We start from the raw sequence: 453,972 nt of genomic DNA, 5'->3' as shown, positions 1-453,972 counted from the left end.
ATCGATATCCGAGACTTCCACATCCGCGCCGCCGCTGATGCGGTGGGCGAGTGCGGCTTCCATGAATTCGTTCAGGTCGCCATCCAGCACGTTGCCGGGTGCTGTACTTTCCACGCCGGTGCGCAGATCCTTGACCAGCTGGTAAGGCTGCAGAACGTAGGAACGGATCTGGTGGCCCCAGCCGATATCCGTCTTGGACGCGGCCTGGGCGTTTGCCGCCTCTTCCCGCTTCTGCAGCTCCACCTCATAGAGGCGGGCGCGCAGCATGTCCCACGCCTTGGCGCGGTTCTTGTGCTGCGAACGCTCCTGCTGGCAGGCAACGGCAATACCGGTCGGAATATGCGTGATACGCACGGCCGAGTCTGTCGTGTTGACGTGCTGGCCGCCCGCACCGGACGAACGATAGGTATCGATACGGCAATCGCTCTCATTGATGTCGATCTGGATCGAATCGTCGACGACGGGGTAAACCCAGACGGAAGAGAACGATGTGTGGCGACGCGCATTGCTGTCATAGGGCGAAATACGAACGAGGCGGTGCACGCCCGATTCCGTTTTCATCCAGCCGAATGCATTGTGGCCCTTGACGAGGATCGTCGCGGACTTGATGCCGGCTTCTTCGCCGTCGTGAACTTCGAGAACCTCGACCTTGAAACCTTCGCGGTCGGCCCAGCGGGTATACATGCGCAGAAGCATGTTCGCCCAGTCCTGGCTTTCGGTGCCGCCGGCGCCGGAATGCACTTCGACATAGGTGTCGTTGCCATCGGCCTCGCCTGAAAGCATGGCTTCCACCTGGCGGCGGTTCGCCTCGCTCTTCAGCGCCTTCAGGGCATCTTCGGCGTCCTTGACGATCTCGTCATCGCCTTCCATCTCGCCGAGTTCGATCAGCTCGATATTGTCGCGGAGCTGCTGCTCCAGCGCCTTGACGCCGTTGATGCTGTCATCCAGCTGCTGGCGTTCGCGCATCAGCTTCTGGGCCTCAGTGGCATCGTTCCAGAGGGTCGGGTCCTCTGCCTTGTTATTCAACCAGTCCAGCCGTCTTATCGCCTGGTCCCAGTCAAAGATGCCTCCTCAGCAGGCTTATGGCCTGCTTGATTTCGTCGACTACGTTCACGATTTCATTGCGCATTTCGCTGGTTCTTCACCTTCATTGAAACTCGTTGCTCAAATAAATGCGGGGGGCGCGGATGTAAAGCCCCGCCCCCCCGCCAAACGTCAGGACTAATGTCAATAAAGACCGCCGCCACCGCCGGTGATGGCCTGCTGCGCCTGCGGCGAGGTCTTCAGAATGTCTTCCTGCGACATGTATCCGTCATCGCCAATGACAGAGAAGGTGGAAGCGGGACCCGTGCCCGGCTTGAAGGCTTCCATGATGGTGTCCGGCTCGCCCTCGACCGCCGCCATGCCGGTCTTGCGGTTGACGGCGACGAAGTTCATGCCAGCAGGCACGATGAACTTGCTCGGTTCCATGTGCTTGGCCGCATCGGCGATAAATTCACCGAAGATCGGTGCCGACAGCGAACCGCCGGTACCGCCGCGACCGAGAGGTGCGGGCGAATCGAAACCGATATAGAGGCCGGCAACCATGTCCGGCGTGTAACCGACGAACCAGGCGTCCTTTTCATCATTGGTGGTGCCCGTCTTGCCGGCAACCGGCAGATCGACCTTGATCTTGCCCGCCGCCGTGCCGCGCTGCACGACGCCTTCCAGCATAGAGGTCGTCTGGTATGCCGTCATCGGGTCGAGAACCTGTTCGCGATTGTCGACGATGACAGGCTCGTCCTGGTTCTGCCAGCTGGTCGCGTTGCAGCCCTCGCAGGCGCGCTCCTCGTGGCGGAAGATCGTCTTGCCGTAGCGGTCCTGAATACGGTCGATCAGCGTCGGCTTGATCTGCTTGCCACCATTGGCGATGACCGAATAGGCAGAAACCATGCGCATGACGGTCGTTTCGCCCGAACCGAGCGACATGGACAGAAGCGGCGGCATCTTGTCGTAAATGCCGAAGCGCTCGGCATATTCCGCGACCAGATTCATGCCCATATCCTGCGCCAGACGCACGGTCATGAGGTTACGGGATTTTTCAATACCGAGACGCAGGGTCGAAGGCCCGGCGGACCCCCCGCCGTAATTCTGCGGCTTCCAGACCTGATTGCCAGATACCACCTCAATCGGCGCGTCGAGAATGACCGAGGCGGGCGTATAGCCGTTGTCGAGCGCGGCCGCATAGATGAACGGCTTGAAGGAGGAGCCGGGCTGGCGCATGGCTTGCGTCGAGCGGTTGAATTCCGACTGCGCATAGGAGAAGCCGCCGACCATCGCCAGAACACGGCCGGTATGCGGGTCCATCACCACCATGCCGCCCTGCACTTTTGGCGGCTGGCGCAGGCGATATTCATTGCCGGAGCCGGAAAGCGGCTGTGCATAAACGACGTCACCCGCGGTCAGGACACCGCCCGGCGACTTGGCGGTTGCTCTTTTGCCGCTTGCATCACGGAAAGCCCAGCGCATGTTTTCAGCAGAGATATGGCCGCGCGTGCGCTTGTCGCCATCTTCCGCATCGGGATCGGCCTGGACGCCGATATCGACGCCATCGTTGGCAACCGCGAGCACGACCGCGACCTTCCATTCCGGAACGTCCCGGAGACCCTTGACCTTGGCCAGCGCCGCCGTCCAGTCGCCGGCCGTCTCGATCTTTTCCACCGGTCCGCGGAAGCCGCGGCGCTCGTCATATTGCACAAGCCCGTCCTGAAGCGCCTTGCGCGCCTCCATCTGGATTTGCGGGTCGAAAGAGGTACGAACCGAGAGCCCGCCCTCAAGAAGCGCTTCCTCGCCATATTTCTCGACGATCTGGCGGCGGACTTCCTCGGCGAAATAATCGGACGCGAAAATATGCGCGCCACCGCGGCGCAGGTTGACGCCGAGCGGCTGCTTCTTCGCATCAGTGGCGTCGGCGACGGTGATGTAGCCGTTTTCGGCCATACGGTCGATCACCCAGTCGCGGCGCTCGAGCGCAGCCTTTTCACGGCGGATGGGATGATAGTTGTTCGGTCCCTTCGGCAGCGATGCGAGATAAGCGGTCTCAGCAATCGTCAGTTCCGTTACAGACTTGTTGAAATAGGTAAGCGCCGCACCGGCGATGCCGTAGGAATTCAGGCCGAAAAAGATCTCGTTGAGATAGAGTTCAAGGATCTTGTCCTTGGAATAGGTCTGCTCGATGCGGAAGGAGAGAATGGCTTCCTTGAGCTTGCGGTCAATGGTCTGGTCGTTGGTCAGAAGGAAGTTCTTCGCCACCTGCTGGGTGATGGTGGATGCGCCGACCGGACGACGGCCGGAGCCGACATTCTGGAGATTGACGAGAATGGCGCGGCCGAGACCGAAGATGTCGACACCGGGGTGGTTGTAGAAATTCTTGTCTTCGGCGGACAGGAAAGCGGCCTTCACACGGTCGGGAATGGCCTGGATCGGCAGGAACAAGCGCTTTTCATGCGCGTATTCCGCCATCAGCGCACCGTTGCCGGCATGCACGCGCGTCGTTACCGGCGGCTCATAGGTGCTCAGAACTGCGTAATCCGGCAGGTCCTTCGTCACGCCGTGCAAATAAATCGCACCGACGACGGCGGCGCACAGGAAGAGCACGCTGGCCAAGCCGAAAAAATATCCAATCAGTCTGATCATACCAAGCTACCGATAATTCGAATCGTAACCATCAACGCCCGACGATTTACGGGCGCATCCTTGCATATCGCGTGCCGTTTTGCACACCATACCTTCGATGACAAGCCGGATACGGCAGCATTCGCTGATATGTTACCGGGCGGCAGGCCCGCAATCGCGTTGCGGACGCTTGCGGATCGCCACCGAATCCGCGCTTCGAGTAACGCGGCGAATGTGAGTAAAATAGGGCTTCGCCTCCGCAATCGTCCGCAAGACCCAAGAATTGAACAGCTTTTCGGCGGTCAATGGCAGGGAGGCAACAGCATCGTCGCTCCGCTGGTTCCCTTCTCAGCCGCCGTTCGCCATGGCCTTGGCGCGGTATCGCCCGACGGCCGTTGCCAGCGTATCGGCCACCTTCTTGCGCCATTCCCCATCGAGAAGCAGCTTTTCGTCTTCCGCATTGGAGAGGAAACCGAGTTCCAGCAGCACAGACGGCACGTCATGAGCGCGCAGCACCATAAAACCGGCATAACGGTGCGGATTGTTGATGAGGCCCACCTGCCCCTCGAAGGATGAGACGATGTTTTCGGCGAGCGTCACCGAAAAGGCCTGAGTTTCGCGGCGGGTGAAATCGAGAAGAATATCGGCGACCTCCGGCGGCTCGCTGGAGGCCGCAACACCCGCAATCTGGTCGGACTTGTTTTCGCGCTCCGCCAGTTCCTGCGCCTGCCGGTCCGACGCCCGGTCTGACAATGTATAAACGGTCGCGCCGCGGATACCCTTTTGCTTCAATGTATCCGCATGCAGCGATATAAAGAGGTTGGCATTGTTCTGGCGGGCAATCGTCACCCGTTCGGACAGGGCAAGGAATGTATCGGAATCGCGCGTCAGAAACGCCTTGATGCCGGGTTCGCGGTTCAACCGTTCCGCGAGTTCCTTCGCAAAGGTCAAAGTGATGACCTTTTCCTCGGTGCCCGTCGTGCCGCCGGTGGCGCCGGCATCGATGCCGCCATGACCGGCATCGACCGCGATGACAAATTCCGCAGGACGCGATGTCTTGTCGTCAGGCGTGATCGCGGCAGTCGTCACCGGGGCGGGCGCCTGCCATTGCTGATCCTTCACCAGCTCCGCGAACTTGCCCTTGGTGGTGATCTCGGCATCGAGCACGAAACGGAAAGATTGCCCGTCGTCAGCCTTCTTCGTTTCGGCAACAGTCACCTGTACCGGCTTTTTCGCCGTCAGCACGATGCGGGCGCTGTTCTGGCCCATGGTGCCGAAGCGGATATCCGAGAAAAGACCTGTTGGCTTGAGGTCGGATGTGGGGAAAGCGAAATTCACCGCGGGAAAGTCCACGACGATGCGCGCGGGCGAATCGAGATAGTGAACGTCGAATTCCGGCTCTTCCGCAAAATCGAGAACGATGCGCGTGCGCGCCTCATCACCGATGATACGCGCCTGATGGGCGACAAGCGGCTCCACGGCATGGGCTGCCGGCACGACGGAAACAGAGGCGGCGACGGAAAATGCCAGAGCCGCCAAAGCCCGCGCGATTCGCGCGCCAAGCCGCCCTGCCCCGCCTGATATCGCTGCGTTGCGCGTGAAATCCATGGTCCTCAAGAAATTCCGTATGTCAGTCATTTTCGATAAACGGCGCGGAAAAACGCCGGCAACAGTGCCGTTTCAACCACGCCGTACGATAGTTTGCGCGTTTGCGCCCCACAATCGCAGGCCTTGGTGAACCAATTGTTAACCCGGAAATTCCACCAATAATATGGCATATTTAGCCAGCCTATTGCTATTATGACAGAGAAAACATACAACACGGATGAGGGTTAAAAGTGTTGACGGGATAGATGCCCGCCGGCTGCCAATCGGAAAAGACGCTGGCGCTGCAAAACGGGCAATCATCTGCCGTCGTTACATTTATCCTGAAACTGGATCAATTCCGGCCGTGGCCGGAGACCTACCCGGTGGCGCTGCCACCGCTGCTCTGAGGAGAGCAAATTCATCGGACCCCAAGGGGTCTATATATTATTGTCGTTCCGCCTGGCCAATGATGTCGCAGCAGTTTTCACATGAACCGGATACCAGGAGCAGGCCAAATGCCTCGCCGTCGGTCCGGATGCTGCCAGTTTACAGAGGCCCGGCTGGAGACTTCATTTCCGGCACATCCTTGCACTCATATGAAAGGCTCGTCCGTGTGGCGGGCCTGTTCTCGTATAAAACAAGGCTGCGCCGAGGAGCACAGCTTACATGGCAGACAAAATGCTTATCGACGCCTCCCACGAAGAGGAGACACGCGTAGTCGTTGTCCGTGGGAACCGGATCGAAGAATTCGATTTCGAATCGGAGCACAAAAAACAGATCCGCGGCAATATCTATCTTGCCAAGGTCACTCGCGTTGAGCCCTCCCTTCAGGCGGCCTTCGTCGATTACGGTGGAAACCGTCACGGCTTTCTCGCTTTCGCGGAAATCCATCCGGATTATTACCAGATCCCGCTTGCCGACCGTCAGGCTCTCCTGAAGGCAGAAGCCGAGGATCATCGCCGCAGCGACGACTTCGAATCCGCTGATGCACCCGAGCCCGGCGCCCCCATGATCGACCTTTCGCAGGTGGATCAGCCGGATGTCGGCATTGTTTCCGCCAGCGAAACCACTGAAACGGTCGTCGTGGAAGAGACTGCGTCCGTCGCTGAAGAGGTTTCCGAGGAAACCACCGTCGAGGCCGTAGCCGTGGAAGCGCCCGCCGAGGAAGAAAAGCCGAAGAAGCGCCCCCGCCGCCCCCGCGCGAAGAAGAAGACCGCCGAAGAAGAAGCCGCAGCAGCCGAGGCCGCCGAAGCTTCTTCCGAAGACGACGGCAGCACCGGTGGCGAAATGGCCGCCATGGTCGATACGGACACGATTTCCGAAGAAGTCGAGGGTCTTCGTCGTGGCAATGACGATGATGACGACGATGATGACGATCATCACGAAAAGGAAGTGATCGAATCCGTCGGCGCCGAAGACGCCATGGAAGAAGTTCCGGATCGCGTCGCCCGCAAGCCGCGCAAGCAGTATCGCATTCAGGAAGTCATCAAGCGTCGCCAGATTCTTCTGGTGCAGGTGGCCAAGGAAGAACGCGGCAACAAGGGTGCTGCACTCACCACCTACCTGTCGCTTGCCGGCCGCTATTCCGTGCTGATGCCGAACACGGCACGCGGCGGTGGTATTTCCCGCAAGATCACCCAGCCGACCGACCGCAAGCGCCTGAAGGAAATCGCGCGCGATCTGGAGGTTCCGCAGGGCATGGGCGTCATTCTGCGTACCGCAGGCGCCAACCGCACCCGCGTCGAAATCAAGCGCGACTTCGAATATCTGATGCGCCTGTGGGAAAACGTCCGCACGCTGACGCTGAACTCCACGGCCCCCTGCCTCGTTTATGAGGAAGGCTCGCTCATCAAGCGTTCGATCCGCGACCTTTACAACAAGGATATAGGCGAGATCATCGTTTCGGGCGAAGAAGGCTACCGTGAAGCCAAAGACTTCATGAAGATGCTGATGCCGAGCCACGCCAAGGTGGTTCAGCCTTACCGCGACATTCATCCGATCTTCTCGCGCTCCGGTATCGAAGCCCAGCTCGACCGGATGCTGCAGCCGCAGGTCACGCTGAAGTCCGGCGGTTACCTCATCATCAACCAGACGGAAGCGCTTGTTTCCATCGACGTCAACTCCGGCCGTTCGACGCGCGAGCATTCCATCGAGGAAACCGCGCTGACGACGAACCTCGAGGCTGCGGAAGAAGTGGCGCGCCAGCTGCGCCTGCGCGACCTTGCCGGTCTTGTCGTCATCGACTTCATCGACATGGAAGAAAAGCGCAACAACCGCTCCGTCGAGAAGAAGCTCAAGGATTGCCTGAAGAACGACCGCGCCCGCATCCAGGTCGGCCGCATCTCGCATTTCGGCCTTCTGGAAATGTCGCGCCAGCGCATCCGCGCTTCGGTGCTGGAATCGACCACGCAGGTCTGCCAGCATTGCGGCGGCACGGGTCATGTCCGCTCGGAATCCTCCATCGCCCTGCATGTTCTGCGCGGCGTCGAGGAATATCTGCTGCGTAACACCACGCATAACATCACGGTGCGCTGCACGCCGGAAACGGCGCTTTACCTGCTCAACCACAAGCGCGGCACGATCGTCGATTATGAAGGCCGCTTCGGCGTGTCTATCATCATCGCTGCTGACGCCGGCGTCGGCGCGCAGCATTTCGCCATCGACCGTGGTGAAGCCGTCGAAAATCCGGTGAAGATCGAAAGCCTCATCCAGATGCTGCCGAGCTTCGTGGAAGAGGAAGACGATTTCGTCGCCGAGGTGGAAGAGGACGAAGACGAGGAAGAAATCGTCAAGGCGCAGACCTCCGAGCCACGCCAGCAGCAGCCACAGGGCGACAATAGTGAAGAAGGCAAGCGCAAGCGCAAGCGTCGTCGTCGCCGTCGCGGCAAGGGTGGCCAGGGCGACCAGAACGGTGCGCTCGACGCCCAGTCCGGCGATGCGGAAGGCGATGATGCCGAAGGTGACGACGATGGAATCGAAACCGATGAGGCCGATGCTGAAAACGAAAACGGTGCAGCGGACGCAGTAGGTTCCGAAGAGGATGGCAAGCGCAAGCGCCGCCGTCGCGGCAAGCGCGGTGGACGCCGCAACCGTGCGGAAGACGAAGCTCTTGATGCTGCCGGCTCGGAAGCTGAAGGTGAGAGCGAAAGCGAAGAGGTTTCCGTTGAAGCATCTGTAACCGAAGAACCGACCGCCGCCGCCGCGGTGGAAGGTGTGGTTGCCGAGGTTGCGGAAGAGGAAGTGCCGAAGAAGCCACGCCGCACCCGCAAGGCGAAGGTCAAGACTGAAACCGAGGAAGCGCCGAAAGCTGAAGCCGTTGAAACGGTGGAGCCGGTGATCGTCGAGGAAACAGTCGCCGAGGTCGCGGTTGAAGAAGCTGGTGAGGCTTCGGCCGATCTGGCTCCGGAAGCGGAAGCACCGGCCACGGAAGAAAAAGTCCGCGCCAACCGGGGCAGCAATGTCTCCAGTTCGGAGCCGGTGGTAACCTCGTCTTCGCCGAACCCCGATGGCGACGAGCCGAAGCCGCGCAAGGGCGGCTGGTGGCAGCGCAAAGGCTTCTTCTGAGAGAAGAAAGACTGAATGAAAAACGCCCGCAACATCGTTGCGGGCGTTTTGTTTTGTCGATGCAAAGAACGGGCGTTTTCTTGAGCCGCTGAGATTTCCTCATTCCTGTGCTTGTCACAGGAATCCAGTCGACGCGCGTACGCGTGGCGGGAGAGTCCTTTCAGCCCAAGGACTTGGGCTGGCTGGATCCCTGTGACAAGCACAGGGATGAGGGTTGGGAAGGCCAGCCCGTCAAACAGACCGCGTCAGGCCACCATCAACCCGGATATTCTGGCCGGTAATATACCCCGCCCCTTCCGACGCGAGGAATGCTACGGTGGCGGCGATTTCCTCGCTCTTGCCGTAACGCTGCATCGGCACGGCCTCTCGGCGTTCTTCCGTGGCCGGCAGACTGTCAATCCAGCCGGGTAGCACATTGTTCATACGCACGTTGTCGGCAGCGTAAGTATCGGCAAATATCTTGGTGTAGGAGGCAAGGCCGGCGCGGAACACGGCGGATGTCGGAAACATGCTGCTCGGTTCAAAAGCCCAGGCCGTCGAGATATTGACGATCGCGCCCGCCTTTTGCTTCACCATGACGGGCGCGATGATACGCGTCGGGCGGATGACGTTCATCAGATAGACATCGAGGCCCGTGTGCCATTGCTCGTCGGTAATGTCGAGAATGGAGGCGCGCGGGCCATGCCCGGCGCTGTTCACCAGCACGTCGATGCGGCCGAATGTTTCGAGTGTCCTGTCCGCCAGCCGCTGGAGATCGTCATTGGACTGGTTGGAACCGGTGACCCCGATACCGCCCAGTTCCTTTGCCAGCGCCTCTCCCTTGCCGGAGGATGACAGGATCGCCAGTTTGTAACCGTCCGCGGCCAGCCGTTTCGCCACAGCTGCGCCCATGCCGCTGCCACCCGCCGTTACAATCGCCACTTTTTCTGCCGACATCGTTTTTCTCCATTTCCAGGCCTGCATCCATAAACTGCCCCATCTATAACGGGTTTCAACGACGAGTTCGAACCAGAAAGGCTTGGAGCGGCGTGCAGAAAAACTGATGCTGGAAATGTCAGCCTGACACACTCCCCTCTGCCGGATGTGCTACCCGGCTGTCGGCTGGTGCCTCCTCCCTGTCCTGCAAACCGTAGTCGCGTATCACATGCGCGATGCGCAGGCGATAATCGGAAAAAACACCGGACCGGCCCAGCGACTGCGCGGTGCGATGCGGCAGGGTATTGCGCCATGCTTTCACCGCCTCCTCATCCCGGAAAAACGACAAAGACAGCATCTTTTCCGGATTGCTGATGCTCTGGAACCGTTCGACGGAGAGGAACCCATCAATGGTTTCGAGTCCGGCCCGCAGGCTGGCGGCGATATCGAGATAATGCTGTTTTTCGCCGTCGGCCGGCCAGACCTCGAAGATGACGGCGATCATTGCCCGCCTCCGGCATGCGGGGCGGAAGCGAGACGGAGAAACAGCCGGTCCTCGCGGCGGATGAACTGCTCGCGCCGGGCGAATTCATAATTTTCCCGCCCGGCCGGATCGGCGGCAAGACGCGCCCTGTAGGCTTCGTAAGCGGCGAGGTTTTCGATGTTGTAAACACCATAGGCGATCGTGCTCGATCCCTCCTTCGGCGCGTAATAACCAATGAGATCGGCGCCGCAGCGTGGGATCGCCTCACCCCAGTTGCGGGCATATTGTTCGAAGGCATCGACCTTGAAGGGGTCGATCTCGTAGCGGATGAAACAGGTCAGCATCGTCACTCTCCTTGTGTTCTGCCGCATCTTTTTACGCTATTGCCTCGCATCAATGCTTCGGTTATCATCGAAGTATGAAAGACGGACCTCTCATCGCCAACGTCGCTGCCCTGATCGGCGACCCTGCCCGCGCCAATATCCTGACGGCGCTGATGGATGGGCGCGCGCTCACCGCAAGCGAGCTTGCGGAAGCCGCTGGTGTAACCCTGCAGACCGCGAGCGGGCACCTGTCCAAACTCTCAGAAGCACAATTATTGAAGGCGGAAAAACAGGGGCGGCATCGTTACTTCCGTCTGTCAGACGAGGATGTTGCACAGGTTCTGGAAGCGCTTATGGGCCTTGCCCAACGCACAGGGGCAATCCGCGTCCGCACCGGACCGAAGGACAAGGCTCTGCGTGAAGCGCGCATCTGCTACGACCATCTGGCCGGAGAAAGCGGCGTGGCGCTGCTTGCCGCTATTACCGCGAAGGGGCTCGTGACGTTAGGTGATGATCCTGCCCTGACGGATAGCGGACGCGACTTCTTCTCGAGCTTCGGCATCGACCTTTCGCCACTGGAAAAGGCGCGCCGCCCGGTCTGCCTGCATTGTCTTGACTGGAGCGAACGCCGCCATCACCTCGGCGGCGGGCTTGGTGCGTCTCTTCTGGAAGCCATGCAGCAGCGTGACTGGCTGCGGCGCGGAAACGGCCGGGTGCTAACCTTCACCGCAAAGGGTGAAAAGGCATTCAACAGCACCTTTAGCTGCACACCCGCCTGATCTCCCCGAGCGGATGATCCGGGCTTATTTCAGCCAGCCGGCAATACGTCCAACGGCCTCGGCAATGTCAGACACGGAACCCGCATAGGAAATGCGCAGCGCGCGATGGCCTTCTTCGGGATCGAAATCCATGCCTGGCGTCGCCGCCACATCGATTTCCGCCAGCATGCGCTTGGCGAAATCCATGCTGTCGTTGGAGAAGCGGCTTGTATCGACATAGGCGTAAAAAGCGCCATCCATGGGCGATGCCAGCGGCAGGCCGATTTCCGGCAGGCGCGCCATCAGGAAATCGCGGTTGGTGCGATAGCTTTCCCTGTAGACATCCAGTTCCTCCGCCGCCGAAAAGGCTGCAGTCGCCGCAAGCTGCGAAAGTTCCGGCGGGGAAATATAGAGGCTCTGGGCCAGACACTCGACCGGACGGACGAGATTCTCCGGCAGCACCATCCAGCCAATGCGCCAGCCGGTCATGCAATAATATTTGGAAAAGGAATTGATGATCACGGCATTATCGGTGATTTCGAGCGCGCTCGTCTCTTCGCCGACGAAGGTCAGACCGTGATAGATTTCGTCGGAAATGAAAGCCATGTCGCGGCTTTCGCAATAGCTCGCCAGCCGCTTCAGCGCCTCGCGGCCGGTGACTGTGCCAGTCGGATTGGCCGGGCTTGCCAGAAGCACGCCCTTCAGCTTGCAGCCGGCTCTTGTTTCCGCGCGTTCGAGGCTTGCCGGCGTCAGCGTATAACCGGTTTCGGCCGTGACCGGCACTTCCACGACATTAAGGCCGAGCGCCTTGAGAATATTCCGATAGGCGGGATAGCCGGGCCTCGCGATGGCGACATGGTCACCGGCATCGAAAAGGGTGAGGAAAGCGAGATTGAAGGCCGCAGACGAACCGGTGGTCACCGCGATGCGGCCCGGATCGATGGCGACCTGGTGGCGCAGCCGGTAATGGCCGGCGATCGCCTCACGCAATTCGCGCAGGCCGAGCGCATCGGTATAACCGATCCGCCCGTGTTTCAGCGCGGCCTCAGCGGCTTCGAGCGACGCTTTCGGCGCGGGATGGGAGGGCTGGCCGACCGCCATGGAAATGACGGGGCGTCCCGCCTGCCTGCGCCTGTTCGCTTCCGCCAGAATATCCATGGCGTGAAAGGGTTCGACTGCGCTCCGCTTCGACATCGTGATCAAGGGCATGCTCTTTCCTGAACCGTATTTCAGAGACTTGCCGCAGAATCACAATCTTCACAATCATGCGATCATAATGCGGACAAGTATTTTTGCCGTATGGCATTTGGCTTAAAGTAAGGTAATTGCCTTCATAAGATTTCAAGAGGCTTCGGCCGCACAGAATGAGGACCGATATGGCGCATTTTCTCCGTTCCACCCTTCTCGCCAGCGTGACGGCCCTTTCGACGGTATTCGCCTCCCTGCCCGCCCATGCGCTCGATGAGCAGCAGAAGAAGGAAATGGGCGAGTTCATCAAGCAATATCTCATCGAGAACCCGGAAATCATGCTCGAGGTTCAGGATGCGCTTGAACGCAAGCAATATGCGACGCGTAACGCCAAGGCGGCGGAAGCCGTCGCCGACAACAAGAAGGCCATCTTCGAATCGAAATTCGATCTGGCGCTCGGCAATCCGGATGGCGACGTCACGCTGGTCGAGTTCTTCGATTACAATTGCGGTTATTGCAAACGCGCCATGGCTGACATGGATAAAATCCTGAAGGGCGACAAGAAGGTGCGCGTCGTCCTTAAGGAGTTCCCGATTCTGGGACCGGAATCGGTCGCCGCGCACCGCGTTTCCAACGCCGTCAAACTGCTTGCTCCGGCCAAGTACCCCGAGTTCCAGCGCACCCTGCTCGGTGGCCGCGGACGGGCGAATGAAGACAGCGCCATGGAAGTCGCGACCTCGCTCGGTCTCAAGGAAGCCGACATCCGCAAATCGATGGCGGAAAACCCCAATGACGAGCAGGTGCAGGAGACTTACAAGCTGGCAACCAGCCTCGGCATCACCGGAACGCCGTCCTATATCGTCGGCGACGAAGCGGTTTTCGGCGCGGTCGGTGCCGACCCGCTGAAGGAAAAAATCGCCAATATGCGCAGCTGTGGAAAAGCCACCTGCTCCTGATTGCTAAAAAAGCCACTGCATTCCCTGTGAGATGCCCGCCAAGCGGGCTGTTTACGGCTTGCGGGGGCTTTTCCTTGACGTCTGCGCAGTCTATAGGTGTCGCTGATTTTCTTATGGAAACGTGAATGAGCAACATCATCATCGTCATCAACGGCCCCAATCTCAACATGCTGGGAAAAAGGGAACCGGGTATCTATGGTGGCAAGACGCTGAAGGACATCGAGAATGATTGTCTTGCGGCCGGTGCCGATCTCGGTTTCGCAGTGGAATTCCGCCAGTCCAACCACGAAGGCGTGCTGGTGGACTGGTTGCAGGAGGCGGGCGAGCGGGCGGCGGGCGTCGTCATCAATCCCGGCGCCTACAGCCACACGTCGATCGCGTTGCATGACGCCATTCGCGCGATTTCCACGCCCGTCGTGGAAGTGCACATTTCCAACATCCACGCCCGGGAAGAGTTCCGTCACAAATCGATGGTATCACCCGCGGCGAAGGGCATGGTCTGCGGTTTTGGACCATATGGATATATCATGGCGCTTCACGCGCTGAAAAACATCACGGCATAAAAAGAAACAAAGAATAGGGTTTGTCATGTCTGAAAAGAAACAGGGTATCGACAAGGAACTGATCCGCGAGCTCGCGAATATCCTCAACGATACCGACCTTTCGGAAATCGAAGTGGAGCAGGAAGACCTGCGCATCCGCGTCTCCCGCGCCGCTCCCGCTCCCGCCACGGTCTATGCTGCAGCGCCCGCCGCTTATGCGCCGGCACCTGCCCCGGCCGCCGCGCCGGCAATGGCCGCACCTGCTGCTCCCGCAGCGGCAGCAGCACCGGCCCGTAACCCGGCCAACACCGTGTCCTCGCCGATGGTCGGCACGGTCTATCTTTCGCCTGCCCCGGGCGCACGTCCCTTCATCGAAGTGGGCGCGACCGTCAAGGAAGGCCAGACCATTCTCATCGTCGAAGCCATGAAGACCATGAACCAGATCCCGGCTCCCAAGTCCGGCAAGGTCGTGGAAATCGTCGTCAACGACGCTCAGCCCGTGGAGTATGGCGAAGCCCTCGTGGTCATCGAATAAAGGCGGTTCAGCATGGTTTCGAAGATCCTCATAGCCAACCGCGGCGAGATCGCGCTACGCGTCCTGCGCGCCGCGAAAGAGCTTGGCATTCCGACGGTAGCCGTACATTCCACGGCCGACGCAGACGCCATGCATGTGCGCCTTGCCGACGAAAGCGTTTGCATCGGCCCGCCGCCCTCGCGTGACAGCTACCTCAACATCCACCAGATCGTTGCGGCCTGCGAAATAACAGGTGCGGACGCGGTTCACCCCGGTTACGGCTTCCTGTCGGAAAATGCCAAGTTCGCCGATATTCTCGACGCACACGGCATCACCTTCATCGGACCGACCGCCGAACATATCCGCATCATGGGCGACAAGATCACCGCCAAGCAGACGGCGCAGGAACTCGGCATTCCCGTCGTTCCCGGCTCTGATGGCGAAGTGAAGCCTGAAAACGCGCTCGAAATTGCCCGCACGATCGGCTTCCCAGTCCTCATCAAGGCGACGGCGGGCGGCGGTGGTCGCGGCATGAAGGTGGCGAAGACCGAGGCCGATCTGGAAGAGGCGGTTGCGACTGCCCGTTCCGAAGCGGCAGCAGCCTTCGGCAACGACGCCGTCTACATGGAAAAATATCTCGGCAAGCCGCGCCATATCGAAGTGCAGGTTTTCGGCGATGGCGAAGGCAATGCCGTTCACCTTGGCGAACGCGATTGCTCGTTGCAGCGCCGTCACCAGAAGGTGCTGGAAGAAGCCAATTCGCCGGCTTTGACCGTCGAACAGCGCATGAAGATCGGCGAAATCTGCGCCGACGCCATGCGCAAGCTGAAATATCGCGGTGCAGGCACCATCGAGTTCCTTTATGAAAACGGCGAGTTCTATTTCATCGAAATGAACACCCGTCTTCAGGTGGAGCATCCGGTCACGGAAGCGATCACCGGTATGGATCTCGTGCAGGAACAGATCAGGGTCGCTTCGGGCCAGGGTCTGTCGGTCACGCAGGCTGATATCGAATTCCATGGCCATGCCATCGAATGCCGTATCAACGCCGAAGACCCGCGCACCTTCGTTCCCTCGCCGGGCACGCTGACCTATTTCCATACGCCGGGCGGTCTTGGCGTGCGCGTCGATTCGGGCGCCTATCAGGGTTACAAGATCCCGCCCTATTACGACAGCATGATCGGCAAGCTGATCGTTCACGGCCGCGACCGTGACGAGTGCATCCGCCGTCTGCGTCGGGCGCTGGACGAGTTCGTCGTCGACGGCATCAAGACCACGCTGCCGCTTTTCCAGGACCTCCTCGAAAACGAGGATATTCTGAAGGGCGATTACGACATTCACTGGCTGGAGAAATACCTGGCCGGTGACGCGTCTCACTAAGACGCCATGGTTGGGCGTCGCAGTAGAAACAACGGCATAACGGTCGATATTCTGCTGCGCGCCTATTCCGCCGGCCTGTTTCCCATGGCCGATTCGGCTGACGATCCCGAGCTCTTCTGGGTCGAGCCGGAGATTAGGGGTATCATCCCCCTCACCTCCTTCCATATTTCCAAAAGCCTCGCCAAGGCGATGCGCAGGAAGCCGTTCGAGATACGCTTCAACACTGCCTTCGAAGCTGTCATGGCCGGATGCGCGGCGGAAGCGCCAGATAGACCAAGCACGTGGATCAACGCCACCATCCGCCGGCTCTATACCGAGTTGCACCAGATCGGCCATGCGCACAGTGTCGAGGCATGGGAGGGCGAAGAGCTTGTCGGCGGGCTTTACGGCGTCTCGCTTGGCGCCGCCTTCTTCGGCGAGAGCATGTTTTCCCGCCGCACCAATGCATCGAAGATATGCCTCGTACATCTGGTGGAGCGTTTGCGGCAGCAGGGATTTACGCTGCTCGACACGCAATTTACGACCGAACATTTAAAGACATTCGGGGCAATCGATATTCCAAAGTCGGAATATGCAACGATACTGGAAGCGGCTGTCGATAGGCCGGATGTGCCCTTCGAAAATTTGCCTGCGCAAGAAAATCCACGCTGAAAACAACCTGAGATTTTGCTTGCAACCCTCAAAAACATGACTTATCCGGTCATGATATTTTATTCATCGGGGGTTGGTCATGCGCGGGATTGCGGCCTTGTTATTGATGCTGACGCTGGCGGTGAATGTCACCGCTGCTGAACAGCTCCCGAACCCGCTGGCCGCCTGGCGAAACGAAGTTTCCCGAGCCTTGACGGGCACAACCGGCCGCCCGGAATTCAAGGTCGTGCGGACAAACAAGCGGCAGGTCCTCCTTGTTACTTTCCGCGTTGACCCGGCGGGGAAAATACAGGCCGTTCAAGTCAAAAACGTAAGGGATAGCACCTATCAAACCCGAACGGCCGTGAAGAGGGCATTTTCTGAAATCAGATTCCCCTCACCTCCCGCTGGCGATCGACCAAATAAGTTCACCGTGCCGATCGCGATTGACCCCGAACTGACGCGGGAAGAAATGATCGAACAATTGGAAAGCAAAAGCAAAGCCCTGGCCGATTTGGCGGAGAAGCTCAGACGCCAGAAATAGGCACGGTCGTCGGTTAAATTACTTGCTTGCCGTAGAGGGAGCAGGAACTTCCGAGTCCTGCTTGCAGCCTGTCAGCCACACGTCGTAGATCGGGTGTTCCACGGCATTGAGACCGGGGCTGTCGGCGAACATCCAGCCCGTGAAAATCCGCTTGATCTTGCGATCAAGCGTGATCTCATCGACCTCGATAAAAGCGTCGATCTTCTGGGTTTCCGTCTGGTCGCGGGAATAACAGACCTTCGGCGTCACCTGAAGCGCGCCGAACTGCACAGTCTCATCGATATAGACATCAAAGGAAGTGATGCGGCCGGTGATCTTGTCGATGCCGGAAAACACGGCGACGCGGTTCTCCAGACGGGCGGCGGAGACAGGTGACACGAGGAGAACAGCAGAGACCGCCGCAAACAGCGACACTGTCAGCGCACGCAAAGAACGATCCCGCGTGATTTTCCTCATATAGTGGTCTCCAAAATTTGCCTGTGTCGCGATGCCGACCGGATCAACGCCTAAGGGCGGAATGTGGCAAAAACCGGTGAGGCCAGATGCAAGCGCGGTGTTTTGCACAACACCGCGCATCACAAAAGCTTAGTTGCCAGGGGTCCAGGCGTCGTAGTCGCCGGTCACACGCGGGCGCTCGCCTGCCACCGCCAGCGATCCCTGCGGGCGATAGGCTTTTGACGAACCGGTCAGATTCGGCTGGTGCGGCTTCTGCCATTCGCGCGCAACGTAGCTTTCCTGGCTTGGCGGCACGTCGGTGCGGTAATGCATCCAGCCATGCCAGCCGGGCGGAATGGCGGAAGCTTCGGCATAACCATTATAGATCACCCACCGGCGCGGCATGCCCCAGGAGGTGGTGCCGCCTTCGTAATAGGTGTTGCCCAACTCGTCCTGCCCGACCTTCTTGCCGAAACGCCAGGTGTGAAACCGCGTTCCGATCGTCTGGCCATTCCACCAGGTGAAGATTTGCGTCAGGAGAGTCTTCATTATGCGTTCCTCGGGCTTGAATGCGCCGCAGCGATTTTCCGTGCACGGCACAAGACATGCTTATGCCGCCCCTCACAGCAATTGTCCAGCATTTCAAGATATATCCGTGCTATTTCAGCTTCATCCTGAAGCCCAAATGCCGCTTCTCGAAACCCAGCCGCTCGTAGAAGCGGTGCGCGTCCAGCCGGGCCATGTTGGACGTCAGTTGCGCGGCGTTGAGGCCCTGACGGCGGGCTTCTTCCAGGCAATGATTGATCATCACCGCGCCGATACCGCGACCGCGCATGTCGGCGCGCGTCTGCACCGCCTCGATCACCATGGACTTTGCCCCTCGCCCGACGAGCTTGGTCAGGATCGCCGTCTGGAAGGTGCCGACGACCTCGCCATCCAGTTCCGCCACATAGAGCGTTTCGCTCGGCGATGCCTCAATGGCGCGGAAGGCTGCAAGATAATCCGGCTGCGCCGATTCTTCGGCCGTATCGCCATGGCCGCCAATCTCGTCTGCGGCAAAAATGGCGGCAAGGGCGGGAAGGTCGTCCTCGCGCGCCATGCGGATAATGAGATTCTGCAATGTCGCATTCATCGGGTCAGGCTCTTTTCCATAACGATGCCGGGCAGACCCTCGATGCCCGCCATGCGCTCGATTCGGTCTACCTCGACAAATCCGACGCCTTCATAAAAGGCGATTGCGACAGTATTTTTAGGCTCGACTTCAAGCCGCATGATTTCCGCATCCGGAAAGCAGGTTTCCAGTTCCGCGAAGAGATCACGGCCGACGCCCTGACGCTGAAGGTCGGGCGCGACGTAAAGCTGGTGCAGCAGGGCCGTCTTCGCCATCTTGGAGGACATGGAGCCATAGGCCATGCCGCCAATCCGCTTGCCGTCATCAGCCACCAGAAACTCGCCGCCCTTTTTCTCGATACGGTCCTTCATGGCCTGCGGCGAATGCCATGCGAGGATCAGCTGGTTCACCTTGTCGACGCCATAGATCGCATCATAGGTCGCGTGCCATGTCGTGGCGAGCAAGGTGCGGACCGGCTCGATGTCCCGCAGACTTGCCGTGCGGATGAAAAACATGTTTGGGCTCCGTCTTGAAACAGAAAAGCCGGGCGTTGATCCCGGCAGATATATGTCGAGCCTCCCGCACTCTCGACGTGATCCTCGGGCTTGTCCCGAGGATCTGAGCACGTTTGGCCTTGTGGGTATCTAGATCCTCGGGACAGGCCGAGGATGACGAAGGAGAGCTTTGTGCCTCGATGCCTCCTACCGGCAGGAAGCAGCTTTCGCTTACTCTTCCTCGATGCCGAGCTTGGCCTTCACCAGTGCCTGCACCGCCTGCGGGTTGGCCTTGCCGCCCGTGGCCTTCATGACCTGGCCGACGAACCAGCCGGCGAGCGTCGGCTTCGCCTTGACCTTTTCAACCTGATCCGGGTTGGCGGCGATAATCTCGTCCACGGCCTTTTCGATGGCGCCGGTATCCGTCACCTGCTTCATGCCGCGCGCCTCGACGATTTCCGCCGGGTTGCCGCCCTCGTTCCAGACGATTTCGAACAGGTCCTTGGCGATCTTGCCGGAAATGGTCTCAGACTTGATGAGATCGATGATGCCGCCGAGCTGTTCCGGCGAAACCGGCGTCGTCTCGATATCCTTGCCGAACTTATTGAGGGCGCCGAGCAGGTCGTTGATGACCCAGTTGGCGGCAGCCTTCGCATCGCGGCCGGCGGCGACGGCCTCGTAATAATCGGCGATCGCCTTCTCCGAAACGAGGATCGAGGCGTCATAGACCGACAGGCCAAGATCGGCCACGAAGCGCGCCTTCTTGTCGTCGGGAAGCTCCGGCAGATCGACCTTCAGCGCCTCGACGAAAGCATCGTCGAATTCCAGCGGCAGCAGGTCCGGATCGGGGAAATAGCGGTAATCATGCGCGTCTTCCTTGGAGCGCATCGAACGTGTCTCGCCCTTGCCTGGATCGAACAGGCGGGTTTCCTGATCGATGGAGCCGCCGTCTTCCAGAATGGCGACCTGGCGACGCGCCTCATATTCGATGGCCTGACCAACGAAACGGATGGAGTTGACGTTCTTGATTTCGCAGCGCGTGCCGAAACCTTCGCCGGGGCGACGCACGGAAACGTTGACGTCGGCGCGCATCGAGCCTTCATCCATGTTGCCGTCGCAGGTGCCGAGATAACGCACGATCGAGCGCAGCTTGGTCAGATAGGCCTTGGCCTCATCCGACGAGCGCATGTCCGGCTTGGAAACGATTTCCATCAGCGCCACGCCCGAACGGTTCAGGTCCACGAAGGACATGGTCGGATGCTGGTCGTGCATGGACTTGCCGGCGTCCTGCTCCAGATGCAGACGCTCGATGCCGATCTCGATATCCTCGAAATTGCCCTGACGGTCCGGACCGAGCGAAATGGTGATAGTGCCCTCACCGATGATCGGATCTTTGAACTGCGAAATCTGGTAGCCCTGCGGCAGGTCCGGATAGAAGTAGTTCTTACGGTCGAAGATCGAACGGTTGTTGATCTTCGCCTTCAGGCCGAAACCGGTACGCACCGCCTGCTTGACGCATTCCTCGTTGATGACGGGCAACATGCCGGGCATGGCGGCATCCACCAGCGACACGTTGGAGTTTGGCGCATTGCCGAAGGTGGTCGATGCACCGGAAAACAGCTTGGAATTGGAGAGAACCTGCGCATGCACCTCCATGCCGATCACGATTTCCCAATCGCCGGTGGCGCCGGGAATGAAGCGTTTCGGGTCGGGGGTGCGCACGTCTACAAGGGTCATCTGAAGCTCACGATATACGGGTTCTTTGGCCTTGGTGGGTAGAACAAATGGAGCGCGGGCGCAAGACATCTTGCACCCTGTCACGCCAGGCCCGGGATTTTAGCCCATACCGGATACGCGTTTTTTACGCTTCCCGGTTTCAATTCACGCCATGGTGACGATCGCTCTCTGCTTCACGGCCTATATCGCCTTCAATCTTTTCGTCTTTCTTGTCTATTGGTGGGACAAGCAAGCGGCGAGGAATGGCGAATGGCGTATCCGGGAAAGCACGCTGTTATCGCTTGCGCTCATTGGCGGCAGCTTGGGTGCGATCTCGGCACAACGCCTGCTGCGGCATAAAACACGTAAGGAACCCTTCCGCAGCATCCTGATATCAATCGTGATATTGCAGGTGGGCCTTATCGCATCGCTTGCCATCATGCCAGACTGGCCGATGCGGCTGGTGGATGCTCTGCAAACTCTCTCTCAGAAAGCCGGCCCATAAAGACCACTCTCAACCTCCGCCAATTGCTTCTGCAGGCCTACCGACTGCACTTCGCGATCGAGCTTTGGCGCATAGGAAACGGAGAGCCAGCGGACGCTATAGCCATGGTGGCGGAAAAAGGCGACGGCCGGTTCGTTCTGGGCGTGGGTTTCAAGCCGGATGGTCTCGAACCCCCTGTCCTCTATCAGCCTTTCCACATCACCCAGCAGACGACTGCCGACCCGCCGGCGCTGAAAATCCGGATCGATCCAGAAATCGGAAATCGTCTCGTCAAAATGTTCGCGCGCCGCCCAGCCCGCAACCGAGCCACCGAATTCCGCCACCCTGATTGCCAGCCATGACGAGCGGGTAAAATTGGAAAAGGCGCTGGCCGCATTGTCGTAAAGGGTCGGGGTGATGCCGAGAGCTGCGGTTGCCTGTCGCCATGCCCTGAGGCCGATGGCCGCCAGAACCTCCGCTTCCTGCTCATGCGCATTGCGAATGACGATCAAGCCGCACCCTCCATGGCCGTTGAAATTAAACCATTGCCAGCGCGATTCGACCAGCATGGTTTTCTCACGCCTGGCGGGACTTGACCGCGCCGGGTTCGCCCGCTACCCAAAAGGAGCAAGAACGGAGTTTTTATGTTCGCTCAATCGGAGTCCCGGTAAAGGCCCTGCCCGCAAGTTTATTGCGCGCCGGGCCATGCTGAAACCGAGCCGGATGCCTTAATGGCACCCGGATTTGTTTTCACGCGTCTATATGACGCCGACCGGACTTCCAAAAATGGACATTTCCCGCGCCGAACAGCGCATTCTTCACCTGCTCGCCCAGGGCGGCAGAATTGAACTCGTTCGAGATGACGCCCACAAAATCGAAAAACTCGCGCTTTATACGCGTGATGGCTGGATTTTCAGCGGCCTCAATCTCCTCACCTTCCGCAAGCTGAAACGGAAGAGAGCCATCGCCTCCTCGGGCGGCAAGCCCTACCTCATCACCACGCGCGGGCTGGAACTCGTGCGGGGTGAGCTGGACAACAGATAAATCGACCGGGCGGCGGCAGCGCTGTCGCCCGGCATTTCGCCGAGAATCAGCTGCGGCCGTAAAAGCGGGTTATGGCGAGAGCCTGCGCTCGAGCTTCACCTTTTCAAGCTCGACTTTCATGATGTCGGACCATTCCATGCCGCGCCAGACGATCTCAAATCCGCAACGCTCGTAAAGACCGATAGCGGCGCGATTTCTGGCATGGGTGTCGATGGTGGCTAGCGGCAGGCCTTGCGCGCGCATCCTGTCTAGAAAATGAAGGATCAGGGCTTTGCCGATCCCCTTGCCCTGCCAGTTCGGGTCCACCCAGAGATCGGAAATGTGATGCGGCGCCACATCGCATGCGCCCCAGCCGGCAATCACGCCTTCCATCTCAGCGACGACGACGTCACCAGTCGGAGACTTGGCGAAACTCTCGAATTCGCTACTCACCCGCTCGATGACATCAGGATCGAGATAGCTGTCGTCGAAGGCCTCGCCGGAACGCCAGGCGGCAAAACCGACAAAGCCGACCGCATGGCGATCGGCTTCGTTCATCTGTCTAAGCTTGAGGCCGCTTACCACCACTTGGCGGGGGTAAACTTGCCGGCGGCCTGCTCGATGGCGTGCGCCGTCTTGAACAACGTTTCTTCCTCGAATGGCTTGCCGATGAGCTGCAGGCCAAGCGGCAGGCCCTTGCCGTCAAGGCCGGCCGGAACCGAAAGGCCGGGAAGGCCGGCCATGTTGACGGTGATGGTGAAAACGTCCTGCAGATACATCTTCACCGGATCGGAGGCGAGTTCCTCGTCGCCGACTGCGAAGGCGGAGGACGGGGTGATCGGCGCCAGAATGGCGTCGACGCCTTCGTGGAAGACGTTTTCGAAGTCACGCTTGATCAGCGTGCGAACCTTCTGCGCCTTCAGGTAATAGGCGTCGTAATAACCGGCCGACAGCACATAGGTGCCGACCATGATGCGGCGCTGCACTTCCTTGCCGAAACCGGCGGCGCGGCTCTTTTCGTACATGTCGGCAATGTCCTTGCCGTCGACGCGCAGGCCGTAACGCACGCCGTCATAACGGGCGAGGTTGGAAGAGGCTTCCGCCGGTGCGACGATGTAATAGGCAGGCAGCGCGTATTTGGTATGCGGTAGCGAGATATCGACAACCTCGGCGCCGGCATCGCGCAGCCATTCCACGCCCTTGGCCCAGAGCTTTTCGATTTCTTCCGGCATGCCGTCAACGCGGTATTCCCTGGGGATACCGATCTTCAGGCCCTTCAGCGACTGGCCGATGGCCTTTTCGTAATCCGGCACCGGCAGGTCGACCGAGGTCGTATCCTTGGCGTCAACGCTTGCCATGGTCTTCAACAGGATAGCGGCGTCGCGCACGTCACGGGCGATCGGGCCGGCCTGATCGAGCGAGGAGGCATAGGCAACGATGCCGAAGCGTGAGCAACGGCCATAGGTGGGCTTGATGCCAACGGTGCCGGTAAAGGCTGCCGGCTGGCGAATGGAGCCGCCCGTGTCGGTTGCGGTGGCGCCGGCGCAGAGATGCGCGGCCACGGCAGCGGCCGAACCGCCGGAGGAACCGCCGGGCACGAGCTTCTGCTCGGAACCATTGGCGCGCCAGGGATTGATGGCCGGACCGTACCAGGAGCTTTCGTTGGACGAGCCCATGGCGAATTCGTCCATGTTGAGCTTGCCGAGCATGACGGCGCCCTGATCCCAGAGATTCTGGGTAACGGTGGATTCATATTTCGGCTTGAAGCCATCGAGAACATGCGAACACGCCTGCGTGTGGATGTCACGGGTGGCGAAAAGGTCCTTCACACCAAGCGGAACGCCTTCCAGCTCGCCAGCCGAACCGGACGCGATACGGCCATCGGAGGCTTTCGCCATGTCACGCGCCTTTTCAGGCGTGGTTACGACATAGGCGTTCAGCGCGCCGTTCGCCGCGTCGATGGCGGAGAGATAGGCGTCGGTCAGCTCAAGGGCGGAAAACTCTTTCGCCTTCAGCTTTTCGCGGGCTTCGGCAATGGTCAGGCTCGTCAGGTCGGTCATGGTCGGCAACGGCTTTCGAAATCTTGGAAAAATCGGGCGGCAAACGGCGGTCGGATTATTCGACCACTTTCGGGACCATGAAGAAGTCCCGGTCGGTCGCGGGCGCATTGGCGACAATGTCTTCCGCCTTGTTGCCGTCGGTCACCACGTCGGCACGTTTTTTCATCTCCACCGGGGTGACTGATGTCATCGGCTCGACGCCGTCGACATTCACTTCCGAAAGCTGCTCCACGAAACCGAGTATGCCGTTCAGCTGGCCGAGCATATTCTGTGCTTCTTCTTCGCTGACGGCGATACGGGCAAGGCGCGCAACGCGCTTTACGGTGGCGAGATCGACGGACATGGTTCTACTCCGGTAGGAATTTTCCTACCCGCTATAATCACCATGTCCGCCATTCGCAACGGTAGAAAGCATGTCGCGTCAAAGTGTGAGGTGCTTTTGCGGTCACGACATGCCTGAGCAAAACGTCAGAAGGACAGCGTATCGCCCGCCTTAGGCGTGTGGACACGGGCTTCCGACCCCTCCATGCCGGTCACGAACTTCTCCGGCGTCTGGTCGATGATCGGGAAGGAACCATAGTGGCAGGGAATGACATTCTCGAACTTGAAGAAGCGCTGGCAGGCAAGCGCCGCGACGGCTCCGCCCATGGTGAAGCGGTCACCAATCGGCACGAGGCCGATATCCGGCTGGTGCAGTTCATTGATCAGCTTCATGTCGGAAAAGATGTCGGTATCGCCCATGTGATAAACGGCCGGACCGTCTTCGAAATGCAGCATCAGGCCATTGGCACTGCCGAGCGAATGGGAGACGCCATCCTCGGTGATCTGGGCGGAGGAATGCAGTGCATTGGTGAAGGTGACGGAAAAACCGTCAAAATGCACCGTGCCGCCGGTATTACCCATATCGACCTTCGCGACACCCTTGGCGGAAAGCCATGCGGCAAGATCGGCATTGGCCAGTACGGTTGCACCCGTCTCGCGCGCAAGCTGAACGGTATCGCCGACATGGTCGCCATGGCCGTGGGTCAGGAGAATATGAGTGATGCCTTCGGCCGCCGACTTCCCATCCTGTCCGGCAAAACCGGGGTTGCCGGTGAAGAACGGATCGATGAGGATCTTCGCGCTACCGTTTTCGAGGCGGAAGGCGGAATGGCCGAGCCAGGTGATTTTCATGGGAAGTTCTCCTTTGTATTACCGGTATATTATGACATAGGACGGCCTGAACAACCGCACTACCAATATTTAAGAGAGGCGACCATGGCCGCAAATGATGACGAGTACGTGTATGACGAGGCGACCGGTGAATGGCGACCGGCCTCCGAACTGGCTGCAGAAGCGGCGCGTGCGAATGAAGTACGCGATGCGGCGGGCAATGTGCTTGAAGATGGCGATTCCGTCACCCTGATCAAGGATTTGAAGGTCAAGGGCACCAACACGGTCATCAAGCAGGGCACCGTAATCAAGTCGATCCGCCTGACAGACAATCCGGAAGAGATCGATTGCAGGCATGATGCGGTCAAGGGTCTGGTGCTACGCACTGAATTCGTCCGCAAACGGTAAGGACAGCGCGCGACATGGCAATACTCACCATCGAGGAACTGGCGCAGACGCTTCAGCCCGCGCAGGCAATTGCCGGCCTCGACCTCGGCACAAAGACCATCGGGCTTGCCATGTCAGACCTGTCGCGGCGCTTTGCAACGCCGCGTCCGGTCATCAAACGGGTGAAATTCACGCAGGATGCGGAAGTGCTGCTGGCCTTCGCCGAAAAGGAAAAAGTTTCCGCCTTCATCATCGGCCTGCCCATGAACATGGATGGTTCGGCCGGTCCCCGCGTGCAGGCAACGCGCGCCTTCGTGCGCACCATGGGTGAAAAAACCGCCCTGCCCTTCATCTTCTGGGATGAGCGGCTTTCAACAGTCGCGGCCGAGCGCGCATTGCTGGAAATGGACGTCTCACGCGCCAAACGGGCCGAACGTATCGATTCGGCCGCCGCGAGCTTCATTCTTCAGGGCGCGCTGGACAGGCTTTCCGCACTCACCCGCGCGGCCGACTGACGGCCCTGCCACCAGGCGGCAATCTGCTTTCTCTTGCGGAATGCGAGAATCGCAAAAACGATCAGACTGTCTAGCGCGATGGCGCGCGCCACCAGCGGCGGCAGGCTTTCCGGCGGCAGGCCGAGAATATTGCCGTATATCTCGAACACCAGATCATGGGTCTGCCGCGTCAGCATGTAGAAGCCGAAGCTCATGTCGTAATAGGAAAGCCAGTACCAGCTGCCCAGCAATGCGACGGGACCGGCCCAGAGTATCAGAAACCACTTCATGCCACCTGCCCCCGCGCCAACACCGCATCGGGAAAGCCGGCAAGCACCGCCCAGCGCGCCACGGCCATCAGGCAGAGGTTCAGCGCCGGCACGTCGATATCCAACGGCAGCATCACAAAAAACGTCATCATGACGCCTAAAGCTGTCCAGCGGCTCACTTGCGGCTCCCTTATGCGCAGTCATTGCGCATGGTTAACATTTCATTAATCCACACTGGACCGGCAGCCCGGGCGAGGCAAATGAAAGCTGTCATTATGGTTAATGACGGGCGGCCGGCATGTGGAAAAGCATGTGATCCCGTGAACGACCGGATGCGCCGGGCGGTTGCCGACCGGGTGAAAACATGGCTGATTTTTCTTTAACGCGCTGGTCCTGAACGTGACCGCCCTACACCTGCTGAAGCCGGTTCAGCCGTAAACGCCACGCACCAGTCTTTTGACGGCAGTGGAGATCTTGTCCCAGTCCCGGTCCGATTTGAGCGGCACGCCGGCAAACTGGCCGCTGGTGGCAGCGGAGATGACGAGGTGCTGGATGGCGGCGAACAGCACGGCATTGACCGCCGCTGTATCCACGCCCTTCGGCGCCGCCAGCGAACCACGCATGCGCTCCAGCCACTTGCCCAGCGACTTGGCGCGGGCTTCGGCCAGCTGACGCACCTGCGGTGAACCGTCAGAGACTTCCCAGGCGATGATCTTGCAGACGAGAGGATCGCTGCGCAGCGCATCCATGAAATAAAGCGCCAGCTTTTCCATGAGATCGCCATAGGTCAAAAGAAACATGCCGCCGGTGTCCTCGGGAATGCGATCCTTCACCCAGGAGCCGAGATCCTCGCCGATCGCCTCGATCAAGCCATCGAGGCCGCCGAAATAACGGTAGATCAGCTGCTTGTCGCAGCCGGCGCGGCGGGCGACGGCGTTGATGCCGAAACCCTGAAATCCCTCTTCGGCGAGCAGCGATCGCGCCGCGTTAAAAATCGCCTTCTCGGTCTGAGCGCGATCCTTGATGCGCTTTTCCGGTCTGTCGGCTGAAATCGCCTCTGCGGTCGCCAGCATGATTCCCTACCCGTTTTCTGAAAGGCCTTCTCAACGGGTTAACAAAGCATGAAGGGAAGAACAATGTGGCGGGGCGGATGGACGGAAGGTTCCTGTGGATGAAGGGTAGCCGACGTGAACAATCCCGAACCCATGCTCCGCGGAATCAGCCGGTTTATTCCAGCGCCATGCCGAACCACACGCTGCCGGGCGTTTCGTGGCTTTCGAGGCGTTTGAAGCCGCGGGTTTCCCAGAAGCGCATGCCCGCATGGTTGCGTTCGCTGGCGCCGAGGTGGATGCCGTAGACATTGTTCTGTCTTGCCATATCGAGCCAGCGCGACAGAAGCCGGGTGCCGCCGCCCTTGCCCTGCGTGCGCGGCAGCAGGTTCATGTGAATATGGGCCGGAAACGGATCGGTGAGCCAGGTGGGCGTGCGGCGCGGATGGTGGATGAACTGGGCCCGGCGCTGATCGGCGTCCCATGTCTGCTGGTCGCCGCCGGGATCGGGGTAAAGAGTGCGCAGATGCGGCCACCATTCCCGCTCCAGTCGCTCTTCGTGCACCGCCGTATCGAGCGCGCCGACGATATAACCGCACACACCCTCCTCATCCTCAGCCACAAAAACGGCATCGGGCCAGAGATGCAGATAGGGCACGGAATAGATGTGCCCGACCATGCGGCCATCATTGTAAAGCGGGGTAGCATCCTGCCCGGCATCGCCGGTGGCAAGGCTTATGGCGTAGAGCGCGTCTTCATCCTCAGCGCGGGCGGAACGGAAGGTCAGCATTGGCAGCCGCCTTCCCTTGCCGCGCATTGATGCGCGAAGCTGTCGTGACAGATAAGAACAAGCCTTACGCCATTGCTGTTTGTCAAACCCGAGCCCCCTCCCGCCAGGACTGCAAAACCTTCATCCGCATGCATCGGTCAAGATGCAGGCGGATAAAGAAGATCGATTATATAATTCGGATCGAAGCGGGAATCGAGCATGCCGTAAGTATGCCGCCAGCCGCCCGCCAGACGGGTTTCGAGGAAGGCATCGGCGATCTTGCCGGCGCCAAGGCGGCAAAGCTCGGCGGCAGCGGCCGCGAGTGCAAACTGCTCCACCAATAGACGGGCCGCCCCCTCGTCACGTTCGGCAAGGGCGATCGCGGCGCGCAGCACGTCGGTGGTCTTCTTGCCGGCAGGTCCGAGATCACGCTCCAGCGTCTGGAAGACGAGATCGAACAGGTCCTTGCCGCGCTGGAGAACCCGCAGCACATCCAGCGCCATGACGTTGCCGGAGCCTTCCCAGATGGCGTTGACGGGCGCTTCGCGATAGTGGCGGGCAATCGGCCGCTCTTCAACGTAACCATTGCCGCCAAGGCACTCCATGGCCTCGTAGATGAGGGCCGGCGCGATCTTGCAGCACCAGTATTTCACGATGGGCGTCATCACCCGCGCATAGGCGGCTTCGGCCGGATTGTTGCGGGCGGCATCAAACGCCGTCGCCAGCCGGAAGGAGAGCGCAGTGGAGGCCGCCACATCCAGCGCCATGTCGGCGAGAACGCGCGTCATGATCGGCTGGGTAACCAGCATCTTGCCAAAAACCGAACGACCGCGGGCGTAATGCACCGCTTCGGCAAGCGAGGCGCGCATCATGCCTGATGATGCCAGCGCGCAGTCCAGCCGCGTCAGCGTCACCATGTCGAGGATCGTGCGGATGCCGCTGCCGGGATCGCCCAGCAGATAACCGAACGCATCGGTGAATTCGACTTCGGCTGATGCATTGGAGCGGTTGCCGAGCTTGTCCTTCAGGCGCTGGAAGTGCAGGCCGTTCTTCGAACCATCCTCCAGATAACGCGGCACAAGGAAGCAGCCCATGCCGTCGCCCATCTGGGCGAGCATGACGAAACCATCGCTCATCGGCGCGGAAAGGAACCATTTGTGGCCGGACAGGCGATAGATGCCCTCACCCACCCGCTCCGCTGTGGTGCGATTGGCGCGCACATCCGTGCCGCCCTGCTTTTCCGTCATGCCCATGCCGATGGTGACGGCGGTTTTCTGCAGGCCCGGTTTCTGCGAGGAATCATATTTGCGCGACAGGATCTTCGGCGCCCATTCCTTCTGCACGCGCGGCGAGGCCATGATGGCGGCAACGGAGGCGCTGGTCATGGTGAGCGGGCAGAGATGGCCGGCCTCGAGCTGCGAGGTCAGGTAGAATTTCGTGGCGCGCGCCTTGTGTTCATTGCCGCGCGTATCGGGAGAGTTCTCCCAGACGCTGGAATGCAGGCCCGATGACATGGAACGACGCATCAGCGCGTGCCAGGCGGGATGGAACTCCACCTGATCCAGACGTTCGCCGCGCGGGCCGTGGGTGTGCAGCTGCGGCACGCCCTGATTGGCCATGCGCGCCAGCTCCTGCGCCTCATGCGAAGTGACGTAGCGGCCGAGCTGGTCGAACTCGTCCCTCAGATTGCGCGACAGGCCGGACGTGAGATCGACGATCAGCGGATCGGAACGATAGGCGTTGATACCGGACCAGAGGCTTGGCTGGTTCAGTTCGGCGAGCGTTTCTTCTGTCCGGGAATTCTGGGTCATCCGCTGCTTCTAGCTGTTTTGTACTGGCGTTGCATAGTGGGGTGATATTGCATAATTCCACCCGCAGGAAGCGATTGAGACGATTAAACCGCCGCTTTCAGCATTTTTCGGGAGTGCCCCTGATTTAGGTATCCGGCCTAGAGAATGCCAAACACGTTTCCGGCAAGACCGAGCGACAGCACCAGAAGGAAGCCCGAGGCGGTGCCGCGCACGAGCCTCGGCGAAGACTGGCCCGCATGGCGGATGAGAAGCGCCCCTGCAAACAGCCACACAAGCGCCGCGAAAGCCACGAGAGCAGAAAACAGCAGTATATATGGCCATATCTGGGTCAGCGGCGCCTGTGGCAACAAGACAAGGCCGACGATCAGCCCCTTCGGGTTGAGACAGGTGGTGACGAAAACCCGACGAGGAGTGATCGCCTCACCGATTGGCGCCGAAGACGGCAGGGTCCACAGCCGAACGGCCAGAAATGCGACCCAGATGGCGGCACAGAGCTTGATGGCCTGCGCAAGGCCCGTATGCATCTTCAGAAAATCGGAAAACAGCACAGCAAGCGCAAGAATGACCAGCAGATAGCCGGCGATTTCACCGATCATCAAAGGCAGCGACGTTCGGACACCACGACCGGCACCGGAAAGCGCCAGAAGCGTGTTCATCGGGCCAGGCGTCAAAAGCAGGGCCAGTACGGCCAGGGCGAAAACAGAATAGGAATGCATTGCGATAATTCCAGTCAACTGCGTCAAAGGCCGGATCTGGCCCGAGAATTCCACCCGAAACTGCCCAATGCCGCAGGGCGGCGCCTTGATATAAAGCAAGCGGCGAAACATTCCCAACCCGGACCAAATGTCGGGTTCCGCACGGTCAATCCGCTCCGCTTGCGGCAGGCATCCGATCCCGTTCGAAGCACCATCGTCAGAGATTCTGCATAGGCCGCCGCCTGATATGGAACTTGCGACGGGCTTTTTCGGTTGGCGACTTGCTGAACGGCTGCACAGGGGGAGGAAACCATGGAGACCAGCGTGAGAAAGCTCTTCGAGCGGTATGAGCGATTTTTCAACAAGTCTCTCAAAGGCGACATGGATATGGATGAGGTCGCCTCCCTCTATGCCTCCGACTTCATCGCCGCATCCCCAGCCGGGGTGATGACCGGAAAGAACGATGATCACTTAAAGCAGGTCATGAAGAAGGGTTATGACCGCTATCGAGCGATCGGAACGAAGGAGATGCGGATCCGCAATATCCGTATCTCGCCGATCGATGAACATCATTGCGTCGCCCACGTTGCCTGGACAGCGAACTTTACCCGCAAGCAACAATCGGATGTCGCAATCAACTTCGACGTTCACTATTTCGTCCAGAGGCTGGAAGGAGCGCCGAGAGTTTTCGGCTGGGCGTCAGGCGACGAGCAGGCGCTTTTGAAGGAGCATGGCGTCATCTGATGCATGCTCGGACCATCGTCAGGCCACTTGTCCGCTAGGGTTGGGGAAACATCGCCATGTTTTCATTTCAGGGGTTGCGGGCGCTTGCCCCGCGACCGTGCAATCTCTATAGAGCGCAGGACCGAATTCCGCGGCACTCCTGAGGCGTGTTCACAGCGAATGGGAGCGCACGGATCAGCATTCGGGCGTTCCGGGCATTTTCACGGGAAAATGCGGCGCCCGTCAGGAGGCAAACCGCATGGTCTTCTTCCCCCATCGCCATCTCCTCGGCATCAAGGGGCTTTCCCATCAGGATATCACCCTGCTTCTCGACAAGGCCGATGAGGCGGTGAAAATCAGCCGCCAGCGCGAGAAAAAGACCTCGACGCTCCGGGGCCTCACCCAGATCAACCTGTTCTTCGAAGCCTCGACGCGCACGCAATCCTCCTTCGAGCTTGCCGGAAAGCGCCTCGGCGCAGACGTGATGAACATGTCGGTCGGCAATTCCTCGGTGAAGAAGGGCGAAACGCTGATCGACACGGCGATGACGCTGAACGCCATGCGCCCGGATGTGCTGGTCGTGCGCCACTCCTCCGCCGGCGCCGCCGCTCTTCTCGCACAGAAGGTCGCCTGCTCCGTGGTCAATGCCGGCGACGGCCAGCATGAGCACCCGACACAGGCCCTGCTCGATGCGCTGACCATCCGTCGCGCCAAGGGCGAGCTTTCGGGTATCACGGTGGCGATCTGCGGCGACGTGCTGCATTCGCGCGTGGCTCGCTCCAACATCATCCTGCTCAACCAGATGGGCGCGCGCGTGCGCGTCGTCGCCCCTGCCACGCTTCTACCATCAGGCATTCGCGACATGAGCGTGGAAGTCTTCCACGACATGAAGGAAGGGCTGAAGAATGCCGACGTGGTGATGATGCTGCGGCTGCAGCGCGAACGCATGTCCGGTTCCTTCGTGCCTTCGGTGCGCGAGTATTTCCATTACTACGGTCTCGATGCCGAGAAGCTGAAAGCGGCGAAAGAGGATGCGCTGGTCATGCATCCCGGCCCGATGAACCGCGGCGTGGAAATCGCCTCAGAAGTGGCCGACGGTCCGCAGAGCGTCATCGAAAGCCAGGTGGAAATGGGGGTTGCCGTGCGCATGGCCGTCATGGAAACCCTGCTTGTCTCGCAAAATCAGGGTGAGCGCGTATGAGTGCCGTTACCGTTCTCAACAATCTCCGCATCGTCGATCCTTCCCGTAATCTCGACGAGACCGGCAGCATCGTCATCGGTTCCGATGGCGCTATTCTCGCAGCCGGCAAGGATGCGCATAATCAGGGCGCACCTGAGGGTGCGACGGTGCGCGACTGCAAGGGGCTGCTGGCCGTTCCCGGCCTGGTGGACGCCCGCGTCTTCGTCGGAGAACCCGGCGCCGAACACCGCGAAACCATCGAATCCGCCTCGCGTGCGGCAGCGGCCGGCGGCGTCACCAGCATCATCATGATGCCCGACACCGATCCAGTCATCGACGATATCGCGCTGGTCGAATATGTGAAAAAGACGGCGCGCGACAAGGCGCTCGTCAACGTCCATCCCGCAGCAGCCCTGACCAAGGGTCTGAACGGCGAAGAAATGACCGAGATCGGCATGTTGAAGGAAGCCGGTGCAGTTGCCTTCACCAACGGCCGCAGGGCGCTTTCCGACACGCTGGTGCTGCGCCGCGCCATGACCTATGCGCGCGAACTGGGCGCTGTCATCGCGCTTGAAACCCGCGACAAATATATCGGCGGCGGCGATATGAATGAAGGGCTTTTCGCAAGCTGGCTCGGTCTGTCGGGCATTCCGAAGGAAGCCGAGATCATTCCGCTGGAGCGCGACCTGCGCATTGCCGGGCTGACGCAGGCGATCTACCATGCCGCCAAGATTTCCGTTCCGGAATCGGCAGAAGCGATCCGCGTTGCGCGGCAGCGGGGCGTAAAGGCTACCTGCGGCATCTCGATCAATCACCTCACCCTCAATGAGAACGATATCGGCGAGTACCGGACCTTCTTCAAACTCTCGCCACCGCTGCGCGCCGAAGACGACCGCAAAGCCATGGTGGAAGCGCTGAAGGACGGCACGATCGATATCATCGTCTCCTCGCACGACCCGCAGGATGTCGATACCAAACGCCTGCCGTTTTCGGATGCGGCGAGCGGCGCGATCGGGCTTGAAACCCTGCTAGCGGCGGCGCTGCGCCTGCATCACAGCGGCGAGGTTCCGCTGATACGGTTGATCGATGCGCTCTCCACCCGCCCGGCCAAAATTTTCGGACTGGATGCGGGAACGCTGAAGGCTGGCGCGAAGGCCGATATCACGCTGATCGACCTCGACGAACCGTGGCTTGTGGCCAAGGAACAGCTGGTCTCGAAATCCAAGAACACGCCGTTCGAGGATGCCCGTTTCAGCGGCCGCGCGGTCGCCACTTATGTGGCTGGCAAAGCCGTTCATTCCTTGGCATAAGATCACCAACAGAGATCACGCGGCCGGCGCGACAGAGGGGACGTTTGAATGAGTGCTTTGACTGACTGGCAGACGGCGCCTGCCCTTCTCGCGCTGGCAGCGCTGATTGGCTATCTGTTCGGTTCCATCCCCTTTGGCCTCATTCTCACCCGCATGGCGGGGCTGGGCGACGTGCGCAAGATTGGCTCCGGCAATATCGGCGCGACCAATGTGCTGCGCACCGGCAACAAGAAACTTGCGGCGGCTACCCTGCTGCTTGACGCGCTGAAGGGCACGGCGGCCGTGCTGGTCGCCAATGCGCTCTGGGGTTATGAGGCGTCGCTGGTCGCCGGTTTCTTCGCCTTTCTCGGTCACCTGTTTCCGGTTTGGCTCGGCTTCAAGGGCGGCAAGGGTGTGGCCACCTATATCGGCGTGCTTCTGGGTGCAGCACCGCTGATGATGCTGGCCTTTGCCCTGATCTGGCTCGCGACCGCCTTCATCACCCGTTATTCCTCGATGTCGGCGCTGCTTGCCATGCTGGTCATTCCCGTGGCCCTCTGGGTGCTCGGACCTGAAAAGACGGCGCTGCTGGTGACGCTGCTCAGCGTGATTTCGTGGTGGAAGCACCGCGAAAATATCAAGCGCCTGATGGCTGGCACGGAAAGCAGGATCGGGCAAAAGGGCTGAGACCCATTTGAGGATATGCCATGCCGCATGAGGAAACGACACGGCAGGGCATAGAGCTTTCCGCGCGGCAGCGTGTCGCCTGGCTGAGGCTGATCCGCAGCGACAATATCGGTCCCGTTACCTTCCGCGAACTCATCAATCATTTCGGCAGCGCCGAAAAGGCGCTCGACGCCCTGCCCGAGCTTTCACGGCGGGGCGGCTCCTCCCGCAGCCCGCGCATCGCCACACAGGCGGAGGCGGAAGGCGAGATCGAAACCGCTGACAAATTCGGCGCGCGTTTCATCGGCATCGGCGAACCGGATTCCCCGCCTGCCCTTCGACATCTGGATGGCGCACCACCGCTGATCGCCATGAAGGGATCGGCGGACGCGGCGACAAGGCCCTGCGTCGGCATCGTCGGCTCGCGCAACGCCTCCATCAACGGTGCTAAATTCGCCGCCATGCTGGCGCGCGATTGCGGGCGGGCCGGTTATGCGATTGCCTCTGGATTGGCGCGCGGCATCGATGCGGCCGCACACCGGGCAAGCCTTGCAACCGGCACGGTTGCCATGCTGGCTGGCGGTCTCGACCGTCCTTACCCGCAGGAAAATTTCGGGCTGTTGCAGGAGATATACGATCAGGGCGGCGCGACGATCAGCGAAATGCCTTTCGGCTGGGAGCCGCGCGCGCGTGACTTCCCGCGCCGCAACCGCCTGATATCAGGCGTCTCGCTCGGCGTCGTCATCGTGGAGGCGGCGGAGCGCTCGGGTTCGCTGATCACGGCGCGTCTCGCCGGCGAAGCGGGACGGCTGGTTTTTGCCGTGCCCGGCTCCCCACTTGATGCACGCTGCGAGGGCACCAACCGGCTGATCAAGGAAGGGGCGATGCTGACCACGGGTGCCAACGATATTCTCGAGGCGCTGCGACCGCTGATGGAGCCGCAACTGCCCTATGACCGCAAGATCGAGGAACCGAGATCCGACACGGAGATGTCACCACCAGGAGACGACGAGCGCAGCATCATCGCCGCCGCTCTCGGTCCCTCGCCCGTGGAAACGGACGATATCATCCGTCACACAGGTTTCTCCGCTGCCACCGTTCACCTGGTGCTGCTGGAGCTTGATATTGCAGGACGTCTAAACCGGCATGCCGGGGGGCGCGTGTCGCTCTTCATCGCGGATTGACAGCTTGCGTCGTCCGCTCTGGATATCACCGACTTCGACATAAGCCATCTCGATCAGATAACACAGCATGTCGGCGCCCTCGCGGCTGGCGACCTGGCGCAGCTCCGCCAGCATCTGGCGAATGTAAGCCAAGTTCTCTCTGGTCCCTTCATTGTCGGCATTATTGTTTGTTGCGTTCGGGACCATATATTTATCCTAGGAATTACGCCTGAAACGAAGAGCATTAAGTAGATTCAAATGATGTTGCCCATCATAACCATTTTACCAAAGATTGCAATACAACAATAGATTATCCATAGGTTGCAATCACCTTGGAGTGATAAAATCGGCCTTGCCTCTTGACCCGCGCGCATTACCTGTCCATGTCGAAATATAAAGAAGGCCAATTGCGGCATTGCGCGGCGATCCGGCCATGTTAACGGACCAGTTCCAGAGAAAAACAATATGAATGTCGTCGTCGTAGAATCTCCCGCCAAAGCCAAGACGATCAACAAGTATCTTGGCCCGGGCTATAAGGTTCTTGCATCCTTTGGCCATGTGAGGGATCTTCCTGCCAAGGACGGATCGGTGCTGCCCGACCAGGATTTCGAAATGTCCTGGGAAGTCGACAGCGCCTCCGCCAAGCGCATGAAGGATATTGCCGATGCGGTAAAATCCTCCGACGGCCTCTTTCTCGCAACCGACCCGGATCGCGAAGGCGAAGCCATTTCCTGGCACGTTCTCGATCTTTTGAAGAAGAAGCGCGTTCTCGGCGACAAGCCGGTGAAGCGCGTGGTCTTCAACGCCATCACCAAGAAGGCGGTGCTGGACGCCATGGCGAACCCGCGCGACATCGACGTGCCGCTGGTCGACGCCTATCTCGCCCGCCGTGCGCTCGACTATCTCGTCGGTTTCAACCTGTCGCCGGTTTTGTGGCGCAAGCTGCCCGGCGCGCGTTCCGCCGGTCGTGTGCAGTCCGTTGCGCTGCGTCTCGTCTGTGACCGCGAATCCGAGATCGAGCGTTTCGTTTCCGAAGAGTACTGGAATATCAGCGCGCTTTTGAAGACCCCGCGCGGTGACGAGTTCGAGGCCAAGCTGGTTTCCGCTGACGGCAAGCGATTGCAGAACCGCGCGATCAAGACCGGCGAAGACGCGAACCGGCTGAAGACGCTGCTGGACGGCGCGACCTACGTGGTCGACAGCGTCGAGGCGAAGCCCGTCAAGCGCAATCCCGGCCCGCCCTTCACCACATCGACGCTGCAGCAGGCGGCCTCCTCGCGCATGGGCTTTTCCGCCTCGCGCACCATGCAGGTGGCGCAGAAGCTTTACGAAGGCATCGATATCGGCGGCGAGACCGTCGGTCTGATCACCTATATGCGTACCGACGGCGTGCAGATGGCGCCGGAAGCGATCGATGCCGCCCGCCTTGCCATCGGCGAGCAGTTCGGCGACCGTTACGTCCCGGAAAAGGCGCGTTTCTATTCCACCAAGGCCAAGAACGCCCAGGAAGCGCACGAAGCGATCCGCCCGACCGATTTCAACCGCACGCCGGATCAGGTGAAGCGTTACCTCGATCCCGATCAGCTGCGCCTTTACGACCTGATCTGGAAGCGCGGCATTGCGAGCCAGATGGCCTCTGCCGAAATCGAACGCACCACGGTGGAAATCCTTGCCGACAAGAACGGCGAAAAGGCCGGTCTTCGTGCCGTCGGCTCGGTGATCCGTTTCGACGGTTTCATCGCCGCCTATACCGACCAGAAGGAAGATGGCGAGCAGAGCGACGACGGTGATGACGAAGGCCGTCTGCCGCCGATCAACGAGCGCGAAAACCTCGCCAAGCAGAAGATCAATGCCAGCCAGCATTTCACCGAACCGCCGCCGCGTTATTCGGAAGCCTCGCTGATCAAGAAGATGGAAGAGCTCGGCATCGGCCGTCCTTCCACCTATGCGGCGACGCTGAAAACGCTGAGCGACCGCGAATATATCGTCGTCGACAAACGCAAGCTGATACCGCATTCGCGCGGCCGGCTGGTGACGGCTTTCCTCGAAAGCTTCTTCACCAAATACGTCGAATACGATTTCACCGCAGCCCTTGAAGAAAAGCTCGACCGCATCTCCGCCGGCGAACTGGACTGGAAGCAGGTTCTGCGTGATTTCTGGAAGGATTTCTTCGCCCAGATCGAAGATACCAAGGAACTGCGCGTCACCAACGTTCTCGATGCGCTGAACGAGGTTCTGGCGCCGCTGGTCTTCCCCAAGCGCGAGGACGGGTCCGATCCGCGCATCTGTCAGGTTTGCGGCACCGGCAATCTTTCGCTGAAGCTCGGCAAATATGGTGCTTTTGTCGGTTGCTCCAACTATCCGGAATGCAACTATACACGCCAGCTGACCTCGGACGGTTCGGAAGCCGAAGCTGCCGCATCGAACGAGCCGAAGGCGCTGGGCGCCGATCCGATGACTGGAGAAGAGCTCACGCTCCGCTCTGGCCGTTTCGGGCCCTATATCCAGCGTGGTGACGGTAAGGAAGCCAAGCGCTCCTCGCTGCCCAAGGGCTGGAAGCCTGAAGATATCGACCACGAAAAGGCGCTGGCGCTCATCAACCTGCCGCGCGATATCGGCAAGCACCCGGAAACCGGCAAGATGATCTCGGCCGGTCTCGGCCGCTACGGACCATTCCTGCTGCATGACGGTTCCTACGCGAACCTCGAAAGCATCGAGGACGTGTTCGCGATCGGCCTCAACCGGGCAGTAACCGTCATTGCCGAGAAACAGAGCAAGGGACCGGGACGCGGCCGCAGCGGCACGCCGGCTGCTCTGAAGGAACTGGGCGACCACCCCGATGGCGGCGCGATCACTGTTCGTGACGGGCGTTACGGCGCTTATGTGAACTGGGGCAAGGTCAACGCGACCATTCCAAAGGGACAGGACCCGGCTTCGGTGACGCTGGACGAGGCGCTGGTGTTGATTGCCGAGCGTATTGCCAAGACCGGCACCGGCGGTAAGCCCGTAAAGGCCAAGAAGACCGCTGCCAAGAAGGCCGATGGTGACGCCGCGGCGAAGCCGAAGGCAACCAAGGCCAAGGCGGCAACAAAGAGCAAGACGACCGCCAAGCCGAAGGCAGCGGCCAAACCCAAGAAGGCAGCAGAGTGAGCAAGGCGCCGCGTCAGAGACAGGGTTCCGCCAGCGACGGTTTCGGACGCACCGGGCGCGGCAAGCGTGTGAATGAAGGTGAAGGCATCATCCATGGCGAGGTGCCTTCACGCGATGTGCTGCTGAAATTCATCGCCGACCACCCGCAGCAGGCCTCCAAACGCGAAATCGCCAAGGCTTTCGGCCTGAAGGGTGAAAACCGCGTGGTCCTGAAGGCGCTGCTGAAGGAGCTTGAAACCGACGGCATGGTCCAGAAGAGCCGCAAGTCTCTGACACGCCCGGGCGGCCTGCCGCCTGTGACGGTTCTCGACATCACCACCCGTGACAAGGACGGCGAACTGATCGGCCGGCCGGCGGAATGGCCGGAGGATCAGGGGGCGGCCCCCGCCGTTCTCATCCGCCAGTCATCGCAGGACCGCGGCAAGAAGGCCCCGGCAGCGGGTCTCGGCGACCGCATTCTGGCGAAGATCTTCCCCTCCAGGGAAAGCGCCGGCCCGGCCTATATGGCCCGTGTCGTGAAGCTGATCGACCGCCGCCAGAACGCGCTGCTCGGCGTATTCAAGGAGACGGCGGGCGGCGGCGGACGGCTTATGCCGATCGACCGGCGCGGCGAGGAAATGGTCATCGACCCCGATGGCGTCGGCGATGCAAAGGATGGCGATCTGATCGAGGTGGAAACCTCGCGCAACAGCGGTCGTTATGGCCTGACGCGCGCCAAGGTTCTGTCGGTCATCGGCTCTGTCGCCTCCGAAAAGGCGATCTCGATGATCGCGATCCATTCCCACGGCATTCCGCATATCTTCCCCTCGAACGTTCTTGCCGAGGCGGATGCCGCCAAGGCAGCCAGCATGTCGCACCGCGAGGACTGGCGCGACCTGCCGCTCATAACCATCGATCCGGCCGACGCCAAGGATCATGACGATGCGGTCTATGCCGAGCCCGACACGTCTCCCGACAATCCTGACGGCGTCATCGTCACCGTCGCCATTGCCGATGTCTCCTGGTATGTGCGGCCCGGTTCGCCGCTGGACCGCGAGGCGCTGAAGCGTGGCAATTCCGTCTATTTCCCCGATCGCGTCGTGCCGATGTTGCCGGAGCGCATTTCCAACGATCTCTGCTCGCTGAAGGAAGGCGTTGACCGCCCTGCCCTTGCGGTGCGGATGACCTTTTCGAAGGAAGGCCGCAAGGCGGGCCACACCTTCCACCGCATCATGATGAAGAGCGCGGCGAAGCTTTCCTACCAACAGGCACAGGCAGCCATTGACGGCAGGCCGGACGACAAGACCGGTACGCTGCTGGAACCTATCCTGAAGCCGCTGTGGCATGCCTATGAGGTGATGAAGCGCGGCCGTGACCGCCGCCAGCCGCTGGAACTCGACATGCCGGAGCGCAAGATCCTGCTTCGGCCTGATGGTACGGTGGACAAGGTCGTCATTCCCGAACGCCTCGATGCGCATAAGCTGATCGAAGAAATGATGATCCAGGCGAACGTCGCCGCCGCCGAGACGCTGGAAAAGAAAAAGCAGCCGCTGGTCTATCGCATCCACGATGCGCCCACGCTTTCCAAGCAGGAGGTTTTGCGCGAATTCCTTGGTACCATCGGCATTACCATGGCCAAGGGAGCGGCCATGCGCGCCAATTCCTTCAACGGCATTCTGGCTCGCGCACTCGACACGCCGCACCAGATCATGGTCAACGAGATGGTGCTGCGCAGCCAGAGCCAGGCGATCTACAGTCCTGAGAATATCGGTCACTTCGGCCTCAACCTGATGAAATACGCGCATTTCACCTCGCCGATCCGCCGTTATGCCGACCTGATCGTGCATCGCGCGCTGGTGGGCTCTCTGGGACTGGGTGAAGGCGGCATCACTCCGCAGGAAGAAGCGACGCTGGACGATATCGCCGCCGAAATCTCCACCTTCGAGCGGCGCGCCATGGCCGCCGAGCGCGACACCATCAACCGCCTCATCGCGCATCATCTGTCTGAACGGGTGGGCGAAGAATTCGAGGGCCGCGTCGGCGGTGTCACCAAGGCGGGACTTTTTGTCGCGCTGCCGCAATTTGGCGCTGATGGTTTTGTTCCTATATCTACACTCGGAACCGATTATTTCCTCTATGATGAGGCCCATCAGGCCCTGACAGGGGAAAAGACCGGCCTCGGCTACCAGCTTGGCGATACGGTTCAGGTGCGGCTTGCGGAAGCGGTGCCTTTGGCAGGTGCGCTGCGTTTCGATATGCTGAGCCCGGGGCGCAAGATGCCGGTCGGCTCGCGGTCGTTCCACAAGTCAGGCCGGCGGACATCTCGTCTTGCCGCCAAGCCTGGAACACGTCCGCCGAGAAGGCGACGATAACAAGACCGCTGCAGGCGGTTGAACGAACGGGAGAAGGACTTAAGGATGAGTGCACATCAGGGCTCGGAAACGGTCACCTTCGAAGACGATAGCGCGGAACGGCCGCTTGGCCGCTCGATCATGCGGGGAATGGCCAATCGTTGCCCGGCCTGCGGCAGCGGCCGCCTGTTCCGGGCCTGGCTGAAGCCGGTGGACGCCTGCGCGGCCTGCGGCGAAGAAATGCATCATCACCGTTCGGACGACCTGCCGCCCTATATTTCCATCGTCATCATCGGTCATATCGCCGTTGGCGGCTTCATGATGACGGATATGGTCCTCAACATTCCCATGTGGGCGCATTTCGCCATCTGGGTGCCGATCACCATTCTGTCCGCACTTTTGACGCTGCAACCGATCAAGGGCGGCGTCATCGGCCTGCAATGGGCGCTGCGAATGCACGGTTTTGATCGAAAACAGCAAAAAGTGCAGATAGACGGCTCGTCTCACTGACGTGAGCAGGAGCTTGCACGTGCCTGAGCTTTCCCGGGACCCCGAAACGGTGAGCGCCCCCATGCGGCCGCGAGACGCTGCCTCCATCATCCTCTTCGACCGTTCCGGCTCAGGACCCAGGGTCCTGATGGGCCAGCGCAGCAGCGCCCACGTCTTCATGCCGGGTGCCTATGTCTTTCCCGGCGGCAAACGCGATCCGCGCGACCATGCGCTGCCCTTTTCCGGTGATCTGCACCCTGCCGTCCTCAACAGCCTCACCGCTTCGGCGGCGCGCCGCCTGAGTGCCGTTGGCGCACGGGCTCTGGCGCTGGCCGCCGCGCGCGAGCTTTTCGAGGAAACCGGCGTGAACCTCGGAATGGGTGCCGAAGGTCCTGATCTCTCCCGTTTCCGATATGTTGCCCGCGCCATCACCCCACCCGGTAATGTGCGGCGCTACGACACGCGATTCTTCTGCTGTTATGCCGATGAGTTGGGGCTCGATGTCAGGCTCACCCGTGATTCCGACGAGCTCTCCAACGTGCAATGGCTTGACATGACAGACCTTTCCAGTCTGAACATGCCCAAAATCACACGTACGGTTCTCGAAGATGTCACAAAACTCATGATAGGTGATCCCTCACTGCCCTTTGAAAGCCCCGCGCGGCTCTATATCACGCGCCACGGCCGGTTCATTCGAGACTTTGTATAAAGGCCGTCATGTCACAAATGAAATGCGAAGAAGCGGACGCCATTCACTGGCCCTCACTGATCGCCGCCATTTCCGCCATCAGTGCGGTGGGTGTCGCCATCGGTCTCGGCCTGCCGCTCCTGTCGATCATCCTTGAGAAGCGCGGCATCTCCTCGACCATGATCGGGGTGAATTCGGCCATGGCGGGTGTCGCGGCGATGATGGCCGCCTCGGTGACCAGCAAGATCGCCCATGATTTTGGCGTGGCACGAACCATGCTTCTCGCGGTCCTGATTTCGGCGCTGAGCGCACTCGGCTTTTATTTCGCCGAAGCCTTCTGGATGTGGTTTCCGCTGCGAATCGTCTTCCATGGCGCGACCACGACGCTGTTCATTCTCTCCGAATACTGGATCAACATGACCGCGCCGCCGAAAAAACGCGGCATGGTTCTCGGCATTTACGCAACCGGCCTTGCGGTCGGTTTCGCGGTTGGTCCATTGCTGTTTTCCGTCGTCGGCAGCGAAGGCATCCTGCCCTTCCTCGTCGGCGCGGCGATCATCCTTCTGGCCGCTATCCCCATCTTCATGGCGCGCGGCGAGAGCCCGGAGCTGGACGAGCGGCCCAATCACCACTTCGTCCGCTACGTCTGGCTGGTGCCGATGGCGTCGGCCGCGGCTTTCGTGTTCGGTTCGGTGCAGGCAGGCGGCCTGTCGCTCTTTCCCATCTACGCCACCCGTGAGGGCTTCAACGAATCGCAGGCGGCGCTGCTGCTGACCGTCATGGGAATCGGCAACATGGTCTTCCAGATACCGATCGGCCTGCTTTCCGACCGGATGAAGGATCGGCGCACCATGCTCGCCCTCATGGCCTTTGCGGGCGTTTGCGGCACGCTGGCGCTGCCGGTTCTGGTGGAAAGCTGGCTTCTGGTGGCGGCGCTGCTGCTGTTCTGGGGTGGCCTCGTCTCCGGCATGTATACCGTCGGCCTCACCCATCTCGGCTCGCGCCTCAAGGGCGCTGATCTCGTGGCCGCCAATGCCGCCTTCATCTTCTGTTACGCCATGGGTACCATTGCAGGACCACAGGCCGTCGGCATTTCCATGGATGTTGCGGGCACCGATGGTTTCGCCTGGGCGCTCGCCGTATTTTTCGGGCTTTACGTGGTGCTTTATGGGTTCCGTTTTGTTTTCCGGGCAAAACAGGCTTGACTTTTCGGGCGCGATACGTAGTTTCGCGCCAGATTTAGCCGAGGTGAGAAGCGCCTGCGGCTTCTCTTTTGTTTAAAGGCAGGACGACCATGGCGAAAGCTACAACAATCAAGATCAAGCTGCTGTCGACAGCCGACACCGGTACCTTCTACGTCACCACCAAGAACAGCCGTACGTTCACGGACAAGATGACGAAGACGAAGTATGACCCGGTTGTACGCAAGCACGTTGAATTCAAGGAAACCAAGATCAAGTAATTTCTTGATCGGGTCTCCGGCAAAAAGCGCGCCCAATGGGCGCGTTTTTTGTTTGTGCCCAGCGGAAGAAGCGGCCACAAGCCCTTTGCGCCCAGAGGCTTCCCAACGGGAAAACAAGGGGCCTGCCTCCTGCCGCCGCGGAAATTGGGCAGTCATTGGCAACGTGTGGACGCAGGTTATCGATGAGTCCGACCACATGGTCTGACGCACCACTCACCACCGCAATCGTTCATGTGTTCAGAGGGTATGCTGGGGGTTACAGCCATCCGCCCCTGCCGCGTGACGACCTCGTCGCGTCGCGTAAGGAAGACGACTGCGCAAGTCGCTACGCTGCAACGCGTGTACCAAGAGCAGGCAATTTTCGGAAATAAGGCGGTCGGCCAACGATGTGATTACGGCACGAGGAACCGATTCGGACATCGTCAGCCGACCGACCCCACGATTCAGGAGATGCGGCGGACCTGAGCATCATGGGGCATTCAAACTACGCAATACCAGCCCCTGACGAGCGAAATCGCGACGGCTAAGCCGCAATCATTCATCATCGCAAGACGGATAAACCGCCGGAAGAACTGTTATTCTCAATTGTGAGTGTGCGCAGAAGTAAAATAAAAATCAAGAAATTCTTAAGCCAGAGACATATCACCTGGGAAACATGGTTAAGTATACAAAGCTGGCACACTATAGTTGCCGGAGAGATTGAATTCAACGTGTTTTTCAACTTGAACTCTATTTATATCGTTAAGCTGCACCCTTTCATTGCAAAACGATAAAATACATCCAAGGTCAATGGCTTGCAGTCTGGCGGTGTCCATGCCCGATTTCCGAGCGAATATTTCGCCGGGACATGACGGAGAGATTGCGGAATATTTTTAGTTAATCCGCCGCCGCCGGTTCAAGCGGCGGCCGCCACGACGCGGTTGCGGCCGGCGTGTTTCGCCTCGTAAAGCGCCTTGTCCGCATGTTTCAGGATTTCGTCCGGCGCACCGAAGGCGCCGCTGCTGGTGGCTATGCCGAGAGAGGCGGTAATGCTCAATTCCCGGTCGATGGAACGGACATAAAAGGGCTTGTCCTCCACGATCGCCCTCAGGCGCTCGGCGACACTTGCCGCAAGCTCTATCGGCGTATCGGGCATGACGACGACGAACTCCTCGCCGCCATAGCGGCAGGCAAGATCCGCACCGCGCACCGTGCTGCGGATGCGTGCCGCAAACTCCCGCAGCACCTCATCGCCGACATCATGGCCATAGGTATCGTTGACCAGCTTGAAGCGGTCTATATCGGTCATGCAGATGGAGATCGGACGGCCGCGAACGGCGGCGCGGTCGAACAGTATCTTCAGGTGGTTGTCGAGGTAGCGGCGATTGTTGAGGCCAGTCAGCCCGTCGACAATGGCAAGTTCCATCGTGTGCTGGAGATTGAGCCGCAGATGCTCGTTATAACGCTTGCGCCTGATCTGCGTCAGCGAGCGGGCGACGAGTTCGTTCGGATCGATCGGGCGGAGAATATAATCGTTCACGCCGAGATCGAGCGCGCGCGCCACCATCTCATCCGCCCCCTGCTCCGCCACCAGAAGCAGCGGCAGGAAACGGGTGCGTTCCAGCGAGCGAAGCTGCGAGCACAGCCGCAGCGGATCGTAGTCCTCGAAATTGGAATTGACGATGACGAGTTCGAAGGGATTGCTCGCCGCCTTGAGCAGCGCCGCCTGCGGCTCCGTGACAGCATCGACCTCTGCAATCGGCTTGAGCGCCCGGACGATACGTTCCTGCGAGCTGGCGCGGCCGTCCGCCACCAATACGCGGCCGGGCGTCTGCATCAGGCCATCGCTGCGCAGCATCTCCTCGATGCCGATCTGCCGTGCGGTCTCGGCGCGCAGCCGCAGCTCATCGCTGACGGCCTTGAGGCGGACCAGGCTTTTGACGCGGGCGATCAGCTGCAGGTCGTTGACCGGTTTGGTCAGAAAATCGTCGGCGCCGGCTTTGAGGCCGCGCACGCGATCCGACGGCTGATCGAGTGCGGTGACCATCACGACCGGAATATGCGCCGTATTCGGATTGGCCTTCAGCCTTTCGCAGACCTCGAACCCGTCCATGCCCGGCATCATGATATCGAGCAGGATGATATCGACCTGCTCCTCGTCGCAGATAGCCAGCGCCTTGAAACCATCCTCGGCAGTGACGACATCGAAATATTCCGCCACAAGACGCGCTTCGAGAAGCTTCACATTGGCAGGAATATCGTCAACAACCAGAACTCTCGCCGTCATAACCGTTCCCCAGTCGCCTCACGCATCGCCCAGATAAGTCTTGATGATTTCGATGAACTTCGGAACGGAAATCGGCTTCGACACATAGGCCTCGCATCCGCCCTGACGAATGCGTTCCTCGTCGCCCTTCATGGCGAAAGCCGTGACCGCGATGACCGGAATGACATGCAGCTCGTCATCTTCCTTCAGCCATTTCGTCACCTCCAGCCCAGAAACTTCCGGCAGCTGGATATCCATGAGGATGAGGTCCGGGCGGTGCTTGCGGGCGAGATCGAGCGCTTCCATGCCGTTGCGCGTCTGGATCGTCGTATAACCAGACGCCTCGATCAGGTCGCGAAAGAGCTTCATGTTCAGCTCGTTATCTTCGACTATCATGACCTGCTTGGGCATGGTGAGCAGTCCCCGTTTCGCTTTGAAACCTTCATCCAGACATATAGGGTGTCAGAGAACCGATTCCATCGTCCATTTGTTGCGCAAGGCTAGAGGGATTTGGTTTCAAAATAGGTAACTTCGGGGAAGAAATGCTGCGCGATACGAAAAACAAAGGCAATGCCGGCAAAGATCCGCAAGAAACGGCCGCCGCCATACTTGGCTGGCTGGCAAACGAACCGGACATGCTGGCGCGTTTTCTGGCGCTGAGCGGATTGCAGGCCAACATGCTGCGCCAGACCGTCAACGATCCCGGCTTTCTGGCGGGGCTCACCGATTTTCTGATGAGCCACGAACCCGATCTGATGGCATTTTGCGCCGCGACCGATACGTCACCCGAAACAGTGGCGGCCGCCTGGCATCACTTTTCCGGCCCGGGGCTCGATTCTGGCGTTTATTGACGGGCCGAGAGACGGAGACAGTCAGCGTTTCAGCAACGTGCGGGCATAAGATTCCAGAACGGCGTTCATGCGTGTCTGGTATCCCTTCCCGGTGGATTTATACGCCTCGACAACGGATTTCTTGACCCGCAATGTTATTTGCTGTGTTCCCTCGGGCTCCACGAGTTTTGCGTTCGCCCAGAAGCGCTCATCCAATTCGGGAATATCGCTGTAGTCTATCTTCTCGTCCGGCAAGGCGGCGAGTTCTTCAAGGCTCAGTTCTTTTTCGTATTTCTTCGTCATAACGTTTCCTTTCACGGCGGTTTGCCGGCCGGGCGGAGATGATGCGGATGAGACCGGCACGATCGGTATGAATGACCGCCAGAAATACTATTCCTTCGATCTGCCCGATGGTGTGATAACGCGTCTCGCCATACGCTACGCGCTCATCGACCCATGACAGGACCGCATTTTCGAAGATTCGAATCGCAGTCCGAAATCCGACGCCATGCTTTCGGATGTTGGACCGGTTTTTCTCTTCATCCCATTCAAACATGCGTAAAAAATCATCTACAATTGTAACTACAAATATGAGTCAAGATCAAATATTTCCCGCCGCTATGCAAGCTTTTCCCATTCTCCGGGGTTTGAAATCTGGGCTTTGTCGCCAACGCCCCTTGAGCCGTCGTCACGGCCGGAGTATGGTCGGCAACGTTCTGGTTTTGTTTTCGGCTCATGTCTACGTCGCACCCCTATGATCCCGGTTTTTGCCGCGACTGTCTGGCCGGCCAGCCAGAAGGGTCGAGGCGTTGCCGCGCCTGTGGCAGCCCGCGCCTTGTTTGTCACGCTGAACTTTACGATCTGAGCATTGCCCATATCGACTGCGACGCCTTTTATGCCTCTGTTGAAAAACGGGATAATCCGGAACTGGCCGACAAGCCCGTGATCGTTGGTGGCGGCAAGCGCGGGGTGGTTTCCACCGCCTGTTATATCGCCCGCATTCAGGGCGTGCGCTCCGCAATGCCCATGTTCAAGGCGCTGGAAGCTTGTCCTGACGCGGTGGTCATCAAGCCGGACATGGAGAAATACAGCCGTGTCGGGCGCGAAATCCGGGCGATGATGCAGGAATTGACGCCGCTCGTGCAGCCAATTTCCATAGACGAGGCGTTTCTCGATCTTTCCGGCACCGAGAGGCTGCATCACGATCCACCGGCCCGTGTGCTGGCGAAATTCGCCCAGCGCGTGGAAAAGGAAGTGGGCGTGACCGTTTCAGCCGGGCTTTCCTATTGCAAATTTCTCGCCAAGGTCGCGTCCGACCTGCAAAAACCGCGTGGCTTTTCAGTGATCGGTGAAGCGGAAGCACTGTCCTTTCTGGCGGCGCGGCCGGTAACCACCATCTGGGGCGTGGGCAAGGCCTTTGCGGCGACGCTGGAAGCGGACGGTATCCGCATGATCGCGCAGCTGCAAGAGATGGAGGAAAGCGAGCTGATGCGCCGTTATGGCGTGATGGGGCAGCGCCTCTTCCGGCTTTCCCGCGGCATTGACGAGCGGCACGTGCATAATAACGACCCCGTCAAAAGCGTGTCTTCCGAAACCACCTTTTTCAACGATATTTCCCGCCATGAGGATCTGGTGCCGATCCTGCGCTCTCTATCCGAAAAGGTTGCCTGGCGGCTGAAGAAGAGCGGCATTGCCGGTCAGACGGTGGTGCTGAAGATGAAGACGGCCGACTTCAAGCTCCGCACCCGCAACCGCAGGCTGGACGATCCCACGCAGCTTGCCGACCGGATTTTCCGCACCGGCCTCTCGCTGCTGGAGAAAGAAACCGACGGCACCAAATTTCGCCTCATCGGCATTGGCGTCAGCGATCTGCGCGATGCGGGCCTCGCCGACCCTCCCGATCTCGTCGACAGACAGGCGGGACGGCGGGCGGCGGCGGAAGCGGCGATGGACAAGCTGCGCGACAAGTTCGGCAAGGGCAGCGTCGAGACCGGCTATACTTTCGGAACACGCAAATAATGCCCGCTGGGTTGTGCGAAGGGTCGCGCAATCCCGCCCCCGTCACGTCGTGCCCGATATATTTTAGATTTTACACAAATTAGTGATGTTCGGGATAAGCCGTCCTTAAACTTCATTAAACTTCGCGTGGTTGAGTGAGGCAAGTTTTGTGCATGTGGTGTATTGCGTCATGTCCCTTCGCCTCCGTCTTATGGCTGGCATGCTGTCGGCCAGCATTCTCGCCTTTCCGGCGCTTGCCGCTGACAGCCGCGCGCTGCAGATTTTGGTATCAAAAAGCGATCAGTCGCTCTCGCTTTATGAAAATGGCGAGATCATCGCCACCTCGAAAGTCTCCACCGGCAAGGCCGGGCATGAGACACCGAGCGGCATATTCTCCATTCTGGAAAAGCGGAAATACCACGAGTCGAATATCTATTCGGCTGCACCCATGCCCTTCATGCAGCGGCTGACATGGTCCGGCATCGCACTGCACGAAGGCAAGGTGCCGAACTATCCTGCCTCGCATGGCTGCGTGCGCCTGCCCTCCAAATTCGCCAAGTCACTTTTCGGCGACACGCGCACTGGCGTCCATGTCATCATCACCGACCGCCCGGTCTCGCTGCGTTTCGTACAGCACCCGGCGCTATTTGTTCCACGCGACGATGCCGATGACGGCAAGCTGCTTCTTTCGGATGTGGAGTTGCGCCCGGCGACATTCGATGCAGCCTTGGGCACGGTTGAGGTTGCCGTCAATGAAAAGACCCAGTCCCTCAAGCCGGCGGCGAAGGCCAGAGAACCCTCACCCCTGCGCATTCTCATCACCCGGCGTGGCGAACGCGAAAAGGTGATGGATATTCAAACCGTGCTGACCCGTCTCGGCTTCGATGCTGGTTCTGCCGATGGTTACACCGGAGAGATGACGATCAGCGCAATCAATGGTTTCAAGCGCTGGAAGGGGCTGAAGACCACCGGGCCGCTTCTGACCGACGCCTTCGTGGCGGCGCTTTATGCCTCCGCCGGTGAAGACCATCCGCCGACCGGCCAGATCATGGTGCGGCAGGATTTCAAACCGCTGTTCGAAGCAGCCATCGACATCAAGGACCCGGAAGTGGCGCTCGGAACCCACTTCTTCGAGGCTGTTACCGTGGACCGCGCGGCTGGAACTGCCGAATGGAACGGCGTGACGCTCGAAAACCACCTGCCGGCGGCAGCCCGCAAGCGGCTCGGAATCACCGTTACCGAAGCCCCTGGCGGCTTCGATCAATTGAGCGCCGTGCTCAGCCGCCTCGAAATACCCGCAGAGATACGCAGCCGTATCGAACAGGAGCTTTCAAGCGGCAGCTCGATCACCGTTTCCGACATTAGTCACCAGATGGAAACAGGCACCGGAACGGACTTCATCACCGTTACGAAAGAAGGGCCGGTATGAGCGACGTGTGAGGTGCGAGCCTCACACCAGTTCCACGTCAACGACACCGGGTGCGGACCGCAGCGCAGCGGCGATTTCCGGCGAGATACGGTATTTCTCCGTCAGTTCCACCTCGATCTCGCGGCTGCCTTCATCCTTGATGACGATGAAATAGACCGAGCCGTCACCCTTGGTGTTGAGATGGCGGGCGACCGTTTTCAGCGGACCGGAATCGCGCACATAAACGCGCAAGGCCTTCTGCATCTGCACGGATTTCTCTTCCAACGACTGCGCCGTCTGTATACGCAGGCCGATGCCTTCCGGGCGCTCTTCTGCCTGCACGGTGATAACAAGCGATTTGCCGACTTCCAGCAGATCCCGGAATTGGCCGAGCCCTTCGGAAAACAGCACCGCCTCATATTGCCCTGATGCATCCGAGAAGGTGATGATGCCCATCTTGTTGCCGGTGCGGGTCTTGCGTTCCTGCTTGCCGGTGACGGTGCCGGCCAGACGCCCGGCGGTCGCACCCTGTTTCACCGCCGCTGAAAAATCGGCGAAATTCTGCACCCGCAACTTTTCCAGCACGGGGCGATAGGTATCGAGAGGATGGGCGGTGAGGTAAAAACCGAGAACCTGATATTCACGCAGCAGTTTTTCCGAAGCGAGCCAGGGCTGGAAAGCGGGCAGGACAAGCTTTTCCGGGCCGTTGCCGCCGCCGGAACCGAACATGTCCGACTGGCCGATGGTGCGATTGTTCTGCGCCATCTGCGCATAACCGATAATGCGGTCCAGCCCGCCGATCAGTTCGGCGCGGTCGCGGCCGAAACAATCGAAAGCGCCGGCATTGATCAGGCTTTCCAGCACACGCCGGTTGATCTGCTTGGGGTCGATGCGTAGGCAGAAATCCTCAAGGCTCGTGAACGGCTTGCCGTCGCGAACCTGGACGATGTGTTCCACCGCTCCCTCGCCTACGCCCTTGATGGCGGCCAGCGAATAATAGATGCGGTTTTCACCTGTCTCGAACTGGCGGAAGGACGTCTGCACCGAAGGTGCGACGACCTCGATGCCAAGGCGGCCTGCATCCTGCCGGAAATCGTTGAGCTTTTCCGTGTTCGCCATATCGAGCGTCATGGAGGCCGCGAGGAACTCTACCGGATAATGCGCCTTCATATAGGCGGTCTGGTAGGACACGATGGCGTAGGCGGCGGCATGGCTCTTGTTGAAGCCGTAATTGGCGAATTTCGCCAGAAGGTCGAAGATGGTGTTGGCTTGCGGCTTCGAGACGCCATTCTTGATGGCGCCATCGACGAAGCGCTCACGCTGCTGGTCCATCTCCTCCTTGATCTTCTTGCCCATGGCGCGGCGCAGAAGATCGGCTTCGCCGAGCGAATAACCTGACAGGACCTGGGCGATCTGCATCACCTGTTCCTGATAGACGATAACGCCCTGCGTTTCCTTGAGCAGATGGTCGATGGTCGGGTGGATTGATTCCAGCTCCTCCTCGCCATGTTTGCGGGCGTTATAAACCGGGATGTTTTCCATCGGGCCGGGACGATAAAGCGCCACCAGCGCGATAATGTCCTCGATGCAGTCCGGCCGCATGCCGATCAGCGCCTTGCGCATGCCGGCACTTTCCACCTGGAACACGCCGATGGTTTCGCCGCGCGACAGCATCTCGTAAGTTTTGGCGTCATCCAGCGGGATGGCGGCAAGATCAACCTTGATGCCGCGCTTGGCAACAAAATCGACGGCTACCTTCAGCACCGTCAGCGTCTTCAGGCCGAGGAAGTCGAATTTGACGAGGCCGGCGCTTTCCACCCATTTCATGTTGAACTGGGTGACCGGCATATCGGATCGCGGATCGCGATACATCGGCACCAGCTTGGAGAGCGGCCGATCGCCAATGACGATACCGGCGGCGTGGGTGGAGGCGTGACGGTAAAGCCCCTCAATCTTCTGGGCGATATCCAAGAGGCGGGCGACGACCGGCTCCTTGTCCGCCTCTTCCTGCAGGCGCGGCTCTTCCTCGATCGCTTTTGACAGCGGTGTCGGATTGGCCGGGTTGTTGGGCACCAGCTTGCAGATCTTGTCCACCTGCCCATAGGGCATTTCCAGCACGCGGCCGACATCGCGCAAGGCCGCGCGCGCCTGCAGCGAACCGAAGGTGATGATCTGCGCCACCTGCTCGCGACCATATTTGGCCTGCACGTAACGGATCACCTCTTCACGGCGGTCCTGGCAGAAGTCGATATCGAAGTCGGGCATCGATACGCGTTCGGGATTGAGAAAGCGTTCGAACAGCAGCGAGAAGCGCAGGGGGTCGACGTCGGTAATGGTAAGCGCGTAAGCGACAAGCGAACCCGCACCCGAACCACGGCCAGGGCCTACCGGAATATCATGCTGCTTGGCCCATTTGATGAAGTCGGCAACGATCAGGAAGTAACCGGGAAACTTCATGCGCGAGATGACGCCGAGTTCGAAATCCAGCCTGTCGCGATACTCCTGCTCCGTATAACCGGCCGCCATGCCGAGCGCTGCCAGCCGCTGATCCAGCCCCTCCACCGCCTGGCGGCGAAGCTCCTCGGCTTCAGCGCGTTCCGCCGCTTCGGGGTCGTCGCTGGCGCCGGTGAAGCGCGGCAGGATCGGGCCACGCTTCTTCAGCACGAAGGAGCAGCGGAGCGCGATCTCGACAGTGTTTTCGAGCGCCTCGGGAATGTCGGCAAAAAGCGCCACCATCTCCTCACGACTCTTGAGGTAATGGTCGGGCGTCAACCGGAACCGGTTGTCATCGGAGACGATGGCGTTGTGCGCCACCGCCATCAGCGCATCATGCGCCTCGTAATCAGCCTTGGAGGGGAAGAACGCTTCATTGGTGGCAACCAGCGGAATATCATGCTCGTAAGCAAGGCCGATCATGCGCCGCTCATGGGAACGGTCGTAGCCGGACTGGCGCTGCAATTCGATGTAGAGACTGTCCCCGAAGAGTGACTTCAATGTCAGCAGCCGCTCTTTCGCCTGCGCTGCATGGCCTTCCTTCAAGGCCATATCCACCGGTCCGCCAGAAGCGCCCGTCAGCGCGATCAAGCCGGCATTGGAGGCTTCCTCCAGCCATGCGCGGGTAATATGCACCGAATGACTGCTGCCCTCGCCTTCCAGATAGGCGCGGCTGACGATATCCACCAGCCGCTCATAACCTTCGGCATTGGCGGCCAGAAGAACGATGGCGGGAAGTTTCTGAAGATGGCTATTGTGGTTGCGGCGATCCTCCGCCGCATCCTGCATGTCGATCGACAGCTGGCAACCGATGATCGGCTGCAGACCCTCATCGCGCGCCTTTTCGGAAAACTCCAGCGCGACGAAGAGGTTGTTGGTGTCGGTAATGGCTATGGCCGGCTGGCCGTCCGCAACGGCCTTGGACATGATTTTCTTGAGGGGCAACGCCCCCTCAAGCAGGGAATAAGCGGAATGAACCCGAAGATGGACGAAACCGGGGGTCTTCAACGTTTCGCCAGAGGTCTCTCCACGCATAACCGCATCGCCCATATCATCATCCTGTCATTCTGAATCGAGGGGGCGATTTTCCGATTTCCGGCGCTTAATGTCCACCGCTTTGCGGCGTCCATACAGGCTTCTGCGCCGGTGTCTTCTTCACAGGGCGGTGAGGATCACCGAGAAGCTGGCAACAAAGACAGCGATGGAAGCGAAAGCAGCAACGTCACGGATGAAATCAGTCATTGGTCTCTCCTTACTCGTTATGTTCTAACTTTGTTCTCATTTTGTTCGATTGTCAACAGGGTTCTGCTGATATTCCTCTTGCTAATGTACGAGAATCGCCTTCGGTTCCGATCAAGGGAACGGCAAGCCGCTGACTCCAAAGTGAAAAACCCGAAGGCAAAAAACGCCTCCGGGTTCGGAAAAAAATCAAATTCAGGGAACAGCTATTCTTCAGGAGGCGCCGGAGAGATTGATCCGGGCTCGCGACGGTTCGTCCTCGTTCCCTCACGGCAACGACCAGCGTAGTCGTTTCGGTCGCTCCGGAAGGCATGGTGATGCGCGAGGATCATCCCCGCGCAATCCCATGGTCAGAAATCGACGATCTTCCCGTCGGCGAGCGTTACGCGCCGGTCCATGCGGGCGGCGAGTTCATGATTGTGGGTGGCAATCAGCGCCGCGAGGCCAGATTGGCGCACCAGCGCCTCCAGCGCGTCGAATACATAATGCGCGGTCTCCGGATCGAGATTGCCGGTCGGCTCGTCGGCGAGCAGCAGGAGCGGCGCGTTGGCGACGGCGCGGGCAATGGCGACACGCTGCTGTTCACCGCCGGAGAGTTCGGCCGGACGGTGTTCACCGCGATGCCCCACGCGCATATAGTCGAGCAGCGCGCTGGCGCGCTTGCGGGCTTCAGCCTGGGTGAGACCGGCGATGAGCTGCGGCATCATCACATTTTCCACCGCCGAGAATTCCGGCAGGAGGTGATGGAACTGATAAACGAAGCCGATATCGCTGCGGCGGATCGCGGTGCGCGCTTCATCCGGCAGGCCGTTGCAGGGCGCGTCGTTAATATAGACCTCGCCGGCATCGGGATGTTCCAGCAGGCCTGCCAGATGCAGCAGCGTCGATTTGCCGGTGCCTGAAGGGGCGACCAGCGCCACCATCTCACCGCTCTTCAATTCAAAATCGGCCTTGCGCAGAATGGAAAGCGACGTCTCGCCCTGACCATAGGTTCTCTCAACGCCGGTGAGCCGCAGCACTGTTTTTTTTGCCATATTGCGAAGCGGTCCTTATTCGTAACGCAGGGCCTGCACCGGATCGAGCTTGGAAGCCCGCCATGCCGGGAAGATCGTTGCCAGGAAAGAGAGCGTGAGCGCCATGATGACAACGGAAATCGTTTCGCTGATATCCATTTCTGCCGGAAGCTGGCTCAAGAAATAAAGCTGCGGGTCAAACAGCACCGTGCCCGAAATCCAGGAGAAGAACTGCCGGATGGATTCCACGTTGAGGCAGACGATGACGCCGAGCGCCACACCGGCGAAGGTGCCGACCATACCGATGGCCGCACCTGTCATGAAGAAGATGCGCATCACCGCGCCCGAACTTGCGCCCATGGTGCGCAGAATGGCGATATCGCTGCCCTTGTCCTTCACCAGCATGATGAGGCCGGAAATGATGTTCAGCGCCGCCACCAACACGATGAGGGTGAGGATCATGAACATGACGTTTCGTTCCACCTGCAGGGCGGAGAAGAAGGTCTGGTTCCGCTGCCTCCAGTCGGTAATGTAGATCTGCCTTTCGGCCGCCTGCTCCACCAGCGGACGGATGCCATCGACATCATCCGGGCGGCTCACATAAAGCTCGATGGATTGCACGATGCCGTCGGCATTGAAATAAAGCTGGGCTTCGGACAGAGGCATATAGATCATCGATGCGTCGTATTCCGACATGCCGATCTCGAAGACACCGGAAATCTTGTAAGATTTGACGCGCGGATTGACGCCCATCGGCGTTACGTCACCTTCTGGTGATATGAGGGTGATATCGTCACCCGCCGTAACACCAAGCTGGGCGGCGAGCCTGGAGCCGACGAGAACGCCGTCACCCGCCATGAAGCCGACGAGGTCGCCGGTCTTGATGTTGGTGGCGACTTCCTTGACCTTGTCGATATCCTCCTGGCGCACACCGCGCACCAGAGCGCCGGAACCCGCGCCGCCACGACCGGAGGCCAATGTCTGGCCCTCCACCAGCGGCAGAGCCATGGTGACTCCGGGTACGGCGGCGAATTTCTTAGCCAGCTCATCATAATTATTGAAGGGCTGGTCGATCGGCTGCACGATCATATGGCCGTTGATGCCGAGAATGCGGGAAATCAGCTCCGTGCGGAACCCGTTCATCACAGCCATGACGATGATAAGCGTCGCCACGCCCAGCATGATGCCGACAAAGGAAAAACCGGCGATGACGGAAATGAATGCTTCCTTGCGCCGCGATCGCAGATAGCGCCAGGCCACCATACGTTCGAAAGCGGAAAACGGCCGGGCGGTCTTTGCCCCGGCGGAAACAGCCGCACCCTTGTCAGCCTCGGCTTGTGCCATGTCGTCTCCCTGATCTCAAACTGCAAGGCCGGTCTTTTCCGAAAACCGGCCCATATTTCTGCTGCATCTGCGCTACGAAACCGGAGCGGACGTCGGGTGAAGCCGCTCCGTCTTCCATTCGCGCTTAGGCGAGCACCTTGTTCATCGCCGCCTCGATCGTCACGGTCTCCCGCTCGCCGGTCTTGCGATCCTTCACTTCGACTTCGCCATTCGCGACCGAACGCGGGCCGACGATTATCTGCAGCGGCACGCCGATCAGATCAGCGGTGGCGAATTTCTGGCCCGCCCGGTCGTCCGTATCGTCGTAGAGAACATCCTTGCCGGCATTAGAGAGCTGATAATACAGCTTTTCACAGGCCGCATCGCAGGCCGCATCGCCAGCCTTCATGTTGATGATCACGACGTCGAAAGGAGCGACCGAGGCCGGCCAGATGATTCCGTTCTCGTCATGCGATGCTTCAATGATGGCGGGAACAAGGCGTGTCGGCCCGATGCCATAAGAACCCATGTGGACGGGGTGTTCCTTGCCGTCCTTGCCCTGCACTTTCGCGCCCATCGGCTCGGAATATTTGGTGCCGAAATAGAAGATGTGCCCAACCTCGATGCCGCGCGCGGAAAGGCGCTCGCCTTCGGGAATGGCGTCATAGGCGGCCTCGTCGTGCATTTCGGACGTGGCTGCGTAATCGGTCGTCCACTCGTCGAACACGCCCTGCAGCGCCGCGACATCGTCGAAATCGGTGCTTTCAGCTGGAATGCCGCGGTCGAGGAAGCTCTTGTGGCAGAAGACTTCGGATTCGCCGGTATCGGCCAGAATGATGAACTCATGGCTGTGATTGCCGCCGATCGGGCCGGTATCGGCGCGCATGGGAATAGCGCGCAGGCCAAGGCGCTCAAAGGTCCGCAGGTAAGCCACGAACATCTTGTTATAGGAATGGATCGCGTCTTCCTTGGTCAGGTCGAAGGAATAGGCGTCCTTCATCAGGAACTCGCGCGAACGCATCGTGCCGAAACGGGGACGCACCTCGTCGCGGAACTTCAGCTGGATATGATAGAGGTTCAGCGGCAGGTTCTTGTAGGACTTCACATAGGAACGGAAGATGTCGGTGATCATCTCCTCGTTGGTGGGGCCATAGAGCATCTGGCGGTCCTGGCGGTCCTTGATGCGCAGCATTTCCTTGCCGTAGTCGTCATAACGGCCGCTCTCCTGCCAGAGCTCGGCGGTCTGCAGCGTCGGCATCAGAAGCTCGATGGCGCCGGAACGGTCCTGCTCCTCGCGGATGATCTTGTTGACCTTGTCGAGCACGCGTTTGCCGAGCGGCAGCCAGGAATAGATGCCAGCCGATTGCTGCCGGATCATGCCGGCGCGCAGCATGAGGCGGTGAGAGACAATCTCGGCTTCCTTGGGGTTTTCCTTCAGGATGGGCAGGAAATAACGGCTAAGACGCATGACGGCTTCCATTGATGTGGACGACAGCGCCAAAAGGCGCGGGAATCGCCCCGAATAGAGGGATATTGGCGCCGGATATAGCGGTTTCTGACCCAGATGAAAACCCGCCATGCAAAGAGCGTTAAAGGCGATTTTGTGGTATTTTCACGATAGCTAATTCGCGTCAAAACGCTTTGGCCGGAATATTATTCTTGATCCGGTGCGACAAATTGCACCACAGAGAATTTTTTGCCGACTGTAACAAATATGCAAAAAATGAGATGACAAGCATGGGGGTTTGAGCTAGCTTTAGCTTACAAAAGAGGCAGGAAGTTTAAATTCTTGTCATTTTCGCGGTCAGTCTTGGGAGGATCAGATCTTAGGCGCGCTCGTTCGCAGCCCCGGTAACGGTTACAGATCACGCGAAACCTGAAAACAAGGCTGAAAGGCCTTGTTTTTTTTTGCTTCTGCACGCATTTCCCTGCTCTCGGCCATCATCCCAGTAGAATTACGGCGATGAATCAGGCACCCGGCAAGCTCCTGCTGTGTGCACGATAGATATGACATCCATATGACAGAGTCTCAGCCAGATTCACGGCAGACTGCCCCTTGCATAGGCAGGCGCTTCGGCTTGCTATCAGGTTGGGCGCAGATGTAGGCCGGGGCGGACATTGCCCGCGCTTTTTTTCAGTCGAAAACGGGAATAATTCTCGGCAGGTCATCAAGGCTGACGCTGAACCACCAGGTTCCGCCATACCAGATCCCGCAGATCAGGGCCGAGATCAGGGTCGTCCACAACACGATCCGTCCGCCCTTGAAGCTGGATGGCGCGCTGGCAACCGTCCCCAGCGCCACATCGCCCTCATCGTCCTGGGTGCGCAGGCCAATCGGCAGCACGATAAAAAGTACCGTCCACCAGACGATGAAATAAACGGCGAAGACCGAAAGAAGCGGCATGTGATCCTCCTGCACAATGCGCTTCTTGTAACGCATTCATCCGCAAACCGGAATCAATTCCCTGCAAGATGCATAAAAAGCCTTGGAAAGAGGAACAGAACCGCGCTTTGAGCAGGCACACGCAGGTCGCCGACAAAGGCGGGCGATCTCTCTTCCGTCATGCCGGCCCCCGGAACAAGCCCGAGGATGATCCGGCATCCAGCCACGGCGCGTCTGCGCCGTGAGAGGAGTCTTTACGCGATCAAGGACTTGATCGCGCTGGACCCCGGATCTAGTCCGGGGTGACGGCATGCGGATGATACCCCGCTTTCCGGCTCAGACCTTCGTGACGAAAACCGTCACGATCGGCTTCTTGCCCCAGCTCTGATTGGCGGCGGCGCGCACGGCGCGGCGCACCGCTTCACGCAGCAGCTCCAGATCCTTGCGGCGGGCGCGCGGAATGCTTTCGACAGCGCCGAGCACGGCGTCATAAAGCGTGTCTTCCATCGCCTCATCCTCGTCATCGAATTCCGGCAGGCCGAAAGGCACCACATCGGGATCACCGAGGAAATCGTAACGGCTGTCCAGCACGACATTGACCGCGACATGGCCGGCGAAAGAAAGCTTGCGGCGATTGCTGATGCCCATCTCGTCCATGTCACCGACGAGATTGCCGTCCTTGAAGACGCGGCCATGTGGCACGTCGTCGATAACCTCCGCCGGGCCGGGAGCAAGGCGCAGAACATTTCCGTTGCGCACCTTCGGTACCTGCGAAATGCCGGCCTGTTCGGCCAGTTCCTTCTGCGCCACCAGATGCGCCGCCTCACCATGCACGGGCACGACGATCTGCGGCTTCGTCCACTCATACATCTTCAGAAGTTCATTACGGCGCGGATGGCCGGAGACATGCACTAGCGCCTCATTGTCCGTGACAATGTGCACGCCCTGCTCGATCAGGCCGTTCTTGATCTCGATGATCGCCTTTTCGTTGCCGGGAATGGCGCGTGAGGAAAATACGACAGTATCTCCCGACGCGAGCGCCACATTGCGCATCTCGTCGCGGGAAAGCTTGGCGAGCGCTGCGCGCGGTTCGCCCTGCGAACCGGTCAGGATCAGCACCACACGGTCGCGCGGAATATAACCATATTCATCTTCTGCGAGGAACGGCTTGATGCCTTCCATGATGCCGAGATCCTGCGAGACATTGACGACCCGCTTCAGCGACGAGCCCAGCAGCAGCACCTCGCGGCCCGCGGCCTCAGCAGCCTGCGCAATCGAACGGATGCGCCCGACGTTGGAGGAGAAGGTGGTGACCGCCACGCGGCCTTCGGCATTTTCGATGATCTGGCGCAGGCCTTCGGAAACCTCGTGTTCGGAGGGCGACACACCATCGCGCACCGAATTGGTGCTGTCGCACATCAGTGCCAGCACACCCTCTTCGCCGATGGCGCGGAAGCGCGCCTCATCCGTCAACGGCCCGAGCGACGGCGCTTCGTCGATCTTCCAGTCACCGGTGTGGATGACATTGCCGAGCGGCGTGCGAATGACCAGCGACATCGGCTCGGGAATGGAGTGGTTGACGCCAACAGCTTCGATTTCGAACGGCCCGACATTGATACGGTCGCCAGCCTTGAAGATCGTTACCGGAATTTCGGCGCGCGTGCCCTCATAAGCGCGCTTGGCTTCCAGCATGCCGGCGGTGAAAGGCGAGGCATAAACCGGGACGTTGAGGCCGGGCCACAGATCATTCAGCGCACCATAATGGTCCTCATGGGCGTGGGTGATGATGATGCCCTTGAGGTTCTTCTTCTGCTCGGCGATATAGCTGATGTCAGGCAGAACGAGATCGACGCCCGGCAGATCGAGACCGGCGAATGTCACGCCGCAATCCACCATGATCCATTGGCGCTTGCTTTCCGGCCCATAGCCGTAAAGCGCCAGATTCATGCCGATTTCACCCACACCGCCGAGCGGTATAAAGACCAGTTCGTCCTGTTTAGCCATTATTTTTCTTATCCATTCACGAAAGCACGCGGACGACGGCATTTTGCCGTGCCCACCGCCTCTATCCAGCATCGGACCTGTTAAACCATCTGATCGACCGGGCCGATGCGGAACCGGTTTGTCACCCTGCATTTCAGGAGCCGCAGGAAAGCTCCAATCTCTGGAACCGGTTCGGCGCGGCTTCCTGGGCCGCGCCGTTCACCTCATCCGAAAAATACGTCGCCGGCGGCGATGGAGCGCCTGGCGCCCTCGTCTTCATCCAGCAGCAGATAACCATTATCATCAATTCCGACGAAACGCCCGCCAATCGAACGATCAGGGAAATTGACGGTGATATGTTCGCCAATACCGCAAGCGGCCGCCCGCCAGCCGGTCATGATGCCGGAAACACCCCTGCCCTCGTCCCAGTCCCTCAGCACATCAGCCGTCTCGCGGAAGAGATAGGCGAACAGCTCGTCGGGCGAGCAGGACGCGCCATGTTCGGAGAGCATGGTGACGGGATAAAGCGGATTGTCCGGCTTATGGGCGATATTGATGCCGATGCCGATGACGATGGCGCGCCGGCCGTCAGGCAGCAGCTCCGCTTCCATCAGGATGCCGCAGGTCTTGCGGCGACCGATCAGCACGTCATTCGGCCATTTGATCTCCAGCGGTTCACCATTCGTCGGCAGCACCGCGCGAATGGCGCGATAGACTGCAAGCGCAAAAGCGAGCGGCAGGGAGCCGATGCGGTCCATCGGCGCGGGCTCGATCAGAAGAAGCGATGCGTAGAGATTTCCGGGTTCGGAAACCCATGGCCGGCCGCGACGGCCGCGGCCGCCGGTCTGGCGGATGGCGGTAATCCACAGATTGCCGCCATCGCCTGCCCTTGCCCGGGCAAAACATTCCAGATTGGTCGATGGCGTTTCCGCCATCGCCTCGTGCCGGAAATCATCGATGGACATCCGACCCGTATGCTTGTGTGTGCTGCTCAAAAGAAGGTCTTCGCCGCAACAGTCACCGCGTTGCCGAGCGCACCGCCAAAGACGATGAAGGCGACAACGAACAGGGCCGAAAGCGCATAAACGACTTTCAGTTCGCCAGCCGGACGCTCGAATTTGTCCTTGGCCTCATCGAACCACATGACCTTGACGACGCGGATATAGTAGTAGGCGCCGACCACCGAGCCAATCACGCCGATGATGGCGAGCGGATAGAGCTTCGCTTCAATGGCGGCGAGGAAGACGTAATACTTGCCGAAGAAGCCGGCGAGCGGCGGAATGCCGGCAAGCGAGAACATCAGGATCGTCAGCACAACCGCCATGAAGGGGTTGGAAGACGAAAGACCGGCGAGATCCTCGACAGTCTCGACATTGCCGATTTCCTTGCGGCGCATGGAGAGAATGCAGGCGAAGGTGCCGAGCGTCATGACCATGTAGATGGTCATGTAGAGAATAACGCCCGAGATACCGGCTTCGGTGCCAGCGGCAAGACCAACCAGCGCATAACCCATGTGACCGATGGAGGAATAGGCCATCAGGCGCTTGATGTTCTTCTGGCCGATCGCGGCAAAGGAACCGAGCAGCATGGAGGCGATGGAAATGAAGACGACGATCTGCTGCCAGTCGGCGAAGACCGGCTGGAAAGCCTCGATGACGATGCGCACGAGGATCGCCATGGCGCCGATCTTGGGCGCGGCCGAGAGGAATGCCGTGACCGGGGTCGGCGCACCTTCATAGACATCAGGCGTCCACATGTGGAACGGCACGGCCGAGATCTTGAATGCCAGACCGGCGAGAACGAAGACCAGGCCGAAGACGAGGCCGAGCGAACGGGTTTCGGCCGCCAGAACCTGCGCGATTTCGGTGAAGCCGGTATTGCCGGTGAAGCCGTAGACCAGCGACATGCCATAGAGCAGCATGCCGGAGGAGAGCGCGCCGAGCACGAAGTACTTCAGACCCGCTTCCGTGGAGCGCAGGCTTTCACGGTTGATGGCGCAGACGACGTAGAGCGCCAGCGACTGCAGTTCCAGCGCCATATAGAGCGAGATCAGGTTGTTGGCCGAGATCATCAGCAGGATGCCGAGGGTCGCGAGAACCAGCAATACCGGATATTCGAAACGGCCGATCGGCTCGAAACGGCCCTGGCCGACGGCCAGGATCATGGCGGTGATCGAGCCGATCAGCGCCAGCACCTTCATGAAGTTGCCGAAGGCATCGGCGACGTAAACGCCGCCGAAAGCCACACCCGAAGCGGGTGCAAAGACGATCCAGAGACCGACGACGAGCAGCAGGGCCACGGAGAGGCCCGTGACCGTCGTTGTCGACTTGTCGCCCGAGAAGACGCCAATCATGAGCAGCGCCAGCGCGCCGACCGCAAGGATCAGCTCGGGCGTCGCGATGTGCAGACTGGCAAAAAGAATTTCAGCGGTCATGTCCAACGGGTCCTGTCGTCAATTCATAGAAAGCGCAACATTTTGCGCCGCCTGCAATGCAGCCGTATAGTTGTTTACCAGAAGATCGACCGAAGCGGCTGTCGCATCGAAAACCGGAGCCGGATAGACGCCGAAGAAGATCGTCAGCGCAACCAGCGGATAAAGGATGACCTTTTCGCGGGTCGACAGATCGAGCATCGATTTCAGGCTTTCCTTCTCAAGCGCACCGAAAATCACGCGGCGGTAAAGCCACAGCGCGTAAGCGGCCGAGAGGATGACGCCAGTTGCCGCAAACAGCGCGACCAGCGTGTTGGCGCGGAATACGCCGATCAGCGTCAGGAATTCACCAACGAAGCCGGAGGTGCCGGGCAGACCGACATTGGCCATGGTGAAGATCATGAAGGCGACGGCATATTTCGGCATGTTGTTCACGAGACCGCCATAGGCCGAGATCTCACGGGTATGCAGCCGATCGTAAACGACGCCGACGCAGAGGAAGAGCGCACCAGACACGATGCCGTGCGACAGCATCTGGAAGATTGCGCCCTGCACGCCCTGCACATTGGCCGCGAAGATGCCCATGGTCACGTAACCCATGTGGGCGACGGAGGAATAGGCGATCAGCTTCTTGATGTCGTCCTGCATCATCGCCACCAGCGAGGTGTAGATGATGGCGAGAACCGACAGCGTGAAGACGAAGGGAGCGAAATAGTCCGACGCCAAGGGGAACATCGACAGCGAGAAACGGATGAAACCGTAGCCGCCAAGCTTCAGCATGACGCCTGCCAGAATGACGGAACCCGCGGTCGGCGCCTGCACGTGGGCATCCGGCAGCCAGGTGTGTACCGGCCACATCGGCATCTTGACCGAGAATGCCGCGAAACAGGCAAGCCATAGCCACGTCTGCATGCCGGCCGGGAAGCCGTATTTCAGAAGTTCGGTCATGTCTGTTGTGCCGGACTGCCAGTACATCGCCATGATGGCGAGCATGGTCAGAACCGAGCCAAGCAGCGTGTAGAGGAAGAACTTGTAGGATGCGTAGACGCGATCCTTGCCGCCCCAGACGCCGATGATGATGAACATCGGGATCAGCGTCGCTTCGAAGAAAACGTAGAAGAGAACCGTATCCAGCGCCACAAAGACGCCGATCATGACCACTTCCAGAAGCAGGAAGGCAATCATGTATTCCTTGATGCGCTTTTCGATCGAATCCCAGCTTGCCAGCACGCAGAAGGGCATGAGGAAGGTGGTGAGGATGACGAACAGCATGGAGATGCCGTCGACACCGAGATGATAGGCGGCAATGTTGCCGAACCAGGCATGCTTCTCGACCATCTGGAAGCCGGGGTTCGAATTGTCGAAACCGATCCAGATGAACAGCGACACGATGAAGGTGAAGACGGTCGTCAGCAGCGAGACATTGAGAATGTTGCGGCGACCATAGGGGCCGTTCTCATTCGTCAGAAGCAGCAGCACCACGCCGACGAGCGGCAGAAAGGTGACCGTTGAAAGAATGGGCCAATCGGTCATCAGAGGGCACTCCCGAGCATCATCCAGGTGACAAGCGCCGCGATGCCGATCAGCATCGCAAAGGCATAGTGATAAAGGTAACCGGATTGCAGGCGGACCATGCGGTTGGTCACGTCAACCACACGCGCTGCAATGCCGTTCGGTCCATAGTGGTCGATGACGGCGACGTCGCCCTTCTTCCACAGGAAGCGGCCAAGCGCCTTTGCGGAGCGAACGAAGAGGAAGTCATAGAGTTCGTCGAAGTACCACTTGTTGAGAAGGAACTGGTAGAGGCCGCGATGGGTCTCGGCCAGACGCTTCGGCGTCTCCGGCGACTTGATGTACATGTACCATGCGGTCACGAAACCAAGCGCCATGGCGAAGAACGGGCTCCACTTCACCCACAGCGGAACATGGTGGAACTCTTCGAGGATTTCATTTTCCGGAAGCGTGAACAGGGCGCCCTTCCAGAATTCGGCATATTCATGGCCGAAGAAATAACCTTCGAAGGCCACACCGGCAAAGATCGCGCCAACGGTGAGGATGAAGAGCGGGATCAGCATGACCATCGGCGATTCATGCACATGGTGCATCACGTCGGCCGAAGCGCGCGGCTTGCCGAAGAAGGTCATGAAGGCCAGACGCCAGGAGTAGAAGCTGGTGAACAGCGCGGCGATGACCAGCAGCGTGAAGGCGACGCCCGAGAGAACCGAATGGGACGCGTAAGCGGATTCGATGATGACGTCCTTCGAGAAGAAGCCGGCAAAACCGATCATCGTGCCCGGGATCCCGACGCCGGTCAGCGCCAGCGTGCCAACGGTCATGGTCCAGAAGGTGATCGGGATATGCTTGCGCAGGCCGCCCATGTAACGCATGTCCTGCTCGCCATCGACGGCGTGGATAACCGAACCGGCGCACAAGAACAACAGGGCCTTGAAGAAGGCGTGTGTGAAGAGGTGGAACACGGCAGCACCATAAGCGCCGACGCCGAGCGCCACGAACATGTAACCAAGCTGCGAGCAGGTCGAATAGGCAATCACGCGCTTGATATCGTTCTGTACGAGACCAACGGTCGCCGCGAAGAAGGCGGTGATCGCGCCGATCAGCGTCACGACGGTAAGCGCGTCATGCGACAGTTCGAACAGCGGCGACATGCGGGCGACGAGGAAGACGCCGGCGGTAACCATGGTTGCGGCGTGAATGAGGGCAGACACCGGGGTCGGGCCTTCCATCGCGTCCGGCAGCCAGGTGTGCAGCAGGAACTGCGCCGATTTACCCATCGCGCCCATGAAGAGCAGCAGGCAGACGCCCGTCATCGCATTGGCCTTGTCCAGCTGCATGCCGAACAGGTTGATGACGGTTTCTGTGGAAGCGGCACCTTCGGCCGGCAGATAGGTGCTGGCAGCGGCGAAGATGGTTTCGAGATTGATCGAGCCGAACAACACGAACACGCCGCCAATACCGAGGATGAAACCAAAGTCGCCGACGCGGTTGACGATGAAGGCCTTCATGGCCGCAGCCGAAGCGGAAGGCTTCTTGAACCAGAAGCCGATCAGCAGATAGGACGCCAGACCAACGCCTTCCCAGCCGAAGAACATCTGCAGCAGGTTGTCGGAGGTCACCAGCATCAGCATGGCGAAGGTGAAGAGCGACAGATAGGCGAAGAAGCGCGGACGATGCGGATCATGGTGCATGTATCCGATCGAATAGAGGTGCACCAGCGTCGAGACCGTGTTGACGACGACGAACATGACGGCCGTCAGCGTATCGATGCGGAACGCCCATTCGACGTCGATGCCGCCGGACTGGATCCAGCGCAGCACGGTGACCTTGATCACCTCGCCCGGCTCGCCATGGGCAAGCGCGACACTGAAGAAGACGATCCATGACAGGATGGCGACCACGATCATCAGACCGGTGGTGACATATTCCGAAGCCTTGGCGCCGATCGACCGGCCAAACAGGCCGGCGATCAGGAAGCCGATCAGAGGAAGAAAGACGATAGCCTTGTAGATCATAGCCTTATCAGCCCTTCATCATATTGACGTCTTCGACGGCGATCGATCCGCGGTTGCGGTAGAAGACAACGAGTATTGCAAGACCGATGGCCGCTTCGGCGGCTGCGACGGTCAGAATGAAAAGTGCGAAGACCTGGCCGACGATGTCGTTCAGGAAAGCCGAGAACGCCACCATGTTGATGTTGACCGCCAACAGGATGAGCTCGATCGACATGAGGATGACGATGACGTTCTTCCGGTTGAGGAAGATGCCGAACACGCCGATCGTGAAGAGAATGGCGCTGACCGTCAGATAGTGGGAAAGACCGATTACCATATTGTGTTTCCTTGAATCCGTTCGCGCCTTCAGATGCCCTGACCCGGCTTGACCTTGACCGTGGTGACGGCGGTCTTCGGGTCACGGCCGACCTGCGTGGATACATCCTGCCGCTTGATGTCAGTGCGATGACGCAGCGTCAGCACGATGGCGCCGATCATGGCCACCAGCAGCACGAGACCGGCGAGCTGGAAGAAGTAGATGTAATTGGTATAGAGCACATCACCCAGCGCGGCCGTATTGGTGCGCTCGGTCACCGGCGGGATCGGCATGGTGATCGATTTCGCCGCCTGCGGGTTGAGCACGCTGCCGCCGACAACGACGATCAGCTCCGCCGCGAGGATGACGCCGATCAGCGCGCCGATCGGGGCGTATTGCAGCACGCCGGAGCGCAGCTCCGCAAAATCCACATCCAGCATCATGACGACGAAGAGGAAGAGCACCGCGACAGCGCCGACATAAACCACCAGCAGGATCATGCCGAGGAACTCGGCTCCCGTCAGCAGGAACAGCGCGGCTGCGTTGAAGAAGGTCAAAATCAGAAACAGCACCGAATGAACAGGGTTCTTCGATGCAATGACCATGAACGCAGACGCCACGGCGACGAAAGCGAATATATAAAAGAATACAGCGTGCAGACCCATCTTGGTGCCTTCTTGTCCTCATCGGGAGAAGATGGCCCAAAGCCCCCTCACCCGTTTCGTCCCCGCCGGCGAAAACCGCGCAGGCATTTTACTTTTCATCGCTTTCCGGAGGCTCCCCCGGAAAGACGGTTGCGCCTTAACGGTAAGGCGCATCCAGTGCGAGGTTGCGTGCGATTTCACGCTCCCAGCGGTCGCCATTGTCGAGAAGCTTCTGCTTGTCGAAATAAAGCTCCTCGCGGGTTTCCGTCGCGAATTCGAAGTTCGGGCCTTCGACGATGGCGTCGACCGGGCAGGCTTCCTGGCAGAAGCCGCAATAGATGCACTTCACCATGTCGATGTCGTAACGCACCGTGCGGCGGGTGCCGTCGTTGCGGCGCGGGCCGGCTTCGATGGTGATCGCCTGAGCAGGACAGATAGCTTCACACAGCTTGCAGGCGATGCAGCGTTCCTCACCGTTGGGATAACGGCGCAGCGCATGTTCGCCGCGAAAGCGCGGAGAGACCGGGCCCTTTTCAAAGGGATAGTTCACCGTCGCCTTCTGTTTGAAGAAGTGGCGCATCGTCAGGAAGATCGCACCGACGAACTCCTTGAGGAACAGTGAATTGACGGCTTGGGAAAGGCTTGCCATCTCAAACTCCAGATTTCTGAGCGAGGCGTACGGACATCAACCGGCCCACCCCGTCAGCTTCAATACGAATGCAACAATAACGACCATGGCGAGCGACAGCGGCAGGAACACCTTCCAGCCGAGGCGCATGAGCTGGTCATAACGATAACGCGGAACGAAAGCCTTGGTCAGCGCGATCATGAAGAAGACCATGCAGCCCTTGAGCGCGAACCAGACAATGCCCGGAACCCAGTTCAGGAACCACACATCCACGATCGGCAGCCAGCCGCCCATGAACAGGATCGTCGTCAGGCAGCAGATCAGAACGATCGCAGCATATTCGCCGAGCATGAACATCATGTAAGGCGTCGAGCCATATTCGACCATGTGACCGGCAACCAGTTCCGATTCCGCTTCCGGAAGGTCGAAGGGCGGACGGTTGGTTTCGGCAAGGCCCGAGATGAAGAACACGATGAACATCGGGAACAGCGACAGCCAGTGCCAGTCGAGGAACGAGGCCGGCAGGCCGAGCATCGTACCAAGGCCGGTCTTCTGGGCAAGCACGATATCCGTCAGGTTCAGCGAACCGACGCAGAGCAGCACGGTGACGATGACGAGGCCGATCGACACTTCATAGGACACCATCTGCGCGGCGGAACGAAGCGCGCCGAGGAACGGATACTTCGAGTTGGAAGCCCAACCGCCCATGATGATACCGTACACTTCAAGCGAGGAAATCGCGAAGATGTAGAGGATGCCGACATTGATATTGGCGACGACCCAGCCTTCATTGAACGGAATGACGGCATAGGTGGCAAGCGCCAGCGTCACGGCGACCAGCGGCGCCAGAAGGAAGACGGCCTTGTTGGCGCCGGCCGGAATGACCGGTTCCTTGAGGATGAACTTCAAAAGGTCGGCGAAGGACTGGAAGAGACCGAAGGGACCAACCACGTTCGGACCACGGCGCAGCTGCACGGCTGCCCAGACCTTGCGGTCGGCAAGCAGAAGGAAGGCGATGGCCACCAGAAGGCAAACGAGAAGCAGCAGGGACTGGCCGACCATGATCAGCGCGGGCCAGACGTAGCTCCAGAAAAACGATTCCATAATCCCCTACCCTTACTCTGCCGCAGCCTGGAAATTGTTGCGGGCCAATGCGGAACACTCGGCCATGACGGCGGATGCGCGCGCAATCGGGTTCGTCAAATAAAAGTCTTTTACCGGCGAGGCAAACGCAGACTTATTGAGGCTGCCCGCGCGAGCGGCAAGTGCCTCGACATCCGCGCCGTTGCCGGCAACGATCTCATCGGTTTCCGCCAGATGCGGATGCGCGACATAAAGCTGGCCGCGCAGCGCCGACAGCGAATCGAACGGCAGCTTCTTGCCGAGCACGTCGGAAAGCGCACGCAGGATCGCCCAGTCTTCACGGGCCTCGCCCGGTGCGAAACCGGCGCGGTTGCCCACCTGAACGCGGCCTTCGGTGTTGACCCAGATACCGGATTTTTCGGTATAGGCCGCACCCGGAAGGATGACGTCGGCGTTCATCGCGCCATGATCGCCGTGGCTGCCGATGTAGACGGTGAACTTGGCGCCCTTGTTCGACAGGTCGATTTCATCGGCGCCGAGCAGGAAGAGAACGTCCATGGACGTTACCATTTCGGCAGCAGCAACACCGCCCTCGCCCGGCACGAAGCCGATGTCGAGACCACCGACGCGGGCAGCGGCAGTGTGAAGCACCGAGAAGCCGTTCCACTCTTCGCTGATTGCGCCAACCGAAACGGCAAGCTTCGCAGCAGCCGCGAGAACGGCTGCACCATCGGCGCGTGCCAGAGCGCCCTGGCCGATGATGATCAGCGGGTTCTTTGCGGACTTCAGCTTCTCAACGAAGCTGTGAGAGCCATTGGCGAGATCGGAAAGCGTTTCAGCGCCGGAGCCTAGATATTCGTAGTTGTACCGCAGCTCACCGGCTTCGCCGATCACGCCGATCGGGAAACCACCGCGACGCCAGCGCTTGCGGATACGTGCATTGAGCACGGCCGCTTCATAACGCGGGTTGGCGCCGACGATCAGCAGCGCATCCGCGTGCTCGATGCCTTCGATTGTGGAATTGAACAGGTAGCTGGCGCGACCCAAAGACGGATCAAGCGCTGCGCCATCCTGACGGCAATCGACATTGGCCGAGCCGAGCGACGCCAGAAGCGACTTCAGCGCGAACATTTCCTCGACGGAAGCAAGGTCACCGGCAATCGCGCCGATCTTGCTGCCGCTGGTCGCGGCAACCGCCTGCTTGATAGCGCCGAAGGCTTCGCCCCAGCTTGCGGGCTGCAAGCGGCCATCCTTGCGGACGTAAGGGCGGTCGAGACGCTGCGTCTTCAGGCCGTCCCAGATGAAGCGGCTCTTGTCGGAGATCCACTCTTCGTTGATTGCCTCGTTGACACGCGGCATGACGCGCATGACTTCGCGGCCACGGGTATCGACGCGGATTGCCGAACCGAGAGCGTCCATCACGTCGATGGTTTCGGTCTTGTTCAGTTCCCACGGACGGGCAGTGAAAGCGAAAGGCTTCGAGGTGAGCGCACCGACCGGGCAAAGATCGACGACGTTGCCCTGAAGCTCGGAGGTCATAGCCTGCTCGAGATAGGTGGTGATTTCAGCGTCCTCGCCGCGGCCGATGAGGCCGAGTTCGGCGATGCCGGCAACTTCCGTTGTGAAACGGACGCAGCGCGTGCAGTGGATGCAGCGGTTCATCACTGTCTTGACGAGCGGGCCGATATATTTGTCTTCAACCGCACGCTTGTTTTCCGCGTAACGCGAACCGGCGATACCGAAGGCCATAGCCTGGTCCTGCAGGTCGCATTCGCCGCCCTGGTCGCAGATCGGGCAATCGAGCGGGTGGTTGATGAGAAGGAACTCCATCACGCCTTCGCGGGCCTTCTTGACCATCGGCGTGTTGGTGAAAACTTCAGGCAATTCACCATTCGGGCCGCCGCGAACGTCGCGCACGCCCATGGCGCAGGATGCGGCGGGCTTGGGCGGTCCGCCCTTCACCTCGATGAGACACATGCGGCAGTTACCCGCGACCGACAAGCGCTCATGAAAACAAAAGCGCGGAACTTCAGCACCAGCCTCCTCGCACGCCTGCAACAGCGTGAAATGATCCGGAACCTCGATCTCTTTACCGTCAACCTTGAGCTTTGCCATGGTTCTACTTACGTCCTGTTGCCTGTTCGTCCCGTGTCTCTCACACGGTCCGCAACAAATCCTTAATCGCGCCCGACACTTCATCTCGTCGGTCAGGCGCTTCATGGTTTTCCGGCGCCGGGATCATCCCCGCGCCGCATGCAAACTGCGAAAAGCTTATTCGGCAGCTTCCAGAACAGCGCCATCATCCATGGCCCTGTAGGTATATTGGTCGATGCGCTTTTCGATTTCCGGACGGAAATTGCGGATCAGCGCCTGTACCGGCCATGCGGCGGCGTCGCCGAGAGCACAGATGGTGTGGCCTTCAATCTGCTTCGTCACTTCGAACAGCATGTCGATTTCGCGCTTCTGCGCGTTGCCCTTCACCATGCGTTCCAGCACGCGCCACATCCAGCCGGTGCCTTCACGGCACGGCGTGCACTGGCCGCAGCTTTCATGCTTGAAGAACGCCGCGATGCGGGCGATCGCCTTGATGACGTCGGTGGACTTGTCCATGACGATCATGCCGCCGGTGCCGAAGGACGACTTCACTTCGCGCATGCCGTCGAAGTCCATGATGGCGTCCTTCATGTCCTCACCGCGCACGATGGGGCAGGATGCGCCGCCGGGGATGACGCCAAGCAGATTGTCCCAGCCGCCGCGAATGCCACCGCAATGGTGTTCGATCAGTTCACGGAAGGACAGGCCCAACGCATCTTCGAAGGTGCATGGACGCTCGACATGGCCAGAGACCATGAACAGCTTGGTGCCGACATTGTTCGGACGGCCGATAGACGAGAACCATGCCGCACCTCGGCGCAGAATCGTCGGAGCAACGGCGATGGATTCGACGTTGTTGACGGTCGTCGGGCAACCGTAAAGACCCATATTGGCCGGGAACGGCGGCTTCAGGCGCGGCTGGCCCTTCTTGCCCTCGAGGCTTTCGAGCAGGGCCGTCTCTTCGCCGCAGATATAGGCACCTGCGCCGTGATGGACGTAGATGTCGAAATCCCAGCCGTTCTTGTTGTTCTTGCCGAGCAGGCCGGCATCGTAACATTCGTCGATGGCGGCCTGAAGCGCCTCACGTTCGCGCATATATTCGCCGCGTACGTAGATATAGGCAGTGTGCGCACCCATGGCGAAACCGGCGATCACGCAGCCTTCGATCAGCGTATGCGGATCGTTGCGCAGGATTTCGCGGTCCTTGCAGGTGCCGGGCTCGGATTCGTCGGCGTTGACCACGAGATAATGCGGACGGCCGTCGCTTTCCTTGGGCATGAAGGACCACTTGAGACCCGTCGGGAAGCCTGCGCCGCCGCGACCGCGAAGGCCGGAAGCCTTCATCTCATTGATGATCCAGTCACGACCCTTTTCGATGATCTGCTTGGTGCCATCCCAGTGGCCGCGCGCCCTCACGCCCTTCAGGGACTTGTCCTTGAGGCCGTAGAGATTGGTAAAGATGCGATCCTGATCTTTTAACATGCTTCACCCTTTACCGCGGCTTCTTGCCGAAGACCCTGATATACTCGGCTTCGCCACCCTTGGCGAGCGCCTCGGCCTGCTTGATCCACTCATCGCGTTCGATGCGGCCCTTGAAATTCAGATAACCATCCACCCAGTCGCACTCGGCCTTCTTCCAGCCGGCAATCTGCGCATAGGTGAAGATACCGAGCTCGTTAAGCGTGCCTTCGATCTTCGGACCAACGCCTGAAATGAGTTTCAGGTCATCGGGCGCAGCGGGCTTTTCAATGCCTGCCGGACGGTCGGCTGACTCAAGCGACGGTCTGGATGCTGTCGCTTCCTTGCCTGCCGATTGCTGTTCCCCTGCCTTTGCGTTTTCCGCAGCAGCCTTGGGCTCGTTCGCAGGCGTCTTCAGCTTCGGATCGGTTTCCGGTGCGTCCGTCTTTGGCTTGGCGGCATTCGAAGGAAGAACGGGGGCTGCTTCCGCCGGAGCTTCCGCAGGCTTGTCGAGATTGGAGCGATCTGGCTTGATCTCTTCCGTCAGCGTCGTCAGGCCGCCAACGGGCACCGACTGGTGACGGTCGATCTGGGGGCCGGTCTTGACCGTGTCGCCCTTGCCTGCCTCGAACGTGTCGATGATCTCTTCCAGGCGCTCGGGCGTCAGATCCTCATAGGCATCCTTGAAGATGATGACCATCGGCGCGTTGACGCAGGCGCCCTGACATTCCACTTCTTCCCAGGACAGCGTGCCGCTCTCGTTGGTGTGCAGCGGATCGTGGTGGATCTTCTTGCGGCAGACATCCATCAGCGCTTCCGAGCCGCGCAGCATGCAGGGCGTGGTGCCGCAAACCTGAACATGGGCGCGTGTGCCGACCGGCTTCAGCTGGAACTGGGTATAGAAGGTCGCCACTTCCATGACGCGGATATAGGCCATATCCAGCATGTCGGCGATTTTTTCGATGGCGGCGCGGGTAACCCAGCCGTCCTGCTCCTGCGCACGCATAAGCAGCGGGATAACCGCCGATTGCTGGCGTCCCTCCGGATATTTCTGGATCGTCTTTTCAGCCCATGCGGTATTATCCGCGTTAAAGGCAAATGCCACGGGCTGGAACTGATCTTCGGCTAGTCGACGAACGGACATACTTCCTCACGCCTTTTCAGTTTAACGTCTCACAACGCGATCTCGCCACCGTGACGAATTCGCAGGCATAAGCCGCCTTGTCTTTCTGCATGAACACGATGAACTTGCTGCCATTGGGAACCGAGGCCTTGATCTCGTATCCCGATGACAGAAGCTGCTTGATGGTCGAAGAGCCGCCGCTCGACAGCGATACCTCAGGCTCGCTCGTCGCCGTCTGGGCGAGAACGGGTGCCGACATCGCAGCGAGAAAAGCCGGTATGGCCAGCGGCAGACGCATCAGCGGTCGACCTCCCCGAACACGATGTCGAGGGAGCCGAGCACGGCTGTAACGTCAGCAAGCTGATGGCCCTTGCACAGGAAATCCATGGCCTGCAGGTGTGCGTAGCCCGGAGCGCGGATCTTGCAGCGGTAGGGCTTGTTGGAACCATCAGCGACCACATAGACGCCGAATTCGCCCTTCGGCGCTTCGACAGCGGCGTAAACTTCGCCGGCCGGTACGTGATAACCTTCGGTGTAGAGCTTGAAGTGGTGGATCAGCGCTTCCATCGAACGCTTCATCTCGCCACGCTTCGGCGGAACCACCTTGCCGTCAAGCGAGGAGACCGGGCCGATGCGATGCTTGCCGGACAGAAGATCGACGCACTGCTTCATGATCTTCACCGATTCGCGCATTTCCTGCATGCGGATCAGGTAACGGTCATAGCAGTCGCCGTTCTTGCCGACGGGGATGTCGAATTCCAGATCGGAATAGCACTCGTAGGGCTGCGCGCGGCGCAGATCCCAGGCAGCGCCCGAACCGCGCACCATCACGCCGGTGAAACCCCAGGCGAAGGCGTCTTCAAGCGAGACCACGCCGATATCGACGTTACGCTGCTTGTAGATGCGGTTGTCGGTCAACAGACCTTCGATATTGTCGAGCACGGTCAGGAACGGATCGCACCACTTGCCGATATCATCGACCAGTTCCGGCGGCAGGTCCTGATGAACACCGCCCGGACGGACATAGGCCGAGTGCATGCGGGCGCCGCAGGCGCGCTCATAGAACACCATCAGCTTTTCGCGCTCTTCGAAGCCCCAGACCGGCGGCGTCATCGCGCCGACGTCCATTGCCTGCGTCGTCACGTTCATGATGTGCGACAGGATGCGGCCGATTTCAGAATAAAGCACGCGGATCAGCTGGCCGCGCATCGGGATTTCGAGGCCCAGCAGCTTTTCGACGGCGAGCGCAAAAGCGTGTTCCTGGTTCATCGGCGCGACGTAGTCGAGACGGTCGAAATAGGGAACGGCCTGCAGATAGGTCTTGGTCTCGATCAGCTTTTCGGTACCGCGGTGCAGAAGACCGATATGCGGATCGACGCGCTCGACGATTTCGCCGTCCAGTTCCAGAACCAGACGCAGCACGCCGTGCGCGGACGGATGTTCCGGACCGAAGTTGATCGTGAAATTGCGGACGTTATGCTCAGTCATTCTAGTGCTCCGCCGAGGTGATCATGGCGATGAATTCGGGGCCGGTCATGTTCTGCGTGGTTTGCGCGAAAGAATAGCTCGAAGGCTTCTCATCCGTGAAAATCTGCGACGCAAAATGGAAACTGGAAGGGTTGTCGAAAGCCTGCAACGAGACGGCAAAATGCTTGCCATCCTTGGAGCGCCACATCAGCGTGCTGCCGCAATTCTTGCAGAAGCAGCGCTCACCCCACTCAGACGAGGAATAGACGCCGAGGTTCTCTTCGTTTTCGACGGAGATATCAGCGCATTCGACAGCCAGAAACGCACCGCCGGACCAGCGGCGGCACATGGAGCAATGGCAGACGCCGAATTCGCGGGCACCGATCGCGGCCTTGAGGCCGACGGCACCGCAAAGACATTGGGCACGCTCTGTCGCAGGGGCTTCGCTCATTGCTTGGCCTTTTCGTCACCCGGGAGAACATATTCAGTCCCCTCCCAAGGAGAGAGGAAATCGAAATTGCGGAATTCCTGCTTCAGTTCGACCGGTTCATAAAGAACCCGTTTCAGCACGTCATCGTAACGTACTTCCACAAAGCCGGTAACCGGAAAATCCTTGCGCAGTGGGTGGCCTTCGAAACCGTAGTCGGTGAGAATACGGCGAAGGTCCTTATGGCCTTCGAACGGAATACCATACATGTCCCAGGCTTCGCGCTCGAACCATTCCGCGCCCATATAAACGGGGGTCGAAGACGGAACACCCTCGTCTTCCGCCACTTGCAGCTTGACGCGCACGCGCAGGTTCTGGCGCGGCGACAGCAGGTGATAGACGACATCAAAACGCTTCTCGCGCTGCGGCCAGTCGACACCGCAGATATCGATGATGTTGACGAAACCGCACTGCACATCGTCACGCAGGAAGGTCAAAAGCGCGATCACGCTTTCAGGCGTCGTGTTCAGCGTCAGTTCGCCATAGGCAATATCAGCCGACACCACGAGGGAACCGCGCGCTTCCTTAACGTAAGCAGCAAGATCGTTGAGAGCTTCGCTCATTACTTAATCCGTCCTTTGCCCTTAACGCTCGATCGTACCGGTACGCCGGATCTTCTTCTGCAGCAGAAGTACGCCGTAAAGCAGCGCCTCCGCCGTGGGGGGACAGCCCGGAACGTAGATATCCACCGGCACGACGCGGTCGCAACCGCGCACGACAGCGTAGGAATAGTGGTAATAGCCGCCGCCATTGGCGCAGGAGCCCATGGAGATGACGTAACGGGGCTCAGGCATCTGGTCATAGACCTTGCGCAGAGCGGGCGCCATCTTGTTGGTCAGCGTGCCGGCGACGATCATGACGTCCGACTGGCGCGGTGAGGCGCGCGGGGCAACGCCGAAGCGCTCCATGTCGTAACGCGGGCCGGAAGCCTGCATCAGGCCTTCGACGGCGCAGCAGGCAAGACCGAACTGCATCCACATCAGGGAGCCGGTACGCGCCCAGGTGATCAGCTCGTCGGTCGAGGTAACGAGAAAGCCCTTATCGGCCAGCTCGTCGTTGATGTCCGTGAAGTAGGCGTCGTTGCTGCCAACCGGCTTGCCGGTCGAGGGATCGATGATCCCCTTCGGCTGCGGCGCAACGAGCGTGGTGTTGTTCTGGCTCATGCCCATTCCAGCGCTCCCTTCTTCCACTCATAGATAAAGCCGATGGTGAGGACGAGAAGGAACACCATCATCGACCAGAAACCGAACCAGCCCATCTCGCCGAAAGACACCGCCCAGGGGAACAGGAAGGCGACTTCCAGATCGAAGATGATGAACAGAATCGACACCAGATAAAAGCGGATATCGAACTTCATGCGGGCATCGTCGAAGGCGTTGAAACCGCACTCGAAAGCGGAGAGCTTTTCCGGGTCCGGCGCCTTGTAGGCAACCGCAAAGGGCGCAATGAGAAGCGCCAGGCCGATGACGAGAGCGATACCGATGAAGATTGCGATCGGAATGTAGGAACTGAGGAGTTCAGTCATGGTCTCTTCCCTGTCCGGCCGGGTGCCGGACCTGCCTTTGTGACCTTAAGTCTCAAAGAGCGGACAAATATGTTGCAACGCCAAAGTGGTTAGCGCAGCCGCGCCCTCTCTGCAAGAGTTTAGGCACCATTTCAAGACACCTGCCGCATTGATTGGCAACAATATTGCCGGAATTGACGCAAATTTGGGCCACAATTCCGACCTAAGCCCCTCAAATACAATAATAATCGATTGAACGACGCAACCGCAAAAAAGTCACACGAATTTTACGTCGAAACGGCGGTGAAGTGACGATATCCCGATATCGAAACTTGACTAAAAAAAGCAGGAAAAATCGCGTTTGAAACGGCCGGAATCAAGCATCGGAATCGTCAAAAATCGAGGCGTGCAAACAGCGCGTCGATCTGGTTTTGAGGAGACATTTCAAGAGAAAGAAATGGCGCGAGTGACGGGGCTCGAACCCGCGACCTCCGGCGTGACAGGCCGGCACTCTAACCGACTGAGCTACACCCGCGCTCCACAGACATTCATCTGCGTTTTTTCCGAGGAACAGGATGGCGCGAGTGACGGGGCTCGAACCCGCGACCTCCGGCGTGACAGGCCGGCACTCTAACCAACTGAGCTACACCCGCTTATCCTGACGGACAGGACCTTGTCCCGCCGTACGAACCAGCCTCGGCTGTTCGTTGAGCGGCTAACTACGGCGTTCGTGCGGGGGTGTCAAGCAGGTTTCACGACAAAAGAATAAGCTTTTTCATTTTGATCGGGAAAAACCTGAAGGCCATTGATAAGCGTTCCGGCAAACGCCTTGTTTTGCGGGCTTTTCCCAACGAAAACAAAAAACTTGTCCACAGCCAGCGACTTCCCCAGGGGCATTTCCCCCAGGCCATCAAGGCGTCATTGGTTTCTGATTTCACCAAAAGGCCCACAGTTCCCGGCTTTTTGCCCCTCCCCTTCGGCGGAGGGAAAAGCCGCTCCGAAAAAAAACAAAAAAACTTCACAAAAGCCCTTGCGGTTTTTTTCCGATCCGAATACATCACGGCCACCGACGCGGCGGACATGATCCGCAGGACGCGAAGGGCGATTAGCTCAGTTGGTAGAGCGCCTCGTTTACACCGAGGATGTCGGGAGTTCGAGTCTCTCATCGCCCACCATTTTCCAAAACTCTTCAAATTCATAAGCACTGAGCTGAATGTTTTTTAGCTTACGCCCTGTTTTGTCCTGCATTTTCCGCACCTGGAATCAGGCGCCCCTACCCCGCATCTAGTCGCTGGGCTTACGAATCCGAGCCCAGAACCACCGGAATCGTTTTTCCAGCCCTTATCTATTCCAAATCGATACGCCTGCTCCGGATTCCGACGGCTTCACCGAATCCCTGTGTCACTGCGTAACATACCGAAAAATAAGCAGATTCAGACTTTTTAAAGAGATTTCGGGCATTGTTTGCGCACCGTTTCATGATGAACGGTTGAACTGATGGATGAAACCATGTCGATCGACGCGTTTGTAACACTCGCGCTTATTGCGCTGCCTGTTTATATTTTTTTCCGCTGGGTCCAGCAGGACTCAGAAAAACAAGATACTCCCAAAAGCAAAAATTCCATGGGGCGGTGATCCGTTACGGTCGACCCGCAGTATTTTCCCGGACGGTCTCCGGACGAAATCCTCCACGATCCGATATCCAAGCGGCAATGCTGATTTCAATAGCTAGCCATCGCCAGGAATCGCGCAAAATCGGGGAACCCGGCCTGGGGGCCCCTCGCCGCACAAAAAAGCCGGGCATAGCCCGGCTTTTCTCATTTACAGCGCCTTTCGGCTCGATCAGTTGATCGCCTTCATGTTGACGGTGAAGAACAGCGTCTCGCCGGAAGAATCGTCCACGCCGTCATTGTCGGTCACGGCATAGGCCGTTCCAGCCTTGTCGAAGGTGAAGCCTTCCAGCTTGTCAACGACGTAGCCGTTGGTCTGGGCCTTGAGGTCGGGCAGGAAGTCATGGGCTTCCTGCTTGGCCACCAGCGGCAGTTCGCCGCCGATCTTGCCCGGCTTCAGGTCCGCGATCGCAACGCGGTAGAGCTTCTTGATCTTGGCCTTGTCGCCGATCTGGTTGTCGCGCTCGACGATATAGACATAGTCGCCCTGCGCGGTGATTTCGGAAAGGCCAATCCAGCCTGCCTCGGTCTTGTCGAGCGGATAACGCACGGCGCCCCACTCCTTGGACTTCGGATTGTAGGAGACGAGCTTGACGAAGCCCTTCTCATCCGTGCCCCACTCGCGCTGCACGGCCATCCACAGCGTGGCGTCGTCGCCCTTGCCGATCATGGTCACGCCTTCGAAACCGAAGCGGGTATCGCCGGAAAGGAGTTCCTTCGGCAGAGCGATCTCGGCCTTGATTTCGCCCTTGGCGTTGACGTTATAGAGCGCGTGCGGAACAAGCTTGGCGCTGTCGCCTTCAGAGGCCAGCCAGAAACCGCCCTTGCCATCAAGCGTGATGCCTTCGATGTCGAGCTTCTGAGCAGCAATGCCGTCACGCTTGACGCGCAGCACGCTGGTGATGGTGGCAGGCTTCTTCGTGGCGTCGATGGTGAAGATCGACGGCTGGTTGCCATAGACCGAGTCGGAAACGGCATAGAGAATGCCGGGCTTCTCGGCATCGCCGACCAGGCCGGAAAGAGCGCCCCAGCCGATCGGCGCCCCGTCGACGGTGGCGGAAACGAGCTGCGGATAGGCAGGCTGGCCTTCAGTGCGCTCATAAAGCATGACATGCGAGCGGACACCGCCGTCTTCGATCAGATCGACCTCATTGGCCGTGGCAAGGAGATTGCGCGACGGAATGGCGACGGCGCCTTCCGGCGAGACGCCCGAAGGCAGGAGCTGCGTCAGCTGCGGCTCCGCACCGGTATCCTTGTAGACGGCGACCACCGAAGCGCGCTCGGCAAGCACGAAGAAATACTTCTGGCCATCAAAGGTTGCCGCTTCCAGACCCTCGGGCTCAATGCCCTTGGCCTTGGAGCGCTTTTCTGGATAGTGGCCGATGGCGGCAACCGCGCGCTCGAGCGAAGCACCGGCTTCATAAACAAGCTTGCCGGTCTTGTCGAAAATGGTGAAGCCGCGCGAACCGCCCTGCCAGTCGCCTTCATTGGCGATGACGATACGGTCATTGTCCAGCCACTTTACAGCGTCCGGCTCGCGCTTGCGGCCTTCCTGCTTGTCGGTGAATTTCAGCTGACCGTCGGTCTTCGTGTCGACGCCTTCCAGATCAACCTTGCCGGCGGAGAAATGCGTCTTCACCGCGCCGGTCTTGCCATCGATGATGACGATATGGTTGTTTTCCTGCAGCGTCAGAGCGATCTCGCCATTGGCGTTGATCGAGACGAATTCCGGCTCCGGATCCTCAGGGGAAATTTCGGCGAGACCGGTAACGTCAATCTTCTTCAGCGTCGCGCAGTCGGCCACGCCGTCCTTCAGGCCGACCGTTACCAGATAGCCGGCGGGCATCTGCGGCAGTGCGCCTTCGTTCACATCTTCATCACGCTCGTTTTCGATCGCGATGGCGGCAAAGGTTTTATCAGGGGAAACGGCGACGGAATCGGGCTGGCCGCCGAGATCACAGCTTGCCTCGATCTTCTTCGTGGCAATATCGACCGTCACCAGCTTGCCGGACGGGTTGGCGCGGTTTTCCGACGTATTGACGCCGGCCAGAACCTTGAGGCCAGCAACGGCAACAGAGGTCGGCTCGCCTTCCAGCAGCAATGCGCCGCCGGCCTTGGGGGCCTTCGCGTCGGTGATGTCGATGAAACCGATGCCGCCAAGCGGGCTGTCCGAATAGATCAGCGTCTTGCCGTCTTCACTGGCGGTGATGATTTCAGCCGAGGTGACGGACTTGGCGTCCTTGTCCGCGGGAAGGTTTTTCGCCACCGGGAAAGACGCGATGCGGTTGAAAACCGGCTCGGCAGCGGCCGGCAAGGCCACGGACGTGAGCAGAGCAGCGGTCAAGGCCATTTGAGAAAATCGGAACGCCATTTTAATCCCCCTTGGGTCCAGAAATACCCCATGGCTTCTGCGTCAAAGACATGACAGTGGCATGACATTTCCTGTCGGGAATCAAAAAGCCCGGCCATGGAGACCGGGCTTTCTTGTTTCTGCGCACATTCCGCGTATCGGAGCACCGTGTGACCGGATGGAGGCTGCACAGGCGCGCTCCCTACTTTCGTTTACATCCTGCCGGATTGAGAACCGGGCTATCCGAAAAGCATTTCGAAAAACCGCCCGGTTTTGAGCCGGCATGATGGCGTCAGCGCGTCAAAACATGTTTCCTCGTGACCCTGAAAAGCCGCCCGCCCGCCGCCGGGCGTTGCGGCTTTCCGGAAACCTTACGAGTTGACGGCGTCCTTCAGGCCCTTGCCTGCGGAAAACTTCGGTACGTTGCGAGCCGGGATATCGACTTCAGCACCCGTAGAAGGGTTACGGCCCTTGGAGGCTTCACGGCGGCTAACGGAGAAGCTGCCGAAGCCAGCGAGGCGAATGTCGCCACCGTTCTTCAGTTCGCTCTGTACGGTTTCGAATACGGCATCAACAGCGGAAGCAGCATCTGCCTTCGTGAGACCAGCCTTTTCGGCAACAGCAGAGACGAGCTCGTTCTTGTTCATGTTTCCACCCCTTTCAATGGTTTGAAACGACTCAAATTAAGCCGGCGCAGAATACGTTTGCATCCGCGCGCAGCAACCCAAAAGCGCTGGAATCGCCTGAAAAACAAGGGGTCTGCGATTTTTTTCACAAAAAAGGCCGACATTTCTGCCGGCCTTCCACATATTCGTGCCAAATTCGCATCACTTGCCCGGAGTTGAGCGCAGAATGCGCCTTCCGACACCTAACATATTGAATCTATGCAGCACCCGTCGCGAAAGGCGATTCCCGCCCCTCGCGACGAAGCATGTATCAATGTGCGATGGTCTGGCTGCCGTCGTCGACGCCTTCGACCGTAGCGATAACAGGCGTCTCGATGCTGCCGTCCCACTCGATGGGCTCCGGCTGGCGCAGAAGGGCGTGCCTGATAACCTCGCCCATGCGCGATACCGGGATGATCTCCATCCCGTTCTTCACATTATCTGGAATCTCCGCCAGATCCTTGGCGTTTTCTTCCGGGATCAGCACCTTCTTGATGCCGCCGCGAAGGGCCGCAAGCAGCTTTTCCTTCAGGCCGCCGATCGGCAGCACGCGACCACGAAGCGTGATCTCGCCCGTCATCGCCACATCCTTGGAGACCGGAATGCCGGTCATGATGGAGACGATGGCGGTTGCCATGGCAACACCGGCGGACGGTCCGTCCTTCGGGGTTGCGCCTTCCGGAACGTGGACGTGGATGTCGCTCTTGTCGAAGCGCGGCGGTTCGATGCCGAAATCCACGGCGCGCGAGCGGACGTAAGATGCCGCTGCCGAAATGGATTCCTTCATCACTTCCTTGAGGTTGCCGGTGACCGTCATGCGGCCCTTGCCCGGCATCATCACGCCTTCGATGGTGAGCAGCTCACCGCCGACTTCCGTCCAGGCCAGACCCGTGACGACGCCAACCTGATCCTCGCGCTCGGCCTCGCCGTGGCGGAACCGCGGAACGCCCAGATAATCCGGAACATTGGCAGCGGTGACTTCCACGGACTTGACCTTGCCCTTGATGATCTCGGTGACGGCCTTGCGCGCCAGCTTCATCAGCTCGCGCTCGAAGCTGCGCACGCCCGCCTCGCGGGTGTACTGCTGGATCACGATCATCAGAGCGTCATCGCTGACCGAGAACTCTTCCGGACGCAGGGCATGTTCCTTGATCGCCTTCGGCAACAGGTGACGCTTGGCGATTTCGCGCTTTTCGTCCTCCGTGTAACCGGCGATGCGGATCACTTCCATACGGTCCATCAGGGGACCTGGAATATTCAGCGTGTTGGCCGTGGTCACGAACATCACGTCGGACAGGTCATATTCCACTTCAAGGTAGTGGTCCATGAAGGTGGAGTTCTGTTCCGGATCGAGAACCTCCAGCAGTGCGGAAGAGGGATCGCCACGGAAATCCATGCCCATCTTGTCGATCTCGTCGAGCAGGAAGAGCGGATTGGACTTCTTGGCCTTCTTCATCGACTGGACGATCTTGCCAGGCATGGAGCCGATATAGGTACGGCGGTGACCACGGATTTCCGCTTCGTCACGCACGCCACCCAGCGCCATGCGCACATATTCGCGGCCGGTCGCCTTGGCGATCGACTTGGCGAGCGAGGTCTTGCCGACGCCGGGAGGGCCGACGAGGCACAGGATGGGGCCGCGAATCTTCGACGCGCGCGCCTGCACGGCCAGATATTCGACGATGCGTTCCTTGACCTTGTCGAGACCGAAATGATCCTGATCGAGGATTTTCTCTGCGGCGTTGAGGTCGGCCTTGATCTTCGACTTCTTGCCCCAGGGCAGACCGAGCAGCCAATCCAGATAGTTGCGCACGACGGTCGCTTCCGCGGACATCGGGCTCATCTGGCGAAGCTTCTTCATTTCCGCTTCGGCCTTTTCCTTGGCCTCCTTGGAAAGCTTGGTCTTGGCGATGCGCTCTTCCAGTTCGGCCATCTCGTCACGGCCGTCCTCGCCGTCGCCGAGTTCCTTCTGGATCGCCTTCATCTGCTCGTTCAGGTGATATTCGCGCTGGGTCTTCTCCATCTGGCGCTTGACGCGCGAGCGGATACGCTTTTCGACCTGCAGCACGGAAATCTCGCCTTCCATGAAGCCAAGCGCCTTTTCAAGCCGCTGCTTCACGCTGACGGTTTCCAGCATTTCCTGCTTTTCGGTGATCTTGATCGACAGGTGCGAAGCGACCGTATCAGCGAGCTTCGAATAATCGTCGATCTGGCCGGCAGCGCCGACAACCTCGGGCGAAATCTTCTTGTTGAGCTTCACATAGCTCTCGAATTCCGAAACGACCGAACGCGACAGCGCCTCGATCTCGACCGGATCTTCGGCAGGCTCCTGCAACGGCGTCGCAGTGGCTTCATAGAAGTCTTCACGGCCGGTGTAGCTGTCGATCTGGGCGCGGCCCTTGCCTTCCACCAGCACCTTCACGGTGCCGTCGGGAAGCTTCAGAAGCTGCAGGACATTTGCGACCGTGCCGACCTTGTGGATGGCTTCGGGAGCCGGATCGTCATCGCTGGCGTTGATCTGGGTGACAAGCATGATCTGCTTGTCCGAACCCATGACTTCCTCGAGCGCACGAATGGATTTTTCCCGCCCGACGAACAGGGGAACGATCATATGCGGGAAAACGACAATGTCGCGCAGGGGAAGTACCGGATAGGTACCACCAGATGCCGCAGACGTGATGTTCGTCATATCATTTCCTTTCATGGTCCCTTTCGGGACACTTTGCCGGACAGCTTGGGGCATCCGGCACATTCATTTCTCGAGACTGAAAATGGAGTTTCGAAACACCGATTTCAAGTCGCCGGAACAGACGATCCCGCTGAGCGGCAAGACCGTGAAATTCAACAAAACCCAGCGCCGGCTAGTACTCCCGACATTTCCGGTTATCCTTGAAGGTCAGGAACCGGGTCGCCGACGGGAATTCACATTTCCGTCATATCGCGCTGCAAATCAGTTGTAAGACTTTATCAGCAAAGCGCAATCCGCTCCAAACGCAAAATCGGGCTTCGCCAAATTAGGCGCAAGTTTCACACCTGTCGACAACAGAAAAGGCCCGCACGGGATGCGGGCCTTTTGATTTCATCAAAGTACAGGACCGGTCGATCAGGCCGAAACGTTGGTCTTTTCTTCCTGACGATCCGCATAGATGTAGAGCGGACGGGCGACGCCGCTGACGACGTCGTTGGAAATGACCACTTCGCGTACGCCTTCCAGCGTCGGCAGTTCGAACATGGTATCCAGCAGGATTTTCTCCATGATCGAGCGCAGGCCGCGGGCGCCGGTCTTGCGGGTGATCGCCTTGCGGGCGATTTCGCGCAGAGCGTCCTCGTGGAAGGTCAGTTCCACATCTTCCATCTCGAACAGGCGCTGATACTGCTTGACCAGCGCGTTCTTCGGCTCGGACAGGATCTGGATCAGTGCATCCTCGTCGAGGTCCTCCAGCGTCGCCAGAACCGGCAGACGGCCGATGAATTCCGGGATGAGACCGAACTTCACCAGGTCTTCGGGCTCCAGTTCGCGCAGAACCTCGCCAACGCGGCGATCGTCTTCCGCCTTGACGGTCGCACCAAAGCCGATCGAGGTCTTTTCACCACGGGCCGAGATGATCTTGTCGAGGCCGGCAAACGCGCCGCCGCAGATGAACAGGATGTTGGTCGTATCCACCTGCAGGAATTCCTGCTGCGGATGCTTGCGGCCGCCCTGCGGCGGAACGGAAGCGACCGTGCCTTCCATGATCTTCAGAAGCGCCTGCTGAACGCCCTCGCCCGACACGTCGCGCGTGATGGACGGGTTGTCCGACTTGCGGGAAATCTTGTCGACTTCGTCAATATAGACGATGCCGCGCTGGGCGCGTTCGACATTGTAATCCGCAGACTGCAACAGCTTCAGGATGATGTTTTCCACGTCCTCGCCGACATACCCGGCTTCGGTCAGCGTCGTTGCATCCGCCATGGTGAAGGGAACGTCGATGATGCGGGCGAGCGTCTGGGCAAGATAGGTCTTGCCGCAACCCGTCGGACCGACGAGCATGATGTTCGACTTCGCAAGCTCGACATCGCCGTTCTTGGAGGCGTGCGCGAGGCGCTTGTAGTGGTTGTGAACGGCCACCGACAGGATTTTCTTCGCCTGCTTCTGGCCGATGACATATTCGTCGAGAATCTTGATGATGTCCTGCGGGGTGGGAACACCCTCGCGCGACTTCACCATCGATGTCTTGTTCTCTTCACGGATGATGTCCATGCACAATTCGACGCATTCATCGCAGATGAATACCGTCGGTCCGGCAATGAGTTTCCGGACTTCGTGCTGGCTCTTGCCGCAGAATGAACAATAGAGTGTATTCTTAGAGTCGCCGCCGTTGCTGCCGCTGACTTTGCTCATATCTCTTTCCTTCCAGCACGCCGCAGGTCCGCCAAACGGATCGCGGTCAACTTACCGCCCGCCGATACGGCAGCCCTTGGGGTGCATCGCCGTATCCGCCTCGTTTCCCGGGGTACTAACCGGTATCAGATACATGAGCTGACAACCGGCTGCAACGAATTCCCCATCAAACCAAAGGCCACGTCATAAAAATTCAACATAGCCTTTATATATACTAATATCGCTTTCTGTTGCGGTTGAAAGCCCCGAAATTACTTTTGCGGGTTCAAACAAACGTCAAAAAGCGGCGCGCCTCAATTCGCGGCGGCGCCTTCGATTTCCTGGCGCGAGGTCAGGATCTTGTCGATCACGCCCCAGTCCTTCGCCTCGTCTGCATCCATGAAATGGTCGCGATCAAGGGTTTTTTCAACCTCTTCGAGCGTGCGGCCGGTATGCTTCACGTAGACTTCATTCAGGCGACGCTTCATCTTGATGATGTCACGGGCATGGCGCTCGATATCCGATGCCTGCCCCTGGAAACCGCCCGACGGCTGGTGAACCATGATGCGGGCGTTCGGGGTGGCGAAACGCATTCCCTTTTCACCGGCAGCCAGAAGCAGCGAGCCCATGGACGCGGCCTGACCGACGCAGAGCGTGGAAACCGCAGGGCGGATGAACTGCATCGTATCGTAGATCGCCATGCCGGCGGTCACGACGCCACCCGGCGAATTGATGTAGAGCGCGATTTCCTTCTTCGGGTTTTCAGCCTCGAGGAAAAGAAGCTGCGCGCAGACGAGCGACGCCATCTGGTCTTCCACCGGACCGGTAAGGAAAATGATGCGTTCCTTGAGAAGACGGGAAAATATGTCGTAGGAGCGTTCGCCGCGATTGGTCTGCTCTACGACCATCGGCACCAGAGCCATGGCGGTATCAACTGGATTTTTCATGTCCGTCCTTTGTCAAACTCTGCCCTTCGCGGAAAACCGCTCCGGAATCACTTCTAACCTTCATACTCCCTACATAGAGTGTCCCTGCCCCGTACTTCAAGACACGAAGCCGCATATCCTTAACGGCTCAACAGCGTTTGCAGGCCGCCGGGGCCCGGCTTGGCAAGGGTTTCGAACCGGGCGGGGCCGGCCGGGCGTCTTTCCCTCACCGCCACCAATTTTTTACTATGGCGCGCGACGGGGGCAAAAATCGCCCGCCATGCACAGATATAACTTCTCACCGGCAAGAACTCGTTAGTATTTGCTGCTGATACTGGCCAGCGAATTTCCGGTTCCCCTTGGGGAATGGGCCCATCCGGGCGAAATGGCAGCTCAACAATTCCAGCGGGCATAACGCACCTTGTGCGAGAGGGCCCGCTTTTACCGCATGATGGCGCAGATAGGATTTTGCAATGCTGGATGCAAAGACGAGCACGCTACTATGGGCGGCGGAAACGTTCACCCTTGCCGTGCTTTTGGGAACGCTGTGGCTGCACCGCCCTTCCCGCCGGCATAATCTCTATTTCGCCGCCGGTTTCCTCGCCACAGGCATCGGCACTGTCTTGGTGGCGTTTCGCGGAGATATTTCCAGTTTTCTGTCCATTCAGGTCGGCAACACGCTGGCGCTTTCCGCCTTCGGTTTCTGGCTGGCGGGCCTCTTGCGCTTCGAGCAGCGCACATGCGGCGGCTGGATTGCTATTCCGGCTTTGCTGTGGATCGCCGGAATGTTCGTGCCGCCCGTGCGCGAAGACATGGTCGCCCGCATCCTGCTTTATCATGCCAGCGCGGCCACGGGCTATTTCATGCTCGCCGGCGTTCTTCTTGCCAGCAGGGCGCACGCATCACGCAGCCGGAAGGTCCTGGCCACGATCCTGATCCTGCAGGCTTTTGCCGGAGCGATCGTCGCATCCATCGTCATCCCGGCCAATGCCGCAATCCCCAATGCCATTCCCATGACATCGGCGCTCTCCATTTCCGGCATGCTCGGCTTCACGGCGATCATCATGATCAGCGCCAAGATCATCATGGAAGACACGGAGATTCGTCTCCACCGCCTCGCCATGACCGATCATCTGACCGGCGTTCTCAACCGGCGCGGTCTGCTGGAGGAGTTCGAGCGCATCAAGAAAAGGTCGCCGGCCTCCAGCCGTTATGTGGCGCTGGTGCTGTTCGACATCGACCATTTCAAGAAGATCAACGACAGATACGGCCATCAGTCCGGCGATGCGGTCCTCGTGCATTTCTGCAATATCGCCCAGCGTGTGATCGGCGATCGCGGCCTTTTCGTCAGAATGGGAGGCGAGGAATTCGCGCTGGTCGCCGAAGTCGAAAGCCCTTCCAGCACAGCGACGCTTGCGGAAGCCATCCGCAGCAATCTGCGCCTGTCGAAGATCAGTTCGCGTAGTGAAAGCATCGAGGTGACCACCAGCGTCGGCATCGCCGAAGCCATGATCAGGGATGCCGACCTCAACACCATGATGACCGAAGCCGACCGTGCGCTCTATGCCGCCAAGAAGGCCGGGCGCAACCGGACCGTCATCCACGTCAATTCGGCCAATGTCGTCGTGCCCGCCTCGGACCGCGACGAAAACCCGATGGACAACAATGCCGACCGCCAGGTTGCGGCGCTGAACCGGATATCCGCCATCGCCAGTCGATGACGATGTAACCATCCAGTGACAGACGGAGGGGAGTTCCCCTCCCTTCCCAAAGCGCCACGCGCGGAATAAACCATGGGCATGACAGCGACATTCCCCTTTCTCAAAATCGATCCCGCCACCCGCCGCGTTTCACTCGACGCCCGCGACCCGGCCTTCTACAACGATCCGAACCCGGTTTATGCCGCCCTGCATGCGCAATGTCCCACCTTTTACTGGGAGGAGCAGCGGCAATGGTTCTTCACCGGTTACGACCATGTCAGCGCACTTCTGCGCGACCGCCGCTTCGGACGGCAGATCCTGCATGTGGCTAGCCGCGAGGACATCGGCCTGCCGCGCCCGCTGGAACATGTGAAGCATTTCGACGCCGCCGAGCAGCATTCGCTTCTGGAGCTGGAGCCGCCGGAACACACGCGGCTGCGCACGCTCATCAACCGCGCCTTCGTTTCCCGGCATGTCGACAAGATGAAACCGGAAATCGAGGAACTCGCCAACCGCCTGATCGATGCCTTCGAGAGCAAGGGCGAAACCGAGCTGCTCTCCTCTTATGCCGATATCATCCCGGTGACGATGATCGCCCGCATGATCGGCATTCCCGAAGAGATGGGGCCGCAGCTTCTGAAATGGTCGCATGCCTATGTCGGCATGTACATGTTCAAGCGCACGCCCGAGGACGAGCTTCTGGCCGACAGGGCCGCGCATGAATTTTCAGACTATGTGCGCAGCGTGATCGCCGAGCGGCGGGCGGAGCCGAAGGATGACCTGCTGAGCCACATGATCCATACGGAGCACAAGGGCCAATACCTGACCGACGACGAGCTCATCTCCACCACCATCGTGCTGCTGAATGCCGGGCACGAGGCGACCGTGCACCAGATCGGCAATTCCGTGCGCATCATTCTGGAAAGCGGCATTTCTCCGGAGACCCTGTTCCACGACGAGGCCGCCACGGAACGCACGGTGGAAGAAACCCTGCGCATCTGCGCCCCGGTTCATATTTTCCAGCGCTGGGTTCTGGAACCGGTCGAAATCGACGGCGTCGCATTCAAGCGCGGCGACAAGGTCAGCCTCATCCTGGCAGCAGCCAACCTCGACCCGGCGAAATTTTCCGATCCGCTGACTTTCCAGCCGGACCGGAACGAAGGCGCCAACGTCTCTTTCGGCGCCGGCATCCATTTCTGCATCGGCGCACCGCTTGCACGGCTGGAGCTTAATCTCGCCCTGCCCCTGCTTTTCAAACGCCTGCCGGGCCTGAAGATTGCCGAGCCGCCCAAGGTCAAGGATGTCTATCATTTCCATGGCCTGGAGCGGCTCGATCTCAGCTGGTAAGGCAGAGGGAGGATTCGGCCTTAAATCTGGGCCAGACCGCCATCAACCGAGAGCTCGACGCCGGTGATATAGCTGGCCTTGGAAGATGCCAGAAACAACACCGCCTCGGCGATTTCGTCGGGGTCGGCCATACGGCCGATCGGTGCCGCATCCTTCAGATAGGCCTTGAAACCGGCGATCTTCTCATCGTCCATCTTCAGGCCATTTTCCATGATCGGCGTGCGGGTAACGCCCGGGCTCACCGTATTGACGCGGATTTCCCGCGCTTTCAGATCATTGGCAAAACTGCGGGCGAATGAGCGAACTGCCGCTTTCGAAGCATTGTAAGCGCTCAGTTTTTCCATGCCCTTGTTGCCGACGATCGACCCCGTCAATACGATCGAACCGCCGTCCTTCAGCACCGGCAACAACGTCTGCACCGTGTAAAACACGCCCTTCACGTTGATGTCAAAAATCCGGTCGTAAAGCGCCTCATGGGTTGCACCAAGATCGTTGTTTTCGGCGATGCCGGCATTGGCGACCAGCACATCCACCTTTCGCCCGTCGGCTTCTATGCGGGCCTTGAGCTGTTCCAGATCCGAAAGCTTGGCAACATCGGAAACGAAGCCGATTGCCCGCTCCCCGAGCTTGGCGACGGCGGCATCGAGATTGGCTGAATTGCGGCCCGTCACATAGACCGCAGAGGCGCCGCCCTCCAGAAACAACCTGGCGACTGAAAAGCCGATGCCTGTCGATCCGCCCGTGACGACGACCACCTGTCCGCTGAATAGTCCAGACATTGCAAACTCCATGAATATCGTAATTTCCGAATTACCATAATTCGGTATTTCGGTTTTATTGAAATATTGAAGCTTGTCAATCCATATGCTACAGGCGGTCCATGGTTCAGTTTTTTCATCCCGCTCGCGAGGACATATCGCTTACCGCCGTGCTGTCCGCCCTTGGCGAGCCCGCGCGCATGGGCATCATCCGCAAATTATGGGTGTCGGAGACCGGGCAAAATTGCGGTGCGGCAGCCCCCTGTCAGGATATGCCGCGCTCCACCCTGTCCAGCCATATGCGAATCCTGCGTGAGGCAGGATTGATCCGCACCCATAAACAGGGCGTCGAAAATATCAGCGTTGTGCGCATTGAGGATATGGAAGCCCGCTTTCCCGGACTCCTTCCATCGATTCTCAAATTCGATGAGCAGTAAGCACCAAACCGCATCCGGCCTCAGAGCCGGATGACGTAGTCCTTGCGCGTCGTTTCCACCACTTCCCACGTGCCGGCAAAGCCCGGACGCAGGATAACGCGGTCACCGGGTTTCAGATCGCGCGGCGCACCGCCATCTTCGGTCAGGATGGAATGACCTTCGAGAATGTTGAAATATTCCCACTCGTCATAAACAATCCGCCATTTGCCGGGGGTGGACTGCCAGATGCCGGCATAGATGCCGCCGGGAGCCTCCTCGATATTCCATGTGGTGAATCTCGGATCGCCGGAGATCAGCCTTTCCGGCGCAGGCGCGCCATGCTCCACCTCGGTAACATCATCAAAGGACAGAAAATTCGCCATGACATCCGGATCCATCAAATGTGGTTGGTAAAATAGCTTTGCTCATTTGTGAGCGCTTCGTCAAACGTCTTCAACTTCAAATGCAACTTAAAATTGACTTCATGGACGGCGAACGCTTGCTCGTTGCCCCGTTCCCCGTCGCGGCCTTGCAGCGGGAGAAGATGCGGTTCACTCCATCCTCGTCCAGCCAAAAACCAGCCAGGTATATTTCGACTTCTTGTCGGGTTCGGCGGTGTAGGTCATCTGTATATCGCCGTCCTTCGCATAAATATCGAGCCTGGGCGCCGTATCCAGCTTCAGCCAAAGCGAACTCTTGTTGAAAGACCATGTTCCGCACCAGACGCATGAACCCGAGGGATCACCGGCCTGATGGAAATTATAACGACCGTCCGCCGTGATCTCCAGATAGTCGAACGCCGAGTAAAATGTCGTTACCGTCTCCTGGAACAGTGTCGCATCCGCTTCCTGCTGCGAGGTGGGCGCGGTCTTCATATCGCGCGGCGGGCGGCTGGTCGCACCGCTGAGTTTCCACTTTCCGACAAAATCCTTCTGAGTCGGGAAATATTCCGCCTCCGCCTTTGCCGGCGAAACCGAAGCGACGACAGGTATATCAGCCATACCCGCGACCCCGATCGCAAGGAGAAGGGTGACGATGCGGAGCATTCCGGTTCGGTTTTTCATATGGCCTATCTTTCGCAATGGGAGTGCAAGGGCCTGTTCTAGGCAGATTCGGCGCTCCGGGTAAGATGGTAGCCGATGAACGGAAGCGGCGCGCCCATCGTCCGCCTGGCTCACCAACTGCCTTCCGGCACTGACACCAAAGTTTTATCCACAAACCGAAGTGACAACCTCAGTTTCCCGCTGATTTCACCCGCGCAATGAACGGGAATATCACCGCAGGAAATTCGAAGGGGGAGTCACGCGAGTACCAAACTCGCGTGACCAACCACGTCACAGCTTGGCAAGCGATTGTTCGAGATCGGCGATGATGTCCTTGACGTCCTCGATGCCGATCGACAGGCGAACCACATCCGGCCCTGCACCGGCGGCCGTCTGCTGTTCCGGTGTCAATTGCGCATGCGTGGTGGAGGCCGGGTGGATGACGAGGGAGCGCGTGTCGCCGATATTGGCGAGATGGGAGAAGAGCTGCAGCCCTTCCACCAGCGCCTTGCCGGCCGCATAACCACCCTTGACGCCGAAAGTGAAGACGGAGCCTGCGCCCTTTGGCGAATATCGCTGCTGGAGGGCGTAGTTGTCGCTGTCCTCCAGCCCGGCATAATGCACCCAGCTGACTTTGGGATGCGCCTTCAGCCATTTCGCGACGGCCAGCGCATTGTCGGAATGGCGCTGAACGCGCAGCGGCAGTGTCTCGATGCCCGTAAGGATGAGGAAGGCGTTGAAGGGCGAAATGGCCGGTCCGAGGTCACGCAATCCCAGAACGCGGCAAGCGATGGCGAAGGCGAAATTGCCGAAGGTCTGGTGCAGCACGACGCCGGAATATTCCGGCCGGGGCTGCGACAGCGCCGGATATCTGTCCGTCGCCGACCAGTCGAAGGTCCCGCCGCCAACGATGATGCCGCCCATGGAATTGCCGTGCCCGCCAAGGAATTTCGTCAGCGAATGCAGCACGATGTCAGCGCCGTGTTCCAGCGGCCGCAGCAGATAGGGGCTCGCCATGGTGTTGTCGACGATCAGCGGCAGGCCGTGCCGGTGGGCGACATCGGCAATCGCGGCTATATCCACGAAAGTACCGCCGGGATTGGCAAGGCTTTCGATGAAGACGGCGCGTGTGCGGTCGTCGATCTGCGCCTCGAAGCTGGCCGGATCGGTGGCGTCAGCCCAGCGCACCTGCCAGTCGAAGCCCTTGAAGGCGTGACCGAACTGGTTGATCGAGCCGCCATAAAGCTGACGAGCGGCGACGAAATTGTCGCCGGGCTGCAGGAGCGTATGGAAGACCAACAATTGCGCGGCATGGCCGGACGCCACGGCAAGCGCCGCCGTGCCGCCTTCCAGCGCCGCCACGCGCTCTTCCAGAACAGCCTGGGTGGGGTTCATGATTCGCGTGTAGATATTGCCGAACTCTTTCAATCCGAACAGGGCGGCGGCGTGATCGGCGTCGCGGAAAGCAAAGGCCGTCGTCTGATAAATGGGTGTCGCACGCGCGCCGGTGGTCGGATCAGGTTGTGCGCCCGCGTGGACGGCCAGCGTTGAAAACCCGGGATTGCTGCTCGGCATGATGTTTCCTCCAATGGAATTTTGAAGGGATCATAATGCCTTGCCGCCAAATGATAAGTCCGATCCGTACCAACTATCGCACAATATTGAGACGCGGATACTCAATTGCAGGGCAACGGTCCATCACAACCTCTATGCCATAGGCTTCCGCCTTGGCGGCGGCATTGTCATCGCGAACGGAAAGCTGGCCCCAGATCACCGATGGTCGCTCGGGCAGCAATATCGCCTCTTCGACGATTGCCGATAAATATTCCGGCGCGCGGAAAACATCGATCATGTCCACCGGCTCGGGAACATCGGCGAGCCTGGCGTAGACCTTCTGTCCCAATATCTCCTTGCCTGCCTGGCCGGGATTGACCGGAAACACGCGGTAGCCCTTGGACAGCAGGAAGCGCATGACGCCGTGGCTCGGCCTGTCCGGGTTGGGCGAAGCGCCGAGCAGCGCGATGGTTTTGACGTCAGTCAGAATTCTCCTGAGGTAATCGGGCTCGTAACTATCATGCTGCATGTCAACTTATCCCTCTTGGAACGTCACATGGTTTGAAGAATACCAATGCAGATACGCCATTTGAAAGCTGCGCGAGCATAGCCTCGTCTGCATAATTCCACCGACGCATTCCTGACACTGCCGAATGCGCCTGCCCTTCCCATCTAGGAAGCTTCCCTGCTGTCTTGAACCCTTGCCCGGCCGAAAATCGCTATCACGACAGACCTATCGTCGCGCAGTGGCACGTTTTCGTCCACGCAAAATGATTTCACCAAAATACCAGAATCCCGGTTCTATTGACTAATTTTGTCCAGTTTTCAAAATGGCGCAAACCGGCACAAAAGCGGCTCAAACAACATTAGCGTGCAAGTTATGCGCCCTTCGTCTCCTGTTTGTTTTCATTCCGTTCGCAGGTGAATTAGAGCTATCTAATTTTCAGAAAGTTATTCTGTAAATCAATCTACAAACAAACCTGCAACGTTACAGCAAGCCGTTCATAGCAGATATGAAATTTCTTTTCATGTACATCCCATCCAATTGATATACCTTCCGACCGAAGCGCCCAGCGGAGCTATTTGACAAAACAGGTAGTATTATGGGCCAAAACACGCTCCGAATCGAAACCACAAGCTGTGCGCCCAGCGCTCATGCCACCATCTGACGGATGAAATCCTGAGCAGAATACCATATCGCGCCGGAGCAAAATCATTCCGCGCGCGCCTGACATGCACAAAGCAAGAGTTTTACGCGTGTTGCAATATCAGCCGCAGTCACATGTCGTTTGTGGGTGGTTCCACCGGCGCAAAACGCTCACTCGAACAATTCGCAGGGGCGTGTCGCCCTCACCGAAAATCGATTCCGGTTTTCAGGCCGATGCTGTAGGTTGCCCAAAGTAGCCCGCGAGCGAGTCTCTATTGTGACATTTGACATTCTTCTTCTGGTGCTCCTGGGCGCGATGCTGCATGCCGGATGGAATGCGCTGGTCAAATCCGGATCCGACAAATCACTGGACGCCTCACTGATTGCGGCGGGAGCTGCGGCCTGTTCACTGCCGTTTCTGCCTTTCCTGCCCTTCCCCGCACCGGTCGCCATTCCCTTCCTGATCGCTTCGGCCGTTCTACAATTCGCCTATTTCCGCCTTGTCGCCGCCGCCTATACGATCGGCGATATCGGCCTTGTTTATCCCGTCATGCGCGGTGTGGCTCCCTTGATCGTCGCGGCGACGAGCAGCCTGTTCCTGAGCGAGGTTTTGAGCCCGCTGGCCCTTGCCGGGATCGCGATCATCTCCGGCGGCATCCTGACACTCGTATTCGAGGCAAGGCGTGGCGGCGGAAAGGCTATTCTAGTCGCGCTGCTCAACGCCTTCGTGATCGCGTCCTACACCTTCGTCGACGGCGTCGGCGCAAGACTTTCCGGCAACGCCATCTCCTATACGCTCTGGATGTCGCTTTTGCCGCCGGTGCTGCTTTTCGGTTTTGCCTTTTTCCAGCGCGGCGTCGGCCCTGTCGTCCAGCATGTCCGACGCAACTGGTGGCGCGGCCTGATCGGCGGCGGCGGCTCCATTCTGTCCTACGGACTTGCGCTTTACGCCATGACCAAGGCGCCCGTCGCCGTCGTCGCGGCGCTGCGGGAAACCTCCATTCTCTTCGCGTTGGTAATCTCCGTGGTGATCCTCAAAGAACGCGCCAGCATCTGGCGTTATCTTGCCGGAGGCATCATTGCAGCGGGCGTTCTGGTGATGCGACTGGGGTAAAACGGGTTTGTTTGGTGAGGTAAAATAATACCCCATTATCAAGTCATTGTTTTTACTATATTATTTTTACGACCTCCAAAATCCGTCATATTGACGCTTTCGCTCGCGCACCGTATAAGCGCGCCAGATCGGATTCCAGCCGGAATAGGGTCATTTGCGGTTGTCCTTGATGGCAACCAAACCAAGCAACAAGAAACGCCCGTATGCTCTTTCATGAAGAGGATGACGGGTCCACGTTAGAAAGTGAAATCTATGTCTACTTTCGTTCAGAAGCCCGCTGAGGTGGAGAAGAAGTGGGTCATCATCGACGCCGAAGGCCTCGTTGTTGGTCGCCTCGCCACCATCGTTGCAACCCGCCTGCGCGGCAAGCACAAGGCTACCTACACCCCCCACGTTGATGATGGCGACAACGTCATCGTTATCAACGCTGAAAAGGTTGCCTTCACCGGCAACAAGTACTCCGACAAGAAGTACTACTGGCACACCGGTCACCCGGGTGGCATCAAGGAGCGTACGGCTCGCCAGATCATCGAAGGCCGCTTCCCGGAGCGCGTCGTTGAAAAGGCCATCGAGCGCATGATCCCGCGCGGCCCGCTCGGCCGTCGCCAGATGAAGAACCTGCGCGTTTACGCCGGCTCGAACCATCCGCACGAAGCACAGCAGCCCACCGTTCTCGACGTGGCCGCGCTTAACAAGAAGAACGTAAGGAGCGCCTGATAATGGCCGATCTTTCCTCTCTGAAAGACCTCGCCCCGGCATCGGAAGCTTCGGCTCCCGTGCACGTCCGCAAGGTTGATACCCTCGGCCGCTCCTACGCGACCGGCAAGCGCAAGAACGCCGTAGCCCGCGTATGGGTGAAGGCCGGTTCTGGCAAGATCATCATCAACGGCCGCGATTTCACCACGTATTTCGCACGTCCGGTTCTGCAGATGATCCTCCAGCAGCCGCTGGTCGCAGCTGCCCGCTCCGGTCAGTTCGACATCATTGCAACGGTTGCAGGCGGCGGTCTTTCCGGCCAGGCCGGCGCCGTACGTCACGGTGTTTCCAAGGCGCTCACCTACTTCGAACCGGGCCTGCGCTCCGTTCTGAAGAAGGGTGGCTTCCTGACCCGCGACAGCCGCGTTGTCGAGCGTAAGAAGTACGGTAAGGCCAAGGCCCGCCGTTCGTTCCAGTTCTCCAAGCGCTAATCGCTTCTCGGAACGGTTCGCTCAGAACTTCGAAAGGCGGGGCTTCGGCTCCGCCTTTTTTCATGTCTGCTCCCTTGTTTTTTCGGCGCGAAGACAGCACCTTCAGCGCAAAACGCGATGGGGTGACATATGCCGGCCAAAACAATCGACCATGCCTTTTCCGCCACGACGCTGACATCTGCCGCCACCGACCCGACCCACGCGGGTGCGCTCTCCTTCATGCGGCGCAAATATACAAAGAACCTCAAGGGCGTATCGACTGCCATCTGGGGCATTCCCTTCGATGCAGCAACCTCCAACCGGCCGGGCGCGCGCTTCGGGCCGCAGGCGATCCGCCGGGCTTCGGCGATTTTCGACAACGACCCGCAATATCCCTTCGCGCGCGATCTCTTCGCTCATATGCCCACCATCGATTACGGCGACTGTCTGCTCGACTATGGCAACCACTGGAAAACGCCTGATACGATCGAAAAGGAAGCGCGCCGGATCATCTCCAAGACGGATTATCTGCTGACGCTCGGCGGCGATCATTTCATTACCTGGCCGCTTCTGAAGGCGCATGTCGCCAAGCATGGGCCGCTGGCGCTGGTGCAGTTCGATGCGCACCAGGACACCTGGTTCGATGACGGCAAGCGCATCGACCACGGCTCCTTCGTGGCGCGCGCCGTGCGCGATGGCCTGATCGATCCCGACCGTTCGATCCAGATCGGCATCCGCACCCATGCGCCTGACGATTTTGGCATTCGCATTCTCCATGGTTACGAGGTGGAGGAAATGCGGGCGAGCGATATCGCCTCGCTGATCGTCAAGCACACGGCCGGCATGCCCACCTATCTGACCTTCGATATCGATTGCCTCGATCCAGCCTTTGCGCCGGGAACCGGCACGCCTGTCGCCGGCGGGCCGACCAGTGCGAAAATTCTCTCCGTTCTGCGCGGGCTTGGCCAGCTGGATATTCGCGGTTCCGATGTCGTGGAAGTCGCCCCCGCTTACGACCATGCTGATATTACCGCCATTGCCGGAGCCACCGTTGCAATGTATATGCTTGGCCTGCGTGCCGAACGGCTGGCGAAGGCCGGCTGACAAAGAAAACGGCGCTTACCGAACTGATTCCGAATACCCTCGCAACCCTTTGAAAAGTCAGGACAAGGACATGACAGCGAAGATCTTCATCGATGGCGAACACGGCACCACGGGTCTGCAGATCCGCACGCGCCTTGCCGGTCGCCGCGATATCGAGCTGCTGTCCATACCCGAAGCCGAGCGCCGCAATGCGGCGATGCGCGAGGACATGCTCAACAACGCCGACATTTCGATCCTCTGCCTGCCCGACGATGCCTCGAAAGAAGCCGTCTCCATGGTGGCCGGCAACAATAATGTCCGTATCATCGATACCTCGACCGCCTATCGCGTCCATCAGGACTGGGCTTATGGCTTTGCTGAAATGGATAAGGAACAGGGCGAAAAGGTTCGTTCCGCCCGCCTCGTCGCCAATCCGGGCTGCTACCCGACCGGCGCGATCGCCCTTCTGCGCCCGCTGCGCGCCGCAGGCCTCCTGCCGGACGGTTATCCGGTCAGCGTCAATGCGGTTTCCGGCTACACCGGCGGCGGCAAGCAGATGATCGCACAGATGGAAGACCAGAGCCGCGATGACTCAATCAGCGCCAATAATTTCCTTTATGGCCTGACGCTCAAGCACAAGCATGTGCCGGAGATGACCATTCACGGTCAGCTCGACCGTGCACCGCTGTTTTCGCCCTCCGTCGGTCGTTTCCCGCAGGGCATGATCGTGCAGGTGCCGCTGTTTGCCGCTGACCTGAAGGAAGGCGCGACCATCGAAACGATCCATGCGGCGCTGAGCGCCCACTACGCGGGACAGGACATCGTCAGCGTCGTGCCGCTGGCCGAAAGCAAGGGCCTCGCGCGCATTGACGCCGAAGAACTGGCGGGCAAGGACACGATGAAGCTCTTCGTTTTCGGCACGCCGGGCGGCGAGCATATCAATCTCGTCGCGCTGCTCGACAATCTCGGAAAGGGTGCGTCTGGCGCGGCCGTCCAGAACATGGAACTGATGCTTTCCGCATGAGACTTGCATGAACAGCACCACGCCATCTTTTCCGGCCTCGTGGAATATCGAGGCCGCAAAACGCATCGCCGATACACCAGCCGGCATCGTTTACGAACTGACGCGCAAGGACGGTTCCCTTGCCGTTGCCAAGGTCCTGAAAAAGAAAGTGCTGAAAGACAGCCTTCGCGGTGCGGATTTCATCGCATGGCGCGCAGGTGTCGGCTGCGTGGAGCTGCTCGACCGCTCGGACGACATTCTGCTGATGGAGCATGCCGGAACCGAGACGCTGCGCGACGTGCTGTTCCGCGACGGTGACGACGATGCCACCACGGAAATCGCCGCTAACGTTCTGCTGGAATATCATCAGCCATCGCAGCAGACGCCGCCCTCAAGCCTGCTGACGCTGCCGCTCTATTTCGAAAGCCTGTTCCGCAAGGCCGAACAGGGCCGCACTGACGGCGTGGAAAGCCCCTATATCGAGGCGGCCACGCTTGCGCAGGAACTGATCGGCAAGCAGCGGGATATCAAGCCGCTGCACGGCGATCTGCACCATGAGAACATCATGCGCAGCGAACGCGGCTGGATCATCATCGACCCGTCAGGCCTGATCGGCGATGCGGCATTCGACGTCGCCAACATGTTCTCCAATCCGCTGGACCGTTTCGACCTCACTCGTAGCGAGGCGCGCATCGCCTCCATGGCGGCGATTTTCGCGAAGACCCTGCAACGGGATGAACGGCTGTTGCTGCAATATGCCTTTACCTATGGCTGCCTTTCGGCCACGTGGCACGAGGAGGACGAGAATGCGGAAGAGCGCGACAACGAACTCGCCGTCGCGGCAACCATCAAGGCCGTCCTGAAACAGTTCTGAGCAGGCTCAGAGTTTGTCAGGGAAAAGTGGAACCCGGTTTTCCCGAAAAGACAAACAAAACAAAAGAATCCAGAGTCTGCCAGGTTGAGAATGAACCCGACAGACTCTAGTCCCTGATTTCGACCGAAACCGGCGCAGGATATTCGCCGATGAACCCGCGCCAGTGGGCGACGGAAAAACCAAGCACGATCAGCGCCATGCCCTGATGGGCAAGCGCAACATGAATATCCACATGCATCAAAAGCGTGGTGATGCCGAGCGCCGCCTGAATGGAAACCAGCACGAAGAACAGTACGGCGCGGCGGGCGTGTGGCGTATTCGGCAGGGCACGGGCCATCGACACCATATGCCACAGCGTGGCGGCAAACAGCGTATAGGCGCCAAGACGGTGGATGAACTGCACCGTCTTGGGGTTTTCGAAGAGGTTGATCCACCAGGGCTGCTGCAGGAAGAGATCGCCCGGCACCAGCGAGCCGTCCATCAGCGGCCAGGTATTATAGGAAAGGCCGGCATTCAGCCCCGCAACCAATGCGCCGAGATAGATCTGGAACAGACAGAGCACCGTCAGCAACGCAGCAAAGCCCCTGCCCGTCTTTTCGTCGGCGGCGTCGGGCGAATGATGCGACAGGCCGCGCAATATCCACATGCAGCCCGCGAAGATGAGGCAGGCGATGGTCAGATGCGTGGCAAGGCGATATTGCGAGACATCCGTGCGGTTGACGAGGCCTGACGATACCATCCACCAGCCGATGAAGCCCTGAAAGCCGCCAAGCGCCAGAAGGCCGACCAGCGGCAGGCGCAGACGCTTTTCGATGCGGCCGGTCAGCCAGAAGAAGGCGAGCGGCAGTGCGAAGATGATGCCGATGGTGCGGGCAAGCAGGCGATGCGCCCATTCCCACCAGAAAATCGTCTTGAACTCGTCAAGCGACATGCCCTTGTTGATTTCCTGATATTGGGGAATGCGCTTGTAGAGCTGGAACTCTTCTTCCCATTCAGCAACGGAAAGCGGCGGGATGGCGCCATGGATCGGCTTCCATTCGGTAATCGACAGGCCGGATTCGGTAAGCCGCGTGGCGCCGCCGACGAGGACCAGACAGACGAGCGTGAAAAGCACGACGCGCAGCCAGATGCGCAGCAGGCGGCGATCCTTCTCCTGTTTCTGCAGGGCAGCCTCCACCACCATTTCCGCAGAACCATTTGCCATCGTCATGCCGCTCGAACGCATCTTTCAGGTCTCCCTCATACAGTCATGTTGATTAGCCCCAACCGGCACCACAAAACAAGGCCTCAGGGTTTGCGGCATGCGGTCGCGGCGGTATAGTCGCGCCAGCTGTTCAATCACGGAAGATTTCATGCACCCTCGCCTCAGATCGCTCATCGGCACCGTCGTCATCATCTGCCTCGTCGTCGTTTACGCCGTGGTGGCGACGGCCATTGCATCGGCGACCCTGGCGCAATCGCCCTGGTGGGTGCATCTCGCTTATTTCGTGTTCACCGGAATTTTGTGGATTTTGCCGGCGATGCTGATCATCAAATGGATGGCCGGACCTAAAAAACAGGGCTGAGCGCCAGCCGTTGTATAACATCCACAGGTCGCAATATTATAAACCGATTGTTTGCCGCTGAACGATATAGTCCGACCGAAACAACCGGAGAGAGTGGATGGCGGCTGAGGAGCCGGTCTTTATCAGCGACAAGCAAGCGCCGACCGCCGTGCAAAACGAGCGGCGGAGTGCTGATCGTCTGTTGATCGATCTCGTCGATGACGCCGCAACCATCCGCTCCGACTGGGAGCAGCTGGAAGGCGACCCGCTCAATTCGCTGCATCAGGGTTTTGGCTGGTGCTCCATCTGGGCGCAAACGCAGGACAGCGCGCTCCTGACACTTCGCGGCCGGCAGGGCGGCAAGACGATCTTCCTGCTTCCGCTCGAAATCGTGCTGGAAGGCGGCATCCGCAAGGCACGTTTTCCCGGCGGCCGTTTCAACAATATCAATACGGGGCTTTTCGACCCCGCCTTTGCCGAACAGGCCGGACAGGAAATCGCGGCGGCAATTGCCCGCGAGGCGCGGAAGCTGCTGCATGGTCGGGCCGATATCCTGGCTTTGCAGAACATACCGCTGACGTGGCGCGGCAGGACCAATCCCCTCTCGCATCTTGCTTCCGTCGAAAACCAGAATCCGGCCTTCCAGCTTCCCCTGCTCGAGAGCTTCGAGGCCACGCTTCGGCAGGTCAATGCCAAGAGGCGACGGAAGAAATTCCGCATCCAGAGCCGAAGGGCCGAGGAAATGGGCGGTTACAGCCATGTGATCGCGCGTTCGCCACAGGAAAGATGCGAATTGTTGCAGGCGTTTTTCCGCCAGAAGGCCGCCCGTTTCGCCTCGCAGGGCATTCCGGATGTCTTTCGCAATCAATCGGTGAAGGATTTCTTCTACGATCTCGCCAATTTTCCCGAGACGGGCACAGGCAGCCTGCTGGAACTGCATGCCATTCGCCTGCATGGGGAAAACGAGGGCGTCATTGCCGCGATAGCCGGCCTTTCGCGCAAGCAGGATCACATCATCTGCCAGTTCGGCTCAATCGATGAGTCCGTTTCGGAACTCAGCCCCGGCGAATTGCTGTTCTGGCTGATGATCGAAAGGGCGTGTCGCGAGAAGGCGGCGATCTTCGATTTCGGCGTCGGCGACCAGCTCTATAAGCGCAGCTGGTGCCCGCTTTTCACCGTGCAGCACGATATATTCCTGCCGGTGACATTGAAGGGTCGCGCAGCAGCCTCGGTCTATGTCGCCATTGCCCGGACCAAGAGCCTGATCAAATCCAATCCGGCGCTTTATGCGTTGATTCAGCGTTTTCGTGCCGGACGGCCGAAGACGGACACCGCTGCCGACTGAGCGCAGATCACGCCGCGCTCAGCCGGTCCGGCTTGCGCATACCGGTCATCGGCAATGCCTGTTCATAGCCTTGGGCAACCAGTTCACCGAGCGTCTTTTCCAGAAGTTCGCTATCCTTGCCGGGAACCGAGACGATGATTTCCGCCGGCAGGTTGCGCAGCATTTTCCCAAGGCTCGAAATCTGTACCGCGCCGCATTCGACGAGAACCGTATCATAGGCGTCGGAGAGCGCGCCGAGGATCATCGTCAGGCGATCTATCGCGCGCATGGCCTCGCGCGGCTGCGCATTGCCGCGCGGCACGATATGGGCGTCGGACAGGCGGTCACTGTGAATGGTTTCACCGAAGGCGGCCGCACCCGCCAGAAGGTCCATGACACCGGGAAGCCCGACTTCCGGCGCCATCAGCCGCGTCGGACAGGCAGACGCCGTCATGTCAACGAGAACGACCGAACGGCCCATCTCGGACAAAGCGCGCGCCAGCATGACGGTCGTTGTCGAACCGCTATCACCAGCCGGAGACACAATGGCGGCAACCGGTTTGGCAAGACGGCTGGCCAGGAAACCTGCGACAGCATCGATCGAGAAATCGTCAGAAGTGTCAACGTCCTCTTCCACTGCCTCTTCCTTCGCAGCCGCGACAGCTTCCACCGGCGGGGCCGCGTGGCGGCAGCGGCTACAGCCGCCAGGTGCCGTTTCTCCTCTTCGGCAGCGGACTGGTATGCCGCAACCGGCATGGCCCGCGCAGCAGACGGTATGGTCTCATGATGCACGGCAACAGGCTGTTCCGGCACATCCGTTGCCTTGTCCTGATCGGCTGGAGCACGTGTAGGGGAAGGCGGATCGGAGAGCGGCGGAACCTGCTTCCGGCCCATCGGCTTCAAGGCCCGGCCGGTGAAAAGCTCCACCAGCATAACCACGATGCAGGACAGCAGAAAGGCCGCCAGCGTAACGACGATGGTAATGGCGCCGGTCTTCGGGAAATAGGGTTCGCGCGGCTCCACCGCCGTCGAGATGACACGCGCATCGGCCGGCGTGGAATCCACCGAGCCGGCGCGCGACGTCGCTTCCCGGTAACGGGCAAGATAGGTTTCCAAAAGCTGCCTTTGCGCCGAAGCTTCCCGCTCCAGATCGTTGAGGCCGACCTGCTGTTCACCCGCACGCACGCTTTCCGATTTCAGCATGTTCAGTTGCTGGATCAGCTGCCGTTCCCGCAGACGCGAAACATTGGCCTCGTTTTCGAGACTTGCCAGCACCTTGCGGGTTTCCTCCTGAATCTGCCGCTGTATGCCGTCGAGCTGGTTGCGCAGCGCCCGGATGCGCGGATGGCCTTCCAGCATTGAAGACGAGAGATCGGAAATCTGGCTGCGGATCGTGGTTTCGTTTTCCTTCAGCCTCTGGATCGTCGGGGAACCGACGACATCGGGGAAAGTATCAAGCGGACGGCCGGTAGCAAGCGCGTTGCGCACGCCTTCCGCCCGCGCCTCCGCATTGGCGCGCTCTCCGCGGATACGGCCAAGTTCGGCGGAGATATCGCTGAGCTGGCGGGTGGCGAGGGGTTCGCCCTGCCCCGCCGAGAGAAGATCGGACGAAGCGCGGTAATCTGCGACCTTCCTGTCGGCGTCGCGCACCTTTTCGCGCAGATTGGCGATTTCCGGTTCCAGCCAGCGCGCCGCTTCCGTGCTTGTATCCAGTTTCGCGCCGCTCTGCAGGGCGATATAGGCCTTCATCATCTCATTGGGGATGGCGGCGGCAAGCTTGGGGTCCTGCGAGGAGAACTCGACGGTGATGACGCGCGAGCTTTCGACCTGATAGACCTGCAGCTTCTCCCGGAACGCCTCTAGCACCCGTTCTTCAGGCAGCACCTGAAGCGGGTCCTTCTTGACGCCGACGGCGACCAGCAGCTGCGAAATGAGCGAAGGATGGGCTTCGGGATCGAACTCATCCAGCTCATAGAGCTTCATGTCTTTGGCGACCTGCTTGATGAGATCGACCGACTGCAGTATCTGCACCTGGCTGGAAACGGTCAATTCATCGAGCACGGGCTCGGCGGGCGCATTGGACTGCTGCGAAGCGCCGAAGGAGGCGGTGCGGGATTCGATGAGCACGCGCGCCTCGCCCTTGTAGGCGGACGACATCATGCTTGATATCACGAAGGCGGAGCCTCCGGCCAGAAGCGTGATCGCCGCGATCCGTCCCTTGCGCTGCCATATGGCTGCGACAAGCTGCGCAAGATCGATATCCACATCCCTGTCGTCAATGCGATCGCCGTTCATGCAGGCTCCGTAACCGAGACAAACCTCGGGCGCTCAAATATAGATGGCCAATTTTCGCGAAGCTTAAGTCTTGCCGGTAACACAACAGTTAATCTCGGAGAATCCGACGAAATAAAGCTGATATTACCATCGCTCGCCCGGGTTGTTTACCGCACATTAACCCTAACAGAACGATAAGAATGATCAAAGATCGACTCGGAGCCAGATCAGATGCCGCTCGCCGGATCACGACATGTCACCGCACTGACGCTTGCCGTTCTGACGGCCCTTTTCGGCTGCGCGGCATATCAACCCGCGCCGAGGTCCTTCAATGAGGCTGCCCTGCAACCCTATCATGTCGATAGCGGCGACAGGCTGCGCATCAACGTGTTCGAGCAGGCCGGGCTGACCAATACCTATACGGTCGATCAGGCCGGCTATGTCGCCTTCCCGCTCGTCGGCCAAGTTCCTGCCCGCGGCAAGACGCTGCCGCAGCTCGAAGCGGCCATTGCCGCCAAGCTGCGCCAGGGCTATCTGCGCGATCCCGATGTGACGATCGAGATCGACCGTTATCGTCCGGTCTTCATCATGGGCGAAGTTGGCCGTCCCGGCCAATATTCCTATGTGCCTGGTATGACGGTACAGAACGCCATCGCCATTGCCGGCGGCTTCACCCCGCGCGCCAACCAGGCCGATGTCGACATCACCCGCAAGATCAATGCCGAGGTGATGACCGGCCGGATCGGGATTACCGCCCCCATTCTGGCGGGTGACACCGTCTATGTACGCGAACGCTTCTTCTGAAAACGGAGCGGCGAACGTGTCGGATGACGGCCCTCCCCTGCGCATCATTCACTGCTTCCGCTCCCCGGTGGGCGGCGTTTTCCGCCATGTGCGCGACCTTATCGAGGAACATGTCAAACAGGGCCACAAGGTCGGCATCGTCTGCGACAGTTCCACCGGCGGTGCGCATGAGGAACGGCTTTTCGCACAGATCACGCCGATGCTGGAGCTTGGCCTCACCCGCCTGCCCATCCGGCGGTCCATCAGCCCCGGCGACCTCATGGCGCTGTGGAAATCCTACAAGCACATCAAAAGTTTGCGGCCGGACATTCTGCACGGGCACAGCGCCAAGGGTGGCGCTCTTGCCCGGCTGATCGGCTCACTCCTGCGGGCGAACAGGTATCGCGTAGCCCGCCTCTATTCCCCGCATGGCGGCAGCCTGCATTATGCCAGAAACAGCCTGAAGGGGCAGCTCTTCCTGCGGCTGGAGCGGTTTCAGGAGCATTTCACCGATGCGCTCTGTTTCGTCTGCAATTTCGAGCAGACGACTTACGAAGCCAAGGTCGGCAAGCCGCGCACCCACACCGCGATGATTTATAACGGCGTGCAGGAAAGCGAGTTCGAAACCGTCCCCGCCCGCGATGATACGGCCCGTTTCCTCTACATCGGCATGCTCCGTGATCTCAAAGGACCGGATGTCTTCATCAGGGCATTCGCGAAAATGGAACGCAGCCTCGGCCAGCCCCTGTCCGGCGTGATCGTCGGCGATGGACCGGACAGGGACAAATATGCCGCGATGATCGACAAGGCCGGGCTTTCCCGGCGGATTTCCATGCATGCGGCCATGCCCGCCAGACAGGCTTTCGAACTGGCAACGACGGTGGTGGTGCCTTCGCGCGCCGAAGCCATGCCCTATATCGTGCTGGAAGCGCTTGCGGCGGGAAAGACGGTCATTGCCTCGCATGTCGGCGGCATTCCCGAAATCCTCGGAGAAGACAGCGAGGCGCTCGTCCCGGCCGGCGATGCCGATGCGCTGGCGCGCATCATGGTCAAGGATGCAGAGGATGCCGATTGGGCGCAGCGGGTCATGCCGCACCCCGACAGCTTCAAGGCGAAATTTTCAACCCCTGTTATGGCCGATGAGATGATGAAGCTCTATCGCGACCTGCTGACGAGCTAAAGTTATTTTAAAAACACGATTTTTAATTGTATATTCCAGCCGTCCTGTAGAAACTGATCATAAACGTTTCTTAGCATGTTTCGGCTAGTTTTCTGCTCGTAGAGCGCGGCCATCCACCCGGATGCACAAAGGGCGCTCTACCACTTTGAGGTTGCGTATCGTTCCGGTTGAAAATCTGTGCGGTTTTCAGGTCGATGCGCTGGGGGGTGCGGACCAAAGCAATGACCAAGACTGACAAGGACAGACTGCAATTCGATCTGGCGTCATTGCGCAAGAAAATCTCCGAGCGTCAAACCGGAGAATCCTCCGCATCCGAACCCGTCGTTCTCAATCCGCTTGCTCGGCAGATCGCCAACCAGCTTCGCGCCGGCAATCATTCGCCCAATATGGTGATCGGGCAATTGCGGCTTCTCGAATTCACGATGCTCGTGGTCATCGCCGCCATCGTCAACGGCATCGCAGCCGATCGCGGTCTCGAAACATTTCTGGCGGTGTTCGGCGGTGGCGTGCTGGGGGCGGCGCTCTGCGTCTTTCTTCTGCAGGCGGGTGATTGTTATCAGCTTCCGACGCTGCGCACGCCACTAAAGATGTTCGCCCGCATTCAGGGCGCTGTCTGTCTCTCCTTCGTGGGAATTGCCTGTTTCCTTCTCCTCTTCTTTCCCGATGCGCTGCACTCCTGGCAGGCTTTCGGCATCTGGTACGCAACGGGTGCGATCGCGATCTTCGCAGATCGACTGATCCTCGGCTTTGCCATTCGCCACTGGGGCCGCAACGGCGTCATGGAGCGCCGCGCCGTCATCGTCGGCGGTGGCGATACCGCTAAGGACCTTATCCGCTCGCTGGAGCAGCAATCCGATAACGATATCCGCATCTGCGGTATCTTTGACGACCGGAAAAGCGCCCGCTCTCCCGAAGTTGTCGCCGGTTATCCCAAACTTGGCACCTTTGCTGAACTGGTGGAGTTTGCCCGTCTGACGAAGCTCGACATGCTGATCATCGCCCTGCCGCTCAGTGCCGAGGCGCGCATTCTCCAGCTCCTGCACAAGCTCTGGATACTGCCGGTCGATATCCGCATCGCGGCGCATGCCAATAAATTGCGTTTCCGTCCCCGCGCCTATTCCCATGTGGGCAGGGTGCCGATGCTCGATGTGTTCGACAAGCCGATCCGTGACTGGGATTCGGTGGCGAAACGGGTGTTCGACATTACTTTCAGCCTCATCGGTATCGCCATTTTGTGGCCGGTTATGCTGGGGGCGGGAATTGCGGTGAAAACGACCTCGAAAGGCCCTGTTCTCTTCAAGCAGAAGCGCCACGGCTTCAACAACGAAACAATCAACGTCTGGAAGTTCCGTTCCATGTATACGGAACTCAGCGACCCGACCGCCAAAAAGGCCGTGACGAAGAACGATCCCCGCGTCACACCGGTCGGCCGCTTCCTGCGCAAATCCTCGATGGACGAGCTGCCGCAGCTCTTCAACGTTCTCTATGGCGATCTTTCGCTCGTTGGGCCGCGCCCGCACGCCGTTCATGCCCAGACGGGCGATCTGAAATATACCGAGGTGGTGGAGCATTATTTCGCGCGCCACAAGGTGAAGCCCGGCGTTACCGGCTGGGCGCAGATCAACGGCTGGCGCGGCGAGATCGACCACGGCGACAAGATCAAGTTCCGCACCGAATATGATCTCTATTACATCGAGAACTGGTCACTGTTCCTCGATCTGAAGATCCTGTTCCTCACGCCGATACGGCTGCTCAAATCGGAAAACGCCTATTGACCCACACCGGTTACCAGCACGCGGCGAATTTCGACGCACCGTTGGCCACCATGCGGCTCATCGGATCGTTCTTCATCGCCTTCGGCGTGTTCCTTTCCGGCTTCGTCATCTCCGAACCGGCCCCTTATGAATTGATGATGGTGGGACAGGTGGCCGTGTGGTTCCTGCTTGGCCTTCGCCTTTCGCGCACCGTCGTCCTGCTTCTGTGCCTGCTGCTTGCCTTTAATGTCGGCGGTTATCTTTCGCTCACCACCATGGCCGATCTGGATGAGGGACCGCTCTATCTCGCCGTCTCGACCTTCCTGGCGCTGACCTCGGTTTTTTATGCGGCGATCGTGGAGGACAAGTACCAGCGGCTGCTTTTGATTTTCCGGGCCTGGCTTACGGCAGCGCTGATCACAGCGCTGCTCGGCATCATCGGATATTTCCACGCCATTCCGGGTTTTGAGGTCTTCACTCTTTACGACCGCGCAAAAGGCGCCTTTCAGGACCCGAACGTCTTCGGTCCCTTTCTGGTGACACCCTCGCTTTACCTGATCTACGGCCTTCTCACCGGCAAGGCGATGCATGCGCCCTGGCGGATCGTCGGGCTGCTCATCCTGTCGCTTGGCGTGTTCCTGTCGTTCTCGCGCGCGGCCTGGGGCCTGTTTCTGTTCGCCACCATTCTCCTCGTCTTCGTCATGTTGCTGAAGGAACGGACGGCTGCGTTTCGTCTGAAAATCCTCGTGCTGTTTCTCGTCGCCGCCGGGCTGATGGTTGCGGCGGTCATCATCGCGCTGCAGTTCAAGCAGGTCGCGGATCTGTTCTCCAGCCGCGCTTCGGCGGTGCAATCTTATGATGGCGGCCATCTCGGGCGTTTTGCACGCCACTATCTCGGCTTCCTGCTCGCCATGGAACACCCGCTCGGCATCGGCCCCATGGTGTTCGACAATATCTTCCCCGCCGCCGAACATAATATCTGGCTGAAGAGCCTGACCACGCATGGTTGGTTCGGTTTCGTCATCTATCTGGTCCTGATCTGCTGGACCATTGCCGCAGGTTTCAGGCATCTGCTGCGGCCACGCCCGTGGCAGCCGTTCCTGATCATTTCCTGGGTGACCTTCGTCGGACACGTAATGATCGGCGCCGTCATTGATACCGACCACTGGCGGCATTTCTTCCTGCTGCTGGGCATATTGTGGGGATGCATGGCGCTTGAGAAGCGCGAAAGCCTGCGCCGCCGCGCGCGGGCCGCCTAAAACGCTTCACCTTACGGAACCTTACGCCATTTCATGCGTTTAACCCCCGATTCTGACTGTCAAACGGGGAGACATCTTATGACGCAGACCAATAATCTCTATCTCATCATCGGCGCACTCCTGGTGGTCCTTGTTGGCCTTGGGGCTTATGTCTGGCACGAGGAAAGCAAGCCGAAGGGGATCGAGATGAATATCGGCCCGAACGGCGTTTCCGTTCAGGAGAATTGATCCGCAAGCGTCGCGCAAAGTCCGGCCATTAAGACCGGGTGCATCCTAGGCCGAACACGGCCGGGATGTACCCGGTCTTCTTATGAGAGAGGACGAAAGGCGGGATCGATGCCCGCTGCGCCGGTTCGGTACGAATGATGCGTATCGCCCGATCAAGGAAACAGCTAGCGCAATGGTCTCCTCCATCGACCTGTCCACCCGCCTCACCGCCACCAGGCTCGCCCTCAAGGCCATCAAGGAGCAGGAAGACAATTCCCCTGCCACATCCTCCTCGACGCGGGCGGCTCTCCTCGATTCCTACGGGCTCGACACCTCATCTTCTTCCACCAATACGCGCCTCACCCAGCTTCTGGCGCAATATGCCCAGACCTCGAGCGAAGACACGCAGACCGACGATACCGATACGCAGCTTTCTTCCGGCGATATTAGCAAGGCCGATTTCATGAAGGAGCTGAAGGAGATGCTGGAAGAACTGACCAGGGACCTCGACAAGGCTTCGCAGGCCAAGGCCATGCTGGAGGCTTTGACAACAGGCACGCTGACGGTCTCCGATCCCGCCGAAGGCGCACAAATCAAGGCGTGGGACGTGGCCTCCGATACAAAAACCACCTCCAAGCCGACGACGGAGATCACCACGACGGGATGGAGCGACTTTCTGAAAGACCATCTCAAACGCGACGGCTCGGCTTATGCCAGAAGCGAGACCGGCGCCTATGTCGACACTGTTTCCGGCGACAACGCGTTTTTCGGCAGCGTCGGCAGCCGTTATTATTATCTCACCTGGCCACAGGCGAAAAACGGCACCCTGACCGTATAAAGCCAGATTTCCCGAGGACTGAACGGATCGCTGCGACATGGAACATGCCGCAGCGTCGCTTTTTCGTCTGCTCAGACGGCAGGCGCGGTGGCCGGTTCGGTTCCACCAGAGAGCGCCTTTTGCAGCTGCGCTTCCTGCGCCGGCGACAGCGAGGTCTTGATGACCCGCCCGCGCAGGCCTTCGAATTCTGCCAGCACCTTTTCCGGCTGCACCTTGCGGATCAGCACGAATAGCGCCGAAGAACCATTGGGAATGGTCTCGCCGAGTGATTTGATGAAATCATCGTCGATACCGAAATCCGTCAGCGAACCCGCAAGGGCGCCCGTGCCGGCACCAATCGCGCCGCCGATGGCAAATCCCGCCAGCGGATTGAGGAACAGCAGGCCGACAAGGCCGCCCCACAGACCGCCAGACAGGAAACCGGAGCTTGCGCCGATTGCCGTCAGATTGACGCTCTGCTTCAGATGCACCTTGCCGTCTTCATCGCGAACGACGACCACGGCATCTTCCAGATCAACCAGATATTCCTTTTTCAGGCCTGCAAGCTTCAGAAGCACCCTGTCGGCCACTTCCGTTCCGTCAAAACCAACAACGACGAGTTCGGACATAGTTCGTCTCCCTGAGTTTCAATTCCGCTGCGATTGAACGCCGAAGAACGCAGCTTGTTCCGGCAATGATGGAAAGAGGATGTGTCACGCGTTTGACGGTCGCCCATGCCGGGAAGCATCACCCTGCCCCGGCCCTTTCCTGCCGTCCACACCCTTTGTTCCTTTTTTTATGAAAAGACCATTTTCCGCTTGCACCCTAACAGGCTTATATATAAACGGCTTTCAGGTTCGGAGCGTAGCGCAGCCCGGTAGCGCACTTGACTGGGGGTCAAGGGGTCGTGGGTTCGAATCCCGCCGCTCCGACCATTAAAATCAGATAGATAGCCAGTTCCCCCAGAGCTGGCTATATTTGTTTTAGCTCTCTAGTAATGAGCGCTATGCGCGAGTTTAAAAGACCCTGTTCGGGTGTGCATTTATCCAAGCCTTGAGAACGAAGTGTGCTGAGATGGCAAAAAAACCGAAAATAGAACACTCAGAATTCTCGGGCGAGTTTGAAGACGAGGGCATCACCGTCCTTGTTGATATCTACCGGCCCGCTGGTACCCAGCAGGATTGGACGCTCGAGGTTATCAGCGAGCACGACGATGTCACCACCTGGGACGAACCTTTCGCCACCGATAAAGACGCCTGGGAAGAATTCCTGGCCACTTGTGAGAAAGATGGGATTCGCAGCTTCCTTGATGGCGACGATCCGTCAGTTCATTAACGTTTGATTCTGCGGCACCAAGCCGTAGGGGTTTTGGGCCAGAATCCCGTGCTCCGACCGTTGTCTTCTCGATCCCCATTTTTGATCGAGAGCGTTCTCCGGTTAAATTCCCGACAATATAAGCTCAGGTGTAAAGCCGCTAGCCGTAGAAGGACAGCGTGCATTGCCTTGTTGACTCTCCGCTAAAATTAGAACATTTAGTGAACAAAAGAGAGGTCATCCACTATGCCCGACGCTGAAAAAATCACCCCTACACGGCCCGACGACATAGCGGGATATGTCATCCAGTGTCATGACGGCGATGCGAAGGCGGCTGTCGAAGCGCTTCTCGGCGAAATCGAGCATTTGCAGGAACAGCTTTCCCTTGCGGTCGCCATCATGGGAAATGGATATACGCGCGGGTGGAAGCCCGACGCGAGGCGGGATTAGAATCGTCTCCGCCACCGTCTTTGGGTGCGATGACGCATGCCGGCAAGCCAGATAGTCGATTGAGCCTTAGACAAAAATCCCTCGCCATGTCGGCTGCCGGGGCGGAGGGATGAGTTTAAGGCTGCGTGGTAGCCCGCTGGGTGGGCGGTAGCCAGCAGGGTGTCTCGCGACGAAGGGCGGTGCCGGCATCTGTTGCCTACACCGCCTGCCCCAGGCCATGTTCAATATTCGTTGGACGCGATCGCGAAATCGTCGATGACAGGCATCTTTTCCGCGTTTTCCCACGTCCGGTCCATGGCGTAGGTTTGCGACAGATAGGGAATGCCGATATGGCCGAAGCGGAAGGAAAGCTGGCTTTCCGCCTGTTCCTCATCAAGCCGTGCGACGCGACTGAGATAGAGAGCGGTGGCAAGACCTGTCCTGTCCGCACCGGCCTTGCAATGAATGAGAATGGGTTTCGGCGCATCGCGCATGATCGCGACCAGCTCGTTGACCCTGTTCATGTCAAGCTCCTGGCTGGCCGACATGCCGAAATCGATGTGATTCAATCCGAGCTCGCGGGAGGTCTCGACCTCATCCCTGTACCAGGCCTTGGCTTCATTCGCACCGCGCAGATTGATGACCGTCCTGATACCATGGTCCTTGGTATAGCGGACGAGCTGCTCATTGCTCGGCTGGTTGGAGCGATAAAGCTGCCCCGCGACCACCTCGTGAAAATTGCCGAGGAGCTGAATGGCGTAGAGATAACCGCCTGTGGCAAGCACAGCAATACCCATGCCCCAAAAGGAGCACTTCCAGAATCTTCGCATAATAAAACGGTTCCCTCATTCGACGAGAGAACCGATACAGGTGGATTCTGACAGTAAGCTGAAAGTTCTGCGACAGTATTGTAAGAGTAGAAAATTTGCGCTTGATCAACGCACAAAAACGTAGACCGCATAGACCGCAATGAGTGCGGCCGCCGCCGCCGCGGTGATGGCGCCAAGACGTTTCTCGATGAAATGGCGTACCGGTTCACCGTATTTCTGCAGCAACCCGGCCAGGATGAAAAAACGCGCACCGCGCGTGACGACAGCCGAAAGAATGAAGAGGCCGAGGCTGATATTGGCAGCACCGGAGAGAATTGTGACGACCTTGATCGGCGGCAGATGCGCGAGCCCCGATGTCACCAGCAGCAGAACGATTGTCTCGTAATCCACCGAGTTCTTCAGATGCTCGAAGCTGTCGAGCTTGCCGTAAAATTCGAGAATGGGCCGGGCAAGGCTCTCAAAGGCATAATGACCGAGGAACCAGCCGGCGATGCCGCCGAGAACCGAGGCGACGGTTGCAACGAGTGCATAAAACATCGCCTTTTTCGGCTTGGCCAGTACCATGGGCAGGAAAAGCACATCCGCAGGCACGACGAAGACGGAGCTTTCCACGAAAGCCACGATCGCCAGCCACCATACAGCGGTTTTGCGCGCAGCGAGCGTCATCGTCCAGGCATAGATGTTTTTCAGCATTTCATGTCCCCGGGAAGAGTGTTGCGGAGTGAAGACGGGCAGGAGCCAAGGCAGGTCAGCGGTGGTTCATGTGGTTTGCCGATGGCCCGGAGAGACCGGACCCCGAGTGAGAATTAGAGACAACGCAAGAGAATGGCAAATGTTGGAAAATTTATTTTTGCATCGCAAAAAATCATAATAACGAGCGTTTCCCGCCCATACCGAGAGCCGGTTGCTGCGATGCAAAATTTCACCCTGTGGTAGATGAGCTCGCCTTTTTGCTGTAGAATGAAGGTGGACGGAAGAGGAGGAAGTTATCATGGAATATGTAAGCTTCGTTACATCGATCAATCCGGTCATACTTGTCATTCTGCTGGTGGTTCTTCTTGCAGGGGCTTACAGCAGCTGGGTTTCGCACTGAGCAGGACGGAACCACTCGACCAAATGTGAAAGGCTCCGTTTCTATCAACGATAGGCATTGGGCCGGATGAATGTTATCAAGCCCGGAGTTAAAACAACTCCCGGGAAGCCGTATGACGAACGAATTCGCATTCACTGATACGTCTGAAAAGCTCAGCACGACGCTTGAGAAGCTAATAGGAAAGCTGCAGGGTCAGACGATCACGTTGCGCGAGTTGATGGAAGCAATCGGCGAACAGGGCCTGTTGCTCATCTGCGCGATCGCCTCTCTACCCTTTCTCATTCCGGTTTCCATTCCCGGCGTCAGCACGGTCTTTGGCGCAGCGATCATCCTTGTCAGTCTGGCAATCACCCTCAATCGCCTGCCATGGTTGCCGGCAAAAATTCTTGACCGGCAGATGGAAACGGCAAAGCTTGTTCCCGCCCTTCAAAAAGGCGTCGCCATTGTCTCCAAGCTCGATGGTTTCATCCGTCCGCGCATTCCCGCGCTGACGACGGGCATCATCGCCAACCGGATAAACGGGCTTGCGCTGATGACGGCGGGCGTATTGCTGATGATGCCGCTCGGCTTCATTCCCTTCTCCAACACCCTTCCGGGCGTCGCGATCCTGCTTTTTTCGGCCGGGATGATTCAGCGGGATGGCGTCACCGTGCTCGGCGGCTATCTTTTCCTGGGTCTGACAACGATTTATTTCGCAGCGCTCGCCTATGCGGCTTTCTGGGCCGGCCAGGGCATCAGCAGCTCCATCGGCGCTTAAGACCTATCGCCGGCCGCCATTACGGCTGTCGCGGCCGTTCTGCCGCGACGCCCCCCAGACCGCCCGCCGGCGCCGCTGGCGGCGAACCACGGGCAGATCGTGGGAAAGCACGATGAGACCAAGCGGAATCATCCAGAAACCAAGGACGGGCAGGAAACCCAGCGTTCCGCCCACCACCAGAGCCGAGCCCGTCGCGATCCTGCCGACGCGCGAACGCGGCATGGCAAGGCTCCATTTTCCGACATGGAGACGATGCGTTCTGTGGTCGATACCGAATTTCATTCCATCCTGCCCTTTTTCATCTGGCCTGTGGATAATTTTTTCACCGTCGATAAGCCCGGAAAATCGGGACTCTGGAGGGATAAAACAAGAGGAATGCGTTTTTTTTGAAAAAACCGCTTGGCAAATCGGAAAAGCATTTGTATTACCCCGCTCACACCGCGCCAAGCGGTGCACGTTCCCTGGTAGCTCAGCGGTAGAGCATTCGACTGTTAATCGACAGGTCGCCGGTTCGAATCCGGCCCGGGGAGCCATCTCTCTCAAAAACATGTTTTGAAGAGCGAAGTGCCGCTGCAATTCGCTCGATTTGGATCGGGGATTTTCCTGAATTCCTGGTTATTCAGCCGTCAAACGGTCAGGTCTTCTTGATCGCCCGTTTCGTCGCCCTTGTGGCGTTGGTCAGTGCCGGCGGATCACTTGCCGGAAAACTCTCCTCAAGGCTCTCGGTCAAATCGTCGTCCTTGTTCCTGACCGCAGATTTCTGCTCCTTCTCAAGCGATTTTACCGCCGGGGATTTGGCCTTTGCCGAGGCTGCCTTTTTCGCTGGCGTCTTCTTCGCAGGTCCCTTCTCCGCTGACGCCTTCGCGGCACCTGGCTTCTTCACGCCATTCCCGCTTTTGGACTTTGCCGCTTCCGCATCTGCGGAAAGTTCCCGTTCTGCCTCAATCCAGTGTCTTTCATGATGCCCGTCGGGTCTTCCTTCCCTCTCCCATATTGCGCGCGCTTTTTCACGGATTGCGGCTTCGCGGTCATGGCTCATAACGGACCTCCCTCTTCGTGTTGCACCGGTTTTGATTGTGCCACTGAAAAAACAAAAAAAGCCAGAGTTTGTTCCGCGCGGTTTCGTCGCGGGTGAGCATTTCCGCGTGAAAGGGAACCGTTGTCGACCGCGGATCGTTTGCCCTGCAGAAACCCGCAGGAGACCATTTCATGAACACCCCGCAAAAGCCGAAAACCGAACCGCTTGATATTCGCGACGAGGATGTCGCGCGTTTCGAAACCGACAGCGAGCTGAAAGCAAAGGATGGCGAGATTTACCCGGACGAGAGCATGAGCCTGCGTGCCCGCCGGCAGGCGGCAAGGCAGCATGAGGATGCCTTCATCGTCGCTACGGACCTTGAGGACGACGATCAGCGCGAGGCGGCGCCGGGCACCAGAGAGCAGCCATAGGCCGAAAATGGAAAAGGCGGGTCAAAGCCCGCCTTTATCAAAGCAATGTCTGGAGATTTTATCGACGGACCGACACGATGGCCTTGCGATTGAAGTTCGACACCTGCACCCGGCCGGACTGATTGCCGCCGAGGATCTGGGCGGTCTTGCCGCTCATGCTTTTCAAAATGCCGGCGTGATAACCGCGGCCGTTGCGAATGACAACGACATCGCCCGGCTTGGCCTGGCCCACCGGAACGGCATAACCGAAGGATGTCCAGGACTTCGCAAATCCATAGGATTTGGGAGACTGCCGGCCGGCCTTGCTGGCGACAGCATGCAGGAAAAGGCCGCACCATGGGGTGCTGCGGGGATTTGCGCCAAGAATACTCTTGAGGCTCTTGTTGTTCTTGGACTCGTGCAGCCCGGTGTATTTTTCCGCCTGGTTCAGCATGCCAGCCGAGGCCGATGCAACGACTGTAAAAGACAAGGCAACGGATAGAATTAACGCGGATACTCTCAAACGTCTCGCCCTTATGTTAGAGGGCGCCCGTGTATTGTGACAATTTAGCGACAATTTGACGAGAAATGGGCAGAAATCAGACACCTATTCATGTGCGCTGATCTGTCATTGCTTCAGAACAGGCTGCCCTGCGCCTCATCGGCGCGGCTGCGGCCGGCATTTTCGAGATCTAGCATGCGCAATTTGGTGGTGGTTCCGCCCGGTGCGGAGAAGCCTCCAAGCCTGCCGCCGGCAGCGAGAACCCGGTGGCAGGGAATGATCAGCGGTACCGGATTTTTCGCCATGGCCTGACCGACATCGCGGGCCTTTTCCATGCCGAGGCCAAGCGTCTTTACGATGCCGCCATAGGTCGTGGTGTCGCCCCAGCCGATCTGCCGCGCAACGGCGTAAACATCGAGGAAAAATCGCTCCTGTCCGGCGAGGTCGAGTTCTACGGTCGTAAAATCGATCTGCTCGCCGCCGAAATAACGGGTGATCATTGCAATCACCTCACGCGTGCGTGTTTCCGGAACGGCAATGCAGGCGGATGGCAGGCGCTTCTGGAGAAGTTTTTCGGTCTCACCGGCGTCAGGGCTGGGCAATTGCAGACGCGCGATACCGCGCCCCGCCCAAGCAAGGCCGCAATGGCCGAGGGCCGTCGGAAAAACAATATAGCCGTAGTTGTTGCTCATTGCCGTCACTCATTCGCCTTTTCGCATGCACGATGCCATATCCCGCATTCGAAACAACCCGTTTCCTGCCTCTCAACAAACAAGGCCACCCGTTTTTGGCGGGTGGCCTTTTACACGTCAGTCCTGAAAATCCGCTCAGGATGCGATTTTGCCCTGCTCTTCGACAAGGCATTGCGCCTGCCGGCTGGCGGCAACGAAAGCCGTGCGGGCGATTTCTCCCGCCACATCGCCCATCAGCGAGGCGCGGCACAGACGCAGCGCCTGTTCATGCGCCTTGTCGCCACGTTCGGGCCATTCGTGCTGAAGAAAATCGAAGGCTTCGTAAACGCCATTGAAAATCCGGGGAGCACCGTTTTCAAGGGAGATGGTAACGGGCTTTTCCCACTTAACGTCGTTCAGCAACATTGATTGCACTTCCATGCTCTATTAACCCGCGACAAACGCCGGCCCCTCCAGTTGGTTCCCTTCATCAGCGGTTTCAAGGGCGAAAAAATAACCCTCGAGAAACCATGTACCTCCATCTTTCCATTCTAGCCGATTTGCGGAACAAAGCGTCTCAACACTCGTTCAAGCGGAAGTGAACCGGGTCCTTTCATGCCGACAACAGCCTCCCCCGCCATCGTCTGGTTCCGCAAGGACCTGCGCCTTTCGGACAATCTTGCCCTGCTTGCCGCCGTTGAGCATGGTGGCCCCGTCATCCCCGTCTATGTCAGGGAAAAATCCTGCGGCCCGCTCGGCGGCGCGCAGGAATGGTGGCTTCACCACTCCCTCGCCTGCCTTTCCGCCGCGCTGGAAAAAACCGGCAGTCGCCTTGTTCTTGCAAGTGGCGACGCCGGCGAGACGCTGCGCCAGCTGATATCCGAAACCGGCGCTGACGCAGTATTCTGGAACCGCCGTTACGATCCGGCAGGCATGGCGACAGACAAGGCGCTGAAGCAGAAGCTGCGCGACGATGGCCTGACGGTTCGCAGTTTTTCCGGGCACCTGCTGCACGAGCCATCCCGGCTGCAGACGAAATCCGGCGGTCCCTACCGGGTCTATACGCCCTTCTGGCGGGCGCTGGAGGGCGGCGAGGAGCCGCATGCGCCGGCGGACGCGCCGAAGAGCCTGAAAGCGCCGAAGGCATGGCTGGAATCTGAGAAGCTCTCCGATTGGAAGCTCTTGCCCACTAAACCAGACTGGGCGAAACACTTCAGCGACATCTGGGCTCCCGGCGAGGGCGGCGCGCAGGAGAAACTCGATGATTTCATCGATGGCGCCCTGAAAGGCTATGAAGAAGGTCGCGATTTTCCGGCAAAGGACGCAACCTCCATGCTCTCGCCGCATCTGGCCCTGGGTGAAATATCACCCGCCACCGTCTGGCACGCGACGAAGGGACTTTCCCGGCATATCGCCTCAAACGATATCAGCCGTTTCCGCAAGGAAATCGTCTGGCGGGAGTTCTGCTATCACCTGCTGTTTCATTTCCCTGGGTTGGACGAGAAGAACTGGAACGAGAGTTTCGACGCCTTCGGCTGGCGGGACGACGAGACATCCTTCAAGGCCTGGACACGCGGCATGACGGGTTATCCGATCGTGGATGCCGGCATGCGGCAATTGTGGCGACACGGCACCATGCATAACCGGGTGCGCATGATCGTTGCCTCCTTCCTCATCAAACATCTGCTGATCGATTGGCGGAAGGGCGAGAAATGGTTCCGCGATACGCTTGTTGATGCCGACCCGGCCTCAAATGCCGCCAACTGGCAATGGGTGGCGGGTTCAGGCGCGGACGCCTCGCCGTTTTTCCGCATTTTCAACCCCATCCTGCAGGGCGAGAAATTCGACGCCGACGGCAACTATGTGCGCCGCTTCGTGCCGGAGCTTGAAAAGCTCGACCGGAAATACATCCACAAGCCGTTCGAAGCGCCCAAAGAGGCCTTGAAGAAGGCGGGCATCGAGCTTGGCAAGACCTATCCGCTGCCGATCATCGACCATGGAAAGGCGCGGGAAAGAGCGCTTGCCGCCTATGCCGAAGTCAAGAAAAACGCATAAAATTGGGTATCGGCAAAATTTTGCGTGGCTAAGCCAAAGCCGGGAAGATAATTTCTTGCGTTGAAGCGGTTGTAACGGGACATAACGGCACCTAATTTCCGCTCAGACAAGAAGGCTCAATCATGACCATTCACTCCTCTGCGCTCAGTGCTATCGGCAACACGCCGCTCATCCGTCTGAAAGCCGCCTCTGAAGCGACGGGGTGTGAAATCCTCGGCAAGGCGGAGTTCCTCAATCCCGGCCAGTCGGTGAAGGATCGCGCCGCGCTCTACATCATCCGCGACGCCGAACGGCGCGGGCAGTTGCGGCCGGGTGGCACCATTGTGGAAGGCACGGCGGGCAATACCGGCATCGGCCTGTCGCTGGTTGCCAACGCGCTCGGCTACAAGACGGTGATCGTCATTCCCGAGACGCAGAGCCAGGAAAAGAAGGACGCGCTGAAGCTTCTCGGCGCCCAGCTGGGCGAAGTTCCGGCCGCACCCTATTCCAACCCGAACAATTACGTGAAGGTCTCCGGCCGGCTGGCAAAGCAGCTTGCCGCGACGGATGAAAACGGCGCCGTCTGGGCCAACCAGTTCGACAATATCGCCAACCGTCAGGCCCATATCGAAACGACGGCGCCTGAGATCTGGGATCAGACGGACGGCAAGGTTGACGGCTTCATATGCTCGGTCGGTTCCGGTGGAACGCTTGCGGGCGTTGCCGATGGCCTGCGTGATTTCAATCCCGACATCAAGATCGGTCTTGCCGATCCCGAAGGCGCCGCCCTTTACGAATTTTACAAGCACGGCGTGCTGAAGTCGGAAGGTTCCTCCATCACCGAGGGCATCGGACAGGGGCGCATCACCGCCAATCTGGAAGGTTTCACGCCGGATTTCTCCTATCGCATTTCGGATGCGGAAGCCCTGCCGGTGCTGTTCGATCTGGTCACCAAAGAGGGTCTGTGCCTCGGCGGCTCCTCCGGCATCAACATTGCCGGCGCAATCCGCCTTGCCCGCGAGCTTGGTCCGGGGCATACCATCGTGACGATACTTTGCGACTACGGTAATCGTTATCAGTCGAAGCTCTTCAATCCGGATTTCCTGCGTTCCAAGGGACTTCCGGTTCCACAGTGGCTTGCGACGAAAAGCGAGATTGCGGTTCCGTACGAAACCGTTTGAGGACATGCCGAAATGCCTGTGAATGCCCTGTTCCGTGACGATTTTTATCTTTCCACCGCAGAAGCGATCGTCCCGGCGGTGCATGAGGATGGCGGCATAGAGCTGGATCAGACCTGCTTTTACGCCACCTCCGGCGGCCAGCCGGGCGATAGCGGCTTTCTCGAGCGGGCAGACGGGTCGCGCATCGAACTCGGCATCACCAAAAACGGTGCCGACAAGAGCGTGATCGTCCATGTGCCGCTCGAAGGCCAGCCTTCTCCGGAGATCGGCGAAAAGCTGACCCTGCATGTAGACTGGCCACGCCGCTACAAGCTGATGCGCATGCATACCGCCTGCCACCTTCTGTCCGTTGTCTGCCAATGGCCGATCACCGGAGCTGCCGTCGGCGAGGACGAATCGCGTGTCGATTTCGATATGTCGGAGACCATCGACAAGGATGAGGTCACGGCAAAGCTGATGGACCTGGTGAAAGCCAACCATCCCGTTTTCCTGCAATGGATTACCGACGAGGAGCTGCAGGCCAATCCGGGCATCGTCAAATCCAAGAATGTTCGCCCGCCAATGGGCCTCGGCCGGGTCAGCCTTGTCTGCATCGGCGAAAATTCTGCCATCGACAGCCAGCCCTGCGGCGGCACCCATGTTTCCGAAACGCAGGAAGTGGGCGATATTCACATTGCCAAGATAGAAAAGAAGGGCAAGGAGAACAGGCGGTTCCGCATTCGTTTCGGCGCGCCTGAAGCTGCTGCCTGAAATCAGGAGAGACATCGTGAGCACGGATAAGAGCCGTTTCGTCGTTTCGGCGGACTGGGTGGAAAAACAACTCGGCACGGCCGGGTTTCGTCTCGTTGATGCCTCGTGGTATCTGCCGGCGCATAAACGCAACGGCGCGGAAGAATATGCGGCCGGTCACCTGCCCGGCGCCGTGTTCTTCGATCAGGACAAGATCGCCGACCATACGACCGGCCTGCCGCATTCCCTGCCCTCGCCGGAGTTCTTTGCCGAACAGGCTGGCGAGCTCGGGCTCAGCGATACCGACACGATCGTGGTCTATGACGGCCCCGGTTTCTTTTCCGCACCGCGCGTCTGGTGGATGCTGCGGGTGATGGGCGTGCGCAAGGCCTATGTGCTGGATGGCGGACTGGACGGCTGGAAGCGCGAAGGCCGGCCGCTCGAAACCGGCACACCGGAAATCGAACCCGCAACCTTCACACCCGATTTCAACGAAAAGCGCGTGACGTCGCTGTCAACGATGCGCGGCATCGTCGACAGCGGTGAAAAGCAGATCGCCGATGCTCGCGGCGCAGGCCGCTTCACCGGCGACGAGGCCGAGCCGCGTGCCGGCATGCGTTCCGGCCATATGCCCGGCGCGCGCAGCCTGCCCGCGACCGCCTTTTCCGAGAACGGTCATTTCAAGGACCTCACCGCCATCCGCAAGATGGTGACCTATGCCGGCATCGACCTTACGAAGCCGGTGGTGACGAGCTGCGGCTCGGGCGTCACCGCCGCCGTCATTACGCTGGCGCTTGAATCGCTCGGCCATCAGGACAATTCGCTCTATGATGGCTCCTGGTCGGAATGGGGCGGACTGGAAGATACGCCTATTGTTACCGGCCCCGCCGAGCCTGTTCCCGTGGTATCGCATGGGCCGCTGAAGGCGCATGTGACGCAGCTCGAAATGACCGCGCCGCCGAAGGTCAGCCTGCCTATCCCCGTCAACATCCAGACGGCGCTGATGCGGGTCAACAATATTCCCCTGCATTTCTACCGTTATCTCTACTGGCGGGGGGGGAAACGCTGGCACTGGCAAAAGCGCATGCGCATGAGCGATGCGGAGCTTTCCGCCATCCTGCGCGATCCAAAAAACAGCGTCACGGTCCTTTATATGAACGGTGCGCCCGCCGGTTTCTTCGAACTGAACAAGGCGAGCGACGAGGTGACAGAGCTGTCCTATTTCGGCCTGCTCGAAGAGGCGATCGGTGCCGGCATCGGCAAATGGTTTCTCCTGCAGGCGCTTTATGCCGCCTGGCAGGACAATCCGCAGCGGGTGACGGTGACCACCAATACGCTCGACCATCCGCGTGCGTTGCAGCTTTACCAGATGATGGGCTTTTCGCCCGTCGGCACCTATGAAGCCTGGGTGGAGCCGCTCGCCGATACGGAACTTCTGGAAATCTCGATGCGCAATTGAGGGGTGGCTGGCCTCCTCCCCGTTCAGGAGGCCAGATCACCAGCGTCCGGCAATATGCCTCAGATTTCCCGTTCGAGATTGACCGCCGTCGGAATATGGCCGCCGGCGGCCCCCTTGTCTTCCGTGACCGTGTTCAGCAGATGATCGGCAATCAGCCCCGCCTGGAATTTGCCAAGCTCGTAACAATAGGTGATTTCGCGCTTTTCGGCTGACCAGTAGACATCCGGACGGCCGCAGGACCTGGCCGTCAGCTTGACGTCTCCCTTCAGGCCATAACCGCCAAAGCTGCGGCTGATGAGATCGAGAACCTTCGATTCCTTGACCATGATGGCATAGGGCTCCAGTTCCGGATCGCGCGGCGGCACATAGCTGACGGCAAATCTGGATGGCGTCTGGCTGCGGTGGGTGCTCAGAAAATTCTCCCAGGCCGACGCAACGCCGGGGTAGGCGGCGGCGCATTTGTCGAACTCGGCATTGTTGAGCCCCATCATGGCGGCCAGATCGCCATAACCATCCTTGTCGCGACCGACCATCAGGCAGGCCATATTGCGGTCGCGGCTCCTGTCGGGCACCAGCGCGGAAAAGACGGGAGCCTCGTGCTCCGGCAGGGTCTCCGCCTCACGTGCGAGATACCAGCTGTCGGTGGCGTTGACGAGCGCGGTGTCGAGCCATTCCTCATTGGCCTGAAGGATGAGCGTGCCGGCCAGCTGATCGGCCGGGGCCTGAACACTTGCCGTGTCCGCTGTCCCGAAATCCGAGATCAGCATGCGTGCGCCTTCGTGATAAAGCGAGAAGATCGCGTTGCCGATAACGAAATTGACCGCCTGCTGAAGCTGATCGTCGGACAGGCCGTCGAGACCGGAGGCGACCTGCGCCTCGGCCTGCATCGGAGCCGTCAACGATACGAAAGCCAGCGGAACGGCGGCCAGAAAACGACGGAACATAAAATCAGACCTTCCGGGAACGAGGAGCGTCACTGATTCCCGAAGCTAACGAGTCACGCAATGGGCTGGTTGCATCGCCTGTCAAGAATCGGGTGGATAGTGATCCGTTTCGGGACCATAGCTGCAAAGAAGCAACGCCGATCCCAACCCAGGAGGCCCCGACATGACCGATCTCGTTTTTACCGCAATGCCGGCTAAGGAAGCCGAGGCCTCCCGGGCGGGAGCCGCCGACGCCTATGGCAATCCGCCGGAAAAAGCCGTTTCTCCAGGCGGCATGCCCTGCCGCCACTGCCTTCGCCAGATCGGCGAAGGCGACGGGATGCTGATCCTCGCCTACCGGCCTTTCCCCTCGCTACAGCCTTATGCGGAAACGGGACCGGTTTTTCTGCATGCCGAGGCCTGTGAGCGCTATCCCCAGACACAGGCTGTCCCGCCGATGCTGGACAGCCCGGATTACATCGTGCGCGGCTATGGAGCCGATGACCGCATCGTCTACGGCACCGGCGCGGTGACGGCGACGGGCGAGATCGTGTCGCGCGCACGGCGCCTTCTGGAGCGCTCTGATGTCGCATATGTGCATGTGCGATCCGCCCGTAATAATTGCTATCAGTGCCGTATCGACACAGCATAATCGGCAATTATCTGCAATTTTAAGAGAAGAACTAAACGGCTCTCAAGCTTTTTGCGCCATGATGCATGGTATCGGAAACAATTGATTTGAGCAGCAACATGACAAATAACCTCAATATGGCGACCCGGACTGCGCCCCGCAGCAAAACCAGAATTTTTGCGACCGTGCATTATTTCAGCCAGTCGACCAGGGGACGCGTGGTCGATCTTTCGGCGACGGGGATGGCGCTCGAACTGGACGGGCCTTTCGCCGCCGCCAAGGGCAGCCGGGTCAAGGTGCAGAGTGAGGATCTGGGCTTCATCGAAGGCGTCGTGCAGTGGCAGCACATGAACCGCCTCGGCCTGCAGCTCAAGCTTTCCACCAACACGCTGGCGCAGCTCTCCTCCTATTTCCGCTTCTTCCATGAAGACGTGAAACCGACCCTCGCCCGCTGATCCGTTAGTCCAGCGAAGAGGAATGCGCAGGGCGGACGATGCGCATTCTCCGGTACGGCGACACCCGCGCCGCGCTGCCGCGACAAAAAATTTATCAAACGGTTGAAAACAGGCCCATCCGTCACGGGCCTGTCATTTTGGTGATGGACTCCTCTGCGATTGCTTCTACCCTGTCGTTTTTCATGACAGAGCAAGCTTCATTCGAAGGAGTTCCCATGTCGTCGCTTCTCGCTCTCCACCCCATCACCCGGCGTTCGCTTCTGGGCGGCATCGCGGCCTCCTCGGCGCTGGTGCTGCTGCACCCTTTTGCTGCGCGCGCAGCGACCAACCAGGCGCATCTGCGCATCATGGAAACGACTGACATCCATGTTCATGTCTTTCCCTATGATTATTACGCCGACAAGCCGAACGACACGATGGGGCTCGCCCGCACCGCCTCGATCATCGACACCATCCGCGCCGAAGCTGGTAACTCGATGCTGGTGGACAATGGCGACTTCCTGCAGGGCAATCCGCTCGGCGACTATATCGCCTATGAGCGCGGCATGAAGGCCGGCGACAAGCACCCCGTGATCAATGCCATGAATGTGCTGGGTTATGATTGCGGCACGCTCGGCAACCACGAATTCAATTACGGCCTCGACTATATGTCGAACACGCTGGCCGGCGCGGGTTTCCCTTACGTCTGCGCCAACCTCACCAAGGGCCAGCTTGCTTCCGATCCGAAAAACGACGAGCTGTTCTTCAAGCCCTATGTCATTCTGGAAAAGCAGATCCGCGACGGCGGCGGCGTGACGAGCCCGGTCAAGGTCGGCATCATCGGCTTCGTGCCGCCGCAGATCATGATGTGGGATTCCAAGAACCTCGAGGGCAAGGCGCAGACGCGTGACATCGTCGAGGCTGCGAAAGCCTGGGTGCCTGTCATGAAGGAAGAAGGCGCCGATATCATCATCGCCCTTTCCCATTCCGGCATCGACGGCAAGGGCCAGACGGAGCGCATGGAAAACGCCTCGCTTTATCTGGCTGCCGTCGAAGGCGTCGACGCCATCTTCACCGGCCACCAGCATCTCGTTTTCCCCGGTCCGAAGACCTGGGACGGCATTGAGGGTGCGGATGCGGTCAAGGGCACGCTGATGGGCAAGCCGGCGGTGATGGCCGGTTTCTGGGGCTCGCATATGGGCCTCATCGACCTGCTGCTTGAAAAGGACGGCAAAAGCTGGAAGATCGTAGACTTCACCTCCGAAGCCCGGCCGATCTATCACCGTGACGAAAACCGCAAGGTCGTCGCCGATTTCACGGATAAAGCGGAAGTCCTCGCCGCCGCCAAAGCCGATCATGAGGCGGCACTTGCCTATGTGCGCCGTCCGGTCGGTAAAACCTCCGCGCCGCTCTATTCCTATTTCGCACTGGTAGCGGACGATCCATCCGTGCAGATCGTTTCCAATGCCCAGACCTGGTACATCAAGGACATGCTGAAGGAAGGGCAATACAAGGATCTGCCCGTGCTTTCGGCAGCAGCACCTTTCAAGTCGGGCGGCCGCGGCGGCGCGGACTATTACACCGATGTCCCCGCCGGTGACATCGCCATCAAGAACGTCGCCGATCTCTATCTCTACCCCAACACGGTGCAGGCGGTGCTGATCAACGGCGCGCAGGTGAAGAACTGGCTGGAAATGTCGGCCGGCATGTTCAACACGGTTGAGGCCGGTGCAAAGGACGCGCCGCTGCTGAATGCGGATTTCCCGTCCTATAATTTCGATGTCATCGACGGCGTGACCTATCAGATCGACATTTCCAAACCCGCGAAATTCGACAAGGACGGCAAGGCCGTCAACCCTGATAGCAACCGCATCGTCAACCTGCAATTTGAAGGCAAGCCGATCGATCCCGAGCAGAAATTCGTGGTGGCCACCAATAATTACCGGGCAAGCGGCGGCGGCAAATTCCCCGATATCGCCGGCGACAAGGTGATCTTCGTGGCGCCAGATACCAACCGCGACGTGATCGTGCGCTATATCATCGATCAGGGCACCATCAACCCGTCTGCGGATGCCAACTGGTCCTTCGCGCCTGTCGCCAATACCACGGCGATCTTCGAGACCGGCCCCAAGGGCCGCCACTATGCGGCAGATATCAAGGGCGCGAAAATCGAGGATGCCGGTGACGGCGCGGAAGGTTTCGCGAAGTTCCGTCTGGTTCTCTAAAAGCTTCGCCCTCCCGGCTGAAACCGGCCGGGAGGGCGAGACTGTCACTCAGCGGCGACAGCAATGGTCCTCTGCTTGCTGGCCGCAAGCATCCCGTTGAAATCCTTGTGGTTCGGGCAGGCAGACAGGCGCTGCTGAAATGCTTCGGCAAGCCACTGGCCTGCGGGGCCTGCCGGTGAATCCACCCGCCGCAGCGCAAAGAGCGGATATTCGCCCTGCTCATAGGCCTCCAGCTCAAGCGCTTTCAGGCTGCCATTGGTCAGATCATTGCGCACGATCGATGCGGGCAGACCGCCCCAGCCAAGACCACCCTTGATGAGCTGGTATTTCGTGGCGATGTCGCTGCCCCGCCATGTCTTGTAAGAGAGAACATTGAAATCGCGGCCCTTGGTGAGGCCCGATGCATCGGTGACAACAAGCTGGACCTCCTCGCGCACGTCTGCGAGAACCAGAGGCCGCTCGATCTGCGCCAGCGGGTGATCCGACGCGACGACGGGCAACATGAAGGAATGGCCCACCTTTTCGACAACGAGCTCATCATCCTGGCGCAGCATCGCCCCGCCAATGCCGATGCCTGCCTTGCGGGAGAGCACCATATCCATGACCATGCCCAATTCGCCGACATTGAGGCTGAGGGTGACGGTCGGGAACTGCTGGCGAAAATCCCTCAGCACGGCCACCATGGCCTCCGCCGGCACCATGGTGCTGATGGCGACCGAGAGTTCCGCCTCAAGCCCCTGCTTCAGCCCCTTGGCGCGGGCGCGCATCTCCTGCAGGCCGGCGACGATTCGCCTTGCATCCTCAAGCATGGCGCGGCCCTCATCCGTCAGTTTCGGCTGGCGCACGCCGCTGCGCTCAAACAGCGTGACTTCAAGCTGCGCCTCGAGATTGGCGATCGTGTAGCTGACCACCGACTGCGCGCGATTGAGCGCCCGTGACGCAGCGGAAAAGCTGCCGGTCTCGGCAACCGTCAAAAACACCTGCAATTGGTCGAGCGTCGGGTTCGCGTCCATGTTCCATCCATTTCATCGATAGATTGCTTCCAGATTATCACAGTTTTCTTGATGGCAGTAATTTTTCATATAGAGCGCAAAGGAAGGGCATCGTGCTCTCCCGCCCTCCCAAGGCGCCCGTCAATTCATCGCTTATGCAAGGAAAGACCATGTCCAACATTCTGCTCATCACCTCCAGCCCGCGTGGCGACGAATCGGTTTCCAACAAGTTTTCGGGTGAGCTCGCAAACAAGCTGAAGGCCAAGTCGGCTTCCAACACCCTTGTTCACCGCGATCTCGCCGCTGACCCGATCCCGCATCTCGACACCGTCAAGACCGCGGCGATCCGCAAGTCGGCCGACCAGCGCACCGCCGAAGAAGCGGTTGCCGCCGATTATTCCGACAAGCTGGTTGCAGAGCTTCTGGCAGCCGACACCGTCGTCATCGGCACCGGCCTCATCAACTTCAACATCTATTCCGGTCTGAAATCGTGGATCGACAACGTCGCCCGCGCCGGCCAGACCTTCAAATATACCGAAACCGGCCCGGTTGGCCTCGCCACCGGCAAGAAGGTCTACATCGTGCTGGCCGCTGCCGGCGTTTATTCCGAAGGTCCGGCCGTTTCGATGAACCACGCCGTTCCTTATCTGAAGACCGTTCTCGGCTTCATGGGCATGACGGATGTGGAAGTCATCTATGTCGAAGGCCTGGCATTTGGTCCGGAAGCCGTGGAAAAGGCTGTGGCCGCCGCCGAAGCCAAGGTTGAAGAGCTGGCCCAGGCCGCCTGAGACAATTGAATGGAGGCTGATACCGGCAAGGTATCAGCCGACCCACATTCCGTAACGGCCGTGGACCTGATCCCGGCCGTTATTTTTTGCCGCATAGAGCCGCGAGTCGGCTTCGGAAAGAAGTTCGAGGAATACCCGCCCATCCTCCAGACCGGTCGCGACGCCGATACTGACAGTCAGGGGCGTTCCGTCGGGCCGGCGCAGACCCGTCAGCACGGCGGCACGCAGACCTTCGGAAAAGGCAAGTGCGGCCTCGTGTGTCATCGCCGGAAGCAGGGCCACAAATTCCTCGCCGCCGAAACGGTAGAGATGGCCATGTGGTTGAACCGACCGCTTCATGACTGCTGCGAATTCCCGAAGAATTTCATCGCCCCGCAGATGGCCGAACGTATCGTTTACAGTCTTGAAATGGTCGATATCGACGATAAGCACGCTGATCGCCCGCCTCTTCTCGGCGCAGTCAAGCACGATGGAGGGCGCGTCGAGCTCCATGCGGGCGCGGTCCGAAACACCCGTCAGCATGTCGCGTCCGGAGCGGGATAACAGCTCTTCGTAGCGCTCACGGAAGGTCAGATCGTTGAAGACATCCGCAATGTTGCGGCGTATCAGGAAACGGCCCTTGGCCGATGTCAGCGACAGATAGATGGCGAAGAGCAGCGAATAGACCGCGACGGCCGCCATCTTCGCCTTCCAGCCATCATAAAACACATCGACCGGCGCGTTGAACAGAAGTCGCAGCGCACCGTAAAAACCCGCCTGATCGAGGCTGAGGATGACGACACCGCAGATGCCGAAACGCAGGACGATATGGCGCTGCAGATACCGCCCCAGTTTTTCATAAAACAGGATGATGGCGATGGCGTCGATGTAAAGCAGACTGGTGCCCCAGACCATCAGCACACCCATCTCGTCCAGAAAGCCGGTACTGACAGACTGCCCGGGCACGATCGCCACCGTCTGATGAAAGCGGATGATCTGGGCCATGATGACGGTCAATATGTTGCCGAGAAAAAGGCCATAGATCGGCTGGCGCACCACCGCAGCATCCTCGCGCATATAGAGCATGAGGATCATCATCAGCTTGCCGGCAAAAAGAATCGAGGAACCGGGCGACGCCACGCCGAAAGGCAGCTGCACGTAAAAGACGGCCGCCAGATAGGTTTCCAGAAAATGCATGACCCCCAGCGCGGTGAGAAAAACACCGATGCCGAGAATATGCCGGTAATGAAGGAAGGCCGTCATTACCGAAAAATAGACGATGGCCTCCGTCAAAAAGAGGGCCAGATTTGCCCACTGCATCGGCACATGCCTTATCGATCCACGTCGCGCGGGTTGATTGGCGCGACTCCATGCCCTTCAGAGACGATAGGCCGAAGCAAACAACGGAATCTTAATGTGCGGGGCAAGAAAACGTCATCATTTTCCTGGGAAAAGCGATGCGCCGTTCTGATCGATGATGAGCTTCGCCTTGCGGATCGTGAACTCCACCGCATCGTCCAGGCTGGTGAAGACATCGGCGCGCACGAATTCATGCACCAGCACTTCGTCGCCGGCCTTTTTCTCGATGCGGCCGGCCAGGCGGAACTGACCGCCTTCCTTGATCGGCGTCGCATAGATCAGATAGTCGCCATGCGCATGCGGCTCAGCCTGCGACACCTTCTGCGGCGCGTCCGAGGACGGCTGGCCGGAGCCGAAGGCCGAGAGGATTTTGGAAAAAAACGATGCCATGGCTTTCACTCCCTCAATCTATGTCACGTTTGAAGGGCGGAGGTGATCCGCCCTTCCCTGTCTTTAACTCCCCGATCAGATGATCAGGTTCGACAGGATGTCGTTTTCGGTGATGTCTTCATAACCGAGACCGGCGGCCTCGAAGCGCTCCAGCAGGCCGGCGAAATTTTCCGGCGCGTTGGTTTCGATGCCGATCAGGATCGAACCGAAATTGCGGGCCGATTTCTTCAGATATTCGAAACGGGCGATATCGTCGTCCGGACCGAGCAGGTTGAGGAAATCGCGCAGCGCGCCAGGGCGCTGCGGCAGGCGCAGGATGAAATATTTTTTCACGCCGGTGTAACGCATTGCGCGTTCCTTCACATCCGGCAGGCGCTCGAAATCGAAATTGCCGCCGGAGACCACGGCGATGACCGTCTTGCCTTCCAGCCTCTCACGACCGAGCTTCTCCAGCGCGGCGATGGAGAGCGCACCCGCAGGCTCCAGCACCACGCCTTCGAGGTTCAGCATCTCGATGATCGTCACGCAGATGGCGTTTTCCGGAATGAGCATGACCTGCTCGGCAGGGAAATCCTTCAGCGCCTTGAAGTTCAGGTCGCCGATGCGGGCGACGGCGGCGCCATCGACGAAATTGTCGACCTTGTTCAGCGTCACCGGTTCACCGCGCTCCAGGCTCTTCTTCAGGCTCGGTGCACCCTCGGGCTCGCAGAATACGAAGTTCTCCTTGCGGACGGTGCCGGCAAGAAAGCCGGTGAGGCCAGCCGAAAGACCGCCGCCACCAACAGGCATGACGACGATGTCAGGCTTCGTGCCTTCCGGAAGCTGGTCCATGATCTCGGCAGCAACCGTAGCCTGACCCTCGATGATGTCTTCATGATCGAAGGGCGGCACCATGTAGCCGTCATTATCCTGTACGTGCTGGCGGGCAGCGGCGTAACACTGGTCGAATATATCGCCCACGAGACGGATGCTGATGAATTCACCGCCGAAGATGCGGGTCTTCTCGATCTTCTGCTGCGGTGTCGTCACCGGCATGAAAACAACGCCGTGAACGCCGAAATGGCGGCAGGCGAAAGCAAAGCCCTGCGCATGGTTGCCGGCCGAGGCGCAGACGAAAATCTTGTCCTTGCCGGCCTTGGCCACCGCCTTGCGCAGAAAGTTGAATGCGCCTCTAATCTTGTAGGAACGAACCGGGGACAGATCCTCACGCTTCAGCCAAATCGACGCGCCATACCGACGGCTGAGATGTTCATTCAACTGCAGCGGCGTTTCCGGAAATATCTCCCGCACTTCCCGCCGCGCTGCTTCCACAAGCTGCTTGTCCACGATAGTCAATCCATTGAAATTCATAATGGCACCCGCTATGCCATAGGAAGGCGTCCGAGACAAAGACTCATTTCAGCGCGGCAACGAACTCCGGGTTTCATTTCTTGAACAGCAACCTTCTGCGCTCGGTCATATATGTGGCGTCCATCTTCGGGCTCTACCTTGCGACGGCCATGTTTCTGCCGGCACTGACCGATCTTTATTACGGCAATGATGACTGGATGGTGTTTGCGCTTTCGGGTTTCATGTGCGGCGGCTTTGCACTTGCATGCGCGCTCGCGACCCGCGGACCGATCACCTCCTTCAACAAACGTTTCGGCTTTCTGCTCGTCAACCTGCTCTGGCTGGTGTTTTCCATCATCGGCGCGGTTCCGCTTTATCTGTCGGAACTCGACCTGACGCCCGGTCAGGCGATCTTCGAATCCGTTTCGGCCATCACCACGACAGGATCGACGGCCATATCCGGCCTCGACAACGCGCCGCAGGGCATCCTTCTGTGGCGATCCCTGCTCTGCTGGCTCGGCGGCATCGGTATCGTCGCCCTCGGTCTCTTCATCCTGCCCCTGCTCCGCGTCGGCGGCATGACCTTCTTTCGCATGGAATCTTCCGATACCGGCAACGACCGGCCCTTCGCGCGTCTGGCGAGCTTCACACGGGCTTTCGTGGCGATCTACATCATCATGACAATCGCCTGCACGGTGGCCTTCGATTTTGCCGGCATGTCGCATTTCGATGCGCTGAACCACGCCATGTCGACCGTCGCGACCGGCGGCTTTTCCACCCATGACGCCTCATTCGCCTATTTTGACAATACCGCGCTGCTGTGGATCGCCACGATCTTCCTGATCTTCGGCAGCCTGCCCTTTTCGGTGATGATCCTGCTTGCCGTCCGCCGCCGGCTGGAGACGCTGCGCGACCCGCAGATCGCCGTCTTCCTCGGTTATCTCTGCGCGATCTCCATTGCGGTGGGCGTCTATCATCACCTTAGAAACGGTGTACCGCTGGACGACGCGCTCAGCCATTCCTTCTTCAACATGACCTCTATCCTGTCGACCGGAGGTTTTGCCAGCGACGACTATACGCTCTGGGGTCCGTTCGTCGTCGTCGTCGCCTTTTTCGCGACCTTCATGGGCGGCTGTTCCGGCTCGACTGCGGGCGGTATCAAGGCCTATCGTTTCCTCATCATCTTCAATGTGGCGCGCGCGGGCCTCAAGAAGCTGATCTATCCGAATGCCGTCTATTCGGTGCGCTACGGCCAGCAGGTGGTCGATCCGGAAACCATCCGCACCATCTTTCTGTTCATCAGCTGTTTCATCGCGCTGTGGATCGCCGGCAGCCTTGCCATGAGCCTGATGGGTTATGATTTCCTCACCGCCACATCGGGTGTTGCGACGGCGCTTGCCAATGTCGGACCCGGCATCGGCCCGATCATCGGGCCTGTCGGCAATTTCTCCACAATCAGCGACCCGGCGCTCTATCTCCTGTCGGTCCTGATGCTGCTCGGGCGTCTGGAAATCCTGACGGTTCTGGTGCTGCTGATGCCGATCTTCTGGCGCAGCTGATCCGGCGATACACATGTTGCGCATGCGCGAATAAAGCGCTTGACCTTCCCACGTTGGAATAGTCCAGGCTCCTCCCGTTAGAATTCCAAACCATGGAGAACCGCCTATGTGCACCGCCCATCAGCATCACCCCGAAACCACTGCCGCACCCGTCGATGCCGACCTTTCTTTCCACGTTGAAGACATGACCTGCGGTCACTGCGCCGGTGTGATCAAGGGCGCGATCGAAAAGACCGTTCCCGGCGCTGCCGTGCATGCCGATCCGGCAAGCCGCACGGTCGTGGTTGGCGGCGTCTCCGATGCAGCGCGTATTGCCGAAATCATCACCGCCGCTGGCTATACGCCGGAAGCACGCGCCTGATCCGAAGAGATACCGGCGGCGCTTCCATCCTGCCGCCGCCGGGTCGCCCCGCCTGCCCCGCTTCGCGCTGAACCTGCGTGACAGCCGTCGGACGAGATCAAGCTTCGTCCTTCCACACCTCCCGAACAGATATCTCTACCGAAGCCGGCGGCGAAGGCTTCACACCTCTCGCGTCATCCTCGGGACAAGCCCGAGGATGACGCCGGAGTGTTTGGCGTAGCTCGTCATTCCAAATCAATGTCACGCACATTGTCCAGAAATTTGGCCCGGACGGCAGTGGGCCTGATCCGGCATCCAGCCCCGGCGTGGCGGCACCATATCGGCAATATGGCCCGGCTGTTGCGAGCCGGGCCATACCTCGTCAGCAATGTCATGTCGGCTTATTTCACCGCCAGATCCTTGGTCATGATGAAGTAGTTGATCGGATGCGGCTTGAAGTTTTCGACCTTGTCCGAATAGGCATCGAAAGCGGTCTCGTGGATGAGGTAGACGGTGACGGCTTCGTCGTAAACCCTCTTCGCCGCCTCGGCATAGATGGCGTAACGCTTGGCCGGCTCAGCCGCCACATAGGCTGATTTGATCAGCTTGTCCGTCTCCTCACTGCAATAATGCGAGATGTTGTAGCCGCCTCCGCAGGTGTAGTCGGCGTTGAGGAAACCGATCGGTTCTGCAACATCAGTGGCATAACCGCGTGACAGAAGAACCATGTCGAAATTGCCGGCCAGGAGATCTGGCTCGATCGCAGTGTAATCGGCAACGCGCACATCGACCTTGATGCCGATTTCCTGCAACTGGGCCTGGATAACGGCGGCAACATCCTTGAGTTCGGTTCTTTCAGTGTAGGCCAGAAGCGTCAGCTTCAGGCTGCCGGGAGCAATTCCCGCCTCTTTCAGCAGAGCCTTCGCCTTCTCTACGTCATAAGCGGGTGTGACATCTTTCGGCGCCCACGGCTCTCCCGGTGCGAAGGGCATCGTTGCGGGTTTTACCACGCCTTCATAGATGCTGTCGGCAATACCGGCGGTGTCGATGGCAGCCCGGATCGCCTGCCGAACCTTGATATCCTTGAACGGCGGCTTCGAATTATTGAGCAGCATTTCGGTAATCCGGGGCACGGTAATAGGCGCAACCTTGACACCCTTCGTGGCTTCAATGGTCTTTACCGCCCAGGGTGGAATCACGCGCGAAATCTGCACTTCACCGCTTCTTATCTGGGTGGCGCGGGTATCGGCATCCGGAATAAAGTTCACACGGCCGCCCGAGAGCCTCGGCATACCGTTCCAATAGTCATGGTTCGCCGTCAGTTCCATATATTGGCTGGCATCGACCTTGGTGATCTTGAACGGTCCGGTGCAGGTTCCGATCGGATCGACCTTGCCATCCTTATAGGCGGATGGCGCGAGGATCGAAGTCGCCGGGCTTGCCATTTGCGCCGGCAGCAGCACCGATGGCTCGATGGTCGTAATCTTCACGATATCATCGCCACCAGCATCGACGGCAGCGATCAGCTTGGGCGAAAAGGCCCGAGCCGGAACGGGCGCCTTGAGAAGATTGGTGAGTGCATTGACTGCGGCCGCAGCGTTAAGCGGCTCGCCGTTCTGGAACTTCACGCCCTTGCGCAGCTTGAATTCCCAGACCTTCGGTGAGGTTTGCGTCCAGGATTCGGCAAGTCCCGGCTCCAGTGCGGTGTCATAGCCGACGCGGACCAGGCTTTCGAAACACCCCGCGCGCGAACCGAGATAGGCATCGTCGGAAGCCATCTGCCAGCCGGTCTTGACGCCGGTATAATCGTCATAGGTGATCGTTCCGGCTGTCGCCGCCTGCGTCCCAAACGAGACCACAACGGCGCACGTCGCCAAAAGTGCGTGCTTCATCATAGAAGATTCCCCTTTTATTTTTGATGACAACGCTCACAATTCGTACATTTTCTCGAAATTTCACTCAATAATTACGAAGACAACAAGAATACTCTATGGATATCTCTCGATTATCCATTCGAATATTATCTATTTTACGCTTTATACTCGGAATTTTATTCCGATATTAATTCGCAAACACACGATTCATCTGTTTTTACAGCAACAGAAAACTGTAACTGCGTTGTCCTTCAGCCCAATTCCCGCCAGCGATGGCAGCGGGCAAAATGCTCGCCGGAAACGCCTTCCAGAACGGGTTCCACCTCGCCGCATATCTCGGTCGCATATTTGCAGCGGGTGTGGAATTTGCATCCATCAGGAGGATTGAGAGGGCTCGGCAAATCGCCGTCCAGAAGCATTTCCGGTGCATATAACCCCGTCTCGTCCAGCATCGACGATGCTATGAGAGCCTTGGTGTAGGGATGCTTCGGCGCCCGGAAAAGCTCCTCCCGGTCAGCGATTTCAACAACGCGCCCGAGATACATCACCGCGATGCGATCGCAGAGATAACGCACCACGCGCAGATCGTGGGAAATCATCAGAACCGTCAAACCGTGACGGCGCTTCATGTCCATCAGAAGGTTCAGTATCTGCGTCCGCATCGAGGCATCGAGCGCCGATGTCGGCTCGTCGCAGACGAGGAAGCTCGGATTGAGAAGCAGCGCACGGCCGATGACGACGCGCTGCAACTGGCCGCCGGAACACTGGCTCGGATAGCGATCATAAAAAGAGCCGTCGAGACCGACCTCTTCCAGCATCCGGAAAACCCGCGCCGTACGTTCCTCGCGGGTGCCGATGCCATGCTGGGCAAGCGGCGCTTCCATGCTCTGGCCGATACGCATGCGCGGATCGAGTGCCGAATAAGGGTCCTGAAACACCAGCTGCACCACCCGGCGCATGCGCCGCAGCGCCTCGCCCTGCATGTGCAGCATATCGTTCTGCCCGATGCTGACCTCGCCTTTGGTTGCGTGGGTCAGCCGCGTGATCAGCCCGGCAACCGTGCTTTTGCCGCATCCGGATTCACCAACGAGGCCCAGCACTTCCCCCTCGCCGATCGTCAGGGAAACATCGTCGACGGATTTCACCACACGGTGACCAAAGCCCGATATGGGATAATATTTGCAGAGGTTCTTCGCGACCACAAAGGGCCGGCTCCTGTTTTCCGCCGGTGACGGGGTCTGTGTCGTCGCTGTCGATAACATTGTCGCCCTCCCTCAGCAGACCGTGTGGCTGGCATGATCATGAGCGGCATGATCGTGACCGACCGCCCAGCATCGCGCCTTGCGCCCTTCGGGCAAGGCATTCAGATCCGGTTCCGACGCCATGCAGCGGCCGCCCATGCCTGCCGAGTTGGCAAGCGTGCAGCGCGGATGAAACCGGCAGCCGCAGGACATGTCATGGGCCTGCGCGCTCGAACCGGGGATCGTCAGCAATTGCCCCTCGCTGTCGGTGGTCAGGAGTGAACAGCTGATGAGCGCCTTGGTATAGGGGTGCTGCGGCGCCTTGAGGATCGCCTGGGTCGGCCCCTCCTCGACGATACGGCCGGCATACATGACCGCAATCCGGTCCGCGAAAGCGGCGACGACCGAGAGGTCATGGGTGATGAGCAACGTGGCAAGCCGGCGCTTGCGGCGTTCGTCATCAAGCAGGCGGAGTATCTGTGCCTGAACGGTGACATCGAGCGCCGTCGTCGGTTCGTCGGCGATCAGAAGCTGCGGATTGCCTGACAGTGCGGCGGCAATCATGACACGTTGCGCCATACCGCCGGAAAGCTCGTGCGCGAAGCATTGCGCCCGTGCTGAGGGATCGGGAATGCCGACATCGGACAGGAGACCGACGACCCGGTCCAGCGCCGCATGCCGGCTCATTTTACGGTGGATCCATAGTGGCTCGGCAACCTGCGTCCTCACCCGGCTGGTCGGGTCGAGCATGGCCTGCGGTTGCTGGAACAGCATGCCGATATCGGCACCGCGCAGCGCGTCGAGTTCGGAGGATGAAAGAGCGAGAATATCGCGCCCGGCAAAGGAAATGCGGCCGGAATTGATTTCCGCGCCCTGCGGCAAAAGCCGCATCAGCGACAGGGCCGTCATGCTCTTACCCGATCCGGATTCGCCGACGAGAGCGACGACTTCTCCGGCGTTGACGGAAAGCGTCAGGCCCGAAATAACAAACTTGCGGCCGTTTTGCGCCGGCACAGAAACGTGCAGGTCCTCGATCTCCAGAAGCGGTGCGCATTCGGGAGACATGGCCGTCTTGGCAAGCGTTTGTCCTTCGATATTCATAAGAGTTCCCCTTATTTTTATTGAATCGGAGGCATTCACGAATTTTCATGCGGCTTCAGACGATATTACTCTCCTTCCTGTTCCGTTGCGTCACGTATGTTTGACAATCGTCAAATCCGTCATTGCCCGCCCGCAGGCGTCAATGACCGTTGGTTTTCTTTGTTTCCAGATTGAGGCCATGGCCGATCCACGTCACGCTGAGCGCTGCAAGGAAGATCGCCAGGCCCGGTGCGATGACGAGAACGGGCATCCGCTCCGCATAGGCCTGCGCGTCGGCCAGCATCAGCGCCCAGTCGGCGGCCGGCGGCTGTACGCCAAGGCCCAGAAATGACAACCCGCCCACCGTGATCAGCTTGTGGCCAAAGCGCAGGAACGCCACGGCCGCAATCGGCCAGATCGTGTTGGGAATGATATGCCGGAAGATGATGAAGCGCCTTGTGCAGCCGAGTACCTCGGCGGCACGGATATATTCACGCGAATTGATCGAGAGCGTCAGCCCCCGCGCCAGCCGCGCAAAAGGTGTCCAGCCGACGATGGTCAGCGACGCGATCAGCGTTCCGTATCCCGGGCCGAAGATGGCCACGAGGAAAATCGCGATCACGACATCAGGTATGGCGATGAGCAGGTCCACGATGCGCATCAGCACCTCGTCGAGGATGCCGCGACTGCGGCCGCTGATGATGCCGATGAAGGTCCCGATCACGACAGAAAGAATGACGGTGATGGCGGCAATGGTGACCGTGAAGCGGCCGCCGATCAGCAGCCGGCTGAGCACATCGCGGCCCAGGTGGTCCGTTCCCAGCCAGTAGAGCGCGCTTGGCGCATTCAACCGCAGACGCAGATTCTGCTTTGCCGGATCATAGGGTGAAATCCACGGCGCGATCACCAGCAGCAGGATGATGACGAGAAAAATCGCCGCTCCCGCATAGAAGGTCCAGTGCCGGCAGCGGATGAAATCCGTGAAGCGGGACAGGCTCGAGGGGCGCTTGGGCATGGTCATCGGCATGGCAGCGGCTGGCGCGCTCGGAAAGAGGCTAGTGGTCATGGTGACCTCGCATTGCTGGATTGATCAGGACATAGAAGCTGTCGGCCAGGGTATTGACCAGGATGGACAGGGCCACGATGCAGATGAAACCACCCTGCAGCATCGGGATGTCGCGATTGACCACAGCGTCGTAGAGAAGCCGGCCCATGCCGGGAATGGCGAAGATCACTTCCACGACCACCGATCCGCCAAGCAGCCCCGCAAGCCACAGGGCAAAGAAGGTGACCACCGGCAGCGAGCCGTTGCGGATGCCGTGGCGCATGACCGTGCCATGCATGCCAAGGCCGCGGCTGCGCGCCGCCGTGATATAGGGCGCGCGCAAAACCTCGGCCATGGCGGCGCGCGTCACCTGCGTGAAATAGGCGAGCGGCCGCAGCGTCAGGGTCAGCGCAGGAAGCACCAGCGAGCGCCAGCTATCCCATCCGGCCGAGGGCAACCAGCCGAGATAGAGCGCAAAGACCAGCGCCGACATGGGCGCGAACCAGTATTCGGGCGTTGCGACGAATGTCTGGATCATCAGCGTCGCGAAATTGTCCAGACGACCGCCCGGACGCATCGCCGCCAATGTGCCGAGCGGCAGGGCGACGGCGATCGCGAACGCCAGCGCCGTCAGCGCCAGCGTCACCGACACCCAGAGCGACCGCATAAGCTCGGCAGCGACAGGCTGGCTGCTGGTGAAGGAAAACCCAAGGTCGCCACGCAACGCATTCGACAGCCATGCGAAATATTGCACATAAAGCGGCCGGTCGAGCCCGAGACTGGCCCGGAGCGCCTCCACTGCATGTGGATCGAGCGCCGTATCGCGCATGCGTGAAAACAGGATGGTGCGGGCCGGATCACCGCCCGCCATATAGGGCAGAAGAAACGCGATGACGGAAACGATCGCCAGCATCAGGCACAGAATAAGGAAGCGCTGTATTATCTGTATCCACATGGCCCTGTCTCCTTCACAGCAATTGGCATTTCCACTGCAATCGACGCTCGCCCCCAAAGGGAAAAGCCGCTTATTTCGCCAGGCGATGTAAATCCATCACCGGCCCGGACGTACCCTTCAGCATGCCGGACCGTTTGGGCACGACAGCCACCGGTGCAAAATCGACATTTTCGGAATGGGCCAGATCCTGAATGATCGGGCACTCCGGCTCACCATTGTCGGGGCAATAGGTTGCAAGGTTTCGAAGCGTGTCTGCCATCTCCCGAAGCGTGTGCATCTTCGCTTCCAGATCGACGACATGTTCCATGACGATGCGTTTGACATCACAGGAGGCGCCACCCGGATCGCGCCACAGGGTCATGAGCTGCCTGATCTTTTCGATGGAAAAACCGAGATCGCGTCCGCGGCGGATGAAGCGCAGGGTTTCCAGATCATTGGCCGTATAGACCCGGTATCCGGAATCCGTGCGGTTTGCCGATTTGATCAGGCCGATCATTTCGTAATGCCTGATCATCTTTGCAGAAACACCGGAGGCGGTGGCGGCTGTGCCAATGTTCATCGATCCTGCTCCTATCTTTCCGGGGTGAAAAACACGTCTGCATGAATGTCGGCGGTGCGCATGCCGCGCGCCAGAAGCTGCGGCACCGTCGCCTCGATCATGGCCGGTGGTCCGGCAATATAGGCTTTCCAGCCATCGAGATCGTCGAAATCATCCGCCACCGCCGCACCGACATAACCGCACCTGATATCGGCATGGTCTTCATGCGAGAGAACCGGAACGAAGCTCAGATTGCCATGCCGCGCGGCAAGATCTCCGAAGCGGTCGAGCATATAGAGATCACGCTGAGCGCGCGCGCCGAAATAGACATGAACCGGGCGTTCACGGCCCGTTGCAAGGGCCGCCTCGACACCCGCCTTGCCGGGGGCAACCCCCGACCCGCCGGCAATGCCGAGGATGGGCCCACAATGTTTTTCCCGCAGGAACGAAGAACCGAAAGGCCCCACGATCGTCACGGGATCACCCGCCCTGGCGAGCGAAAAGATGCGGCCGCTCGTCATGCCGCCGGGAACGTGCCGGATGTGAAATTCGATCAGTTCCTCATCCACCCGGCTGGCGATGGAATAATCACGCGGCGAACAGTCCGCATAAAGCAGGCGCACATATTGTCCGGGCTTGAAGGCAAACTGCCCGCGCTCGTCGAGCCGGATACGGATGAGCTTGATATCGTGTGTCGCATCCACCACTTCCGCCACCACGCCCTCAAAGCGGCCGGTCGGAATATCGGCGATCTCATCCGCCCCATCGAGCCAGCTGATCGTCATGTCGCTTAACGGCACGGCCCGGCAGGCGAGCGTCAGACCATCCGCCTTTTCCTCTTCGGTCAAGGAGAAGGGCGTATGCTTGAGAAGATCGATCTTGCCGGAAATGAGATGCGATTTGCAGGCCCCGCAGCGGCCCATGCGACAGCCATGCGGATAGGTGACGCCAGCGGCCAACGCGGCCTGAAGCACGGTTTCACCCTGCGCCGCCATGATGCTGCGCCCGATCTGCGGCAGATAGATTGTGTTGCCAGGCGTCATCACATCCGCCTCCTATTCGGCCGCTGCGAGCTGCATGCCCGCCGGTCTGTCCACCAGCGGTGCACGGAAGCTTTTCAGGCGCAGCGCGTTCGTCAATACGAAGACGCTGGAAAGCGCCATGGCTCCGGCAGCAAGGACAGGCGACAGCAGAACGCCGTTGACAGGATACAATATTCCAGCCGCCACCGGAACGAGTGCAGCGTTGTAAGCGAAGGCCCAGAACAGATTCTGGCCGATATTGCGGATGGTCGCCTTGGAGAGCGCGATGGCGTTGGCAACGCCGCGCAGATCGCCAGACATCAAGACCACATCGGCACTTTCAATCGCGACATCCGTACCCGTGCCGATGGCAAGCCCGACATCGGCCGCAGCAAGCGCCGGTGCATCATTGATCCCATCCCCGACAAAGGCGACACGTCGCCCGCCGGCAGCAAGCCTTTTGACGGCCTCGACCTTGCCGTCGGGCAGCACTTCCGCCACCACCTCATCAATACCGAGACGGCGGGCTATAGCTTCGGCAGTGCGGCGATTGTCACCGGTGATCATCGTGACCTTGAGGCCCAGCGCATGCAGCGCCGCAATCGCCTCCGGGGTCGTCTGCTTGATCGGATCGGCAACGGCGATGATCGCGGCCAGCCTGCCATCGACGGCGGCATAAAGCGGCGACTGCCCTTCCCTGCCCAGCCTTTCGGCATCATCGGCAAACATCGCGACGTCATAACCGAGCTTGATCATGAACCGGTCTGCGCCCGCTTCGACCCTGCGGCCGTCAACCATGGCTGCAACACCAAAACCGGGGGTCGCCTCGAAGCCTTCCGCATTGGCAAGCGTCAGGCCGCCATGTTTCGCCGCCTCGACGATCGCCTCCGCAATCGGATGTTCGGAATGGTTCTCCAGCGAGGCGACGAGGCGAAGCACCTCATCCGCATCGAAGCCCTGCGTCGTGGTGAAATGCACCAGCTTCGGCTTGCCGAGCGTCAGGGTGCCGGTCTTGTCAACGGCAATCACGTCGGCATCGCGCAGCGTCTGAAGCGCATCGCCGCGGCGGAACAGCACGCCCATCTCGGCGGCGCGGCCGGTGCCGACCATGATCGAGGTCGGCGTGGCAAGGCCCATGGCGCAGGGACAGGCGATGATGAGAACCGCAACCGCGTTGACGAGCGCGAAGGTCAAGGCCGGATCAGGCCCAAAGATGAACCAGACGGTGAAAGTGGCGAGTGCGGCCAGCATGACAGCCGGCACGAACCAGTTGGTGACCTTGTCGACCAGCGCCTGAATGGGCAGCTTGTCGGCCTGCGCCTCCTCCACCATGCGGATGATCTGGGCGATCAGCGTATCGGCACCCACCTTGGTTGCACGGAAGGTGAAGGAGCCATTGCGGTTCACCGTGCCGCCGACAACCTCGGAACCCGCCGCCTTGGTGACCGGGACCGGCTCGCCAGTGATCATCGATTCATCGACATAAGAAGAACCGCTGAGAACCAGCCCATCGACCGGCACTTTCTCGCCGGGGCGAACGACGATCACATCGCCGGTGCGCACATCCTGCAACGGCACATCGACGGTTTCACCATCGCGCAGCACGCGGGCGGACTTCGCCTGCAGGCCGACGAGGCGCTTTATCGCCTCGCTGGTGCGGCCTTTGGCGCGCGCTTCGAGGAATCGGCCGAGAAGGATGAGCGTGACGATAACCGCCGCCGCCTCATAATAGACATTGGCCGTGCCACGCGGCAGGATTTCGGGCAGGAAGGTTGCCACCACCGAAAATCCCCAGGCGGCGGCGGTGCCCAGTACGACGAGCGAATTCATGTCCGGCGCCAGCCTTAGCAGTGCGGGTATGCCCTTTTTAAAGAAGCGCAGGCCGGGCCCGAACAGGACCAGTGTCGTCAGCACAAATTGCAGATACCAGCTTTCCTGCATGCCGACCGTTTCCATCACAAAATCATGGAGGGCGGGCACCAGATGCGAGCCCATCTCCAGCACGAAGACTGGCAACGTCAGCGCAGCGGCCACGGCAAGGCTGATTTTCAGGCCGCGCAATTCCATAGCGCGTCTATCCTGCTCCACATCACCGGCTTTGTCGGCGATGATTTCGCTCGCCGTATAGCCTGCCCGCTTGATTGCCTCCGCCAGGGTGGCTGCAGAGGCGGCATTGCCGGCAACGCGGATGGTGGCACGCTCGGTCGCCAGATTGACGGTCGCATCGGAAACACCGGAAACAGCCTTCAGCGCCTTTTCAACACGACCGACGCAGGAGGCGCAGGTCATACCCTCGATATCGAGTTCGATGGTTCTTTCTTCGACGCCATACCCAGCATTCCGGACCGCCGCGATCACGGCCGGCACGTCGGGCGATCCGGAAAAGGAGATATCAGCGCGTTCCGTCGCGAGATTGACCGAGGCCTTCAGAACGCCCGGCACCTTGGCAATCGCCTTTTCCACGCGGCCGACACAGGAGGCGCATGTCATGCCATCGATCGCAATCTGGTGACTCGCCCGGATCTCCATTTGTGACATGCGTACGACCCCTCTTTTCTTGTGTTAAAAAAAAATAGGGCTTCCCATCGTGGCAAGGTCAATAGGTTCTTTTGGGTGATTTTCGAAGAAATATGCCGCTTGCTTGAGCAGGATTATTTTTTGGGCGCACCACTAGGAACAAAAGCAACCAACGCCTGAATATCAACGCGAATTGGCAATCTATCCTTGCCGCATCTGCGCTGCAGGGGCGCACTTTGTTTGTGAGTGAAGGTGGTGCGGACGGCGGGACTTGAACCCGCAAGACCAATGGTCGGCAGATTTTAAGTCTGCTGCGTCTACCGATTTCGCCACGTCCGCATTGCCGCGCCTTGCACCATTGCGGTCAAGTCGCTGCAAAAAGTCGTCATCCTTCGGGTGTCCGGCACGAGGCCTCGATCCCAAACGCGACTGAGCCTCATCTACACAGGCCGGACCGTTTCGGTCAATTGGGCCTTAGCCACACCAGGACTGATTTTTTGCCGATACCGGATGGGCGAGCCCTTCTCGCACGAGTTGATCGGCGAAGGAGACGCCCGAACGCGAAAGCCGTTTGCGTTCCGTGGCTTGCCCGCCCGCAGTCCCGGAAGAGGTCACATCGAAGGCGCCGGCATTCAGCATGTCGCGAAGCCTGACCTTTGCAACGAAACCGCGCTGGCGCTCTTCCATGCAGCGCGCCCGGTCGATCTGCGGAACCTCGATGCCGGCGAGCTGCGTCTTCACGCCCTTCATCCAGAAGGTGTTGCCATCGGCCACGCAATTATTGAGGCCCGAACGGCCGCAGAAGGCAAAGGCGCCGCTTTTTTCACCGAGCGAGATTTTTTCGACCGAAGGACGCGTTTCCGGCAGGATAGCTGCAACCTGGCTCGGCTGCGAGACGGATGGCATGGCGATCGGGCGCGGCGGCACCGGTCCATTGCCGGGCAGAGCCGGCGATGCGGGGCGGATGGATGCGACTTTCTCGGTGGTGACCGCATCGCGCTTGGCGGTTGTCGCGACTTTCGGGGAATTCGTGGCTGAGGATGTCGCCTTCGCAACATGGCGCTGCGGCAGAAGGCTGTCTCGATGTTCGTAAGCCTGAATGCCGCCGGCAACGACGCCCAGCATCAACACCCATGGCCAAACGCTGCCGCCGCTCGATTTCTTCGCCGTGCGGCGTCGTGCTGTCGGTTTTCGGTTGCTCACGATCGGACTCCTTTCAACGGAGCCGCATTATCGGCGAAAGGAGTTTCCGAAAAGTTGGCATTCGCGATCGTTTTCGTTTTTCAGAGAAACGGGAAAACGCTCTAACTCTTTGTTTTCTCGAATTCCCGGATGGGAAACGCTTAAAAGACCTGTGGATAAATTGTCAGCGAACCTGATCGAGCAGGCGTTTGCACTCGAGGAGATCGAACAGGGCTTCCTGCAAAAGCGCCTGATCGTCCTTGCCGATGCTCGACTTGCCGACCGATATTTCGGCATCGCTGTTGCCGCCGCCGAAGCCGAAAAACCGGCCGCTCGGCTTGGCCTTCGGACGGCCGACGACCTCGTCCCCATCGGTATCGATGACACGCGGCTCCGCGACTTCCTTTTCCCCGCTCGCCGCCATGATGGCTTCCATGGTCGCGAGATCACCGGAGGCGATTGCCGCCACGAAGCGGTTACCATTGGCTTTCAGGAGCTTCTGCACGCCCTTGATGGTGTAGCCATGGTCATAAAGAAGGTGACGGATGCCCTTCAGAAGATCGATATCGTCAGGGCGGTAATAACGGCGGCCCCCGCCCCGTTTCATCGGCTTGATCTGCGGAAAGCGCGTTTCCCAGAAACGCAGCACATGCTGCGGCAGGTTCAGCCCATCCGCCACTTCACTGATCGTCCGAAACGCGTCGGGGCTTTTATCCAAATTTCCACCCCCATCCGAACCGGAGCAACATGCATCCGGCCGGACACTGAACGAGAACGCTTTTCACCCGCCGGTCAAACACCACGCTAAGTCGGTTACGACCCCGCGCCGACGCCGTTGCGGCGAGATACAAATCACTAAAATTGATTATGATGTGAGTCGACCGGATTTCAACGGCTTGCACGTTGAAATTCAAGTATGTTCACAAGAAGAATGGGGAAAAGGGCTTGCGATATGGCAAAAAAGGCGTGTCGCTGCGACCTTGAGTGAGGGATTACGCCCCCGCCTTCTGGCCCTTCTGCTTGGCCTTGCGGGCCGTATGGGCCTTCAAAATGCGCTGCTTCAGCACATTGGAGGCCTTGAAGGTCATGACGCGGCGCGGCGAAATCGGAACTTCCTCACCCGTTTTCGGGTTGCGGCCGATGCGCTCGTTCTTTTCCCTGATCTGGAAAGTTGCGAAGGACGAAAGCTTGACGACCTCGCCGCGGGTGATCGCGTTGCAAATCTCGTCGATGATCGTTTCGACCAGTTCGGCGGATTCGGTGCGGGACAGCCCGACTTTACGAAACACAGATTCTGCAAGATCTGCGCGTGTCACTGTCTTCCCGGCCATTTTTCCCCACAAACCGTGTCTGAATTTTTCTCTAGGAGCCGCCGAGATTATTTCCCTTGTGGCGACCGGTCAAGGGATTGTTCCAGATTCATTTGAGGCTTTCGGCAATCAGTGCAAGGGCTTAGACTGACTGATACGGTTTTGACACAGGCTCGGGTCGCCCGGGCGCTTCTGACCGGGGCGTGAGCGCGAAAATCACAACCGATTTCGCCCCGGCGCCCCGGCAAACGCGCAAATCACGCCCTTACCAGCGCAGCAGCACCGCACCCCAGGTGAAGCCGCCGCCCATGGCCTCCAGCATGACAAGATCGCCCTTCTTGATGCGTCCGTCGCCGGCCGCAACGGCAAGCGCCAGCGGAATGGAGGCGGCCGAGGTATTGCCGTGCTGATCGACGGTGATGACGACCTTTTCCGGGTCGATGTTAAGCTTCTTCGCCGATCCGTCGATGATGCGCTTGTTGGCCTGGTGCGGAACCAGCCAGTCGAGGTCATCAGACGTCGTGCCCGTCGCCTCAAAGGCCTGTTCGATCACGTCGGTGATCATGCCGACGGCGTGCTTGAACACTTCCCGGCCTTCCATGCGCAGATGACCAACGGTACCTGTCGTGGAAGGTCCGCCATCGACATAGAGCTTTTCCTTGTGCGAACCGTCGGAACGCAGCTGCGCGGTCAGAACGCCGCGATCGGCGGAGGTACCCTCGCCTTCGCCGGCTTCAAGAATCAGCGCGCCGGCGCCATCGCCGAAGAGAACGCAGGTGGTGCGGTCCTTCCAGTCGAGAATGCGCGAGAAGGTTTCGGAACCGATCACCAGGACGCGCTTGGCCATGCCGCCGCGAATATAGAGGTCGGCGGTCGATACGGCATAAACGAAGCCGGAACAGACGGCCTGCATGTCGAAGGCGAAGCCGTGGGTCATGCCAAGACGGTTCTGGATGTTCACCGCCGTTGCCGGAAAAGTGTTATCAGGGGTCGAGGTGGCCAGAATGATGAGGTCGATATCATCAGGTGTCAGGCCGGCATTGTCGAGCGCGGCACGCGCAGCAGCTTCGCCGAGGGACGCGGTGGTTTCACCTTCGCCGGCGATATAGCGCTGCTTGATGCCCGTGCGCTGCACGATCCATTCGTCTGATGTCTCGACGACACCTTCGATTTCGCTGTTGGTCATGACACGCTTCGGAAGCGCTGCCCCGAAACCACGAACTATAGAGCGGATCATTCCCTTATTCCTCGTCAGCCACGAGAGCTTCGGGCGCCGGGGGCGGAAGCCGTCTTGCGTGGTAAATCTTCAGATCATTTTCAATCTTGGCCGTCAGGCCGTTGTGAACCATGTCGTAACCGACATCGACAGCCGACGCAAAACCAACGGCGTCCGTACCCCCGTGGCTCTTGATGACAATGCCGTTCAGGCCCAGAAACACGCCGCCATTGACCTTGCGCGGGTCCATTTTTTCCCGAAGCACATCAAAGGCGCTTTTCGCCAGGACATAACCGATCTTGGCGAAGAAGCTGCGTGAGATCGCCTCACGCAGAAGCGTGGTGATCTGGCGCGCCGTGCCTTCTGCGGCTTTGAGCGCAATGTTGCCGGTGAAACCTTCCGTCACCACCACATCCACCGTACCCTTGCCGATATCATCGCCTTCGACGAAACCGCGATAGTCGATGGTGCCGAGATCGGCCTCACGGATAAGCCGTCCGGCCTCACGTACCTCTTCCTGGCCCTTGACTTCCTCGACACCGACATTGAGCAGGCCGACGGTAGGGCGGTCGATATCGAAAAGCGCGCGCGCCATGGCGCCGCCCATCAGGGCAAAATCCAGAAGCTGCTGGGAATCGGCGCCGATCGTCGCACCGATGTCGAGCACGATGCTTTCGCCCTTCAGCGTCGGCCAGATGCCGGCAATCGCCGGTCGTTCCACCCGCGCCATGGTGCGCAAACAGAATTTGGCCATGGCCATCAGCGCGCCGGTATTGCCGGCGGAAACGGCGACATCCGCCTCGCCGAGCTTCACCGCCTCGATGGCGCGCCACATGCTGGAAACATAGCGGCCACGGCGCAGCGCCTGGCTCGGTTTCTCGTCCATGCTGACCGAGACTTCACAATCGTGAAAGACCGACTTTTCCCGAAGTGCGGGATATTGTGCCAGAATGGGGTCGCATTTGCTCTTCTGCCCGTAGAGCAGAAAAGTTACATCGTTGTGCCGTTCAAGCGCCTTGGCGGCACCGGGTATGGCAACATCTGGGCCGAAATCGCCACCCATGACGTCAATTGCAATTCTGATCACTCGTCCCTTATCCTTACTTGCCGCCAATCAAGCGGATTTTGCGCGAAAATACCTTTTCCGGCTCTTGTTACAATAAAATTATTTCAGCCCGGCTGGGCCATTCAGTCTTTTTTCCAATCTTTCAGCACGGCAAAGGGCGATGGGCGCTTTTCTTCTTCGGGCTCTTTTTCAGCCGCTTCGGCAAATTCCGCATCCGCTTTGCGCGGATAAGGATCAATCGCAAGCGCGGCAAATTCGGCAACCACGGCGCCGACATCAATGCTGTCGCCGGTGAACTGGTCGGGAATATCGGGGCCATCAGGATCGAGCACGATCTCGCCTTCCTCATTGGTCACCATCCGCGCCAGTTTCGATCCTTCCGGAACGAAAATCTGTTCCACCGTCTCGTCGATCTTGCTCGAGACCGGCTCCAGCGTGACGATGCAGGATTGGGTCACAGCCGCATGCACCTCACCCTTGATCTTCACGCCATCCTTCTTCCAGCGGGAAACCTGCAGCTCCGCCTTCAGATATTCGACGGAAACCACATCCCAGAATTTCGCCAGCGCCTTCAGTTCCTCGGCACTGGCTTCGAGACCAATCCTGACGGGATTGGCGGAAATATGGCCTACCTTTACGGGATAGGAAAAAGGCAGGTCGTCATTTGCGGCGTGTCGCGCGTTCATCGTGAACCTCATCGTAAAGGCAAGGGCAGCGTCAGGCTTCCGGTTGCTATTGTCTCTTCGGACTGGGCGGCAAGGGCTGCGGATGCTTCCATCATCCAGCCCGCCAACCCCTCCATATCAGGGGCCTTGTCGTCTACCTGCGGATATATATTGCGCCGGAGCGCTGCGGCAAGAGCGGGGCGGTCGGAAGCATCCAGCGCCGCCGCGTAGGATTCGAGCCGCCCATAAAACATACCGGCGAATTTCTTCATGCGTTTCGGCACGCCCTGGTCACCGATTCCCAGCTCACGGATGGAATGATCGATATCTTGAAAAAAGGCGTCGACGATCTCCTGGGCGATTTCCTGCCCGCTGACACCTGATGATTTGGTGCGGCGGAAATAGAGAATCATGATCGCCGAGAGCATCTCGAAACGGCCCATGACCGTGTCGGGCACACCGAGGTCAAGATAAAATCCGGGCGTGCGGGCGGCAGCCGTCAAGGTCGCATATTGCCGGTCAACTATGGCGCGATTGTTGTTTTTCTTCTTGAACAGCCCGAATATCATCTTTTTTTTCCGAACCGGACGGGTGAATTCGCTTACCGCCCATCGCACTTGTTGCATGATTGTCAAAGCTGGTTTACCGAAGCATCCACGAATTGCAATGCTGTCACGGTCACGTTCGTCTTTGGGCTGAAACAGTCGAAGAGAACCGGAGGAGTTCCAAAAGGCCGGGAAAGCATTGAATTTGGGGGGTGATCGGGATTTTCCGTCCCCGGATTGACACAATCATGTGCACAGACACTGTGCACCACGCAATGCCGGAAGGTGCCATTCATGATCGCAGTCGGGGAAAAGCAGTTGAGCAAGCAGAAATCCGCAAGTCACGGCAAAATTCTGAGCAAGACCGCCATCGCAATCGTGCTCGCATCCGGCCTGCTTTCCGCCTGCAGCAGCACAACCGATGTGTTCCATAACGGCTATGTCATGGACGAGCAGTCGCTCCAGCTGATCCCTGAGGGTTCCAGCCGTGAGCAGGTTCTGCTGACCATGGGCACGCCCTCCACGACGGCGACCTTCGGCAACGAGGTTTTCTATTACATCTCGCAGAAGCGCGTGCGCCGCGCGGCCTTCATGAAGCCGGCGCTGGTCGAACAGAACATTCTTGCGATCTATTTCAACAAGGACGGCGTCATCGAGCGCAAGGCCAACTACACGCTGCAGGACGGCAAGGTCTTCGACACGATTTCGCGCACCACGCCGACCGGCGGCAAGGACCTCACCTTCCTGCAGCAGCTGCTCTCCGGCGGCACCTCCGGCGCGAACATCGCCAAGAGCATTCTCGGTCAGGGCAACAACACCCCCTGACCTCGGCAGGAACGGAAAAATCAAAGGCCCGGGGATCGCTCCCCGGGCCTTTTTCATTTGTCGGAACCTTAGCTCTCAGTGGGCAAGAACAGCAAGCAGCAGCAGCGCCACGATATTGGTGATCTTGATCGCCGGGTTGACGGCGGGACCGGCGGGGTCCTTGTAGGGGTCGCCGACCGTGTCACCGGTCACAGACGCCTTGTGGGCGTCCGAACCCTTGACGTGGCGCACGCCATCCTTGTCGATGAAACCGTCCTCGAAGCTCTTTTTGGCGTTGTCCCATGCACCGCCACCTGAGGTCATGGAAATCGCCACGAAGAGGCCGTTGATGATGACGCCGAGCAGCGATGCGCCAAGTGCCGCGAAGGCCGACGCCTTGGAGCCCGAAATCAGCAGCACGCCGAAATAAACGACGAGCGGCGCCAGAACCGGCAGGAGCGACGGGATGACCATTTCCTTGATCGCCGCGCGTGTCAGCAGGTCCACGGCCCTGCCATAATCAGGCTTTTCCGTCCCAGCCATGATGCCCGGTTTTTCGCGGAACTGGCGGCGCACTTCCTCGACAATCGAGCTTGCCGCCTTGCCCACCGCCGTCATGGCGATGCCGCCGAAGAGATAGGGGATGAGGCCGCCGAACAGCAGGCCGGCAACCACATAAGGGTTGGCGAGGCTGAAGGAAATCTCGCCTATATCCTTGAAGTAGGGATAAGTATCGCCATTGGCGGCGAAATAGGACAGGTCGTTGGAATAGGCCGCAAACAGCACCAGCGCGCCGAGACCGGCCGAACCGATGGCGTAACCCTTGGTGACGGCCTTGGTGGTGTTGCCGACGGCATCCAGCGCATCCGTCGCCTTGCGCACGTCAGGATCGAGACCGGCCATTTCAGCGATACCACCGGCATTATCAGTCACCGGGCCGAAGGCGTCGAGCGCCACGATCATGCCCGCGAGACCAAGCATGGCGGTGACCGCGATGCCCGTGCCGAACAGGCCGGCCAACTGATAGGTTCCGATAATGCCGCCAACGATGACGAGAGCCGGCAGCGCCGTCGATTCCAGCGAGACCGCAAGGCCCTGAATGACGTTGGTACCGTGACCGGTGACCGATGCCTGCGCGATGGAATTGACCGGGCGCTTGTTGGTGCCGGTATAATATTCGGTGATGACGACAATCAGCGCCGTCACGACGAGGCCGACCAATCCGCAGAAAAAGAGGTTGGTGCCGGTGATCTCCATTCCGGCCACCGTGCCCACCACTCCCCAGCCAACCGTTCCATGAGTAGCGACCGCAAGACCGGCAACTGAGAACACACCGGTGGCGATGAGCCCTTTGTAGAGCGCGCCCATGATGGAATTGTTAGTGCCGAGCTTGACGAAGAAGGTGCCGGCAATCGAGGTCAGGATACACGCGCCGCAAATCGCCAGCGGATAGACCATGGCGCTTTCCAGTATCGGCGTTCCCGCAAAAAAGATTGCGGCAAGAACCATGGTCGCGACGACAGAGACGGCATAGGTCTCGAAGAGGTCTGCCGCCATGCCGGCGCAGTCGCCGACGTTGTCGCCGACATTGTCGGCGATCGTTGCCGGGTTGCGCGGGTCGTCCTCGGGAATGCCGGCCTCGACCTTGCCTACGAGATCGCCGCCGACATCCGCACCCTTGGTGAAGATGCCGCCGCCGAGACGGGCGAAGATGGAAATCAGCGATGCGCCGAAACCGAGGGACACCAGCGCATCGATCACTTCACGCGATCCGGCCGGATGGCCCATCACCGAGGTCAGGATGTAATAATAGATGGAGACGCCGAGCAGCGCGAGACCTGCGACCAGCATGCCGGTGATGGCGCCCGACTTGAAGGCGATATCGAGACCGGCGGAAAGGCTGTGGGACGCCGCCTGCGCGGTGCGCAGATTGGCGCGCACCGACACATGCATGCCGACGAAACCGGCCGCGCCCGAAAGCACCGCGCCGATGAGGAAGCCGATGGCCGCCATGGCCGATAGCAGATACCAGGCAAGAACAGCGACGATCAATCCGACGACGGCGATGGTGAGATATTGACGGGTGAGATAAGCCTGCGCACCTTCACGGATAAAACCTGCTATTTCACGCATACGCTCGTTGCCCTGATCGGCATCGAGAACGCTCTTGGTCGTCCACACCGCGTAAACCACGGACAGGATCCCACATAAAATTACTATGGGTATTACGGTCATGCGCACTTACCTCCCAAAAGGCCGGGTCTCACTCCCTCCCCGGCGCGGCGAAACCTTGTGCAGGGAGATGCGGACGGCCTGTCCCAAATCCCGTCTTGGGCATTTGTTCCCCTCCCAAGGAAAAATGTCCTCGGAGCGGAGATTGCGTTGGCGCAAGGTGCCGCGTCAAGCCCACAAATTTGCCTGAAACTTGAAAGGCGTAGAGAGCAGCGCAGAACTCAGGCGGCTTTTTTTTGCTTCGTGAGGATGAGCGACAGGACGAGCAGGAGGCAAAGCCCGGCAACCGGCCAGATGACGAGGTTCATCACCGACCAGCCCCAGGCCGTAAACACCTTGCCGGAAGAGAAGGACGACAACGCCACCGTGCCGAAGAGCACGATATCATGGAAGCCCTGCACCTTGTCCGCCTCATGCGGGCGGTAGCTTGACGTGATGATGGCGGTTGCACCGATGAAACCGAAATTCCAGCCGAGGCCAAGCAGAATGAGCGCCGCCCAGAAATTCCACAGCTCTATGCCCATATGGGCGACAATGGCGCAGGCCATCAGCACGATGAGGCCGGACGCAACGATTTTTTCCGCACCGAATCGGGAAATCAGCATGCCGGTGAAGAAGCTCGGGCCGAACATGGCCAGCACATGCCACTGGATGCCGAGCGTGGCGAGTTCGGTCGGGAAACCGCAGCCGATCACCATGGCAAGCGGTGCGCCCGTCATCATGAAGGTCATCAACGCATAAGAGCCGATACCGCAGATCATGCCGGTGACGAAACGCTGCGTGCGGACAATCTCCGAAAGCGGCCTTACCGATTCGACATGGGCGGTGGCAGCCTTGGGGTCGGGCAATTTCAGAAACGCCAGAATGGCAATCGAAACGAGGCCGAGCGGAACGAGGGCCAGAAAAGCGCCGGCAAAGGTAACCGGCGCAAGCAAATCCTTGCCGAAGATGGCGAGTTGCGGCCCGACGATGGCGGAAATAATGCCGCCAGCCAGAATCCAGGAGATCGCCTTCGGCTTGTAGAAGGATGGCGAAGCATCGGCTGCGGCGAAGCGGATTTTCTGCGTGAAACCGCCGGAAATGCCAATCAGCAGCAGGCCGACGGCAAACAGCCAGAAATCCGACCGGAAGAGCGCCACCGCAGCAATGCCGCCGCCGATGGAGCACATCAGCGCGCCGACCATGAAGCCTGCCTTGCGGCCAAGAAAGCGGGAGGCGGCCGCCACGCAGATCGCGCCGAGCGCGACACCGATATTAAAGCCGGTGAGCGGCGCGGTCGCCAGTGACTTGTCCGCACCGAGCAGCTGATAACCGGCAAGCGCGCCGACCGAAAAGCTCAAGGGCGCGGCCGATCCCATGATCGCCTGCGCCATGGTGAGAAGGAAGACGTTGCGCTTCGCCTCGTCCAGTTGAACTTCAAGTCCGGGGACGGAAACTGCGCTCATCTCTTCCTCACCTGTTTTACTTCAGCGTTTTGCCTCGCCGCGCACCTGTTTGGCAATGCGGTCCAGAACCGCATTCACCAGCTTGGGCTCGTCATGCTCGAAGAAAGCACGGGCGATTTCAACATATTCCGTGACGATGACGGCGACCGGCACGTCCTTGCGCTCGAGAATCTCGAAAGCGCCGGCACGCAGGATGGCGCGCACGGTGGCATCGAGACGCGACAGCGGCCAGTCTTCCAGAAGGGCGGAGCGCACCAGCGGGTCGATCTTCGTCTGATCGCGCACCACGCCGGCGACGATCGAACGGAACCACGAAGGGTCAGCCTTCAGGTAGGTATCGCCATCGACTTCCTGGCCGAGACGATGCGCCTCATATTCGGCGACGACTTCCATCACGCCGGTTCCGCCGACATCCATCTGGTAAAGCGCCTGCACGGCCGCAAGGCGGGCCGCGCCGCGCTGGTTGGCGGGCTTTACCGAAGGCTGGCGCGGTTCGCCGCCATTATCAACATTCGACATGCGTTCAGCCACCCAGTTTTTTCTTCAGCTTGATCATGGTCAGCGCCGCGCGGGCGGCGAAACCGCCCTTGTCCTTGTCGGAACGGCGTACCCGCGCCCAGGCCTGCTCGTCATTCTCGACGGTGAGGATGCCGTTGCCGATCGGCAGCGATTCGCTGACCGCGAGGTCCATCAGCGCGCGGGAGGATTCGTTGGCGACGATGTCGAAGTGGTAGGTCTCACCGCGAATGACCATGCCAAGCGCGACAAAACCGTCATATTCGGTGCCGTCATTGTCTGCACCGTCAAGCGCCATGGCGATGGCGGCAGGGATTTCCAGCGCGCCGGGAACGGTGATGACGTCATAGGTGGCGCCGGCTTCATCGAGTGCGAATTTCGCGCCTTCGAGAAGAGCATCGGCCATATCGTCGTAAAAACGTGCTTCCACGATAAGAAGATGAGGTTTGGACATGTGAGGGTTCCTGGGGATTTTCCCGAAAAGCTTAACGCCGGATCATACCGGCTTTTGCGGCGGTCAAACCACGGCTGACTGTTTTTGGCAAGTAATTTCATATGTCAGTGGCGCAAGGGACCGCTTCTGCAGGGCATTTGGCCGGGTTTTGCACCTCCCGGCGCGGCTTCCCGAGAATCAGGTTTTCTGGAAGGCCAGATGGACGCCGAGCCCCATCAGCACCGTTCCGGCAGCGCGGCGGACAAGCACCTGAACCGCGCTGGAACGCTTCAAACGCCCGACCATCGCTCCTGCCAGAAGCACGCCGACCAGATCTGCCGAGGAAAAAATGAAATTGACGGCGATGCCGAGGATCAGCAATTGCAGCCAGACCGGAAAGGCTGCTGCCGGATCGACGAATTGCGGCAGAAAGGCCAGAAAGAACAGCGCGGTCTTCGGATTGAGCACATCGACGATGATGCTGTCGATAAAGGCGCGGCGCGCCGACTTCGGCTCGATGGTCAGATTGACCGCCTCACCTTCAAGCTTGCTGCGCAGCATCGAAAAACCGAGCCATACGAGATAAAGCGCGCCGCAGAGCTTCACGGCGAGATAGAGCCAGGGAACGGCCTGAAACAGCACCGAAAGCCCCGCCGCAGAGGCAAAAATGTGGAAATAGCAGCCGACATGGATGCCAAGCACCGCCATCAGCCCGGCAAACCGGCCGCGCGCCATGGTCTGCGCCGCCGCATAAAGCATGGCCGGACCGGGGATGTAGGCGAACAAAGCGGTGGTTACAAAAAAGGCTGTCAGCAGTTCAAAAGACGGCATGATGTATGTCTCCTACCCCCGTTTGGATGAAAACGGCTGAAGAGATGTCTTATAGTGTTTTGAGCTTCATCGGAAGCAAGGCAGCGACCATTATGCGATTTGGCGTACTCGTCGCTTCCGTTCCGTCATGCCGGCTTTGAGTCGGAATGACGGGAGGAGGAGGCGTCAGCGGGCACAATAACCCGCCGAGTCACCTTTTCGGTTTACGCCGACGGAAATTCCGCAAGCCTTGCGGCATAACGCGCCATGGTGTCGACCTCGAAATTGACGAAATCGCCCGGCTGACGTTCGCCCCAGGTGGTGACGGTGAGCGTATGGCGGATCAGCAGAACGTCAAAATCCGTGCCTTCGACGGCGTTGACGGTCAGCGAGGTGCCATCGAGCGCAATGGAACCCTTAGGCGCCACAAATTTCGCCAGATGCTCCGGGGCGCGCAGGCGGATACGCACCGCCTCACCTTCCGGTTCGACAGCCAATATTTCCGCCTTGCCGTCGACATGGCCGGAGACGATGTGGCCGCCAAGCTCGTCGCCGATCTTGAGCGCCCGCTCGAGATTGACGTGAGTACCCTTCTGCCAGCTGGCGATCGTCGTCAGGCGCAGCGCCTCTTCCCAGGCCTCGACTTCGTACCAGCGCTCGTTGCTGCCATCATCAGGCAGCCTCGTCACCGTCAGGCACACGCCGCCATGGGAGATGGACGCACCCATATCGATGGTCTTGGGATCGTAATTCGTCGCCACCCGCAGACGAATGCCTTCAGCCAGGGCTTCCAGCTCGGAAACGGTTCCGACGTCGGTGACAATTCCGGTAAACATCAAATCGGCCTTTCATAATCGAAGCAGCGATCCGGCCCATAGGCGGTTTCGCTGATCAGCGCATAATCGCCCGTGATATCGGCACGGTTGAGCGGCGTTTCAATCCCGCCTTCACCGATCACAACCGGGCTTTCGAACAGCATGATACGGTCCACCAGCCCGGCTTCAAGGAATGATTTTGCGGCAAAGGCGCCGCCTTCGACCAGAAGTTCCGACATGCCGCTTTCGGCGAGGATGTGGAGGAGGTTTTCGAGCGTGGAGGCTTCGAGGATCTGGACGCCGGCGTCGGTGAGTTGTTGGCGTCGGCGATCGGGGTTACCCCCCTCTGCCCTGCCGGGCATCTCCCCCTCAAGGGGGGAGATCGGCAAGGGGCTGTCCGCTCGCTCAAATCGCGCCTTCGGTTCACCCTCTCTGCCCGTCGATGCAGGGGGAAGCGGCGCTCCATCGATCTCCCACCTTGAGGGGGAGATGCCCGGCAGGGCAGAGGGGGGTATCGCCGCGACAATCACCGGAACCTCCCGCGCCGTCTTCACCAGCTTCGACGTCAAAGGCAACTCAAACTGCCGATCCAGCACGATCCGCACCGGCGAACGCTGCTCCAAACCGGCAATGCGCACCGTCAGTTCCGGATCATCCGCAATAGCGGTACGAATACCAACGAGAATGCAATCGCAGCGCGCGCGGAGTTCATGCACGGCATGGCGCGACTCGCGACCGGTAATCGCAATCTGCCCCTCGCCTTCTCTGCCAATCATGCCGTCGGCGGAAATTGCAAGCTTCAGAATCACATGCGGGCGTTTTTTCATCTGGCGTGTGAGGTAACCGGCAAGCGCGCGCTGGCCCTCGGCGCGCAGCAGTCCGGTTTCCACCACGATACCGGCGTCGCGCAATATCGTATAACCACGGCCGGAAACCCGCTCATCCGGATCATCAACCGCCACCACGACACGGGCAACGCCGTATTCCACCAGCGCATTGGCGCAGGGCGGGGTCTTGCCCCAATGGGAACAGGGTTCGAGCGTTACATAGGCGGTGGCGCCACGGGCCGCCTCGCCGGCGATTTCCAGCGCCTGCCGTTCGGCATGGGGACGACCGCCCACGGCGGTGACCGCTTCAGCGATGATTTTTCCGTCTTTTACGAGAACGCAGCCGACCGAGGGGTTGGTCAGCGTCTGCCCCTGGTGGCGAAGCGAAACCTCGATGGCCCGCGCCATGAATCTTTCGTCATCGGCACGGCTCGTCACGTCTATGCTCCACCGTCCGTATCACGGGCGATCTTGGCGTTGATTTCGGCGATCACGTTCTCGAAATCCTCGGCATGGCTGAAATCGCGATAAACCGAGGCGTAACGCACGAAGGCCACATCATCGAGGCTTTTCAGCGCTTCCAGAACCTGCAGGCCGATTTCTTCCGAGGGAATTTCCGTCTCGCCGGAACTTTCCAGACGGCGGGCGATGCCGGAGACGGCCCGCTCGATCCGGTCGCGGTCAACCGGGCGCTTGCGCAGCGCGATCTCGAAGGATCGCACCAGCTTTTCCCGGTCAAAGGGCAGCTTGCGGCCGCTTTTCTTGATGACCATCAGCTCGCGCAGTTGCACGCGCTCATAGGTGGTGAAGCGGCCGCCGCAATCGGGGCAGATGCGCCGCCGGCGGATGGAGGTATTGTCCTCCGCCGGACGCGAGTCCTTGACCTGTGTGTCTTCGGAACCGCAAAATGGGCAGCGCATCTCTTTACGTCCTTACATGTACGGATACATCGGGAAACGGTCCGTCAGGCCGACGACCTTTTCGCGCACCGCAGCTTCAACAGCAGCGTTGCCCTCATCCGAGTTGGCGACCTTCAGACCATCGAGAACCTCGACGATCAGCTTGCCGATTTCGCGGAATTCCGCTTCCTTGAAACCGCGCGTCGTGCCGGCCGGCGTGCCGAGACGCACACCCGAGGTGACGAAAGGCTTTTCCGGATCGAAAGGAATGCCGTTCTTGTTGCAGGTGACGTAGGCGCGACCGAGAGCTGCTTCAGCACGCTTGCCGGTGGCGTTCTTCTTGCGAAGGTCCACCAGCATCAGGTGGTTGTCGGTGCCGCCGGAGACGACGTCCAGACCACCTTCAATCAGCGTTTCGGCAAGCGCCTTGGCGTTCTTGACGACCTGTGCGGCGTAATCCTTGAATTCCGGCTGCAAAGCTTCACCGAAGGCAACTGCCTTTGCGGCGATGACGTGCATCAGCGGACCGCCCTGCAGGCCGGGGAAAACGGCGGAGTTGAACTTCTTGGCCAGATCCTCGTCATTGGTGAGGATCATGCCGCCACGCGGGCCGCGCAACGACTTGTGCGTCGTCGTGGTGGCAACGTGGCAATGCGGGAACGGCGACGGATGCTGGCCACCGGCAACGAGACCAGCGATGTGGGCCATATCGACCATCAGATAGGCGCCGACTTCATCGGCGATCTCGCGGAAGCGCTTCCAGTCCCAGATACGGGAATAGGCGGTGCCGCCGGCAAGGATAAGCTTCGGCCGGGGTTCCTTGGCCTTGCGCTCCACCTCGTCCATGTCGAGCAGGTTGTCGCCTTCGCGCACGCCGTAAGACACGACGTTGAACCACTTGCCGGACATGTTGACCGGCGAACCGTGCGTCAGATGGCCTCCGGAGTTCAGGTCGAGACCCATGAAGGTGTCGCCCGGCTGGAGCAGCGCGAGGAATACGGCCTGGTTCATCTGCGAACCGGAATTTGGCTGGACGTTGGCGAAGTTGACGCCGAACAGCTTCTTGGCGCGCTCGATGGCAAGCTCTTCAGCAATGTCTACGAACTGGCAGCCGCCGTAATAACGCTTGCCCGGATAACCTTCGGCATATTTGTTGGTCATGATCGAACCCTGCGCTTCAAGCACAGCGCGGGAAACGATGTTTTCCGAGGCGATCAGTTCGATCTCGTGGCGCTGGCGACCCAGTTCCTTCTCGATCGCGCCGAAAATATCCGGATCGACTTCGGCAAGCGGACGGGAGAAGAAAGCATCTGTGTTCGACATGGTGAAGGCTCCTGAAACAGTAATGCGATGGCGTCTTAGCGCCCTGCCCGAACAAGAGCAATACGGGCAGCGAGATTTGCCCGTCAAACTGCGACGTTGCGACAAAAAACGGCAGCTGTTTTTTCAAAACCAGCAGCGAAAATGAAAAAAGCCGCACCCGACGGGGTGCGGCCTTTCACTTAAATATAAAAACCTGATGGCAGCGCCGGATCAGTTGCGCGGCAACAGGTCGTCGTCGACAGGTCCAGCCGGCTGTTCGATGCCGGTGGTGGTGTTGAGCGCCAGTTCGGCGTTGCCGTCCTTTTCATAGATGTCGTCGCGGAACTGCACCACGCCGTCCTTCGCCGACCATGCGGTGATGTAGACGAAATAGACAGGCACTTCCTGCGCCAGCTTGATCGGCGTGTTGACGCGGGTGGCGATGACGCGTTCCATTTCCTGACGCGACCAGCCGGGCGTGTCGCGCAGCAGCCAGCTTGTGAGGTCGCGCACGTTCTGTACGCGCACGCAGCCGGACGATTCGAACCGCATCAGCTTGTTGAACAGACCCTGCTGCGGCGTGTCGTGCATATATTCGTTGTTCGGATTGTGGAAGTTGATCTTCGTCGAGGACATGGCGTTGATCTTGCCGGGGTCCTGGCGGAACATCAGGTTCGGTGCCTTTGGCGCAAACCAGTCGACCGCCGTCGGCGAAACTTCCTGTCCCTTGCCGTCGATGAGGCGGATGTTGTTCCGCTCCAGATAGGTCGGGTCCTTCTGCATCAGCGGCACGATGTCCTTTTCGACGATCGAGCGCGGCGCTGTCCAGTAAGGGTTGAGGATGACCTCGTAAATCTTGGAATTGATGACGTGCGTCGGGCGGCTGGCGCGACCGACGACGGCGGTGTTGCGCAGGACGACGCGCTCATTCTCAACCGCCTCGATGGCAGCGGCCGGAATGTTCACCATCAGGTGACGCTGGCCGAGATCGCCGGACATGGACTGAATGCGCACGAGGTTGGTCTGCAACTGCGCCAGACGGATCTGCGCGGAAACATTGAGCGCCTTCGTGGTATATTCGCCGCTGACACCGTCAGCCGGAAGGCCATGACGGGCCTGGAAACGCTTCAGTGCGCCATCAACGTAAGAGTCAAAGGCACTGGAAATGCCGGCTTCGCGCGGCAGATCGCCGGATACCATCAGTCGCTGGCGCAGCGCCTGTACGGAAGGATCGGAGACGCCGATCTGGAGGCGCTGCTGGGACGCAGGCACTTCCGGCCAGCCGCCATTCTGCACGATCTGCTGATATTGCATGATCGCCTGCTGCATATAGACAGGTGCTTCGCGTCCGAGAACCGGATTGTTTGAAACGACACCCACGGCCGAACGCGATGAATTGGCGTCGAACTGGTCATCCCAGTTGCCGCGGCGCGAAGAGCCCATGAGATCGTTAAGCGCGTTCTGCGCAAAGGCCGGCGCGGCAAGTGCTGCAGCACCAACGGAAACGGCCGAACGCAGAAGCGCGCGGCGCGATACGGAATCGGAAACGGATTTCTTTGTCATTCTACCTACCAGCCACTCTCTTCGGCATCCTCAACGATGCCTAAATCAATATGATTAACAAACACGTACAACGTGTCTGCCGGCCGGTAATGCTCGATACGCCATGATCTTGGCGCTGGTGTCTGGCACAGCAGTCGAGGCTTGCCACGACAGCAGGAGAAACCGCCGGCTCCTATGCCTTTGCGCCTCCCATATCAATATGGCCGATTCGTGTCACGGTCCTCTTCTCACGAAGCTGTGTTCGCCTGCAAAACAGGGCGAAGGCCGGATGAAGGGGCGGACTTGACAGGTAAAATGCGTGGCGGGTGACCTGCGGAATCCGCAAGCCGGGAGCAAAGGATGCCCCCGGCTTAAACAGTGAAACCGTCGCGGTATTACAGGCGGTAAGCGATCGAGTCGTTCCAGAAGCGATCAAGGCGCTGCAGCAGCTTGTTCATTTCGGAGAACTCGCCGGTGCCGATGCCGCCGACCTTTTCGATCGAACCGACGTGGCGTTCATAAAGGCGGGCAACCGTTTCGGCGATTTCCTGGCCCTTTTCCGTCAGGCTGATGCGGACCGAGCGGCGGTCGACACGCGAGCGCTGGTGGTTGATGAGACCGAGGTCGACCAGCTTCTTGACGTTATAGGAGACGTTCGAGCCGAGGTAATAACCACGCGAACGAAGCTCGCCGGCCGTCAGTTCGGAATTGCCGATGTTGAACAGCAGCAGGGCCTGAACGGCGTTGACGTCATCACGACCCTGACGGTCGAACTCGTCCTTGATGACATCGAGGAGGCGGCGGTGGAGACGTTCCACCAGGTGCAGCGACTCCATGTAGAGCGAGCGGATGGTATCTTCATGTGCATCGGCAACAACGGCCTGGGGCTTAACTTTGCTATTGATCATGACTGCCTCACTGTTTTGTTTGGCGGTGTGTTTGTTTGTCTCCCGCCTTGAGTGAGAACCTAATCAATGCGCATAAAATTCTACTTAAAAGCTACGATTAACAAATGGTTACATGCATTTTCCCCAGCGGGCCGAATCTGTGGCGAAGCGGGAATGGGTCTTAGTCATCCGTTATAATTCAATGACTTAACGATAAAATTCGGCCGGAAAACGGGGCGAATTGCTTTATTATTATGGTAAATCAATTCTTGCGCGCTCTTCATTCTGGCGCTGATCCAGCCAGAAAGCGACCAGGAATAGTATATAAATGGTTGCCACGAGACCGTGCATCACGGGCACAAGCGTGTTGGCACCGAAGATATGTGGCCAAACCTTATACATGGCGATCTGCGCGCCCGCGCCCATGACCCACATGACGGCACCCCAGGAGGCGCCGAGCCAGAGACCCAGCGCCGCAACCGGGAAAATAACCGCCAGCGCACTGCCCGCCACGCGCCAGGGCAGGTTCAGCATATCGAAGCGCCCATGGCCGCCAAGCGAATAGCCCGTCAGCATCGCCCAATATTGCAGGCCGAACCAGAAACAGGAAACCGCAACCAGTCTCTTGAAGACCAGAAAGAGGATTTCGGCAAGCGGACGCTTCGGCAGAGGTTGAGAATCAGGTTCCATGGCCGGAAGATACGGTCTCGATGGGCGGGCGACCAGTCCATATTGAATTCCGCCATCTGCCTTGTCAAAGCATGATCGCCGACGCCGTGCCTCAATGAGGGAAGATTGTCGCATTCGCATGGCCCACGCTTCATGATATGCAGCTTTCGAAATTTGACCGAAGGACATTCTGACATGCAGGACAAAACGCATCTGGTCGACGAGATCACCGGCCATCGCCGCATGCGGCGCAATCGCAAGGCGGATTGGACGCGCCGTCTGGTTCAGGAAAACCACCTGACCGTTGACGACCTCATCTGGCCGGTATTCATCGTGCCGGGCAGCAATATTCTCGAGCCCATTCCCGCCATGCCCGGCGTCAACCGCATGAGCGTCGACCGGCTGGTGGAAGCGGCAAAGGAAGCCGCCGATCTCGGCATTCCCGCCATCGCGACCTTCCCGAATATCGAGATGGAGTTGCGGGACGAGACCGGCTCGAACGCGCTCGAAGCAAACAATCTCATCAATCAGGCAACTATCGCGGTCAAAAAAGCCGTGCCAAATATCGGCATGATTACTGATGTCGCGCTCGATCCCTTCACCAGCCACGGGCATGACGGCATTCTGCGCGGCGACGAGATCGTCAATGACGAAACGGTCGAACAGGTTGTCAAGGCGGCCATCCTGCAGGCGGATGCCGGTTCGGACATTATCTCACCGTCGGAGATGATGGATGGGCGCATCGGCGCCATCCGCCGGGGGCTCGACGCCGCCGGACACCAGAATGTCGGCATCATGTCCTATGCGACGAAATTTTCCTCCGGCTATTATGGCCCCTATCGCGAGGCCATCTCCACCGCCGGCCTGCTGAAGGGTGACAAGGCGAGCTATTACATCAGCCCAGCCAACGGCATGGAGGCGATCCGCGACGCAGCACTCGACGTTGAGGAAGGCGCCGACATGCTGATGGTCAAACCCGGCCTGCCCTATCTCGACATCTGCTGGCGGCTGAAGGAGAATTTCGGCCTGCCGACCTTCGCCTATCAGGTGTCCGGCGAATATACCCAGATCAAGGCTGCGGCCATGAATGGCTGGATCGACGGCGAGCGGGTGATGATGGAAACGCTTCTCTGTTTCAAGCGCGCGGGCTGCGATGGCGTTCTCACCTATTTCGCCATGGAGGCCGCACGCAAACTGGCAAAGGGCTGAGGCCGGCGCTTATTGTATTCGGTCGTTTTCTTCCCATATTGTCTGCTGACACGGCACTCATGCCGCGCTGTCATACCCTCTCAGGAGAAAACGACCGATGAGCCTCGACCAGAACCCCACCTATGCCGCACCGGATGACTGGCGCGCCTATAGCGGCGTCCTGAGCCGGCGCGTCTTCGCGTTCGTGATCGATTACGCGATCGTTCTGCTTCTGTGCATCCCGGCCGCGGTCATCGTCTTCTTTCTCGGCGTGATCACGCTTGGCCTGGGATTCTTCCTTTACCCGGCGCTGTTCGTCATCGTTGCCGTGCTTTATTTCGGCATGACGCTTGGCGGCCCGTCGCAGGCCACTCCCGGCATGCGGGCGATGGGGATCGCGATGGCGCGCATGGACGGGCGGCGAATCGATTTCCTGCTGTCGACGGTGCATATCGTGCTTTTCTGGGTCATCAACTCGGTTTTGACGCCGCTGATCCTGCTTGCAGGCCTGTTTACCGAGCGCTCGCGCCTCGTTCATGACTTCCTGCTCGGCACCGTTATCGTCAGAACGCGCTGATATCGATGAAAGCCACGGAAACGTGGCTTTCATCGCGTCAAATACCTCATCCCGCAGTTGACGTTTTCCGTCATTTTGCCATTCTGTGACATTATGCATGTCGCTTGAAGCGCCGCCGCCAACCCCGTGAAATCGCGGCACGCTTTCATAACAGACGCAGGAGGCGATCACGGTTCGATGAACACGCAGGCGACGCCCTCTCCTCAATTCTATCTTACGGCGCCGGCCACCTGCCCCTATCTGCCGAACCAGATGGAGCGGAAGGTCTTCACCCATCTGGTCGGCCCGCGCGCTTCGGAAATGAACGATCTTCTGACCCAGGGCGGTTTCAGGCGCTCGCAGAACATCGCCTATCGCCCGGCCTGCGAAAACTGCCGCGCCTGCGTCTCCGTACGCATCCTCACCGAACAGTTCCAGCCGACGAAATCGATGCGGCGTGTACTTGCCGCCAACCGGGATGTCGTGGCGACAGTGCACGCCGCCGAGCCCTCCACCGAACAATTCGCGCTGTTTCGCCGTTATCTCGACCACCGCCACCAGTCCGGCGGCATGTCCGACATGTCGGCGCTAGACTACGCGATCATGGTGGAAGACACGCATGTCAACACCCGCATCATCGAATACCGCGTGCGCGAACCCGGCTCCGGCATCGATTCCAGCAAGCGCGGCGAACTTCTGGCGGTGGCGCTCAGCGACGTGATGAGCGACGGTCTGTCGATGGTCTATTCCTTCTTCAATCCCGATCTCGAAAAACGCTCGCTCGGCACTTTCATGATCATCGATCACATCACCCGCACGCGCGCGCTCGGCCTGCCGCATGTCTATCTCGGCTACTGGGTCGATGGTTCGGAAAAGATGGGGTACAAGACCCGCTATCATCCGCAGGAGCATCTGACGCCGCGTGGGTGGGAGGTTTACCATCCCGAAGGAGAATAATGGGTTCGCCAAGTCCTGAAGCACATGTTCGGCTTGGACAGCAAAACAAAGGCGGGAAAGACGCCCCCAGACAATCTCCGAGGACGTCTTTCAGATATTACCCACCAAATTTCCCGCTGCGCGGAAAGCCCTTCGGCACGGTGCGGCCAACGGTGGCGCGGTCGGCCAGCCATTCGCGCAGTTCCTCACCGACCTTGGGGAACAGACGCCCGGCCGTGTCGGACCAGCTCAGACCCTCGGCGAGCGCGAAGCATTTCACATCGACAACGCCGCCATCCTTGTAGCGCTGCAGGCGCACGCCCTTACCGCGTGACATTTCCGGCACCTGCGACAGCGGGAAGGCCAGAAGCTTGCGGTTCTCGCCGACCACGGCGACATGATCGCCCGTTACCGGAACCGCGAGCTTCGCTTCATCAGGCATGGAGACATTCATGATCTGCTTGCCCTTGCGGGTATTGGCGACCATTTCGCTCTCGGGCACGATGAAGCCATTACCGGCGGTGGAGACGAGCAGCAGCTTGCGCGACGGATCATGCACGAAGGCGGTCAGGATGTCCTGATCGTTCTCCATATCGACCATGATGCGGATCGGCTCGCCATGACCGCGCCCCCCCGGCAGCTTGTCAGCGCCGAGCGTATAGGCCTTGCCGCCTGTCGTCAGCAGCAGCAGCTTGTCGGTCGTCTGCGCCGGGAAGGCGATCTTGGGTCCGTCGCCTTCCTTGAAGGTCAGGGCCGACGTATCGGACATGTGTCCCTTCAGCGCCCTGATCCAACCCTTCTGCGAGATGACGATGGTGACCGGTTCCTTCTCGATCATCGCCTGCTGGATGGCCTCGATATCGGCATCCGGGGCATCCGCGAACTGCGTGCGGCGACGGCCGATCTCGGTAGCCTTGGCATACTTCTTTTTGACCTCGCCGATTTCCCAGGCGACGGTCTGCCACTGCTTCTCATCGGAGGCGAGCAGCGACTCGATTTCGGCCTTCTCGCTGCTGAGTTCATCGAATTCCTTGCGGATTTCGAATTCCTCGAGCTTGCGCAGATTACGCAGCCGCATGTTGAGGATGGCTTCGGCCTGATTGTCGGTGAGCGACCACTTCGCCATCATCACCTGTTTCGGCTCGTCTTCCTCACGGATGATGCGGATCCCCTCGTCGAGATTGAGATAGGCCACCAGCAGGCCGCCGAGAATCTCGAGCCTGCGGTCGATGGCGGCGAGACGGTGGCGGGAGCGGCGGACCAGCACGTCCTTGCGGTGCGCAAGCCACTCGCTCAGCACCTCGTTCAACGCCATCACCTTCGGCACCTTGCCGAGCGACAGCACGTTCATGTTGAGCGGCAGGCGGCTTTCAAGGTCGGAGAGGCGGAACAGCGATTCCATCAACAGCGTCGCATCGACGGTGCGGCTCTTCGGCACCAGCACGATGCGCACGTCTTCGGCGGATTCGTCTCTGACATCCTCGAGCAGCGGCAGTTTGCGTGCGAGCAGCAGCTCGGCGATCTTTTCGATCAGCCGCGATTTCTGCACCTGGAACGGTATTTCGGTGATGACGATCTGATAGCCGCCACGTCCGAGGTCTTCCGTTTCCCATTTTGCGCGCACGCGGAAACCACCGCGCCCGGTCTTATAGGCATCGAGAATATTCTCGCGGCTTTCGATGATCACGCCACCGGTCGGCAGGTCAGGGCCGGGAATGAATTCCACCAGCTTTTCAACCGTCGCATCGGGATTCTTGATGAGATGGAGCGCCGCATCGCAAAGTTCATGGGCGTTGTGCGGCGGGATCGATGTCGCCATGCCGACGGCGATGCCTGAGGCACCGTTGGCAAGCAGATTGGGGAAGGCGCCCGGCAGGACAACCGGCTCTTCGTCTTCCTCATTATAGGTGGCGCGGAAATCCACCGCATCCTCGCCGATGCCTTCCAGCAGCAGCGCCGCCACATCGGTCATACGCGCTTCGGTGTAACGATAGGCGGCGGCGCCGTCGCCATCGATATTGCCGAAATTGCCCTGCCCGTCGACAATCGGATAACGCTGCGAGAAATCCTGCGCGAGGCGCACCAGCGCATCGTAGACCGACTGGTCGCCATGCGGGTGGAATTTACCGATCACGTCGCCGACGATACGGGCGCATTTCTTGAAGGCCGAGTTGGGGCGGATGCCCATTTCGCTCATGGCGTGGATGATGCGGCGGTGAACCGGCTTCAGGCCGTCGCGCACATCCGGCAGCGCACGATGCATGATCGTGGACAAGGCGTAAGCGAGGTAGCGCTCTTCAAGCGCCGCCTTCAAATCGACCGGATGAATGTTATCGTCTCCGCCGGACGGAGGTACAAGATTTTTTCCCATGGTGCTTGACTAGCGGAAATGCCGATTCCCGGCAAGAAATTCAGGGGTGTGCCCTGTGGATGAAAGCACCCCTTTCATGCGATTTTTTGTTAACCGCGTTGCAAATGCCGCAATGCCGCCGTCATGGGAATCGATCTAAATCCTATAGACCTTTGAATAATCGCGAATATAAGTATCACCATTCGAATTCGGACACGGTGCACAGCCGTACGTTGAGGGAAGAAACATCATGAGACTGAAATCCACCCGGCAGGTTCTTTTCGCGAGCGCCGCGCTTCTTACGCTTTCGGCACCGGCTTTCGCGCTGGATGGCGGGGATGTGCTGAAGAAAATCAACGCAGCCTATGCCGCGCAGGGAGGCGAGATCGCCGCCGGTTCCGTCGCCGTCAACGGCACGACGGTGACGCTGAACAGCGTGACCTTCAACTCCGTCGCCGATCCTGCCAAGAAGATCCCCGTTGGCAATGTGTCGCTCGAAGGCGTCGAGGAAAACAACGGCGGCTACAAGATCAAGAACGCCCGTTTCGATAATATCGACTACAAGCAGGACAAGGTTGAGATCAAGGCGAGCGACATCTACATGTCCGGCCTCGTCATTCCGGGCGATGCGACCACCGGCACCGTCGACGCCCTGATGTTCTACGATGAAGCCCATAGCGGTCCGATTTCCGTTTCCGTCGACGGAAAGCCGGCTTTCTCGCTTGAGGAAAGCAGCGCGACGATGTCCGTCAGCGACGACAAGAACTCGATCGGTTTCGAACTCGACGCCTCCGGCTTCAAGGCCGATCTCAGCGAAGCCACCGATCCGGCCACCAAGGACGCGATTGAAAAGCTCAATCTGCAGGCGCTTTCCGGCAACATGACCATGAGCGGCAGCTGGGAAGTTGCCTCCGGCACCGTCGACGTCGAGGAATACGCCATCGACCTCGACAATGTCGGTCGTCTCAACATGTCGTTCGGTTTCTCCGGCTACACGCTCGACTTCATCAAGTCGATGCAGGAGACGGTAAAGGCGCAAGCCGCCAATCCGAACAAGGAACAGGCGGACCAGGCAGCAAGCCTCGCCATGCTCGGCCTGATGCAGCAGCTTTCCTTCATCAACGCCGAAATCAGCTTCGAAGACGCCAGCATCACCAAGCGCGCCATCGACTATGCGGCAAGCCAGCAGGGCATGACGAGCGACCAGCTTGCCCAGACCATCAAGGGCATGGCGCCGATCATGATGGCTTCGCTCAACGTTCCGGAGCTGCAGAACATGGTGTCGGCGGCCATCAACGCCTATATCGACAATCCGAAGAACCTCTCGATCACGGCAGAGCCGGAAAAGCCGGTTCCTTTCCCGATGATCATGGGCGCCGCAATGGGCGCGCCGAACACCCTGCCGAAAATGCTCGGCGTCACGGTGACGGCAAACGAATAAAACCAAAAAGCCCCGGTCTTGCCGGGGCTTTTTTTGCGCTCAGTGCAGCGGTGCGGCAGCGCCGTCCTGTTTATCGTGCAGGGCAAAGCGGTCGATCATGTGGGCGCTAGCCTCGTTGACACCGATCACCTCGACCTTCTTGCCGGTCTTGCGGAATTTCAGAACCACCTTGTCCAGCGCACCAACTGCCGAAATATCCCACAGATGCGCCTCGGTGACATCAATCGTCACGGCGTCCACCTCATCGGCGAAATCGAAGGCGGCGATGAAGCTTTCGGTCGAGGCGAAGAAAATCTGGCCATCGACGCGATAAATCCGCTCGCGGCCATCGGCAGAAAGCTCCGGCCGGACGTGGAAGAGTTTCGACACCTTGCCCGCAAAAAACACGCCGGAGAGAAGCACGCCGGCCAGCACGCCTTTTGCAAGGTCGTGGGTGGCGAGCACCGTGCCGACCGTCACCAGCATGACGATGCTCGATGATGGCGGGTTGCGGCTAAGATCAAGGATGGAGCGCCACGAGAACGTGCCGATGGAGACCATGATCATCACCGCCACCAGGGCTGCCATCGGGATGATGCGCACGAGATCATCCAGCACCAGAATGAGGAACAGCAGGAAAGCGCCTGCCACGAAGGTGGAGAGCCTGCCACGCCCGCCGGAGCTGACATTGATGACGGACTGGCCTATCATGGCGCAGCCGCCCATGCCGCCGATGAGGGCGGATGCGATATTGCCTGTCCCCTGCCCGATGCATTCGCGGCTCTTGTTGCTGCCCGTATCCGTCATGTCGTCGACAATCTGCGCCGTCAGCAGCGATTCCAGGAGACCGACGGCGGCGAGCGCCACGGAATAGGGAAAGATGATCTGCAGCGTCTCGAAGGTCAGCGGCACCTGCGGCAGGGCGAATATCGGCAGCGTCGAGGGCAACTCACCGAGATCGCCGACCGTGCGGATATCCATGCCAGAGAAGACGGCAACACAGGTGAGAAAGACGATGGCGACCAGCGGTGACGGAATGATCTTCGTGACCAGGGGGAAAAGATAGATGATCGCAAGGCCGGCGGCGATCATGACGTAGGTTTCGACCGGCACGCCGATCAGCTCAGGCAATTGCGCCATGAAAATCAGGATCGCCAGCGCGTGGACGAAACCGGTCACGACCGCGCGCGGGACGAAGCGCATCACCCGGCCGTGTTTCCAAGACCCGCCAGGATTTGCAGCGCGCCCATGAGGATGGTGGCGGCGAAGAGATATTGCAGCCCGTGTTCCTTGACGAGCGTAACCATCAGGACGGCTGTCGCGGCGGTTGCCGCTGAGATCATGCCCGGACGGCCACCGGTGAAAGCAGAAACGCAGGCAATGGCGAAGGAGGCGAACAGCCCCACTTTGGGGTCGACACCGGCGATGACGGAAAAGCCGATGGCTTCGGGAATGAGGGCAAGCGCCACGACAATGCCGGAAAGAACATCGCCGCGAATATTGGAAAACCACTCACGTCTGTAAGTCTGAAATCTGTTCATCTGATTTTTTCGCAAAGAATGACGCACCGGCCGGAACCGTGTCCGGTAGATTGAAAACAAATGTCGGTGCTTTGCGTTATCTGGCGGATCGGCGGCCAGAAGAGCCACCCGGAATTTCACCGGGTCCGTGGTGAGTGGCCCAGCTATAAACGGCAAAAAAGCGGGCCGCAAGTTGCGCGCCCGCTTTTCGATGACTGCCGTCGCGTCTCAGGCCGCTTCGCGCCCGCCATAGCCCCTCGCCTCCACGTCGCTCAGCCGGAACTGATGAACCAGTTCCTTGAGACGCGCGGTCTCGCCCGCCAGCATGGCGCTCGCGGCATTGTTTTCCTCGACCATGGCGGCGTTCTGCTGTGTGCCCTGATCCAGATGGTTGACGGCGGTGTTGATTTCGGCAAGTCCCAGTGACTGCTCGTGCGTGGCAGCGGCAATGGCTTCGATATGGCCGTTGATCGTCTTCACCGAGCCGCCGATGCGCGACAGGGCAGCACCCGTTTCCCGCACGAAGCGCGCGCCCTCCTTCACCTCTGTACCGGAGGTCTGGATAAGCGCCTTGATTTCGGCAGCGGCCCTTGCCGAGCGCTGCGCGAGTTCCCGCACCTCCTGCGCAACGACGGCGAAACCGCGTCCCGCCTCACCCGCGCGCGCAGCCTCCACCCCGGCATTGAGGGCAAGAAGGTTGGTCTGGAAGGCGATCTCGTCGATGACGCCGATGATATTGCCGATCTTGCCGGAGGATTGCTCGATCTTTTCCATCGCGCTTACGGTGTCAACGACGAGATTGGCCGTGCGGTTGGCATCCTTGTCGGCCGAATGCGCCACTGCGCGGGCTTCCACGGCGCGCTCCGCCGAGATGCGGATATTCGCCGTCAATTCATCCAGCGCGGCGGCGGTTTCCTCCAGTGAGGCGGCCTGCTGCTCGGTACGACGGGCGAGATCGGCAGCGCTCTCGCTGATTTCCTGGCTGCCGCCATTGATGGCCACGCTCGACTGCACGACACCGGACATGGCGGCATCGAGCTGGCGGATTGTCTGGTTGAGATCATGGCGCAGCGCCTCGAAATCCGGGGCAAAAGGCTCGTTCAGCTCGAAAGAGAGATCGCCGCCTGCGAGGCGGCGAAGCGCTGCCGCAAGCCCGGTGGTCGCCTGCATCAGCCGCGCCTGCGCTTCGGATTCCGCCTCAAGCTGGAACCGCACCTTTTCGGCTTCGGCCTGCTGCCGGGCTACGAGCGCCTGCGCCTCCAGTTCGATCTTTGCGATGGCGGCCTGTCGGAAGATTTCCAGCGCATGCGCCATGGCGCCGAACTCATCTCCACGCTGGAGACCGGGAACGGCAAATTCGGTTTCACCGTCGGCCAGACGACGCATAGCCCCCGTGATCGCGGTCGCCGGGCGGGTGATCGAGCGGCCGATGAGGTAGACCCCGGCAAAAAGACTTACCACGGTCAGGGCGATAAGAGCGACGACGATCGAAACCGTTCTTTCCGCCGCAGCGCTGTTCGCGAGAGCGCTTGCGTCCCGCTCCTGCCGGTAATTGGTGGAGATTTCGGCGACGACAGGCAACAGGGCACTATAGGCGGAGGCGACAGTTTCGCGCGCCTTCTCCTCCTCCAGCACGGCGGCGGCGTAAAAGCGGAACGAGGCGGTATATATTTCCAGTGCATCCATGATGCGCTGACGCTCGGCGCCCGGCCGGTATTCCAGCTTCACCAGCGCCTTGAAGGTTTCCACTTCCGCCGCATGTTTCGTCACATAGGCCGCTTCGCGCCGCAGGATGAAATCCTTCTCGTGCCGTCGCATCATCAGCATGCTGGCGCGGATTTCCGCATTGGCGACGACGTCGACGAGTTTCTCGATGGAATGCACGCCATTGCGCATGGCGCCTTCGAGACCTTCCGCGGGGGTTAGGCCCAGTTCCCTGTTCTTGGCGACAAGGGCCTTCATGCTATCGGAATAGACCACCGCGCCCTCAGCGAGCGCTTCGAGCCGCGTACGGGCCTGCGATGTCGCGCTGCCTTCAAGATGGCTCAATGACTGCCGGATCTGGTCCATCGTCTGGTCAAACTGCCCGACGGGTTTCATATCGCGGGTCAGCAGGAAGTCTCTCTGGTGAAGACGGCTTTCATGCAAACCGTCCTCCAGCGCCGCCAGCACACCGTCGCGCTCGATCAGCGTCTCTTCAGCGACGCGATAACGCGCCTCCATGTGTCCTTGCCAGAGCAGCATGCCCGCGATGACGGCGATCCCGCACAGAGCAGCCAGGGCCAGCATGGATACGCGATGCGCAATTTTGAACGTCGAGACCAGCGAAAACATTCAACCCTCGTTTGCAGATTTCACGATGGGATGAATGATCGAGAAGGCTTAAGAACTCCTCTACCGGATTTGTCAGTTTAATTAAGGTTTTATGACAAGATCGCTAGAGCTTCAGCCGCTCGCGAAAGAATACCAGCGCAACGACCACACCCGTCGCCACGCCCACGATCACATCGACAAAACGGACAAAACCGGCAACCTGCGGTCCCATCAAAAGAACGAGCATGGCCGAAGCCCCGGCCTGTATCGGCACCACCGCCGGCAGGCCGAACATGGTGGCGAGGATCATGGCGATGAAGGTCGCCGAGGCGAGCCGGATTTCGGCGAAGTCATGCGGGACGAGAAGAGCGACCTCCCCGACGAGGATGCCGATGGTGACGCCGACCATCAGCCCAAGCCCCTGACGGACATGGCTTGGAACGCCGGGGGACAGGCAGATCAGCGCGCTTATTGCGGCAAAGACGGGCTGTGGGTGCCCGAGCCAGCGATGAGCGACCCAGAACGCAAAAGCGGCCGCAAGCGCGGCCGCCAATGCACGGGTGAAGGCTGCACGAACCCGGTCGAGCAGCGTCTTCAACATATCAGTCCTTCTTGGACGGAACGACGCGCAGCGCCAGTTCGCGAAGCTGCGTCGGCGTTGCCGGCGACGGCGCGTTCATCAGCAGGTCCTGCGCCTGCTGGTTCATTGGGAACAGCGTGATTTCGCGCAGGTTCTTCGCACCAACCAGAAGCATGACCACACGGTCGATGCCGAAGGCGCAACCGCCATGCGGAGGCGCACCGTACTGGAAGGCGCGGTAGAGACCGCCGAAGCGCTCTTCCACGTCGCTCTGCGACAGGCCAACCTTTTCGAAAGCCTTGACCATCAGCTCGGGCGACTGGTTACGGATCGAGCCGGAGGCGATTTCGAAGCCGTTGCAGACCGCGTCATACTGGAATGCCTTGATGGAGAGCGGATCCTGGCCCTCCAGCGCTTCCATGCCACCCTGCGGCATGGAGAAGGGGTTGTGAGCAAAGTCGATCTTCTTTTCTTCCTCGTTATATTCGAAGAAGGGGAAATCGACGATCCAGCACATTTCAAAACGGTCGCGGTCGATGAGGTTCAGCTCGTCGGCAGCGCGAGTGCGCGCCTCGCCGGCGAACTTGTAGAACTTCGCGGGATCACCGGCAACGAAGAAGCAGGCGTCGCCCGCCTCAAGGCCGAGCTGCTGACGCAGCGCCTCGGTGCGTTCCTCGCCAATGTTCTTCGCAAGCGGGCCGGAGCCGGCAATCTTGCCGTCTTCTTCCTTCCAGAAGATGTAGCCGAGGCCAGGCTGGCCCTGGCTCTGCGCCCAGGCGTTCATGCGATCGCAGAAAGCGCGCGAACCACCGGTTTTGGCCGGGATCGCCCAGACCTGAACCTTGGGGTTGGAAGCGATCATGTTGGCGAAGACCTTGAAGCCCGAACCGTCGAAATGTTCGGTCACGGCTTCCATGACGATCGGGTTACGCAGGTCCGGCTTGTCGGAACCGTATTTGCGGATCGATTCGTCATAGGGAATGCGCGGCCACTCTTTCGTCACCGGCTTGCCTTCGGCAAACTGTTCGAACACGGCCGTCATCATCGGCTCCATCGTGGTCCAGACATCTTCCTGGGTCACGAAGCTCATTTCGACGTCGAGCTGGTAGAATTCGCCTGGCAGACGGTCGGCACGCGGGTCTTCATCGCGGAAGCACGGCGCGATCTGGAAGTAGCGGTCGAAACCGGCCACCATCAGAAGCTGCTTGTACTGCTGCGGCGCCTGCGGCAGCGCGAAGAACTTGCCTTCGTGGATGCGCGAGGGAACGAGGAAATCGCGCGCGCCTTCCGGCGAGGATGCGGTGAGGATTGGCGTCGTATATTCGGCAAAGCCCATATCGCCCATGCCGGTACGCATGGCGGAGATGATCTGCGTGCGCTTGACGATGTTCCTGTGCAGGGTTTCGCGGCGCAGGTCGAGGAAGCGGTACTTCAGGCGAACATCTTCCGGATATTCCGGCTCACCGAAGACCGGCAGCGGCAGTTCCTTGGCAACACCAAGAACCTCGATCTCCTGCGCGTAAAGCTCGATCTCGCCGGTCGCCATGCCCTTGTTGACTGTGTCTTCCGAACGCGCCTTGACGAGGCCGTCGATGCGGATGACCCATTCGCCACGCACGGTCTCGGCGACCTTGAAGGCCGGGCTGTCTGGATCGGCAACCACCTGGGTGATGCCGTAATGGTCGCGAAGGTCGATGAAGAGAACGCCGCCATGATCTCGCACGCGGTGAACCCAACCGGAAAGGCGAACGGTTTCGCCGACGTCGGACTTGCGGAGAGCGGCACAGGTGTGGCTGCGGTAACGATGCATTTTTATATCCTGGAACGTGTCGTGGGCCCGTTGGAGGCCAGATGGGCGGCACTGTCGAAATTTGCCGGAAAAGCGCATGGCCAGCCTGATTTGTCAAGGCAAAGCGCAACAATGTCGCCTTCAGCCTGTCCTTTCCCCTGCCTTCGCTTTAGATAGGACTAATCCAGCCCGCCAAACCGAGTCGGCCCGCAATGAGCCAGATCAGACCTCTTATCCCACTTCTCGTCACCGCCGGCATTCTGATCGGCGGCAACGGCCTGCAGGGAACCTATATCGCGCTGCGCGGCCTCTCCGAAGGATTTTCGGCCAGCACCATCGGCCTCATCAGCGCGGCCTACAGCCTCGGTTTCGCGCTTGGCTGCATTTCGGTGACGCGCCTGCTGCGCAAGATCGGCCACATCCGCACTTTCGCCACCATGGCGGCCGTTGCATCAGCCGCATCGATCGCCATGCCGCTCATCACCCATCCGCTCTTCTGGCTGGCAATGCGTTTTGTGATCGGCATCGCGGTCGCCTGTCTTTTCGCCGCCATCGAAAGCTGGATCAACGCGCAGGTGACGAATTCCAATCGCGCCCGCACGCTCTCCATCTATCGTTTCGTTGATCTCGGCCCCGTGACGCTCGCCCAATATATCATTCCCGTCGCCGGCATCGCCGGGCCCATCATATTCTCACTGACCGCCATGGCGCTCCCCCTGTCCCTGGTGCCGATCTCGATTGCCGACAAATCCAACCCCGCGCCGCCGAAACAGATTCCCTTCAATCTTTTCGCCGTCTGGCGTATCTCGCCGCTCGCCGTCGTCGGCTGCGTGGCCGTCGGCCTCAGCATGGCGGCGTTCCGTAATATCGGCCCGATCTATGCCGAACAGATCGGCTTGTCCGTTACCGCCATCGCCACCTTCATGAGTGCGGGCATCATCGGCGGCGTGGTGCTGCAATATCCGCTCGGCGTCTATTCCGACCGTTATGATCGCCGCATCATCATTCTCGCCACTACCGCCGGTTCTGTTATCGTCGGCCTGTTCCTCGCCTTCTTCGCCGGCACGGACGAATGGAGCAACATCATCGGCGTCTTCATCTTCGGCGCCTTTGCGCTGCCGCTCTATTCCCTCAGCTCCGCGCACGGCAACGACCATGCGAAAGAGGGCGAACATGCGATGGTTTCCGCCGGGCTTTTGTTCTTCTGGTCGGTGGGCGCAACCGTCGGGCCGCTGCTCGCTTCCGTGCTGATCGACCAGTTCGGGCCGAAGGCGTTGTTCAGCTATACGGCCGCGATCCAGATCGTTTTCATCGCCTACACCATCTACCGGCTGCAGGTGCGCGAGGGCGTTCCGGTTGAGGAGAGGAACTGGCGGTTCCGCTCGCTTTTGCGCACCTCGGCCTATTTTCAGAAGCTCGCCGCGCCCCCGCCGCCCAAAAACGATGGGCCGGAGCCAAATCCGCCCGAGAAAAACGATCCATGAGCCTTCAAAAGCGGGCTTTGTATTGACATGCGCCCGGCAAAGGGAAAGTAAGACGGATAATTTTCACGAGTGGCCATTTGCAATGATTGAAACGACTGCCGCCCTCGCCGAAGCCTGCACGGAACTGGCGAAATCGGAATTCATTACTATCGACACCGAGTTTCTGCGCGAAACCACCTTCTGGCCGGAACTCTGCCTCGTGCAGATGGCAAGCCCGACGCTTGAGGTGCTGGTCGATCCGCTCGCAAAAGGTATCGATCTCACCCCGCTGTTCGAACTGATGGCCAATCCTGATGTCGTGAAGGTTTTCCATGCCGCGCGGCAGGATATCGAAATCATCTACCATCTCGGCGGGCTCATTCCCCATCCGATCTTCGATACGCAGGTCGCCGCCATGGTCTGCGGTTTCGGCGATTCGATCTCCTACGACCAGCTGGTTCAGAAGATCAAGAACGTGCAGATCGACAAATCCTCGCGTTTCACCGACTGGAGCCGCCGTCCGCTGACCGAAAAGCAGCTGGACTACGCGCTCGCCGACGTGACGCATCTGCGCGATGTCTATCTGGCGCTGAAGGCGCAGCTGGAGCGCGAAGGTCGCTCGCTGTGGCTGACCGAAGAGATGGACATTCTGGAATCGCGCGACACCTATGACATGCATCCCGACGATGCATGGCTGCGGTTGAAATCGCGCCTGCGCAAGCCGACGGAACTCGCCATCCTCAAATTCGTCGCCGCCTGGCGCGAGCGTGAAGCGCGTTCGCGCAACGTGCCGCGTTCGCGCGTCCTGAAAGACGATGCAATCTTCGAAATCGCCCAGCAGCAACCGAAGGATACCGAGGCGCTGTCGCGTCTGCGCACCATCCCCAAGGGCTGGGAACGATCCGCCTCCGGCACCGCCATCATCGAGACCGTGAATGCAGCGCTGGCGCTTCCGAAGGAGGAAATGCCGAAGGCGCCGCGCCACAGCCATGCACCGGAAGGTTCCGGCGCTGCCGTGGAGCTGCTCAAGGTTCTCCTGAAGCTCACCGCAGATAAGCACGGCGTCGCCGCCAAGGTCATCGCCAATAGCGACGATCTGGACAAGATCGCCTCCGAAGGCGAGAAGGCGACCGTTGCGGCGCTGACCGGCTGGCGGCGTGAGCTGTTCGGCGATGTAGCCTTGAAGCTCATCAATGGCGAAGTGGCATTGCGTTTCGCCGGCAAGAAGGTCGAGGCGGTGGAGGTTGCGGCAAGCGAGGCGTAATCGCCCGCCGCTTTCTCCCCAATTTTGCCCGCATCGCGTCCCATCTCTTAACCGATGGTCGCGCGATTTGAGGGTATTGCCATGAAACCTGCCCACACTCTGCTGCTCGCCGCCCTTTTTACGGCGGCCGGCATTCTTCCCTCTCTTCCCGCCCGGACCGCCGAAGAGAAGGTCGATCTTCAGGGCGAATGGACGACCGACTGCCTTAAGATCGGCAAGAACGACCGACATGGCATCGTCACCCGCATCACCATTCGCGACAATCGCATGCACGCGGTCTCGCAGATCTATGCCCGCAGCGGCTGCCAGCAGCCCACGGTTCAGGTGCGTTATGAAGGCACGCTGGATGGCGGCCTGAAAGATCAGGACAGCCTGCTCTTTGCCCATACCGTCACCGCCATCACCATGACGCCGAATGACGGCGACGTCGTTGACCACTATAATCGCGACCCGAAAGGCATGGGCTGCGGCTTGGGCGGCTGGAAGGACAACATTCCCTTCGATGTCGACGGCCGCCCCTGCGCCGCCATCGCCTTCGCCCGCAAGGGCGAAACCCTGTTCGACCGGGCATGGATCGACGGTAACAAGCTGCGTTTTGCCGCCTTTCCCGTCAAATGGTCGAGCCGCTCGCCGGACGACAGGCCGCAATCCCCGCTTGAAACCGTCTATTACAGAACATCCTATTAGACGTAGAGCGGCGGTGGTGCTGATTTTGCGGCAACGGCGCAACAGCCTTACCAATCCTTCATGCAACCTTACCGATTGCTCACTTTTTGCAGCGCTTTTTCCACACTAATGTCGCATATGACCTGAACAGAAGCTTCGCCCGAAGGGAGCGCGGGGCCTCCCCTTCCCGAGATCAAGAACCGACATGAAAAAATTGCTGCCCATTCTGGATTACGTGGTGCTGTTCGTTGCCGTGGCCGGCAGCGGCGTGGCCTACGCCTTTCTGGAATATGGCGGCGGCGCGCTGATCGGCGCGACCTATGCGCTCTTCGCCTGCGCACCGATTCTTGCTTTTGAACGCGGTTACATCATGCCCGGCCTGTCGCGGCAGGTCAGCGCTTTGCCCACGCCCGCCTATATCGCCGTCGGCCTCATCATCTATGCCATCCTCGTCTTTTGCGGATTCGGGCTTGGCGGCACCATCCTGTGGTTGAGCGGGATATTTCCCGGCACCTGGAAACGGGCGGTGCACGCCGAAGTGCAGACGCTGATCTTTACCCTCATCGTCTGCGGCATCATCGTCTTCATCATGCGCGTACGCGAGCTTCTCGGCCGCGATATCTTCATCGATCTCATTCTCGGTCGCTATCGCCGCCCCGTCAGCGAAGACCGCGTCTTCATCTTCATCGATCTCGTCGGCTCCACCTCCTTTGCCGAAACCCATGGAGACCTGAAAGCCCAGGAGTTTCTCGGCGAAATTTTCGCAAGTTATGCCGCGCCGGTCAGAAAACACGGCGGTGTCATCGACGATTATATTGGCGACGCCGCCATCATCACCTGGCCTTATCATATGGCGATAAGGCGGGCGGCCTGCGTGCGCTGCGTATTCGATATTCAGGCGACGGTTGAAAGCAACCGGGACATGTGGCTCTCCCGCTTTGGCGAAGTGCCGCGCCTGCGCTTCGCCATCCATGGCGGGCCGGTCATCACGGCGGAAATAGGCGTCGATCATCACAAGATCACCTATTTCGGCGATACCGTGAACACCACATCGCGTCTCGAATCGCTCAGCAAGATGCTCGGTCATCCGGTGCTCATATCGGCAGACCTCGCTCATCAGCTGGTGCTTCCGAAAGGCGTTCGCAGCGAATATCTGGGCGAACATGCCGTGAAAGGTCGTGGCCAGACGCTGGGCGTCTGCACACTCAGCCAATACCAGCCCCCTGTGGTTTAAGGGGTAAACGGCTGCAAAATGCCGCGCCGTTCCATTTACCGCTACGGCCGTCATCAAAATTCATCAAAGCTTCAAACGGCAATCACCTGCCTGTCATGCGACGACCCTATCGCCTCAATCCTATCTTCAACAGGTATTGAGAGGGGTCTCCATCATGAAGCACATTCTTTTTGCATCCTGCGCCATTCTTGCGCTCGCCTCCGCGTCGCATGCGGCGGAACAGGAATTTCCGGCAAAGCTGGTCTCCCACGCCATCCTGCCGGCCAATACCATCATCGCAGCACCTGCTGACGCGCCTGAACATCTCAAGACCTCCGCCAAGTTCACGACCGCTGATCGCAAGCGCGCCGAAGGTCTCGGCACCGTGCCCGGCAAGGATGGCGTGCGCCTGACCGGCCTTTCCATGCCGTTCAACGGCCAGCCGATGCAGGGTTTTTCCGGCATCAAGGCCATGCCCGACGGCAGCTTCTGGAGCCTTTCCGACAATGGCTTTGGCTCCAAGCTCAATTCCAGCGACGCCATGCTGATGCTTCACCATCTGAAGTTCGACTGGGACGCCGGCAAGGTCAACGCGCTTGAAACCGTGTTCCTCTCCGATCCCGACATGAAGGCGCCTTTCCCCATCGTTCTCGAAGGTTCGAGCAAGCGTTACCTGACGGGCGCCGATTTCGACGTCGAATCCATTCAGCCCGTTGCCGATGGTTTCTGGGTCGGCGAGGAATTCGGGCCCTACATCCTGAAATTTACCCGTGACGGCAAGCTGACCGACGTGGTCTCCACCAAGGCTGGCGACATCGAGGTGAAGTCTCCCGATCACCCCACCCTTGCCCTGCCCGGCAACCCCACGCAGAAGATGCCGGCCTTCAACCTGAAGCGCTCGGGCGGTTATGAAGGCATGGCGCTCTCCAAGGACGGCTCCAAGCTCTACGGCCTGCTGGAAGGCCCGCTTTACATGGCTGACGGCCAGGTGGAGAAGACCGAGGACGGCGCAACCGCACTGCGCATCATCGAGCTCGATACCGCCAAGAAGGAATGGACCGGCCGCACGTGGCTCTATCCGCTGGCGCAGGGCGGCGAAGCCATCGGTGACTTCAACATGCTGGATGACAGCACCGCGCTGGTCATCGAGCGTGACAATGGCGCCGGCACCGCCGACAAGGCCTGCGCCGACCCGAAGAAGCCGGAAGCAAACTGCGTTGCCGTGCCTTCCAAGGTGAAGCGCATCTACAAGATCGAATTCAATGACGCCAATGTCGGCAAGGCCGCGCGCAAGATCGGCTATATCGATCTTCTGAAAATCTCCGATCCTGATAACAAGAAGCGTCAGGGTGGCGGCAATGGCTATTACGACATGCCTTTCGTCACCATCGAGAATGTCGATCGCGTCGATGCCACACATATCATCGTCGGCAACGACAACAACCTGCCCTTCTCGGCCGGCCGCGCTCTGGACAAGGCTGACGACAACGAGTTCGTCCTGCTTGAGGTCAAGGACCTGCTCGACGCGAAGTAAGACCACGGCCGCTGCCAATCGCCCTGGCAGCTGCAAATGATCCGGACGGAGCGCCCGGTAGACCAGATGGTCTGCATGGCGCTCCGTTCCGATTCTCGTATTCCAACCGAAACATGCTTGCGGAAAAGAAGACGTTTGATGCAGGACCACGCAGAGAGACTTTATTACGCCCTGAAGAAAAGCTGGTCGGGTGAGACCAGCAGCCTCTGGTCACGCGAAAACCCCGCCAGAGGACAAGGCAGCGTCACCGCGCTGGTGGTGCAGGATATTTTCGGCGGCGAGCTTGCCAAAACCGCCGTCAGCGGCGCCGACCATTTTTACAATATCCTTGAAGGCACCCGCTGGGATTTCACCTTCAGCCAGTTCGATATTCCTGTCGGTTACCAGGACAGACTTGCCAGCCGCACGGAAGCCATGGCGACGATAACGCCCCTGCAATATGCCTATCTCAGCGCCTGCATCCGGAAAGCACTGGGGCACGGCTGAGCCGTTTGCAAAGCAGTGCCAGCCCATTGCCGTTTCGCCCGCGAACCCGGTATGTGGTCAATCATTGCGCCATGCTTCAGCACCATCATTTCAATCTTTCCCGTAAAGCGGACACAATCCATGCGATAATATCGCTCAGCGAAATGGTTGCACCGACAGGAGAGACATTCGATGAGCGAGAGTTGCCCGGTTCTGACACCGGCGGAGCGGCAGGTTCAGGACATATTGCAGCGCAAGGAAGCGGCAATGATGGCCACCATTCACGCAGCGCTTGAGCGCGCCAGCAAAGAGGTCGCCGAGGCATTCCAGGCTGTCGATTCAGACATGCAGCCACCGCCCAGCGATTATTTTGTCGCTGTCGCTCATCAGCAGCTCTTCCTGCTGTTATGCGGCGCCGATCCGGAAACATTCGAGGGCGGAGACCCTGAAATCGCTGGTCACATCATTCGAAACGCTCAAAACATCACCGAACACTACTGGAAGAAACGAGATCCCGCCGCCAATATCTCCAATGAGTGACATACGCCCGTAAAAACAGGATTTCGCTCTCCCGGGCAAACCGCATGATGCGCATTGACGAGTGAGCAGCCGGTTTTATTGAACCGCTTTGTCTATCCACGTCACAGGTCTTTCATCATCCCCGGTTAAGCAAGCGCAAATCTGGAGGCTGGAATGGATTCGTCTTTGCAAATCAAGCGCCCGAAAATCGCAGAAACCGTCATCCATGCGACGGCGAGCATAAGAGATTCAAACGTCGGCGAGTGCTGCGAAATTCTGGCGGATACATCCCTGCACAATGTCGAACTCGGGAATTATTCCTACCTTGGACCCCGCTGCATGGTCGGTGACGCGATCGTCGGAAAATTCTGCGCCATCGCTGCGGAGGTCCGGATAGGCGCGCCGAACCATCCGATGGACCGGCCATCCATGCATCGTTTCAGCTACTGCCCGGAATATTACTCTGCCGATGCGGTGCGCGACGACGCCTTTTTCGACCAGCGCAAGCAGGACCGCGCCATTATCGGTCACGATGTCTGGATCGGTCACGGGGTTATCGTCCTGCCAGGCGTAACGGTCGGGGACGGGGCAGTGCTCGCCGCCGGCGCCGTCGTCACCAAGGATGTGCCGCCCTACACCATTGTCGGCGGTGTGCCCGCGAAAATCATCCGCGAGCGGTTTTCGCGATCCATCGCGGAAAAGCTTACGTCCATCGCCTGGTGGGACTGGCCATTCGAAACGATCATGGCGCGGCTTTCCGACTTTCAGTCGAACGATATCGAAGCCTTTTGCGAGCGCTGGTCCTAGCCTGCGCCGCAAAACAGATCGTTCCCGTTCTTTACTCGAACACGAATGCCAGCCGCTTGCCGGTCAGCTTCGCCAGCTGCTGCAAACGCCCGTCCAGCCGCTCGCCGGCGAAATCGCAATAATCGTGCGGCACCACGAATTCGAGATCAAGATCCGGATTGTCGGACTTGCGGAATTTCAGGTGGTCAACGACACCGGGCATCGAGGCCGAGAAAAGATAAACCACGCGCAGCAGGCCGCCGAGCAACTTGCCAAGTTCCTGCAACCGGTCGCCCGCCATCGCCGCGAGCGGCTCGGTGGTGCCGTTGTCGTTCAGACCCTCGAAGCGATAATAATTGGCGAGCGCAATATAGGCGCGGCCGGGATGGGTGATCGCCACGAAGGAGGAATGGGCGATGATGTTGAGCGCCTGCAGGCCACGATAATCCGGATGGGCGCGCCAGCTGATATCGGCGAGAAGGCAGGCCGCCTGCCGGTAACGGCTTTCCTCTTCCGTCTCGTCGACGCCGAAAACCGGAAAGGTGCGGCCGCTCCAGTCCGCCAATTCGCGCGCATGTTCCGGCGAGCGGGCGCGCAGAATGGCAAGTTCATCAGCCGCGACCAGCAGCGGATCGGATTCACGCTCGGCTTCCGTCAACAGCGAATAGAGATAACCTTCGCGCACACCCTGCGCAGAGAAGGCGATCTTTGCCGGTTTCATCGCCTTCAGAACTTCGCGCATGGCGATGGCGCCAAACGGCAGAAGCGAACGGCGGTTCTTGGAAACCGCCTGCCAGGCCGGGTCCTTGCTGTCCCGGGAGACGATGACCTCCTCGAGAAAATTCAGCATTTCCTCGAGCGGCAATTCATAACCCTGCATCATGTGCAGCGGATAGCCTGATATTTCCATGTGCAGCTTGGCAATGTTTCGCCAGGTGCCGCCGACTGCATAGAAGGTGCGCCCCTCGCCCGCCGCCAACAGCTTCGCAAAGGATTTGACATGTTTTCTGGCGATGGTCGTCGCCTTTTCCAGCGAGCCATCCGACTGTTCCGACAGCCGCAGGCCGCCGAGCGGCAGGGTGATGCCCTGGCCGCAGCTCTTGCCCTTTATGTCGATGAGTTCGAGCGAACCGCCACCGAGGTCACCCGCGATGCCGTCTGGATCATGGAAACCGCTGATCACGCCATAGGCGGAATAAAGCGCTTCCTTTTCGCCTGACAACACCTCGATCTCGCAGCCGAGAATGGCTTCGGCCTCACGGATGAAATCCGGGCCGTTTTCCGCTTCACGCGCCGCCGCCGTCGCCAGCACATAAAGCTTCTGCGCCTGCGCCTGCTCGGAAAGTACATGAAAACGCCTGAGCGCCATCAGCGCCCGGCTGACGCCTTCCTCATGCATGCGGCCCGTCAGCGCCAGTCCCTTGCCAAGGCCGCACAGGACCTTTTCGTTGAACAGCACCGCGGGCGCGCGGGAAAGACCTTCATATACAACAAGACGAACGGAGTTCGAACCAATATCTATGACGGAAACGGGGGCAAGGCCGGTCAGCCGCCCCTGTGCTTCTGATCGAGTCATTCAGCCTGTTTCTTGCGGGACGAAATCAACCCGGCAATCAATTTGGGCGCACTGGATTTCAGGGCTTCACCACGTCCGGAAAGGCTGGGATTGGTCATGAAATAGTGCTGCGCGTTGAACGGTTCTTCGCCTTTACGCACCTCGATGCGCCTCGACGTTCCGTCCGCAAGTATCTCGTAGCTCTGCTGGTTGTCAATGAGATTGCCCAGCATAATCTGTGAAAGAACCTGCTCGTGCACCGTGGGATTGGTGAGCGGGACAAGCGTTTCCACGCGCCGATCAAGGTTGCGCGGCATCATGTCGGCCGAGCCGATATAGACCAGCGCCTTGTCCGACGGCAGGCCGAAACCATTGCCGAAGCAGAAGATGCGGCTGTGTTCGAGGAAGCGGCCGACGATGGATTTGACGCGGATATTATCCGACAGGCCGGGCACCTGCGGGCGCAGGCAGCAGATGCCGCGTACAACGAGATCGACCTCCACGCCCGCAGCACTTGCGCGGTAAAGGGAATCGATGATTTCAGGGTCGACCAGCGAATTCATCTTCATCCAGATCGCCGCCGGCGCACCGCGCTTGGCGTGCTCGATCTCTTCATTGATGTGCTTTACGATACGTGCGCGCAGCGTATAGGGCGAAATCGCCAGCTTCATGCCCTCTTCCGGCTCACCGTAACCCGTGATGAAGTTAAAGATATTCGCCATGTCGTGGGCGATCTTCGGGTTGCAGGTGAAGAAGGACAGATCGGTGTAAATCTTGGCCGTGATCGGGTGATAGTTGCCGGTGCCGAGGTGGCAATAGGTCCGGAGCTTGCCGTCCTCGCGACGCACCACCATCGACATCTTGGCATGGGTCTTGAGTTCGATGAAGCCGAAGACGACCTGCACGCCGGCGCGTTCGAGGTCGCGCGCCCAGCGGATGTTCGCCTCTTCGTCGAAACGCGCCTTCAACTCCACCAGCGCGGTGACGGATTTACCGGCTTCCGCCGCATCGATCAGCGCGCGAACGATCGGGCTGTCATTAGAGGTGCGGTAAAGCGTCTGCTTGATGGCGAGCACTTCGGGATCGCGCGCGGCCTGCAGCAGGAACTGCACGACCACGTCGAAGCTTTCATAGGGGTGGTGAACCACCATGTCCTTTTCGCGGATGGCGGCAAGGCAATCGCCGGCATGTTCGCGCACGCGCTCGGGGAAACGGGCGTTGTAAGGCTCGAATTTCAGGTCGTCGCGCGGCGCGCGGACGATTTCCGAAATGGTGTTGAGCGCGAGAAGGCCGGGCAGAACGGCGACGCGATTATCAGGCACGCCAAGTTCGTGCACCACGAACTGGCGCAGCGACTGCGGCATTTCGCTGTCGGTCTCGATGCGGATAACGGAACCGCGGCGGCGGCGCTTCAGCGCGCTTTCAAAGAAACGGACCAGATCTTCCGCCTCTTCTTCCACCTCGATATCGCTGTCGCGGATGATGCGGAACGTGCCGAAACCTCTGACGGTATAGCCCGGGTAAAGCCGGTGAATGAACAGGCCGACCACATCTTCAAGCGTGATGTAGCGGATGGCGTTTTTCTCATCCGGCAAACGAACGAAGCGGTCGAGCGCGGTCGGAAGACGCAACAACGCCGTCATCGGCTCGCGGCCGTTGACGCTGTCGAGCTGCAGGCCCATCGAGAAACCGAGGTTCGGAATGAAGGGGAATGGGTGCGCAGGGTCGATGGACAGCGGCGTCAGCACCGGGAAGATACGTTCTTCGAATTCCGTGCCCAGCCAGGTCCGATCCGCTTCGGAGAGTGCGGCAGGCCGGACGATGAAGATTTCTTCCTTGGCGAGATATTGCTGCAGAACGGCAAGCGAAGCCTGCTGCTCCATCTGCAGATTGTCGATTTCCTTCAGAATATCTTCGAGCTGCTCGGCCGGCGTCTTGCCGTCGGGCGTCTTGACGGTGATCTTCTGACGTACCTGGCCTTCAAGACCGGCGACGCGGACCATGAAGAATTCATCGAGATTGGCGGCCGAGATGGAAAGGAAACGCAGACGCTCCAGAAGCGGGTGATCCGTGTTCAGCGTTTCCTCGAGAACGCGGCGATTAAACTGGAGCCAGGAAAATTCGCGGTTGATGAAACGCGCCGGGCTGTCCCAAAGGCTCTCGCCCTCAGTCACCGGCTGAACCTTGTTGAAGTCGTCCTGCGCGATAGCGTCCATTCCCTGTTCCATCCCCTGACCTATTTCCGTCCCGTGATCCTGCTGCATCGCGCGATCGTCCTTCTTGCCCGTATAACAGTTTGACGACGGAACTGTGACAGTCAATCGACGTCCAGTCCGCTATCCGCTCTCGCATTGTCCATCGCATTGAGGACCTCAGCTACCAGCGGACGTGTAATTCTCGTTCCACGCGCAAGCGCCAGCCGGTCGATCCGGTCCACGATCGTCTGCGCCGTATCGAGCGAACGCTCCATTCTATTGACGATGTAACCTATGAGTTTGTCATCCATGTAAAGCTGCCGGTCGGCGAAGAGTTTCACCAGCACCTGCGCGAGCAGCCCTTCGTCCGGTTCACCGGTTTCCACCACCGTCACGGCTTTCAGGCGAGAGCGCAGGTCCGGCAGCGTCACCGGCCATGCCGCCGGCCATTGCCGGCTGGTCATCAAAAGCGTCGTGCCATGCTGGCGCACGCTGTTGATGACATGGAAGAGCTCGGTCTCGTCGAAACCGCGCCGGTCGGCATCTTCGAAAAGAACCGGTCCCGTTTCGGCCGCGCGCGCAGCATCCGCGCCGGCTTGGGGGTGAATGTCTCGCGCGTCGCTGATATTTTTCCAGATATTGGCGAGATGCGATTTTCCCGAGCCCGGCGGCCCGGCGAGCACGACGACGGGCGAGCGCCAGTTCGGCCACTCATCGATGGGGCTGACGGCAGCCGCAAGCGAGGCGGAGACGAGGAGATCGTCCCTGCCGGAAGCGGACTGGTGCGAGAATGCGAGCGGCAGCTGCTCGGCCTTCGACCGGGCATTGTCGGTTTTGATTTGGTCAGTCATCGTCAGCTCTGAGAGTCAACCTTGCCGGAGGATGTTTCCCCTTCTTCCGGGGCAGTATTTGTGTCCCAGGGAAGGTTGGCGGCATGCCCATGGTAAAGATCGCTTTCAAGATACCGCGACAAGGCGAAGCGGACAAGCACGCCGACCGCCGCCGCAGCCGGCACCGCCACGAGAAGCCCGACGAAACCGAAAAGCGCACCGAAAGCGAAGAGGGCGAACATCAGCCAGACCGGATGCAGGCCGACGCTTTTGCCGACAAGCTTCGGCTGCAGGATGTTGCCTTCGATGAACTGGCCGGAAAAGAACACGACGAGCGTCAGAAAGACATAAATATAGTCCGGCCAGAATTGCACGATGGCGACGCCGACGGCGAGGATGAGGCCGACCATGGATCCGATATAGGGAACGAAGCTGATTAGACCCGAAAAAAGGCCGATCAGCAGGCCGAAATTCAAGCCCACCAGCGACAGGCCGACGGCGTAATAAACCCCGAGAATGATGCAGAGCGACCCCTGCCCGCGCACGAAACCGGCAATGGTCTTGTCCATGTCGCGGGCGATCTGGCGGACGGTATGGACATAGTCGCGCGGTATCCAGCTGTCGACCTTGTCGATCATCCGGTCCCAGTCGAGCAGGAGGTAGAAGGCGACGACGGGCGTGACGACCAGCAGCGACATGACATCGACCAGCGATTTGCCGGAGTTCCATATCTGCGTCAAAAGCGTGCCGATGAAGCCCGCGCCCTCCGTCAGGAGCTTTGAAAAGTTCTCCTTTACCGAGTTGATCTGGCTGCTCACCCAATCCGGCAGGAGGTTGGTATCCGCGCCGGCGATCAGCTGCTGCAGCGACGAGATATATTGCGGAATGCGCGTGATGAATTCCGAGGCCTGAGCGGCAATCAGCGGAATGATGATGATGAGCGACAGCGCGAAGATCAGCACGAAGGAGACGAGGATGACGACGGTCGCCATCAACCGGCTCAAGCCGCGCCGCTCCAGCCAGTCGGCCACCGGATCGAGAAAATAGGCAAGCGCCATGCCCGCCACGAAAGGCAGGAGAATGGAGCTGAAGACCATCAGGAAAAGGATAAAGACGGCAAGCACGCCGATCCAGAAAAACACCTGCCGACGCAGGTTCATACCACTCACATGGGGTTGCATCCGTTCATCCTTTGTCGCCGTACCGTCACTGCCCATGATGGAGATAGGATGGGCATGTGCACATGGTCAAGACCGGCGCTTTGGCACGCCGGCAGAAGGAGACTGCCCGCACAGCGATAAAATCCCTCATTTCCGGTCAACCCCTCGCAACGGCAGGTTGACCGGCGGAAAATATTAGACAACTATCAAATATTGCCGGGCGGGCCAGCGTCGCCCCTTCACGCCCGGTGGCCGGAGGCACGATGCAAAGTACCAGTGAAAATGGCATCGCGGACTATAATGCCGGTCTCTTCGATAATCCCGAAGTTGCCGAATGGTACGACAACCAGCAGCTTTACCCTGCTGAACGCATCATTCTCGATCAGTTCCGCCATGCCTATGCGGGCAAGCGGCTGCTGGATCTCGGCGTCGGCACCGGCCGAACGACGAAGCCGCTTCTGCCGCTGGTGGGTGAATATATCGGTATCGACCGCTCGCAGCCCATGCTTGCGCTTGCGCGGCGCAATTTTCCCGCTGCCACGTTTCTGGACATGGATGTGCGGGCGATCGACCAATTCGGCGCGGGGCGTTTCGATTGCGTGCTCGGCGCGCTCGCCATCTTAAGCGCCTTCGGCCATGAGGACCGGCTTGCCATCATCAATGCCGTCCGAAGCATTCTGTCACCGGGCGGTTACTTCATCTTTTCGTTTCATAACCGGCAATGGAAGCGGGCTGGCGGCATGCCGCTGCATCGGCGTTCCTGGCACCCGCGCGAGGTGGTGAATTCGCTGCATCCGCAAAGCTGGATCAACTATCTGCGTCTGCAACCTCAGACAAGGCGGACGCCGGAATATGCAATTCTCGCGGATCAGGCGCACCGCTGGAGCGGCCTGTTTTATTTCATCGACCTTGCCGCCCAGACCCGGCAGCTGGAAGCGGCGGGCTTGGAGATCGTCGCGCGTTATGGCGAAAACGGTCGGCCGATAGAGGAAAATTCCGATACCTCCAATGACGGCCTGCTCAATCTCGTCTGTCGCGCCGCTCCGCAGCCATCGTGAGCACTCAATCCGGCAAGCCCCGCCAAAGCCGTTAAAAACCGGAGCTTTTGCCACTCAAACCCTTGCATCAGGTCCCGTCCCGTGCGAATGGCGACGCCAAAGGAACCAGCGGAGACGAGAGCCATGAGCCAGTCGGGCAAGAACGGTCTTACCTATAGTGATGCAGGTGTGGATATCGACGCCGGCAACCTGATGGTCGAAAAGATCAAACCGGCGGTGCGTTCGACGCGGCGTCCCGGCGCGGATGGCGAAATCGGCGGCTTCGGCGGCCTGTTCGATCTGAAGGCCGCAGGCTTCACCGATCCGGTTCTGGTGGCCGCCAATGACGGCGTCGGCACCAAGCTGAAGATCGCCATCGACGCTGACTACCACGACACCGTCGGCATTGATCTCGTCGCCATGTGCGTCAACGATCTCGTTGTCCAGGGCGCAGAACCGCTGTTCTTCCTCGATTATTTCGCAACCGGCAAGCTGAACCCGGATCAGGGCGCCGCCATCGTTTCCGGCATTGCCGCCGGTTGCCGCGAATCCGGCTGCGCGCTGATCGGCGGCGAAACCGCTGAAATGCCCGGCATGTATTCCGATGGCGACTACGATCTCGCGGGTTTTGCCGTAGGTGCTGCCGAGCGCGGCCAGCTTCTGCCGGCCGGCGATATTTCCGAAGGCGACGTCATTCTCGGCCTTTCTTCCTCCGGCGTTCACTCCAACGGCTTTTCGCTGGTGCGCAAGATCGTTTCGGTCTCCGGTCTTGGCTGGGACGCCCCTGCCCCCTTCGCGGATGGCAAGAAGCTTGGCGAAGCGCTGCTGACGCCGACCCGCATCTATGTGAAGCCGCTTTTGAAGGCGATCCGCGAGACCGGCGCACTGAAGGCGCTGGCGCACATCACCGGCGGTGGTTTCCCCGAAAACATTCCGCGCGTTCTGCCCAAGCATCTCGCCGCCGAGATTGATCTCGACGCGATCAAGGTTCCGGCCGTCTTCTCGTGGCTCGCAAAAACCGGCGGCGTCGAGCCGAAGGAAATGCTGCGTACCTTCAATTGCGGCGTCGGCATGATTGTGGTCGTTTCGGCTGAAAATGCCGAGAAGGTCACCGACGCCCTGACGGCGGAAGGCGAGACCGTCTTCCCGCTCGGCCGCATGGTCGCCCGCGAAGAAGGTGCACACGGTACGATCTACAAGGGCACTCTCGGCCTATGATGAGCGCCGCCTTCTCGTCCGGCCGCAAACGCGTCGTCGTTTTCATTTCCGGCAGCGGCTCCAACATGGTGGCGCTGGCCAAGGCCTGCCAGGCGGTGGATTTTCCGGCGGAAATCGTCTGCGTGATTTCGGACAAGGCATCTGCGGGCGGGCTGGAAAAGGCACGGGATCTCGGTATTCCGACGCTGGTCTTCGAACGCAAGACTTATCCCAGCAAGGCGGAGCATGAGGGCGCCATACTGGCCGCACTTGGCGAGATTGCGCCTGATATCATCTGCCTTGCCGGTTACATGCGACTGATATCGGGGGATTTCATTGCCCCCTATGAAGGCCGCATCATCAATATCCACCCTTCCCTGCTGCCGCTTTTCCCCGGCCTGCACACCCATCAGCGCGCCATCGACAGCGGCATGAAGATTTCCGGCTGCACCGTGCATTTCGTCACCGAAGGCATGGATGAAGGCCCGACCATCGCGCAGGGTGCGGTACCGGTTGTTTTCGGCGATACGGCCGACACCCTCGCGGCACGGATCCTGACCGTAGAGCACCAGCTCTATCCGCTGACCCTGAAGCAGCTTGCCGAAGGCAAGGTGCGAATGGAAGACGGCAAGGCGGTCTTCACCGGCAGTGAAAGTAGAACTGAGTATTCCAACCTCATTTCCGCCTCCTGATAGAGTTATTCCTAAAGTACAAAAATACCTGAATTGGTATTTTTGCAAAAATAAACCGATCATTTACCATAATCACCTTTAATGCTCGCAGCGGCCCTTATTTCGGGTCCTCCGGTCATTCAGGAGCGATTATGCCATTTTCGAGATTTTCCCTGCCGCTTTCGGTTGTTCTGCTGGCGGGCGCCAGCCTGCCTGTCGCGGCTGAGCAAAGTGGCATTACAGCCTCAGTTGATGCCGGTGTTCTCAATCTTCGAGCAACGGAAACCGTCCATATCGGTGGCCGCAAGCTGAGCGAACTCGAATGGGAAACCAAAAACGCCGTGGCATTGCGCGGCTCGCTCGGGCTTGAACTTGCGCCCGGCTGGCGCGTCAAGGCGGAAGGCCGCGTCGGCTTTGAAGGCGATGGCTACATGACCGACTATGACTGGGTCTGGCCTTTTTCCAGAGACAGCTCCAAGGACAATTGGAGCCACCGTTCTCAGCATGACGACACGCGGCTCGACCATTATTTTTCGGGAAACCTCGAACTCAATCGCATGTTGCTGGACGATCCGCAGCAATATCTCAGCGCCGGCGTCGGCTTTCGTTATACGGATGTGCAATGGTCGGCCTATGGCGGCAACGCCGTTTACAGCGTTTTCTCCCCCCGTGATCTCTCGGGCAAATTCAAGGATGGCCTCAAGGGAATCACCTATCGCCAGCAAATCCCTGTCTTCTACGGTAACCTGACGGGCGGCCAGAGGTTCGGCAACTGGTCGCTCAATCTGGGCCTCGAAGGTGGCGCCATGGTCTACGGCAAGGCGACGGACGATCACTGGCTGCGCGACATGCGCTTCACCGACAAATTCGACGTTGCCGGCATGTTCGGGGTGAAGGCGGGCGTCGCCTATGACCTGACCGAGAACGCCTCGATCTATCTCGACGGCGCGTATGACTATACCAGCCTCGGACGCGGAGACACCCACTATAGCGGTGCGGGCGCTGGCAACCTGTCATCGGAAAAGAATGCCGGCGGCGGTGACTTGCAGTCGATTTTCGTGGGGATGGGCGTCAAAGGGCGCTTCTGATTTCGAGGGCGACCGTCGAAAAGAGATCGATCCGACGCACTTGGCCAACCACTTGACCAACTTCCGTGGCGCTCTTAATATGATAAGGGATATGAGCGAGGCCATGGCTGCCATGACGATTACGATCAAAGTCGGTGAAGCAAAAACACACCTTTCGGAGCTTCTGACCAAGGTCGAGGCGGGAGAAGAGGTCGTTATTGCGCGTGGAAATGAGCCTGTGGCGCGCCTCGTCAAGGCGATAGATACCCAATCCCGCCAAAGGCTCATCGCCGCGATACGCGCAGAGCGGTCGCAAAGAACCAAGACAACGGCAGATGAAATCAGAACGTGGAAAGAGGAAGGCCGCAGGTAATGGCCGTCGTTGTGGACGCCTCGGTTGTAGCGGCGTGGTTCCTGCTTGACGAGGACGGCGCAGTTGCCGAAGAGGCTCTTGCGCGGCTGGAAACACAGGACGCTTTCGCACCCGATCTTCTATCGCACGAGCTGCGCAACATACTACTTTCGGCCGAACGCCGAAAGCGTATTTCAGCGGATGACATCTTTGCAATTCTAATGCGTTTTGCCAGCCTGCCGATTACGCTTTCATCAAGCGCCGATCATGTGTCGATCATTCGCCTGGCGCAGAAACACGCCCTTTCCGCTTATGACGCCGCCTATCTGTCGCTCGCGATTTCGCGCAACGCGCCTTTGGCAACTCAGGACAGGAAGCTCGCGGCTGCCGCAAAGCTGGAAAACGTCGAGTTCTTCTAGGATTTGGTCAAAGCCGGGCGCGATTTAACATCGCCCATTGCAGGAGAATGATCGTCTTGGAATCGGTGATTTCACCCGATGCGATCATCGCAAAGGCCTCGTCCAGTCCGTAGGTCAGAACCTCCAGATCCTCGCCTTCGTCCTCCAGCCCGCCGCCGCTGCCGGCCTGTACGTCGAGATCGATACGGGCGACGAAGAGGCTGACCTTTTCCGTCAGCGTGCCGGGGCTGGCATACATGTCGAAGAGGTAATCAACCTTTTCGACCGCGTAGCCGGATTCTTCCATTGCCTCGCGGCGGATGGCATGCGCCGCATCGTCGTCATCGAGGAGCCCTGCCGGCACTTCGATCATGAAGCTTGGGTCGCCGTTCACGAAGGCGGCGGGGCGAAACTGGCGCACCAGCACCACGCTGTCGCGCTTCGGGTCGTAAAGGAGAATGGCGGCCGCGCTGCCGTGGTCGTGGACTTCCCGGACAATGCGGATCGTTTTACCATCAGGCATGCGCTGGTCGAAAACGAGCTTCTGCATATGCACGAAGCCCTTCCACACCGTTTCCTTTTCCACCAGCCGGATTCTGCCCGCGTCCGTGTCGGCCGGAACGTTTTTCGCCTGCGTCTGTGTCACCGGATATGTCCTTGCCTGTCGTGGGATTTCAGCCTGCCCGTGTTGCGGCGCAATATCAAGCCTCGCGGCTCTCATCGTCGCGGTGGAGCCACACCTTGTTGTCGTGGAATGCCGCGCCGCCATAAGGCGCAACGGCATCGGCGCCGGTCAGCACATTGATGCCCTCGCCATCCAGATGCGCCTTGTTGGGCCACAGCCCTTCGGCAATCAGCACGCCCGGTCTTGCTCCCTCCACGATTTTCGCGTGGAGCCGCACTTCACCGCGGCCATTGCCGATGCGGACGACGTCGCCATCGGCGATACCGCTGGTGGCGGCATCCTCGGGACAGATCATCAATTCCGGGCGGCCTTCCTTCTGCACGGATGTCTTCGTTTCCGCGAAGGTGGAGTTCAGGAAATTCCGCGCCGGCGATGTCGCCAGCCGGAACGGATGATCGCCATCCACGGTTTCGATGACGTCGACCTGATCCGGGAATTTCGGGAATTGCGAGACCGGCCCCATGACGCCGATGTTTTTCGGCGGCTTGTTCGGAGATGGCCCGGTCGCCCATTCGGGGCTAAAACGGAATTTGCCGTCACCGTAACCGAAACCTTCGAGATAGTGCGCCACCTCGAAGGAGGGCTGCGCATCGATCCATTTTTCTTCCGCCAGCGTGTCGAAATCGCCCCAGCCGCTGACTTTGAGCATACGGTCGACATGATCACGGGCCGAAAGGCCAAAGCCCGGCATATGGTCGACACCGAGACGTTTCGCCAGTTCTTCGATGACGAAGAGGTTGGTGCGCACCGTTTCGGGCGGCTCCACCAGTTTCGGACCAAGCAGAATGTGGTTCTGGCCGCCGGCGCGGTAGATGTCGTCATGTTCAAGGAACATGGTGGCAGGCAGCACGATATCGGCCACCTCAGCCGTTTCGGTCATGAATTGCTCATGCACGGCGACGAAGAGATCGTCGCGCAGGAAACCCTGTTTCACCAGCCGCTGTTCGGGCGCGACATTGACGGGATTGGTATTCTGGATCAGCAGCGCCGTCACCGGGCCGCCGTGGCGCAGCGCTTCAGCGTCTCCGGTCAGCACACGGCCGATCTGCGACTGGTCGAGCTGGCGCACCTCGGGGTCGGCGTAAGAACTGCCCATCAGCTCCGACTTGTTGAGCCGGAAGATATCGCCATTATTGTGGAAAGCGCCGCCGCCCTCATATTGCCAGGAGCCGAGGACGGTGGCGATGGAAAGGGCCGCATGCATGGCGACAGCGCCGTTGCGCTGGCGGGCAAAACCATATCCAAGCCGGAAGAAGGTCTTTTTCGTGGTGCCGACCAGCCGGGCGAAATCCTCGATCTCGTCGACGGAAAGACCGGTGATTTCCGAGGCCCATTGCGGCGTCTTCGTCTTCAGATGCGCCTCAAGCCCGGCCGGATCATCGGCGAAGCGCGCCATGTAATCACGATCGGCGTAACCGTCGCGGAAGGCGATGTGCATCACGGCGCAGGCGAGCGCCGCGTCCGTGCCGGGGCGGACAACGAGGCGCATATCCGCCTGTTTCATGGTCGGATTGTCGTAGATATCGACCACGACGATCTTCGCGCCGCGCTCCTTGCGGGCTTTCACCGCATGGGTCATGACATTGACCTGCGTGGCGACCGCGTTGGTACCCCAGATGACGACGACATCGGCCTTGGCGATCTCGCGCGGATCGGGGCCACGCAGTGCGCCGGTGCCCATCACGTAGCCGGTCCAGGCCATGTTGGTGCAGATCGATCCGAAGAAGCCGGAATATTTCTTGGCGTGGCGCAGCCGCTCGATGGAATCGCGCTGCACCTGCCCCATGGTGCCGGCGTAGAAATAGGGCCAGATGGCTTCGGCGCCGTGCCGCGCTTCAGCCTTGACAAAAGCGTCCGCCACCTCGTCCAGAGCAGCTTCCCAGGAAATTTCCTGCCAGTCGCCCGCCCCCTTCGCGCCCTTGCGGCGCTTCGGGGTCAGCAATCGGCCGGGATGATAGATGCGCTCGGAATAACGCGCCACCTTGGCGCAGATCACGCCGGCGGTGTAAGTATTGGCGTTGGCCCCGCGCACGCGGCCGATCCGGCCATCGGCATTGATGTCGACCTCCAGCGCGCAGGCGCTCGGACAGTCATGCGGGCAAACCGTGTGTCCGATACGAACTTCGGGCTTCGGGGCGGCTTTTTCAGCGGAAATCGGGGTCGCAACGTTCATGTCTTTTGTATATTGCATCAACGATGCGGCAAAAAGGCCGAAGTGACGTCCATCAAGAATATTCATCCTGACCATTCACCCCGACAAGCCGCAAGCGAGACATATCCATGAACTACCGCCACATCTATCACGCCGGCAATTTCGCGGATGTCCTCAAACATGCCGTTCTCGCCCGCCTCGTGCGCTACCTGCAGAACAAGGACAAGGCTTTTCGGGTGCTGGACACCCATGCCGGCATCGGTCTTTACGACCTGACCTCGGAAGAGGCGCAGAAGACGGGCGAATGGCAGACCGGCATCGGCAAGCTGATGGTGGGTGATCTGCCCGCCCCCATTGCCGAATTGCTGGAGCCCTATCTTGACGCCGTGAAGGAACTCAACCCGGAAGGCGGCGTGAAATTTTATCCCGGTTCGCCAAAACTCGCACGCATGCTGTTTCGCCCGCAGGACCGGCTTTCGGCAATGGAACTGCACCCGGATGACAGCCGCGCTCTGGCACGGCTCTTCGAGGGCGATTATCAGGTTCGCGTCACCGAGCTGGATGGCTGGCTGTCGCTCGGCGCGCATCTGCCGCCGAAGGAAAAGCGCGGCCTCATCCTCGTTGATCCGCCGTTCGAGCTTGAGAATGAATATCAGCGTCTGGCCGATGGCCTGAACAAGGCCTATCGGCGTTTTTCCACCGGCACCTATTGCCTGTGGTATCCCCTGAAGAAAGGCGCGCCGATCAAGGACTTCCATGAGCGGCTGCAATCCTTCGACATTCCGAAGATGCTGTGCGCGGAACTGTCAGTCAGAAGCGACCGGCTGGACGGCCTGAGCGGCTCCGGCCTCATCATCGTCAATCCGCCCTATACGCTGAAGGACGAGTTGCACACGCTGCTGCCTTACCTGAAGACAACGCTGGCGCAGGACAGGTTCGCCTCGCAGCGCGCCTTTTGGCTGCGCGGCGAGGAAAAGCCGGAAGAAAGCTGAGGGCTATCTCAACCCTTCCCTTTTCTGCGCCGCCGCAAGCTGTGATCGTTCGAAGAACAGGATCACGAACAGCGCCATGATGAAGGGGATGATGAGATAGAACAGCCGGAAGACCAGCAGCGCCGCGATCACATCCGCCGGGTTCATATCCGGCAGGCCGGTGACGAAGACCAGCTCCAGCACCCCCAGTCCGCCCGGCGCATGCGAGATGAGCGCCGCTGAGAAGGAAACCAGAAATATGCCGAGAATAACCATATAACCGGGATTTCCGGCTTCCGGCAGCGCGAAATAGATGATGCCCGCCGCGCCGATCAGCTCGATCGGGCCGATGACGAGTTGTTGCGCAACAAGCTTCGGCGCGGGGTAAGGCAGCACGAAAGAGCCGATTTTCAGGGGCTTCAGCCCGAGCAAGCTGCCGAGAACATAAAGCCCGACAACAAGGAGCAGCAGGACGCCCGTGGTCGTGGAGGCTTCGACGGGCAGGATTCCGGTAAACCGTTCGGTGATGTCGGGCTCGTAAAGCAGCACCAGGCCGATGAGCATGATCGTGCCGATGAGGAAGGTGAAGGAGCAGAGGCCGACGAGAACGCCCACTTCCGCGACACTCAGTCCCTTGGACGTATAGGCCCTGTATCGCACCACCGCTCCCGAAAATACGGAGGCCCCGACATTGTGGGACAGCGCATAGGTGGTGAAAGAGGTGAGCGTGATGAAGAACCAGTTCACCTTGCGGCCAAGATGCTGCAGCGCGATGCGGTCATAACCGGCAAGCGCGGCATAGGCCAGCAGGGTCGCAAGGCCCGAGCACAGCCAGTCCCGCACGCGAATGGCTTTCAGGCTGTCCCAGAGATCATCGAGCGACAGGCCACGCAATTCGTGAAAGAGCAACCAGGCGGAAAAACCGATCGTCGCAAAACCAACGACGGGCCAGATGTATTTCTTGAATTTCATGCGGTCATGCCGCCTATTACCCCCAGCCCTGTTTCCGTCTTTTGCGGAAGATTCGTTCGACTCTATTCGTTATGCGGCGAAGCTTTCAACCTTTTTGCCCGTTTGCCTCGTTCACAAATTTATGTAAGACCGGATCGTCGCCCGACGGCGGTGTGAGGTGGTCCAGTTTCCGGGGAACGTGCACGGAATGAAACGTTACGCAGGTTTCATCGCCTTGGGTCTTCTATCGCTTGCGGCGCTGTGGTTTGCACAGGAAAAACCCGCCCCGAAAGGACCCGTGAACGATCAGCAGGCGCAAGCCTCGTCGCAATCCGCGGGACGCCCGCAGCAAGAGACACCACGGAGAAATACGGGCAATAATCCGGCACCTCGCGGAACGGGTTTCGATTTCTACGTGCTTTCCTTGTCCTGGTCTCCGGCCTTCTGCGCCAGTTCCGAAGGCTCGGGTAACCGTCAGCAATGCGGCAGCGACAGGCGTTACGGTTTCGTCGTGCACGGGCTTTGGCCGCAGAACGAAGACGGCTATCCCGAATTCTGCCAAAGCAGCGAGCCTGAGCGTGTTCCTGACGCGATCGGCCGCACCATGTTCGATATCATGCCGTCCATGGGTCTGATCGGCCACCAGTGGCGCAAGCACGGCTCCTGCTCCGGCCTGTCGCAGAGGGATTATTTCTCGGCAACGCGGGCCGCCTTCGAGGCCGTCCGGCTGCCGGAAAAGATCGCCTCGGGCGCCGCGGCCTCCACACTGTCCGCCGACGCCATAGAAACCGCTTTCACCGACGCCAATCCGGGCCTGTCGAAACGCAGCATCTCCATCAGCTGCGACGGCAAACGCCTTGAGGAAGTACGCATCTGCCTCAACCGGGACATGACGTTCCGCGATTGCCCAGAGCTTGACCGCAAGGGCTGCCGCGCCAACGCCGCAGAAATCATCCCCATTCGCTAGAGCGCGTCGAATGCGCACTATTTCTCGTCTGTACACATTTTCCAGACATAAAACCGCTATCCAGTTTTACTGAATACTCCAGTCCCCAGACGACAACCCATAGGACCTGACCATGGAACTGCTTTACTCGCCCGCCTCCCCTTATTCCGCCAAGGTGCGCATGGCCGCCCGCCATCTCGACATCGACATCACCTCGGTACGCGTCGACACCAATGCCGAGCCCGCAACGCTGATGGACAACAATCCGCTCGGCAAGATTCCCGTCCTGCTTCTGGATGGAGGCGGCTCGGTCTATGACAGCGTGGCGATCATGCACTATCTCGACCGTCTTTCAGGCGGCAAGCTCTACCCGAAAAAGAACGGCAAGCGCACGGATGTGGAAATTCTGGAGGCGCTGTGCGACGGCATCATGGATTGCCTGCTCGCCATCGTTTACGAGCGCCGTTTTCGCCCGGAAGACAATATCCATCAGCCCTGGATCGACAAGCAGTGGAGCAAGGTGGTACGCGGACTTGATTATCTCAACGCTAACCTTCCGAAAACCGGCAAGAAGCTGCATGGCGGCCATTTCGCCCTTGCGGCGATGATCGGTTATCTCGACCTGCGTTTTGCCGGCGAATGGGCCGAAGGGCGCGATGCGCTGGCCGCTTGGCCTGAAACCTTCGGCAAGCGTTTCGAAGCCTACACGGAAATGAAGGCCGCCGCCTGAGGTTAGCGAAAGAACAATGCCCGGCCTGATCGCCGGGCATTTATTTCGGCGGTATGCCGCAAAACAAAAAAGCCGGGGCGTAAACCCCGGCTTTTCTTTAACCGATCCGAAAAGGATCAGAACTTGACGCCGATACCGGCCTTGACCGAGTGATCGTCGAAACCACGCGAGAACGCGCCGGAGTCGAGACCGTAGTCCTTCTTCTGGTAGTCGCTGTAGCGATATTCCAGACGTGCGGTGATGTTATCGGTCACCATGGCTTCTACACCGGCACCGACGGTGTAACCGAGAGCGGTGGCGCTGTCCTTGGAGGTCGCGTCACGTACCTTGTTGTCGGAGACAGCAAGACCAGCCGTACCGTAAAGCAGGAACGGGTTCATGTCGTAACCAACGCGGCCGCGCAGCGAGCCGTTGACGCCCTGCTTGCCTTCGATGGCGTTGCCGGCAACCGTACCGGCAGAACCCTTCTCGTCGCCGAGGTTGACGTCTGCTTCGGCGCCGTAAACGATCTGGCCGCTCTGCATGTTGTAACCACCGTACAGACCGCCGCCGAAGCCCTTGGCGTCACGGCCGTCATTGCTGGAGCTGAAACGGCCCCAGTCATAGTTGACCGTACCACCGAGGTAAGCGCCGGACCAATCCTTGACCGGTGCGGGCTGGTCGTAGGACACCGGTGCCTGCGGCACTTCATTTACGGCGTCAGCGGCGTGAGCAGCCGAAAAGCCGGCGGCTGCCATGGTCGAAGCCATAAGGGTTGCTACGAAAATACGCATGCTATTCTCCTTTCAGGACCGCTCTGCACTCAAAACATTGTTTTCAGACGCGGCATAATTCGTCGGGTTAATCGCCCCTCTGGAAACTGAACTTGATGGGAGAATGCGGAGATCAAAGAGCCAAAATGTGAATTGTTTGGGGCAGAGGCGTGACTAGAATTAGACGTTGCCTAATTGCCACAAGGGTTTTATTAACCCTAACAGAAGCCTAACCAGCAATAGATCGCCTTTAAACTTAGTTATATTCAAATTAAACCGAAATTGCATTGTGAATAAAAAATCGCCCAATTCTTTTGGGGCTGACGGACAGCTTGCGATTTGCATTTATATCCAGCAAATAGGGCTGAGATGAGCAAATGCAGGTCCGCCGTGAAAGAAAATATACCGAAGACAGTCTTGATAACGGGGGCCGCCCGCCGGCTTGGGCGGGCAATCGCCACCGATCTGGCCGCCCATGGCTTCGCGATCGCCGTCCATGCCAATGAATCGATGGCGCAGGCCGAGGAATTCGCTAACGAAATAAGGCAAAAAGGCGGCAAAGCCGTTGCCGTCCAGGCGGATCTGACACAGTCCGGGCCCACTTCTGGGCTCATCGAACAGGCTTCTTCGGCGCTGGGACCTATCGGCGTCGTTATCAATAATGCATCGGTTTTTCTGGACGACTCGGCGGATAAGCCCGATCCCGCGATCTTCGACGCGCATTTCGCCGTGCATGTGCGGGCCCCTTCCCTCATCGCCGCCACCTTTGTCGAACAATTGCCTGCCGACAATTCCGGGCTGATCGTCAATATCATCGACCAGCGCGTGCTTGCCCTCACACCGCGTTTTTATTCCTACACACTTTCTAAATCCGCGCTGTGGACGGCCACGCGGACGATGGCGCAGAGCTTCGCACCGCGCGTGCGGGTCAATGCCATCGGGCCGGGTCCTACCTTCAAAAGCGAAAGACAGACGCCGGAGGACTTTCAGGCGCAGATCGACGGCCTTATATTAAAGCGAGGTCCCGCACCGGATGAGTTCGGGCGGACGATTCGCTTTCTTTTCGACACGCCGTCGGTCACCGGACAAATGATCGCGCTCGACGGCGGCCAGCACCTCGGCTGGGAAACCCCTGACGTGGCGGAGATAAATGAATGAACGGAAAGAAGCTGCCTGATGGCGGTATTCTCTTCGATGAAACCGACGACGAAGACGACGATGCAAACCTTGCCGCACCGGAAGCGGCCGAGGCTCCGCGCGACGTTGCCGGCATGGACTGGAATGCAGGCTGGAAAAACGAATCCGGCCTGAAGGGCATGGATCTGATCGGCGAATTCGTCAAACACCTGCCGAACTCGCCGGGTGTCTATCGCATGTTCAACGATGCGGGCGACGTGCTTTACGTCGGCAAGGCGCGCTCGCTGAAGAAGCGCGTCGGCAATTACGCGCAGGGCCGCGTGCATTCCAACCGCATCGCCCAGATGGTGCGTTTCACCACCCATATGGAATTCGTCACCACCCGCACGGAGACGGAAGCGCTTCTGCTGGAAGCGAATCTGATCAAGCGTTTGCGGCCGCGCTTTAATGTGCTTTTGCGAGACGACAAATCGTTTCCCTATATTCTCATCACCGCCGACAACCGCGCACCGGCGATTTTCAAACACCGTGGCGCCCGGGCGCGCAAGGGCGACTATTTCGGCCCCTTTGCGTCGGCTGGCGCGGTCGGCCGCACGATCAATTCACTGCAGCGCGCCTTTTTGATCCGCACCTGCACCGACAGCGTGTTCGAGACCCGCACGCGCCCCTGTCTTCTTTACCAGATCAAGCGCTGTTCCGGCCCCTGCACGCATGAGGTCAGCGATCAGGGGTATGCGGAACTCGTCAAGGAAGCCAAGGATTTCCTGTCCGGCAAGAGCCAGAGCGTCAAGACCGCGATTGCGCGGCAGATGAACGAGGCGGCCGAAGACCTCGATTTCGAGCGGGCCGCCGTCTATCGCGACCGGCTGGCCGCACTTTCCCATGTCCAGAGCCATCAGGGCATCAACCCGGCTGGCATCGAGGAAGCGGATGTTTTCGCCATCCACCATGAGGGCGGCATCTCCTGCATTCAGGTATTCTTTTTCCGCACCGGCCAGAACTGGGGCAACCGCGCCTATTTCCCGAAGGCCGATCCTTCCCTGCCCGGCTCGGAAATTCTCAACGCGTTTCTGGCGCAGTTTTACGACGACAAGCCCGTGCCGAAACAGATCCTGCTTTCCGAAACGGTGGAGGAGCAGGAACTGCTGGCCGCCGCTCTCGGTGAAAAGGCGGGACACAAGGTCACGATCAGCGTGCCGCAGCGCGGTGAGAAGAAGGACATTACCGACCACGTGCTTGCCAATGCCCGCGAGGCGCATGGCCGCAAGCTGGCGGAAACCTCGTCCCAGGCGCGGCTGCTGAAGGGTTTTGCGGAAACCTTCGGCCTTTCCTATGTGCCGCGACGGATCGAGATTTACGACAACTCGCATATCATGGGCACCAATGCCGTGGGCGGCATGGTGGTGGCGGGGCCGGAAGGTTTCGTGAAGAACCAGTACCGCAAGTTCAACATCAAATCGACCGACATCACCCCCGGCGATGACTTCGGCATGATGCGCGAGGTGATGACCCGCCGTTTTTCCCGTCTCCTGAAGGAAGAAGGCAAGCCTGACCGCGAACGGACACCGACACCGGAGGAAGCGGCCGACATGCCCTTCCCCGCCTGGCCGGATGTGATCCTGATCGACGGCGGCCAAGGCCAGATGACGGCGGTGCGCGCCATTCTCGACGAACTCGGCATTCGCGACTGTGTGACGGCCATCGGCGTCGCCAAGGGTGTGGACCGCGAGGCGGGCCGCGAGCGCTTCTTTGCGGACGGGCGCAGCGATTTCTCGCTGCCGCCGCGCGATCCCGTGCTTTACTTCATCCAGCGCATGCGCGACGAAGCGCACCGTTTTGCCATCGGCTCGCACCGGGCGCGGCGCAAGAAGGAAATGGGGCGCAATCCGCTGGATGAAATTTCGGGAAGCGGGCCGGGCCGCAAACGCTCCCTGCTGCAGCATTTCGGCACGGCCAAGGCGGTTTCCCGCGCCGGTCTCAACGATTTGATGGCTGTCAGCGGTATTTCCGAGACGGTGGCGCGACAAATCTATAATCACTTCCACGAGAGCGGCAGTGATTGATACCGCGACGTCGTGGCGAACTGCTAAAAAAACATAATCACATGTTGACGCTATGCCCTAGCGGCGGCATCAAGGCAGCTGATCTTAGACTGACAGGTTTCCCATGGCTTCGCGCGCATACAGCATTCCCAACCTTCTCACCTATGGCCGCATCCTCGCGGTTCCTGTCATTGTTCTTTGCTTTTTCATCGAAGGAAAGCTGGAAAGCTCGGATTTCGCGCGCTGGACAGCCTTGTGGCTGTTCATCATCGCCTCGCTGACCGATTTCCTCGATGGTTATCTGGCGCGTATCTGGAACCAGACGTCGAATATCGGCCGCATGCTGGATCCGATTGCCGACAAGCTGCTGGTCGCCTCCGTGCTGCTCCTGATGGCGGCTGATGGCACCATTGCCGGCTGGTCGCTCTGGGCGGCCATCACCATTCTCTGCCGTGAAATTCTGGTCTCCGGCCTGCGCGAATATCTGGCAGCGCTGAAGGTCAGTGTTCCCGTTACCCGCATCGCCAAATGGAAGACCACCATCCAGATGGTGGCCATCGCCTTTCTGCTTGCGGGTCCTGCGGGCGACAAGGTTCTGCCCTACACGACCGAGATGGGAATTACGCTTCTCTGGCTCGCCGCGGCACTCACCATGTATACCGGTTATGATTACTTCAAGGCCGGCCTCAAGCACATCGTGGACGAAGAATGATGGCACGGATCGTTTATTTCGCCTGGGTGCGCGAGAAAATCGGCACGGATGAAGAAGAGCTGGATATCCCCTCCTCCGTCACCACGGCCGGCGAGCTGATCGCCTGGCTTGCGACACGCGGCGAAAATTACGAAGCCGCCTTCGAGTTTCCCAATGTGATCCGTGTTGCCGTCAATCAGGAACATGTCGAGCATGACGAAAGCATTGTCGGCGCACGCGAGATCGGCATTTTCCCACCGATGACGGGGGGATGAGCGGATGCAGCCGACAGTCCGCGTCCAGGCACAGGATTTCGATGCTGCGGAAGAAACCCGCCGGCTGACGGAAAGTGACAGGAGCATCGGCGCGGTGGTGGCCTTCACCGGGCTCTGCCGGGATGATGGCGGCACACTCGCGGCGCTGGAGCTCGAACATTATCCCGGCATGGCGGAAGCGGAAATAACCCGCATTGCCAAACTTGCCATGGAGCGTTTCGGCCTGCTTGGCCTCACCGCCATCCATCGCCACGGCAATATCGCCACCGGCGAAAATATCGTCCTCGTCATTGCAACCTCGTCTCATCGACAGGCGGCCTTCGACGGTGCCAATTTCGTGATGGACTATCTCAAGACATCCGCTCCGTTCTGGAAAAAGGAACATGGCAAGGATGGCTCGACGGGCGACTGGGTTGCAGCAAAGACAACCGACGATACGGCCAAGGACAAGTGGCGATAGTGCTTGTTCTTTTCTCGCATTTCCGGATGGACAACCGACGTCCACTTTTCCGGAGATGCTCTAGGGCGCTTCAACCCTGCTGCGCATGATGATCAGCCAGCCGACCAGCATCGCCAGAACCGCTGCATCGCGCCAGGCGGCCGGGCCGTAACCGACCCAGAAAGTTTCCGCAAAACCAACGGCGGCGGCCCCAAGGCCGCAGATGAGCGGGCTGGCATAACCGCCCGCCGCTGAAATCAGCACCACCTTCAGTCCAAAGACCAGACCGGCCCCGAAATCCATAGTGCCGTAATAAAAAGTGGCCAGCACACCGGCGATGGCGGCGACGAGGCCCGCCGCGCAATAGGACAGCAGAAATATCCTGCCCGCATTCACCCCGCATAAAGCGGCGGCAAAAGCATCGTCCGGCACCGCCTTCCAACGCCTGCCGAAAGCGGAAAGGCTGAGATAAAACGACCCCGCGAGAATGAGCAGGCAGAACGCCGCCGTGTTCAGCATCTGCATGGGTGTCAGGGTTACGGCAAATCCCCCGTCGGCCCAGAAACGCACCGGCTCAGACAGAAGCGGCGGCAGCCATAACTGCCTTGTGTCGGCGACCAGCCTCGCGCTTTCCGTGAGGGCGATCAGCACGCCGACCGAGGCGACGGTCACCGCATTGGGAGAGGCTTTCGCCAGCGGCCGCATCACCGCCCTGCCGACAAAACCCGCCGCCCATAGCCCACCGAACACACCCGCCCCTGCCCCGAGCGCAAGTGTTGCCGGCAGAACCAGCCACAGCCGGTTCCAGCCGAAATCGGCAAACAGCAGGCAGGTCTGACCGGCAAAGGCGAATATGGCGCCATAGGTGACATCGGCGCGTCTGGTGACCGAAAAGGCGATGGCATAGCCAAAGGCCAGAACCGCATAAAGCGAGGCGACCGGCACGGCATTCAGCAATTGTTGCAGGAAATAGGCCAAGCGCGTCCTCCCGCCATTATTATAACTGTTAAAACCTGTTTTGACAGTTATAATGTGCGATATGACCTTTCGCTGGACAGAACATCGTTTCGCAGGCGGCGCATTGGCGCTGGATGTCGCCAATAGCGTGATCCTGCGCTCGGAGGCGGCAAAATCAGTCGACCGTTTTGCTGTGCCGGCGCAGATCGCTGCCTTTGCCGAAGCGGCGACAAGGCTCGGTGCGGAGCGCCACAGGTTTCCCACGCTCATCGCGCCCGAAGCGGAAAGGCGGCCGATTTTTCTAGAGCTTCGCGAGGCTGTCGACGATTATTTCCGCACGTCCATCAGCGGCAGCGGCGATGGCGACGGCAAACTGGCCGGGCTTCTTTTCGCCTGCGGCACGGCGCTGCGGACGTTTCCGCTTGCCGAAAGCCTCGGCAATGCCACCGCCCATTCCGCCCTCTCGCTACTTGCGGGCGAGACGCAGGAACGGCTGCGCATCTGCGGCAATTGCGGCTGGCTGTTTATCGATCGCAGCAAGAACAAGAGCCGCATCTGGTGCGATATGGCGGTGTGCGGCAACCGGCAGAAAGCCAACCGGCACTATCACCGGAAAAAGGAGGCGCGGACATGAAAGGAATCGCCCTTCCATTGCTGGCGATTGCAGGGATGCTCGCCCTTTCCGGCTGCCAACGGGACGAACCGCGTGAGGTGGCGAAGATTTCCGGCCGGATGTTTGTGTTTAACTACCGCGTGGCCATCGCCACCTATCTGGTGACCCTTCAGCGCATCGCCCCCATTCGTGACGGCAGTACCATTGAGGCGACGTTCGAGAACCCGCGCGGTGGTCCAGACCTCACCAGCCGCGAGAAGATTTTTCCGAAAGACGAAAAGATCACGGTTCAGAGCCCACCGGTGGAATGCGTGAAGCAGGACCTGCCCTATAAGGTCACCATCCGTATCAAAGGGCCGGAAGGCGACATTCTCCAGACCATCGAAACAACGATCCGTTCCGACACCGACCAGTCACTTCTGCCCGCCAAGCCGCTGGTGGTTGGCCCGCTTTATACGCCCAATCCCGAGGTGTTCAAACCGGATGGCACGACGGATATGCGGCCGGTTCAGGATTGTCCGGCGTCGTAGGGACTGACGGAATGAATGACGTGAAGGCGTCCCATCCCTCATTCCTGTGCTCGTCACAGGGATGAGGAAGGTGGAAATGGCTGCAGCCTAACCCTTTACCCCTATCAAAACAAAAAACGGAGCCTTTCGGCTCCGTTTCCTCGAGTCTTTTCAGCAGCTTCACGCAATCGCCTGCAACAGCGATTCAAGCCGTTGAGATTTTGAATCAGCCGACGATTTCGGTTTCGGCGAACCAGTAGGCGATTTCCTGTGCAGCGGTTTCCGGAGCGTCGGACCCGTGAACGGAGTTTTCGCCGATGGAGAGCGCGAAGCTCTTGCGGATGGTGCCTTCAGCGGCCTGGGCCGGGTTGGTCGCGCCCATGATTTCGCGGTTCTTGAGGATGGCGTTTTCGCCTTCCAGAACCTGAACGATGGTCGGGCCAGAGGACATGCCTTCAACGAGTTCGCCGAAGAAGGGACGCTCTTTGTGAACGGCGTAGAAGCCTTCGGCTTCGCGCTTGCTCATCCAGACGCGCTTGGAGGCGACGATGCGCAGACCGTTGTCTTCAAATACCTTGGTGATCGCGCCCGTGAGGTTACGCTTGGTTGCGTCCGGCTTGATCATCGAAAATGTGCGTTCAATCGCCATGTGTCCGTTTCCTTTTCCTTCAGAGAAAGTGGGCGGTCTTTACCCGCCCAAAGGCCCGAAAACAAGGGGGATCAACGAGATTGCGACTGTCACCGCAGACATTTCACGCCGCTGTCACACTGCGGCCTCTCGCATCATAGAGATCGAGGCAGCCTTCGAACCAGTCCCGCACCGGATCGTTATCGGCAAACAGATCCAGCCCAGTGGTGATCCGCGCCCATTGCAGCGCGCCGAACACGATGTAATCCGCAAAGAGCGGCGACGTACCGCCGATGAAAGGCTGGAAGCTCAGCATACGCCGGATCGGTGCGAGCAATGCCGGAAATGCTGCGATCTCCGCCTCGCGGTTCGCCACCACGTCCTCGAGCGGACGGCCGAGCGCTTTCGTGCGGCTATCGCGGAAATAATGGCGATCCGGCTCATCCAGCATATTGTGGATATCGAGCACGGCAATGCGGACGATGGCGGGGTGAAGCACAGTCTGCGACCAGCTTTCGACGAAACGGGCCATGGCCTTGCCACCCTCGCCGTTAAACAGCGACGGGCGCTCCGGGTAAGTCTCGTCAAGGTAAAGGGCAATTTCGAAACTGTCGCTCACCAGTTCGTCACCATCGCGCAGGATGGGCACGGTCTTCGAAAAACCATCCTCTACCGTGGGGATCACCGTGAAGGGTAAAGGCCGCTCCTCGAAATCCAGACCCTTATGCGCCAGCGAAAGCACGGTTTTCCAGCAATGGGGAGAAAATGGCCGGGAAGTGTCGCTTCCGCATAGCGAATAGAGCGTTCTGGAAGTCGTCATGGGCTGCCCCTCTTCTGCAACATCGATGAAGCGATATAAAAACGGTCTCTGCCCGAAATCAAATCAGGATTTGTCATATTATCGATCAAGGCGCGCCAACGCGGAATCATGCCTCGTGACGGCAAAATTCCCTTCTGGATTTATTCTATTTTAAACCGTTGCTTGTAAGAATAGCGCCGTTCAACAATCGGTTATCGCCGGTCTACTCATAATAATCCATTGGTATTGGGGCTGTCAGTGACGACATCGGCGGGCGATAAAAAACGCGAGCATGCAAGAAGTGCACTTGTCGTTACCAAAATCACGCAGTTCATCGCCAAGATGAACATTGCGCCTTTGCCGCGCAATTACGAATTGATCTATGAAATATTGTCTGGACACAACCCGGCCATGGGCCGCGACATTCTCGCGCTCGGCAACGCGCCGCAGCAGCATGAAATCGACCTCATCGGCCAGCGGCACAATCTGCCCGGTTTTTCGCGGATCGAGGCGGAACAGATGGCAAGCGAAGCCTTCGAGACACTGACGCAGATTTCCGTGCGACTGGATGCGAGCCTTCACCGCACTGAAACCTTCATGAGCAGCCTTGAGCAGGACGAGGATGGCGAGCCGCCCGCAATGGAGCGTTTCGTCGAGTTGCTGGGTGATATTCGCGAGGAACAGACGAGCCTTCGGCATTTCATCGCCATGGGGCTGGTGAAAATCCGCGAGGTTGAAAGGAACCGCGCAGAGCTTCAGGCCGCCTCGCTGCGCGATGCGCTGACGGCATTGCCAAACCGTGCCGCCTTTCTTGAAAAGCTCGGCGCTCTTTTCGCGAAGGACCGGGCTGCCTCAGCCACTTCGCTGGTGCTGCTGGATATCGACCATTTCCGTGAAATCAACGGCAAATATGGCTCGTCTGCAGGCAACAAGGCGTTGCGACGTCTCGCCGCCCTGTTTCGCAAGACCATCAAGAAGGACGATTTCGTCGCCCGTATTGGTGGCGATGAATTTGCCTTTCTGTTTGCCGGCGTGCCGCAGAACACGGCCGAGGCCATTGCCGAGCGGCTGCGGCAGAGCGTGGAGGCATTGCGCTTCGCGACCACTGGCGGCGACGGCGAACATCTGACGGTTTCGATCGGCGTCGCGGAAGTGGATGGCACCGCCACGCCGGCCGAGTTTTTCGGCCATGCGGAACTCGCCCTTCTCTCGGCCCGCTGCGGCGCGCGCAACTGCGTCGTCGGCTATTCGCGGGAGGTGTCGCAGCACAGCCGCAGCAGCTATCTGGCGCAACTCGGCTCTTGAGACAGCATTCTCCCATTGTGTGGCGCGGGCGCTCTTGCCTTGGCCAGACAGTTCGGCCAAAACGGCGCCATGATTACGATTACCGATCTTTCCGCCCGCATCGCCGGGCGTCTGCTTCTTGACCACGCCAGCGTGACGCTTCCCGCCGGCGTGAAGGCGGGCCTTGTTGGCCGCAACGGCGCCGGCAAATCCACCCTGTTTCGGGTCATCACCGGCGATTTCTCCGCGGAAAGCGATTCGGTGACGATCCCGAAGATGGCGCGCATCGGCCAGGTCGCGCAGGAAGCGCCGGGAACGGAAGAATCGCTGATTTCCATCGTGCTTTCCGCCGACAAGGAACGCAGCGCACTTCTGGCCGAGGCGGAAACCGCAACCGATCCGCATCGTATCGCGGAAATCCAGATGCGGCTTGTCGACATCGACGCCCATTCGGCGGAAGCGCGCGCCTCCAGCATTCTTGCCGGTCTCGGTTTCGATCACGAGGCGCAGCTTCGCCCCGCCTCCTCCTTCTCCGGCGGCTGGCGCATGCGCGTGGCGCTTGCGTCGGTACTGTTTGCCGAACCCGACCTTTTGCTGCTCGACGAGCCGACCAACTATCTCGACCTCGAAGGCACGCTCTGGCTGGAAGATTACATCAGGCGTTATCCGCATACCGTCATCATCATCAGCCATGATCGCGATCTTCTCAACAACGCCGTCAATTCCATCGTGCATCTGGACCAGAAGAAGCTGACCTTCTATCGCGGTGGTTACGACCAGTTCGAGCGGCAGAAGGCCGAGGCCGACGAATTACAGATGAAGGCGAAGGTAAAGAACGACGCCGCCCGCAAACATCTGCAAAGCTTCATCGACCGTTTCCGCGCCAAGGCGACAAAAGCGCGACAGGCGCAGAGCCGCATCAAGGCGCTGGAGCGCATGGGCACCGTCGCCGCCGTGATCGAGGATCACGTCCAGCCGATCACCTTCCCCGAGCCGGAAAAGCAGCCGGCCTCGCCCATCGTCGCCATCAATGGTGGTGCTGTGGGTTACGAGCCGGGAAAATCCATCCTGAAGCAGCTCAATCTGCGGATCGACAATGACGATCGCATCGCGCTGCTCGGCTCGAACGGCAACGGCAAATCGACCTTTGCGAAGTTCATCTCCGGCCGTCTTGCGCCGCAGGCGGGCGATCTTCGTGTCGCGCCCGGCATGAAGATCGGCTTCTTCGCGCAGCACCAGCTCGATGACCTCGTGCCGGATGAAACCCCGGTCGAACATGTGCGCAAGTTGATGCCGCTGGCGCCCGAAGCGCAGGTGCGCTCCCGCGTGGCGCAGATGGGACTTGCGACGGAAAAGATGGCGACGGCGGCGAAAGATCTGTCCGGTGGTGAGAAAGCTCGCCTGCTGATGGGGCTTGCGGCCTTCCATGCGCCGAACCTGCTGATCCTCGACGAACCGACCAACCACCTCGACATCGACAGCCGCCGCGCGCTGATCGAGGCGCTGAATGATTATAGCGGTGCAGTCATCCTCATTTCGCACGACCGCCACCTCATCGAGGCGACGGTGGACAGGCTGTGGCTGGTCGCCGATGGCACGGTCAAGACCTTCGAAGGCGACATGGAGGAATATCGCGATCTCGTCGTTTCCTCCGGCAGGAAGAAGGAAGACAAGACCGAGGCCGCTGCCGATCAGGCGTCGAAGGCGGATCAGCGCAAGGCCAACGCAGAAAAGCGCGCCCAGCTTGCGCCGCTCAAGAAAAAGATCAGCGAAATCGAGTCCCTGACGGCAAAGCTTGAGAAACTGATTCAGTCGCTCGACACCGAACTGGCTGACCCGGCGCTATACGAAAAAGCCCCTGCCAAGGCCGCGCTGAAAGTCAAAGAGCGTGGCGAAGCCGCTTCCAGGCTTTCGGATGCGGAGGAGCAATGGCTGATGCTTTCCAGTGAATACGAGGATGCGATGGCGGGTTGATGTGCGACAGCGCAGAGCCGGCGGCCTCTTGCGAAGCCGCCGTATCGCATTGACGCAGTTTACTTCGCGCCGATCGTGTTGAGACCTTCACGGGCGCATTCGGCATCGATCGCGCCCGATGGTGCGCCGCCGACACCGATACCGCCGACCAGGGCGTCGCCGATCTTGATCGGCAGGCCGCCGGCCTGGATGACCATGCGCTCATCCATGTTGCGAAGGCCATCATTGGCGGGCTTGGAGGCGATGAATTCCGCGATCTCGCCAATATCACGGCCGAGCGATGCGGCGGCAAAGGCCTTGCCGGTTGCGCTGGAGACCGTGTGCGGACCGGATCCATCCGCCTTCAGCACAATCTTGGTGGCGCCATCGCGGGCGACGATGGCAACGGTGACGGCGCTGCCCTTGGCGGAGCAAGCCTGAAGCGCTGACTTGGCTGCCTTTTCCGCCATTTCGAGCGGCAGATAGGGCGCGGTCGGCAGCGTCTGCGCCAATGCGGCCGAAGGAGCGATCAGGGCGGAAGCGATGAGAAGGGTGCGGATCATGGAAAGTCCTCTTGCTTGATGAGGACTGCAGCTTAAGCGGATGGCGCTCGGCCGCGAATCCGTAAGACTTGCCGGCTGCTCGGTAGTTCTACCGATCCGCACCGGCTTCCAGCCAGAGCCTTGTCATTTCCGCCTGCGAGGTGGTGCCGAGCTTGAGGCCGATGGCGGCACGATGGCTGTCCACCGTGCGCGGCGAAAGGCCAAGCCCGTCGGCGATCTGGCGCGTGGTGAAACCGAGTGCAATGCGCTCGAGTATTTCCCGCTCCCGCGCGGTCAGGAGCGATAAAAGCGCCATCGTCTCCGCCTGCAGCGCTTTTGCATCGAGCGTGCGGGTCAATATCCGGTGAGCCTTCTGGATCGCGTCGATGAGATCCTGCTCATCCACGGGCTTGGAGAGAAAATCCACCGCGCCGTTGTGAAAGGCCCGGCGGCAGGCTTCGATATTGCCGTGACCGGAAATGATGATGACAGGCCAGTCGATCCCCTCTTCCGTCAGCTTCTCCTGCAGCTTCAATCCGGTGATAGCAGGCATGCGGATATCGAAGATGAGGCAGCCCGGTTCGAGCGCGGATAGCTGGCCGAGAAATACCACCGGATCGGCAAAGCCCTTCGCCTTGATGCCGACGGTGGACAGGAGCAGGATCAGCGCCTTGCGCACGGCGTCATCATCATCAACGAGATAAACGGGCAGCGTCATGGGTTCTGTGCCTCCGCTGCAACCGGGAGGACAACGCGGAAAAGCGCGCCATTCTCACTCTCGACATAAAGGATTTCACCGCCGGCGCGCTCCACCAGCCGCTGGCTGAGGGCAAGTCCCAGACCCATGCCGTTCGTTTTCGTGGTGGCGAAAGGCGTAAACAGCCGGTCGCGCAGGCTCGGTGCGACGCCGGGGCCGTTATCGGCAACCTCGAGAACGGCGAAATCACCGCTCCGGCTCAATCTGGCGGTGATGGCGCGCCTGCCTTCAATGGCAGTGAGCGCATCAAGCGCGTTGCGCAGCAGATTGAACATGACCTGTTCTATTTCAACGGGATCGACCCGCACCAAAAGCGGAGCATCAGGCATGGCGATGTCGATGCTGGCCTCATGCCGGGCCGCTTCGCCGGCAAGCAGCGCATCGACATTGCGCAGAGCCGCGCGCAGATCATGCGCCGCCACCGGCTTGCGGTGCGGCAGCGACCAGTTGCGAAACCGGTCGAGCATATTGGCGGCGCATCGCGCCTGATCGATCATATCGTCGAGAGCACCGGAAAGGGCCGTGACATCCTGACGGGCAAGCAGCCGCCGCCCGGCCTGCGCCTGCGCCAATATCGCCGTCAGAGGCTGGGTCAGCTCATGGGCAAGACCGCTTGCCATTTCTCCGAGTGCATTGACCCGCGAAGCATGGGTGAGCCTCGCCTCCATGCCGCTCAGTTCGGCCCGTCTTTCGGCGGCGCGCATGCGCGTCCTCTGTCTTGCCATGACAGTAGCGAGCAGGAAAACGATGCTGGCGCCGGCCATGCCCGCCAACAGGGCGCGGCCGGGCAAGAGATCACGCCAGGTGATCGAGAGCGCGACTTCGAGCATAAGCGGCTGGGTGGCGCTGCTCAGTTGCCGGACATATTGCGGCGCTTCCGGCATCCAGGGCGGGCCGAACAAGACTGTACCGTCAGGCATTTTGAGGCGGATCACCGCCTGTTTCGCCGACCAGAACGGAGCATCGGACGCCAGAAGCCGCGCGGCATCGACGGCAAGCACCAGCACTTTCGAGGCCGTCTCGTTATTGGGGCTGCGCTTGACGATCATGTAATGGCCGGGCCTGAGACCGCTCGCCACCAGGGCGGGCCGGCCGGTAAAGACCGATGCCGCCTTGCGGATCGCCGCTGCCAGCTCGTTTTCCAGCGATCGGGTGCCTATGACAGGCCCCGCCTCGTTGAGGGAAACCAGCTGAACCTCATCGATGCGCGGGTAAAATTGCAGAATGGGCGCGGCGACATCGAGCAGCAGGCCGTAATCCGCCCCCTGCTCCGCCTGCGCCACCGCCGAAAGCGCCGTCACATGGGCATCATGCTGATCGGCCCGGCGGGATGCCTCTGCCTGCAACGCGTCGCTCTCTCGCCCCAGCTCGCCGAGCAGGCTGACATATTGATAAGCCGCCAAAGCGGAAATGACGGCCGCCATGAACAGTGCCCAGACCAGAAACAACCTGAGAAAAGGCCATCCTGAAAGCGGCTGCGGATTGTCCGCCGTAGGCCGGTCGCCTGATACGGCATGGGCGGCCGCGCGAAGCGAGCGGCCGGCGCCACCCTCGCCCTTGGCCGATTCATTCGGCAAGTGCTGAGCCGGCTTTCCGGGCATGTCGTTCCATGCGTCATTGTTTTCAAGCATCGGCTCGCCCGCATGACCTTTAAAAAGGATCATGACATTCGTTCATCAAAGGAGTTTCTCAGCACAGACCGGGAAAACATTCAATGCAGCAGTCGCCGAATTCCCTTTGATGGCCATTGGCCGCAGCAAGGGCCCCGATCGGTCTCCACGCGTTAGGCGCACGCCCTGCGAGGCTGCAGCCGGGCGAGCGGCACGGCGGGGGAGTAAAGATAACCCTGTCCGAAGCGTATGCCCATCTGCATGAGAAGCCGGCTCTGCTCCTCCGTTTCGATGCCTTCCGTTACCAGCTTTGCGCCGTAGCGCTCGGCGCTCTCGAAAGCGAGTGCGATGGCCTCCCTGAACCGCGATTGGTCGAGCCTCGACGTCATCCAGTGATCGATCTTGACCTCTTCGAAAGGGAACCGCGCCAGCAAAGTAAGCGCGGCATAACCGGTGCCGAAATCATCGAGTGCCAGCCGGACGCCTGCGGCGACCAGCGCATCGAAATTCTGCTGCACGACATCCGTGGTGGGTATCCTGCTCATCTCCGTCACTTCGATCGAGAGGCGATGCGTCGGCACTGCCATTTCGCGTAGAAGCGTCACGACCCGGTCTCCGAAACGCGCAGTCGCAAAAGACGACGCGGAAATATTCACGGCCAGATGAAAATCCGCGTCAAGGCCGTGCAGGTCACGAAGGTCGCGCACGACGGCTTCGATCGTCGACCATTCGAATTCCACCAGCAGCCGATGGCGTTCGGCGATCTCCAGTACATAATAAGGCGAAAGCGCCTGTCCGTGTGCATCGACCGCGCGCAGCAGCGCTTCAGCGCCGATCATGCGGCGATCACGCATTTCGAATTTCGGCTGATAACAAATGGGCGGTCTGCCGGATTTAACCCAGTTGACCAGCATCTGCCGCACCGCCTCGTCCCGTGTCGCTTTCTCGGCAAAGGAGAAAGGGAAAATCTGCACCGGATGATCGCTTCCCTTCAGCGCCAGACTGAGGTGTCTGAGGAAGGAGGCGACATTTTGCCGGGAAAGCTGGTCCAGATTTGCCGCACCGATTTTGAGATGCGGAACCGGCCCCGCCTCCGCCGAGCGGCAAAACGTGCTCAATCCATCATGCAGATGCATCATGAGTTTCGCACTTTCCGACTTCTCCAGCGAAACCCCCTGCATGACGACCGCAAGTGTCGTATCGCCGAACATGAAGCTGCAGGGCGTGCTGGACCTGCACAGCAGACCGTCTTCGGTATCGCAGATTTCCCGCGCCAGCCTGGGCCAGAAAAGATCGCTCCAGTCCTCGCCCTCGCAGGCGGCGACATCGGCAATATTGATGATTTCGATGAGAATGAGAGCATGCGGAACGGCCGGCTCCTGCCGCATCGTTGTTTCTATGTGGTCTTTGAGGGCACGCCTGTTGGGCAGGCCGGTCAATGAATCGGTCCGCGCCGCAACGTCGCGCTTCTTTGCCTCGTCCCGCGCCCGCGCCTCGCTGCGCAGAAGGATGAACAGGCAGACGATCATCGGCAGACCGACGGCGACCGCGCCGAGGGTTCGGCGGCCGACTGCACTCAAAAACAGCGCCTGATCGACCAGACCAAGCGCGAATGAGGCCGCGATGGCAAGCAGCACGGCAATGAACCTGACCGCAAAGACGGTGAGGATATCCCGAATTCCAAGGTCGGCGAGACGGCGCTTGCGCATCCAGCCATACATGATGATGCCGCAGGCCGAAATGACGACCATGTCCTGCAGGGCCGCAAAAAACAGCACGGGACCACCGAACACAAAACGCCCGGCCGCCACGAGGAAGAGGCTGATCAGTCCGCCCTGCCAGGAGCCGAGCACCCCGGCGAGAAACAGCAGGTCGGAGCGGATATAAGGTTTGGAAGGCAGCTTGATGAATTCGGAAACCAGCAGCGTCAGCAGAAAGCCCGTCATTCCGAACACGATGCCATAATAGATTTTATAGCGGGGGTCCTCGAGGGCGATATTTCGCCGCAGGAGGATCAACACGGACACCATGCCAACGACGGCGGCCGCCTGAAGCAGGAGGAATGGAAGTTCGGCAGCGGATGCTGCCGCTTGTGAGGCGATCAATTCCATCATCTGCATTCCCCGGTTATTATGTGTTCTGGGGCCGGATTTCCGGCACATGGCCTTCACAGATCCCGCTTCGCGCAGGACACAACTTATAACACATCGCCTAGCCTTCAGTGGCCTATGCCGACATTGCGGCTTCGACGCCGTAAAGTTCCGCTGGCCCGACAATCGTTCCCATATGCCCCGAGGCCAGCACCAGCCGATCGCGGCCCTGGCGCTTCGCCTCGTAAAGCGCCATGTCGGCCCGGTTGACCATCTCGTATATGATCTCCCTGCCGTCACCGGAAACCGCAATGCCGAGGCTGACGGTGACGATTTCCCGCCCGTCGGGGCGGTTGAGATGGGGTATGGCCTCGTCGATCACAGCCAATCTCAGTCTTTCACCGATGGCGAGTGCAGCGGAAACAACGCAATTGTCGAGCAGAACCACAAATTCCTCGCCACCATAACGCGCGACGAAACTTCTGTCGCCATCGTCCCTGCGCAGGGCGCTGCGCAGCCTGCCGGCGATCCTGCGCAGGCAATCATCGCCGGCCACATGGCCTTCTGAGTCATTGTAGTTCTTGAAATAATCGACATCGAGAAGGATGAGCGCCCGCGGCCTGCCGTTGCCGCCCGAAGCCTCGTTCGCCGCCTCGTCAAAGCTGCGGCGATTGCGGATGCCGGTGAGCTGGTCGGTATTGGAAAGCTGCTGAAGCTCGTGATTTGCGTTTTGAATCCGCTGCAGCAACGTCTTCTCGCGCAGCGACGCCAGATAGTCCCGTCTTTCCACCTGCTCGATACGATAGGCCGCAAACAGTGAGACGGCGCTGATTCCGACGGAACACATGATCGCGGGGAGCTTGGCCACCTCGCTCGTCACGGTGACATATTCCATGCCGATGATGAAAACCGCCATGCAGCCGACCGTGCCCATGACCGCAAGCGGAAACGGTTTGCGATGTATCGTATTCATATAGAGGACGACGGTGACGATCCCCATGTAATATTCGCTGGCCGATGACGTCTGCGCATTGGCATAGATGAACATGATCGAGGCGACGACCATCATGCAGCCCAGCCCGTGAAGCACCTCATGCACCACCGCATCCGGCCGCACACTGATCGCATAATAGCGCGCGGGAAAATAAAGAAACAGAAGCGGCGTGATGATAAACAGGCGGACTGTAAGATCCAGCCAGATGATCTCCGGCACCAGACTTATGTCCACAAGCACGTAGAGATTGTAGAGGGTGACGCCGAAAATCAATCCATATGTATTGAATTGCCGGCTGTTTTCGTTGACTTTCTGAACGAAGCCAGACAAACGGTCATCTCTAAGTAAAACCAACACACACCTGCTATTCAGAAAATCTATTCAAGTGAAATATAAAATTACCGCTAACATCCATGGAATATACCTGAAAAAATCAACATTAAAACCGCTGACTGATAAAAAAATAACACTAAAAACTCAAAATAATATTTTTTAATCTCAAATATTACACAATAAAAGAATGCCCATACCGAAAAATTGTTATGAAGTTACAACTTGAAAAAAGACGCGCCGGACGGAAACGATCACCTTGCTCCTTCGAGCGTTTCTGTTAAAAACTTGTAAAAATCACACTTTATCCCATGCAGCACTCACACGGGTTCCACTTCATGTCAGCCACCAAGCTTGCCATCGTCGGCGTCGGCAAAATCGTTCGTGACCAGCATCTTCCCGCCATCGCAGGTAATCCGGATTTTGAATTGATCTGCACCGCGAGCCGTCATGGCACGGTGGACGGCGTCGCTTCCTATGGCACCATCGAGGCCATGCTGGAGGCTGTGCCTGCTATCGATGCGGTATCGCTGTGCATGCCGCCGCAATATCGTTACGAGGCCGCCTATGCGGCGCTGAATGCCGGCAAGCACGTCTTTCTCGAAAAGCCGCCCGGCGCCACTCTTTCGGAAGTGCAGGATCTCGTGCGGCTTGCGGATTCAAAGGGCCTGTCGCTGTTTGCAAGCTGGCATTCGCGTTATGCGCCGGCGGTCGAGGCTGCGAAGGCGTTTCTGGCCTCGACGAAGATCGACAGCGTTCATGTCATCTGGAAAGAGGATGTGCGCCACTGGCATCCCAACCAGGCCTGGATCTGGCAGGCGGGCGGTCTCGGCGTGTTCGATCCCGGCATCAACGCGCTTTCGATCATCACACATATCCTGCCGCACGCGCTGTTCCTGACCAAGGCGACGCTCGAATTCCCGGAAAACCGCGACGCGCCGATCGCCGCCGACCTGCATTTTTCCGACGTGACGCAAACGCCCGTCCATGCGGAATTCGACTGGCGCCAGACCGGCAAGCAGAGCTGGGATATCGTCGCCGAGACGGCAGCGGGACGAATGGTGCTTTCGGAGGGGGGCGCGAAGCTCTCGATCAACGGCGAAGAAAAACTGTCCGAGCCGGAGCGGGAATATCCGGCCCTTTACGAGCGTTTCTCCGAGATCATCAAGGCAGGCCGCTCCGACGTCGATCTCGCGCCACTGACCCACGTGGCCGACGCCTTCCTGCTCGGCCGCCACAAATTCGTGGATTCCTTCTACGACTGAGAAGCGGAAACGCTTCCCGAAGGACAATGCCTTAGAGGGCGCGGCTGACGAAACGGTCGCGCCCTGATTTTTTGGCCTGATACAGCGCTTCGTCGACGCTCTGCAGCAGCGTCGCGCGGTCTGCTCCCGCCTGCGGGGCCAGTGCGCCGCCTATGCTGAGGCGGGCGCCCACCTCGTTCCCATCGACGTCGAAAGGCTTACGGAAGGCGGCAAGCAACTGGTCCGCCAATCCGTTCAGCACCTCGGAGGCGCTCGGCCGGGGCATGAAAATCGCGAATTCGTCACCGCCCATGCGCACCACGATATCCTCACTGCGGATCGCATTGCGGATGCGCCCGGCGGCCTCGATCAGAACACGATCTCCCGCCGGATGGCCGAACGTATCGTTGATGGTCTTGAAACCATCAAGATCTAGATAGAGGACACCGAAGGCCTCATCTGCACCGAGGGCCGCGCCGAGCTGGCTGTCGACAATCGCCTCCAGAGCCTTGCGATTATAAAAACCGGTCAGCGGATCGGTCATCGCCGCGTCGCGCAGCTCGCGTTCGGCGAGACTCATGGTGAAGTTGGCTTTCTGGAGCCGCAAAAGCGCGGCGGCCAGCAAAGCAAAACGCCTCAAGCTATCCATTTCCGTGCGGGAAAATTTTCGCGGCACGGTATCGACCAGGCAAAAGGCGCCAATGACGAGGCCGGGCTCCAGCTCGATCGGCGCACCGGCATAGGAACGCAATCCGGGGCCGCCCTTTACATAGGGCATGAAACGGAAATCCGGATGCTCTGTCAGATCGGAAATGATCACCACATCCTGCCTGGTGATGACACGGCTACAGATCGACATGTCACGCGGGCATTCCGAGAGCTCCATGCCCGCCTGTTCCGCGATATGAAGCCAATCCTCGTCAACGATGTGGACGGCCGCCCGGGGCACGCCGAAAACGTCCTGTCCCAATTGCGACAGCACTTTCAGTTCCGGCATTTCGGCATTCTTGAAAGACATGATCGAGCGCACCGCAACCAGACGTTCCATTTCCCCGTCCGGCCGTGAAATTGCCTGTCCCATGCCATGCCCCTCTGCTGTTTCGTCTGCGGCGTCCGCCTCTGGCCGGAGCAAGCAACCCGCACCAAGAAAGCCGACGTCTGTTTCGGGGCTTTCCTCTCCGCGCATAATGCAAAAACCGGCAATTGACGCCACATGCGAAATTTTGCCGGTCTGTTTGCGTATGGAACCAATCGTGGGGTTACAAACCTGCTGTGCGATCAGGCCTTCTTCTGCCAGCGGCCTTCAGGGGACTGCTGCCAGTAAGTCAGAGAATGCCCCTCTGTTTTCAGCCTCTTCCAGTGATTTCGCGCCATTTCAAGCTGGTAGGCATCGTATCCGTCGAACATGAACACGATACGCTCATAGGCTTCCACCGCTGGCGGCTCTGCGCCATCAACGACAAAGCGGACACTCGCCGCGTTGGCATTTTCGTCCGACGCCGTCAGGAGAATCGGCTGACTTTGCGGTGCGGGCGAAGTATCGGTGGCGTGCGGCAGGAAGCTGTCGTCACGAAAGGTCCACAGATGCGTGTCGAGGAAATCACGACGCTCCTCGCCCGCCGTCTGGATCGCGACCTTCCAGCCGCGCTCCAGCGATTTCTCGAGCAAAGGCGGCAACGCGTCCTCCAGCTTCGATTCCGTCAGATGGTAGAACAGAATTTCAGTCATCCGCAGACGTGCCGCCCCACTCGTTTCAATCTTCGTAATGGGCGCGAACGAGTTCGTTCAGCAGCCTGACGCCGTAGCCCGAGCCCCAGGACTGATTGATCTCGGTCAGTGGCGAACCCATTGCGGTGCCGGCGATATCGAGATGCGCCCAGGATGTTTCACCCACAAAACGCTTGAGGAACTGCGCGGCGGTGACGGAACCCGCCAGACGGCCCGAGCTGTTCTTCATGTCGGCGAATTTGGAATCGATGATCTTGTCGTAATCCTTGCTAAGCGGCATGCGCCACAGTTTTTCGGCTGTCACGTCGCCCGCCTGCGCAAGACGCGCTGAAAGCTCGTCATCATTGGAGAAAAGGCCGGCCTGCAGATTGCCGAGCGCAACCGTGATGGCGCCCGTCAGCGTCGCGAGGTTCACCATGAATTTCGGGTTGAAGCGGTCCTTGGTGTACCAGAGCGCATCGGCCAGAACCAGCCGGCCTTCGGCATCGGTATTGATGATCTCGATGGTCTGGCCAGACATGGAGGTGACGATATCGCCCGGACGCTGGGCATTGCCGTCAGGCATGTTCTCGACAAGGCCGATGACGCCGATCACGTTTGCCTTGGCCTTGCGGGCTGCGAGCACATGCATCAGGCCGGTGACGGCAGCAGCGCCGCCCATGTCACCCTTCATATCCTCCATATTGAGGCCGGGCTTCAGCGAAATGCCGCCAGTATCGAAAACGACACCCTTGCCGACAAAGGCAATCGGCTCGTCTTTCTTGTTGCCGCCGTTCCACTGCATCACCGCAAGCCGTGGCGGACGCGCTGAACCCTGCGCGACGCCGAGAAGCGCATTCATGCCAAGCTTCTTCAGCTCTTTCTCGCCGAGAACTTCCACCTCGACGCCGAGTTTGCGCAGTTCCTCCGCCTTTTCAGCGAATTCAACCGGGCCGAGAGCGTTCGGCGGCAGATTGACGAGATCGCGCGCCAGAGTAACGCCGCCCGCAACCGCCTCCGACACGGCAAAGGCCTTTTCCGCTTCCTGATACGCAGCCGTGACGATGACGATACCGACCTTTTTCGGCGTCTTTTCATCATCGGACTTTTTCTTGGTCTTGTAGGCATCGAAGCTGTAAGCGCGCAGCAGAACGCCGAGCGCGAAATCCGCAGCAGCCTGCCCGCCTGCCTCTACGCCCGGCGCATCGAGATAGATGACGACCTTGTCGGCCTTCTTGAAGTTGGCGGCGGCGGTGCCGCCGGCGCGCAGCCAGTCATGGGCGATCAGCTTCGACGGCTTGCCTAGCCCGATGACGAGCAGCCGGTCGGCGGCGGAACCCTGTGGCGCGATCACGTCGAGCGTCGTCATGGACTTTGCGGAAAAGCCCGAGATCTTCGCCGCCCTCTCGATCACGCCGCCCGGGTCGGCCTCGGAAGCACCGGCGACGGCCTGCGCCTCACCCGAGGCTTGCAGCACAACGGCCAGGGCATTTTCCAGCGAGGCGGAATTGGCGAAAGATATATCGAATTTAGCGGACATGTTTTCCTGCTCTTCTTGGACGACTTGCACGATGCGCATGATCATGGCCTTTTCGGCCGGGGGCGCAACCCCGCATTCTTTAAAGGCCTACAGTCGTTAAAGGAAAGGCATTTTTGTGGAATGCGAAATCACGTCATGAAACCGACAGCTTGTTCCACAAAAAGACACAGGCGACGGAAAAATCGTCGCGCAAAACATATTTGTGAGCATGCCGGAATAGCCAATTGCAAACGATGCGATTAGATAAGCGGAAATCCGGCGAGCGATCGCACGGAAAAACAATATCGAACAGGGCCGTATGAAGCTTCTCGAGAACTATATCCTGCGGCGGACAACGCAGATGTTTCTGGTCGCGCTGCTGCCGGTGCTGGCCATCATCTGGACCATCCAGGTTCTCCAGAGAATCAATCTCGTGACCGATACGGGCCAGTCGATGGGCTCCTTCATGGCGCTCGCGACGATGATCCTGCCGACGCTCATTCCCGTCGTGCTGCCTTTCGCGCTTGTCATCGGCATCACCCAGATCTTCACGACGATGAACAATGATTCCGAGCTTGCCATTATCGATGCGGCTGGATCGCCGCGTTCGGTGATGTATCGCCCGGTTCTCATTCTGGCCGCCGTTCTGAGCGCCCTTTCCTTCACCATCACCAATTTCATCGAGCCGCCGGCCCGCAGCTCCGCCCGGCAGATGGTGGCCGCCGCCTATGCCGACCTTCTGTCTTCGGTGATCGAGGAAAAGACCTTCCGCACCATTCAGGATGGTCTCTATGTGCAGATTGCGCAGCGGCAGGGCCGTATTCTCAAGGGCCTGTTCGTCGCCGACCGCCGCGATCCTAATTTCGACCTCATCTATTATGCCAAGGAAGGCATGATCGACGAAAGCGGCACCTCGCTGACCATGCGCGACGGCGAAGTGCAGCAGAAGACGCCCGACGGCAAGGTCTCGATCGTCAAGTTCCTGTCCTACGCCTTCGACCTTTCGACCATGTCGGAAAAACAGGATTCGGAGCCGTCGCTCTCTCCCGGCGATGCCAGCCTCGGTTTCCTTCTCTCGCCCGACGAGAACAATGCGAGCTACAAGCGCTCGCCGGAGAATTTCCGCAGCGAGTTGCACAAGCGCCTGTCGGACTGGATGTTCGCCTTTTCCTTCGCGCTGATTTCACTGGTCATCGCCGCTGACGCCCGTTCGCATCGCGAGGCGCGCATGCATCCGATGGTCGCTGCGCTGGTGACGGCCTTCATACTGCGGTGGCTTGGTTTTTATGTCACCAATCAGATCAAGCAGAGCGCAGCCTTCATTCCGCTGGTCTATGCCGTTCCGGGCCTCAGCGGCGCCGCTGCCGCCTTCATTCTGCTGACCGGTCGCAAGCCGAAAATGCCGAAGGTCATCGCCGATGCGATGGGTCGTCTGCGCCGTCTCTTCTCCAGCCGGATGGCGAAAAGCTCTGGGAGCGGCAACGCATGATTTTCAACACGCTCTCCCGGTATTTCCTGAAACGCTATCTGATCACCGCCATCTGGTTCGTGCTCGGCGTGTCCTCGATCATTTACCTTGCCGATTTCAGCGAGACTGCACGGCGCATGTCCGGCCTGCCCGGCTATTCCGTTCCGGCCGCGCTTGGCCTCACGGCGCTTCGCCTGCCGCTAATCCTGCAGCAGACCGTTCCCTTTATCGCCCTATTCGTCGGCATGACGACGCTGATCTCGCTCAACCGGCGCTACGAGCTGGTGGTGACGCGCGCTGCCGGCATTTCCGCCTGGCAATTCATCCTTCCCTTCGTGCTCGGCGCGGTTTTCATCGGCATCCTGTCCGTCATCATTCTGAACCCCATCGCGGCATGGGGCCAGAACAAGTCGCTGGCGATGGAAGCCGGTCTGCGCAATGAAGCAGGCGGCGGCCGCCAGCAGGAGATCATTCCGTGGATGCGCCAGACAAGTGGTGGCCAGGATACGATCATCGGCGCCAAGAGCTTCGAGGACAACGGAACGATGCTTCTCGATGTGGTTCTGATCCACCTCGACAAGGACGGAAACATCGTCTCGCGGCAGGATGCGAAGTCGGCTAAATTGGAAGATGGTTACTGGCTTCTTAACGGCGTTTCGGAAACACGTGCAGGACATGTGCCAGTTCGGCAAGAGAGCACGCGGATCAGTACCAATCTGAGACGGGAATTTGTCCAGGAACGCATGACGCAGACGGAAACCGTTGCTTTCTTTGACCTTTCTCACAAGATCGAAGTTGCAAAGTCCTTTGGACTATCTTCAAAGGCGCTTGAGACGCAGTATCATTTCCTGCTATCGACGCCCCTGCTTCTGGTTGCGATGACCTTGATCGCCGCGACCGTTTCATTAAAGTTCAGCCGCTTCGCCCAGTCGCGCTCCGTGATTCTGGGTGGAATCGTTTCCGGCTTCGTGCTTTATGTAGTAACCGTGCTCGTAAGGGCATTCGGGAGTGGTGGTGTTGTCCCTCCCACCGTCGCGGTCTGGGTTCCAGTCGTCGTGGCGTTGGCTTTGGGGGCAACCATTCTGCTTCATCAGGAGGACGGCTAAGTGGCGGTATATGACCGCGGGAATATCAGGCGGCTTTGGACGGCCCTTCTGACAGGTGCCGCTGTGTGCGCGTATTTGGCATCCAGCCCGGTCGCTTTCGGCCAGGATGGTTTGCTTGCGTCGGCAAGCCAAGACGATTCGAAACTCCTGCTTACAGCAAATGAACTGACCTATAATCGCGATTCCCAGCGCGTCATCGCGAAGGGCGTCGTTCGCATGAAATATTCGGGCTACCGCATGGTGGCCCAGCAAGTGGAATATAACCAGCAGACCGGCCGCGTGATTGCCCATGGCAACATCGAGCTGATCGAGCCGGGCGGCAACAAGATCTATGCCGACGAGATGGACGTCACCGACGATTTCGGTCAGGGCTTCGTTAATGCCCTGCGCGTCGAGACCACGGACAATACCCGTATCGCGGGTGAAAGTGCCGAGCGTCTCGAAGGCGACCTGATGGTCCTCAACAACGGCGTCTACACCGCGTGTCTGCCCTGCGCCGAGCGGCCCGAAAAGGCGCCTCTGTGGCAGGTCAAGGCGGAACGCGTCGTTCAGGACGGCAAGACCCATACGATCCGGCTGGAAAAGGCCCGTCTGCAGCTTTTCGGCCATTCGATCGCCTATCTGCCGTTCCTCACGGTTCCGGACAATACAGTGAAGCGCAAATCGGGCTTCCTGTTCCCGCAGATGAGCATTACCGACAATCTCGGTTTCGGCATCGGCGTCCCCTATTTCCACGTTCTGTCCGACACCTCGGACGTGACCGTCACGCCGACCTATTACACGACGCAGGGTCTGCTGCTGCAGGCGGAACTGCGCCAGCGCTTCGAAACCGGTATGCATACGGTCACGATCGCCGGCATCAGCCAGCAGAAGTCCGATACCTTCACGGCCGGCACCAGCGATGCGCTCAACGACAATCGTGGCATGATCGCAAGCAAGGGTGATTTCTCGATCAACCCGCGCTGGGCGTTCGGCTGGGATGCCATGGTGCAGACCGACAATAACTTTTCGCGCACCTATGGGCTGAAGGGTTATAAAAACGACGTTCAGACCAACCAGATCTACCTGACCGGCGCGAGCGAGCGTAACAGCTTCGAAGCCCGTGGTTATTATTTCAACGTTCAGGACACGGACAATACCGAATCCAAGGAACGCAAGCAGGCCATCGTCCATCCGGTTGTCGACTATCGTTATTTCGTGCCGGATCCGATCTATGGCGGCGAGCTTTCGCTGACCACCAACCTGACGAGCATCACGCGCTTGAAGCAGGATGCCTACGCGCTTGGCGGTTATCCGCGCTTCAGCGGGCTTGAAGGCGACTATACGCGCCTTTCCACCGAAGCCGAGTGGAAACGCACCTTCACGATGGACAGCGGCCTGCAGATCACGCCGATCCTCGCTGCACGCGGTGACGCGCTCTGGACGGATATGTCTCCCGCGGCCTTCACCTCGGGCGGCACCTCCTATGCCTATGAGGGCATGATGAATGACGGTGCGGCTTTCCGCGGCATGGTCACCGGCGGCCTGGAAGTGCGTTATCCCTGGCTGTTCACGGCACTCAACAGCAGCCATGTGATTGAACCCATTGCGCAGATTTTCGTGCGCCCGAACGAACAATATGCCGGCCGCCTTCCGAACGAGGACGCACAGGCATTCGTATTCGACGCGACCAATCTGTTCGAACGCGACAAATTCTCCGGCTTCGACCGCATCGAAGGCGGCACGCGCGCCAACATCGGCTTCCGCTATAACGGTACCTTCGACAACGGCTACGGCGTTCGCGCCATTGCCGGCCAGTCCTTCCATCTGGCGGGCGACAACTCTTTCGCCTCCTACGATCTCGTCAATGCAGGCGCCAATTCCGGCCTCGAATCCGACCGTTCGGATTACGTCGCCATGGCTGCTTTCGATGCGCCGATCGGTCTTTCTCTGTCTTCCAGCCTGCGTCTCGACAAGGACGATCTCGACATCAACCGGTCGGAAACCGGCATCAGCTATTCGGATCGCCGCCTCACCGGCAAGCTCAGCTATACGCAGGTCAAGGCGCAGCCGAAATATGGCTATAACGAAGACCGCGATATCATTCAGGCCTCCGGCACACTGCGTATGGACGACAACTGGTCGCTGTTTGGCTCGATCAACTACGATCTGAACGGAAAATTTGCTGCCGAGCGCCGTATCGGCATTGCCTATCAGGATGAATGCACGATCTTGACGGTCAGCTATTCCGACGAAGGCAATATCAATTCCAGCCGCCAGGCCGCCAATGACTGGTCGATCAATGCCCGTCTGGCCTTCCGGACGCTCGGCGATATCAGCATCGGTTCAGCAAACGATGACTGGAACGACATGGATATCGGCTGGAAGCCAAACAACTACTGAGTTTAGAGGCAGGTTACGCAGCATCGTGGCCTGCCTTTTTACCATTTGGCCAGTAAAGCCACGGTTTCGCCGCAACAACACGCCAATGTCGGCCGCGCATGGAACCTATCGGGTTTTCTTTCAACAAACCGACACATTGCCGTCTTGCGGATCGCGATGATATATACGTGGCAAATTTGCGGTGTGGATGCACAGGTGCAGGCCTGAAGAGCGGGAGAGTTCGATGATCCCCTCATCAGACAAAACAGATTGGCGGGACAGGGCAACAGGACCCTGCCCGACGAAAGGGAGAAGGATATGATGAATTTCGGAAAGACGGCTTTGCGTGGCGCTGCTTTTGCCTTTGCGATATTCGCCGTTCCCATGGCCATTGTGCCCTATGCCGGCCAGGCCTTCGCCGACAGCACCGTCAAGATTGTCGTCAACAAGACACCCATCACCAATGACGATATCGCCAAGCGCGTCGCCTTCCTGAAGCTGCAGCGCCAGTCCGGTAATCTCAATGAAAAAGCGCGTGAGCAGCTTGTCGATGAGGCGCTGAAGCGCGAGGAAATCGGCCGCGTGAAAATGTCGGTCAGCACCGACGATGTCGATGCGGCCTTCGCACGCTTTGCCGGCAACAACAAGATGACCCCGCAGCAACTGACGAAGGTGCTGTCGCAGGCGGGTGTCGGCGCCGACCATTTCAAGTCCTTCATCGCCATTCAGATGAGCTGGCCACGTCTTGTCAACGCCCGTTATGGCGCCCGCGGCAAGATGTCGACGCAGGATCTCGTGACCCGCCTGAAGGAACGCGGCGACAAGCCCGTCACCACGGAATATTTCCTGCAGCAGGTCATCTTCGTCATCCCGGAATCGAAGCGTAATGCCATTACCGGCAAGCGCAAGGCTGAGGCTGAAGCCTCGCGCAAGCGTTACCCCGGCTGCGACCAGGCCATGAGCTTTGCCGCGACCATGCGCGACGTGGCGATCAAGGACCTCGGCCGCATTCTGGCCCCCGAACTTCCGGAAGACTGGAAAGCTTTGGTGGAAAAGACCAAGGAAGGCGGCACCACCGGAACGCGCGTGACCGAAAAGGGCGTCGAATATCTGGCCATCTGCAAGCAGCGTCAGGTTTCCGACGACTATGCGGCGGAAATGGTGTTCAAGTCCGAAGACCTGATGAAGGCCAAGGACGGCGAAAACCCGAACGAAAAGAAATATATGGATGAGCTGCGCAAGAAGGCGCAGATCGTCAACACCTGATATTGATACAAGAGCCGGGTCTTTCCGTGACATATGCATCCCTGCCGCTTGCCCTGACACAGGGAGATCCAGCCGGTATCGGCCCCGACATCGCCATCACCGCCTGGGCAAAGCGCCGGGAGAGCGGCGTGCCGCCCTTCATCTTCATCGGCGACCCCGATGTGGTGGCGAGCCGTGCAGCGCTGATCGGCATTCCGGTCAATATCGAGACCTGCGATGCGGAGAATGCCGTCGGCCTGTTCGAACGCGCTTTCCCCATCCTCCCGCTTCCTGTCGGCTTCGAAGTGCAGGCCGGCCAGCCGCATGTCGGCGCGGCCCATGCCACGATCAAGGCCATCGAGACCGCCGTTTCCCTGACGGTCGAGGGCAAAGCTGCTGCCGTTGTCACCAATCCGATCGCGAAATCGGTGCTATACGAGGCGGGCTTCGGCTTCCCCGGTCATACGGAGTTTCTGGCCGATCTCGCCTTGCGCCAGACCGGCGAACAGGTGACGCCTGTCATGATGATTGCCGGACCCAAGGTCCGTGTCGTCCCGGTGACGATCCACATCCCCGTGAAAGACGTGCCGGCAGCCCTGACGGAAGAACTGATCGTCACGACCTGCCAGATCATCGATGCCGATCTCCGGCAAAAATTCGGCATCGAGGCGCCGCGTCTGGCGGTTGCCGGCCTCAACCCACATGCGGGTGAAGATGGCGCACTCGGCACCGAGGATCGCGATATCGTTCACCCGGCGACAATGCGGTGGCGGAAGGACGGGATCGATGCCTTCGGCCCCCTGCCCGCCGACACCATGTTCCACGATGCTGCCCGCAAGCGGTATGACGTGGCGGTGTGCATGTATCATGATCAGGCGCTGATCCCCGCCAAGGCGCTCGGCTTTGACGATTCCGTCAATGTCACGCTTGGGCTACCCTTCATCCGCACCTCGCCGGACCATGGCACGGCCTGCGGCATTGCAGGCCAGAGCATTGCCAATGAAGCGAGCCTTGTCGCGGCGCTGAAGATGGCGGCGGGGATTTCCGCGCGCAGCCGGGTTGGCGCATAATGGCGGCCATCGACGGACTGCCGCCACTGCGCGATGTCATCCAGCGCCACGGGCTCGACGCGAAAAAATCGCTCGGTCAGAACTTCCTGTTCGACCTCAACCTCACCCAGAAGATTGCCAGAACGGCAGGGCCGCTCGACGGCGTGACGGTGATCGAGGTCGGTCCCGGTCCCGGCGGCCTCACCCGCGCCATTCTCTCGCTCGGGGCGAAAAAGGTCATCGCCGTCGAACGCGACAGCCGCTGCCTGCCGGCGCTGGCGGAAATCGAGGCGCATTATCCCGGACGGCTCGAGGTCATCGAGGGCGACGCCCTCCAGACCGATTTCGAGGCTCTGGTTCCCGCCGGTGAACCGGTGCGCATCATCGCCAACCTGCCCTACAATGTCGGCACGCAATTGCTGGTCAACTGGCTTTTGCCGAAACAATGGCCACCCTTCTGGCTTTCCATGACGCTGATGTTCCAGAAGGAAGTCGGCCAGCGCATCGTGGCGGAAGAAGGCGACAATCATTATGGGCGTCTGGGCGTTCTCGCCGGCTGGCGCACGGTCGCGGAAATGGCCTTCGACGTCCCGCCACAGGCCTTCAGCCCGCCGCCAAAAGTGACCTCCACCGTCGTGCACCTGCTGCCGAAGGACAAGCCATTGCCCTGCGATGTTGCCAAGCTTGAAAAGGTCACGGAAGCCGCCTTCGGCCAGCGCCGCAAGATGCTGCGCCAGAGCGTGAAAAGCCTTGGCGGTGAAACCCTGCTGGAAAAAGCGGGCATCGATCCCACGCGGCGAGCGGAAACGCTGTCGGTGGAGGAATTCGTGACGTTGGCGAACTGCCTCTAAGGCTGGACCAGACACGAAAGCTTGACGACACGGGTTCCCTTCAGGTCCGCGACAGAACTTGATCTGTGGCGCGACCTATAAATTTCCGATGATGAATTTTCGACGATCGCGCGCCACGGGAAACCGGTGACACGACCACCTCTGTTAACGTGGCTGGTTCGGAAGAAACCTTATGAAAAGCGCTGCCTATTTGGGAAATTTTCCGCTTTTCACCTTGAGTGACATGATCCAGACCACAATCACCAAGCCCGATCACAACCAGTGCTTGACTCCAAACATACAACTGTAAATTATATATCCATTCCTATTGTACATTTTCCACTTCACAGTTTCAAATATCAGGGGGATCGCGTGAAGATAAGTTATGTTTTGGCCATCTCGCTATTCACGCTTTCCTCATGTGTTAGCGTGACACCTACTTTCGATGAAGCGCTGATGAAGCACGTTGAGGCGCTAAACAACGATATCGATAAGATTGATGCCGCAGTATCTGCTGTTTACGAAGATAAAACACCGTTCTCCAAGGTCGAAGGCATATACGTCGACGCAGTATCAAATGTACGTTCGGCAATTTATATTGCCGAAGGCCGCGCAACTTACCTTCGCAACCGCGTTTCCGGTAGACCCGCCCAGATTATTCACAAAGCACTGCTGATCTGCCAGGAGGCGCTGATGACACAGTTGGCTGCTCATCGAAAAGCACCCTTTAACGTTGAGACCGCGTCCACATTCGCCACGAAGGAAGCCTGTAGCGTTCCGAAGTTGTTTGAAGCCCGGTTGAAGTGAGGTTCACATGGCAAAGGCACTAGATCTGGATAAATTTGAACCGAAAGATGCGTCGGAACTCTATAAGGGCATTCTGCAGCAGGTTTCAGCGGTTCTCATTTCGCACTTCAATGAAGTCAAAAATGAAATTGCCGTTCATATTAAGTCGATTGCGCAAAAGGCATGGCTAACGCAGGCAGGCCTCAAGAACGGTACGATTTCCAGAGAGCACGCGGATATGGCCATGCACACACAGGAACTGGCCCTCAGCAGCGTGCTGCTTTATTCTGAGTTCCTCGTTTACGAGACCGTCCAGACAGTTCTGAACGCGGTTTTTGGTGTGATCGGTGCTGCAATCAGAAACCTGACGGGCTTCGATCTTGCTTTTGGGCGCAGCTAACTGGAACAGGCCTAACAAATTATCCCATACTGCCCGGGCGATGGGTTCTTCCCATCCCGGCGGATGAGTTAGCTTACCGGAAGCGCTTAAAGCTTCGGCTCTTCCTCAAGCAGCGCCCGCACGAAATCGAACATGCCGTGGCGGCGGTCACGGCGGACGCGTTCGGCCTTCACGATTGCTTCGACAGCCTCGAAGGCGGCCTGCAGGTCGTCATTGAGGATGACATAGTCATAATCGCGCCAGTGCTCGATTTCGGCACGGGAATTGAGGAGCCGGGTCTTGATGACCTCTTCGGTGTCTTCGGCGCGGCGATGCAGGCGCGATTGAAGTTCGGTCATGGTCGGCGGCAGGATGAAGATCGAAACGACGTCGGCTTTCATCTTGTCCTGCAGCTGCTCGGCGCCCTGCCAGTCGATATCGAACAGCATATCGCGACCGGCGGCCATGGCATCTTCCACCGGCCCGCGCGGCGTGCCGTAGAAATTGCCGTGAACTTCCGCCCATTCCAGCAGCGCATCGCTGTCCCGCAGACGCTCGAAATCGCGCTTGGAAATGAAATGGTAGTGGATACCGTCAATCTCGCTCTGGCGGCGCGGGCGCGTCGTAACGCTGACGGACAGGCCGATATTCTTGTCCTTGTCGAGCAGGTTGCGGGCAATCGTGGATTTGCCCGCGCCTGATGGCGAAGAAATCACCAGCATCAGCCCTCGGCGGGCAATCGTGACGGGAGAATTTTTCACCGGGACCATGGGGTCTACTCCAGATTTTGGACCTGTTCGCGAAACTGGTCGATCACCACTTTCAGCTCTATGCCTGCTGCGGTTACCGCACTCGCATTCGATTTGGAACAGATTGTATTCGACTCGCGGTTAAATTCCTGTGCAAGAAAATCGAGCTTGCGCCCTACCGGCCCGCCATTGGTCAGCAGTTCCCGGGAAGCCTGAACATGGGCGTGCAACCGGTCGATCTCTTCGCGCAAATCCGCCTTGGTGGCAATCAGCGCCGCCTCGGCATGCAGGCGGTCGCGGTCGAGCCCGTGCAGGCCATCGCCGATGAGCGAGATCTGCTGGGCAAGTCTTGCCGCGATCTGTTCCGGCTGACGGGACGGATCATTCTCGATGATGTCCACAAGCTGCTCTATGCGGTTGATATGGCCGGACAGGATGGCGAACAGCGACGCCCCTTCCCGCTCGCGCATGTCCTTCAGCTTCTCGACGGCAACCGCAAAACCGGCCAGCACATCGCTATTACGTGTGGCCTGCGCTTCAGCATCGTCTTCCGCCTCGCGAAAATCGACGAGACCCCGCAGTGTAAGCAACGTATCGAAGCTCAGCGGCTTGTCTTCAACGACATCACCAAGCTCCTTCTTAAGTGCCAGAACCGCAGCGAGCGCATCGCGGTTGATCACGGCCTCAAGCCGGTTTTCCGCAATGGCGAGCGTAAGCCCAGCCTGAATATTGCCGCGGGAAAGATGCTCGCCCGCGATTTCCCGCAAGGCGGTTTCCAGCGCTTCAAGACCGGTCGGCAGACGCAGGCGTACATCGAGCCCCTTGCCGTTCACGGACCGCAATTCCCACGCCCAGCGGTAACGGCCGGAGGTTCCTTCGCTGCGCGCAAAGCCGGTCATCGATTGCAATGTCATATCTGGAAGCCCCCCGTCATGCCGTACAAAACCGGGCCCTGTGGATCACAGGGCCCGGTCGAGATTATCAGTTGTTGGCGGGTTTTTCCGCCTCGGCCCCACCCGGCTGACCATCCACGACAACATCGGGATTGGCGCCGGAAGCAGCCTTCTCAGCCTCGATCTTGCGCCAGCGGCGCACATTGGCGTTGTGCTCTTCCAGCGTCTTGGCAAAGACGTGGCCGCCGGTGCCATCGGCAACGAAATAAAGGTCATCCGTGCGCCAGGGATTGGCAACGGCCTCAAGCGCCGCCCGGCCCGGATTGGCGATAGGAGACGGCGGCAGGCCCTTGATGACATAGGTGTTGAACGGCGTCTGCTTCTGCAGGTCAGACTGGTAAATCGGGCGATCGGACGGTTTGCCATCGCCACCGAACAGACCGTAGATGATCGTCGGGTCGGATTGCAGGCGCATGCCCTTCTTCAGACGGTTGTAGAAAACGGAAGCAACATGGGCGCGCTCGTCATCCTTGCCGGTTTCCTTCTCGACGATCGAGGCAAGCGTCACAAATTCCTCGATGGTCTTGATCGGCAGGTCAGGATCGCGCCGCTCCCAGATCATGTCGATCAGCTTGTCCTGCGCCGCACTCATCTGGTTGATGATTTCTTCGCGCTTGGTGCCGCGGGTAAAGCGATAGGTATCGGGGCGCAAGCTGCCTTCCGGCGGCAGGGCCGAGGGCAATTCGCCGTCCAGCACTTCGTCTGCTCCAAGGCGCGCGAACATCTGCTTCACGGTCAGGCCTTCCGGCAGCGACACGGAATAAAGGATCGACTTGCCGGACTCCAGCAACATCATGATGTCCTTCATCGACGCGCCGGCCTTGATCTCGTATTCGCCAGCCTTCAGCGTCTGGTCCTTTTGCAGGTAGCTGCCGGTCATCAGACGGAAGACGCGGGCGTTGGAGACGACGTCGTTGCGCTCGAGATTATTGGCGATCTCGATGATGCCGGCACCATTGCGCACCGTGAAATGGGTGTTCGTCTGAAGCGGACCGGGCTCCTGGAACGCATTGATCATGTAATAGAAAGCGGCAATGGCCAGCACACAGACCGCGACTGCAAGCGTCATCAGAAAATTCAGAAAGATTACAAGCTGGCCATGGGCCTTACGGGAGCGCTTGGGCGGCGCCGGTACTTTTTCCGGCCGCAAGGCTTCCGTCGGGGATTTCGGAATGATCGGGCCGCGATTACCTTCGCCCGCGCCGTTCTGTCCGTATGGTCCCTGGCTGTTCTGGCTCGTGTCGCTCACCGTCGGTCCTTTTCAGTTCGGCGTTGTCAGCGCTTTTTGCGCAGGTAATGCGGCAAAAACAGGTTCGGAATGCCTTCCTGCACCACATGGAGATATCGTGAAGCATATCTTTCCGCTTCACGAACATCGTTTCGGACAAAGCCGATGGAGGAAGCAGCCTGCGGCCGGAAATCACCCCGAACCGGCAAACGCTTCATAAACGACTACAATATCGGCGCGAAAACCGGAATGACTTTCGCAAGCCTCAATGCGTTCTTCAAAGGAAAGAACGGCCTTCGTCAGCACCCGGTGGGAGGGCGCCAGCGCGGCGGCAGAGCCGCCGCCGGGGATTATGCTTCGTAACGACGCAGCACGAGGGAGGCGTTGGTACCGCCGAAACCGAAGGAATTCGAAAGCGCCACGTTGACCTGCCGCTTGCGCGCCTTGTGCGGCACCAGGTCGATCTTCGTCTCGACATCGGGATTGTCGAGGTTCAGCGTCGGCGGAACGATGTTGTCGCGGATCGCAAGCGTGGCGAAGATTGCCTCGATAGCGCCCGCCGCACCAAGAAGATGGCCGGTGGCCGACTTGGTGGAAGACATCGAAATCTTCGCGGCCGATTCGCCGACGAGCCGTTCGACCGCGCCGAGCTCGATCGTATCCGCCATGGTGGAAGTACCATGGGCGTTGATGTAATCGATATCATCAGGCGTCAGGCCGGCGCGCTTCAGCGCCATCGACATGCAGCGATAGGCGCCTTCACCATCCTCGGACGGAGCGGTGATGTGATAGGCATCACCGGAAAGGCCGTAACCAACGACTTCGGCGTAAATCTTCGCACCGCGCGCCTTGGCGTGTTCCAGCTCTTCCAGAACGACGATGCCTGCACCTTCACCCATGACGAAACCGTCGCGGTCACGGTCATAGGGGCGCGAGGCCTTCTGCGGATCGTCATTATGCTGGGTTGAAAGCGCCTTGCAGGCGGCGAAGCCGGCAAGCGCGATGCGGCAGACCGGCGATTCAGCGCCACCGGCGACCATGACGTCGGCATCGCCGAGTGCGATCAGACGGGCGGCATCGCCAATGGCGTGCGCACCGGTCGAGCAGGCCGTCACCACCGCATGGTTCGGTCCGCGCAGCTTGTGGCGGATGGAAACCTGGCCGGATACGAGATTGATCAGACGGCCGGGAATGAAGAAGGGAGAAATGCGCCGCGGGCCCTTGTCGCGCAGGGTATAGCCCGCCTCGACAATACCTTCCAAGCCGCCGATGCCGGAGCCGATCATAACGCCGGTGGCGATCTGGTCCTCGTCCGTTTCCGGGTGCCAGTCCGCGTCGGCAAGCGCCATGTCGGCGGCAGCCATGCCGTACAGGATGAAAGGATCGATCTTGCGCTGTTCCTTGGGTTCCATCCAGTCATCGGCATTGAAGGTGCCGTTGGAACCATCGCCTACGGGAATACGGCAGGCGATCTTTGCCGGAAGGTCTTCGACTTCGAATTCAGTCACGAGACGGGCGCCGTTATGGCCAGCCAAAAGCCGTTCCCAGGTCACTTCCGTCCCACATCCAAGAGGAGATACCATGCCGGTACCGGTGATAACGACACGCCTCATCGCCAACGCTCCGCCCTTATCCAAATCATCGGTCTTCATGCAACGCCGGACATCAGGGATGTTCATTCGATGTTGCAGTATTTCAAATGTCAGCATAATGGCTGCGGGCGCCGTTTCCGGCCCGTGACCTCATGCATCACCCGGAACACGCGCCGCCTGGGGCATGTACCGTCTGCCTATAAAACATTGGCCCGGACGAGCCGGGCCAAGGACGGGAGGATATTGCACCTCCCCCATGAAGGTCGATCAGGCCTGGGCCTTCTCGATGAACTTTACGGCGTCGCCGACAGTCAGGATCGAGTCAGCTGCGTCGTCGGGAATTTCGACGCCGAATTCTTCTTCGAAAGCCATGACCAGTTCAACGGTATCGAGCGAATCAGCGCCCAGATCGTCAATGAAGCTAGCGCCTTCAACAACCTTGTCGGCGTCAACGCCAAGATGATCAATTACAATTTTCTTTACGCGTTCTGCGATATCGCTCATGTCGGTTTCCTCGACCTTTATTTTGAAGGGAATGCCTTACGGCACCCTGCCCTGTTAGAAGCCCTCATGCGCCGTTCAAATCCGGCACTGCTGGCAAACCCGTTCAACCCGGTCCAAGCTAGACATCGTCACGCAAAATCGCAACGGCTTCCTGTCTCTCCGGGACGACTGTTCACAGTCTTGGCCCGCTTAACATGGTTTCAATCGGTCGAAAAGCCTGAAAACGCGCTAAGCACAGCGTATGACAGGCTATTTCGCCGAAAACCAGTCGGCGGGGCCTTGCGGCGCCAGCTACCCAAGAAGGTGCTTAAACAGCGCCGCAATCCTTTTCATGACGGCCTCAGGCGCCGTCAGATCATCGCCATGCCGCCATTGACGTGCAGGGTCTGGCCGGTCATGTAACCTGCCTCATTGGAAGCCAGGTAAAGAACGGCCGATGCGACTTCCGCACCGGTTCCCATGCGCTTCATCGGAATGGCGCCCATAATGGCGTCTTTCTGCTTGTCGTTCAGCTTGCCGGTCATCGCGCTTTCGATGAAACCGGGCGCCACGCAGTTGACGGTGACGTTGCGGGTGGCGATTTCCTGCGCCAGCGACTTCGAAAAACCGATCATGCCGGCCTTGGAGGCGCAGTAGTTGGCCTGGCCAGGATTGCCGGTGACACCGACGATGGAGGTGATGTTGATGATGCGGCCGAAACGGCGGCGCATCATCGGATGTGTCAGCTCGCGCGTCAGGCGGAACATCGCCGTCAGGTTCACTTCGATTACGTTATCCCAGTCCTCGTCGCTCATGCGCACGAAGAGGCCGTCCTTGGTGATGCCGGCATTGTTGACGAGGATATCCACGCCCTCCAGTTCGGCTTCGGCCTTTTCGCCGAGCGCCTTTACCTCGGCGCGGTCGGCAAGGTTGGCCGGGAAAATCTTGACGCGGTCGCCAAGTTCCGCGGCCAGCGCTTCAAGCTTTTCAACGCGGGTGCCGTGCAGGCCGACGGTTGCGCCCTGGCTGTGGAGAAGGCGGGCGATTTCTTCGCCGATGCCGCCGGTCGCGCCGGTTACGAGAGCCTTGCGGCCTGTCAGATCTAACATGTTCCGTTCCTTCTTTAGAGCAACTCCGCAAAGCCTTTTAACGGAATTGCATCGGGAATTATCGTAAAACAAAAGGCCGTTACGGGGCGAAGCCCGTCTCAGCCGATAAGAGTGGCGAGAAGCTGGTCGATATCGGCAGCGCCGTTGACGGCAACGCCGTTCACCGTCTTGTCGATGCGGCGGGCAAGGCCCGTCAGCACCTTGCCGGAACCGATCTCATACAGCTGCGTGACATTGTTGGTGGCGAACCATTCCACCGTCTCGCGCCAGCGCACCTGGCCCGTTACCTGCTCGACCAGCAAAGCGGCGATCTCATTGGCATCGGAAACGGGTGTGGCGCGCACATTGGCGACAACGGGCACGACCGGGTTGTGTTTTTCGACCTTGGCCAGCGCCTCGCGCATGGCTTCCGCCGCCGGCGCCATCAGTGCGGAGTGGAAGGGTGCCGAGACCGGCAGCATGATGGCGCGCTTGGCGCCCTTTTCGGAAGCGATCGCCGCCGCCTTTTCAACGGCAGCCTTGCCGCCGGAAATGACCAGCTGGCCACCGCCATTGTCATTAGCGATTTGGCAGACACCGAGGATGCCGGCTTCCTCGCAGATTGCGGACACCGCATCATGCTCCAGCCCGATGATCGCAGCCATCGCGCCCTCGCCGACCGGCACGGCGGCCTGCATGGCATTGCCGCGGATACGCAGAAGACGGGCGGTATCGGCAACCGAGAAGGTGCCGGCGGCACAGAGCGCCGAATATTCGCCGAGCGAATGGCCGGCTACATAAGAAACCGTATCGGACAGCTTGAAGCCGCGCGCTTCGAGAACCCGCATGACCGCCATGGACACGGCCATCAGCGCCGGCTGGGCATTGGCCGTCAGCGTCAGCGTCTCTTCCGGGCCGTTCCACATGATATCGGAAAGCTTCTGGTCGAGCGCCTCGTCGACCTCCTGAAACACGGCGCGCGCTTCCGGATAGGTATCCGCCAGCTCCTTGCCCATGCCGACGGCCTGGCTTCCCTGACCGGGAAATGTGAATGCAATACCCATGGGATGTCGTCCTTCTTGTCTGGCCTTGCCTTTATTCTTTCGGACTTCCATTCACATTCCCGCCAGCGAAGTCAAGGCTTGAAGCCCTATGGCAGGCCTTTGTCAGGGGTTTTGCCGACCTGTTTTCCCCTTTCTTTTCATCATATTTTTTCTTGCACTGCGGCAAATCCCCATTACTTTCACCCCACCTTCCAAAACTCGCCAAAGCACCGGGACCTCTCCATGAAACAGAATCTACTGGGACGCACGGGCATCTCCGTGTCCGAAATCTGCCTCGGCACCATGACGTGGGGCACGCAGAACACAGAAGCGGAAGCCCATCAGCAGATGGACTATGCCATCGAAAACGGCGTCAATTTCTTCGATACGGCCGAGCTTTATCCCACCACCCCCGTTTCCGCCGAAACGCAGGGCCGGACCGAGGAATATATCGGCAGCTGGTTCGAAAAGACCGGCAGGCGCAATCAGGTCGTGCTCGCCACCAAGGTCGCCGGCTCCGGGCGCGATTATATTCGCGGCGGCCGCGATATCGACGCCGCCGCCATCCGCGAGGCGGTGGATACCAGCCTCAAGCGGCTGAAGACCGACTACATCGACCTCTACCAGGTTCACTGGCCGAATCGCGGCACCTACCATTTCCGTGGCGCCTGGGGCTTCGACGCCTCCGCTCAGGACAAGAAGCGTACGCTTGCCGAAATCACCGAAAAGCTGGAGACGCTCGGAGAACTGGTGAAGGCCGGCAAGATCCGCGCCATTGGCCTCTCCAACGAAAGCGCCTGGGGCACGCAGAAATATATCGATATCGCGGAAGCGAACGGCCTGCCGCGCGTCGCCACCATTCAGAACGAATATAACCTGCTGTACCGCAGCTTCGATCTCGACATGGCGGAAGTCGCCCATCACGAAGATGTCGGCCTGCTCGCCTATTCGCCGCTTGCGGCGGGTCTGCTGACCGGCAAATACCAGAACGGCGCGCGCCCGGCGGGATCACGCGCCTCCATCAACAAGGATCTCGGCGGCCGGTTGCAGCCGCTGCAGGAAGCGCCGGTCAAGGCCTATCTAAAGCTTGCCGCCGAGCATGGGATCGATCCGGCCCAACTCGCCATCGCCTTCTGCCTGACACGCCCCTTCATGGCCTCGGCCATCATCGGCGCAACGACGATGGAGCAGTTGAAGGTGGATATCGCGGCGGCGGATGTGACGCTGTCGGAAGAGGTGCTGACGGGTATTGCCGCGATCCATCGGCAATATCCGATGGCGATCTAAGGTAGCTGGTTGCCATGGCCGTCCCCGAAAGCGCAACGGAACTGCGAACTGCAATCGAAAGCAGTTTTGAAAAGCTGATGCGCGAATTGGAAACAGTCCCGGTGGACCTTGCCGGGACGAGAGACATGGACGGCCATGCAGCCGGTACGCTGATGAGCGTCAACGACCTCGTCGCCTATCTGATTGGCTGGGGAGAGCTGGTGCTGAAGTGGATATCGCTTCGCGCCGAAGGTCGTGAACCGGATTTTCCCGAAACAGGCTATAAGTGGAATGCGCTGGGAGCCTTGGCGCAGAAATTCTACGGCGACTACGTCTCCCTGTCTTTCGCCGAACGGCAGGAGCGACTGGACAGTGTGAAAAGACGGATCATCGACGCCATCAACGCATATGATCCGCATCAGCTTTACGCCCCCGGCTGGTACGGCAAATGGTCGCTTGGCCGTATGATCCAGTTCAACACGTCCTCGCCCTACGTTAACGCCCGCGGACGGCTGCGAAAATGGAAGAAAGCCAGAGGAATAGCTTGATTTTGCGGTGCGGGGTTGTTTTCTGCGGAAAAATCCGTATAAGCGCGCTGTTCATAACACCCGGTCCAATTGGCTGGTGGCTGAACGGAGGGCTGGTTCCGGTAACGGAACAGCAGGAACCATAAGGTTTTTCCGGCCTCCCGTGTCTCCGCTCTCGACCGTCTCGAACAACGCTTTTCTTGCTTTAAGGCTTTACCGCCTACCCAAGAGCAGTCGTTGAGGCTTAGCGCCGTTGCCGGGTGAAGGACGAAACGCAAGAAAGGCAAAGCTTAAATGGCTCTTTACGAACACATCTTCCTTGCCCGGCAGGATATTTCTGCCCAGCAGGTCGACGCACTTGTCGAGCAGTACAAGGGCGTTATCGAATCGTTCGGCGGTAAAGTCGGACGCGTCGAGAACTGGGGTCTGAAGTCCCTCACCTACCGCATCAAGAAGAACCGCAAGGCTCACTACGCTCTCATGGACATCGACGCTCCGGCGGCCGCCATCCATGAAGTCGAGCGCCAGATGCGCATCAACGAAGACGTTCTTCGCTACATGACCATCGCCGTCGAAGCCCACGAAGAAGGCCCGTCCGCGATGATGCAGAAGCGCGATCGCGACGACCGTCCGCGCCGTGACGGCGACCGTCCGGACCGTGGCCCGCGTGAAGATCGTGGTCCCCGCGCACCGCGCGAAGGTGGCTTCGGCGACCGTGAAGACCGTCCGCGCCGTCCGCGCGAAGACCGTGCATAAGAAGGAGTTTTGACCAATGGCTGACGCATCCTCTTCCCAGGCACGCCGCCCGTTCCACCGCCGTCGCAAGACGTGCCCCTTCTCCGGCGCCAACGCTCCGAAGATCGACTACAAGGACGTACGTCTCCTGCAGCGCTACATTTCCGAGCGCGGCAAGATCGTTCCGTCCCGCATCACGGCCGTTTCCCAGAAGAAGCAGCGCGAACTCGCCCAGGCGATCAAGCGCGCCCGCTTCCTCGGCCTGCTGCCCTACGTTGTAGCGTAATGAATTAAAGCGAGGCTGCGGTTTATCGCGGCCTCGTTTTTCTCGAGCAGCTGACTCTTGATCAGCGGGTCGAAAATTATAATCCTTCCGCGTTGGGCGCGGATCGATACTCTGAAAAACCCATGTTGGGGATGAGGCTCTCAGGAGCGATCCTCTAACTGCTTAAGTTTCAGCAGGACAGCGAAGTGCAGAAGTTGAACCAGACAGTGCTGATCTCCGGCGTTCTCGCCGGCATATGCGCCGCGTTTCTGACGCTTGGCGCAACGGCACAGTCGTCTCTGTCCTTCCTGCTTTATGCCGGTTCCGCCATGCCGATCTTCATCGCCGGCATGGGCTGGGGCAACCGCGCCGCCATTATCGCGATCATCACCACGGCCATCATCGGCGCGCTGGTCATGTCGCCGCTTTTTGCGCTGACCATCGCAATCTTCACGCTGATCCCGGCGGGCTGGCTTTCGCATCTCGCCAATCTGGCGCGTCCGGCCTCCGAACTCGGCGGTCCGGATGATCTGCTTGCCTGGTATCCGCTTTCCGGCATCGTCCTGCATCTGTGCATTCTGGTTTCCGTCGCCGTCGTCATTCTCGGCTGGATGATCGGTTACGGTCCCGATCTCGTCACGCGTATGATCGACATGATTATGACCTCGGTTCAGAACCGCGAACCGTTGTTCGAACCCGATGTCGAGGCACTGGCGCGGACGAAGTCCCTGTTTGTACTTCTGCTGCCGATCGTTCAGGGCGGTCTCTGGGTCATCCTGCTGTTTGCCGCCTATTATTTCGCGACGCGAGTGGTCGGCACCTTCGGCAAGGGTCTGCGCCCGCGCGAGGACATCGCTTCGGCGCTGCGCATGCACCGCAACGCCATCTTCATCTTCCTCTCCGGCATCGTCGCCATCTTCCTCGGCGGCGTCGCGGCCATGGTCGGCGCAGTCATCTGCGGCACCTTCGGCGCGGGCTTCCTGATGGCGGGTTACGCCTCGTTGCACAAGCGCGCCCGCGGCAAGGACTGGCGGCTGCCGGTTCTCATTCTCGCATATCTTTCGGCGGTCTTTGTCTTTCCGCTGTTCATCATTCTCGTGTTCGGCCTGAGCGACGTGCGCAGCACGATCTCTCTTACACCGGCGCGGAAAACCGACAATTCGAACGAAACCAAACCATAGAAAGGATCAAGAAGATGGACGTCATTCTTCTCGAACGCATCAACAAGCTCGGCCAGATGGGCGAAACCGTAAAGGTTCGCGACGGCTACGCCCGTAACTTCCTGCTGCCGCAGGGCAAGGCGCTGCGCGCCAACGCCACCAACAAGGCACGTTTCGAAACCGAGCGCGCAACGCTCGAAGCCCGTAACCTCGAGCGCAAGTCGGAAGCCCAGAAGGTTGCCGAAGCACTCGAAGGCAAGTCCTTCATCGTCGTCCGTTCGGCTGGCGAAACCGGCCAGCTCTACGGCTCTGTCGCTGCTCGTGACGTCGTTGAAATCCTGGCTGCCGAAGGCTTCAACATCGGCCGCAACCAGGTTGAACTGAACACGCCGATCAAGACCATCGGCCTGCACAACGTCACCCTGCACCTGCATGCCGAAGTCGAGCTGCAGGTTGAGCTGAACGTTGCCCGTTCGGCTGAAGAAGCAGAGCGTCAGGCCAAGGGCGAAAGCCTCACCTCCGCTGACGCCATCTACGGCGTTGACGAAGACGCACTGCGTCCGGAAGACTTCTTCGATCCGGAAGCTGATCGCGACGGCGACGACGAATAAGATTTGGCTTAAAGGTCAAAGGAAAACCCCGGATGGCGACATCCGGGGTTTTTTGTTTGCATGGAATGTGTGGAGAGATACCCCCCTCTGCCCTGCCGGGCATCTCCCCCTCAAGGGGGGAGATCGACCCGCGGCGAGGTCACGGCCATCTCAACGTTTGAGAATGAAGCAACGGCAGAGCTTCTTGCTGATCTCCCCCTTGAGCGGGAGATGTCCGGCAGGAGAGAGGGGGTGCCCGCTATCCGCAGCCTCTACGCCCAACTACTTCGCCGCCGTCTCAGCCCCCTCAGGCGCCTTGCTCTTATCCACATGCACCACCACCGACATGCCCGGCGAAAGCTCCGCCGCAAGCGGCTGATCCGCATCGATCGCAATCCGCACGCCGAGACGCTGGGCGATCTTCACGAAATTACCCGTCGCATTGTCAGGCTTGATGACGGCGAATTCCGAACCCGTTGCGGGCGAAAACCGCTCCACATGGCCGGTCAGCTTGCGGCGATGCAGGGCATCCACGGAGATCGTTACGGGCTGGCCCACCTGCATGCCGGCAAGCTGGGTTTCCTTGAAATTGGCGATGACCCAGACATCGTGCGGCACGACGGCCATCAATTGTGTTCCGGCGGTGACATATTGACCAGTGCGCACGCCGACCTCGCCGAGCCTGCCATCCACGGGAGCGTGGATTTCGGTATTGGCGAGATCGATCCGGGCGAGCTCGACGGCGGCCTCGGCATTGGCGACGGCCGCCTGCAGCGAGCTGCGGTTGACGATGATGGTCTGCAGATCCTGCCGCGAGACCTCAAGCGCCGCCTTGGCCTGGGAGAGCGACGCCCTCGCCTTTTCAAGCCCGGCATGGGCTTCTTCTTGCAGGCTGGAGGTGCCGGCGCCGCTCTTGATGAGATTATCCTGCCGGTCGGAGGCGAGCTGCGCCTGTTTCAGCGACGCCTCGGCACTGTCGACCGCCGCTTCACTCGAGCGGATATTGGCGTTGGCGGCATTTTCCTGCTGGCGGGAATTGTCGAGTGCGGCCTTGTGGGTATCGAGCGTTGCTTCCGCCTGCGCCTGCTTCTGGCGGTAGATACGGTCATCGATCTTCGCGAGCAGCGCGCCCTGGCTGACTTCCTGATAATCCTTCACCGGCACGTCCACGACATAACCGCTCACCTGCGGGCTCATCGTCGTGACATAACCCCGTACGAAGGCGTTGTCGGTCATTTCGACGGTGGAAAGGAACGGCGGCAGCCGCCAGGCGTAAAGCACCAGCGCCACGCCGGCGAGACCGCCGAGCAGCACGAGAATGGAAACGGGGGTAAAAAACTTCTTCAGCATTTTGTCACTCTTGGAATGTTCAAGACTGTGGTGCCGGTGCGGCATCGATGTCTTCCCGGAAAAGGAAAGGACGGATGCGCAGCCATGCAAGGTGGATCAAAAGCGCGGCCAACGCCAGCGCGGAAACGACTGAAATCAGCAGGAACGTGTCATTATAAGCAAGCACATAGGCTTCCCTGCTGACCTGCTGGCCAAGCAGTGACAGCCCCTCTGCCTTCAGCAATGCCGGATCGGTGATGACATGGCTGTAAGCGCCGGAAAGCTGTGAGACACGCTGGGCGACCATGGGATTGGTAAGCAGGATATTTTCCACCAGAATATTGGAGTGGAACTTCTCCCGCAGCGTTACGAAACTGCCAAGCAGGCCGGTCATCAGCATCGAACCCGTGATCTGCGTGAACAGGAAGATGGTGATGAAGTTCACCAGATAGGGTGCACCCCGGGCCAGCGCGGCGGCGAAACCCTTGGCCATGACGGGCGGCAGGAACATGGCCGCGCCAAAGGCGATCATCATCTGGCTGAGATACATCTCACCCGGCCGCGTCAGATTGTTGGACTGGCTATCCATGAATGAACCGGCGGCGATCAGCGCCAGCGCAATCACATGGGCGGTATCGACGTATTTCGTCAGCATCAGCCAGGCACAGGCCGCACCGCCGAGAACGGTCGCCAAAAGCACAAGTGCATAAAGTGTCGTCGTCTGGTCGTTCAGCAGGCCGAGCTGCTGGTAAAAGCTGACCGCCGTTGAGGATTGCTCGGAGGAAACCGCACGGTAGACGAGCAGGACCGCAATAATGTGCAGGTTGGTTTTCGAGAAAATCCAGCGCAGGTCGAGCAGCGGATTCTTGCGCGGCAATTCGATGAAGGCCATCAGCGTCAGAAGTGCGATCGACGTCGCCAGAAGGACGCCCAGCCACCATGTTTCGAACCACCAGTAGAACCGGCCGAGGGTGAGCATGACCGCCAGACAGCCGAGACCGCCTGCAAACAAGAGATAGCTCAGAATATCCATGCGCTCGATGACTTTCGCGCGCGGCGGCGGGGTGACCTTCAGCACATAGATCATGGCGAAAGCGATCAGCGCGAATCCCACTTCCATGGAATAGAGCGCGTTCCATCCGTCGATTTCCAACAGGGATGGCGAGACGATGCGGGCGAGCGGCGCTGACAGCAACGTGCCCGTCAGCGCTATGCTGAAACCAAGCGAGAATTTCCGCGCAGGCGGAAAGGCTTCCAGAATATAGAGAAAGCCGAGCGACGAGATCGGCGCGGCGGCCATGCCGCTGACAAAACGGATGACGATTGCCGAATGCAGGTCGGTCACGAAGAGGTTGAGACAGGAGGCCACGACAAACACGATAATCGAGACTTCGGCGAAGGGCCGCAGGCCATATTGCGCCCGGACCTTGAACAGCGCGATGGAAAACGTGGCGTAAGGCGCCATATAGGCCGCGGAAAGCCACGCGACCTCAGCCACCGTGGCGGAAAACTCGCCCTGCAACTGGTAGATATTGGCCATGACGAGATTCATGCCCAGGCCTTGTGTGATGAAGAACGACAGGCCCGCAAAAATGAAGCACAGCCGCAGCCAGAGCGGCCGCTCAACCGGCTGCGGTGCGGCGGCAGCGGCAGGTTCCGGCACGGTTTCGCCCGCGCCCGAAGCGCTCATCGGCGTCACTGCCGCTTCCGGAAGGTCGGCTGGTTTGGCAGTTCCTTCGGCATCCTGGGAAGCGGCCTTGTCAGCGGTTTGCGGTACGAGGTTGCTCATGATTGCACCCTCCCGGCCGCGAGATTTTGCAGATTGGCCGAAAGCCGGCGCATGACATCAAGCGCCGTCGCCAGTTCCTGCGAGGAAATGTCGGCGGCAATCTCAGAGCGCAGCGACTTTGCCATCGCCTGCACCGTCTCGGAGGTTTTCTCGCCCTCCGCCGTCATGTGGATGCGTTTGGCGCGGCGATCGGTTTCGTCGGAACGGCGCTCGATGAGGTTCTGCTTCTCCATGCCATCAAGCACCCGCACCAGCGTCGGCGTCTCGATTTCCATTTCCTCGGCAAGCTCGGTCTGCGTCAGCGGTCCACGCCGCGAGAGCGCAAAAAGCGCTCGCGCCCGCGCAAGCGTCAGCCCGCTCTCCCCCACCCGCGCGTCGAAAAACGCGCGCAGTTTCCGGGTGAAAGCGGAGACTTCATCGAGAAGCTGTTCCTTGTCGGTCTCGCGGGACATGTCAGCAAGCCTTATAATTAGCACACTACTTATTTTCTGCCTATTTATTCGTAAGACTGACGATTTTCAAGTTTCTTTCACGACGGGTCTGCCATGCGATAAACTCATGGCAGCGAATCACCTTGCCGGAAGACCCCGGCACCTTGTTCCCCACCGCCTGTGGATTGCTGGGGACAACTGAAGATGTGATCAAGCTTCGTAGAGCGGACGTCAGCCTGCCACAGAGTGTTGCAACAATATCATTGACTGCCATGCCCCAGAAAGCCAAACCCGAGGTTTAAGGACAAAGGCAAAGGGAGATCGCGCAAACCATGAACGACGCTGTGAGAAAGATCACCCCCGCGCAACCGGCGGAACCGCATTACCGTGAAGCGCCGAACAATATCGAGGCCGAACAGGCGCTGCTCGGCGCCATCCTCGTCAATAACGACGCCTATTACCGCGTGTCGGACTTCCTGAAGCCCGTGCATCTTTACGAGCCGCTGCACCGCAAGATCTTCGAGGTGGCGGGCGATATCATCCGTATGGGCAAGACCGCCAATCCGGTGACGATCAAGACCTTCCTACCCGCCGACGACAAGATCGGCGATCTGACGGTGGCGCAGTATCTCGCACGTCTGGCAGCGGAAGCCGTATCGATCATCAACGCGGAAGATTACGGCCGGGCGATCTATGATCTGGCGCTGCGCCGTGCGCTGATTCAAATCGGCGAGGATGTCGTCAACATCGCCTATGACGCCCCGCTCGACATGCCGCCGCAGGCGCAGATCGAAGATACCGAACGCCGCCTGTTCGAACTGGCGGAAACCGGCCGTTACGACGGCGGCTTCCAGTCGTTCAACGATGCCGTGGCGCTGGCAATCGACATGGCGGGCGCGGCCTTCGAGCGCGACGGTAACCTCTCGGGCATCTCCACCGGCATTCACTCGCTCGATGCCCGCATGGGCGGCCTGCAGCGTTCCGACCTTATCGTGCTTGCCGGTCGTCCGGGTATGGGCAAGACCTCGCTTGCGACAAACATCGCCTATAACATCGCCGCATCTTACGAGCAGGAAGTGCAGCCGGACGGGTCGTACAAGGCCAAGAACGGCGGCGTCGTCGGCTTCTACTCGCTCGAAATGTCGTCCGAACAGCTGGCGACCCGTATCATTTCCGAGCAGACCGAAGTGTCCTCCTCGAAAATCCGTCGCGGTGACATTACCGAGGCCGACTTCGAAAAGCTCGTCGCCTGCTCCCAGATGATGCAGAAAGTGCCGCTTTATATCGACCAGACCGGTGGTATCTCGATTGCCCAGCTTTCCGCCCGCGCCCGCCGCCTGAAGCGCCAGCGCGGCCTTGATGTTCTGGTGGTGGACTACGTTCAGCTGATGACCGGCTCCGGCAAGAGCGGCGAAAACCGCGTGCAAGAAATCACCCAGATCACCACAGGCCTCAAGGCGCTGGGCAAGGAACTCAACGTTCCGATCATCGCGCTTTCACAGCTCTCCCGTGCGGTGGAAAGCCGCGAAGACAAGCGCCCGCAGCTTTCCGACCTGCGTGAATCGGGCTCGATTGAGCAGGACGCCGACGTGGTGCTGTTCGTGTTCCGCGAGGAATATTACGTCAAGAACATGGAGCCGCGCGATATTTCCGATCCCAAATATACTGAATGGGAAGCCCTGTTCGACAAGGTGAAAGGCACGGCCGACGTCATCATCGCCAAGCAGCGTCACGGACCGACCGGCACGGTGAAGCTCGCCTTCCAGTCCGAGTTCACGCGATTTACCGATCTCGCCGATCCGAGCTTCAGCCAGTACGAAGAGCATTGATCCGGACATAATAGCCGAGAGGGTATGTTTACCGTCTCGGCTATGTCCCACGTTCCGGAAACAAGGCCCGAGTCTTTTCAGAGCCTTGGTGGAATTTTCTCACAATCCGATTCCGCGCAGCAGCGCAACGGCCGCAACACCAAGCGCGGCGGCCGGCAGGAGGCTGAGACGCAGCGCCGCGATGGCGGTTAGCGCGCAGGCGATGGTTTCCGCCAGACCGCTCGCAAGCGCCGTCGGGGTGACCACGGCCATCAGGACGGCGGGAGGGACCACGCCGAGCGCCTTTTTCAGACGCGGTGTCAGGGTAAAATGACTGACCAGCAGCAGGCCGCCAAGACGCGTGGCGACGGTTGCCGCCATCATGGCAAGGATTGTCAGCAGCGTATTCGGATCAAGCGTCATGCCGGCTGCTCCGCCGGTTCCTCGTGGCCGAAGGCGGCAACGGCAAGTCCAGCCAGGGCGCCGGCGGCGATATACCAGGCGCCGGGAACAAGCGCATGGGTGAGATAGGCCGCGGAGGCACTTGCCACAAGCACGAAGCCGGTTTCCCTGCCTTTCCAGAAGCCCATGAGCAGCACGATGAAGACGGCCGGAAAGGCGAAATCCAGACCTATGACCGACATATCGCCAACCACCGTACCGAGCAGCGCCCCCGCAAGGGTCGCGAGGTTCCAGACGAGATAGATCGACAGGGCGGCCCCGGTGAAAAAGGACGCCGTCAATCGACCAGCAATGACGCGGAACTCCGACAGCGCCCAGGATTCATCCGTCAGCACCAGCATGGCCGCGTATTTCCGCCAGCCCCTGAAATCATCCAGCTTACCGGCGATGGAAGCGCTCATCAGCACATGGCGCAGATTGACCAGCAGTGCCGCAAAACCAAGTGCGCTCCAGCTTGCCGGATGGGTCCATAAATCCATCGCAACGAATTGCGAGCCGCCGGCAAAGACCAGCAGCGACATCAGCGAGGCTTCGAGCGGCGACAAGCCCTTGCCGATGGCGACCGCACCGAACACCACGCCGATCGGCACCATGGCGACCAGCAATGGGGCAGCCGCCCTCAATCCCGCACCGAACTCGCCGCTTCTTCCCGATATGGACATCGCATTCTCCCTTTCGAAAGAGAGGGATTACGCTTGCGACATCCTGCGGTCTTGAACGAAAGTGATGTTATGCGGTTTTCTGCTGAAACTCCGCTTTTTGTTTTGTCGCATTTCCGAACGGAAAACCGGGGGCCACTTTCCTGGAAATGCTTTAAACTCAGGCGACCCGGAACTGCCCCGGCGTGACGCCGGTGCGGGCCTTGAAATGCCGAGTGAAATGCGCCTGATCGGCAAAACCGCACAAAGCCGCAACCTCGGCCGGCATCTCACCGGCGCGCAAAAGGCGGCGCGCCCTGCGGATGCGCACATCCGTCAGATAGGCATGCGGGGTGATGTGAAACTCTTTCCTGAAAGCGCGGATGAGGTGGGCGCGGCTGAGACCGGCGATGGAGGCAAGTTCCTCAAGGCCGATATCGGTCTCGTAATTGTCAGAGAGATAATCGCGGGCGGTGTAAACCGCCGTTTTCTCTCGGGTTTCGACCGGCAGAATGATGGCGCTGCCGTGCTTGCCGAACAAAGCCGCCAGAACCGAGAACATGCCCTCATCCGCCTCAAGAGCACCGGATTTCCCCTCCAGCCGCCGGTGCGCCATCTGAAAGGCGGCCGCCATCTGCGGATCGCGCGGCAGAAATCTGGGGAAGGATGGTGTGCCGTGGAAAACCCTGCCCGTGACATCCTCGATGATGTCGCGCAGCAGTTCCGTATCGGGATAGATCATCCGGTAGCGATAACCGCCGCCGCCCGGTGCGCCATCGTGAATCTCATCCGGATTGATGAGATAAAGATGCCCCGGCCCCGTCTGTTCGGTGGTGCCCTGAATGGTAGAAATCTGCGAGCCGCTTTCGATCGCGCCTATGGAAAACGTGTCATGCGCGTGCGGCGAATATTCGTGGGTGAGAAAAGTCGCGCTCAGGCACTCCATGCCGCCAAAACGCCGGTCACGCCAGAAACGCGTGGTTTCCGTCGTGGCAACGGGCATGAAATCAAGGGCCTGTTCCTGCGAAACATTGTGCATGAGCGAAGTTTAGAGCATTCCGTCCTTACCGTCTTGAACAAAAGTGCTAGGGTCCCAACCGGTTCAAGATCAACCGGACGCATGGCATGACAGACGACTTCGAAGATAGCTTCCCCGAAAACGAAACCGATGCTTTCGAGCACGCACCGCTGAGGCTGACCGTCGATCTCGGCGCTCTCGCCGATAATTGGCGGGACATGAAAAAGCGTTCCGGCAAGGCGCGGACGGCGGCTGTCGTCAAGGCCGATGCCTATGGTCTCGGCATCGAGGATTGCGGCGCGACGCTTTACCATGCCGGCGCGCGCGATTTCTTCGTGGCGACTGTGGCCGAGGGTGCGACCCTGCGTTCCTATGCCCCGGAAGCGCGTATCTTCGTGCTATCAGGCATATGGCAAGGCCAGGAACGCCAGGTTTTCGACAATGACCTGGTACCGGTTCTGGCCTCCGAGGAGCAGCTTTCCTTCTGGATGGCGACGGTTGCCGAGCGTGGTGACCACCCCTGCGCGCTGCATGTGGATACCGGCTTCAACCGTCTGGGGCTGCCGCTCGACGACGCCTTGTTTCTGGCCGACGACGTGACGCGGCCGGCGAGTTTCGACCCGGTTCTGGTGCTGTCGCACCTCGCCTGCGCCGACACGCCCTCCTCGCCGATGAACAGGGTCCAGCTCGAATCATTCCGGAAGGTTAGCGCTGCTTTCGAAGGCATCGAATCAAGTCTCTCGGCTTCCGCCGGGATATTTCTCGGCCCCGACTATCATTTCGACCTCACCCGCCCCGGCATCGCCCTTTATGGCGGCGAAGCGGTCAATGACATGGCAAACCCGATGCGTCCCGTCGCCACGGCCGAAGCGCGGATCATCCAGATCCGTGAAGCGGGCGAAGGCCAGACCGTGAGTTATGGCGGCACCTTCCTGCTGAAACGGGCAAGCCGCCTTGCCATCGCATCTGTCGGTTATGCGGATGGATACCAGCGTTCGCTTTCCGGCTCCGGCATTCCGCTGCGCGAAATGGGCCATGGCGGCGCCTATGGTGTGGTCAACGGGCACAAGGTCCCCGTTGCCGGCCGGGTGACCATGGACCTCACGATTTTCGACGTGACGGATGCTCCGGCCAATGCCATCCGTGCCGGCGACTATATCGAGCTTTTCGGCCCCAATGTGCCTGTTGATGAGACCGCACGGGCGGCCGGCACCATCGGTTACGAGATGCTGACGGGGCTTGGCCTGCGTTATGAGCGGCAATATCTGATGGCCGACGACTAGGCCGCAACCTTGGCTCTTGGAAAGCGGAAGCGACCTGTGCTACAAGAGAACAAAAGGAGATCGAAATGCCCGAAATCCATTTGAGCGAGCAGGACGAGAAGTTCATCGAAGAGCAGGTGGCGGCGGGCATCTATAGCGATGCGGATGCTGTCATTCATGCGAGCCCGCAATTGCTGAGCAGTGACGAGGGAAGACTCGCGGAGCTCCGGAAGATGATTCACGAAGCTGACGCAGAGTTCGAACGGGGTGATTACGTGACCTTTTCGACGGATGATGATCTGACCGCCTACATCATCGAACGCGCCAGAAACGAAAAGTGACAAAGGCCCGCGCCTATTCGCTGTCATCGCGCGCCATTCGTGATCTTATCTACATCTATAAATATCTGGAGGATAGAAATCCGGTCGCCAGCGAACAGTTCGTATCGACCATCGAACGGAAAATCCGGGACACGGCGCGGCTAGGTCTCACAGGGGTTCCCGTGACTGGATCAGTAGCGGCCTTCGCGCCGTCAATCATAAAAATCGCTGCATCTATTTTCGTGTAAAAGAAAACGAGCTGCGCATATTACGCATCGTCCATGGCCATCAACACATTGGCGCTGAAAACGTAGAAGAAGAAAATTGACATCACATGGCCAAAGCCAAGACCCAATTCGTGTGCCAGAACTGCGGCACGGTTCACACCCGCTGGGCGGGAAAATGCGAAGGCTGCGGCGAGTGGAATACCATCGTCGAGGAAGATCCGATGGGCGGCATCGGTTCCGGGCCAGGCAAGACGCCGAAGAAGGGCCGCCCCGTCACGCTCACCTCGCTTTCCGGTGAAATCGAGGAGGCACCGCGTATCCCGACCGGCATCAGCGAACTCGACCGTGCGACCGGTGGCGGTTTCGTGCGCGGTTCTGCGGTGTTGATAGGCGGTGATCCCGGCATCGGCAAATCGACGCTGCTCATGCAGGCGGCGGCCGCCCTTTCGCGGCGCGGGCATCGCATCGTCTATGTCTCGGGCGAAGAAGCGGTGGCGCAGGTGCGCCTGCGCGCCCAGCGTCTGGGTGCGGCCGAGACCGATGTGCTGCTGGCCGCCGAAACCCATGTCGAGGATATTCTGGCGACGGTTTCCGAGGGCAAACGTCCCGATCTCATCATCATCGATTCCATCCAGACGCTCTGGAGCGACACGGCTGATTCCGCCCCCGGCACGGTGACGCAGGTGCGCACCGGCGTGCAGGCGATGATCCGGTTTGCCAAGCAGACGGGCGCGACCATGGTGCTTGTCGGCCATGTCACCAAGGAAGGCCAGATTGCCGGCCCGCGCGTGGTCGAACATATGGTTGATGCCGTGCTTTATTTCGAAGGCGACCGCGGCCACCATTACCGCATTCTGCGCACCGTCAAGAACCGCTTCGGGCCGACGGATGAGATCGGCGTGTTCGAAATGTCGGACAAGGGATTGCGCGAGGGTTCCAACCCTTCCGAACTGTTCCTCGGGGAGCGCAACGAAAAATCGCCGGGCGCAGCCGTCTTCGCCGGCATGGAAGGCACACGCCCTATCCTGGTCGAAGTACAGGCGCTCGTCGCCGCCACCTCGCTCGGCACGCCGCGCCGCGCCGTGGTCGGCTGGGACAGTTCGCGGCTCGCCATGATCCTTGCCGTGCTGGAGGCCCATTGCGGCGTGAAGCTCGGCCAGCACGACGTCTATCTGAATGTCGCCGGCGGTTACCGCATTTCCGAGCCCGCCGCGGATATGGCGATTGCCTCTGCGCTGGTTTCCTCGCTTGCCGGTCTTGCCCTGCCCGCCGATTGCGTCTATTTCGGCGAAATCAGCCTGTCGGGCGCGGTGCGGCCGGTCTCGCATACGGGCCAGCGATTGAAAGAAGCTGAAAAACTCGGCTTTTCCGCCGCACTTCTGCCTTCTGCTTCGGCTGAATTGCCGAAAGGCGGCAAGGGGCGCTGGACGGAAATCGAAAGCCTTCCGGACCTCGTGGCCCGCATCGCCGGCTCCGGCAACCGGTTCAAACAGGTTGAGGACGACGAATATTGATCCTTTCGCCAAGGGAAACAGTGGTGTAAGAGGATCGCAAAATTGGCAAGGCAGCGTCTGACAAGGCGTCGCACCTCCGGAGTTGGTATATGCCCATTACAATTTTCGACGGCATCGTCATCGCCGTTGTTCTTTTCTCCGCCATTCTTGCGATGGTACGCGGTTTTTCCCGCGAGATTCTGTCGATCGCGAGCTGGGCCGGTTCGGTCGCCGCCGCCTATTATCTTTATCCGGTCCTGCTGCCCTATGCGCGCAACTATACCGATGACGACAAGATCGCCATTGCCGGCTCGGCTGGCGTGGTTTTCCTTGTCTCGCTGATCGTGATTTCCTTCATCACCTCGCGCATTGCCGATTTCATCATCGACAGCCGCATCGGCGCGCTGGATCGCACACTCGGTTTCCTGTTCGGCGCGGCGCGCGGCATTCTGCTTTTGGTCGTCGCGGTCGCCTTCTGGAACTGGCTGGTGGATGTGAAGACGCAGCCGGAATGGGTGACGCAGGCGAAGTCCAAGCCTTTCCTCGACGGGCTGGTGGGCAAGCTGGAGGCGGTTCTGCCTGACGATATCGAGCCGCAAATCCGCGCCCGCATCCTCGGAAAGCCACAGGAACCGACGACCACGCAGGCGCCTGCGGAAGATGTGCCGGCCACAAATCCGCCGGCAACGAATAATTGACACAGTGTCGCGCCTTGCAATGCATGCAAGGCGCGCTATTTGTGCTAAATATCAAGCACGACACAGACGGACCGACCGGGGGAAATACTCACCGGAGAGGTCTTTCTTTTTTCTCGTTAGAGAGCAAGGGCAAGCCGGATGATTGAGCCGCTTTCGCATTCCACATTCCATGGGGCCACTTTCAAGGAAGAGATCGACGGCGACACGCTGCATGAAGAATGCGGCGTGTTCGGCATTCTCGGCCATGCCGATGCCTCGGCGCTGACCGCTCTCGGACTGCATGCGCCTCAGCATCGCGGCCAGGAAGCAGCCGGCATCGTCTCCTTCGATGGCAAGCGCTTCCATCAGGAACGCCATATGGGCCTCGTCGGCGATCATTATACCGATCCGGCAACCCTTGCCCGCCTGCCCGGCTCCATCGCGATTGGCCACACCCGTTATTCCACGACAGGCGAAGTGGCGATGCGCAACGTGCAGCCGCTGTTTGCCGAGCTGGAAGAAGGCGGTATTTCCATTGCCCATAACGGCAATTTCACCAACGGCCTGACGCTGCGCCGCCAGATCATCGCCACCGGCGCCATCTGTCAGTCGACGTCGGATACCGAAGTCGTCCTCCACCTCATCGCCCGCTCGCGCCACTCTTCCACCGCCGATCGCTTCATCGACGCTATCAGGCAGATGGAAGGCGGCTATTCGATGCTGGCCATGACGCGCACCAAGCTGATTGCCGCGCGCGACCCGATCGGCATCCGCCCGCTGGTCATGGGCGAGCTTGATGGTAAGCCGATCTTCTGCTCGGAAACCTGTGCTCTCGATATCATCGGCGCGAAATTCGTGCGCGACGTTGAAAACGGCGAAGTCATCATCTGCGAAATCCAGCCGGATGGTTCGATCACCATCGATGCCCGCAAGCCCTCGAAGCCGCAGCCGGAACGGCTCTGCCTGTTCGAATATGTCTATTTCGCCCGTCCCGATTCCGTCGTCGGCGGTCGCAACGTCTATACGACACGCAAGAACATGGGCATGAACCTTGCCAAGGAAGCCCCGCTGGAAGCCGATGTCGTGGTCCCGGTTCCCGATGGCGGCACGCCGGCAGCACTCGGTTTTGCGCAGGAAAGCGGTATTCCCTTCGAATACGGCATCATCCGCAACCATTATGTCGGCCGTACCTTCATCGAGCCGACGCAGCAGATCCGCGCTTTCGGCGTCAAGCTCAAGCATTCCGCCAACCGGGCGATGATCGAAGGCAAGCGCGTGGTGCTGGTGGACGATTCGATCGTGCGCGGCACGACCTCGGTCAAGATCGTGCAGATGATCCGCGAAGCGGGCGCCAAGGAAGTGCATATCCGTGTCGCCAGCCCGATGATCTTCCATCCGGATTTCTACGGTATAGACACGCCTGACGCCGACAAGCTGCTGGCCAACCAATATGCCGATGTCGAAGCGATGGCGAAGTTCATTGGCGCCGATTCGCTCGCCTTCCTGTCGATCGATGGGCTTTATCGTGCCGTTGGCGGCGAGAATCGCAACCATGCGCGTCCGCAGTTCACGGACCATTATTTCACCGGCGACTATCCCACCCGCCTTCTCGACCAGAACGGCGAGGCCATGGGCAGCAAGATTTCCATGCTGGCCAGCAACGGCTGATTTTTCAGATCAACAAGCGGCCACCGGCTTCCGGGGCCGCTTTTTTCTTGCCTTTTGTTCAGGCAAGCGCATGCGACGATATGATCGCTTGCGAAAGGCCAGCGGCGCTTCGTAGAAGGAAGCGCAATCATTTCGGGGGAGACCATGACTATCGATCTCAAGGGCCGCATCGCTCTCGTTACCGGCGCTTCGCGCGGCATCGGCTATTTCACCGCGCTGGAACTTGCCAAGGCCGGCGCGCATGTCATCGCCTGCGCCCGCACGGTGGGCGGCCTTGAGGAGCTGGACGACGCCATCAAGGCCGTCGGCGGCACGGCGACGCTCGTTCCCTTCGATCTCTCCGACATGAAAGCCATCGATGCGCTGGGCGCCAATATTTTCGAGCGCTGGGGCAAACTTGATATTCTCGTCGCCAATGCCGGCGTTCTCGGCGTCATCTCGCCGGTTGGCCATATCGAAGCGAAAGTCTTCGAAAGGGTCATGAACATCAACGTTACCGCCACCTGGCGACTGATCCGCTCGGTCGAGCCGCTGCTTCTGAAGTCGGATGCCGGCCGCGCGCTTATCCTGTCCTCGGGCGCCGCCCATAGCTGTCGCCCCTTCTGGGGTGTCTATTCCACCTCCAAGGCGGCAGTCGAAGCACTGGCCCGCACCTGGGCTGCTGAGACGCAGAAGAGCGCGCTTCGCGTCAACAGCATCAATCCCGGCGCCACCCGCACCGCCATGCGCGCTCAGGCCATGCCCGGCGAAGATCCGACAACCGTACCGCATCCATCAGAGGTGGCCGCGGCCATTCTTCCGCTCGCCTCGCCCGATCTGACCGAAACAGGCAAACTCTTCCTCGTGCGCGAGGGAAAATTCGTGGACTACCGCCAGCCGGAGTGAATATTTTCCGCTCGGAGCGGCGATACGGCCACCACGGTTGCTCTTGACCGGGCCGCACCGCCGCGCCATAAAGCAAGATATGAGAACGATGATCTGCACCTGCTGCTGAGATTTTTTTTGCTGGTTCGCCACCGGCCAGATCGTTTTCGTCTCCCGCAAGGTCAAGAAAGATAAACGTTCCGGCCAGGATAATATTCTGCCTCTAGGGAACTGCCGCATGTCCTTGCGCCTGAAATTTCACAATACACTCACACGCGAAAAAGCGGAATTTGCGCCGATCGACGCTGACAATGTGCGCATGTATGTCTGCGGTCCGACCGTCTATGATTTTGCCCATATCGGCAATGCCCGCCCGGTCATCGTGTTCGATGTTCTCTACCGGCTGCTGCGCCACGTCTTTGGCGAAGACCATGTGACCTATGCCCGCAACATCACCGATCTCGATGACAAGATCAACGCGCGGGCGCTGCGGGATTATCCGCATCTGCCGCTGAACGACGCCATCCATGCGGTGACGAAAAAGACCGCCGACCAGTTCCATGAGGATGTGGCCACGCTCGGTTGCCTTCCGCCGACCGTCGAGCCGCGCGCCACCGACTATATAGCCGAGATGATCGACCTCATCGAGAAGCTGATCGCCCGCGGCCATGCCTATACGGCAGGCGGCGAGGTGCTGTTCGATACCCGGTCGATGGCGGATTACGGCCAGCTTTCCAAACGGCCGCTGGACGAACAGCAGGCGGGCGCGCGCGTGGCGGTGGAAGCCCACAAGAAGACCCCCGGCGATTTCGTGCTGTGGAAACTGTCCTCGGATAATGAACCGGGCTGGGAAAGCCCCTGGGGTCGCGGTCGTCCGGGCTGGCACATCGAATGCTCGGCCATGGCCGGTCGCTATCTCGGTGAAGTTTTCGATATTCACGGCGGCGGGCTCGACCTCATCTTCCCGCATCATGAGAACGAAATCGCGCAATCGCGCTGCGCCAACGGCACGCATGTCATGGCCAATGTGTGGATGCATAACGGCTTCGTGCAGGTGGAAGGCCGCAAGATGTCGAAGTCCGAGGGTAACTTCGTGACGATCTACGAATTGCTGCACACGGACAAATTCGGCGGTCGGCAATGGCCGGGCGAGGTTCTGCGCCTTGCCATGCTGATGACGCATTATCGCGAGCCGATCGATTTTTCGGTGAAGCGTCTGGAAGAGGCTGAACGCCTGCTCGCCAAGTGGCCGGCGGCGGAAGCCTCAGATGCCGCCCCGGACGAAACCGTGCTCGAGGCGCTCGCCGACGATCTCAACACGGTTGCCGCCGTTCAGGCCCTGCATGCGCTGGCGCATGCCGCCAATACCGATCCATCCAGGCTGCCCGCCTTTGCGGCGAGTGCTGCCCTGCTCGGTGTCCTGCCGAAGAAGACGGAAATGGACGAGGCCATCGTTTCCGCCGTCGATGCGCTGGTTGAGCTGCGTCTGGAAATGCTGAAGGCGAAGAACTTTGCGGAGGCCGATCGTTTGCGTGACGAGCTTTCCGAGAAGGGCATTCAGCTGAAGGATGGCAAGGACAAGGAGACCGGGGAACGGACGACGACGTGGGAGTTGAAGCGGTAGGCTCCGCGTTCGAGGCTACCCCCCTCTGCCCTGCCGGGCATCTCCCCCTCAAGGGGGAGATCGACCTGCTGCGAGGTCTCGCCCATCTCAAAGCTTGAGAGTGGAGCAACGGTAGTGCTTCTAGCTGATCTCCACCCTTGAGGGGGAGATGCCCGGCAGGGCAGAGGGGGGTTAAGCGCCACGGTACGCCCTTGCTTTCGCCCACACCATACTCCAATCTCGCGGCACCCCATCAAGCTGCGAGCATTCCCGTGCCCCACGCCAAGGTCAATCCTCAACATCGGTCGCATGCCCGGCAGATGCGAAAGACTATGACCGACGCCGAACTGAAGTTCTGGAACGCTGTCCGCGCTCACCGCCTTGACGGCCTGTCTTTCAGACGCCAGCTGCCAGTCTCCGGATATATCGTTGATTTCGCTTGCCCGTCGCATAAGATCATCGTCGAGTTAGATGGGTTTCAACATGCGGAAGACGCTGCGGCGGCCTATGACCAGCAGAGAACACGGACGTTTGAGGAACTTGGCTGGACAATCCTCCGTTTCTGGAACGAGGATATTCTGAAGGACATCGACAATGTCTGTCTCCGCATTATCCGAACGGTGAAGGAGGACCGGCCATGACGACATATACCGGCGGATGCCAGTGCGGCGCGATCCGTTTTCGCGCCAGCGGGGAGCTGAAAGACAGTTCCATATGCCATTGCCGCATGTGCCAGAAGGCCTTTGGTGCCTATTACGCGCCGCTGGTTTCGGTGCGCGGCGTGGAATTTGAATGGACCCGGGGAGAGCCGAAACGCTTCCAGTCCTCCAGTGTCGTCAAGCGCGGTTTCTGCTCCGAATGCGGTACGCCGCTCACCTATGAGGCGCCTGACGGTGTGGCGGTGGCGGCCGGGGCCTTCGATGATCCCGCCGCGCTGCCGCCGACCATTCAGTGGGGCGTGGAACGCAAGATCGATTTCGTCGACAGCCTTCACACGCTGCCTGCCGTTGCCACCGAGGACGACCTGACGCAGGTGGACTATCTCGCCGATCTCGTTTCCTATCAGCACCCCGACCACGACACAGAAAACTGGCCACCGGAGAACAAATAATGAGCGAAGCGGGATTTTCCGGCGGCTGTCAGTGCGGCGCCGTGCGTTTCCATGCGGGCAAGCTCGGCCGCGCTTCCATCTGCCATTGCCGCATGTGCCAGAAACATTTCGGCAATTTCTTCGGCGCGCTGGTCAGTGCCGATCAGGCGCACCTGACCTGGACGCGCGGCCAGCCATCCCTCTTCCGCTCCTCGGCAAAAATCCATCGCGGTTTCTGCAACAAGTGCGGCACGCCGCTGACCTATCATTATCCCGGCGGCGTGGAGATCGCCATTGGCGCTTTTGACGAGCCGGAGCGCATCGAACCGCAGGTGCAGGTCAATTTCCACAAGCGCATGCCGTGGATCGAACAGCTCTTCGGCAAGCCGGCAGTGGAACAGGGCGTCGACGAGGCGGAGATCACCTCCTATCAGCATCCGGATCACGACACGGCCAAATGGCCACCCGAAGGAAACTAAGACATGACCGAAGAATTGTGCGGCTTTTACCCCGAGATCGAACCTTTCGAGACCGGCATGCTCGATGTCGGCGACGGCCACACGATCTATTGGGAAAGGGTGGGCACACGCGGTGCAAAGCCGGCGGTTTTCCTGCATGGCGGTCCGGGTGGTGGGGTGAACCCGACGCATCGCCGGGTTTTTGATCCGGCACTTTACGACGTCATCCTGTTCGATCAGCGCGGCTGCGGCCGTTCCACGCCGCATGCGGAACTGGAAGCCAACACCACCTGGCATCTGGTCGCCGACATGGAAAAACTGCGCGCACTGTGCGGCTTTGAAAAATGGCTGGTTTTCGGCGGTTCCTGGGGCTCGACGCTGGCGCTCGCTTACGCCGAAACCCATGCCGACCGCGTCAGCGAACTGGTTCTGCGCGGCATCTACACCGTCACCAAGCCGGAGCTGGACTGGTATTATCAGTTCGGCGTATCCGAAATGTACCCTGATCGCTGGGAAAACTTCATCGCGCCAATCCCTGAAACGGAACGCGGTGCGATGATGCAGGCCTATAATCGTTATCTCACCGGCGCAGACGAAACCAAGAAGCTGGAATGCGCCAGGGCATGGAGCCAGTGGGAAGGCGCGACCATCTCGCTGGTCACCGATCCGGAACGGGTCGAGGATTTCGGCGAGGACAAATATGCCATCGCTTTCGCACGCATCGAGAACCACTTCTTCGTCAACGGCTGCTGGCTGGAGGAAGAGCAATTGCTGCGCAATGCCGGCAAGCTCAGGGATATTCCGGGTGTCATCGTGCATGGCCGTTACGACATGCCCTGCCCGCTGAAATATGCCTGGCAGCTTGCCAAGGCCTGGCCGAAGGCGGATTTCCATATCATCGAGGCGGCCGGACACTCGATGAGCGAGCCCGGCATCCTTGACCAGCTGATCCGCGCAACCGACCGTTTTGCAGGGAAATAGCCAGTCCTTTCAGAGCCTTGGGCCGGCCGGATGAGAGAATGATTCACGCGGGCTTTCCAGCGGCTATCATCCGGCAGGTTACGACAGCAGCCCGTTTCAAGGGCAAACCGCCTTTTATTCATGCAGTTTTTCTCATGGACGCTTCACGGAAATGAATTGGCTCGCACCACGCCGATCCGGTATGAAGGGCCATCCCTAATAATTGGCGGTACTCCCATGGCACTCGATAAAACGCTCCCGGCCCAAGAGGGCGGCGATAGCGCGCGCGGTTTTGCTTTCGCGCTTTCCGCATATCTGCTGTGGGGGTTCCTTCCCTTCTACATGAAGGCGGTTGCGCATATTTCGCCGATCGAGGTCATCGTTCACCGCGTCGTCTGGTCGGTGCCGATCGCCGCTGCCGTACTCATAGCGATCGGGCGGACGACGGAAATCAGGGCGGCGCTGAAAAACCCGAAAATGCTTGCCATGGCGAGCCTTACGGCCGCTCTGATCAGCATCAACTGGGGTGTCTATATCTGGGCGATCGGTGCGGGTCGCGCGCTCGATGCGGCTTTGGGTTATTTCATCAATCCGCTGTTCAGCATCTTCCTCGGGGCAGTGCTTCTGAAGGAAAAACTCTATCCGGCGCAGATCGCCGCCATCGTTCTGGTGGCGCTCGCAGTCGCGATCCTCACCTGGCATGCGGGCAGCCTGCCGTGGGTTTCCATTGCGCTCACCGTGTCCTGGGGTTTTTACGCCTTCTTCCGCAAGACGCTGCCCATCGGCGCAACGCAGGGCTTCCTGCTTGAAGTCATGCTGCTGTCCATCCCTGCCGTGCTGGTCATGGCCTGGCTGGGGTTCAGCGGACAGGCGCATTTCATGGGTGGCAATGCGGCCGACACCTGGCTTCTGGCAGCCAGCGGCGTCATCACCGCCGTGCCGCTCATCCTCTATGGCAATGGCGCAAAACTGCTGCGGCTGTCGACCATCGGCATCATGCAATATATCGCGCCGACGATGATCTTCCTCATCGCCATCTTCGTCTTCAAGGAACCCTTCGACATGGTGCGGATGGCGGCCTTTGCGATGATCTGGGTCGCGCTGGCGATCTATACAGGCTCAAGCCTGCTGCGGCTCAAGCGATAGGGCCTACGGCGTCGGGATTTCTATCCTTCCTCATTCCCCGTGTTCGTCACAGGAATGAGCGAAGTGGAAGTTAATAGTCCACCAGCAATTGCGGTGTCGCGTCATAACCGAAACGCGGCTTGACGCCGAGAAGGCCTGCCGTCTGGGCGATGATTTCGCGGGTCATTGGGGCTGCTGTCGAGGCCGCCGTGCGCCCGCCGTTCACGCCGGTCCTCGGAGCATCGATCATCGTCAGCACGACATATTTCGGCCTGTGCATGGGAAAACCGGCCACGAAGGCGTTGAAATTGACATCCTTGGCGTAACGCCCATTGATCACCTTGTCGGCGGTTCCGGTCTTGCCGCCCACGTGAAATCCCTCCACCTGCGCGCCACGGCCGGAGCCCTTGATGCCGTTCCAGTTGAACAGGTAACGCATATCCGCACTGGTCTTGTCTTTGATGACGGTGCTCGCCAGCGATACCGCAGCCTCTTTCGAACGCGGCAGGAAGGTCGGCGAAATCAGGCTTCCGCCATTGATGAGGGCTGCTGCGGCCACCGCCGTCTGCAACGGGGTGGTGGCGACGCCATGGCCGAAGGAGATGGTGACGGAATTGATCTTCTTCCATGTTCTCGGCTGGGGGGGCGTGGCCACACCGGGCATTTCCGTGTCCATTCTGGTAAGAAGCCCGAGTTTCGTCAGGAACTGCTGATGTCCTTCGACACCGACCTTGTCGGCCACCGCTGCTGTGCCAATATTCGATGAATATTGAAACACCTCCGGAATGGAGAGCGGCCGGTTCCGGCCCTTGAAATCCTTGATGGTGAAGCCGCCCATGCGGATCGGCCGCGACGCATCGACCACCGAATTGAGTGTGATCGCCCCCGCATCCAGCCCCATGGCCAGCGTGAAGCTCTTGAAGGTGGAGCCCATCTCGAAGGTGGCGTTGCTCATGCGGTTGAACCAGCCCTTTTCATACTCCCTGTCGATGCTGCCATCGGCAAGGGTGCGGGAAGGTTCGTTCGGATCGTAATCCGGCACGGAGGCCATGGCCAGCACTTCGCCCGTCTCCACATCGAGGATCACCGAACCGGCGGCTTCGGCCTGATAGGCGCTTTTCGCCTTCACGACCACTTCGCGGACGATGTTCTGTACCCTGAGATCGATGGAGAGCCGCACCGGCTCCAGCGGCGCGCCGCTGGCAAGACCGACCGCGCGCAGATCGGCAAGCCCCTGCTGGTCGAGGTAACGCTCCATGCCGGCAAGCCCCTGATTGTCGACATTGACGTGGCCGATAATATGTGAAGCGGTGGGGCCACCCGGATAAAACCGTCGCTTTTCCGGCCGGAAACCAATGCCCGGTATGCCGAGATTGAGAATATCCGCCTGCTGCCGGGGCGTCAGCTGACGTCGCAGCCATTGGAAGCCGGTATCCGAACGCAATCTGCGGTGCGTTTCACGCCAGTCGATGTTGGGAATAACGGTTGCGAGTTTTTCCACCACCTCGTCTGGATCGACGATCCTGCGCGGATCCGCATAAAGCGAGACCATATTGAGATCCGTCGCCAAAAGCATGCCGTTGCGATCGACAATATCCGGCCGGGAAGCGACGGCATTGACGCCGGTGTTGATCCATACGGTCGCCACCGGTTCGGCAAGTCCATATTGGACGAGACGCGCGGCGACAACGCCATAGATGACGACAAAGGCGGCAATCAGGATGCCGAGCCTCATTCGCGCATCGCCCCTGCGGCGGGCGGCGGAGCCGAGGATCGCCTCACTGCCCTCTCCGGGACTTCTCCTGATAATGAAATGCGCCCGGCTTTTGAGCCGCACCACAAAAGCAATCATTTCCTGATGACACCCACCCTCATGGCGGCGAAAACGAATTCCGCGACAACCAACGCCCTATTGAGGCTGGCACAAGATCATTCGCGGGGCCATGGAAAGAGCGGGCGGACCGATGCCGCCGTTAAATCTGTATTAATATACATTTAAAATTGTAACGAACCCCCAAGGGGCCGTTAACAATCGTCACGCCTAGAGGCGGGAAATCACCGAGGGATCGCCTTCCGGGTTCTGCTGCGCCAGCGCCCGGTCGATGATAGCGGGCACGATATCCTTCACCTCGTCGATAACGAGCGGGTTGAGAAGGTGGGCGCGGTGGATGAAGCCCTGGTCGCGCATGTGCTGCACCAGCTCCAGCATCGGGTTCCAGAAACCGTTGATATTGGCGAAAACCATCGGCTTGGCGTGACGGCCAAGCTGCGCCCAGGTCATGATCTCGACGATCTCTTCCAGGGTGCCGACACCGCCCGGCAGCGTCACGAAGGCATCCGAGCGCTCAAACATCATATGTTTGCGCTCATGCATGTCCTTGGTGATGACAAGCTCGTTCAATTGTCCGAGAGAATGGCGCGTTGCCTCCATATCGACCAGAAATTCCGGTATGATGCCGGTTACTTCGCCGCCATTGGAAAGAACGCCGCTGGCAACCGCGCCCATGATGCCCTTGGTGCCGCCGCCATAAACGAGGCGAATGCCGTTTTCGGCAATGGATTTCCCAAGCGCGCGGCCTGCTTCCATATGGGCCGGATCACGTCCGGGCTGGGAGCCGCAATAAACGCAGATGGATCGAATCGGTGTATTTTTGTCCGTCATGAAGGGAAGGAACTATGTGCGATGCGGCACGTCAAGAAAATTTGGGAAATCCCTTGCAAATATGGCCTTTTGGCCACTCGCCGCTTGTCTGTCGCAAGGTAAGACGCTAGCAATCTCAACTCGTGTGAAAAGCTTGAAATACCCGGAGATTCCAGGATGAAAAACAATAAAGCCGGTTTGCTGGCGCTGATCGTGCTGGGCATTGCGTCCCTGCTCATGATCTTTTTCGTCCTGCCGCGGATTTCCAATGACGGCAAACCGATCGGCGACGCCATCAACGAGGCCGGCAACGCCGTGAAGAACAGCGTTGAAATGGGCAGTGACAAGGCGGGCGACATCCTCTCCGATGCGGCCGAGGAGACGGCCAACATCGCCGATAAGGTGGGACGTCTGGCGGCTTCCGCAACCCAGTCGATCAAGGATCTGACCACTCTTTTCGCCGATAGCAAGGTTCCCTCCGACGCCGATTTCGCGGCGGCGCGCAAGAAGGTCGAGACCTCGCTCAAGGAACTGACGAATATCGAAATTCCCGAGTCGCTGGATGAAACGACGTCGCGGCTCATCACCACGGCCCGCACTGCGGCCGAACGCACCACGGCGTTCCTGCGCGGCCTGCCTGACAATGCTGCGGCGGCGGCGGCACAGGTGCGTCGTCTGGCGGGCGTCTTCGCCGGCACCGACGATGGTGCGCCCGAACCGGCAAAGCCGGCCGCAGCACCAGCCGATACGGCACAGTCTTCTTCCGGCGCGCCGACTTTCGACGTGCTGCGCGTCGAGCCCGATGGTTCGGCCGTAATCGCCGGCAAGGCGCAGCCCGGCGCAAAGCTCGAAATCCTCAGCAACGGCAAGGTGGTCGCCCAGACGACCATTGACGGCACCGGCGATTTCGCCGCCGTTTTCGACAATCCCCTGCCCCCGGGCGATCACGAGCTCGTGCTGCGTTCAACCGACGCCAATGGCAAGGCGACGCAGTCCGAGGAAGTGGCGACCGTTTCCGTGCCTGATGGCAAGGCGGGCGAGCTTCTGGCCATGGTTGCCAAGCCTGGCAAGGCGAGCCGCGTGCTGGCCATGCCGGAGGCAGCACCTCCGGCGCTTCAGCCGCAGGCCGCACCATCGCAACAGCCTGCGGCCACATCTGAGACCAGCGCCAACCCCGCCGCCGCGCCGCTCGCCGGTACTACAGCTCCGTCCGCCGCGGCTCCGCTAACGTCGAGCGTTCAGGTCACTGCCGTCGAGTTCGAAGGATCGAAGATTTTCGTCGCGGGTTCCGCGCCCACCGGTTCGACGGTGCGCGCGCTTGTCGACGACACGGAAATCGGCAAGATCACGACGGAAGCCTCCGGTCATTTTGTCATCGAAGGCGATGTCGATCTTGCCGTCGGCAGCCATATCATCACCGTCGAGGAACTGAATGCCGACGGCACCGCGAAAGTGCGCGTGCGCGTTCCCTTCGAGCGGCCGCAGACCGATCAGGCAACCGTCGCCATGCAGGCGCCATCCACCTCATCTTCGGCGACCACGACCGCGGCACCGGCTGAAAACCAGAGCACGGCAAGCGACCGCGCCGCTTTCGAAAAGCTGCGCGCCGATGTCGCCAAGGCCTTCGGCATTCTCTCCAATCTCTACAGGGATCAGGCGACGCCGGCGCTCGACCAGGCCATTGCCGGCCGCCCCGCCGTCGTCATCGGCCTGAAATCGCTTTCGGAATTCCGTACAGCGGCCGCGACCGAGCCCGCCTTCACCGCCTTTGCGGGCGATATCCCCGCCAAGGCGCGTCAGCTGCTGACATCGGTCGAGGCATGGCCGAACGACGTGGCGGCAATCGGCAAGGGCATCGCTTCGCTCGCAAGCCGGCTCTCCGAACTGCACATCACCGCGCCGCCCGCACCGGCACCGCAGGCCCCTGCTGGCCCGCAGACCTTCGAGCAGGCGCCGCTGGCCGAAAGCCAGAACAGCGTCATCATCCGCCGCGGCGATACGCTGTGGCAGATTTCGCGCCGCGCGTACGGACAGGGCGTGCGTTATACGACCATCTATCTCGCCAACGAGGACCAGATCAAAAACCCCGACCTGATCGAGCCCGGCCAGATTTTCGGCGTGCCAAAGGAAGCCCTGCCGAATGCGGAGGAACTTCACCGCAAGCGGCTGAAGAGCGGTTCCTGAGCATTTGAAGCGTTGCGGTGAACCCGTGACGACCCTATCTGTGACACGCGCGGCGGCTTGACCAGAGCCGCCGTCCTGCTGTCGGCTTCCGGCAGTGACCGGAGAGAATGATGGCCACGACCAAAAAAACAATTTCGGCGGATTCCAGCAATCCGACCCAGACGCTGATCAATCTCTGGCCCTATATGTGGCCGGAGGGTCGGTGGGACCTGAAGATGCGGGTGGTCTGGGCGACCGTATTCCTCATCGTCGCCAAACTGGTGCTGATCGCGGTTCCCTATTTCTTCAAATGGGCAACGGATGCGCTGAATGGCAAGCTCGATATGGCGGGACTGGTCCCGGCCTTCCTGCTCGGCGCCGTCGCGCTTGTTATCGCCTATAATCTGACGCGGCTGATCCAGGTCGGGCTCAACCAGCTGCGCGATTCCCTCTTTGCGAGCGTCGGCCAGCATGCGGTGCGCCAGCTCGCCTACAGAACCTTCGTGCACATGCACCGGCTTTCGCTGCGTTTCCATCTGGAGCGTAAGACCGGCGGGCTTTCGCGGGTTATCGAGCGTGGCACCAAGGGCATTGAAACCATTGTCCGTTTCACCATCCTCAACACAGCGCCGACCTTCATCGAATTCCTGCTGACGGCGATCATCTTCTGGGCTTCCTACGGTTTTTCCTATGTGCTGGTCACGGTCATCACCGTCTGGGCCTATATCTGGTTCACCGTGCGGGCCAGCAACTGGCGTATCGGCATTCGCCGCGCCATGAATGACAGCGACACCGACGCCAACACCAAGGCGATCGACTCGCTCCTGAATTTCGAGACGGTCAAATATTTCGGCAATGAGGAGATGGAGGCGCGACGTTTCGATGTCGCCATGGAGCGCTATGAGAAGTCGGCGATCTCGATCTGGACGTCGCTCGGCTGGCTGAACTTCGGTCAGGGCGTGATCTTCGGCATCGGCTCGACCGTTATGATGGTGATGTCGGCGCTTGCCGTGCAGCGCGGCGAACAGACCATCGGCGATTTCGTCTTCGTCAACGCGCTTCTGCTGCAGCTTTCGGTGCCGCTCAACTTCATCGGTTTCGTCTATCGCGAAATCCGACAGGGCCTGACCGATATCGAGCAGATGTTCGACCTTCTGGAGGTGGAAGCCGAAGTGACCGACAGGCCGGATGCAGAACCGCTCGTGGCTGGCCCAGGTGCCATCTCCTTCCGCGACGTGCATTTCGCCTATGACCCCGAAAGACCGATCCTGAAGGGCGTTTCCTTCGACGTGCCGGCGGGCAAGACGGTGGCGATCGTCGGGCCTTCAGGTGCGGGAAAATCGACGATCTCGCGGCTGCTCTATCGCTTCTACGATATTCAGGAGGGCTCCGTCACCGTCGACGGACAGGACATTCGCGACGTGACGCAGAAGAGCCTGCGCTCGGTGATCGGCATGGTGCCGCAGGATACCGTGCTCTTCAACGACACGCTTGCCTATAACATCCGCTACGGTCGCCCCTCGGCAACCGACGAGGAACTGAGGGCGGCGGCGGATGCGGCGCAGATCAGCGCCTTCATCGGCAAGCTGCCGGAGGGTTACGCGACCATGGTAGGTGAACGGGGCCTGAAGCTTTCCGGCGGTGAAAAGCAGCGCGTGGCGATTGCCCGCACGATCCTTAAAGCCCCGCCGATCCTCATTCTCGACGAGGCTACCTCGGCGCTCGACACCCACACCGAACAGGAAATCCAGAGCGCGCTCGATATCGTCTCGAAGAACCGCACGACGCTGGTTATCGCCCACCGGCTTTCCACCGTCATCGGCGCGGATGAGATCATCGTGCTGAAGGAAGGGCTGATTGCCGAACGCGGCACCCACAGCTCGCTGATGACGCAGAACGGTCTCTATGCCTCGATGTGGAGCCGCCAGCGCGAGGCGATCCGGGCGGAAGAAATGCTGCGTCATGTTCGCGAAACCGACGATCTGGGTGTCATCGACCGCGGCGAACCCGCCCATTGATGGCTATACCCGGGGTAACTGGGCCAACGGACGAACCCCGCCATTGCCGCGCGGGGCGTTTGGCTGTAACCAGCTAGGCAAAATTTGTCGCATTGCCGTGTGGAGCGTGTCGTATCACGACCACATATAGACGCGGCAGACGAAAACCGGAGCAAGGAATCTCATGAATCTGTTCGACACCATTCGCAACACCATCGTACCGATCCACAAGGAAGGTTATGTCTTCGTGGCGGCCTTCTTCGTCGCATCGCTGGTGCTCGGCTGGATCGCCGAACCGCTGTTCTGGGTCGGCCTCGTCCTGACGGCCTGGTGCGCCTATTTCTTCCGCGACCCCGAGCGCGTCACGCCGCAGGATGACGACCTCATCATCAGCCCGGCCGACGGCAAGGTTTCCGCCGTGCAGAGCGTCGTTCCGCCGCTGGAGCTGGAACTCGGCAAGGAGCCGCTGGTGCGCATCTCGGTGTTCATGAACGTGTTCAACTGCCATGTGAATCGCGCGCCGGTACGCGGCCGCATCGTCAATGTCGCCTACCGTCCCGGCCTCTTCCTCAATGCGGAAGTGGACAAGGCCTCGGAAGACAACGAGCGCAACGGCCTCGTCATCGAAACCGCGCATGGCAAGGTCGGCGTGGTGCAGATCGCCGGCATGGTTGCACGCCGCATCGTCTGCTGGGTAAAGCCGAATGAACCGGTTGATGCCGGTGAGCGTTTCGGTCTTATCCGTTTCGGTTCGCGTCTCGATATCTTCCTTCCCGCAGGTTTCGAGCCGCGTGTATCGGTCGGCCAGACGGCGATTGCCGGTGAAACCGTGCTTGCCGAATTCGGCTCGGCCAAGGGTCCGGTCGTCAGCCGCCGCGGCTGACGGAAACAGGAAGGGCATGCGCATGGAAACGCCGATCGCCGAGCCGCAACAGAACGGCAAACCCGAGGGCCGCAGCGACAGCGGCCGTGGACCGCGGCTGAGGGAAATTCCCTTCCGCCTCGTCGTTCCCAATCTCATCCCCGTTCTGGCCATCTGTGCGGGCCTGAGCGGCGTGCGTCTCGCCATTGAGGGCCGCTTCGAGCTGGCCGTCGGCATGGTGCTGCTGGCAGCCTTTCTCGACGGCATAGACGGGCGTATCGCCCGCATGATGAAAGCGACGTCGAAATTCGGCGAGCAGATGGATTCTCTGGCCGATATCGTCAATTTCGGTGTCGCCCCTGCCCTCGTGGTCTATGCCTACCTTCTAGATCAGGCGCGTTCCATCGGCTGGATCGCCGCACTCATCTATGTCATCGCCGCCGGCCTGCGTCTGGCGCGTTTCAACGTCATGATCGAGCGGCCGGTAAAGGCGCCATGGCAGAATGAATTTTTCGTGGGCGTGCCGGCCCCGATGGGCGCCATGCTGGTGCTTCTGCCTGTCTATCTCGGCTTCCTCGGCGTCGAGCCGGATAAGCCTTTCGCCTATGTCGCTGCCGCCTATACGGTCCTGATCGGTTATCTCCTCATCAGCCGCCTGCCGGTCTGGTCGGGAAAATCGGGCACCAGCCGCATCCGCCGCGATCTGGTGCTGCCGATGATCCTCGTCGTCGTGCTCTATGTGGCGATGCTGATGAGCTTCACCTGGGAAGTTCTGGTTCTGACCGTCGCCGCCTATCTCGTCTTCATTCCCATCAGCGCCCGCCTCTGGCACCGCCGCTACGGCACGCTGACAATCGAGGAAGACGCGCATGACGACGCGAACGGCGGCAACGGCCTCGATCGCGGCATTTAAAACCGCAGGTTTATTTTTTCTCGCTACAAGCCGGCGCAGGGTGTGACGCAAAATGTCGCAGCCTGAAAAGCCGGCTTCGTTTTTTTCGCCTCGAATCCGTCAAGATTAGCCGCGAAAGAAGTGGCTCACACGCATCGCAACGGCGATTGGCGTGAATTGTGGAGAGAGAGAAATGACGAACGAGACGAAGGCACAGCCGCAGGCGAAGCCCGACCTCAACAGCCACTACCGCCCGCTCGGACTGAAGGCCGTTGCGGCCGCAGCCCTGATGCTGAAGCGTAAGCCCGCTGCCAAAACCGCCTGAAAATATTCGCTTTTTTGATTTTCCCGGTTTTTGCGGACTACCCGGAAAACGGAGAGTTGCGGACGGAAGATCAACAAGCATGCGGCGCCTTTTCCGGGCGCCGTTTTTGTATATGGCGTTCCGCGAAACTGCGGATCGTCAATCATTTGCAAAATTGGCAGCCTTCTGTAACGAAGCTGAAACGAAAATGTAGTAAAAATCTCGCCTTCCACAAGAAGGCTATACGAACAGCGACGTATAGATTAGTGAATACAAAAGAACTTTTCTATTCCGCATTTTTTTCCACAACAATGAATAAGCCAATTTTCGAATTCGCAGAAATGCGGATGACGAATATTCGGCGTTGGGGGAAGATTGTGAAGACAGGCCAGGGGGGCTTGGGACGGCCATGCAGGATAAAATCCTTCTGATTGAAGATTCCGTTGCTCTTTCCATGCTGCTGAAGACGCGGCTTTCGGAAGAAACGGAAGCCGAGGTTGTTCATTGCGACAGCATGGCCGCGGCCGATGCCCTCATGCAAGCCCATAGTTTCACGCTGGCGCTGACGGGTCTCAATCTGCCCGATGCACCGAAGGGCGAGATTCTCGCACTTTTATCCGAGCGTAAGGTGCCGGCGATCGTTTTCACCGCCACGGTGGATGACGAGGCGCGCAAGCGCTACGCCGAAAAGAAGATCATCGACTACATCGTCAAGGACGGCCATCGCACCGTCGATGCGGTGGTCAGAACGGTCCAGCGGATTTTGAGCAACAAGCTTTTTTCCGTCCTGGTGGTCGATGATGTTCGCACCGCCCGTTCCGGTCTCGTGGAAATTCTGGAACGGCAGAATTTCAGGGTCAGCGAGGCCCATTCGGGCAAGCAGGCGCTGGAAATACTGTCGCAGGACCCGACGATCCAGCTTGTCATCACCGACTACCATATGCCCGACATGGACGGTTATGAGCTGACGCGCCGCATCCGCGACAGCCGCTCATCCGAAGATTTGCGGGTGATCGGCATATCGTCCTCCACCGACCGGTTGCTTTCGGCAAGCTTCCTGAAGGCGGGCGCCTCGGATTTCGTCTACCGCCCTTTCGTGCCGGAAGAATTGCAGTGCCGCATCGATAACAATATCGAGACGCTGAAGCAGCTTAAACGCCTGCGCGAGCTGGCCGAACGAGACCACCTCACCGGTCTGCCCAATCGCCGCTCCTTCTTCGAGCGCACGCGGGCGCTGATGGATGTCATCAACGGCAATGACGAGAGCGGCGCAGTCGCCATTCTCGACATCGACCATTTCAAGAAGATCAACGACACGCTGGGGCACGATGCCGGCGACAGGGCGTTGAAAAAGCTGGCCGAACTGCTGCATGACATGTGCGATGAACAACGCCATATTCCCGCCCGCCTCGGCGGCGAGGAGTTTGCCGTGTTCCTACGTGGGCTGGATGCGCGAGCCGCCTATCAGTTCTGCGAAGAGCTGCGTGGGCAGGTGGAAAAGAATGGCCGGCAGCTGAGCGGCAGCAGCCTCGCCCTGACGATTTCGCTCGGCGTCGTGGAGATCGAAAAGGGCGAACCCTTCGACAACCAGCTGAATGCGGCGGACCAGCTGCTCTATCTCGCCAAGGCAAATGGCCGCAACCGCGTCTATTCCGACATCATGATCCAGGAAGGCCTGCAGAAGATCGGCCGGAACAGCTGAGCTTTTCTGAACAAGATAGTCTTGTGTGGGACCGAGCGCGTGCCGCGTAACGACGGCTGACCTCAACTTCCTCGGAAAGCATCTCAAAACAGCGACATCTGCCCGTCATCCTTCGCCGGTTTGATCTTCGCCAGCGGCGCGCTTTCCGGCACCGGCTCGATGAGATCGGCACCGACATTGGCGACCTTGTTGACCTTGTCCGATACCGGGATCATCTCGAAGAAATCATCCTGAACCGGCCGCATCAGGTCGACGATCTCGCGCGGTTCCTGGGTCTTGCAATCCAGCCAGCGGCTGAAATCCTCGGGCGCAATGACAACAGGCATGCGGTCGTGAATACGGCCGATCGCGGCATTGGCGGCGGTGGTGAGGATCGCACCGGGATCGACCTCCGAACCGTCGGCGGAAGACCAGGTTTCCATGAGGCCGGCGAAAGCGACTATGCCGCCACTTTTCGGGCGAATGAAATAGGGTTGCGGTTTGCCGCCCTCCTCCTTCGGCGGGCGTCGCCATTCGTAAAAGCCGGTTGCGGGCACCAGCACGCGGCGATGGCGCATGGCGGCGCGGAAGGAGGCCTTGCCGATGGCGGGTTCCGAACGGGCGTTGGTGAGCAGCGGAAAATCCTTCGGGTCCTTTACCCAGCCCGGCATGAAACCCCAGCGGCCCAGCACGGCGCGGCGATTGGGCAGGTTGCTGCCGCGCTCCTGCCGCTCCCCCTCCATCACGATCAATATGGGCTGCGTCGGTGCGATGTTGAAACGGGCGGGAAAATCCTCAAGGCCGATCAGATCGAGATAGTCGGCGATCTCCTCGGGTGTCGCCTTCAGCACGAAACGTCCACACATGCTTTTTCCTCAACCCCTTGGTCCGAACAGGATGATGGCGGTGCCGGCAAGGCAGACAGCGCCGCCGGCAATATCCCATTTGTCCGGCGCATGCCCTTCCACGCCCCAGAGCCAGAAAAGCGACGCAGCGATGTAAATCCCGCCATAGGCGGCGTAAGCCCTGCCCGCCGCCTCTGTCGGAACCAGTGTCAGAAGCCAGGCGAAAGCGGCAAGCGCCAGCATGCCCGGCAGCAATATCCACCCGGTCTTGCCGAGTTTCAGCCAGGCCCAGAAGGAAAAACAGCCGGCGATTTCGGCAAGAGCCGCCAGGACATAGATAAGATAGACCTTCATTCCACCGTCTTTAGCATGCACAATCGCGACAGTTCCGGACTATAACGCTCACTTCGGAAACCGGAATCGATTTTCCGGACCACGACACTATAGACAGGCCGCAGACGGCCGAAACAAGCGAAACCATTCATGACCCTTCGTATCAAGCCCCGCGCTGCCTCCTCCGCCATCGTCAGGAACGGAGACCGGCTGCTTCTCGTGCGCCGTATCAACCCGCCCTCGAAGGACATGTTCGCCTTTCCGGGCGGGCGCGGCGAAGACGGCGAAACGGCAGCCGAGACGGCGCTGCGCGAATTGCACGAGGAAACCGGTATCGTGGCGCGAAGGCCGCAGCTTTTCGCGACCTATGATCTTCCCTCCCGCGACGCTGAAGGCGTGCTGACGAGCCATTATTTCCTCTCCGTCTTCACCGTGGAGACGGATGCCGATCCCGTCGTGACTGTGGGCGACGATGCGGCGGATGCCGGGTGGTACACATTGGCGGAAATCCGCCTTCTGCCTGCGCCCGAAAGTGTGGTCGAATGCGCCGAGCGCCTGCTTGCATGATTGCCAGTCAGCCAGAATCGCTATTATCTAGGACTGATCCGCCCGCCGGATGGTCACGAGCCAACAGTTCACGAGTATGTGTGGGGCAGAATAGAATTTTGATACGGCCAACCATCTTCCTGTCTCTTTTTCTGACCATGCTTGCCATATCAGGGCAAGAAGGCATCGCTTTTGCGCAGCCTTCAAAACCGGCTTCCGAGGCACGTCCGGCGGAAGCGATACCGCCCAAGCCCGCTCCTTATGACGACAAGCTGGCACGGCTGTCGGAAATACTGGGCGCGGTGCAATATCTGAGAACCCTGTGCCCCTCTTCCGGACCGGAGGACTGGCGCAGGTCGATGAGCGATCTTCTGGCTGCGGACACGGCCAACGAACCTGAACGACGTCAGCGCATGACGGCTGCATTCAACCGTGGATACCGCTCCTTTGCGGCCATCCACACCAGTTGCACACGCGCCGCCATCATGGCAGAAGAGAACTACCGTAACGAAGGGGCAACACTCGCGCAGGAAATCGCGTCCAGGTTCGGAAATTAGAGGATTGTTAACCTCTTTTCGCCGCAGCCCGTGCCGTTTTGATAAAAGGCTGCTAGTGTTGTTAACAGGGTGGTAAGGACTTGCCCGCCCTGTCGAGGATGAAAAATGCAGACAAGCCGTAACGAAATCGACGATATGATCGTGCATGAAAAGATGCAGGTCGCTCTGGAACACCAGAACGAGGCATGGGCTGACGGCATGGCCGACGGCATCGAGCCGGAGATCATCGCCGATGCCGCCATCGCTCTGGCCATGCGCGAAACCATCCGTATCCATGGCGAGGCCGGCGCTGAAGCAATGCTGGAATCGCTGCGCCAGCGCATGCTTCAGGGCGAATTTTCGCCGCAGCGGGTAATACAGTAAAGCCGGGGTCTATCATGTCTTGCCTGAGCAAGGGCCTTTTGCGCTCTTCCGCCCTGCTGTCCATTCTGCTTGCCCTGACCGCCGGTCCGATTGGCGTGCCGAGCCGCGCCTTTGCCCTTTCCGAGCTGAAGCCGGCGCAGAACACCGAAAGCGAGCCAAAGGCCGAGAGCGAGCAGCCGCAGCAGGCCCAGCCTGCTGAGCCGGACGAGATCGAAGGCGATTCGGAAGGCATTCCCCTGCCCGACCCTTTGGTGGACCGTTCCGCTGGCCAGGCAAACCAGCAATCCGCCAAGCCCTATAACACCCCGGAAATGTCTGTTGTAATCGAGCACGACATTTCCAAGGCGCCGGAACCCGTGCGCAAGCTGCGCCAGCAGATCATCGATGCCGCCGCGTCAGGCGATATCGAAAAGCTGCGACCCTTCATCGCCGCCGGGCAGAACCAGTTCCGCATCGACGGTAATGACAGCGAAGACCCGATTGCAGCGCTGAAAAGCTATTCCGGCGATCCGGACGGGTTGGAAGTGCTGGCGATCATCATCGATCTCCTGTCGACCGGTTATGCCCATATCGATGCCGGCACCCCTGACGAAGCCTATGTTTTCCCCTATTTTGCCGGAAAACCGCTGAATACGCTGACTGCACCGGAAAAGGTGGAGCTTCTGCGAATCATCACGGCGGGCGATCTGGCGGACATGCAGGAATTTGGCAATTACAGCTTCTATCGCGTCGGCATTTCGCCTGACGGCAAGTGGAAGTTCTTCACCGCCGGCGATTGATCGCATCGCAGTGCTTGCCGTTCTCGGGCAAAAATCCTAACTGTGCGGAATGAGCATTCCGGCAAATGCATCTGCATCTTGCCTGCTATCCGCATAGTCTCGACGAACCGAACGGTGACACCATGCCTTCCGCCTTTCTTGCCGACCGCCGCCTGATCCGGGTTTCCGGCACCGGCGCCGAGGAGTTTCTGAACAACCTCATCACCGCAGATATCGAGAATCTGCCGGCAGGCGAGGCCCGGGCCGCGGCACTTCTGACGCCGCAGGGCAAGATCCTGTTCGATTTCCTGATCTGGCGCGATGGCGGGGACTATCTGATCGAAACGGGCGCCGCCGAACAGGACGCATTGCTGCGCCGCCTGACCATGTACAAGCTGCGCGCACCGGTCGACCTCAAAGTCGAGACGGTCGAAGGTGTGAGCGTTTTCTGGACCGAGACTGCACCGGTGGCAGGCATCAGGGACGGCCGTTTCGCCAAGGCCGGAATCGATCTCTTCAGGCTACCGGGTGCATCGGCTTCGGGCGATGTCGCTGCCTATGATGCGCTGCGCGTTGACCATGGCATTGCCGAATCCGGCCGGGATTATGCGCTGCAGGATGCTTTTCCCCATGATGTTCTGATGGATGTGAATGACGGCGTTTCCTTCAGGAAGGGCTGCTTCGTCGGCCAGGAAGTCGTTTCGCGCATGAAACATCGCGGTACGGCAAGACGCCGCGTCGTCACCGTTTCGGCCGGAGGCGCGTTGCCCGCCAGCGGGACGGAGATTACCGCCGATGGAAAACCGGTCGGCACGCTTGGAACCGTTTGCGGCAACAGGGCGCTTGCCATCGTGCGGATCGACCGCATTGCCGATGCGCTTGCTTCGGGCACGCCGCTTCTTGCCGGGACTGTTCCCGTGACCGTGGCCCTGCCGGCCTGGAGCGGCCTTTCCTTCCCGGCGGCCGATCCCGCGGCTCGGGCGGAGGATTAAGAGTGACGCCCGCAAAAAGCCCGCGCGCCTGGCAGCGCATGCTGTCCGGCCGGCGGCTCGATCTGCTCGACCCTTCGCCGCTCGATGTGGAAATTGCCGATATCGCCCACGGCCTTGCCCGTGTCGCCCGCTGGAACGGCCAGACGCGCGGCGACCACGCCTTTTCCGTCGCCCAGCATTGCCTCATCGTCGAAACCATCTTCTGCCGCATGTGCACGGGTGCGACGCCTGATGACATGCAGATGGCGCTTCTGCATGACGCGCCGGAATATGTCATCGGCGACATGATCTCGCCGTTCAAATCCGTGGTCGGCGGTGGTTACAAGACCGTGGAAAAACGGCTGGAGGCCGCCGTGCATCTGCGTTTCGGCCTGCCACCACATGCATCGCGCGACTTGAAGGACCGCATCAAGAAGGCCGACACGGTCGCCGCCTTTTTCGAGGCGACGGAGCTTGCCGGTTTTTCCACCGCCGAGGCGCAGAAATTCTTCGGCCTGCCGCGCGGCATTACCCGCGATATGTTCGACATGACGCCCCTGCCCTCCACCGAAGCGCAAAAGCTGTTCATCGAACGTTTCGAGGCTATCGAGGCGCTGCGCGCGGTCAGGACGGGGAGCGCGACATGACGGCCATTGTCGTATCGCCGCTGTCGCGGATCGCGGAGATGGCCGTGAAACACAAGGCCCGCGAAATGGTGACACTGATCGCCAAAGAGCAGGCCTTTCACCGCCCCGCCGTCATTGCCGCAGACCGGCATCTGACGCTTGCCATGAACGACATCACATTCAAAGGCACCGCTGATCTCATCGCGCCTGATGATGCGCATGTGCTGAGGCTGATCGATTTCGCCCGCGAATGGGACCAGTCCGCGCCGCTGCTCATCCATTGCTGGATGGGTGTTTCGCGCTCGCCCGCCGCCGCCGTCATCGCAGCGCTCAGCCTTTATCCTGACCAGGATGAAATGGAGCTTGCGCTGCGCCTGCGCGCCGTCTCACCCTATTCCACGCCGAATGCCCGCATCATTGCCATCGGCGACCGTCTGCTCGGACGCGACGGCAGGCTGGTGGCGGCGATCAAAAAAATCGGCAGGGGCGCGGATACGGATGGTAACGTGCCCTTCGTACTGCCGCTTGGCGCCTGAGGCCGTTTTAGCGGAACCCTCACGGCGTCCAGTCGTTACCAACCCTGGACAGCAATAAAAATCACAGGATAATTCATGGAACAACAGGCAACGGATATCATCGTCGCATCGCAGGCGGCGTTGCAGCAGGCGAGCGCGCTTGCGGTGCAATATTCCTTCTCGGTCGTTGGTGCGCTTCTGCTGCTGATCATCGGCTGGCTGGCCGCCACCTTCCTGCAACGCTGGGCCTTTCAGGGCCTGTCGCGCATTCGCGGCTTCGATGCGACGCTTGCCGGCTTCTTCGCGGGCGCCATCCGCTATGTGGTTCTCATTCTCGTGCTGGTCATGGTGCTTGGCCAGTTCGGCGTGCAGACGGCCTCCATTCTCGCCGCCCTTGGCGCCGCCGGTCTGGCCATTGGTCTGGCGCTGCAGGGCACGCTGCAGAATATTGCCGCCGGCATCATGCTTCTGGTGCTGCGCCCCTTCCGGGTCGGTGAATATATCGAGACCGGCACGGTCAGCGGCACGGTGATCGAGATCGGGCTCTTTGCCACCGAACTCAAGACCAGCGATGGGCTCTATCGTCTCGCGCCCAACTCCACCCTCTGGAACGTGCCGATCACCAATTACAGCCGTTTTCCCTCGCGCCGTCACGAACTGAGCCTGACGGTCAAGACTGACGAGGATCTCACGGCCGCGCAGAATATGCTGATGAAAGTCGTTCGCTCGGAGAGCCGGGTTTTGCTGGACCCCGCCCCCGTCACCTTCGTCGATTCGGTCAGCGCCGACAGCGCCACCGTCAAATTGCGCTACTGGGTGCGCAGCGACAGTTATTTCGCGACAACCCGCGACGTGACGAAGGCCATGAAGCTCGCCTTCGACGAGCGCAAGGCGGAAGTGAACGCGCAGCCTGCCTGAGGCCTCGCGCCTCCCCCTCTCTTCAAGCGCGGTGGCTGCAGCAGCCATCGCGCTTTTTCGTTGCGTTGCGTTGGAGCACACACTTGCATCCCGCTGACGTGGCCTCTATAGGTCGTTACGTAATGTTATTACGTAACTTACTTTTATGAATATGAGAGGGCCGAAACAATGCAGAAGATACTCACCCGCGTCACCGGCGCTGTCGCACTTGGTTCCATGCTGCTGGCGGCGACCACGGCAATGGCTGCCGGTGGCGACAAATCCGCAGCCCATAGCCACGACCATGGACACGATCACGGCCACCAGATGACCGAGGCTGAAAAGCAGATCTACAAGGGTTATTTCGAGGATGCGCAGGTGAAACAACGCACGCTTTCCGACTGGGAAGGCGACTGGCAGTCGGTCTATCCTTACCTGCTGAACGGCTCGCTGGACCCCGTCATGGCCGAAAAAGCGGCCCATGGCGACAAGAGCGCTGCCGAATACCGCGCCTATTACGACATCGGTTACAAGACCAATGTAAACCGCATCGTCATCAAGAGTGACAGCGTGGCGTTTTATAAGGACGGCAAGCCCGCTGAAGGCACCTATGTCAGCGACGGCCATGAAATCCTGACCTACAAGAAGGGCAATCGCGGTGTCCGCTACATCTTCAAGAAAACCGGCGGCGATGAGGCCGCACCGCAATTCATCCAGTTCAGCGATCACTCCATCGCCCCTGTCAAGGCGGGCCATTACCATCTCTACTGGGGAGCTGACCGCAAGGCGCTGCTGGACGAAGTGACCAATTGGCCGACCTATTATCCCTTCCTGATGGACGGCGGCGATATCGTGAAAGAAATGGCGGCGCATTGAGACCGTAACTTAGCGGTCTTCCGCAGCATGCGTGAATGACGCGAGCGGTTGCCGCTTGTCACCTTCTCCCCAAGGGGGGAAGGTCGCGGCAGCGGGATGAAGGGGCAAGCTCTCGGCTTATCGCTGGCGGTGCCCCTCATCTACTCCTCCGGGGCATCTTCTCCCCGGCGGGGAGAAGAAAGGCTCACTGCCCCATGGTCGAACGATGCGCCCAGCCGGTCATGCGCTTTTCAAGCCAGGCCATAATCGCATACATGACGATGCCTTCCACCGCGAGCATCAGCAGGCCGGCAAAGACGAGCGGCACATTGAACTGGCTCTGGGCCGAACTCATCATGTTGCCGAGGCCATAATTGGAAGCGACGGTCTCCGATACGACCGAGCCGACGAAGGCGAGCGTGATGGCGATTTTCAGCGAGCCGAAGAAATAGGGCATGGAACGCGGAATGCCGACCTTCAGCATGATATCCATCTTCTTTGCGCCGAGCGCCCGCAGCACATCTTCCGTTTCCGGCTCTATGGTGGCAAGCCCGGTCGCGACATTCACGACGATGGGAAAGAAGGAAATCAGGAAGGCGGTCAACACGGCGGGGACCGTGCCGATGCCGAACCAGATGACGAGGATCGGCACAAGCGCCACTTTCGGGATGGCGTTGAAGCCGATCATCAGCGGATAAAGCCCGGCATAGATGGTTTTCGACCAGCCGATGAACAGACCGATGGCAAGACCGGCGGCCACAGCAATGGCAAAACCCAGTGTCGTCGTATAAAGCGTCTGCAGCGAATTCTTCCAGATCGGCGACCAATATTGCATGATGGCCTGCCCGACCCTTACCGGCGACGGCAGAATGGTGGGCGGCATTTTCAGCGCATGGACGAGCAGTTCCCACAACACGAAAAGCGCCAGCGTATAAAGCCATGGAGCGGCTTTCACCCAGTTGACGCGGGCGATCAGCGGCTTGCGCGGCTCGGCCGCAACGGTGCTTTCCACAATCGCACTCATGCCGCCACCCTCGCCTGGGCGATCTCGCCATGCAGTTCCTGCACCATGTCGTTGAAACCCCTGTCATACATGATATCGAGCTGGCGCGGGCGGGCAAACGGAACGCGGTGTTCCGCGAGCACGCGGCCCGGCCTTGCGCTCATCACGAAAATCTTGTCGGCCAGAAATGTCGCCTCGCGCAGATCATGGGTCACAAGGATGATGGTGACACGCTGTGCGGCGTGCAGGTCGCGGATGACGCACCACAATTCCTCGCGGGTGAAGGCATCGAGCGCGCCGAAAGGCTCGTCCAGCATCAGTAGTTCCGGTTCGTGGATCAAGGCCCGGCAAAGATTGGCGCGCTGCTGCATGCCGCCGGAAAGCTGCCACGGATACTTCGAACCGAAACCCTTCAGACCGACGATTTCCAGCAGTCGCTCGGCTTTCGCGACATATTCCGCCTTATGGGCGCGCAGGCGTCGGCGATGTCTCTCGACGATTTCCAGCGGCAGCAGGATATTTTCAAGCGTCGTGCGCCAGGGCAGCATCGTCGGGTTCTGAAACGCCATGCCGACAATTGAAACCGGCTCCGTGACCTGCCGCCCGGCAACGATGACATTGCCCTTCTGCGGAATATGCAGCCCGGTCACCAGCTTCATCAGGGTCGACTTGCCGCAGCCGGAGGGACCGACCACGGCGGCGAATTCACCCTTGTCGACCGTCAGGTTCAAACCGGATACGGCCAGCGTGCCGGCGGAGCCGCCGTAACGCATGTCGACACTGTCTATTTCCACGAGATGTGACATTGCTGTTCCCGTTTTAAGTAAAATGATAGGCCATGACAGCCCGAAAGCGTCGCCGCTTGTTTCTTCTCCCCGCCGGGGTCTCCCGCTCGGGGAGAAGAGACTCGCGGCATCCGCCCGTTCTTTCTTCAGCATCAGGGAAGCATGCGCTCTTCCTTGGCCGGCAGGTAGGTCGCGTCGAACACCTGCTCCGCCTTGATGTTGCCCTTCAGGCCGAGGGAGACTTTCAGCGTTTCGACGGAGGCCGCAAGCCGGGCAGGATCGACGCCGCCCATGCCGTTTTCCACCACATAGGGCGTCTTGATATTCATGCTGTTGGCCATGTTGAGGCGTTCAAGCTCGATGGCGCTGTCGAGCGTCTCGTTGCGCTTGAGCACCGCCGCCACGCCCTCTTCGGGGTTCTTGACGGAATCGGCGAAGCCCTTGGCCAATGCTTTCAGAAAGCCCTTTACTGCTTCCGGGTTTTTCTCTGCGAAATCAGTGTTTACCAGCACCGCATTGCCATAAAGATTCAAGCCGTGCTCGGCCATCAGGATGGTCGAGATATCGTCATCGGCGATGCCCTGTTTCTTGAGGTTGAGGATCACCGAAAAGGCAAAGCCGAAAACGGCGTCGACATCGCCCTTAGCGAGCATCGGTTCACGCACCGGAAAACCGATCGATTCGATCTTGATCTTGCTGTCGTCGAGACCCGCCACCTGCTTGAAGGCCGGCCATTGCGCGAAAGCGCCATCCGGCGGCGGCGCGCCGAGCTTCTTTCCTTCCAGCGACTTCGGATCACCGGTGACACCCAGCGACTTGCGGCCGACCACGGCGAAAGTCGGGCGCTCATAGACCATATATACGGCCTTGATCTTCTGGCTCGGATCCTCGTCGAGGAACTTCATCACCGAATTGATATCGCCGAAACCCATCTGATAGGCGCCGGTCGCCACGCGCGGAATGGCTTCCACCGAACCATTGCCGCTGTCGATGGTGACATCCAGGCCTTCGGCCTTGAAGTAACCCTTGTCGAGCGCCAGCAGGAAACCGGCGGCGGGGCCTTCAAACTTCCAGTCGAGCGTGAATTTCACCGGTGTTTCGGCCCGCGCCTCGATGATCGGCAGCGAAAAGCCGGCGGCTACACCGATGGCGGTAATGGCCAGAGCTCTGGTCAACAACCTGCGCGTTAAAATCATCTATTCCCCCTGATGGTTTTGTTGGATTGGTTGCATAAGACCCAATTCCAACCCTCAAGGCAAGATAAAATTGCATACAAAATAGCCGTTATTTTGTATGCTTATTTTATATGCACAAACAATCACAAGACAGGCAAAAAGCCGGCAATCTGCCCATCGCGAATGCAACGAAGCGAAAGCAGTATCGTTCACCCAGAGAACACAGCGTTCTCATTTGCCGGGGTTGCGGATCAGGGGCAGCGTGCGACAAATAGGGCCAGGAACAGCAGGCGAAACGGCGGGACGGCAAGATGAATTCTGCACTGGGCATACACCACATCACCATGATCACCCGGAAGGTGCAGGCGAATGTGGATTTTTACGCCGGCTTTCTGGGCTTGAGGCTGGCCAAGCGCACGGCCGGCTTCGAAGACGCCATGCAGCTTCACCTGCTTTATGGCGACGACATCGCCTCACCCGGCTCGCTTCTGACATTTCTCGTCTGGGAAGATGGCGGCCAGGGCCGTGTCGGTTACGGCCAGACGCTGGAAATTTCCGTGGCGATCGATCCCGCTGCGATCGGCTTCTGGCTGACGCGGGCGCTGAGATTCGGCATCCGCGCGGAAGGCCCGACTGACGAATTCGGCGCTCCGGTTATCCGGCTGAAAGATCCTGACGGCCTGATCGTCAAGCTGGTCGGCACCCGCGCCTTTGCCGATGCCACGCCACATGTGACCGACGATATTTCCGCAGAAGACGCCATTCGCCGAATCTATGGTGCGACGGTGCTGAGCGAAGTGCCGGAAGAAACCGTAGCGTTTCTGGAGAAACATTTCGGCTACCGGCAGGAAAGCCAGGCGGGCGCGATCCGCCGGCTCGTTTCCGACAGCGGCGACATTATCGACGTGCGTGACGCCACCGGCTTCTGGTCCAGCGCGCCGGGCACCGGCACCGTCGATCACATCGCCTTCCGGGCGAAGGACATGGATGAGCTGAACACGGTTCTAACCGGGCTGAAATCGCTGAATTCCAGCACCACCAACGCCCATGACCGGAAATATTTCCACTCGCTCTACGTCCGCGAACCGGGCGGCGTGCTGATCGAAATGGCGACCGATGGGCCGGGCATGACGGTCGACGAACCGCTGGAATCGCCCGGCGAAAAACTGTTCATCCCGCCGCTCTTCATGAAGGACGAGGCGGATGTGCGTGTCGCCCTGCCGCAATTCTCGATGCCGGGCGAAGACCGCATCATCTATCGCGACCTGCCCTTCGTGCACCGTTTCTACACGCCCGAGGAAGCTGATGGCAGCACCATCATCCTGCTGCACGGTTCCGGCGGCAGTGAAACGAGCCTGATGCCGCTGGCGCACCGGGCAGCACCGGGCGCCACCCTTCTGGGCGTGCGCGGCCGCAGCACGGAAGAAGAAATCGCCCGCTGGTTCCGCCGTTTTCCCGATTTCAGCTTCGACCAGCAGGATATTGTCACGGAAACAGAAGCCTTTGCCGCCTTCGTGGAGGGGGCAATCCGCGCCTATGGTCTTGATCGCTCGAAACTGCGGTTTATCGGCCATTCCAATGGCGCGAACTTCTACGCTGCCTTTGCCGCGCTCTATCCCGAACTTGCAGGCGACGCCCTGCTCTATCGCCCGATGCCGGTTCTCGAAACATGGCCGCAAACCGATCTTTCCGGCCGCAATTTCCTGCTCGTGGCGGGACAACGCGACAAATATCTCGACAAGGCGAGCGAGCTGCAGGGAAAGCTCACGGCGAGCGGTGCAAAGGCCGAGATGGAAACCGTTGAGGACGGGCACGAGCTCGGGCTTACCGATATCGAAGCGGCGCGGCGGTGGCTGGCGGGTGCCTCCTGATTCGAGCGGTACATCGGATCGAGCGGAGGCCACCCATTTCTTCTCCCCGTCGGGGAGAAGAAACAAATGGCATATGCTTACCCCCGCGCCACCCACACCATTCATCAACCGGGCCTTGCATAAATTCACCAAAAGGGCTTTAAAAACAGCTTCGTAATTGGAGAGTCCGTTTGGAAATCCCGCTGTTTATCCTCGCCCTCGTCGCGGCCTTCATCTACACGCTGGTCGCGAGCATCCGCAATTCAAGCCGAATCAAGTCGCTCGAACGGGAGGTGCACAGCCTCAAGCGGCTGATGGCTGCGGGCGTGACGTCGGCTGCGGCAGTGCAAACGGAGAGCACGGAATCCACGGTAAAACCGGATTTCGAGGCGGAAGAGCCAAGCACGCCCCCTGCGGAAGACACAGCCCTCCAGGCTGAATACGCATCCGAGCCCGAAGACGCCGCCGCCATGGCAGCATCGGAAGAGCTGGCGCGCGAGGAGGCCCAACCTGCGCCTGCCGCCGAGGCCGTATCCACCCCGGCAACGAAGGAGAGCTTCGAAAGTCTGCTCGGCGCGCGCTGGGCGGTCTGGGCCGGTGGACTGGCGCTGGCGCTCGGCGGCATTTTCCTCGTTAAATATTCGATCGAATCGGGCCTGCTCAGCCCGGCCGTGCGGCTTTCGCTCGCCGCCATTTTCGGTCTTGTTCTCGGGCTTGCCGGCGAAGCGATCCGCCGCAAGGCGGTGCCGGGCATCGCCACCACCTATTCCAACGCCATGATACCGGGCGTGCTGACGGCGGCGGGCGCATTGACGCTGTTCGGCGTGGTTTATGCAGCCTATGGCATTTACGACTATATCGGTCCCGGCGCGGCTTTTGGCCTGCTTGGCCTCGTCGCTTTCGCCACCATCGGGCTTTCGCTGCTGCACGGGCAGGCGCTGGCCGGTCTCGGCCTTCTCGGTTCGATGCTGACACCCGCGCTGATTTCCACCGAAACGCCGAATATCTGGGCGCTCTTCGTCTTCCTCACCGTCTCCTGGCTGGCAACGGCGGCAGCGGCGCGCAGGCAGGGCTGGACCGTGGTTCCCTCTCTCGCCAATGCCGGGCTTGGCCTCTGGGCGCTCGGCTATATCGGCTTTTCCGAAACGATCAGCGCCGAACCGCCAACGCTTGCCCTGCTCGTCATGCTGGCGGGAACAATATTCCTCTGGCCCGGCAAGGCATTCGACACGCCGCCCGCCGAAACTGCTGAAACCGCAGCGCCCGAGCGACGCGCCGTCCGCGCCATGCGGCTTCTGCTACGCCCGTCACTCGCCCTCAATCTCACCGTCTCGATGGCCGTGATCCTGCCGGCAATCGGCTTCCTTTTTGCCGATGGCGGAGTCGATACTCATCCGGCCCTGATCGTTTCAGCGCTCGTCGCCGCCCTTGCAGCCCTTGGCGCCGCCCGCCACTATGCGGTATGGCCCGCTATTATCGCAGCACTTGGCGCGCAGGCTGCGGTATCGCTGATGTCACGTCAGGGTCTCGACCTCATCGGCGTTATCAATGACACTGCCGTGTCGCTTCCGCCCGTATCGGTTGGCTATGCGGCGGAAATCGCCATGGCGCTCGGCCTCGGGGCCGTCTTCGTGCTGTCCGCCTTCTCCTTCCTGAAACGCAAGGGTGCTGACGACGCGGATTTCGCCCAGCTCTGGGCTGGTATCGCCGCGCTATTCCCGGTCTGGCTCGCCACCGCAAGCTTTGTCGAATACGGCAATCTCGGCCGCGACTGGCTGCACGCCGCCTATGGCCTCGGCCTCGGCTTCGTGTTGATTGCAGGTGCCGAATGGCTGCACCGGCAGAACAATGAGGCCTATCGCAAGCCGCTCAACATTCTCGTGCTCGGATCATTCGCCGCCTTCGCGCTCAGCCTGCACACGCTGACGGAAGGGCTGGTGACAACCGTTCTGCTTTCGGTCATCGGTTTCATCTATGTGCTGGCAAGCCGTTACCGCAACTGGGAGGTTCTGCCCTGGGTGATGGCCGTGGCAAGCGTTGCCGTTCTCGGCCGCATCGCCTGGGAACCCACCATTGTCGGGCCGCAAAATCTCGGCACCACGCCGGTCTTCAACGCGCTTCTACCGGGTTACGGCATTCCTGCACTGCTGGCCGTCGTCTCGGCATGGCTGCTGCGCGACTGGCCGGGGGTCAGGGCGAAGAACTTCCTGCAGGCGATTGCCAGCGTCATGGGGCTTCTCGCCGTCGCCATCCTCATCCGCCACGCAATGAATGGCGGCACGCTGGATGACAGTGTGCCGACGCTTGGCGAACAATCGATCTATACGCTGCTGACCATCGGCTTCTCGGGCGTGTTGATGACGCTCGATCTGAAAAGCCCCAGCCCCATCTTCCGCTACGGCTCGATGATTGCCGGCGTGATTGCCGTCATCAACGTGCTGACGATGCATTTCTTCACGCTCAACCCCTATTTCACCGGCGAAAATACCGGCCGCATCCCGTTCCTCAACCTGCTGCTGATCGGTTACCTCCTGCCGGCGCTCGCCTATGGCGGCCTTGCCTATTACGCGCGGGGAAAACGTCCCCCGCCCTATGTCAGCATGCTGGCGGTGGCGGGCGCAGCGCTCGGTTTTGCCTGGGCCACGCTTTCAGTGCGCCGCTTCTGGCAGGGCGAAAATATTGCCGACTGGAAGGGTTTCCTGCAGGGCGAGACCTACAGCTATTCGGTGGTCTGGCTGCTGATCGGCGTGTTGCTGCTCGTGCTTGGCTCGCGCTTTAATGCCCGCAGCCTGCGTCTGGCATCGGGCGCATTCGTGCTGATCTCGGTTGCCAAGGCGTTCCTGATCGACATGAGCAATCTCGAAGGCGTGCTGAGGGCGCTGTCCTTCATCGGGCTCGGCGCGGTGCTCATCGGCATCGGCCTGTTCTACCAGAAAATCCTCACCCGGAAGCCGCAGGCATGATCGCGGCCGAGGCTTTCGCGCCCTATGCGGCGCTTGCGCAGGACCTGATACCGCACGCCGCAGACAGCGGCGACGGTTCGCATGATCTTGCCCATATTCACCGCGTCTTCCGCAACGCCATGCGCATCCATGTGGGCGAAGGCGGCGATGGCACCGTGCTGGCCGCCAGCGTGCTGTTGCATGATTGTGTGGCGGTGGAGAAGAACTCACCGCTGCGCGCGCAGGCCTCGCGGCTTGCGGCGGAAAAGGCATCCGGCATTCTGATGGGGCTCGGCTGGAAACAGGCGGATGTTGACGCCGCCGCCCATGCCATCACCACACACAGCTTTTCCGCCAATATCGAACCGCAGACGCTGGAGGCAAAAATCCTTCAGGATGCCGACCGGCTGGATGCCATCGGCATGGTGGGGGCGGCGCGCTGCTTTTATATTGCCGGGCGCATGGGCTCGGCACTTTACGATCCGGTCGACCCGCTGGCGAAGGACCGGCCGCTTGACGACCGCGCCTTTGCCATCGACCATTTCGAAACCAAGCTGTTCAAGCTGGCCGACGGTTTTCGCACCGAGACAGGCCGGCAGATGGCCAAAGCCCGCCACGAGCGGCTGAAACAGGTGCTGGACCTGTTTCTCGACGAGATCTAAGGAGACCCGAGATGCGTGTGACCGAACTCAACATCTATCCGCTGAAGAGCGCGCGCGGTATCCCTCTCTCCGAAAGCGCCGTTTCGGCCGAAGGCCTGCCGGGTGACCGCCGCGCCATGCTCACTGATCCCTCCGGCCATTTCATCACGCAGCGCGAATTGCCCGCCATCGCCACGGTTCTGGCCCGGCATGAGGATGGCGGCATGGCGCTGGCGCGCGACAGGGAAGATGAGATTTTCGCACGGCCATCCGGGCAGCGCATGGATGTGGCGGTGTGGGAATCGATCGTCAGCGCCAATATCGCCGATGACGAGACCAATGGCACGCTCTCGGCATGGCTCGGGCGCGAGGAAAAGCTCGCCTTTTTTGATGATACCTCGAAACGTATTGCGAGCCTCGAATGGGCGGGCAACGAAACGCCCGTCACCTTTGCGGACGGCTACCAGATCCTCGTCACCACCACGGCCTCGCTTGCCGCGCTGAACGACAATATGCGCGCCAATGGCGAAGACGCTGTTGGCATGGAGCGTTTCCGGCCGAATATCGTGCTTGACACGGACGAGGCATGGGCTGAGGACCGCTGGGCGGCCATCGAGATTGGCGGCATTCGCTTCGATCTCGTCAAACCCTGCGCCCGCTGCATCATGACCACGCAGGATCAGACCACCGGCTCGCGTGATGTGCCCTCCCCCATGAAAGCCATGGGCCGCATCCGCATGTCCGGCGACCGGCGCGTGCCCGGCCCGCTCTTCGGCTGGAACGTGACGCCGCGCAGCCAGGGCAAGCTGTCCGTCGGCGATGTGGCAAAGGTGGTCGAGGAACGGCCGGAAGGCTGGACGATCAAACGGCGGTAAGTTGCTGGTTCGGGTCAAACCCAACCCACAGCCCACAGCGCAAAGTTTTCATAGGCTGGCGCGCCCTCTCTCCATCATTCCTGCGCCTGTCACAGGATGAGGAAAGGACGGAGCATCACCGCATCACGGCTTGTGCGCCCCGACGATCAGGAAAATCGGGCGGCGATCTTCGTGCTTCAGTTCAGGCCGCTCGGCCATCAAGGCCGGATCAGGCCTCGGCTCCGCCAGCCGCGTCAAAACAAATCCGGCAGCCAGGAGACCATTGAGAAGGCCTGACACCGTGCGGTGATATTTGACCACATCGTCCGCCATCCAGTTGGAATGGCGCACGCCCTGACTTTGATAATTATCGAGCGGCCAGTGCAGGATTTCGCCATCCTCGCCATAAAACCAGTCCTGTTTTTCCAGCGCCGTGAAAACGGGATGTTCGATGGAAAAGATGAAATCGCCGCCGGATTTCAGCACGGCAAAGACCTTCGCGAATGCCACGTCGAGATCGCGGACGTAATGCAGGGCGAGAGAACTCAGCACCACATCGAAACTTTCCTGCGGAAAATCGATGTCTTCGATGGCGGCGCGGCGGTATTCGATGCCGGGCCCGCCATTTATTTCGGCGGCGCGGTGCAGCATGTTTTCCGAGAGATCAACGCCAACGACATGGCGCGCGCCCTGCTCTGCGGCAAAACGGCAATGCCAGCCGAAACCACAACCGAGATCAAGAAGGCTCCTGTCTTTCAGGGGCGGAAGCATGGCACGCAATTCATGCCACTCGCCGGCCTGACGCAGGCCCTCCACGGAGCGCGGCATGGCGCTGTAACGCTCAAAAAACCCTGGATCGTCGTAGATATTCTGTTTCATCGTCTTCTCTCCGGCCGTATTCCATCAATCGCATGAATAGTGGCCGTCAAGAAAAGTCGCTAGTGGGACTGGCTGACAAAAGATAATATTCATCCCATCATAGCGGAATCTGCGGCAAGCCATGTCCCTCTTTTTTGGGACGAGGCGCCGCGATGGGGGAATATTCATGTTGCAAGCCACACGCCAGACAATGCCCTGGCTGATTATCGCCGCCGGGTCACTGATTGCCGTCATGACCTTCGGGCCGCGTTCGGCCATGGGCTTCTTCCAGCTGCCGATGCTTGCCGATACCGGCTGGGACCGTTCCACCTTCGGTCTCGCCATGGCCCTGCAGAACCTCTTCTGGGGTCTCGGCCAGCCCTTCTTCGGCGCCATCGCCGATAAATACGGCACGGGCCGCGTGCTTGTTCTCTCCGGCCTGCTTTATGCTGCCGGCCTCATCTGCATGTCCTTTGGCACCTCGCCGTTCTGGCTGCATTTCGGCGGCGGCGTGCTCGTCGGGCTCGGCGTTGCCGCCGGTTCCTTCAGCGTCATCCTTTCGGCCTTTGCACGCCATGTCACGCCGCAGCAGCGTTCGCTCGCCTTCGGCATCGGCACGGCGGCGGGCTCAGCCGGCATGTTTCTGTTCGCACCGATCAGTCAGGGGCTGATCTCCACCTATGGCTGGTCGGACAGCCTCGTCTGGCTTGCCGCGATGATGATGCTCGTGCCGCTGCTCGCCTTCTTCATGCGCGGCAATTCCTCTTCCGGCAGCCAGTCGCAGGCGCAGTTCCAACAGACGGCAGGCGAAGCGCTGAAGGAGGCGCTCGGCCATAAAAGCTACCTGCTTTTGACCACCGGCTTTTTTGTCTGCGGTTTTCAGGTGGCCTTTATCACCGCGCATTTCCCGGCCTATCTCGGCGATATCGGCATCGAACCGCGCTACGCCGTCATCGCCATGGCGCTGATCGGCTTCTTCAACATCATCGGGTCGCTTGCCGCCGGTGTCATTGCCCAGCGTTATTCGAAACCCTATCTGCTCGCCTATATCTATATCGCCCGCTCTGTCGCCGTCACAGCCTTCCTGCTTCTGCCGCAATCGCCGCTTTCGGTCATCATCTTCGCCGCCGTCATGGGCATCCTCTGGCTTTCCACCGTGCCGCCGACCAATGCGCTGGTGGCGATCATGTTCGGCACCCGCCATCTCGGCATGCTCGGCGGCGTCGTGTTCCTGTCGCACCAGATCGGCTCGTTCCTCGGCGTCTGGCTCGGCGGCTTCCTTTACGACAGGCTGGGTTCCTATGATCTCGTCTGGTGGCTGGGCGTCGGCATGGGGATTTTTGCGGCCATCGTGCATTGGCCCATTCAGGAGCAACCGGCCCCGAGGCCTGCAATGGCCTAGTCAGACAGCCTTATCGAGCGCGGGCGGCATCACCTTCCCCTCAGTCGCCCGGCCTTCCAGCGCCTTCAGCGCCGCCTGCACGAAACCGTCGCGGGCGGCGTTTTCGTTGAGCCCACGCGGATCGTAGACATGTCGGTTGAGGAAATGGGCGGTGAGGCGGAAAGCCGCCGCAAGGCTGTCAGGATCGGCGGCCTTCGACTGGCCTTCGCTCAAGAAAGCCGGAAGCGACAGCATGCGCTCCGCATAGGGCGCGCCTGCCGTGCGGCAAACCGCCCGGCCCGTCTTTGGCGATACATAGATGAGGTCGGTGCGCAGCCCCGTCGCCGCGCATTCGGTCAGATCAAGCCCGAAACCGAGATCGTTCAGCACTGCCAGTTCAAAGCGCACGAACAATTCCCCGGCATCGACGGGGTCGTGGAGATTGTCGAGAATGATATCGAGCGCCTGATAGAGATGCGGGTGCGGATCACGCTCCGGCAGAAGCCTGAGAAGAGCACCCATGGCCTGTACGCCATAAACCGCGGTCGCCGTCTCCATCAGTTGTGCGGCGCGCAATTGCAGCGGCTCGATGCGGAACTCGCCGAGATGATCGTGAAGGCGCGCGCGCCAGATGACATCCACCCGGTTTCCGGCCTGTAGCACCGGCTGCATGCTGCGGGAACGGCCGGAACGGACCAGCCCCAGATGGCGGCCACGCGAAGGGGTCATCACCTCGGCGATGACACTCGTCTCGCCATGGCGTTTTACGCCGAGAATGATTGCCTCTTCCTGCCACTGCATGAAACGCGTCCGAATTTCGATTCAAGGCCGATCATACCCGATCTGGCGGCGAAACGTTATTCTTTTACGGCATTGTCGACCGTGCCGACGAGGTTGAGGACGAAATCGATAATTTCGTTTTCCCCGAAGGGCTTGCCCAGCAATGGCGCATGCATGAGATCATCCGGAAAGCCCGTCGTGTCGCCATAGCCGCTGACGAAACCGAAGGGAATTCCCCCATCGCGCAGCCCGCGCGCAAAATCATAGCTCTTGCCGTCGGTAAGGCTGACATCAAGAAGTACGCAATCGGCGCCGTCCTCTTCAACGGCCTGCCTCGCCTGCGCCAGCGTCGTGGCGATGACGACGGTTTCCACCCCCATGGACTGGAGAACCGCTTCGACATCAAGCGCCACCAGATATTCATCCTCAACGATGATAACCCGTTGTGGCACCATATGTTTTCTTCTTCCTAAAAAGATGGCCGCAAGGCTCGAAGCTGCGGTTTCCGACATGATTCTCCAGTGAGATATCACGACAGGAGTCGCAAATTACGGCTCCACCGTCATTTAAAAAAGACATGTCGAAAGAAGATCAGATGAAGGGTCTTTGCCGCTTCTCTTCGCTTTCCCAGCTGGCCACATGGCTCAACCCGGCATCATCAAGCACCAGACAACCCTTGTCGGTCCAGCGAATGAGACCGCGATCGACCAGCTTTCTCAAGGTCTTGTTGGTGTGGACAATGGACAGGCCAAGTGTATCCGCCACATGCTGCTGGGTGACCGGGATCGGCGTTTCCCCCTGTATGAGATGGACCGCCTTTGCCTTGCTGTAGAGGAAAACAATCAGATAGGCGGCGCGCTCCAGCGCCGTGCGCCGGCCGATGCTGAGGAGATGGCTGTCGAGCATGCGTTCCTCACTCGCAGCGATCCAGGTCAGGTCATAGGCAAGCGTCGGATGGTCGGTGAAGAGATTATTGAGGCGCGAGCGCTCGAAGACGCATAGGGTGACTGGCGACAGCGCCTCCACCGAATGCTGCATTTCCCCCATCACCGTGCCCTGCAGGCCGACGAGATCGCCGGGCATGACATAGTTCAGTATCTGCCGCCTGCCGTCTTCCAGCGTCTTGTAACGGAAAGCCCAGCCCTGCAAAACGGTGTAAAGATGGGCGCTATGCGAGCCTTCCATCAGGATGACGGAGCCGCCTTCCACCGCAAGTTCCCCCGTCTTGAAACGCGAGACGAAATCTAGCTCGGAGGAGGAAAAGTCGCGGAAATGCGGCAGGTCGCGCAGGGGACATTGCTGGCACGGGGTGGTGGAAATTCCGTTCGGTTTTTTTGGCGACATGAATATCCGTCATCGAAAAAAGGTTGCGCCCAATTGTTTTGGAACAACCCGCCCGAACGTATTCGGTTCCCGATGGTGGGTGAAGATATTCAGTTCGCTATTTGTACGTCGTTCCATCCCCCAGCGCCCTCATTCCTGTGCTTGCCACAGGAATGAGGGGGTGAAGCGGATGTGCTTCAGTTTCGGGGGAATTCCAGTCCCATTTCGCGGAAACGCTCGGGGTCATCACCCCAGTTCTCGCGCACCTTGACGAACAGGAAGAGATGCACCGGCTGTTCGAGGATTTCCGACAGTTCCTTGCGCGAGGCGGTGGAAATGGCCTTGATCGCGTCGCCGTTCTTGCCGAGCGCAATCTTCTTCTGGCTGTCGCGCTCGACATAGATCACCTGCTCGATGCGTACCGAGCCGTCCTTGCGTTCTTCCCACTTTTCCGTCTCGACATGCGAGGCATAGGGAAGCTCCTGATGCAGGCGCAGGAACAGCTTCTCGCGGGTGATTTCGGCAGCGAGCTGGCGCATCGGCAGATCGGAAATCTGGTCTTCCGGATAATACCACGGACCTTCCGGCAGAGCCTCCACCAGATAATCCATCAGGTCTTCGCAACCCGAACCGTTGGTGGCCGAAATCATGAAGGTGCGGTCGAAGGCCACCGTCTCATTGGCGGCGGCGGCAAGCTTAAGCAGGTCTTCGCGCTTCACCTGGTCGATCTTGTTGAGGCAGAGGATCTTCTTCTGCGGAACATCCTTCAGGCCTTCGAGAATGGCCTCGGCGTCGCCTTTAAGACCACGTTCGCTGTCGATCAGCAGCAGGATGAGATCGGCATCCTTCGCGCCGCCCCAGGCGGAGGTGACCATGGCGCGGTCGAGCCGACGGCGCGGCTTGAAGATGCCGGGCGTGTCCATGAAAACGATCTGCGCATTCTTGTGAATGGCGATGCCGCGCATCACGGCGCGCGTCGTCTGAACCTTGTGGCTGACGATCGAGACCTTGGCGCCCACCAGCCTGTTGACCAGCGTCGACTTGCCGGCATTGGTCGGGCCGATAAGGGCCACGAAACCGGAACGGGTCGGAAGGTTGTTGTCTCCGCCTTCAATGGCGGGGTTTTCGTGATCGGTCATGATATCCATCAAGGTCAGAGGTATTCAACATGCGGCCTTATCGGTCCGCCATGCGCTCGATTTAGCACCCTATGGCGGGCGCTCAGTTCTGGGTGGAGCCCTTCTGCCAGACGCCTTCGCGTTCCAGCAATCTGGTTGCCGCCACCTGCTCGGCCGCGCGCTTGGAGCGCTCGACACCGGTTTCCGGCTTTACGCCGGGAATTTCGACAGTCACTGTAAAGCGAGGATCGTGATCCGGTCCGGAGCGATCGTCAATCCTGTAAGAGGGCGTGGTCGCAAATCTGGCATGCGCCCATTCCTGCAATTCGGTCTTGGCGTCTCGCCGTCCGGCATCCACGCTCGTTGCGCGGCCCTGCCAATATTTCAGAATGAACTTGCGCGATGCTTCCAGCCCGCCATCCAGATAGATGGTGGCGATCAGGCTTTCGACCACATCGGCACGCACATTCAACATCGCCTTGCCGGTCAGCTTTTTCACGTCGGATCCGGTACGGATGAAATTGTGCAGCCCCATCTCGTCGCCGATCGCGGCGCAGGATTCGGCGCTTACGAGCTGGTTGAGACGGACGGAGAGTTCACCTTCGGTGGCGTTACGGAAAATGGAGAACAACAATTCCGCCACGCAGAGGCCGAGAACGCGGTCCCCTAGAAATTCCAGCCGCTCGTAATTGCCTGCCGCGGCGGAGCGGGCGCTGGCATGGGTCAAGGCCCGGTCGAGCCGGGCCTTTTCCTTGAATTCATATCCGATCAACGCTTCCAGACGGGAAATTTCGTCCGCGGAAAGCGGCTTGGTCTTACTCATCCCACAACCTTGAACAGGCGGTCCCAACGCATGTTGGCCGGCCATTCCCAAATGCGGCTGAACGGCGTGTCGTTGCCCAGCGAGAAGAAGATGACGCTGGCGCGGCCGATCAGGTTTTCTTCAGGCACGAAACCGACATCGAAGCGGCTGTCGAGCGAATTGTCTCTGTTGTCGCCCATCATGAAATAATGGCCTTCAGGCACCACGAATTCACGGGTGTTGTCGCCGCGCGAATCGGGCGACTGGTCCAGCGTGTCGTAGGTGACGCCATTATCAAGCGTTTCGCGGAAAACAGGCACATTGGCGCCCGGATCGGCGCGATAATCTGACGTGAAGGTGCCGTCGGGCTGCTTCGGAATCGGCTGACCGTTGATGAACAGCACGCCGTTCGTCACCTGGATGCGATCACCCGGCAGGCCGACGAGACGCTTGATATAATCGACTTCAGGATTGGGCGGCAGGCGGAAGACCACGACGTCGCCGCGCTTCGGCTTGCTGAATTCGAGAATGCGGCCCGAAAACAGGTTCGGCGAAAAAGGCAGCGAATATTTCGAATAGCCGTAGGAGAACTTATTGACGAAAAGATAGTCGCCAACCAGAAGCGTCGGCATCATCGAGCCCGATGGGATCGTGAAGGGCTGAAAAAGCACGGTGCGGATGACCATGGCCAGCAGCAGCGCCTGAATGATGACCTTGACGTTCTCCCAGAGGGCGTTCTGCTTCTTTTCAGCTTTTTCCGACACTTAAAGACCTGCCTGATTGTTTCCCGGCTTCTTCGGCTTCGCGAAGGCTTCCGGGCCGTTGTTTGTAGAGCCTGCGGCGGTGGAGCGGTTTCACACTGCCAGCAACGCTTTCATATTTCTGCGACTTCTCTAGAACCTTTCCAGCCCGAAGGGAAGCGCTTCTGTCACACGCCCGCAAATAGAACGCCAATGCGGCAAGGCCGGGGCCTCAATCGATCACGGGAAGCGCTTCTATGATCACAAATGCCTGAGCATAAGGAAAATCGTCCGTGATCGTCAGGTGAATATTGGCGCGGTGGCCGGCAGGCAGCATGGCCGCCAGCCTCTCCCCTGCCCCATTGGTCAGCACCATGGTCGGCTTGCCGCCCGGCAGATTGACGACACCCATATCCTTCCAGAAGACGCCGTTCGCAAGGCCGGTTCCCAGCGCCTTGGAACAGGCTTCCTTGGCGGCGAAACGTTTGGCATAGGAAGCGGCGCGGTTCTTGCGGCCATCGGATTTGGCGCGCTCGATATCGGTGAAACAGCGATGGGTAAAGCGCTCGCCGAAACGTTCGATCGACTTTTCAACGCGGCGGATGTCGATCAGGTCGCTACCCAATCCAATGATCATTTCAGCATCTCCAGAGAAGCATTCTTGTTGGCGGCGCGATGCGCGAGATTTTCCATCTTGCGGCGCTGGAAACCGCTGATGAGGCCATAAACGGCGATATAGGCGATGATTGCGCTGATGACGGCAGGAAGAAGCGCGCCGATGGTCATGGGTTCCAGCACCGGCGTCCATATCTGCCGGAATTCAAGATGGCTGAACAGCGCCACGAAATCCACATGCGCGGCACTTTCCGTCTTCTGCCGGCCGAGAATGAAGTGTCCCAGCTCCCAGGTGGATGCCCAAATGAACGGAAATGTCAGCGGATTGGCGAAGGTGGTGCCGAGCGCCGCCGCCACGAGATTGACGCGCAAGAGGAAACCGAGCGCCATGGCGATGATGATGTGAACGCCGAGAAACGGCGTCCATGCCACGCCCACACCGATGGCGACACCGGCGGCAACAGAATGCGGAGAGGCGGAAAGCCTGAGCAGCCGCAGCTTCATATAGCGCAGCGAACGGGAAAAACCCGTTCGCGGCCAGAACAGGTCGCGAATCTTCTCTGAAAAACCAACGGGTTCACGGCGGCGAAACGGCATGGGGGCAGTCTATTTCATCGCCCCGGCCGAGCCAAGAGCATGGTAGACAACAAAGGACTTTTGCTGACTTATCCCCACGTCCGTCATTCTGGCCCTTGAGCCGGAAACCAGCCTACGCGTGCTCGTGCAGCGTCGACAGATCAATAACAAGCCTTGCCGGACACTCTGACGTCATCCTCGGGCTTGTCCCGAGGATCAGCAAGCGATTGATTCAATTCGACGTGATTAGATCCTTGGGGCATCCTCGAACTTGTTCCCGGGACCAAGGAGACGTTGAGGAAATACGCTCCCTCTCGCCGTCAACTTCATTGCAAACGCAGCATGTCATATCAGTCAAACCGGACAGCTGTGTGTGGGACACCCGCTAGAAGCGCGTATTCACCTTGGTCTACGAGACGCAGGAATGCACAGGCCGATAGGGCTGCATCTGCTAGCCCCATACGCATGGCGATGGGCTGCCATGCGTTGAGTGCATTACCGGCGGAACAGGCCGCGGTCGATTTCGCGCTGGCGGAATTCGAGATCGACGTTCGATACCGAACCGCTGAGATATTCGAATTCGCGTTCCTGGGTGGTCTTGCCACGGACGGCACGGGCGATCTTGCGAAGCGGAGTAAACATGATTTTCGGTCCTTTCGGTTTGGAACTGGCGTTTCTCATCGGTGTTTATCCACCGGCACGCCGCGTTTCCTTCTCTTCAATTTCTGAGGAGAAAATAGTCGCAAACCACTTCCACGACCAGAGACAGGAAAAGGCCGCTGCCATGCGTTTAGCGCATAACAACGGCCTTTCAGTATCTTCAAAGGATCAAAAATGCCTCAATCGAAGGCACGCGTCACCGTCGAGACGCAGTCGAGATCCTTGAGCTGCGACAGAAGCTGGTTCAGCTGCCTGAGATCCCAGACTTCGACATCCAGCGCCAGCTCGGAGAAATCCGTGCCGATGCGGACCATGTTCAAGCCCCGAATATTGACATCGAGCGTGGCGATGGACTGCGCCACGGAGGCGAGCGTGCCCGGCTCGTTCAGCGCATTGATCATCACCCGCGCCATGAAGCGCGACTTGTTCGCTTCATCGAGGTCCCAGCGGACATCGATCCAGCGCTCCGGCTCATCGTCGAAACGCTGCAGCGCCGGCGCCTGAATGGGATATATGGTAATGCCCTTGCCTTTTTCCATGATGCCGACGATGCGGTCACCCGGAACCGCGCCGGCGGCACCGAAATGCACGTCGACATTGCCGGAAAGGCCGCGGATGGGCAGCGGGTCCGGCCCATCCAGCATTTCGGCCGCGCCATCGTCCTCCAGAGCGGAGCGCGACTTGCCGGGGATCTTGAAGACCATGCCGGAAGCGCTGCGCATGTTGAACCAACCATCGTCACCGGTCATCTTCACCGTGACGCGCTCGTCCTGATAATCCGGATAGACCGCACGCAGCACATCGAGCGAGGAGACCTCACCGCGCCCGACGGCGGCGATCGCGTCTTCCACATCCTTCTGCGCCAGACGATGAAGAACGGGCTTCAGTGCTTCACGCGAGAAGGCCTTGCCGGCGCGCTCGAAGGTGCGCTCCAGAATGCGATAGCCGAGGCCGGAATATTGCTTGCGGATGGCCATGCGCGTGGCGCGACGGATGGCCGAGCGGGCCTTGCCCGTCACCACCACCTCTTCCCATGCGGCAGGCGGCACCTGCACGCCCGAGCGGATGATCTCCACCTCGTCGCCATTGTTAAGCCGGGTCACGAGCGGCATGATCCGCCCGTTGATCTTGGCGCCAACCGTCGTGTCACCGATATTGGTGTGCACCGCATAGGCGAAATCGATGGGGGTCGCGCCGCGCGGCAGCGCAATCAGCTTGCCCTTGGGCGTGAAGCAGAACACCTGGTCCTGGAACAGTTCCAGCTTGGTATGTTCGAGGAATTCTTCCGGGCTGTCGCCTTCGGCGAGCGATTCGATGGTGTGGCGCAGCCAGGAATAGGCGTTGCTTTCCCGAGAGAGCAGATCGCCCTCCCCGTTTTCGCCATCCTTATAGAGCGCATGGGCGGCAATGCCGAATTCGGCGATCTCGTGCATGCGCTTGGTGCGGATCTGCAGCTCGATGCGCTGGCGCGAGGGTCCGACGATGGTGGTGTGGATGGAGCGATAGTCGTTCTGCTTCGGCGTGGAGATGTAATCCTTGAAGCGACCCGGCACCACGCGCCAACGGGTGTGCACGATGCCCAGCGCCCGGTAGCAGGCGGGAATATCGTCCACCAGAATACGGAAACCGTAAACATCCGAAAGCTGCTCGAAGGAAAGCGACTTCGCCTGCATCTTGCGGAAAACCGAATGGGGCTTTTTCTGCCGCCCTTTTACGTTGGCCCCGATCAGGCCGTTCGCCACGAGAAGCTCACGCAACTCGTCCTCGATCTTCTTGATCAGGCCCTCATTGCGCGTTTCCAGTTCCTGCAGGCGGTTCGTCACCGTCTCATAGGCTTCCGGGGTGAGATAACGGAAGGACAGGTCCTCCAGCTCGTCGCGCATGTCCTGCATGCCCATGCGGCCGGCGAGCGGCGCATAGATTTCCATGGTCTCTTCGGAAATGCGGCTGCGCTTGTCGGCCGGCATGTATTCCATGGTGCGCATATTGTGCAGGCGGTCGGCGAGCTTGACCAAGAGAACGCGCACGTCGTCGGAAATGGCGAGCAGCAGCTTGCGAAGGTTTTCGGCCTGTTTCGCCTTGCGGGTAACGAGGTCGAGCTTCTTGAGCTTGGTGAGGCCTTCCACCAGCCGGCCGATATCTTCGCCGAATAGCTCGTCGATTTCCGCGCGGGTGGCGGTGGTGTCCTCGATCGTATCGTGCAGCAGCGCCACCGCGATGGTCGATTCGTCGAGATGCATTTCTGTGAGGATCGCGGCAACTTCCAGCGGATGCGAGATATAGGGGTCGCCATTGGCCCGCTTCTGCTGGCCGTGTTTCTGCATGGCGTAAACATAGGCCTTGTTCAGCAGGGCCTCATTCGCATCCGGTTTGTATTTTTGAACTCGCTCGACGAGTTCGTATTGCCGCATCATGCGATATTCCACAAAAAGAAAGCGCGCCAACCTTGGGGTCGGCGCACAATGCTGCATCAATAGGGATCAGATTATGACGGCAACTATTGACAGACGGTAACCACCGCCTGTCAAAGGCGTCATAAAGTCAGATCAATAATCGTCATTTTTTTCCGGCGGCACAAGGCCTTCGATACCGGCCAGCAGTTCTTCTTCCGACATCTGGTCGAAAGTGACGGTTTCCGGCTGGTCGTCGTCTTCGCCATCAGCAATAGCGGAGGCGGCGAGCGTGACCGGATCGGGCTCGGGCTCGTCCACTTCCACATGCTTCTGCAGCGAATGGATGAGGTCTTCCTTGAGATCGTCGGGAGACAGCGTCTCATCAGCGATTTCGCGCAGCGCAACGACAGGGTTCTTGTCGTTATCGCGGTCAACCGTGATGGAAGAGCCCTGCGAAATCTGGCGCGCACGGTGGCTAGCGAGAAGCACCAGCTCGAAACGGTTGTCTACTTTATCAATGCAATCTTCTACTGTGACGCGGGCCATTGCCTGTCCTTTGTGGGTCGTAATGTCGTGGATCAGAGCGCGGTGCGATATTAGCGATGCACCGGCTGTGCCCTAACCTATTGAATCTGCGCCTCGCGCCTTGCGAAAAACACTCAAGATTTCTCGTGACGAAGCTTTCCAGCTTCCGATACAGCCATTGGCCGCGGAATTCAAGTTTTTCCTGTATTTGGCGTCTTTTGGCAACTTATCCGCCATGTTTGGCGTCTGATGAACAAAATGTCTAGAAGAATTGTCTTGGAATACGGGGGAAGGTAGCTTACTTAAAACGCAACGGCGATGCGCAAAATTCGTTGATACGACATGATTTTTTGCGTTAGCGACCGGAAATAAAAGCCAGATAATGGCCTTTCCAAAAAAAAGGAATGGGATGGAATGTTCGATCCACGGGAGAAAATTGCGCTCTTCATAGACGGAGCCAATCTTTATGCAGCATCGAAAAGCCTGGGGTTCGATATTGACTATCGCAAGCTTCTGAAGGCGTTTCAGAAGCGTGGCTATCTGCTGCGCGCCTATTATTACACCGCTCTTATCGAAGATCAGGAATATTCCTCGATCCGCCCGCTGATCGACTGGCTGGATTATAACGGCTACAAGGTCGTCACCAAGCCCGCCAAGGAATTCACCGACGCACTCGGCCGCCGCAAGATCAAGGGCAATATGGACATCGAACTGGCAGTCGACGCCATGGAGCAGTCCGAGACCGTCGATCACCTGGTGCTGTTTTCCGGCGACGGCGATTTCACCACGCTGGTGGATGCGCTGCAGCGCAAGGGCCGCAAGGTTTCCGTGGTTTCCACCATGGCCACCCAGCCCGCCATGATCGCCGACGATCTGCGCCGCCAGGCCGATCACTTCATCGATCTGATGACGCTGAAGGCCGAAATCGGGCGCGACCCGAACGAGCGCCCCGTTCGTCACGCCGAAGGTCCAGAGACCGTCTGATTCGGTTTTTGTACCGCTGATATTGCAAAAACGCGTCCGTCCAAAAGACGGGCGCGTTTTTGTTTCAAGCGTCTCCAGCAGGACAAAATTCCTTTTAGAATTAACAAACATCAAATTCAGCCAGTCGAAATTATATCTTGGTTAATTTTAGACGTGTCTAAATCACGCAACGGCGCCAGAGACGTGAATTGGGCGCCAGATCAGGATGACTAGACATGCATGGCCAAGAAAAAACCGACCGACAACTCGATGAAAGACTGAATTTTCTGGGGCTCGGCCACGGTGAGCGGCAAAATCTTTCAGACATGAAGGGCGTCATCACCGGCTCTCTCGACGCCTCTCTCGATCGTTTTTATGCGAAGGTCCGCTCGGTGCCGGAGACCGCGAAGTTCTTCGCGAACGACGCGCATGTACAGCACGCCAAGGCCATGCAGCTCAAACACTGGGCAAGGATCGCCTCCGGCACATTCAACGCGGATTATACCGATGCCGTGACGGCTATCGGCCGCACCCATGCAAGGCTCGGGCTGGAGCCTCGATGGTACATCGGTGGTTATGCGCTGATGCTCGATGGCATCGTAAAGGCCCTGATCGAGTCCGAGTTGAAGGGCCTCTTCATGGAAAAGAAGGCCCGGAAGGTGAAGGACGCCCTGTCCGCCACCATCAAGGCCGCGCTTCTCGACATGGATTATTCGATCTCCGTCTATCTCGACGTGCTTGCCGCCGAGCGGCACAAGGTGGAGGCCGAACAGGCGCAGATGAAGAAGGAGCAGGAGCATGTTCTCGCACTGCTCAACAGCGCCCTCGACAGGCTGGCCAATGGCGACCTCACCTCCAGCATCGGTGAAAAGACCGCACCGCAATTCCAGGGACTGATCGCCAATTTCAACGCCGCCGTCGGCAATCTCTCCGGCGCATTTGCGCAGATCGTCGAGGAAGCGAACAAGATTTCCGGCAATACGCGCGAACTGACGTCAGCGACCGACGACATGGCCCGCCGGACGGAGCAGCAGGCCGCGGCCCTTGAGGAAACCGCCGCCGCCGTCGAGGAAATCACCACCATTTCCAAATTGTCGGCGCAGCGTTCCGAAGAGGCCAAGGCCATCGTCGAAAGCTCGGCCGTTGAAGCCGCGCGCTCGCGCGATGTGGTGACGGAAGCGGTGAAGGCGATGGGGGCGATCGAAGACTCATCGCAGAAAATCACCCAGATCATCTCCGTCATCGACGAGATTTCGTTCCAGACCAATCTTCTGGCGCTGAATGCCGGCGTGGAAGCCGCACGCGCCGGCGAAGCGGGCAAGGGTTTCGCCGTCGTTGCTCAGGAAGTGCGCGAACTGGCGCAGCGTTCAGCCAACGCCGCCAAGGAAATCAAGACCCTGATCTCCAAATCCTCCGCGGACGTGATGCAGGGCGTCTCGCTGGTCAACAAGACAGGCGAATCCTTGAATACGATCGGCAACAAGGTGGATCATATTCAGGAACACATTGCCTCGCTGACCAAGGCTGCGCAGGAGCAATCCGTCGGCATTCAGGAAATCAGCGCCGCCATCAACAGCATGGATAATCTGACCCAGAAGAATGCGGCGATGGTGGAAGAAACCAATGCGGCCACGCATAATCTGAGCGATGTCAGCGCCAATCTGGCGGCGCTCGTCAGCCGGTTCAGCGTCTCGGCAACGAAAGCTCATGTGGAGCGGACTTACAAGGCGGCGTAACGGGGCCCGGCGCGCAACACACTCCCGTCATCCCGGCCTTAAGCCGGGATCCAGCCAGTCCAAGTCCTTGGGCTGAAAGAACTCTTTCCACGGCGCAGACGCGCCGTGACTGGATGCCGGATCAAGTCCGGCATGACGGAGGAACAAGCGGTGAAAGGCAGCAAGCCCCCTGCCCGGCAAAATTTATTGCCGCTCAGGCGTTGCCACCCTTCAGCAAGCGCGACTTCTGCCGGTTCCAGTCGCGTTCCTTCTCGGTCTCGCGCTTGTCGTGCAGCTTCTTGCCCTTGGCGAGCGCCAGTTCCAGCTTCGCGCGGCCTTTTTCGTTGAAATAGACCTTCAAGGGTACCAGCGTCATGCCTTCGCGGTTGATACCGGCGCGCAGGCGGTTGATCTCACGCTTGCTCAAAAGCAGCTTGCGGCGGCGGCGCGGCTCATGGTTGAAGCGGTTGGCCTGCAGATATTCCGGCAGGTGGGAATTGATGAGCCAGATTTCATCGCCCTCGTCCGACGCGTAGGATTCGGCGATATTCGCCTTGCCTTCGCGCAGCGACTTGACCTCGGTGCCGGTCAGCACGAGCCCTGCCTCATAGGTATCGATGATTTCGTAGTTGAAACGGGCCTTGCGGTTTTCCGCAACGATCTTGTTCACCACGCGCTGGCTGCCTTTGGGGGCCATGATATTTCAATCCCTTGTTTTTCTTATTGCGCCTTCGGCTTACCGCCGAGAGCGGTTTTCGAACCTCTATTTAATGTTGTCGTCGCAAAAAGAAAAGGCGCGCCGAACGGCTTCTGTTTCGAAGCGGTCCATGGCGCGCCTTTTAGGTTTGCAGGCGTGTCTCAGTTCATCAGGCCGGCATGCTTCAGCGCCGCATCGATGGCCGCTTCCGTTGCCGGTTCCAGCGTACTCATCAAGGGCGAACGGACCCGGCGATTGCCGCCGCGGGTCTTCGACAGCGCATATTTGGTGCCGCAGACGCCGGGCTCCATGAAGATGGCCTTGTGCAGCGGCATCAGGCGATCCTGGTATTCCAGCGCCTTGGCGTAATCACCCGCGAGCATCGCCGCCTGGAATTCCGAACAGAGACGCGGCGCGACATTGGCGGAGACCGAAATGCAGCCGACGCCGCCATGGGCGTTGAAACCGAGCGCCGTACCATCCTCACCCGAAAGCTGGATGAAATCCTTGCCGCAGGAAATACGCTGTTCGGAAACGCGATCGATCTTGCCCGTCGCATCCTTCACACCCACGATGTTCTTATGCGCCTTGACCAGTGCTCCCATGGTTTCCGGCGACATATCCACCACCGAGCGCGGCGGGATATTGTAGATGACGATCGGCAGCTTCACCGCTTCTGCCACGGCGGAAAAATGGGCGAACAGGCCCTTCTGGGTCGGTTTGTTGTAATAGGGCGTCACCACCAGCAGCGCATCCGCGCCGGCCTCCTGCGCGTGCAGCGCAAGCTCGATCGCCTCATCCGTATTGTTGGAGCCAGCGCCCGCAATGACCGGAACCCGTTTCGCCGCTACCTCGATGCACAGCTCGACGACACGTTTGTGTTCGTCGTGGGAGAGGGTTGGAGATTCCCCCGTCGTGCCGACAGGCACAAGTCCGCTGCTGCCTTCGGCGATCTGCCATTCCACATGGGCGGCAAATGCCTGTTCGTCCACGGCGCCATTGTCCGTGAACGGGGTAATGAGGGCGGGAATTGATCCCTTGAACATGCAAAGCTCCTGGCGCCGAGCCGGTTCATGCTTCGGCCGCATTCGATGGTTAAAACCGGCACACATTAGAGCCAGCCCTTGGCGCCGACAAGCGCAAAGGCAGCGTATTTTGTCCGAAATTGTCGGAAGTGTGACAGTCTCCCGACCGTGATCGGCAAGCGCAAAAGGCCGGCGCCGAAAAGAGACGTCGCTCGCGGGCCGGTGAATAAAAGTTGATTGAATTGCGGGGCGGGAATTAAGATTTCATTAAGGCTGAAATCCCAAGATTCCGGTGCGGGGCATCAGACCGTTTTCGGCAATCCCGCTGCAATGAAGCGATATTACAAGAAAGTCGACAAATCCGTTACACGATGAAGAGCGGCATGAAAAAGACAGTCTGGGGATTGATGGCGGCGGGCCTTGCCGCAACCGTTTGGAACGCACTGGCCGGGCCGCTGCCGGAAGGTGCGGCGCCGCTTCCCTATGTCAAGCCGAATGCACCTGCTGTTCCGGCCTTCATGCCGGCCTCGCCCGAGATCACCGGCGCCATACCGCGCCTCAACCGCCCCGATGACACAAGCCAGTTGAAGGCAGGTCTCGACGCGCTTTCGAGCCGTGATGCGGCCCGCGCGATTGCGCTGCGCAACACCATGCCGACCGGCAGCCTTGACCGCCATATCCTCACCTGGGCTATTGCCGTTTCCGGCCAGAAGGACGTCGCTTCCGCCGAAATTGCCGCTGCCCAGCGCGAGCTCTCCGGCTGGCCGGGTGCGGCGACGCTGCGCGCCAATTCCGAAAAAGCGCTTTACCGCGAAGATCCGCCCGCACCCCAGGTGCTTGCCGCCTTCGGCAATAGCCGCCCGGAAACCGCCGAAGGCACCGTGGTGTTCGCCAAGGCGCTCGCCTCCTCCGGCAAGGGTGCGGAATCGCAGAGTCTCATTCGCCAGCTCTGGGTCAGCGAAGGCATGGACAAGGACATGGAAGACCGTGTGCTTGCCGAGTTCCCCGCCTATCTGACGCCCGCCGACCACAAGGCGCGCATGGATTATCTGATGTATCGCAGCCGCATCAGCCAGGCGAAGCGTTTTGGTGATCTCGGCAAGGCGCAGTCGCTTTACAACGCCTGGGCGGCCGTGCTGCAGCGATCCGCAACCGCAAGCGCGCTCCTCGGCAAGGTCGACGCCTCCTGGCGCAGCGACCCTGCTTATCTCTTCGCGCGGGTGGAAAACCTGCGCAACCAGCAGGAATATCCCGAAGCAGCGGCCCTTCTGCGACAGGCGCCGAAGGAAGCGGCCAAGCTTGTTAATCCCGGCGAATGGTGGAATGAGCGCCGCATCATCGCCCGCGGTGTCGCCGATCTCGGTGATTTCGCCGAGGCCTATCGCATTGTCGCCAATCATTCTGCCACCTCGGCGGTCGATACCGCCGATGCGGAGTTCCATGCCGGCTGGTACGCGCTGAGGGCGCTGCGCGACCCGGCGACGGCTTCGCGTCACTTCAACACGCTGCTTCAGACCTCGAACCGGCCGCTTTCGGCGTCGCGCGCCTATTATTGGCTAGGTCGGGCGGCGGAAGCCGGTGGACCGGGCGATGCCCGCGACTTCTTCACCAAGGCAGCCGCTCACCCCGGCACGTTTTACGGCCAGCTCGCCGCCGCGCGAATCGGCGCAAAAACATTGAACGTCACCTATCCGAGCCCCAGCAGCAGCGACCGCGAACGTTTCGCCGGCCGCGAAGCCGTACGCGCCATCGACCGGCTGGAGGCGGCCGGTTACGGCTGGCGTGCCGACAGCCTTTATCGGTCGCTTGCGGAACAGCTCGACAGTCCCGGCGAGCTTGCCATTCTGGCGGCAAGGGCTGAGGGCAACGGCAATCACCAGGTTTCGCTGCAGATCGGCAAGACGGCCTTCAGCCGCGGCATCGATGCGGCAGCGCTCGCCTATCCGCTCGGCGTCATTCCCGCCAGCGCCAATATTGCCGGCTCCGGCAAGGCGCTCGCCTATGCGATTGCCCGGCAGGAAAGCGCTTTCAATCCCGCCGCCGTCTCCGCCGCCAATGCCCGCGGCCTGCTGCAACTACTGCCCGGAACCGCCAAGGGCGTGGCCGGCCGCCACGGCCTGCCCTACACGCAGGCAATGCTGACCAGCGATGCGGGCTACAACGCCACGCTCGGCGCGCATTATCTCGGCGAGCAGATCGACAGCTTCGGCGGCTCCTACATCCTCACCTTCATCGCCTATAATGCCGGACCGAAACGCGTGCCGGAATGGATCTCGCGATATGGCGACCCGCGCGGCAAGCCGATCGACGAGGTGGTCGACTGGATCGAACGCATCCCCTTCCCCGAGACGCGCAATTACGTGCAGCGGGTGATGGAGAATTATCAGGTCTACAAGACACGGCTGGGGCAACAGGCCGATATTGTCGATGATCTGCGCCATGGGCGTGCGGGATAAGGCAGCATTCTTCCGCCAATCGCTGATCGTTCTAAAACATTCAAGCATCGGTTCGCCCGGTGCTTTTTTGTTTCCGTGTTTGAATAACGCCTCTCAGCGCCGGAAGCCATCAAACGAAAAACCCCGGCATTTCTGCCGGGGTTTCCATCACTGACAATGTCAGATCAGATTAGAACGTGCGCTGAAGGCGAACGAAGCCGGTGACTTCGTCGTCACGACCATCTTCGTCGTAGTAGTTAGCGGTGATCTTGGTGGCCAGACCTTCGGTGATCTTGTAGTCAACCGTCAGACCAGCAGTCCAAGCGTCACGGTCGCCAACGAAGTCGCCGTCAGCAGGGTTGACGTCCAGCGTACCGAGGTATTCGAAGCCGGGGGTAAGCGTCAGGCGATCGGTTGCCTTGATCGCGTACTCAACGGCAACAGCCCATTCAGACTTTGCGTAGTAAGCGTTGTCGCCAGAAGCCCATACACCAGCAAGACCGAAGGTGCCCGGACCGATATCTGCGAACAGCATGCCGCGGATAGCAACGTTTTCTGCGTCGAAGTCGTAGCTGGCGATCAGGTTAGCCGTAACAGCGCCGAACTTGCCGCCGATCATGCCGCCGATACCGACGTTGTTGTCAGCGCCGTACTGGAACTGGCCGTACTGGCCTTCCAGTTCGTCAACCGAGAGCGCAGCCTGGAAAGAACCAGCGTCATAGGTGTACTTGATCGAGTTGAACAGGGTGTTGGTCGACAGAATGTCGGTTTCACCGTTCAGATCGTCATCCCACCAGCTGTAGAACTTACCGACCTTCAGGCCGCCGAGTTCGATGAAGGCCTGGTCAACGAAAACGCTCGAAGAAGAAGCAGAACCGTTGTCAGCATTGCCGCGGAAGCCGATGAAGCCACGCAGAGCGCCGAGCTCGGTGTCGGTGCGGGTGTCAACTTCGAACTGAGCGCGGGTGAACGAATCCCAGTCGGACGTGCCAGACTGGTTACGGCCGAAATTGGTCTGGAAACGGATGTAACCGCCGAACTTCAGGCAGGTTTCGGTGCCGGGGATGTAGAAGAAGCCGGTGCCGAAAGCGTCGCAAACGCGAACGTATTCCAGGGGCTCAGGCTCAGCAGCGACGATAGCGTCGGCAGCGTGAGCGCCGGATACTGCTGCGAGAGCCGCAGCGGAGCCGATGAGAAGGCTCTTGATGTTCATGGTTGACCTCCAGTCAAACGCTTAATCTTCTAAGCAGCGGGTGGGAAAGCACTCAGAAATGCGTGCCGCTTATGAAGCTGATTAGAGCCAAAACCGGACGGATCGGCAATCGTAATCATGACGAAAGGAAGACAGTAAGGTGTCCTTAGTTTTTCATTGTTGCGAAATAGCTACAATTCTAACCTACCCCACCAGATTCATTACCGAATAGTTAATTTCCAATTTATTTCAGATGCTTAGCTGATGAACCCAACATTCATCCAAAAGCAAGTGAAATGCCATTAGAGAGCCTGGCCATAATCGGGACGCAGGAAATTGTCCAAAAGTTGATCTGCCACGTCGCAGAATCGTTCATCTTGCAATCTGGCCGCCCGCAATTCCGATTGATCTGGCGTTGCTATCTGTGACGAGCACAAGGTGATTCGGCGAATCTGGATCACGATGAACCCTATTCGGCAACGCGCATAAGTGTGGTCGAAACGATATCATCAATTGATCATCCACACTCTAAGATCGCCATAACGCAAAAAAGCCCCGGCATTGCTGCCGAGGCTTCCGTCACTGACAAAGTCAGATCAGATTAGAACGTACGCTGAAGGCGAACGAAGCCCTGTACGCCGTCATCACCGTTGTCGATGTCGAAGTAGTTAACAGCGATCTTCGTGGAGAGGCCCTGCGTGATCTTGTAGTCGAGCGTTACGCCAGCGGTCCAAGCGTCGTCGTCAGAGAAGTCATCCCAGGAAACGAGGCCGTAGGAGCCGTAGTACTGAGCGCCGGGGGTGATCGTCAGCTTGTCGGTAGCCTTGATGGCGTACTCGGCAGCAACAGCCCATTCGGATTCAGAGTAGTAAGCGTTCGCACCAGAAGCCCAAACACCGGCCAGGCCGAGCGTACCCGGACCAACGTCAGCCGTTGCGATCAGGCGAACAGCGCCGTTTTCGCGGTCGATGTCGTAGCCGCCGATAAGCTGCAGGGAAGCAGCGCCGAGCTTGGCGCCAACGCCGAGAGCGATACCAACGTTGTTGTCGGATTCGTTGAAGCCCTGAACGTCGATGCCTTCGAGTTCGTCAGCCGAAACGCCAGCCCAGAAAGAACCGGTGTCGTAGGTGTAACGTACCGAGTTGAACAGAGCGTTCGTGGACAGTTCGTCGGTTTCGCCAGAGAGGCCATCGTCCCACCAGCTGTAGAACTTACCGACCTTCAGGCCGCCGAGTTCGATGAAAGCCTGGTCAACGAAAACGCCCGAGTCGTCAGCGGCGCCGGTGTCAGCGTTACCGCGGAAGCCGATGAAGCCACGCAGAGCGCCGAGCTCGGTGTCGGTGCGGGTGTCAACTTCGAACTGGGCGCGCGTGAACGAATCCCAGTCAGACGTGCCAGAACGGTCACGGCCAAAGTTGGTCTGGAAACGGACGTAACCGCCGAACTTCAGGCAGGTTTCGGTGCCGGGGATGTAGAAGAAGCCGGTGCCGAAAGCGTCGCAAACGCGAACGTATTCCAGGGGCTCAGGCTCAGCAGCGACGATAGCGTCGGCAGCGTGAGCGCCGGATACTGCTGCGAGAGCCGCAGCGGAGCCGATGAGAAGGCTCTTGATGTTCATGGTTGACCTCCAGTCAAAGTTTTTAAGTGGGTCTGGGTACTTTCGCTGAAGGACAGCATTCCCTGCCCCATTCCCGTGTTCTTAGAAGCCAAACGATCCACCGCCTCGCTTCTGGTGGTGAAAATACAAAAGGTTTCGCCGCTTGCAATCGCCAACATCCGATAAATAGCATTTACGTATATGCTTCATTTCGGTTTGTTGCGGAAACAACACACAGTGCGCACCCGGCTGGCAAGCAGCTTTACCATGCGTTAAGAAATTGCTTGAAAATCCGTTAGTTGGCGAGGTTAACAAGGTCTTTCTAAACTACCGGCCTTTTCGGCGAAGCCTTGCCTTGCCGGGCAAGGATGATGGAAACTTTTGCTTCCTCATACCCCTTAACCTGACATGCCGCCACGGCGCTCATGGAGAAAGGATAGAAAACCATGCCGTTTGCCACCGATTCCTCGCGCAACGATTCGACGCGCTTGCTCAGCGCTGGTTACGATACTGCCGGCACGATAATTGAAGTCGACACCACCAAGTCTCTTGATTCGCTCGTTTCTTCCATAGTCGAAACCTGAAGAGCGCGGACGTCTGCGGCTTCATGGTGCGAGGTCGACATGGCTGTCGCGCACCGACGCACTAAGCGCGGGTCGGCTATGATTTGGAGCTGAGGGATATGTAGGGCTGAAGTTTCCGGTCTGTGCCGAAGTGGCGGAGAGGATGGGATTCGAACCCACGATACGCTTTTGACGTATACTCCCTTAGCAGGGGAGCGCCTTCGACCACTCGGCCACCTCTCCGGTGCGGCCTGATTATTGCGTAAAAAAAATGATTGCAAGGCTTTTTCGCCAAGAAGCACAAAAACCTGTTGGCTGAACATCGCCCCCGCGAAACTTTGCGGGCAATTCGGGAACTTCTTGACCGACCGTACGTTCTGCCTTCGGTAACAAAAGAGGTGTTCTAATGGCTCAGACCAAACTGAATGTTGTCGAAGACACGATCGAAAACCAGATTGCGGAGTTGCGTTCTCAGATCGCATCCCTCTCCAAATCCGTATCCGCCCGCGCGGAAGGGGTGAGCGAGGATGCATCCGAATTTCTGGATGAGGCGCGCGGACGCGTCCGCAAGGCCGCGCATAATGTACGCGCCCAGGGCCAGAATGTCGTGGAAGCCGTCAAGGAAAATCCCGGTACGGCAACCTCCCTGCTGACGATCGTTGGCGCACTCGGTTTTGCCATCGGTTATGCCGTCGGCACAAGCACACAGCAGAACTCGTCGAACAGCAGCCTTTATCGCTGGCGCTGATCGCTGCATGGAATTAAAATTCAGGCAAGGCGGGTCAACCCTGCCTTGCCTTTTCGTATGGGTTTGAAATGTAATGAATGGGGGCGGATATGCGGTTCAGCGACGATCTTGAAACGGCTTTGTCGGATTTTGCGAGGGATCACGGCATAGACAGGGATGAGGCCATCCAGCGCATCATTCGCGCCGCCCTTATCAATAGCGGCTATCTCGCCTCCGGCGAAGAAGGTATTCCGCCGGAAAAGCTGAACGCCAGCAACGACGACTGAATTAATATCCCGACCGCGATGGCGCAGGCGCTGCTCCGCCCTTGTAACGGGCCGACAGCGCACGCAGGGTGTTGGCGAATTCCGTGACATCCGCCCCGACGGCGACGAAGGACGCGCCGAGTTCGAGATAACGGCGATTATAGGTTTCATTAAAGGTGAGAATGCCGGCCGCCTTGCCCGCCTTGACGATCTTGACGATGGCCGCCTCCATCACCGCCTGCACTTCCGGCTCGTCTATGCGGCCGAGATAACCCATATCCGCGGCCAGATCCGCCGGGCCGATGAAGACGCCGTCCACGCCCTCCACCGCGAGAATATTATCGAGATCGTTGATCGCCGCGCGCGTTTCGGCCTGCACCAGCAGGCAGACGCTATCGGAGGCGCTGTCGGCATAGTCGGTTATCGTGTTGAAGGCGGAAGCGCGGGCAACGGCCGCGCCCATGCCGCGAATACCGCGCGGCGGATAATGCATGGCGCTGACCAGATCCGTGGCCTGGGCGGCCGAATCAACCATCGGCACGAGAAGCGTGCGCGCACCCGCATCCAGAAGCTGCTTGATCATCCAGCTTTCGCCGACCGGCACGCGCACCACGGGTTCCGCGGACGACGTGGCAAGGGCACGCAGCTGGTCGATGATGCTGCGCAGATCGTTCGGCCCATGCTCGCCGTCGATCACCAGCCAGTCGAACCCCGCCGTACCGGCGATTTCCGCCGTGATGGCCTCGCCCATATCGAGCCAGAGGCCAATCTGCGGCTTGCCGGCATGGATGGCGGTTTTGAAACGGTTTTCGGGAGCAGGCATGATATCCTCAGGAAAGCAGTAATTTCAGATCGGCGGAGAAGTCCGCCAGGATGGCGCGATCCGGCTCAGCACCGGTATCGAGCAGTTTCTTGCCCGCGACATAGGCCTTGGCATCGTTGACGGCATCGACAGCCACGAATCGCCCATCGCGGAAATACCAGACGGACCAGCTGCCCTCGCGCGCACCGGGCCGGAGCACCGTCTCGTCGTAACCCAGGTTGAAGCCGGCAATCTGCAGCTTGGCGTCATATTGATCCGACCAGAACCACGGTTTCGGATCATAGGCGGTTTCAGCCCCGGTGAGCACGGCAGCGGTCGCCTCCGCCTGATCGACCGCATTCTGTACCGATTCGAGACGCCCATGCTGGCCCCGCCACGGCAGCAGCGCGCAATCGCCCCCCGCATGAATGGCGCTGGCGGATGTGCGGGTGTGGTCGTCCACCACGATGCCGTTGCCGACATCGAGGCCCGATTCGCGGGCAAGGCGGTCATTCGGCGTCACGCCGATGCCGACGATGACGAAATCGACATCAAGCATAGAGCCGTCGGAGAGTTCGGCAGCAGCCACCCGGCCTTCCATGCCGACAAGGCGCACAAGGCCGGTCTTTTCGCGGATGGAAACGCCATGGGCCTGATGGATGCCGCGCATGATATCGGCGGTTTCTTTCGCCGCCACACGCTGCAGAATGCGGTCGGCCATCTCGATCAGCGTCACCTCAAGGCCGAGCTTGCGGGCGACGGCGGCTGCTTCAAGGCCGATATAACCGCCGCCGATCACCAGCAGCCTGCGGCCGGGCTTCATCTCCTCCATCAGCCGGTTGGCGTCGCGCTTGTCGCGAACCGTCAGGACGCCTTCGAGATCGCCGCCGATGCTGGCGGGCAGCAGGCGAGGTGCGGCCCCGGTTGCCAGGACCAGCCTGTCATAAGAAAGCGTGCTGCCATCCTGCATGCGCACGGTTTTTTCAGCGCGGTCTATCTCCTCCACCCAGGTGGAAAGCCGGATATCGACATTGTTTTCGGCGTACCATTCCTCCGGGCGGAACATCAGCCGGTCGAAACTCATCTCACCCAGAAGGTATTTTTTGGATAGCGGCGGACGCTGGTAAGGATAGGCATCCTCGGAACCGATGATGGTGATGGGGCGCTCGTCCTTCAGCGCCCGAAGCTTCGACGCCAGCGCGAAAGCGGCCTGCCCCGCCCCGACGATTACCAGCCTTCCCGTCACAGTTCACTCCCAGAACAACCACGAAGCGCCGATCCTGCCGACCCTCGCGAAGCCATATTACCGGATCAGGCGTAACGCCAAGTACGGCCCCAGTCAACCGCGCAGCAACGCCAGCCCGGTGCAAGCATGACGCATTATCAGCACAGGCTGCGGCACGACTGCAACCTGATGGGACCGAACGCATTTCCATAGTGGAAACATCGGCTTCCCCGACGGAAGATTGGTCGAGATCGACGCACACTAGAGATAATTGCGCGCATTTCCTTCATGCCCTGGCAAGGAAGCGGCGTTAAAATCGGCACGAAAGAGGCAATCCGGGAGGTTGTCATGGCTTTACATATGGATATCAGTCAGAACGTCCCACAGGACGAGATGTACGAGAAATTTCAGATCGACCGGCCCGGCAAGATCACCTTCATCGGGCATCATCTCAGCGCCAAGGACACCATGCGCTGCCTGGTGCGGACCATTTCCCTCTACGGCGCCGAGCTGGATGTCAGCCCCGATCTGGAAATGCCGGCCAATTTCTATCTGGAAATTCTGGGCATCCGCGACGAGATCGGCTGCACGCTGATCCGCCGCGAGGAAGAAAAGGCCACGATCGGCTTCAACATGCTGATCGATGCGGAATTCCTGCACCATGTGCGGCGCCTGAGCTTCGAGACCAGCGTCTGACCTTGTCACGACAGGCCGGTGGTTTTTCCATCCCTTCTTCGCGACGAAAAATTCTGTTCCAAAACAGCCATGCCGCAACCGGCCGCGCCTTGCGTCCGGTTTTTTTGCACCTATTGTGAGCCGGGTTTTAAACACAGATACCGGAACTTTCAGCCAATGTCCGCTTTTTCACGCCTTACACCACTTGCCGTCTCGCTTCCCTCCACCGTTCCCTTCGTCGGCCCCGAGGCCATCGAGCGGAACCGCGGTTTGAAGGTGGAGGCGCGAATCGGCGCAAACGAAAGCGGCTTCGGTCCCGCCCCTTCCGTGCTGCTGGCCATGCGCGATGCGGCAGCGGAAACCTGGATGTATAGCGATCCGGAAAATTTCGAGTTGAAGGAAGCGCTTGCCATTCACCACGGCGTTGCACGCGGCAATATTGCCATCGGCAGCGGGGTTGATGGCTTGCTGGGCGAGATCGCCAGGCTGATCGTCGAGCCGGGCACGCCCGTCGTCACCTCGTTTGGCGGCTATCCCACTTTCAATTACCATGTAAACGGTTTTGGCGGGAGACTCGTCACCACGCCCTATGTCGACGATCACGAAGACCTCGACGGTCTTCTCGACCTCGTTAATAGGGAAAATGCGCCGCTGGTCTATTTCGCCAATCCTGATAATCCGATGGGAAGCTGGTGGGAAGCGAGCGAGGTGGTTGCCTTTGCCCGCGCATTGCCGGAAACCTGCCTGCTCATTCTGGACGAAGCCTATTGCGAGACCGCGCCCGCGAGCGCCGTTCCGGCCATCGATGCGCTGATCGGCCAGCCGAACATCCTGCGCATGCGCACCTTCTCGAAAGCCTATGGACTCGCCGGCGCGCGCGTGGGTTACGCCATCGGCACGCTCGGCAATGTCGAAGCCTTCGACAAGATCCGCAACCATTTCGGCATGGCGCGCATTTCGGTCGCCGGCGCCTTGGCGGCGCTGAAGGACCAGGCCTATCTGCATGAAGTCGTTGGCAAAATCTCCGCGGCCCGCGAGCGGATTTCGGTAATCGCCCGCGAGAACGGCCTTTCACCGCTCCCCTCCGCCACCAATTTCGTCACCATCGATTGCCACCGCGATGGTGCTTACGCCCGCGCCATCGTCGATGGGTTGATGGAGCATGGTGTGTTCATCCGCATGCCGGGTGTTGCGCCGCTCAACCGCTGCATCCGCGTGAGCGTGGGGCCGGATGACAAGCTTGATCTTTTCGAACAGGCGCTGCCGAAGGTTCTCAAGGCGATCGGGTAAGTTCCCAACCAACCCTCATTCCTGTGCTCGTCACAGGAATGAGGGTTGGAAAGTCCGCACTTGCGCGCATCGATTCAACATCCTCCCGCAAACCCCTGCCCAGGAATCATTTTCCGGCAACGAGAGCTCACCAGACATAAGAAAACCGCGCCGGCCTTGTTCCTGCCGGTCGCGGTTTGATGTGTCAGCGCAAAAGCCCTTTTCAAAGCCCTCGCCGCGTTCCCCTTCGGGTTTACTTTCGTTTTGACCGGTCGTCGGGACTGGAGGGAACCGGACCGGAAATCTCAATAATGGCTTGGGTAAATCAGTGCATCGTCATCCAGTCGCGGGCGGCGCGCAGCGCTTCGGCGAGTTCCGATTTCGTCATGTTGCGGGCGAGATCAGCGCGCAGTGAAGCGGCTCTTTCCGATCCGCGGATCGCGGCGATGTTGAGCCATTTATGCGCTGCGATCAGATCCACCTTGCAGCCCCGGCCGGTCGCATAGACCAGGCCGAGATTGCAAAGAGTGTCGGCGCGGGTTTCGCCACCGGCAGCCATTTCGATATCGCTGATGTCAAAGCGTGCCATTGTTTTAATCCCTGTCTTTCTACCTGTTTCACCATTCGCCTTCTTGTCGAGGCTACCGTCCGGACCCGCCGTCTTTTGCGGCTTTTTTGTCCTTTCGTCCGGCAGGTTTTCCCTGCGCTTTTGATGAGTTCACTATGCCACGGGGCTTTCAACGGTCGCTTAAAAGGCATGATTAATGGGCCGCAAACAAACTGCAAACGATTGGTAAAATTGGGTTTTTGTTAAATATCACGAGCCGCGGAAATTAAGGACTTTGCGGCGAATTTTACGAAAACTTTAGAAATGGATTTAAACTCTTCCTTCACCACGATCAAAACAGCGGTTTTCGAATTCTCCCTTTTTCGCTCCTCCCGCTGCTGCAAATGCCGCGCCGCGGCCACAAATTTCTGTTTCCTTTTACGTGAACGTCAAATACTATCCGCGCTGCCCGTCATGAGGATGAAACGGGCAAAGGATATTGCGGTGTGAGGAGCAATCGTTGCGCCGCAGGGCGGCTTTGGGCCAGAAATGGTGCATTCGCATGCCAAATGGGTTTGATCTGCGCATCGCCTCTTCGGGCCTGTCCGGCCCAGGAAAGCCTGCGCGAATTTCGGGAGGAATTTTATGAAGCGTATGATGACGATTGCCGCCGCCCTCATGCTGAGCGGCAACCTTGCCTTTGCCGGCGAGGCGATCGAAGGCAATTGGAAGACGGCCAGCGGCGAAACCGCCGTGATCGGCCCCTGCGGCGGCGCCTTCTGCGTAACGCTGAAGACCGGCAAACACGCCGGAAAACAGATCGGCAAGCTTGCCGGCAAGGGAAACAGCTATTCCGGCGAAATCACCGATCCCGCCAATGACAAGACCTATAGCGGCTCCGGCACCGTTTCCGGCAACTCGCTGAGCATGAAGGGCTGCGTGCTGAAGGTTCTGTGCAAATCACAGACCTGGACACGGCTGTAATCGACAAGGCGGCGGGTGGGCTTTCTGTCCTCCCGCCTGCGGTCCCGCGCCTGACGGCGCGGTGCGCTGCCCAAGGATCGCGCCCGAAATTGCGGACAGACGCCGCATGGAAGCCATATATCCCTCGATGTATCGTTGCGCCCAACCCCAACGAGAGCGACGCATGCGCCCCACCTTTTCGACAATCCTGATCGCGGGCACCTCCCATGTCGGCAAAAGCACCCTTGCCGGCCTGCTGAGCGAAAGACTGCGCTGCGAGGCAATATCGACCGACAGTCTCGCCCGCCATCCGGGAAGGCCATGGCCGGGCATTCCGGCACCGGTGGAGGAATATTACGCACAGCTTTCAGCGGAAACGATCCACTGGTTTCTGAAGATACATCATCAAAACATCTGGCCGCTGATCCGCACGATGATCGACAGCAGGTCGGGCACCAACATTCCCACAATCTTCGAGGGCGCGGCCCTGCGGCCGGAATTGATATCGCCGCTGCTCGGCAGCACCGTCGCCGGTGTCTTTCTCCATGCCGGCAATGATTTTCTTCTCGAGAGAATGCGTTCTCACGCGCAATATGAAGATGCGACAGCCGACAGGCGGCGGATCATGGACGCTTTCATCGAGCGTTCGTTGCGGGAAAACACCGACATGCTGGCATCCGCGCAGGAACACCATGTACCGGTTGTCGATGTGACCCAGCCTCAGGCATTCGAGACCCTGCTGACCGATCTTGCGGCACGCGCGGAGGCCCCTCTGTCCTGATCGAAAAGCGGGTGGTGCGAGATGCCCAGCGCCATTGCGACGCCAATCCACCATGTCACCACCCGTTAACATCCCTGAACACCATATGAACCGGGGTCTCAGGGTCCGTTCAGTCCGAGTGTGGCAAAACTCTGTCCATCAACTCCAATAAAGGGGAATGGACATGGCAAAGCTGATCAGCCGACTGGCAATCTTCGCGTTTCTCATGGCGATCTTCGCCATGTCCTTCGCCTCGCTCGTCGTTAATCCGAACCGCAGTTTCCAGCGTGTGAATGCCGGTGCGGCAATTGCCTGCCAGCACAGCCCCTCGCCCGCCGCCAATTGCCCCGTCGTACTTTGAGGACCGGCCGATGACGACTAGTTTTTCCAACGGCCTGTTTTCCGCACTGAGACTGGTGCTCATGGCCTCGATCTTTCTTGGTCCGGTGGCCGGACTTGCGGTTTACAAGGCCGATCCCCGCCCCGCCTCCAAGGGCGCCGGTTTCGTGCTCCTGATGAGCCTTCAGCGCGGCGCGCTCGGCTGAGTTTCCGCCGCCCCAATATTGCTCCAGCCGCTTTTTCCGTTTCTTTTCAGTTTCTTCGTATTTCTGTCGCTTGCCTGTCGAATTTGGCCTCTTATAATGGGCCATGACAATAGCAAAACGAACGATTCCGCCCTTCACCTTCATCAGCCCCGAGCCTTTCGCGCCGCAGACATTCACGGACCCGAAAGAAGCTGTGGCGGCTTTGACCGCGCTTTACGAACGCAATACGGCGTTCCTCATCAACTCCTTCACCGACCTTGCCAAGGGCGCGCCGATCACCGGCCGTTACCGCGCCTGCTATCCGCAGGTCAGCCTGGAGACCGCCCCCTTCGGCCATGTCGATTCGCGTCTCTCCTACGGCCATGTCACCGCCCCCGGCGTCTATACGACGACAATCACCCGGCCGGAGCTTTTCCGCCATTACCTGAAAGAGCAGCTGGGGCTTCTGATGAAGAACCACGGCGTTCCGGTGACGGTTGCTGAATCGGCCACGCCCATTCCGCTGCATTTCGCCTTCGGCGAAGGCGCTTATGTCGAAGCGGCGGCGGCATCCTCGCTCTCCGACGTGCCATTGCGCGATCTTTTCGATACGCCCGATCTCAACAATACCGACGATCTCATCGCCAATGGCGAATATGATCAGGTGCCCGGCGAACCCGCGCCGCTCGCACCCTTTACCGCACAGCGCATCGATTATTCGCTGGCCCGCCTCAGCCATTATACGGCAACCAGCGCCAGCCATTTCCAGAACTTCGTGCTGTTCACCAACTACCAGTTCTATATCGATGAATTCGCCGCATGGGCGCGGCAGATGATGAAGAATGGCGGCGAAGGCTACACGGCCTTCGTGGAGCCGGGCAACATCATCACCCCTGCCGGCTCCGACAAGCCGGAAACGGACGCCGTTCTCGGCCGCCTGCCGCAGATGCCTGCCTATCACCTGAAGAAGAAGGGCCATGCCGGCATCACGCTCGTCAATATCGGCGTCGGTCCCTCCAATGCCAAGACGATCACTGACCATATCGCCGTGCTGCGCCCGCATGCCTGGTTGATGGTCGGCCATTGCGCCGGCCTGCGCAACAGCCAGCGGCTTGGCGATTATGTTCTGGCGCATGCCTATGTGCGCGAGGACCATGTGCTTGACGACGACCTGCCGGTCTGGGTGCCGATCCCGGCGCTTGCCGAAGTGCAGCTGGCGCTGGAAGGCGCGGTCGCCGAAGTCACCGGTTACGAGGGCTTCGAGCTGAAGCGCATCATGCGCACCGGCACCGTCGCCACGATCGACAACCGCAACTGGGAGCTTCGCGATCAGGCCGGCCCGGTCAAGCGCCTGTCGCAATCGCGCGCCATCGCGCTCGACATGGAATCGGCCACCATCGCGGCGAACGGTTTCCGCTTCCGCGTGCCCTACGGCACCCTGCTCTGCGTCTCCGACAAGCCGCTGCATGGGGAATTGAAACTACCGGGCATGGCGACGGAGTTTTACCGCACACAGGTCGCCCAGCATCTGCAGATCGGCATTCGCGCTGTGCAGAAGCTTGCGGCGATGCCGACGGAAACGCTGCATTCGCGCAAGCTTCGAAGCTTTTACGAGACGGCGTTTCAGTAAGATCGCACATCTTCGCCCTCAAGGTGGTGATGTCTGTTCATACACCTTGAGGCCGTGCGATGCGTGTGACTATCGACCTTGATGACGACTTGATGGCCGAGGCCATGGAAATCACCGGATTGTCCACCGTCGAGGCGACGGTTGGACGGATTTGCGGGTACACCGACAGAGACGTGCGCTTGAGGCACTGCGGAGGATCGGCTGGGAAGGCAAACTCGATGGATCCGAGATGGCTCGGGCAAGGACGACGTCGAGTGTGAGGGATGCTTTAACAGTCTGCCCACACAGACTGAATGAAGGCGACGTGTGCCTTTAAACCACCTTCACCGTCCCCTCCACACGCACGGGGAAATTCACCGATCTGGCGATAAAACATTTCTCATGCGCGTCATGGTGCAATTCGTCGGCTCTCGTGGGATCCCCCTTCGAAATGGTGATCACCGGCTTCAGCACCACCTCGCTGAATTGTCCGGCGCCGTCCTTTTCCATCAACAGCGTGCCTTCGGCATTGTCGACATAGTCTTCGACGATGATGCCGTTGACGGAGCAGAAATGCAGGTACCAGAGCTTGTGGCAGGCCGAGAGTGAGGCGACGAGCAGGTCTTCCGGGTTCCAACGGGAGGCATCGCCGCGGAAGGCAGGGTCGGAGGAGCCGGCGATATCGGCTTTTCCCGAGGTGGAAATCGTATAGTCGCGTTCATAGTCGCGGTAGCCGGACGTCCCCTTGCCGCGATTGCCCGTCCATTTCACCTGAACGGCGTAATGATGTTCCTGTCCTGCCATGCAATTACTCCTCCCTTATCGTATCACGCAGGTGGTCGAGCCCCTTGCGCAGCGTCTCGATGATCTCATCCACTTCCGAACGGCTGATTGTCAGCGCCGGCGAGGCCAGCATGCGGTCTCCCGTGGCGCGCATGACGAGGCCGTTTGCCAGGCAATGGTTGCGCACCGCGGTTCCGATATCGTCGGGCTTCGCAAAACGTTTGCGTGTCGCCTTGTCGGCCGTTATCTGCAAGCCGCCCATCAGGCCGACATTGACAGCCTCGCCCACCAGTTCGTGGTCCTCAAGGCTTTTCCAGCCTTGCGAAAAATACGGGCCGATATCGTCGCGCACCCGCTCCACCAGCCCTTCGGTCTCGATGATGCGGAGATTTTCAAGCGCTGCGGCGGCGCAGACGGGGTGGCCGGAATAGGTGAAACCATGATTGAAGTCACCGACCTCAGACAACATCACGTCCGCCACCCGATCCGAGACGATGACGCCGCCTATCGGCAGATAACCTGATGACAGGCCCTTGGCGACGGGCGCGAAATCCGGCTCCACACCGAAATGCTGATAGCCGAACCAGGAGCCGAGACGGCCGAAACCGCAGATCACCTCATCGGATACGAGCAGGATGTTGCGCGCCTTGCAGATACGGGCGATTTCCGGCCAATAGGTTTCCGGCGGCACGATGACGCCGCCGGCGCCCTGAATGGGTTCGGCCACAAAAGCGGCAACGTTTTCCTCACCGAGCTCGTCGATCTTCGCTTCGAGTTCCCGGGCCACCCTCAGGCCGAATTCGGCAGGTGAAAGATCGCCACCCTCGGCGTACCAATAGGGCTGGCCGATATGGGCGATACCCTCGATCGGCAGGTTACCCTGCTCGTGCATCCATTTCATGCCGCCGAGCGAGGCACCGGCCACCGTCGAGCCGTGATAGCCATTGCGCCTTGCAATCACCTTGGTCTTCGTCGGATGGCCGAGCGCCTTCCAGTAGACCCGCGCCATGCGGAACCAGGTATCGGTCGCTTCCGATCCGGAATTGGTGAAGAACACATGGTTCATGTCAGGTCCGGCGCGGGAGGCGATTTTCTGCGCCAGAAGTGTCGCCGGCGGCGTGGTGGTGCCGAAAAACGCGTTGTAATAGGGCAACTCGTTCATCTGGCGCTGCACGACATCGGCGATCTCGCGGCGGCCATATCCGATATTCACGCACCAGAGGCCGGCAAAGGCGTCGAGATATTTCTTGCCGGTGCTGTCATAGATGAACACCCCTTCCGCGCGCTCGATGATGCGGGTGCCGGCGGCATTCAGCTTGCCCATATCGGAAAAGGGATGAAGGTGATGGGCGGCATCGATGGCGGCGAGGTTGGACAGCGGCTTGGAGATTTCATTCATGACAGATCGCACTCCCATAAAGGCAACGGCGCTCACGCCACCGCGCCCGCCGAACATGGCCGGGCGGATTCGATTTGGCAAGGCTGGCGTTTTTTAGGGGAGCGCATGGAACGAGCGGTTGCCGCTAGTTTCTTCTTCCCGCCGCGGAGAAGGTGGCCCGAAGGGTCGGATGAGGGGGTACCGTTGCCGGACTTCGGAGACCTCGCCCCCTCATCCCGCTGCCGCGGACTTCTCCCCCTCGGGGAGAAGAAACAAGGGGTAATCGCCCAATTCACAGGCGGTTGCACTATGCGAAAAACGCCCGCCCCACCAGCACCTTCAATTCGCCCGCATGAACTTTCAGCGCCACATCGCGCTCCATCGGCAGCAACTCGCCATCGATGACGCAACGCAGGTCATGGCGCTTCTTCGGGAAATGCAGTTCCACATCCGTCACGGTCATGGCGATGACGGCGGCGTTTTCCTTCAGCCTGCCGCGCAGAATGTCGAAAGCGAGTTTCGCAACGCCGGAGGGACGCAGCGGATCGGCAAGATAAAAGCCGAGATGGCCGCCCGAGACATTATCCGCCACCATCAGCGAGCTCTGGCCGAACTCGTTGTTGGAGACGGAAATGGCCGAGACCTTGCGATGCTGCGTCCTGCCATTGACGGTATATTGCACCTCGAACACCGGCGGATTGAGAATGACGTTGATGGCGGCGCGGATGCTCGCCTTGATCTTGCCAAGACGGGAGGCGAAAGCGAGATTGTTGCGGTAGCGCACCATGCGCGAATGCAGACCTGCGGAAAACTGGTGGACGAAGAGGCGGCCATTGGCGCTGGCGATGTCGACACTGGCAATCTCGCCACTCGCCAGCGTTTCCAGCGCCTGGCGGATATCGAGCGGCAGCTTCAGCGAGCGGGCGAAGAGGTTCATGGTGCCGGCCGGAACGATGCCGAGCGCGATGCCGTGCTTCCAGGCGATGGCCGCTGCTGCGGAAATCGTGCCGTCGCCGCCGCCGGCAATGATGGCTTCAATGCCCGGTTCATCGGCGGCGCGTTCCATTTCCTCGACGATATCTTTTCCGGAGACCAGACGGCAATCGATCGTGTGGCCGGCACGGGTGAAAACGTCGCGGGCGTGTTCGCAATAGGCTTCCATGTCAGTGGTACGAAAAGTGCCGCCGTCGCGATTGAAAATTGCAATGAGCTTCATGTTTCCAACCCGATCCAGTAGCGCAGCCGCGCGTAAATGCCTGTCGTCATATAGAGTTCCGAACACCATCGCGTGAAGATGCTCTTTTGCCGAGAATCGCTCTACCGCAACGCATCATTTCATGTTAGGGATCACTTAAGGTCATTTTCATGACCGCGCATCTCCAGTCAGGGCAGACCGCTCCCATACGGTCTTGCCCTTTTTTCTGTGGGCCCTTCCCGTTTTTCAGGTCACGATGAGCCAGTCGAATATTTCCGAAGCCCGCCTTGGCGCGGAGAATGAAACCGTTTACACGGCAGCGCCAGCCGTGGCCCTCTCCCCGCTTGCCATCGCACTTATCGAACTGGCGCTTGCCGCCGGCGGCTTCGGCATCGGCACCGGTGAATTCGCCATCATGGGCCTTTTGCCTGACGTTGCCACCACCTATGGCGTCACCGTTCCGCAGGCGGGTTACGTCATCACCGCCTATGCGCTCGGCGTCGTCATCGGCGCGCCGATCATTGCGGTGCTTGCCGCGCGCATAACGCGTCGTACCCTGCTTCTCGGCCTGATGGGGCTTTTTGCGGTCGGCAATATCCTGAGCGCCCTTGCACCTGATTTCCTGAGCTTCACCGTCCTGCGCTTCATCCCCGGCCTGCCGCATGGCGCTTATTTCGGCGTTGCGGCGCTGGTGGCGGCCTCCATGGCGCCCATCCACAAGCGCGCCCGCGCCGTTGGCCGCGTGATGCTCGGCCTCACCATCGCCACCCTGCTCGGCACCCCGCTTGCCACCTTCTTCGGCCAGCTTCTGTCCTGGCGCGCGGCCTTCATGCTGGTCGGCGGCATCGGGCTGTTGACGGTCGCCCTTCTCTGGCTGTTCCAGCCGCGTGACAGGGTGGAAGAAGGCGCCAGCGTGTGGCGCGAACTTGGCGCTTTCCGGCGCGTGCAGGTGTGGCTGACGCTTGCCATCGCCGCCGTCGGTTTCGGCGGCATGTTCTCTGTGTTCAGCTATATCGCCAAGACCACCACCGATGTGGCGATGATGCCGGTTTCCACCGTTTCCATGGTGCTGGCGCTGTTCGGCATCGGCATGAATGTCGGCAATGTCGTCGGCTCGCGGCTGGCGGATATCTCGCTCAACGGCACGATTGGCGGCATGCTGGCCTTCAACGTGCTTGTCATGACCGTGTTTGGCATGACGGCGGACAATCCATTCATGCTCTGCCTCTGCGTCTTCCTGATCGGCTGTGGTTTCGCAGCCTGCCCGGCCGTGCAGACCCGGCTGATGGATGTGGCGCAGGATGCGCAGACGTTGGCTGCCGCCTCCAACCATTCCGCCTTCAACATCGCCAATGCGCTCGGTGCCTGGCTTGGCGGCCTCGTCATCGCCATGGGTTTTGGTTACGCCTCGACGGGTTATGTCGGTGCGGTTCTCTCCCTTCTCGGGCTTGGCGTTTTCCTCGTTTCCGTCACCGTCGAGCGGCGCGCAAAAGCCTGCTGAATGCCGGTTTTTGAGCCGCTTGAATGCCCCTTCCGGCACCCGCCCGGAACCTTACGGAAATTTCACAATAGGCCTGCTTGACTCTTTTTCGTTTCAGGCGCAACACGGCTTTACGCACGGGCCGTGACCCGGAACTGTGCGGATTTCAACGGAGCATCATTAGATGTCTAGCGACAGTAGTAGTCGATTGCCTTTGCCGAAAGCGGCGAACGGGAACTGATCCGACCTCTGTCGGCTCACCACCGCGTTCGCCGTAATCGGCGAATCGACGGAAAGGTGAGCAATCATGAACTTCCACACTCTCTCCCAGAGAGCCAGCAAGGCCGCACGTCTTCTCCGCAGCGGAAATGCCGGTTCCACCACCATCGCAGAACGTGTCGAGCACCTCAACACGCTTGATACCGACGCAGCCGTAGCTGCCCTGCTTGCCATGCCGCAGGCAAAGGCCGTTGCCATTCTCGACCGGCCGGAACTGCATGACGCAGCCGCCATCATTGCCGGCATTCCGCTCGAACAGGCCGCCCGTTTCGTCAATCTCATGTCCGACGACCGCGTCGCCGACGTCATGGCGGAAATGGAAGAAGAGCCCCGCGCCAAGCTGTTTGCCCGGCTGGACCGCACCACGGCGCTCTCCATCCAGCATCTGATGGGCTATCCGCCGCGCACCGCCGGCTCCATCATGACCACGGAATTCGTCAGCGTGCCCGACAGCTGGACGGTGGAACAGACCCTTTCGCACATCCGCGTCGTCGAGCGGTCGCGTGAAACGGTCTATGCCATCTATGTGCTGGCGCAGGACGGGACACTCTCCACGGTGGTGACGCTGCGTCGCCTGCTGACCGGCGAACCGGGCGCTTCCATCCTCTCCGTCGCTTCGAAGGAGGGCATTGCCTATGCGAGCCCCCTGATGTCGCAGGAGGATGTCGCCCGGCTGATCCGCAAGCACGACCTCCTGGCCCTTCCCGTTGTCGATGACCATTCGCATATCCTCGGCATCGTCACCGTTGACGACGTGATCGACACCATGATCGCCGACACCACGGAAGACGCCCACAAATTCGGTGGTATGGAAGCGCTCGGCAAGCCCTATATGACGATCGGTTTTCCGGACATGATCCGCAAGCGCGCCGGCTGGCTCGCAGCCCTGTTCCTCGGTGAAATGCTGACGGCCAGCGCCATGCAGCATTTCGAGGGCGAACTGGAAAAGGCCGTGGTGCTGACGCTGTTCATTCCGCTCATCATGTCGTCAGGCGGCAACTCCGGTTCGCAGGCCACCTCGCTCATCATCCGGGCGCTGGCGCTCGGCGAACTGAAGCTTTCGGACTGGTGGCGCGTGCTGCTGCGCGAAATCCCGACGGGCCTGACGCTCGGCTGCATTCTGGGCGCCATTGGCTTCCTGCGTCTGACGGTCTGGCAGCAGGCAGGTTTCTACGATTACGGCGAACACTGGCTGCTGGTCGGTGCAACCGTTTTCGCGGCGCTTGTCGGCATCGTCACCTTCGGTTCGCTGGCCGGTTCCATGCTGCCCTTCATCCTGCAGCGCCTGCGGCTCGACCCCGCCAGCGCCTCTGCCCCCTTCGTCGCCACGCTGGTGGATGTCACCGGCCTTATCATCTACTTCTCGGTGGCGCTGGCGATCCTCAGCGGCACATTGCTCTAAAGACAAAAGGCCCGTTCGAAAGAGCGGGCCTTTTCATTTGCGATGGGAAAAAGCGAGAAGCCCTGCCCTCAGCCGCCGGCATTGATGACGCCCGTTCCCAGTAGGGCGAGCAGGATGAAACCGATGACCACGCGGTACCAGACAAAGGGCATGTAGCTCTTGGTCGAGACCAGCTTGAGGAAAACCACGATCACGGCGTAACCGACCACGAAGGCGATGAGGGTCGCAAGCCCGGTCTGCCCCCAGCCGACCGGATTGTCCTCACCGATGCTCTTGAAGAGCTGGTAGAAGCCGGAGCCGAAGACGGCGGGAACGGCGAGCAGGAAGGAATAACGCGCCGCCGCCTCGCGGGTGTAGCCCAGAAGCAGGCCGGCGCTGATGGTGCCGCCCGAACGCGAAACACCGGGGATGAGCGCCATGGCCTGCGCGAAACCGAACAGGATGCCATCGCGCCAGATCAGCTGGTTGAGCTTGTAACGCTTCTCCCCGATCCTGTCGGCAAGACCGAGAACGATGCCAAAGACGATCAACATCACAGCGGTGATATAGAGGTTGCGCAGCGAATGTTCGATGGCATCCTTGAAGAACAGGCCCAGAAACACGATCGGCACCGAACCGACGATGATCAGCCAGCCCAGCCGGGCATCAGCCTTGTTATATTCGCCAAGGCGCAGGTTCTGCCGCAGCCAGGCAGCTGCAATCCGCATGATATCGGACCAGAAATAGACCAGCACCGCCATTTCCGTGCCGATCTGGGTAATTGCGGTGAAGGCGGCCCCGGGATCCGCGCCGGAGGGCAGGAACTCCCCGGCAATCCTCAGATGCGCGCTTGAAGAAATCGGAAGAAACTCCGTAAGTCCTTGCAAAAGGCCGAGAAATCCGGCCTCCATCCAACCCATGCTCATGTGCTTTGATGTCCCTGCTGCGAATCGAGTTTGCAGCATTATGCATCAATCGGGGCAAATCCGTGTTGCATCGCACCATGAAAAATGGCCCTCACGGGACGTGCTTTTACCCGTGATTTCTCTCAGGCCGCCTTCTCCGCAGCCTGCGGAAGCTGGGTGTATTTCGCGCCGTTCTTGCAGACGACATGGGCGTCCCCCCAGCTTTTCAGCGCCGAGATGACCGGCCGCATCGTCTCGCCAAGCGGCGTCAGCGCATAATCCACCCGCGGCGGCACCACCGGGAAGACGGTGCGCGAAATCAGGCCCGCTTCCTCCAGTTCCCGCAGCTGCTTGGTCAGCATGCGCTGGGTGACGCTGGGAATATGGCGGCGCAGCTCGTTGAAGCGCAGCGTGCCTTCATTGATGAGGTGATAAAGGATCACGCCCTTCCATTTGCCGTCGAGAAAACTCAGGGTCGATTCCACCGGGCAGCCGGGAAAGTTGCCGGTGAGCTTGGCGCGCGGTCGCGACATCACAGTATCCTTTTTGTATGTATCATCACAAAATGTGCATTCTTGCGATCAGCGTTCATATGTATCAAGTAAGAGGCACGCAAACAAGCAAAGGAGACTGTTCATGCGCGCCATCGGTTACAGGACCAGCCAGCCCATCACGGCGAAAGACGCCCTCATCGATATCGACCTGCCCCAGCCGGAAGCGAAAGGGCACGACATTCTGGTGGAAGTGAAGGCCGTTTCGGTAAACCCCGTCGACACCAAGGTGCGCCGCAACCAGACGCCGGAAAACGGCGAACCGCGCGTGCTCGGCTTCGATGCTGCCGGCGTGGTGAAGACCGTCGGCGACAAGGTCTCGCTGTTCAAGCCCGGCGACGAGGTATTCTACGCCGGTGTCATCAACCGCCCCGGCTCCAACAGCGAATTCCATCTCGTCGATGAGCGCATTGTCGGAACAAAGCCCAAATCATTGAATTTCGAGGAAGCGGCCGCCCTGCCGCTGACCGCGATCACCGCTTATGAGACGCTGTTCGACCGGCTGCGGGTGAAGGAACCGGTTCCGGGCGCAGCCAATGCCGTTCTGGTCATCGGCGGCGCTGGTGGCGTCGGCTCCATCGCCGTCCAGCTTCTGCGGGCGCTAACCGACCTCACCGTCATCGCCACCGCTTCGCGGCCGGAAACGATTGCCTGGGTGAAAGAACTCGGCGCGCATCACGTCATCGATCACAGCAAGCCGATCGCGCCGCAGGTGGAAGCGCTCGGGCTCGGTGCGCCGGGCTTCGTCTTTTCCACCACCCATAGCGACATTCATGCCGCCGACAGTGTGGCGACCATCGCGCCGCAGGGCCGTTTCGCGCTGATCGACGATCCGGCCGGCGGTTTCGACGTCATGGCCTTCAAGCGCAAATGCGTATCGATCCATTGGGAAATGATGTTCGCCCGCGCCGTCTTCCAGACGCCTGACATGATCGAGCAGCACCGGCTGCTCAACCACGTGGCCGAGCTTGTCGATGCCGGCAAGATCAAGACGACGCTGACCGAGGTTTTCGGCACCATCACTGCCGCAAATCTCATCAAGGCGCACGCGCTGATCGAAAGCAACAAGGCCAAGGGCAAGATCGTGCTTTCGGGCTTCTGATCAGCAACGAGGCGTCCGCATCGCGGGCGCTTCTCTCCGCTTACGGATGTATTTGGGCCGTGCGCAAAACCGCGCGGCCATTCCTGTCAATCGTCGTCCGGGTCTTCCGGGCACGGCCAGGAGGCCGGCGCGGTGAGGCCGTTCGGCAATTTGGTCTTGGCGTCACCACAGGCAATATCGATCTGTTTCTGGTCAAGCCCGGTGGCCGTGGAAAGATCGACCCCTTCAATCCGGGTCAGGAGCAGGAAGGCGCTTGTGAAATCCACCGGGCCGCCAAGCTTCGCGCCGCCGAAGCGGGCGCGTGACAGGTTGGTGAGCGAGAATTTCGAGCCGTTCAGCGTCGCACCCTCAAAATCAGCACGGCCGAGTTCAGCCTTGGTGAAATCCGTGCCGTCCAGCTTGGTGTTTTCGAATTTGGTCCGCTGCATTTCGGCATTGACGAATTTGGCATTGGTGGCGTCGGCGGCGGAAAAATCGCTGCGATAAGCTTCCACCTTGGTCAGGTTGGCGCCCTGAAGGTTCGCCTCGCCAAGGGCGGTACGGATGAGCTTGGCCTTTTCGAGATTGGCGCCCTTCAGCGAAGAACCGCGCAGATCCGTATAGGTGAAATCCGTGCCGTAGAGCATCGCCGAATCGGGATTGCTGCCGCCCAGCATCAGCAGACGCTTGTTGCATTCGCGCCAGTCGATGCCGGCCATGGCATCGGTACGGCAGCTTGCGGCCACCAGCGGGCCGCCGCTGAAAGAAACGGCAATCATCGCAAGCGCCGCCACACCGGCAACGCACCCTGTCTTCCGCACGATATTCAGCCTTTGAAAGCCGGACATTCTTTCACTCCCTGTCGTCTTGCGACGGCACCTAGGACCATATGCACGTTCAAGGCGTTACCGCATCGCTGAACCACAATCCACGGGCCACGCGACCATGCAACACCCCAACATCCTATATGTAAGAAATCGAAGAGCAATCCACAAATACTGACGGGGGACGGGCCATCAACGCTGCTCTTTCGTCATGCCGGACTAGATTCGGCATCCAGTCACGGCGCGTCTGCGCCGTGAGGAGAGTCTTTTACGATCAAAGACTTGATCGCGCCGCCCCCCGAATCAAATCCGGGGTGACGGCGTTCAAACGCCACGGCGTCGCTAAACGACGTCAACGATCCAGACGGTTCGGACCCACCATCACATATTGGCGTAAACCGGCCCTTCGCCACCCTGCGGCGGCACCCAGTTGATGTTCTGGTTGGGGTCCTTGATGTCGCAGGTCTTGCAGTGCACGCAGTTCTGCGCGTTGATGACGTAAACCTCTTCGCCGTCCTTCTCCACCCACTCGTAAACACCGGCCGGACAATAACGCGTCGAAGGACCGGCAAAGACGTCGTGTTCGGAGCGCTTCTGCAGCTCCATGTCCTTCACCTGAAGGTGGACCGGCTGGTCTTCCTCATGGTTGGTGGAGGACAGGAACACCGAGGACAGGCGGTCGAAGGTCAGAACGCCATCAGGCTTCGGATAGGCGATCGGCTTGTGCTTCGAAGCGGGCTCGAGGCTCTGCGCATCCGTCTTGCCGTGCTTCAGCGTGCCGAAGAAGGAAAAGCCGAACAGCTGGTTGGTCCACATGTCGAGACCGCCAAGGCCGACACCGACGAGCGTGCCGAATTTCGACCACAGCGGCTTGACGTTGCGGACCCGCTTCAGGTCCTTGCCGATATCGCCTTCGCGCCACTCGGCCTCGATCTCCGCCACCTCGTCATGGGCGCGGCCGGCGGCAATCGCCACGGCGATCTTCTCCGCCGCCAGCATGCCCGAGAGCACCGCATTGTGGCTGCCCTTGATGCGCGGCACGTTGACGAAACCAGCCGAACAGCCGATCAGCGCGCCGCCAGGGAAGGTGAGCTTCGGCACCGACTGGTAGCCACCTTCGGTAATCGCGCGCGCACCATAGGAAATGCGCTTGCCGCCCTCGAAGGTGTCGCGGATGGCCGGATGTGTCTTGAAACGCTGGAATTCCTCGAAAGGATAAAGATAGGGGTTCTTGTAATTGAGGTGCACCACGAAGCCGACGGCAACGAGATTGTCCTCCAGATGATACAGGAACGAGCCGCCGCCGGTCTTGAAACCGAGCGGCCAACCGAAGGAATGCTGCACGAGGCCCTGTTTGTGGTGTTCCGGCTTGACCTGCCAGAGCTCCTTGATGCCGATGCCGAATTTCTGCGGCTCGCGATCTTTCGAGAGGTCGAATCTGGAAATCAGCTGCTTGGCGAGCGATCCACGCACGCCCTCTCCAACAAGCACATATTTGCCGTGCAGTTCCATGCCGCGGGTGAAGTTCGGACCCGGCTCGCCGTTCTTCTCGATGCCCATATCGCCGGTGGCGACGCCGATGACGGCGCCTTCGTCATTATAGAGCACTTCCGTGGCGGCAAAGCCCGGATAGATCTCGACGCCGAGCCCTTCCGCCTTTTCCGCCAGCCATCGACAGACCAGCCCGAGCGAGACGATGTAGTTGCCATGATTGTTCATCAAGGGCGGCATCATGAAATTCGGCAGGCGGATGGAGCCGGCCGGGCCTAAGAACATGAACTGGTCGTCCTTGACCTCGGTCTTGAAGGGATGCCCCTCCTCTTCGCGCCAGCCGGGCAGAAGACGGTCGATGCCGATGGGATCGACCACCGCGCCCGAGAGGATGTGCGCACCGACTTCCGCGCCTTTTTCCAGAACGACGACCGAGAGCTCGGGCTCCACCTGCTTCAGGCGGATCGCGGCGGCGAGACCCGCAGGACCCGCGCCAACGATCACAACGTCGAATTCCATCGCTTCGCGTTCGGGCAGTTCCATCGCTTCCGTCATCTTGTCCTCTCACATCGCCGGTCCCATCCGGCTGTTGTTATATCCGCTTACCGGCATCCTCGGCGCATCGCCTGCGCCGGACAAAAAGCCATCCGCGACACCGCATTTACCAGCGTCTGTCTTCGCAAAGCAGGACGCCTTTGTCGAGCTTCTATAGCGGCAAAACATGTCGCACGCCAGTCAATTGTCAGACAACCTGATGATTGGTTTATTACTTTTACGTTCACGTAAGATTTAAAATAGAAGCTGGGAGTGTAGGCGTCAAGGGTAGTCGGCATTTGTGCCGCTCTCGCGTTTACCGTGGCTGAAACGCCCATTCGGCTCGCTTCATCAATGGCGGCGTTTCCGTTTGCGCCGCAAGCGGACATACCTTTACGTATCGATGATTGTCCGCTGTCGCCCCCATTGAAGACGTTCACTGGCTTGATTGCGATGCTGCAACCCGGACATAGTACGACAGCAAAACGTGTCGCAGGTTTCGGGAATTATGCGACAGGTGTGGTATCTCACCAGGGAGACAATGAGAGATATGAACCGCAGCGTCACCTTCACTTTGACTGCCGACGACTATGTTGCTGCCAACAAGCTGTTCATACTGAAATATTCAACCTCAGGCTGGCCGCTCGTTTGCTGGCTGATCTTCGTTGCTTTGCTGCTTGCCTCGCTCTTCACGTTGGCGCTGCGATTCCCCGATGCGCCTTTCATGTCGCTCTTCTACATCTGCGTGGTGGTTGTGATCGCAATACCGCTCTACCAATATTTTTTCGGCGCTGCCGTGTTTGCCCGCAAGGCCTACGCAGACCAGAAAACCCTTCAGCACCCAATCACGGTTACATGGTCTGAGGAAGGCTTTAGGAGCAAGGCACAGCAGGGCGACTGGAATGTTCCTTGGAACGACTATCTCAAATGGACCGAAGACAGCAAGGTGATCCTCCTCTACCAGGGGGCGCGCGTGTTCAACATGCTGCCTAAGCGCGTCCTGACGCCAGCACAGATCGACGACTTCAGGCAATTGGTGGCCGCCAACATCAAGCGCGCGTGAAATAGCCCCGCTAAGATGGAGCCATTCTTATCGCAAACTCCCAAGTTCGCGACAAAATCGCCACTGCTGACTTCTAAGGAATTTCTGTAGCAAGAGTTTGGTGCAAAACTCCGGCTTGAGCGACACTGGAAGACCACTTCTGCTCTGTCAGACTGAAACCTGCCAATCCGCTCTCCATCCCCATCAGGCCTGTCCAGATCAGTGCTGCAATGACCGCTTTGGGCCACAAGCCGATTAGCTAAGATCACTCTCCAACATCAAACCGCCCACTCCTCATCCGTCGTAAACACGATCGTCAACCAGCGGTCACTGCCCTCGCCGCCCAGCGCTTCGCCGATCTCGTCGCGGATCGCATCCCATTCCTCCAGACGCCGGGCCGGCCAGTTCTTCGGCACGATGAAGAAGAGTTCGATCTGACGGCCGCGGCCGACGCGGGCGACATAGGAATAGTGCGAAGCGAAGCCGAATTTTTTCACCGTCTCGGCGGCCACCCTGTCCACATGCTGCTTGAATTCCAGCGGGGTCACCAGAAGGATGTCGGCCAGCGCCTGCTTCACATTGCCGAGCGGCATGGGGATGATGACGAGGCAGACCAGCGCCAGCACGGCCGGGTCGATATAGGGCGAAAGCCATGCCTGCGACGTTCCCGTCAGCCCGTAACCCACGGCGAAGGCGATAAAGAGCGCGATGCTCAAAAGCGCGCTCATCAACCAGCTTTTGGCATCCAGCGCCACGAAGGCGGATTTCAGCCGGCGGTTCTGCCTTTTGACGAACCACGCCATGGCGAGCGAGACGGCAAAGCTGAGGAAGGTGACGATGATCGCGTAGTCGAACTCGATCGACCTGCCGCCATCCATCAGGCTGTCGATGGCATTGATGAGCGCATAGATCGCAGCGCCCATCAACAGCGTGCCGTTGAGGCCGAGCACCATCGGCTCCAGGTGCCAGAAACCCATGGTGAAACGCTCCACCAGCCGGCCGCCCGGCCTTGGCGCTGCGGAGGCGGCGATCAGCCGCGCGACCAGCAGCGCCAGCACCGTCATGAAAGCGTCGGTCAGCGCATAGACACCATCGAAAACCACCGCGAAGGAGCCGGAGAACAGGCCCGCGCCGATACCGAAGAGCGCCAGGAGAACCGTGACGGCAATGGAGAATTTCAGCAGGGATTGTTCTGTCATGACGTGTATTTTTCCTTCAAAACCGGGCGCCACCTTCATAGAGGATTTTCGCCATTCTTAGAATCGCGAAAACGCTCTAACTCTTTGTTTTGTCGCATTTCCGGACGGAAAACCGGGGTCCACTTTTCCTGGAAATGCTCTATAAACAGCACATAGCGCACTCACAAGACAGGATAAAACCCATGGATTTCGGCATTTCCGGCAAACGCGCCCTCGTTCTCGCCTCCTCTCGCGGCCTTGGGCTGGGCATTGCGACGGCGCTGGCGAAAGAAGGCGCGCATGTCCTTCTCGTCGGCAGAAGCGGCGATAAGCTGGAGGCAAACTGCAAGGCGATCAATGCGCTCGGCAAGGGCAAGGCCGACTGGGTCTGGGGCGATCTTGCCGATGACAATTTCGTCGCCGCCATGGTTCAGGCGGTCAAGGACAAGCTCGGCGGCATCGATATTCTCGTCAACAATACCGGCGGTCCGACCCCGGGCCTTGCGCAGGAGATGACGGTCGAAAAGCTCGATACCTTCTTCCAGTCCATGGTGCTGCGCGTCATCACGCTCACCAATGCGCTTCTGCCTGACATGAAGGAACAGGGTTTCGGCCGCATCCTCACCGTCGCCTCGTCAGGCGTGTTCGAACCGATCGCCAATCTTGCGCTTTCCAACACGCTGCGCGGCGCGCTGGTCGGCTGGAGCAAGACGCTGTCCTCCGAAGTAGCCTCCTTCGGCATCACCTCCAACCTGCTCCTGCCCGGCCGTATCCATACCGACCGCATCGATGAGCTTGATGGCGCCAACGCCAAGCGTCTCGGCAAGAGCGTCGAGGAAATCCGCGAGGCCTCCGTCAAGAGCATCCCGGCCGGCCGCCTCGGCACGGTGGAGGAATTCGCCGCCGCCGGCGCTTTCCTCTGCTCGGTTCCGGCAAGCTACATCACCGGCACGATGCTGAGAGTGGATGGCGGCGCGGCGAAGTCGAACTAAGGCCGAATAGATACGAATCCCGTCAGGAGGCCGCTCCGTAAATCACGTAGCGGTTCCGGCCGGTATTCTTGGCCTCGTAGAGGGCGGTGTCGGCGCGGCGCAGGACATCGCTCGCGCTCTCGCCTGGGTTTGCAAAGGCAATGCCCGCCGAGCAGCTATATCGGAAACCGGGCATGTCTGCGAACGGTGACGCCTGCGCCAGTGATGACAGCACCCCCTGCATGACTGCCTCCGCGCTCAAAACGCGTGAACCGCCGAGCATCAGCAGGAACTCCTCGCCGCCGATTCGCCCGACGAGATCGTCGCGGGCGACCGCAGCGGAAAGCCGGGCGGCGAAGTCTTTCAGAACCAGATCGCCGCAGGCATGGCCAAAGCGGTCGTTCACCGACTTGAAGTGGTCTATATCAATGATGATGACAGCGAGCGCCTCGGCTTTGTTGGGGCCAAGCCGGTGATTGAGAATATCCATGACGTAGCGGCGGTTGCCGAGACCGGTCAGCTCGTCGCTCAGGGCGGATTTCAACGCCCTGTCCCGCTCCTGGCGAAGATCGCGCAGTTCAACGCCGAGTTCGGAAATATCGGTGACGACGCACAGCATCCAGCCACCCGGCAGCGTCGTCTCGGTCGTCAGCATCCAGCGCCCGTCATTGAGGCCGGTCTCGATGGTGCGGAACGGCAGCTTGCCGCGCCTCGTTCTCGCGGAGCGCAGCCACAGCTCGAAATCGGAGGTCTCGATGGCCGTGCCGGCGGAGTTGCGGTAACCGCTGCGCATGAGCTCAACCCATGTCGGAAACTCGTCCGGACCGAGGCCGAGCGCCGTGCGGAATGCCGTGTTGGCGAAACGCAGTTCATCGCCGCCGTCGAAAAGCGCATAACCCTGCTGCGACGCCTCCATCAGGTCCATGAGATGGCGGTTGAAGCTGTCCGCATCGCCGCGAACGCGGGCGTTTCGCGCCGGCGACACGTCTTCGAGGGTGGAACGGGCCGGCTTTCGGGACATCGGGGCTCCGTCTGCAAACACAACAAATACAAAAATAAATCTGCTCTTTAACGCTATAGCTCAGCCTTATACTCGCTTTATGCGAAAAAATATTTAATGCGGACGGCAGGGCGGCCTTCCACCCATGGCGATTACTTCATGCAAATTTCACAATAAACCCTGGTGCGGGCGCTTGCCATTCCGTCAGCCCTGTGCAATCAACCGCCCTCCTCTGACATCGGGGCGCCAAGAGCATCCCTTATTTTCACGCCGGGCCACCCAAGGGCCGGGCGGTTCTTCTATCGGCGACAAGGATATGGCGATGACGCAAAAGCGGGCTCTCGGCCTCGATTTCGGCACGACCAACACGGTCATGGCTCTTTCCGACGGCGGCGGCGACAGCCGCTCCATGCGTTTTACCAGCAGCGCAGGCACGGATGACAGCATGCGCACCGCGCTCTCCTTCATGAAGGATGCTGGCCTTGGTGCGGCCGCGCTGCATGTGGAAGCGGGACATGCCGCCATCCGCCAGTTCATCGACAATGCCGGCGACTGCCGTTTCCTGCAGTCGATCAAGACATTTGCGGCCTCGCCGCTGTTTCAGGGCACGCTGATCTTCGCCAAGCGCCAGAGCTTCGAGGACCTGATGGACGTGTTCCTGCGCAAGCTGAAGACCTATGCGGGTGAGGAATGGCCAGGTGACGTTTCCACCGTCATCGCCGGCCGGCCGGTGCGTTTCGCCGGCAGCAATCCGGATGAGACGCTGGCGCTTGCCCGTTACAACGAGGCGCTCACCCGGGCAGGTTTCCCTGATATCCACTATGTCTACGAGCCAGTGGCGGCGGCCTATTATTTCGCCCAGAGCCTGAAGAAGGACGCCAATGTGCTGGTGGCGGATTTCGGCGGCGGCACCACGGACTATTCGCTGATCCGTTTCGAAACCCATGCCGGCAAGCTTTCCGCCACCCCCATCGGCCATTCCGGCGTCGGCGTGGCAGGCGACCATTTCGATTTCCGCATGATCGACAATCTGGTCTCGCCCGAGATCGGCAAGGGCAGCAAGTTCAAAAGCTTCGACAAGGTGCTGGATGTACCCTCGGGTTATTACGTGAATTTCGGCCGCTGGAACCAGCTGTCGATCTTCAAGACCTCGAAGGAATTCACCGCGCTGAAATCGCTGGTGCGCTCGGCGCTGGAGCCGGAAAAACTCGAACTCTTCATCGATCTCGTCGACCACGACGAGGGCTACCCGCTCTATCAGGCGATTTCCGCCACCAAGATGGCGCTGTCCTCGGCGGAGGAAGCGGAATTCAACTTCTCGCCGCTCGGCAAAGCCGGCCGCAAGATGGTGAAGCGCAGCGATTTCAACAACTGGATCGCTGACGACCTTGCCAAGATCGAAGAAGCGCTCGACGAGGTTCTGGAAAAGACGAAGGTTGCGCCCGAGGCGATCGACAAGGTGTTCCTGACCGGCGGCACCTCCTTCGGGCCGGCGGGGCGCGAGCTTTTCCCCCGCCGTTTCGACGCCGACCGTATCGAAAGCGGCGGCGAGCTGCTCTCGATTGCCCATGGTCTCGCCATGATCGGCGAAAGCGGCGACATTCAGCGCTGGACAGCGTGATTTACGGGTTCCCCGGGCGGGGAACATGGGGTAATTTCCGCCCATGATCGCCGCTCACGACCTCTCCCCGGCCGAACTCGCCGCCCCCCTGCATTTCCATGCGGATGCGGGCGTGGACTGGATGCTGGAAGAGCCCCCGGTCGACCGTTTCGCGGAATTCGCCGCCGCCCGCCCTGCCCGATCCGCGCCGGCACAGGATGCGGTGACATCGGCACGCCAGACTGAAAGGCCGGCGGATCGCCGTGCCGACGCACCTCAGCGGCAGGCGGCAACGCGCAGCGCCCCGGCGCGTGGCGCGCCAGCCGCGCCCGCTCTTCAGCAGAATGTCGCCATGCCCGACGAGCAGGCCGTGGCGGCGGCGCGTTTTGCGGCGGAAAGCGCGAGATCGCTTGCCGAGCTGAAAACCGCCCTTGAGGGTTTCAGCGGCTGCAACCTCAAGAACAGCGCGCGCAATACGATTTTCACCGCAGGTGATGCCGCCTCCGCCATCATGGTCATCGGCCCGATGCCTGACGCGGATGACGACCGCGAGGGCCTTCCCTTCGCCGGCAAGACCGGGCTTTTGCTCGACCGCATGCTGGCGGCCATCGGGCTTGAGCGCAGCACCATCATGCTCGGCAATGTCGTGCCCGGGCGGCCGCCGGGCACCCGCCCGCCGACGCAGGCCGAGATGGATATCTGCCGCCCCTTCATCGAGCGACAGATCGCGCTTGCCGAGCCGAAACACCTGTTGCTTCTTGGCAACTTCACCGCACGTTTCTTCTTTGGCGGCACCGGCACCATCCATACGCTGCGTGGACAGTGGCGTGATGTCGCAGCCGGACACCTGGTTTTGCCGGCTCTCGCAAGCCTGCACCCACAGGAACTGTTGAACGCGCCAGCGAGTAAGTCATTGGCATGGCAGGATTTATTGGCTTTTCAGGCAAAGATCACCCAAGGCTGACTGCCTCATTCCTACTCAATGTAAATGAATTATGAAAAAAGCCATGCGCATTACGCATAACAGCGGCGCATTTGGCCGGCTTGCCGAATCCATGCTGCGCTGCGATATAGCGATCATGTCTTGGGAGGAATTCGGTTTAAGGAACCAAGGCAATGACCACTCGCTTCCGTCCGGTACATTCCGGCTTTGAAACGCTCCGCCTGGCGGGCCTCGGCCCTCGCTCCAGTCAGGGCTACCATCGTTTCGGCGCAGCCGCAAACGAACAGATGACCGCACGCGCTGCCATGCAGCAGGTCCGCGTGACGCGTCCCTCGGCAGTCTTCGCAGATTTCCGCGAGCGCTGAGAAGCACTCAGGCCAGTCTAGCACTGGCTCATAGATATGATTGCGCGCTGGCGTCTTTCTTCGGGAAGGCGCCTTTTGCTTTTGCGTGTTTTCACGATTATAGACCTCCGTCATGCCGGACCTGATCCGGCATCCAGCCAGCCCAAGTCCTTGGGCTGAAAGGAGTCTTTCCAACACGCAGACGCGTGTCGACTGGATTCCGGCTCATGGCCGGAATGACGGACACACAAAACGGCCAGTGTATAGCGGCCGAGGAAACATCCCTCACCCCTGCGGCGTCGAAGCCTTGCGCGCCGCCCGTCTCGCCAATCCCAGCTGATGTTCGCGGAAAATGATGAAGATACCGGCGAGGATCACGATCGCCGTACCGATCAGCATTGTCACCGTCGGAATATCACCGAACAGAATGTAGGACACCGCGATGCCGAAGACGATGGAGCTGTATTCGAAGGGGGCGATGACGGAGACCTCCGCATGGCGGTAACTCTCCGTCAGGAAGATTTGCGCGACGCCGCCGCAGATGCCGCTGGTGATCAAGAGCATCGCCTGCGTCAGGCTCAGCGAATTCCAGCCGAACGGCACGCTGATGAGCGATAACAAAGTGGCGGTGAGCGAAAAATAGAGCACGATGGTCGGCGTCTTTTCCGTCTCCACCAGCTGCCGCACCTGGATCATGGCCAGACCGCCCAGCGCCGCGCCGCATAGCACGGCAATGGCCCCCAGCCCCTCACCCGCGGCAAAGCCGCCCTCACTCAGAAGCGTCATCTTCGGCCACAGAATCACCAGCACGCCCATCATGCCGACAAACACCGCACTCCAGCGATAGATGCGCACCTTTTCATGCAGGATGAAGGCGGCGAAAACGACGGCGAGAAGCGGCGAGGCATAACCGATGGCGATGAATTCCGGCAGCGGCAGCATGGTCAACCCATAAAAACCGCAGGCCATCGAGAGGATGCCCAGAAAACCGCGCTTGAAATGGCCGAGGAGATTGTTGGTGTGCAGCGCGCTCGCCAGCGCATGCAACCAGGCGAGATAAACGACGATCGGGATGATGGCGAAGGCGGAACGGAAGAAGGTGATCTGGCCGGCCGGCACGTCACCTGCGGCCTTGATACAGGTCTGCATGACAAGAAAAAAGCCGACCGAAATCAGCTTCATGCTAATCCCGCGAAAGGGATTCATCGGTTCGGCGTTCATTGGCAGTTACTCATATCGGCTGCGCAAACACGCCATCGGGAGATTTTCATGCGGGAGAGGACGACGCAGGGGAAGTGGATGTACCAAGGCTAGAGCATTCTTCCGGGGCTTTACAACAAAAAATGTTATTCACTCATGAATTCCGTTGATCTGGCGAGGGTTCGTTCGCACACCTGCGGGAACGATCGCAGACGAAAAGCGACGCGCGCTAAAATTTGAAGAAAATAAAATATAATTTCAGCAATCGTTCAACATTTGCTGCCATGGTCCACGGGTCCGGCGGCGGGAGGATTGTCTGCATGGCCGGCAAAGCTTTCCATGGCGGGACAGGACGTCCTCCGATGCGCACATGAACGTGACGAATACTCTACCCATTTTACATCCGGGACTTATGGCGACATGATGCCGGGAAGACCACGCCAAGTTATTCAGGGACAGTCATGCGAACAGACACGGGCCAGATCGTTCACCTGGCAGATTACCGCCCCACCGATTTCGTTCTGGAGCGGGTGGATCTCACCTTCGAACTCGACCCCAAGAATACCAAGGTCGAAGCCCGTTTGATCTTTCACCGGCGCGAAGGTGCTGAGCGGCAGGCGCCGCTCGTTCTTGATGGCGACGAGCTGAAGCTTTCCGGCCTGCTGCTCGACCAGGTGGAGCTTCCCGCCGGCCAATATGAGGCGACGCCCGACAGCCTGACCATCCGCGATTTGCCGGCCGAATCTCCCTTCGAGATCTGCGTCACCAATTACATCAATCCGCAGATCAATACGCAGCTGATGGGGCTTTACCGCACCAATGGCGTTTATTGCACGCAATGCGAGGCGGAAGGTTTCCGCCGTATCACCTATTTCCCCGACCGGCCGGATGTTCTGGCGCCCTATACGGTGACGATCATCGCGGCGAAGGAAGGCAATCCGCTGCTGCTCTCGAACGGCAATTTCCTCGGCGGCGGCAATTACGATGAAGGCCGTCACTTCGCAGCCTGGTTCGATCCGCATCCGAAACCCAGCTATCTCTTCGCGCTTGTCGCCGGCGATCTCGGCGTGGTGGAAGATACCTTCACCACCATGTCCGGCCGCGAAGTGGCGCTGAAGATTTATGTCGAGCACGGCAAAGAGCCGCGCGCGGCCTACGCCATGGATGCGCTGAAACGTTCGATGAAATGGGACGAAGAGCGTTTCGGCCGCGAATACGATCTCGATATCTTCATGATCGTCGCCGTGTCCGATTTCAACATGGGCGCGATGGAGAACAAGGGTCTCAACGTCTTCAACGACAAATTCGTGCTGGCCGACCCCGAAACCGCCTCCGATGCTGACTACGCCAATATCGAGCGCATCATCGCCCATGAATATTTCCACAACTGGACGGGCAACCGCATTACCTGCCGCGACTGGTTCCAGCTCTGCCTGAAAGAAGGCCTGACGGTCTATCGCGATCAGGAATTTTCCGCCGACATGCGCTCGCGGCCGGTCAAGCGCATCGCCGATGTGCGCCATCTGAAATCGGAGCAGTTTCCCGAGGATTCCGGCCCGCGGGCGCCCCCGCCGCGCCCGGATACCTATCGCGAAATCAACAATTTCTACACAACGACCGTTTATGAAAAAGGTGCCGAAGTCACGAGGATGATCGCCACGATCCTCGGCGGTGATGATTTCAAGAAGGGCATGGACCTCTATTTCGAGCGCCATGACGGCGAAGCCGCAACCGTCGAGGATTTCGTCAAGAGCTTCGTCGATGCGAGCGGCCGCGACCTCTCGCAATTTTCGCTCTGGTACACGGAAGCGGGCACACCGCTCGTCTCCGTCTCATCGGCTTATGATGCGGGCAATGCCACCTTCAGACTGACGCTGGAACAGACCGTGGCGCCGACGCCCGGCCAGCCGGTGAAGCAGCCGCGCCATATTCCGCTGTCGCTGGCGCTGATCCTCGACAATGGCCAGATCGCCGAACCGCAGGCCGTCGAAGGCGGCGAGTATCGCAATGGCGTGCTGCATCTGACCGAACGCAACCAAACCTTCTCCTTCCCCGGCATCTCGTCGAGGCCGGTGCTGTCTATCAACCGCAGCTTCGCGGCACCGATCAATCTGGATTTCGAGCAGAATGCGGCCGATCTGGTGCAGATTGCCCGGCATGAGACTGACATGTTCGCCCGTTTCCAGGCGCTGACCGATCTCGCCCTGCCGGCGCTGATTGCCGCCGCCAAGGCGGTGCACAAGGGCGAAGAAATACAGACGGATGCGGCTCTCTCCGCCACGCTCATCGAAATCATCGGCAACGACGCGCTTGAGCCGGCATTCCGGGCGCAGGCGCTCGCCTTGCCGAGCGAAACGGATATCGCCCGCGAACTCGGCGGCAACACCGATCCCGATGCCATCCACAAGGCGCGCAATGCCACGATCAAGGCGATTGCCACGTCCGGCCTAGAAACGCTGCGGCAGCTTGCCGATAGTGCTGCCGATGGCGAGGCTTACAGCCCCGACGCCGACAGCGCCGGACGCCGTTCGCTGCGCAATGGCGCCCTGAGCTTCCTCGCCTTTGCCGAGGGAACACCGGAGCGGGCGGCGAACGCCTTTGCCGACGCCACCAACATGACCGATCTCGCCCATGCGCTCAGCGTCCTGACCCAGCGTTTCCCGGAAAGCACGGAAACAAAGGAAGCGCTTGCCGCCTTCGAAAAACGCTTTGCCGACAATGCACTCGTTCTCGACAAATGGTTCTCGTTGCAGGCAGCCATTCCGGGCGAAGGCGCGCTGGAGCGTATCAAGGGGCTGATGAAATCGAAACATTTCATCGCCACCAATCCGAACCGGGTGCGCTCGCTGGTCGGCACGCTTGCCTTCTACAACCCCACCGGCTTCCACCGAGCCGATGGCGCGGCCTATCGTTTCCTTGCGGAACAGATCATCGCCATCGACAAACGCAATCCGCAGCTGGCCGCCCGCATTTTGACCTCCATGCGCTCCTGGCGATCGCTGGAGGCAAGCCGTGCCGAACATGCGAAAGCCGCGCTTTCAACCATTGCCGAGGCGAAGGACCTGTCGACGGATGTAAGCGACATCGTCGGGCGTATCCTCAAGGGCTGATCGTCCGCCGAAGCTCCACCATTCTGATCCATGCCGCGACGCCGTCTTGATTTCCATCAAGGCGGCGTCGCGCATTGCGCAGCATCTTTGTGTGCGAAGGGCCGACGTTGGCTCGGGATCAGATGGGAACTTCAGATGACGGACATGTCCAGAACCAGCGCCTCGTTTCAACGCTTCATGACCGACGCCCCGGCTCACAAGGCGGCATGGCTTCAGGCCGTGCAGGGCCTGGGCGCGGCCTCCACACTCGATGTGAAGACGCAGAGCCTGATCTATATCGGTATTCTGGCCGCCCTGCGTCTGGAAAGCGGCATCGCTTTTCATGTGACGGAAGCCAAGGCGCACGGCGCAAGCCGGGAGGATATCATCAGCGCGGTGCTGACCGGTCTTCCCGCCGCCGGCAATGGCGTGATCAGCGCGCTTGGCCCTGCTCTCGATGCCTTCGATGGAGGCTGAAACCCGTTCCACGCGGCATCTCGAAACCGCCGGAATTGAAGTGCCGCTCACTGTTTTTCTTCATGAATCCCGCTTTTCCCGAAGCGGGAGCAGATTGTCCCGAAAAAATACGGAGTCGGTTCAAGGGGTTAAAATTCTTTTAACTTTTGCCTCTGGACACGGCGAATCGCATTTGATTCATTAGGGATATTCGAGCGGCGGCGCTTCGAATCACTGGGGACATCTAAAAGGCGGGACAATGACGAACGTGCGGCGGGCGACTGCGGGCGATGAGCGGCCGTATGCCAAATTTTCTGATCTTGCGGCCTGGGGCGAAAGGCTTTCCAGCGACCTGATGGGTTTGATGAATGGCTCCGACCGCCCGGCGCCGCAGGTCGAGACCCTGCTGAAACGCCTCATCCCCATTCTCATCCTCGCCTTCCTCGTTGTTGTCGCTGCCTCGCGCATGCTTGGCATCGTTGCCGAATACAGCCGCATGGAAGAGGCCGCCCGCCACTCCACGGCGCTGACGGCGCTGACGGCGAAAGCGGCCCTTATTAACAACGGTATCGTTTTCACCGGGCAGGACCGGACCCGCGCCGAGGCGAGCCTTGTCGCCGCATTGCCGTCGGGCAGCCTTGCCGATGGCACCATGGTACTGCTGTCAGGCAGCAATGGCCGCATCTTCGCGGGCGCGGGCAAGGAGGCGATGCTTTATATCGGCACCTCGCTGCCCGCCCTGCTTCCCGAAATCGCCATCGTGCAGCGTTTCCCCGGCTCGCCCGGCACCATCGAGACCAACATCGATGGCCAGCAGCATTATGCGACGATGATCCCCTTCGGTGATGATGGCGCCATGGTGATCGCGGCGCGCTCGCTGCAGCCGATCCGCTCCTTCTGGCGTAGCGAAATCGCCATGAACGTGACGCTGTTCGCCGGCATCTCCTCCATCCTGCTCGTCGTGCTCTACGCCTATTATATGCAGGTGAAGCGCGCCCGCGACGCCGACGACATCTTCGCCGAATCCAACCTGCGGGTGGAAACGGCGCTGTCACGCGGGCGCTGCGGCCTCTGGGATTTCGATCTTTCCAGCCGGCGCATGTTCTGGTCCGGTTCGCTTTATGAAATTCTTGGGCTTCCGCCGAAGGCAGCACCGCTCTCCTTTTCCGATGCGGCCCGCATGATGCATTCCGAAGACGGCAATCTCTACGAGCTTGCCCGCGCCGTCGGCTGCGGCAACCTGCGCCAGATCGACCAGATTTTCCGCATGCGCCATTCCAAGGGTCATTATGTCTGGCTGCGCGCCCGCGCCCAGGTCATCCGCACCAATAACGGCCCGCGCGTCATCGGCATCGCCATGGATGTCACTGAACAGCACCGCCTCGCCCAGCGTTATGCCGAGGCGGACCAGCGCCTTGCCGACGCCATCGAATCCACCTCGGAAGCCTTCGTGCTGTGGGACAAGAACGATCGCCTCGTGATGTGCAACACCCACTACCAGAAGGCCTATGGCCTGCCTGACAGCGTGCTGGTGGCCGGCACGGAAAAAAGCACGGTCCATGCCGCAGCAGCCCGCCCCGTGGTTGAACGCCGCGTTGCCGATCCGGACCAATCCGGCCTGTCGCGCACCATGGAAGTGCAGCTTGCCGATGACCGCTGGCTGCAGATCAACGAGCGCCGCACCCGTGACGGCGGCCTCGTCTCCGTCGGCACCGATATCACCCTTCTGAAGCGCCATCAGGAACGGCTGCGCGATTCCGAACGCCGGCTGATGGCAACGATCGGCGATCTCTCCGCCTCGCAGCACAAGCTGGAACGGCAAAAGACGGAACTTTCCGACGCCAACGCCAATTATCTCGCCGAAAAAGAGCGTGCGCAGGCCGCCAACCGGGCGAAATCCGAATTCCTCGCCAATATGAGCCACGAGCTGCGCACGCCGCTCAACGCCATCCTCGGCTTTTCCGAAATCTTACAAAACGAGATGTTCGGGCCGGTCGGCTCGCCGAAATATTCCGAATATGCCCGCGATATCCATGACAGCGGCAAACACCTGCTCAACGTCATCAACGATATTCTCGACATGTCGAAGATTGAAGCGGGCCATATGCGCATCAACCGCGAGACGATCGATCTTGCGCCGCTGATCGAGGAGACGCTGCGGCTGACCGCCATTCAGGCCCAGCAGAAGAACATCACCGTGCAGCAGAAGGTCTGCGCCGGGCTGACCATGCAGGGCGACCGCCGCGCCATGAAGCAGATCATGCTCAACCTGCTCTCCAACGCGGTCAAATTCACCGGCGACGGCGGCCGTATCGCGCTGCGCACCCATGTGCATGAGGCCGCGATGATCCTCACCATCGCCGATACCGGCATAGGCATCCCCGCGCAGGCGCTCAACAAGATCGGCCAGCCTTTCGAGCAGGTGCAGAGCCAATATGCCAAGAGCCAGGGCGGTTCCGGGCTTGGGCTGGCGATTTCCCGCTCACTGGTGAAGCTGCATGGCGGGACGATGAAGATACGCTCATGTGAGGGTCGCGGCACGGTGGTGACGATCATTATTCCGCATACGGCGGGGGGGTGTGGGACGGTGCATTGAGCGTTGGACGATGTTCGCGCCCAACCGACAAAGGCCTAAATTATAGGGAAATTGGCTCTTCCATCATTTACTTTTGGTCTCAATTCTTAGCAGGGCATATCGCAATATTAGCAATAGCCAGATGAAGAAAAACATCGCCGCGATCAGGGGCACAAAGAACAACAATCGCAGTGCCAATAAGCAGATATCTAGTGCAAAAGCAGCTACAATGGGGACGGAGGCGTCTCCTGCGGAACACTTAATCTCGTCGAGATGGATTTGGCATCCATACGCGTATGCAATGATATCCGCCGATATATTTAAAATAAGAGGTGAAAAAAAGAACAATAATATTGCAGGTAGTATATAGAAATACACCTTCATGCTCAGCTTCTTCTTTCTATGATCCGATTCACTAATTACCATTCTTCACCACCGCCACAAACGCCTTGCGCACTGCTTTCGCCAGCCGCTTCACCTCTCCCTCAAGCGTTGAAATATCCGGGCAATCCCCCGCCCGGCACACGAGGTCGATCAGGCCCGCCGGCGCCTCTTTCGGATTGAACGTCCCATCAATGCACAGCCGCACGATCTGCGATATTTCGGTATAAAGCCCCATCGCCGCCATGCAGTCATCGAAAGCCTGCGGCTCCATGACAGGCGCGGCGAGCGCCTGCAACGCCTCGGCCGTATTGCGGCCCGGTTCGTGCGCAGCAAGCCCTTTCACCGGCCCCACCAGCGCCAGATATTGGGCGATGAATTCGAGGTCGATCAGGCCACCGTTGATGAGCTTGAAGTCCCAGTTGTTTTCCGGCGGTTTTTCCTGCTCGATGAGGTTGCGCATGTCCAGCACGTCGACGGAAACCTTGGTCGCATCGCGCTTTTGCGAAAGGATGGAAGCGATGATGCGGCGCGCATCTTCCATCAGCGAAGCATCGCCGCAGATCAGGCGGGCGCGGGAGAGCGCCATGTGTTCCCAGGTCCAGGCTTCCTCGCGCTGGTATTTCTCGAAAGCGGAGATGCGCGTCGCCACCGGCCCCTTGTTGCCGGAAGGGCGAAGCCGCATGTCGACCTCGTAAAGCACGCCTTCCGCCGTCGGGGCCGATAAGGCAGCAATCAGCCGTTGGGTAACGCGAGTGAAATAGCGCACCACATCGAGCGGCTTTGCACCGGTGGATTCATGGGCGGCATCGTCATAATCGTAAAGCAGGATGAGATCGACATCCGAACCAGCCGTCAGCTCGAAGGAGCCAAGCTTGCCCATGCCCATGACGGCGACACGGCCACCGGGATAGAGCCCATGCGCCGCTTCCATCTCCGCCAGAACCGCATTCAGCGCCGCCTCGATCACCAGATCGGCCAGGTGGGTGAAAGCGCGGGCGGCGACTTCGCCGCGGATTGCGCCGGTCAGAAGCCTGACACCGATCAGGAAGCGCTGTTCGGCGGCAAAGATGCGCAGCCGGTCGAGAATATCCTCGTAATGGCGGGCGTTGGAGAGGAAATTGCCCATGCGGTGGGCGAGATAATCGCGTGTCGGGATGTCGCTCATCAGCGCCGGGTCCAGCATGCCGTCAAAGACATGCGGGCGGGCGGCGATGATTTCGGCAAGGCGCGGTGCTGATGACATGATGGTCACCAGCAGGTCGAGCAGCGCCGGATTGTTGCCGAGCAGCGAAAACAGCTGGATGCCGGCCGGCAGGCCGGAAAGGAAATTATCGAAACGCAGGAGCGCCTCATCCGCCCGCTTGCTTTCACCGAAGGCGCGCAGCAGGTCCGGCGTCAGCTCCGTCAACCGCTCGCGCGCCTCGACCGATTGGGTGGCCCGGTAACGTCCATTGTGCCAGGTGCGGATGACGCGGGAGATATCCTCCGGCCGCTCGAAGCCGAGGGCGGAGAGTGTTTTCAGCGTATCGGGATCGTCCTTCTGGCCGGTGAAGACCAGATTGCCAGCCTCGCCGGAGAGTTTCGTTTCCTGCTCAAACAGCGCGGAATAACGCCGCTCCACCAGCCGCAGCACTTCTTCCAGCTTTTCCGAAAAAGCCTTGGTGTCGTCAAAGCCGAGCATGAAGGCAATGCGCTTCAATTCCGCTTCTGTATCGGGCAACACATGGGTCTGTTCATCGCGCACCATCTGGATGCGATGCTCCACCTCACGCAGGAACCAGTAGGCGTCGGTCAGGCTGTCACGCGTTTCGGCATCGATCCATTTCGCCTCGGTCAGTGCAGCAAGCGCCTCCTGCGTTGCCCGCACCCGGAGCGCCGGCATGCGACCGCCGGCGATGAGCTGCTGCGTCTGGGCGAAGAACTCGATCTCGCGGATGCCGCCGCGCCCGAGCTTGACATTATGACCCTTCACCGCAATCGCGCCATGGCCCTTATGGGCGTGGATCTGCCGCTTGATGGAGTGGATATCGGCAATCGCCGCGTAATCGAGATATTTGCGGAAGATGAAAGGCGTCAGCTCGCGCAGGAAGTTCTCGCCCGCCTTCATGTCGCCGGCCACCGGCCGCGCCTTGATATAGGCGGCGCGTTCCCAGTTCTGCCCCCTGCCCTCGTAATAAAGCAGCGCCGCTTCCACGGGAATGGCGAGCGGCGTCGAGCCGGGGTCGGGCCGCAGCCGGAGATCGGTGCGGAAGACATAACCATCGGCGGTGCGCTCCTGCATGATGCGCACCAGACGGCGCATCATGCGTCCGAAATTCTCCGTCGCATCATAGGGATCGTCCATGATGCCGGCGGAGGGTTCGAAGAACACCACGGCGTCGATGTCAGAGGAATAGTTGAGTTCGCGCGCACCGAGCTTGCCCATGCCGAGCACGATGAGGCCCGATCCTTCGCTCGGGGTTGCGACATCCTTCAGTTTCAGCTTGCCGCTCTCATGGGCAGCGAGCAGCAGGTGATCGATGGCGGCGGAGAGCGCGGCATCCGCCATGTCGCTCAGCCAGCGGGTCGTATCACGCGCGGTGAAGATGCGGGCGAGATCGGCAAGTGCGGCGATAAAGGAAAGCCGCCGCTTGGCTACTCTCAGCCGCGACATCACCTCGTTTTCGCTCGGTATACCGCCCTCGTTCCCGGGCTTCCAGCAATCGCGCGCCTCGCGGACGAGACCGGTCAGCAGCGGCTCAAGCGGTTTCGAAATCGCCAGCGACAAAAGCCCTTCATCCGCCGACGCCATGTCGCGCAGATAGGGAGACAGCGTGAAAGCCGCAGCGATAAAGTCTTTGAGCGCGCTTTCCCCGGCAAGCAGCGCGGCCACCGCCGGCTCGCCCTTGCCGATATCCTTCAGCGTCGAAAGAACGGATTTCAGTTCCGTCTGCGTATAGGGGCGGATCATCCCCGGCAGAACCTCGCTCAGCCGCCTTTCAGCGGTTTCCCGTTTCGTCACTGTCTCTCTCCCTCTTCCGCCTATTCTCTCGCCGCTCTTCGACCGTGCCCGGCTTTCAGGACCGGATGCACCGCATCCGAAACGTTCCTGCCGCCGCACCTTTGCCGAAGCCTCCCGGCGCATGCATGTGGCGTTGTAACAAATGCGGGCCGCTTTGCGATCAGAAAACCGCCGGTGGCGATGTTTTCCAAAGCGCCGCACCGCGTAATGTCTCCGCAATTGTGCCCGCGTAGCGTCATCCTCAACGAAACCCGACTCCCCGGTTTTCCGACGCTCGATGCTGCAACGGATATGATCATGAAACAGATTTTTACAGTGAAAGGGCAAAAGAACCTGCGCGCGATGGCCCTTTGCCTGACGACGCTGCCCGCCGCGCAGGCGATCTGCACACCGGTCTTCGCCGCCGATATCGGCAAATCGGACAGGTTGGCCGATCCGCAGGGCAATTTCGACAATGCCCGCTACAGCAGTTCCAGCGAGTGGAAGATCACGCTCGGCGCAGGTGCGGCCTATGCCCCGAAATATGAAGGTTCGGACAAGCTGGAAGTGGGCGCCGTCCCGCTGGTTTCCGTCCAGTATGGGGAAACGCTGAGCATCGATTTCAGCGGCGTTACCGTCAATCTTCTGAACCAGAACGGCTTCCGGCTTGGCGTCAAGGGTGGCTGGGAAGCGGGCCGCAAGGAAAAGGATGACAAGAAGAACCTTCGCGGGCTGGGCGACATCAAGGCCGGCGGCGTGGTCGGCGGCGTCATCGCCTATGGCGGCGACCCCTTTGAAATCTACGCCAAGGGGGACAAGACCATCGGCGGCAGCGAAGGCCTCACCGCCACTGTCGGCGCAAGCGTCTCGCACAAAGTCGACCAGTTCATTCTGGGTGCGGATATCTCCGCCACCTGGGCGGATGACAACCACATGAAATCCTATTTCGGTGTCACCTCGGCCCAATCCGCCCGCTCCGGCCTGCGCCGTTATGACGCCAAGGCAGGCTTCAAGCGCATCGACGCCAGCGCCTCGGTTTCCTATCTCATGGCGGAGAACTGGATGATCACCGGCACCGGCGGTGTCGGCTTCCTGCTGGGCGACGCCAAGGACAGTCCGGTGGTGAAAAAGGATATCCAGCCCTTCGCCATGATCGGCGTGGCCTACACGTTCTAAACCGCGCGGGAGAAGTACGCGACCGCGAACCCGCCCACCATCCCCATGAGGAAAGGCGTCCCTGCCCTCACGCCTCCTCATCCAGTGAAACGCCGCAAGGCGTTTCACTGGGCCGCCATGCTCAAAGAATCCTGTCCCTGTATTCCGGCGGCGCCACCCAGCACTCTTCATGCTTTCCGAACCAGCGGTAGCGATTGCGGGCGACAAAGCGATAAACGGGATCGCGCAGAAATGCGGGAATGATGCGCAATAGGGTAACAAGCCGCCAGGGCATGCCCAGCGCCTCATATATGCTCAGCACAGCATCGCTGTCCTGCCGCACCCTGCCGCCATCCACGACCAGCATGCTGACGGGATCTTTCGGGTCCATATCGTAACGGCGGTAAATTTCAGCGCCGATCTCGCTCTGCATGGAGGCCAGGCGGAAATATCCGGCCCTGTCATGCCGCAGCACGAATTGCGCATTCACGGAACACAAGACACATTCCGCATCGAACAGAATGATCGGGCCATGCCCGTCGTCGATCAAGGGAACCGTATCTGCCACCCGTCACACATCCTTTCGTCCATCGCACGCGATCTCCGAACAGAGCCATTGCGTCAATCAACGGAACCGTTCTCCAGATTATCTTTCAATATAATCTTGAAAAACAGTCATTTCCCGGAAAATCCCGCTCATTCGCCGAAACTCACCGGTGCGGAAACCCACTGGCACCATCAGTCAACGATGCTTACGCCTTGGGGATGGGAAACACCATCGAAACCGTCAGCCCCGGGCAGGCAGCATTCGAGGCATCCGTGTCCGATAGCACCAGCGATCCGCCATGCAGTTCCATGACGGCCTCCACCAGCGACAGGCCGAGCCCGGTTCCCGGCTTGGAGCGGCTTTCATCCAGCCTGACGAAACGTTTCAGCACCTCGCCGCGCTTGTCGGCGGGAATGCCGGGACCGTTATCGGCGACAGAGAGCACGATGGCCTCCGGCTCTCTTGCCAGACGGACGACGAGTTTCTTGTCACCTTCGCCCTCGCAGGCATATTTCATGGCGTTGTCGATGAGGTTGGAGAGCGCCTGGCCGATCAGTTCGCGGTTGCCCTTTACCGAAAGGTCAGCCTCTATTTCGGCTTCCAGAGCAAGCCCGGCATCCTCGGCGACAGGCTCGTAAAGTTCGGCGCTGTCGGCGGCAATCGCCGAGACGTCGACATCGGTCATTTCCGCGGCGATCGAACCGGCCTCGACGCGGGAAATCATCAACAGCGCGTTGAAGGTGCGGATAAGCTGGTCTGACTCGGCGATGATGCCTTCAAGGGCCGCGCGCCGTTTCGTCTCGTCATTGTCGTCAAGGGCGGCGGCCGCCTTGTTGCGCAGCCGCGTCAGCGGCGTCTTCAGGTCGTGGGCGATATTGTCGGAGACCTGCCGCAGGCCTTCATTCAGCTTCTCGATGCGGCCGAGCATGGCGTTCAGCGAGCCGGACAGGCGGTCGAATTCATCGCCGGATCGGCCCTGCGGCAGACGCTGGGAAAGATCGCCGGCCATGATCTTCTTGGTCGCTGCCGACATGCGGTCGATGCGTTTCAGCGCATTGCGGCCGATGCCGAACCAGATGAGCAGCGCGCCGCCGCCCATGATGGCGAGCGCCACCATCAGCGCATTGCGCACCAGCGCCCGGAACTTGGTCGGCTCGCCGAGATCGCGGCCGATCAGGATGCGCAGGCCGTTGTCCAGCATGAAGATATTGGCGGTGGCGAGATGCTGCACGCTGTCGCCGCTTTCGGAATAACGCTCGTAACGGAACGGGAAGCCCGTCCAGCCCTCCTTGTCGAAGACACCCGGCTGAACGGAGGCAACGTTGCCGGCAAGGATTTCGCCATTCGGCCCGGCGATGACATAAAGGCTCGCACCCGGCTGGCGGGCGCGGCGCTCCATCATCCTGAGAAGCGGGTTGATGCCGCCGCGATTATAGATCCGCTGCACATCCGAGACTTCCTGCAGCACCGCATCACGCGTCTGCTGGTTCAGCAGCCTTTCGGAAAGGGCGGTGACATAAAAGACGAGGAAGGCGGCGCAGAGCGCGAACAGCAGGATATAGAGCGCCGAAAGGCGCACCGCCGTCGACCGGAACACTATTCTGAGGCGGGCCATCTTCGCCAATCAGCCCTCGTCCTTCATCATGTAACCGGCGCCGCGGATGGTCTTCAGAAGCGGCTTCTCGAAGTCCTTCTCGATCTTCGAGCGCAGGCGGGAAACATGCACGTCGATGACATTGGTCTGCGGATCGAAGTGATAGTCCCAGACATTTTCGAGAAGCATGGTGCGGGTCACCACCTGGCCGGCATTCTTCATCAGATATTCCAGCAGGCGGAATTCGCGCGGCTGCAGCAGGATTTCCTTACCGTTGCGGCGCACATCATGTGACAGCCGGTCGAGTTCGAGATCGCCGACCCGGTAGATCATGTCCTGCTCGGGCTTGCCCTTGCGGCGGCCCAGCACCTCGATGCGGGCGAGCAATTCGGAAAAGGCGTAAGGCTTCGGCAGATAATCATCGCCGCCGGCGCGCAGGCCGGTCACGCGGTCATCCACCTGCCCCAGCGCGGAAAGGATCAGAACCGGCGTCTCGATACCGCGGCGGCGCAGCTCGCTGATGACGGAAAGCCCGTCGCGGCGCGGCAGCATGCGGTCGATCACCATCACGTCATAGGCATTCTCGCAGCCCATGAACAGGCCGCTCTCACCGTCGCTCGCGTGATCGGCGACGATCCCGACTTCGCGGAACGCCTTGGTCATATAGGCCGCAGCCTCTAGGTCGTCTTCAATGACTAGAATCTTCATGTGCGGGACAATAGCGCCCTCGCCCTTTTCCGCACAACCGGAAACAGATGCGGGAGAGACTTCCTGAACCTTGTTTTCCATGGAATTTCCTCCGAAGATCGGGCCTTAAGCACCATCGCGCGTCCAGGCGGAACAATCGCCTATGGATCAGGCGGGTGCCGCTTGTTTCTTCTCCCCGACGGGGAGAACAAAGGGCCGTAGCGCCCTGCCATACTCAACCGCCCCGTCTCAAGAGCGAGATGCGATGCCGGGTCCCAAAAGAAGCCGGCATCGCGTTTCAGCTTATCAACCCTGGTCGATATCCAGAGCGATGAAGCGGCTGCCATCATCCGTCTGGATCTGGAACAGCGCCTTGGAGCGTCCGTCCTTCTTGGCCTGCTCGAGAATCTTCTCGATATCAGCGGCGGAAGCGACCTGCTGGTTGTTGACCGAGGTGATCTTCTCGCCCGTCTTCAGGCCACGGGCAGCGGCATCGCTGTCGGGGTCGACATCGGTGATGGCAAGGCCATTGCCGTCATCGGCGGGAGAAACCGTCAGGCCGAGGCTGGACAGCACCTTCTCGCTGGAAGACTGGTCGCCCTTGTCGTCGTTCTGGGTCGGCGTCGCCTTGGAGGCGTCGTCGCTTGTAAGATCACCCAGCGTCACCGTGACCGACTGCGACTTGCCACCGCGCCACAGCGAGATTTCAACCTTGGCGTTGGGCGCCATGCCACCGATGCGGCGCGACAGGTCGCGGGCATCCTTGACGGGCTCGCCATTGACGGCGGTGATGATGTCACCCTGCTTGATGCCGGCCTTGTCGCCCGGCGAGCCGGACTGCGGCGAAACGACGAGCGCGCCGCTTGCTTCAGCGAGGCCAAGCGATTCGGCGATATCCTTGCTGACCGGCTGGATCTGCACGCCGAGCCAGCCGCGTTCGACCTTGCCGTCCTTCTGCAGATCGGCAATCACGTCCTTGGCGACGGATGCCGGAATGGCGAAGGCGATGCCGACATTGCCGCCCGACGGCGAGAAGATGGCGGTATTGATGCCGACCACTTCGCCATTGAGGTTGAAGGCCGGGCCACCCGAGTTGCCACGGTTCACGGCGGCGTCGATCTGCAGGTAATCATCATAGGGGCCGGAGCCGATATCGCGGCCGCGGGCCGAAATAATGCCTGATGTCACCGTGCCGCCGAGGCCGAAGGGGTTACCGACGGCGACGACCCAGTCACCGACGCGGATCTTGCTGTCATCGGCAAACTTCACATAGGTGAACTTGCGGTTCACATCGACCTTCAGGAGCGCAAGATCGGTGCGCGGATCACGGCCGACGAGCTTGGCTTCGAGTTCGGTACCGTCATTCATCACGATCGTATAGGCGGAGCCGTCATCGACGACATGGTTGTTGGTGACGATGTAACCATCTTCGGAGATGAAGAAGCCGGAGCCCTGAGCGACGGGACGAAGCGGACCCTTGCCGTCACGGTGGCGATTCGGACCACGCTCGGAGCGATCCTGGTTCGGACCACCGAATTCCTTGAAGAAGCGCTTCAGCGGATGGTCATCAGGCAGCTGGTCGAGGCCACGGCCGCCAAAATTGAAGGAGAAATTGCTGGAGTCATCGGAAGCGGGCTGCACGTTCGACTGTACGCGAACGGAGACGACGGCGGGCGATACCGCATCGACCACGTTGGCGAAGCTTGGAACCTGCGGCGCATTCACCTCGACGGGGGCCGCAAACGAGTGGAGGATCGGGGCGGCGATGCCGGTGGAAAGCATCAGCGCCGCAAGGCCGCCAACGGTCGTGGCCTTCAGAGCCGTCTTTAGCGAGGCCGTCTTCAGCAAGGAATGGCCGTTTTGCGAATGAGACATGGTGTACCTTCTTTCTTCATTCAGACTGGGCCCCGTTTGACCGGGGGAGAAGCGGTGGATGATGAAGATATAGGAGGCGACACCTTACGGCGAAGTGTCTGACGAATGAAAAATCCGTAATGTTGAAAAAGAACCGGGGACTGAAATGGAAACCGGTTATTTTTCAATGAGATTGCGGATTCGCTCTTCTTCGTCCGCGCTCAGCTTCTGTGGCTGTTCCTGGCTTGCGCGGCGGCGGGAAAACACGAAGACGGCGAAAATCCCGGCAAGGGTGAGACCAATGGGCGCGCCCCACAGAAGCACGGTGCGAAGGCTGAGGCGCGGTTTCAGGAGCACGAACTCGCCGTAGCGCGACACGACGTAGTCAATGACAGCCTTGTCGCTGTCGCCTTGAACCAGCCGCTCGCGCACCAAGACCCGCAGATCGCGCGCCAGTTCGGCATTGCTGTCGTCGATCGACTGGTTCTGGCAGACCATGCAGCGGAGCTGAGACGTCAGGTTCCGGGCGCGCTGTTCCAGCACCGGGTCTTTGAGGACTTCGTCGGGGTTGAACGCGAAGGCTGGAGAGGCCGCAGCGAAGATGAGAGTGAGAAGAAGCCCGAGCGCTGCCACAAACTCCCTCATTCCGCCGCCTCCGGCATTGCAGCCCGCACCGGCTTCGCCTTGCGATTCGGCGCACCGACCCGCAGACGCCGGTCCGAGAGCGAGATGAAACCGCCCGCCATCATGAACAGCGTGCCGCCCCAGATGCACAGGATGAAGGGTTTCCACCAGATGCGCACCACCATGCCGCCATCGGTCATGGGATCGCCGAGCGAGACATAAAGCTGGCTGAGGCCGAAGGTCAGGATACCCGCTTCCGTCGTCGGCATGCGCCGCGCGGTATAGAGCCGCTTGGAGGACCACACATCGGCCACTTCGACACCCGCCTTGCGGATGGTGAAATGGCCGCGATCCTCGGTGAAGTTTGGACCGACGGCGTGGCGGATGCCGTCGAAGGTGAGGCTGTAGCCGCCCGCTTCCGCCACCATGCCCTCCTTCATCTCCAGCACCGTTTCCGTCTCGAAAGTGGTGACAATGACGATGCCGAGCACGGTGATGCCGAGCCCCATATGCGCCAGCGCCGTGCCGAAGGCCGAACGCGGCAGGCCTTTGAGGCGGCGAAATGCGATGCCGAAGGCCAGCTTGCCGAAATTGGCGCGATACCAGAGATCGGCAAGCGCCCCGAAGATCAGCCAGAAGCCCGCAGCGATGCCGAGGGCGGCCAGCACCGGACCGCCATTTTCGATGTACCAGAGCGTCAGACCCGCGAGAGCCGCAAGCGCCGCGGCCACATAAAGCCGCTGGAATGCGCCGAGCAGATCGCCGCGCTTCCAGGCGAGCATCGGGCCAAAGGGCGTGACGATCAGGATCGGGATCATCAGGAGGCCGAAGGTGAGGTTGAAGAAAGGCGCGCCGACCGAGATTTTTTCGCCCGTCAGGGTTTCGAGAATGAGCGGGTAAAGCGTGCCGATCAGCACGGTTGCCGTGGACACCGTGAGGATGAGGTTGTTGAGAACCAGCGATCCCTCACGCGAAATCGGCGCAAACAGCCCCCCGGCCTTCAGCGAGGGAGCGCGCCATGCAAAGAGCGCGAAGGCGCCGCCGATGAAGACCGTCAGAATGCCAAGAATGAAGATGCCGCGGCTCGGATCGGTGGCAAAGGCATGCACGGAGGTCAAAACGCCGGAGCGGACAAGGAAGGTGCCGAGCAGCGACAGCGAAAAGGTCATGATCGCCAGAAGCACGGTCCAGATTTTCAGCGCCTCGCGCTTTTCCATGACAAGCGCCGAATGAAGCAGCGCGGTTCCGGCAAGCCAGGGCATGAAGGAGGCGTTTTCCACCGGATCCCAGAACCACCAGCCGCCCCAGCCGAGTTCATAATAGGCCCAGTAGGAACCCATGGAAATGCCGGCGGTCAGGAAGGTCCATGCGGCGAGTGTCCACGGCCTCACCCATCGCGCCCAGGCGGCATCGATGCGCCCTTCCAGCAGCGCTGCGACGGCGAAGGAAAAGCAGACGGAAAAGCCGACATAACCGAGATAAAGCAGCGGCGGATGGATGGCGAGGCCGAAATCCTGAAGGATCGGATTGAGGTCCTGCCCCTCGGCCGGCACCGGCTCCAGCCGCAGGAAGGGATTGGAGGTGAGCAGGATGAACAGCAGGAAGGCGACCGAAATCCATGCCTGCACCGCAAGAACATTGGCTTTCAGCGTTTCCGGCAGGTTGCGGCCGAAGGCGGCGACGAGCGCGCTGAAAAACACCAGAATGAGCAGCCACAGCAGCATGGAGCCTTCATGGTTGCCCCACACGCCGGTCAGCTTGTAGATCATCGGCATCAGCGAATGGGAGTTTTCCCAGACGTTGCGCACGGAAAAATCCGAGACGGCATAGGCCCGCGTCAGCGCCGCAAAGGAAAAACCAACGAGCAGGAACATCATGACCGAGCCGAGCGAGGCGACATCCATCAGCGCCCGGTCGTTGCGGCGCGCGCCGATAACCGGCAGCGTCGAGACGATCAGCCCCACCCCAAGCGCCAGCACCAGAACGTAATGGCCGATCTCGTTGATCATTTGGTTGCTCCGGTCTTGTCGGGCGAAGTCGCACTGGCCGACGGCGTCGCGGCGGCGGGTTCCTCACCCTCTCCGCCATGTTGCCACAGGCCCTTGTCCTTCAGCCGGTCTGCCACTTCCTTCGGCATGTAGTTCTCATCGTGCTTGGCCAGCACGCTGTCGGCCACGAAGCCGTGGGTCGCGGCGTCGAACATGCCTTCGGTCACCACGCCCTGCCCTTCGCGAAAGAGATCGGGCAGGATGCCGGTATAGCTGACCGGCACATTGGCCTCGCCATCTGTCACCGTAAAGCTCACCGTGCGGCCCTCGCCGCGCTTGATCGAGCCTTCCGCCACCAGCCCGCCAAGGCGGATGCGGGTGCCGGGGTTGACGGGCGTCTTCTCCAGATCGGCGGGCATGTAGAAATAGGCAATCGACTGGCCAAAGGCGAACATGACGAGCAGTACGGCTGCAACGATGAAGCTCATGCCGCCGCCGATGATCGCGAGACGTTTCTGTTTGCGGGTCATTGCGTCACTCCCTGCGGCGCAGCATCCTGTTGCCCGTTCGTACGGATCGGCCCGGCGGAAACGCCCAGCTCCTTCGCCAGCGCCAGAAGCTGCCTGCCCTGTTCACCCTCCGGCGGGAAAGCCTTCAGCCCCGCCCGCAGGGCCTCTCCAGCCTTGGCTTCGTTCTTCAGCACCGAATAGGCGCGTACAAGCCGCATCCAGCCTTCAAAATCGGCGGGGTTTTCCTTGAGCTTGGCATCGAGGCTCGACACCATGCCTTCGATCATCGCCTGCCGGTCGGAAGCCGTCATGTCGTTGGCCGCCGCCATATCCTCAGCGTTCGGGCCGGGTGCGGCGGGGGGCGCCGCGCCGCCGGGGCGGGCGATATGCTCTTGAACCAGCGGCAGCCACGGCGCGCCGGCCGGCGCATCGGCCGCCAGCGCTGCAAAGGCCGCGCGTGCTTCCTCCGCCTTGCCCGCCTGCTCCAGCGAAAGCGCCAGATAGAAGCGGGCGCGCGGATTGCCGGGTTTCAACTGTTCGGCCTGCGCAAACGCATCGCGCGCGGCCTCTATGACGATGCCGTCATTGCCGGCAACCCGCGTTTCGCCAAGGCCCGTCAATCGTTCGGCGCTCGGGCCCAGAATACGAAGCGCATTGCGATAGGCAAGCTCGGCATCGCCAAGCCGCAATGTCTTGAAATAGATCGGCGCGAGAATGTCCCAGCCCGCGCCGTCATCCGGGTTCTGCGCCAGATGCCTTTCGGCCCGTGCGACCAGCAGGTTCATGTCGTTACCGGGCTTTTCAAGACGTGCCTCGAGCGGCATGTCCGGCACCTCCGGACTGCCGTTCCAGATGTAAAGACAGAGGCCGAGTGCGGGCAAGAGAATGGTGATGAGGCTGGCGGCGAGATTGTGCCGCAGCGGACGCGCCTCTCTGCCGGGCTGCTCTTCCGTCTCGGCGGCAGCGAGAAGCCGGCGGCCGATTTCGGCGCGGGCATAATCCGCTTCGGTTTGCCCGATCAGGCCGGCGGCGCGTTCGCGGTCGAGTTCGGCCAGCTGGTCGCGATAAACGGCAACCTCACCGTCGCGGCGCGTCTCGGGCGCCTCGGTCTTCCGCATCAGCGGGTACATCAGGACGATGGCAACAGCCGCCGTCAATATCGCAACGACAATCCAGAACATAAGGCTCAATTACTCGAATGCGCGGCACATGGAAACATGAAGCGCGGGGATGACGCGAATTTGAGACATCACGCCGCACCGCAGGCCATCTCCCGGCTGCACCGCTATGCCTCTTCTTGTCATCGCAAAAGGCCCGTGACCTTGATTTACGTCAAACTGGTTACGTCAGCGGCGACCAGCTTCCATCGGCATTGCGGCAGGCTGCACCGCGCGCCCTGGTTTCCCGTCCGTCGACCGTCAAGGTATGCGAATATTGCCGGCAATTCTGATTGCCGACCTGATAGGGCGCATTGGCGACCACCTGGCCCTTGGCGTCATCGCCCGTCCAGGTGACAGGCGTGCCGACCGGAGCCGTTTCCAGCGCCTTATATTCGGCTTCCAGCGCCTTGGTCTGGTCACCCCTGTCAAGCTCAACGCCGCTTCGCCCGACAATACCGCCTTCCAGATTGGCAAGAAAGGGCGTCGAGGGCTGCGCAGAGCGGCCAAACAGGCCGCCGCCCGCCGGGCGGGTGCCCGTGGTGGTGCAGGCGCTCAGCATCGATACGCACAGGATCGAGAGAAGTGCCGGGCGTGACACCAGCGAACGCATTGTCACGGAGCGGCAGCCATCATACACGTCAACCAAACCCTGTCCTCTTTCCTACCGCATTGCACCTAATATACCGGCATTGAATTTCTTGCCTTTTTTCTTGCCTCACGCAAGCTCTTTCGAAAGGCCCGGCAAAATCAGATCGGCTTTAAGGCCGCCGATGGCGCTGCGCGACAGCGAAAAGCGGCCATGGTACTCTGACACCACCTCGGAAACGATCGACAATCCGAGACCCGTGCCCGGCCGGCTCTCGTCCAGCCGCCTGCCGCGCTTCATCGCTTCGCTGATCTGTCCCGGCTCCAGCCCCGGCCCGTCATCCTCGACAGTCAGCTCCACCCAGGAGCGACGGGCGATTTCGGCGTCGGACGATGGGTGCGTGCCGGTCGCAAGCGTGATGACCACGCGCGTCTGCGCAAAACGCGCGGCATTTTCCAGAAGATTGCCGACGACCTCCTCCAGATCCTGCTGCTCCATGCCAAGCACGGCGCCGGCCTGCTCGAAATTCAGGACAAACTGCTTGTCGGGGTTCAGGCGACGCATGACGCGCACCAGCCGTTCCAGTGCCGGTTCCGCTTCCACGCGGGCGAGGATAGAACCGCGCTGGGCGGCGATGCGGGCGCGGGAGAGATAGGATTGCACCTGCGCCTGCATGGCATCGGCCTGCGCCCGCACCAGATCGCCATGCTGCGGGTCCAGCGTGCGCGCCTCGTTGAGAAGAACGGCGATCGGCGTCTTCAGCGAATGCGCGAGGTTGCCCACCTGCATGCGGGCGCGCTCCACGAGGCGGCGATTGCTGTCGATGAGCGCGTTGACCTCATTGGCCAACGGCTGGATTTCGCGCGGGAATTCACCTTCTAGGCTTTCCGCCTCCCCGCCCCTGATCTTGCCAAGCGCGACGCGAGCCTGATCGAGCGGCCGCAGACTGTAGAGAATGGCGAGGCCATTGACGACCAGACTGCCCACACCGAAAACGGCGAGCGCCAGATAGAGGCTGTTGGAGAAATCCCGTACATCGTCTTCCACGACATTCAGATTGCCGGAAACGCGGAAACGCGCGGCACGCCCCTCGCCATCCAGCACGACTTCGGTTTCCGCCACACGCACCTGATTGCCGGCCTCGTCGGTCACGGCATAAAAGCGCTCATAGCGGTTGTCGAAGGGCGCATCGAGAATGCTCGGCACCGGCAAGGTGGAGACGCCCAGCGACGAGGAAACCAGCGGCGCGGTCTGGAAATTGCCAAGCGGCTCGACAACCCAGTACCAGCCGGTATCGGGCTGCGAAAAACGCAGGTCGCCGAGCTGCGGGCTGCCGGCCAGCGTATTCTCGTTGGAAATCGTCACGGAATTGATGACGTTATAGAGCTGCGCCCTGAGAAGATCGGTGAAGCTGCGCTCCACCCCCTGCCGGTAAAGCGTCGAGATGACGACGGCGATCACCACCAGCGCCAGCGCCGACCATAGCGAGGCGAGCAGCAGAACGCGGGCGGTGAGAGAATTACTTCGCATCTGCCGGCGCTTGCATCCGGTAACCGAGACCACGGATCGTCTCGATCAGATCAACCCCGAGCTTCTTGCGCAAACGTCCGACAAACACCTCGATCGTATTGGAATCGCGGTCGAAATCCTGATCGTACATATGTTCGACCAGCTCCGTGCGCGACACGACCTCGCCCATGTGATGCATGAGATAGGACAACAGCCGGAACTCATGCGAGGTGAGCTTCAGCGTCGTACCGTTGACGGTCGCCTTGGAGGATTTGGTGTCGAGCCGGACCGGGCCGCAGACGAGTTCGGAGGAGGCATGGCCGGCGGCGCGGCGGATGAGCGCGCGCACACGGGCGAGAACCTCTTCGACATGGAAAGGCTTGGTGACGTAGTCATCGGCGCCGGCGTCAATGCCGGCGACCTTGTCGCTCCAGCGGTCGCGGGCGGTGAGGATGAGAACAGGCATGGCCTTGCCGGCCGCACGCCATTTTTCGACGACGGTAATGCCATCCAGCTGCGGCAGGCCGATATCGAGAACGATCGCGTCATAGGGCTCGGTATCGCCGAGATAATGCCCTTCCTCGCCGTCAAATGCCTGATCGACAACATAACCGGCTTCTTTCAGCGCGTCGGTCAGCTGCCGATTGAGATTGGCATCGTCCTCAACAACGAGAATACGCATTATCAGCCCTTTCCTTCCGTCCCGGCCCGCGCGCGGGGTCGGTCATGCTAAATGTTTCGGATTGTTTTCCGATATTTCGGCGATGCGGGCAAGCTACATCGGCACGCGCATCGTCACCTTGCGCGGGCGCTCGCCATTACCCTGGACGAGAACGGTGACGACACAGGACTGACCATCGCCGGAAGGATAGACCGAAAGCAGCTGACCACCGGTTTCGCGCACGACGCGGGCAACGGCTGCGCCGCAGTCGCTCGCCGCCAGTATGTAATGGCCCTGCAGATCAGCCTCGGGCGCCGTGAAACCGGAAAGCCCGGCTGCAAGCGTCGCGATGATGAGAGGTGATGCCATTGCACAAACTTCCAAAAAACCGGGTGCGTCTCGAACCGTATTGTGACCGAATATGTAGCGCAAAGCGTCTGAATGGCAAATGAATGCCGCCCCCGCCGCAAGGGCGTAACGCGGGAGCGGCGTCTTCGCATGTGCTGTCAGCGAATGGCGCTGGTCGCCGAAAGGCGGCCGTAAAGTGCGATCAGGCCGCCAATTCCGCCCGCAACCGTCACCAGCTCGTCCGCAAGTTCGCCTTGCAGACCGGCGGGCAGCTCAAGGCCGGCAATGCTGAAAAGCGGTGCGAAAACCGCGACCAGAGCACCCCAGATCGTGCGCGATTGATACCACGCTTTGGTACTGTCCATAATCTCATCCTTTGCGTTGTTTTTCAGACACATGTCAGATCGGCAGAACGGCCTTGGCCGCCACGCCCGAGGGCACCGCGCGGCCGAGCTGGCGGACACGCACGGAAATGTGATCCCGCAAGGCCGGGAAATCTGTGAGTTCGTCTGCGGCGGGGTAAAACCACACGGGTTCTGAAACCTCCGCCACGCGCCGCACCGTCTCGCCGTCCAGCACCTCGACGCGATAAAGCTCGAAGGGCTCGTCCAGCGGGATCTCGCTCGCATCCCAGCCGTCGGCCTCCACCCGGCCCCGACGTTTCCACCTGAACAGCACGCCATCCCCGCGCCGTTCGGCGGAAAGATGGACCGGCGCGAGCGGCGTCAGCGCCCGCAAGCCTCCCTCGAAGGCAAAAGGCCCGCTCATTGCGCCCGCCATTCCCGCAGCTTCCGCGATCCAGCTCAGGCGTCGTCCGCGCTCGCTCGCGGCAAGACCCAGCGGCTGCACCGCCTGATCCAGAACCACCGCCGGCGCCCCCTTTGGCGCGCCTGCGGCCAGTGCGTCTTCCGTGCCGGCCAGTCCCCGCAGGAGAGAGGAAAGCCGCCAACGTGAGGGTGCGATTTCTTCGGCCTTTGCGAAAGCGACGATTTCCCACACGCCGTTTGCGGCCTTGATGGCGAGACGGTTCTCGCCGTTCAGCACCGAAAGCTCCGCGGCCGACGACACTTCACCGAAGGGCAGATCGACGAGGATGGTGTTTTTCCGGTCGAAACGGCCGGGAGGGCCTGATATCAGCGGCATTGCCAGCGCGCCGATCATCGCCGGCCGGTCAAGCAGAACGCGCCGCCGGTAACCTTCCCTGCCCGGCGACGCGGAAATGATGATGGGCCGCCAGGGCTTTGCGAGGGCGGCAATCCGCGCCGAATCCTCCGGCGCGGTGCCGTCATGGCAGGGAAGATCGAGAAACAGTACCTCGGGCGCGAACCCTTCCGCACCGCTTGCGGCGTTGCTGCGCCGTTCCTCCGCACCACCAGCGAAAACCGAAAAGGCGGCGGAAAAGGCCCGCGCCTCCATCTGCCGCACCGCGCCGTCCTCAATGCGGCTCACCAGAAACCGCCCGGAAGGCGCTTGCGGAAAGGCGCCTTCCGGCAGGCGGATGCAATCGCCGGGTTCGATGGTGATTTCAGAAGGCGGCAGGGCAAAGCGCAGGCTGCGCTGCGCCTGCCGGTTGTCGCGCAACAGCGCCTCGACCGCCGCCTCCGCAGTTTCCGCAGGCAGGGCGGCGTTGAGATCAAGCCGCATGACCCGGCTACCGGCATTGTCGATGCGGCGGGACCTTGCACTCCCCTGCTCGTAATCCAGCGCCGGGTTGAAAGACGTCAGCACGGCCTCTGCCGCAAAATCGCTGTCATGGCCGCGACTTTCCGACCAGAGCGGCTCGTCCTCCAGATCGGCCAGCACGGCAATATCGCGGACCGGCAAAACCGCCGTGTTACGGGAGCGGAAGCGCAGGGTTCCGCCATCTTCCGCCACATCCACCTGGAAAGCCGCCATCAGCGGCTCCAGGAGGTTGCGGGCCGAGGTCACACCGCTGACGGCGGACACGTCGAAGGCGGAAAAGCCGTGATCGGTGAGGATGGCGGCGATGGTATCGGCGAGTGTGGCCGTTCCCAGCCGGCCATTCAGCCAGTGGCCAGTGCGCCAGTTCGCCCCATCGCTCCATGCCGCGCCATTCTGCGGAAAGGCGGGAAAAGGCCGTGCATCCCAGGTCCACAGATAGACCCTGTCTGCATCGACCATCGCTGCGGCCTCACGCCAATGGTCGAGATGCGCCTCGAGAAACCGCCGCTGCTGGCTGTCGGCGCGGCTTCGGCGGGAGAAATAAGGAAAGGCGTTTTCCGCCGATTTCGGATCGGGAAAGACATTGGGGCGTGTCGCGCTCTTGTCCACCGCCGGGCAGCCGAGTTCGGTGAACCAGATCGGCTTCGAGCCCGGCACCCATGCGGTCGGCGTGGATTTCTCCACTCCCCGCACCCGGCCGTGATGGAGGTTGCCCCACCAGTTCCTGATATCCTTGTAGCGGAACACCCAAGGCTTGCCCTTCAGCCCGTCCGTAATCGGCGTGCGCCGCCGTGCTGCGCGGTCTGCGTCACTGAAATAATACCAGTCGAAGCCCTCACCTGCCGTGATGGCATAACGGAATGCGGCGGCATCATCCGGGCCGGTCATGCCATCGGGACTGCCGTTCGCGGCATCCTCGTCACGCCAGTCAGAGAGCGGCATGTAATTGTCGATGCCAACAGCATCGATCTCAGGGCTCGCCCAGAGCGGGTCGAGGTGGAAGAACACGTCGCCCGAACCATCTGCCGGCTGGTGGCCGAAATATTCGCTCCAGTCCGCCGCATAGGTCAGCTTCACCGCCGGCCCCATCACGGCCCGTACGTCGCCCGCCAACCGCACCAGTTCCTCGACAAAGGGAAAGGCATCATTCTCGTCTCTCAGCGCCGTCAGCCCGCGCAGTTCCGAGCCGATCAGGAAGGCATCCACCCCGCCCGCCCGAGCCGCCAGCGCCGCATAATGCAGCACCATGCGCCGGTAACCTTCATGGCGATTGCAGAAGGCGGAAACCTGCGTCCGTGCGCCAGCGCTGCGATCCGCAGAACCGGCCCTGCCGGGTGCGGGAAAGCAGGTGATGCGCCCGCGCCAGGCATAAGCGTCCTGCTCGCTTTTGCCATAGGGGTCGGCAAGACCGTTATCGACGGGAACATCCATCATCACGAAGGGATAAAGGCACACTCGCAAACCCCGCGCCTTGAGATCGGCGATGGCCTGCAACACGCTTTCGTCGTTGGGTGTACCGCCATAGGCGGGACCGTCGCCGTGATGGCTGACGAGATGCGCCTCGCCGCGCGAAAGGCCGGCGACGGACCATGGCATCGTTTCCCCATCCCGGCCGTCCACCTCCACGCCGGGCAGAATGCGGCATTCACCCACCCGCATATCCGTGCCGAACCAGCTCACCACCAGCGCCACGCTCTCAAGATTGGGGCAGAGCGCCTGCAATTCGTCGATTGCCGCCTGCCAATCCGTCGCGGCGGTCAAACCATTGCGGTTCATGATGCGGCTTTGGCCGATGCCCGTTCGTTCGGAAACCTGCACGGTGGCGTAACCATGTTCCGTTGCGCCGGGGATGATGGTGATGGCGCGGATGGCTTTTTCCAGCCGTCCGACAGGCCGCACCACTTCGAACTGCATCAGCGGAATGCGGTTGCCATAAGTATCGAGCGGCAGGCGTTCGAACACCACATAGGCCAGTCCGCGAAAGGCCGGCGCATTGCCCGCCCCCTGCTTCGCCTCGATCAAAGGATCGGGCAATTGTGTCTCGCTGCCGGAATAAAAACGCATCTCGATGGCGCTCAGGTCCAACTCCCGCCCATCGGCCCAGACACGCCGCACCATGGCCGCCTCACCTTCGCACAGGCCGATGGCGACATTGGCAAAATAGCGAAAGGTTTCGACCTTCGGGCCACGGTTGCCCTTGCCGCCGCGGCGCTCCACCTCGATGCTTTCTTCAAAACGCGTCGCCCAGATCAGCGTGCCGCCGATCCTTGCGGTGCCATAAAGCCGGCTGATCGCCGCCCCCTCATCCGCCCCCGGAATGCGCGCCGTCGAAAGACGCGCGCCCGTTACCGTCCGCCCGTTCGAAAGCAGCGTGCGGTCGATGGCATTGCCCGCCAGCGCCCCGGCCGCCCGGCCGATCATTGCGCCCAAAGGACCGAAAATGCCGCCGAGCGCCGCACCCGCCGCCTGAAAAACGATTGTCGCCATGCTCGCCTCGAAAAACTCAGGGATCGGGAAAACGGAAGATACCGGCGATGCGCCGCCTCCAGCCCGGCACCAGCGCCGAACGCACCACCGCCGCCTGTTCATAGGCATGGATGAAATGCTGTGACCCGGCCAGAATGCCGAGATGTTTGGCCGCCGCATCGGCCCGCCAGCGAAACAGCAGCAGGTCTCCCGACCTTGCCTCTTCCATGCGAGGAACCGCCAGAAAATGGCGTTCCGCCGCCGCCATCAACCGGTCCTCGCCGCCGCGTTCAGCCCAATCGGGCGCATAGGGCGGCGGCAATTCCGGTTCGTGGCCGTAAACGCCGCGCCAGATGCCGCGGATGAGGCCGAGGCAATCGCAGCCGACACCCTTCAACGAGGCCTGATGCCGATAGGGCGTGCCGATCCAGCCTCCGGCGAGCGCCAGCACTCTTTCGCCGGTGTCGCTCATGGAAACAGCGCCCCACCGTCATGGCTCTCACCGCCGCTCGCATAGGAATAGGCGAAATCCGCCCCCGGCAGATGCGGGAAGCCCCGGAAATTCAGATGATTGGTGAATTTCGCCCGGCAAGTGGTGAAACTCTTGTCGCAGCCGGCGGTGACAGAAAACGTGTCCCCCGGCGAAGGCAGCTGTTCCGGCGGCAGCCAGAAGGACAGATGCACGCCGCCGTCACGCCGCTCGTGGCCATCGAGGTCGAAACTCTTGGCCGCCAGCAGGCCAGCCAGAAAGCGGAGCTTTCCCCGGCTGAAAAAACCATCGGCAAAGGCATCGAGCCCTGACACGAGCAGGCCGCCCGAGGCATCCACCGCCGCTAGGCTGCCATGACCGCTGAGCGGCCCGAGATCGACACCGCAACGCCTGTCCCCGAGTGCGGCATCGCAGCGACGCCCATAGACCCTGCCCTGCGGCTGGCCGAGGCGATGGGCAAGGCTGCGCAGCTCGGCGCGAAACGCCCCGCCAGCCCGTGTCACCTCGCCAATCTCGCGCATGTTCAGCAGCATATGCTGGTCAGGCGCCTGCCAGTTGACGAGGAAAAGCTCCACCCTCGCACCATCGAAACGCCCGGCGGCCAGATCGTCTTCCGCAATCGCCTCGCTCGAAAAACCGCCCGCCACCTCCCCGGCACTCGCGCCCAGCCCCATTTCGCTGTCGCTGTCGCTGGCCGAAAAGCCGCTGGCGGCAAGGTAGGAGGTGCCGCGGAACACGATCATCTCATCATGATCGGTAAAACCGATCGTGACGCCATCCTTCAGTGTCACCTTCCAGCAATGGCATGTGGTCGTCGCATCTCCCTTGAGATGCTCGGCAAGGGCGGCGGGAATGGTTTTCATGGCAGGATTTCCATCAGTGGAATGGAGGGAATGCGGCCCGCCTGGAAAACGGTCAGGTTTACGTCGATACGGTCGATCGCGAAACGGACCGGCACGTCGAATTCGAAACCGGCACGGATTGCAGCGCCGGCAGGCGGCACCCACCCAGCCCGGAAGGTCACCATGCCGGTGGTGTGATCGACCGAGATAGCGGCCGCTTCGGCCTTCACCCCCTCGACCGAAACAATGACCGAACCCTCCGCGGGTTTATCGATCCGCCGCGTGAAGGAGCCGCCGGCATCGGCATAGGTCTTCAGCAACTGAAAACCCGCCGTCACCCCATCGCCGGTACCAATCCTCTGATCGGTCGAGGCAGGCGTCTCTACCGGCGGGCAGGATTTGAAATCCACGGGATCGCGAAAACGAAAGCCGTAAAGCTCACCGCGCCGCGCCTCGAAAAAGGCGAGCACCTCATAGAGATCGGCGACGGAGCGGATGCCGGATCCGGCGTCATAGCTGCGCCTGGCGTTCCTCCAGCGCTGGTTGCGGCTCTCGCGGCCATTGGACAGGTTGACGATATCCGTCCGCCTCACCGGCCCGCCGCTGACGCCGAGCGCGAGCCGCAGCGGAAAGCGCACTTCATGAAATGCCGCCATGTCGTTGTTCCTGGATTCTTTTCGATGGTCTGGGAAAGTGAGCGCGCGTCACAATCCGCGCTGGCCGCGCCCGACGCTGCGCGCCAGCATGGCGGCGATCTGGCCTTCACTTTTGCGGAAGCTTGCAGCATCCGTCGCCGTCACGTTAAAAACGATCTGCGCCCCGCCGCCGCCCGCAGGTGCGGCAACACCGAGGGCGCCATCCGAACCGCGCTTCAGCGGCAAAATCGCTTCCGCCCCCGCCTCGCCCATCAGGCCAAGCCCGCCGCCCATCGGAAAAAAAGCGGGGCTGGAGACCCCCCCGCCATCAGCAAAAGGCGTGATGCTGCGCCCCGGCACCCCGCCATCGGCAAAGGCGAACAGCGAACCGCCGCCGTTCAACAACCCGCCGACGGCATCGCCAATCATGCTCTCCAGCGGTTTCAGCCCGGCCGAAAGCGCGATGCCGGACAGCCGTTGGCCAAGCCCACGCAACACATCGTCCAGCCCCTTGCCGCCGGTCGCCGCCGCCTGCAGGGCCGAGGTCAGGGCCGCACCGAACCGCTCGGAACGCCGCTCGAGATCACCCATCACCTCCGAGAGCGCCTCCGCCTCTTCCCGGTTCTCCGCAATCGATCTTTCGCCCGTCATCGCGCTTGCCTTTCTGATTCAAACCGGAGCCGCAAAATTTTGAAATGCCATTCGTTTTTGAGATCAACTCACCCATCCGGAAACTGCCGCATCATCCCCTCCATGGCCTGACGGTCAGGGCCGCGCGAAACGGCGCTGCCGCCCGTCATCGCGAAAAATTCCCTCGGGGTCATCATCCAGAAGGTTTCGGAGGAAAGCCGCAGCAGGAAGAGGCCGGTATGGATCACCGCGTCCCAGGGGAATGGGCGCGGCGTCGCCTCGCCTGCTGCGGCACTCAAGGGTCCGGTGGCGTCTCGCCTTTCAAACCGCCGAAAGTCGCGGTCAGAAGATCGGCAACGATCGCGGCGTGGCCGGCAATGCCGCCTTCCACCGTGGCGGCGGCCACATCCTCGTCGGAAAAGACGTTGCCCGCGCCGCGCAGGCCCGCGCCGATCACCCGGATCATGTCCACCGCCTTCATGCGCCCGCTCGCGAAACGTTCAGCGAGCGCGGTGAGGTCATCGGCTTCAAAGGCGGTTTCGAGTTCGGCAAGAGCCCCGAGCGTCAGGCACAGGATGCGCCTTTCACCGTCTATCAGCGCTTCTATCTCGCCGCGATGGCGGTTCGCCCGCCCGTAACGCAAACGCTCAGGCATCATAGCACTCCGAATGTGAGAAGACCGGCCGATTCCAGCGCGATCTCGAATTGCACTTCGCCATCGTGGCGGCCGGAATATTCGAGCGCGACGATCTGGAAGGGGCCGGCAATAGAGCCGAAATCGGGAATGACGATCTGCCAGCCGGGAATGCTGCCCGCAAAAAATGCGTCGCGCACCAGCGCATCGCTCGCCTGGTCCTTGAAGATGCCGGAGGCCGTGAGCGATGCCCGCTGCACGCCCGCGCCGGCGAGAAGCTCGCGCCAGCGCCCGGCGCTTTCGGCATCCGTCACGTCGACCGCCTGCGCATTGAAGGCCAGCCGTTTTGTTCTGAGCCCCGCCACGGTCGCAAAGACACTGGCATTGTCGATCTTCAGCAGCAGGTCCTTGCCCTTCTGCGCCACCATGTTGTTTCCTTTCATTTAAATTGCGGTTGCGGGGGTGCAGCGGGCCTGCTACCAAATGGTTTCCCGCACCTCGCACCCCGCGATCTCACCATGTCCGACGCCGCCTCCATGACGTCCCGCGTGCGCCTTATCGGCGTGCTGGCGCTTGGGCAGATCATCAGCTGGGGCAGCGGGTTCGACATGCTGGCCATTCTGGCGCCACGGATCGGCGGCGAACTGGCGATCGGCAACGAGATCGTTTTTGCCGGCCTCACCATCATGATGCTGATCAGCGCGCTTTGCGGCCCGCTGCTGGGAAGAATGCTCGTCCAGCGCGGCGCGGCGCCTGTGCTGGTGGCCGGCTCAGTACTCTTTGCCGCCGGCTTTGCCGTGCTCGCCTTTTCGGGCGGTGTCACAAGCTATCTTTTCGGCTGGGCCGTAATGGGTCTGGCCGCAACCTGCGGGTTGACGACGGCGGCCCATACCGCCGTGGTGGAGCGTGTGGGTGCGGAAAGCGGCCGGTTGCTGACGCTTCTGATGCTGTTCACCGGGCTTTCGGGCGCGGTTTTCCTGCCCGTCACCGCGCTGGCGGAACAGCATCTCGGCTGGCGCGGCACACTTCTGCTCTATGCCTGTCTGCAGCTCTTCGTGCTTCTGCCGCTCTATTTCTTCATCCTTCCCGACCGTCCGCCCCGCAAGGAAGCGAAGCGGCAGAAAGCCGACGCCCTTTCGTCCACGCCAGTCGATACACGCCGGGCTTTTCTGCTTCTGGCGGCCATGACGACGATCAGCGCCTTTACGACCTTCGGCCTGTCGCCGCTCCTGCCGCTGCTGCTCGTTCAGGCGGGCGCAACGCAATCACTTGCCGTCCAGCTGGCATCGGCGCGCAGCCTGCTGGCAATTACGGCGCGCGGGCTGGATTTCCTGCTTGGGAAACGCGGCAGCCCCTTCCTCACCGCCATGATCGGCTTCTGTCTTCTGCTCGTGTCGCTGCTGCTGTTGCTTGGCTTTGCCCCGGCCATGCCGGCTTTCATCGGTTTCATCATTTTTTTCGGTTTCGGCGCCGGTGTGCTCACCGTCAGCCGGGCCGTGCTGCCGCTGGCGGTATTTTCCCCGGAGGAATATGGGCTGCAGGCCGCGCGTATCTCCCTGCCGCAGAACCTCGCCATTGCCGTTGCACCTGTTATTTTCACGCTGGCGCTGGATCGCGGCGGGGTGGCGGCCATGCTTGGCGTCGCCGCCGTGCTGATCGCCATTTCGTTTGTGCTCCTGATCGTCCTGTGGAAAACCGTGCGCAGGCAGAACGCCTGAAACGGCACTACTCCGTCACCGCCCTGAAACGCATCTCGATGATGAAATTCCGGGTCTTCGCCTCGCGCCGCGAGCGGCTGGAGAGAAGATGCAGATTGACGAGAGAGACCCCGGCAATCGGCAGCGCCGCATCATCGAGCAGGCTCATGACACGAGCGGTGATCTCTCCCGCACCCTTGCGGCCATTGGCATCGCTCCATATCTGCAGCGACAGGAAATGTTCCTCGGCCTTTTCCGTGGCGGTCGAATAATCCCTGCTTTCGAGATCATCGATAACGATGCAAGGCAGAACCGCGCGCGGCAGAAGCCGGTCGACGATGCCGCCGGGGATGAGCGCCGTCAGCACCGCATCGCCGGTCAGTCGCGCGAAAATCGCCTGCAGAAGCGGGTTTGCGGCGCTCATCGGCTTTCCTCCTCGCAACGGCAGACGATGAAGCGACATGTCTCATCCGGGTCCATCACCGCCCGGATCGCCAGAATGCGGCGGCCCTTGCGAAAGCGCATGCCAGCAATGATGTCAGCGCGGTAAGCCAGCCAGACGCGGTGGGTGATCGTCACGCCCTCGGCCGAGGCCCGTTCATGGGATGCCTCCGAAACGGGTTCGATCGCAGCCCAGAGCGACCGCAGGAAATTCCAGCTTTCCGCAGCACCACCCTGCCCGTCCGGCGTTTCGGTCCGCACGTCCAGTTCCAGCCGCGCCGTCAGCTTGCCGGGATCGAGAAAAACAAGGTTCATGTCTCAAAGCCCCAGACGGCAGAAGGGCGCAACCAGCCGCTCGTAGCCGGCGGGAACGGCCGCGGGCTGGTTTTCCGGGGCGACAGCACCGCGAAAGGCGAACATCTGTGCCACATGCATCAGCATGGCGCGTTTCAGCGTGTCGGGCACATCCGTTCCCGCTTCGCCGTAACCGGCAATGAAATCGATCTCGATGCCGTTCATCGCCCGGCCGGGAGCCGGCGGATCGCGCAGCCACAGCCTCGCCGGCCGCGCCGCACCGTCGAGCAATTTCTCCCCGGCGGTGATGTCTGCCGAGCGCCCCTCTCCGTCAAAAACCAGAATCGTTTCGATGGCTTGCACCGGTGTCCTGCCAATCAGAATCACGCCCGTCTGCGGCCACCGGTCGAGATAAAGCCGCCAGGTCTGACGGAGGAGGCAAAGCCCGCTCGTGCGTTCCAGATGCTCGCGGGCGGTGCGGATGAGCGCGGCAAGAAGCGCGTCCTCGTCGCCGCTGTCGAGGCGCAGATGCGCCTTGACCTCGGCAAGCGTCAGCGGCTCCGCCTGCGGCGGATGAATGAGGGCGTAGGTCATGGGGTCTCCGGGATGACGGCAATTACAGGCTGGATAAGCGAGCGGGTGCAACGAATCTCTTCTCCCCGAGGGGGAGAAGTCCGCGGCAGCGGGATGAGGGGGCGACGGTAGAGATATTCCGCAATGTTGCCCCCTCATCTGCCCTTCGGGCATCTTCTCCCCGGCGGGGAGAAGAAAGGGCCGCAAGGTCGGCGGTCAATTCACCCCGAATTTCACCAGCTTGATCGCCTCGAAATTCTGCACGCCGCCGCCCACACGCTTGGTGGTGTAGAACAGCACATAGGGTTTGGCCGAATAGGGATCGCGCAGGGTGCGCACGCCGGTACGATCAACGACGAGATAGCCGGCGCGGAAATCGCCAAAGGCGATGGCAAAGCTGTTGGCCGCCACATTCGGCATGTCTTCCGCCTCCGTCACCGGGAAGCCCATCAGCGAGGCCGGCTGGCCGGCGGCGGCGGGCGGGTGCCACAGATAGGCGCCGCTCGTATCCTTGAAGCGGCGCAGCGCCCCTTGCGTCTTGCGGTTCATCAGGAAGGTGCCGTTCTGGCGGTGGCCGGCCTTCAGCGCATAGACGGCATCGAGCAGCACATCCATCGGCCCGGCGGAAGCAAAGCCGGCCGAAACGCCGGTCGCGACATAACCGATGTTACCCCAGCTCCAGCTATCATTGGCGACGGTGGTATAGGAGAGGAAACCCTTGGGCTTGCTGGCGCCATCGCCGGCGATGAAAGCGGCGGCCTCCTGTTCGGCGAAAGCGATGTCCACCTCGGAAGCAATCCAGGCCTCGATATCGACGGCGGCATCATCCAGCAGGCCCTGCGTGGCCGCCGGCATGGCGTAAAGCTCCATCGTTGGAAAGGAAAGCTCGGCAAGCTGCGGCGTTGCCGTCTGCGGTCGTGCCGCCGTTTCGGAGACCCAGCCGGTCGTCATGCCGCCGGGCGAGAAGGGTTTCTTCAGCACGGCGGCGGAAACCTGCCGCACGGTTGCCAGTGCGCGGATCGGCGAAATCGCCGTCATGCGCCGGCCGATCTCGCCATCCGTCTCGCTCGGCAGCAGGAAGCCGCCATCGGCTCCGGTCGAGCCGGCAAAAGCCTTCGCCTCCAGATCGCGCAGCGCGCCTTCCTCACCGCGGCGGATATAGGCCTCGAAAGCGGCCTTGTGCTCCTCGGCATCGTGGGAAAGCGCGTCCTTGCGGCCAAGCGCGGGGCGCGCCTTTTTCAGCGCCAGATCGTCCATGATCCGGCGGTTGTCGTCGAGCGCCCTGTCGATACGGTCGAGCTTGTCGCGGGTCACGACATCTGCCCCCATCTTGCGCTCGATATCGGCAAGCCGCTGGTCGTTGGTTTCGCGGAAGGCCTCGAAGGCCTCCATGAACTCATCGAAGGCGGCCGTCACCGTATCGGGCACGGCCTTCACCTGCGGTGCAACAGTCATCGGGGCCGGTTTCGTCATCTGTTCTGTCATGTCGTTTCCTTGTGGGTGATTGTCCGGAAGTCAGCGTTTGAATGCCGTGTCGAACAGCGAGCGGGCAGCGCGACGCATGTTGCGCACCAGCTCGGTCTCGCGGTCGCGGAAGAAGCGGGCGTGCTTGACGTCGGAAACTCGCGCGGACGGCAGCATCGGGAAGGTCACGACCGAAATTTCCCAGAGATCGGCCTCCAGAATGCGCCGGACGCCTGAGCCCGCCGCCTTGCCGGAGCGCCCATCCTTACTGGAACGCCCCTCTTTACTCGAACGTACGGTGCGAAAGCCGATCGACAGCCCGTCCAGCGCGCCGGTCTTCATCAGCGAATGCACCTCGCGGGAGCGGGCGACGCCGGGCGCGAGGACGCCCTCGACATAAAGGCCGCGCTCATCCTCGCGGATGGTGCGCCAGGCACCGATCGGCTCGGCAGGGTCGTGCTGATAGAGCATGCGGATGCCGGCCGCGCCCCGCTCCTCGATGGAGCGGCGGAAAGCCCCGCGCTCGATGACATCCTGACCGAGATCGATCTCGCCGAAGACGCTGGCATAGCCGGAAAAGGTGCCGTCGCTGGTAATGCCGCGCAGCTCCAGATTGGCGAATTTGCGCGTGGCGGGACGCGACCCGCGATAAACGTGCATGGAAAACTCCTGCGATGTGAAGGAAGTGTCAGGCGCGCGGGCGGGCGCTGTAACGGTCGGCGATACGCACCAGCACGCCCAGCCCCCACCAGGCCCCCATGCTGGCGGCGGCGGACCCCGCCACCATGATTTCCCGCCCCGAAAGCGCGCCGGCAATATCGAGCTGCTGCACGATCCACAGGCCGATCGGCCCGCCGAAGATCATGCCGCAGGACACGCCGGTGATGAAACGGCTCGCAGCCTCACGTTTGCTTTTCGGCAGGAGGTAGACGAGCGACACACCCGCGCCCGCCACGGCGCCGGTGATGCGGGCGGCCCAGATGCCGGCCTCATTGGCGAATTCAGACATGGGTAATCATTCCGTTCTAGGATGTTGTTATCGGGCGGACGCGCCGCGTCGCACGCAGGCGCTTTTTGCGCGCCTGCGCCGGGTGATTTTGTGAGTCTTCGGAATCGCTTGTGCGGAAGACCTCACAGGGAGATTCCGCTTCTTCAGAAAATGATTGAACACGAGGCCGGGGCTTCGATCCCGCCGGGTCGGTGATCAATAACCGACGGCTTCGCGCTTTTCTTCGTCGCTCAGGAATGATGCCGCGCCGATGCGTGCCCAGAGCGCATCCCGCTCGCCGGCAAGCCCGGCAATCCGGTCGAGATCAGGTTCGAGCCTCAACCCCGAGCCGAAGACCGGAGAAAGCCAGCCGCAGAGCCTCGCCGCCGTGCGATAAACGAGCGGCAGGACGGTCAGACGATAAAAGGCGCGGTTCGCCTCCTGGTAATTGGCATAGGTATTGTCGCCGGGAATGCCGATGAGCATCGGCGGCACGCCGAGCGAGAGCGCGATATCGCGCGCCGCGCCGTTGCGGGCCTCCAGAAAATCCATGTCGCGCGGCGAAAGACCCATGGCCTTCCAGTCCAGCACGCCTTCCAGCAACAGCGGACGGCCGGCATTCATCGCCCCCTGATAACCTTCCTCCAGCTCACGCTTCAGCCGCTCATATTGCTCGGTGGAGAGATTGCCGCCTTCCTTCGGCTGGTAGACCAGCGCCCCGGAAGGCCGGGCGGAATTGTCGAGCAGGCGCTTGTTCCACTGGCTTGCTGCATTGTGCAGATCAAGCGCGGCCCCTGCGGAAGCGAGCGGCGCAAAACCCGCCCGGTCATCCAGCGGGTGAAAGAGTTTCAGGTGCAACAGCCCTAGCCCGTCGCGCTCGGCGGCGATGCGCCGGGATGCCCGGCCCTCGGCACGGTAATCAAAGGCCACCGGCCAGCCGTCCGATCCTTCGACGATGCTCACCCGGTCGGGCCGCAACAGATGCAGTTCACGCAACTGCCCACCCACCGTTAACGGCTCGATATAGGCATTTCCGGCCAGCATGAGGTGGCCATAAAGCGCCTCGAAAAAATCCGGCCCGCCCATATGGGCGCTCGGTTTTAAAAGCAGCGCCAGCAGCGGATGATCGGCCAGTTCCTCTTCGCCATCATAGAGCAGCCAGCTGACCGAGGCGGATGTTTCCGCCACCATGCGGGCGGCGCGGTGCGCCACCGGGTTTTTCATGAAACCTTCGCGGGCAAGTGCGGCATAGGACCGGCCGGACCAGAAGGCCTGCCCGCCCTGCACCGCCACCGCCATGAAGCCATCAGCCATTTTCCGGCTTTCAGGCACGGCTCTGCCATCCGCCGGGCGCTTGCGCGGCAGGGAAAAGGGAAATCGCATGGAGTTGTCCTTGTTTTGATGGCCGCTCAGACCTCTGGTCGGCCCTCATCCCTGTGCTCGTCGCAGGGATCCAGCCAGCCCAAGTCTTTGGGCTGAAAAGAGTCCTCTCGTCGCGCAGAGGCGCCGACTGGATTCCTGTGACAAGCACAGGAATGAGGGAGATGGGGCCTCAGCCCCACGACAAAGGAAAGGTTTGCGCCCGTTATCAGTAGACTACGTGCGGATGCGCGCCACCTTCGCAGGCGGAAGCGGACGTTACCGGATCGGCGCTTTCACCGCCGTATCGCTGTCGAAATCTGCGGCAACGCGGGTCTCGCGCAACGGCTTTACCGTGCGGGTCGAAAGATCATAGGCGGGATCGGCCTTGTAAGCCGCCCGCGCCGCCTCGTTTTCGAACTCGCCATAGACGATGAAATCGACCGAGTTGCCCCATTGGTCCTTCTTCACGTTCTCGCCGATTTCCAGTTTCAGCGAATGCGGTATCGCGGTGAGGCCGGAAAGCCCCTTGCGCACGGCGTCGCGGTTTTCCTCGGGAACGGTGAAAAAGACGATATGGCGGATCACGGGGTCACCTGTCATGCAAACTTAAAAAGGCGGCCTTTTCGGTACCGGGTAACGGGTTATCATCTGGCCCGCCCGGGTTCAATCCGGGCAGCGACAAGCGCGTGATGAAATGCGCGCCCGTAACCGCCTACAAGCCGCGCCCTGTCGCTGCCATTGATGATGGCCCGGGCACCATCCCAATCCTCGCGCCTGTCGCTGAAGAAATCTGAGAGCCTGCGGCCGGTGAAGCCGCCGCCCGACATGCCGTGAATCAGGATCGTGGTGGCCACCTCCGCCTCCATGGCCCGCTCCGGCCGCTCCAGAAGGTCAACGCCAGTCAGCGCCGACATGGCCTCGTAATTGCGCCGATGCGTCAGCTGCACGAAGCCGCGCCCCAGCCAGCTCTTACCCTCGGTGTCCGGCCGCCAATAGGGCTTGCGCACCATGGGCAACCTGCCCGCCGCAAAGGCGCGGTCGAGCCTTGTCATCGCTTCCGCGTCGCTTGCCGCCAGGGTTTCGCGCACGGGCTGCATGGTCGCTGCCGTCTCGTGAAAGGCCGTCGCCAGCATATAGGCGAGCCAGCGCGGATCGCCGCCCGGCATCGCCTTTTCGAACCCTGCCAGCATCGTTTTCGTGCCGGCAAGCTGGGCGGTGCGCAGGCGACCGCGAAAAATAGAAATCCGCGCCGACGCGAAGAATCGCGCCTCGTCATAGGCCATGACTGCTCCTGAAAATGATGGGCGATACGACGCCGGGTTTTTCCACATGACAGTCGCCGGAACTAAATCGATTTGAAAAAACCTTAATCGATTTTAATCCGCGCCCCGTGGTTTTGGGGTAAAAAATTCCTTGAATTCCGGAACCTTAGCGCGCTAACTCCATTCACCGCGCAATCCTGCAGCGTTAACCATTCAAGGAGGAATGCCATGACAGCGACAATCCCCCAGACCGTTTATGACCGGCTCGAAAACGAGTGGCGCCAGATGCGCGAAACCGGCTCCCAGCCGAAGCCGGCACAATCCCCGAAGAAGTAATATCCGCCAGACGCCCGAACTCGGGCGTTGACGGTACCCCGCTTTTCTTTTCCCCGCCGGGGAGAAGAAACAGGCGGCATCCGCTCGACCGGTAATTGGCTCTCATTCACGGGAGCCAATCGTTGCTGACCTCACATCCCCCGCACCTTCGGTTCACTCACCACCATGGTCGTCAACGCCGTGATCGCCCAGACGAGCGCATCCAGCCGGTCGGGCGAGCGTCCTGAAGAAAGACCATCCGGCCCGAAATCCGTCATCTGGTCTTCGAGCTTTTCAAACCGTGCGGCGTGGCACACCCTGCCCTGCTCGTAGAGTGCCGCAACCGGTTCGGCGCGGGTGAACTTGCCGCGGCTTGCCCGCACCAGTGTCAGCGGCAGGTTGGCGTCCACGCTCTGCAGCATGGCCCGAACCATCTCTCCGCCCTGATTGACTTCTGCAACGACCCGGTCCGCCTCGTGGCCGCGAAAGGCGGCGACCACGGCGCGGGCCCAGCCGGCCGGCGTTTCACCCTCCACCGAACAATCTGCCAGCACCGTAAGACGCCCGGATATGCCGAGCCCCGCCACGACAATGCCGCAGCAGGAATGTTCACCGGCACCTGCGGGCGGATCTACCGCCACGACGATGCGCGCAAGCGGTTCATGTCCCGCATCGATGATCGCTTCCAGATCGGCGCGTTTCCACAGCGCGCCCTCGCGCTCATCGATCAATTCGCCGCCGATTTCCTGACGCCCCAGCCGCGTGCCGCCGTAACGGTCCTGCATGGCTTTCAGAAAACCGGGCGAGAGATTCCGCGCATTCATCGCCGTCGGCATCCGCGCCACCCGTGTCGAGGGGTCGGCGAGAAGCGCCTTCAGCAGCGGAATGGGCCGCGGCGTGGTGGTCACCAATTGCCGGGGGACCTCACCCAGACGCAGGCCGAATTGCAGCATGTCCCAGGTTTCCTGCGGATATTTCCATTTGCCGAGCTCATCCGCCCAGGCCATGTGGAATTGCGGGCCACGCAGGCTTTCCGGGTCTTCCGAGGAAAACACCTGTGCCATCGCGCCATTCGGCCAGAGCAGCCGCCGGCGCGACACCTCGAAGGCGGGGCGATGGCGGCGGGCGATGCGGCAGATGCCGGAAATGCCGTCGATCATCACCTCGCGGGCGTCGCCCAGCGTCTCGGCAACAAGCGCGATGCGCAAATCCGACTGCTTGCCGGCGGAGGCGACATGATGCACCCATTCCGCCCCTGCGCGGGTCTTGCCGGAGCCACGCCCGCCGATCAGCAGCCATGTCCGCCAGTCGCCTTCCGGCGGCTGCTGCGGCAGGTTGCCGATGAAACGCCAGTCGCGCAGGAGGTTGAAGACCTGCGCCTGAAGGCGCGCTTCGGTCAAAACGTCCGCCATACCTCAGTCAGACCCCGCCGGAATGCCGGACGCAGCCATCGCCTCCAGCCTCTCGCGGCATTTCTGCTCGGCCAGCTCGTCGATGCGTTTGAGGAAATGCGCCACCGCCGCCTCATAATCCTGCGTATCGTTTTCATCCTCGCCCATCAGCGCTTGCCGCTCTTCCGCCAGCACCCGTTGCAGCGCGTCGATCCGCTCCAGAGTGCGGACGATGAGCGACAGCTGATCCGTTGCAACTTTCACATCGGCACGGGCCTGCTTGCCTTCCGGGCCGTCGGCGTCAGGCAAAGGCCCCGCCTCGCCCGACTGCCGAAGATTGCGATACATGCAGACTTGATCGCGCATCTCCTCCGTCAGCTCGTTCAGCAATTGCCGCAGACTGCCGTTGCGCGCCGCATCTTCGGCGGCCAGCCTGTCTGCCCGCGATTTGATCTCAGGCGCGGCCTCATCCGCATAAGCAGGCCTGTCCGGCCAGGCTCCGTAGAGTGCCGGGTCGCAATTATGAGCATTAGTCATCGGATTGGCCTGGGAGGGAAATGGAGATGAACATGGGCATGCGACGCGGTTCATTTGCGGGTGGTGCCTCACACAGCCCTCATTCCTGTGCTTGTCACAGGAATGGGGGAAGAGAGCAAAGCCTTGTTATTCGTAAAATCCAGCGCTCTTATATTTCTGAACCAACCGCGACCCAGCCGCAAATCTCCGACTGTAGCCAAACACTATCAAACCACCGTCACGCTGTAAAGGATTATTTTCCTATTATCGTGATTTTTGTCCTCACCACAGGATTTGCACCCTCGTCCGCCACATATTACACTCGATGCCAGATGGTGAGCAGAAGGGGCGAGTCAAGTTGGTGAAACAATGGGTTGGGCGGTTGTTTGCGGGCCTTTCGGCAACCGGCATCGTCTTTGGCGCTATTCTGTTCTGCGCCTCACTTACCCCGTCGCTCCTGCCGCGAACCTGGCTGATGCAGGGTGTGCTGTGCGGCTTTTCCTTTGCCATCGGTTATTTGATCGGTGTCGCCCTGCATGCCGTCTGGGCCTATCTCGAACTGCCCGAGCCCTCGCGCCACAATATGCGCGGCATTCGCTTTCTCATCGCGCTCGCCGCCGCCATCACCGCAATCGCGTTTTTATGGCAGGCGAAGGACTGGCAGAATTCCATCCGCGTTCTGATGGAGCTCGATCCGCTGCCCAGCGCCCACCCCACCAAGACCGGCGGCCTTGCCGTGCTGGTCGCCGCCGTACTTATCGGCGCAGGCCGGCTTTTCCAGCTTATCCGCCGGTTCTTTGCGGCGCGCAGCGGTCATTTCCTGCCGCGCAGACTTGCCAATGTGCTCGGCATCGCGGCAGCAATCGTCCTCTCATGGATGCTGCTGAACGGGCTGATCTTCGATATCGGTCTCAGATTTGCGGATTCTTCGCTGAAACAGGTGGATGCGCTGATCGAGCCTGACGTGCCGCGCCCTTCCGATCCGCTCAAGACCGGCAGCAGCGCCTCGCTGATGGCGTGGGAATCGCTCGGCCGACGCGGCCGCGAATTCGTCGCCGAAGGCCCTGATGGCGCAGACATATCCGCCTTCACCCATCGCCCGGCAAAGGAACCGCTCAGGGTCTATGCGGGCCTCAACTCGGCTTCGACGCCGGAAGAAAGAGCGGCCTTAGCGCTGGAGGAATTGAAACGGGTCGGCGCTTTCGAACGCAAGGTGCTTCTGGTGGTCATTCCCACCGGCACCGGCTGGATCGATCCGGAAGCGCTCGATACGGTCGAATATCTGCATGACGGCGATATCGCCAGCGTCGCCGTGCAATATTCCTATCTTTCCAGCTGGATCGCCTTGCTGACGGAGCCGGACTACGGTGTCGAGACCGCGCGTGCCTTGTTCGAGGCCGTCTATGGCTACTGGACCACGCTGCCGAAGGAAACGCGGCCGAAGCTTTACCTGCATGGCCTCAGCCTCGGTTCGCTCAATTCGCAGAAATCCTCCGATCTCTACGATGTGCTGGCAGACCCCTTCCAGGGCGCGTTGTGGAGCGGTCCGCCCTTTTCCAGCCCGACATGGCGCATGGCCACCAATGGCCGGGTGAAGGGCACGCCGGAATGGCTGCCGCGTTTCCGTGATTCCTCCGTCATCCGCTTCGCCAACCAATATACGACAGCCCATATGCCCGATGCGGAATGGGGGCCGATGCGGATCGTCTATCTGCAATATGCCAGCGACCCCATAACCTTCTTCGAGGCCGCCTCACTTTACCGGCGGCCGCAATGGATGGTGCATCACGGGCCTGACGTTTCCACATCCTTCCGCTGGTTCCCGGTGGTGACCCTGCTGCAGCTCGGTCTCGATGTCGCCGCCGCCACCACAGCACCGATCGGTTACGGCCATGTCTATGCGCCGGAACATTATATCGATGCATGGACGGAAGTAACCGCGCCGGGTGGCTGGAGCCCTGAGGAAATCCAGCGGCTGAAGATGCTCTTCAAAGCCCGCCGCGGTTCCACCGATCCGGCGTGAGCGCGGCGGGCTCGCTTGGAGCTTCAGCCCTTCAGCCGGTCCAGATTGTCGGCGATATAGGTCTCCAGTGAACGCGGAGCGTGGCCGGTCAACGTTTCGACATCGCCAGTCACCACGGCCGTCCAGCCTTCGCGCACGGGATAAAAGATCGAGGCGAGGAACGAGGCGTAGTCCTGCGGCACGCCCGCGCCGGTGAGAATGCCGATGAAGACCTCATCCGAAACGGCAGCGTAAGAAACCGGCTTGCCGATCGCCTGTGAAATGAGCGCAGCGGCCTCCCCGTAACCGAAGGCTTTCGGCCCCGTCAGGTTGAAAGCCTTGCCATTGAAGGCGTCAGAGGTCAGCGCGGCAGCGGCGCTGTCGGCGATATCGCGAACATCGATAAAGCTCGACTTACCCTCGCCCGCCGGAACGGCGATCTGGCCATGGTCGATGCCCGCCTTCCAGTAGCTGTGGAAATTATCGGCGAACCAGTTGGGGCGCAGGATGACGTGAGGCGTGCCCGAAGCGATGATCTTCAGCTCGATCTGGCGATAGGGAATGGAATCATCGGCATCGACGCCGAGGACGCTGAGGAACACGATCTTCACCTTGCGGCGCGCGGCCTCCTCGACAACGGGCGTCAGCGCGTCGATGGCATCCAGACGACCGCCAGCCAGGATGAGGAACAGACGGTCAACGCCATCGAAGGCATCCGCATAAGTCGATGCGTCGGTATAATCGAAACGCACACCTTCCGCGCCGCCCGTGGCGTTGCCGCTACGCGAGGCCGCCTTAACGCTTTCGCCCTTGGAAAGAAGCGCTTTCACCAGCGGCGTGCCGATGGTGCCGGTGGAACCGATTACGAGTATCTTGCCTGCCATCTCAAATCTCCGTAGTATCTAATGGAAACCATGTTTCGAAAACACAGGTACTGTGTTTACGAAATCATGAAAAGAGAGCACTTTTCGGTTATCTGGTATCCTCGCGGAAACCGGCATGGCCCTGAAACGACGGAACAAACCCATGGAACGTATCTATGACGTCTATGAAGACCGCTGCCCCACTCGCATGGTGCTGGACAGGATCGCCGACAAATGGGCGCTGCTGATCCTCGACCGGCTGCGGGTGGAGGCGGTGCGCTTCAACCTGCTGCGGCGGGAGATCAAGGGCATTTCGCAAAAGGTCCTGTCGCAGACGCTCAAGAAGCTCGAACGCGACGGGCTGATTTCGAGGCAGGTCTTTCCGACTGTGCCGGTGACGGTCGAATATTCGCTGACGCCGCTGGGGCGGACGCTGACCGACACGGTGGCGGCACTTGCCCATTGGGCGGAGGGCAATATCGACGCGGTGATGGCGGCGCAGAGGGCTTATGATGAGCGGGCGGTGGTTTAGGGTAAGGTCACCGTCCTTTACTTCCCTCATCCCTGTGCTTGTCACAGGGATGAGGGAAGAAGAAAGTATCGCGCGCACCCACCGGGCTTTGCGCCTGTCGCACTCCCCAAAATCCCTACCGCGAAATCCGCGTCGAAAGAATGATCGACGACAACGTCCGCTCCACGCCGTCAAGCGCGCCGATCCTGTCGATCAACCGGTCGAGGTCGAGGATCGAAGGAGCGGCCAGAATGGCGATGAGATCGAAGGTCCCGCTCACCGAATGCAGCGTCGTCACCTCCTTGATGGCGGCAAGTGCCGCCGTCACGCCGGGCAGCGCCTTCGGCGCGATGGTGATCAGCACATGGGCGCGCACCAGCCCGGAAAGATAGCTTTCCGAAAGCCTCAAGCCATAACCGGCAATCACCCCGTCCGCCTCCAGCCGCTCAATGCGGGCCTGCACCGTGGTGCGCGAAAGGCCGAGTTTGCGCGCCAGCTCTGCCACCGGCATGCGGGCATTTTCGGAAAGCAGGGCGAGCAGCGCCCGGTCCTTGTCGGCAATCGTCATAGTGACCAATCCTGTCGTCTAATTGCTCAATATTAACCATCTATCCGCACATAGTGAAGCTGCGAATCGTCAAAAAAAGCTGGCATTCTGTCTTTAAAGCGCATCCGGTGCGCAGACATGCGAATTTACTGCGGGGAACAAAAACATGAAAAACATTGTCGTCATCGGCGCGGGCAATATCGGTTCGGCAATCGCCTGGATGCTGGCCGCCACCGGCGATTATCGCATCACGGTTGCCGATCGTTCAGCCGATCAGCTGGCCAATGTGCCGGCGCATGAACGGGTCGACACCGAAATCGTCGACATTACCGACCGTCCCGCTCTGGAAGCACTGCTAAAAGGCAAATTCGCCGTGCTCTCCGCCGCCCCCTTCCACCTGACGGCGGGTATTGCCGAAGCGGCCGTTGCCGTCGGCACGCATTATCTCGATCTCACCGAAGACGTGGAATCCACCCGCAAGGTCAAGGCGCTGGCGGAAACGGCCGAAACCGCGCTCATTCCGCAATGCGGCCTCGCCCCCGGCTTCATCTCCATCGTCGCTGCCGATCTCGCCGCCAAGTTCGACAAGCTGGACAGCGTGCGCATGCGCGTCGGCGCTCTGCCGCAATATCCGTCCAATGCGCTCAACTACAACCTCACCTGGAGCACCGATGGGCTGATCAACGAATATATCGAGCCCTGCGAAGCGATCGTCGAAGGCCGCCTCACCGCCGTTCCGGCCCTTGAGGAGCGCGAGGAGTTCTCGCTCGATGGCATCACCTACGAGGCGTTCAACACCTCGGGCGGTCTCGGTACGCTTTGCGCGACGCTGGAAGGTAAGGTGCGGACCATGAACTACCGCACTATCCGTTATCCCGGCCATGTGGCGATCATGAAGGCGCTTCTGAATGCCCTCAACCTGCGCAACCGCCGCGATGTGCTGAAGGACCTGTTCGAAAACGCCCTGCCCGGCACCATGCAGGATGTGGTCATCGTCTTCGTCACCGTCTGCGGCACCCGCAACGGCCGCTTCCTGCAGGAAACCTATGCCAACAAGGTCTATGCCGGCCCGGTTTCCGGCCGCATGATGAGCGCCATCCAGATCACTACCGCCGCCGGCATCTGCACGGTTCTCGACCTGCTCGCGGAAGGCGCCCTGCCGCAGAAGGGCTTCGTTCGACAGGAGGAAGTGGCGCTGCCGAAGTTCCTCGAAAACCGGTTTGGCCGGTATTATGGCTCGCATGAGCCGCTGGCGCGGGTTGGGTGAGAAATATAAACCGGGCGAAAAAATATCTCCTCCCATTCCTCCGTCATACCGGCTTCGAGCCGGTATCCAGCCAGCCCAAGTCCCTGGGCTGAAAAACCCTTCTCGCCGCGCAGACGCGCGGCGGCTGGATGCCGGATCAAGTCCGGCATGACGGCGAAGGTGACGAATCCATTACGTCCCGCAAAACGTCCTGAACACCCGCTCATGGCTCATCGGCGGCTGCATATAGACGAAATTATCCGGCCGCTCCTCGAAAGGCGTCGCAATCGCCTTCAGCATGGCGTGGAAGGGCTCGAAATCATCCTCTTCCACCGCCGCTTCGATCAGTTCCTCGATACGGTGGTTGCGCGGGATGATGGCGGGATTGGCAGAGAGCATCGCGCCTGACCTTTCGGAATCGGAAATACCCTCACGACCGGCTCTTTCCCGCCAACGGGTGAGAAATTCGTCCGCCCCCGCGATATCGATGAACATGCCGCGGAATGGCTCGGCGTCGCCATTGGCCGCATGGGAAAGACGCCGGAAGGTCAGCGTATAATCCGCTTCAGATGCCTGCATCAGCGCCAGCAGCGCCTGCACCAGATCCATGTCGCCCTCTTCCTCAGTCGTCAGGCCAAGCTTTTCGCGCATGCCGGTAAGCCAGCGTTGGGGAAAGGCGGCGGCGAAATCGGCGAGAACGGCATTGGCGAGTTCGGCGGCTTTTTCCACTTGCGGATCGAGCAGCGGCAGCAGGCATTCCGCCAGCCTTGCGATGTTCCATTGCGCGATGCCCGGCTGATTGTTGAAGGCGTAACGGCCCTGTGCATCGATGGAGGAGAAGACCTTGTTGGGGTGATATTCATCGAGGAAAGCGCAGGGGCCGAAATCGATGGTTTCGCCGGAGACCGCCATATTGTCGGTATTCATCACGCCATGGATGAAACCCACCATCATCCATCGGGCGATGAGTTCACATTGCCTCCCGGCGATGCCGCGCAGCAGGGCGAGGTAAGGATTGTCTGCCTCTTTCGCCTCGGGATAATGACGGTCGATCACGTAGTCCGCGAGGTTTTTGATCGCCTCGTCATCCTCGCGCGCGGCGAAGAACTGGAAAGTGCCGACACGGATATGGCTTGCCGCAACGCGGGTGAAGACGCCGCCCGGCAGGCCGACTTCGCGCTGCACCCTTTCGCCGGAGAGGACGGCCGCAAGCGCCCGCGTGGCGGGGATGCCAAGCGCAAACATCGCTTCCGACACGATATATTCGCGCAGCACCGGGCCAAGGGCCGCACGGCCGTCTCCCCTGCGTGAAAACGGCGTCGGGCCGGAGCCCTTGAGCTGGATATCGCGGCGGTTGCCGTTACTGTCGATCACTTCACCAAGCAGAATGGCGCGGCCATCGCCCAGCTGCGGCACGAAGCCGCCGAACTGGTGGCCGGCATAGGCCATGGCCAGCGGCTCGGCCCCCTGCGGCACGACATTGCCGGAAAAGATCGCCGCCAGCCTTTCATCATCAAGGCCGGCCACATCGAGAAGGAGTTCGTCGGCCAGCCCGCGATTGAAAGCGATGAGGCGCGGCGCCTTCACCGGCGTCGGCAGCACGGCGGCGCTGAAGCGTTCCGGCAGGCGGGCATAGGAATTGTCGAATTTCATCACGGATAAACTCCCTGCTTTGCCCCTATATGGGGCCGGAAGGCGACGGATGCGAGCGATAAATGCCGCGCCTCGTCCATGGCTTCATTCAATTTTGCGCAATGAACTTTCCCGCGCCATCATCGTTCCTATGCTTGACCAGCAGAATGCCGAACGGAAAGGAAAAGCAATGACCGTTGTTGAAGCCGCAGCCGAACCGGAAAGCGCCATCCGCACCCTCCACACCGAACTGCCTGTCAACGCCACCTTCCATGTCTGGCTGAAGGCGAAAAAAGATGCCGAGCCCGGCGCCGTCTCCTTTTCCAATCAGAATGGAAAATTCGCTGAAGTTTCAAGCGTCAATACGGAAGAGTTCGGTTTTCGAATCTACCAGGTGTTTGGCGGCGGCCATGTGGAACTGAGTTACGACACGGTGACCACAGCCGTTTCCGTCATCTACTGGTTCACCGCGTCCGATGTGCTCGAAACTGGCATCACCGTTGTCCATACCAAGCCTGATAATGCCGCGCCCGAACTTCCCGGCAGCTATCACTTCCGTCCGCCCTTTGGCTGGATGAACGACCCGAACGGCTTTGGCCGCTTTGAGGGCCGCCCGCATCTGTTTTATCAGCATTATTCTCACGGGCTGCGCTGGAACACCATGCATTGGGGCCATGCCGTCTCCTCCGATTACCTTCGCTGGCGGCACCTGCCGATCTTCCTCTTCCCTTCAGAGGATCTGACGACGCGGCCGGACAAGCGCGGTGGCGCCTATTCCGGCTCGACGATTCCGCTGGTGGAAGGCACCGGCATCCGCGTCTTCTTCACCGAGCAGGTGCAGGACCGCATTCCCGAGCAGCAGATACAGCTGACCGCCACCTCGTCCGATCTCATCATGGCTGGGCAGGCCGAGGTCATTCTCGGCACCCGGCCGGACGGACAGGGGCTGACACCGGATTTCCGCGACCCTTACGTCTTTCGTGGCCCGGATGGCCTGTGGAAAATGGTGCTTGGCAGCCAGAGCGATGGCGGCGGCGTCATTCTGCTCTACGAAACGCTCGACCCCACGGCGGCATCGGGCTGGACCTATGTCGGCAAACTCTGGGTGGAAACACGCTACAAGACAACGGCCATCGAATGCCCCTGCCTGCTGCCGCTCGATGGCCCGGTCAATGCCCGGTCCACCCGCTGGGTGTTGATCTACGGGCTGATGCATTCGGAGGACCCGGAGACCGGCCGCAAGAACCTGACTATGGCCGATGTCGGCTGGGTTGACGGCAAAGCCTTCACCAAGGAATCCGGGCAGGAGCTGGATTTCGGCACCGATAATTACGCCTTCCAGGCCTTTCTCGATGGCGACAGCATCATCGGCATGGGCTGGCTGGCAAACTGGGCGGATGCCAATCCGGAGATCGATTTCCCGACCTCGATGACGCTGCCGCGCCGGATTCATTATGTGAATGGCGAGCTTCTGACCCCGCCCATCGGCGCGGCGGAAAGCCTGCGCAGCCATATTCTCGACCGCACGCGGCTTGCCGCCGGCGAACGCGTCACCTTCATCAACGGGGCGGTGGAAATATTGTTCGAGCTTGCCTCACCCGGCGCGCCCTTCGAACTGATGCTCGATCATCCGACGGTTAAGCTTGGCGTCGTTTCCGATGAAACGGGGCTGTGGATCTGCCATGAGGACGGGCGCGACGGCCCCTCGCCGCATTATATCGCCCGGGGAGCCAAGGCATCCCGCATCCGCATCTTTCTCGATTATGGCTCGATTGAGGTCTTCGCCAATCGCGGGCGATATGTGGGCACCAAGCGCATCGAAGGTTTCGAACCCGTGCGCTCGGCGCTGCTGAAGGCCGCCCCCGGCGCGGTGGTGCATGCCACCAGCTGGGCGCTGAAACCGTGAGGAACCTTTTGACGGATTGGGCGGTTGATAGACCGAAACCGCCCAATCCGCCGAAAGGAGAAACGGCATGACCAAAATCCGCGACACCAGCGATCCGATCCTGTTTCCAACCGAAGCCAATGAAAACAAGGCAGAGAAGAAACGCGCCGGCAAGGGCATCATCATCATTATCGGCGCAATCGCCATTATGTCCTTCGTCGTTTATCTGGCGGCGATCACCATCGCCGCCACCCAGTCCTGATCAAGGCCGCGAAGGGCCTTTCACTTTGTTGGGTCGCATTTCCGGACGGAAAACCCGGTTCCACTTTTTTTGGAAATGCTCTAGCGCCTTTCACCCCGCAACCCGCTGGCGGTCATGATCGCCAGCAGCGATACGACCACACCCAGCCCATAAAGATAAACCATCGGCATCGTCACATCCGCACGCTCGATCTGCGCCACGAGATCGCTGGCGGCGGCGACAGTGCCGCTTGCGCCAGCACCGGCCGCAGAGCCGAGCGTCGCGACCGTCGGCAAAAGCGCACCCGTCATCTTGCGTTCCTCTTCCGGCGCTGCTTCCATTGCCGCCTGGCTGATGCCGGCCCAGGACATGCCGAAGGCCGATCCGATCAGGATTTGCCCGAGCAGCATTTCTCCCCAGTTGCCGGTCGCCAGCCCCAGCCCCAGCAGGGCGCAGCCCGGCACCATCTGGTAGGGACCGTAATGCAGGCACAGTTCCCGCAGGCGGCTAGAGCGCAGGCTGCCGATCAGCATTGCCACGAAGCTCCAGGCAAGCGGCATCGTCACCACGATGAAACCGGCAAAGGTGGGCTCATGCTGCCAGAGATTGATAGCGACATAAGCGAGATAGACGCTGCCCAGCGCATGGGCATAGGACATCAGGAACAGCACCCAGAAACCGCTGCCGAGCACCGTCTTCAGCCGGAAGGAATTCTTCGGGAACAATCCGACGGAAGGCCGTGGGCCAGCCCGCAGCGACGCCCACAACAGCACCGCCCCCGCCAGCAGGGAAATCGCCCGCAGGCTCGCATCCTCGAAGGCGGAAGGAGCGGAAAAGGCCAATGCGCCGACAAGGCAGAAAACCAGCGGCACCAGCGGTTTGCGCGTCGCCGCCACCGGCCGCTCGGCGGAGACGGCAATGGTGGTATAGGCCAGAAGCAGCAGGATCAGCGGCGCCGACAACAGGAAGGTGGCGCGCCAGGAGATGTGTTCGGTGGCAAAACCGCCGGTCAGCGGGCCGATGAAGGAGGCGACCGCCCAGATCGCCGCCTCGATGGCGAAGACCTTCGGCAACAGGCCGGAGCGGAAACCGGCGGGAATGAGACTGTAGCACACGGCGACGATCAGCCCGTCCGCCAGTCCCTGCAAGGCCCGGCCAACGACGACCCACAAGAAGTCGCCGGCGATTGCCGAGAGAACCGAACCGAAGGAAAAGATCAGGCAGCACAGAAGCAGGACGGTGCGCGCGCCAAAACGTTCGCGAAACAGCACGGCGGTGACACCGCCCGCCACGGAACCGACGAAATAAAGACTATAGGCCCAGCTGTCAAAACCCGCGCCGCCGATTTCGTTCACGGCCACGGGCAAGGCCGTCACGACAGCGACCTGATTAAAAGCGTGCAGGCCGATACCGAAGGAGATGACGGTCAGAAGCGAGAGATTCGCCCCGCTCAGCAATTCGCTCCAGCCGTTTTTCTCCGCCATTTCGATACTCGACAAAGCCGTATCCTTTCCATTTTTTCGGGTACGGCCGGCAAACTAGAACCTCAAGCGCCATTGAGGTCAAGACGGCTTTTTCAGGTCATTTGTTCTGAAGGAATTCTCGCGCGGCAGGAACCCTCCGCGCGCCCGCTCGTTTGCCGAAGAACCGACAGAAAGGATACCGTCATGGACCGCAAGAAAATCCTGCCCCTTAACGAAGACGCCATGGACGAGGATCTGCTCGATCTCGACATCGACGCCCTTCCCGCCAAGGGAGAGATTCCGCAATCCATCGAACAGGAAATCGAGGAAGAAGAGGCCGAGACCGAGGACGACCCCTATCAGGAAAGTGACGAGGCCCTGCCCAACGATGCCGAGGAACGGGTGATCAACCGCAATCCCTCACGGGAAGGCGGGGCTTTCGACGAGGTTTAGGGAAGACTGACGGTGCGACCGGACACGAGGCGCGTGAGCATATAGCGTAGATGATCCTGCCCGCCGGAAAAGACCGCGAGAATACGCACGGTCTTTTCACCCTCATCGATATCGAAATAAAAGACAGCCTGATTTTTCGTTACCCGGCGTAGGCCGGGTAATATTTCGGGCAACAATGTTCCCTCGAAGGGCGCTTTGTGAAGCGCTTCCATATCCGCTTCAATCGACCCCACGCGTCGTACAGCGCGCGTGAAAGCTGCTGGCAAGGCGTCGCCGAGGTCGAGATAGGACTGGATGAGATGGTCGAGAATGAGGCCGAGGTCTTGATCTGTCTGTGTTGAACGCAGGACCTTATAGGCCATAGCCGGCCTTTCTGGCCGCTATCATGGCTGCTGTTCTTTGTTTACCTTCCTCAACGGAGACGAAGTCGTCCTGCTTACGATCTGCCAGCAGGTCGCGAAGCGCAGCAAGCTCGGCGTCCCTCAACTCGGTCTCCTGCCGAAGCAGTTCCAGCCCACGCTGGACGACGGCACTGAGGCTGGCGTAACGCCCTTCCTCCACCAGCCTGCGCGCGAAGCTGTCCTGTTGATCGGAGATGGAAACTGACGCCTTAACGGACATTGTGGCACTCCCTCGACAGGACAGATCATGCTACTCAGTAGCACATCTTTCCTGTTCATTCCAGCAACGAGATGCTTCAACCCGCCCTTTCCGGCGAATAACCGGCTTCGCGGATCGCCGCTTCCGCAGTTGCGGCGTCGCCCGTTACCGTGAGCCGGTGGGCGGAAAGATCAATGCTGACGGCGGCATCGGGAAGCACCTCAGTGAGAGCGCCGCGCAGCGTCTTTTCGCAATGGCCGCAGGTCATGTCTGGAATGAGGAAGGTGGTTGCACCCATGGTTTTCTCCTTCTGGCCGGTAGCGATATTTTCGCGCCGGTTGTCATAAAGTTCAGTGGGTTCGCACAGGCCTGGCGTCGTTCTTCTCAGCGCCGGCGAGATCATCGAGGATGGGGCAGTCGGGCCGGTGGTCGCCGCCGCAGCAATGGGCGAGATGGGACAGCGTCTTCACCATGCTCTTCATCTCGGCGATCTTCTGTTCGAGATCAGCGATGTGGACGAGCGCAATTTCCTTCACCGCCGAACTCTCACGGCTTTTGTCCTGCCAGAGTTTCAGCAGCGTCTCGGTCTCCTCCAGCGAGAAACCGAGCGTGCGCGCCCGCTTGATGAAGCGCAGATTGTGCACGTCCTGCTCGCCATAGACCCGGTAATTATTGCCGGTGCGGGCGGCGGGGGTGATGAGGCCAATCTGCTCGTAATAACGGATCATCTTGGCGGAAACGCCCGATGCTTCCGATGCCTGGCCGATATTCACGATGTCACCTCCCTGTGTGCAACCTTCGCCCGTTTCAACCTCAGCGCATTGGCGAGAACGAAGACGCTGGACAGCGCCATTGCCCCCGCGCCGATCATCGGCGACAGCGTGATGCCGAAGGCCGGATAAAGCACGCCCGCCGCAACCGGTATCAGCGCCACGTTGTAGCCGAAAGCCCAGAACAGGTTTTCCTTGATGTTGCGGATGGTTGCGCGACTCATCTCGATGGCGTTGACCGCACCCATGAGATCGCCGCCGACCAGCACCACATCGGCGCTTTCGATGGCGACATCCGTTCCCGTACCGACGGCGATACCGATATCGGCCTCGGCCAGCGCCGGCGCATCGTTGATGCCGTCGCCGACAAAGGCGAGCACCTTGCCGCCTGCGCGCATCTCGTGGATCGCCTTCACCTTGCCCTCGGGCAGCACTTCCGCCACCACGCGGGAAATGCCGACCTGCCGGGCGATTGCATTGGCCGTGCGGGCATTGTCGCCCGTCACCATGGCCACTTCGATGCCCATCGCCTGCAGCGCCCTGATGGCGGCAACACTCGATGGTTTCAGCGGATCGGCGACGGCGATCGCAGCCGCCAGCCTGCCGTCGATGGCGGCATAAAGCGGCGTCTTGCCCTCGTCACCCAGCCTTGCCGCCGCATCCGCGAAGATATCGACGGAATGGCCGAGTTTCGCCATGAAGCGATCCGCGCCAACTTCGACCCTGCGGCCATTGACGTTGGCGGCGATACCGTAACCCGTGACGCTTTCGAAATTTTCAACGGTCGGAGGTTCAAGTCCCTCTCCCGCTACCACACTCCGGTCTTCCGCAGCCCGGACGATGGCTTCGGCAATCGGATGCTCCGAGCGGCCCTCGACGGCGGCGACGAGCGCCAGAACCTCGTTTTCGGCAAATCCTTCCGCCACCACGAGGTCCGTCAGTTCCGGGCGGCCCTTGGTCACAGTGCCGGTCTTGTCGACCACAACGATTTCAGCCGAACGCAGCTCCTGCAGGGCCTGTCCCTTGCGGAACAGCACGCCCAGCTCCGCCGCCCGGCCGGTGCCGACCATGATAGAGGTGGGCGTGGCGAGACCCATGGCGCAGGGGCAGGCGATGATGAGCACCGCGACCGCATTGACCAGGGCGAATGTATAGGCGGGTTCCGGGCCGAATATCGCCCAGACGATGAAGGTCAGCACCGCAATGGCAATGACAACGGGCACGAAGAGCGCAGTGACGCGGTCCACCAGCAGCTGGATCGGCAGCTTGGACCCTTGAGCCTCCTCCACCATGCGGATGATCTGCGACAGCATGGTATCCGCGCCCACCTTGGTCGCCTTGAACTTGAAGGCGCCAGTCTTGTTGATGGTGCCGCCGACGACCGTTGCGCCGACCGTCTTTTCCACCGGCACCGGCTCGCCTGAAATCATCGATTCATCGACATAGGACGAGCCTTCGACGACTTCGCCATCCACCGCCAGCCTTTCGCCGGGACGGATGACGACGATATCGCCGGCCACCAGATCATCGGGGGAAATATCGATGGTGGCGCCGTCGCGCTCCACACGGGCGGTCTTCGCCTGCAGGCTCATCAGCTTGCGGATGGCGTCTCCTGTGCGGCCGCTGGCGCGGGCTTCGAGAAGCCGCCCGGTCAGGATCAGCGTGACGATGACGGTTGCCGCTTCATAATAGACGAACTGTGCCTCTTCCGGCAGTAGATCGGGCGCGAAGGTCGCCACGACGGAATAGGCGTAGGCCGCCGTCACGCCCAGCGCCACAAGAGAATTCATTTCCGGCGCACCGCGCAGCAAAGCGGGAAAACCGGTCTTGAGAAAGCGCAGGCCCGGCCCAAAGATCACCGCCGTCGCCAGCACGAAATAGATGTAATAGAGGTTCTGCGTCTCGATGAGACCCATCAGCCAGTGATGCATCGGCTCATAGAGATGGCCGCCCATTTCCAGCACGAAAAGCGGCGCGGTCAGGATCGCGGCAATCGTCAGGTCGCGTTTCAGCGCGCCCTCCTCACCCGCATGCTGCATATGGTCATGGCCGCCGGTTTCGCCCGCCATCTGACCATGGCCCTCATGATGTCCCTGGTGCTGGTTATGATTGTGATGGGCGGAATGATCGTGCGGTTTCGGTGTCTTCAGCGCGAACCCGGCAAGCTTTGCCGTTTCCACCAATGCGTCCCGTTCGCGCCGGCCGCCGATCGTTTCCACCGAGACCTTGCCTGAAGCCGCGTCTACCTTGACGGCGATTGTGGTGGCGACCGCTTCCAGAACGGCCTTCAGCCGCCCGGCCTGCGCCTCGTCCTGCACGCCTTCCACCGTAAATTCCTGCCGCTCCGGCGCGATATCATACCCGCCCTTCTTGATGGCGGCGCCAGGCGTGCGCGCCGAAAACCCCTCGGCGGGGTCGACGGTAAGCTTCTTCGTGGCGAAGTTCCCGGAACTCGACATGACACCGGGCACCTCGGCGGCAGCCGGTTCCACCCGCCGCACGCAGGAAGCGCAGGTCATGCCCTCCGCGGGAATGGAAACCGGTTCATTTCGATGGGCGTGTTTGACTGTCTCGTTCATGGGAAATCCCCTTTCGAGACCCTATGTAGAGATTCCCATGATGGGAAGGTCAAGGGAAGGGAAAGGTTTTTGTTGAACACACAATCGTGAGCGCAGCCACGCTTATCGCCGCCGCCCGCTCGGCAAGAAAGAGTATGGAGGGGGCGGCAATACACGCGTTGAATTTGATGCTCATTTGAGCTACAAACAAATCTCTAAAAAGGAGATTGATCATGACCGCAAATGCTTATGTGAGAGCGCGCATCGATCAGGCACTCAAGGACGACGCGACTGCCGTGCTCGACAGTCTGGGACTGACTGTTTCCGACGTCATGCGAATGATGCTGACGCGCATTGCCCGAGAAAAAGCACTGCCGATAGAACTGACGCAACCGAACGCTGAAACGCTCGCCGCGATTGAAGAAGCGCGCGCCATCGCGGCTGCCAGGCGCAATCGTTTCGGCACGGCGCAAGCCTTGTTTGACGCCCTTGATGGTAACAAGCGGTGACGGATAAGAAAGGTCACGGAAAAGAGGCGGCATCGAAGCGAACGGTGCTGCCGCGCAGTTCGGATTTCACCAGGCAATTTATCAAGGACTGGCAACGGCTGAACAATTCCGGGCGTTATGACATGGTGAAACTGAAGGAGATCATGCTCCTTCACATTGCCAACGAAGCGCCATTACCGGCGCAGTTTCGTGACCATGAATTGACCGGAGAATGGCACGATCATCGCGAATGCCATGTCGGCGGGGACTTTCTGTTGATCTACAAACTTGATGAGAAGCAGAACCTTCTCATCTTCACCCGCGCAGGAACGCACGCCGAGCTTTTCAGGTAGAGACGCGATCTGAAAGATACGATCTCGCTACCGGTGCACGGCCAGCCGCGGAATATCGCGCAGGAAGGCATCGCGCACGGCGGGGCCGAGCGGCTCGTCGGACGGTTTGTCGGAAACGCGCAGCCTTGCGAAGACGATGTGCTGGCCTTCGCGCTCTGCCCAGCCGACGAACCAGCCGAAGGGACGGTTGCGGTCGGGGTTGCCCTTTTCGTCACGCATGTAGCCGGTGCCGGTCTTGCCATGCACGGCCCAGCTTTCCGGCGCATCAAAGACCGGAACGATTGCCCTTGTCTTCGCCTGCGCATCACGCGAGACCGGCAGATTGCCGGCCAGGAGGCGGCGGAGGAAGCCGACCTGCTCCACCGGCGAAACCGTCAGCGACGATCCGAGCCAGGAATGGGTCAGGCCGTTATTCTTGCCCGGCTCACCGGAAACATCGGCATTGCCGTAACCGAGACGCTTCACATAGGCGGCGAATTTATCCGGTCCAAGGCGACGGGTGATTTCACGCGAATACCACAGGACCGAATCCTGTTCCCATATCGAGGGATCGACCGTCTTGCGGTCGGAGGCGCGCGCCTCCGTGCCGGGTTTCCAGTCCCAGGCGGGCGTCTTTTCATCCTGAAGAATGCCGGCATCGTAACCGATCAGCGCCAGCGGCACCTTGAAGGTGGAAGCCGGCGCCACGCGCTGGTCGCAGGCGCCCTGCTGGTTGATGATCGCGCCGGTCTCGATTGAGGTGACGAGCGTGCATTCGAAGGCCTGGGGCTGTTGCTGGGCATCAGCGGAAAACGGCAGGAGCCCCGGAAGGGCAAGGCATGAAAGAACGATGGCGGGCAGCCGGTAGCGCATGCGTTTTGATGTCCCTCGTCCGCTTTGCGGATCATTTGCCGGAATGGCCTGAAGCTGTCTTTGATTTCAGACAAGTCGATCCCGAAACCGTGACACGCTTTCGGACGACATGCCTTTAGGAGAATGATGGGGCAGGAATAGGACCAAAACGAAAATCGACGTTTTCCGTCACATCCGCTCCTTTTCGCCCGCCCTCTCGCCGACCGTCAGCGGCCAGTCGACCACATAATCCTCGAAGTCGTCAACATCCACATCGGCTTCGCTGACGGTGCGGCCGCGTGCGGAAATGCCCGCCTCATGCACCGTTTCCGTATCGCCGGAAACAAGATAGTGCCACCAGTAGAGATCCTTGCCATCACGCACCAGCGCATAGGCGCAGGTGGGCGGCAGCCAGCCGATCTCATGGACCTTCTTGAGGTCCAGCTGGATACAATCCGGCACGGTGGCGCGGCGGTTTTCGTAGTCGGAGCATCGACAGCTCTCGCCATCGAGCAGCATACAGCGGACCGAGGTGAACGCCACTTCGCCGGTGTCCCAGTCCTCCAGCTTGTTGAGACAGCAGAGGCCACAGCCGTCGCACAGGCTTTCCCATTCCTCACCGGTCATCTCGGTCAGCGATTTGGTTTTCCAGAACGGCGCGTCATTCATCGTTAACATTTCCGTTTCATTTTGATCACTTGGACAGGAGTGTTTAACCGGTCCCTAATCCTTTATATCGTATCGCCAAGGGCTGGTTTGTACGATATTTTAGCATATTGGCAGGCGGCAGAGGGGTCATTGGCCCGCGAACTGCCGCCACGTCAAGCAATTCCGACATAACCATGCCACGGTTTTGCGTCGGGAATGGGTTGAAGCGCAGAATATCGACGATCGCGTTGCGTTGAACAGGAACACATCGGCACGTGCAGGAAGAAAAAGACGATAAGAACGGCCGTAAAAAACGGCACATCCTGCTCCGGATCGATAGCTTCATCGACTCCGGCCTGTGGACGGCTGCGGCAAGGCTGGTGGATTTCTGGGAAGACGTCACCATCGCCTCGCGCAAATTGCATGTGCGCGGATGGAAGAAGCTTCTCGTCAACCTCACCTGCGACGCGCTGACCTTCGGAACGGCGGGGTGCGTCGTGCCTCTGGGGCTCACCACGCCCGCCCTCCCGGAAACCAAGAAGGGCTGGCGTTACCGCGGCGATTTCGCCGTCACTTTCCTTGATCGTTACGGCAATACCATCGGCCATCGCGGCATCATTCATGAAGATTCCGTCCCGATCGACCAGATGCCTGATCATTTCATCAAGGCGGTACTGGCGACCGAAGACCGGCGTTTCTTCGACCATTTCGGCATCGCCTTCATCGGCCTTGCCCGCGCCATGAGCGAAAACGCCCGCGCCGGCGGCGTGGTGCAGGGCGGTTCGACGCTGACGCAGCAGCTCGCCAAGAACCTGTTCCTCACCAATGAACGCTCGCTGGAGCGCAAGATCAAGGAAGCCTTCCTCGCGCTGTGGCTCGAGACCAACATGTCGAAGAAGGAAATCCTCAGCCTCTACCTCGCCCGCGCCTTTATGGGCGGCGGCACCTTCGGGGCGGCGGCGGCGGCACAGTTTTATTTCGGCAAGAACCTGACCGATGTGCCACTGGCCGAATCCGCCATTCTGGCCGGCCTGTTCAAGGCACCGGCCAAATATGCGCCGCACGTCAACCTGCCCGCCGCGCGTGCCCGCGCCAACACCGTGCTTTCCAACCTCGTACAGAGCGGATTGATGACCGAGGGCCAGGTGATCGGCGCGCGGCGCAATCCGGCCACCGTCATCGACCGCGCCGATGTGAAGGCGCCGGATTATTTCCTCGACTGGGCCTTCGACGAAGTGCAGCGGCTGGCCGCCGAAGGTAAATTCAAGGACCATACGGTGGTCGTGCGCACGACCATCGATACCGGCCTGCAGCAGGCGGCCGAACAGGCGATGGAAATGGGCCTGCGCGAATATGGCGAAGGTTACCGCGTCAAGCAGGGCGCGATGGTGATGATCGAAAATGGTGGCGGCGTGCGCGCCATGGTCGGCGGGCGTGATTATGGCGAAAGCCAGTTCAACCGCGCCACGGCGGCGCTGCGCCAGCCCGGCTCCTCCTTCAAGGTCTATACCTACTCGGCCGCCATGGAAAAGGGCATGAAGCCGGAGACGCTGATTTCCGATGCGCCGGTGACCTGGCGCGGCTGGTCGCCGCAGAATTATGGCCGCTCCTATGCCGGCAAGGTGACGCTGCAGATGGCGCTCGCCAAATCCTATAATACCGTGCCGGTCCGGCTCGCCAAGGATGTGCTCGGCACGCAGGTCATCGTCGACACGGCCAAGGCCATGGGTGTCGCAACACCGCTTCGCAGCGACAAAACCATTCCGCTCGGCACTTCGGAAGTGACGGTTCTCGACCAGGCCACCGCCTATGCCGTGTTCCCGGCCGATGGCATGCAGTCACGCCGCCATGGCATCGAGCAGGTGCTGGATTACGAGGGCAATGTTCTCTACGATTTCAGCCACAACGAGCCGCCTGCCAAGCGCGTGCTCTCCGAAGACGCCAATTCCAAAATGAACCAGATGCTGGTGACCATTCCCGTCATGGGCACGGCCCGCCGCGGCGCGCTTGACAATGGCATCGTCTCCGGCGGCAAGACCGGCACCTCGCAGGCTTACCGCGACGCCTGGTATGTGGGTTTCACCGGCAATTATACGACCGCCGTCTGGTTCGGGAATGACGAATTCACACCGATGAACAACATGACCGGCGGCGCGCTGCCCGCCATGGCCTTCAAACGGCTGATGGATTACGCCCATCAGGGCATGGAGCTGCGCCCCATCCCCGGCATCCAGAACCCGTTGCCGACAGGCGCGCGCCCGCAGCCTTCGGCGGAAGTGGCAGCCGCAGCCACCAGCACCCCGGCCCTGCCGGCCCTCACCCGCCCACGCTCGCTCTCTGCCGAGGCCACCCGCGTCATTCGCTCCATCGCCAAGAAGATGAAGGATGCTTCGGCCTTGAGTGTGACGACGCAGAAGGTGGCGGATGCGTCTTTGCGTGACGGCGCGGAGGATGCGGCGCGGCGGTGATGTTGCGGGCAACCGGCCAGGTTTCTGACGGAGAGTGTCGCTCACCCCCCTCTGCCCTGCCGGGCATCTCCCCCTCAAGGGGGGAGATCGATATGCGGCGAGGTCTCGCCCGTCTCAACGTTAGCGAATGAAGTGGTGGTAGCACCGCTCGCCGATCTCCCCCCTTGAGGGGGAGATGCCCGGCAGGGCAGAGGGGGGTAAGCCACTCACTCTACGGCTCCCGTCTCTCCAAATCCGGCGTCAGTCATCTCACCGCAACAACACCGCCCTCGCCGTTTCCACCATATGTGATGTCAGCGCACCGAGACGCTCCGCCGCAAGCCGGTTCACCTGCCAATAAAGCGGAATATCAAGCGGCGTGCCGGGAACGACCTCCACCAGCCTCCCCGCCTCAAGATGCTCCCCCACAAGCTGCACCGGATTGAGCCCCCAGCCCATGCCGGCAAGGCTTGCCTTCACGAAACCGTCCGTCGAAGGCAGCCAGTGGGTGGGATAGGAGACATCCTCGCCCAGCGCCTCCCTGATCCAGCTCGCCTGCAACCGGTCCTTCTGGTTAAAGGTCAGCCCCGGCGCCCGGCCAAGTGTTACGGGCGTCACGCCATCCGCGAAATGGCGGGCCATGAAATCCGGGCTGGCGGTGGCGTGATAGCGGAGCACGCCAAGCGACGTTACCCGACAGCCCTGCACCGGCTTGGCGTGGGCGGTCACGGCGGCAAGCACCCTGCCCGCGCGCAGCCATTCCACCGTATGATCCTGATCGTCCACTGCGATGTTGACGAGATAATCGCTGCCGCCGGTGAATCTTGAAACCGCATCCAGAAACCATGTGCCGAGGCTGTCGGCATTGGTGGCGATATTGAGCGTCACACGCTCCGCCGCCGCACCTGTCTCTGCGAGCGCCGGAAGCTGGCGGAACAATTCGCTTTCCAGCATGCCGACATGATCCATGTGCCGGCAAAGCCACTCCCCCTTTTCCGTCGCCACACAGGGGTTACCGCGCACGATCAGCACCACACCCAGCCGCTCCTCCAGCTGCTTGATGCGCTGTGAGACGGCCGAAGGCGTGACACACAGCACCTGCGCCGCCTTTTCGAAACTGCCGGTCTGGGCAACGAGCGCCACGGCGCGCATAGCAGGGTAGTCGAGCATTACGATACTCGATGTGAAGGCTGGTTTTGACCTGTGACAAGCACAGGAATTAGGGTGGAGGTGAGGAAACCACTCATGAGACCCGTCCGTGGAATAGCGTTACAGTGAATTAGTTTAGCTTATCTGGATTGAGTTTATTTAACTGGATTAAACCATTCCGCCCAAATATCCAAGCACTCGGTCCGGAAGCAACGCCTTCGGCCATTCCACATGGACAGAGGCAGGGGCCGCGACGCGCATGGACATCCAGATCTTCTTCACCGGCCTGACGATGGGCCTCAGCCTCATCGTCGCCATCGGCGCGCAGAATGCCTTCGTTCTGAAGCAGGGTCTGGCGCGTTCGCATGTGTTTGCCGTCTGCGCCACCTGCGCGATATCAGATGCGCTGCTCATCACCATCGGCGTGTTTGGGTTTCAGCGGATCAGCGCCATCATGCCGGCGCTCGATCCCATCATGCGTTATGCGGGGGCCGCCTTCCTCATCTGGTATGGCGCAAAAAGCCTGCATTCGGCGCTGCGTTCCTCCGAGACGCTGTCGGTGACCGAGCGGCAGGAGGCGAGCCTGTGGCAGACGCTCGCCATCTGTCTGGCGCTGACCTTCCTCAACCCGCATGTCTATCTCGATACCGTCGTGCTGCTCGGCACCATTTCCACGCAGTTCCCCGGCTTTGAGAAAACCTTTGCGGCGGGCGCGGCCACCGGCTCGCTGGTATTCTTCTTTTCGCTGGGTTATGGCGCGCGCTGGCTGCGGCCGATTTTCGAAAAACCCTCCGCCTGGCGCATTCTCGAAGGCGTCATCGCCGTCACCATGTGGGCCATCGCCTTCAAGCTCGTCATGGGCGCATAGGCAAGGAATTTCGCGCTCCAGTCACTTTCACGAGGACTAAACAGGCCGCGCCATTTTCCAAACGGGGAATCAGTGATAGTCCTCGACCTGTTCAAAACGGGAAAACAGCGTGTTCCGAGTTCCATTCCTTGTCGGCATCGCCCTTCTGATCGCCTTTGGCGGCGGTATTGCCGCAACACTCGCAGCACTTGAGGCGACATCCGGCTTTGGATCGATCCGCATCGGCTCGTGGGATGCCTTTCCCGAAGCGCAGACGATCGAGGCCGACCCTTACGCCAAATCGCACCGCGCCGATGCCGGCAAGCTGCTTTACGGAACGGCCGAGGGGCTGGCCTTCACCGCCTCCGTCGACAGCGATGGACAACGCCTGAGCGGCGAGTGCCGGTACCGGCTGGCCGGCGCCGTGCCGCCCGCCCGTTTCTGGACGATTTACACCGCCGACCAGCAGGGAAATGTTCTGGCTGAAGATGCCGGGCGGCCCTTCGCGCTGAATTCCCGCACGCTTCTGCGCAGCGCCGATGGCGGCATCGACATCACCATCGCCCCTGACGCCCAGACCTATAACTGGCTGTCGGTGCCGCAGGGCCAGACCTTCAAGCTCGTCATGACCCTGCTCGACACACCGGTTGCCGGCAGTTCCGGCCTGATCGACATATCCATGCCGCAAATCCGCAAGCTGGGGTGTGGCAATGCTTAGGGTCCTGCTCGCCATCCTCACCGGTCTCGTCGGCGCAGCCGTGCTGCACGTCATCATCCTTCTCGCGATCCCGCATTTCAGCAATCGCGACGCCAATACGCGCGCCGTTGCGGAAGGAAAACCGCATCTGTTTCATCTTCTCGAGGAGACGACGGAGAAAAAGACGCTTGGTAGCGGCGATCCCTTCATGCGGGTGGCCGTCTGCACCTTTAACATCGAGGAACAGCCGATCCGCTTGACCGCCGTCGGTGCGGTACCCTTCTGGTCGGTCGCGGTTTACGACAAGGCCTCGAATGAGGTGTTCAGCATGAATGACCGCACATCCGCCGCCGGGGTGATGGATATTCTGGTAGCTGATGCGGTGCAGATAGCCGCCATCCGCAAGGCGCAGCCGCCCTCGCTTTCGCAGGCCATTCTGGCGGAATCGGATCAGACGGAAGGATATGTGGTTTTGCGGACCATGGTGCCGCAGCCGAGTTTCGGCGAAGAGGCGGAACGGTTCCTGAACGAGGCGAAATGCCAGCCGACGCCGTGGAAATAGCGTCTGGCATCATCGGCAATCAGGATTTGAGGGCGGTTTCCACTGCGGATTTGCCCTTGCGCGCGACTTTGCCGGTCGGCTCGGTATCACGTTTTTCATAACGCACGCCGGTAAACAGCACGACCTTCGCCGGGCCGATCAGCTTTCCGACAACGCCGGCGGGACGCAGGCTTCGTCGGGCGTCGCTGATTGGAATAATCTCTGCCATGCTCATCTCCTCTTCGGGACATGATTGTCAATGTTGCCCATGGGAACCGCGCAAGCCTCATCTTGCGTCGGGAATTTCATCACCATCACATTGCGCATAGGCCAGCCCACAGACTGGTTTTCGCACGATCCAAAAATCCAAAAAGATTCTTACAAGGGGATCGTGCGCAGATTCAGGCTTCGCATGCCATTTTTGCATTTATTCCGTCGATAAGAATAACATGGAATCCTAATACTGCCCATGAAATTACAAACAGACAGAGGTTAATGATCCGTTAACCCTAATTGCCGGGCCGTCACTTATTCCTCCCGGCGCCACACCCCTTGAAAACAAAGGCCATGCGGTAAAGTTCCACGGCATTTCGTCCGTTGTGAAGGTTTTAAAATTTCCTTGTTGATAGAGGCAGATTCCCTCTTGCTACCCCCCATAGTTAACAGGACGTCAACGCATTTGCTCTAATTTGAACCGATATTGTGTTTGCGTTTGTTGGGTAGTGCGTTGACCGACCGGTTTCGAGAACTTGAGAGGCCAAGAGCCGTGAGGAAGAAAGATGTGGTGCTGATGGCCACCGTGACGAATTTCGAGACTGTTTCGCATCCGTCAAAAACGGACCTTCGGCAGTTCGCCGAACTTTTCATGCCGCTTTTCAACGCCTCCACCGATGAAGCCAAGCGGGAGGCGATCGCCGCACTCTCGCAGCATCCGAGCGTGCCGTCAGCCGTCGCCTTCTTCATCGCCTGCCAGCCGATTTCGCTTGCAGCGCCCTTTCTCATCTCCTCGAAATGCCTCGATGACGACACGCTGATCACCATCGCCCGCACGCAAGGCGCGGCGCATGCGCGCGCCATCGTCCGGCGCGAGGATCTCTCCCCCACCGTCATCGACGCGCTTGTCGGTCTGCGCCACGCGGAAGATCTGAAACGGCCGGAAGAAGAAACGACTGCCGCCGAACCGCAGGTGGCGGCAAGCCCCGAAGAACCGAAAGCGGAAGAAAAGACTGACAACATCGCCGCCGCTTCCGCACTCGAAGAAGAAATGCGCCAGCGGATCAAGCAGATGGCGCATCACCTCAACCGCCCGGAAAGCGACGTCCTCGGCCTTCGCCGCCTGAGCGAAGTGCAGGAGGCGCTGCTGGTGCGTTTCGCCCGCGAGCGCAATGCCCGGCAATTCGCGGTGGCGCTGGCGGATTCGCTGTCCTCCAGCTACTGGCTGTCGGAGCGCATCATGCTCGATATATCAGGCGCGCAGCTGGCGACGACGCTCACCGGTCTTGGCATGGAATTTTCCGAGGCGGCCTTCGTGCTGCAATGCTTCTATCCGCATCTTGCCGCCGCCGAAGGCGACATGAGCCGCGCCGAAGCCCTGCTCGACCGCCTCGACATCGTGGAATGCGAAGAGCGGCTGGAAAGCTGGCGGCGTGCCGACAGCTATACGCATGGCCGCGCGCGGCCGAGCCGCAGCGCACCGGCTGTGCAGAGAACTGGCACGCAAGGGTAAGCAAGGCATGGCCTTGCGTCTTTTGCGACGCGAGGCCCTTCGCGGACCGAAAGCCGGGGTCTGCTTTTCCTGCCTCTAGGCCTTGGGCTGGTCCACCAGCGTCAGCAGAGTTCCGATCTCGTCGGTTTCGATCTCCACCACCCAAAGGTCGCTGTCGAAACGCCGTTCCCTTTCCAGAAGAGCGGCACTTTCCTCGCCATCCGCACCCGCAAGACGCGTTTCGAAACGGCGCTCGGCACGGATTTCCTCATCATCGGCGAAACTTTGCGGCGCGGGCCCATAGAGGTTTTCACGGCCATCGCGCAGACGCTGGCGAACAAAGATCGCCCCCGCCTCCTCCGCCCCCTTCTTTTCGACGGCGGCAAATCCGCCGGCGGCGAAGACGCGGCGGATGAGGGCTGAGACGAACATTTCGGATTTGAGGCGCATGGGGTGCTTTCGATGGAGACGGTGGGCGGGTTCTCACTGCTGGGTTACGCGGACGAAGGTGCATGGGGCTTACCCCCCTCTGCCCTGCCGGGCATCTCCCCCTCAAGGGGGGAGATCGATCCGCCGCAGGCGCTCGCCCACCTCAACGCTTGAGAATGGAGCAGTGAAAGAGCCTCTTGCCGATCTCCCTCCTTGTGGGGGAGATGCCCGGCAGGGCAGAGGGGGGTAAGCCCCATGCACCCTCGGCTGCTGTCAAAACCTCAAAGCGCCCCGATCGACTTCAGCTTCTTCAGCACAGCCTCGCTCGGCTCACCGGTTTCCGGCAGGCGGTAATGTTTCTCAAACGCGCGGATGGCATTGCGGGTCTGCTGGCCGGCAACGCCGTCCACCTTCACATCGGCATAGGCGATATTGATCAGCCCCTGCTGGATCCTGGCGATCAGCTCGCGGTTTGCCGGCTTGGCGGCATTGGCCGAACTGTTGAGGGAGGCCGGTTCGGCCTTCGGGCGCGGCGCTTCCGCCTTGCGGATGGCGGCGGCGACGGGGTCGATCTCGACGCCGCCGGTGCTATCGGCAGGCCGATCCCTGGGGATCGCGGCAACCGTTGCGCCATCGATCCGGAGTGCCGCCAGCACGCGGGTCGTCGGCTCGCCGGTCTGCTCCATGCCGAGCGTTTCTTCGAAGAACATGATGGCGGCGGCGGTGCGTGGACCCATGCGGCCATCCGCCTCGCCTTCGTAAAGTCCGCGTTTCTTCAGTTCGGCCTGAATATCGGCAACGATCTGCTGCGGTTTCTGGCTTTCGGCGGCGGGTTGCGCCGGCGTTTCGGCCGCTGGCTGTTGCGCCGTTTCCGTCTCTGCCGGTCGTTCTATGCGAAAGGTGGTGACGTTGCCGTGCGTGCCGAGCGGCTCGGCCGGGCGATAACCGGCAATGCCGTTCGGGTTTTCCGCATCGCGCGTGCGCAGGAAAGGCGACGGATGCACACCCGGCTGATACCAGAGCGCATTGGCGGCGACAAAACCGAATACGACCGCGAAGGCGCCGCAGCTGCCGACCATTTTCGGATGGCGCAGGATTTCGCGCCCGATGGCCGAAACCACCAAGGAAACAATCCCGGCGCCAATCTGGGCCGTTGTTTTCTTAGGCGATTTTCGCTTTCGCGGGGCCATCGTCACCATCCTTTTTCATCATTGCGGCCATGTCACCGAGCTGCCGGATGCGCGGCGGAAATTCCACCATGCTTTCGGCTTCGGCACCTTCGCCCTCACCCGCCATGCCGGAACCGTCGGCAGGCAAAGTGATCGTTACGACTGTTCCCTCGCCGGGCTTGCTGGTGATGGCGAAAGTGCCGCCATGCAGTGCCACAAGCCCCTTGACCAGGGACAATCCCAGACCCGTGCCCTCATAGCGACGGGTATATTCATTCTGAACCTGCATGAAGGGCTGGCCCAAGAGTTCAATCTTGTCGGAAGCGATGCCGATGCCGGTATCGCTCACGGTCAGCTTCAGCATCGCGCCCTCACGCGCGGCGTCGATCGACACCACACCACCCGCATCGGTGAATTTTATGGCGTTGCCGGCGAGATTGATGAGAACCTGCCGGATGGCGCGCTGATCGGCCGAGATTTCGCCGATGCCCCGCTGGATGCGGCTGGTCAAAGTCAGGCCTTTTTCCTTCGCCTGCAGGCCGAGCATGGCCTCGCAGGACGAGATGGTCTCGGCAATCGGGAAGCTTTCCATCATCAGCTCGTAACGGCCGGCTTCCAGCTTGCTCATGTCAAGCATCGTGTTGACGACCGACAGGAGATGGGCGCCGGACTGGCGGATGAGGCCGACATATTCCCGCTGGCGATCGTTCTCCAGCCGGCCGAAATATTCGCCGGCGAGAATATCGGAAAAACCGAGGACGGCATTGAGCGGCGTGCGCAGCTCGTGGCTGACAGCGGCAAGGAAACGCGACTTGGCGTCATTGGCCGATTCCGCCTCCGCCGCCTTGCGGGCGACATCGCGGCGCAGGCGTTCCATCTCGGTAACATCGGAGAGCTGGGCGACGATGCGGCGCAGCCGGCCGCTGGCGCTGCGGATCGCCGTCATCTCTATACGCGCATGCATGAACTGCGCCTGACGCGACTTTGCACCGGTCTCGAAGCGGAGTTCGGCGGTTGCCCTATCCTCGCCCTGCCGCAGCAGGTCGAAGGCCTGCATCAGCTCGATACGGTCGGAGACATAGACATATTCAACGAGGGCATGGCCCTGGCTGGCCTGTAGATCGGCCGGGAAGGTCGCGAGATCGCGGCCGGAGACGTGTTCGACGAAGCCGGTATCACCGATCATGAGCACGAGGCCCGGCACCTGCGTAGCGGCGATCAGGTCGTTATCGCCAGACGAGGCGGAAAAGGAGGACGCACCGCGCGCGGGACGGGAAAAGGCGATCAGCAGCGCTGCGGCGGCCAGAAACAGCGCCAGCACCAGAGCGGCGCCAATGGGCAGCGCGATGGCGGGGCTGATGACAAGGCTGAAGAGGGCGGGCACCACGAAAAGACCAACAGTGCTGAAGGCAATCAGCCGGCGCAGGCGCGCAACGGTTCCGGCGCGCCTTTCGGCGTCCTCTTCCATGCGCGCAAGCCATCTGCCTGCGGCATGGTCGACCAATGCGACCGCTTTTTCTCTCATATTACGCAATACCAACACCGAATCCCTGAGGCGGTTCTAACGGCTCCGACAATAGAAGGCGGCGGCTTAAGGAATGGATAAAAAGAATAGCGTCAAAGGCCTGCCAAAGGCGTCGCAGTCCCATTACGGGGCATTTATTCCAAGCTTTGCCAATCATGGTTAATGACGGGTAAGCGACGGATTTCGCTTCATTTTTGCCATCATGTTAACTTTTGTGGCAAGGCGGACCACAGCTTTGCCCCGGAACGCGCGGCCTCTGTCGCAATTATGCTTAACATGGACTGTTAAAATGCGAATGAATTGATGGCGGGCGTCCCGATACGACGAGAATAGATACAATTTGAATTAAATTGCGTCGCTTTTTGCAATCGGCTGTTCGCCGGTCGCGTGTAGCTTCTTCACAAGCCCGAAAAACGGGACAAAGGCCGATGATCCGGAACCGGGCGGGGCTTTAGAAAACAAAGATCATCTGGCAGGGTAGTCTGACAATGTGGTTTCTGATCAAAGGAACATTCTGGTTTTCACTGGTGCTGGTGGCGCTGTCCTATTTCGGCAGCAGCAACGATCCGACCAAGGAACCTTCGGCATTTGATCTTCCCAGCGCCGTTTCGGCAGCCGGTGAAGCCTATCGTTATGTCAGCGCCATCTGCATCGAAAAGCCCGATGTCTGCGTCAAGGGCGCCGAAACCTTCCATGCGCTCGGCGAACGGGCAAAGGAAGGCGCAAAGGTCGCCTATGAACTGCTGGACAAGCAGCTTGCCTCCGGTGAAAAATCCGCTCCCGCCGCTGAAGTCGCAGCGGAGATCGAAAAGCTGGCTGGCGCTCCTGTCGTCAGCGTCGAATTTCCCGGCAATACCGACATGCTGAAGACCGGCACCGTCATTCCCCTGCCGCAGAAGCGCCCTGCTCCCTGATCTTGCCAGCCCCTGATCTTGCAAGCACCGCGCCGCGCCTTTTTTTGCAGACGGAGATTTCCGTCCGCCGAATGCCTGCCAAACTTGCCCACGGAGACCTGTTTTCCGTGGGCTTTTTCGTGGCCCATGGTTCAAAACCGGCCGCACTTGCCCTATATCCTAGCAAAGACCTGCAATAACGGATGATACGGCGCGCAAATGGCCTCTCTCGAAACGATCCTTGACGATTTCGCTTTCCTCGACGACTGGGAGGACCGCTATCGTTATGTCATCGACCTCGGCAAGGCGCTGCCCGATCTGCCGGAGGACGAGCGCACGGCCGAAAACAAGGTGCATGGCTGCGCCAGCCAGGTCTGGCTCGTCAGCCATAGCGACGGCGCGGAAGACCCCCTGCTGACCTTCGAGGGCGATTCGGATGCGCATATCGTGCGCGGCCTCGTCGCCATCGTGCTCGCCGTCTATTCCGGCAAAAAAGCCTCCGACATCGCCGATCTCGACGCCATCGAGGTATTCGACAAGATCGGGCTGGTGGAACATCTGTCGTCGCAGCGCGCCAACGGCCTGCGCTCGATGATCAAGCGCATCCGCGAGGAAGCACGGCTGCTGGCCGCCTGAGCGCTCATCCCGCCGTCATCCCTGGCGCCATCGAGGGGCGATAATCCGCATCGCCCCAATGGTGATTGTTGCCACGGGCCCGAACGGCTGGCGGCGCATAATGGCGGGCAAGCGCCAGCAGTGCGGCGCGCAGCAGCAGTTTTGCCGAGCGCGCCGGCCATTGCCTCTCCCGCTCCACCGTCTCCAGACCCTTTTCGAAGCAGCAGACATCGATGGCAACGCCCGACAGTTCGGGCCCCATCGCATCCGCCGCGCGGGAAAACCGCGCCCTTGCCGCCATTGCCGCCTCGGTGAGATCGAGCGCGCCCCCCGCCTCCCCCTTGGTGCGGCTGGCTACTCTCGGCTCCCATGTCGCCGTCACCTTCGGATTGAGGTGACCGCGATGAAAATCGGCGGCGAGGCGCTCGCCTGCCGCCAAAGCATCCGCCGGGAAAAACACCGTGCCATCCCGCTCCTTCAGCCTTGAAACGCTGGTCAACGGTGAGGTGTTGAGGTTGCGACGGGCCGGTTGCTTCGCGTCATCGACATCCACAACAACAGTCTGCATATCCCGATGCTGTTCCTGAAAAACCTCATCGCGGTCTTTTGCCATTGCGCGTTTCAGATAAGAGGCGAGCGGCGGCGCGGCGAAAAGGGTGTTTTCCCGCTGTTCCGCCAGTCCGGAAGAAACGGCAAGCCGCACCGTCGCCGCCGGAAACCGCAGCGGGGGATGCCCTGCCCGCGCCCGGTGCAGGACAATATCGCCGCCCTCCTGCGAAATCTCGGCCGCGCCCGCAGCGATGCAACGCAGCAAGCGCAGGAGGTGAGGATTTGAAGAGGCCGCCGGGACGCGTTTCACCTCATTCATCCCGGCCCCCTTTCATCACGTTGAAAATACTGCCGGTGAGCCGCTCGAGCGCGGCGACGAACTCATCGAATGCCGGTTCGTCACGCCGGTCCTCCACCACCTGGCAGGCATGGCCCACCGTCGTCCTGTCCCGGCCGAAGCAGGGCCCGATATCCGACATGGGAATGCCGAGCTGCACATGGCACACATACATGGCGATCTGGCGGATATGGCGCTCCGTGCGCCTGATGTCGCGGCGCACCAGCGTTCGGTCACCCGTCAATTGCACCATCTCGCCGGTGAGCTGCCGTACCAGACGGCAAAGACGGGGAATCTCATCCCGCCCGGCCGCAGACGGCCAATGGCGAAAAGGACGATTACCGACCCGCACACAAGGCCGCGCGGCGGCAGACAGAAACACAGTATCCGACGGCATATGCAACTCCCCTACGAATAGGAATTAATTCATACACCTGAGAACGACTGTGGGGAAGCGTAAATTTTGCGGGGAAGAATATGCGGTTGATATGGCTATATATTTGCAGAAATGACGAACACAATAAAGGATTTTTTTCCTCAACGGAAATTGCACGCGACAATAAAAAAGCCGGTCTGCGGACCGGCTGAACATTCATGTGAAGGTAGAAAAAGCTTCAGAGCAGCATAGGGAGCGGGCAAGTTCGCCTTGCCGCCTTCTCCCGGGTGGGGAGAAGGTGCGGCAGCGGGTTGAGTGGCGAGGGAAGAACAAGCCCCGCCGACCCGTCGTTACAATCAGCGGCTGGCCTTGCGGCGCTGGCCGAGACCCATTTCCTTGGCGAGCCGCGAACGGGCTTCGGCATAGGCGGGCGCAACCATCGGATAATCGACCGGCAGGTCCCATTTTTCGCGATATTCTTCCGGCGTCATGCTGTGATGCGTCGTGAGATGCCGCTTCAGCGACTTGAACGAGCCGCCGCATTCCAAACAGACGATATGATCGTCCTGAACCGACTTGCGGACAGAGACGGCAGGCTTCTGCTTTTCGACATTGACCGCCACCGATGCCGGTGCCGATGTTCCGCTAAGTGCCGTGTGAACATCCGAAATAAGGCCGGGAAGCTCAGTTACCGGAACGACGTGGTTGCTAACATAGGCAGCCACAATATCCGCAGTCAGTTCGACCAGCAGATCCTGGGCGTTACCGTATGCAGTTTCCGTCATTTAAGTATCTCCTGTTTATTAATCCCCTGAAGCGGGCGAACGCCGCATCGAGCGATGTGAAGTTACCCGGTGCCCCACCTTCGCCTTGTTGAAACCAACATGAAACCTACCCCTAGATTTCGAGCGAAAACCGGAAACGAATTGGTCCGAGATTCAACTTATGGCCCGCGACATGGGCAGCAATGGTCCGACGGGCCATAGATTAGACATTAATAAAATGCCTATGCCGACTATGAAGAGGCTAGATGCAAATCGCGATTAGCAACTTTACACTTAATTTGGATAACAGCAAAACAGCAAAAGTCAAATTCCTAGTGTCAATTTTTCAGTTCAAAACAGTCTAATTGGAATACAAAAAATTACGGGTAATAAAATACTATGCCTAGTAGTAATTGAAAATGAAGACCCCCATTTATTAGGGGGATTTTCAACTTCAAATTTTCTTGATGTCATCAACTACCGATTTAACGGCAAGCGGATAACCTGCCTTGTGAGCGGCCATGGCAAGAAGATGTGCAGAGACCGGCGCGGTGAGGACAAAAAAGAAAAAGCCGGCCAGCGCCCGCGCCAGCGTCGGGATTTCCATGGAATGAATGCCGACCGCGAGAAGCAGCAGGCCGGAGCCCACCGTTCCCGCCTTGGAAGCTGCATGCATGCGTGTATAGACATCTGGCAGCCTATTCAGCCCGATTGCCGCGATCAGCGAGAAAATGGCGCCTGAGATCGTCAGCGCCGCAACGAGAATAGCCATGATCCAAGCCATCATCGCCTGCCCTTTCCTTTTTTGCCGTCGGCACCTGTTTCCATTGTTTTTTCAATGGCTTCAGATGCCCTCTCACCATCGAGAACCGCCGTCGGCCTGCGTCGGCCGTCCGGGCCGCGCGACAGGACGAAGCGGGCAAAGGCCACCGTTGCCAGAAACCCGACCAGACCAAGCGCAATGGCGATATCGACGTAAAGATTGAAGCCGGTGCGGATGGCGATAACAGCGATAAAGCCGATGGCGATGCCCACCAGCATGTCGAGCGCGACGATGCGGTCCGGCAAGGTGGGGCCGACGACGACGCGATATACTGTCAGCAAAAAGGCGGCCGACAGAACAACCGATGCAAGTATAGTTGCAAATGAAACTGTCTGTTCTGGCGTCATATCTGAAACGCCTCCATGATCTTTCTTTCGAAGCCATTTCTGATGTCGTTTTTCGTGGCTTCGATATCGCTGCAGTCGATCGCGTGCACGTAAAGCGTTTTCCTGTCCGCGGAAACATCGACGGAGAGCGTGCCGGGGGTGAGCGTGATGAGGTTGGCGAGCAGTGTGATCTCGAAGTCCGTCGTCACCGTCAGCGGATAGGCGAAAATGCCGGGCTGCACGTCGAGCTTGGGCCGCGTCACCAGCACGGCGACCTTCCAGGCCGAGAGCGCCAGCTCCTTGAAGAACAGCAGCACCAGCGACAAGACGCGGGTAAGCCGCAGCCAGTGGTTACGTCCGCCCGGCAGCTGGTGGCGGATGAGGCCGAGCGCCAGTGTCGAAACGATCAGGGCGAAGATGATGTTCGCCAGGGTGACGCTGCCCGTCACGGCGAGCCATACGGCAACGAACAGCAGTTGCACGAGATAGAGGCTCATGGTTTGCCTCCTTCGGAAAAGACCGACTGGATATAGGCCTGCGGGTTGCCGAGGCCTGCGGCCGCCTGCTGGCTGAGATTGAGCAGGCTTTCCGGAAACAGGCCGAAGAATACCACGAGCAAGGTCAGCCCCACCAGCGGCGCGAAAGACGGAGCCGCCGACGGCGACGCCTGCGGGAAGGAAGGCTGACCGGGGGATGCCGCAGCGGGACGCCAGAAACACAAAAGGAAGATCCGCCCGAAGGCGATCGTGGCGATGAAGCCGGAGGCGAGGATGGCGCCGGCGAGCCACCAGGCGCCGATATCGATCGCCGACTTGACCAGCACCGCCTTCGGCCAGAAGCCGGAAAAGGGCGGCAGGCCGGAACCGGCGAAAAACAATGCCAGCGCCAGCGCCGAAAACCACGGAGCCTGCCGGTAAAGCCCCCTGAGTGAGGTGAGGCTGAAGCTGCCGCCGAGACGGGCGGCATGGCCGGCGGCGAGATAAAGCGCCGTCATCAGCACCATGGAATGCAGCGCGTAGAAAATGGCGCCTGTGACACCGGATGGGGTGCCGATGGCGATGCCGGCCATCATGTAACCGATGCCTGATATGACGATGTAACCGAGCATGCGGCGGATATCGTTCTGGGCGAGCGCGCCCATGGCCCCCAGCACCATGGTGAGCGCCGCGGAGATGGCGATGACGATGCTGAGTTCTTCCCGCTCGACCGGAAACAGCATGACCATGACACGCAGCAGCGAATAGATGCCGACCTTGGTGAGCAATCCGCCGAAAAGCGCGGAAACGACGATGCGCGGCGTGTGATAGGAGGCCGGCAGCCAGAAGTTCACCGGGAAGGCCGCGGCCTTCATGGCGAAGGCGAGTGTAAAGAGGCTCGCAAGCGTCATCAGCGGCGCGGTCTCCCGCAGAGCCGTCGCCTTCTGCGCGATATCGGCCATGTTGAGCGTGCCGAAGATGGCGTAGAGATATCCGACCGTGATCAAAAACAGCGTCGTGCCGATGAGGTTCAGAATGGCGTATTTCAGCGCGCCGTCGATCTGCTCGCGCGTCGAACCGAGCACGATCAAGCCGAAGGACGAGATCAGCAGCACTTCGAACCAGACATAGAGATTGAAGATGTCGCCGGTCAGGAACGCGCCGGTGACGCCGGCCATCAACAGCAGCAAGAAAGGATAAAAACCGTATCGCCTGCCGCTGGCGTCGATATCCGCACCGGCATGGATGGCGCCCGCAAGTGCGACGATGGCGGCCGCAAGCGACAGCAGCGCCCCCGTCAGGTCGGCGGTAAAGGCGATGCCGAAGGGCGGCAGCCAGCGGCCCATCACCATGGTGAACGGGCCTTCAGTGGCGACCTTCCATAAAAGTGCTGCATCCAGCAGGACCAGCAGGAACAGCGCCGCGATGGCAACGGTCGCGTGATGGCGGATGGCGTGGCGCATCATCATCAGCACCGCGCCTGCGCCGATGCAGAGCGCGATGGGGAGAATGATCAGCCAGTCGGCAAGAGGCACAGGCGTCGTGACGAGCGCTGCCGAGAGATCAGTGACTGCTGTTGTGGTGGTGGATGCCATGTTGTCTCAGCCTCGTCGCTCAATAACCGAGCGGCGGCAAGGGCTCGCCTGCGGGTTCTGCGGTGCGCATCTCGTCCGTGTCGTCGGTCTGCAGTTCCTGAAACGCACGCCAGGTCAGCACCAGAAGGAAACAGAAGAAGGAAAAGGAAATGACGATTGCCGTGAGAATGAGCGCCTGCGGCAAAGGATTGGCCGCCCCTGCGGGCAGCGTGTCCATGCCGGGCGGAATGATCGGTGGCACCTCGCGCGTCAGCCGGCCGGCGGTGAACAGCAGGAGGTTCACCGCATTGCCGAGAATGGCGATGCCGAGCAGCATGCGGATGCTGTGGCGCGACAGCATGAGATAGATCGCCACCGAAAAGAAGATGCCGACGAGAATCGAGAAGACCGCTTCCATCAGTCGCTTTCCCTTTCTTCCAGCGCCAGCGCAATGGAGGTGATGGCGCCGACCACCACGAGATAGACACCGATATCGAAGGACATGACGGTGGAGAGCGGCATTTCGACACCGAACAGGCTCGGATAGACCCAGAGCCCGGTCATGAACGGCACGCCGGCGGCCATCGAGACGAGGCCGGAAAGCATGGAGAGCAGCAGCCCCGCCCCGGCAATCGACAGGGGATGAAACATGATGGCGCGCCTGACTGCCGTGACGCCATAAGCGATGCCGTAGATCGCCAGCGCCGAGACCGCGATCAATCCGCCGATGAAACCGCCGCCCGGCTCGTTATGGCCGCGCAGCAGCACGAAGATGGAAAACAGCACCATGAGGCTGGTGACGACAGGAGTGACGGTGCGCAGAATGAGCGTGTTCATGCCCGTGCTCCTTTCTTCTTCGCGGTTTTGGCCGGTCCCTTTACCGCGGCGGCCGGACGGATGCGGATCAGCGCGAGGATGGCAAGGCCCGTTATCATCACGACAGCGATTTCGCCGAGCGTATCCGTGCCGCGGAAGTCAACGATGATGACGTTAACCACATTGGCGCCGTGGGCGATGACCTTGGAATAGGTGTTGTAGAAGTCCGTCAGGCGGTTGTCGAAGCTCGCTTGCGTCGCGCGCATCAGGAACAGGGCAAAGCCGGTTCCGCAGGCAATGGCGATGGTGCTGTCGAGAAGCTTCTGGCCAAGGCCGCGATGGTCTGACGGTGACAGGCGAAGCCGCGTCATCACCAGCGTCAGGATGACCACCGACAGCGTCTCGACCATGAATTGCGTGAACGACAGATCGGGCGCGCCGAATAGCAGGAAGATGACCGCCACCGCAAAGCCCTGAATCCCGAGCGCGATGATCGCAGTCAGCCGGCTCGACGCCGTCAGGACAGCGACAAGGCCCGCCACGGCGATGGCGATGAAGGTCAGCTCATGGACCGGCATGTCACGCGGCCATGACGGCATGGACGGCAATTCGCCATAGAGGAACAGCGGCACCAGCAGCACGGCGGCGATGACGGCGAAGGTGGCGGTTACGTAGAACTCCAGCCGGCCGGGCTGAATAAGCCGGGTAACGTGGAACGAGACTTTCACCAGCATTTCGATGAAGACGTCAAAGCCCCTGTCAGGCCCGGCCCCCAGCGCCGTGAAGGTGCGGGCCATCAGGCTGCGGACAGCGGAAAGCTGCGTATAGAGGACGATACCGAGCGCGATGGTGAGCAGCGACAGGCCGAGCGGCACGCCAATATGGGGAATGAGCGAGATTTCCACCGGGCGCACCTCGCCGGCAATGGCGCTCGCCATGGGCGTCGAAATGTAGAAATGCGCAATGCCGGAAAAGAGAGCGATCGTCAGCCCCTTCAGAGCCAGCAGCGCCGGACCGAGCCACAGCAGCAGCGGACCTTCATGCGCGGGTTTCGGCGTTTTCACCGGCTTGCCGAGAAAGGGTTTCAGCCCCACGGCAAAGGCGACGGCGAACATCAGCCCGTTGCCGAGAATGGCGATGCCGGCAAACAGCACGGCTCGTGGATTGCCATGCGCCAGCGCATAATAAATCTCCTCCTTGGCGAGAAAACCGAAGAAGGGCGGCAGGCCGGCCATGGAAATCGCAGCCGCCAGCGCTGCCGCAAAGGTGATGGGCATGGCTTTTCGCAAGCCGCCGAGCTTCGTTATGTCGCGGGTGCCGGCCTCATGGTCGATGATGCCGGCGACCATGAAGAGCGCGCCCTTGAACAGCGAATGCGCCACCAGATAAAGCACCGCCGCCTCGATGGCATGGTCGGAACCAAAGCCCGTCAGCATGACCAGCAGGCCGAGCGAGGACACTGTGGTGTAGGCAAGCATCAGCTTGAGATCGGTCTGGCGCACGGCGAGCAACGCGCCGGTGAGCATGGTCAGCCCGCCGAAGAAGGGCAGCAGGATCTGCCAGGCGGCGGTATCACCGAGCACCGGATTGAGCCGCATCAGCAGATAGACGCCGGCCTTCACCATGGTTGCCGAATGCAGATAGGCGGAGACTGGCGTTGGCGCTTCCATGGCGTTGGGCAGCCAGAAATGGAAGGGAAACTGCGCCGATTTGGTAAAGGCGCCGCCGAGAACCAGAAGCAGCGCGGCCAGATAAAACGGGCTGTCACGCAATATATCGCCGCCGCGCACCAGCATCGACAATTGCGTGATGCCGCTTATATCCCAGATGAAGATCAGCCCGGCGAGCAACAGAAGGCCGCCACCGCCCGTCACCACCAGCGCCTGCAGCGCGGCACGGCGCGAAGCTGCGCGCTCATGGTCGAAGCCGATCAGCAGGAAGGAGGTGATCGAGGTGAGTTCCCAGAAGACGAACAACATCAGCAGGCTGTCGGAAACGACGACGCCGAGCATCGCTCCCATGAACAGAAGCAGGAAGGACAGGAAACGGCCCTGCTGCGGATGGCCTTTCATATAACCGCCCGCATAAAGCACGATCAGCAGCCCGATGCCGGTGATGAGCAGCGCAAAGGTGAGCGACAGGCCGTCGATGAACCAGGAGAAGCTGAGATTGAAGCTCGGCACCCAGGCATAACCGCCGGTCACCACGCCGCCTGCCGCGATCTCGGGCAGCATCAGCGCAAAATGCACGAAGGCGAGAGCCGGCGCGATCGCCAGAACCCATGCCGCATTGTGACCGAACCTTTTCACCAGGGCCGGCGCGGCAAGCGCTGCCAGAAACGGCAGAAACAGCGACAGGAATGTCAGCGGCGTGACATCTGATGTCATTCACATCTCCCGGGATGTCCCCCATCCCTGCGCGCCACTGAATGGCGTTCTTCTTTCAAATCGGCTTTTCAGTTAAGGCATAGACACGGGCATCTCAACCCAAATCGGTACGCCCTGCCCATAACGAACGCGTTATGACGCCCATCCCCTTTCAATCCGCCTCAGTGATGATTATTTGAGGCGGGAACAGAAAGGATCATTCCATGAGCGATCTGACATCCCCCAAATTGACCAAGACCGATGCCGAGTGGCGTGAGCAGCTGACGCCGGAGCAATATCGCATCCTGCGCGAACACGGCACCGAGCGCGCCTTCACCGGTCCCTATTGGGATACATTCCAGAAAGGCCTCTACCGCTGTGCGGCCTGTGACGAGCCGCTGTTCCTCTCCGACACGAAATTCGATGCCGGCTGCGGCTGGCCGAGCTATTTCGAGCCGGTGAAGCCGGGCGCCGTGACGGAACATCGCGACGCGAGCCACGGCATGGTGCGCACCGAAATCCGCTGCGCCAATTGTGGCGGCCACCTCGGCCACGTCTTCCCGGACGGCCCGCCGCCCACCGGCCTGCGTTATTGCATCAATGGCCATTCGATGGTGTTCGAGCCGGTCTGATAAAGCTCAGGGTGAAAGGCCGGCTGCCCTTGCCGGCCTTTCACCCTGAAAAGGCTGTCTCGACAGCCGGACCGGAGAGTGAGATCATCGCCGTCTCATTCCTTCCGGATCACCGCCATGACACTCGAAACCATCCTCATTTTCATCCCCGCCTGTTTTGCCCTGAACATGGCTTTCGGGCCGAACAATCTGCTGTCAATGACAGTGGGTGCGCGCTACGGCATGGCGACGGCGGTAATGGCGGCAAGCGGCAGGCTGGTCGCTTTCGCGGGCATGATCGCGATTGCAGCACTGGGCCTCGGCGCACTTTTGATGGCCTCCGAGATGATGTTCTCGCTGATCAAATGGATCGGTGTTCTTTATCTGCTGTGGATCGGCTTCAAACTCATCCGCTCAAAGGCTGAGGTTACCGCCCCTGACGTATCCTCGGGCAACGGCAATGTTCTCAAAACCTATCTGCGGCAGGAGTTTTTCGTCGCCTCCGGCAACCCCAAGGCTATTTTGATCTTCACGGCCTTTTTCCCGCAATTCATCCAGCAGGACGCCTATTGGCAGAGTTTCGCCACGCTTGGCGTGATTTTCCTGCTGCTCGAGGTGGTGGCGATTGCCGTTTATGCCTTTGTCGGTTCACGACTGTCCGGTCTCATGCGCAATGCGCGCGCCTTGAAGCGCGTCAACCAGATCAGCGGTTCCATGATGATGGCCTTTGGTGTCATGCTCGCCTTCGCCCGGCGTCCGGCCTGAAGGGAAACCGCCTAGCCTGCTAGCCTAATTTCAGCTCCATGCAGGTCAGGTCCAGCCAGCGGCCGAACTTGATGCCGACTTCCGAAAACCGGCCGACGACCCTGAAACCAAGGCTTTCATGCAGGCGGATGGAGGCGATGTTTTCCGCCTCGATGGCGGCGATCAGCACATGCACGTCGTTGCCCGCGGCATGATCGATCAACGCCTGCATCAGCTTTTTGCCGATGCCGTGGCCGCGCGCATCCTTTTGCACATAGACCGAATGTTCGCGGGTATGGCGATAACCGTCGAAAGCGCGCCAGTCACCGTAGGAAGCGTAGCCTGCGACCTTGCCGTCGAGGATGGCGACGATGACGGGAAAGCCGCGTGACTTGCGGGCGGCGAACCATTCCTTGCGGTTTTCCAGATCGACCAGCACGTCATTCCAGATCGCCGTCGTATTCAGCACCGCGTCGTTATAAATCTCCATGATGCCGGAGAGATCGTCCACGGTCGCATCGCGCAGTTCCACCGTCATTTTATCTTTCGCCCTCGTCGTTCCCGAAAGCGTCACTGCCTGACGCGATCCCCACGACCCTTAAGCGATGAGGTGGCGCAATGTCCAGCGCCTCGCTCGCCTGTCGAAAACGTGGGCTTCAGGATGCCAGCGGAACGAGGCTGAACGAGGTGACCACGGCGAAATAGTGAACCGCGGCGGCGGAAACCACGAAACCGTGCCAGATGGCATTCTGGAACCGCAACTTTTCCCAGACATGGAAGATGACGCCGAGCGAATAGATGACGCCGCCGGCAACGATGAGCCAGAGCGTGACCGGCGAAAGATGTGTCGACAGGGGCTCGACCACCATGATGCCGCTCCAGCCCATGGCGAGATATAGGCCGATGGCGACCCGGTCGTAACGGCCGGGAAACAGGCATTTGAGCAGGATGCCGCAGAGTGCCGCAAGCCAGATCAACCCCAGCATGACGGCAATCAGCGGATCGTCGATACCGCGCATCAGAAAGGGCGTATAGGTGGCGGCGATGAGGATGAAGATCGCCGAATGATCCAGCCGGCGCAGGAACCATTTCACCCTGGAGTGCGGCCAGATATTATAGGTGAAGGAGACGGAAAGACAGGCGACAAGGCCGAGACCGTAAATCCACGCGGCGGCGATCGCGCTGAGGCTGCCCCACGCCATCGCGTAAAAAATCAGCGCCGTCGCGCCGATAAGCGCAAACACGATGCCGACCCCATGGACGATGCCATCGGCGACAATCTCGTGAAAATCATACTGGCGCCCGAACCGCCACATCTCGCTCATGGTCCATTCCCGTCTGCGTGCTTTCATCAAAGCATGGAGCCAATATTAGACAGGAACAAGACAGCGGCCGGTTAACGGCAATCAAATTGCGTTCGAGACTGTTGCGAAAAGAGAGGTCCGCCGTTTCCCTCATTCCTGTGCTTTCACAGGAATCCAGCCGACGCGCGTCTGCGCGGCGAAAGGACTCTTCTCAGCCCAAGGACTTGGTCTGGCTGGATCCCTGTGACAAGCACAGGGATGAGGGTGAGAAAGGGCGGACGCAACATGTCACCACGAAAATATTTCACAAAGCTGCGGCGCATTCCTGGCAAAACGGCGTATAGGGCACCGCCTTCAGCCGATCCTCCGAAATCTTCTTGCCGCATTTGACGCAGGTGCCGAAGGTGCCGCTCGCGATGCGGTCGAGTGCGGCGTCGATGGCGCGCAGCTCGTCCTGCCCCACCTGCCCCAGCTCGTCCAGCACCTCGTCATTGCTGCGTTCGCTGGCGCGATCCTCGTCATCGGGATTGCGAGGCTCTTCGAAATCGGCCTCGATCTTGTGCAGGCGGCGATAAAGCTCGCGCTGGCGGTCACGCAGGATTTTCTCGTAAGTTTCGACATTCATGGTCTTTTCCTCCAGCCGGCGCGGGCGGAAAACCCGCCCGCAACCCAAAAACGTCAAGCCTTTATCGATCCACCAGCACCGAGCATTTGGCGTGGCGCACGACGCGGTCGGCGGTGGCGCCGATGAAATAATTGCTGAAATCAGGCGTGTGCGACGCGATGATGATGAGGTCAGCCTTATGTTCCTCGGCGGCGGCGATGATCTCGCGCGCGGGTGCGCCGCTTCTGATTTCCTGGCTGCCCTTGAAACCGGCCCTGGTCTTGAGGTCCGAAAGCTTGGTCTTGGCGTCCTTGATGGCGTTTTCGATCAGGTCGACAGGCAGATCGATCGCCATATAGCCCGGCAGTTCCTCGACAACGTTGATGAGAACGATCTCGCCGTCCGGATCCAGCAGCGCCTTGGCCTTTTCGAGAATCTTTTCCCCCTTGTCGGTGGCGCTGAGGTCTACCGGTACGATGATCTTCTTGTACATGGCTGTCTCCTTTGGCTTGATCCGCCGTTTGGCGTGTCGGGCTAGACTTATATTTCCCCGCCCGCGCAGCCTTCACCTTGATCGAAGTCAAAGCCGGAGCCGGGCCCGAACGGGGCATTGTCAACGAATAGTGGACAGTCAATCGCCAGACGGTGATCTTTGCTGAACGACGAAACCAGCCCATATTCGCCTTCGACAAACGCCGCAAAGCGGCGTCGGCCGATAGTTTCGGCGACCGATCCGCCCCGGGGCGCTTCGGATTCAATATGGAGATCATGATGAGTGAAATCAAACAATTCGCCCTGACGCGGCCGGCCTATGTCGGCCAGGCGCATCTCGTCGTTCACGATCTGCCGCGCGTTTCGGATTTCTACCAGAAGATCATCGGTCTTTCCGTTCTTGAAAAGAACCCGAGCGGCGAAGTGCTTGGTATCGGCGGCCAGCCGCTTCTGACACTTTCCACCTCCAGCACGGCGGAACGCGCGCCGCGCAATGCGGCAGGCCTGTTCCACACGGCCTTCCTGATGCCGAGCCGGAACGACCTGGCCCATTGGCTGGCGCATGCCGCCCATAACAATATCCAGTTTCAGGGCGCATCCGACCATCTGGTGAGCGAGGCGATCTATCTCGCCGACCCGGAAGGCAACGGCATCGAGGTCTATCGCGACCGTTCGCCGGATGAATGGACCTACCAGCCTGATGGCACGGTTGAGATGGCCACGCTCGGCCTCAACCTTCAGGCGCTTTATGACAGCGCGCCGAAGACCGCATTCACCGGTGCGGCGGAGGGAACCGCCATCGGCCATATCCATCTGCAGGTCGGCAATATTCCGCAGGCGGATGAGTTTTATCAGGGTGTGCTGGGGCTGAAGATCATGGCGCGGTATCCGGGTGCGAGTTTCTTCGGCTCCGGGGCCTATCACCACCATGTGGCCGCCAATATCTGGAACAGCCGCGGCGCTGCGGCCCGCAAGGACAATATGACCGGCCTTTCCGGCTATTCGCTGAAATTCAACGAACAGGCCGCGCTCGACACGGCTGTTGCCGCACTCGACCGGCTGGAAATCGCCACCGAAAGGCAAAGCGACGGCATCGTCCTCAGAGATCCCTGGGGAATTGGGCTAAAGCTTTCCGCCTAAAGCAAAAAGGGGCGGCAGAAATTTCTGCCGCCCCGGAACCGCCACATTTTTCGAACGTTTGTCACCTTATTGGGGGACCGTTCGATGAATGAAAATGCCAGGCCGGAGAAGACCGGCAGCTTGGTCAGCACCGGGGCAAACGCCGGCGCCACCGCCGGAAGCATTCCGGCAACAAGAGCGGACCCGCTGGAAGTACCGGCTTCCGCCCCACGCCGTGACGATGCGCGCAGCCAGCAGCCGCTTGGCCGCGAAGCGCTGAATGTGGTCGGCGCCTGGTCGGTGATCGGCTTCTTCCTCATCATGCTGATGGCGGTCATCCACGAATTGTCGCTCATCCTCATTCCGGTGGTGATGGCCATCGTGGTCGGCATGATCCTCGGCATCGCCGCTGAAAAACTCGGCTCCTACGGCATTCCCGGTTTCGGCGTTGCGCTTATCCTGTCGAGCCTCGTGGCGGCGGTGATGTTTTTCGTCATCAATTCGCTGACCGAGCCGCTCTCGCTCCTCGCTTCCGAAGGCCCGGCGCTGATTGAACGCAGCATCGATCGTTTCCTGCCCTATCTGCAAAGCCTGCGATGGCTGAATATTTCGGCGGCCAGTTTCAGCATGGGGTCAATGTCGATGGAATCGCTGATTTCGCGCAGCGGCGAGATCATCTCCGTGCTCGGCTCCAACATCACCCCCGCGGTCATTCAGGGCCTGATCTTCCTCGCTGCGCTGCTGATGTTTCTCTATAGCCGGCTGCGGCTGCGCAAGGCGATCATCATGGCCTTTCCGGCCCGCCACCAGCGGCTTCGCACCATCCGCATCATCGGCTCGGTGGAAGAGGTGCTCGGCACCTATTTCGCCACGGCGGCGCTGATCTATGCCGGGCTTGGGGTGACGATGGTGGTCATCGCCTATTTTGGCGGGCTGGCCATGCCGCTGCTCTGGGGGCTGTTTGCCTTCCTCTCCAGCTTCGTGCCGTTTCTCGGCATCACCGCCATGACGATTTCGCTGACGGTGGCAGGCATCATCACCCATGACAACATCGTCCTGGCGCTTCTGCCGGCGGCGATCTTCTTCACCATTCACCTGCTGATGGAAAACCTCGCCTTTCCGGCGGTCGTTGGCCGCAACATGGAAATCAACCCCTTCCTCGTCTTCGTGATGATCATCTTCTGGACGTGGATGTGGGGGGCGGCCGGCGCCATGCTCGCCCTGCCGCTGTCGCTGATCGCGATGACGGTGACGCGGGAGCTATTCCCCTCGCGCCGGGTTGTGCCAAACTTGCCTGCCTAGCCTTTTCCGAAAGGCGCATCAGGGCCGCTCAGGAAGCGAGCGGCATACCTTCGCGGGTTGCCATGCGGCGCTCGTGCTCGATCAGCCATTTCTTGCGCCACAGCCCGCCGCCATAACCGGTCAGGCTGCCATCCGCGCCCAGCACCCGATGGCACGGGACGACGATTGCGATCTGGTTGGCGCCATTGGCGCGGGCCACCGCGCGCACGGCAGACGGCCTTTCCATGGTGGTTGCAAGCGAGGAATAGCTGACGATCTCCCCCGCCGGAATTTCCCGCAGGCTGCGCCAGACATCGCGCTCGAAGGGCGTGCCGTGGCCAGCAAGCCTTGTCTCGAAGGCGGCAGAATGCCCGGCGAAATAAGCCTTGAGTCCCGCTTCAACCGGGCCGGTCACCGCCGTACGGCCCAGCACCATATCCGCGCCGGTGCGCGTCTTCAGCCGCTTCAGCTCGGCGGGAAGCGCCGGCCGGTCAGCAAATTCGAGGAGATGCAGGGCATGATCGTCGGCGACGACGAGCATCGGGCCGATCGGCGTATCGATCCAGTCGCCCTTCAGGAAGCCCTTGCCCTTCATGGCCATGGGTGAAGCGCCGAAGAACTGGTTGATGGCGGCGCGGAAACCGCTGCCGGAATCGTAACCGGCATCGATCTGCGCACCGATCACCGCTTCGCCGGAAGCAATGCTCTCCGCCGCATCGCCCAGCCGGCGCAATCTCGCGATTTCCAGGAAGCTCATGCCGAAACGGCGCTTGAAAGTGCGGCGCACGGTGGAAGGATCATGGCCGAGCGCCACCACATCCTCCTCGCGCCAGCGCCGCGCCGGTTCGTTTTCCAGCGCCGTCAGCAGCGAGGTGACGGTCTCATCGGCGGTGCCGTAGGACAACATCGGCTTGCAGCGTTTGCAGGGGCGGAACCCCGCCTCCAGGCATTCGGCGATGGTCTCGCGGAACCGGCAGTTCTCGATCTTCGGTTTGCGCGCCGTGCAGGTGAAACGGCAGAAGATCTTCGTCGAGGTCACGCAGACATAGGCCACGCCCTCATAGGCGGGGTCCTTGTTCACAAGGGCTGAATACAGGGTTTCGGTGTCGGGGCGTTTGAACAGCATCATGGGGAGGATGCTAGCGCAAATTTAAGCGGCATGCCGCCGAAAAACGGGCGTGGATGTGGCTCATCTCCCTCTTTCCTGTGCTCGTCACAGGAATCCAGTCGGCGCGCGTCTGCGCGGCGAGGAAAATCCTTTCAGCCCAAGGACTTGGGCTGGCTGGATTGCTGTGATGAGCACAGGAATGAGGAAGAAGCTTCCCCTTCAATTCCCCGGCGGCGCAAAGGACGGGTCGTCCAGCCTTGTGAAAATCACGCCGCGCGCCTTCAGCGCCAGAAGGCCTTTCACCACGCCCTCACCCGCTTCATGGGTGGGCTGGTTGATATGGGAGATGATGACATCGCCATCCCTGGCGGAAGCGATGTGTTTCGCCGTCGTGGCCGCACCCAGCAGCGAGCCGCCATCGCCATTGACGGAATAACCCGCGACCCGCATGCCCAGCCGGTTGATGGTGGCCATGGACGAGCCTGTGTATTTCGCCGTCGCCCCCCGGAACCATTGCGGCTGGATGCCGGTGGCGGCGACGATCGCCTGACGGCCGCCCTCCACTTCCTGCTCGACCGCGGCTTGCGAACCGGCGGCGGCAATGCCGTAGATGGAAACGGGCTTGTCCACCGCCGGCACATGGTTTTCGCCGTGATTTTCGATCTCGAACAGATCCGGATGCGCCATGAGGACTGCAAGCGCCTCGCTGTTATGTTTCAGCCAGCGGGCGGTGACGAAGATCGTCGCGGGAATGCGCTCGCGCACCAGCGTATCGAGGATGCGGTGATCGGTCTTGCCCATGCAGGCATCCAGCGTCATCGCCACCCGCACCCGGCCGTCATGCTGCGGCGTCATTTTCAGCGACGGCTCGACAAGGCCGGTTCCCGCAAAAGCGGCTGAAGAGGCGGAGAGAAACAGGGCGGCAATGAAGAGGCGACGCAGCATTTTATGTTCCGGAGTGTGAAGAGGTGGCAATCCGCCTGCAAAGCGCCCGAATTATGGCGCGGTTTCCAGCACGGACAGGGCTTCCAGCGCCTCTTCCACCCGCTGGCGTTCCGCGCTGGTGAGCGGCAGGATCGGCCGCGGCGGTTCACTCACCGTCAGCGATAGGATATTGGCGGCGGCGTAAACAACCCGGATGCTGCCGAATTCCCTGAACAGCGCCCAGAGCGGCTGGAAGGCCGCATCGATCCGTTTCACCTCTTCCGCATTGCCGGCCTGAGCCGCCCGCATTAGCCGCAGGGCCGGAATCGGCAGCAGGCCGGCAACGACGCTGTACCATGTGTCGCCGCCGGCAAGTGGGGCGTCGGCACAGCCCCAGTCGCCGCTGTAACCAATGGCGAAATCCTCCGACAGCTTGGGGCGCAGCCGCGCGAGCTCGCCGGCATAATCGGAATCGGCCGGCAGCGGCATCTTGATGGCGCGGATATTCGGGATATAGGCGAGCCGCACCAGAAGCTCGTCGCTGAAGGTGAACCGGGTGGTCGTCGGGTTGTTGTAGATGGCGAGCGGCAGGGCCGTCGCGCCAGCCACGGCGGCGAAATGGTGATAGGCCTCTTCCTGCGTCAGCGGCGTGTAGGACACGGGTGCCAGCAGCAGCGCATCGGCGCCGGCGGCTTCCGCATCCTTCGCCAGCGCCACGGCTTCATCGGGGCGCAAAGCGCCGACACCCGCCATCCATATGCGCCTGCCCTTGAGGATGGCGGCGGCGGCCTCGATGGCGCGACGTCTCTGTTCCCGCGTGAGATACATATAGATGCCGGTGCTGCCGAGAATGCCGATGGAATCGACCGCCGAAGTATCCAGCCGCTCGATCAGGGCCGAGAAGGCTTCACCATCGACCCGCCCCGCCTCATCGGCCGGCGTAATCGGAAAAGCCGAAAGTCCCTTGAATCGTCTCGCCATGTCTATGCCCCTCACTTCGATCGGCAGTCAGGGTTACAGAGCCGACCGCACGGCCGCAACCAAAGCGGCGGCTAAACGCTGGCCTGAAATCGAAAAATTCCGTGCTCAGTCATAAAGATACAACTTCTTCCACTGCTCTTCGGGAATCTTGTCCCCCACACGGTAGTCGAAGGACTGGATGCTGAGGCTGTCACTCTTCAGCTGGCACTTGTATTTGAGCTTGTACCATTCGCCCGCGCTTCTGAAGACCGCACCCGGCGCCTTGATGGAGTTCTTGCCCACTTCCGGGTCGCCGAACGTATAGGCGATGACCTTGTCCGGCCGCATGCCCTTTTGCTCTGTCGCTATCCTTTCCATCGCCTCGATATCGCAGCGCTGCTCCAGGCGTTCTTCGGGGGCCAGCGCATTCAGTTGCCGCATGACGCTGGCATCGATCGCGAAAGCGGGGGTGAAGGCCTGCAGGCTGAGGAAAAAGGCAGAGAGGGCAGCGGGAAGAAGCTTTCGCATGGGGTCCTGTCAGTTTTTTCGTTTGTTCTTGTCGATCGCGGCAGGCCGGACGGCCGACGCGCATCATCGCCGATTTGCCGGATATTGCCAAAATGTGATCGAAAGCTGACGAAATTGTGCCCGAGCCGCATTCCGCCTGTGGAGATTTGAAACTTGATCGGCCGCAAGCCGCACTCTACATCTTGGTGCCGCCCAAGAATTTTTACAGGAAAGCGAGTTTCCCTTGCCGATTTTCAAGAACCTGCCCATTGCCCCGACCGCCGAAAAACGGCCCGTCCAGGATACGCATCACGGCATTACCCGCACCGACGATTACGCATGGTTCCGGGCCGATAACTGGCAGGCCATGTTCAAGGACCCCACCCTGCTCGACCCGGCCATCCGCGCCCATCTGGAGGCGGAAAACGCCTATATGGAAGCGGCCATGGGCGACACCAAGGCGCTTCAGGAAAAGCTGTTCGAGGAAATGAAGGGCCGCATCAAGCAGGATGATTCCTCCGTTCCCGTTAATGACGGGCCTTACGCCTATGGCACGCTGTTCGTGACCGGCGGCGAGCAGCCGCATTATTTCCGCACCCCGCGTGATGGCGGTGAAAAACATGTGCTGCTTGATGGTGACAAGGAAGCGGAAGGCAAGGATTATTTCCGTCTTGCCGGTCTCGACCAGTCCTCCGATCACAGTCACGGTATCTGGGGTTACGACGACAAGGGCTCGGAATATTTCACGCTGCGCATCCGCAACCTTGAAACCGACGAAGACCTTGCCGATGTCGTGGAAAACACCGGTGGCGGCGGCGCATGGGCGCCTGATGGCAAGAGCTTTTTCTATACGCTGCAGGACGAGAACCATCGCCCCTCGAAAGTTTTCCACCATATCATCGGCGAGCCGCAATCGGCCGACCGGCTGGTTTATGAGGAAAAGGATCCCGGCTTCTTCATGGGCGTCGGCGCGTCGGTGCTCGACGATTTCATCTTCATCGACATTCACGACCACGAGACCAGCGAATACCGCATTCTCTCCACCAAGGACCTGACGGCCGAGCCCGCTATCGTGGCGGAGCGCGAAGAGGGCATCGAATATTCGATGTGCGAAGGCGGCGACGTCTTCTTCATCCTTACCAATGACGGCGACGCCAAGGATTTCCGCATCGTGGAAGCGCCGGTCACCGCGCCCGGCAAGGAAAACTGGAAAGAGGTGGTTCCGCACGAGCCGGGCCGCCTGATCCTCTCCGTCGACGCCTATGCCCGCCACCTGATCTGGCTGGGACGCCGCGACGGCCTGCCGCGCATCGTCATCCGCGACCGCCGCACCGGCGAGGAACATTCCATCGCCTTTGCCGAAGAGGCCTATTCGCCCGGCCTGCATGGCGCGGCGGAATATGACACCGACGTCATCCGTTTCTCCTATTCCTCGATGACGACGCCGAGCCAGCTGTTCGATTACGACATGGTGACGCGTGAGCGCACGCTTCTGAAGACGCAGGAAGTACCATCAGGCCACAATCCGGATGACTACATCACCCGCCGCATCATGGCGCCTGCGCATGATGGCGAACTGGTGCCGGTCTCCCTGCTCTATCGCAAGGATGTGGCGCTCGACGGTTCCGCCCCCTGCCTGCTTTATGGCTATGGGGCTTACGGCATCACCATTCCCGCCTCCTTCTCCACCACCACGCTGTCCTTGGCAGATCGTGGCTTCATCTATGCCATCGCCCATATTCGCGGCGGCAAGGACAAGGGTTTCGAGTGGTACGAAACCGGCAAGATGGAAGCCAAGCAGAACACCTTCAAGGATTTCATCGCCGCGGCTGACCATCTGGTTCAGGAAGGTTTCACCTCCTATGAGGGCATCATCGCCGAAGGCGGCTCGGCCGGCGGCATGCTCATGGGGGCTGTCGCCAATATGGCGCCGGAGAAATTCGCCGGCATCATCGCAGCCGTTCCCTTCGTGGACGTTCTGACGACCATGCTCGATGACACGCTGCCGCTGACGCCGCCGGAATGGCCGGAATGGGGCAATCCGCTGGAATCGGAAGAGGAATACGGCTGGATCGCCGCCTACAGCCCCTATGACAATGTCGGCGCCAAGGCCTATCCGCCGATCCTCGCGCTTTCCGGCCTTACCGATCCGCGCGTGACCTATTGGGAGCCGACCAAATGGGTGGCGAAGCTGCGCGAAAGGACAACGGGAGAAGCGCCCATCCTGCTGAAGACCAACATGGCGGCCGGCCATGGCGGCAAATCGGGCCGTTTCCAGCGGCTGGAAGAAATCGCCTTCGAATACGCCTTCGCCCTGAAGGTGGCCGGCAAGGACGCCGTGTGACGGCCTGACATTAAAACGGGCGGCGATTCCGTCGCCGCCCGACCCATGAGAGATAAAAATACCCACAAAAATCATCTTTTCGAACATTTATTCCAGAAAATATCGATTGTATCTTTTCCTTAAATTTCACTTGTCACATCATTGGATTTTTATTTCTAGTTATTGCAACCAACAATATATCCAACTTAAATCAGAATAACTCTCATGTATTATTCGAAATAGGGAAATGTTCCAAAAATCGAATGCATGGCTGCGATGCGTCATTTCGCGTTGCAATATCACTTTTTGGCCGTATTATGCCGGTCGTTGACATATTCATGCGCCTTTTCGCCGCTTTTCTTGCGGCAATGCCGCAGCGTGTTCTGCGGATATTCTTCTCGCCGTAATTTTTCGGCTTTTCCACGCGCCATGTCAGTTCGCCCTTGGCAATCCGGGCTTTGCAGTGCTCCCGCTTTGCCAACTGAAAACACTGCATCAGACTTGGAGGTCTCCTATGAAGAAACTCCTGGCCTCGACCATTCTCGTAACGGGCTTTACCATCGCTGCCGGTGCAGCACATTCCGCCAAGGCCGCCGATAGCTGCGGCAGCATCACCATCGCCGAAATGAACTGGGCATCCGCGGGTGTCGCGGCTTATGTCGACAAGTTCATTATGGAAAACGGCTATGACTGCACGGTCAATGTCGTCACCGGCGACACCATGCCGACCTTCGCTTCCATGAACGAAAAGGGCCAGCCGGACATGGCCCCCGAATTATGGGTGAACGCCGTGCGCGAACCGCTCAGCGCCGCCGTCAAGGACGGCCGCATGATCGAAGCGTCGAAAATCCTGAGCGAAGGCGGCATCGAAGGCTGGTGGATCCCCAAATTCATCGCCGACGCACACCCCGACATCAAGACCGTCGAAGACGCGCTGAAACATCCCGAACTATTCCCCGCCCCGGAAGACGCCAGCAAGGGCGCCGTGCATAATTGCCCGTCCGGCTGGAACTGCCAGGTAACGACCGCCAATCTCTACAAGGCGCGCGAGGGTGACAAAAAGGGCTTCACCCTGGTCGACACCGGCTCGGCCGCCGGTCTTGATGGCTCCATCGCCAACGCGTTTGAAAAGAAGCAGGGCTGGCTCGGCTATTACTGGTCGCCCACCGCCATTCTCGGCAAATACGAGATGGTGAAGCTGGATGACGGCGTTGAACTCGACCGCGCCCATTTCGACGAATGCACGGCGAAGGTCGATTGTGCCGATCCCAAGGTCAATGCCTATCCGGTGGCGGACGTCTTTACGGTCATCACCAAGGACTTCGAAGGCAAGGCCGGGGTGACGATGGATTACATCAAGGCCCGCAGCTGGGACAACAAAACGGTCGCCGAAATCCTTGCCTGGATGGATGAGAACCAGGGCACCAACGAGGACGGCGCGGAGTATTTCCTCGAAAACCATGAGGACATCTGGACGAAATGGGTTCCGGCCGAGGTGGCGGAGAAGATCAAGGCTTCGATGTGATTGGTTGGTGGGGGGAAGCTTCGGTTTTTATCCGTGGCTTTACCCCCCTCTGTCCTGCCGGACATGCTCTGCAAGTTCCCGGCCATCGACAACTCCACGATGCGTGTGGCACGCAAAACCATCGATGACGGTTTTCGCGACATCGTGCGCAATTATGGCGATGCGATCGACGTCATCGTGCATCCTCTGCAGCTGTTCCTCAATGCCTCGGAGCGGCTGTTCATCCAGACGCCGTGGATCATCACGATGCTGGTCATTCTGGCCATCGTGCATCTGGCCGGGCGCAGCTTCAAGATCACTGGCGGCACCGCCATCTCCCTGCTCATGATCGGCGCCGTCGGCCTCTGGCGCGACGCCATGACGACGCTCTCCATCGTCGCCATTGCCACGCTGATCGCCATCGTCATCGGCCTGCCGCTCGGCATTTTGATGGGACGCTCGGAACGCCTGCAACGCCTCATCAATCCCGTGCTCGACGTGATGCAGACCCTGCCGAGTTTCGTTTATCTCATCCCCGTGGTGGTGATTTTCGGCATCGGCAAGGTTCCGGGCCTGATCGCAGTGGTGATCTACGCCATTCCGCCCGTCATCCGCCTCACCAGCCTCGGCATTCGGCTCGTTGATCGGGAAGTGCTTGAGGCGGCCGACGCCTTCGGCTCCTCCAATGGCCAGAAGCTGTTCAACGTGCAGCTGCCGCTGGCGCTGCCGACCATCATGACCGGCATCAACCAGACCATCATGATGGCGCTCGCCATGGTCGTCGTCGCCTCCATGGTTGGCGTCGGCGGGCTGGGCAAGAACGTGCTGCAGGCCATCAACAACCAGTTCTTCACGGTGGGCTTCCTGAACGGTTTCGCTCTGGTCGCCATCGCCATCATGTTCGACCGGGCGAGCCAGGCTTTCGGCAAGCGCCTGCAGAAATACCGCGAGGTTTCCCATGGCTAAAAGCATCGAAATCAGGAATCTTTACAAGATCTTCGGCAGGCATCCCGAGAAATACCTCCAAGCTGTGCGATCAGGCATGGACAAGGTCGAGCTGAACGACAGACACAACCACGTCCTCGGCCTCAACAACATCAACATCACCATGCCGGGCGGCAAGATCACCGTCGTCATGGGGCTTTCCGGCTCCGGCAAGTCGACGCTGATCCGCCACATCAACCGGCTGATCGACCCGACGGCGGGGGAAGTTCTCTATGACGGCGAGGATATCTGCGGCATGAGCGCCTCGGCGCTGCGGCAATTCCGCCGCCACAAAACGGCGATGGTATTCCAGAAATTCGGCCTTCTGCCGCATCGCACCGTGCTGGAAAACAGCGTTTACGGCCTCGATATTCAGGGCGTGCCGCGCAAGGAGAGCGAGGAGAAAGGCCGTTATTGGCTGAATCGTGTCGGCCTGGAGGGGTATGAGGATTATTATCCGAACCAGCTTTCCGGCGGCATGCAGCAGCGTGTGGGCCTTGCCCGCGCGCTTGCCAATGACGCCGATATTCTGCTGATGGACGAGGCCTATTCGGCGCTCGATCCGCTGATCCGTGTCGATATGCAGACCATGCTGCTCGATCTGCAGCAGGAGTTGAAGAAGACCGTGGTGTTCATCACCCACGATCTCGACGAGGCGCTGAGACTCGGTGACCACATCGCCATTCTCAAAGACGGCGAAGTGGTGCAGCAGGGCGACGGCCAGAGCATTATCCTTTCACCGGCGGATGGCTACGTCACCGACTTCGTGCGTGACGTCAATCGCAGCCGTGTGCTGCAGGCAACCACTGTCATGGAACCGCTCGAAAGCCGCCCCGAAGGCATGGCCGTGCCGGAAAACGCGACGCTGGAAACAATCGCCCGCGACATGTCGGAAGCCAACGAGACGACCGCCCATGTGGTGGACGAGGACGGCAAGCCCGTCGGCAGCATCGGTCTCGACACGCTGGTGGCCGCTATGGTGACGCCCGCGCCGCAGGAGGCGGAGGTTAAGGTGGAAGCGGCGGAGGAGCCGGAGAAGCCCGGGGAAACGGTTGTTCCAGTGGATAAAGAAACGGCTTGATCCGGCATTCCGGGAGCTGACTAGCCTTGCCGCACACTCCACGTCATCCTCACCCTTGAGGCGAGGATCCATTTTGCGCCAGTAAGTCCCCGGTTATGAATCCTCGCCTCAAGGGCGAGGATGACGTGGAGTGTGCGGCAAGGCGTATTTCAGTGCCAGCCTTGAGCCCAGGTGTCAGCGTCCAAGTGCCAGCGCCCACATGCTCTCCCTCGCCGCCGTGCGAAATCAGGGTACCGCCTTCAGTCATGTAAAAACGAAGCACTACTTCGCCGGCTGTCAACCCTCGGCGATCGCTGCAGCGCAGCAAGCGCAAGTTTCGGACAAGTCCCCGCCGTTAACTATTCGTTAACTTTTGAACGCGGAATCACCGACATGCAGATTGAAAGCAATATCGGCGGATATAATTACCAGGGGCGTGTTCGCGAGCTTGAAAAAGCCGGCGGCGCACAGAATGCGGCTGAAGAACAGGCCGTCAAACGCAGCCCCGGCAACCCGACCGTTTCCAGCACCATTCTTTCCCAGTCGCTGGCCAACGTGCTGTGGGCCGTCGGCAATGGCAGCGCACCTGCCTATCAGGATCCGGCGGCGGCCTCCGCCGAGGACAAGGCGGAAGCACAGGCGGAATGGGTGCGCAGCGCCTATTCGGAATATACCGAATAAACGATTCCAATCAGGCCCTTGCCGGGCTCACTTCCACCGTCACATGGGACAGTTCATGTATGGCGGCAAGTTTCTGCTTGTAGAAAGCCGGCGCCTTCGGCGCCTGCGAATGGATCGCCACGATGGCGGCGTGATGCCCCGGCCCCACCTGCCAGACATGCAGGTCGGTGATGCGATCCTCTTCCGTCTCCACGCTTTCACGGATTTCCTGCGGCAAATCCTCCGCCGGCGGCAGCGCGTCAAGCAGGGTTGTCGCCGTGGAGCGGATCAGCCCCCATGACCAGCGGGCAATGACCAGACCGCCTACGATACCCATGGCCGGATCAAGGAACGACCATCCGTTCCATTTGCCAAGCAGCAGCGCGACGATGGCGAGAACCGAGGTCAGCGCATCCGCCAGCACATGCAGATAGGCCGCGCGCAGATTATTGTCCCTGCCGCCCTTTGCGCCGGGGTCAGCATGGTGACCGGCATGCGAGCCATGATCATGATGGGCGTGGCTGCCATGGCCGTGATGGGCATGCGAACCGTGGGTGTGGCCATGTCCATGCCCATGATCGTGGTGATGATCATCCTTCAGCAGCACGGCGCTGAGAAGATTGACGGCAAGGCCGATGATGGCGACGAGGATAGCCTGGTTGAAATCGATTTCGACGGGATTGAATAGGCGCATAGCGCTTTCCACGGCAATCAGCAGCGCCACCACCGCCAGCACGATCGCGCTGGCAAAACCCGCGAGATCGCCGAACTTGCCGGTGCCGAAGGTGAAGCGCGGGTTGCGCGCCTCACGACGGGCATAAAGATAAGCCAAGGCCGAAATCAGCATCGCGCCCGCATGGGTGGACATGTGCCAGCCATCCGCCGTCAGCGCCATGGAGCCGTACCAGTGGCCGGCAACGATTTCCGCCACCATCATGGCCGCAGTCAGCGCAATGACCATCCAGACGCGCCTCTCATTGCGCTCGTGGTTCTGGCCGAGGAAAACATGGTCGTGACCGGCTGCTGCGCGGTGTTCGGATGTCGTCGTCATGTCGCTCAATCCTGTTTGCTACTGGCCTGCCTGATCTGCTGGCCCGTTCGATTTCACCGGATGTAGGTCTTCAGCACCTGGGCCAGCTCTTCCGCCGCCCGGGCCCGTTCGTCTTCGTTTTCGGCATGCACCACATGCTCATGCAGATGCTCCTGCATCACCTCCCCCGTCAGTCCGGAAAGCGCGCCGCGCACGGAAGCGAGCAATTGCAGCACCTCGCCGCAGGGCTTGGCATCATCAAGCGCACGCTCCACCGCTTCCATCTGCCCTTTCAGGCGGCGGATGCGGGCGAGAAGCTTCTCCTTGTTGCGGATCGTATGGGACATGGGGACCTTATATAGTATAGGGGGGTATACTATATGAGTGAGATTTTCCGTTCAAGCCCCGCTTGACGCAATCTTCGCGAATGTTTCGACCCTTAAAAAATCTCCCCATGAAACTTAGGGGACTCAGTCATGACGACTATCGCAGCAACCATCAGCAGCTATCATCCCACTCCGCTCCGGAGCCTTGAGCCGGCGAGAGGCAAGGAAACTCACTCCACCACCGAAGCCCTGCTGGAGCTGACCCGCGCCGCGCATCGCACCATTTCAAGCGTCGAAACCGCTGCCACGGCCATCGCGCCGGCCGCCGCCAGCGTTTCCTTCGGCCTCGCCACAGCACTCTGGAATCTCGACAGCGGCACCTCCACGACAACACCCGCCCTGGACATGGCCGCATCGGCACAGCCAGAAGCCGCATCCGGCATCGAGAACGATGTCCTCAAAGCGCTCGCCCAGGCGCTTGGCGTGGATGACGCCGCCTGAGACCCATTGAATGGCGGGCTGAAAAGCAATATCTCTAGAGACTAGAGCATCGACTCTGAACGGCGAAGCCACCCCGTTCTTCCGTCTTTGCCCGAGATATGGAGAAAGTCATGCTGTCCATCGGTGAATTGTCCAAACGTACCGGCGTCAAGGTGCCGACGATCCGCTATTACGAGCAGATGGGCCTCATCCGCGAGGCCGACCGTTCTGAGGGCAATCAGCGCCGTTACGAAAAGGCCGACCTCGACCGGCTGGCCTTCATCCGCCATGCGCGGGATCTCGGGCTGAACATCGACGCCATCCGCGAACTGATCGCGCTTAGCCAGCACCGGCAGATGCCATGCGAGGGCGCGGACCGCATCGCTGCCGAACATCTCGCCCATGTGCGAGAAAAGATCGCCAGCCTCAAGAAGCTGGAGCATGAGCTGGAGCGCATCGTCTCCCACTGCCACGGCCATTCGATCGAGGATTGTTACGTCATCCGCGCGCTTTCCAATCATGACATGTGCGAGGGTGAGCACTGAACGGAAAACCGGGCTTGACAGATTACGGATTCGGGCGCATTGCATTTCCCATGATCAACGAACGCGCACCCATCTCCTGCTCGTACTTTTGGGCCTACCTCTAAGGGCGGCTCGACATATCATGTTGTCAACAAGCCGCCGTCAGGCGGCTTTGTTGTTTCTCAAGCGTCCTGACGGCACCGATAAGACCAAAGGACCGAAAAAATGACCGAAGATAGCTCCCTTACACTGGAAAGACCGCCCGTCGTCATCATTCGTGGCGCACGCAAGACGGACTTGCCCGAACTCAACGAGATGATCACGCTGCTTGCCTCCTACCACGGCGATGCGGCGGCGATCACGCCGGCGAAACTGGAACGCGACCTGTTCGGCCCGCTGCCCTGGGTGCATGGCCTCGTGGCCGAAGCCGATGGCGCGCTGATCGGTTACGCCCTGCTTCTGCCGCTCTACAGGGCGCAGGAAGGCCGGCGCGGGCTCGAGCTGCATCATCTCTTCGTGCGTGACGGCCATCGCGGCCATGGCACCGGTCAGCATCTGGTTTCCCGCGCCCGCGATATCGCCAAGCGTCTCGGCTGCGACTATCTTTCCGTCAGCGCCACAACAGGCAATGTCGCGGCGCATCGCTTCTACGAAAACATGGATTTCGCGCCCCGGCCGGTTACCGGCATGCGCTACATGCAGTCAATTGCCTGATTGGCATCAACGGAGACGACCATGACACGGATCGCCATTGCGCTCGCGCAGGATTTTGCTGACTGGGAACCGGCGCTGCTTGCTGCCGCAGCGCGCGGCTATCTCGGCGTCGAAATCATCTATGCCACGCCTGATGGCCGGCCGGTAACGTCCATGGGCGGGCTGAATGTAACGCCTGACACATCCTATGACGCGCTTGATCCTGTTGGCATCGATGCGCTTGTCATTCCCGGCGGTCTCAGCTGGGAAAAGGGAACGGCTGTCGATCTTGGCGGGCTGGTGCACCGGTTTCGCGACAGGGACCGGCTGGTGGCCGGCATCTGCGCGGCGGCAAGCGCGCTCGGCGGCACGGGCGTTCTGAACGATGTCGCCCATACCGGCAATTCGCTGGCATCGCACAAGGCCTATGCCGTCTATAGCGGCGAGGCGCTTTATCGCGACCAGCCGAAAGCAGTCAGCGATCGCGGCATCATCACGGCCGCCGGCAGCGCGCCGGTCAGTTTCGCTGTGGAAATCCTGAAACACCTCGGCCTCTTTGGTCCGGAAGCCGAGGCGGAACTTCAGGTTTTTGCGGCGGAGCATCGCTGAGGCGCAGCCGTCTCGGTTGTTTGCACTCCCTCTACTCCCCGTCATTCCGGCCTTGGGCCGGAATCCAGCCGACGCGCGTCTGCGCGGCGAAAAGACTCCTCTCAGCCCAAGGACTTGGGCTGGCTGGATCCCGGCTCAAGGCCGGGATGACGGAGGTGAGAACAGCGATGATTATCGCTGATCCAGCACCCGGCAAACACGTGCTGCGTGATCGCCGCCCTCCCCGGCAATCGCCCGGCGAATATCGCGGCTGTTCAAATGCAGGCTTCGGCCGGCGGGGAAATTTGCACGTTTTATCTTGGCAAGTGCCGCCGCCACAAAGGCGACCTCATGGTCGTGGAAAAAGGCAAGAGCCGCCTCTTCTGTAGGGCTCGGCCCCAGCACCGCCTTGAAGGCAAGGCGGTGCACGGCGCAGAAAGCGCCGTGACCGGGAACGGCAAAACGCAGCGCATCGAGTTCCTCACTCCATTCCGCTGCGTCCTGCATGGATTTACGCCTGCTGGAAGCGCTTCAGGAAAAACGCGCTCAATGTTCCGAGCAAAGCCCAGAAAACGAAGCTCGTGATCGTGGCGGCGACGATGAACTGACGCTCCAGCGGCAGCGGCGCCAGCGCATGTTCACCTTCCGGAGGCAGGGGTGCGCCCACCACATGCGGCGCAACGATCAACACCAGCGCCAGAACGATGGCCCAGGGTTCGCGGCGGAATGCGATCAGCGCAATGCCGCCCGCGGTTGCGGCAACCGTGGAGAGCCACCAGATCTGCCGCGCCTCAAGTGCGGCGGCCGGGCTGCCCGGCAGTTCCGGCGGCAGGCCGATCATCGGGGCCAGCATGACGGCGGCAAAACCGGCAACGCCCCAGAGAAGGCCTTCGCGCCAGCCGCCATTCGTGCCGCGCAGCGAAATAAGGCCGGTCAGGACAAGCGCATAACCGATGGCGGTCAGGACATTGGCGGCGACGGTATAGGCGGTGCGCTCGAAGCCATCGGCCGGAGCCCAGGCCTCGTCATTGTGCTCATGGGCGGGAACCGCAGCACCGGGCGCCGTCGCATCATGGCTGTGGGGCGCCTCGCCACCGGCGCTCTCATAGGTTTCCGCCTGAAGGATGAGCGGCGTGGTGCCGAAAGCCTGCATGGCAGACACGGCAAAGCCGCCGAGAATGCCGACGAGAACGGCGGTAAAGACGATATTGCGAAAAGATGACATGCCGTTTCCCCTCAATGGCAGGGGAAGGCATTGGCATGACGCGTGTCATGCGCGGCATTGTGAACGGCTTCCACATGGGAAAAGCCGACAAAACCGACAACGAACAGGCCAAGCACGATCGCCGTCAGCGATTGCGCGAAGCTGCCCGTTTTTGCGGAAACGGCTGAATTGGCCGTATTCTGCTGGATGGACATGGTGACCCCTCTCCCGGCGCGACCCCGCGCCTTTAGACACGGCCGAACGGCGGGAGCCGCAAGACCGCATGCGATACACTTCACCACGGGGATACGAGACTGACACAGGGAGGCATTGATCTCGCCACCCTGAAATTCCGCTCTTCCGGACACCCCGCCGGCATGGACATTTCCGTGATGGCAGGTCTCCTGGCTTACGGGTCAAAACCTGAAACACCTTCCCGGCATCGCCCTCCCTGGAAACCTCGGTTCCCGGAAAATGGCTTGCCAGTGGCACTTCGTTTCAGGCTCTCCGCTCACAGTTGCGGGGGCAGCCACGAATGAGGATTTCTCCCTATCGTGTTCCCTTTTCCCCTTCCGGAACGCCCGGAAGGAACCATCACAGGATTGTTATCCGATGGGTGGCGGCGGGAGTCAATGGGCGCGCATGCGCCCAGGGGCCCCCTCCCGCGCCGGAATGGCCTTCAGATAGGCGGCGATCGCATCGCGGTCATCGGCCGTCAGATGCGCCATGTTCTGCTGCCCCTTGACCATCGAACCGCCGACGCTGTCGAATTCCGGGGTGAAGCCGGTTTCCAGATAGCTGGCAATATCGGCCTTGGCCCAGCTTCCGATGCTTTGCGAGCCGGGGGTGATGTCAGGAATGCGGCCTTCGCCTTCCGGATTGGGGCCGCCGGCCAGCCACTTATCGGCAAAGAAACCGCCGAGCGCATTGCGCGGCGTATGGCACTCGCCGCAATGGCCCGGCCCTTCCACCAGATATTGACCGCGCAGCAATTCGGCATTGGCATTGGCAAGCTCGACGCGCGGCGGTGCGGAGGGGTCGAAATAAAGGAACTTCCAGCCGCCCAGCGCCATGCGCAGGTTGAACGGGAACGGCAGTTCGTGATCCGGCGCATCGTTCTGGCTGGCCGGCAGGGCTTTCAGATAACCGAAGAGATCGTTGATGTCCTTCTGCGTCATGCGGGCATAGGAGGCGTAGGGAAAGGACGGGTAAAGGTGCTCACCGTTCCTGCCCACACCACGCGTCATCGCATCGCCGAATTCCGCCAGCGTCCAGCCGCCGATACCATGCTGCGGATCGGAAGAAATATTGGGCACATGAAAGGTGCCGAAGGGGCTTTTCAGCGCCTGCCCGCCCGCAAGCGTCAACAGCGCCTCACCCTTCGCATCGGGTGCGGCATGACAGCTTGCACAGCCGCCCGCCCAGAACAGCGTTTCGCCATTGGCCAGATCCGGTTCGCCAAGGCTGACCCAATGGCTTGGCGCCTGACGTTCCGGCGCGGTGACCCAGGCGAATATGCCGTAGCCCGCAATCGCCGCGACCACGGCCCCGCCAGCGAATTTCGTCCAGATGGAGGACATACCCCTCTCCCCATTCTCACCTGACCCGGTCAGATGCCTTTCGAGCGTGAGAAAACGCCGCCGGGAAGCGGCGTTTCCAGAATCATTCGATTATTTCTTCAGACGATAGGTCTGGTGGCAGGTGCCGCAATCGGCGCCGAGCGTCTTCATGGCGGTGGCAACACCCGCCTGATCGCCGGGGAGATTGGCGAGAACGATGTCCGCATCCGTGCCGAGCTTGGCGGCCTTGGCCTTGAAGTCCTCGAAATTTTCCCAGATGGCGGGAGCAGCCGCGCTGCCGGTTTCGGTGCCGGCGGGGAACTGCTCCGGGAAAGCCTTGGCATTGGTGCCGATGGTCGTCACGGCGGCCTTGACGGTATCAGCGTCAAAGGGCTTTTCGCCCTTGGAGATGGCGGCGAGCGAACCCATGGCGCCGCCGATCTGCTTCATCATGCCTTCACGTTTTTCGACTTCGCCGGCAGCGTAGACCGCTCCGGCGCAAAGACAGCCGAAAAGCATGGCCGCCGTGATGGTTTTCAGTTTCATGCACACTCTCCTTGATTCCGGCTGGGACACCGGGCGCTAGATGGAACGGCGCGAGGATGCCCTTTCCGGATGGCGAAAAGAAGTCACATTGCGGTGAATTCCATCGTGAAAACAGAAGCCTAAGACAAGGCCTCCCAGAGCGTGAGAAGCGCTGCGGCAATCAGCATGAAACCGGCGGCGCGACCGATGAAGATCGTGGCGGCGGGCGAGGAAACAAGCCATGCCCGGCTTTTATCCGCCGTCAGCGCCAGCGCGCCGTAGACGGTGAACTGCGTCACCGCCACCATCGCGCCCATCACCAGCCCCTGCATCCAGATCGGGCCATAGGCGGGTTTGAGAAATTGCGGATAGATCGCCATCATGAACAGATAGGCCTTCGGATTGGAAAGGCAGGTCAGCACCGCCCGCCAGAAGGCTTTTCTGACCGAAGCGCTCGCCTGGGCCTCGTCGCCGTTCACGACAATCGCGCTGCGCATCAGGCCGATGCCGATCCAGATCATATAGGCGGCGCCAAAGACCAGAAGCGGCAGGAACAGCGACGGCATCCAGGCGGCGAGCATGCCGACGCCCAACGCGCCGTAAAGCGAATGCACGATGCCGCCGGCGCTCATGCCGCTTGCGGCGGAAAGGCCGGTTCTTTTGCCGCCCGTCAGCGCGCTTGCCAGCACAAACAGCATGTCCATGCCCGGCAGAATGATGATGCCGAACAGGACCAGAAAGAAAAGCCAGAGATTTTCGGCGTAACTCATGTCAGTATCTCCCAAAACGGTTCATGACACATTCGGGAAAGTCCATGTTTCTCAATGTGTTTCTCCATTTATAGGAAAGACCAACTGACAGCGTTGTGTCAGTTGCGTGGCGAAGCAACCGGGAAAAACGGCAATGCGCAAGGCGTCGAGACTGTTCGAGATCATCCAGATCCTGCGGGTGGCGCGCAGGCCGGTCACCGCGCAGACGATTGCCGAGGCGCTGGAGGTGACGGTGCGCTCGGTCTATCGCGACATAGCAGCGCTTCAGACCATGCGCGTGCCGATCGAAGGGGAACGCGGCGTCGGTTATATCCTGCGTCCCGGCTTCAACCTGCCGCCGCTGATGTTTTCCATAGAAGAGACGGAGGCGATCGTGCTGGCGCTCGCCATGGTCGCCCGCACCGGCGATGCCGAATTGCGGCAGGCGGCCAGGCAGGTCAGCGACAAGATCGCCGCCTCCCTGCCCGACCCCCTGTCGAAAACCCTCTCCGCTAATGCCCTGCACGCCTGGGGCAGCATCGCGCCGGCGCCAGCAGGCGTCGATCTTGCCACGGTCAGGCGCGCGGTGCGCGACGAGGAGAAACTGGAAATCACCTATCGCGATGAAGCCGGCGCGGAAACGCAACGACGGATTGGGCCGATTGCGGTGATCTATTATTCCGAAACGGTGAATATCGTCGCCTGGTGCGAACTACGGCAGGCGATCCGCAATTTCCGCTCGGACCGGGTGCTGAGCTGCGACACCACGGGCAGCTTCTTCAAGCTCGAAGGCGAGAAGCTGCGGCAATTGTGGATGAGCGGCTGGCAGAGCAACCAGCCGGGAAACAGAACTCCGGAACGCGCGACAGATTAAGCTGGCGTTGTGCGACGAGCACGAGATAGTGCAGCTCGCAGCCTTTGTTCTCTGTCGGAGCCGGAGCACCCCTCTCCACCCTCATTCCTGTGCTCGTCACAGGAATCCAGTCGACACGCGTTTGCGCGGCGGAGGGGAGTCTGGCCTCAAAGCACGGCAGCGTTTTGCAGCAAATACCCCAGCACCCGGTCCTCCTCGCGCCCGAAACCGCGAATGGCGATTCGGTCGGCAAAAACATCGGCGATGGCAAACGTGTTCTGGTCGGGCGTATCCACCATGCCCTTGAAATTCACGAAGTGGGTATGGCCCAGCACGCCGTAATTGCCCTCGTGATTATGGCCGTTGAACCACGCGACGACCGAAGGATGCGCGCCGAGAAGCTCGAGGATGCGCGGCGCGTCCCACATGTTGTGGGCGTTTTCCGGATAGACAGGGTAGTGGCAGAGAACGATCACTTTTTCGCCTGCCGCATCCGCCTTTTGCAGAACCGTCTGCAGCCATTCGAACTGTTCATCGCTGAGCGAAGCGTTCCAGTCCTGCGCATTGATTGCGCCCGCATCCGCCAGACGCTTCAGCCGCTCTGCAGCAAGCGCGCGACGCGGATCGCCGGGCGGCGGGGCGAAAAGGCTGACTTCGTTGCCGTCAAGCACGACGAAGCGGACGTCACCGATGGAAAAATCATGCCAGGGGGCGGACATGCCGAGGCGGTTATGGATATCGGGCAAATGCTCAGCGGCGACGGCGAAATCGTGATTGCCCGGCAGCAGGACCGACCGGTGGCGAAGCTTGTCGTAAACGGCAAGGATCGCATCGAAATTTTCAAAGCCGCGGTCGATGATATCGCCCAGCGTCACCACGAAGGCCAGATCTTCGCGGTTGAAGGCGTCGATCGCGTCTGCGAGCTTTTTCGGGCTTTCAGCGTAATATCGGCCCATCTCGGGGCGCGGATCGGCATCGGCATATTGGGGATCGGCGACAATGCCGAAGGAGAAGAGAGGCGTGGTTTTTTCAGTCATGATGCGCCGCGATAAACCCGGCGGATGACAGGCTTGTGACAGAGAACGACATCCCAAAAGCAGAACACCCGGCGCGAGGGCCGGGTGTTCGAAAATTCCGTTCCGCAAGCCTTACTTGGCGGCGGCTTCGTAACGCTCCAGGACGTAGTCCCAGTTGATGAGGTTATCGACGAAGGCTTCGAGGTACTTCGGACGCAGGTTGCGGTAGTCGATGTAGTAGGAGTGTTCCCAGACGTCGACGCCGAGGATCGGCTCTGCACCGTGAACCAGCGGGTTTTCGCCGTTCGGGGTCTTGGAGATTTCGAGCTTGCCGTTCTTGACGGAAACCCATGCCCAGCCGGAGCCGAACTGCGTGGTGCCGGCAGCGATGAAATCAGCCTTGAACTTGTCGTAACCGCCGAGATCGGAGGCAAATGCCTGTTCGAGCTTGCCCGGCAGCTTGTTGCCGCCGCCGTCCTTCTTCAGCCACTTCCAGAAATGGACGTGGTTGTAATGCTGGGCAGCATTGTTGAAGAGACCGGCATTGGTGCCAAAGGACTTCTTCACGACTTCTTCGAGCGACAGGTCAGAAAGACCTGCTTCCGCCGCCAGCTTGTTGCCGTTGTCGACATATGCCTTGTGGTGCTTGTCGTGATGGAACTCGAGCGTCTCGCGCGACATGTAGGGTGCAAGCGCGTCGTAGTCGTAGGGGAGTTCAGGAAGTTCAAAGGCCATGGTTTTTACTCCTTTTTGCAGCGGGTTACCGCTCCTAGAAACCGTGTGAGCGGACCATAGGAGCGAAGCTCTGTTTGGGCAACCTGTGAAATATCAAAATGTTCCGCCAAAAGAGAAAATTCGTCTCGCGCCGGCCACCACCACATTTGTTTCACAACCCTGGCGTACCGTTTTCCACCCTATCGGTTCGGTTTTGCCGAGATTGCAGGAAGGAAATTCCATGACCCGCCCCAACTCCCGCTCCTTGATCCGCTCCATCCTCCTCTTCACCGCCCTGTCATCGCTGGCACTCCCCGCCGCCGCATCCTCGGACGATACCTGGAAAGAATTCGTGGCGGATGTGCAGACGGCCTGCCTTGCCGGAGCCAAGGACATGATCGAGGACGCCAAGGCGGTGGTCGATCCCGTCGGCAGCGAAAATTACGGCCTCGCCATCCTGACCGGCAAGGCCAAGGGCGCGGATGCGACGGTCAGCCATATCTGCGTCTACGACAAGAAGACCAAGGCGGTGGAACTGGGCAGCGAGCTTGCCGGGGATACGCTGAAGGTGGAAATTCCCGGCTCCACCAAGCCCTGATTCTATATTGAGAGCGGGACCGCTCGCACTTTTCGCCGTCCCGCTCTGACGCCTCAGAAACGTGGCGTGGTGTCACCCTCGCCCAGCGCGCGCTGCATCAGCACCGTATCCAGCCATTGGCCATGTTTCCAGCCGATGGATTTGAAGGTGCCGACATGCTCGAAACCGGCGGCGCGGTGTACGCCGATCGACGCGGCGTTGGCGCTGTCGCCGATAACGGCGATCATCTGCCGGAAGCCGCGCGCCGTCGCCTCCTCGATCAGTGCATCGAGCAGCTTGCGGCCGATGCCCATGCCCTTCATGGCCGGATCGATATAAACGGAATTCTCCACCGCCGCGCCATAGGCCGGGCGCGGACGATAAGCACCGGCATAGGCATATCCGGCTATCTTTCCATCGCATTCGGCGACGAGATAGGGATAATTACCCTCCACCATGAGGCGACGGCGCTCGAGCATCGTCTCCGCGCTCGGCGGATCGATCTCGAAACTGGCGCGGCCATGGAGCACGGCATCCCGGTAGATTTCGGTAATGGCTGGAATATCGGCCTCTTCACAGGGGCGGATCGAAAGGCTGGAAACGGTGGAAAGGGTCATTCTCTTGTCCTGCGGATCATTCACGCCATCATTGTGCATTGCGGCGCAGCCAAAATAAAGATTATCTATCTTATACAAACGATAAGGTTTTCTTTGATGATGGACCTCGATCTGCGGCAGGTGCGCAGCTTCATGGATGTCGCCGATCTCGGCAGCTTTTCCGCCGCCGCCGACAAGGCGGGGCTGACCCAGCCGGCCATCAGCCTGCATATCCGGCTTCTCGAAAAACAACTCGGCGTTAGGTTGATCGAAAGGGTCGGCAGGCGCGCGCAGCCGGCGGCGGCGGGGCGGGATTTTCTCATCCATGCAAGGCGGATTGCGGAAGAAGTGGCGCATGCGATCGGTACCGTAGCACCGCATCGCAGCGGGGTGACGGGACGCCTGCGCATCGGCACGGGCGCAACCGCCTGCATCTATCTGCTGCCGCCGGTGCTGGCCAAAATCCGCCAGGCCATGCCCGGTATCGAAATCGTCGTGCAGACCGGCAATACCCACGATATCCTCCGGCTTCTGGAGGCCAACACGATCGATGCGGCGGTGGTGGCCCTGCCCGCCAGCGGCCGCAGCCTCGATATCAGCGATATCCATCTCGATGAACTGGTTGCAGTTTTCCCGCATGGCGCCGTCACTGACAGAACGGTACTGAACGCCGAAACGCTTTCGACGCGGCCGCTGCTGCTTTACGAGGGCGGCAATACGCGCAGGCTGGTGGATCAATGGTTTTCGGCGAGCGGACGTACCGTGCAGCCTGCCATGGAACTGGGCAGCGTCGAGGCCATCAAGAAGCTCGCGGGTGCGGGCCTTGGCCTTGCGATCGTGCCACGCATGGCGATGGAGTATGAAAGCGCAACGTCAGGGCTTGAATGGCGCTCGCTCGAGCCGCCGCTGGAGCGCCGGATCGCGCTGGCGATGCGGCGAGACAAACATATGACCGCGCCGCTGCGGGCGCTTGCCGCTGCGCTGCCGAGCTTGCAGAAACGATAAAGCCCGCGCCGGTTTCGGGCGCGGGCTCGGCTGTTAACGAAAAGGACCACACCTCTCCTCCGTCATGCCTGACCAGATCCAGCATCCAGCCACGGCGCGTCTGCGCCGTGAGAAGAGTCTTACGCGATCAAGGACTTGATCGCGCTGGACCCCGGATCAGGTCCGGGGTGACGGAACCCGGTAGCGCGGGTTTTGTCAAAGGCAATCTCTTCCTCAGAACTCCGTCCAGTCGTCGCCCTTCACGGCCAGCGCCGCATTGCCACGCGAGGCGGCAACCGGGCGGGCCCTTGAAGGCGCAGCGACGGGTGCGGCAGGCGCACGGGCGGGACTTGCGGCCCGCTGCATATGCCTTGCCGTCTCCCGCAATGCGGAGGTCTGCTGGCCGAGCTGGAATTGCGCAAGCAGGGCGTGGAGGTTGGCGCATTCCTGCGCGAGACCCGCACCGGCCGCGTTCATTTCCTCGACCATGGCGGCGTTCTGCTGCGTGGCCTGATCCATGTGGTTGACGGCGGTGTTGACCTCGGAAAGGCCAGCCGACTGTTCCTGCGCCGCAGTGGCGATGGCGTCCATATGGGTGTTGACGGAAAGCACCAGCTGCTCGATTTCGGAAAGCCCGACGCCGGTGTCGGCGACCAGCTTCACGCCCTCACCCACCGCAACGGCAGATGTGTTGATGAGCTGCTTGATTTCCTTGGCGGCATTGGCGGAGCGCTGCGCCAGTTCGCGCACTTCCTGTGCGACGACGGCAAAACCCTTGCCCGCATCGCCCGCCCGCGCCGCCTCGACGCCCGCATTCAGCGCCAGAAGGTTGGTCTGGAAGGCGATTTCGTCGATGACGCCGATGATCTGGCCGATCTGGCGCGAGGAATGCTCGATGCGCTCCATGGCGGAAACGGCATCGCGCACCACCTTGCCGGAAAGATCGGCCTTTGACCGTGCTTCACGCACCGTGTCGCGCGCCTCGCCTGCTCGCTTGGAGGTGGCGGAAACATTGGCGGTGATCTCTTCCAGCGCGGCGGCGGTCTCTTCCAGAGAAGCGGCCTGCTGCTCGGTGCGGCGGGAAAGATCGTCGGATGCCGATGACACCTCATGCGCGCCGCCGTTCACTGTCTGTACGGACTGGCCGACGCTTGTGAGCGCTTCGCGCAGCTGATGCACGGAGCTGTTGAAATCGTGGCGCAGCGCCTCGAATTGCGGAGCGAACGGCGTGGCGATCTCGCAGACCATGTCGCCGGAAGCAAGACGGCGAAGGCCGCCCGCTAGCGAACCCGTGGCCTGATTGAGCCGTTCTTCGGCCTCAGCCTCGGCACGCTGCTGCAGCTCGATACGGTCCCGCTCGGCCCGCTCGCGGTTGGCGACGGCTTCCGCCTCCAGCTGCTTGTTGCGGATTGCCGCCTCGCGGAAGATTTCCACGGCGCGGGCCATCTCGCCGATCTCGTCGGAACGCTTTGCACCGGCGACATCGATTGCAAGATTACCGCCCGAAAGCTCCATCATCGCGTTGGTCAGGCGGCTGATCGGCCGGGTGACGCGGCCGACGATGACAGCAAGCGAGAGAATACAGAGCGCCAGCGTGACGACGAAGACGGCGAGATAGATCATCGCATCGATAAAGGCACCCTGTTTTGCCTTTTCGGCATTGGCATCCAGAACATCCATGGCGGCGGACGCGATTTTCGCAATCGTGCCGAGATTTTCGGTGACGGTGGTGCGCCAGCTATCCATGGTGAAGGCAGGCGTGCGGCCGTTGTTCAGGTCGTCGATGAGCTTGGTGCGCTGGGTGCTGAAATCACCCTTGAAATAGGTCTTGTCCGCGGTGGCGTAGATGTCCTTGAGCGACTGCGGCGTCGATTCATGCGCGACCAGATCGCCGGTCGCTTTCCACGCGAAAGCCGCACCGGCATCAGCTGCGCCGAGCTGCTGCATTTCCTGCGCGGTGAGCGGCCGGTTCTGGGCGACGGCGCCGTTGAGAATGACGGTGGCGCTGCCGCCAAGTGCGCGGGCGGACCAGCCATAGGAGCGCAGCTGGATCAAACCGGTCTGACCCTGATCGAGGGAGCGGACAGTGCCTTCAAGTGCCGTCGAACCGGCTTCAAGCGAGGCGAGGAAATCGCCGCCGAGCGTCATGACCGTCTTGTCGAGCCCGCTTTCGCGCCGGTCGAGCGGCTGCGAAACATTGGCGTCAACCTTTTTTCTGAGCTCGACGAACTGCGCGTAAACATCTTTCACACGCTTGAGCGGCGCTTGCAGCTGCGTGTTTTCGAGCGATGAAGACTGTGTGAGGAACGCCGTCATGGCGGCATCCACCTTCTGGCGTGCCGCCTGCACGCTGGCGATGCTGCCGGCCGACTTTGACGGATCGAGCGTCAACGCCGTGGCGCTGTCGCCACGTTCACTGCGGAAATTCAAAAGCGCATTGAAAAGAAGCTTGTCGAGCGAGGCGAGTTGCGCGACCTCGGAAAAGGTGCCGGCGCGATTGACCGAGCGCCACAATTCGTTGCCGACCAAACCGGCCAGCGCAAGGCTGATGGTAAGGAAAAATCCCACAAGTATATTACGAATGCTGAAAGACATCTGGCGGCCCTCGTTAGCCGGAGGTGAAGATGCCGCAAACTACAGTTCGTTTGTCTAAAATTGGATTAAATTCCCCCCGTCTTTTTGGGGAAAATATTGCACCGCAGAAAAGCAATGGCCACGGCAGGCCGAATGCCCGCCGTGGCCTCTTTACGAGATGATTGCCGATCTCAGACGTCTGCGCCGAGACGCGCCCAGTCCATGTAAAGATCGAGCGCCTTGCGGGCGACCGGGCCTGCCTGCAACTCGCGATCATCCAGCTTCACGACAGGCGAAACCTTGGAATAATTGCCCGAGCAGAAGATTTCATCGGCCTCGCGGAAATCCTCGACCGACAGGGTCGCCTCACGGACATCGAAACCGGCCTGACGCAGAAGGCCGATCACCCGCGAACGGGTGATGCCGGCCAGGAAGGTGCGGTTCGGAACCGGGGTGAAGACGACGCCGTCCTTGACCATGAAGATGTTGGCCGAAGCGGACTCGGCGACATTGCCATTCATGTCGCGCATCAGGGCATTGTCGAAGCCGCGCGAGCGGGCTTCCAGAATGGCGCGGCCGCTATTGGGGTAAAGGCTGCCGGCCTTTGCGTCGGTCATCGCGGTTTCCGGCGAAGGACGGCGCAGCGGCGAGACGGTGAGCGTCAGCGGCTTGCCGGCATCCATCGGCGCTTCGAAAAGGCACAGCGCAAAACGGGTGGAACTGGCATCCGGCGCGACAACGCTGCCGGGCATGCCGTGTTCGGCCCAGTACATCGGTTTGATATAGATCGCCATCTTGCCGTCGAACCTGTTGACGCCTTCCAGCGCCAGCGCCTCGATCTCCTCCGCCGTCATCGTCGGCTTCATGCCCATATTGGCGGCAGAGCGGTTGACGCGCTGGCAGTGCAGATCGAGATCGGGAGCGACGCCATCAAACCAGCGCGCGCCGTCAAACACCGTCGACGCCAGCCACATGG

Annotated in this window: 454 protein-coding genes, 7 tRNA genes, 2 pseudogenes, 1 riboswitch and 1 other annotated feature (2 of these 465 running past the window's edge); of the genes and pseudogenes, 200 read left to right on the top strand and 263 right to left on the bottom strand. The window is 60.0% G+C overall.

Features of this window, described 5'->3' with window-relative positions; all coding sequences use genetic code 11:
* From prfB to ASB65_RS12630, 3 genes are all read right to left on the bottom strand, one after another.
* Positions 1–1,129 (bottom strand): peptide chain release factor 2 gene (gene prfB, locus ASB65_RS12640; protein WP_099085460.1). Its coding sequence is split into 2 segments (ribosomal slippage): positions 1–1,059 and positions 1,061–1,129, totalling 1,131 coding nucleotides; it reaches 3 nt to the left of the window's first position; the frame shifts between segments, so codons are not numbered across the junction.
* Between the two features lie 98 nt (positions 1,130–1,227).
* Positions 1,228–3,675 carry a penicillin-binding protein 1A gene (locus tag ASB65_RS12635; RefSeq protein ID WP_060724121.1) on the bottom strand — a complete coding sequence of 816 codons (2,448 nt, stop codon included), beginning with the start codon at positions 3,673–3,675 and terminating at the stop codon, positions 1,228–1,230.
* Between the two features lie 327 nt (positions 3,676–4,002).
* Complete coding sequence (locus ASB65_RS12630; RefSeq protein ID WP_003502504.1) at positions 4,003–5,262, bottom strand: N-acetylmuramoyl-L-alanine amidase; 1,260 nt, start codon at positions 5,260–5,262, stop codon at positions 4,003–4,005.
* A gap of 645 nt (positions 5,263–5,907) precedes the next feature.
* Between ASB65_RS12630 and ASB65_RS12625 the strand changes: the two genes are divergently transcribed.
* A complete protein-coding gene (locus tag ASB65_RS12625) occupies positions 5,908–8,805 on the top strand; it encodes an Rne/Rng family ribonuclease (protein WP_060724120.1) in 2,898 nt (965 codons plus the stop codon).
* 231 nt (positions 8,806–9,036) lie between these two features.
* On the opposite strand, the gene ASB65_RS12620 is transcribed toward ASB65_RS12625, so the two are convergent.
* The 3 genes from ASB65_RS12620 to ASB65_RS12610 form a co-directional block, all read right to left on the bottom strand.
* The gene (locus tag ASB65_RS12620) at positions 9,037–9,741 is read right to left on the bottom strand and encodes an SDR family oxidoreductase (protein ID WP_003502501.1); all 705 of its coding nucleotides are present in this window, start codon (positions 9,739–9,741) and stop codon (positions 9,037–9,039) included.
* 118 nt (positions 9,742–9,859) lie between these two features.
* The gene (locus ASB65_RS12615) at positions 9,860–10,225 is read right to left on the bottom strand and encodes an antibiotic biosynthesis monooxygenase family protein (RefSeq protein WP_060724119.1); all 366 of its coding nucleotides are present in this window, start codon (positions 10,223–10,225) and stop codon (positions 9,860–9,862) included.
* Entirely contained in the window at positions 10,222–10,548 is a 327-nt protein-coding gene (locus ASB65_RS12610; protein ID WP_003502499.1) for an NIPSNAP family protein, read from the bottom strand. The genes ASB65_RS12615 and ASB65_RS12610 overlap by 4 nt, the downstream gene beginning before the upstream one ends.
* A gap of 74 nt (positions 10,549–10,622) precedes the next feature.
* Between ASB65_RS12610 and ASB65_RS12605 the strand changes: the two genes are divergently transcribed.
* Positions 10,623–11,306 (top strand): ArsR/SmtB family transcription factor, encoded by a 684-nt coding sequence (locus tag ASB65_RS12605; RefSeq protein ID WP_003502498.1) that lies wholly within the window; start codon positions 10,623–10,625, stop codon positions 11,304–11,306.
* Positions 11,307–11,330: 24 nt separating this feature from the next.
* On the opposite strand, the gene ASB65_RS12600 is transcribed toward ASB65_RS12605, so the two are convergent.
* Positions 11,331–12,488: a pyridoxal phosphate-dependent aminotransferase gene (locus tag ASB65_RS12600; protein WP_060724201.1), complete on the bottom strand. Its 1,158-nt coding sequence runs from the start codon at positions 12,486–12,488 to the stop codon at positions 11,331–11,333.
* A 173-nt stretch (positions 12,489–12,661) separates the two neighbouring features.
* On the opposite strand from ASB65_RS12600, the gene ASB65_RS12595 reads away from it, so the two are divergent.
* The 6 genes from ASB65_RS12595 (at position 12,662) to ASB65_RS12570 (ending at position 17,039) form a co-directional block, all read left to right on the top strand.
* Positions 12,662–13,429 carry a DsbA family protein gene (locus tag ASB65_RS12595; RefSeq protein WP_003502496.1) on the top strand — a complete coding sequence of 256 codons (768 nt, stop codon included), beginning with the start codon at positions 12,662–12,664 and terminating at the stop codon, positions 13,427–13,429.
* Positions 13,430–13,554: 125 nt separating this feature from the next.
* Positions 13,555–13,992 carry a type II 3-dehydroquinate dehydratase gene (aroQ, locus tag ASB65_RS12590; protein WP_003502495.1) on the top strand — a complete coding sequence of 146 codons (438 nt, stop codon included), beginning with the start codon at positions 13,555–13,557 and terminating at the stop codon, positions 13,990–13,992.
* A gap of 25 nt (positions 13,993–14,017) precedes the next feature.
* Positions 14,018–14,506: an acetyl-CoA carboxylase biotin carboxyl carrier protein gene (gene accB / locus ASB65_RS12585; protein WP_003502493.1), complete on the top strand. Its 489-nt coding sequence runs from the start codon at positions 14,018–14,020 to the stop codon at positions 14,504–14,506.
* Positions 14,507–14,518: 12 nt separating this feature from the next.
* Positions 14,519–15,865 carry an acetyl-CoA carboxylase biotin carboxylase subunit gene (gene accC / locus ASB65_RS12580; protein ID WP_003502491.1) on the top strand — a complete coding sequence of 449 codons (1,347 nt, stop codon included), beginning with the start codon at positions 14,519–14,521 and terminating at the stop codon, positions 15,863–15,865.
* A gap of 6 nt (positions 15,866–15,871) precedes the next feature.
* Positions 15,872–16,516, top strand: a complete 645-nt coding sequence (aat, locus tag ASB65_RS12575) for a leucyl/phenylalanyl-tRNA--protein transferase (protein ID WP_003502489.1) — start codon at positions 15,872–15,874, stop codon at positions 16,514–16,516.
* Between the two features lie 79 nt (positions 16,517–16,595).
* Positions 16,596–17,039: a hypothetical protein gene (locus tag ASB65_RS12570; RefSeq protein ID WP_060724118.1), complete on the top strand. Its 444-nt coding sequence runs from the start codon at positions 16,596–16,598 to the stop codon at positions 17,037–17,039.
* Between the two features lie 18 nt (positions 17,040–17,057).
* Here ASB65_RS12570 and ASB65_RS12565 read toward each other — a convergent pair whose 3' ends face one another.
* The 5 genes from ASB65_RS12565 to gatB form a co-directional block, all read right to left on the bottom strand.
* Positions 17,058–17,495: a DUF2155 domain-containing protein gene (locus ASB65_RS12565; RefSeq protein ID WP_026364075.1), complete on the bottom strand. Its 438-nt coding sequence runs from the start codon at positions 17,493–17,495 to the stop codon at positions 17,058–17,060.
* Between the two features lie 129 nt (positions 17,496–17,624).
* Entirely contained in the window at positions 17,625–18,023 is a 399-nt protein-coding gene (locus tag ASB65_RS12560; RefSeq protein WP_004441414.1) for an NADH:ubiquinone oxidoreductase subunit NDUFA12, read from the bottom strand.
* Between the two features lie 109 nt (positions 18,024–18,132).
* Positions 18,133–18,606, bottom strand: coding sequence for a GNAT family N-acetyltransferase (locus tag ASB65_RS12555; RefSeq protein WP_003502481.1), 474 nt, complete (start codon positions 18,604–18,606; stop codon positions 18,133–18,135).
* Entirely contained in the window at positions 18,603–19,100 is a 498-nt protein-coding gene (locus ASB65_RS12550; RefSeq protein WP_003502479.1) for a GNAT family N-acetyltransferase, read from the bottom strand. The genes ASB65_RS12555 and ASB65_RS12550 overlap by 4 nt, the downstream gene beginning before the upstream one ends.
* Positions 19,101–19,310: 210 nt before the next feature.
* Complete coding sequence (gene gatB, locus ASB65_RS12545; RefSeq protein WP_060724117.1) at positions 19,311–20,816, bottom strand: Asp-tRNA(Asn)/Glu-tRNA(Gln) amidotransferase subunit GatB; 1,506 nt, start codon at positions 20,814–20,816, stop codon at positions 19,311–19,313.
* Positions 20,817–20,967: 151 nt separating this feature from the next.
* On the opposite strand from gatB, the gene ASB65_RS12540 reads away from it, so the two are divergent.
* Positions 20,968–21,300: a DUF1294 domain-containing protein gene (locus ASB65_RS12540; protein WP_060724116.1), complete on the top strand. Its 333-nt coding sequence runs from the start codon at positions 20,968–20,970 to the stop codon at positions 21,298–21,300.
* Here ASB65_RS12540 and ASB65_RS12535 read toward each other — a convergent pair.
* Positions 21,282–21,791, bottom strand: a complete 510-nt coding sequence (locus ASB65_RS12535) for a GNAT family N-acetyltransferase (RefSeq protein ID WP_020012369.1) — start codon at positions 21,789–21,791, stop codon at positions 21,282–21,284. The two genes, ASB65_RS12540 and ASB65_RS12535, sit on opposite strands and share 19 nt — an antisense overlap.
* Positions 21,792–22,065: 274 nt before the next feature.
* Here ASB65_RS12535 and ASB65_RS12530 point away from each other — a divergent pair, with 274 nt between their 5' ends.
* Entirely contained in the window at positions 22,066–22,323 is a 258-nt protein-coding gene (locus tag ASB65_RS12530) for a YjhX family toxin (RefSeq protein ID WP_003502469.1), read from the top strand.
* Positions 22,324–22,392: 69 nt separating this feature from the next.
* Here ASB65_RS12530 and ASB65_RS12525 read toward each other — a convergent pair whose 3' ends face one another.
* From ASB65_RS12525 to ASB65_RS12510, 4 genes are all read right to left on the bottom strand, one after another.
* On the bottom strand, positions 22,393–22,890 hold the full coding sequence (locus tag ASB65_RS12525) for a GNAT family N-acetyltransferase (RefSeq protein ID WP_323131206.1): 498 nt from the start codon (positions 22,888–22,890) through the stop codon (positions 22,393–22,395).
* On the bottom strand, positions 22,881–24,362 hold the full coding sequence (gene gatA / locus ASB65_RS12520; protein WP_003502464.1) for an Asp-tRNA(Asn)/Glu-tRNA(Gln) amidotransferase subunit GatA: 1,482 nt from the start codon (positions 24,360–24,362) through the stop codon (positions 22,881–22,883). Before gatA ends, ASB65_RS12525 begins: the two co-directional genes overlap by 10 nt.
* A 55-nt stretch (positions 24,363–24,417) precedes the next feature.
* Complete coding sequence (gene gatC / locus ASB65_RS12515) at positions 24,418–24,705, bottom strand: Asp-tRNA(Asn)/Glu-tRNA(Gln) amidotransferase subunit GatC (protein WP_003496362.1); 288 nt, start codon at positions 24,703–24,705, stop codon at positions 24,418–24,420.
* 125 nt (positions 24,706–24,830) lie between these two features.
* A complete protein-coding gene (locus tag ASB65_RS12510; RefSeq protein WP_003502462.1) occupies positions 24,831–25,535 on the bottom strand; it encodes a metal-dependent hydrolase in 705 nt (234 codons plus the stop codon).
* An 84-nt stretch (positions 25,536–25,619) separates the two neighbouring features.
* Here ASB65_RS12510 and ASB65_RS12505 point away from each other — a divergent pair, with 84 nt between their 5' ends.
* Together ASB65_RS12505 and ruvX are read left to right on the top strand one after the other, a co-directional pair.
* Positions 25,620–25,922: an alkylphosphonate utilization protein gene (locus tag ASB65_RS12505; RefSeq protein WP_003502460.1), complete on the top strand. Its 303-nt coding sequence runs from the start codon at positions 25,620–25,622 to the stop codon at positions 25,920–25,922.
* Positions 25,923–25,936: 14 nt separating this feature from the next.
* Complete coding sequence (ruvX, locus tag ASB65_RS12500; protein WP_003502458.1) at positions 25,937–26,416, top strand: Holliday junction resolvase RuvX; 480 nt, start codon at positions 25,937–25,939, stop codon at positions 26,414–26,416.
* Here ruvX and ASB65_RS12495 read toward each other — a convergent pair.
* The 6 genes from ASB65_RS12495 to ASB65_RS12475 form a co-directional block, all read right to left on the bottom strand.
* Positions 26,368–26,685, bottom strand: coding sequence for a DUF6105 family protein (locus tag ASB65_RS12495; RefSeq protein ID WP_003502456.1), 318 nt, complete (start codon positions 26,683–26,685; stop codon positions 26,368–26,370). The two genes, ruvX and ASB65_RS12495, sit on opposite strands and share 49 nt — an antisense overlap.
* Positions 26,682–26,813, bottom strand: a complete 132-nt coding sequence (locus ASB65_RS29100) for a hypothetical protein (RefSeq protein ID WP_272870732.1) — start codon at positions 26,811–26,813, stop codon at positions 26,682–26,684. Before ASB65_RS29100 ends, ASB65_RS12495 begins: the two co-directional genes overlap by 4 nt.
* Before the next feature lie 279 nt (positions 26,814–27,092).
* A complete protein-coding gene (locus tag ASB65_RS12490; RefSeq protein ID WP_003502452.1) occupies positions 27,093–27,737 on the bottom strand; it encodes a TetR/AcrR family transcriptional regulator in 645 nt (214 codons plus the stop codon).
* Between the two features lie 154 nt (positions 27,738–27,891).
* Positions 27,892–28,503: a GNAT family N-acetyltransferase gene (locus ASB65_RS12485; RefSeq protein ID WP_003502450.1), complete on the bottom strand. Its 612-nt coding sequence runs from the start codon at positions 28,501–28,503 to the stop codon at positions 27,892–27,894.
* Positions 28,504–28,640: 137 nt separating this feature from the next.
* The gene (locus tag ASB65_RS12480; RefSeq protein WP_003502448.1) at positions 28,641–30,293 is read right to left on the bottom strand and encodes an acyl-CoA dehydrogenase family protein; all 1,653 of its coding nucleotides are present in this window, start codon (positions 30,291–30,293) and stop codon (positions 28,641–28,643) included.
* A 137-nt stretch (positions 30,294–30,430) separates the two neighbouring features.
* Positions 30,431–31,009, bottom strand: a complete 579-nt coding sequence (locus tag ASB65_RS12475) for a LysE family translocator (RefSeq protein ID WP_065694959.1) — start codon at positions 31,007–31,009, stop codon at positions 30,431–30,433.
* A 291-nt stretch (positions 31,010–31,300) separates the two neighbouring features.
* On the opposite strand from ASB65_RS12475, the gene ASB65_RS12470 reads away from it, so the two are divergent.
* From ASB65_RS12470 to dprA, 5 genes are all read left to right on the top strand, one after another.
* Entirely contained in the window at positions 31,301–31,732 is a 432-nt protein-coding gene (locus ASB65_RS12470; RefSeq protein WP_060724113.1) for a hypothetical protein, read from the top strand.
* 238 nt (positions 31,733–31,970) lie between these two features.
* Entirely contained in the window at positions 31,971–32,912 is a 942-nt protein-coding gene (locus tag ASB65_RS12465) for an aspartate carbamoyltransferase catalytic subunit (protein WP_003502441.1), read from the top strand.
* Positions 32,909–34,201, top strand: coding sequence for a dihydroorotase (locus ASB65_RS12460; RefSeq protein ID WP_003502440.1), 1,293 nt, complete (start codon positions 32,909–32,911; stop codon positions 34,199–34,201). Before ASB65_RS12465 ends, ASB65_RS12460 begins: the two co-directional genes overlap by 4 nt.
* A 48-nt stretch (positions 34,202–34,249) precedes the next feature.
* Positions 34,250–34,867, top strand: coding sequence for a glycerol-3-phosphate 1-O-acyltransferase PlsY (plsY, locus tag ASB65_RS12455; RefSeq protein ID WP_060724112.1), 618 nt, complete (start codon positions 34,250–34,252; stop codon positions 34,865–34,867).
* A 20-nt stretch (positions 34,868–34,887) separates the two neighbouring features.
* Complete coding sequence (gene dprA, locus ASB65_RS12450) at positions 34,888–36,030, top strand: DNA-processing protein DprA (protein WP_060724111.1); 1,143 nt, start codon at positions 34,888–34,890, stop codon at positions 36,028–36,030.
* On the opposite strand, the gene ASB65_RS12445 is transcribed toward dprA, so the two are convergent.
* Positions 35,983–36,216, bottom strand: a complete 234-nt coding sequence (locus ASB65_RS12445; protein WP_020012349.1) for a hypothetical protein — start codon at positions 36,214–36,216, stop codon at positions 35,983–35,985. The genes dprA and ASB65_RS12445 overlap by 48 nt on opposite strands.
* Positions 36,217–36,474: 258 nt before the next feature.
* On the opposite strand from ASB65_RS12445, the gene topA reads away from it, so the two are divergent.
* The 6 genes from topA (at position 36,475) to rpmG (ending at position 44,128) form a co-directional block, all read left to right on the top strand.
* Entirely contained in the window at positions 36,475–39,159 is a 2,685-nt protein-coding gene (topA, locus tag ASB65_RS12440; protein WP_060724110.1) for a type I DNA topoisomerase, read from the top strand.
* On the top strand, positions 39,156–41,510 hold the full coding sequence (rnr, locus tag ASB65_RS12435; RefSeq protein WP_060724109.1) for a ribonuclease R: 2,355 nt from the start codon (positions 39,156–39,158) through the stop codon (positions 41,508–41,510). The genes topA and rnr overlap by 4 nt, the downstream gene beginning before the upstream one ends.
* A gap of 45 nt (positions 41,511–41,555) precedes the next feature.
* Positions 41,556–41,999, top strand: a complete 444-nt coding sequence (locus ASB65_RS12430; RefSeq protein WP_060724108.1) for a DUF983 domain-containing protein — start codon at positions 41,556–41,558, stop codon at positions 41,997–41,999.
* A 61-nt stretch (positions 42,000–42,060) separates the two neighbouring features.
* Positions 42,061–42,687: an NUDIX hydrolase gene (locus ASB65_RS12425; protein ID WP_060724107.1), complete on the top strand. Its 627-nt coding sequence runs from the start codon at positions 42,061–42,063 to the stop codon at positions 42,685–42,687.
* 17 nt (positions 42,688–42,704) lie between these two features.
* Positions 42,705–43,871 carry an MFS transporter gene (locus tag ASB65_RS12420; RefSeq protein WP_003502425.1) on the top strand — a complete coding sequence of 389 codons (1,167 nt, stop codon included), beginning with the start codon at positions 42,705–42,707 and terminating at the stop codon, positions 43,869–43,871.
* 89 nt (positions 43,872–43,960) lie between these two features.
* Entirely contained in the window at positions 43,961–44,128 is a 168-nt protein-coding gene (gene rpmG / locus ASB65_RS12415; protein ID WP_003496403.1) for a 50S ribosomal protein L33, read from the top strand.
* 895 nt (positions 44,129–45,023) lie between these two features.
* Here the strand turns inward: rpmG and ASB65_RS12410 are convergent.
* Both ASB65_RS12410 and ASB65_RS12405 read right to left on the bottom strand, forming a co-directional pair.
* On the bottom strand, positions 45,024–46,394 hold the full coding sequence (locus tag ASB65_RS12410) for a PleD family two-component system response regulator (RefSeq protein ID WP_020810760.1): 1,371 nt from the start codon (positions 46,392–46,394) through the stop codon (positions 45,024–45,026).
* A gap of 18 nt (positions 46,395–46,412) precedes the next feature.
* Positions 46,413–46,784: a response regulator gene (locus tag ASB65_RS12405; RefSeq protein ID WP_003496409.1), complete on the bottom strand. Its 372-nt coding sequence runs from the start codon at positions 46,782–46,784 to the stop codon at positions 46,413–46,415.
* Between the two features lie 131 nt (positions 46,785–46,915).
* Between ASB65_RS12405 and ASB65_RS12400 the strand changes: the two genes are divergently transcribed.
* Positions 46,916–47,224 (top strand): DUF3572 domain-containing protein, encoded by a 309-nt coding sequence (locus ASB65_RS12400; protein WP_060724106.1) that lies wholly within the window; start codon positions 46,916–46,918, stop codon positions 47,222–47,224.
* A gap of 21 nt (positions 47,225–47,245) precedes the next feature.
* On the opposite strand, the gene ASB65_RS12395 is transcribed toward ASB65_RS12400, so the two are convergent.
* Complete coding sequence (locus ASB65_RS12395; RefSeq protein ID WP_003502419.1) at positions 47,246–47,506, bottom strand: BrnA antitoxin family protein; 261 nt, start codon at positions 47,504–47,506, stop codon at positions 47,246–47,248.
* Complete coding sequence (locus ASB65_RS27295; RefSeq protein WP_003502417.1) at positions 47,472–47,759, bottom strand: BrnT family toxin; 288 nt, start codon at positions 47,757–47,759, stop codon at positions 47,472–47,474. The genes ASB65_RS12395 and ASB65_RS27295 overlap by 35 nt, the downstream gene beginning before the upstream one ends.
* Positions 47,760–47,938: 179 nt before the next feature.
* Here ASB65_RS27295 and ASB65_RS12390 point away from each other — a divergent pair, with 179 nt between their 5' ends.
* Complete coding sequence (locus tag ASB65_RS12390) at positions 47,939–49,222, top strand: DNA polymerase IV (protein WP_060724105.1); 1,284 nt, start codon at positions 47,939–47,941, stop codon at positions 49,220–49,222.
* A 169-nt stretch (positions 49,223–49,391) separates the two neighbouring features.
* Complete coding sequence (locus tag ASB65_RS12385) at positions 49,392–50,630, top strand: L,D-transpeptidase family protein (protein ID WP_060724104.1); 1,239 nt, start codon at positions 49,392–49,394, stop codon at positions 50,628–50,630.
* A gap of 21 nt (positions 50,631–50,651) precedes the next feature.
* Here ASB65_RS12385 and dnaE read toward each other — a convergent pair whose 3' ends face one another.
* From dnaE to ASB65_RS29095, 26 genes are all read right to left on the bottom strand, one after another.
* Entirely contained in the window at positions 50,652–54,152 is a 3,501-nt protein-coding gene (gene dnaE, locus ASB65_RS12380) for a DNA polymerase III subunit alpha (protein WP_060724103.1), read from the bottom strand.
* 539 nt (positions 54,153–54,691) lie between these two features.
* Positions 54,692–55,375 (bottom strand): ABC transporter ATP-binding protein, encoded by a 684-nt coding sequence (locus ASB65_RS12375; RefSeq protein WP_060724102.1) that lies wholly within the window; start codon positions 55,373–55,375, stop codon positions 54,692–54,694.
* A gap of 15 nt (positions 55,376–55,390) precedes the next feature.
* Positions 55,391–56,698, bottom strand: coding sequence for a lipoprotein-releasing ABC transporter permease subunit (locus ASB65_RS12370; RefSeq protein ID WP_003502407.1), 1,308 nt, complete (start codon positions 56,696–56,698; stop codon positions 55,391–55,393).
* A gap of 124 nt (positions 56,699–56,822) precedes the next feature.
* Positions 56,823–58,145, bottom strand: coding sequence for a proline--tRNA ligase (gene proS / locus ASB65_RS12365; protein ID WP_003502405.1), 1,323 nt, complete (start codon positions 58,143–58,145; stop codon positions 56,823–56,825).
* Between the two features lie 666 nt (positions 58,146–58,811).
* The gene (locus ASB65_RS12360; RefSeq protein ID WP_060724101.1) at positions 58,812–59,117 is read right to left on the bottom strand and encodes a DUF1467 family protein; all 306 of its coding nucleotides are present in this window, start codon (positions 59,115–59,117) and stop codon (positions 58,812–58,814) included.
* A 279-nt stretch (positions 59,118–59,396) separates the two neighbouring features.
* Positions 59,397–61,064 (bottom strand): ribonuclease J, encoded by a 1,668-nt coding sequence (locus ASB65_RS12355; protein ID WP_003502399.1) that lies wholly within the window; start codon positions 61,062–61,064, stop codon positions 59,397–59,399.
* A gap of 203 nt (positions 61,065–61,267) precedes the next feature.
* Positions 61,268–62,008 carry a biotin--[acetyl-CoA-carboxylase] ligase gene (locus ASB65_RS12350; protein ID WP_060724100.1) on the bottom strand — a complete coding sequence of 247 codons (741 nt, stop codon included), beginning with the start codon at positions 62,006–62,008 and terminating at the stop codon, positions 61,268–61,270.
* 26 nt (positions 62,009–62,034) lie between these two features.
* On the bottom strand, positions 62,035–63,477 hold the full coding sequence (gene nuoN, locus ASB65_RS12345; protein WP_060724200.1) for an NADH-quinone oxidoreductase subunit NuoN: 1,443 nt from the start codon (positions 63,475–63,477) through the stop codon (positions 62,035–62,037).
* A gap of 18 nt (positions 63,478–63,495) precedes the next feature.
* The gene (locus ASB65_RS12340; protein ID WP_060724099.1) at positions 63,496–65,007 is read right to left on the bottom strand and encodes an NADH-quinone oxidoreductase subunit M; all 1,512 of its coding nucleotides are present in this window, start codon (positions 65,005–65,007) and stop codon (positions 63,496–63,498) included.
* Positions 65,007–67,004: an NADH-quinone oxidoreductase subunit L gene (gene nuoL / locus ASB65_RS12335; RefSeq protein ID WP_003502391.1), complete on the bottom strand. Its 1,998-nt coding sequence runs from the start codon at positions 67,002–67,004 to the stop codon at positions 65,007–65,009. Before nuoL ends, ASB65_RS12340 begins: the two co-directional genes overlap by 1 nt.
* Positions 67,005–67,011: 7 nt before the next feature.
* Positions 67,012–67,320 (bottom strand): NADH-quinone oxidoreductase subunit NuoK, encoded by a 309-nt coding sequence (gene nuoK, locus ASB65_RS12330; RefSeq protein ID WP_003502389.1) that lies wholly within the window; start codon positions 67,318–67,320, stop codon positions 67,012–67,014.
* Between the two features lie 29 nt (positions 67,321–67,349).
* The gene (locus ASB65_RS12325; RefSeq protein WP_003502387.1) at positions 67,350–67,964 is read right to left on the bottom strand and encodes an NADH-quinone oxidoreductase subunit J; all 615 of its coding nucleotides are present in this window, start codon (positions 67,962–67,964) and stop codon (positions 67,350–67,352) included.
* 136 nt (positions 67,965–68,100) lie between these two features.
* A complete protein-coding gene (gene nuoI, locus ASB65_RS12320; RefSeq protein ID WP_003502385.1) occupies positions 68,101–68,592 on the bottom strand; it encodes an NADH-quinone oxidoreductase subunit NuoI in 492 nt (163 codons plus the stop codon).
* 36 nt (positions 68,593–68,628) lie between these two features.
* Positions 68,629–69,675, bottom strand: a complete 1,047-nt coding sequence (gene nuoH, locus ASB65_RS12315; protein ID WP_060724098.1) for an NADH-quinone oxidoreductase subunit NuoH — start codon at positions 69,673–69,675, stop codon at positions 68,629–68,631.
* 12 nt (positions 69,676–69,687) lie between these two features.
* Entirely contained in the window at positions 69,688–71,769 is a 2,082-nt protein-coding gene (gene nuoG, locus ASB65_RS12310) for an NADH-quinone oxidoreductase subunit NuoG (RefSeq protein ID WP_041694373.1), read from the bottom strand.
* 156 nt (positions 71,770–71,925) lie between these two features.
* Complete coding sequence (gene nuoF / locus ASB65_RS12305; RefSeq protein WP_003512673.1) at positions 71,926–73,230, bottom strand: NADH-quinone oxidoreductase subunit NuoF; 1,305 nt, start codon at positions 73,228–73,230, stop codon at positions 71,926–71,928.
* A gap of 10 nt (positions 73,231–73,240) precedes the next feature.
* Positions 73,241–74,350 (bottom strand): NADH-quinone oxidoreductase subunit E, encoded by a 1,110-nt coding sequence (locus ASB65_RS12300; protein WP_019565474.1) that lies wholly within the window; start codon positions 74,348–74,350, stop codon positions 73,241–73,243.
* 16 nt (positions 74,351–74,366) lie between these two features.
* Positions 74,367–74,627, bottom strand: coding sequence for a hypothetical protein (locus ASB65_RS12295; protein ID WP_003502376.1), 261 nt, complete (start codon positions 74,625–74,627; stop codon positions 74,367–74,369).
* Positions 74,627–75,817, bottom strand: a complete 1,191-nt coding sequence (locus ASB65_RS12290) for an NADH-quinone oxidoreductase subunit D (protein ID WP_003496461.1) — start codon at positions 75,815–75,817, stop codon at positions 74,627–74,629. Before ASB65_RS12290 ends, ASB65_RS12295 begins: the two co-directional genes overlap by 1 nt.
* A gap of 1 nt (position 75,818) precedes the next feature.
* Positions 75,819–76,247 carry a GFA family protein gene (locus ASB65_RS12285; protein ID WP_060724097.1) on the bottom strand — a complete coding sequence of 143 codons (429 nt, stop codon included), beginning with the start codon at positions 76,245–76,247 and terminating at the stop codon, positions 75,819–75,821.
* Positions 76,244–76,846, bottom strand: coding sequence for an NADH-quinone oxidoreductase subunit C (locus ASB65_RS12280; RefSeq protein ID WP_020810740.1), 603 nt, complete (start codon positions 76,844–76,846; stop codon positions 76,244–76,246). Before ASB65_RS12280 ends, ASB65_RS12285 begins: the two co-directional genes overlap by 4 nt.
* A gap of 21 nt (positions 76,847–76,867) precedes the next feature.
* Complete coding sequence (locus ASB65_RS12275) at positions 76,868–77,452, bottom strand: NuoB/complex I 20 kDa subunit family protein (protein ID WP_003502368.1); 585 nt, start codon at positions 77,450–77,452, stop codon at positions 76,868–76,870.
* On the bottom strand, positions 77,443–77,808 hold the full coding sequence (locus ASB65_RS12270) for an NADH-quinone oxidoreductase subunit A (RefSeq protein ID WP_003496469.1): 366 nt from the start codon (positions 77,806–77,808) through the stop codon (positions 77,443–77,445). The genes ASB65_RS12275 and ASB65_RS12270 overlap by 10 nt, the downstream gene beginning before the upstream one ends.
* A gap of 437 nt (positions 77,809–78,245) precedes the next feature.
* Positions 78,246–78,322: transfer RNA gene (locus ASB65_RS12265), tRNA-Asp, on the bottom strand.
* A gap of 41 nt (positions 78,323–78,363) precedes the next feature.
* A tRNA-Asp gene (locus tag ASB65_RS12260) sits at positions 78,364–78,440 on the bottom strand.
* Positions 78,441–78,528: 88 nt separating this feature from the next.
* Entirely contained in the window at positions 78,529–78,660 is a 132-nt protein-coding gene (locus ASB65_RS29095; RefSeq protein WP_003502366.1) for a hypothetical protein, read from the bottom strand.
* Positions 78,661–78,886: 226 nt separating this feature from the next.
* Here ASB65_RS29095 and ASB65_RS12255 point away from each other — a divergent pair.
* Both ASB65_RS12255 and ASB65_RS28710 read left to right on the top strand, forming a co-directional pair.
* A tRNA-Val gene (locus tag ASB65_RS12255) sits at positions 78,887–78,962 on the top strand.
* A 322-nt stretch (positions 78,963–79,284) separates the two neighbouring features.
* Complete coding sequence (locus ASB65_RS28710; RefSeq protein WP_003502364.1) at positions 79,285–79,422, top strand: hypothetical protein; 138 nt, start codon at positions 79,285–79,287, stop codon at positions 79,420–79,422.
* Positions 79,423–79,629: 207 nt separating this feature from the next.
* Here ASB65_RS28710 and ASB65_RS12250 read toward each other — a convergent pair whose 3' ends face one another.
* The 5 genes from ASB65_RS12250 to clpP form a co-directional block, all read right to left on the bottom strand.
* On the bottom strand, positions 79,630–81,828 hold the full coding sequence (locus ASB65_RS12250) for an esterase-like activity of phytase family protein (RefSeq protein WP_060724096.1): 2,199 nt from the start codon (positions 81,826–81,828) through the stop codon (positions 79,630–79,632).
* A gap of 350 nt (positions 81,829–82,178) precedes the next feature.
* Positions 82,179–82,454 carry a DNA-binding protein HupB gene (hupB, locus tag ASB65_RS12245; RefSeq protein WP_003502360.1) on the bottom strand — a complete coding sequence of 92 codons (276 nt, stop codon included), beginning with the start codon at positions 82,452–82,454 and terminating at the stop codon, positions 82,179–82,181.
* A 289-nt stretch (positions 82,455–82,743) separates the two neighbouring features.
* The gene (gene lon / locus ASB65_RS12240) at positions 82,744–85,161 is read right to left on the bottom strand and encodes an endopeptidase La (RefSeq protein ID WP_060724095.1); all 2,418 of its coding nucleotides are present in this window, start codon (positions 85,159–85,161) and stop codon (positions 82,744–82,746) included.
* Between the two features lie 414 nt (positions 85,162–85,575).
* Entirely contained in the window at positions 85,576–86,853 is a 1,278-nt protein-coding gene (gene clpX / locus ASB65_RS12230; RefSeq protein ID WP_003496489.1) for an ATP-dependent Clp protease ATP-binding subunit ClpX, read from the bottom strand.
* A 293-nt stretch (positions 86,854–87,146) separates the two neighbouring features.
* The gene (clpP, locus tag ASB65_RS12225; protein ID WP_003521529.1) at positions 87,147–87,779 is read right to left on the bottom strand and encodes an ATP-dependent Clp endopeptidase proteolytic subunit ClpP; all 633 of its coding nucleotides are present in this window, start codon (positions 87,777–87,779) and stop codon (positions 87,147–87,149) included.
* A gap of 452 nt (positions 87,780–88,231) precedes the next feature.
* Here clpP and ASB65_RS12220 point away from each other — a divergent pair, with 452 nt between their 5' ends.
* Entirely contained in the window at positions 88,232–89,479 is a 1,248-nt protein-coding gene (locus ASB65_RS12220) for a sensor domain-containing diguanylate cyclase (RefSeq protein WP_060724094.1), read from the top strand.
* A gap of 72 nt (positions 89,480–89,551) precedes the next feature.
* Positions 89,552–90,805, top strand: coding sequence for a cytochrome P450 (locus ASB65_RS12215; RefSeq protein ID WP_060724093.1), 1,254 nt, complete (start codon positions 89,552–89,554; stop codon positions 90,803–90,805).
* Between the two features lie 20 nt (positions 90,806–90,825).
* Here ASB65_RS12215 and ASB65_RS12210 read toward each other — a convergent pair whose 3' ends face one another.
* Entirely contained in the window at positions 90,826–91,596 is a 771-nt protein-coding gene (locus ASB65_RS12210; protein ID WP_003502349.1) for an SDR family NAD(P)-dependent oxidoreductase, read from the bottom strand.
* Between the two features lie 89 nt (positions 91,597–91,685).
* Between ASB65_RS12210 and ASB65_RS12205 the strand changes: the two genes are divergently transcribed.
* A complete protein-coding gene (locus ASB65_RS12205; protein WP_060724092.1) occupies positions 91,686–92,000 on the top strand; it encodes an ArsR/SmtB family transcription factor in 315 nt (104 codons plus the stop codon).
* A gap of 20 nt (positions 92,001–92,020) precedes the next feature.
* Here the strand turns inward: ASB65_RS12205 and ASB65_RS12200 are convergent, their stop codons facing one another.
* From ASB65_RS12200 to ASB65_RS12185, 4 genes are all read right to left on the bottom strand, one after another.
* A complete protein-coding gene (locus ASB65_RS12200; RefSeq protein WP_060724199.1) occupies positions 92,021–92,362 on the bottom strand; it encodes a cupin domain-containing protein in 342 nt (113 codons plus the stop codon).
* A gap of 168 nt (positions 92,363–92,530) precedes the next feature.
* Positions 92,531–93,043, bottom strand: a complete 513-nt coding sequence (locus ASB65_RS12195) for a hypothetical protein (RefSeq protein ID WP_060724091.1) — start codon at positions 93,041–93,043, stop codon at positions 92,531–92,533.
* A gap of 270 nt (positions 93,044–93,313) precedes the next feature.
* Positions 93,314–94,597 (bottom strand): O-acetylhomoserine aminocarboxypropyltransferase, encoded by a 1,284-nt coding sequence (locus tag ASB65_RS12190; protein WP_060724090.1) that lies wholly within the window; start codon positions 94,595–94,597, stop codon positions 93,314–93,316.
* A 73-nt stretch (positions 94,598–94,670) separates the two neighbouring features.
* On the bottom strand, positions 94,671–95,105 hold the full coding sequence (locus ASB65_RS12185) for a CoA-binding protein (RefSeq protein WP_003502339.1): 435 nt from the start codon (positions 95,103–95,105) through the stop codon (positions 94,671–94,673).
* Positions 95,106–96,000: 895 nt separating this feature from the next.
* Here ASB65_RS12185 and ASB65_RS12180 point away from each other — a divergent pair.
* The 6 genes from ASB65_RS12180 (at position 96,001) to ASB65_RS12155 (ending at position 100,963) form a co-directional block, all read left to right on the top strand.
* Positions 96,001–96,837: an EamA family transporter gene (locus tag ASB65_RS12180; RefSeq protein ID WP_060724089.1), complete on the top strand. Its 837-nt coding sequence runs from the start codon at positions 96,001–96,003 to the stop codon at positions 96,835–96,837.
* Positions 96,838–97,089: 252 nt separating this feature from the next.
* On the top strand, positions 97,090–97,554 hold the full coding sequence (gene rplM / locus ASB65_RS12175; RefSeq protein ID WP_003502335.1) for a 50S ribosomal protein L13: 465 nt from the start codon (positions 97,090–97,092) through the stop codon (positions 97,552–97,554).
* A 2-nt stretch (positions 97,555–97,556) separates the two neighbouring features.
* Positions 97,557–98,024, top strand: coding sequence for a 30S ribosomal protein S9 (rpsI, locus tag ASB65_RS12170; RefSeq protein WP_003496509.1), 468 nt, complete (start codon positions 97,557–97,559; stop codon positions 98,022–98,024).
* 129 nt (positions 98,025–98,153) lie between these two features.
* The gene (speB, locus tag ASB65_RS12165) at positions 98,154–99,107 is read left to right on the top strand and encodes an agmatinase (RefSeq protein ID WP_003502332.1); all 954 of its coding nucleotides are present in this window, start codon (positions 98,154–98,156) and stop codon (positions 99,105–99,107) included.
* Positions 99,108–99,177: 70 nt separating this feature from the next.
* On the top strand, positions 99,178–100,110 hold the full coding sequence (gene argC, locus ASB65_RS12160; protein WP_003502330.1) for an N-acetyl-gamma-glutamyl-phosphate reductase: 933 nt from the start codon (positions 99,178–99,180) through the stop codon (positions 100,108–100,110).
* A 7-nt stretch (positions 100,111–100,117) separates the two neighbouring features.
* Positions 100,118–100,963 (top strand): aminoglycoside phosphotransferase family protein, encoded by an 846-nt coding sequence (locus tag ASB65_RS12155; RefSeq protein ID WP_060724088.1) that lies wholly within the window; start codon positions 100,118–100,120, stop codon positions 100,961–100,963.
* 106 nt (positions 100,964–101,069) lie between these two features.
* Here ASB65_RS12155 and ASB65_RS12150 read toward each other — a convergent pair whose 3' ends face one another.
* Positions 101,070–102,173 carry a COX15/CtaA family protein gene (locus ASB65_RS12150; protein WP_035212501.1) on the bottom strand — a complete coding sequence of 368 codons (1,104 nt, stop codon included), beginning with the start codon at positions 102,171–102,173 and terminating at the stop codon, positions 101,070–101,072.
* Positions 102,174–102,315: 142 nt separating this feature from the next.
* Between ASB65_RS12150 and ASB65_RS12145 the strand changes: the two genes are divergently transcribed.
* Together ASB65_RS12145 and uppA are read left to right on the top strand one after the other, a co-directional pair.
* Complete coding sequence (locus tag ASB65_RS12145; protein ID WP_003502315.1) at positions 102,316–102,528, top strand: DUF2842 domain-containing protein; 213 nt, start codon at positions 102,316–102,318, stop codon at positions 102,526–102,528.
* Between the two features lie 97 nt (positions 102,529–102,625).
* A complete protein-coding gene (gene uppA, locus ASB65_RS12140; RefSeq protein ID WP_060724087.1) occupies positions 102,626–103,852 on the top strand; it encodes a polysaccharide biosynthesis GNAT family N-acetyltransferase UppA in 1,227 nt (408 codons plus the stop codon).
* Between the two features lie 7 nt (positions 103,853–103,859).
* Here uppA and uppB read toward each other — a convergent pair.
* A pseudogene (uppB, locus tag ASB65_RS12135) lies at positions 103,860–106,126 on the bottom strand (polysaccharide biosynthesis protein UppB).
* Between the two features lie 210 nt (positions 106,127–106,336).
* Between uppB and uppC the strand changes: the two are divergent.
* The 6 genes from uppC to ASB65_RS12110 all read left to right on the top strand — a co-directional run bounded on the left by uppC (position 106,337) and on the right by ASB65_RS12110 (position 112,126).
* On the top strand, positions 106,337–106,909 hold the full coding sequence (uppC, locus tag ASB65_RS12130; protein ID WP_060724086.1) for a polysaccharide export protein UppC: 573 nt from the start codon (positions 106,337–106,339) through the stop codon (positions 106,907–106,909).
* 16 nt (positions 106,910–106,925) lie between these two features.
* Positions 106,926–108,068, top strand: a complete 1,143-nt coding sequence (gene uppD, locus ASB65_RS12125; RefSeq protein WP_060724085.1) for a polysaccharide biosynthesis type 4 glycosyltransferase UppD — start codon at positions 106,926–106,928, stop codon at positions 108,066–108,068.
* A 221-nt stretch (positions 108,069–108,289) separates the two neighbouring features.
* Complete coding sequence (gene uppE, locus ASB65_RS12120; RefSeq protein WP_060724198.1) at positions 108,290–109,843, top strand: polysaccharide biosynthesis glycosyltransferase UppE; 1,554 nt, start codon at positions 108,290–108,292, stop codon at positions 109,841–109,843.
* Positions 109,840–111,081, top strand: a complete 1,242-nt coding sequence (gene uppF, locus ASB65_RS12115) for a polysaccharide biosynthesis O-antigen ligase family protein UppF (protein WP_003502303.1) — start codon at positions 109,840–109,842, stop codon at positions 111,079–111,081. The genes uppE and uppF overlap by 4 nt, the downstream gene beginning before the upstream one ends.
* Before the next feature lie 130 nt (positions 111,082–111,211).
* Positions 111,212–111,271 (top strand): hypothetical protein, encoded by a 60-nt coding sequence (locus ASB65_RS29210; RefSeq protein WP_153315055.1) that lies wholly within the window; start codon positions 111,212–111,214, stop codon positions 111,269–111,271.
* A gap of 210 nt (positions 111,272–111,481) precedes the next feature.
* A complete protein-coding gene (locus tag ASB65_RS12110) occupies positions 111,482–112,126 on the top strand; it encodes a hypothetical protein (protein WP_060724084.1) in 645 nt (214 codons plus the stop codon).
* A 71-nt stretch (positions 112,127–112,197) separates the two neighbouring features.
* Here ASB65_RS12110 and ASB65_RS12105 read toward each other — a convergent pair whose 3' ends face one another.
* A complete protein-coding gene (locus tag ASB65_RS12105; protein WP_003502301.1) occupies positions 112,198–112,734 on the bottom strand; it encodes a DUF1269 domain-containing protein in 537 nt (178 codons plus the stop codon).
* Positions 112,735–112,963: 229 nt separating this feature from the next.
* On the opposite strand from ASB65_RS12105, the gene ASB65_RS12100 reads away from it, so the two are divergent.
* The 3 genes from ASB65_RS12100 (at position 112,964) to ASB65_RS12090 (ending at position 113,869) form a co-directional block, all read left to right on the top strand.
* Positions 112,964–113,040, top strand: a tRNA-Pro gene (locus tag ASB65_RS12100).
* A gap of 139 nt (positions 113,041–113,179) precedes the next feature.
* Positions 113,180–113,440: a hypothetical protein gene (locus ASB65_RS12095; protein ID WP_003502300.1), complete on the top strand. Its 261-nt coding sequence runs from the start codon at positions 113,180–113,182 to the stop codon at positions 113,438–113,440.
* A gap of 225 nt (positions 113,441–113,665) precedes the next feature.
* Entirely contained in the window at positions 113,666–113,869 is a 204-nt protein-coding gene (locus tag ASB65_RS12090) for a hypothetical protein (RefSeq protein ID WP_020012293.1), read from the top strand.
* A gap of 221 nt (positions 113,870–114,090) precedes the next feature.
* On the opposite strand, the gene ASB65_RS12085 is transcribed toward ASB65_RS12090, so the two are convergent.
* On the bottom strand, positions 114,091–114,645 hold the full coding sequence (locus ASB65_RS12085) for a dual specificity protein phosphatase family protein (protein WP_003502298.1): 555 nt from the start codon (positions 114,643–114,645) through the stop codon (positions 114,091–114,093).
* A gap of 138 nt (positions 114,646–114,783) precedes the next feature.
* On the bottom strand, positions 114,784–115,371 hold the full coding sequence (locus ASB65_RS12080; RefSeq protein WP_060724083.1) for a YqaA family protein: 588 nt from the start codon (positions 115,369–115,371) through the stop codon (positions 114,784–114,786).
* 512 nt (positions 115,372–115,883) lie between these two features.
* Here ASB65_RS12080 and ASB65_RS12075 point away from each other — a divergent pair.
* Positions 115,884–116,528 (top strand): exopolysaccharide biosynthesis protein, encoded by a 645-nt coding sequence (locus ASB65_RS12075; RefSeq protein ID WP_020012290.1) that lies wholly within the window; start codon positions 115,884–115,886, stop codon positions 116,526–116,528.
* Positions 116,529–116,531: 3 nt separating this feature from the next.
* Here the strand turns inward: ASB65_RS12075 and ASB65_RS12070 are convergent, their stop codons facing one another.
* Positions 116,532–116,810, bottom strand: a complete 279-nt coding sequence (locus tag ASB65_RS12070; RefSeq protein ID WP_060724082.1) for a hypothetical protein — start codon at positions 116,808–116,810, stop codon at positions 116,532–116,534.
* Between the two features lie 176 nt (positions 116,811–116,986).
* On the opposite strand from ASB65_RS12070, the gene ASB65_RS12065 reads away from it, so the two are divergent.
* Positions 116,987–117,061: transfer RNA gene (locus ASB65_RS12065), tRNA-Asn, on the top strand.
* A gap of 101 nt (positions 117,062–117,162) precedes the next feature.
* Here the strand turns inward: ASB65_RS12065 and ASB65_RS12060 are convergent.
* Positions 117,163–117,567, bottom strand: coding sequence for a DUF2934 domain-containing protein (locus ASB65_RS12060; RefSeq protein ID WP_060724081.1), 405 nt, complete (start codon positions 117,565–117,567; stop codon positions 117,163–117,165).
* Between the two features lie 170 nt (positions 117,568–117,737).
* Here ASB65_RS12060 and ASB65_RS12055 point away from each other — a divergent pair, with 170 nt between their 5' ends.
* Positions 117,738–117,977 (top strand): hypothetical protein, encoded by a 240-nt coding sequence (locus ASB65_RS12055; RefSeq protein ID WP_003502291.1) that lies wholly within the window; start codon positions 117,738–117,740, stop codon positions 117,975–117,977.
* A 58-nt stretch (positions 117,978–118,035) separates the two neighbouring features.
* Here ASB65_RS12055 and ASB65_RS12050 read toward each other — a convergent pair whose 3' ends face one another.
* From ASB65_RS12050 to ASB65_RS12040, 3 genes are all read right to left on the bottom strand, one after another.
* Positions 118,036–118,479, bottom strand: coding sequence for a TIGR02594 family protein (locus tag ASB65_RS12050; protein ID WP_080868411.1), 444 nt, complete (start codon positions 118,477–118,479; stop codon positions 118,036–118,038).
* Positions 118,480–118,592: 113 nt separating this feature from the next.
* Complete coding sequence (locus ASB65_RS12045; protein WP_003502287.1) at positions 118,593–119,150, bottom strand: methylated-DNA--[protein]-cysteine S-methyltransferase; 558 nt, start codon at positions 119,148–119,150, stop codon at positions 118,593–118,595.
* A gap of 135 nt (positions 119,151–119,285) precedes the next feature.
* Positions 119,286–119,555: a DUF982 domain-containing protein gene (locus ASB65_RS12040; protein WP_003502285.1), complete on the bottom strand. Its 270-nt coding sequence runs from the start codon at positions 119,553–119,555 to the stop codon at positions 119,286–119,288.
* Between the two features lie 189 nt (positions 119,556–119,744).
* On the opposite strand from ASB65_RS12040, the gene ASB65_RS12035 reads away from it, so the two are divergent.
* The 4 genes from ASB65_RS12035 to sseA all read left to right on the top strand — a co-directional run bounded on the left by ASB65_RS12035 (position 119,745) and on the right by sseA (position 124,532).
* Entirely contained in the window at positions 119,745–121,184 is a 1,440-nt protein-coding gene (locus ASB65_RS12035; protein ID WP_060724080.1) for a cryptochrome/photolyase family protein, read from the top strand.
* A gap of 122 nt (positions 121,185–121,306) precedes the next feature.
* Entirely contained in the window at positions 121,307–122,344 is a 1,038-nt protein-coding gene (locus ASB65_RS12030) for a cysteine synthase A (RefSeq protein WP_060724079.1), read from the top strand.
* Positions 122,345–122,356: 12 nt separating this feature from the next.
* The gene (locus ASB65_RS12025; RefSeq protein WP_060724078.1) at positions 122,357–123,094 is read left to right on the top strand and encodes an alanyl-tRNA editing protein; all 738 of its coding nucleotides are present in this window, start codon (positions 122,357–122,359) and stop codon (positions 123,092–123,094) included.
* 16 nt (positions 123,095–123,110) lie between these two features.
* Complete coding sequence (gene sseA, locus ASB65_RS12020; RefSeq protein ID WP_060724077.1) at positions 123,111–124,532, top strand: 3-mercaptopyruvate sulfurtransferase; 1,422 nt, start codon at positions 123,111–123,113, stop codon at positions 124,530–124,532.
* 59 nt (positions 124,533–124,591) lie between these two features.
* Here the strand turns inward: sseA and ASB65_RS12015 are convergent, their stop codons facing one another.
* The gene (locus tag ASB65_RS12015) at positions 124,592–125,476 is read right to left on the bottom strand and encodes a DUF4344 domain-containing metallopeptidase (protein ID WP_060724076.1); all 885 of its coding nucleotides are present in this window, start codon (positions 125,474–125,476) and stop codon (positions 124,592–124,594) included.
* A gap of 163 nt (positions 125,477–125,639) precedes the next feature.
* Between ASB65_RS12015 and ASB65_RS12010 the strand changes: the two genes are divergently transcribed.
* The 3 genes from ASB65_RS12010 to ASB65_RS12000 all read left to right on the top strand — a co-directional run bounded on the left by ASB65_RS12010 (position 125,640) and on the right by ASB65_RS12000 (position 128,745).
* Positions 125,640–126,107 carry a DUF1203 domain-containing protein gene (locus tag ASB65_RS12010; RefSeq protein WP_060724075.1) on the top strand — a complete coding sequence of 156 codons (468 nt, stop codon included), beginning with the start codon at positions 125,640–125,642 and terminating at the stop codon, positions 126,105–126,107.
* 98 nt (positions 126,108–126,205) lie between these two features.
* Positions 126,206–126,541, top strand: a complete 336-nt coding sequence (locus tag ASB65_RS12005; RefSeq protein WP_004441225.1) for a PilZ domain-containing protein — start codon at positions 126,206–126,208, stop codon at positions 126,539–126,541.
* Positions 126,542–126,756: 215 nt separating this feature from the next.
* Positions 126,757–128,745, top strand: coding sequence for a bifunctional 2',3'-cyclic-nucleotide 2'-phosphodiesterase/3'-nucleotidase (locus tag ASB65_RS12000; RefSeq protein WP_060724196.1), 1,989 nt, complete (start codon positions 126,757–126,759; stop codon positions 128,743–128,745).
* A gap of 44 nt (positions 128,746–128,789) precedes the next feature.
* Here ASB65_RS12000 and ASB65_RS11995 read toward each other — a convergent pair whose 3' ends face one another.
* Positions 128,790–129,758, bottom strand: coding sequence for a LysR family transcriptional regulator (locus ASB65_RS11995; RefSeq protein ID WP_060724074.1), 969 nt, complete (start codon positions 129,756–129,758; stop codon positions 128,790–128,792).
* Between the two features lie 149 nt (positions 129,759–129,907).
* Between ASB65_RS11995 and ASB65_RS11990 the strand changes: the two genes are divergently transcribed.
* Positions 129,908–130,525, top strand: coding sequence for an FMN-dependent NADH-azoreductase (locus tag ASB65_RS11990; protein ID WP_020810792.1), 618 nt, complete (start codon positions 129,908–129,910; stop codon positions 130,523–130,525).
* A gap of 33 nt (positions 130,526–130,558) precedes the next feature.
* Here ASB65_RS11990 and ASB65_RS11985 read toward each other — a convergent pair whose 3' ends face one another.
* From ASB65_RS11985 to ilvA, 3 genes are all read right to left on the bottom strand, one after another.
* Positions 130,559–131,824, bottom strand: a complete 1,266-nt coding sequence (locus ASB65_RS11985; RefSeq protein ID WP_020810791.1) for a sensor domain-containing diguanylate cyclase — start codon at positions 131,822–131,824, stop codon at positions 130,559–130,561.
* A 117-nt stretch (positions 131,825–131,941) separates the two neighbouring features.
* On the bottom strand, positions 131,942–132,253 hold the full coding sequence (locus ASB65_RS11980) for an HlyU family transcriptional regulator (RefSeq protein WP_020810790.1): 312 nt from the start codon (positions 132,251–132,253) through the stop codon (positions 131,942–131,944).
* A 75-nt stretch (positions 132,254–132,328) separates the two neighbouring features.
* The gene (gene ilvA, locus ASB65_RS11975) at positions 132,329–133,603 is read right to left on the bottom strand and encodes a threonine ammonia-lyase (RefSeq protein WP_020810789.1); all 1,275 of its coding nucleotides are present in this window, start codon (positions 133,601–133,603) and stop codon (positions 132,329–132,331) included.
* An 80-nt stretch (positions 133,604–133,683) separates the two neighbouring features.
* Between ilvA and ASB65_RS11970 the strand changes: the two genes are divergently transcribed.
* Complete coding sequence (locus ASB65_RS11970; RefSeq protein ID WP_003502258.1) at positions 133,684–135,141, top strand: TrkH family potassium uptake protein; 1,458 nt, start codon at positions 133,684–133,686, stop codon at positions 135,139–135,141.
* Between the two features lie 106 nt (positions 135,142–135,247).
* Positions 135,248–135,502, top strand: a complete 255-nt coding sequence (locus ASB65_RS11965; RefSeq protein ID WP_003502257.1) for a heavy-metal-associated domain-containing protein — start codon at positions 135,248–135,250, stop codon at positions 135,500–135,502.
* Positions 135,503–135,882: 380 nt separating this feature from the next.
* Here the strand turns inward: ASB65_RS11965 and ASB65_RS11960 are convergent, their stop codons facing one another.
* From ASB65_RS11960 to ASB65_RS11885, 16 genes are all read right to left on the bottom strand, one after another.
* Positions 135,883–137,376 carry an ABC transporter substrate-binding protein gene (locus tag ASB65_RS11960; RefSeq protein WP_060724073.1) on the bottom strand — a complete coding sequence of 498 codons (1,494 nt, stop codon included), beginning with the start codon at positions 137,374–137,376 and terminating at the stop codon, positions 135,883–135,885.
* Positions 137,377–137,606: 230 nt separating this feature from the next.
* Entirely contained in the window at positions 137,607–138,617 is a 1,011-nt protein-coding gene (locus ASB65_RS11955; protein ID WP_035212373.1) for an ABC transporter ATP-binding protein, read from the bottom strand.
* 12 nt (positions 138,618–138,629) lie between these two features.
* Positions 138,630–139,697, bottom strand: coding sequence for an ABC transporter ATP-binding protein (locus ASB65_RS11950; RefSeq protein WP_060724072.1), 1,068 nt, complete (start codon positions 139,695–139,697; stop codon positions 138,630–138,632).
* A 139-nt stretch (positions 139,698–139,836) separates the two neighbouring features.
* Positions 139,837–140,742 (bottom strand): ABC transporter permease, encoded by a 906-nt coding sequence (locus ASB65_RS11945; RefSeq protein ID WP_060724071.1) that lies wholly within the window; start codon positions 140,740–140,742, stop codon positions 139,837–139,839.
* Positions 140,732–141,676 (bottom strand): ABC transporter permease, encoded by a 945-nt coding sequence (locus ASB65_RS11940; protein WP_026363441.1) that lies wholly within the window; start codon positions 141,674–141,676, stop codon positions 140,732–140,734. Before ASB65_RS11940 ends, ASB65_RS11945 begins: the two co-directional genes overlap by 11 nt.
* Before the next feature lie 70 nt (positions 141,677–141,746).
* On the bottom strand, positions 141,747–142,235 hold the full coding sequence (cueR, locus tag ASB65_RS11935) for a Cu(I)-responsive transcriptional regulator (RefSeq protein WP_003502249.1): 489 nt from the start codon (positions 142,233–142,235) through the stop codon (positions 141,747–141,749).
* 11 nt (positions 142,236–142,246) lie between these two features.
* Entirely contained in the window at positions 142,247–143,257 is a 1,011-nt protein-coding gene (locus ASB65_RS11930; RefSeq protein WP_060724070.1) for a 2Fe-2S iron-sulfur cluster-binding protein, read from the bottom strand.
* Positions 143,258–143,269: 12 nt separating this feature from the next.
* Positions 143,270–145,774, bottom strand: coding sequence for a heavy metal translocating P-type ATPase (locus tag ASB65_RS11925; protein ID WP_060724069.1), 2,505 nt, complete (start codon positions 145,772–145,774; stop codon positions 143,270–143,272).
* A 232-nt stretch (positions 145,775–146,006) separates the two neighbouring features.
* Positions 146,007–146,092, bottom strand: a tRNA-Leu gene (locus tag ASB65_RS11920).
* Between the two features lie 135 nt (positions 146,093–146,227).
* Positions 146,228–146,956 (bottom strand): thermonuclease family protein, encoded by a 729-nt coding sequence (locus tag ASB65_RS11915; RefSeq protein WP_060724068.1) that lies wholly within the window; start codon positions 146,954–146,956, stop codon positions 146,228–146,230.
* A gap of 163 nt (positions 146,957–147,119) precedes the next feature.
* Complete coding sequence (locus ASB65_RS11910; RefSeq protein ID WP_060724067.1) at positions 147,120–147,653, bottom strand: MerR family transcriptional regulator; 534 nt, start codon at positions 147,651–147,653, stop codon at positions 147,120–147,122.
* A gap of 274 nt (positions 147,654–147,927) precedes the next feature.
* The gene (locus tag ASB65_RS11905) at positions 147,928–148,266 is read right to left on the bottom strand and encodes an integration host factor subunit alpha (protein ID WP_003502236.1); all 339 of its coding nucleotides are present in this window, start codon (positions 148,264–148,266) and stop codon (positions 147,928–147,930) included.
* 244 nt (positions 148,267–148,510) lie between these two features.
* Positions 148,511–149,482 carry a beta-ketoacyl-ACP synthase III gene (locus tag ASB65_RS11900; RefSeq protein ID WP_003502235.1) on the bottom strand — a complete coding sequence of 324 codons (972 nt, stop codon included), beginning with the start codon at positions 149,480–149,482 and terminating at the stop codon, positions 148,511–148,513.
* Positions 149,483–149,486: 4 nt separating this feature from the next.
* A complete protein-coding gene (gene plsX, locus ASB65_RS11895; protein WP_026363445.1) occupies positions 149,487–150,548 on the bottom strand; it encodes a phosphate acyltransferase PlsX in 1,062 nt (353 codons plus the stop codon).
* A gap of 101 nt (positions 150,549–150,649) precedes the next feature.
* Positions 150,650–151,213 carry a YceD family protein gene (locus ASB65_RS11890; RefSeq protein WP_003502233.1) on the bottom strand — a complete coding sequence of 188 codons (564 nt, stop codon included), beginning with the start codon at positions 151,211–151,213 and terminating at the stop codon, positions 150,650–150,652.
* A gap of 8 nt (positions 151,214–151,221) precedes the next feature.
* The gene (locus ASB65_RS11885; RefSeq protein WP_060724066.1) at positions 151,222–151,761 is read right to left on the bottom strand and encodes a ubiquinol-cytochrome C chaperone family protein; all 540 of its coding nucleotides are present in this window, start codon (positions 151,759–151,761) and stop codon (positions 151,222–151,224) included.
* Between the two features lie 270 nt (positions 151,762–152,031).
* Here ASB65_RS11885 and ASB65_RS11880 point away from each other — a divergent pair, with 270 nt between their 5' ends.
* The gene (locus ASB65_RS11880; RefSeq protein ID WP_003502231.1) at positions 152,032–152,562 is read left to right on the top strand and encodes an outer membrane protein assembly factor BamE; all 531 of its coding nucleotides are present in this window, start codon (positions 152,032–152,034) and stop codon (positions 152,560–152,562) included.
* A gap of 75 nt (positions 152,563–152,637) precedes the next feature.
* Here the strand turns inward: ASB65_RS11880 and ASB65_RS11875 are convergent, their stop codons facing one another.
* The 12 genes from ASB65_RS11875 to ASB65_RS11820 form a co-directional block, all read right to left on the bottom strand.
* Entirely contained in the window at positions 152,638–154,776 is a 2,139-nt protein-coding gene (locus ASB65_RS11875) for a sodium-translocating pyrophosphatase (protein WP_060724065.1), read from the bottom strand.
* Between the two features lie 218 nt (positions 154,777–154,994).
* Positions 154,995–156,218 (bottom strand): MFS transporter, encoded by a 1,224-nt coding sequence (locus ASB65_RS11870; protein ID WP_003502229.1) that lies wholly within the window; start codon positions 156,216–156,218, stop codon positions 154,995–154,997.
* A gap of 21 nt (positions 156,219–156,239) precedes the next feature.
* Complete coding sequence (gene nusB / locus ASB65_RS11865; protein WP_031233928.1) at positions 156,240–156,737, bottom strand: transcription antitermination factor NusB; 498 nt, start codon at positions 156,735–156,737, stop codon at positions 156,240–156,242.
* A 4-nt stretch (positions 156,738–156,741) separates the two neighbouring features.
* Complete coding sequence (gene ribH / locus ASB65_RS11860; protein ID WP_003502225.1) at positions 156,742–157,188, bottom strand: 6,7-dimethyl-8-ribityllumazine synthase; 447 nt, start codon at positions 157,186–157,188, stop codon at positions 156,742–156,744.
* 177 nt (positions 157,189–157,365) lie between these two features.
* Positions 157,366–157,998, bottom strand: a complete 633-nt coding sequence (locus tag ASB65_RS11855) for a LysE family translocator (RefSeq protein WP_020810359.1) — start codon at positions 157,996–157,998, stop codon at positions 157,366–157,368.
* A 203-nt stretch (positions 157,999–158,201) separates the two neighbouring features.
* The gene (locus tag ASB65_RS11850) at positions 158,202–158,813 is read right to left on the bottom strand and encodes a riboflavin synthase (protein ID WP_003502222.1); all 612 of its coding nucleotides are present in this window, start codon (positions 158,811–158,813) and stop codon (positions 158,202–158,204) included.
* Positions 158,813–160,057, bottom strand: a complete 1,245-nt coding sequence (gene ribD / locus ASB65_RS11845) for a bifunctional diaminohydroxyphosphoribosylaminopyrimidine deaminase/5-amino-6-(5-phosphoribosylamino)uracil reductase RibD (protein ID WP_060724064.1) — start codon at positions 160,055–160,057, stop codon at positions 158,813–158,815. Before ribD ends, ASB65_RS11850 begins: the two co-directional genes overlap by 1 nt.
* Positions 160,058–160,059: 2 nt before the next feature.
* Entirely contained in the window at positions 160,060–160,539 is a 480-nt protein-coding gene (nrdR, locus tag ASB65_RS11840; RefSeq protein ID WP_003502218.1) for a transcriptional regulator NrdR, read from the bottom strand.
* 12 nt (positions 160,540–160,551) lie between these two features.
* Entirely contained in the window at positions 160,552–161,841 is a 1,290-nt protein-coding gene (gene glyA, locus ASB65_RS11835) for a serine hydroxymethyltransferase (protein WP_060724063.1), read from the bottom strand.
* Positions 161,842–162,051: 210 nt separating this feature from the next.
* Positions 162,052–163,383 (bottom strand): L,D-transpeptidase family protein, encoded by a 1,332-nt coding sequence (locus tag ASB65_RS11830; RefSeq protein ID WP_003502206.1) that lies wholly within the window; start codon positions 163,381–163,383, stop codon positions 162,052–162,054.
* A 374-nt stretch (positions 163,384–163,757) separates the two neighbouring features.
* The gene (gene ldtR, locus ASB65_RS11825; protein WP_026363448.1) at positions 163,758–164,267 is read right to left on the bottom strand and encodes a transcriptional regulator LdtR; all 510 of its coding nucleotides are present in this window, start codon (positions 164,265–164,267) and stop codon (positions 163,758–163,760) included.
* Between the two features lie 234 nt (positions 164,268–164,501).
* Positions 164,502–164,939 carry a DUF6163 family protein gene (locus ASB65_RS11820; protein ID WP_060724062.1) on the bottom strand — a complete coding sequence of 146 codons (438 nt, stop codon included), beginning with the start codon at positions 164,937–164,939 and terminating at the stop codon, positions 164,502–164,504.
* Positions 164,940–165,113: 174 nt separating this feature from the next.
* Between ASB65_RS11820 and hemB the strand changes: the two genes are divergently transcribed.
* The 3 genes from hemB to ASB65_RS11805 all read left to right on the top strand — a co-directional run bounded on the left by hemB (position 165,114) and on the right by ASB65_RS11805 (position 167,619).
* On the top strand, positions 165,114–166,127 hold the full coding sequence (gene hemB, locus ASB65_RS11815; RefSeq protein WP_060724195.1) for a porphobilinogen synthase: 1,014 nt from the start codon (positions 165,114–165,116) through the stop codon (positions 166,125–166,127).
* A gap of 97 nt (positions 166,128–166,224) precedes the next feature.
* A complete protein-coding gene (locus ASB65_RS11810; protein WP_003502200.1) occupies positions 166,225–166,683 on the top strand; it encodes an RDD family protein in 459 nt (152 codons plus the stop codon).
* Positions 166,684–166,860: 177 nt separating this feature from the next.
* Positions 166,861–167,619 (top strand): arginyltransferase, encoded by a 759-nt coding sequence (locus ASB65_RS11805; protein WP_003502198.1) that lies wholly within the window; start codon positions 166,861–166,863, stop codon positions 167,617–167,619.
* A gap of 97 nt (positions 167,620–167,716) precedes the next feature.
* Here ASB65_RS11805 and parC read toward each other — a convergent pair whose 3' ends face one another.
* A complete protein-coding gene (parC, locus tag ASB65_RS11800) occupies positions 167,717–169,969 on the bottom strand; it encodes a DNA topoisomerase IV subunit A (RefSeq protein WP_060724061.1) in 2,253 nt (750 codons plus the stop codon).
* 229 nt (positions 169,970–170,198) lie between these two features.
* Here parC and ASB65_RS11795 point away from each other — a divergent pair, with 229 nt between their 5' ends.
* A complete protein-coding gene (locus ASB65_RS11795; RefSeq protein WP_060724060.1) occupies positions 170,199–171,389 on the top strand; it encodes a hypothetical protein in 1,191 nt (396 codons plus the stop codon).
* A 39-nt stretch (positions 171,390–171,428) separates the two neighbouring features.
* On the opposite strand, the pseudogene ASB65_RS11790 reads toward ASB65_RS11795, so the two are convergent.
* From ASB65_RS11790 to aspS, 4 genes and pseudogenes are all read right to left on the bottom strand, one after another.
* A pseudogene (locus tag ASB65_RS11790) lies at positions 171,429–172,909 on the bottom strand (SulP family inorganic anion transporter).
* 74 nt (positions 172,910–172,983) lie between these two features.
* Positions 172,984–173,039: a sequence feature (sul1 is cis-regulatory element that is thought to sense ions involved in sulfur or methionine metabolism; They are found in Alphaproteobacteria), on the bottom strand.
* Between the two features lie 77 nt (positions 173,040–173,116).
* A complete protein-coding gene (locus ASB65_RS11785; protein WP_060724059.1) occupies positions 173,117–175,222 on the bottom strand; it encodes a methyl-accepting chemotaxis protein in 2,106 nt (701 codons plus the stop codon).
* Positions 175,223–175,325: 103 nt separating this feature from the next.
* The gene (locus ASB65_RS11780; RefSeq protein WP_060724058.1) at positions 175,326–175,802 is read right to left on the bottom strand and encodes an FUSC family protein; all 477 of its coding nucleotides are present in this window, start codon (positions 175,800–175,802) and stop codon (positions 175,326–175,328) included.
* A gap of 1 nt (position 175,803) precedes the next feature.
* Positions 175,804–177,591: an aspartate--tRNA ligase gene (gene aspS, locus ASB65_RS11775; protein WP_003502186.1), complete on the bottom strand. Its 1,788-nt coding sequence runs from the start codon at positions 177,589–177,591 to the stop codon at positions 175,804–175,806.
* Positions 177,592–177,782: 191 nt separating this feature from the next.
* On the opposite strand from aspS, the gene ASB65_RS11770 reads away from it, so the two are divergent.
* The 8 genes from ASB65_RS11770 (at position 177,783) to ASB65_RS11735 (ending at position 185,501) form a co-directional block, all read left to right on the top strand.
* Positions 177,783–179,054, top strand: a complete 1,272-nt coding sequence (locus ASB65_RS11770) for an MFS transporter (protein ID WP_060724057.1) — start codon at positions 177,783–177,785, stop codon at positions 179,052–179,054.
* A gap of 82 nt (positions 179,055–179,136) precedes the next feature.
* Positions 179,137–180,297: a ribonuclease D gene (gene rnd, locus ASB65_RS11765; RefSeq protein ID WP_060724056.1), complete on the top strand. Its 1,161-nt coding sequence runs from the start codon at positions 179,137–179,139 to the stop codon at positions 180,295–180,297.
* Between the two features lie 81 nt (positions 180,298–180,378).
* Positions 180,379–180,984 (top strand): hypothetical protein, encoded by a 606-nt coding sequence (locus ASB65_RS11760; protein ID WP_060724055.1) that lies wholly within the window; start codon positions 180,379–180,381, stop codon positions 180,982–180,984.
* A 184-nt stretch (positions 180,985–181,168) separates the two neighbouring features.
* Complete coding sequence (locus tag ASB65_RS11755) at positions 181,169–182,197, top strand: adenylate/guanylate cyclase domain-containing protein (RefSeq protein WP_003502174.1); 1,029 nt, start codon at positions 181,169–181,171, stop codon at positions 182,195–182,197.
* Positions 182,198–182,351: 154 nt separating this feature from the next.
* Positions 182,352–183,710: an esterase-like activity of phytase family protein gene (locus ASB65_RS11750; protein WP_060724054.1), complete on the top strand. Its 1,359-nt coding sequence runs from the start codon at positions 182,352–182,354 to the stop codon at positions 183,708–183,710.
* Positions 183,711–183,848: 138 nt separating this feature from the next.
* Entirely contained in the window at positions 183,849–184,196 is a 348-nt protein-coding gene (locus ASB65_RS11745) for a hypothetical protein (RefSeq protein ID WP_003502169.1), read from the top strand.
* A 171-nt stretch (positions 184,197–184,367) separates the two neighbouring features.
* Positions 184,368–184,715, top strand: coding sequence for a hypothetical protein (locus ASB65_RS11740; RefSeq protein WP_003502168.1), 348 nt, complete (start codon positions 184,368–184,370; stop codon positions 184,713–184,715).
* Positions 184,716–184,868: 153 nt separating this feature from the next.
* Positions 184,869–185,501, top strand: a complete 633-nt coding sequence (locus ASB65_RS11735) for a DapH/DapD/GlmU-related protein (RefSeq protein ID WP_020810434.1) — start codon at positions 184,869–184,871, stop codon at positions 185,499–185,501.
* A gap of 31 nt (positions 185,502–185,532) precedes the next feature.
* Here the strand turns inward: ASB65_RS11735 and ppx are convergent, their stop codons facing one another.
* From ppx to ASB65_RS11715, 4 genes are read right to left on the bottom strand one after another with little or no spacing between them, the layout of a single operon-like run.
* Entirely contained in the window at positions 185,533–187,056 is a 1,524-nt protein-coding gene (ppx, locus tag ASB65_RS11730) for an exopolyphosphatase (RefSeq protein ID WP_003502164.1), read from the bottom strand.
* A complete protein-coding gene (locus ASB65_RS11725; RefSeq protein ID WP_371412705.1) occupies positions 187,053–189,356 on the bottom strand; it encodes an RNA degradosome polyphosphate kinase in 2,304 nt (767 codons plus the stop codon). Before ASB65_RS11725 ends, ppx begins: the two co-directional genes overlap by 4 nt.
* Positions 189,353–190,081: a DnaA regulatory inactivator HdaA gene (gene hdaA / locus ASB65_RS11720; protein ID WP_060724053.1), complete on the bottom strand. Its 729-nt coding sequence runs from the start codon at positions 190,079–190,081 to the stop codon at positions 189,353–189,355. Before hdaA ends, ASB65_RS11725 begins: the two co-directional genes overlap by 4 nt.
* Before the next feature lie 2 nt (positions 190,082–190,083).
* Complete coding sequence (locus ASB65_RS11715; protein WP_035212361.1) at positions 190,084–191,241, bottom strand: AI-2E family transporter; 1,158 nt, start codon at positions 191,239–191,241, stop codon at positions 190,084–190,086.
* A gap of 242 nt (positions 191,242–191,483) precedes the next feature.
* Between ASB65_RS11715 and ASB65_RS11710 the strand changes: the two genes are divergently transcribed.
* The 6 genes from ASB65_RS11710 to ASB65_RS11685 all read left to right on the top strand — a co-directional run bounded on the left by ASB65_RS11710 (position 191,484) and on the right by ASB65_RS11685 (position 195,963).
* Positions 191,484–192,278, top strand: coding sequence for a class I SAM-dependent DNA methyltransferase (locus ASB65_RS11710; RefSeq protein WP_060724052.1), 795 nt, complete (start codon positions 191,484–191,486; stop codon positions 192,276–192,278).
* A gap of 123 nt (positions 192,279–192,401) precedes the next feature.
* On the top strand, positions 192,402–193,475 hold the full coding sequence (gene purM, locus ASB65_RS11705; protein WP_060724051.1) for a phosphoribosylformylglycinamidine cyclo-ligase: 1,074 nt from the start codon (positions 192,402–192,404) through the stop codon (positions 193,473–193,475).
* Complete coding sequence (gene purN / locus ASB65_RS11700) at positions 193,472–194,146, top strand: phosphoribosylglycinamide formyltransferase (protein WP_060724050.1); 675 nt, start codon at positions 193,472–193,474, stop codon at positions 194,144–194,146. Before purM ends, purN begins: the two co-directional genes overlap by 4 nt.
* A 131-nt stretch (positions 194,147–194,277) precedes the next feature.
* Complete coding sequence (locus tag ASB65_RS11695; RefSeq protein WP_060724049.1) at positions 194,278–195,213, top strand: omptin family outer membrane protease; 936 nt, start codon at positions 194,278–194,280, stop codon at positions 195,211–195,213.
* Positions 195,214–195,325: 112 nt separating this feature from the next.
* Positions 195,326–195,565, top strand: coding sequence for a type II toxin-antitoxin system Phd/YefM family antitoxin (locus ASB65_RS11690; RefSeq protein ID WP_060724194.1), 240 nt, complete (start codon positions 195,326–195,328; stop codon positions 195,563–195,565).
* On the top strand, positions 195,565–195,963 hold the full coding sequence (locus tag ASB65_RS11685) for a type II toxin-antitoxin system VapC family toxin (protein WP_003502141.1): 399 nt from the start codon (positions 195,565–195,567) through the stop codon (positions 195,961–195,963). Before ASB65_RS11690 ends, ASB65_RS11685 begins: the two co-directional genes overlap by 1 nt.
* 7 nt (positions 195,964–195,970) lie before the next feature.
* Here the strand turns inward: ASB65_RS11685 and ASB65_RS11680 are convergent, their stop codons facing one another.
* A complete protein-coding gene (locus ASB65_RS11680) occupies positions 195,971–196,588 on the bottom strand; it encodes an NUDIX domain-containing protein (protein ID WP_060724048.1) in 618 nt (205 codons plus the stop codon).
* 55 nt (positions 196,589–196,643) lie between these two features.
* A complete protein-coding gene (locus ASB65_RS11675) occupies positions 196,644–198,866 on the bottom strand; it encodes a molybdopterin-containing oxidoreductase family protein (protein WP_060724047.1) in 2,223 nt (740 codons plus the stop codon).
* Between the two features lie 41 nt (positions 198,867–198,907).
* On the opposite strand from ASB65_RS11675, the gene ASB65_RS11670 reads away from it, so the two are divergent.
* Positions 198,908–199,771 carry a 23S rRNA (adenine(2030)-N(6))-methyltransferase RlmJ gene (locus tag ASB65_RS11670; protein ID WP_060724046.1) on the top strand — a complete coding sequence of 288 codons (864 nt, stop codon included), beginning with the start codon at positions 198,908–198,910 and terminating at the stop codon, positions 199,769–199,771.
* 3 nt (positions 199,772–199,774) lie between these two features.
* Here the strand turns inward: ASB65_RS11670 and ASB65_RS11665 are convergent, their stop codons facing one another.
* Positions 199,775–200,722 (bottom strand): lysylphosphatidylglycerol synthase domain-containing protein, encoded by a 948-nt coding sequence (locus ASB65_RS11665; RefSeq protein ID WP_060724045.1) that lies wholly within the window; start codon positions 200,720–200,722, stop codon positions 199,775–199,777.
* A gap of 187 nt (positions 200,723–200,909) precedes the next feature.
* On the opposite strand from ASB65_RS11665, the gene ASB65_RS11660 reads away from it, so the two are divergent.
* Both ASB65_RS11660 and ASB65_RS11655 read left to right on the top strand, forming a co-directional pair.
* The gene (locus ASB65_RS11660; RefSeq protein WP_060724044.1) at positions 200,910–201,668 is read left to right on the top strand and encodes a ribonuclease T2 family protein; all 759 of its coding nucleotides are present in this window, start codon (positions 200,910–200,912) and stop codon (positions 201,666–201,668) included.
* 112 nt (positions 201,669–201,780) lie between these two features.
* Positions 201,781–202,377 carry a glutathione S-transferase gene (locus ASB65_RS11655; protein ID WP_060724043.1) on the top strand — a complete coding sequence of 199 codons (597 nt, stop codon included), beginning with the start codon at positions 201,781–201,783 and terminating at the stop codon, positions 202,375–202,377.
* A gap of 116 nt (positions 202,378–202,493) precedes the next feature.
* Here ASB65_RS11655 and ASB65_RS11650 read toward each other — a convergent pair whose 3' ends face one another.
* Positions 202,494–203,150: an outer membrane protein gene (locus tag ASB65_RS11650; RefSeq protein WP_003502127.1), complete on the bottom strand. Its 657-nt coding sequence runs from the start codon at positions 203,148–203,150 to the stop codon at positions 202,494–202,496.
* A gap of 348 nt (positions 203,151–203,498) precedes the next feature.
* Between ASB65_RS11650 and ASB65_RS11645 the strand changes: the two genes are divergently transcribed.
* The 5 genes from ASB65_RS11645 (at position 203,499) to ASB65_RS11625 (ending at position 207,734) form a co-directional block, all read left to right on the top strand.
* Complete coding sequence (locus tag ASB65_RS11645; RefSeq protein WP_060724042.1) at positions 203,499–204,287, top strand: SDR family oxidoreductase; 789 nt, start codon at positions 203,499–203,501, stop codon at positions 204,285–204,287.
* Positions 204,284–206,329: an excinuclease ABC subunit UvrC gene (gene uvrC / locus ASB65_RS11640; RefSeq protein ID WP_060724041.1), complete on the top strand. Its 2,046-nt coding sequence runs from the start codon at positions 204,284–204,286 to the stop codon at positions 206,327–206,329. The genes ASB65_RS11645 and uvrC overlap by 4 nt, the downstream gene beginning before the upstream one ends.
* A 103-nt stretch (positions 206,330–206,432) precedes the next feature.
* Positions 206,433–207,020 (top strand): CDP-diacylglycerol--glycerol-3-phosphate 3-phosphatidyltransferase, encoded by a 588-nt coding sequence (pgsA, locus tag ASB65_RS11635; protein WP_003502124.1) that lies wholly within the window; start codon positions 206,433–206,435, stop codon positions 207,018–207,020.
* Entirely contained in the window at positions 207,020–207,274 is a 255-nt protein-coding gene (gene moaD, locus ASB65_RS11630; protein ID WP_031234579.1) for a molybdopterin converting factor subunit 1, read from the top strand. Before pgsA ends, moaD begins: the two co-directional genes overlap by 1 nt.
* A gap of 4 nt (positions 207,275–207,278) precedes the next feature.
* On the top strand, positions 207,279–207,734 hold the full coding sequence (locus ASB65_RS11625; RefSeq protein ID WP_060724040.1) for a molybdenum cofactor biosynthesis protein MoaE: 456 nt from the start codon (positions 207,279–207,281) through the stop codon (positions 207,732–207,734).
* Positions 207,735–207,794: 60 nt separating this feature from the next.
* Here the strand turns inward: ASB65_RS11625 and ASB65_RS11620 are convergent, their stop codons facing one another.
* Entirely contained in the window at positions 207,795–208,691 is an 897-nt protein-coding gene (locus ASB65_RS11620; protein WP_060724039.1) for a branched-chain amino acid ABC transporter permease, read from the bottom strand.
* Between the two features lie 52 nt (positions 208,692–208,743).
* Between ASB65_RS11620 and ASB65_RS11615 the strand changes: the two genes are divergently transcribed.
* Together ASB65_RS11615 and ASB65_RS11610 are read left to right on the top strand one after the other, a co-directional pair.
* Positions 208,744–209,304 (top strand): CGNR zinc finger domain-containing protein, encoded by a 561-nt coding sequence (locus ASB65_RS11615; protein ID WP_020813538.1) that lies wholly within the window; start codon positions 208,744–208,746, stop codon positions 209,302–209,304.
* Positions 209,301–209,813: a hypothetical protein gene (locus tag ASB65_RS11610; protein WP_020813537.1), complete on the top strand. Its 513-nt coding sequence runs from the start codon at positions 209,301–209,303 to the stop codon at positions 209,811–209,813. Before ASB65_RS11615 ends, ASB65_RS11610 begins: the two co-directional genes overlap by 4 nt.
* 205 nt (positions 209,814–210,018) lie before the next feature.
* On the opposite strand, the gene ndk is transcribed toward ASB65_RS11610, so the two are convergent.
* On the bottom strand, positions 210,019–210,441 hold the full coding sequence (ndk, locus tag ASB65_RS11605) for a nucleoside-diphosphate kinase (protein WP_060724038.1): 423 nt from the start codon (positions 210,439–210,441) through the stop codon (positions 210,019–210,021).
* Positions 210,442–210,544: 103 nt separating this feature from the next.
* Positions 210,545–211,240, bottom strand: a complete 696-nt coding sequence (locus tag ASB65_RS11600; RefSeq protein ID WP_026363455.1) for a glutathione S-transferase family protein — start codon at positions 211,238–211,240, stop codon at positions 210,545–210,547.
* Between the two features lie 237 nt (positions 211,241–211,477).
* Here ASB65_RS11600 and ASB65_RS11595 point away from each other — a divergent pair, with 237 nt between their 5' ends.
* Together ASB65_RS11595 and ASB65_RS11590 are read left to right on the top strand one after the other, a co-directional pair.
* Positions 211,478–212,524 (top strand): GGDEF domain-containing protein, encoded by a 1,047-nt coding sequence (locus tag ASB65_RS11595; RefSeq protein WP_020813535.1) that lies wholly within the window; start codon positions 211,478–211,480, stop codon positions 212,522–212,524.
* Positions 212,525–212,593: 69 nt separating this feature from the next.
* Entirely contained in the window at positions 212,594–214,477 is a 1,884-nt protein-coding gene (locus ASB65_RS11590) for an ABC-F family ATP-binding cassette domain-containing protein (RefSeq protein ID WP_060724037.1), read from the top strand.
* A 59-nt stretch (positions 214,478–214,536) separates the two neighbouring features.
* Here ASB65_RS11590 and ASB65_RS11585 read toward each other — a convergent pair whose 3' ends face one another.
* The 5 genes from ASB65_RS11585 to ASB65_RS11565 form a co-directional block, all read right to left on the bottom strand.
* Complete coding sequence (locus tag ASB65_RS11585) at positions 214,537–215,019, bottom strand: GlcG/HbpS family heme-binding protein (protein WP_060724036.1); 483 nt, start codon at positions 215,017–215,019, stop codon at positions 214,537–214,539.
* A gap of 88 nt (positions 215,020–215,107) precedes the next feature.
* Positions 215,108–215,716 (bottom strand): response regulator transcription factor, encoded by a 609-nt coding sequence (locus tag ASB65_RS11580; RefSeq protein ID WP_060724035.1) that lies wholly within the window; start codon positions 215,714–215,716, stop codon positions 215,108–215,110.
* Positions 215,713–217,419, bottom strand: coding sequence for a sensor histidine kinase (locus tag ASB65_RS11575; protein WP_060724034.1), 1,707 nt, complete (start codon positions 217,417–217,419; stop codon positions 215,713–215,715). Before ASB65_RS11575 ends, ASB65_RS11580 begins: the two co-directional genes overlap by 4 nt.
* Positions 217,420–217,538: 119 nt before the next feature.
* Entirely contained in the window at positions 217,539–219,479 is a 1,941-nt protein-coding gene (locus tag ASB65_RS11570) for a GGDEF domain-containing phosphodiesterase (protein WP_031234577.1), read from the bottom strand.
* 112 nt (positions 219,480–219,591) lie between these two features.
* On the bottom strand, positions 219,592–220,779 hold the full coding sequence (locus ASB65_RS11565; protein ID WP_003502105.1) for a GGDEF domain-containing protein: 1,188 nt from the start codon (positions 220,777–220,779) through the stop codon (positions 219,592–219,594).
* Between the two features lie 338 nt (positions 220,780–221,117).
* Here ASB65_RS11565 and ASB65_RS11560 point away from each other — a divergent pair, with 338 nt between their 5' ends.
* Positions 221,118–222,044, top strand: coding sequence for a Gfo/Idh/MocA family protein (locus tag ASB65_RS11560; RefSeq protein WP_003502104.1), 927 nt, complete (start codon positions 221,118–221,120; stop codon positions 222,042–222,044).
* A gap of 31 nt (positions 222,045–222,075) precedes the next feature.
* Here ASB65_RS11560 and ASB65_RS11555 read toward each other — a convergent pair whose 3' ends face one another.
* The 3 genes from ASB65_RS11555 to ASB65_RS11545 form a co-directional block, all read right to left on the bottom strand.
* Entirely contained in the window at positions 222,076–223,104 is a 1,029-nt protein-coding gene (locus ASB65_RS11555; protein WP_031234576.1) for a sensor domain-containing diguanylate cyclase, read from the bottom strand.
* A gap of 197 nt (positions 223,105–223,301) precedes the next feature.
* Entirely contained in the window at positions 223,302–223,751 is a 450-nt protein-coding gene (locus ASB65_RS11550) for a DNA polymerase III subunit chi (protein WP_003502102.1), read from the bottom strand.
* Positions 223,752–223,776: 25 nt separating this feature from the next.
* A complete protein-coding gene (locus tag ASB65_RS11545; protein ID WP_060724193.1) occupies positions 223,777–225,270 on the bottom strand; it encodes a leucyl aminopeptidase in 1,494 nt (497 codons plus the stop codon).
* 298 nt (positions 225,271–225,568) lie between these two features.
* Here ASB65_RS11545 and ASB65_RS11540 point away from each other — a divergent pair, with 298 nt between their 5' ends.
* From ASB65_RS11540 to ASB65_RS11505, 8 genes are all read left to right on the top strand, one after another.
* Positions 225,569–226,738, top strand: a complete 1,170-nt coding sequence (locus ASB65_RS11540) for an LptF/LptG family permease (RefSeq protein ID WP_003502098.1) — start codon at positions 225,569–225,571, stop codon at positions 226,736–226,738.
* Complete coding sequence (lptG, locus tag ASB65_RS11535) at positions 226,735–227,823, top strand: LPS export ABC transporter permease LptG (RefSeq protein ID WP_003502097.1); 1,089 nt, start codon at positions 226,735–226,737, stop codon at positions 227,821–227,823. Before ASB65_RS11540 ends, lptG begins: the two co-directional genes overlap by 4 nt.
* A complete protein-coding gene (locus tag ASB65_RS11530) occupies positions 227,824–230,205 on the top strand; it encodes an LPS-assembly protein LptD (RefSeq protein ID WP_003502095.1) in 2,382 nt (793 codons plus the stop codon).
* Positions 230,206–230,502: 297 nt separating this feature from the next.
* Complete coding sequence (locus tag ASB65_RS11525) at positions 230,503–231,450, top strand: peptidylprolyl isomerase (RefSeq protein WP_003502094.1); 948 nt, start codon at positions 230,503–230,505, stop codon at positions 231,448–231,450.
* 26 nt (positions 231,451–231,476) lie between these two features.
* A complete protein-coding gene (pdxA, locus tag ASB65_RS11520) occupies positions 231,477–232,499 on the top strand; it encodes a 4-hydroxythreonine-4-phosphate dehydrogenase PdxA (protein WP_060724192.1) in 1,023 nt (340 codons plus the stop codon).
* Positions 232,499–233,329, top strand: a complete 831-nt coding sequence (rsmA, locus tag ASB65_RS11515) for a 16S rRNA (adenine(1518)-N(6)/adenine(1519)-N(6))-dimethyltransferase RsmA (protein WP_060724033.1) — start codon at positions 232,499–232,501, stop codon at positions 233,327–233,329. Before pdxA ends, rsmA begins: the two co-directional genes overlap by 1 nt.
* A gap of 351 nt (positions 233,330–233,680) precedes the next feature.
* On the top strand, positions 233,681–234,115 hold the full coding sequence (locus tag ASB65_RS11510) for a hypothetical protein (protein WP_223568481.1): 435 nt from the start codon (positions 233,681–233,683) through the stop codon (positions 234,113–234,115).
* Positions 234,116–234,122: 7 nt separating this feature from the next.
* On the top strand, positions 234,123–234,494 hold the full coding sequence (locus ASB65_RS11505) for a hypothetical protein (protein WP_060724031.1): 372 nt from the start codon (positions 234,123–234,125) through the stop codon (positions 234,492–234,494).
* Between the two features lie 86 nt (positions 234,495–234,580).
* On the opposite strand, the gene gmk is transcribed toward ASB65_RS11505, so the two are convergent.
* The 3 genes from gmk to mltG form a co-directional block, all read right to left on the bottom strand.
* Positions 234,581–235,243, bottom strand: coding sequence for a guanylate kinase (gene gmk, locus ASB65_RS11500; RefSeq protein ID WP_060724030.1), 663 nt, complete (start codon positions 235,241–235,243; stop codon positions 234,581–234,583).
* Positions 235,244–235,248: 5 nt separating this feature from the next.
* Positions 235,249–236,136: a YicC/YloC family endoribonuclease gene (locus ASB65_RS11495; protein ID WP_020810362.1), complete on the bottom strand. Its 888-nt coding sequence runs from the start codon at positions 236,134–236,136 to the stop codon at positions 235,249–235,251.
* Positions 236,137–236,203: 67 nt separating this feature from the next.
* The gene (mltG, locus tag ASB65_RS11490) at positions 236,204–237,424 is read right to left on the bottom strand and encodes an endolytic transglycosylase MltG (protein ID WP_060724029.1); all 1,221 of its coding nucleotides are present in this window, start codon (positions 237,422–237,424) and stop codon (positions 236,204–236,206) included.
* 144 nt (positions 237,425–237,568) lie between these two features.
* Here mltG and ASB65_RS28505 point away from each other — a divergent pair, with 144 nt between their 5' ends.
* Positions 237,569–237,766, top strand: a complete 198-nt coding sequence (locus ASB65_RS28505) for a hypothetical protein (protein WP_162266776.1) — start codon at positions 237,569–237,571, stop codon at positions 237,764–237,766.
* On the opposite strand, the gene fabF is transcribed toward ASB65_RS28505, so the two are convergent.
* The 4 genes from fabF to fabD form a co-directional block, all read right to left on the bottom strand.
* A complete protein-coding gene (fabF, locus tag ASB65_RS11485; protein WP_003502082.1) occupies positions 237,754–239,016 on the bottom strand; it encodes a beta-ketoacyl-ACP synthase II in 1,263 nt (420 codons plus the stop codon). The genes ASB65_RS28505 and fabF overlap by 13 nt on opposite strands.
* A gap of 246 nt (positions 239,017–239,262) precedes the next feature.
* On the bottom strand, positions 239,263–239,499 hold the full coding sequence (locus tag ASB65_RS11480) for an acyl carrier protein (RefSeq protein ID WP_003502080.1): 237 nt from the start codon (positions 239,497–239,499) through the stop codon (positions 239,263–239,265).
* Positions 239,500–239,849: 350 nt separating this feature from the next.
* Entirely contained in the window at positions 239,850–240,587 is a 738-nt protein-coding gene (gene fabG / locus ASB65_RS11475; protein WP_003502072.1) for a 3-oxoacyl-[acyl-carrier-protein] reductase, read from the bottom strand.
* Between the two features lie 98 nt (positions 240,588–240,685).
* The gene (fabD, locus tag ASB65_RS11470; protein ID WP_060724028.1) at positions 240,686–241,630 is read right to left on the bottom strand and encodes an ACP S-malonyltransferase; all 945 of its coding nucleotides are present in this window, start codon (positions 241,628–241,630) and stop codon (positions 240,686–240,688) included.
* A 222-nt stretch (positions 241,631–241,852) separates the two neighbouring features.
* On the opposite strand from fabD, the gene ASB65_RS11465 reads away from it, so the two are divergent.
* From ASB65_RS11465 to rplI, 6 genes are all read left to right on the top strand, one after another.
* Positions 241,853–242,896 carry an aldo/keto reductase gene (locus ASB65_RS11465; RefSeq protein WP_031234169.1) on the top strand — a complete coding sequence of 348 codons (1,044 nt, stop codon included), beginning with the start codon at positions 241,853–241,855 and terminating at the stop codon, positions 242,894–242,896.
* A gap of 14 nt (positions 242,897–242,910) precedes the next feature.
* Positions 242,911–243,423 (top strand): ClbS/DfsB family four-helix bundle protein, encoded by a 513-nt coding sequence (locus ASB65_RS11460; RefSeq protein WP_020811737.1) that lies wholly within the window; start codon positions 242,911–242,913, stop codon positions 243,421–243,423.
* Between the two features lie 273 nt (positions 243,424–243,696).
* Complete coding sequence (gene rpsF, locus ASB65_RS11455; protein ID WP_003502065.1) at positions 243,697–244,158, top strand: 30S ribosomal protein S6; 462 nt, start codon at positions 243,697–243,699, stop codon at positions 244,156–244,158.
* 16 nt (positions 244,159–244,174) lie between these two features.
* Positions 244,175–244,423: a 30S ribosomal protein S18 gene (gene rpsR / locus ASB65_RS11450; protein ID WP_003502063.1), complete on the top strand. Its 249-nt coding sequence runs from the start codon at positions 244,175–244,177 to the stop codon at positions 244,421–244,423.
* 185 nt (positions 244,424–244,608) lie between these two features.
* Complete coding sequence (locus tag ASB65_RS11445) at positions 244,609–245,583, top strand: hypothetical protein (protein ID WP_060724027.1); 975 nt, start codon at positions 244,609–244,611, stop codon at positions 245,581–245,583.
* 14 nt (positions 245,584–245,597) lie between these two features.
* Positions 245,598–246,173 carry a 50S ribosomal protein L9 gene (rplI, locus tag ASB65_RS11440; RefSeq protein WP_003502059.1) on the top strand — a complete coding sequence of 192 codons (576 nt, stop codon included), beginning with the start codon at positions 245,598–245,600 and terminating at the stop codon, positions 246,171–246,173.
* A 261-nt stretch (positions 246,174–246,434) separates the two neighbouring features.
* On the opposite strand, the gene ASB65_RS11435 is transcribed toward rplI, so the two are convergent.
* From ASB65_RS11435 to ASB65_RS11425, 3 genes are read right to left on the bottom strand one after another with little or no spacing between them, the layout of a single operon-like run.
* Positions 246,435–247,502, bottom strand: coding sequence for an HlyD family secretion protein (locus ASB65_RS11435; protein WP_031234094.1), 1,068 nt, complete (start codon positions 247,500–247,502; stop codon positions 246,435–246,437).
* Between the two features lie 19 nt (positions 247,503–247,521).
* The gene (locus tag ASB65_RS11430; protein ID WP_060724026.1) at positions 247,522–249,270 is read right to left on the bottom strand and encodes an MFS transporter; all 1,749 of its coding nucleotides are present in this window, start codon (positions 249,268–249,270) and stop codon (positions 247,522–247,524) included.
* Complete coding sequence (locus ASB65_RS11425) at positions 249,267–249,722, bottom strand: MarR family winged helix-turn-helix transcriptional regulator (RefSeq protein ID WP_060724025.1); 456 nt, start codon at positions 249,720–249,722, stop codon at positions 249,267–249,269. The genes ASB65_RS11430 and ASB65_RS11425 overlap by 4 nt, the downstream gene beginning before the upstream one ends.
* Positions 249,723–250,033: 311 nt before the next feature.
* Between ASB65_RS11425 and ASB65_RS11420 the strand changes: the two genes are divergently transcribed.
* A complete protein-coding gene (locus tag ASB65_RS11420) occupies positions 250,034–251,530 on the top strand; it encodes a replicative DNA helicase (protein ID WP_003502052.1) in 1,497 nt (498 codons plus the stop codon).
* Positions 251,531–251,629: 99 nt separating this feature from the next.
* On the opposite strand, the gene ASB65_RS11415 is transcribed toward ASB65_RS11420, so the two are convergent.
* The 3 genes from ASB65_RS11415 to ASB65_RS11405 all read right to left on the bottom strand — a co-directional run bounded on the left by ASB65_RS11415 (position 251,630) and on the right by ASB65_RS11405 (position 253,648).
* A complete protein-coding gene (locus tag ASB65_RS11415; protein WP_020009504.1) occupies positions 251,630–251,932 on the bottom strand; it encodes an AzlD family protein in 303 nt (100 codons plus the stop codon).
* Positions 251,929–252,633 carry an AzlC family ABC transporter permease gene (locus tag ASB65_RS11410; RefSeq protein WP_060724024.1) on the bottom strand — a complete coding sequence of 235 codons (705 nt, stop codon included), beginning with the start codon at positions 252,631–252,633 and terminating at the stop codon, positions 251,929–251,931. Before ASB65_RS11410 ends, ASB65_RS11415 begins: the two co-directional genes overlap by 4 nt.
* Positions 252,634–252,790: 157 nt before the next feature.
* Entirely contained in the window at positions 252,791–253,648 is an 858-nt protein-coding gene (locus ASB65_RS11405; RefSeq protein WP_060724023.1) for an AraC family transcriptional regulator, read from the bottom strand.
* Positions 253,649–253,734: 86 nt separating this feature from the next.
* Between ASB65_RS11405 and alr the strand changes: the two genes are divergently transcribed.
* From alr to rarD, 13 genes are all read left to right on the top strand, one after another.
* Positions 253,735–254,910 (top strand): alanine racemase, encoded by a 1,176-nt coding sequence (alr, locus tag ASB65_RS11400; RefSeq protein WP_060724022.1) that lies wholly within the window; start codon positions 253,735–253,737, stop codon positions 254,908–254,910.
* Between the two features lie 65 nt (positions 254,911–254,975).
* On the top strand, positions 254,976–255,230 hold the full coding sequence (locus ASB65_RS11395; protein ID WP_060724021.1) for a type II toxin-antitoxin system ParD family antitoxin: 255 nt from the start codon (positions 254,976–254,978) through the stop codon (positions 255,228–255,230).
* On the top strand, positions 255,227–255,457 hold the full coding sequence (locus ASB65_RS11390) for a type II toxin-antitoxin system RelE/ParE family toxin (protein ID WP_060724020.1): 231 nt from the start codon (positions 255,227–255,229) through the stop codon (positions 255,455–255,457). Before ASB65_RS11395 ends, ASB65_RS11390 begins: the two co-directional genes overlap by 4 nt.
* An 86-nt stretch (positions 255,458–255,543) precedes the next feature.
* Positions 255,544–256,950: a DNA repair protein RadA gene (radA, locus tag ASB65_RS11385; protein ID WP_060724019.1), complete on the top strand. Its 1,407-nt coding sequence runs from the start codon at positions 255,544–255,546 to the stop codon at positions 256,948–256,950.
* A gap of 89 nt (positions 256,951–257,039) precedes the next feature.
* Positions 257,040–257,627: a CvpA family protein gene (locus ASB65_RS11380; protein ID WP_003502039.1), complete on the top strand. Its 588-nt coding sequence runs from the start codon at positions 257,040–257,042 to the stop codon at positions 257,625–257,627.
* Between the two features lie 138 nt (positions 257,628–257,765).
* Entirely contained in the window at positions 257,766–259,274 is a 1,509-nt protein-coding gene (gene purF, locus ASB65_RS11375; RefSeq protein ID WP_060724018.1) for an amidophosphoribosyltransferase, read from the top strand.
* A gap of 144 nt (positions 259,275–259,418) precedes the next feature.
* Complete coding sequence (locus ASB65_RS11370; protein ID WP_003502023.1) at positions 259,419–260,159, top strand: SDR family NAD(P)-dependent oxidoreductase; 741 nt, start codon at positions 259,419–259,421, stop codon at positions 260,157–260,159.
* 217 nt (positions 260,160–260,376) lie between these two features.
* On the top strand, positions 260,377–261,762 hold the full coding sequence (gene cysS / locus ASB65_RS11365) for a cysteine--tRNA ligase (RefSeq protein WP_060724017.1): 1,386 nt from the start codon (positions 260,377–260,379) through the stop codon (positions 261,760–261,762).
* 311 nt (positions 261,763–262,073) lie between these two features.
* Positions 262,074–262,382 (top strand): endonuclease domain-containing protein, encoded by a 309-nt coding sequence (locus ASB65_RS11360; protein ID WP_060724016.1) that lies wholly within the window; start codon positions 262,074–262,076, stop codon positions 262,380–262,382.
* Positions 262,379–262,852, top strand: a complete 474-nt coding sequence (locus ASB65_RS11355; RefSeq protein WP_060724015.1) for a GFA family protein — start codon at positions 262,379–262,381, stop codon at positions 262,850–262,852. The genes ASB65_RS11360 and ASB65_RS11355 overlap by 4 nt, the downstream gene beginning before the upstream one ends.
* A complete protein-coding gene (locus ASB65_RS11350; RefSeq protein ID WP_003502014.1) occupies positions 262,852–263,310 on the top strand; it encodes a GFA family protein in 459 nt (152 codons plus the stop codon). Before ASB65_RS11355 ends, ASB65_RS11350 begins: the two co-directional genes overlap by 1 nt.
* A 3-nt stretch (positions 263,311–263,313) precedes the next feature.
* The gene (pip, locus tag ASB65_RS11345) at positions 263,314–264,270 is read left to right on the top strand and encodes a prolyl aminopeptidase (RefSeq protein WP_003502012.1); all 957 of its coding nucleotides are present in this window, start codon (positions 263,314–263,316) and stop codon (positions 264,268–264,270) included.
* A 216-nt stretch (positions 264,271–264,486) separates the two neighbouring features.
* Positions 264,487–265,395, top strand: a complete 909-nt coding sequence (rarD, locus tag ASB65_RS11340) for an EamA family transporter RarD (protein WP_003502010.1) — start codon at positions 264,487–264,489, stop codon at positions 265,393–265,395.
* Positions 265,396–265,465: 70 nt separating this feature from the next.
* Here the strand turns inward: rarD and ASB65_RS11335 are convergent, their stop codons facing one another.
* Complete coding sequence (locus ASB65_RS11335) at positions 265,466–267,226, bottom strand: peptidoglycan D,D-transpeptidase FtsI family protein (RefSeq protein ID WP_060724014.1); 1,761 nt, start codon at positions 267,224–267,226, stop codon at positions 265,466–265,468.
* 189 nt (positions 267,227–267,415) lie between these two features.
* Positions 267,416–268,036, bottom strand: coding sequence for a TIGR00730 family Rossman fold protein (locus ASB65_RS11330; protein ID WP_003502006.1), 621 nt, complete (start codon positions 268,034–268,036; stop codon positions 267,416–267,418).
* 156 nt (positions 268,037–268,192) lie between these two features.
* Between ASB65_RS11330 and ASB65_RS11325 the strand changes: the two genes are divergently transcribed.
* The 6 genes from ASB65_RS11325 to ASB65_RS11305 all read left to right on the top strand — a co-directional run bounded on the left by ASB65_RS11325 (position 268,193) and on the right by ASB65_RS11305 (position 275,935).
* Positions 268,193–270,199, top strand: coding sequence for a LysM peptidoglycan-binding domain-containing protein (locus ASB65_RS11325; RefSeq protein WP_060724013.1), 2,007 nt, complete (start codon positions 268,193–268,195; stop codon positions 270,197–270,199).
* Between the two features lie 110 nt (positions 270,200–270,309).
* The gene (locus tag ASB65_RS11320) at positions 270,310–272,196 is read left to right on the top strand and encodes an ABCB family ABC transporter ATP-binding protein/permease (protein WP_060724012.1); all 1,887 of its coding nucleotides are present in this window, start codon (positions 270,310–270,312) and stop codon (positions 272,194–272,196) included.
* 163 nt (positions 272,197–272,359) lie between these two features.
* On the top strand, positions 272,360–273,058 hold the full coding sequence (locus ASB65_RS11315; RefSeq protein ID WP_060724011.1) for a phosphatidylserine decarboxylase: 699 nt from the start codon (positions 272,360–272,362) through the stop codon (positions 273,056–273,058).
* A gap of 22 nt (positions 273,059–273,080) precedes the next feature.
* Complete coding sequence (gene pssA, locus ASB65_RS11310) at positions 273,081–273,950, top strand: CDP-diacylglycerol--serine O-phosphatidyltransferase (protein WP_060724191.1); 870 nt, start codon at positions 273,081–273,083, stop codon at positions 273,948–273,950.
* Between the two features lie 172 nt (positions 273,951–274,122).
* Positions 274,123–274,254 (top strand): hypothetical protein, encoded by a 132-nt coding sequence (locus ASB65_RS29090; RefSeq protein ID WP_003496883.1) that lies wholly within the window; start codon positions 274,123–274,125, stop codon positions 274,252–274,254.
* 388 nt (positions 274,255–274,642) lie between these two features.
* Positions 274,643–275,935 (top strand): response regulator, encoded by a 1,293-nt coding sequence (locus tag ASB65_RS11305; RefSeq protein WP_003501996.1) that lies wholly within the window; start codon positions 274,643–274,645, stop codon positions 275,933–275,935.
* Positions 275,936–276,018: 83 nt separating this feature from the next.
* Here the strand turns inward: ASB65_RS11305 and ASB65_RS11300 are convergent, their stop codons facing one another.
* Both ASB65_RS11300 and ASB65_RS11295 read right to left on the bottom strand, forming a co-directional pair.
* Positions 276,019–276,780, bottom strand: a complete 762-nt coding sequence (locus ASB65_RS11300; protein ID WP_060724010.1) for an SOS response-associated peptidase — start codon at positions 276,778–276,780, stop codon at positions 276,019–276,021.
* A 9-nt stretch (positions 276,781–276,789) separates the two neighbouring features.
* The gene (locus ASB65_RS11295; RefSeq protein WP_031234137.1) at positions 276,790–277,113 is read right to left on the bottom strand and encodes a YnfA family protein; all 324 of its coding nucleotides are present in this window, start codon (positions 277,111–277,113) and stop codon (positions 276,790–276,792) included.
* 129 nt (positions 277,114–277,242) lie between these two features.
* On the opposite strand from ASB65_RS11295, the gene ASB65_RS11290 reads away from it, so the two are divergent.
* The 9 genes from ASB65_RS11290 (at position 277,243) to ASB65_RS11250 (ending at position 283,201) form a co-directional block, all read left to right on the top strand.
* Positions 277,243–277,659, top strand: a complete 417-nt coding sequence (locus tag ASB65_RS11290; RefSeq protein WP_060724009.1) for an NUDIX hydrolase — start codon at positions 277,243–277,245, stop codon at positions 277,657–277,659.
* 98 nt (positions 277,660–277,757) lie between these two features.
* Complete coding sequence (locus ASB65_RS11285; RefSeq protein WP_060724008.1) at positions 277,758–278,195, top strand: TIGR02301 family protein; 438 nt, start codon at positions 277,758–277,760, stop codon at positions 278,193–278,195.
* Positions 278,196–278,300: 105 nt separating this feature from the next.
* Positions 278,301–278,558, top strand: a complete 258-nt coding sequence (locus tag ASB65_RS11280) for a hypothetical protein (protein ID WP_003501987.1) — start codon at positions 278,301–278,303, stop codon at positions 278,556–278,558.
* Positions 278,559–278,572: 14 nt separating this feature from the next.
* Positions 278,573–279,337 (top strand): hypothetical protein, encoded by a 765-nt coding sequence (locus ASB65_RS11275; protein ID WP_060724007.1) that lies wholly within the window; start codon positions 278,573–278,575, stop codon positions 279,335–279,337.
* A gap of 122 nt (positions 279,338–279,459) precedes the next feature.
* Positions 279,460–280,308 (top strand): YgfZ/GcvT domain-containing protein, encoded by an 849-nt coding sequence (locus ASB65_RS11270; protein ID WP_080868518.1) that lies wholly within the window; start codon positions 279,460–279,462, stop codon positions 280,306–280,308.
* 2 nt (positions 280,309–280,310) lie between these two features.
* The gene (locus tag ASB65_RS11265; RefSeq protein WP_003501981.1) at positions 280,311–280,934 is read left to right on the top strand and encodes a YfbR-like 5'-deoxynucleotidase; all 624 of its coding nucleotides are present in this window, start codon (positions 280,311–280,313) and stop codon (positions 280,932–280,934) included.
* Positions 280,931–281,449 (top strand): tyrosine phosphatase family protein, encoded by a 519-nt coding sequence (locus tag ASB65_RS11260; protein WP_003501980.1) that lies wholly within the window; start codon positions 280,931–280,933, stop codon positions 281,447–281,449. Before ASB65_RS11265 ends, ASB65_RS11260 begins: the two co-directional genes overlap by 4 nt.
* Positions 281,450–281,524: 75 nt before the next feature.
* A complete protein-coding gene (locus ASB65_RS11255; RefSeq protein ID WP_003501978.1) occupies positions 281,525–282,346 on the top strand; it encodes a mechanosensitive ion channel family protein in 822 nt (273 codons plus the stop codon).
* A gap of 168 nt (positions 282,347–282,514) precedes the next feature.
* A complete protein-coding gene (locus ASB65_RS11250; RefSeq protein WP_060724005.1) occupies positions 282,515–283,201 on the top strand; it encodes a metal-binding protein ZinT in 687 nt (228 codons plus the stop codon).
* 184 nt (positions 283,202–283,385) lie between these two features.
* Here the strand turns inward: ASB65_RS11250 and ASB65_RS11245 are convergent, their stop codons facing one another.
* From ASB65_RS11245 to ASB65_RS11235, 3 genes are all read right to left on the bottom strand, one after another.
* Positions 283,386–284,204, bottom strand: coding sequence for an ABC transporter permease (locus ASB65_RS11245; RefSeq protein ID WP_003501970.1), 819 nt, complete (start codon positions 284,202–284,204; stop codon positions 283,386–283,388).
* Positions 284,201–284,989: an ABC transporter ATP-binding protein gene (locus tag ASB65_RS11240; protein ID WP_003501967.1), complete on the bottom strand. Its 789-nt coding sequence runs from the start codon at positions 284,987–284,989 to the stop codon at positions 284,201–284,203. The genes ASB65_RS11245 and ASB65_RS11240 overlap by 4 nt, the downstream gene beginning before the upstream one ends.
* A 131-nt stretch (positions 284,990–285,120) precedes the next feature.
* Positions 285,121–286,164 carry an ABC transporter substrate-binding protein gene (locus ASB65_RS11235; protein WP_035212343.1) on the bottom strand — a complete coding sequence of 348 codons (1,044 nt, stop codon included), beginning with the start codon at positions 286,162–286,164 and terminating at the stop codon, positions 285,121–285,123.
* Between the two features lie 290 nt (positions 286,165–286,454).
* On the opposite strand from ASB65_RS11235, the gene ASB65_RS11230 reads away from it, so the two are divergent.
* The 4 genes from ASB65_RS11230 to ASB65_RS11215 all read left to right on the top strand — a co-directional run bounded on the left by ASB65_RS11230 (position 286,455) and on the right by ASB65_RS11215 (position 292,451).
* The gene (locus ASB65_RS11230; protein ID WP_060724004.1) at positions 286,455–288,014 is read left to right on the top strand and encodes a VOC family protein; all 1,560 of its coding nucleotides are present in this window, start codon (positions 286,455–286,457) and stop codon (positions 288,012–288,014) included.
* A gap of 170 nt (positions 288,015–288,184) precedes the next feature.
* The gene (locus ASB65_RS11225) at positions 288,185–290,956 is read left to right on the top strand and encodes a DUF2339 domain-containing protein (protein WP_060724003.1); all 2,772 of its coding nucleotides are present in this window, start codon (positions 288,185–288,187) and stop codon (positions 290,954–290,956) included.
* Positions 290,953–291,597, top strand: coding sequence for an HD domain-containing protein (locus ASB65_RS11220; protein ID WP_060724002.1), 645 nt, complete (start codon positions 290,953–290,955; stop codon positions 291,595–291,597). The genes ASB65_RS11225 and ASB65_RS11220 overlap by 4 nt, the downstream gene beginning before the upstream one ends.
* Positions 291,598–291,608: 11 nt before the next feature.
* Entirely contained in the window at positions 291,609–292,451 is an 843-nt protein-coding gene (locus tag ASB65_RS11215; protein WP_060724001.1) for an MOSC domain-containing protein, read from the top strand.
* Positions 292,452–292,574: 123 nt separating this feature from the next.
* On the opposite strand, the gene ASB65_RS11210 is transcribed toward ASB65_RS11215, so the two are convergent.
* Entirely contained in the window at positions 292,575–293,309 is a 735-nt protein-coding gene (locus ASB65_RS11210; protein ID WP_060724000.1) for a class I SAM-dependent methyltransferase, read from the bottom strand.
* A gap of 166 nt (positions 293,310–293,475) precedes the next feature.
* On the opposite strand from ASB65_RS11210, the gene ASB65_RS11205 reads away from it, so the two are divergent.
* Positions 293,476–294,690 (top strand): MFS transporter, encoded by a 1,215-nt coding sequence (locus ASB65_RS11205; RefSeq protein WP_060723999.1) that lies wholly within the window; start codon positions 293,476–293,478, stop codon positions 294,688–294,690.
* Here the strand turns inward: ASB65_RS11205 and recO are convergent, their stop codons facing one another.
* The 11 genes from recO to rpoZ all read right to left on the bottom strand — a co-directional run bounded on the left by recO (position 294,691) and on the right by rpoZ (position 304,222).
* Positions 294,691–295,470 (bottom strand): DNA repair protein RecO, encoded by a 780-nt coding sequence (gene recO / locus ASB65_RS11200; RefSeq protein ID WP_060723998.1) that lies wholly within the window; start codon positions 295,468–295,470, stop codon positions 294,691–294,693. It lies immediately after the preceding gene.
* A gap of 56 nt (positions 295,471–295,526) precedes the next feature.
* Complete coding sequence (locus ASB65_RS11195) at positions 295,527–295,904, bottom strand: response regulator (protein ID WP_031234546.1); 378 nt, start codon at positions 295,902–295,904, stop codon at positions 295,527–295,529.
* Positions 295,905–296,040: 136 nt separating this feature from the next.
* A complete protein-coding gene (locus ASB65_RS11190) occupies positions 296,041–296,793 on the bottom strand; it encodes a Crp/Fnr family transcriptional regulator (RefSeq protein WP_020813373.1) in 753 nt (250 codons plus the stop codon).
* Positions 296,794–296,969: 176 nt separating this feature from the next.
* On the bottom strand, positions 296,970–297,920 hold the full coding sequence (era, locus tag ASB65_RS11185; protein WP_060723997.1) for a GTPase Era: 951 nt from the start codon (positions 297,918–297,920) through the stop codon (positions 296,970–296,972).
* 73 nt (positions 297,921–297,993) lie between these two features.
* Positions 297,994–298,713 carry a ribonuclease III gene (gene rnc / locus ASB65_RS11180; RefSeq protein ID WP_003509950.1) on the bottom strand — a complete coding sequence of 240 codons (720 nt, stop codon included), beginning with the start codon at positions 298,711–298,713 and terminating at the stop codon, positions 297,994–297,996.
* On the bottom strand, positions 298,710–299,456 hold the full coding sequence (gene lepB / locus ASB65_RS11175; RefSeq protein ID WP_060723996.1) for a signal peptidase I: 747 nt from the start codon (positions 299,454–299,456) through the stop codon (positions 298,710–298,712). Before lepB ends, rnc begins: the two co-directional genes overlap by 4 nt.
* A 208-nt stretch (positions 299,457–299,664) precedes the next feature.
* A complete protein-coding gene (gene acpS, locus ASB65_RS11170) occupies positions 299,665–300,069 on the bottom strand; it encodes a holo-ACP synthase (RefSeq protein WP_003509952.1) in 405 nt (134 codons plus the stop codon).
* Positions 300,066–300,644, bottom strand: a complete 579-nt coding sequence (locus ASB65_RS11165; RefSeq protein WP_020813375.1) for a DUF2062 domain-containing protein — start codon at positions 300,642–300,644, stop codon at positions 300,066–300,068. The genes acpS and ASB65_RS11165 overlap by 4 nt, the downstream gene beginning before the upstream one ends.
* Positions 300,645–301,118: 474 nt before the next feature.
* A complete protein-coding gene (locus ASB65_RS11160; protein WP_003496944.1) occupies positions 301,119–301,265 on the bottom strand; it encodes a hypothetical protein in 147 nt (48 codons plus the stop codon).
* Positions 301,266–301,462: 197 nt separating this feature from the next.
* A complete protein-coding gene (locus tag ASB65_RS11155) occupies positions 301,463–303,697 on the bottom strand; it encodes a RelA/SpoT family protein (protein ID WP_060723995.1) in 2,235 nt (744 codons plus the stop codon).
* Between the two features lie 132 nt (positions 303,698–303,829).
* Positions 303,830–304,222, bottom strand: coding sequence for a DNA-directed RNA polymerase subunit omega (gene rpoZ / locus ASB65_RS11150; RefSeq protein WP_020009554.1), 393 nt, complete (start codon positions 304,220–304,222; stop codon positions 303,830–303,832).
* Positions 304,223–304,615: 393 nt separating this feature from the next.
* Between rpoZ and ASB65_RS11145 the strand changes: the two genes are divergently transcribed.
* Both ASB65_RS11145 and ASB65_RS11140 read left to right on the top strand, forming a co-directional pair.
* Positions 304,616–305,185: an NYN domain-containing protein gene (locus ASB65_RS11145; protein ID WP_003509957.1), complete on the top strand. Its 570-nt coding sequence runs from the start codon at positions 304,616–304,618 to the stop codon at positions 305,183–305,185.
* Between the two features lie 215 nt (positions 305,186–305,400).
* Positions 305,401–306,900 (top strand): methyl-accepting chemotaxis protein, encoded by a 1,500-nt coding sequence (locus ASB65_RS11140; RefSeq protein ID WP_060723994.1) that lies wholly within the window; start codon positions 305,401–305,403, stop codon positions 306,898–306,900.
* A gap of 193 nt (positions 306,901–307,093) precedes the next feature.
* Here the strand turns inward: ASB65_RS11140 and smpB are convergent, their stop codons facing one another.
* Complete coding sequence (gene smpB / locus ASB65_RS11135; protein ID WP_003509959.1) at positions 307,094–307,576, bottom strand: SsrA-binding protein SmpB; 483 nt, start codon at positions 307,574–307,576, stop codon at positions 307,094–307,096.
* A 161-nt stretch (positions 307,577–307,737) separates the two neighbouring features.
* Positions 307,738–308,622, bottom strand: a complete 885-nt coding sequence (gene dapA, locus ASB65_RS11130) for a 4-hydroxy-tetrahydrodipicolinate synthase (RefSeq protein ID WP_026363477.1) — start codon at positions 308,620–308,622, stop codon at positions 307,738–307,740.
* Between the two features lie 362 nt (positions 308,623–308,984).
* Here dapA and ASB65_RS11125 point away from each other — a divergent pair, with 362 nt between their 5' ends.
* Positions 308,985–311,057: a lytic transglycosylase domain-containing protein gene (locus ASB65_RS11125; RefSeq protein ID WP_060723993.1), complete on the top strand. Its 2,073-nt coding sequence runs from the start codon at positions 308,985–308,987 to the stop codon at positions 311,055–311,057.
* Between the two features lie 169 nt (positions 311,058–311,226).
* On the opposite strand, the gene ASB65_RS11120 is transcribed toward ASB65_RS11125, so the two are convergent.
* Positions 311,227–312,249: a porin gene (locus tag ASB65_RS11120; protein ID WP_060723992.1), complete on the bottom strand. Its 1,023-nt coding sequence runs from the start codon at positions 312,247–312,249 to the stop codon at positions 311,227–311,229.
* A gap of 580 nt (positions 312,250–312,829) precedes the next feature.
* Entirely contained in the window at positions 312,830–313,846 is a 1,017-nt protein-coding gene (locus ASB65_RS11115; RefSeq protein ID WP_060723991.1) for a porin, read from the bottom strand.
* A 425-nt stretch (positions 313,847–314,271) separates the two neighbouring features.
* On the opposite strand from ASB65_RS11115, the gene ASB65_RS28175 reads away from it, so the two are divergent.
* The gene (locus ASB65_RS28175; protein ID WP_153463490.1) at positions 314,272–314,409 is read left to right on the top strand and encodes a hypothetical protein; all 138 of its coding nucleotides are present in this window, start codon (positions 314,272–314,274) and stop codon (positions 314,407–314,409) included.
* Positions 314,410–314,540: 131 nt separating this feature from the next.
* Here the strand turns inward: ASB65_RS28175 and ASB65_RS11110 are convergent.
* A tRNA-Ser gene (locus ASB65_RS11110) sits at positions 314,541–314,631 on the bottom strand.
* A gap of 163 nt (positions 314,632–314,794) precedes the next feature.
* Here ASB65_RS11110 and ASB65_RS11105 point away from each other — a divergent pair.
* Both ASB65_RS11105 and ASB65_RS28705 read left to right on the top strand, forming a co-directional pair.
* Positions 314,795–315,136 (top strand): hypothetical protein, encoded by a 342-nt coding sequence (locus tag ASB65_RS11105; protein WP_003509967.1) that lies wholly within the window; start codon positions 314,795–314,797, stop codon positions 315,134–315,136.
* An 89-nt stretch (positions 315,137–315,225) separates the two neighbouring features.
* Complete coding sequence (locus ASB65_RS28705) at positions 315,226–315,402, top strand: hypothetical protein (RefSeq protein ID WP_162993007.1); 177 nt, start codon at positions 315,226–315,228, stop codon at positions 315,400–315,402.
* Position 315,403: 1 nt separating this feature from the next.
* Here the strand turns inward: ASB65_RS28705 and ASB65_RS11095 are convergent, their stop codons facing one another.
* Together ASB65_RS11095 and ASB65_RS11090 are read right to left on the bottom strand one after the other, a co-directional pair.
* The gene (locus tag ASB65_RS11095) at positions 315,404–316,204 is read right to left on the bottom strand and encodes an aldolase/citrate lyase family protein (protein ID WP_060723990.1); all 801 of its coding nucleotides are present in this window, start codon (positions 316,202–316,204) and stop codon (positions 315,404–315,406) included.
* Positions 316,205–316,211: 7 nt separating this feature from the next.
* Positions 316,212–317,429 carry an NAD(P)/FAD-dependent oxidoreductase gene (locus tag ASB65_RS11090; protein WP_060723989.1) on the bottom strand — a complete coding sequence of 406 codons (1,218 nt, stop codon included), beginning with the start codon at positions 317,427–317,429 and terminating at the stop codon, positions 316,212–316,214.
* Between the two features lie 327 nt (positions 317,430–317,756).
* Between ASB65_RS11090 and ASB65_RS11085 the strand changes: the two genes are divergently transcribed.
* Both ASB65_RS11085 and ASB65_RS11080 read left to right on the top strand, forming a co-directional pair.
* The gene (locus ASB65_RS11085) at positions 317,757–318,104 is read left to right on the top strand and encodes a hypothetical protein (protein WP_020809747.1); all 348 of its coding nucleotides are present in this window, start codon (positions 317,757–317,759) and stop codon (positions 318,102–318,104) included.
* A 156-nt stretch (positions 318,105–318,260) separates the two neighbouring features.
* The gene (locus ASB65_RS11080) at positions 318,261–319,373 is read left to right on the top strand and encodes a pyridoxal phosphate-dependent aminotransferase (RefSeq protein ID WP_060723988.1); all 1,113 of its coding nucleotides are present in this window, start codon (positions 318,261–318,263) and stop codon (positions 319,371–319,373) included.
* Between the two features lie 304 nt (positions 319,374–319,677).
* Here the strand turns inward: ASB65_RS11080 and ASB65_RS11075 are convergent, their stop codons facing one another.
* Positions 319,678–319,941 carry a sel1 repeat family protein gene (locus ASB65_RS11075; protein WP_003509974.1) on the bottom strand — a complete coding sequence of 88 codons (264 nt, stop codon included), beginning with the start codon at positions 319,939–319,941 and terminating at the stop codon, positions 319,678–319,680.
* A 603-nt stretch (positions 319,942–320,544) separates the two neighbouring features.
* Here ASB65_RS11075 and ASB65_RS11070 point away from each other — a divergent pair.
* The 6 genes from ASB65_RS11070 (at position 320,545) to ASB65_RS11050 (ending at position 324,036) form a co-directional block, all read left to right on the top strand.
* Positions 320,545–320,883: a DUF2147 domain-containing protein gene (locus tag ASB65_RS11070; protein WP_003509976.1), complete on the top strand. Its 339-nt coding sequence runs from the start codon at positions 320,545–320,547 to the stop codon at positions 320,881–320,883.
* 163 nt (positions 320,884–321,046) lie between these two features.
* Positions 321,047–321,643, top strand: coding sequence for a hypothetical protein (locus ASB65_RS11065; RefSeq protein WP_060723987.1), 597 nt, complete (start codon positions 321,047–321,049; stop codon positions 321,641–321,643).
* 157 nt (positions 321,644–321,800) lie between these two features.
* On the top strand, positions 321,801–321,983 hold the full coding sequence (locus ASB65_RS28500) for a hypothetical protein (RefSeq protein WP_020809511.1): 183 nt from the start codon (positions 321,801–321,803) through the stop codon (positions 321,981–321,983).
* A gap of 10 nt (positions 321,984–321,993) precedes the next feature.
* Positions 321,994–322,167 carry a hypothetical protein gene (locus ASB65_RS28700; RefSeq protein WP_003509979.1) on the top strand — a complete coding sequence of 58 codons (174 nt, stop codon included), beginning with the start codon at positions 321,994–321,996 and terminating at the stop codon, positions 322,165–322,167.
* Positions 322,168–322,270: 103 nt separating this feature from the next.
* A complete protein-coding gene (gene amn / locus ASB65_RS11055) occupies positions 322,271–323,776 on the top strand; it encodes an AMP nucleosidase (RefSeq protein WP_060723986.1) in 1,506 nt (501 codons plus the stop codon).
* Between the two features lie 59 nt (positions 323,777–323,835).
* Positions 323,836–324,036 carry a type II toxin-antitoxin system VapB family antitoxin gene (locus ASB65_RS11050; RefSeq protein WP_373426348.1) on the top strand — a complete coding sequence of 67 codons (201 nt, stop codon included), beginning with the start codon at positions 323,836–323,838 and terminating at the stop codon, positions 324,034–324,036.
* Positions 324,037–324,088: 52 nt separating this feature from the next.
* Here the strand turns inward: ASB65_RS11050 and ASB65_RS11045 are convergent, their stop codons facing one another.
* The 3 genes from ASB65_RS11045 to ASB65_RS11035 form a co-directional block, all read right to left on the bottom strand.
* Positions 324,089–324,559, bottom strand: a complete 471-nt coding sequence (locus tag ASB65_RS11045) for an OsmC family protein (protein ID WP_003509984.1) — start codon at positions 324,557–324,559, stop codon at positions 324,089–324,091.
* 4 nt (positions 324,560–324,563) lie between these two features.
* Positions 324,564–325,937 (bottom strand): aspartate aminotransferase family protein, encoded by a 1,374-nt coding sequence (locus ASB65_RS11040; RefSeq protein WP_060724190.1) that lies wholly within the window; start codon positions 325,935–325,937, stop codon positions 324,564–324,566.
* Between the two features lie 286 nt (positions 325,938–326,223).
* Positions 326,224–327,132: a diacylglycerol/lipid kinase family protein gene (locus ASB65_RS11035; RefSeq protein WP_060723985.1), complete on the bottom strand. Its 909-nt coding sequence runs from the start codon at positions 327,130–327,132 to the stop codon at positions 326,224–326,226.
* A 235-nt stretch (positions 327,133–327,367) separates the two neighbouring features.
* Here ASB65_RS11035 and ASB65_RS11030 point away from each other — a divergent pair, with 235 nt between their 5' ends.
* Positions 327,368–328,612, top strand: coding sequence for an MFS transporter (locus ASB65_RS11030; protein WP_060724189.1), 1,245 nt, complete (start codon positions 327,368–327,370; stop codon positions 328,610–328,612).
* Between the two features lie 286 nt (positions 328,613–328,898).
* The gene (gene mgtE / locus ASB65_RS11025; protein ID WP_020809600.1) at positions 328,899–330,272 is read left to right on the top strand and encodes a magnesium transporter; all 1,374 of its coding nucleotides are present in this window, start codon (positions 328,899–328,901) and stop codon (positions 330,270–330,272) included.
* A gap of 68 nt (positions 330,273–330,340) precedes the next feature.
* Here the strand turns inward: mgtE and ASB65_RS11020 are convergent, their stop codons facing one another.
* Positions 330,341–331,177: an undecaprenyl-diphosphate phosphatase gene (locus ASB65_RS11020; RefSeq protein ID WP_003509996.1), complete on the bottom strand. Its 837-nt coding sequence runs from the start codon at positions 331,175–331,177 to the stop codon at positions 330,341–330,343.
* A gap of 122 nt (positions 331,178–331,299) precedes the next feature.
* Positions 331,300–331,689, bottom strand: a complete 390-nt coding sequence (locus ASB65_RS11015; RefSeq protein ID WP_003509998.1) for a winged helix-turn-helix transcriptional regulator — start codon at positions 331,687–331,689, stop codon at positions 331,300–331,302.
* A 103-nt stretch (positions 331,690–331,792) separates the two neighbouring features.
* On the opposite strand from ASB65_RS11015, the gene ASB65_RS11010 reads away from it, so the two are divergent.
* Positions 331,793–332,809 (top strand): zinc-binding alcohol dehydrogenase family protein, encoded by a 1,017-nt coding sequence (locus ASB65_RS11010; RefSeq protein WP_060723984.1) that lies wholly within the window; start codon positions 331,793–331,795, stop codon positions 332,807–332,809.
* Between the two features lie 86 nt (positions 332,810–332,895).
* Here the strand turns inward: ASB65_RS11010 and ASB65_RS11005 are convergent, their stop codons facing one another.
* Positions 332,896–333,636, bottom strand: a complete 741-nt coding sequence (locus tag ASB65_RS11005; RefSeq protein ID WP_060723983.1) for a pentapeptide repeat-containing protein — start codon at positions 333,634–333,636, stop codon at positions 332,896–332,898.
* A gap of 357 nt (positions 333,637–333,993) precedes the next feature.
* On the bottom strand, positions 333,994–335,658 hold the full coding sequence (locus ASB65_RS11000; protein ID WP_060723982.1) for an electron transfer flavoprotein-ubiquinone oxidoreductase: 1,665 nt from the start codon (positions 335,656–335,658) through the stop codon (positions 333,994–333,996).
* Positions 335,659–336,187: 529 nt separating this feature from the next.
* On the opposite strand from ASB65_RS11000, the gene ASB65_RS10995 reads away from it, so the two are divergent.
* Positions 336,188–336,700, top strand: a complete 513-nt coding sequence (locus ASB65_RS10995) for a YcxB family protein (RefSeq protein ID WP_003509772.1) — start codon at positions 336,188–336,190, stop codon at positions 336,698–336,700.
* A gap of 257 nt (positions 336,701–336,957) precedes the next feature.
* Here the strand turns inward: ASB65_RS10995 and ASB65_RS10990 are convergent, their stop codons facing one another.
* On the bottom strand, positions 336,958–337,878 hold the full coding sequence (locus ASB65_RS10990) for a cation diffusion facilitator family transporter (protein ID WP_060724188.1): 921 nt from the start codon (positions 337,876–337,878) through the stop codon (positions 336,958–336,960).
* Positions 337,879–338,060: 182 nt separating this feature from the next.
* On the opposite strand from ASB65_RS10990, the gene ASB65_RS10985 reads away from it, so the two are divergent.
* Positions 338,061–338,849, top strand: a complete 789-nt coding sequence (locus ASB65_RS10985; protein WP_003509776.1) for an SDR family oxidoreductase — start codon at positions 338,061–338,063, stop codon at positions 338,847–338,849.
* A 22-nt stretch (positions 338,850–338,871) separates the two neighbouring features.
* On the opposite strand, the gene ASB65_RS10980 is transcribed toward ASB65_RS10985, so the two are convergent.
* Positions 338,872–339,849 carry a sensor domain-containing diguanylate cyclase gene (locus ASB65_RS10980; protein ID WP_060723981.1) on the bottom strand — a complete coding sequence of 326 codons (978 nt, stop codon included), beginning with the start codon at positions 339,847–339,849 and terminating at the stop codon, positions 338,872–338,874.
* A 301-nt stretch (positions 339,850–340,150) separates the two neighbouring features.
* Here ASB65_RS10980 and ASB65_RS10975 point away from each other — a divergent pair, with 301 nt between their 5' ends.
* The 3 genes from ASB65_RS10975 to ASB65_RS10965 all read left to right on the top strand — a co-directional run bounded on the left by ASB65_RS10975 (position 340,151) and on the right by ASB65_RS10965 (position 342,736).
* Positions 340,151–341,449 carry an Hsp70 family protein gene (locus ASB65_RS10975; RefSeq protein ID WP_060724187.1) on the top strand — a complete coding sequence of 433 codons (1,299 nt, stop codon included), beginning with the start codon at positions 340,151–340,153 and terminating at the stop codon, positions 341,447–341,449.
* Between the two features lie 43 nt (positions 341,450–341,492).
* Positions 341,493–342,392: a uracil-DNA glycosylase gene (locus tag ASB65_RS10970; RefSeq protein ID WP_060723980.1), complete on the top strand. Its 900-nt coding sequence runs from the start codon at positions 341,493–341,495 to the stop codon at positions 342,390–342,392.
* Positions 342,393–342,544: 152 nt separating this feature from the next.
* Entirely contained in the window at positions 342,545–342,736 is a 192-nt protein-coding gene (locus ASB65_RS10965) for a hypothetical protein (protein ID WP_003509784.1), read from the top strand.
* Positions 342,737–343,000: 264 nt separating this feature from the next.
* Here the strand turns inward: ASB65_RS10965 and ASB65_RS10960 are convergent, their stop codons facing one another.
* Entirely contained in the window at positions 343,001–343,936 is a 936-nt protein-coding gene (locus ASB65_RS10960; protein WP_003509786.1) for a DMT family transporter, read from the bottom strand.
* A gap of 440 nt (positions 343,937–344,376) precedes the next feature.
* Here ASB65_RS10960 and pepN point away from each other — a divergent pair, with 440 nt between their 5' ends.
* From pepN to ASB65_RS10945, 3 genes are all read left to right on the top strand, one after another.
* Complete coding sequence (gene pepN, locus ASB65_RS10955) at positions 344,377–347,025, top strand: aminopeptidase N (RefSeq protein ID WP_060723979.1); 2,649 nt, start codon at positions 344,377–344,379, stop codon at positions 347,023–347,025.
* A gap of 135 nt (positions 347,026–347,160) precedes the next feature.
* Positions 347,161–347,481: a carboxymuconolactone decarboxylase family protein gene (locus tag ASB65_RS10950; RefSeq protein WP_003509790.1), complete on the top strand. Its 321-nt coding sequence runs from the start codon at positions 347,161–347,163 to the stop codon at positions 347,479–347,481.
* A 238-nt stretch (positions 347,482–347,719) separates the two neighbouring features.
* The gene (locus tag ASB65_RS10945) at positions 347,720–350,056 is read left to right on the top strand and encodes a PAS domain-containing sensor histidine kinase (protein ID WP_060723978.1); all 2,337 of its coding nucleotides are present in this window, start codon (positions 347,720–347,722) and stop codon (positions 350,054–350,056) included.
* A 394-nt stretch (positions 350,057–350,450) separates the two neighbouring features.
* Here ASB65_RS10945 and ASB65_RS10935 read toward each other — a convergent pair whose 3' ends face one another.
* Positions 350,451–353,420, bottom strand: coding sequence for a bifunctional [glutamine synthetase] adenylyltransferase/[glutamine synthetase]-adenylyl-L-tyrosine phosphorylase (locus ASB65_RS10935; protein ID WP_080868405.1), 2,970 nt, complete (start codon positions 353,418–353,420; stop codon positions 350,451–350,453).
* Positions 353,421–353,711: 291 nt separating this feature from the next.
* Between ASB65_RS10935 and ASB65_RS10930 the strand changes: the two genes are divergently transcribed.
* Entirely contained in the window at positions 353,712–354,575 is an 864-nt protein-coding gene (locus ASB65_RS10930) for a MipA/OmpV family protein (protein ID WP_060724184.1), read from the top strand.
* 121 nt (positions 354,576–354,696) lie between these two features.
* Here ASB65_RS10930 and ASB65_RS10925 read toward each other — a convergent pair whose 3' ends face one another.
* From ASB65_RS10925 to ASB65_RS10825, 21 genes are all read right to left on the bottom strand, one after another.
* The gene (locus ASB65_RS10925) at positions 354,697–355,122 is read right to left on the bottom strand and encodes a thiol-disulfide oxidoreductase DCC family protein (protein WP_060723977.1); all 426 of its coding nucleotides are present in this window, start codon (positions 355,120–355,122) and stop codon (positions 354,697–354,699) included.
* 184 nt (positions 355,123–355,306) lie between these two features.
* Positions 355,307–356,716, bottom strand: coding sequence for a sensor histidine kinase (locus tag ASB65_RS10920; protein WP_031233663.1), 1,410 nt, complete (start codon positions 356,714–356,716; stop codon positions 355,307–355,309).
* Positions 356,717–356,725: 9 nt separating this feature from the next.
* Positions 356,726–357,484 (bottom strand): response regulator transcription factor, encoded by a 759-nt coding sequence (locus ASB65_RS10915; RefSeq protein ID WP_020009721.1) that lies wholly within the window; start codon positions 357,482–357,484, stop codon positions 356,726–356,728.
* 204 nt (positions 357,485–357,688) lie between these two features.
* On the bottom strand, positions 357,689–359,257 hold the full coding sequence (locus ASB65_RS10910; RefSeq protein ID WP_060723976.1) for a Do family serine endopeptidase: 1,569 nt from the start codon (positions 359,255–359,257) through the stop codon (positions 357,689–357,691).
* A gap of 156 nt (positions 359,258–359,413) precedes the next feature.
* Positions 359,414–359,881, bottom strand: a complete 468-nt coding sequence (locus tag ASB65_RS10905; protein WP_020009719.1) for a cytochrome c-type biogenesis protein CcmH — start codon at positions 359,879–359,881, stop codon at positions 359,414–359,416.
* Positions 359,878–361,869, bottom strand: a complete 1,992-nt coding sequence (locus ASB65_RS10900; protein ID WP_003509804.1) for a heme lyase CcmF/NrfE family subunit — start codon at positions 361,867–361,869, stop codon at positions 359,878–359,880. Before ASB65_RS10900 ends, ASB65_RS10905 begins: the two co-directional genes overlap by 4 nt.
* Positions 361,866–362,378 (bottom strand): cytochrome c maturation protein CcmE, encoded by a 513-nt coding sequence (gene ccmE, locus ASB65_RS10895; protein WP_020809581.1) that lies wholly within the window; start codon positions 362,376–362,378, stop codon positions 361,866–361,868. Before ccmE ends, ASB65_RS10900 begins: the two co-directional genes overlap by 4 nt.
* A complete protein-coding gene (gene ccmI / locus ASB65_RS10890) occupies positions 362,375–363,538 on the bottom strand; it encodes a c-type cytochrome biogenesis protein CcmI (RefSeq protein ID WP_060723975.1) in 1,164 nt (387 codons plus the stop codon). The genes ccmE and ccmI overlap by 4 nt, the downstream gene beginning before the upstream one ends.
* 160 nt (positions 363,539–363,698) lie before the next feature.
* Entirely contained in the window at positions 363,699–364,127 is a 429-nt protein-coding gene (locus tag ASB65_RS10885) for a membrane protein (protein WP_031233662.1), read from the bottom strand.
* A 105-nt stretch (positions 364,128–364,232) separates the two neighbouring features.
* Positions 364,233–365,633: a sensor histidine kinase gene (locus ASB65_RS10880; RefSeq protein WP_003509813.1), complete on the bottom strand. Its 1,401-nt coding sequence runs from the start codon at positions 365,631–365,633 to the stop codon at positions 364,233–364,235.
* Positions 365,623–366,294, bottom strand: a complete 672-nt coding sequence (locus ASB65_RS10875) for a response regulator transcription factor (RefSeq protein WP_003509815.1) — start codon at positions 366,292–366,294, stop codon at positions 365,623–365,625. Before ASB65_RS10875 ends, ASB65_RS10880 begins: the two co-directional genes overlap by 11 nt.
* 93 nt (positions 366,295–366,387) lie before the next feature.
* Entirely contained in the window at positions 366,388–366,642 is a 255-nt protein-coding gene (locus tag ASB65_RS10870) for a hypothetical protein (protein ID WP_003497070.1), read from the bottom strand.
* Positions 366,643–366,779: 137 nt separating this feature from the next.
* Positions 366,780–366,986, bottom strand: coding sequence for a hypothetical protein (locus tag ASB65_RS10865; RefSeq protein WP_060724183.1), 207 nt, complete (start codon positions 366,984–366,986; stop codon positions 366,780–366,782).
* Between the two features lie 34 nt (positions 366,987–367,020).
* Positions 367,021–370,791 carry a baseplate multidomain protein megatron gene (locus ASB65_RS10860; protein WP_060723974.1) on the bottom strand — a complete coding sequence of 1,257 codons (3,771 nt, stop codon included), beginning with the start codon at positions 370,789–370,791 and terminating at the stop codon, positions 367,021–367,023.
* A gap of 16 nt (positions 370,792–370,807) precedes the next feature.
* A complete protein-coding gene (locus tag ASB65_RS10855; protein ID WP_060723973.1) occupies positions 370,808–371,242 on the bottom strand; it encodes an NlpC/P60 family protein in 435 nt (144 codons plus the stop codon).
* Positions 371,239–372,123: a DUF2163 domain-containing protein gene (locus tag ASB65_RS10850; protein WP_060723972.1), complete on the bottom strand. Its 885-nt coding sequence runs from the start codon at positions 372,121–372,123 to the stop codon at positions 371,239–371,241. Before ASB65_RS10850 ends, ASB65_RS10855 begins: the two co-directional genes overlap by 4 nt.
* The gene (locus tag ASB65_RS10845; RefSeq protein ID WP_060723971.1) at positions 372,120–372,758 is read right to left on the bottom strand and encodes a TIGR02217 family protein; all 639 of its coding nucleotides are present in this window, start codon (positions 372,756–372,758) and stop codon (positions 372,120–372,122) included. The genes ASB65_RS10850 and ASB65_RS10845 overlap by 4 nt, the downstream gene beginning before the upstream one ends.
* Positions 372,759–372,806: 48 nt before the next feature.
* On the bottom strand, positions 372,807–373,388 hold the full coding sequence (locus ASB65_RS10840) for a phage tail tape measure protein (RefSeq protein ID WP_060723970.1): 582 nt from the start codon (positions 373,386–373,388) through the stop codon (positions 372,807–372,809).
* Between the two features lie 68 nt (positions 373,389–373,456).
* Complete coding sequence (locus tag ASB65_RS10835) at positions 373,457–373,666, bottom strand: rcc01693 family protein (protein ID WP_003509827.1); 210 nt, start codon at positions 373,664–373,666, stop codon at positions 373,457–373,459.
* The gene (locus ASB65_RS10830; protein WP_003509829.1) at positions 373,663–374,022 is read right to left on the bottom strand and encodes a gene transfer agent family protein; all 360 of its coding nucleotides are present in this window, start codon (positions 374,020–374,022) and stop codon (positions 373,663–373,665) included. The genes ASB65_RS10835 and ASB65_RS10830 overlap by 4 nt, the downstream gene beginning before the upstream one ends.
* Entirely contained in the window at positions 374,022–374,429 is a 408-nt protein-coding gene (locus tag ASB65_RS10825; protein ID WP_003509831.1) for a phage major tail protein, TP901-1 family, read from the bottom strand. The genes ASB65_RS10830 and ASB65_RS10825 overlap by 1 nt, the downstream gene beginning before the upstream one ends.
* 90 nt (positions 374,430–374,519) lie before the next feature.
* On the opposite strand from ASB65_RS10825, the gene ASB65_RS10820 reads away from it, so the two are divergent.
* Positions 374,520–375,719 carry an MFS transporter gene (locus tag ASB65_RS10820; protein ID WP_060723969.1) on the top strand — a complete coding sequence of 400 codons (1,200 nt, stop codon included), beginning with the start codon at positions 374,520–374,522 and terminating at the stop codon, positions 375,717–375,719.
* Positions 375,720–375,726: 7 nt separating this feature from the next.
* Here ASB65_RS10820 and ASB65_RS10815 read toward each other — a convergent pair whose 3' ends face one another.
* The 11 genes from ASB65_RS10815 to ASB65_RS10765 form a co-directional block, all read right to left on the bottom strand.
* Entirely contained in the window at positions 375,727–376,122 is a 396-nt protein-coding gene (locus tag ASB65_RS10815) for a DUF3168 domain-containing protein (protein ID WP_003509835.1), read from the bottom strand.
* Positions 376,119–376,454: a phage head closure protein gene (locus ASB65_RS10810; RefSeq protein ID WP_003509836.1), complete on the bottom strand. Its 336-nt coding sequence runs from the start codon at positions 376,452–376,454 to the stop codon at positions 376,119–376,121. Before ASB65_RS10810 ends, ASB65_RS10815 begins: the two co-directional genes overlap by 4 nt.
* Before the next feature lie 3 nt (positions 376,455–376,457).
* Entirely contained in the window at positions 376,458–377,027 is a 570-nt protein-coding gene (locus tag ASB65_RS10805; protein ID WP_060723968.1) for a head-tail connector protein, read from the bottom strand.
* A gap of 195 nt (positions 377,028–377,222) precedes the next feature.
* Positions 377,223–378,491, bottom strand: coding sequence for a phage major capsid protein (locus ASB65_RS10800; protein WP_060723967.1), 1,269 nt, complete (start codon positions 378,489–378,491; stop codon positions 377,223–377,225).
* Between the two features lie 30 nt (positions 378,492–378,521).
* Complete coding sequence (locus ASB65_RS10795) at positions 378,522–379,130, bottom strand: HK97 family phage prohead protease (RefSeq protein ID WP_060723966.1); 609 nt, start codon at positions 379,128–379,130, stop codon at positions 378,522–378,524.
* A gap of 28 nt (positions 379,131–379,158) precedes the next feature.
* On the bottom strand, positions 379,159–379,479 hold the full coding sequence (locus tag ASB65_RS10790; RefSeq protein WP_003509186.1) for a DUF6107 family protein: 321 nt from the start codon (positions 379,477–379,479) through the stop codon (positions 379,159–379,161).
* 195 nt (positions 379,480–379,674) lie between these two features.
* Positions 379,675–380,841 carry a phage portal protein gene (locus tag ASB65_RS10785; protein ID WP_060723965.1) on the bottom strand — a complete coding sequence of 389 codons (1,167 nt, stop codon included), beginning with the start codon at positions 380,839–380,841 and terminating at the stop codon, positions 379,675–379,677.
* 255 nt (positions 380,842–381,096) lie between these two features.
* A complete protein-coding gene (locus ASB65_RS10780) occupies positions 381,097–381,405 on the bottom strand; it encodes a Dabb family protein (protein WP_060724182.1) in 309 nt (102 codons plus the stop codon).
* Between the two features lie 59 nt (positions 381,406–381,464).
* A complete protein-coding gene (locus ASB65_RS10775; RefSeq protein ID WP_060723964.1) occupies positions 381,465–382,103 on the bottom strand; it encodes a hypothetical protein in 639 nt (212 codons plus the stop codon).
* 446 nt (positions 382,104–382,549) lie between these two features.
* The gene (locus ASB65_RS10770) at positions 382,550–383,809 is read right to left on the bottom strand and encodes a DNA-packaging protein (RefSeq protein ID WP_060723963.1); all 1,260 of its coding nucleotides are present in this window, start codon (positions 383,807–383,809) and stop codon (positions 382,550–382,552) included.
* A gap of 3 nt (positions 383,810–383,812) precedes the next feature.
* Complete coding sequence (locus ASB65_RS10765; RefSeq protein WP_060723962.1) at positions 383,813–384,325, bottom strand: hypothetical protein; 513 nt, start codon at positions 384,323–384,325, stop codon at positions 383,813–383,815.
* A 361-nt stretch (positions 384,326–384,686) separates the two neighbouring features.
* Between ASB65_RS10765 and ASB65_RS10760 the strand changes: the two genes are divergently transcribed.
* Positions 384,687–386,327 (top strand): alpha/beta hydrolase, encoded by a 1,641-nt coding sequence (locus ASB65_RS10760; RefSeq protein WP_060723961.1) that lies wholly within the window; start codon positions 384,687–384,689, stop codon positions 386,325–386,327.
* Positions 386,328–386,350: 23 nt separating this feature from the next.
* Here the strand turns inward: ASB65_RS10760 and ASB65_RS10755 are convergent, their stop codons facing one another.
* On the bottom strand, positions 386,351–387,190 hold the full coding sequence (locus tag ASB65_RS10755; RefSeq protein WP_060723960.1) for an SDR family oxidoreductase: 840 nt from the start codon (positions 387,188–387,190) through the stop codon (positions 386,351–386,353).
* A gap of 142 nt (positions 387,191–387,332) precedes the next feature.
* Between ASB65_RS10755 and ASB65_RS10750 the strand changes: the two genes are divergently transcribed.
* Positions 387,333–387,701 (top strand): winged helix-turn-helix transcriptional regulator, encoded by a 369-nt coding sequence (locus tag ASB65_RS10750; RefSeq protein ID WP_003509204.1) that lies wholly within the window; start codon positions 387,333–387,335, stop codon positions 387,699–387,701.
* A gap of 115 nt (positions 387,702–387,816) precedes the next feature.
* Here the strand turns inward: ASB65_RS10750 and ASB65_RS10745 are convergent, their stop codons facing one another.
* Positions 387,817–388,248, bottom strand: a complete 432-nt coding sequence (locus tag ASB65_RS10745; RefSeq protein ID WP_052817598.1) for an Lrp/AsnC family transcriptional regulator — start codon at positions 388,246–388,248, stop codon at positions 387,817–387,819.
* Positions 388,249–388,393: 145 nt separating this feature from the next.
* On the opposite strand from ASB65_RS10745, the gene ASB65_RS10740 reads away from it, so the two are divergent.
* Complete coding sequence (locus tag ASB65_RS10740) at positions 388,394–389,494, top strand: saccharopine dehydrogenase family protein (protein WP_060723959.1); 1,101 nt, start codon at positions 388,394–388,396, stop codon at positions 389,492–389,494.
* A 171-nt stretch (positions 389,495–389,665) separates the two neighbouring features.
* On the opposite strand, the gene ASB65_RS10735 is transcribed toward ASB65_RS10740, so the two are convergent.
* Positions 389,666–391,126, bottom strand: a complete 1,461-nt coding sequence (locus tag ASB65_RS10735; RefSeq protein WP_060723958.1) for a protein adenylyltransferase SelO — start codon at positions 391,124–391,126, stop codon at positions 389,666–389,668.
* Positions 391,127–391,295: 169 nt separating this feature from the next.
* Here ASB65_RS10735 and ASB65_RS10730 point away from each other — a divergent pair, with 169 nt between their 5' ends.
* Positions 391,296–393,011, top strand: coding sequence for a glycoside hydrolase family 32 protein (locus ASB65_RS10730; protein WP_060724181.1), 1,716 nt, complete (start codon positions 391,296–391,298; stop codon positions 393,009–393,011).
* Positions 393,012–393,078: 67 nt separating this feature from the next.
* A complete protein-coding gene (locus ASB65_RS28695; RefSeq protein WP_020009686.1) occupies positions 393,079–393,252 on the top strand; it encodes a hypothetical protein in 174 nt (57 codons plus the stop codon).
* A gap of 80 nt (positions 393,253–393,332) precedes the next feature.
* On the opposite strand, the gene ASB65_RS10725 is transcribed toward ASB65_RS28695, so the two are convergent.
* Positions 393,333–394,721, bottom strand: a complete 1,389-nt coding sequence (locus ASB65_RS10725) for an MFS transporter (RefSeq protein ID WP_245301390.1) — start codon at positions 394,719–394,721, stop codon at positions 393,333–393,335.
* A 177-nt stretch (positions 394,722–394,898) separates the two neighbouring features.
* On the opposite strand from ASB65_RS10725, the gene ASB65_RS10720 reads away from it, so the two are divergent.
* Positions 394,899–395,147 (top strand): hypothetical protein, encoded by a 249-nt coding sequence (locus ASB65_RS10720; protein ID WP_060723956.1) that lies wholly within the window; start codon positions 394,899–394,901, stop codon positions 395,145–395,147.
* Here the strand turns inward: ASB65_RS10720 and ASB65_RS10715 are convergent.
* The 6 genes from ASB65_RS10715 to ASB65_RS28170 all read right to left on the bottom strand — a co-directional run bounded on the left by ASB65_RS10715 (position 395,144) and on the right by ASB65_RS28170 (position 399,310).
* Positions 395,144–395,509, bottom strand: a complete 366-nt coding sequence (locus tag ASB65_RS10715) for a hypothetical protein (RefSeq protein ID WP_060723955.1) — start codon at positions 395,507–395,509, stop codon at positions 395,144–395,146. The genes ASB65_RS10720 and ASB65_RS10715 overlap by 4 nt on opposite strands.
* Complete coding sequence (locus ASB65_RS10710) at positions 395,499–395,768, bottom strand: ribbon-helix-helix domain-containing protein (protein WP_003509217.1); 270 nt, start codon at positions 395,766–395,768, stop codon at positions 395,499–395,501. The genes ASB65_RS10715 and ASB65_RS10710 overlap by 11 nt, the downstream gene beginning before the upstream one ends.
* Before the next feature lie 76 nt (positions 395,769–395,844).
* Positions 395,845–396,045 (bottom strand): heavy-metal-associated domain-containing protein, encoded by a 201-nt coding sequence (locus ASB65_RS10705; RefSeq protein WP_060723954.1) that lies wholly within the window; start codon positions 396,043–396,045, stop codon positions 395,845–395,847.
* Positions 396,046–396,097: 52 nt separating this feature from the next.
* On the bottom strand, positions 396,098–396,520 hold the full coding sequence (gene cueR, locus ASB65_RS10700) for a Cu(I)-responsive transcriptional regulator (RefSeq protein ID WP_003509219.1): 423 nt from the start codon (positions 396,518–396,520) through the stop codon (positions 396,098–396,100).
* The gene (locus ASB65_RS10695; protein WP_060723953.1) at positions 396,517–399,096 is read right to left on the bottom strand and encodes a heavy metal translocating P-type ATPase; all 2,580 of its coding nucleotides are present in this window, start codon (positions 399,094–399,096) and stop codon (positions 396,517–396,519) included. The genes cueR (ASB65_RS10700) and ASB65_RS10695 overlap by 4 nt, the downstream gene beginning before the upstream one ends.
* Positions 399,097–399,145: 49 nt before the next feature.
* Positions 399,146–399,310 (bottom strand): hypothetical protein, encoded by a 165-nt coding sequence (locus ASB65_RS28170; RefSeq protein ID WP_153463487.1) that lies wholly within the window; start codon positions 399,308–399,310, stop codon positions 399,146–399,148.
* Here ASB65_RS28170 and ASB65_RS10690 point away from each other — a divergent pair.
* Positions 399,309–399,584: a type II toxin-antitoxin system RelB/DinJ family antitoxin gene (locus tag ASB65_RS10690; RefSeq protein WP_020811442.1), complete on the top strand. Its 276-nt coding sequence runs from the start codon at positions 399,309–399,311 to the stop codon at positions 399,582–399,584. The genes ASB65_RS28170 and ASB65_RS10690 overlap by 2 nt on opposite strands.
* Entirely contained in the window at positions 399,581–399,916 is a 336-nt protein-coding gene (locus ASB65_RS10685; RefSeq protein ID WP_060723952.1) for a type II toxin-antitoxin system YafQ family toxin, read from the top strand. The genes ASB65_RS10690 and ASB65_RS10685 overlap by 4 nt, the downstream gene beginning before the upstream one ends.
* Positions 399,917–399,943: 27 nt before the next feature.
* On the opposite strand, the gene blaOXA is transcribed toward ASB65_RS10685, so the two are convergent.
* Both blaOXA and ASB65_RS10675 read right to left on the bottom strand, forming a co-directional pair.
* The gene (gene blaOXA / locus ASB65_RS10680; RefSeq protein WP_003509224.1) at positions 399,944–400,768 is read right to left on the bottom strand and encodes a class D beta-lactamase; all 825 of its coding nucleotides are present in this window, start codon (positions 400,766–400,768) and stop codon (positions 399,944–399,946) included.
* Between the two features lie 168 nt (positions 400,769–400,936).
* Complete coding sequence (locus tag ASB65_RS10675) at positions 400,937–401,416, bottom strand: YcgN family cysteine cluster protein (protein ID WP_060723951.1); 480 nt, start codon at positions 401,414–401,416, stop codon at positions 400,937–400,939.
* Positions 401,417–401,670: 254 nt separating this feature from the next.
* Here ASB65_RS10675 and ASB65_RS10670 point away from each other — a divergent pair, with 254 nt between their 5' ends.
* Positions 401,671–403,863 (top strand): transglycosylase domain-containing protein, encoded by a 2,193-nt coding sequence (locus ASB65_RS10670; RefSeq protein ID WP_060723950.1) that lies wholly within the window; start codon positions 401,671–401,673, stop codon positions 403,861–403,863.
* A 249-nt stretch (positions 403,864–404,112) separates the two neighbouring features.
* Here the strand turns inward: ASB65_RS10670 and ASB65_RS10665 are convergent, their stop codons facing one another.
* Positions 404,113–405,012: a LysR family transcriptional regulator ArgP gene (locus tag ASB65_RS10665; protein ID WP_060723949.1), complete on the bottom strand. Its 900-nt coding sequence runs from the start codon at positions 405,010–405,012 to the stop codon at positions 404,113–404,115.
* Between the two features lie 238 nt (positions 405,013–405,250).
* Between ASB65_RS10665 and ASB65_RS10660 the strand changes: the two genes are divergently transcribed.
* The 3 genes from ASB65_RS10660 to ASB65_RS10650 all read left to right on the top strand — a co-directional run bounded on the left by ASB65_RS10660 (position 405,251) and on the right by ASB65_RS10650 (position 407,097).
* Positions 405,251–405,859, top strand: coding sequence for a LysE/ArgO family amino acid transporter (locus ASB65_RS10660; protein WP_060723948.1), 609 nt, complete (start codon positions 405,251–405,253; stop codon positions 405,857–405,859).
* A 109-nt stretch (positions 405,860–405,968) separates the two neighbouring features.
* On the top strand, positions 405,969–406,556 hold the full coding sequence (locus ASB65_RS10655) for a DUF1214 domain-containing protein (protein ID WP_003509240.1): 588 nt from the start codon (positions 405,969–405,971) through the stop codon (positions 406,554–406,556).
* Positions 406,549–407,097 (top strand): hypothetical protein, encoded by a 549-nt coding sequence (locus ASB65_RS10650; RefSeq protein ID WP_003509243.1) that lies wholly within the window; start codon positions 406,549–406,551, stop codon positions 407,095–407,097. Before ASB65_RS10655 ends, ASB65_RS10650 begins: the two co-directional genes overlap by 8 nt.
* 19 nt (positions 407,098–407,116) lie before the next feature.
* Here the strand turns inward: ASB65_RS10650 and ASB65_RS10645 are convergent, their stop codons facing one another.
* Positions 407,117–407,305 carry a hypothetical protein gene (locus ASB65_RS10645; RefSeq protein ID WP_003509245.1) on the bottom strand — a complete coding sequence of 63 codons (189 nt, stop codon included), beginning with the start codon at positions 407,303–407,305 and terminating at the stop codon, positions 407,117–407,119.
* A 561-nt stretch (positions 407,306–407,866) separates the two neighbouring features.
* Between ASB65_RS10645 and ASB65_RS10640 the strand changes: the two genes are divergently transcribed.
* Positions 407,867–408,802, top strand: coding sequence for a DUF2336 domain-containing protein (locus ASB65_RS10640; RefSeq protein ID WP_245301389.1), 936 nt, complete (start codon positions 407,867–407,869; stop codon positions 408,800–408,802).
* Between the two features lie 75 nt (positions 408,803–408,877).
* Here ASB65_RS10640 and ASB65_RS10635 read toward each other — a convergent pair whose 3' ends face one another.
* From ASB65_RS10635 to ASB65_RS10625, 3 genes are all read right to left on the bottom strand, one after another.
* The gene (locus tag ASB65_RS10635) at positions 408,878–409,231 is read right to left on the bottom strand and encodes a DUF1491 family protein (RefSeq protein ID WP_003509247.1); all 354 of its coding nucleotides are present in this window, start codon (positions 409,229–409,231) and stop codon (positions 408,878–408,880) included.
* A 260-nt stretch (positions 409,232–409,491) separates the two neighbouring features.
* A complete protein-coding gene (locus ASB65_RS10630) occupies positions 409,492–410,400 on the bottom strand; it encodes a peptidoglycan-binding protein (RefSeq protein WP_003509248.1) in 909 nt (302 codons plus the stop codon).
* Complete coding sequence (locus ASB65_RS10625; protein WP_060723946.1) at positions 410,372–411,904, bottom strand: sensor histidine kinase; 1,533 nt, start codon at positions 411,902–411,904, stop codon at positions 410,372–410,374. The genes ASB65_RS10630 and ASB65_RS10625 overlap by 29 nt, the downstream gene beginning before the upstream one ends.
* A 488-nt stretch (positions 411,905–412,392) precedes the next feature.
* Between ASB65_RS10625 and ASB65_RS10620 the strand changes: the two genes are divergently transcribed.
* Together ASB65_RS10620 and ASB65_RS10615 are read left to right on the top strand one after the other, a co-directional pair.
* A complete protein-coding gene (locus ASB65_RS10620) occupies positions 412,393–412,818 on the top strand; it encodes a DUF5330 domain-containing protein (RefSeq protein WP_060723945.1) in 426 nt (141 codons plus the stop codon).
* A 198-nt stretch (positions 412,819–413,016) separates the two neighbouring features.
* Complete coding sequence (locus tag ASB65_RS10615; protein WP_060723944.1) at positions 413,017–413,433, top strand: SufE family protein; 417 nt, start codon at positions 413,017–413,019, stop codon at positions 413,431–413,433.
* A 4-nt stretch (positions 413,434–413,437) separates the two neighbouring features.
* Here ASB65_RS10615 and ASB65_RS10610 read toward each other — a convergent pair whose 3' ends face one another.
* The 10 genes from ASB65_RS10610 to ASB65_RS10565 form a co-directional block, all read right to left on the bottom strand.
* Positions 413,438–414,280 carry a DUF6456 domain-containing protein gene (locus ASB65_RS10610; protein WP_060723943.1) on the bottom strand — a complete coding sequence of 281 codons (843 nt, stop codon included), beginning with the start codon at positions 414,278–414,280 and terminating at the stop codon, positions 413,438–413,440.
* Positions 414,273–414,695 carry a helix-turn-helix domain-containing protein gene (locus ASB65_RS10605; RefSeq protein WP_060723942.1) on the bottom strand — a complete coding sequence of 141 codons (423 nt, stop codon included), beginning with the start codon at positions 414,693–414,695 and terminating at the stop codon, positions 414,273–414,275. Before ASB65_RS10605 ends, ASB65_RS10610 begins: the two co-directional genes overlap by 8 nt.
* 335 nt (positions 414,696–415,030) lie before the next feature.
* On the bottom strand, positions 415,031–415,459 hold the full coding sequence (ros, locus tag ASB65_RS10600; RefSeq protein WP_003509257.1) for a MucR family transcriptional regulator Ros: 429 nt from the start codon (positions 415,457–415,459) through the stop codon (positions 415,031–415,033).
* Positions 415,460–415,892: 433 nt separating this feature from the next.
* Positions 415,893–416,225, bottom strand: a complete 333-nt coding sequence (gene mnhG, locus ASB65_RS10595) for a monovalent cation/H(+) antiporter subunit G (protein ID WP_003509259.1) — start codon at positions 416,223–416,225, stop codon at positions 415,893–415,895.
* On the bottom strand, positions 416,222–416,608 hold the full coding sequence (locus tag ASB65_RS10590) for a cation:proton antiporter (protein ID WP_003509260.1): 387 nt from the start codon (positions 416,606–416,608) through the stop codon (positions 416,222–416,224). The genes mnhG and ASB65_RS10590 overlap by 4 nt, the downstream gene beginning before the upstream one ends.
* Entirely contained in the window at positions 416,605–417,084 is a 480-nt protein-coding gene (locus ASB65_RS10585) for a Na+/H+ antiporter subunit E (protein ID WP_020812977.1), read from the bottom strand. Before ASB65_RS10585 ends, ASB65_RS10590 begins: the two co-directional genes overlap by 4 nt.
* Positions 417,081–418,658, bottom strand: a complete 1,578-nt coding sequence (locus ASB65_RS10580) for a Na+/H+ antiporter subunit D (protein ID WP_020812978.1) — start codon at positions 418,656–418,658, stop codon at positions 417,081–417,083. The genes ASB65_RS10585 and ASB65_RS10580 overlap by 4 nt, the downstream gene beginning before the upstream one ends.
* Before the next feature lie 19 nt (positions 418,659–418,677).
* Entirely contained in the window at positions 418,678–419,055 is a 378-nt protein-coding gene (locus ASB65_RS10575; RefSeq protein WP_003509263.1) for a Na+/H+ antiporter subunit C, read from the bottom strand.
* Entirely contained in the window at positions 419,055–419,474 is a 420-nt protein-coding gene (locus tag ASB65_RS10570) for a Na(+)/H(+) antiporter subunit B (protein WP_003509264.1), read from the bottom strand. The genes ASB65_RS10575 and ASB65_RS10570 overlap by 1 nt, the downstream gene beginning before the upstream one ends.
* Complete coding sequence (locus ASB65_RS10565; RefSeq protein ID WP_060723941.1) at positions 419,471–421,840, bottom strand: putative monovalent cation/H+ antiporter subunit A; 2,370 nt, start codon at positions 421,838–421,840, stop codon at positions 419,471–419,473. Before ASB65_RS10565 ends, ASB65_RS10570 begins: the two co-directional genes overlap by 4 nt.
* Positions 421,841–422,043: 203 nt before the next feature.
* Between ASB65_RS10565 and msrB the strand changes: the two genes are divergently transcribed.
* Both msrB and ASB65_RS10555 read left to right on the top strand, forming a co-directional pair.
* Positions 422,044–422,451, top strand: a complete 408-nt coding sequence (gene msrB / locus ASB65_RS10560; protein ID WP_003509266.1) for a peptide-methionine (R)-S-oxide reductase MsrB — start codon at positions 422,044–422,046, stop codon at positions 422,449–422,451.
* A gap of 117 nt (positions 422,452–422,568) precedes the next feature.
* On the top strand, positions 422,569–423,195 hold the full coding sequence (locus ASB65_RS10555; protein ID WP_003509272.1) for a LysE family translocator: 627 nt from the start codon (positions 422,569–422,571) through the stop codon (positions 423,193–423,195).
* A 19-nt stretch (positions 423,196–423,214) separates the two neighbouring features.
* Here the strand turns inward: ASB65_RS10555 and ASB65_RS10550 are convergent, their stop codons facing one another.
* From ASB65_RS10550 to ASB65_RS10535, 4 genes are all read right to left on the bottom strand, one after another.
* The gene (locus ASB65_RS10550; protein WP_003509274.1) at positions 423,215–423,712 is read right to left on the bottom strand and encodes a GNAT family N-acetyltransferase; all 498 of its coding nucleotides are present in this window, start codon (positions 423,710–423,712) and stop codon (positions 423,215–423,217) included.
* 118 nt (positions 423,713–423,830) lie between these two features.
* A complete protein-coding gene (gene trhA, locus ASB65_RS10545; RefSeq protein WP_003509275.1) occupies positions 423,831–424,499 on the bottom strand; it encodes a PAQR family membrane homeostasis protein TrhA in 669 nt (222 codons plus the stop codon).
* Between the two features lie 283 nt (positions 424,500–424,782).
* The gene (locus ASB65_RS10540; RefSeq protein WP_003509276.1) at positions 424,783–425,103 is read right to left on the bottom strand and encodes a TraR/DksA family transcriptional regulator; all 321 of its coding nucleotides are present in this window, start codon (positions 425,101–425,103) and stop codon (positions 424,783–424,785) included.
* 61 nt (positions 425,104–425,164) lie between these two features.
* A complete protein-coding gene (locus ASB65_RS10535; RefSeq protein ID WP_003509277.1) occupies positions 425,165–425,575 on the bottom strand; it encodes a universal stress protein in 411 nt (136 codons plus the stop codon).
* A 278-nt stretch (positions 425,576–425,853) separates the two neighbouring features.
* On the opposite strand from ASB65_RS10535, the gene ASB65_RS10530 reads away from it, so the two are divergent.
* Both ASB65_RS10530 and ASB65_RS10525 read left to right on the top strand, forming a co-directional pair.
* Positions 425,854–426,714 (top strand): VOC family protein, encoded by an 861-nt coding sequence (locus ASB65_RS10530; protein WP_031234474.1) that lies wholly within the window; start codon positions 425,854–425,856, stop codon positions 426,712–426,714.
* An 84-nt stretch (positions 426,715–426,798) separates the two neighbouring features.
* Positions 426,799–427,995 carry an AI-2E family transporter gene (locus ASB65_RS10525; RefSeq protein ID WP_060723940.1) on the top strand — a complete coding sequence of 399 codons (1,197 nt, stop codon included), beginning with the start codon at positions 426,799–426,801 and terminating at the stop codon, positions 427,993–427,995.
* A gap of 28 nt (positions 427,996–428,023) precedes the next feature.
* On the opposite strand, the gene ASB65_RS10520 is transcribed toward ASB65_RS10525, so the two are convergent.
* The 4 genes from ASB65_RS10520 to ASB65_RS10505 form a co-directional block, all read right to left on the bottom strand.
* Complete coding sequence (locus ASB65_RS10520; protein WP_060723939.1) at positions 428,024–429,103, bottom strand: bifunctional transcriptional activator/DNA repair enzyme AdaA; 1,080 nt, start codon at positions 429,101–429,103, stop codon at positions 428,024–428,026.
* Positions 429,104–429,301: 198 nt separating this feature from the next.
* Entirely contained in the window at positions 429,302–430,027 is a 726-nt protein-coding gene (locus ASB65_RS10515) for a polysaccharide deacetylase family protein (RefSeq protein ID WP_060723938.1), read from the bottom strand.
* Positions 430,028–430,078: 51 nt separating this feature from the next.
* Positions 430,079–430,987 (bottom strand): dihydrodipicolinate synthase family protein, encoded by a 909-nt coding sequence (locus tag ASB65_RS10510; protein ID WP_060723937.1) that lies wholly within the window; start codon positions 430,985–430,987, stop codon positions 430,079–430,081.
* 105 nt (positions 430,988–431,092) lie between these two features.
* Positions 431,093–431,494, bottom strand: a complete 402-nt coding sequence (locus ASB65_RS10505) for a DUF930 domain-containing protein (RefSeq protein WP_003509289.1) — start codon at positions 431,492–431,494, stop codon at positions 431,093–431,095.
* Positions 431,495–431,717: 223 nt separating this feature from the next.
* On the opposite strand from ASB65_RS10505, the gene ASB65_RS10500 reads away from it, so the two are divergent.
* Positions 431,718–433,817, top strand: coding sequence for a S9 family peptidase (locus ASB65_RS10500; RefSeq protein ID WP_060723936.1), 2,100 nt, complete (start codon positions 431,718–431,720; stop codon positions 433,815–433,817).
* Between the two features lie 278 nt (positions 433,818–434,095).
* Here the strand turns inward: ASB65_RS10500 and ASB65_RS29085 are convergent, their stop codons facing one another.
* Positions 434,096–434,227, bottom strand: coding sequence for a hypothetical protein (locus tag ASB65_RS29085; RefSeq protein WP_003509291.1), 132 nt, complete (start codon positions 434,225–434,227; stop codon positions 434,096–434,098).
* Between the two features lie 83 nt (positions 434,228–434,310).
* Here ASB65_RS29085 and ASB65_RS10495 point away from each other — a divergent pair, with 83 nt between their 5' ends.
* The 4 genes from ASB65_RS10495 (at position 434,311) to ASB65_RS10480 (ending at position 438,025) form a co-directional block, all read left to right on the top strand.
* Complete coding sequence (locus ASB65_RS10495; protein ID WP_060723935.1) at positions 434,311–435,321, top strand: ABC transporter substrate-binding protein; 1,011 nt, start codon at positions 434,311–434,313, stop codon at positions 435,319–435,321.
* A gap of 63 nt (positions 435,322–435,384) precedes the next feature.
* Complete coding sequence (locus ASB65_RS10490) at positions 435,385–436,266, top strand: ABC transporter permease (RefSeq protein WP_416346320.1); 882 nt, start codon at positions 435,385–435,387, stop codon at positions 436,264–436,266.
* Positions 436,259–437,365, top strand: a complete 1,107-nt coding sequence (locus ASB65_RS10485; protein WP_060723933.1) for a quaternary amine ABC transporter ATP-binding protein — start codon at positions 436,259–436,261, stop codon at positions 437,363–437,365. The genes ASB65_RS10490 and ASB65_RS10485 overlap by 8 nt, the downstream gene beginning before the upstream one ends.
* Positions 437,366–437,737: 372 nt before the next feature.
* Positions 437,738–438,025 (top strand): hypothetical protein, encoded by a 288-nt coding sequence (locus tag ASB65_RS10480; protein ID WP_020009640.1) that lies wholly within the window; start codon positions 437,738–437,740, stop codon positions 438,023–438,025.
* 10 nt (positions 438,026–438,035) lie between these two features.
* Here the strand turns inward: ASB65_RS10480 and dmeF are convergent, their stop codons facing one another.
* Entirely contained in the window at positions 438,036–439,055 is a 1,020-nt protein-coding gene (gene dmeF / locus ASB65_RS10475) for a CDF family Co(II)/Ni(II) efflux transporter DmeF (RefSeq protein ID WP_060723932.1), read from the bottom strand.
* A gap of 53 nt (positions 439,056–439,108) precedes the next feature.
* On the bottom strand, positions 439,109–439,381 hold the full coding sequence (gene dmeR / locus ASB65_RS10470) for a Ni(II)/Co(II)-sensing transcriptional repressor DmeR (RefSeq protein ID WP_003509296.1): 273 nt from the start codon (positions 439,379–439,381) through the stop codon (positions 439,109–439,111).
* Positions 439,382–439,510: 129 nt separating this feature from the next.
* Between dmeR and ASB65_RS10465 the strand changes: the two genes are divergently transcribed.
* From ASB65_RS10465 to ASB65_RS10450, 4 genes are all read left to right on the top strand, one after another.
* Positions 439,511–439,861: a hypothetical protein gene (locus ASB65_RS10465; RefSeq protein ID WP_060723931.1), complete on the top strand. Its 351-nt coding sequence runs from the start codon at positions 439,511–439,513 to the stop codon at positions 439,859–439,861.
* A gap of 110 nt (positions 439,862–439,971) precedes the next feature.
* Complete coding sequence (locus ASB65_RS10460) at positions 439,972–440,385, top strand: MerR family transcriptional regulator (protein ID WP_003509303.1); 414 nt, start codon at positions 439,972–439,974, stop codon at positions 440,383–440,385.
* Between the two features lie 204 nt (positions 440,386–440,589).
* On the top strand, positions 440,590–441,078 hold the full coding sequence (locus ASB65_RS10455) for a GNAT family N-acetyltransferase (RefSeq protein ID WP_003509304.1): 489 nt from the start codon (positions 440,590–440,592) through the stop codon (positions 441,076–441,078).
* A 21-nt stretch (positions 441,079–441,099) separates the two neighbouring features.
* On the top strand, positions 441,100–441,666 hold the full coding sequence (locus tag ASB65_RS10450) for a type 1 glutamine amidotransferase family protein (RefSeq protein WP_003509305.1): 567 nt from the start codon (positions 441,100–441,102) through the stop codon (positions 441,664–441,666).
* A gap of 171 nt (positions 441,667–441,837) precedes the next feature.
* Here the strand turns inward: ASB65_RS10450 and ASB65_RS10445 are convergent, their stop codons facing one another.
* The 6 genes from ASB65_RS10445 to ASB65_RS10420 all read right to left on the bottom strand — a co-directional run bounded on the left by ASB65_RS10445 (position 441,838) and on the right by ASB65_RS10420 (position 445,703).
* The gene (locus ASB65_RS10445) at positions 441,838–442,152 is read right to left on the bottom strand and encodes a hypothetical protein (RefSeq protein ID WP_060723930.1); all 315 of its coding nucleotides are present in this window, start codon (positions 442,150–442,152) and stop codon (positions 441,838–441,840) included.
* Between the two features lie 4 nt (positions 442,153–442,156).
* Positions 442,157–442,870 (bottom strand): CbtA family protein, encoded by a 714-nt coding sequence (locus ASB65_RS10440; RefSeq protein WP_003509307.1) that lies wholly within the window; start codon positions 442,868–442,870, stop codon positions 442,157–442,159.
* An 11-nt stretch (positions 442,871–442,881) separates the two neighbouring features.
* Positions 442,882–443,064 carry a CbtB domain-containing protein gene (locus tag ASB65_RS10435; protein ID WP_003509308.1) on the bottom strand — a complete coding sequence of 61 codons (183 nt, stop codon included), beginning with the start codon at positions 443,062–443,064 and terminating at the stop codon, positions 442,882–442,884.
* A gap of 161 nt (positions 443,065–443,225) precedes the next feature.
* Positions 443,226–443,460, bottom strand: a riboswitch (cobalamin riboswitch).
* 18 nt (positions 443,461–443,478) lie between these two features.
* The gene (locus ASB65_RS10430; protein WP_060723929.1) at positions 443,479–444,429 is read right to left on the bottom strand and encodes a c-type cytochrome; all 951 of its coding nucleotides are present in this window, start codon (positions 444,427–444,429) and stop codon (positions 443,479–443,481) included.
* 90 nt (positions 444,430–444,519) lie between these two features.
* Positions 444,520–444,954: a c-type cytochrome gene (locus ASB65_RS10425; RefSeq protein ID WP_003509310.1), complete on the bottom strand. Its 435-nt coding sequence runs from the start codon at positions 444,952–444,954 to the stop codon at positions 444,520–444,522.
* A gap of 119 nt (positions 444,955–445,073) precedes the next feature.
* Positions 445,074–445,703 carry a LysE family translocator gene (locus ASB65_RS10420; protein ID WP_003522261.1) on the bottom strand — a complete coding sequence of 210 codons (630 nt, stop codon included), beginning with the start codon at positions 445,701–445,703 and terminating at the stop codon, positions 445,074–445,076.
* Between the two features lie 133 nt (positions 445,704–445,836).
* Between ASB65_RS10420 and ASB65_RS10415 the strand changes: the two genes are divergently transcribed.
* A complete protein-coding gene (locus ASB65_RS10415) occupies positions 445,837–446,556 on the top strand; it encodes a helix-turn-helix transcriptional regulator (RefSeq protein WP_060723928.1) in 720 nt (239 codons plus the stop codon).
* Between the two features lie 146 nt (positions 446,557–446,702).
* Here ASB65_RS10415 and ASB65_RS10410 read toward each other — a convergent pair whose 3' ends face one another.
* Together ASB65_RS10410 and ASB65_RS10405 are read right to left on the bottom strand one after the other, a co-directional pair.
* The gene (locus tag ASB65_RS10410; RefSeq protein WP_060723927.1) at positions 446,703–447,572 is read right to left on the bottom strand and encodes a metallophosphoesterase; all 870 of its coding nucleotides are present in this window, start codon (positions 447,570–447,572) and stop codon (positions 446,703–446,705) included.
* A 111-nt stretch (positions 447,573–447,683) separates the two neighbouring features.
* On the bottom strand, positions 447,684–448,286 hold the full coding sequence (locus ASB65_RS10405; RefSeq protein ID WP_003509319.1) for a superoxide dismutase: 603 nt from the start codon (positions 448,284–448,286) through the stop codon (positions 447,684–447,686).
* A 220-nt stretch (positions 448,287–448,506) separates the two neighbouring features.
* Between ASB65_RS10405 and ASB65_RS10400 the strand changes: the two genes are divergently transcribed.
* Positions 448,507–448,863, top strand: coding sequence for a hypothetical protein (locus ASB65_RS10400; protein WP_174014696.1), 357 nt, complete (start codon positions 448,507–448,509; stop codon positions 448,861–448,863).
* Between the two features lie 53 nt (positions 448,864–448,916).
* Here ASB65_RS10400 and ASB65_RS10395 read toward each other — a convergent pair whose 3' ends face one another.
* Positions 448,917–449,459 carry a GNAT family N-acetyltransferase gene (locus ASB65_RS10395; protein WP_060724180.1) on the bottom strand — a complete coding sequence of 181 codons (543 nt, stop codon included), beginning with the start codon at positions 449,457–449,459 and terminating at the stop codon, positions 448,917–448,919.
* A gap of 96 nt (positions 449,460–449,555) precedes the next feature.
* Here ASB65_RS10395 and ASB65_RS10390 point away from each other — a divergent pair, with 96 nt between their 5' ends.
* The gene (locus ASB65_RS10390) at positions 449,556–450,443 is read left to right on the top strand and encodes a LysR family transcriptional regulator (RefSeq protein ID WP_060723925.1); all 888 of its coding nucleotides are present in this window, start codon (positions 449,556–449,558) and stop codon (positions 450,441–450,443) included.
* 213 nt (positions 450,444–450,656) lie between these two features.
* On the opposite strand, the gene ASB65_RS10385 is transcribed toward ASB65_RS10390, so the two are convergent.
* Together ASB65_RS10385 and ASB65_RS10380 are read right to left on the bottom strand one after the other, a co-directional pair.
* Positions 450,657–453,017 carry a methyl-accepting chemotaxis protein gene (locus tag ASB65_RS10385; RefSeq protein WP_060723924.1) on the bottom strand — a complete coding sequence of 787 codons (2,361 nt, stop codon included), beginning with the start codon at positions 453,015–453,017 and terminating at the stop codon, positions 450,657–450,659.
* Positions 453,018–453,187: 170 nt separating this feature from the next.
* On the bottom strand, positions 453,188–453,972 hold the 3' portion of the coding sequence (locus ASB65_RS10380; RefSeq protein ID WP_003509326.1) for a branched-chain amino acid aminotransferase. It continues 97 nt past the right edge of the window; 785 of the gene's 882 nt are visible here — the last part of the coding sequence; its start codon lies beyond the right edge, outside the window; the stop codon is at positions 453,188–453,190.

This window comes from Agrobacterium tumefaciens str. B6, assembly GCF_001541315.1.
In the GTDB taxonomy this organism is placed as follows: domain Bacteria; phylum Pseudomonadota; class Alphaproteobacteria; order Rhizobiales; family Rhizobiaceae; genus Agrobacterium; species Agrobacterium radiobacter.
This window is presented reverse-complemented; position numbering and strand designations above follow the sequence as displayed.

Coding starts and splice junctions, on each gene's coding strand:
- ASB65_RS12635 (WP_060724121.1), bottom strand. CDS start 3,675: ATGATCAGACTGATTGGATATTTTTTCGGCTTGGCCAGCGTGCTCTTC.
- ASB65_RS12630 (WP_003502504.1), bottom strand. CDS start 5,262: ATGGATTTCACGCGCAACGCAGCGATATCAGGCGGGGCAGGGCGGCTT.
- ASB65_RS12625 (WP_060724120.1), top strand. CDS start 5,908: ATGGCAGACAAAATGCTTATCGACGCCTCCCACGAAGAGGAGACACGC.
- ASB65_RS12620 (WP_003502501.1), bottom strand. CDS start 9,741: ATGTCGGCAGAAAAAGTGGCGATTGTAACGGCGGGTGGCAGCGGCATG.
- ASB65_RS12615 (WP_060724119.1), bottom strand. CDS start 10,225: ATGATCGCCGTCATCTTCGAGGTCTGGCCGGCCGACGGCGAAAAACAG.
- ASB65_RS12610 (WP_003502499.1), bottom strand. CDS start 10,548: ATGCTGACCTGTTTCATCCGCTACGAGATCGACCCCTTCAAGGTCGAT.
- ASB65_RS12605 (WP_003502498.1), top strand. CDS start 10,623: ATGAAAGACGGACCTCTCATCGCCAACGTCGCTGCCCTGATCGGCGAC.
- ASB65_RS12595 (WP_003502496.1), top strand. CDS start 12,662: ATGGCGCATTTTCTCCGTTCCACCCTTCTCGCCAGCGTGACGGCCCTT.
- aroQ (WP_003502495.1), top strand. CDS start 13,555: ATGAGCAACATCATCATCGTCATCAACGGCCCCAATCTCAACATGCTG.
- accB (WP_003502493.1), top strand. CDS start 14,018: ATGTCTGAAAAGAAACAGGGTATCGACAAGGAACTGATCCGCGAGCTC.
- accC (WP_003502491.1), top strand. CDS start 14,519: ATGGTTTCGAAGATCCTCATAGCCAACCGCGGCGAGATCGCGCTACGC.
- aat (WP_003502489.1), top strand. CDS start 15,872: ATGGTTGGGCGTCGCAGTAGAAACAACGGCATAACGGTCGATATTCTG.
- ASB65_RS12570 (WP_060724118.1), top strand. CDS start 16,596: ATGCGCGGGATTGCGGCCTTGTTATTGATGCTGACGCTGGCGGTGAAT.
- ASB65_RS12565 (WP_026364075.1), bottom strand. CDS start 17,495: ATGAGGAAAATCACGCGGGATCGTTCTTTGCGTGCGCTGACAGTGTCG.
- ASB65_RS12560 (WP_004441414.1), bottom strand. CDS start 18,023: ATGAAGACTCTCCTGACGCAAATCTTCACCTGGTGGAATGGCCAGACG.
- ASB65_RS12555 (WP_003502481.1), bottom strand. CDS start 18,606: ATGAATGCGACATTGCAGAATCTCATTATCCGCATGGCGCGCGAGGAC.
- ASB65_RS12550 (WP_003502479.1), bottom strand. CDS start 19,100: ATGTTTTTCATCCGCACGGCAAGTCTGCGGGACATCGAGCCGGTCCGC.
- gatB (WP_060724117.1), bottom strand. CDS start 20,816: ATGACCCTTGTAGACGTGCGCACCCCCGACCCGAAACGCTTCATTCCC.
- ASB65_RS12540 (WP_060724116.1), top strand. CDS start 20,968: ATGGTGACGATCGCTCTCTGCTTCACGGCCTATATCGCCTTCAATCTT.
- ASB65_RS12530 (WP_003502469.1), top strand. CDS start 22,066: ATGGACATTTCCCGCGCCGAACAGCGCATTCTTCACCTGCTCGCCCAG.
- gatA (WP_003502464.1), bottom strand. CDS start 24,362: ATGACCGACCTGACGAGCCTGACCATTGCCGAAGCCCGCGAAAAGCTG.
- gatC (WP_003496362.1), bottom strand. CDS start 24,705: ATGTCCGTCGATCTCGCCACCGTAAAGCGCGTTGCGCGCCTTGCCCGT.
- ASB65_RS12510 (WP_003502462.1), bottom strand. CDS start 25,535: ATGAAAATCACCTGGCTCGGCCATTCCGCCTTCCGCCTCGAAAACGGT.
- ASB65_RS12505 (WP_003502460.1), top strand. CDS start 25,620: ATGGCCGCAAATGATGACGAGTACGTGTATGACGAGGCGACCGGTGAA.
- ruvX (WP_003502458.1), top strand. CDS start 25,937: ATGGCAATACTCACCATCGAGGAACTGGCGCAGACGCTTCAGCCCGCG.
- ASB65_RS12495 (WP_003502456.1), bottom strand. CDS start 26,685: ATGAAGTGGTTTCTGATACTCTGGGCCGGTCCCGTCGCATTGCTGGGC.
- ASB65_RS29100 (WP_272870732.1), bottom strand. CDS start 26,813: ATGACGTTTTTTGTGATGCTGCCGTTGGATATCGACGTGCCGGCGCTG.
- ASB65_RS12490 (WP_003502452.1), bottom strand. CDS start 27,737: ATGCTGGCGACCGCAGAGGCGATTTCAGCCGACAGACCGGAAAAGCGC.
- ASB65_RS12485 (WP_003502450.1), bottom strand. CDS start 28,503: ATGCTGACCTTCCGTTCCGCCCGCGCTGAGGATGAAGACGCGCTCTAC.
- ASB65_RS12480 (WP_003502448.1), bottom strand. CDS start 30,293: ATGACCCAGAATTCCCGGACAGAAGAAACGCTCGCCGAACTGAACCAG.
- ASB65_RS12475 (WP_065694959.1), bottom strand. CDS start 31,009: ATGCATTCCTATTCTGTTTTCGCCCTGGCCGTACTGGCCCTGCTTTTG.
- ASB65_RS12470 (WP_060724113.1), top strand. CDS start 31,301: ATGGAGACCAGCGTGAGAAAGCTCTTCGAGCGGTATGAGCGATTTTTC.
- ASB65_RS12465 (WP_003502441.1), top strand. CDS start 31,971: ATGGTCTTCTTCCCCCATCGCCATCTCCTCGGCATCAAGGGGCTTTCC.
- ASB65_RS12460 (WP_003502440.1), top strand. CDS start 32,909: ATGAGTGCCGTTACCGTTCTCAACAATCTCCGCATCGTCGATCCTTCC.
- plsY (WP_060724112.1), top strand. CDS start 34,250: ATGAGTGCTTTGACTGACTGGCAGACGGCGCCTGCCCTTCTCGCGCTG.
- dprA (WP_060724111.1), top strand. CDS start 34,888: ATGCCGCATGAGGAAACGACACGGCAGGGCATAGAGCTTTCCGCGCGG.
- ASB65_RS12445 (WP_020012349.1), bottom strand. CDS start 36,216: ATGGTCCCGAACGCAACAAACAATAATGCCGACAATGAAGGGACCAGA.
- topA (WP_060724110.1), top strand. CDS start 36,475: ATGAATGTCGTCGTCGTAGAATCTCCCGCCAAAGCCAAGACGATCAAC.
- ASB65_RS12430 (WP_060724108.1), top strand. CDS start 41,556: ATGAGTGCACATCAGGGCTCGGAAACGGTCACCTTCGAAGACGATAGC.
- ASB65_RS12425 (WP_060724107.1), top strand. CDS start 42,061: ATGCGGCCGCGAGACGCTGCCTCCATCATCCTCTTCGACCGTTCCGGC.
- ASB65_RS12420 (WP_003502425.1), top strand. CDS start 42,705: ATGAAATGCGAAGAAGCGGACGCCATTCACTGGCCCTCACTGATCGCC.
- rpmG (WP_003496403.1), top strand. CDS start 43,961: ATGGCGAAAGCTACAACAATCAAGATCAAGCTGCTGTCGACAGCCGAC.
- ASB65_RS12410 (WP_020810760.1), bottom strand. CDS start 46,394: ATGACGGCGAGAGTTCTGGTTGTTGACGATATTCCTGCCAATGTGAAG.
- ASB65_RS12405 (WP_003496409.1), bottom strand. CDS start 46,784: ATGCCCAAGCAGGTCATGATAGTCGAAGATAACGAGCTGAACATGAAG.
- ASB65_RS12400 (WP_060724106.1), top strand. CDS start 46,916: ATGCTGCGCGATACGAAAAACAAAGGCAATGCCGGCAAAGATCCGCAA.
- ASB65_RS12395 (WP_003502419.1), bottom strand. CDS start 47,506: ATGACGAAGAAATACGAAAAAGAACTGAGCCTTGAAGAACTCGCCGCC.
- ASB65_RS27295 (WP_003502417.1), bottom strand. CDS start 47,759: ATGTTTGAATGGGATGAAGAGAAAAACCGGTCCAACATCCGAAAGCAT.
- ASB65_RS12390 (WP_060724105.1), top strand. CDS start 47,939: ATGTCTACGTCGCACCCCTATGATCCCGGTTTTTGCCGCGACTGTCTG.
- ASB65_RS12385 (WP_060724104.1), top strand. CDS start 49,392: ATGTCCCTTCGCCTCCGTCTTATGGCTGGCATGCTGTCGGCCAGCATT.
- dnaE (WP_060724103.1), bottom strand. CDS start 54,152: ATGGGCGATGCGGTTATGCGTGGAGAGACCTCTGGCGAAACGTTGAAG.
- ASB65_RS12375 (WP_060724102.1), bottom strand. CDS start 55,375: ATGGCAAAAAAAACAGTGCTGCGGCTCACCGGCGTTGAGAGAACCTAT.
- ASB65_RS12370 (WP_003502407.1), bottom strand. CDS start 56,698: ATGGCACAAGCCGAGGCTGACAAGGGTGCGGCTGTTTCCGCCGGGGCA.
- proS (WP_003502405.1), bottom strand. CDS start 58,145: ATGCGTCTTAGCCGTTATTTCCTGCCCATCCTGAAGGAAAACCCCAAG.
- ASB65_RS12360 (WP_060724101.1), bottom strand. CDS start 59,117: ATGCGTTACAAGAAGCGCATTGTGCAGGAGGATCACATGCCGCTTCTT.
- ASB65_RS12355 (WP_003502399.1), bottom strand. CDS start 61,064: ATGGCTAAACAGGACGAACTGGTCTTTATACCGCTCGGCGGTGTGGGT.
- ASB65_RS12350 (WP_060724100.1), bottom strand. CDS start 62,008: ATGTCCATCGATGATTTCCGGCACGAGGCGATGGCGGAAACGCCATCG.
- nuoN (WP_060724200.1), bottom strand. CDS start 63,477: ATGACCGCTGAAATTCTTTTTGCCAGTCTGCACATCGCGACGCCCGAG.
- ASB65_RS12340 (WP_060724099.1), bottom strand. CDS start 65,007: ATGACCGATTGGCCCATTCTTTCAACGGTCACCTTTCTGCCGCTCGTC.
- nuoL (WP_003502391.1), bottom strand. CDS start 67,004: ATGATCTACAAGGCTATCGTCTTTCTTCCTCTGATCGGCTTCCTGATC.
- nuoK (WP_003502389.1), bottom strand. CDS start 67,320: ATGGTAATCGGTCTTTCCCACTATCTGACGGTCAGCGCCATTCTCTTC.
- ASB65_RS12325 (WP_003502387.1), bottom strand. CDS start 67,964: ATGGGTCTGCACGCTGTATTCTTTTATATATTCGCTTTCGTCGCCGTG.
- nuoI (WP_003502385.1), bottom strand. CDS start 68,592: ATGGCAAGCCTTTCCCAAGCCGTCAATTCACTGTTCCTCAAGGAGTTC.
- nuoH (WP_060724098.1), bottom strand. CDS start 69,675: ATGGAATCGTTTTTCTGGAGCTACGTCTGGCCCGCGCTGATCATGGTC.
- nuoG (WP_041694373.1), bottom strand. CDS start 71,769: ATGGCAAAGCTCAAGGTTGACGGTAAAGAGATCGAGGTTCCGGATCAT.
- nuoF (WP_003512673.1), bottom strand. CDS start 73,230: ATGTTAAAAGATCAGGATCGCATCTTTACCAATCTCTACGGCCTCAAG.
- ASB65_RS12300 (WP_019565474.1), bottom strand. CDS start 74,350: ATGTCCGTTCGTCGACTAGCCGAAGATCAGTTCCAGCCCGTGGCATTT.
- ASB65_RS12295 (WP_003502376.1), bottom strand. CDS start 74,627: ATGCGTCTGCCGCTGGCCATACCGGCTTTTCTCGCTGCGATGTCGGCA.
- ASB65_RS12290 (WP_003496461.1), bottom strand. CDS start 75,817: ATGACTGAGCATAACGTCCGCAATTTCACGATCAACTTCGGTCCGGAA.
- ASB65_RS12285 (WP_060724097.1), bottom strand. CDS start 76,247: ATGAGCGAAGCCCCTGCGACAGAGCGTGCCCAATGTCTTTGCGGTGCC.
- ASB65_RS12280 (WP_020810740.1), bottom strand. CDS start 76,846: ATGAGCGAAGCTCTCAACGATCTTGCTGCTTACGTTAAGGAAGCGCGC.
- ASB65_RS12275 (WP_003502368.1), bottom strand. CDS start 77,452: ATGGGCATGAGCCAGAACAACACCACGCTCGTTGCGCCGCAGCCGAAG.
- ASB65_RS12270 (WP_003496469.1), bottom strand. CDS start 77,808: ATGACTGAACTCCTCAGTTCCTACATTCCGATCGCAATCTTCATCGGT.
- ASB65_RS28710 (WP_003502364.1), top strand. CDS start 79,285: ATGGATGAAACCATGTCGATCGACGCGTTTGTAACACTCGCGCTTATT.
- ASB65_RS12250 (WP_060724096.1), bottom strand. CDS start 81,828: ATGGCGTTCCGATTTTCTCAAATGGCCTTGACCGCTGCTCTGCTCACG.
- hupB (WP_003502360.1), bottom strand. CDS start 82,454: ATGAACAAGAACGAGCTCGTCTCTGCTGTTGCCGAAAAGGCTGGTCTC.
- lon (WP_060724095.1), bottom strand. CDS start 85,161: ATGACGAACATCACGTCTGCGGCATCTGGTGGTACCTATCCGGTACTT.
- clpX (WP_003496489.1), bottom strand. CDS start 86,853: ATGAGCAAAGTCAGCGGCAGCAACGGCGGCGACTCTAAGAATACACTC.
- clpP (WP_003521529.1), bottom strand. CDS start 87,779: ATGAAAAATCCAGTTGATACCGCCATGGCTCTGGTGCCGATGGTCGTA.
- ASB65_RS12220 (WP_060724094.1), top strand. CDS start 88,232: ATGCTGGATGCAAAGACGAGCACGCTACTATGGGCGGCGGAAACGTTC.
- ASB65_RS12215 (WP_060724093.1), top strand. CDS start 89,552: ATGGGCATGACAGCGACATTCCCCTTTCTCAAAATCGATCCCGCCACC.
- ASB65_RS12210 (WP_003502349.1), bottom strand. CDS start 91,596: ATGGAGTTTGCAATGTCTGGACTATTCAGCGGACAGGTGGTCGTCGTC.
- ASB65_RS12205 (WP_060724092.1), top strand. CDS start 91,686: ATGGTTCAGTTTTTTCATCCCGCTCGCGAGGACATATCGCTTACCGCC.
- ASB65_RS12200 (WP_060724199.1), bottom strand. CDS start 92,362: ATGGCGAATTTTCTGTCCTTTGATGATGTTACCGAGGTGGAGCATGGC.
- ASB65_RS12195 (WP_060724091.1), bottom strand. CDS start 93,043: ATGAAAAACCGAACCGGAATGCTCCGCATCGTCACCCTTCTCCTTGCG.
- ASB65_RS12190 (WP_060724090.1), bottom strand. CDS start 94,597: ATGCCGAGCAGCAATCCCGGGTTTTCAACGCTGGCCGTCCACGCGGGC.
- ASB65_RS12185 (WP_003502339.1), bottom strand. CDS start 95,105: ATGCAGCATGATAGTTACGAGCCCGATTACCTCAGGAGAATTCTGACT.
- rplM (WP_003502335.1), top strand. CDS start 97,090: ATGTCTACTTTCGTTCAGAAGCCCGCTGAGGTGGAGAAGAAGTGGGTC.
- rpsI (WP_003496509.1), top strand. CDS start 97,557: ATGGCCGATCTTTCCTCTCTGAAAGACCTCGCCCCGGCATCGGAAGCT.
- speB (WP_003502332.1), top strand. CDS start 98,154: ATGCCGGCCAAAACAATCGACCATGCCTTTTCCGCCACGACGCTGACA.
- argC (WP_003502330.1), top strand. CDS start 99,178: ATGACAGCGAAGATCTTCATCGATGGCGAACACGGCACCACGGGTCTG.
- ASB65_RS12155 (WP_060724088.1), top strand. CDS start 100,118: ATGAACAGCACCACGCCATCTTTTCCGGCCTCGTGGAATATCGAGGCC.
- ASB65_RS12150 (WP_035212501.1), bottom strand. CDS start 102,173: ATGACGATGGCAAATGGTTCTGCGGAAATGGTGGTGGAGGCTGCCCTG.
- ASB65_RS12145 (WP_003502315.1), top strand. CDS start 102,316: ATGCACCCTCGCCTCAGATCGCTCATCGGCACCGTCGTCATCATCTGC.
- uppA (WP_060724087.1), top strand. CDS start 102,626: ATGGCGGCTGAGGAGCCGGTCTTTATCAGCGACAAGCAAGCGCCGACC.
- uppC (WP_060724086.1), top strand. CDS start 106,337: ATGCCGCTCGCCGGATCACGACATGTCACCGCACTGACGCTTGCCGTT.
- uppE (WP_060724198.1), top strand. CDS start 108,290: ATGACCAAGACTGACAAGGACAGACTGCAATTCGATCTGGCGTCATTG.
- ASB65_RS12110 (WP_060724084.1), top strand. CDS start 111,482: ATGGTCTCCTCCATCGACCTGTCCACCCGCCTCACCGCCACCAGGCTC.
- ASB65_RS12105 (WP_003502301.1), bottom strand. CDS start 112,734: ATGTCCGAACTCGTCGTTGTTGGTTTTGACGGAACGGAAGTGGCCGAC.
- ASB65_RS12095 (WP_003502300.1), top strand. CDS start 113,180: ATGGCAAAAAAACCGAAAATAGAACACTCAGAATTCTCGGGCGAGTTT.
- ASB65_RS12090 (WP_020012293.1), top strand. CDS start 113,666: ATGCCCGACGCTGAAAAAATCACCCCTACACGGCCCGACGACATAGCG.
- ASB65_RS12085 (WP_003502298.1), bottom strand. CDS start 114,645: ATGGGTATTGCTGTGCTTGCCACAGGCGGTTATCTCTACGCCATTCAG.
- ASB65_RS12080 (WP_060724083.1), bottom strand. CDS start 115,371: ATGCTGAAAAACATCTATGCCTGGACGATGACGCTCGCTGCGCGCAAA.
- ASB65_RS12075 (WP_020012290.1), top strand. CDS start 115,884: ATGACGAACGAATTCGCATTCACTGATACGTCTGAAAAGCTCAGCACG.
- ASB65_RS12070 (WP_060724082.1), bottom strand. CDS start 116,810: ATGAAATTCGGTATCGACCACAGAACGCATCGTCTCCATGTCGGAAAA.
- ASB65_RS12060 (WP_060724081.1), bottom strand. CDS start 117,567: ATGAGCCATGACCGCGAAGCCGCAATCCGTGAAAAAGCGCGCGCAATA.
- ASB65_RS12055 (WP_003502291.1), top strand. CDS start 117,738: ATGAACACCCCGCAAAAGCCGAAAACCGAACCGCTTGATATTCGCGAC.
- ASB65_RS12045 (WP_003502287.1), bottom strand. CDS start 119,150: ATGAGCAACAACTACGGCTATATTGTTTTTCCGACGGCCCTCGGCCAT.
- ASB65_RS12040 (WP_003502285.1), bottom strand. CDS start 119,555: ATGTTGCTGAACGACGTTAAGTGGGAAAAGCCCGTTACCATCTCCCTT.
- ASB65_RS12035 (WP_060724080.1), top strand. CDS start 119,745: ATGCCGACAACAGCCTCCCCCGCCATCGTCTGGTTCCGCAAGGACCTG.
- ASB65_RS12030 (WP_060724079.1), top strand. CDS start 121,307: ATGACCATTCACTCCTCTGCGCTCAGTGCTATCGGCAACACGCCGCTC.
- ASB65_RS12025 (WP_060724078.1), top strand. CDS start 122,357: ATGCCTGTGAATGCCCTGTTCCGTGACGATTTTTATCTTTCCACCGCA.
- ASB65_RS12015 (WP_060724076.1), bottom strand. CDS start 125,476: ATGTTCCGTCGTTTTCTGGCCGCCGTTCCGCTGGCTTTCGTATCGTTG.
- ASB65_RS12010 (WP_060724075.1), top strand. CDS start 125,640: ATGACCGATCTCGTTTTTACCGCAATGCCGGCTAAGGAAGCCGAGGCC.
- ASB65_RS12005 (WP_004441225.1), top strand. CDS start 126,206: ATGACAAATAACCTCAATATGGCGACCCGGACTGCGCCCCGCAGCAAA.
- ASB65_RS12000 (WP_060724196.1), top strand. CDS start 126,757: ATGTCGTCGCTTCTCGCTCTCCACCCCATCACCCGGCGTTCGCTTCTG.
- ASB65_RS11995 (WP_060724074.1), bottom strand. CDS start 129,758: ATGGACGCGAACCCGACGCTCGACCAATTGCAGGTGTTTTTGACGGTT.
- ASB65_RS11990 (WP_020810792.1), top strand. CDS start 129,908: ATGTCCAACATTCTGCTCATCACCTCCAGCCCGCGTGGCGACGAATCG.
- ASB65_RS11985 (WP_020810791.1), bottom strand. CDS start 131,824: ATGCAGTGGGCAAATCTGGCCCTCTTTTTGACGGAGGCCATCGTCTAT.
- ASB65_RS11980 (WP_020810790.1), bottom strand. CDS start 132,253: ATGGCATCGTTTTTTTCCAAAATCCTCTCGGCCTTCGGCTCCGGCCAG.
- ilvA (WP_020810789.1), bottom strand. CDS start 133,603: ATGAATTTCAATGGATTGACTATCGTGGACAAGCAGCTTGTGGAAGCA.
- ASB65_RS11965 (WP_003502257.1), top strand. CDS start 135,248: ATGTGCACCGCCCATCAGCATCACCCCGAAACCACTGCCGCACCCGTC.
- ASB65_RS11960 (WP_060724073.1), bottom strand. CDS start 137,376: ATGATGAAGCACGCACTTTTGGCGACGTGCGCCGTTGTGGTCTCGTTT.
- ASB65_RS11955 (WP_035212373.1), bottom strand. CDS start 138,617: ATGTTATCGACAGCGACGACACAGACCCCGTCACCGGCGGAAAACAGG.
- ASB65_RS11950 (WP_060724072.1), bottom strand. CDS start 139,697: ATGAATATCGAAGGACAAACGCTTGCCAAGACGGCCATGTCTCCCGAA.
- ASB65_RS11945 (WP_060724071.1), bottom strand. CDS start 140,742: ATGACCACTAGCCTCTTTCCGAGCGCGCCAGCCGCTGCCATGCCGATG.
- ASB65_RS11940 (WP_026363441.1), bottom strand. CDS start 141,676: ATGTGGATACAGATAATACAGCGCTTCCTTATTCTGTGCCTGATGCTG.
- cueR (WP_003502249.1), bottom strand. CDS start 142,235: ATGAACATTGGCACAGCCGCCACCGCCTCCGGTGTTTCTGCAAAGATG.
- ASB65_RS11930 (WP_060724070.1), bottom strand. CDS start 143,257: ATGACGCCTGGCAACACAATCTATCTGCCGCAGATCGGGCGCAGCATC.
- ASB65_RS11925 (WP_060724069.1), bottom strand. CDS start 145,774: ATGTCACAAATGGAGATCCGGGCGAGTCACCAGATTGCGATCGATGGC.
- ASB65_RS11905 (WP_003502236.1), bottom strand. CDS start 148,266: ATGGCCGGGAAGACAGTGACACGCGCAGATCTTGCAGAATCTGTGTTT.
- ASB65_RS11900 (WP_003502235.1), bottom strand. CDS start 149,482: ATGATCCGCTCTATAGTTCGTGGTTTCGGGGCAGCGCTTCCGAAGCGT.
- ASB65_RS11890 (WP_003502233.1), bottom strand. CDS start 151,213: ATGAACGCGCGACACGCCGCAAATGACGACCTGCCTTTTTCCTATCCC.
- ASB65_RS11885 (WP_060724066.1), bottom strand. CDS start 151,761: ATGATATTCGGGCTGTTCAAGAAGAAAAACAACAATCGCGCCATAGTT.
- ASB65_RS11880 (WP_003502231.1), top strand. CDS start 152,032: ATGATCGCAGTCGGGGAAAAGCAGTTGAGCAAGCAGAAATCCGCAAGT.
- ASB65_RS11875 (WP_060724065.1), bottom strand. CDS start 154,776: ATGACCGTAATACCCATAGTAATTTTATGTGGGATCCTGTCCGTGGTT.
- ASB65_RS11870 (WP_003502229.1), bottom strand. CDS start 156,218: ATGAGCGCAGTTTCCGTCCCCGGACTTGAAGTTCAACTGGACGAGGCG.
- nusB (WP_031233928.1), bottom strand. CDS start 156,737: ATGTCGAATGTTGATAATGGCGGCGAACCGCGCCAGCCTTCGGTAAAG.
- ribH (WP_003502225.1), bottom strand. CDS start 157,188: ATGTCCAAACCTCATCTTCTTATCGTGGAAGCACGTTTTTACGACGAT.
- ASB65_RS11855 (WP_020810359.1), bottom strand. CDS start 157,998: ATGCCGTCTTTTGAACTGCTGACAGCCTTTTTTGTAACCACCGCTTTG.
- ASB65_RS11850 (WP_003502222.1), bottom strand. CDS start 158,813: ATGTTTACCGGAATTGTCACCGACGTCGGAACCGTTTCCGAGCTGGAA.
- nrdR (WP_003502218.1), bottom strand. CDS start 160,539: ATGCGCTGCCCATTTTGCGGTTCCGAAGACACACAGGTCAAGGACTCG.
- glyA (WP_060724063.1), bottom strand. CDS start 161,841: ATGTCGAACACAGATGCTTTCTTCTCCCGTCCGCTTGCCGAAGTCGAT.
- ASB65_RS11830 (WP_003502206.1), bottom strand. CDS start 163,383: ATGACAAAGAAATCCGTTTCCGATTCCGTATCGCGCCGCGCGCTTCTG.
- ASB65_RS11820 (WP_060724062.1), bottom strand. CDS start 164,939: ATGGAACCTGATTCTCAACCTCTGCCGAAGCGTCCGCTTGCCGAAATC.
- hemB (WP_060724195.1), top strand. CDS start 165,114: ATGCAGGACAAAACGCATCTGGTCGACGAGATCACCGGCCATCGCCGC.
- ASB65_RS11810 (WP_003502200.1), top strand. CDS start 166,225: ATGAGCCTCGACCAGAACCCCACCTATGCCGCACCGGATGACTGGCGC.
- ASB65_RS11805 (WP_003502198.1), top strand. CDS start 166,861: ATGAACACGCAGGCGACGCCCTCTCCTCAATTCTATCTTACGGCGCCG.
- parC (WP_060724061.1), bottom strand. CDS start 169,969: ATGGGAAAAAATCTTGTACCTCCGTCCGGCGGAGACGATAACATTCAT.
- ASB65_RS11795 (WP_060724060.1), top strand. CDS start 170,199: ATGAGACTGAAATCCACCCGGCAGGTTCTTTTCGCGAGCGCCGCGCTT.
- ASB65_RS11785 (WP_060724059.1), bottom strand. CDS start 175,222: ATGTTTTCGCTGGTCTCGACGTTCAAAATTGCGCATCGCGTATCCATG.
- ASB65_RS11780 (WP_060724058.1), bottom strand. CDS start 175,802: ATGTTGAAGACGCTGCTCGACCGGGTTCGTGCAGCCTTCACCCGTGCA.
- aspS (WP_003502186.1), bottom strand. CDS start 177,591: ATGCATCGTTACCGCAGCCACACCTGTGCCGCTCTCCGCAAGTCCGAC.
- ASB65_RS11770 (WP_060724057.1), top strand. CDS start 177,783: ATGAGCCAGATCAGACCTCTTATCCCACTTCTCGTCACCGCCGGCATT.
- rnd (WP_060724056.1), top strand. CDS start 179,137: ATGATTGAAACGACTGCCGCCCTCGCCGAAGCCTGCACGGAACTGGCG.
- ASB65_RS11760 (WP_060724055.1), top strand. CDS start 180,379: ATGAAACCTGCCCACACTCTGCTGCTCGCCGCCCTTTTTACGGCGGCC.
- ASB65_RS11755 (WP_003502174.1), top strand. CDS start 181,169: ATGAAAAAATTGCTGCCCATTCTGGATTACGTGGTGCTGTTCGTTGCC.
- ASB65_RS11750 (WP_060724054.1), top strand. CDS start 182,352: ATGAAGCACATTCTTTTTGCATCCTGCGCCATTCTTGCGCTCGCCTCC.
- ASB65_RS11745 (WP_003502169.1), top strand. CDS start 183,849: ATGCAGGACCACGCAGAGAGACTTTATTACGCCCTGAAGAAAAGCTGG.
- ASB65_RS11740 (WP_003502168.1), top strand. CDS start 184,368: ATGAGCGAGAGTTGCCCGGTTCTGACACCGGCGGAGCGGCAGGTTCAG.
- ASB65_RS11735 (WP_020810434.1), top strand. CDS start 184,869: ATGGATTCGTCTTTGCAAATCAAGCGCCCGAAAATCGCAGAAACCGTC.
- ppx (WP_003502164.1), bottom strand. CDS start 187,056: ATGACTCGATCAGAAGCACAGGGGCGGCTGACCGGCCTTGCCCCCGTT.
- hdaA (WP_060724053.1), bottom strand. CDS start 190,081: ATGACTGACCAAATCAAAACCGACAATGCCCGGTCGAAGGCCGAGCAG.
- ASB65_RS11715 (WP_035212361.1), bottom strand. CDS start 191,241: ATGCAACCCCATGTGAGTGGTATGAACCTGCGTCGGCAGGTGTTTTTC.
- ASB65_RS11710 (WP_060724052.1), top strand. CDS start 191,484: ATGCAAAGTACCAGTGAAAATGGCATCGCGGACTATAATGCCGGTCTC.
- purM (WP_060724051.1), top strand. CDS start 192,402: ATGAGCCAGTCGGGCAAGAACGGTCTTACCTATAGTGATGCAGGTGTG.
- purN (WP_060724050.1), top strand. CDS start 193,472: ATGATGAGCGCCGCCTTCTCGTCCGGCCGCAAACGCGTCGTCGTTTTC.
- ASB65_RS11695 (WP_060724049.1), top strand. CDS start 194,278: ATGCCATTTTCGAGATTTTCCCTGCCGCTTTCGGTTGTTCTGCTGGCG.
- ASB65_RS11690 (WP_060724194.1), top strand. CDS start 195,326: ATGACGATTACGATCAAAGTCGGTGAAGCAAAAACACACCTTTCGGAG.
- ASB65_RS11685 (WP_003502141.1), top strand. CDS start 195,565: ATGGCCGTCGTTGTGGACGCCTCGGTTGTAGCGGCGTGGTTCCTGCTT.
- ASB65_RS11675 (WP_060724047.1), bottom strand. CDS start 198,866: ATGAATATTCTTGATGGACGTCACTTCGGCCTTTTTGCCGCATCGTTG.
- ASB65_RS11670 (WP_060724046.1), top strand. CDS start 198,908: ATGAACTACCGCCACATCTATCACGCCGGCAATTTCGCGGATGTCCTC.
- ASB65_RS11665 (WP_060724045.1), bottom strand. CDS start 200,722: ATGAAATTCAAGAAATACATCTGGCCCGTCGTTGGTTTTGCGACGATC.
- ASB65_RS11660 (WP_060724044.1), top strand. CDS start 200,910: ATGAAACGTTACGCAGGTTTCATCGCCTTGGGTCTTCTATCGCTTGCG.
- ASB65_RS11655 (WP_060724043.1), top strand. CDS start 201,781: ATGGAACTGCTTTACTCGCCCGCCTCCCCTTATTCCGCCAAGGTGCGC.
- ASB65_RS11650 (WP_003502127.1), bottom strand. CDS start 203,150: ATGCGTATTTTCGTAGCAACCCTTATGGCTTCGACCATGGCAGCCGCC.
- ASB65_RS11645 (WP_060724042.1), top strand. CDS start 203,499: ATGAGCAAATGCAGGTCCGCCGTGAAAGAAAATATACCGAAGACAGTC.
- uvrC (WP_060724041.1), top strand. CDS start 204,284: ATGAACGGAAAGAAGCTGCCTGATGGCGGTATTCTCTTCGATGAAACC.
- pgsA (WP_003502124.1), top strand. CDS start 206,433: ATGGCTTCGCGCGCATACAGCATTCCCAACCTTCTCACCTATGGCCGC.
- moaD (WP_031234579.1), top strand. CDS start 207,020: ATGGCACGGATCGTTTATTTCGCCTGGGTGCGCGAGAAAATCGGCACG.
- ASB65_RS11625 (WP_060724040.1), top strand. CDS start 207,279: ATGCAGCCGACAGTCCGCGTCCAGGCACAGGATTTCGATGCTGCGGAA.
- ASB65_RS11615 (WP_020813538.1), top strand. CDS start 208,744: ATGTGCGATATGACCTTTCGCTGGACAGAACATCGTTTCGCAGGCGGC.
- ASB65_RS11610 (WP_020813537.1), top strand. CDS start 209,301: ATGAAAGGAATCGCCCTTCCATTGCTGGCGATTGCAGGGATGCTCGCC.
- ndk (WP_060724038.1), bottom strand. CDS start 210,441: ATGGCGATTGAACGCACATTTTCGATGATCAAGCCGGACGCAACCAAG.
- ASB65_RS11600 (WP_026363455.1), bottom strand. CDS start 211,240: ATGACGACTTCCAGAACGCTCTATTCGCTATGCGGAAGCGACACTTCC.
- ASB65_RS11590 (WP_060724037.1), top strand. CDS start 212,594: ATGATTACGATTACCGATCTTTCCGCCCGCATCGCCGGGCGTCTGCTT.
- ASB65_RS11585 (WP_060724036.1), bottom strand. CDS start 215,019: ATGATCCGCACCCTTCTCATCGCTTCCGCCCTGATCGCTCCTTCGGCC.
- ASB65_RS11580 (WP_060724035.1), bottom strand. CDS start 215,716: ATGACGCTGCCCGTTTATCTCGTTGATGATGATGACGCCGTGCGCAAG.
- ASB65_RS11575 (WP_060724034.1), bottom strand. CDS start 217,419: ATGATCCTTTTTAAAGGTCATGCGGGCGAGCCGATGCTTGAAAACAAT.
- ASB65_RS11570 (WP_031234577.1), bottom strand. CDS start 219,479: ATGATGGAATTGATCGCCTCACAAGCGGCAGCATCCGCTGCCGAACTT.
- ASB65_RS11560 (WP_003502104.1), top strand. CDS start 221,118: ATGTCAGCCACCAAGCTTGCCATCGTCGGCGTCGGCAAAATCGTTCGT.
- ASB65_RS11555 (WP_031234576.1), bottom strand. CDS start 223,104: ATGGGACAGGCAATTTCACGGCCGGACGGGGAAATGGAACGTCTGGTT.
- ASB65_RS11550 (WP_003502102.1), bottom strand. CDS start 223,751: ATGACTGAAATTCTGTTCTACCATCTGACGGAATCGAAGCTGGAGGAC.
- ASB65_RS11545 (WP_060724193.1), bottom strand. CDS start 225,270: ATGTCCGCTAAATTCGATATATCTTTCGCCAATTCCGCCTCGCTGGAA.
- ASB65_RS11540 (WP_003502098.1), top strand. CDS start 225,569: ATGAAGCTTCTCGAGAACTATATCCTGCGGCGGACAACGCAGATGTTT.
- lptG (WP_003502097.1), top strand. CDS start 226,735: ATGATTTTCAACACGCTCTCCCGGTATTTCCTGAAACGCTATCTGATC.
- ASB65_RS11525 (WP_003502094.1), top strand. CDS start 230,503: ATGATGAATTTCGGAAAGACGGCTTTGCGTGGCGCTGCTTTTGCCTTT.
- rsmA (WP_060724033.1), top strand. CDS start 232,499: ATGGCGGCCATCGACGGACTGCCGCCACTGCGCGATGTCATCCAGCGC.
- ASB65_RS11505 (WP_060724031.1), top strand. CDS start 234,123: ATGGCAAAGGCACTAGATCTGGATAAATTTGAACCGAAAGATGCGTCG.
- gmk (WP_060724030.1), bottom strand. CDS start 235,243: ATGGTCCCGGTGAAAAATTCTCCCGTCACGATTGCCCGCCGAGGGCTG.
- ASB65_RS11495 (WP_020810362.1), bottom strand. CDS start 236,136: ATGACATTGCAATCGATGACCGGCTTTGCGCGCAGCGAAGGAACCTCC.
- ASB65_RS28505 (WP_162266776.1), top strand. CDS start 237,569: ATGGAGGAAGCAGCCTGCGGCCGGAAATCACCCCGAACCGGCAAACGC.
- fabF (WP_003502082.1), bottom strand. CDS start 239,016: ATGAGGCGTGTCGTTATCACCGGTACCGGCATGGTATCTCCTCTTGGA.
- ASB65_RS11480 (WP_003502080.1), bottom strand. CDS start 239,499: ATGAGCGATATCGCAGAACGCGTAAAGAAAATTGTAATTGATCATCTT.
- fabG (WP_003502072.1), bottom strand. CDS start 240,587: ATGTTAGATCTGACAGGCCGCAAGGCTCTCGTAACCGGCGCGACCGGC.
- fabD (WP_060724028.1), bottom strand. CDS start 241,630: ATGGGTATTGCATTCACATTTCCCGGTCAGGGAAGCCAGGCCGTCGGC.
- ASB65_RS11465 (WP_031234169.1), top strand. CDS start 241,853: ATGAAACAGAATCTACTGGGACGCACGGGCATCTCCGTGTCCGAAATC.
- ASB65_RS11460 (WP_020811737.1), top strand. CDS start 242,911: ATGGCCGTCCCCGAAAGCGCAACGGAACTGCGAACTGCAATCGAAAGC.
- rpsF (WP_003502065.1), top strand. CDS start 243,697: ATGGCTCTTTACGAACACATCTTCCTTGCCCGGCAGGATATTTCTGCC.
- rpsR (WP_003502063.1), top strand. CDS start 244,175: ATGGCTGACGCATCCTCTTCCCAGGCACGCCGCCCGTTCCACCGCCGT.
- rplI (WP_003502059.1), top strand. CDS start 245,598: ATGGACGTCATTCTTCTCGAACGCATCAACAAGCTCGGCCAGATGGGC.
- ASB65_RS11435 (WP_031234094.1), bottom strand. CDS start 247,502: ATGCTGAAGAAGTTTTTTACCCCCGTTTCCATTCTCGTGCTGCTCGGC.
- ASB65_RS11430 (WP_060724026.1), bottom strand. CDS start 249,270: ATGAGCAACCTCGTACCGCAAACCGCTGACAAGGCCGCTTCCCAGGAT.
- ASB65_RS11425 (WP_060724025.1), bottom strand. CDS start 249,722: ATGTCCCGCGAGACCGACAAGGAACAGCTTCTCGATGAAGTCTCCGCT.
- ASB65_RS11420 (WP_003502052.1), top strand. CDS start 250,034: ATGAACGACGCTGTGAGAAAGATCACCCCCGCGCAACCGGCGGAACCG.
- ASB65_RS11415 (WP_020009504.1), bottom strand. CDS start 251,932: ATGACGCTTGATCCGAATACGCTGCTGACAATCCTTGCCATGATGGCG.
- ASB65_RS11410 (WP_060724024.1), bottom strand. CDS start 252,633: ATGTCCATATCGGGAAGAAGCGGCGAGTTCGGTGCGGGATTGAGGGCG.
- ASB65_RS11405 (WP_060724023.1), bottom strand. CDS start 253,648: ATGCACAATGTTTCGCAGGAACAGGCCCTTGATTTCATGCCCGTTGCC.
- alr (WP_060724022.1), top strand. CDS start 253,735: ATGACAGACGACTTCGAAGATAGCTTCCCCGAAAACGAAACCGATGCT.
- ASB65_RS11395 (WP_060724021.1), top strand. CDS start 254,976: ATGCCCGAAATCCATTTGAGCGAGCAGGACGAGAAGTTCATCGAAGAG.
- radA (WP_060724019.1), top strand. CDS start 255,544: ATGGCCAAAGCCAAGACCCAATTCGTGTGCCAGAACTGCGGCACGGTT.
- ASB65_RS11380 (WP_003502039.1), top strand. CDS start 257,040: ATGCCCATTACAATTTTCGACGGCATCGTCATCGCCGTTGTTCTTTTC.
- purF (WP_060724018.1), top strand. CDS start 257,766: ATGATTGAGCCGCTTTCGCATTCCACATTCCATGGGGCCACTTTCAAG.
- ASB65_RS11370 (WP_003502023.1), top strand. CDS start 259,419: ATGACTATCGATCTCAAGGGCCGCATCGCTCTCGTTACCGGCGCTTCG.
- cysS (WP_060724017.1), top strand. CDS start 260,377: ATGTCCTTGCGCCTGAAATTTCACAATACACTCACACGCGAAAAAGCG.
- ASB65_RS11360 (WP_060724016.1), top strand. CDS start 262,074: ATGACCGACGCCGAACTGAAGTTCTGGAACGCTGTCCGCGCTCACCGC.
- ASB65_RS11355 (WP_060724015.1), top strand. CDS start 262,379: ATGACGACATATACCGGCGGATGCCAGTGCGGCGCGATCCGTTTTCGC.
- ASB65_RS11350 (WP_003502014.1), top strand. CDS start 262,852: ATGAGCGAAGCGGGATTTTCCGGCGGCTGTCAGTGCGGCGCCGTGCGT.
- pip (WP_003502012.1), top strand. CDS start 263,314: ATGACCGAAGAATTGTGCGGCTTTTACCCCGAGATCGAACCTTTCGAG.
- rarD (WP_003502010.1), top strand. CDS start 264,487: ATGGCACTCGATAAAACGCTCCCGGCCCAAGAGGGCGGCGATAGCGCG.
- ASB65_RS11335 (WP_060724014.1), bottom strand. CDS start 267,226: ATGATTGCTTTTGTGGTGCGGCTCAAAAGCCGGGCGCATTTCATTATC.
- ASB65_RS11330 (WP_003502006.1), bottom strand. CDS start 268,036: ATGACGGACAAAAATACACCGATTCGATCCATCTGCGTTTATTGCGGC.
- ASB65_RS11325 (WP_060724013.1), top strand. CDS start 268,193: ATGAAAAACAATAAAGCCGGTTTGCTGGCGCTGATCGTGCTGGGCATT.
- ASB65_RS11320 (WP_060724012.1), top strand. CDS start 270,310: ATGGCCACGACCAAAAAAACAATTTCGGCGGATTCCAGCAATCCGACC.
- ASB65_RS11315 (WP_060724011.1), top strand. CDS start 272,360: ATGAATCTGTTCGACACCATTCGCAACACCATCGTACCGATCCACAAG.
- pssA (WP_060724191.1), top strand. CDS start 273,081: ATGGAAACGCCGATCGCCGAGCCGCAACAGAACGGCAAACCCGAGGGC.
- ASB65_RS29090 (WP_003496883.1), top strand. CDS start 274,123: ATGACGAACGAGACGAAGGCACAGCCGCAGGCGAAGCCCGACCTCAAC.
- ASB65_RS11305 (WP_003501996.1), top strand. CDS start 274,643: ATGCAGGATAAAATCCTTCTGATTGAAGATTCCGTTGCTCTTTCCATG.
- ASB65_RS11300 (WP_060724010.1), bottom strand. CDS start 276,780: ATGTGTGGACGTTTCGTGCTGAAGGCGACACCCGAGGAGATCGCCGAC.
- ASB65_RS11295 (WP_031234137.1), bottom strand. CDS start 277,113: ATGAAGGTCTATCTTATCTATGTCCTGGCGGCTCTTGCCGAAATCGCC.
- ASB65_RS11290 (WP_060724009.1), top strand. CDS start 277,243: ATGACCCTTCGTATCAAGCCCCGCGCTGCCTCCTCCGCCATCGTCAGG.
- ASB65_RS11280 (WP_003501987.1), top strand. CDS start 278,301: ATGCAGACAAGCCGTAACGAAATCGACGATATGATCGTGCATGAAAAG.
- ASB65_RS11275 (WP_060724007.1), top strand. CDS start 278,573: ATGTCTTGCCTGAGCAAGGGCCTTTTGCGCTCTTCCGCCCTGCTGTCC.
- ASB65_RS11270 (WP_080868518.1), top strand. CDS start 279,460: ATGCCTTCCGCCTTTCTTGCCGACCGCCGCCTGATCCGGGTTTCCGGC.
- ASB65_RS11260 (WP_003501980.1), top strand. CDS start 280,931: ATGACGGCCATTGTCGTATCGCCGCTGTCGCGGATCGCGGAGATGGCC.
- ASB65_RS11255 (WP_003501978.1), top strand. CDS start 281,525: ATGGAACAACAGGCAACGGATATCATCGTCGCATCGCAGGCGGCGTTG.
- ASB65_RS11250 (WP_060724005.1), top strand. CDS start 282,515: ATGCAGAAGATACTCACCCGCGTCACCGGCGCTGTCGCACTTGGTTCC.
- ASB65_RS11245 (WP_003501970.1), bottom strand. CDS start 284,204: ATGAGTGCGATTGTGGAAAGCACCGTTGCGGCCGAGCCGCGCAAGCCG.
- ASB65_RS11240 (WP_003501967.1), bottom strand. CDS start 284,989: ATGTCACATCTCGTGGAAATAGACAGTGTCGACATGCGTTACGGCGGC.
- ASB65_RS11235 (WP_035212343.1), bottom strand. CDS start 286,164: ATGATTTTAACGCGCAGGTTGTTGACCAGAGCTCTGGCCATTACCGCC.
- ASB65_RS11230 (WP_060724004.1), top strand. CDS start 286,455: ATGAATTCTGCACTGGGCATACACCACATCACCATGATCACCCGGAAG.
- ASB65_RS11220 (WP_060724002.1), top strand. CDS start 290,953: ATGATCGCGGCCGAGGCTTTCGCGCCCTATGCGGCGCTTGCGCAGGAC.
- ASB65_RS11215 (WP_060724001.1), top strand. CDS start 291,609: ATGCGTGTGACCGAACTCAACATCTATCCGCTGAAGAGCGCGCGCGGT.
- ASB65_RS11210 (WP_060724000.1), bottom strand. CDS start 293,309: ATGAAACAGAATATCTACGACGATCCAGGGTTTTTTGAGCGTTACAGC.
- ASB65_RS11205 (WP_060723999.1), top strand. CDS start 293,476: ATGTTGCAAGCCACACGCCAGACAATGCCCTGGCTGATTATCGCCGCC.
- recO (WP_060723998.1), bottom strand. CDS start 295,470: ATGCAGTGGCAGGAAGAGGCAATCATTCTCGGCGTAAAACGCCATGGC.
- ASB65_RS11195 (WP_031234546.1), bottom strand. CDS start 295,904: ATGGTGCCACAACGGGTTATCATCGTTGAGGATGAATATCTGGTGGCG.
- ASB65_RS11190 (WP_020813373.1), bottom strand. CDS start 296,793: ATGTCGCCAAAAAAACCGAACGGAATTTCCACCACCCCGTGCCAGCAA.
- era (WP_060723997.1), bottom strand. CDS start 297,920: ATGGATATCATGACCGATCACGAAAACCCCGCCATTGAAGGCGGAGAC.
- rnc (WP_003509950.1), bottom strand. CDS start 298,713: ATGAGTAAGACCAAGCCGCTTTCCGCGGACGAAATTTCCCGTCTGGAA.
- acpS (WP_003509952.1), bottom strand. CDS start 300,069: ATGATCATTGGATTGGGTAGCGACCTGATCGACATCCGCCGCGTTGAA.
- ASB65_RS11165 (WP_020813375.1), bottom strand. CDS start 300,644: ATGCCGTTTCGCCGCCGTGAACCCGTTGGTTTTTCAGAGAAGATTCGC.
- ASB65_RS11160 (WP_003496944.1), bottom strand. CDS start 301,265: ATGTTTACTCCGCTTCGCAAGATCGCCCGTGCCGTCCGTGGCAAGACC.
- ASB65_RS11155 (WP_060723995.1), bottom strand. CDS start 303,697: ATGATGCGGCAATACGAACTCGTCGAGCGAGTTCAAAAATACAAACCG.
- rpoZ (WP_020009554.1), bottom strand. CDS start 304,222: ATGGCCCGCGTCACAGTAGAAGATTGCATTGATAAAGTAGACAACCGT.
- ASB65_RS11145 (WP_003509957.1), top strand. CDS start 304,616: ATGTTCGATCCACGGGAGAAAATTGCGCTCTTCATAGACGGAGCCAAT.
- ASB65_RS11140 (WP_060723994.1), top strand. CDS start 305,401: ATGCATGGCCAAGAAAAAACCGACCGACAACTCGATGAAAGACTGAAT.
- smpB (WP_003509959.1), bottom strand. CDS start 307,576: ATGGCCCCCAAAGGCAGCCAGCGCGTGGTGAACAAGATCGTTGCGGAA.
- dapA (WP_026363477.1), bottom strand. CDS start 308,622: ATGTTCAAGGGATCAATTCCCGCCCTCATTACCCCGTTCACGGACAAT.
- ASB65_RS11125 (WP_060723993.1), top strand. CDS start 308,985: ATGAAAAAGACAGTCTGGGGATTGATGGCGGCGGGCCTTGCCGCAACC.
- ASB65_RS11120 (WP_060723992.1), bottom strand. CDS start 312,249: ATGAACATCAAGAGCCTTCTCATCGGCTCCGCTGCGGCTCTCGCAGCA.
- ASB65_RS11115 (WP_060723991.1), bottom strand. CDS start 313,846: ATGAACATCAAGAGCCTTCTCATCGGCTCCGCTGCGGCTCTCGCAGCA.
- ASB65_RS28175 (WP_153463490.1), top strand. CDS start 314,272: ATGCCGTTTGCCACCGATTCCTCGCGCAACGATTCGACGCGCTTGCTC.
- ASB65_RS11105 (WP_003509967.1), top strand. CDS start 314,795: ATGGCTCAGACCAAACTGAATGTTGTCGAAGACACGATCGAAAACCAG.
- ASB65_RS28705 (WP_162993007.1), top strand. CDS start 315,226: ATGCGGTTCAGCGACGATCTTGAAACGGCTTTGTCGGATTTTGCGAGG.
- ASB65_RS11095 (WP_060723990.1), bottom strand. CDS start 316,204: ATGCCTGCTCCCGAAAACCGTTTCAAAACCGCCATCCATGCCGGCAAG.
- ASB65_RS11085 (WP_020809747.1), top strand. CDS start 317,757: ATGGCTTTACATATGGATATCAGTCAGAACGTCCCACAGGACGAGATG.
- ASB65_RS11080 (WP_060723988.1), top strand. CDS start 318,261: ATGTCCGCTTTTTCACGCCTTACACCACTTGCCGTCTCGCTTCCCTCC.
- ASB65_RS11075 (WP_003509974.1), bottom strand. CDS start 319,941: ATGGCACGCTTTGACATCAGCGATATCGAAATGGCTGCCGGTGGCGAA.
- ASB65_RS11070 (WP_003509976.1), top strand. CDS start 320,545: ATGAAGCGTATGATGACGATTGCCGCCGCCCTCATGCTGAGCGGCAAC.
- ASB65_RS11065 (WP_060723987.1), top strand. CDS start 321,047: ATGCGCCCCACCTTTTCGACAATCCTGATCGCGGGCACCTCCCATGTC.
- ASB65_RS28500 (WP_020809511.1), top strand. CDS start 321,801: ATGGACATGGCAAAGCTGATCAGCCGACTGGCAATCTTCGCGTTTCTC.
- ASB65_RS28700 (WP_003509979.1), top strand. CDS start 321,994: ATGACGACTAGTTTTTCCAACGGCCTGTTTTCCGCACTGAGACTGGTG.
- amn (WP_060723986.1), top strand. CDS start 322,271: ATGACAATAGCAAAACGAACGATTCCGCCCTTCACCTTCATCAGCCCC.
- ASB65_RS11050 (WP_373426348.1), top strand. CDS start 323,836: ATGCGTGTGACTATCGACCTTGATGACGACTTGATGGCCGAGGCCATG.
- ASB65_RS11045 (WP_003509984.1), bottom strand. CDS start 324,559: ATGGCAGGACAGGAACATCATTACGCCGTTCAGGTGAAATGGACGGGC.
- ASB65_RS11040 (WP_060724190.1), bottom strand. CDS start 325,937: ATGAATGAAATCTCCAAGCCGCTGTCCAACCTCGCCGCCATCGATGCC.
- ASB65_RS11035 (WP_060723985.1), bottom strand. CDS start 327,132: ATGAAGCTCATTGCAATTTTCAATCGCGACGGCGGCACTTTTCGTACC.
- ASB65_RS11030 (WP_060724189.1), top strand. CDS start 327,368: ATGAGCCAGTCGAATATTTCCGAAGCCCGCCTTGGCGCGGAGAATGAA.
- mgtE (WP_020809600.1), top strand. CDS start 328,899: ATGAACTTCCACACTCTCTCCCAGAGAGCCAGCAAGGCCGCACGTCTT.
- ASB65_RS11020 (WP_003509996.1), bottom strand. CDS start 331,177: ATGAGCATGGGTTGGATGGAGGCCGGATTTCTCGGCCTTTTGCAAGGA.
- ASB65_RS11015 (WP_003509998.1), bottom strand. CDS start 331,689: ATGTCGCGACCGCGCGCCAAGCTCACCGGCAACTTTCCCGGCTGCCCG.
- ASB65_RS11010 (WP_060723984.1), top strand. CDS start 331,793: ATGCGCGCCATCGGTTACAGGACCAGCCAGCCCATCACGGCGAAAGAC.
- ASB65_RS11005 (WP_060723983.1), bottom strand. CDS start 333,636: ATGTCCGGCTTTCAAAGGCTGAATATCGTGCGGAAGACAGGGTGCGTT.
- ASB65_RS11000 (WP_060723982.1), bottom strand. CDS start 335,658: ATGACGGAAGCGATGGAACTGCCCGAACGCGAAGCGATGGAATTCGAC.
- ASB65_RS10995 (WP_003509772.1), top strand. CDS start 336,188: ATGAACCGCAGCGTCACCTTCACTTTGACTGCCGACGACTATGTTGCT.
- ASB65_RS10990 (WP_060724188.1), bottom strand. CDS start 337,878: ATGACAGAACAATCCCTGCTGAAATTCTCCATTGCCGTCACGGTTCTC.
- ASB65_RS10985 (WP_003509776.1), top strand. CDS start 338,061: ATGGATTTCGGCATTTCCGGCAAACGCGCCCTCGTTCTCGCCTCCTCT.
- ASB65_RS10980 (WP_060723981.1), bottom strand. CDS start 339,849: ATGTCCCGAAAGCCGGCCCGTTCCACCCTCGAAGACGTGTCGCCGGCG.
- ASB65_RS10975 (WP_060724187.1), top strand. CDS start 340,151: ATGACGCAAAAGCGGGCTCTCGGCCTCGATTTCGGCACGACCAACACG.
- ASB65_RS10970 (WP_060723980.1), top strand. CDS start 341,493: ATGATCGCCGCTCACGACCTCTCCCCGGCCGAACTCGCCGCCCCCCTG.
- ASB65_RS10965 (WP_003509784.1), top strand. CDS start 342,545: ATGACCACTCGCTTCCGTCCGGTACATTCCGGCTTTGAAACGCTCCGC.
- ASB65_RS10960 (WP_003509786.1), bottom strand. CDS start 343,936: ATGAACGCCGAACCGATGAATCCCTTTCGCGGGATTAGCATGAAGCTG.
- pepN (WP_060723979.1), top strand. CDS start 344,377: ATGCGAACAGACACGGGCCAGATCGTTCACCTGGCAGATTACCGCCCC.
- ASB65_RS10950 (WP_003509790.1), top strand. CDS start 347,161: ATGACGGACATGTCCAGAACCAGCGCCTCGTTTCAACGCTTCATGACC.
- ASB65_RS10945 (WP_060723978.1), top strand. CDS start 347,720: ATGACGAACGTGCGGCGGGCGACTGCGGGCGATGAGCGGCCGTATGCC.
- ASB65_RS10930 (WP_060724184.1), top strand. CDS start 353,712: ATGATCATGAAACAGATTTTTACAGTGAAAGGGCAAAAGAACCTGCGC.
- ASB65_RS10920 (WP_031233663.1), bottom strand. CDS start 356,716: ATGGCCCGCCTCAGAATAGTGTTCCGGTCGACGGCGGTGCGCCTTTCG.
- ASB65_RS10915 (WP_020009721.1), bottom strand. CDS start 357,484: ATGGAAAACAAGGTTCAGGAAGTCTCTCCCGCATCTGTTTCCGGTTGT.
- ASB65_RS10910 (WP_060723976.1), bottom strand. CDS start 359,257: ATGTCTCATTCGCAAAACGGCCATTCCTTGCTGAAGACGGCCTCGCTA.
- ASB65_RS10905 (WP_020009719.1), bottom strand. CDS start 359,881: ATGAGGGAGTTTGTGGCAGCGCTCGGGCTTCTTCTCACTCTCATCTTC.
- ASB65_RS10900 (WP_003509804.1), bottom strand. CDS start 361,869: ATGATCAACGAGATCGGCCATTACGTTCTGGTGCTGGCGCTTGGGGTG.
- ccmE (WP_020809581.1), bottom strand. CDS start 362,378: ATGACCCGCAAACAGAAACGTCTCGCGATCATCGGCGGCGGCATGAGC.
- ccmI (WP_060723975.1), bottom strand. CDS start 363,538: ATGTTCTGGATTGTCGTTGCGATATTGACGGCGGCTGTTGCCATCGTC.
- ASB65_RS10885 (WP_031233662.1), bottom strand. CDS start 364,127: ATGCGTTCGCTGGTGTCACGCCCGGCACTTCTCTCGATCCTGTGCGTA.
- ASB65_RS10880 (WP_003509813.1), bottom strand. CDS start 365,633: ATGCGAAGTAATTCTCTCACCGCCCGCGTTCTGCTGCTCGCCTCGCTA.
- ASB65_RS10875 (WP_003509815.1), bottom strand. CDS start 366,294: ATGCGTATTCTCGTTGTTGAGGACGATGCCAATCTCAATCGGCAGCTG.
- ASB65_RS10870 (WP_003497070.1), bottom strand. CDS start 366,642: ATGGCATCACCTCTCATCATCGCGACGCTTGCAGCCGGGCTTTCCGGT.
- ASB65_RS10865 (WP_060724183.1), bottom strand. CDS start 366,986: ATGGACAGTACCAAAGCGTGGTATCAATCGCGCACGATCTGGGGTGCT.
- ASB65_RS10860 (WP_060723974.1), bottom strand. CDS start 370,791: ATGGCGACAATCGTTTTTCAGGCGGCGGGTGCGGCGCTCGGCGGCATT.
- ASB65_RS10855 (WP_060723973.1), bottom strand. CDS start 371,242: ATGAGCGACACCGGCGAAAGAGTGCTGGCGCTCGCCGGAGGCTGGATC.
- ASB65_RS10850 (WP_060723972.1), bottom strand. CDS start 372,123: ATGAAAACCATTCCCGCCGCCCTTGCCGAGCATCTCAAGGGAGATGCG.
- ASB65_RS10845 (WP_060723971.1), bottom strand. CDS start 372,758: ATGGCGGCATTTCATGAAGTGCGCTTTCCGCTGCGGCTCGCGCTCGGC.
- ASB65_RS10840 (WP_060723970.1), bottom strand. CDS start 373,388: ATGACGGGCGAAAGATCGATTGCGGAGAACCGGGAAGAGGCGGAGGCG.
- ASB65_RS10830 (WP_003509829.1), bottom strand. CDS start 374,022: ATGCCTGAGCGTTTGCGTTACGGGCGGGCGAACCGCCATCGCGGCGAG.
- ASB65_RS10825 (WP_003509831.1), bottom strand. CDS start 374,429: ATGGTGGCGCAGAAGGGCAAGGACCTGCTGCTGAAGATCGACAATGCC.
- ASB65_RS10820 (WP_060723969.1), top strand. CDS start 374,520: ATGTCCGACGCCGCCTCCATGACGTCCCGCGTGCGCCTTATCGGCGTG.
- ASB65_RS10815 (WP_003509835.1), bottom strand. CDS start 376,122: ATGAGCGCCGCAAACCCGCTTCTGCAGGCGATTTTCGCGCGACTGACC.
- ASB65_RS10810 (WP_003509836.1), bottom strand. CDS start 376,454: ATGAACCTTGTTTTTCTCGATCCCGGCAAGCTGACGGCGCGGCTGGAA.
- ASB65_RS10805 (WP_060723968.1), bottom strand. CDS start 377,027: ATGACCTACGCCCTCATTCATCCGCCGCAGGCGGAGCCGCTGACGCTT.
- ASB65_RS10800 (WP_060723967.1), bottom strand. CDS start 378,491: ATGACAGAACAGATGACGAAACCGGCCCCGATGACTGTTGCACCGCAG.
- ASB65_RS10795 (WP_060723966.1), bottom strand. CDS start 379,130: ATGCACGTTTATCGCGGGTCGCGTCCCGCCACGCGCAAATTCGCCAAT.
- ASB65_RS10790 (WP_003509186.1), bottom strand. CDS start 379,479: ATGTCTGAATTCGCCAATGAGGCCGGCATCTGGGCCGCCCGCATCACC.
- ASB65_RS10785 (WP_060723965.1), bottom strand. CDS start 380,841: ATGCGATTTCCCTTTTCCCTGCCGCGCAAGCGCCCGGCGGATGGCAGA.
- ASB65_RS10775 (WP_060723964.1), bottom strand. CDS start 382,103: ATGGCCTATGACGAGGCGCGATTCTTCGCGTCGGCGCGGATTTCTATT.
- ASB65_RS10770 (WP_060723963.1), bottom strand. CDS start 383,809: ATGGCGGACGTTTTGACCGAAGCGCGCCTTCAGGCGCAGGTCTTCAAC.
- ASB65_RS10765 (WP_060723962.1), bottom strand. CDS start 384,325: ATGACTAATGCTCATAATTGCGACCCGGCACTCTACGGAGCCTGGCCG.
- ASB65_RS10755 (WP_060723960.1), bottom strand. CDS start 387,190: ATGGCAGGCAAGATACTCGTAATCGGTTCCACCGGCACCATCGGCACG.
- ASB65_RS10750 (WP_003509204.1), top strand. CDS start 387,333: ATGGAACGTATCTATGACGTCTATGAAGACCGCTGCCCCACTCGCATG.
- ASB65_RS10745 (WP_052817598.1), bottom strand. CDS start 388,248: ATGACGATTGCCGACAAGGACCGGGCGCTGCTCGCCCTGCTTTCCGAA.
- ASB65_RS10740 (WP_060723959.1), top strand. CDS start 388,394: ATGAAAAACATTGTCGTCATCGGCGCGGGCAATATCGGTTCGGCAATC.
- ASB65_RS10735 (WP_060723958.1), bottom strand. CDS start 391,126: ATGAAATTCGACAATTCCTATGCCCGCCTGCCGGAACGCTTCAGCGCC.
- ASB65_RS10730 (WP_060724181.1), top strand. CDS start 391,296: ATGACCGTTGTTGAAGCCGCAGCCGAACCGGAAAGCGCCATCCGCACC.
- ASB65_RS28695 (WP_020009686.1), top strand. CDS start 393,079: ATGACCAAAATCCGCGACACCAGCGATCCGATCCTGTTTCCAACCGAA.
- ASB65_RS10720 (WP_060723956.1), top strand. CDS start 394,899: ATGGACCGCAAGAAAATCCTGCCCCTTAACGAAGACGCCATGGACGAG.
- ASB65_RS10715 (WP_060723955.1), bottom strand. CDS start 395,509: ATGGCCTATAAGGTCCTGCGTTCAACACAGACAGATCAAGACCTCGGC.
- ASB65_RS10710 (WP_003509217.1), bottom strand. CDS start 395,768: ATGTCCGTTAAGGCGTCAGTTTCCATCTCCGATCAACAGGACAGCTTC.
- ASB65_RS10705 (WP_060723954.1), bottom strand. CDS start 396,045: ATGGGTGCAACCACCTTCCTCATTCCAGACATGACCTGCGGCCATTGC.
- ASB65_RS10695 (WP_060723953.1), bottom strand. CDS start 399,096: ATGAACGAGACAGTCAAACACGCCCATCGAAATGAACCGGTTTCCATT.
- ASB65_RS10690 (WP_020811442.1), top strand. CDS start 399,309: ATGACCGCAAATGCTTATGTGAGAGCGCGCATCGATCAGGCACTCAAG.
- ASB65_RS28170 (WP_153463487.1), bottom strand. CDS start 399,310: ATGATCAATCTCCTTTTTAGAGATTTGTTTGTAGCTCAAATGAGCATC.
- blaOXA (WP_003509224.1), bottom strand. CDS start 400,768: ATGCGCTACCGGCTGCCCGCCATCGTTCTTTCATGCCTTGCCCTTCCG.
- ASB65_RS10675 (WP_060723951.1), bottom strand. CDS start 401,416: ATGAATGACGCGCCGTTCTGGAAAACCAAATCGCTGACCGAGATGACC.
- ASB65_RS10665 (WP_060723949.1), bottom strand. CDS start 405,012: ATGCTCGACTACCCTGCTATGCGCGCCGTGGCGCTCGTTGCCCAGACC.
- ASB65_RS10660 (WP_060723948.1), top strand. CDS start 405,251: ATGGACATCCAGATCTTCTTCACCGGCCTGACGATGGGCCTCAGCCTC.
- ASB65_RS10650 (WP_003509243.1), top strand. CDS start 406,549: ATGCTTAGGGTCCTGCTCGCCATCCTCACCGGTCTCGTCGGCGCAGCC.
- ASB65_RS10645 (WP_003509245.1), bottom strand. CDS start 407,305: ATGGCAGAGATTATTCCAATCAGCGACGCCCGACGAAGCCTGCGTCCC.
- ASB65_RS10640 (WP_245301389.1), top strand. CDS start 407,867: ATGGCCACCGTGACGAATTTCGAGACTGTTTCGCATCCGTCAAAAACG.
- ASB65_RS10635 (WP_003509247.1), bottom strand. CDS start 409,231: ATGCGCCTCAAATCCGAAATGTTCGTCTCAGCCCTCATCCGCCGCGTC.
- ASB65_RS10630 (WP_003509248.1), bottom strand. CDS start 410,400: ATGGCCCCGCGAAAGCGAAAATCGCCTAAGAAAACAACGGCCCAGATT.
- ASB65_RS10625 (WP_060723946.1), bottom strand. CDS start 411,904: ATGAGAGAAAAAGCGGTCGCATTGGTCGACCATGCCGCAGGCAGATGG.
- ASB65_RS10620 (WP_060723945.1), top strand. CDS start 412,393: ATGTGGTTTCTGATCAAAGGAACATTCTGGTTTTCACTGGTGCTGGTG.
- ASB65_RS10615 (WP_060723944.1), top strand. CDS start 413,017: ATGGCCTCTCTCGAAACGATCCTTGACGATTTCGCTTTCCTCGACGAC.
- ASB65_RS10610 (WP_060723943.1), bottom strand. CDS start 414,280: ATGAATGAGGTGAAACGCGTCCCGGCGGCCTCTTCAAATCCTCACCTC.
- ASB65_RS10605 (WP_060723942.1), bottom strand. CDS start 414,695: ATGCCGTCGGATACTGTGTTTCTGTCTGCCGCCGCGCGGCCTTGTGTG.
- ros (WP_003509257.1), bottom strand. CDS start 415,459: ATGACGGAAACTGCATACGGTAACGCCCAGGATCTGCTGGTCGAACTG.
- mnhG (WP_003509259.1), bottom strand. CDS start 416,225: ATGATGGCTTGGATCATGGCTATTCTCGTTGCGGCGCTGACGATCTCA.
- ASB65_RS10590 (WP_003509260.1), bottom strand. CDS start 416,608: ATGACGCCAGAACAGACAGTTTCATTTGCAACTATACTTGCATCGGTT.
- ASB65_RS10585 (WP_020812977.1), bottom strand. CDS start 417,084: ATGAGCCTCTATCTCGTGCAACTGCTGTTCGTTGCCGTATGGCTCGCC.
- ASB65_RS10580 (WP_020812978.1), bottom strand. CDS start 418,658: ATGGCATCCACCACCACAACAGCAGTCACTGATCTCTCGGCAGCGCTC.
- ASB65_RS10575 (WP_003509263.1), bottom strand. CDS start 419,055: ATGGAAGCGGTCTTCTCGATTCTCGTCGGCATCTTCTTTTCGGTGGCG.
- ASB65_RS10570 (WP_003509264.1), bottom strand. CDS start 419,474: ATGAACACGCTCATTCTGCGCACCGTCACTCCTGTCGTCACCAGCCTC.
- ASB65_RS10565 (WP_060723941.1), bottom strand. CDS start 421,840: ATGACATCAGATGTCACGCCGCTGACATTCCTGTCGCTGTTTCTGCCG.
- msrB (WP_003509266.1), top strand. CDS start 422,044: ATGAGCGATCTGACATCCCCCAAATTGACCAAGACCGATGCCGAGTGG.
- ASB65_RS10555 (WP_003509272.1), top strand. CDS start 422,569: ATGACACTCGAAACCATCCTCATTTTCATCCCCGCCTGTTTTGCCCTG.
- ASB65_RS10550 (WP_003509274.1), bottom strand. CDS start 423,712: ATGACGGTGGAACTGCGCGATGCGACCGTGGACGATCTCTCCGGCATC.
- trhA (WP_003509275.1), bottom strand. CDS start 424,499: ATGAGCGAGATGTGGCGGTTCGGGCGCCAGTATGATTTTCACGAGATT.
- ASB65_RS10540 (WP_003509276.1), bottom strand. CDS start 425,103: ATGAATGTCGAAACTTACGAGAAAATCCTGCGTGACCGCCAGCGCGAG.
- ASB65_RS10535 (WP_003509277.1), bottom strand. CDS start 425,575: ATGTACAAGAAGATCATCGTACCGGTAGACCTCAGCGCCACCGACAAG.
- ASB65_RS10530 (WP_031234474.1), top strand. CDS start 425,854: ATGAGTGAAATCAAACAATTCGCCCTGACGCGGCCGGCCTATGTCGGC.
- ASB65_RS10525 (WP_060723940.1), top strand. CDS start 426,799: ATGAATGAAAATGCCAGGCCGGAGAAGACCGGCAGCTTGGTCAGCACC.
- ASB65_RS10520 (WP_060723939.1), bottom strand. CDS start 429,103: ATGATGCTGTTCAAACGCCCCGACACCGAAACCCTGTATTCAGCCCTT.
- ASB65_RS10515 (WP_060723938.1), bottom strand. CDS start 430,027: ATGCTGCGTCGCCTCTTCATTGCCGCCCTGTTTCTCTCCGCCTCTTCA.
- ASB65_RS10510 (WP_060723937.1), bottom strand. CDS start 430,987: ATGGCGAGACGATTCAAGGGACTTTCGGCTTTTCCGATTACGCCGGCC.
- ASB65_RS10505 (WP_003509289.1), bottom strand. CDS start 431,494: ATGCGAAAGCTTCTTCCCGCTGCCCTCTCTGCCTTTTTCCTCAGCCTG.
- ASB65_RS29085 (WP_003509291.1), bottom strand. CDS start 434,227: ATGGCGCGTGGAAAAGCCGAAAAATTACGGCGAGAAGAATATCCGCAG.
- ASB65_RS10495 (WP_060723935.1), top strand. CDS start 434,311: ATGAAGAAACTCCTGGCCTCGACCATTCTCGTAACGGGCTTTACCATC.
- ASB65_RS10490 (WP_416346320.1), top strand. CDS start 435,385: ATGCTCTGCAAGTTCCCGGCCATCGACAACTCCACGATGCGTGTGGCA.
- ASB65_RS10485 (WP_060723933.1), top strand. CDS start 436,259: ATGGCTAAAAGCATCGAAATCAGGAATCTTTACAAGATCTTCGGCAGG.
- ASB65_RS10480 (WP_020009640.1), top strand. CDS start 437,738: ATGCAGATTGAAAGCAATATCGGCGGATATAATTACCAGGGGCGTGTT.
- dmeF (WP_060723932.1), bottom strand. CDS start 439,055: ATGACGACGACATCCGAACACCGCGCAGCAGCCGGTCACGACCATGTT.
- dmeR (WP_003509296.1), bottom strand. CDS start 439,381: ATGTCCCATACGATCCGCAACAAGGAGAAGCTTCTCGCCCGCATCCGC.
- ASB65_RS10465 (WP_060723931.1), top strand. CDS start 439,511: ATGACGACTATCGCAGCAACCATCAGCAGCTATCATCCCACTCCGCTC.
- ASB65_RS10460 (WP_003509303.1), top strand. CDS start 439,972: ATGCTGTCCATCGGTGAATTGTCCAAACGTACCGGCGTCAAGGTGCCG.
- ASB65_RS10455 (WP_003509304.1), top strand. CDS start 440,590: ATGACCGAAGATAGCTCCCTTACACTGGAAAGACCGCCCGTCGTCATC.
- ASB65_RS10450 (WP_003509305.1), top strand. CDS start 441,100: ATGACACGGATCGCCATTGCGCTCGCGCAGGATTTTGCTGACTGGGAA.
- ASB65_RS10445 (WP_060723930.1), bottom strand. CDS start 442,152: ATGCAGGACGCAGCGGAATGGAGTGAGGAACTCGATGCGCTGCGTTTT.
- ASB65_RS10440 (WP_003509307.1), bottom strand. CDS start 442,870: ATGTCATCTTTTCGCAATATCGTCTTTACCGCCGTTCTCGTCGGCATT.
- ASB65_RS10435 (WP_003509308.1), bottom strand. CDS start 443,064: ATGTCCATCCAGCAGAATACGGCCAATTCAGCCGTTTCCGCAAAAACG.
- ASB65_RS10430 (WP_060723929.1), bottom strand. CDS start 444,429: ATGTCCTCCATCTGGACGAAATTCGCTGGCGGGGCCGTGGTCGCGGCG.
- ASB65_RS10425 (WP_003509310.1), bottom strand. CDS start 444,954: ATGAAACTGAAAACCATCACGGCGGCCATGCTTTTCGGCTGTCTTTGC.
- ASB65_RS10420 (WP_003522261.1), bottom strand. CDS start 445,703: ATGAGTTACGCCGAAAATCTCTGGCTTTTCTTTCTGGTCCTGTTCGGC.
- ASB65_RS10415 (WP_060723928.1), top strand. CDS start 445,837: ATGCGCAAGGCGTCGAGACTGTTCGAGATCATCCAGATCCTGCGGGTG.
- ASB65_RS10410 (WP_060723927.1), bottom strand. CDS start 447,572: ATGACTGAAAAAACCACGCCTCTCTTCTCCTTCGGCATTGTCGCCGAT.
- ASB65_RS10405 (WP_003509319.1), bottom strand. CDS start 448,286: ATGGCCTTTGAACTTCCTGAACTCCCCTACGACTACGACGCGCTTGCA.
- ASB65_RS10400 (WP_174014696.1), top strand. CDS start 448,507: ATGACCCGCCCCAACTCCCGCTCCTTGATCCGCTCCATCCTCCTCTTC.
- ASB65_RS10395 (WP_060724180.1), bottom strand. CDS start 449,459: ATGACCCTTTCCACCGTTTCCAGCCTTTCGATCCGCCCCTGTGAAGAG.
- ASB65_RS10390 (WP_060723925.1), top strand. CDS start 449,556: ATGATGGACCTCGATCTGCGGCAGGTGCGCAGCTTCATGGATGTCGCC.
- ASB65_RS10385 (WP_060723924.1), bottom strand. CDS start 453,017: ATGTCTTTCAGCATTCGTAATATACTTGTGGGATTTTTCCTTACCATC.